367 protein-coding genes, 9 tRNA genes and 4 pseudogenes (1 of these 380 cut by a window edge) are annotated in these 461,373 nt (G+C 71.9%); 122 read left to right on the top strand and 258 right to left on the bottom strand.

Going from position 1 to position 461,373, the window contains the following annotated elements:
- From rplB to ACZ7LE_RS03985, 26 genes are all read right to left on the bottom strand, one after another.
- Nucleotides 1-449, bottom strand: the 5' portion of a protein-coding gene (rplB, locus tag ACZ7LE_RS04110; protein WP_020016116.1) for a 50S ribosomal protein L2. It extends 388 nt beyond the left edge of the window; the window shows 449 of its 837 coding nt (coding positions 1-449); the start codon lies at nucleotides 447-449; its stop codon lies off the left edge, out of view.
- Between the two features lie 31 nt (nucleotides 450-480).
- Nucleotides 481-783 carry a 50S ribosomal protein L23 gene (gene rplW / locus ACZ7LE_RS04105; protein ID WP_020016115.1) on the bottom strand — a complete coding sequence of 101 codons (303 nt, stop codon included), beginning with the start codon at nucleotides 781-783 and terminating at the stop codon, nucleotides 481-483.
- Nucleotides 780-1,472, bottom strand: coding sequence for a 50S ribosomal protein L4 (gene rplD / locus ACZ7LE_RS04100; RefSeq protein ID WP_285100988.1), 693 nt, complete (start codon nucleotides 1,470-1,472; stop codon nucleotides 780-782). The genes rplW and rplD overlap by 4 nt, the downstream gene beginning before the upstream one ends.
- 5 nt (nucleotides 1,473-1,477) lie before the next feature.
- Entirely contained in the window at nucleotides 1,478-2,131 is a 654-nt protein-coding gene (rplC, locus tag ACZ7LE_RS04095; RefSeq protein ID WP_470402075.1) for a 50S ribosomal protein L3, read from the bottom strand.
- Between the two features lie 14 nt (nucleotides 2,132-2,145).
- Nucleotides 2,146-2,454, bottom strand: a complete 309-nt coding sequence (gene rpsJ / locus ACZ7LE_RS04090) for a 30S ribosomal protein S10 (RefSeq protein WP_019146773.1) — start codon at nucleotides 2,452-2,454, stop codon at nucleotides 2,146-2,148.
- Nucleotides 2,455-2,979: 525 nt separating this feature from the next.
- Nucleotides 2,980-4,176 (bottom strand): elongation factor Tu, encoded by a 1,197-nt coding sequence (gene tuf / locus ACZ7LE_RS04085; RefSeq protein WP_020016112.1) that lies wholly within the window; start codon nucleotides 4,174-4,176, stop codon nucleotides 2,980-2,982.
- 122 nt (nucleotides 4,177-4,298) lie between these two features.
- On the bottom strand, nucleotides 4,299-6,401 hold the full coding sequence (gene fusA, locus ACZ7LE_RS04080) for an elongation factor G (protein ID WP_397391580.1): 2,103 nt from the start codon (nucleotides 6,399-6,401) through the stop codon (nucleotides 4,299-4,301).
- 95 nt (nucleotides 6,402-6,496) lie between these two features.
- The gene (gene rpsG / locus ACZ7LE_RS04075; protein WP_020016110.1) at nucleotides 6,497-6,967 is read right to left on the bottom strand and encodes a 30S ribosomal protein S7; all 471 of its coding nucleotides are present in this window, start codon (nucleotides 6,965-6,967) and stop codon (nucleotides 6,497-6,499) included.
- Nucleotides 6,967-7,341, bottom strand: a complete 375-nt coding sequence (gene rpsL / locus ACZ7LE_RS04070; RefSeq protein ID WP_020016109.1) for a 30S ribosomal protein S12 — start codon at nucleotides 7,339-7,341, stop codon at nucleotides 6,967-6,969. Before rpsL ends, rpsG begins: the two co-directional genes overlap by 1 nt.
- Nucleotides 7,342-7,739: 398 nt before the next feature.
- Nucleotides 7,740-11,624 (bottom strand): DNA-directed RNA polymerase subunit beta', encoded by a 3,885-nt coding sequence (locus tag ACZ7LE_RS04065; RefSeq protein WP_036964587.1) that lies wholly within the window; start codon nucleotides 11,622-11,624, stop codon nucleotides 7,740-7,742.
- Between the two features lie 77 nt (nucleotides 11,625-11,701).
- Nucleotides 11,702-15,214 carry a DNA-directed RNA polymerase subunit beta gene (gene rpoB, locus ACZ7LE_RS04060; protein WP_470402074.1) on the bottom strand — a complete coding sequence of 1,171 codons (3,513 nt, stop codon included), beginning with the start codon at nucleotides 15,212-15,214 and terminating at the stop codon, nucleotides 11,702-11,704.
- A 482-nt stretch (nucleotides 15,215-15,696) separates the two neighbouring features.
- A complete protein-coding gene (rplL, locus tag ACZ7LE_RS04055) occupies nucleotides 15,697-16,083 on the bottom strand; it encodes a 50S ribosomal protein L7/L12 (protein ID WP_020016106.1) in 387 nt (128 codons plus the stop codon).
- Between the two features lie 84 nt (nucleotides 16,084-16,167).
- Nucleotides 16,168-16,698, bottom strand: coding sequence for a 50S ribosomal protein L10 (gene rplJ / locus ACZ7LE_RS04050; RefSeq protein WP_020016105.1), 531 nt, complete (start codon nucleotides 16,696-16,698; stop codon nucleotides 16,168-16,170).
- A 364-nt stretch (nucleotides 16,699-17,062) separates the two neighbouring features.
- Complete coding sequence (locus tag ACZ7LE_RS04045; protein WP_470402073.1) at nucleotides 17,063-19,660, bottom strand: CHAT domain-containing protein; 2,598 nt, start codon at nucleotides 19,658-19,660, stop codon at nucleotides 17,063-17,065.
- Between the two features lie 165 nt (nucleotides 19,661-19,825).
- A complete protein-coding gene (locus tag ACZ7LE_RS04040; RefSeq protein ID WP_470402072.1) occupies nucleotides 19,826-21,067 on the bottom strand; it encodes an MFS transporter in 1,242 nt (413 codons plus the stop codon).
- 39 nt (nucleotides 21,068-21,106) lie between these two features.
- Complete coding sequence (locus ACZ7LE_RS04035) at nucleotides 21,107-21,577, bottom strand: GNAT family N-acetyltransferase (protein ID WP_470402071.1); 471 nt, start codon at nucleotides 21,575-21,577, stop codon at nucleotides 21,107-21,109.
- Between the two features lie 630 nt (nucleotides 21,578-22,207).
- A complete protein-coding gene (locus ACZ7LE_RS04030) occupies nucleotides 22,208-22,714 on the bottom strand; it encodes a GNAT family N-acetyltransferase (protein ID WP_470402070.1) in 507 nt (168 codons plus the stop codon).
- Nucleotides 22,715-22,956: 242 nt separating this feature from the next.
- Nucleotides 22,957-25,386 (bottom strand): CHAT domain-containing protein, encoded by a 2,430-nt coding sequence (locus ACZ7LE_RS04025; RefSeq protein WP_470402069.1) that lies wholly within the window; start codon nucleotides 25,384-25,386, stop codon nucleotides 22,957-22,959.
- 145 nt (nucleotides 25,387-25,531) lie between these two features.
- Nucleotides 25,532-27,004, bottom strand: coding sequence for a S8 family peptidase (locus ACZ7LE_RS04020; RefSeq protein WP_470402068.1), 1,473 nt, complete (start codon nucleotides 27,002-27,004; stop codon nucleotides 25,532-25,534).
- A 207-nt stretch (nucleotides 27,005-27,211) separates the two neighbouring features.
- Nucleotides 27,212-27,772, bottom strand: coding sequence for a carboxypeptidase-like regulatory domain-containing protein (locus ACZ7LE_RS04015; protein WP_470402067.1), 561 nt, complete (start codon nucleotides 27,770-27,772; stop codon nucleotides 27,212-27,214).
- Nucleotides 27,763-28,395 (bottom strand): RNA polymerase sigma factor, encoded by a 633-nt coding sequence (locus ACZ7LE_RS04010; RefSeq protein ID WP_036964581.1) that lies wholly within the window; start codon nucleotides 28,393-28,395, stop codon nucleotides 27,763-27,765. Before ACZ7LE_RS04010 ends, ACZ7LE_RS04015 begins: the two co-directional genes overlap by 10 nt.
- Nucleotides 28,396-28,670: 275 nt before the next feature.
- Entirely contained in the window at nucleotides 28,671-29,387 is a 717-nt protein-coding gene (gene rplA, locus ACZ7LE_RS04005; RefSeq protein WP_470402066.1) for a 50S ribosomal protein L1, read from the bottom strand.
- 80 nt (nucleotides 29,388-29,467) lie between these two features.
- Nucleotides 29,468-29,899 (bottom strand): 50S ribosomal protein L11, encoded by a 432-nt coding sequence (rplK, locus tag ACZ7LE_RS04000; protein ID WP_020016098.1) that lies wholly within the window; start codon nucleotides 29,897-29,899, stop codon nucleotides 29,468-29,470.
- A 74-nt stretch (nucleotides 29,900-29,973) separates the two neighbouring features.
- The gene (nusG, locus tag ACZ7LE_RS03995; protein ID WP_470402065.1) at nucleotides 29,974-30,792 is read right to left on the bottom strand and encodes a transcription termination/antitermination protein NusG; all 819 of its coding nucleotides are present in this window, start codon (nucleotides 30,790-30,792) and stop codon (nucleotides 29,974-29,976) included.
- Between the two features lie 248 nt (nucleotides 30,793-31,040).
- Entirely contained in the window at nucleotides 31,041-31,286 is a 246-nt protein-coding gene (gene secE, locus ACZ7LE_RS03990; protein WP_377220036.1) for a preprotein translocase subunit SecE, read from the bottom strand.
- A gap of 101 nt (nucleotides 31,287-31,387) precedes the next feature.
- Nucleotides 31,388-31,463: transfer RNA gene (locus ACZ7LE_RS03985), tRNA-Trp, on the bottom strand.
- A gap of 228 nt (nucleotides 31,464-31,691) precedes the next feature.
- Here ACZ7LE_RS03985 and ACZ7LE_RS03980 point away from each other — a divergent pair.
- The 5 genes from ACZ7LE_RS03980 to ACZ7LE_RS03960 are packed head-to-tail and all read left to right on the top strand — an operon-like array spanning nucleotide 31,692 to nucleotide 35,763.
- Nucleotides 31,692-32,588 (top strand): ABC transporter ATP-binding protein, encoded by an 897-nt coding sequence (locus ACZ7LE_RS03980; RefSeq protein WP_470402064.1) that lies wholly within the window; start codon nucleotides 31,692-31,694, stop codon nucleotides 32,586-32,588.
- Nucleotides 32,588-33,457: an ABC transporter permease gene (locus ACZ7LE_RS03975; protein ID WP_470402063.1), complete on the top strand. Its 870-nt coding sequence runs from the start codon at nucleotides 32,588-32,590 to the stop codon at nucleotides 33,455-33,457. Before ACZ7LE_RS03980 ends, ACZ7LE_RS03975 begins: the two co-directional genes overlap by 1 nt.
- Complete coding sequence (locus ACZ7LE_RS03970; RefSeq protein ID WP_470402062.1) at nucleotides 33,447-34,802, top strand: sensor histidine kinase; 1,356 nt, start codon at nucleotides 33,447-33,449, stop codon at nucleotides 34,800-34,802. Before ACZ7LE_RS03975 ends, ACZ7LE_RS03970 begins: the two co-directional genes overlap by 11 nt.
- A complete protein-coding gene (locus tag ACZ7LE_RS03965) occupies nucleotides 34,799-35,410 on the top strand; it encodes a response regulator (protein WP_470402061.1) in 612 nt (203 codons plus the stop codon). The genes ACZ7LE_RS03970 and ACZ7LE_RS03965 overlap by 4 nt, the downstream gene beginning before the upstream one ends.
- Nucleotides 35,411-35,466: 56 nt before the next feature.
- On the top strand, nucleotides 35,467-35,763 hold the full coding sequence (locus ACZ7LE_RS03960) for a hypothetical protein (RefSeq protein ID WP_470402060.1): 297 nt from the start codon (nucleotides 35,467-35,469) through the stop codon (nucleotides 35,761-35,763).
- A gap of 72 nt (nucleotides 35,764-35,835) precedes the next feature.
- On the opposite strand, the gene ACZ7LE_RS03955 is transcribed toward ACZ7LE_RS03960, so the two are convergent.
- A complete protein-coding gene (locus ACZ7LE_RS03955; protein WP_470402059.1) occupies nucleotides 35,836-37,815 on the bottom strand; it encodes a serine/threonine-protein kinase in 1,980 nt (659 codons plus the stop codon).
- Between the two features lie 165 nt (nucleotides 37,816-37,980).
- Between ACZ7LE_RS03955 and ACZ7LE_RS03950 the strand changes: the two genes are divergently transcribed.
- Nucleotides 37,981-39,054, top strand: a complete 1,074-nt coding sequence (locus ACZ7LE_RS03950) for an adenosine deaminase (RefSeq protein ID WP_470402058.1) — start codon at nucleotides 37,981-37,983, stop codon at nucleotides 39,052-39,054.
- Nucleotides 39,055-39,249: 195 nt separating this feature from the next.
- Nucleotides 39,250-40,224, top strand: a complete 975-nt coding sequence (locus tag ACZ7LE_RS03945; protein WP_470402057.1) for a L,D-transpeptidase family protein — start codon at nucleotides 39,250-39,252, stop codon at nucleotides 40,222-40,224.
- 59 nt (nucleotides 40,225-40,283) lie between these two features.
- Here the strand turns inward: ACZ7LE_RS03945 and ACZ7LE_RS03940 are convergent, their stop codons facing one another.
- Nucleotides 40,284-41,492, bottom strand: coding sequence for a UDP-N-acetylmuramate dehydrogenase (locus ACZ7LE_RS03940; protein WP_470402056.1), 1,209 nt, complete (start codon nucleotides 41,490-41,492; stop codon nucleotides 40,284-40,286).
- 156 nt (nucleotides 41,493-41,648) lie between these two features.
- Nucleotides 41,649-42,887, bottom strand: coding sequence for an MFS transporter (locus tag ACZ7LE_RS03935; protein WP_470402055.1), 1,239 nt, complete (start codon nucleotides 42,885-42,887; stop codon nucleotides 41,649-41,651).
- Nucleotides 42,888-42,998: 111 nt separating this feature from the next.
- Between ACZ7LE_RS03935 and ACZ7LE_RS03930 the strand changes: the two genes are divergently transcribed.
- Both ACZ7LE_RS03930 and ACZ7LE_RS03925 read left to right on the top strand, forming a co-directional pair.
- Nucleotides 42,999-44,123, top strand: coding sequence for a LacI family DNA-binding transcriptional regulator (locus ACZ7LE_RS03930; protein ID WP_397391539.1), 1,125 nt, complete (start codon nucleotides 42,999-43,001; stop codon nucleotides 44,121-44,123).
- Between the two features lie 112 nt (nucleotides 44,124-44,235).
- On the top strand, nucleotides 44,236-45,576 hold the full coding sequence (locus ACZ7LE_RS03925; RefSeq protein ID WP_470402054.1) for a C39 family peptidase: 1,341 nt from the start codon (nucleotides 44,236-44,238) through the stop codon (nucleotides 45,574-45,576).
- A 120-nt stretch (nucleotides 45,577-45,696) separates the two neighbouring features.
- Here the strand turns inward: ACZ7LE_RS03925 and ACZ7LE_RS03920 are convergent, their stop codons facing one another.
- From ACZ7LE_RS03920 to ACZ7LE_RS03895, 6 genes are all read right to left on the bottom strand, one after another.
- Nucleotides 45,697-47,967, bottom strand: coding sequence for an N-acetylmuramoyl-L-alanine amidase (locus tag ACZ7LE_RS03920; RefSeq protein ID WP_470402053.1), 2,271 nt, complete (start codon nucleotides 47,965-47,967; stop codon nucleotides 45,697-45,699).
- Between the two features lie 173 nt (nucleotides 47,968-48,140).
- The gene (locus tag ACZ7LE_RS03915; RefSeq protein WP_397391533.1) at nucleotides 48,141-48,563 is read right to left on the bottom strand and encodes a MaoC/PaaZ C-terminal domain-containing protein; all 423 of its coding nucleotides are present in this window, start codon (nucleotides 48,561-48,563) and stop codon (nucleotides 48,141-48,143) included.
- Entirely contained in the window at nucleotides 48,560-49,045 is a 486-nt protein-coding gene (locus ACZ7LE_RS03910) for an FAS1-like dehydratase domain-containing protein (RefSeq protein WP_470402052.1), read from the bottom strand. Before ACZ7LE_RS03910 ends, ACZ7LE_RS03915 begins: the two co-directional genes overlap by 4 nt.
- Nucleotides 49,046-49,074: 29 nt before the next feature.
- Nucleotides 49,075-49,245, bottom strand: a complete 171-nt coding sequence (gene rpmG / locus ACZ7LE_RS03905; protein ID WP_013837798.1) for a 50S ribosomal protein L33 — start codon at nucleotides 49,243-49,245, stop codon at nucleotides 49,075-49,077.
- Between the two features lie 83 nt (nucleotides 49,246-49,328).
- Nucleotides 49,329-49,405: transfer RNA gene (locus ACZ7LE_RS03900), tRNA-Met, on the bottom strand.
- Nucleotides 49,406-49,490: 85 nt separating this feature from the next.
- Nucleotides 49,491-49,563, bottom strand: a tRNA-Thr gene (locus ACZ7LE_RS03895).
- 162 nt (nucleotides 49,564-49,725) lie between these two features.
- Here ACZ7LE_RS03895 and ACZ7LE_RS03890 point away from each other — a divergent pair.
- Nucleotides 49,726-50,550, top strand: coding sequence for a pyrroline-5-carboxylate reductase dimerization domain-containing protein (locus ACZ7LE_RS03890; RefSeq protein WP_470402051.1), 825 nt, complete (start codon nucleotides 49,726-49,728; stop codon nucleotides 50,548-50,550).
- 96 nt (nucleotides 50,551-50,646) lie between these two features.
- Here the strand turns inward: ACZ7LE_RS03890 and ACZ7LE_RS03885 are convergent.
- Nucleotides 50,647-50,728 (bottom strand) — tRNA-Tyr (locus ACZ7LE_RS03885).
- 124 nt (nucleotides 50,729-50,852) lie between these two features.
- Between ACZ7LE_RS03885 and rarD the strand changes: the two are divergent.
- Nucleotides 50,853-51,754 (top strand): annotated as a pseudogene (gene rarD, locus ACZ7LE_RS03880) (EamA family transporter RarD).
- 87 nt (nucleotides 51,755-51,841) lie between these two features.
- Here the strand turns inward: rarD and ACZ7LE_RS03875 are convergent.
- Nucleotides 51,842-52,372, bottom strand: coding sequence for a carboxymuconolactone decarboxylase family protein (locus ACZ7LE_RS03875; protein ID WP_470402050.1), 531 nt, complete (start codon nucleotides 52,370-52,372; stop codon nucleotides 51,842-51,844).
- Nucleotides 52,373-52,467: 95 nt separating this feature from the next.
- Here ACZ7LE_RS03875 and ACZ7LE_RS03870 point away from each other — a divergent pair, with 95 nt between their 5' ends.
- Nucleotides 52,468-53,421 carry a sigma-70 family RNA polymerase sigma factor gene (locus ACZ7LE_RS03870; protein ID WP_470402049.1) on the top strand — a complete coding sequence of 318 codons (954 nt, stop codon included), beginning with the start codon at nucleotides 52,468-52,470 and terminating at the stop codon, nucleotides 53,419-53,421.
- A 61-nt stretch (nucleotides 53,422-53,482) separates the two neighbouring features.
- Complete coding sequence (locus ACZ7LE_RS03865; protein WP_470402048.1) at nucleotides 53,483-54,340, top strand: carbohydrate kinase family protein; 858 nt, start codon at nucleotides 53,483-53,485, stop codon at nucleotides 54,338-54,340.
- Here the strand turns inward: ACZ7LE_RS03865 and ACZ7LE_RS03860 are convergent.
- Nucleotides 54,337-55,194: an HAD family hydrolase gene (locus ACZ7LE_RS03860; protein ID WP_470402047.1), complete on the bottom strand. Its 858-nt coding sequence runs from the start codon at nucleotides 55,192-55,194 to the stop codon at nucleotides 54,337-54,339. The two genes, ACZ7LE_RS03865 and ACZ7LE_RS03860, sit on opposite strands and share 4 nt — an antisense overlap.
- Entirely contained in the window at nucleotides 55,191-55,814 is a 624-nt protein-coding gene (locus tag ACZ7LE_RS03855; RefSeq protein WP_470402046.1) for a TetR/AcrR family transcriptional regulator, read from the bottom strand. The genes ACZ7LE_RS03860 and ACZ7LE_RS03855 overlap by 4 nt, the downstream gene beginning before the upstream one ends.
- 98 nt (nucleotides 55,815-55,912) lie before the next feature.
- Here ACZ7LE_RS03855 and ACZ7LE_RS03850 point away from each other — a divergent pair, with 98 nt between their 5' ends.
- Both ACZ7LE_RS03850 and ACZ7LE_RS03845 read left to right on the top strand, forming a co-directional pair.
- Nucleotides 55,913-57,412, top strand: a complete 1,500-nt coding sequence (locus tag ACZ7LE_RS03850; protein WP_470402045.1) for an MFS transporter — start codon at nucleotides 55,913-55,915, stop codon at nucleotides 57,410-57,412.
- A gap of 149 nt (nucleotides 57,413-57,561) precedes the next feature.
- Nucleotides 57,562-58,431: a MerR family transcriptional regulator gene (locus ACZ7LE_RS03845; protein WP_470402044.1), complete on the top strand. Its 870-nt coding sequence runs from the start codon at nucleotides 57,562-57,564 to the stop codon at nucleotides 58,429-58,431.
- Between the two features lie 122 nt (nucleotides 58,432-58,553).
- Here ACZ7LE_RS03845 and ACZ7LE_RS03840 read toward each other — a convergent pair whose 3' ends face one another.
- The 38 genes from ACZ7LE_RS03840 to ACZ7LE_RS03655 form a co-directional block, all read right to left on the bottom strand.
- Complete coding sequence (locus tag ACZ7LE_RS03840; RefSeq protein WP_285100904.1) at nucleotides 58,554-59,048, bottom strand: YajQ family cyclic di-GMP-binding protein; 495 nt, start codon at nucleotides 59,046-59,048, stop codon at nucleotides 58,554-58,556.
- 139 nt (nucleotides 59,049-59,187) lie between these two features.
- On the bottom strand, nucleotides 59,188-60,111 hold the full coding sequence (gene htpX, locus ACZ7LE_RS03835; protein ID WP_470402043.1) for a zinc metalloprotease HtpX: 924 nt from the start codon (nucleotides 60,109-60,111) through the stop codon (nucleotides 59,188-59,190).
- Nucleotides 60,112-60,243: 132 nt separating this feature from the next.
- Entirely contained in the window at nucleotides 60,244-61,641 is a 1,398-nt protein-coding gene (locus ACZ7LE_RS03830) for an FAD-dependent oxidoreductase (RefSeq protein ID WP_470402042.1), read from the bottom strand.
- 132 nt (nucleotides 61,642-61,773) lie between these two features.
- The gene (locus tag ACZ7LE_RS03825; protein ID WP_470402041.1) at nucleotides 61,774-62,007 is read right to left on the bottom strand and encodes a hypothetical protein; all 234 of its coding nucleotides are present in this window, start codon (nucleotides 62,005-62,007) and stop codon (nucleotides 61,774-61,776) included.
- Nucleotides 62,004-62,744 (bottom strand): hypothetical protein, encoded by a 741-nt coding sequence (locus tag ACZ7LE_RS03820; protein WP_470402040.1) that lies wholly within the window; start codon nucleotides 62,742-62,744, stop codon nucleotides 62,004-62,006. The genes ACZ7LE_RS03825 and ACZ7LE_RS03820 overlap by 4 nt, the downstream gene beginning before the upstream one ends.
- A gap of 117 nt (nucleotides 62,745-62,861) precedes the next feature.
- Entirely contained in the window at nucleotides 62,862-63,479 is a 618-nt protein-coding gene (locus tag ACZ7LE_RS03815; protein ID WP_470402039.1) for a hypothetical protein, read from the bottom strand.
- 89 nt (nucleotides 63,480-63,568) lie between these two features.
- Nucleotides 63,569-64,345: a hypothetical protein gene (locus ACZ7LE_RS03810; protein ID WP_470402038.1), complete on the bottom strand. Its 777-nt coding sequence runs from the start codon at nucleotides 64,343-64,345 to the stop codon at nucleotides 63,569-63,571.
- A complete protein-coding gene (locus ACZ7LE_RS03805; RefSeq protein ID WP_470402037.1) occupies nucleotides 64,342-64,818 on the bottom strand; it encodes an LpqN/LpqT family lipoprotein in 477 nt (158 codons plus the stop codon). The genes ACZ7LE_RS03810 and ACZ7LE_RS03805 overlap by 4 nt, the downstream gene beginning before the upstream one ends.
- 35 nt (nucleotides 64,819-64,853) lie before the next feature.
- On the bottom strand, nucleotides 64,854-66,077 hold the full coding sequence (locus tag ACZ7LE_RS03800) for a WXG100 family type VII secretion target (protein WP_470402036.1): 1,224 nt from the start codon (nucleotides 66,075-66,077) through the stop codon (nucleotides 64,854-64,856).
- Between the two features lie 152 nt (nucleotides 66,078-66,229).
- Nucleotides 66,230-66,514, bottom strand: a complete 285-nt coding sequence (locus tag ACZ7LE_RS03795) for a hypothetical protein (protein WP_377229380.1) — start codon at nucleotides 66,512-66,514, stop codon at nucleotides 66,230-66,232.
- A gap of 115 nt (nucleotides 66,515-66,629) precedes the next feature.
- Nucleotides 66,630-71,105 carry an FtsK/SpoIIIE domain-containing protein gene (locus ACZ7LE_RS03790; protein ID WP_470402035.1) on the bottom strand — a complete coding sequence of 1,492 codons (4,476 nt, stop codon included), beginning with the start codon at nucleotides 71,103-71,105 and terminating at the stop codon, nucleotides 66,630-66,632.
- A gap of 1 nt (nucleotide 71,106) precedes the next feature.
- On the bottom strand, nucleotides 71,107-71,805 hold the full coding sequence (locus ACZ7LE_RS03785; protein ID WP_470402034.1) for a hypothetical protein: 699 nt from the start codon (nucleotides 71,803-71,805) through the stop codon (nucleotides 71,107-71,109).
- 49 nt (nucleotides 71,806-71,854) lie between these two features.
- Nucleotides 71,855-73,483, bottom strand: a complete 1,629-nt coding sequence (locus ACZ7LE_RS03780) for a serine/threonine-protein kinase (RefSeq protein ID WP_470402033.1) — start codon at nucleotides 73,481-73,483, stop codon at nucleotides 71,855-71,857.
- Nucleotides 73,484-73,538: 55 nt separating this feature from the next.
- A complete protein-coding gene (locus ACZ7LE_RS03775; protein ID WP_470402032.1) occupies nucleotides 73,539-75,224 on the bottom strand; it encodes an FHA domain-containing protein in 1,686 nt (561 codons plus the stop codon).
- 1 nt (nucleotide 75,225) lies between these two features.
- Nucleotides 75,226-76,065: a PP2C family protein-serine/threonine phosphatase gene (locus ACZ7LE_RS03770; RefSeq protein ID WP_470402031.1), complete on the bottom strand. Its 840-nt coding sequence runs from the start codon at nucleotides 76,063-76,065 to the stop codon at nucleotides 75,226-75,228.
- A complete protein-coding gene (locus tag ACZ7LE_RS03765; RefSeq protein WP_470402030.1) occupies nucleotides 76,062-77,786 on the bottom strand; it encodes an RDD family protein in 1,725 nt (574 codons plus the stop codon). Before ACZ7LE_RS03765 ends, ACZ7LE_RS03770 begins: the two co-directional genes overlap by 4 nt.
- On the bottom strand, nucleotides 77,786-80,245 hold the full coding sequence (locus ACZ7LE_RS03760) for a transglutaminase TgpA family protein (RefSeq protein WP_470402029.1): 2,460 nt from the start codon (nucleotides 80,243-80,245) through the stop codon (nucleotides 77,786-77,788). The genes ACZ7LE_RS03765 and ACZ7LE_RS03760 overlap by 1 nt, the downstream gene beginning before the upstream one ends.
- Entirely contained in the window at nucleotides 80,242-81,585 is a 1,344-nt protein-coding gene (locus ACZ7LE_RS03755; protein ID WP_470402028.1) for a DUF58 domain-containing protein, read from the bottom strand. Before ACZ7LE_RS03755 ends, ACZ7LE_RS03760 begins: the two co-directional genes overlap by 4 nt.
- Nucleotides 81,582-82,556 (bottom strand): AAA family ATPase, encoded by a 975-nt coding sequence (locus ACZ7LE_RS03750; protein WP_470402027.1) that lies wholly within the window; start codon nucleotides 82,554-82,556, stop codon nucleotides 81,582-81,584. Before ACZ7LE_RS03750 ends, ACZ7LE_RS03755 begins: the two co-directional genes overlap by 4 nt.
- 104 nt (nucleotides 82,557-82,660) lie before the next feature.
- Complete coding sequence (locus ACZ7LE_RS03745; RefSeq protein WP_470402026.1) at nucleotides 82,661-88,690, bottom strand: Ig-like domain-containing protein; 6,030 nt, start codon at nucleotides 88,688-88,690, stop codon at nucleotides 82,661-82,663.
- A gap of 205 nt (nucleotides 88,691-88,895) precedes the next feature.
- Entirely contained in the window at nucleotides 88,896-94,997 is a 6,102-nt protein-coding gene (locus ACZ7LE_RS03740; protein ID WP_470402025.1) for an Ig-like domain-containing protein, read from the bottom strand.
- 175 nt (nucleotides 94,998-95,172) lie between these two features.
- Complete coding sequence (locus ACZ7LE_RS03735) at nucleotides 95,173-96,261, bottom strand: polyprenyl synthetase family protein (protein WP_470402024.1); 1,089 nt, start codon at nucleotides 96,259-96,261, stop codon at nucleotides 95,173-95,175.
- Nucleotides 96,258-98,015 carry an NADH-quinone oxidoreductase subunit NuoN gene (gene nuoN / locus ACZ7LE_RS03730; protein WP_470402023.1) on the bottom strand — a complete coding sequence of 586 codons (1,758 nt, stop codon included), beginning with the start codon at nucleotides 98,013-98,015 and terminating at the stop codon, nucleotides 96,258-96,260. The genes ACZ7LE_RS03735 and nuoN overlap by 4 nt, the downstream gene beginning before the upstream one ends.
- A complete protein-coding gene (locus tag ACZ7LE_RS03725; RefSeq protein ID WP_470402022.1) occupies nucleotides 98,012-99,592 on the bottom strand; it encodes an NADH-quinone oxidoreductase subunit M in 1,581 nt (526 codons plus the stop codon). Before ACZ7LE_RS03725 ends, nuoN begins: the two co-directional genes overlap by 4 nt.
- Before the next feature lie 11 nt (nucleotides 99,593-99,603).
- Nucleotides 99,604-101,544, bottom strand: coding sequence for an NADH-quinone oxidoreductase subunit L (nuoL, locus tag ACZ7LE_RS03720; protein WP_470402021.1), 1,941 nt, complete (start codon nucleotides 101,542-101,544; stop codon nucleotides 99,604-99,606).
- Between the two features lie 12 nt (nucleotides 101,545-101,556).
- A complete protein-coding gene (nuoK, locus tag ACZ7LE_RS03715; RefSeq protein WP_285100873.1) occupies nucleotides 101,557-101,856 on the bottom strand; it encodes an NADH-quinone oxidoreductase subunit NuoK in 300 nt (99 codons plus the stop codon).
- Nucleotides 101,856-102,680, bottom strand: a complete 825-nt coding sequence (locus ACZ7LE_RS03710) for an NADH-quinone oxidoreductase subunit J (RefSeq protein WP_470402020.1) — start codon at nucleotides 102,678-102,680, stop codon at nucleotides 101,856-101,858. Before ACZ7LE_RS03710 ends, nuoK begins: the two co-directional genes overlap by 1 nt.
- The gene (nuoI, locus tag ACZ7LE_RS03705; protein WP_470402019.1) at nucleotides 102,677-103,516 is read right to left on the bottom strand and encodes an NADH-quinone oxidoreductase subunit NuoI; all 840 of its coding nucleotides are present in this window, start codon (nucleotides 103,514-103,516) and stop codon (nucleotides 102,677-102,679) included. Before nuoI ends, ACZ7LE_RS03710 begins: the two co-directional genes overlap by 4 nt.
- The gene (gene nuoH / locus ACZ7LE_RS03700; RefSeq protein WP_470402018.1) at nucleotides 103,509-104,804 is read right to left on the bottom strand and encodes an NADH-quinone oxidoreductase subunit NuoH; all 1,296 of its coding nucleotides are present in this window, start codon (nucleotides 104,802-104,804) and stop codon (nucleotides 103,509-103,511) included. Before nuoH ends, nuoI begins: the two co-directional genes overlap by 8 nt.
- A complete protein-coding gene (locus ACZ7LE_RS03695; protein WP_470402017.1) occupies nucleotides 104,801-107,437 on the bottom strand; it encodes an NADH-quinone oxidoreductase subunit G in 2,637 nt (878 codons plus the stop codon). The genes nuoH and ACZ7LE_RS03695 overlap by 4 nt, the downstream gene beginning before the upstream one ends.
- Entirely contained in the window at nucleotides 107,434-108,792 is a 1,359-nt protein-coding gene (nuoF, locus tag ACZ7LE_RS03690) for an NADH-quinone oxidoreductase subunit NuoF (protein ID WP_470402016.1), read from the bottom strand. The genes ACZ7LE_RS03695 and nuoF overlap by 4 nt, the downstream gene beginning before the upstream one ends.
- The gene (nuoE, locus tag ACZ7LE_RS03685; RefSeq protein ID WP_470402015.1) at nucleotides 108,789-109,655 is read right to left on the bottom strand and encodes an NADH-quinone oxidoreductase subunit NuoE; all 867 of its coding nucleotides are present in this window, start codon (nucleotides 109,653-109,655) and stop codon (nucleotides 108,789-108,791) included. The genes nuoF and nuoE overlap by 4 nt, the downstream gene beginning before the upstream one ends.
- The gene (locus ACZ7LE_RS03680) at nucleotides 109,652-111,022 is read right to left on the bottom strand and encodes an NADH-quinone oxidoreductase subunit D (RefSeq protein WP_470402014.1); all 1,371 of its coding nucleotides are present in this window, start codon (nucleotides 111,020-111,022) and stop codon (nucleotides 109,652-109,654) included. The genes nuoE and ACZ7LE_RS03680 overlap by 4 nt, the downstream gene beginning before the upstream one ends.
- Nucleotides 111,019-111,786 (bottom strand): NADH-quinone oxidoreductase subunit C, encoded by a 768-nt coding sequence (locus tag ACZ7LE_RS03675; RefSeq protein WP_470402013.1) that lies wholly within the window; start codon nucleotides 111,784-111,786, stop codon nucleotides 111,019-111,021. The genes ACZ7LE_RS03680 and ACZ7LE_RS03675 overlap by 4 nt, the downstream gene beginning before the upstream one ends.
- The gene (locus tag ACZ7LE_RS03670) at nucleotides 111,783-112,334 is read right to left on the bottom strand and encodes a NuoB/complex I 20 kDa subunit family protein (RefSeq protein WP_020016037.1); all 552 of its coding nucleotides are present in this window, start codon (nucleotides 112,332-112,334) and stop codon (nucleotides 111,783-111,785) included. The genes ACZ7LE_RS03675 and ACZ7LE_RS03670 overlap by 4 nt, the downstream gene beginning before the upstream one ends.
- A gap of 76 nt (nucleotides 112,335-112,410) precedes the next feature.
- On the bottom strand, nucleotides 112,411-112,770 hold the full coding sequence (locus ACZ7LE_RS03665; protein WP_020016036.1) for an NADH-quinone oxidoreductase subunit A: 360 nt from the start codon (nucleotides 112,768-112,770) through the stop codon (nucleotides 112,411-112,413).
- A 43-nt stretch (nucleotides 112,771-112,813) separates the two neighbouring features.
- A complete protein-coding gene (locus tag ACZ7LE_RS03660) occupies nucleotides 112,814-114,109 on the bottom strand; it encodes a geranylgeranyl reductase family protein (protein ID WP_470402012.1) in 1,296 nt (431 codons plus the stop codon).
- 300 nt (nucleotides 114,110-114,409) lie between these two features.
- A complete protein-coding gene (locus ACZ7LE_RS03655) occupies nucleotides 114,410-115,105 on the bottom strand; it encodes a demethylmenaquinone methyltransferase (protein ID WP_470402011.1) in 696 nt (231 codons plus the stop codon).
- A gap of 179 nt (nucleotides 115,106-115,284) precedes the next feature.
- Here ACZ7LE_RS03655 and ACZ7LE_RS03650 point away from each other — a divergent pair, with 179 nt between their 5' ends.
- Nucleotides 115,285-116,760 (top strand): isochorismate synthase, encoded by a 1,476-nt coding sequence (locus tag ACZ7LE_RS03650; RefSeq protein ID WP_470402010.1) that lies wholly within the window; start codon nucleotides 115,285-115,287, stop codon nucleotides 116,758-116,760.
- 89 nt (nucleotides 116,761-116,849) lie between these two features.
- On the opposite strand, the gene ACZ7LE_RS03645 is transcribed toward ACZ7LE_RS03650, so the two are convergent.
- Together ACZ7LE_RS03645 and ACZ7LE_RS03640 are read right to left on the bottom strand one after the other, a co-directional pair.
- A complete protein-coding gene (locus ACZ7LE_RS03645; protein WP_470402009.1) occupies nucleotides 116,850-118,613 on the bottom strand; it encodes a DUF6114 domain-containing protein in 1,764 nt (587 codons plus the stop codon).
- Nucleotides 118,604-119,197, bottom strand: coding sequence for a DUF6230 family protein (locus ACZ7LE_RS03640; protein WP_285100859.1), 594 nt, complete (start codon nucleotides 119,195-119,197; stop codon nucleotides 118,604-118,606). Before ACZ7LE_RS03640 ends, ACZ7LE_RS03645 begins: the two co-directional genes overlap by 10 nt.
- Before the next feature lie 128 nt (nucleotides 119,198-119,325).
- Between ACZ7LE_RS03640 and ACZ7LE_RS03635 the strand changes: the two genes are divergently transcribed.
- Entirely contained in the window at nucleotides 119,326-119,955 is a 630-nt protein-coding gene (locus ACZ7LE_RS03635) for a TetR/AcrR family transcriptional regulator (RefSeq protein ID WP_377228082.1), read from the top strand.
- Between the two features lie 21 nt (nucleotides 119,956-119,976).
- Here the strand turns inward: ACZ7LE_RS03635 and ACZ7LE_RS03630 are convergent, their stop codons facing one another.
- The 4 genes from ACZ7LE_RS03630 to ACZ7LE_RS03615 all read right to left on the bottom strand — a co-directional run bounded on the left by ACZ7LE_RS03630 (nucleotide 119,977) and on the right by ACZ7LE_RS03615 (nucleotide 125,185).
- Nucleotides 119,977-120,474 (bottom strand): GNAT family N-acetyltransferase, encoded by a 498-nt coding sequence (locus ACZ7LE_RS03630; protein ID WP_470402008.1) that lies wholly within the window; start codon nucleotides 120,472-120,474, stop codon nucleotides 119,977-119,979.
- 112 nt (nucleotides 120,475-120,586) lie between these two features.
- Entirely contained in the window at nucleotides 120,587-122,260 is a 1,674-nt protein-coding gene (locus ACZ7LE_RS03625) for a S1C family serine protease (protein WP_470402007.1), read from the bottom strand.
- Between the two features lie 157 nt (nucleotides 122,261-122,417).
- A complete protein-coding gene (gene menD / locus ACZ7LE_RS03620; protein WP_470402006.1) occupies nucleotides 122,418-124,208 on the bottom strand; it encodes a 2-succinyl-5-enolpyruvyl-6-hydroxy-3-cyclohexene-1-carboxylic-acid synthase in 1,791 nt (596 codons plus the stop codon).
- Complete coding sequence (locus ACZ7LE_RS03615) at nucleotides 124,205-125,185, bottom strand: o-succinylbenzoate synthase (RefSeq protein ID WP_470402005.1); 981 nt, start codon at nucleotides 125,183-125,185, stop codon at nucleotides 124,205-124,207. The genes menD and ACZ7LE_RS03615 overlap by 4 nt, the downstream gene beginning before the upstream one ends.
- 103 nt (nucleotides 125,186-125,288) lie before the next feature.
- On the opposite strand from ACZ7LE_RS03615, the gene ACZ7LE_RS03610 reads away from it, so the two are divergent.
- On the top strand, nucleotides 125,289-126,248 hold the full coding sequence (locus ACZ7LE_RS03610; protein WP_470402004.1) for an EamA family transporter: 960 nt from the start codon (nucleotides 125,289-125,291) through the stop codon (nucleotides 126,246-126,248).
- Nucleotides 126,249-126,261: 13 nt separating this feature from the next.
- Here ACZ7LE_RS03610 and ACZ7LE_RS03605 read toward each other — a convergent pair whose 3' ends face one another.
- Complete coding sequence (locus tag ACZ7LE_RS03605) at nucleotides 126,262-126,864, bottom strand: gamma carbonic anhydrase family protein (protein WP_470402003.1); 603 nt, start codon at nucleotides 126,862-126,864, stop codon at nucleotides 126,262-126,264.
- A gap of 67 nt (nucleotides 126,865-126,931) precedes the next feature.
- Between ACZ7LE_RS03605 and ACZ7LE_RS03600 the strand changes: the two genes are divergently transcribed.
- Nucleotides 126,932-127,885, top strand: a complete 954-nt coding sequence (locus ACZ7LE_RS03600) for a 1,4-dihydroxy-2-naphthoyl-CoA synthase (protein ID WP_470402002.1) — start codon at nucleotides 126,932-126,934, stop codon at nucleotides 127,883-127,885.
- Between the two features lie 39 nt (nucleotides 127,886-127,924).
- Here ACZ7LE_RS03600 and ACZ7LE_RS03595 read toward each other — a convergent pair whose 3' ends face one another.
- From ACZ7LE_RS03595 to ACZ7LE_RS03585, 3 genes are all read right to left on the bottom strand, one after another.
- Nucleotides 127,925-129,733, bottom strand: coding sequence for an ABC transporter ATP-binding protein (locus tag ACZ7LE_RS03595; RefSeq protein ID WP_470402001.1), 1,809 nt, complete (start codon nucleotides 129,731-129,733; stop codon nucleotides 127,925-127,927).
- Entirely contained in the window at nucleotides 129,720-130,931 is a 1,212-nt protein-coding gene (locus ACZ7LE_RS03590) for a DUF1611 domain-containing protein (RefSeq protein WP_470402000.1), read from the bottom strand. Before ACZ7LE_RS03590 ends, ACZ7LE_RS03595 begins: the two co-directional genes overlap by 14 nt.
- Before the next feature lie 164 nt (nucleotides 130,932-131,095).
- Complete coding sequence (locus ACZ7LE_RS03585) at nucleotides 131,096-132,175, bottom strand: DUF3048 domain-containing protein (protein ID WP_470401999.1); 1,080 nt, start codon at nucleotides 132,173-132,175, stop codon at nucleotides 131,096-131,098.
- 108 nt (nucleotides 132,176-132,283) lie between these two features.
- Between ACZ7LE_RS03585 and ACZ7LE_RS03580 the strand changes: the two genes are divergently transcribed.
- The gene (locus tag ACZ7LE_RS03580) at nucleotides 132,284-133,570 is read left to right on the top strand and encodes an AMP-binding protein (protein ID WP_470401998.1); all 1,287 of its coding nucleotides are present in this window, start codon (nucleotides 132,284-132,286) and stop codon (nucleotides 133,568-133,570) included.
- 85 nt (nucleotides 133,571-133,655) lie between these two features.
- Nucleotides 133,656-134,525, top strand: a complete 870-nt coding sequence (locus ACZ7LE_RS03575) for a 1,4-dihydroxy-2-naphthoate polyprenyltransferase (protein WP_397391428.1) — start codon at nucleotides 133,656-133,658, stop codon at nucleotides 134,523-134,525.
- Between the two features lie 70 nt (nucleotides 134,526-134,595).
- Here the strand turns inward: ACZ7LE_RS03575 and ACZ7LE_RS03570 are convergent, their stop codons facing one another.
- Nucleotides 134,596-134,877: a DUF4229 domain-containing protein gene (locus ACZ7LE_RS03570; RefSeq protein WP_377228070.1), complete on the bottom strand. Its 282-nt coding sequence runs from the start codon at nucleotides 134,875-134,877 to the stop codon at nucleotides 134,596-134,598.
- 121 nt (nucleotides 134,878-134,998) lie between these two features.
- Here ACZ7LE_RS03570 and ACZ7LE_RS03565 point away from each other — a divergent pair, with 121 nt between their 5' ends.
- Entirely contained in the window at nucleotides 134,999-135,385 is a 387-nt protein-coding gene (locus ACZ7LE_RS03565) for a PLDc N-terminal domain-containing protein (RefSeq protein WP_470401997.1), read from the top strand.
- A gap of 69 nt (nucleotides 135,386-135,454) precedes the next feature.
- On the opposite strand, the gene ccsB is transcribed toward ACZ7LE_RS03565, so the two are convergent.
- Genes ccsB through ACZ7LE_RS03540 form a run of 5 tightly spaced genes read right to left on the bottom strand, consistent with a single transcriptional unit; the run spans nucleotide 135,455 to nucleotide 140,298 of the window.
- Nucleotides 135,455-136,447, bottom strand: coding sequence for a c-type cytochrome biogenesis protein CcsB (ccsB, locus tag ACZ7LE_RS03560; RefSeq protein ID WP_470401996.1), 993 nt, complete (start codon nucleotides 136,445-136,447; stop codon nucleotides 135,455-135,457).
- Nucleotides 136,448-136,449: 2 nt separating this feature from the next.
- Nucleotides 136,450-138,252, bottom strand: coding sequence for a cytochrome c biogenesis protein ResB (resB, locus tag ACZ7LE_RS03555; RefSeq protein WP_470401995.1), 1,803 nt, complete (start codon nucleotides 138,250-138,252; stop codon nucleotides 136,450-136,452).
- A complete protein-coding gene (locus ACZ7LE_RS03550; protein WP_470401994.1) occupies nucleotides 138,252-139,055 on the bottom strand; it encodes a cytochrome c biogenesis CcdA family protein in 804 nt (267 codons plus the stop codon). The genes resB and ACZ7LE_RS03550 overlap by 1 nt, the downstream gene beginning before the upstream one ends.
- Entirely contained in the window at nucleotides 139,055-139,651 is a 597-nt protein-coding gene (locus ACZ7LE_RS03545; RefSeq protein WP_470401993.1) for a TlpA family protein disulfide reductase, read from the bottom strand. Before ACZ7LE_RS03545 ends, ACZ7LE_RS03550 begins: the two co-directional genes overlap by 1 nt.
- Nucleotides 139,651-140,298 (bottom strand): histidine phosphatase family protein, encoded by a 648-nt coding sequence (locus ACZ7LE_RS03540; RefSeq protein WP_470401992.1) that lies wholly within the window; start codon nucleotides 140,296-140,298, stop codon nucleotides 139,651-139,653. Before ACZ7LE_RS03540 ends, ACZ7LE_RS03545 begins: the two co-directional genes overlap by 1 nt.
- Nucleotides 140,299-140,445: 147 nt before the next feature.
- On the opposite strand from ACZ7LE_RS03540, the gene aqpZ reads away from it, so the two are divergent.
- A complete protein-coding gene (aqpZ, locus tag ACZ7LE_RS03535) occupies nucleotides 140,446-141,195 on the top strand; it encodes an aquaporin Z (protein WP_470401991.1) in 750 nt (249 codons plus the stop codon).
- Between the two features lie 86 nt (nucleotides 141,196-141,281).
- Here aqpZ and ACZ7LE_RS03530 read toward each other — a convergent pair whose 3' ends face one another.
- Nucleotides 141,282-141,794 (bottom strand): MarR family winged helix-turn-helix transcriptional regulator, encoded by a 513-nt coding sequence (locus tag ACZ7LE_RS03530; RefSeq protein ID WP_470401990.1) that lies wholly within the window; start codon nucleotides 141,792-141,794, stop codon nucleotides 141,282-141,284.
- Nucleotides 141,795-142,014: 220 nt separating this feature from the next.
- Here ACZ7LE_RS03530 and ACZ7LE_RS03525 point away from each other — a divergent pair, with 220 nt between their 5' ends.
- Nucleotides 142,015-142,566 carry a YceI family protein gene (locus ACZ7LE_RS03525; RefSeq protein WP_470401989.1) on the top strand — a complete coding sequence of 184 codons (552 nt, stop codon included), beginning with the start codon at nucleotides 142,015-142,017 and terminating at the stop codon, nucleotides 142,564-142,566.
- Between the two features lie 104 nt (nucleotides 142,567-142,670).
- Here ACZ7LE_RS03525 and ACZ7LE_RS03520 read toward each other — a convergent pair whose 3' ends face one another.
- Genes ACZ7LE_RS03520 through ACZ7LE_RS03510 form a run of 3 tightly spaced genes read right to left on the bottom strand, consistent with a single transcriptional unit; the run spans nucleotide 142,671 to nucleotide 144,313 of the window.
- Nucleotides 142,671-143,318: a redox-sensing transcriptional repressor Rex gene (locus ACZ7LE_RS03520; protein WP_377232472.1), complete on the bottom strand. Its 648-nt coding sequence runs from the start codon at nucleotides 143,316-143,318 to the stop codon at nucleotides 142,671-142,673.
- Nucleotides 143,319-143,378: 60 nt separating this feature from the next.
- A complete protein-coding gene (locus ACZ7LE_RS03515; RefSeq protein ID WP_470401988.1) occupies nucleotides 143,379-143,627 on the bottom strand; it encodes a glutaredoxin family protein in 249 nt (82 codons plus the stop codon).
- 14 nt (nucleotides 143,628-143,641) lie between these two features.
- Complete coding sequence (locus tag ACZ7LE_RS03510) at nucleotides 143,642-144,313, bottom strand: Pr6Pr family membrane protein (RefSeq protein ID WP_470401987.1); 672 nt, start codon at nucleotides 144,311-144,313, stop codon at nucleotides 143,642-143,644.
- A 78-nt stretch (nucleotides 144,314-144,391) separates the two neighbouring features.
- Between ACZ7LE_RS03510 and ACZ7LE_RS03505 the strand changes: the two genes are divergently transcribed.
- Nucleotides 144,392-145,186 carry an HAD family hydrolase gene (locus tag ACZ7LE_RS03505; RefSeq protein ID WP_470401986.1) on the top strand — a complete coding sequence of 265 codons (795 nt, stop codon included), beginning with the start codon at nucleotides 144,392-144,394 and terminating at the stop codon, nucleotides 145,184-145,186.
- A gap of 75 nt (nucleotides 145,187-145,261) precedes the next feature.
- Here ACZ7LE_RS03505 and ACZ7LE_RS03500 read toward each other — a convergent pair whose 3' ends face one another.
- The 3 genes from ACZ7LE_RS03500 to ACZ7LE_RS03490 all read right to left on the bottom strand — a co-directional run bounded on the left by ACZ7LE_RS03500 (nucleotide 145,262) and on the right by ACZ7LE_RS03490 (nucleotide 147,730).
- Nucleotides 145,262-145,360, bottom strand: coding sequence for a 30S ribosomal protein bS22 (locus tag ACZ7LE_RS03500; protein WP_003792170.1), 99 nt, complete (start codon nucleotides 145,358-145,360; stop codon nucleotides 145,262-145,264).
- 234 nt (nucleotides 145,361-145,594) lie between these two features.
- Entirely contained in the window at nucleotides 145,595-146,263 is a 669-nt protein-coding gene (locus ACZ7LE_RS03495) for a potassium channel family protein (protein ID WP_020016003.1), read from the bottom strand.
- Between the two features lie 66 nt (nucleotides 146,264-146,329).
- Entirely contained in the window at nucleotides 146,330-147,730 is a 1,401-nt protein-coding gene (locus ACZ7LE_RS03490) for a TrkH family potassium uptake protein (protein WP_470401985.1), read from the bottom strand.
- Nucleotides 147,731-147,881: 151 nt separating this feature from the next.
- On the opposite strand from ACZ7LE_RS03490, the gene ACZ7LE_RS03485 reads away from it, so the two are divergent.
- Nucleotides 147,882-149,057 carry an acetoin utilization protein AcuC gene (locus ACZ7LE_RS03485; RefSeq protein ID WP_470401984.1) on the top strand — a complete coding sequence of 392 codons (1,176 nt, stop codon included), beginning with the start codon at nucleotides 147,882-147,884 and terminating at the stop codon, nucleotides 149,055-149,057.
- Between the two features lie 171 nt (nucleotides 149,058-149,228).
- Entirely contained in the window at nucleotides 149,229-150,530 is a 1,302-nt protein-coding gene (locus ACZ7LE_RS03480; protein WP_470401983.1) for a phytase, read from the top strand.
- A 56-nt stretch (nucleotides 150,531-150,586) separates the two neighbouring features.
- On the opposite strand, the gene ACZ7LE_RS03475 is transcribed toward ACZ7LE_RS03480, so the two are convergent.
- From ACZ7LE_RS03475 to ACZ7LE_RS03430, 10 genes are all read right to left on the bottom strand, one after another.
- Nucleotides 150,587-151,312 (bottom strand): ABC transporter permease, encoded by a 726-nt coding sequence (locus ACZ7LE_RS03475; protein ID WP_470401982.1) that lies wholly within the window; start codon nucleotides 151,310-151,312, stop codon nucleotides 150,587-150,589.
- Nucleotides 151,309-152,064, bottom strand: a complete 756-nt coding sequence (locus tag ACZ7LE_RS03470; RefSeq protein ID WP_470401981.1) for an ABC transporter ATP-binding protein — start codon at nucleotides 152,062-152,064, stop codon at nucleotides 151,309-151,311. The genes ACZ7LE_RS03475 and ACZ7LE_RS03470 overlap by 4 nt, the downstream gene beginning before the upstream one ends.
- A gap of 25 nt (nucleotides 152,065-152,089) precedes the next feature.
- Nucleotides 152,090-152,728: a TetR/AcrR family transcriptional regulator gene (locus ACZ7LE_RS03465; RefSeq protein WP_470401980.1), complete on the bottom strand. Its 639-nt coding sequence runs from the start codon at nucleotides 152,726-152,728 to the stop codon at nucleotides 152,090-152,092.
- Between the two features lie 136 nt (nucleotides 152,729-152,864).
- Nucleotides 152,865-154,046 (bottom strand): multiple monosaccharide ABC transporter permease, encoded by a 1,182-nt coding sequence (gene mmsB / locus ACZ7LE_RS03460; protein WP_470401979.1) that lies wholly within the window; start codon nucleotides 154,044-154,046, stop codon nucleotides 152,865-152,867.
- A complete protein-coding gene (gene mmsA, locus ACZ7LE_RS03455) occupies nucleotides 154,043-155,623 on the bottom strand; it encodes a multiple monosaccharide ABC transporter ATP-binding protein (protein WP_470401978.1) in 1,581 nt (526 codons plus the stop codon). Before mmsA ends, mmsB begins: the two co-directional genes overlap by 4 nt.
- 151 nt (nucleotides 155,624-155,774) lie before the next feature.
- On the bottom strand, nucleotides 155,775-156,947 hold the full coding sequence (gene chvE / locus ACZ7LE_RS03450) for a multiple monosaccharide ABC transporter substrate-binding protein (RefSeq protein ID WP_470401977.1): 1,173 nt from the start codon (nucleotides 156,945-156,947) through the stop codon (nucleotides 155,775-155,777).
- A 254-nt stretch (nucleotides 156,948-157,201) separates the two neighbouring features.
- The gene (locus tag ACZ7LE_RS03445) at nucleotides 157,202-158,113 is read right to left on the bottom strand and encodes a carbohydrate ABC transporter permease (protein WP_470401976.1); all 912 of its coding nucleotides are present in this window, start codon (nucleotides 158,111-158,113) and stop codon (nucleotides 157,202-157,204) included.
- Nucleotides 158,113-159,063, bottom strand: coding sequence for a carbohydrate ABC transporter permease (locus ACZ7LE_RS03440; RefSeq protein WP_470401975.1), 951 nt, complete (start codon nucleotides 159,061-159,063; stop codon nucleotides 158,113-158,115). The genes ACZ7LE_RS03445 and ACZ7LE_RS03440 overlap by 1 nt, the downstream gene beginning before the upstream one ends.
- Nucleotides 159,060-160,412 (bottom strand): ABC transporter substrate-binding protein, encoded by a 1,353-nt coding sequence (locus ACZ7LE_RS03435; RefSeq protein WP_470401974.1) that lies wholly within the window; start codon nucleotides 160,410-160,412, stop codon nucleotides 159,060-159,062. The genes ACZ7LE_RS03440 and ACZ7LE_RS03435 overlap by 4 nt, the downstream gene beginning before the upstream one ends.
- Nucleotides 160,413-160,635: 223 nt before the next feature.
- Nucleotides 160,636-161,712, bottom strand: a complete 1,077-nt coding sequence (locus ACZ7LE_RS03430; RefSeq protein ID WP_470401973.1) for a LacI family DNA-binding transcriptional regulator — start codon at nucleotides 161,710-161,712, stop codon at nucleotides 160,636-160,638.
- A 116-nt stretch (nucleotides 161,713-161,828) separates the two neighbouring features.
- Here ACZ7LE_RS03430 and arfA point away from each other — a divergent pair, with 116 nt between their 5' ends.
- Entirely contained in the window at nucleotides 161,829-163,361 is a 1,533-nt protein-coding gene (arfA, locus tag ACZ7LE_RS03425; RefSeq protein WP_470401972.1) for an arabinosylfuranosidase ArfA, read from the top strand.
- Nucleotides 163,362-163,448: 87 nt separating this feature from the next.
- On the opposite strand, the gene ACZ7LE_RS03420 is transcribed toward arfA, so the two are convergent.
- The 6 genes from ACZ7LE_RS03420 to ACZ7LE_RS03395 all read right to left on the bottom strand — a co-directional run bounded on the left by ACZ7LE_RS03420 (nucleotide 163,449) and on the right by ACZ7LE_RS03395 (nucleotide 172,755).
- Entirely contained in the window at nucleotides 163,449-164,228 is a 780-nt protein-coding gene (locus tag ACZ7LE_RS03420; protein ID WP_470401971.1) for a GTP pyrophosphokinase, read from the bottom strand.
- Between the two features lie 45 nt (nucleotides 164,229-164,273).
- Nucleotides 164,274-167,894, bottom strand: coding sequence for an alpha-L-arabinofuranosidase C-terminal domain-containing protein (locus tag ACZ7LE_RS03415; RefSeq protein ID WP_470401970.1), 3,621 nt, complete (start codon nucleotides 167,892-167,894; stop codon nucleotides 164,274-164,276).
- 99 nt (nucleotides 167,895-167,993) lie between these two features.
- A complete protein-coding gene (gene yjfF, locus ACZ7LE_RS03410; RefSeq protein WP_470401969.1) occupies nucleotides 167,994-169,001 on the bottom strand; it encodes a galactofuranose ABC transporter, permease protein YjfF in 1,008 nt (335 codons plus the stop codon).
- Nucleotides 168,998-170,098 carry an ABC transporter permease gene (locus tag ACZ7LE_RS03405; RefSeq protein ID WP_470401968.1) on the bottom strand — a complete coding sequence of 367 codons (1,101 nt, stop codon included), beginning with the start codon at nucleotides 170,096-170,098 and terminating at the stop codon, nucleotides 168,998-169,000. The genes yjfF and ACZ7LE_RS03405 overlap by 4 nt, the downstream gene beginning before the upstream one ends.
- On the bottom strand, nucleotides 170,095-171,621 hold the full coding sequence (locus ACZ7LE_RS03400; protein WP_470401967.1) for a sugar ABC transporter ATP-binding protein: 1,527 nt from the start codon (nucleotides 171,619-171,621) through the stop codon (nucleotides 170,095-170,097). The genes ACZ7LE_RS03405 and ACZ7LE_RS03400 overlap by 4 nt, the downstream gene beginning before the upstream one ends.
- 126 nt (nucleotides 171,622-171,747) lie before the next feature.
- A complete protein-coding gene (locus ACZ7LE_RS03395; protein ID WP_470401966.1) occupies nucleotides 171,748-172,755 on the bottom strand; it encodes an ABC transporter substrate-binding protein in 1,008 nt (335 codons plus the stop codon).
- A gap of 61 nt (nucleotides 172,756-172,816) precedes the next feature.
- On the opposite strand from ACZ7LE_RS03395, the pseudogene ACZ7LE_RS03390 reads away from it, so the two are divergent.
- Nucleotides 172,817-173,730 (top strand): annotated as a pseudogene (locus tag ACZ7LE_RS03390) (GOLPH3/VPS74 family protein).
- An 80-nt stretch (nucleotides 173,731-173,810) separates the two neighbouring features.
- Here ACZ7LE_RS03390 and araA read toward each other — a convergent pair.
- The 16 genes and pseudogenes from araA to ACZ7LE_RS03310 all read right to left on the bottom strand — a co-directional run bounded on the left by araA (nucleotide 173,811) and on the right by ACZ7LE_RS03310 (nucleotide 198,450).
- Nucleotides 173,811-175,325 carry an L-arabinose isomerase gene (gene araA / locus ACZ7LE_RS03385; RefSeq protein ID WP_470401965.1) on the bottom strand — a complete coding sequence of 505 codons (1,515 nt, stop codon included), beginning with the start codon at nucleotides 175,323-175,325 and terminating at the stop codon, nucleotides 173,811-173,813.
- Nucleotides 175,322-176,062 (bottom strand): L-ribulose-5-phosphate 4-epimerase, encoded by a 741-nt coding sequence (locus ACZ7LE_RS03380; protein WP_470401964.1) that lies wholly within the window; start codon nucleotides 176,060-176,062, stop codon nucleotides 175,322-175,324. The genes araA and ACZ7LE_RS03380 overlap by 4 nt, the downstream gene beginning before the upstream one ends.
- Complete coding sequence (locus ACZ7LE_RS03375; protein WP_470401963.1) at nucleotides 176,062-177,726, bottom strand: xylulokinase; 1,665 nt, start codon at nucleotides 177,724-177,726, stop codon at nucleotides 176,062-176,064. Before ACZ7LE_RS03375 ends, ACZ7LE_RS03380 begins: the two co-directional genes overlap by 1 nt.
- Nucleotides 177,727-178,059: 333 nt before the next feature.
- On the bottom strand, nucleotides 178,060-179,409 hold the full coding sequence (locus ACZ7LE_RS03370; protein WP_470401962.1) for an ABC transporter substrate-binding protein: 1,350 nt from the start codon (nucleotides 179,407-179,409) through the stop codon (nucleotides 178,060-178,062).
- Nucleotides 179,410-179,471: 62 nt separating this feature from the next.
- Nucleotides 179,472-180,335: a carbohydrate ABC transporter permease gene (locus tag ACZ7LE_RS03365; RefSeq protein ID WP_470401961.1), complete on the bottom strand. Its 864-nt coding sequence runs from the start codon at nucleotides 180,333-180,335 to the stop codon at nucleotides 179,472-179,474.
- Nucleotides 180,335-181,228, bottom strand: coding sequence for a carbohydrate ABC transporter permease (locus ACZ7LE_RS03360; RefSeq protein ID WP_470401960.1), 894 nt, complete (start codon nucleotides 181,226-181,228; stop codon nucleotides 180,335-180,337). The genes ACZ7LE_RS03365 and ACZ7LE_RS03360 overlap by 1 nt, the downstream gene beginning before the upstream one ends.
- A gap of 242 nt (nucleotides 181,229-181,470) precedes the next feature.
- Nucleotides 181,471-182,472: a LacI family DNA-binding transcriptional regulator gene (locus tag ACZ7LE_RS03355; protein WP_470403275.1), complete on the bottom strand. Its 1,002-nt coding sequence runs from the start codon at nucleotides 182,470-182,472 to the stop codon at nucleotides 181,471-181,473.
- Between the two features lie 47 nt (nucleotides 182,473-182,519).
- Nucleotides 182,520-183,323: a pyrroline-5-carboxylate reductase gene (gene proC / locus ACZ7LE_RS03350; RefSeq protein WP_470401959.1), complete on the bottom strand. Its 804-nt coding sequence runs from the start codon at nucleotides 183,321-183,323 to the stop codon at nucleotides 182,520-182,522.
- A 61-nt stretch (nucleotides 183,324-183,384) separates the two neighbouring features.
- Complete coding sequence (locus ACZ7LE_RS03345; protein WP_470401958.1) at nucleotides 183,385-184,038, bottom strand: hypothetical protein; 654 nt, start codon at nucleotides 184,036-184,038, stop codon at nucleotides 183,385-183,387.
- A 217-nt stretch (nucleotides 184,039-184,255) separates the two neighbouring features.
- Nucleotides 184,256-184,600, bottom strand: coding sequence for a hypothetical protein (locus ACZ7LE_RS03340; protein ID WP_470401957.1), 345 nt, complete (start codon nucleotides 184,598-184,600; stop codon nucleotides 184,256-184,258).
- Nucleotides 184,601-184,984: 384 nt separating this feature from the next.
- On the bottom strand, nucleotides 184,985-185,287 hold the full coding sequence (locus ACZ7LE_RS03335) for a hypothetical protein (protein ID WP_470401956.1): 303 nt from the start codon (nucleotides 185,285-185,287) through the stop codon (nucleotides 184,985-184,987).
- An 18-nt stretch (nucleotides 185,288-185,305) separates the two neighbouring features.
- Nucleotides 185,306-185,800: a transposase gene (locus ACZ7LE_RS03330; protein ID WP_470401955.1), complete on the bottom strand. Its 495-nt coding sequence runs from the start codon at nucleotides 185,798-185,800 to the stop codon at nucleotides 185,306-185,308.
- Nucleotides 185,801-185,970: 170 nt separating this feature from the next.
- Nucleotides 185,971-186,150: pseudogene (locus ACZ7LE_RS03325) on the bottom strand (transposase); the annotation flags it as partial.
- A gap of 507 nt (nucleotides 186,151-186,657) precedes the next feature.
- Nucleotides 186,658-193,917, bottom strand: coding sequence for a polymorphic toxin-type HINT domain-containing protein (locus ACZ7LE_RS03320; RefSeq protein WP_470401954.1), 7,260 nt, complete (start codon nucleotides 193,915-193,917; stop codon nucleotides 186,658-186,660).
- Between the two features lie 53 nt (nucleotides 193,918-193,970).
- Nucleotides 193,971-197,138, bottom strand: a complete 3,168-nt coding sequence (locus tag ACZ7LE_RS03315; RefSeq protein ID WP_470401953.1) for a LamG-like jellyroll fold domain-containing protein — start codon at nucleotides 197,136-197,138, stop codon at nucleotides 193,971-193,973.
- Nucleotides 197,139-197,472: 334 nt separating this feature from the next.
- Nucleotides 197,473-198,450: a phosphatase PAP2 family protein gene (locus ACZ7LE_RS03310; RefSeq protein ID WP_470401952.1), complete on the bottom strand. Its 978-nt coding sequence runs from the start codon at nucleotides 198,448-198,450 to the stop codon at nucleotides 197,473-197,475.
- A 102-nt stretch (nucleotides 198,451-198,552) separates the two neighbouring features.
- Between ACZ7LE_RS03310 and radA the strand changes: the two genes are divergently transcribed.
- Nucleotides 198,553-199,986 carry a DNA repair protein RadA gene (gene radA, locus ACZ7LE_RS03305; protein ID WP_470401951.1) on the top strand — a complete coding sequence of 478 codons (1,434 nt, stop codon included), beginning with the start codon at nucleotides 198,553-198,555 and terminating at the stop codon, nucleotides 199,984-199,986.
- Between the two features lie 53 nt (nucleotides 199,987-200,039).
- A complete protein-coding gene (gene disA, locus ACZ7LE_RS03300; RefSeq protein WP_285100798.1) occupies nucleotides 200,040-201,122 on the top strand; it encodes a DNA integrity scanning diadenylate cyclase DisA in 1,083 nt (360 codons plus the stop codon).
- Nucleotides 201,123-201,301: 179 nt separating this feature from the next.
- On the opposite strand, the gene ACZ7LE_RS03295 is transcribed toward disA, so the two are convergent.
- Nucleotides 201,302-202,267 (bottom strand): hypothetical protein, encoded by a 966-nt coding sequence (locus ACZ7LE_RS03295; protein ID WP_470401950.1) that lies wholly within the window; start codon nucleotides 202,265-202,267, stop codon nucleotides 201,302-201,304.
- Between the two features lie 110 nt (nucleotides 202,268-202,377).
- Here ACZ7LE_RS03295 and ACZ7LE_RS03290 point away from each other — a divergent pair, with 110 nt between their 5' ends.
- Entirely contained in the window at nucleotides 202,378-203,295 is a 918-nt protein-coding gene (locus ACZ7LE_RS03290) for an HhH-GPD family protein (protein WP_470401949.1), read from the top strand.
- A 7-nt stretch (nucleotides 203,296-203,302) separates the two neighbouring features.
- Here ACZ7LE_RS03290 and ACZ7LE_RS03285 read toward each other — a convergent pair whose 3' ends face one another.
- Nucleotides 203,303-203,830 carry an amino-acid N-acetyltransferase gene (locus ACZ7LE_RS03285; RefSeq protein WP_470401948.1) on the bottom strand — a complete coding sequence of 176 codons (528 nt, stop codon included), beginning with the start codon at nucleotides 203,828-203,830 and terminating at the stop codon, nucleotides 203,303-203,305.
- Between the two features lie 184 nt (nucleotides 203,831-204,014).
- On the opposite strand from ACZ7LE_RS03285, the gene ACZ7LE_RS03280 reads away from it, so the two are divergent.
- The 3 genes from ACZ7LE_RS03280 to glpK all read left to right on the top strand — a co-directional run bounded on the left by ACZ7LE_RS03280 (nucleotide 204,015) and on the right by glpK (nucleotide 208,159).
- Nucleotides 204,015-205,760, top strand: coding sequence for a glycerol-3-phosphate dehydrogenase/oxidase (locus ACZ7LE_RS03280; RefSeq protein WP_470401947.1), 1,746 nt, complete (start codon nucleotides 204,015-204,017; stop codon nucleotides 205,758-205,760).
- A 107-nt stretch (nucleotides 205,761-205,867) separates the two neighbouring features.
- Nucleotides 205,868-206,596 carry an MIP/aquaporin family protein gene (locus ACZ7LE_RS03275; RefSeq protein ID WP_470401946.1) on the top strand — a complete coding sequence of 243 codons (729 nt, stop codon included), beginning with the start codon at nucleotides 205,868-205,870 and terminating at the stop codon, nucleotides 206,594-206,596.
- A gap of 48 nt (nucleotides 206,597-206,644) precedes the next feature.
- Nucleotides 206,645-208,159 carry a glycerol kinase GlpK gene (glpK, locus tag ACZ7LE_RS03270; protein ID WP_470401945.1) on the top strand — a complete coding sequence of 505 codons (1,515 nt, stop codon included), beginning with the start codon at nucleotides 206,645-206,647 and terminating at the stop codon, nucleotides 208,157-208,159.
- Nucleotides 208,160-208,231: 72 nt separating this feature from the next.
- On the opposite strand, the gene ACZ7LE_RS03265 is transcribed toward glpK, so the two are convergent.
- Both ACZ7LE_RS03265 and ACZ7LE_RS03260 read right to left on the bottom strand, forming a co-directional pair.
- The gene (locus tag ACZ7LE_RS03265; RefSeq protein ID WP_470401944.1) at nucleotides 208,232-208,825 is read right to left on the bottom strand and encodes a TetR/AcrR family transcriptional regulator; all 594 of its coding nucleotides are present in this window, start codon (nucleotides 208,823-208,825) and stop codon (nucleotides 208,232-208,234) included.
- The gene (locus ACZ7LE_RS03260) at nucleotides 208,809-209,516 is read right to left on the bottom strand and encodes a YqeB family protein (protein ID WP_470401943.1); all 708 of its coding nucleotides are present in this window, start codon (nucleotides 209,514-209,516) and stop codon (nucleotides 208,809-208,811) included. The genes ACZ7LE_RS03265 and ACZ7LE_RS03260 overlap by 17 nt, the downstream gene beginning before the upstream one ends.
- A gap of 92 nt (nucleotides 209,517-209,608) precedes the next feature.
- Here ACZ7LE_RS03260 and ACZ7LE_RS03255 point away from each other — a divergent pair, with 92 nt between their 5' ends.
- Nucleotides 209,609-210,913 (top strand): alpha/beta fold hydrolase, encoded by a 1,305-nt coding sequence (locus ACZ7LE_RS03255; RefSeq protein WP_470401942.1) that lies wholly within the window; start codon nucleotides 209,609-209,611, stop codon nucleotides 210,911-210,913.
- Between the two features lie 117 nt (nucleotides 210,914-211,030).
- On the opposite strand, the gene ACZ7LE_RS03250 is transcribed toward ACZ7LE_RS03255, so the two are convergent.
- Both ACZ7LE_RS03250 and ACZ7LE_RS03245 read right to left on the bottom strand, forming a co-directional pair.
- Nucleotides 211,031-211,642 carry a hypothetical protein gene (locus tag ACZ7LE_RS03250; RefSeq protein ID WP_470401941.1) on the bottom strand — a complete coding sequence of 204 codons (612 nt, stop codon included), beginning with the start codon at nucleotides 211,640-211,642 and terminating at the stop codon, nucleotides 211,031-211,033.
- 190 nt (nucleotides 211,643-211,832) lie between these two features.
- The gene (locus tag ACZ7LE_RS03245) at nucleotides 211,833-213,323 is read right to left on the bottom strand and encodes a helix-turn-helix domain-containing protein (protein WP_470401940.1); all 1,491 of its coding nucleotides are present in this window, start codon (nucleotides 213,321-213,323) and stop codon (nucleotides 211,833-211,835) included.
- A gap of 187 nt (nucleotides 213,324-213,510) precedes the next feature.
- On the opposite strand from ACZ7LE_RS03245, the gene ACZ7LE_RS03240 reads away from it, so the two are divergent.
- Complete coding sequence (locus tag ACZ7LE_RS03240) at nucleotides 213,511-215,433, top strand: phosphoenolpyruvate carboxykinase (GTP) (RefSeq protein ID WP_470401939.1); 1,923 nt, start codon at nucleotides 213,511-213,513, stop codon at nucleotides 215,431-215,433.
- A gap of 143 nt (nucleotides 215,434-215,576) precedes the next feature.
- On the opposite strand, the gene trpS is transcribed toward ACZ7LE_RS03240, so the two are convergent.
- Entirely contained in the window at nucleotides 215,577-216,734 is a 1,158-nt protein-coding gene (gene trpS / locus ACZ7LE_RS03235; RefSeq protein WP_470401938.1) for a tryptophan--tRNA ligase, read from the bottom strand.
- Between the two features lie 248 nt (nucleotides 216,735-216,982).
- On the opposite strand from trpS, the gene ACZ7LE_RS03230 reads away from it, so the two are divergent.
- Nucleotides 216,983-217,462, top strand: coding sequence for a tRNA (cytidine(34)-2'-O)-methyltransferase (locus tag ACZ7LE_RS03230; protein WP_470401937.1), 480 nt, complete (start codon nucleotides 216,983-216,985; stop codon nucleotides 217,460-217,462).
- 12 nt (nucleotides 217,463-217,474) lie between these two features.
- On the opposite strand, the gene ACZ7LE_RS03225 is transcribed toward ACZ7LE_RS03230, so the two are convergent.
- The 4 genes from ACZ7LE_RS03225 to ACZ7LE_RS03210 form a co-directional block, all read right to left on the bottom strand.
- Nucleotides 217,475-218,227, bottom strand: a complete 753-nt coding sequence (locus ACZ7LE_RS03225; protein ID WP_470401936.1) for a VOC family protein — start codon at nucleotides 218,225-218,227, stop codon at nucleotides 217,475-217,477.
- 43 nt (nucleotides 218,228-218,270) lie between these two features.
- Nucleotides 218,271-218,939 (bottom strand): ThuA domain-containing protein, encoded by a 669-nt coding sequence (locus ACZ7LE_RS03220; RefSeq protein WP_470401935.1) that lies wholly within the window; start codon nucleotides 218,937-218,939, stop codon nucleotides 218,271-218,273.
- Nucleotides 218,940-219,044: 105 nt separating this feature from the next.
- Nucleotides 219,045-220,037: an NAD(P)-dependent alcohol dehydrogenase gene (locus ACZ7LE_RS03215; protein WP_470401934.1), complete on the bottom strand. Its 993-nt coding sequence runs from the start codon at nucleotides 220,035-220,037 to the stop codon at nucleotides 219,045-219,047.
- 92 nt (nucleotides 220,038-220,129) lie between these two features.
- Nucleotides 220,130-220,531 carry a nitroreductase family deazaflavin-dependent oxidoreductase gene (locus ACZ7LE_RS03210; protein WP_470401933.1) on the bottom strand — a complete coding sequence of 134 codons (402 nt, stop codon included), beginning with the start codon at nucleotides 220,529-220,531 and terminating at the stop codon, nucleotides 220,130-220,132.
- 104 nt (nucleotides 220,532-220,635) lie between these two features.
- Here ACZ7LE_RS03210 and ACZ7LE_RS03205 point away from each other — a divergent pair, with 104 nt between their 5' ends.
- A complete protein-coding gene (locus tag ACZ7LE_RS03205; RefSeq protein WP_470401932.1) occupies nucleotides 220,636-221,385 on the top strand; it encodes a TetR/AcrR family transcriptional regulator in 750 nt (249 codons plus the stop codon).
- 25 nt (nucleotides 221,386-221,410) lie between these two features.
- Here ACZ7LE_RS03205 and ACZ7LE_RS03200 read toward each other — a convergent pair.
- Nucleotides 221,411-222,605: pseudogene (locus ACZ7LE_RS03200) on the bottom strand (NAD(P)/FAD-dependent oxidoreductase).
- A gap of 241 nt (nucleotides 222,606-222,846) precedes the next feature.
- Nucleotides 222,847-223,902, bottom strand: coding sequence for an aldo/keto reductase (locus tag ACZ7LE_RS03195; RefSeq protein WP_470401931.1), 1,056 nt, complete (start codon nucleotides 223,900-223,902; stop codon nucleotides 222,847-222,849).
- Nucleotides 223,903-223,965: 63 nt separating this feature from the next.
- On the opposite strand from ACZ7LE_RS03195, the gene ACZ7LE_RS03190 reads away from it, so the two are divergent.
- Nucleotides 223,966-226,158: a TerD family protein gene (locus ACZ7LE_RS03190; RefSeq protein ID WP_470401930.1), complete on the top strand. Its 2,193-nt coding sequence runs from the start codon at nucleotides 223,966-223,968 to the stop codon at nucleotides 226,156-226,158.
- Between the two features lie 211 nt (nucleotides 226,159-226,369).
- Here ACZ7LE_RS03190 and ACZ7LE_RS03185 read toward each other — a convergent pair whose 3' ends face one another.
- Entirely contained in the window at nucleotides 226,370-227,308 is a 939-nt protein-coding gene (locus ACZ7LE_RS03185) for a glycoside hydrolase family 19 protein (protein ID WP_377233938.1), read from the bottom strand.
- A 262-nt stretch (nucleotides 227,309-227,570) separates the two neighbouring features.
- On the bottom strand, nucleotides 227,571-228,617 hold the full coding sequence (locus tag ACZ7LE_RS03180) for a LacI family DNA-binding transcriptional regulator (RefSeq protein ID WP_470401929.1): 1,047 nt from the start codon (nucleotides 228,615-228,617) through the stop codon (nucleotides 227,571-227,573).
- Nucleotides 228,618-228,928: 311 nt separating this feature from the next.
- On the opposite strand from ACZ7LE_RS03180, the gene ACZ7LE_RS03175 reads away from it, so the two are divergent.
- From ACZ7LE_RS03175 to ACZ7LE_RS03165, 3 genes are read left to right on the top strand one after another with little or no spacing between them, the layout of a single operon-like run.
- On the top strand, nucleotides 228,929-231,232 hold the full coding sequence (locus ACZ7LE_RS03175; protein WP_470401928.1) for a discoidin domain-containing protein: 2,304 nt from the start codon (nucleotides 228,929-228,931) through the stop codon (nucleotides 231,230-231,232).
- A gap of 49 nt (nucleotides 231,233-231,281) precedes the next feature.
- Nucleotides 231,282-232,736, top strand: coding sequence for a DUF1996 domain-containing protein (locus tag ACZ7LE_RS03170; RefSeq protein ID WP_470401927.1), 1,455 nt, complete (start codon nucleotides 231,282-231,284; stop codon nucleotides 232,734-232,736).
- Complete coding sequence (locus ACZ7LE_RS03165) at nucleotides 232,733-234,946, top strand: discoidin domain-containing protein (protein ID WP_470401926.1); 2,214 nt, start codon at nucleotides 232,733-232,735, stop codon at nucleotides 234,944-234,946. Before ACZ7LE_RS03170 ends, ACZ7LE_RS03165 begins: the two co-directional genes overlap by 4 nt.
- A 66-nt stretch (nucleotides 234,947-235,012) precedes the next feature.
- Here the strand turns inward: ACZ7LE_RS03165 and ACZ7LE_RS03160 are convergent, their stop codons facing one another.
- From ACZ7LE_RS03160 to ACZ7LE_RS03145, 4 genes are all read right to left on the bottom strand, one after another.
- A complete protein-coding gene (locus tag ACZ7LE_RS03160) occupies nucleotides 235,013-236,656 on the bottom strand; it encodes a UxaA family hydrolase (protein WP_470401925.1) in 1,644 nt (547 codons plus the stop codon).
- A gap of 91 nt (nucleotides 236,657-236,747) precedes the next feature.
- Nucleotides 236,748-238,097 (bottom strand): ABC transporter substrate-binding protein, encoded by a 1,350-nt coding sequence (locus tag ACZ7LE_RS03155; RefSeq protein WP_470401924.1) that lies wholly within the window; start codon nucleotides 238,095-238,097, stop codon nucleotides 236,748-236,750.
- Between the two features lie 49 nt (nucleotides 238,098-238,146).
- Nucleotides 238,147-239,112: a carbohydrate ABC transporter permease gene (locus tag ACZ7LE_RS03150; protein ID WP_470401923.1), complete on the bottom strand. Its 966-nt coding sequence runs from the start codon at nucleotides 239,110-239,112 to the stop codon at nucleotides 238,147-238,149.
- A complete protein-coding gene (locus ACZ7LE_RS03145; protein ID WP_470401922.1) occupies nucleotides 239,105-240,028 on the bottom strand; it encodes a carbohydrate ABC transporter permease in 924 nt (307 codons plus the stop codon). Before ACZ7LE_RS03145 ends, ACZ7LE_RS03150 begins: the two co-directional genes overlap by 8 nt.
- 266 nt (nucleotides 240,029-240,294) lie before the next feature.
- Here ACZ7LE_RS03145 and ACZ7LE_RS03140 point away from each other — a divergent pair, with 266 nt between their 5' ends.
- The 3 genes from ACZ7LE_RS03140 to ACZ7LE_RS03130 are packed head-to-tail and all read left to right on the top strand — an operon-like array spanning nucleotide 240,295 to nucleotide 244,640.
- Complete coding sequence (locus tag ACZ7LE_RS03140) at nucleotides 240,295-242,355, top strand: DUF6807 family protein (RefSeq protein ID WP_470401921.1); 2,061 nt, start codon at nucleotides 240,295-240,297, stop codon at nucleotides 242,353-242,355.
- A complete protein-coding gene (locus tag ACZ7LE_RS03135; protein ID WP_470401920.1) occupies nucleotides 242,352-243,569 on the top strand; it encodes a Gfo/Idh/MocA family protein in 1,218 nt (405 codons plus the stop codon). Before ACZ7LE_RS03140 ends, ACZ7LE_RS03135 begins: the two co-directional genes overlap by 4 nt.
- Before the next feature lie 27 nt (nucleotides 243,570-243,596).
- Nucleotides 243,597-244,640 carry an AEC family transporter gene (locus ACZ7LE_RS03130; RefSeq protein ID WP_470401919.1) on the top strand — a complete coding sequence of 348 codons (1,044 nt, stop codon included), beginning with the start codon at nucleotides 243,597-243,599 and terminating at the stop codon, nucleotides 244,638-244,640.
- Between the two features lie 190 nt (nucleotides 244,641-244,830).
- Here ACZ7LE_RS03130 and ACZ7LE_RS03125 read toward each other — a convergent pair whose 3' ends face one another.
- The 4 genes from ACZ7LE_RS03125 to ACZ7LE_RS03110 all read right to left on the bottom strand — a co-directional run bounded on the left by ACZ7LE_RS03125 (nucleotide 244,831) and on the right by ACZ7LE_RS03110 (nucleotide 250,447).
- Entirely contained in the window at nucleotides 244,831-246,228 is a 1,398-nt protein-coding gene (locus tag ACZ7LE_RS03125) for a Gfo/Idh/MocA family protein (protein WP_470401918.1), read from the bottom strand.
- A 128-nt stretch (nucleotides 246,229-246,356) separates the two neighbouring features.
- Nucleotides 246,357-247,391, bottom strand: a complete 1,035-nt coding sequence (locus ACZ7LE_RS03120) for a 3-oxoacyl-[acyl-carrier-protein] synthase III C-terminal domain-containing protein (RefSeq protein WP_470401917.1) — start codon at nucleotides 247,389-247,391, stop codon at nucleotides 246,357-246,359.
- 4 nt (nucleotides 247,392-247,395) lie between these two features.
- The gene (locus ACZ7LE_RS03115; RefSeq protein WP_470401916.1) at nucleotides 247,396-248,010 is read right to left on the bottom strand and encodes a SprT-like domain-containing protein; all 615 of its coding nucleotides are present in this window, start codon (nucleotides 248,008-248,010) and stop codon (nucleotides 247,396-247,398) included.
- Nucleotides 248,011-248,137: 127 nt separating this feature from the next.
- Entirely contained in the window at nucleotides 248,138-250,447 is a 2,310-nt protein-coding gene (locus tag ACZ7LE_RS03110; RefSeq protein ID WP_470401915.1) for an LLM class flavin-dependent oxidoreductase, read from the bottom strand.
- A 119-nt stretch (nucleotides 250,448-250,566) separates the two neighbouring features.
- Between ACZ7LE_RS03110 and ACZ7LE_RS03105 the strand changes: the two genes are divergently transcribed.
- Nucleotides 250,567-251,088 (top strand): MarR family winged helix-turn-helix transcriptional regulator, encoded by a 522-nt coding sequence (locus ACZ7LE_RS03105; RefSeq protein ID WP_470401914.1) that lies wholly within the window; start codon nucleotides 250,567-250,569, stop codon nucleotides 251,086-251,088.
- A 34-nt stretch (nucleotides 251,089-251,122) separates the two neighbouring features.
- Here ACZ7LE_RS03105 and ACZ7LE_RS03100 read toward each other — a convergent pair whose 3' ends face one another.
- Nucleotides 251,123-251,821, bottom strand: a complete 699-nt coding sequence (locus ACZ7LE_RS03100; protein ID WP_470401913.1) for a FadR/GntR family transcriptional regulator — start codon at nucleotides 251,819-251,821, stop codon at nucleotides 251,123-251,125.
- Between the two features lie 71 nt (nucleotides 251,822-251,892).
- Between ACZ7LE_RS03100 and ACZ7LE_RS03095 the strand changes: the two genes are divergently transcribed.
- The 3 genes from ACZ7LE_RS03095 to ACZ7LE_RS03085 are packed head-to-tail and all read left to right on the top strand — an operon-like array spanning nucleotide 251,893 to nucleotide 254,944.
- On the top strand, nucleotides 251,893-252,678 hold the full coding sequence (locus ACZ7LE_RS03095) for a (Fe-S)-binding protein (protein ID WP_470401912.1): 786 nt from the start codon (nucleotides 251,893-251,895) through the stop codon (nucleotides 252,676-252,678).
- Nucleotides 252,675-254,192 carry a LutB/LldF family L-lactate oxidation iron-sulfur protein gene (locus ACZ7LE_RS03090; RefSeq protein ID WP_470401911.1) on the top strand — a complete coding sequence of 506 codons (1,518 nt, stop codon included), beginning with the start codon at nucleotides 252,675-252,677 and terminating at the stop codon, nucleotides 254,190-254,192. Before ACZ7LE_RS03095 ends, ACZ7LE_RS03090 begins: the two co-directional genes overlap by 4 nt.
- On the top strand, nucleotides 254,189-254,944 hold the full coding sequence (locus ACZ7LE_RS03085; RefSeq protein ID WP_470401910.1) for a LutC/YkgG family protein: 756 nt from the start codon (nucleotides 254,189-254,191) through the stop codon (nucleotides 254,942-254,944). The genes ACZ7LE_RS03090 and ACZ7LE_RS03085 overlap by 4 nt, the downstream gene beginning before the upstream one ends.
- A 50-nt stretch (nucleotides 254,945-254,994) precedes the next feature.
- Here the strand turns inward: ACZ7LE_RS03085 and ACZ7LE_RS03080 are convergent, their stop codons facing one another.
- On the bottom strand, nucleotides 254,995-255,408 hold the full coding sequence (locus tag ACZ7LE_RS03080; RefSeq protein ID WP_470401909.1) for a DUF2000 family protein: 414 nt from the start codon (nucleotides 255,406-255,408) through the stop codon (nucleotides 254,995-254,997).
- Between the two features lie 50 nt (nucleotides 255,409-255,458).
- Between ACZ7LE_RS03080 and ACZ7LE_RS03075 the strand changes: the two genes are divergently transcribed.
- The 7 genes from ACZ7LE_RS03075 to ACZ7LE_RS03045 all read left to right on the top strand — a co-directional run bounded on the left by ACZ7LE_RS03075 (nucleotide 255,459) and on the right by ACZ7LE_RS03045 (nucleotide 263,589).
- On the top strand, nucleotides 255,459-256,301 hold the full coding sequence (locus ACZ7LE_RS03075; protein WP_470401908.1) for an AraC family ligand binding domain-containing protein: 843 nt from the start codon (nucleotides 255,459-255,461) through the stop codon (nucleotides 256,299-256,301).
- A 258-nt stretch (nucleotides 256,302-256,559) separates the two neighbouring features.
- The gene (locus ACZ7LE_RS03070; RefSeq protein ID WP_470401907.1) at nucleotides 256,560-257,216 is read left to right on the top strand and encodes a uridine kinase family protein; all 657 of its coding nucleotides are present in this window, start codon (nucleotides 256,560-256,562) and stop codon (nucleotides 257,214-257,216) included.
- Nucleotides 257,217-257,286: 70 nt separating this feature from the next.
- Nucleotides 257,287-258,492 carry a glycosyltransferase gene (locus ACZ7LE_RS03065; protein WP_470401906.1) on the top strand — a complete coding sequence of 402 codons (1,206 nt, stop codon included), beginning with the start codon at nucleotides 257,287-257,289 and terminating at the stop codon, nucleotides 258,490-258,492.
- 195 nt (nucleotides 258,493-258,687) lie between these two features.
- Nucleotides 258,688-260,070, top strand: a complete 1,383-nt coding sequence (locus tag ACZ7LE_RS03060) for a LacI family DNA-binding transcriptional regulator (protein WP_470401905.1) — start codon at nucleotides 258,688-258,690, stop codon at nucleotides 260,068-260,070.
- Nucleotides 260,071-260,351: 281 nt separating this feature from the next.
- Nucleotides 260,352-261,482 (top strand): Gfo/Idh/MocA family protein, encoded by a 1,131-nt coding sequence (locus ACZ7LE_RS03055; RefSeq protein WP_470403274.1) that lies wholly within the window; start codon nucleotides 260,352-260,354, stop codon nucleotides 261,480-261,482.
- A 47-nt stretch (nucleotides 261,483-261,529) separates the two neighbouring features.
- Complete coding sequence (locus ACZ7LE_RS03050; RefSeq protein WP_470403273.1) at nucleotides 261,530-262,732, top strand: dihydrodipicolinate synthase family protein; 1,203 nt, start codon at nucleotides 261,530-261,532, stop codon at nucleotides 262,730-262,732.
- Complete coding sequence (locus ACZ7LE_RS03045) at nucleotides 262,729-263,589, top strand: sugar phosphate isomerase/epimerase family protein (RefSeq protein WP_470401904.1); 861 nt, start codon at nucleotides 262,729-262,731, stop codon at nucleotides 263,587-263,589. Before ACZ7LE_RS03050 ends, ACZ7LE_RS03045 begins: the two co-directional genes overlap by 4 nt.
- 112 nt (nucleotides 263,590-263,701) lie before the next feature.
- Here the strand turns inward: ACZ7LE_RS03045 and ACZ7LE_RS03040 are convergent, their stop codons facing one another.
- The 8 genes from ACZ7LE_RS03040 to ACZ7LE_RS03005 all read right to left on the bottom strand — a co-directional run bounded on the left by ACZ7LE_RS03040 (nucleotide 263,702) and on the right by ACZ7LE_RS03005 (nucleotide 272,484).
- Complete coding sequence (locus ACZ7LE_RS03040; protein ID WP_470401903.1) at nucleotides 263,702-264,832, bottom strand: CU044_5270 family protein; 1,131 nt, start codon at nucleotides 264,830-264,832, stop codon at nucleotides 263,702-263,704.
- Nucleotides 264,829-265,443, bottom strand: a complete 615-nt coding sequence (locus ACZ7LE_RS03035) for an RNA polymerase sigma factor (protein WP_470401902.1) — start codon at nucleotides 265,441-265,443, stop codon at nucleotides 264,829-264,831. Before ACZ7LE_RS03035 ends, ACZ7LE_RS03040 begins: the two co-directional genes overlap by 4 nt.
- Nucleotides 265,444-265,668: 225 nt before the next feature.
- Nucleotides 265,669-266,388 (bottom strand): ferredoxin-NADPH reductase, encoded by a 720-nt coding sequence (locus ACZ7LE_RS03030; protein ID WP_470401901.1) that lies wholly within the window; start codon nucleotides 266,386-266,388, stop codon nucleotides 265,669-265,671.
- A gap of 5 nt (nucleotides 266,389-266,393) precedes the next feature.
- Complete coding sequence (locus ACZ7LE_RS03025) at nucleotides 266,394-267,233, bottom strand: carbohydrate ABC transporter permease (protein WP_377232070.1); 840 nt, start codon at nucleotides 267,231-267,233, stop codon at nucleotides 266,394-266,396.
- Nucleotides 267,233-268,183, bottom strand: coding sequence for a carbohydrate ABC transporter permease (locus ACZ7LE_RS03020; RefSeq protein ID WP_470401900.1), 951 nt, complete (start codon nucleotides 268,181-268,183; stop codon nucleotides 267,233-267,235). The genes ACZ7LE_RS03025 and ACZ7LE_RS03020 overlap by 1 nt, the downstream gene beginning before the upstream one ends.
- The gene (locus ACZ7LE_RS03015; RefSeq protein ID WP_470401899.1) at nucleotides 268,183-269,478 is read right to left on the bottom strand and encodes an ABC transporter substrate-binding protein; all 1,296 of its coding nucleotides are present in this window, start codon (nucleotides 269,476-269,478) and stop codon (nucleotides 268,183-268,185) included. The genes ACZ7LE_RS03020 and ACZ7LE_RS03015 overlap by 1 nt, the downstream gene beginning before the upstream one ends.
- Before the next feature lie 64 nt (nucleotides 269,479-269,542).
- Complete coding sequence (locus ACZ7LE_RS03010) at nucleotides 269,543-271,465, bottom strand: DUF2264 domain-containing protein (RefSeq protein WP_470401898.1); 1,923 nt, start codon at nucleotides 271,463-271,465, stop codon at nucleotides 269,543-269,545.
- A complete protein-coding gene (locus ACZ7LE_RS03005; RefSeq protein WP_470401897.1) occupies nucleotides 271,462-272,484 on the bottom strand; it encodes a hydroxyacid dehydrogenase in 1,023 nt (340 codons plus the stop codon). Before ACZ7LE_RS03005 ends, ACZ7LE_RS03010 begins: the two co-directional genes overlap by 4 nt.
- A 173-nt stretch (nucleotides 272,485-272,657) precedes the next feature.
- Between ACZ7LE_RS03005 and ACZ7LE_RS03000 the strand changes: the two genes are divergently transcribed.
- On the top strand, nucleotides 272,658-274,727 hold the full coding sequence (locus ACZ7LE_RS03000) for a heparinase II/III domain-containing protein (RefSeq protein ID WP_470401896.1): 2,070 nt from the start codon (nucleotides 272,658-272,660) through the stop codon (nucleotides 274,725-274,727).
- A complete protein-coding gene (locus tag ACZ7LE_RS02995; RefSeq protein WP_470401895.1) occupies nucleotides 274,724-275,815 on the top strand; it encodes a substrate-binding domain-containing protein in 1,092 nt (363 codons plus the stop codon). Before ACZ7LE_RS03000 ends, ACZ7LE_RS02995 begins: the two co-directional genes overlap by 4 nt.
- Nucleotides 275,816-275,861: 46 nt before the next feature.
- Here the strand turns inward: ACZ7LE_RS02995 and ACZ7LE_RS02990 are convergent, their stop codons facing one another.
- From ACZ7LE_RS02990 to ACZ7LE_RS02955, 8 genes are all read right to left on the bottom strand, one after another.
- Complete coding sequence (locus ACZ7LE_RS02990; protein WP_470403272.1) at nucleotides 275,862-277,322, bottom strand: rhamnulokinase; 1,461 nt, start codon at nucleotides 277,320-277,322, stop codon at nucleotides 275,862-275,864.
- A gap of 137 nt (nucleotides 277,323-277,459) precedes the next feature.
- The gene (locus ACZ7LE_RS02985) at nucleotides 277,460-279,550 is read right to left on the bottom strand and encodes a bifunctional aldolase/short-chain dehydrogenase (RefSeq protein WP_470401894.1); all 2,091 of its coding nucleotides are present in this window, start codon (nucleotides 279,548-279,550) and stop codon (nucleotides 277,460-277,462) included.
- Nucleotides 279,547-280,722 carry an L-rhamnose isomerase gene (gene rhaI / locus ACZ7LE_RS02980; RefSeq protein WP_470401893.1) on the bottom strand — a complete coding sequence of 392 codons (1,176 nt, stop codon included), beginning with the start codon at nucleotides 280,720-280,722 and terminating at the stop codon, nucleotides 279,547-279,549. Before rhaI ends, ACZ7LE_RS02985 begins: the two co-directional genes overlap by 4 nt.
- Nucleotides 280,723-280,917: 195 nt before the next feature.
- Nucleotides 280,918-282,855, bottom strand: a complete 1,938-nt coding sequence (locus ACZ7LE_RS02975) for an N-acetylmuramoyl-L-alanine amidase (RefSeq protein WP_470401892.1) — start codon at nucleotides 282,853-282,855, stop codon at nucleotides 280,918-280,920.
- A 440-nt stretch (nucleotides 282,856-283,295) separates the two neighbouring features.
- The gene (gene rhaS, locus ACZ7LE_RS02970; protein WP_470401891.1) at nucleotides 283,296-284,321 is read right to left on the bottom strand and encodes a rhamnose ABC transporter substrate-binding protein; all 1,026 of its coding nucleotides are present in this window, start codon (nucleotides 284,319-284,321) and stop codon (nucleotides 283,296-283,298) included.
- A gap of 11 nt (nucleotides 284,322-284,332) precedes the next feature.
- Entirely contained in the window at nucleotides 284,333-285,328 is a 996-nt protein-coding gene (locus ACZ7LE_RS02965; protein WP_470401890.1) for an ABC transporter permease, read from the bottom strand.
- Complete coding sequence (locus ACZ7LE_RS02960) at nucleotides 285,325-286,359, bottom strand: ABC transporter permease (RefSeq protein WP_470401889.1); 1,035 nt, start codon at nucleotides 286,357-286,359, stop codon at nucleotides 285,325-285,327. Before ACZ7LE_RS02960 ends, ACZ7LE_RS02965 begins: the two co-directional genes overlap by 4 nt.
- Nucleotides 286,356-287,876, bottom strand: a complete 1,521-nt coding sequence (locus ACZ7LE_RS02955) for a sugar ABC transporter ATP-binding protein (protein WP_470401888.1) — start codon at nucleotides 287,874-287,876, stop codon at nucleotides 286,356-286,358. Before ACZ7LE_RS02955 ends, ACZ7LE_RS02960 begins: the two co-directional genes overlap by 4 nt.
- A gap of 232 nt (nucleotides 287,877-288,108) precedes the next feature.
- Between ACZ7LE_RS02955 and ACZ7LE_RS02950 the strand changes: the two genes are divergently transcribed.
- Entirely contained in the window at nucleotides 288,109-289,554 is a 1,446-nt protein-coding gene (locus tag ACZ7LE_RS02950) for an APC family permease (RefSeq protein WP_470401887.1), read from the top strand.
- A gap of 177 nt (nucleotides 289,555-289,731) precedes the next feature.
- Here ACZ7LE_RS02950 and ACZ7LE_RS02945 read toward each other — a convergent pair whose 3' ends face one another.
- Nucleotides 289,732-290,109, bottom strand: a complete 378-nt coding sequence (locus ACZ7LE_RS02945) for an L-rhamnose mutarotase (protein ID WP_470401886.1) — start codon at nucleotides 290,107-290,109, stop codon at nucleotides 289,732-289,734.
- 89 nt (nucleotides 290,110-290,198) lie between these two features.
- On the opposite strand from ACZ7LE_RS02945, the gene ACZ7LE_RS02940 reads away from it, so the two are divergent.
- Nucleotides 290,199-291,230, top strand: a complete 1,032-nt coding sequence (locus ACZ7LE_RS02940) for a LacI family DNA-binding transcriptional regulator (RefSeq protein WP_470401885.1) — start codon at nucleotides 290,199-290,201, stop codon at nucleotides 291,228-291,230.
- Between the two features lie 89 nt (nucleotides 291,231-291,319).
- Here ACZ7LE_RS02940 and ACZ7LE_RS02935 read toward each other — a convergent pair whose 3' ends face one another.
- The 13 genes from ACZ7LE_RS02935 to ACZ7LE_RS02875 all read right to left on the bottom strand — a co-directional run bounded on the left by ACZ7LE_RS02935 (nucleotide 291,320) and on the right by ACZ7LE_RS02875 (nucleotide 308,361).
- Nucleotides 291,320-292,633, bottom strand: a complete 1,314-nt coding sequence (locus ACZ7LE_RS02935) for a serine hydrolase domain-containing protein (protein ID WP_470401884.1) — start codon at nucleotides 292,631-292,633, stop codon at nucleotides 291,320-291,322.
- A gap of 226 nt (nucleotides 292,634-292,859) precedes the next feature.
- Nucleotides 292,860-295,280: a rhamnogalacturonan lyase gene (locus ACZ7LE_RS02930; RefSeq protein ID WP_470401883.1), complete on the bottom strand. Its 2,421-nt coding sequence runs from the start codon at nucleotides 295,278-295,280 to the stop codon at nucleotides 292,860-292,862.
- Between the two features lie 111 nt (nucleotides 295,281-295,391).
- Entirely contained in the window at nucleotides 295,392-296,048 is a 657-nt protein-coding gene (locus ACZ7LE_RS02925) for a Poxvirus protein I5 (protein ID WP_470401882.1), read from the bottom strand.
- Nucleotides 296,049-296,053: 5 nt separating this feature from the next.
- Nucleotides 296,054-296,956, bottom strand: a complete 903-nt coding sequence (locus ACZ7LE_RS02920) for a carbohydrate ABC transporter permease (RefSeq protein ID WP_470401881.1) — start codon at nucleotides 296,954-296,956, stop codon at nucleotides 296,054-296,056.
- On the bottom strand, nucleotides 296,953-297,939 hold the full coding sequence (locus tag ACZ7LE_RS02915; protein ID WP_470401880.1) for a carbohydrate ABC transporter permease: 987 nt from the start codon (nucleotides 297,937-297,939) through the stop codon (nucleotides 296,953-296,955). The genes ACZ7LE_RS02920 and ACZ7LE_RS02915 overlap by 4 nt, the downstream gene beginning before the upstream one ends.
- Nucleotides 297,940-297,941: 2 nt before the next feature.
- Nucleotides 297,942-299,270 (bottom strand): ABC transporter substrate-binding protein, encoded by a 1,329-nt coding sequence (locus tag ACZ7LE_RS02910; RefSeq protein WP_470401879.1) that lies wholly within the window; start codon nucleotides 299,268-299,270, stop codon nucleotides 297,942-297,944.
- A gap of 909 nt (nucleotides 299,271-300,179) precedes the next feature.
- A complete protein-coding gene (locus ACZ7LE_RS02905; RefSeq protein ID WP_470401878.1) occupies nucleotides 300,180-301,292 on the bottom strand; it encodes a Gfo/Idh/MocA family protein in 1,113 nt (370 codons plus the stop codon).
- Nucleotides 301,293-301,576: 284 nt separating this feature from the next.
- Nucleotides 301,577-303,091 carry a mannitol dehydrogenase family protein gene (locus ACZ7LE_RS02900; RefSeq protein ID WP_470401877.1) on the bottom strand — a complete coding sequence of 505 codons (1,515 nt, stop codon included), beginning with the start codon at nucleotides 303,089-303,091 and terminating at the stop codon, nucleotides 301,577-301,579.
- Nucleotides 303,084-303,938 (bottom strand): ABC transporter permease, encoded by an 855-nt coding sequence (locus ACZ7LE_RS02895; RefSeq protein ID WP_377228757.1) that lies wholly within the window; start codon nucleotides 303,936-303,938, stop codon nucleotides 303,084-303,086. Before ACZ7LE_RS02895 ends, ACZ7LE_RS02900 begins: the two co-directional genes overlap by 8 nt.
- Nucleotides 303,938-304,852, bottom strand: coding sequence for an ABC transporter permease (locus ACZ7LE_RS02890; RefSeq protein ID WP_470401876.1), 915 nt, complete (start codon nucleotides 304,850-304,852; stop codon nucleotides 303,938-303,940). Before ACZ7LE_RS02890 ends, ACZ7LE_RS02895 begins: the two co-directional genes overlap by 1 nt.
- Nucleotides 304,849-306,000, bottom strand: coding sequence for an ABC transporter ATP-binding protein (locus tag ACZ7LE_RS02885; RefSeq protein WP_470401875.1), 1,152 nt, complete (start codon nucleotides 305,998-306,000; stop codon nucleotides 304,849-304,851). The genes ACZ7LE_RS02890 and ACZ7LE_RS02885 overlap by 4 nt, the downstream gene beginning before the upstream one ends.
- Nucleotides 305,997-307,229, bottom strand: a complete 1,233-nt coding sequence (locus ACZ7LE_RS02880; protein ID WP_470401874.1) for an extracellular solute-binding protein — start codon at nucleotides 307,227-307,229, stop codon at nucleotides 305,997-305,999. The genes ACZ7LE_RS02885 and ACZ7LE_RS02880 overlap by 4 nt, the downstream gene beginning before the upstream one ends.
- A gap of 55 nt (nucleotides 307,230-307,284) precedes the next feature.
- Nucleotides 307,285-308,361: a LacI family DNA-binding transcriptional regulator gene (locus ACZ7LE_RS02875; protein WP_470401873.1), complete on the bottom strand. Its 1,077-nt coding sequence runs from the start codon at nucleotides 308,359-308,361 to the stop codon at nucleotides 307,285-307,287.
- A gap of 180 nt (nucleotides 308,362-308,541) precedes the next feature.
- Between ACZ7LE_RS02875 and uxaC the strand changes: the two genes are divergently transcribed.
- The 3 genes from uxaC (at nucleotide 308,542) to ACZ7LE_RS02860 (ending at nucleotide 314,538) form a co-directional block, all read left to right on the top strand.
- Complete coding sequence (gene uxaC / locus ACZ7LE_RS02870) at nucleotides 308,542-309,978, top strand: glucuronate isomerase (RefSeq protein WP_470401872.1); 1,437 nt, start codon at nucleotides 308,542-308,544, stop codon at nucleotides 309,976-309,978.
- A 219-nt stretch (nucleotides 309,979-310,197) separates the two neighbouring features.
- Nucleotides 310,198-312,333, top strand: coding sequence for an alpha-glucuronidase (locus ACZ7LE_RS02865; RefSeq protein WP_470401871.1), 2,136 nt, complete (start codon nucleotides 310,198-310,200; stop codon nucleotides 312,331-312,333).
- Between the two features lie 102 nt (nucleotides 312,334-312,435).
- Nucleotides 312,436-314,538 (top strand): acyltransferase family protein, encoded by a 2,103-nt coding sequence (locus ACZ7LE_RS02860; protein WP_470401870.1) that lies wholly within the window; start codon nucleotides 312,436-312,438, stop codon nucleotides 314,536-314,538.
- Here the strand turns inward: ACZ7LE_RS02860 and ACZ7LE_RS02855 are convergent, their stop codons facing one another.
- Together ACZ7LE_RS02855 and ACZ7LE_RS02850 are read right to left on the bottom strand one after the other, a co-directional pair.
- A complete protein-coding gene (locus ACZ7LE_RS02855) occupies nucleotides 314,539-315,045 on the bottom strand; it encodes a pyridoxamine 5'-phosphate oxidase family protein (protein ID WP_470401869.1) in 507 nt (168 codons plus the stop codon). It lies immediately after the preceding gene.
- Entirely contained in the window at nucleotides 315,030-316,175 is a 1,146-nt protein-coding gene (locus tag ACZ7LE_RS02850; protein ID WP_470401868.1) for a serine hydrolase domain-containing protein, read from the bottom strand. The genes ACZ7LE_RS02855 and ACZ7LE_RS02850 overlap by 16 nt, the downstream gene beginning before the upstream one ends.
- Before the next feature lie 137 nt (nucleotides 316,176-316,312).
- Between ACZ7LE_RS02850 and ACZ7LE_RS02845 the strand changes: the two genes are divergently transcribed.
- Nucleotides 316,313-317,242: a GNAT family N-acetyltransferase gene (locus tag ACZ7LE_RS02845; RefSeq protein WP_470401867.1), complete on the top strand. Its 930-nt coding sequence runs from the start codon at nucleotides 316,313-316,315 to the stop codon at nucleotides 317,240-317,242.
- Between the two features lie 27 nt (nucleotides 317,243-317,269).
- Here the strand turns inward: ACZ7LE_RS02845 and ACZ7LE_RS02840 are convergent, their stop codons facing one another.
- The 8 genes from ACZ7LE_RS02840 to ACZ7LE_RS02805 all read right to left on the bottom strand — a co-directional run bounded on the left by ACZ7LE_RS02840 (nucleotide 317,270) and on the right by ACZ7LE_RS02805 (nucleotide 326,795).
- Nucleotides 317,270-317,611 (bottom strand): YnfA family protein, encoded by a 342-nt coding sequence (locus ACZ7LE_RS02840; protein ID WP_470401866.1) that lies wholly within the window; start codon nucleotides 317,609-317,611, stop codon nucleotides 317,270-317,272.
- A 170-nt stretch (nucleotides 317,612-317,781) separates the two neighbouring features.
- Nucleotides 317,782-318,699 carry a hypothetical protein gene (locus ACZ7LE_RS02835; protein ID WP_470401865.1) on the bottom strand — a complete coding sequence of 306 codons (918 nt, stop codon included), beginning with the start codon at nucleotides 318,697-318,699 and terminating at the stop codon, nucleotides 317,782-317,784.
- Between the two features lie 53 nt (nucleotides 318,700-318,752).
- Complete coding sequence (locus tag ACZ7LE_RS02830) at nucleotides 318,753-319,478, bottom strand: DUF624 domain-containing protein (RefSeq protein ID WP_470401864.1); 726 nt, start codon at nucleotides 319,476-319,478, stop codon at nucleotides 318,753-318,755.
- A complete protein-coding gene (locus tag ACZ7LE_RS02825; RefSeq protein ID WP_470401863.1) occupies nucleotides 319,475-321,529 on the bottom strand; it encodes a beta-galactosidase in 2,055 nt (684 codons plus the stop codon). Before ACZ7LE_RS02825 ends, ACZ7LE_RS02830 begins: the two co-directional genes overlap by 4 nt.
- Nucleotides 321,526-323,133 carry a GH39 family glycosyl hydrolase gene (locus ACZ7LE_RS02820; protein WP_470401862.1) on the bottom strand — a complete coding sequence of 536 codons (1,608 nt, stop codon included), beginning with the start codon at nucleotides 323,131-323,133 and terminating at the stop codon, nucleotides 321,526-321,528. The genes ACZ7LE_RS02825 and ACZ7LE_RS02820 overlap by 4 nt, the downstream gene beginning before the upstream one ends.
- An 88-nt stretch (nucleotides 323,134-323,221) precedes the next feature.
- Nucleotides 323,222-324,868, bottom strand: coding sequence for an ABC transporter substrate-binding protein (locus ACZ7LE_RS02815; protein ID WP_470401861.1), 1,647 nt, complete (start codon nucleotides 324,866-324,868; stop codon nucleotides 323,222-323,224).
- A gap of 59 nt (nucleotides 324,869-324,927) precedes the next feature.
- Complete coding sequence (locus tag ACZ7LE_RS02810) at nucleotides 324,928-325,878, bottom strand: carbohydrate ABC transporter permease (protein WP_470401860.1); 951 nt, start codon at nucleotides 325,876-325,878, stop codon at nucleotides 324,928-324,930.
- Nucleotides 325,872-326,795 carry an ABC transporter permease gene (locus ACZ7LE_RS02805; RefSeq protein WP_470401859.1) on the bottom strand — a complete coding sequence of 308 codons (924 nt, stop codon included), beginning with the start codon at nucleotides 326,793-326,795 and terminating at the stop codon, nucleotides 325,872-325,874. Before ACZ7LE_RS02805 ends, ACZ7LE_RS02810 begins: the two co-directional genes overlap by 7 nt.
- 225 nt (nucleotides 326,796-327,020) lie before the next feature.
- Between ACZ7LE_RS02805 and ACZ7LE_RS02800 the strand changes: the two genes are divergently transcribed.
- Both ACZ7LE_RS02800 and ACZ7LE_RS02795 read left to right on the top strand, forming a co-directional pair.
- Entirely contained in the window at nucleotides 327,021-328,037 is a 1,017-nt protein-coding gene (locus ACZ7LE_RS02800; RefSeq protein WP_470401858.1) for a LacI family DNA-binding transcriptional regulator, read from the top strand.
- 12 nt (nucleotides 328,038-328,049) lie between these two features.
- Nucleotides 328,050-329,009 carry an NAD(P)/FAD-dependent oxidoreductase gene (locus tag ACZ7LE_RS02795; RefSeq protein WP_470401857.1) on the top strand — a complete coding sequence of 320 codons (960 nt, stop codon included), beginning with the start codon at nucleotides 328,050-328,052 and terminating at the stop codon, nucleotides 329,007-329,009.
- A 24-nt stretch (nucleotides 329,010-329,033) separates the two neighbouring features.
- On the opposite strand, the gene ACZ7LE_RS02790 is transcribed toward ACZ7LE_RS02795, so the two are convergent.
- The 3 genes from ACZ7LE_RS02790 to eda all read right to left on the bottom strand — a co-directional run bounded on the left by ACZ7LE_RS02790 (nucleotide 329,034) and on the right by eda (nucleotide 331,936).
- On the bottom strand, nucleotides 329,034-330,026 hold the full coding sequence (locus tag ACZ7LE_RS02790) for an NAD-dependent epimerase/dehydratase family protein (RefSeq protein ID WP_470401856.1): 993 nt from the start codon (nucleotides 330,024-330,026) through the stop codon (nucleotides 329,034-329,036).
- Nucleotides 330,027-330,146: 120 nt separating this feature from the next.
- Entirely contained in the window at nucleotides 330,147-331,247 is a 1,101-nt protein-coding gene (locus tag ACZ7LE_RS02785) for a sugar kinase (RefSeq protein ID WP_470401855.1), read from the bottom strand.
- Entirely contained in the window at nucleotides 331,247-331,936 is a 690-nt protein-coding gene (gene eda, locus ACZ7LE_RS02780; protein ID WP_470401854.1) for a bifunctional 4-hydroxy-2-oxoglutarate aldolase/2-dehydro-3-deoxy-phosphogluconate aldolase, read from the bottom strand. Before eda ends, ACZ7LE_RS02785 begins: the two co-directional genes overlap by 1 nt.
- Nucleotides 331,937-332,005: 69 nt before the next feature.
- Between eda and ACZ7LE_RS02775 the strand changes: the two genes are divergently transcribed.
- Nucleotides 332,006-332,806 (top strand): IclR family transcriptional regulator, encoded by an 801-nt coding sequence (locus tag ACZ7LE_RS02775; RefSeq protein ID WP_470401853.1) that lies wholly within the window; start codon nucleotides 332,006-332,008, stop codon nucleotides 332,804-332,806.
- A 108-nt stretch (nucleotides 332,807-332,914) separates the two neighbouring features.
- Here ACZ7LE_RS02775 and ACZ7LE_RS02770 read toward each other — a convergent pair whose 3' ends face one another.
- Entirely contained in the window at nucleotides 332,915-335,476 is a 2,562-nt protein-coding gene (locus ACZ7LE_RS02770; RefSeq protein WP_397391125.1) for an ATP-dependent Clp protease ATP-binding subunit, read from the bottom strand.
- A 296-nt stretch (nucleotides 335,477-335,772) separates the two neighbouring features.
- Here ACZ7LE_RS02770 and ACZ7LE_RS02765 point away from each other — a divergent pair, with 296 nt between their 5' ends.
- The 3 genes from ACZ7LE_RS02765 to ACZ7LE_RS02755 all read left to right on the top strand — a co-directional run bounded on the left by ACZ7LE_RS02765 (nucleotide 335,773) and on the right by ACZ7LE_RS02755 (nucleotide 337,961).
- A complete protein-coding gene (locus ACZ7LE_RS02765; protein ID WP_400537972.1) occupies nucleotides 335,773-336,393 on the top strand; it encodes a hypothetical protein in 621 nt (206 codons plus the stop codon).
- A gap of 34 nt (nucleotides 336,394-336,427) precedes the next feature.
- Nucleotides 336,428-337,258: a hypothetical protein gene (locus tag ACZ7LE_RS02760; RefSeq protein WP_470401852.1), complete on the top strand. Its 831-nt coding sequence runs from the start codon at nucleotides 336,428-336,430 to the stop codon at nucleotides 337,256-337,258.
- Between the two features lie 97 nt (nucleotides 337,259-337,355).
- A complete protein-coding gene (locus ACZ7LE_RS02755) occupies nucleotides 337,356-337,961 on the top strand; it encodes an alpha/beta hydrolase family protein (RefSeq protein WP_470401851.1) in 606 nt (201 codons plus the stop codon).
- Between the two features lie 23 nt (nucleotides 337,962-337,984).
- Here ACZ7LE_RS02755 and def read toward each other — a convergent pair whose 3' ends face one another.
- Entirely contained in the window at nucleotides 337,985-338,674 is a 690-nt protein-coding gene (def, locus tag ACZ7LE_RS02750; RefSeq protein WP_470401850.1) for a peptide deformylase, read from the bottom strand.
- A 23-nt stretch (nucleotides 338,675-338,697) separates the two neighbouring features.
- Between def and zapE the strand changes: the two genes are divergently transcribed.
- From zapE to ACZ7LE_RS02735, 3 genes are all read left to right on the top strand, one after another.
- Complete coding sequence (zapE, locus tag ACZ7LE_RS02745; protein ID WP_470401849.1) at nucleotides 338,698-339,816, top strand: cell division protein ZapE; 1,119 nt, start codon at nucleotides 338,698-338,700, stop codon at nucleotides 339,814-339,816.
- Entirely contained in the window at nucleotides 339,813-340,283 is a 471-nt protein-coding gene (locus ACZ7LE_RS02740; protein ID WP_470401848.1) for a ribosomal maturation YjgA family protein, read from the top strand. The genes zapE and ACZ7LE_RS02740 overlap by 4 nt, the downstream gene beginning before the upstream one ends.
- Before the next feature lie 74 nt (nucleotides 340,284-340,357).
- Nucleotides 340,358-340,747, top strand: coding sequence for a DoxX family protein (locus tag ACZ7LE_RS02735; RefSeq protein WP_470401847.1), 390 nt, complete (start codon nucleotides 340,358-340,360; stop codon nucleotides 340,745-340,747).
- Between the two features lie 22 nt (nucleotides 340,748-340,769).
- Here ACZ7LE_RS02735 and ACZ7LE_RS02730 read toward each other — a convergent pair whose 3' ends face one another.
- Together ACZ7LE_RS02730 and ACZ7LE_RS02725 are read right to left on the bottom strand one after the other, a co-directional pair.
- Entirely contained in the window at nucleotides 340,770-341,906 is a 1,137-nt protein-coding gene (locus ACZ7LE_RS02730) for an aminopeptidase P family protein (protein WP_470401846.1), read from the bottom strand.
- Nucleotides 341,903-343,450 carry an MFS transporter gene (locus ACZ7LE_RS02725; RefSeq protein WP_470401845.1) on the bottom strand — a complete coding sequence of 516 codons (1,548 nt, stop codon included), beginning with the start codon at nucleotides 343,448-343,450 and terminating at the stop codon, nucleotides 341,903-341,905. Before ACZ7LE_RS02725 ends, ACZ7LE_RS02730 begins: the two co-directional genes overlap by 4 nt.
- Nucleotides 343,451-343,908: 458 nt before the next feature.
- Between ACZ7LE_RS02725 and ACZ7LE_RS02720 the strand changes: the two genes are divergently transcribed.
- Nucleotides 343,909-344,256, top strand: coding sequence for a hypothetical protein (locus ACZ7LE_RS02720; protein ID WP_470401844.1), 348 nt, complete (start codon nucleotides 343,909-343,911; stop codon nucleotides 344,254-344,256).
- A 177-nt stretch (nucleotides 344,257-344,433) separates the two neighbouring features.
- Here the strand turns inward: ACZ7LE_RS02720 and ACZ7LE_RS02715 are convergent.
- The 6 genes from ACZ7LE_RS02715 to tmk all read right to left on the bottom strand — a co-directional run bounded on the left by ACZ7LE_RS02715 (nucleotide 344,434) and on the right by tmk (nucleotide 350,726).
- Nucleotides 344,434-344,509 (bottom strand) — tRNA-Thr (locus tag ACZ7LE_RS02715).
- A 146-nt stretch (nucleotides 344,510-344,655) separates the two neighbouring features.
- On the bottom strand, nucleotides 344,656-346,197 hold the full coding sequence (locus ACZ7LE_RS02710) for an alpha/beta hydrolase (protein ID WP_470401843.1): 1,542 nt from the start codon (nucleotides 346,195-346,197) through the stop codon (nucleotides 344,656-344,658).
- A 63-nt stretch (nucleotides 346,198-346,260) separates the two neighbouring features.
- On the bottom strand, nucleotides 346,261-346,914 hold the full coding sequence (locus ACZ7LE_RS02705; RefSeq protein WP_470401842.1) for a hypothetical protein: 654 nt from the start codon (nucleotides 346,912-346,914) through the stop codon (nucleotides 346,261-346,263).
- Nucleotides 346,915-347,074: 160 nt separating this feature from the next.
- Nucleotides 347,075-348,745, bottom strand: coding sequence for an enoyl-CoA hydratase-related protein (locus ACZ7LE_RS02700; protein WP_470401841.1), 1,671 nt, complete (start codon nucleotides 348,743-348,745; stop codon nucleotides 347,075-347,077).
- A gap of 143 nt (nucleotides 348,746-348,888) precedes the next feature.
- Complete coding sequence (locus tag ACZ7LE_RS02695; RefSeq protein WP_470401840.1) at nucleotides 348,889-350,025, bottom strand: DNA polymerase III subunit delta'; 1,137 nt, start codon at nucleotides 350,023-350,025, stop codon at nucleotides 348,889-348,891.
- Nucleotides 350,022-350,726: a dTMP kinase gene (gene tmk / locus ACZ7LE_RS02690; protein ID WP_470401839.1), complete on the bottom strand. Its 705-nt coding sequence runs from the start codon at nucleotides 350,724-350,726 to the stop codon at nucleotides 350,022-350,024. Before tmk ends, ACZ7LE_RS02695 begins: the two co-directional genes overlap by 4 nt.
- 105 nt (nucleotides 350,727-350,831) lie before the next feature.
- Between tmk and ACZ7LE_RS02685 the strand changes: the two genes are divergently transcribed.
- Nucleotides 350,832-351,233, top strand: a complete 402-nt coding sequence (locus ACZ7LE_RS02685) for a pyridoxamine 5'-phosphate oxidase family protein (protein ID WP_400537944.1) — start codon at nucleotides 350,832-350,834, stop codon at nucleotides 351,231-351,233.
- A gap of 10 nt (nucleotides 351,234-351,243) precedes the next feature.
- On the opposite strand, the gene topA is transcribed toward ACZ7LE_RS02685, so the two are convergent.
- Nucleotides 351,244-354,066 (bottom strand): type I DNA topoisomerase, encoded by a 2,823-nt coding sequence (gene topA / locus ACZ7LE_RS02680; protein WP_470401838.1) that lies wholly within the window; start codon nucleotides 354,064-354,066, stop codon nucleotides 351,244-351,246.
- 243 nt (nucleotides 354,067-354,309) lie between these two features.
- Between topA and ACZ7LE_RS02675 the strand changes: the two genes are divergently transcribed.
- Nucleotides 354,310-355,260 carry a phosphatase PAP2 family protein gene (locus tag ACZ7LE_RS02675; RefSeq protein WP_470401837.1) on the top strand — a complete coding sequence of 317 codons (951 nt, stop codon included), beginning with the start codon at nucleotides 354,310-354,312 and terminating at the stop codon, nucleotides 355,258-355,260.
- A gap of 68 nt (nucleotides 355,261-355,328) precedes the next feature.
- On the opposite strand, the gene ACZ7LE_RS02670 is transcribed toward ACZ7LE_RS02675, so the two are convergent.
- From ACZ7LE_RS02670 to ACZ7LE_RS02635, 8 genes are all read right to left on the bottom strand, one after another.
- Entirely contained in the window at nucleotides 355,329-356,783 is a 1,455-nt protein-coding gene (locus tag ACZ7LE_RS02670) for a S1 family peptidase (RefSeq protein WP_470401836.1), read from the bottom strand.
- Nucleotides 356,784-356,988: 205 nt separating this feature from the next.
- The gene (locus tag ACZ7LE_RS02665; protein WP_470401835.1) at nucleotides 356,989-358,110 is read right to left on the bottom strand and encodes a S1 family peptidase; all 1,122 of its coding nucleotides are present in this window, start codon (nucleotides 358,108-358,110) and stop codon (nucleotides 356,989-356,991) included.
- 194 nt (nucleotides 358,111-358,304) lie between these two features.
- Nucleotides 358,305-359,246: a LysR family transcriptional regulator gene (locus ACZ7LE_RS02660; protein WP_397391057.1), complete on the bottom strand. Its 942-nt coding sequence runs from the start codon at nucleotides 359,244-359,246 to the stop codon at nucleotides 358,305-358,307.
- A 138-nt stretch (nucleotides 359,247-359,384) separates the two neighbouring features.
- Nucleotides 359,385-360,968 carry a DUF7059 domain-containing protein gene (locus ACZ7LE_RS02655; RefSeq protein WP_470401834.1) on the bottom strand — a complete coding sequence of 528 codons (1,584 nt, stop codon included), beginning with the start codon at nucleotides 360,966-360,968 and terminating at the stop codon, nucleotides 359,385-359,387.
- 17 nt (nucleotides 360,969-360,985) lie between these two features.
- The gene (locus ACZ7LE_RS02650; RefSeq protein ID WP_470401833.1) at nucleotides 360,986-362,176 is read right to left on the bottom strand and encodes a hypothetical protein; all 1,191 of its coding nucleotides are present in this window, start codon (nucleotides 362,174-362,176) and stop codon (nucleotides 360,986-360,988) included.
- A gap of 78 nt (nucleotides 362,177-362,254) precedes the next feature.
- The gene (locus tag ACZ7LE_RS02645; protein WP_470401832.1) at nucleotides 362,255-362,584 is read right to left on the bottom strand and encodes a CD225/dispanin family protein; all 330 of its coding nucleotides are present in this window, start codon (nucleotides 362,582-362,584) and stop codon (nucleotides 362,255-362,257) included.
- Between the two features lie 67 nt (nucleotides 362,585-362,651).
- Complete coding sequence (locus tag ACZ7LE_RS02640; RefSeq protein WP_470401831.1) at nucleotides 362,652-364,310, bottom strand: M20/M25/M40 family metallo-hydrolase; 1,659 nt, start codon at nucleotides 364,308-364,310, stop codon at nucleotides 362,652-362,654.
- 185 nt (nucleotides 364,311-364,495) lie between these two features.
- Nucleotides 364,496-367,078, bottom strand: coding sequence for a M14 family zinc carboxypeptidase (locus tag ACZ7LE_RS02635; RefSeq protein ID WP_470401830.1), 2,583 nt, complete (start codon nucleotides 367,076-367,078; stop codon nucleotides 364,496-364,498).
- A 115-nt stretch (nucleotides 367,079-367,193) separates the two neighbouring features.
- Here ACZ7LE_RS02635 and ACZ7LE_RS02630 point away from each other — a divergent pair, with 115 nt between their 5' ends.
- Complete coding sequence (locus ACZ7LE_RS02630; RefSeq protein ID WP_470401829.1) at nucleotides 367,194-367,772, top strand: DinB family protein; 579 nt, start codon at nucleotides 367,194-367,196, stop codon at nucleotides 367,770-367,772.
- Between the two features lie 64 nt (nucleotides 367,773-367,836).
- Here the strand turns inward: ACZ7LE_RS02630 and ACZ7LE_RS02625 are convergent, their stop codons facing one another.
- The 6 genes from ACZ7LE_RS02625 to ACZ7LE_RS02600 all read right to left on the bottom strand — a co-directional run bounded on the left by ACZ7LE_RS02625 (nucleotide 367,837) and on the right by ACZ7LE_RS02600 (nucleotide 376,768).
- Nucleotides 367,837-370,140, bottom strand: coding sequence for a sodium-translocating pyrophosphatase (locus ACZ7LE_RS02625; RefSeq protein WP_470401828.1), 2,304 nt, complete (start codon nucleotides 370,138-370,140; stop codon nucleotides 367,837-367,839).
- Between the two features lie 188 nt (nucleotides 370,141-370,328).
- Nucleotides 370,329-371,096: a haloacid dehalogenase-like hydrolase gene (locus tag ACZ7LE_RS02620; protein ID WP_470401827.1), complete on the bottom strand. Its 768-nt coding sequence runs from the start codon at nucleotides 371,094-371,096 to the stop codon at nucleotides 370,329-370,331.
- On the bottom strand, nucleotides 371,093-372,607 hold the full coding sequence (locus ACZ7LE_RS02615) for a helix-turn-helix domain-containing protein (RefSeq protein ID WP_470401826.1): 1,515 nt from the start codon (nucleotides 372,605-372,607) through the stop codon (nucleotides 371,093-371,095). Before ACZ7LE_RS02615 ends, ACZ7LE_RS02620 begins: the two co-directional genes overlap by 4 nt.
- A gap of 408 nt (nucleotides 372,608-373,015) precedes the next feature.
- Nucleotides 373,016-374,380, bottom strand: coding sequence for a M18 family aminopeptidase (locus ACZ7LE_RS02610; protein ID WP_470401825.1), 1,365 nt, complete (start codon nucleotides 374,378-374,380; stop codon nucleotides 373,016-373,018).
- Between the two features lie 97 nt (nucleotides 374,381-374,477).
- Nucleotides 374,478-376,178 carry a hypothetical protein gene (locus ACZ7LE_RS02605; RefSeq protein WP_470401824.1) on the bottom strand — a complete coding sequence of 567 codons (1,701 nt, stop codon included), beginning with the start codon at nucleotides 376,176-376,178 and terminating at the stop codon, nucleotides 374,478-374,480.
- Nucleotides 376,175-376,768 carry a sigma-70 family RNA polymerase sigma factor gene (locus ACZ7LE_RS02600; protein ID WP_470401823.1) on the bottom strand — a complete coding sequence of 198 codons (594 nt, stop codon included), beginning with the start codon at nucleotides 376,766-376,768 and terminating at the stop codon, nucleotides 376,175-376,177. Before ACZ7LE_RS02600 ends, ACZ7LE_RS02605 begins: the two co-directional genes overlap by 4 nt.
- A 126-nt stretch (nucleotides 376,769-376,894) precedes the next feature.
- Here ACZ7LE_RS02600 and ACZ7LE_RS02595 point away from each other — a divergent pair, with 126 nt between their 5' ends.
- Nucleotides 376,895-378,376 carry an oxygenase MpaB family protein gene (locus tag ACZ7LE_RS02595; protein WP_470401822.1) on the top strand — a complete coding sequence of 494 codons (1,482 nt, stop codon included), beginning with the start codon at nucleotides 376,895-376,897 and terminating at the stop codon, nucleotides 378,374-378,376.
- Here the strand turns inward: ACZ7LE_RS02595 and ACZ7LE_RS02590 are convergent.
- From ACZ7LE_RS02590 to ACZ7LE_RS02560, 7 genes are all read right to left on the bottom strand, one after another.
- Nucleotides 378,274-379,299, bottom strand: coding sequence for a hypothetical protein (locus ACZ7LE_RS02590; RefSeq protein WP_470401821.1), 1,026 nt, complete (start codon nucleotides 379,297-379,299; stop codon nucleotides 378,274-378,276). The two genes, ACZ7LE_RS02595 and ACZ7LE_RS02590, sit on opposite strands and share 103 nt — an antisense overlap.
- Entirely contained in the window at nucleotides 379,296-379,847 is a 552-nt protein-coding gene (locus ACZ7LE_RS02585; protein ID WP_470401820.1) for a sigma-70 family RNA polymerase sigma factor, read from the bottom strand. The genes ACZ7LE_RS02590 and ACZ7LE_RS02585 overlap by 4 nt, the downstream gene beginning before the upstream one ends.
- A gap of 191 nt (nucleotides 379,848-380,038) precedes the next feature.
- Nucleotides 380,039-381,769, bottom strand: coding sequence for a hypothetical protein (locus ACZ7LE_RS02580; RefSeq protein ID WP_470401819.1), 1,731 nt, complete (start codon nucleotides 381,767-381,769; stop codon nucleotides 380,039-380,041).
- Nucleotides 381,766-382,341 carry a sigma-70 family RNA polymerase sigma factor gene (locus ACZ7LE_RS02575; RefSeq protein ID WP_470401818.1) on the bottom strand — a complete coding sequence of 192 codons (576 nt, stop codon included), beginning with the start codon at nucleotides 382,339-382,341 and terminating at the stop codon, nucleotides 381,766-381,768. The genes ACZ7LE_RS02580 and ACZ7LE_RS02575 overlap by 4 nt, the downstream gene beginning before the upstream one ends.
- A 75-nt stretch (nucleotides 382,342-382,416) precedes the next feature.
- Nucleotides 382,417-384,165 (bottom strand): RNA polymerase sigma factor, encoded by a 1,749-nt coding sequence (locus tag ACZ7LE_RS02570; RefSeq protein WP_470401817.1) that lies wholly within the window; start codon nucleotides 384,163-384,165, stop codon nucleotides 382,417-382,419.
- 83 nt (nucleotides 384,166-384,248) lie between these two features.
- Complete coding sequence (locus tag ACZ7LE_RS02565) at nucleotides 384,249-385,541, bottom strand: SigE family RNA polymerase sigma factor (RefSeq protein ID WP_470401816.1); 1,293 nt, start codon at nucleotides 385,539-385,541, stop codon at nucleotides 384,249-384,251.
- Nucleotides 385,542-385,614: 73 nt separating this feature from the next.
- The gene (locus tag ACZ7LE_RS02560; protein WP_470401815.1) at nucleotides 385,615-386,514 is read right to left on the bottom strand and encodes a class I SAM-dependent methyltransferase; all 900 of its coding nucleotides are present in this window, start codon (nucleotides 386,512-386,514) and stop codon (nucleotides 385,615-385,617) included.
- Nucleotides 386,515-386,621: 107 nt separating this feature from the next.
- Between ACZ7LE_RS02560 and ACZ7LE_RS02555 the strand changes: the two genes are divergently transcribed.
- Together ACZ7LE_RS02555 and ACZ7LE_RS02550 are read left to right on the top strand one after the other, a co-directional pair.
- The gene (locus tag ACZ7LE_RS02555; RefSeq protein WP_470401814.1) at nucleotides 386,622-387,221 is read left to right on the top strand and encodes a TetR/AcrR family transcriptional regulator; all 600 of its coding nucleotides are present in this window, start codon (nucleotides 386,622-386,624) and stop codon (nucleotides 387,219-387,221) included.
- 29 nt (nucleotides 387,222-387,250) lie between these two features.
- Nucleotides 387,251-387,748 (top strand): GyrI-like domain-containing protein, encoded by a 498-nt coding sequence (locus ACZ7LE_RS02550; RefSeq protein ID WP_470401813.1) that lies wholly within the window; start codon nucleotides 387,251-387,253, stop codon nucleotides 387,746-387,748.
- A 145-nt stretch (nucleotides 387,749-387,893) separates the two neighbouring features.
- On the opposite strand, the gene ACZ7LE_RS02545 is transcribed toward ACZ7LE_RS02550, so the two are convergent.
- The 7 genes from ACZ7LE_RS02545 to ACZ7LE_RS02515 form a co-directional block, all read right to left on the bottom strand.
- The gene (locus tag ACZ7LE_RS02545; protein ID WP_470403271.1) at nucleotides 387,894-388,985 is read right to left on the bottom strand and encodes a uroporphyrinogen-III synthase; all 1,092 of its coding nucleotides are present in this window, start codon (nucleotides 388,983-388,985) and stop codon (nucleotides 387,894-387,896) included.
- A gap of 52 nt (nucleotides 388,986-389,037) precedes the next feature.
- Complete coding sequence (gene cobA / locus ACZ7LE_RS02540) at nucleotides 389,038-389,847, bottom strand: uroporphyrinogen-III C-methyltransferase (RefSeq protein ID WP_470401812.1); 810 nt, start codon at nucleotides 389,845-389,847, stop codon at nucleotides 389,038-389,040.
- Nucleotides 389,848-389,903: 56 nt separating this feature from the next.
- Complete coding sequence (gene nirD / locus ACZ7LE_RS02535; protein WP_470401811.1) at nucleotides 389,904-390,329, bottom strand: nitrite reductase small subunit NirD; 426 nt, start codon at nucleotides 390,327-390,329, stop codon at nucleotides 389,904-389,906.
- Nucleotides 390,326-392,986 (bottom strand): nitrite reductase large subunit NirB, encoded by a 2,661-nt coding sequence (gene nirB, locus ACZ7LE_RS02530; RefSeq protein WP_470401810.1) that lies wholly within the window; start codon nucleotides 392,984-392,986, stop codon nucleotides 390,326-390,328. Before nirB ends, nirD begins: the two co-directional genes overlap by 4 nt.
- A 546-nt stretch (nucleotides 392,987-393,532) precedes the next feature.
- Nucleotides 393,533-395,311 carry an FAD-dependent oxidoreductase gene (locus ACZ7LE_RS02525; RefSeq protein ID WP_470401809.1) on the bottom strand — a complete coding sequence of 593 codons (1,779 nt, stop codon included), beginning with the start codon at nucleotides 395,309-395,311 and terminating at the stop codon, nucleotides 393,533-393,535.
- Nucleotides 395,308-397,686, bottom strand: a complete 2,379-nt coding sequence (locus ACZ7LE_RS02520) for a molybdopterin oxidoreductase family protein (RefSeq protein WP_470401808.1) — start codon at nucleotides 397,684-397,686, stop codon at nucleotides 395,308-395,310. The genes ACZ7LE_RS02525 and ACZ7LE_RS02520 overlap by 4 nt, the downstream gene beginning before the upstream one ends.
- 2 nt (nucleotides 397,687-397,688) lie before the next feature.
- Nucleotides 397,689-399,017: an MFS transporter gene (locus ACZ7LE_RS02515; protein WP_470401807.1), complete on the bottom strand. Its 1,329-nt coding sequence runs from the start codon at nucleotides 399,015-399,017 to the stop codon at nucleotides 397,689-397,691.
- 258 nt (nucleotides 399,018-399,275) lie between these two features.
- Here ACZ7LE_RS02515 and ACZ7LE_RS02510 point away from each other — a divergent pair, with 258 nt between their 5' ends.
- The 9 genes from ACZ7LE_RS02510 (at nucleotide 399,276) to ACZ7LE_RS02470 (ending at nucleotide 410,353) form a co-directional block, all read left to right on the top strand.
- On the top strand, nucleotides 399,276-403,124 hold the full coding sequence (locus ACZ7LE_RS02510; RefSeq protein ID WP_470401806.1) for a nitrate reductase subunit alpha: 3,849 nt from the start codon (nucleotides 399,276-399,278) through the stop codon (nucleotides 403,122-403,124).
- A complete protein-coding gene (gene narH, locus ACZ7LE_RS02505; RefSeq protein WP_470401805.1) occupies nucleotides 403,121-404,776 on the top strand; it encodes a nitrate reductase subunit beta in 1,656 nt (551 codons plus the stop codon). The genes ACZ7LE_RS02510 and narH overlap by 4 nt, the downstream gene beginning before the upstream one ends.
- A complete protein-coding gene (narJ, locus tag ACZ7LE_RS02500) occupies nucleotides 404,773-405,513 on the top strand; it encodes a nitrate reductase molybdenum cofactor assembly chaperone (protein WP_470401804.1) in 741 nt (246 codons plus the stop codon). The genes narH and narJ overlap by 4 nt, the downstream gene beginning before the upstream one ends.
- A complete protein-coding gene (gene narI / locus ACZ7LE_RS02495; protein WP_470403270.1) occupies nucleotides 405,513-406,274 on the top strand; it encodes a respiratory nitrate reductase subunit gamma in 762 nt (253 codons plus the stop codon). The genes narJ and narI overlap by 1 nt, the downstream gene beginning before the upstream one ends.
- A 1-nt stretch (nucleotide 406,275) precedes the next feature.
- Nucleotides 406,276-407,493: an MFS transporter gene (locus ACZ7LE_RS02490; protein ID WP_470401803.1), complete on the top strand. Its 1,218-nt coding sequence runs from the start codon at nucleotides 406,276-406,278 to the stop codon at nucleotides 407,491-407,493.
- A gap of 86 nt (nucleotides 407,494-407,579) precedes the next feature.
- Nucleotides 407,580-408,884, top strand: a complete 1,305-nt coding sequence (locus tag ACZ7LE_RS02485; protein ID WP_470401802.1) for a molybdopterin molybdotransferase MoeA — start codon at nucleotides 407,580-407,582, stop codon at nucleotides 408,882-408,884.
- Nucleotides 408,881-409,507 carry a molybdenum cofactor guanylyltransferase gene (mobA, locus tag ACZ7LE_RS02480; protein ID WP_470401801.1) on the top strand — a complete coding sequence of 209 codons (627 nt, stop codon included), beginning with the start codon at nucleotides 408,881-408,883 and terminating at the stop codon, nucleotides 409,505-409,507. Before ACZ7LE_RS02485 ends, mobA begins: the two co-directional genes overlap by 4 nt.
- Entirely contained in the window at nucleotides 409,504-409,752 is a 249-nt protein-coding gene (locus ACZ7LE_RS02475) for a DUF6457 domain-containing protein (protein WP_470401800.1), read from the top strand. The genes mobA and ACZ7LE_RS02475 overlap by 4 nt, the downstream gene beginning before the upstream one ends.
- A 52-nt stretch (nucleotides 409,753-409,804) precedes the next feature.
- Nucleotides 409,805-410,353 (top strand): methylated-DNA--[protein]-cysteine S-methyltransferase, encoded by a 549-nt coding sequence (locus ACZ7LE_RS02470; RefSeq protein ID WP_470401799.1) that lies wholly within the window; start codon nucleotides 409,805-409,807, stop codon nucleotides 410,351-410,353.
- 16 nt (nucleotides 410,354-410,369) lie between these two features.
- Here ACZ7LE_RS02470 and ACZ7LE_RS02465 read toward each other — a convergent pair whose 3' ends face one another.
- Nucleotides 410,370-413,489 carry a hypothetical protein gene (locus ACZ7LE_RS02465; protein WP_470401798.1) on the bottom strand — a complete coding sequence of 1,040 codons (3,120 nt, stop codon included), beginning with the start codon at nucleotides 413,487-413,489 and terminating at the stop codon, nucleotides 410,370-410,372.
- 213 nt (nucleotides 413,490-413,702) lie between these two features.
- Here ACZ7LE_RS02465 and ACZ7LE_RS02460 point away from each other — a divergent pair, with 213 nt between their 5' ends.
- The gene (locus tag ACZ7LE_RS02460) at nucleotides 413,703-416,303 is read left to right on the top strand and encodes a DEAD/DEAH box helicase (protein ID WP_470401797.1); all 2,601 of its coding nucleotides are present in this window, start codon (nucleotides 413,703-413,705) and stop codon (nucleotides 416,301-416,303) included.
- Nucleotides 416,304-416,379: 76 nt separating this feature from the next.
- Nucleotides 416,380-418,341: a CocE/NonD family hydrolase gene (locus ACZ7LE_RS02455; RefSeq protein WP_470401796.1), complete on the top strand. Its 1,962-nt coding sequence runs from the start codon at nucleotides 416,380-416,382 to the stop codon at nucleotides 418,339-418,341.
- Between the two features lie 39 nt (nucleotides 418,342-418,380).
- On the opposite strand, the gene ACZ7LE_RS02450 is transcribed toward ACZ7LE_RS02455, so the two are convergent.
- The 9 genes from ACZ7LE_RS02450 to ACZ7LE_RS02410 form a co-directional block, all read right to left on the bottom strand.
- Nucleotides 418,381-418,614, bottom strand: coding sequence for a helix-turn-helix transcriptional regulator (locus tag ACZ7LE_RS02450; RefSeq protein ID WP_470401795.1), 234 nt, complete (start codon nucleotides 418,612-418,614; stop codon nucleotides 418,381-418,383).
- Between the two features lie 4 nt (nucleotides 418,615-418,618).
- On the bottom strand, nucleotides 418,619-419,503 hold the full coding sequence (locus tag ACZ7LE_RS02445) for an ABC transporter permease (protein ID WP_470401794.1): 885 nt from the start codon (nucleotides 419,501-419,503) through the stop codon (nucleotides 418,619-418,621).
- Nucleotides 419,500-420,528, bottom strand: coding sequence for an ABC transporter ATP-binding protein (locus ACZ7LE_RS02440; RefSeq protein ID WP_470401793.1), 1,029 nt, complete (start codon nucleotides 420,526-420,528; stop codon nucleotides 419,500-419,502). Before ACZ7LE_RS02440 ends, ACZ7LE_RS02445 begins: the two co-directional genes overlap by 4 nt.
- 31 nt (nucleotides 420,529-420,559) lie before the next feature.
- Complete coding sequence (locus ACZ7LE_RS02435; RefSeq protein WP_470401792.1) at nucleotides 420,560-420,997, bottom strand: Rv3654c family TadE-like protein; 438 nt, start codon at nucleotides 420,995-420,997, stop codon at nucleotides 420,560-420,562.
- A complete protein-coding gene (locus ACZ7LE_RS02430) occupies nucleotides 420,994-421,338 on the bottom strand; it encodes a TadE family type IV pilus minor pilin (RefSeq protein WP_470401791.1) in 345 nt (114 codons plus the stop codon). The genes ACZ7LE_RS02435 and ACZ7LE_RS02430 overlap by 4 nt, the downstream gene beginning before the upstream one ends.
- Nucleotides 421,339-421,341: 3 nt before the next feature.
- Entirely contained in the window at nucleotides 421,342-421,560 is a 219-nt protein-coding gene (locus ACZ7LE_RS02425; protein WP_377234072.1) for a DUF4244 domain-containing protein, read from the bottom strand.
- Nucleotides 421,561-421,734: 174 nt separating this feature from the next.
- Complete coding sequence (locus ACZ7LE_RS02420; protein WP_470401790.1) at nucleotides 421,735-422,877, bottom strand: type II secretion system F family protein; 1,143 nt, start codon at nucleotides 422,875-422,877, stop codon at nucleotides 421,735-421,737.
- The gene (locus tag ACZ7LE_RS02415) at nucleotides 422,871-424,031 is read right to left on the bottom strand and encodes a TadA family conjugal transfer-associated ATPase (RefSeq protein WP_470401789.1); all 1,161 of its coding nucleotides are present in this window, start codon (nucleotides 424,029-424,031) and stop codon (nucleotides 422,871-422,873) included. Before ACZ7LE_RS02415 ends, ACZ7LE_RS02420 begins: the two co-directional genes overlap by 7 nt.
- Complete coding sequence (locus ACZ7LE_RS02410) at nucleotides 424,028-424,819, bottom strand: CpaE-like family protein (RefSeq protein WP_470401788.1); 792 nt, start codon at nucleotides 424,817-424,819, stop codon at nucleotides 424,028-424,030. The genes ACZ7LE_RS02415 and ACZ7LE_RS02410 overlap by 4 nt, the downstream gene beginning before the upstream one ends.
- Nucleotides 424,820-425,093: 274 nt before the next feature.
- On the opposite strand from ACZ7LE_RS02410, the gene ACZ7LE_RS02405 reads away from it, so the two are divergent.
- Nucleotides 425,094-425,924 (top strand): HAD family hydrolase, encoded by an 831-nt coding sequence (locus ACZ7LE_RS02405; protein ID WP_470401787.1) that lies wholly within the window; start codon nucleotides 425,094-425,096, stop codon nucleotides 425,922-425,924.
- Nucleotides 425,925-426,085: 161 nt separating this feature from the next.
- Entirely contained in the window at nucleotides 426,086-426,643 is a 558-nt protein-coding gene (locus ACZ7LE_RS02400) for a GNAT family N-acetyltransferase (RefSeq protein WP_470401786.1), read from the top strand.
- Nucleotides 426,644-427,286: 643 nt separating this feature from the next.
- Here ACZ7LE_RS02400 and ACZ7LE_RS02395 read toward each other — a convergent pair.
- Nucleotides 427,287-428,378: an NADH:flavin oxidoreductase/NADH oxidase gene (locus tag ACZ7LE_RS02395; protein WP_470401785.1), complete on the bottom strand. Its 1,092-nt coding sequence runs from the start codon at nucleotides 428,376-428,378 to the stop codon at nucleotides 427,287-427,289.
- Between the two features lie 181 nt (nucleotides 428,379-428,559).
- Here ACZ7LE_RS02395 and acs point away from each other — a divergent pair, with 181 nt between their 5' ends.
- The 11 genes from acs to ACZ7LE_RS02340 all read left to right on the top strand — a co-directional run bounded on the left by acs (nucleotide 428,560) and on the right by ACZ7LE_RS02340 (nucleotide 442,327).
- Nucleotides 428,560-430,590 (top strand): acetate--CoA ligase, encoded by a 2,031-nt coding sequence (gene acs, locus ACZ7LE_RS02390; RefSeq protein WP_470401784.1) that lies wholly within the window; start codon nucleotides 428,560-428,562, stop codon nucleotides 430,588-430,590.
- A gap of 71 nt (nucleotides 430,591-430,661) precedes the next feature.
- Nucleotides 430,662-431,630, top strand: coding sequence for a mycothiol synthase (gene mshD / locus ACZ7LE_RS02385; protein WP_470401783.1), 969 nt, complete (start codon nucleotides 430,662-430,664; stop codon nucleotides 431,628-431,630).
- A 114-nt stretch (nucleotides 431,631-431,744) separates the two neighbouring features.
- The gene (locus tag ACZ7LE_RS02380) at nucleotides 431,745-434,183 is read left to right on the top strand and encodes an RNA degradosome polyphosphate kinase (RefSeq protein WP_470401782.1); all 2,439 of its coding nucleotides are present in this window, start codon (nucleotides 431,745-431,747) and stop codon (nucleotides 434,181-434,183) included.
- A gap of 14 nt (nucleotides 434,184-434,197) precedes the next feature.
- Nucleotides 434,198-435,214 carry an NUDIX hydrolase gene (locus ACZ7LE_RS02375; protein WP_470401781.1) on the top strand — a complete coding sequence of 339 codons (1,017 nt, stop codon included), beginning with the start codon at nucleotides 434,198-434,200 and terminating at the stop codon, nucleotides 435,212-435,214.
- Nucleotides 435,215-435,308: 94 nt separating this feature from the next.
- Entirely contained in the window at nucleotides 435,309-435,908 is a 600-nt protein-coding gene (locus tag ACZ7LE_RS02370; protein WP_470401780.1) for a hypothetical protein, read from the top strand.
- 338 nt (nucleotides 435,909-436,246) lie between these two features.
- Nucleotides 436,247-436,864, top strand: a complete 618-nt coding sequence (locus tag ACZ7LE_RS02365) for a DUF47 domain-containing protein (protein WP_400537807.1) — start codon at nucleotides 436,247-436,249, stop codon at nucleotides 436,862-436,864.
- 1 nt (nucleotide 436,865) lies between these two features.
- The gene (locus ACZ7LE_RS02360; RefSeq protein WP_470401779.1) at nucleotides 436,866-437,870 is read left to right on the top strand and encodes an inorganic phosphate transporter; all 1,005 of its coding nucleotides are present in this window, start codon (nucleotides 436,866-436,868) and stop codon (nucleotides 437,868-437,870) included.
- Between the two features lie 77 nt (nucleotides 437,871-437,947).
- Nucleotides 437,948-439,390, top strand: coding sequence for a sugar porter family MFS transporter (locus tag ACZ7LE_RS02355; protein ID WP_470401778.1), 1,443 nt, complete (start codon nucleotides 437,948-437,950; stop codon nucleotides 439,388-439,390).
- 202 nt (nucleotides 439,391-439,592) lie between these two features.
- Entirely contained in the window at nucleotides 439,593-440,096 is a 504-nt protein-coding gene (locus ACZ7LE_RS02350) for a MarR family winged helix-turn-helix transcriptional regulator (protein WP_470401777.1), read from the top strand.
- A complete protein-coding gene (locus ACZ7LE_RS02345; RefSeq protein WP_470401776.1) occupies nucleotides 440,093-441,709 on the top strand; it encodes an MDR family MFS transporter in 1,617 nt (538 codons plus the stop codon). Before ACZ7LE_RS02350 ends, ACZ7LE_RS02345 begins: the two co-directional genes overlap by 4 nt.
- A gap of 69 nt (nucleotides 441,710-441,778) precedes the next feature.
- Entirely contained in the window at nucleotides 441,779-442,327 is a 549-nt protein-coding gene (locus ACZ7LE_RS02340) for a MarR family winged helix-turn-helix transcriptional regulator (RefSeq protein WP_470401775.1), read from the top strand.
- Between the two features lie 51 nt (nucleotides 442,328-442,378).
- On the opposite strand, the gene msrB is transcribed toward ACZ7LE_RS02340, so the two are convergent.
- Complete coding sequence (msrB, locus tag ACZ7LE_RS02335) at nucleotides 442,379-442,777, bottom strand: peptide-methionine (R)-S-oxide reductase MsrB (protein ID WP_470401774.1); 399 nt, start codon at nucleotides 442,775-442,777, stop codon at nucleotides 442,379-442,381.
- A gap of 120 nt (nucleotides 442,778-442,897) precedes the next feature.
- The gene (locus ACZ7LE_RS02330; RefSeq protein WP_470403269.1) at nucleotides 442,898-444,403 is read right to left on the bottom strand and encodes a DEAD/DEAH box helicase; all 1,506 of its coding nucleotides are present in this window, start codon (nucleotides 444,401-444,403) and stop codon (nucleotides 442,898-442,900) included.
- 228 nt (nucleotides 444,404-444,631) lie between these two features.
- Here ACZ7LE_RS02330 and ACZ7LE_RS02325 point away from each other — a divergent pair, with 228 nt between their 5' ends.
- Nucleotides 444,632-445,399, top strand: a complete 768-nt coding sequence (locus ACZ7LE_RS02325) for a M50 family metallopeptidase (RefSeq protein WP_470401773.1) — start codon at nucleotides 444,632-444,634, stop codon at nucleotides 445,397-445,399.
- A gap of 124 nt (nucleotides 445,400-445,523) precedes the next feature.
- On the opposite strand, the gene ACZ7LE_RS02320 is transcribed toward ACZ7LE_RS02325, so the two are convergent.
- A complete protein-coding gene (locus ACZ7LE_RS02320) occupies nucleotides 445,524-445,808 on the bottom strand; it encodes an iron-sulfur cluster biosynthesis family protein (protein ID WP_285108667.1) in 285 nt (94 codons plus the stop codon).
- Nucleotides 445,809-446,029: 221 nt separating this feature from the next.
- On the opposite strand from ACZ7LE_RS02320, the gene ACZ7LE_RS02315 reads away from it, so the two are divergent.
- From ACZ7LE_RS02315 to ACZ7LE_RS02305, 3 genes are all read left to right on the top strand, one after another.
- Nucleotides 446,030-446,102, top strand: a tRNA-Lys gene (locus ACZ7LE_RS02315).
- Nucleotides 446,103-446,188: 86 nt separating this feature from the next.
- Nucleotides 446,189-446,980 carry a hypothetical protein gene (locus ACZ7LE_RS02310; protein WP_470401772.1) on the top strand — a complete coding sequence of 264 codons (792 nt, stop codon included), beginning with the start codon at nucleotides 446,189-446,191 and terminating at the stop codon, nucleotides 446,978-446,980.
- Nucleotides 446,981-447,193: 213 nt separating this feature from the next.
- Nucleotides 447,194-448,600 carry an FAD-binding protein gene (locus ACZ7LE_RS02305; protein WP_470401771.1) on the top strand — a complete coding sequence of 469 codons (1,407 nt, stop codon included), beginning with the start codon at nucleotides 447,194-447,196 and terminating at the stop codon, nucleotides 448,598-448,600.
- On the opposite strand, the gene ACZ7LE_RS02300 is transcribed toward ACZ7LE_RS02305, so the two are convergent.
- The gene (locus ACZ7LE_RS02300) at nucleotides 448,575-449,054 is read right to left on the bottom strand and encodes a hypothetical protein (RefSeq protein WP_470401770.1); all 480 of its coding nucleotides are present in this window, start codon (nucleotides 449,052-449,054) and stop codon (nucleotides 448,575-448,577) included. The two genes, ACZ7LE_RS02305 and ACZ7LE_RS02300, sit on opposite strands and share 26 nt — an antisense overlap.
- 189 nt (nucleotides 449,055-449,243) lie before the next feature.
- Here ACZ7LE_RS02300 and ACZ7LE_RS02295 point away from each other — a divergent pair, with 189 nt between their 5' ends.
- Nucleotides 449,244-450,092, top strand: a complete 849-nt coding sequence (locus tag ACZ7LE_RS02295; RefSeq protein WP_470401769.1) for a glycerophosphodiester phosphodiesterase — start codon at nucleotides 449,244-449,246, stop codon at nucleotides 450,090-450,092.
- Between the two features lie 60 nt (nucleotides 450,093-450,152).
- Here the strand turns inward: ACZ7LE_RS02295 and ACZ7LE_RS02290 are convergent, their stop codons facing one another.
- Nucleotides 450,153-450,764 carry an antibiotic biosynthesis monooxygenase gene (locus ACZ7LE_RS02290; protein ID WP_470401768.1) on the bottom strand — a complete coding sequence of 204 codons (612 nt, stop codon included), beginning with the start codon at nucleotides 450,762-450,764 and terminating at the stop codon, nucleotides 450,153-450,155.
- Nucleotides 450,765-451,297: 533 nt separating this feature from the next.
- Between ACZ7LE_RS02290 and ACZ7LE_RS02285 the strand changes: the two genes are divergently transcribed.
- Complete coding sequence (locus tag ACZ7LE_RS02285; protein WP_470401767.1) at nucleotides 451,298-452,626, top strand: M15 family metallopeptidase; 1,329 nt, start codon at nucleotides 451,298-451,300, stop codon at nucleotides 452,624-452,626.
- 106 nt (nucleotides 452,627-452,732) lie between these two features.
- Here ACZ7LE_RS02285 and ACZ7LE_RS02280 read toward each other — a convergent pair whose 3' ends face one another.
- Nucleotides 452,733-453,077, bottom strand: coding sequence for a metallopeptidase family protein (locus tag ACZ7LE_RS02280; RefSeq protein WP_377232010.1), 345 nt, complete (start codon nucleotides 453,075-453,077; stop codon nucleotides 452,733-452,735).
- Between the two features lie 100 nt (nucleotides 453,078-453,177).
- Here ACZ7LE_RS02280 and ACZ7LE_RS02275 point away from each other — a divergent pair.
- The 6 genes from ACZ7LE_RS02275 (at nucleotide 453,178) to ACZ7LE_RS02250 (ending at nucleotide 456,224) form a co-directional block, all read left to right on the top strand.
- Nucleotides 453,178-453,250 (top strand) — tRNA-Glu (locus ACZ7LE_RS02275).
- Between the two features lie 144 nt (nucleotides 453,251-453,394).
- Nucleotides 453,395-453,468 (top strand) — tRNA-Asp (locus ACZ7LE_RS02270).
- Between the two features lie 51 nt (nucleotides 453,469-453,519).
- Nucleotides 453,520-453,592, top strand: a tRNA-Phe gene (locus ACZ7LE_RS02265).
- A gap of 294 nt (nucleotides 453,593-453,886) precedes the next feature.
- Nucleotides 453,887-454,696 carry a protein phosphatase 2C domain-containing protein gene (locus ACZ7LE_RS02260; RefSeq protein WP_470401766.1) on the top strand — a complete coding sequence of 270 codons (810 nt, stop codon included), beginning with the start codon at nucleotides 453,887-453,889 and terminating at the stop codon, nucleotides 454,694-454,696.
- A gap of 244 nt (nucleotides 454,697-454,940) precedes the next feature.
- Nucleotides 454,941-455,363, top strand: a complete 423-nt coding sequence (locus ACZ7LE_RS02255) for a hypothetical protein (RefSeq protein WP_470401765.1) — start codon at nucleotides 454,941-454,943, stop codon at nucleotides 455,361-455,363.
- 627 nt (nucleotides 455,364-455,990) lie between these two features.
- Nucleotides 455,991-456,224 carry a bacteriocin immunity protein gene (locus tag ACZ7LE_RS02250; protein WP_470401764.1) on the top strand — a complete coding sequence of 78 codons (234 nt, stop codon included), beginning with the start codon at nucleotides 455,991-455,993 and terminating at the stop codon, nucleotides 456,222-456,224.
- 36 nt (nucleotides 456,225-456,260) lie between these two features.
- Here the strand turns inward: ACZ7LE_RS02250 and ACZ7LE_RS02245 are convergent, their stop codons facing one another.
- Nucleotides 456,261-456,623, bottom strand: coding sequence for a tyrosine-type recombinase/integrase (locus ACZ7LE_RS02245; protein ID WP_470401763.1), 363 nt, complete (start codon nucleotides 456,621-456,623; stop codon nucleotides 456,261-456,263).
- Nucleotides 456,624-456,955: 332 nt separating this feature from the next.
- Between ACZ7LE_RS02245 and ACZ7LE_RS02240 the strand changes: the two genes are divergently transcribed.
- From ACZ7LE_RS02240 to ACZ7LE_RS02220, 5 genes are all read left to right on the top strand, one after another.
- Nucleotides 456,956-457,651, top strand: a complete 696-nt coding sequence (locus ACZ7LE_RS02240) for a hypothetical protein (RefSeq protein ID WP_470401762.1) — start codon at nucleotides 456,956-456,958, stop codon at nucleotides 457,649-457,651.
- 375 nt (nucleotides 457,652-458,026) lie between these two features.
- Nucleotides 458,027-458,920, top strand: a complete 894-nt coding sequence (locus tag ACZ7LE_RS02235; RefSeq protein WP_470401761.1) for an SIMPL domain-containing protein — start codon at nucleotides 458,027-458,029, stop codon at nucleotides 458,918-458,920.
- A 68-nt stretch (nucleotides 458,921-458,988) separates the two neighbouring features.
- On the top strand, nucleotides 458,989-459,453 hold the full coding sequence (locus ACZ7LE_RS02230; protein WP_470401760.1) for a hypothetical protein: 465 nt from the start codon (nucleotides 458,989-458,991) through the stop codon (nucleotides 459,451-459,453).
- Between the two features lie 285 nt (nucleotides 459,454-459,738).
- Nucleotides 459,739-460,191 (top strand): phage holin family protein, encoded by a 453-nt coding sequence (locus ACZ7LE_RS02225; RefSeq protein ID WP_470401759.1) that lies wholly within the window; start codon nucleotides 459,739-459,741, stop codon nucleotides 460,189-460,191.
- Nucleotides 460,188-460,526 (top strand): DUF3618 domain-containing protein, encoded by a 339-nt coding sequence (locus ACZ7LE_RS02220; RefSeq protein ID WP_470401758.1) that lies wholly within the window; start codon nucleotides 460,188-460,190, stop codon nucleotides 460,524-460,526. The genes ACZ7LE_RS02225 and ACZ7LE_RS02220 overlap by 4 nt, the downstream gene beginning before the upstream one ends.
- 64 nt (nucleotides 460,527-460,590) lie before the next feature.
- Here the strand turns inward: ACZ7LE_RS02220 and ACZ7LE_RS02215 are convergent, their stop codons facing one another.
- Nucleotides 460,591-460,800 (bottom strand): BldC family transcriptional regulator, encoded by a 210-nt coding sequence (locus tag ACZ7LE_RS02215; protein ID WP_026365760.1) that lies wholly within the window; start codon nucleotides 460,798-460,800, stop codon nucleotides 460,591-460,593.
- Nucleotides 460,801-461,373: the final 573 nt, after the last annotated feature.

Below are 461,373 nucleotides of genomic sequence, written 5' to 3'. Positions count from 1 at the left end.
CCGGGCCGGAGCTCGATGGCGTGGATGACCGTACCGGTCGGGATGTTGCGCAGCGGCAGGTTGTTGCCGGGCTTGATGTCGGCGCCTGCACCGGCCTCGATGCGGTCGCCCTGCGACAGCTTGTTCGGCGCGATGATGTAGCGCTTCTCGCCGTCCGCGTAGTGCAGGAGCGCGATGCGAGCCGTGCGGTTGGGGTCGTACTCGATGTGAGCGACCTTCGCGGGCACGCCGTCCTTGTCGTGGCGACGGAAGTCGATGACGCGGTAGGCGCGCTTGTGGCCGCCACCCTTGTGCCGCGTCGTGATGCGACCGGTGTTGTTACGACCACCGGTCTTGCTCAGCGGGCGGATCAGCGACTTCTCGGGCTGCGAGCGCGTGACCTCGACGAAGTCGGCGACGCTGGAGCCACGACGGCCGGGCGTCGTCGGCTTGTACTTACGGATTCCCATGGAAACCTGTCCTCAATCGTCTCTCGTCAGCTCAGCCGACCGGACCGCCGAAGATGTCGATCGTGCCCTCGCGGAGGGTGACGATCGCACGCTTCGTGTCCTTGCGCTTGCCGAGGCCGAAACGCGTGCGACGCGTCTTGCCCTTGCGGTTGATCGTGTTCACCGAGGCGACCTTGACGCTGAAGACCTTCTCGATCGCGATCTTGATCTCGGTCTTGTTGGCGCTCGGGTCAACGATGAAGGTGTACTTGCCCTCGTCGAGAAGGTTGTAGCTCTTCTCGGAGACGACCGGCGCGAGCAGGATGTCGCGCGGGTCCTTCACGGTGACGCTCACTTGGCGTCCTCCTCGGTGGTCTCGGCCTCGGACTCCGTCGCGACAGCCTTCCCGCCCTTGGCCGGGCCCTCGAGGAACGCGGCGAGCGCGCCCTCGGTGAAGATGACGTCGTCGGAGACGAGCACGTCGTAGGTGTTCAGCTGGTCGGCGACCAGGAGGTGCACCTCGGGCACGTTACGGAGCGACTTGATCGTCGCCTCGTCGTCGCGCTGCGTCACGACGAGCACGTTCTCGCGCTCCGTGAACTTCTTGATCGTGGCGAGCGCCGTCTTGGTGGACGGGACGCCCTCGATGCCGAAGCCGGCGACGACGTGCACGCGACCGGCACGAGCGCGGTCGGAGAGCGCACCGCGCAGGGCGGCGGCCTTCATCTTCTTCGGGGTGCGCTGGTCGTACTTGCGCGGCTGCGGGCCGTGGACGGTGCCACCACCGGCGAACTGCGGGGCGCGCGTCGAACCCTGGCGGGCGCGACCGGTGCCCTTCTGCTTGTACGGCTTGCGGCCACCACCGCGCACCTCGCCACGAGTCTTCGTGGAGGCGGTGCCCTGGCGGGCGGCTGCGCGCTGCGCAACGACCACCTGGTGGATCAGCGGCACGTTCACGGCGACGTCGAACACCTCAGCGGGGAGGTCGGCGGTGCCGGACTTCTTGCCCTGGGCGTCCAGGACGTCGACAGTCAGAGCGGTCATCGGGTTCACGCTCCCTTCGCGGCGTTACGCACGAGGACGACGCCACCCTTGGGGCCGGGAACCGCGCCCTTGACGAGCAGCAGACCCTTCTCTGCGTCGACCGCGTGAACGGTCAGGTTCTGGGTGGTCTGACGGGCGTTACCCATCCGACCGGCCATCCGCAGGCCCTTGAAGACTCGCGACGGCGTCGAAGCGCCACCGATCGAGCCCGGCTTGCGGTGGTTGCGGTGCGCACCGTGCGAAGCGCCGACGCCGGAGAAGCCGTGACGCTTCATCACACCGGCGGTGCCCTTGCCCTTGGTGGTACCGACGACGTCGACCAGGGCGCCGGCCTCGAAGGCGTCGGCGGTGATCTCCTGGCCGAGCGTGAACTCGCCGGCGTTCTCGGTGCGGATCTCGGCCACGTGACGACGCGGCGTCACGCCGGCCTTCTCGAAGTGGCCCTTGAGCGGCTTGGTGACCTTGCGGGGGTCGACCTGGCCGGCCGCGAGCTGAACCGCCGCGTAGCCGTCGGTGTCCACCGTGCGGATCTGGGTCACCACGTTGGTGCCCACGGAGACCACGGTCACGGGCACGAGGCGGCCTGCCTCGTCCCAGAGCTGGGTCATACCAAGCTTCGTGCCGAGCAACGCGGTCACGTTCTTCTGCTGGTTGGTCATGATGTCCTCCAGCCTCAGAGCTTGATCTCGATGTTCACGTCCGCCGGCAGGTCGAGTCGCATGAGCGAGTCGACGGCCTTGGGCGTGGGATCGATGATGTCGATGAGCCGCTTGTGCGTACGCATCTCGAAGTGCTCGCGGCTGTCCTTGTACTTGTGAGGCGACCGGATCACAACGAAGACGTTCTTCTCCGTCGGCAGCGGCACCGGACCCACGACCGTCGCACCAGCGCGAGTGACCGTGTCGACGATCTTGCGCGCCGAACTGTCGATCACCTCGTGGTCGTAGGACTTGAGCCGGATGCGGATCTTCTGTCCCGCCATGGCGTCGTCTGACTCTCTCTCTCGAACCGCTACTGTCCGACCCACGCACTCGGGCGTGTCGCTTAATGCGGCACAGCCGGGCGCAGAACACCATTGCTGGTGCCGGGGCCGTTGGGAAGTGATCTGACCCAGCTCTGAAGCCGGACCGACCACGACGTTTGCCGAGCCTGCTCGGAACAGTGCCTCCGGAGATCCGGAGGACGTGTGCTCCGCGGGGCGCCCCATACGCATCGAATAGCAGGCGATAAACCCCGCGACCCCTCAGCCGGATTACCCCGGGAGGATGACCGCTCCAGCCTCTGGCGGCCCCGATCGATCCGGGGCCTGGACTGCGGTTCTGCACACTGTTCGACACTTGAAAGAGCGCGCCTGTGACAGGCAACTATGCAATCTTGCCATACGACTTGGCATGAGCCAAACGCAAGGCGGTGTGATGCCCACTACTCAAGCAACGAGGCCCGGACGCCGAAGCGCCCGGGCCCCATCGTTCAGCTGACTTCCGTCAGATGAGTCCGTGCTCCAGGATCACTTGAGGATCTTGGTGACGCGGCCCGATCCGACCGTGCGGCCACCCTCGCGGATGGCGAAGCCCAGGCCCTCCTCCATGGCGATCGGCTGGATCAGCTCGACCGTCATCTCGGTGTTGTCGCCGGGCATGACCATCTCGGTGCCCTCGGGCAGCGTGATGACGCCGGTGACGTCCGTGGTGCGGAAGTAGAACTGCGGGCGGTAGTTCGAGTAGAACGGGTTGTGACGGCCACCCTCGTCCTTGCCCAGGATGTAGACCTGCGCCTCGAAGTTCGTGTGCGGGGTGATGGAACCCGGCTTCACGACGACCTGGCCACGCTCGACGTCCTCGCGCTTGATGCCACGCAGGAGGAGACCGGTGTTGTCGCCGGCCTGCGCCTGGTCCATCTGCTTGTGGAACGTCTCGATGCCCGTGACGGTGGTCTTCTGCGGAACGCGGATACCCACGATCTCGACATCGGAGTTGATGTCCAGGGTTCCACGCTCGACCTTGCCGGTGACGACGGTGCCACGACCGGTGATCGTGAAGACGTCCTCGATCGGCATGAGGAACGGCTTGTCGAGGTCGCGCTCCGGCTCCGGAACGTTCTCGTCGACGGCGTCCATCAGCTCGACGATCTTCTCGACCCACTCCGGGTCGCCCTCGAGAGCCTTGAGGCCCGAGACGCGAACGACCGGCGCGTTGTCGCCGTCGAACTCCTGCGACGACAGCAGCTCGCGGACCTCCATCTCGACGAGCTCGAGGATCTCCTCGTCGTCGACCATGTCGGACTTGTTGAGCGCGACGAGCAGGTAGGGCACGCCGACCTGACGGGCGAGCAGCACGTGCTCACGCGTCTGGGCCATCGGGCCGTCGGTCGCGGCGACCACCAGGATCGCGCCGTCCATCTGGGCGGCACCGGTGATCATGTTCTTGATGTAGTCGGCGTGACCCGGGGCGTCGACGTGCGCGTAGTGGCGCTTCGGCGTCTCGTACTCGATGTGCGCGATGTTGATCGTGATACCGCGCTGCTTCTCCTCCGGCGCGGCGTCGATCTCGTCGAAGTTGCGCTGCGTGTTCGCCGGGAGCTCCGGGTACTTGTCCGCAAGCGTCTTCGAGATCGCGGCGGTCAGCGTCGTCTTACCGTGGTCGACGTGACCGATCGTGCCGATGTTGACGTGCGGCTTGGTCCGCTCGAACTTGGCCTTAGCCACTGGGGTCCTCCTGGGACTTGGGTAGATGTTCCGAACGTTGCAGATGCTCGGCCAAGAAGCCTACAACTGCGGGGCGTGCGGTTTTTCCTACAGGTTGGTTGTACGGGTCGACCTGTGGGGACTCACTCGCCCCGGGTCTTCTTGATGATCTCTTCGGCAACTGCCTTGGGAACCTCGGCGTAGCTGTCGAACTGCATCGAGTACACCGCGCGACCCTGGGTCTTCGACCGGAGGTCACCGATGTAACCGAACATCTCGCTGAGCGGCACCTGGGCGCGAACGACCTTCACACCGGTCGCGTCCTCCATGGACTGGATCATGCCACGTCGAGAGTTGATGTCGCCGATCACGTCGCCCATGTACTCCTCGGGCGTACGCACCTCGACGGCCATGACCGGCTCGAGCAGGACAGGGTCGGCGCGCTTGACGCCTTCCTTGAAGACCATCGAACCGGCAATCTTGAACGCCATCTCCGAGGAGTCGACGTCGTGGTACGCACCGTCGATCAGCGTCGCCTTCACGCCGACGACGGGGAAGCCCGCCAGGACACCCTGCTGCATGGCCGACTGGATACCGGCGTCGACCGACGGGATGTACTCGCGCGGGATGCGGCCACCGGTGACGGCGTTCTCGAACTCGTAGAGCTCGCCCTCAGCCGTCTCCAGCGGTGCGAAGGTCACCTGGACCTTGGCGAACTGGCCGGAGCCACCCGTCTGCTTCTTGTGCGTGTAGTCGATCTTCTCCGCCGTGCGGCGGATCGTCTCGCGGTACGCGACCTGCGGCTTGCCGACGTTCGCCTCGACCTTGAACTCGCGACGCATGCGGTCGACGAGGATGTCGAGGTGGAGCTCGCCCATACCGCCGATGACGGTCTGGCCGGTCTCGTCGTCCAGCTTCACGCGGAAGGTCGGGTCCTCCTGCGCGAGCTTCTGGATCGCGGTCGACAGCTTCTCCTGGTCGGCCTTCGTCTTCGGCTCGATGGCCACGTCGATGACGGGCTCCGGGAAGCTCATCGACTCGAGGATGACCTGGTCCTGCGGGTCCGACAGGGTGTCACCGGTGGTGACGTCCTTGAGCCCGATGAACGCGTAGATGTGGCCTGCGTGGGCTTCCTCGACCGGGTTCTCCTTGTTGGAGTGCATCTGGAAGAGCTTCCCGATGCGCTCCTTCTTGCCCTTGGTCGAGTTCTGCACCTGGGCGCCCTGCGCGACCTTGCCCGAGTAGACGCGGACGTAGGTCAGCTTGCCGAAGAACGGGTGCGTGGCGACCTTGAAGGCGAGAGCCGAGAACGGCTCCGACTCGTCGGGACGACGCTCGATGATCTTCTCGGCGTCCTTGACGTCGTGGCCCTGGACGGCCGGCACGTCGAGCGGCGACGGCAGGTAGTCGATGACGGCGTCGAGCATGGGCTGCACGCCCTTGTTCTTGAACGCCGAGCCGCAGAGAACCGGGAAGGCCTCCGAGTTGATGACGAGCTTGCGGATGCCGCCCTTGATCTCGGCGATCGTCAGCTCCTCGCCACCGAGGTACTTCTCGAGCAGCTCCTCGTCGGTCTCGGCGACGGCCTCCACGAGCTGGGCACGGTACTGCTCAGCCTTCTCCTGGAGGTCGGCCGGGATCTCCTCGACCTCGTACTCCTCGCCCATCTTGGTGTCGCCGCGCCAGGTGAGCGCCTTCATCTCGACCAGGTCGACGACGCCCTCGAAGTCGTTCTCAGCACCGATGGGGAGCTGGATGACGAGCGGCTTCGCCTTGAGGCGGTTGATGATCGTGTCGACGGTGAAGTAGAAGTCCGCACCGAGCTTGTCCATCTTGTTGACGAAGCAGATGCGCGGGACGTCGTACTTGTCCGCCTGCCGCCACACCGTCTCGGACTGGGGCTCGACACCCTCCTTGCCGTCGAAAACGGCAACCGCGCCGTCGAGCACGCGGAGCGACCGCTCCACCTCGACCGTGAAGTCGACGTGGCCCGGCGTGTCGATGATGTTGATCTGGTTGTTCTTCCAGTAGCAGGTCGTCGCGGCGGACGTGATCGTGATGCCGCGCTCCTGCTCCTGCTCCATCCAGTCCATCGTCGACGCACCGTCGTGCGTCTCACCGATCTTGTAGTTCACACCCGTGTAGAACAGGATGCGCTCGGTCGTCGTGGTCTTTCCGGCATCGATGTGGGCCATGATGCCGATGTTGCGGACCTTGTTCAGGTCGGTCAGCACGTCGAGTGCCACGGTGTCTTACCCCTTGGTCTAAAGGTGGGCTTGGGGGCCGGCGGTTATGCATCCACCGACGGCCCCGGGGGTCACCCGGGGCCGCTCGGAAGCTACTACCAGCGGTAGTGCGCGAAGGCCTTGTTGGAGTCGGCCATCTTGTGCATGTCCTCGCGGCGCTTGACCGCGGCACCGAGACCGTTCGACGCGTCGAGGATCTCGTTCATGAGACGCTCGGTCATCGTCTTCTCGCGACGAGCGCGGGAGAAGTCGGTGAGCCAGCGGAGGGCGAGCGTGGTGGCGCGCGTCGGACGCACGTCGACCGGCACCTGGTAGGTGGCGCCACCGACACGGCGGGAGCGCACCTCGAGAGCCGGGCGGACGTTGTCGAGCGCGCGCTTCAGCACCACGACAGGGTCGCCGTCGGTCTTGGCGCGGACGCCCTCGAGGGCGCCGTAGACGATCGCCTCGGCGGTCGACTTCTTGCCGTCGAGCAGGACCTTGTTGATCAGCTGCGTGACAACCGGGGACCCGTAGACCGGGTCGACGATGAGCGGCCGCTTCGGGGCCGGACCCTTGCGGGGCATCAGCTCTTCTCCTTCTTGGCGCCGTAACGAGACCGAGCCTGCTTGCGACCCTTCACGCCCTGCGTGTCGAGCGCACCGCGGACGATCTTGTAGCGGACACCGGGAAGGTCCTTCACACGGCCGCCGCGCACGAGCACGATGGAGTGCTCCTGCAGGTTGTGGCCGACACCGGGGATGTACGCGGTGACCTCGACCTGCGAGGAGAGCTTCACACGGGCGACCTTGCGCAGGGCCGAGTTCGGCTTCTTGGGGGTGGTGGTGTACACACGGGTGCACACGCCGCGCCGCTGGGGGGAGCCCTTGAGGGCCGGAGTCTTCGACTTCCCGGCCTTCGAGGTCCGCCCCTTGCGGACGAGCTGCTGGATCGTAGGCACTACGTCTCCGTCGTCTTCTTGAGCTTCGGCGACGCCCTGCCGGCGTCCCCGTCAATGGTTCTGGCTTGTGCGTGCCGATCGCATGCGGCACCCACAGCCCCGCACGGGGACTGCTACGCCACTTACCACCGGCTCGATGGCCCGGCTCCACCCATCAAGGCACGACGTGCCTCAGGGGGTTCTTGCCGGGGCGCCCACGCACTCACATCGGCCGCTTCCGAAGCCACCTTGCGGCGGCCTTCAAGAGGTGCGGCCCGACGGCGCAGGCACGGATTCCTAGGTTACCCGCGTGTCTACGGGGGGTCAAAACGAATCGGGTGTGAGATGCGCCCGAGAAACCGCGAGGGCCGTGTGCGGGGGCGAACCCCGCACACGGCCCTCACGGTCAGAGGATCAGGTCAGCGGAAGTCGCCGAGGTCCAGGTCCTCCAGCGGGATCGCCTCGCCCGAACCCATACCGAGGGTCGGGAAGTCGATCTCGTCGTAGCCGAAGCTCGGGTAGAGCTCGGCCTTGGCCTGCTCGGTGGGCTCGACCTCGACGTTGCGGTAGCGGGGCAGACCCGTACCGGCCGGGATGAGCTTACCGATGATGACGTTCTCCTTGAGGCCCAGCAGCGGGTCACGGCGACCGCTCATCGACGCCTCGGTGAGCACCCGGGTGGTCTCCTGGAAGGAGGCCGCCGAGAGCCACGAGTCGGTGGCGAGCGAGGCCTTCGTGATACCCATCAGCTCCGGACGGCCGGCGGCCGGCTGGCCACCCTCCGACACGGCCTTGCGGTTCGCGTCCTCGAAGCGCATGCGCTCCGCGAGCTCACCCGGCAGCAGCTGCGAGTCACCCGAGTCGAGCACGGTCACGCGACGCAGCATCTGCCGCACGATGACCTCGATGTGCTTGTCGTGGATGTCCACGCCCTGGCTGCGGTAGGTCTCCTGGACCTGGTCCACCAGGTGCGTCTGCGTGGCACGCGGGCCGAGGATGCGCAGCACCTTCTTCGGGTCGACGGCACCCTGGACGAGCTGGGTACCGACCGTCACGTGGTCGCCGTCCGCGATCTTCAGACGGGCACGCTTGGTGACCGGGTACTTGATCTCCTCGCCACCGTCGTCCGGCGTCAGCACGAGGTGACGCGTCCGCTCGGTGTCCTCGATCGTCACGCGACCCGTGTACTCCGCGATGGGCGCCTCACCCTTGGGGGTGCGGGCCTCGAAGAGCTCGGTGACACGCGGCAGACCCTGCGTGATGTCCTCGGCGGCAGCCACACCACCGGTGTGGAAGGTACGCATCGTCAGCTGCGTGCCCGGCTCACCGATCGACTGCGCCGCGATGATGCCGACGGCCTCGCCGATGTCCACGAGCAGACCCGTGGCCAGGGAGCGGCCGTAGCACTTGGCGCAGGTACCGACGCGGGACTCGCACGTCAGGACCGAACGGACCTTGACGTTCTCGATGCCCGCGGCGATGACCTTGTCGATGATGACGTCGCCGGCGTCCGACCCGGCGGTCGCGATGACGTTGCCGTCGGCGTCCACCACGTCGGTCGCGAAGGTACGCGAGTAGATGCTGGTCTCGACGCGGTCGTCCGGGACGAGGGAGCCGTCCGCGAGCTTCTCCGCGACAGGCAGCGTGAGGCCACGCTCGGTGCCGCAGTCCTCCTCGCGGATGATGACGTCCTGCGAGACGTCCACCAGACGACGGGTCAGGTAACCCGAGTCCGCCGTACGGAGGGCCGTGTCGGCCAGACCCTTACGGGCACCGTGCGTCGCGATGAAGTACTCGAGGACGGACAGGCCCTCGCGGTAGTTGGACTTGATCGGACGAGGGATGATCTCGCCCTTCGGGTTCGCCACGAGGCCGCGCATACCGGCGATCTGACGGACCTGCATCCAGTTACCACGGGCGCCCGAACCCACCATGCGCATCACGGTGTTCCGCGCGTTGCTCTCGAGGTTCACCCGCATGGCCGACGCGACCTTGTCGGTCGCCTGGGTCCAGATCTCGATGAGCTCCTGACGGCGCTCGTCGTCGGTGATCAGACCCTTGTCGAACTGCTGCTGGACCTTGAGGGCACGGGCCTCGTGCTCGTCGAGGATCTCGCCCTTGACGGTCGGGGCCGCGACGTCCGAGATGGCGATCGTGACGCCGGAACGCGTGGCCCACCGGTAGCCGGCGTCCTTCAGCGCGTCCAGCGCCGCGGCCACCTCCACCTTCGGGTAGCGCTCGGCGAGGTCGTTGACGATCGTCGAGAGGCGCTTCTTGTCGGCGACACCGTTCTCGTACGGGTAGTCGACGGGCAGCGTCTCGTTGAACAGGTAGCGGCCGAGGGTGGTGTCGAACAGCAGCTGCTGACCCGGCTCCCAGCCCTCGGGCGCCTCGAAGTCCTTCAGCGGCGGCACCAGGTCGGACATCCGCAGCTTGATCTGCGCGTTGATGTCCAGCTCGCCCCGGTCGAAGGCCATGATGGCCTCGGCGACCGAGCCGAACGCACGACCCTCGCCCACGGCGCCCGGACGGTCGCTCGTGAGGTGGTGCAGACCGATGATCATGTCCTGCGAGGGCATGGTCACCGGACGGCCGTCCGACGGCTTCAGGATGTTGTTGCTCGAGAGCATGAGGATGCGGGCCTCGGCCTGCGCCTCGGCGCTCAGGGGCAGGTGCACGGCCATCTGGTCACCGTCGAAGTCGGCGTTGAACGCGCCGCAGACGAGCGGGTGCAGGTGGATGGCCTTGCCCTCGACGAGCTGCGGCTCGAACGCCTGGATGCCCAGGCGGTGCAGCGTCGGCGCACGGTTCAGGAGCACCGGGTGCTCCGTGATGACCTCTTCGAGCACGTCCCAGACCACGGGGCGGGTGCGCTCGACCATGCGCTTGGCGCTCTTGATGTTCTGCGCGTGGTTCAGCTCCACGAGCCGCTTCATGACGAACGGCTTGAACAGCTCGAGCGCCATCTGCTTGGGCAGACCGCACTGGTGCAGCTTGAGCTGCGGGCCGACCACGATGACCGAACGGCCCGAGTAGTCGACGCGCTTGCCGAGCAGGTTCTGGCGGAACCGGCCCTGCTTGCCCTTGAGCATGTCGGAGATCGACTTCAGCGGACGGTTGCCGGGGCCCGTCACCGGGCGACCACGACGGCCGTTGTCGAACAGCGAGTCCACGGCCTCCTGGAGCATCCGCTTCTCGTTGTTGACGATGATCTCCGGCGCGCCCAGGTCCAGGAGCCGCTTGAGGCGGTTGTTCCGGTTGATGACGCGGCGGTACAGGTCGTTCAGGTCCGACGTCGCGAATCGGCCACCGTCGAGCTGCACCATCGGGCGCAGGTCCGGCGGGATGACCGGGACGGCGTCGAGCACCATCGCCGTGGGCGAGTTGGTGGTCGTCAGGAACGCGTTCACGACCTTGAGGCGCTTGAGCGCACGGGTCTTGCGCTGGCCCTTGCCCGAGCGAATGGTCTCGCGCAGCGACTCGGCCTCGGCGTCCAGGTCGAAGTTCTGCAGGCGCTGCTGGATCGCGTTCGCGCCCATCGCACCCTCGAAGTAGGTGCCGTAGCGGTCCTGGAGCTGGCGGTACAGCATCTCGTCGCCCTCGAGGTCGGCGACCTTGAGGTTCTTGAACCGGTCCCAGACCTGCTCGAGGCGGTCCAGCTCCTGGTCCGCACGCTTGCGCAGCTGAGCCATCTCGCGCTCGGCGGAGTCGCGCACCTTGCGGCGCGCGTCGGCCTTGGCACCCTCGGCCTCGAGCTCGGCCAGGTCGGCCTCGAGCTTCTGGGCGCGGGTGTTGATGTCGTTGTCCCGGCGGTCGGAGATCTCCTTCTTCTCGAGATCGATCTCGTTCTGCAGGTTGGGCAGGTCCTCCTGGCGGGCCTCGTCGTCGACCGACGTGATCATGTAGGCCGCGAAGTAGATGACCTTCTCCAGGTCCTTCGGTGCCAGGTCCAGCAGGTAGCCCAGGCGGGACGGCACACCCTTGAAGAACCAGATGTGCGTGACGGGGGCGGCGAGCTCGATGTGGCCCATGCGCTCACGACGCACCTTGGAACGCGTGACCTCCACACCACAGCGCTCGCAGATGATGCCCTTGAAGCGCACGCGCTTGTACTTGCCGCAGTAGCACTCCCAGTCGCGGGTCGGACCGAAGATCTTCTCGCAGAAGAGCCCGTCCTTCTCCGGCTTGAGGGTGCGGTAGTTGATGGTCTCTGGCTTCTTGACCTCACCGTGCGACCAGGCACGGATGTCCTCGGCCGTGGCGAGGCCGATACGCAGCTCGTCGAAGACGTTGACGTCGAGCAAGATGTCCTACTTCCTGAAGTTCTCGAAAATCCTCGGGGTGTCCAGGTCCGCGCCCGGTGCACGGGCGCGGCCTGGTATCAGATCTCGTCGACGCTGGAGGCGGCGTTGGGCCGCCGCGAGAGGTCGATGCCGAGCTCCTCAGCGGCGCGGTACACCTCGTCGTCGGACTCCTTCATCTCGATGGAGACACCGTCGCTCGAGAGCACCTCGACGTTCAGGCACAGCGACTGCATCTCCTTGAGAAGCACCTTGAAGGACTCCGGGATACCCGAGTCGGGGATGTTCTCGCCCTTGACGATCGCCTCGTAGACCTTGACACGGCCCGGGACGTCGTCGGACTTGATGGTGAGCAGCTCCTGGAGCGTGTACGCGGCGCCGTACGCCTCGAGAGCCCAGACCTCCATCTCACCGAAGCGCTGACCACCGAACTGCGCCTTACCACCCAGCGGCTGCTGCGTGATCATCGAGTACGGACCGGTCGAACGCGCGTGGATCTTGTCGTCGACCAGGTGGTGCAGCTTCAGGATGTACATGTAACCGGTGGAGACGGGCTCCGGGAACGGCTCGCCGGAGCGGCCGTCGAAGAGCTGCGCCTTGCCGTCCTGGTTGACCATGCGCTGACCGTCACGGTTCGGCAGGGTCGCGCCGAAGAGACCGCGCAGGGCGACCTCCTCCAGGCCGTCGAACACCGGGGTGGCGACGGGGCGGCTCGGCTCGCTCTTGTGGGCGACCTCGGGAAGGCTCTCCAGCCACTCCCCGCCCTTGTCCTCCGCGAGGGAGACGTCCCAGCCCTGCTTGGCGATCCACCCGAGGTGGGTCTCCAGCACCTGGCCCACGTTCATGCGGCCCGGCACACCCAGCGGGTTCAGGATGACGTCGACCGGCGTGCCGTCCTCGAGGAACGGCATGTCCTCCTGCGGGAGGATCTTCGAGATGACGCCCTTGTTGCCGTGGCGGCCGGCCAGCTTGTCACCGACCGTGATCTTGCGGCGCTGCGCGATGTAGACGCGCACCAGCTGGTTCACGCCGGCGGGCAGCTCGTCGCCGTCCTCCCGGTTGAACTCGCGCACCGCGATGACCGTGCCCTGCTCGCCGTGGGGCACCTTGAGCGAGGTGTCGCGCACCTCGCGCGCCTTCTCACCGAAGATCGCGCGGAGCAGGCGCTCCTCCGGGGTCAGCTCGGTCTCACCCTTGGGGGTGACCTTGCCGACCAGGATGTCGCCGGCGCCGACCTCGGCACCGATGCGGATCACGCCGCGCTCGTCGAGGTCCGCGAGGACCTCCTCCGAGACGTTGGGGATGTCCCGCGTGATCTCCTCGGGGCCCAGCTTGGTGTCACGGGCGTCGACCTCGTGCTCCTCGATGTGGATCGAGGAGAGGACGTCGTCCTCCACGAGGCGCTGCGACAGGATGATCGCGTCCTCGTAGTTGTGGCCCTCCCACGACATGAACGCGACCAGCAGGTTGCGGCCGAGCGCGAGCTCGCCCTCGTCCGTCGCCGGGCCGTCCGCGAGCACGGAGCCGACCTCGACCCGTGCACCCTCGTCGACCAGCACGCGCTGGTTGTAGCTCGTGCCCTGGTTGGAGCGCACGAACTTGTGCACGCGGTACGAGCCCGTCGTGCCGTCGTCGTTCGCCACGAGCACCAGGTCGGCCGAGACCTCGGTGACCACACCGGGCTTGGTCGCCACGATGACGTCGCCGGCGTCGACCGCCGCACGGCGCTCCATGCCGGTACCGACCACGGGGGCCTCGGACCGCACCAGCGGCACGGCCTGACGCTGCATGTTCGCACCCATGAGGGCGCGGTTGGCGTCGTCGTGCTCGAGGAACGGGATCAGGGCCGTCGCGACCGACACCATCTGGCGCGGCGAGATGTCCATGTAGTCGACCTCGGCGCCCGGGATGTCGTTGGTCTCGCCACCCTTCGTGCGGACCAGGACGCGGTCGAGGACGAACGTGCCGTCCTCGAGCAGCGGCGTGTTGGCCTGCGCGATGATGTAGCGGTCCTCGTCATCGGCCGTGAGGTAGTCGATGTTGTCGGTGACCTTGCCGTTCTCGACCCGGCGGTACGGCGTCTCGATGAAGCCGAACGGGTTGATGCGACCGAACGACGCGAGCGAGCCGATCAGACCGATGTTCGGACCCTCAGGGGTCTCGATCGGGCACATGCGACCGTAGTGCGACGGGTGGACGTCACGGACCTCCATGCCGGCGCGGTCGCGCGACAGACCACCCGGGCCGAGCGCGTTCAGACGACGCTTGTGCGTCAGACCGGCCAGCGGGTTGTTCTGGTCCATGAACTGCGACAGCTGCGACGTGCCGAAGAACTCACGGATCGACGCGACGACCGGACGGATGTTGATCAGCGTCTGCGGCGTGATGGCCTCGACGTCCTGCGTGGTCATGCGCTCGCGAACGACGCGCTCCATGCGGGACAGACCCGTGCGCACCTGGTTCTGGATGAGCTCACCCACGGCGCGGATACGGCGGTTGCCGAAGTGGTCGATGTCGTCGGTCTCGACGCGCACCTCGACGGGCTGGCCGTTGCGGACGCCGTCCATGGTGGTCTTGTCCGCGTGCAGCGACGCCAGGTACTTGATCGTGTGGACCACGTCGGTCAGCGACAGCGTGGAATCGGCGAGCTCCGCGTCGACACCGAGCTTCTTGTTCGCCTTGTAGCGGCCGACCTTGGCGAGGTCGTAGCGCTTCGGGTTGAAGTAGAAGTTCTCCAGCAGCGCGCGACCGGCCTCGACCGTCGGCGGCTCACCCGGGCGGATCTTGCGGTACAGGTCGACCAGGGCCTCGTCCTCGGTGTGGACGTGGTCCTTCTCGAGCGTGTCGAGCACGGACGGGAACTCGGCGAACTGCTCGCGGATCTCCGACTCGGTCATGCCGAGGGCCTTGAGCAGCACCGTGACGGACTGCTTGCGCTTGCGGTCGACGCGGACGCCGACGGCGTCGCGCTTGTCGATCTCGAACTCGAGCCACGCACCACGCGAGGGGATGATCTTCGCGGAGAAGACGTCCTTGTCGCTGGTCTTGTCCGGGGTGCGCTCGAAGTACACGCCCGGGGAACGCACCAGCTGCGACACGACGACGCGCTCGGTGCCGTTGATGATGAAGGTGCCGCGCGCGGTCATGAGCGGGAAGTCGCCCATGAAGACCGTCTGGCTCTTGATCTCACCGGTGGTGTAGTTGACGAACTCCGCGGTGACGAACAGCGGGGCCGCGTAGGTGAAGTCCTTCTCCTTGCACTCGTCCGCCGTGTACTTCGGCGGCTCGAAGCGGTGGTTCGAGAAGGAGAGGGACATCGAGGAGCCGAAGTCCTCGATCGGGGAGATCTCCTCGAAGATCTCTTCCAGTCCGGAGGTTTCCGGGACATCATTACGACCAGCCGCCTTGGCAGTTTCTACCCTGCCCTGCCAGGCTGGGTTACCAAGAAGCCAGTCGAAGCTCTCGGTCTGCAGGCCAAGCAGGTCGGGGACCTCGAGTGGCTCATAGATCTTTGCGAAGGAAACGCGACGGGAAGCGGTACGGTTCGCAATGGCTTCGGCGGACGGAGCTGAAGGGGTGCGCGAGGCAGCCAAGAGGGGTCCTTCCCTGCAGTTCGGGTGAACGCTGTACGCTCTGCGGTGCTGCAGGATGCTCTGCCGGATTCACCGGTCACCGGTGGGCATCCCCTGAGCGGGGATGCGACCAGGACTTTCGGGAAGCAGGGGGAGGCGTCGAGGGCACACGCGGGCGCAAAGCGCTAGCATACCTATCTGGTTCTAGTATGTCCAGTCGCCCTAGGTCCTGCACGTCGAGACTGTGGGAATCCTCGAATCGTTGCGTATCCGCACTGCCGCGGCGTGGCGGCTGGACGAGGCGGCGCTCGGTCGGTTCAACGGGTCGACAGCGGGTGATATTCCTGCGTGACCTCGATCCCCGCGTGACCTCGCCGGACGGATCCGGAGCACGCGAGAGGCCCGCACCCCGAGGGGTGCGGGCCTCTGCGTTCTTCGGCGGACGGCGCCCGGGACGAGCCCGGGCCGCCGTCACACCAGCCCGAGGGCGGTGATGCCTGAGGTCACTTGAGGGTGACGGTGGCGCCGGCGCCCTCCAGGGCAGCCTTCGCCTTCTCGGCGGCGTCCTTGTCGGCGCCCTCGAGAACCGGCTTCGGCGCGCCGTCGACCAGGTCCTTGGCCTCCTTCAGGCCGAGGGACGTGAGCGCGCGCACCTCCTTGATGACCTGGATCTTCTTGTCGCCGGCAGCCTCGAGGATGACGTCGAACTCCGACTTCTCCTCAGCGGCCTCGGCCGGCGCGCCACCCACGGGGCCGGCAGCGACAGCGGCGACCGGAGCAGCGGCGGTGACGTCGAACTTCTCCTCGAAGGCCTTCACGAAGTCGGAGAGCTCGATGAGCGTGAGCTCCTCGAAGGCGGACAGGAGCTCGTCGGTGGAGAGCTTCGCCATGATGGCGTTCCTTTCAGTTGGCGCTTCGCGGACCGGTTCCGGTCCGCGAGAAGCAGGGGGGTGTGAACTGGCACTGCCACCTGATCAGGCGGCAGCACCCTCCGATTCCTGCTTCTGACGCAGGGCATCGATGGCACGGGCGACCTGGGCGGGCTTGGCGGTGAAGGCGTAAGCGGCACGCGTCAGCGTGGCCTTCAGACCGCCGGCCACCTTGGCCAGCAGAACCTCGCGGGACTCGAGGTCCGCGAGCTTCGTGATCTCTGCAGCGGACATCGCGGCGCCGTCGAGCACGCCGCCCTTGATGACCAGAGCAGGGTTCGCCTTGGCGAAGTCACGCAGACCCTTCGCAGCCTCGACCGGGTCCCCGGTCACGAATGCGATGGCGGAGGGGCCCTTCAGGTCGGCGTCGAGACCCTCGACACCGGCCTCCTTGGCCGCGATCCCCGTCAGCGTGTTCTTCACCACGGCGTAGGTTGCGTTGCCGCTGAGCGACCGACGCAGCTCCTTGAGCTGCGCGACGGTGAGCCCGCGGTACTCGGTCAGCACGGCCGCGTTGGAGTCGCGGAACTTGTCCGCGAGCTCTGCGACAGCGGCTGCCTTGTCCGGCCTCGCCATGGCAATCCTTCCGGTGGTGGTACCGCCGTCCCCTGGGGCGTGCGCCCCGGGCGTTGCCCCGGAACGAGAAAAAGAGCCCCGGCGCAGATGCACGGGGCTCGGTTCGCGCGGCAGGACCGCACTCGAGTTCGTCACCTGCGCAGGCCCCCGCTCTCAGCGGGACTTCGGTCTTCTTCCGCCCTGCTCTTTCAAGCGAGATGCTCTTGCGAGCGGGCAGCGTCGGACGACCGGCGGTCTTGGGTTACCCGAGAACTATACATGGCTTCGCGCATTGGGCCGTACGCGGCGAGCGGTGGCCTGCGCCACACGGCGGACGACGCCGCCCGCGCCGCCGCCCGCGGGCCCCGAGCGCCACTCCCCCGCGTCACCGGCCCAGGCCCTCCAGGGATGCGAAGCACACCAGCGGCACCGGCTCGGGCTCGTCCGCGAGTGCCGCGGTGAGCGCGGCCTCGGGGTCGTCCGTGGCGCGCAGGTGGGCGTGGAACCGGGGCATGACGCGTGCGGCGACGGCGTCCGACAGCGGGGCGACGGCGGCGACGACCGCGCGGGCGCCGAGCCGCAGGAGCACGGACGACAGGCCGAGCACCTCGCCGCCCACCACCTGGGACGAGCCGCCGACCTCGCAGGCCGAGAGCACGAGCACGGATCCGGGGAGCCGTGTGCCGTCGAGCTCGTGGGCGAACAGTGGCCCGTCGGCGAGGTCGACGAAGGCGAAGAGCGGGTTGTCGGCGTCGTGCCTGCCGTGGGTGGCCAGGTGCACGATGTCGTGGGTGGCGAGCACGGCCCGCACCGCCGCCGTCGTCGCGGCGGCGCCGGTGAGGACAGTTGCTCCCGGCCAGACGGCGCCGACGGCCTGCACCTCGCTCGCCCCGAGGGTGACGCCGGGACCGTACGCGGCCAGCAGCCGGTGCCTGCCTCCCGGGCGGGGGTGCGCGCGACCGCGCGCCATGTAGGAGCGGACGGTCGTGCGGCGGCCGCGCCGGGACGGGAGTGCCGTCCAGGGCACGCTGAGCAGGGGCTCCCTGCCGACGACGTACAGCGGGCCGTCCGCCCGCATCGGCACGGCCAGGAGCCGGTCGAGCGCGTCGAGGTTGCGCCGCAGGGAGCGGCGGGCGGCGTCGCGCAGTGCCGGGGGCACGTGCTCGTTGGCGCAGGCGCCGAAGTCGGCGCGGACGCGCAGCGCCCGTTCGGTGACCTCGGCGAGCGGTCCGAGGACGACGGTGCGGGCACCGTGCGCGTCGACCCGGACGCAGCGCAGCACGCCGTCGAGCACCAGGTAGTTGGCGACGACGGCGCCGTCGTCGCGGGCGGCGAGCAGCTCGCGGACCTCGGCGGTGGTGGCCGGGCGGTCCTCGGCCACGTCGTCCTCGGCGCCGGTGCGGTGCCAGGCGCGTTCGCGCGCCGTCGCCAGCAGCCTGCGTGACCGCTCGAAGAGCTGGGCGCGCTCGGTCGCGCTGTCCCGGTCGGTGAGCGTGCGGGCCCGGACGACGAGCCCGCGGGCCTCGGTGACGAGCGCACCGACCGCGGGCTCGTCCGGTGCGACGGTGCCGCCCATCCCGGCGAACGTGGTCCGGCCGCGTTCGAGCGCCTCGAAGAGCCAGTCCGGCCTGCCGGTCCGCAGCGCGGCGTCGACGTCGGTCCGCTGCAGGTCCACACCGTGCGCCGCGGCCGCGGTGACGGACTCGACCGAGCCGAGACCCACGCGATGGTCCGCGAGCAGCTCGAGGCCTGTGCGCACGGCCGCGATGCCTGCGGTCCGGTCGCCCGACGCGAACGCGAGCTGCGCGAGGACGGTCTGCCGCTGGATCCGCGTGGACAGCGGGGCGTCGGCCATGCCGGCGGGCAGGTTGTCGAGGACGGTGCGCGCGGCGGCGACGTCGTCGGCCAGGAGGTACCAGTGTGCGGCGACGAACCGCGCGGTCAGGCCAGGACGCTGGCCGAGCAGGGGGTCCACCTCGTCGCCCGCCTCGGCGGCCTCGATGGCCTGCTCGGCACGGCGCCGGGCGTCGTCGGGGACGGGTGCCTCGCCGCGGCGGATCGGCAGGAGGATCGCCTCCAGCTCGGCGACGCGCGCGACGGCGGCCCGCTGCGGGTGCCCGACGCCGGCGTAGTAGCGCCGGGCGAAGGCCGCCGCCGTCTGCGCCTCCTCCCAGCGGTGCAGCGCCATGAGGCAGCGCGCCCGGAAGTACTCGGCCTCGGCGCGATGGTGCGCGCGGCCCGGGACCACCATGCGGGAGATCGCCTGGGTGAGGACCTGCTCCGCGTCCTCCAGCAGCCCCGCCTCGTAGAGGACGGCGCCGCGGCCGATGTCGAGCACGCCGTCGGCGCGTTCCGGGTCGACCGCGCGGGCGGCGGCCATGGCCTGCAGCGCGCCCGGCAGGTCGCCGAGCGCGTACCGCACGAATCCGGTGTTGTGCAGGGCGAGGGAGGCGATACCGGGCAGGTCGGCCAGCCCTGCGGCCTCGTGGCAGGCATCGAAGTCGGCGAGCGCCGCGTCCAGCCGGCCGAGCTCGATGGCGGCCGCACCCCGGTTGAGCAGCGCGGTGGCGTAGTCGCGCTGCGACAGCTGGTCCGCGACGGCGAGCACCCGGTCGAAGGCCGCCACGGCGTCGATGAGCCGGCCGGAGCGCTGGAGCAGCAGGCCGCGGTTCCCGTCGACGACGGCGGCGAGCCGCCGGCGGATCCGCGGTGGGGCCGCGTCTGCGCGGGCGTCGGCGTCGCCGAGGAGGGCGAGGGGCTTGTCCAGCGTGTCCTCGACGGCGTGAACGGCGACGGCCTCCCCCGCCAGGGAACGAACCATGCCCTCGGCCCAGCGCTCACGGTCCGTGGGGCCGAGTTCCCCGAGGTCCACGACCCGGAGCCGGTCGAGTACGTCCCGGAACCGCAGCAGGGCGTCCCCCGGCCGCGACCGGGAGTTGAGCTCCCGCGCGGCCAGCAGCTCCGCCTCCAGTTCCGGCCACATACCTGCCCCCTCCGCCTCATCGGGGCCCACGGGGGCGCCGGGCGGGACACGATAGCGGGGCGAGCGGCCTTATGTCACCGACTCATGCAAAAGCCCAGTTCAAGCCCTCCCGTGCGCTGTGTCCGAAGCCGGCCCGGACTTGTGTGGTCTTCCTCAGACCCGCACTCACGAGGCCGCGATCCGGCGAATACTGGCATTTCGCAACGGCAGAGCCATGGCCACGAACATTGCCAGGCCGAAGACGGCGAGTCCGACCGTTGCCGAAGTCGCGCCAACAAGCACTCCGAATCCAACCGTCCCCAGCGGTATCAGGCACTCATCGCCAACCTGGGTCAGCGCCATCATGCGACCCATGTACTCGCCCTTGAGCTGTGCGATGAACACGGCACCGAGCATCGCAGACGCTGCGCCCGCGCACAGACCCATGATCACTGCACCGGCGTACAGGGTCTCAGCCCCGCCGAGGCCGAGCAGAGCGATCGCCAGGCCCTCGATCGCGAAGAGCGTGTAGGCGAGCCTTGCGGGGTACTGCGACTTGAATCGGATTGAGAGTAGCGCTCCAAGCGTTGCACCGACGCCGACCGCCACCCCGACATAGCCCACGACCTCCGCGCCCAAGCCGAGCTCCTTGGTTCGCAGAGCGATGCCGAGGCCGAGCGGCGGAACGATGAAGACGTTGAGCAACATCTGTGACAGCACTAGTGTCCTGGTCACAGGAGCGCCCCTCAGGTGCTTGAAACCCTCAAGGACGTCTCGAAAGATCGATCCCGGCTCAGTGGACCTCTCGATCGGATACCGGAGCTTCAGGCCGAAGATGACGACCAGCAAGACGCCGGCGAAAGCCACGGCGTTGAGCGTCGCAGTACCTTGGATTGACCAGTACGCGACAACCACTCCGCCGGCTGCCGAGCCGAACAGTTCCCCGAGGCGCCCTACCGTCTGGTACACGCCTACATAGGCGGGCAGATCAGAAGGGTGGATGATCTGACGCGCGATCGTCGATGCGGCGGGTTCGTACATCGCATCGCATGCACCGAGGAATGCCGCGGCAGCGATCAGCAGCGGGTAAGACGGCTCAGTTGCCGTTGCGGCCACCACCACGGCTACCAGCGCAGCCACATGGCCCACGTTCGACCAGATCAGTACCTGGCGTATGTCAAAGCGGTCGGCGAAGGCACCGCCGAACAAGACCAGCAATGCACGTGGCACCGTTCCCGCAGCTACGACGACACCTGCTGCGGCCGGGCTCCCGACCTGAACCGCCGTCCACGCAAGGCCGATGCCCCAGATCGTGTCCGTGAAGCCGGACATCGCCCGGGTCACGATCCACAGGTGAGCGAGTCGGTCACGCTTGAACGGAGGCGAGACTCTTTCCACCTCAACCGGCTCAACAGCTTCAGTCGACACGTGCAGTTCCTTTACTGGGCCAGGGACAGGTGAGCCGGATCAGAGTTCCAGCGTCATGAATTCCGCGTCCGCACCGTCGGACTCGTAGTAGCCCGGCTCAACTCCAGAGGTCCTGAAGCCGAACGACTCGTACAGCTTCCGAGCCTCCGCATTGTCCGGTCGCAGGTTGAGGCTCATCGATGACAGCCGAGAAGCGCGTGCGAGGTCGACCAGTACGGTCATCATCTCCCGACCGATTCCACGCCGCCGAAAGGCCTCACCCACACCGATGGTCGCGACCTCGCCGTTGTTTTCCCTGACATGCAACGCGCAGTATCCTGCAAACCGAGTTTCACCCGCGGCCTCAATCTCAGCCACGAAAAAGGTGACGTTCGGGTCGGCAACGATCTCGTCAAACCAGCCACGCGGCCACGCGTCCTCGCCGAAGACCTGCTCGTCGAACTGGATGACCATCTCCAGGTCGGATGGCACAAATGGCCGAACAATCGTCTTTTCGTCGGTGTCCGTCAAATTCCAGATCCGTTCCGGTGAATACAGAGTTGCCGCCGAGCTGGCCACTGCACATAACAGACGGGCCCTCAAGACATAGCGCCATGTTTCTAGGGCCATGGCCTCCCGCGGCAACGGAGGCACTCGTGTTCCGGCCGGAGCACGATGGTGCTCCGGCCGGTGCTACTCCCCGGCAGACCGCCAGGCGGCAGCAGGGCAGTTCCTGGTAGTCCACACCAACCGACACCGGACTCAGGGAGTCCTGCGGTGAACGTGCGAACTGTTCAGAACTGCATTCAGACTCCGGGCTTGGCTCGACGCTTGCTGTCGCGCATGGTGCTCCTCTCGCAATGAGTCGGCTGAGTCGTACTTGACGCGATCTCCGACACCATCAGACGCCGGGCTTGTTGCGACGCTTGTTGTCACGCATGGCACTCCTCAAAGGCATTGGGTCTCACGTTCACTTACCGGACGAACCCGACGTTACCGACCAAAGCCCACGCGGTCAACGAACAGAACAACCCTGGCAACACCCCGAGCATGTCAGCCGCGCGCCGGTGGCGAAGGTCCCGAAAATATGCCGTCTTGCATCCATGACGGACGCGAATTTCGCACGCTCAAGCGCCAAAGGTGCAGGCTCCTGCGCGCATCTCAGAGGTCGAGGACCATAGTCTCCGCGTCGGATCCATCGGAATCGTAGTAGCCCTTCACGACGCCCACTGTCCTGAAACCGAGAGATTCATACAGCTTCTTGGCACCGTCGTTATCCGTCCGCAGATTGAGGCGCGCTGCCGACACACCAAGAATCCGCGCCTCATCGAGCAGTCGATTCATCATTGCACGGCCAACGCCGATGCGCCGGAACCGTTCCTTCACACCGATCGTAGTCACGTCGATTTCGGCCCCATTCACATACAGCGCGCAGTAGCCAGCAAATCTCGCGTGGCCACTGGCCCCCACTTCAGCGACGAAGAGACGCGTGTCAGGATGATCGATCGTTGCGTTGATCATTTCGAGCGACCACCGGTCCTCGCCGAATACGGCGGTCTCCAGGTCGTCCACTTGCGGGATGTCAAGGTCGACCAGCGGTCGAACGATTACAGTTTCTCTCAGTTCCGACATTTTTGTTGCCCGTTCGAGTTTGCTTTGTTGCAGCACTGCACTAAATCGTCATGATGCAGCGGGCAGACGGGGCATGGCACTCCTCGAGCGCCATGCCCCGTCCGTAGCGTCAGAATCCGCCGTTGTTCCGACGGGTGTAGCCGAGGTTGATTCGACCGAAACCACCCTTGTTCTTGCGCATAATTTCTCCCTTCGCCACGAACCCCTAGATGGGGGTTCAGAACGAGACATACTGGATGTCAGGGACGGTAGCGCAAGCACTAACCGCGGTCAACGATTCACAAGCCCTCGACCGAGCTGAAGCAGACGAGTGGCACCGGCTCGGCGACGTCGCGGAGCGCGGCCGCGAGCGCCGCCTCCGGGTCGTCGGTATCGCGCAGGTGGGCGTGCAGTCGGGGCATGACCCGGGCGGCTAGTTCGTCGGAGAGCTTGGCCACGGATGCGATCACGGCACGGGCGCCCAGGCGCAGGAGCACCGACGTGAGCCCCAGGAGCTCGCCGCCGAGCACCTGGGTCGAACCGCCCACCTCGCACGACGACAGGATGACCACGGAGCCGGGTAGCGGTGTGCCGTCGAGCTCGTGGGCGAACAACGGGCCGTCGGCGAGGTCGATGCTCGCGAAGAGCGGGTTGTCGGCGTCGTGCTGGCCGTGGGTGGCCAGGTGCACGACGTCGTGGGTGGCGAGAGCGGTACGGACCTGCTCGGTGACGGCGTCCTTGCCGGTCAGCACGGTCGCGCCGGGCCAGTGCTCGCCGACGGCGCGGGCCTCGGCCGCGCCGTGCCGGACGCCCGGGCCGGCCGCGGCGAGCAGCTTGCGCTCGCCGGTGGGCCGAGCATGCGTGCGGCCGCGCGCGACGTACGAGTTGACGGAGGTGCGGAGGCCGCCGCGGGACGGGAGGGCGGCCCACGGCACGCTCAGCAGTGGCTCCCGGGCGACCACGTAAAGGTCGCCGTCGGCGTGGAGCGGAGCGAGCAGGACGGTGTCGAGGGCCTTGAGGTTGCGCGCCAGCGAGGCCGTCGCCGCGGCGCGCAGGGGTGCCGGGATCAGGTCGTTGGCGGCCATCGCGAAGTCGGCGGAGAGACGGCGGACCCGCTCGATCACGTCGTCGGCCGGGCCGATGTCGACGGTGGTGACGCCGCCGGCGTCGACGCGGACGCAGCGCAGCACGTCGTCGATGACGAGGAAGCTGGCGACGACGTCGGTCTCCTTGTCCCGGCCGGCCAGGACCCGACGAACCTCACTGACTGTCGCCGGATGCTGGACGGCGCCGGCGTTGCCCGCGTGGCGCCATGAGCGCTCCCGGACTTCCTCCTGGATGCGGCTTGCACGCCGCGTGAGGCGTTCACGCTCCTTGCTCTCGGTCATGGCGAGCTCGCGAGCCTTGGCCAGCAGCCCCCGAGCCTCGGTGAGCAGTGCGGCGATCTCCGGGTCGTCCGACGGGGTGACCCGCCCCGTCCCCGCGAACGTCGAGCGGCCCCGCTCCAGCGCGTCGAAAAGGGCGGAGGGTCGTCCCGTGCGCGCGGCCGCCTCGACGTCGACACGCGTCAGGTCGACACCGTGCGCCGCGGCGGCGGTGACGGACTCGACGGAGCCGAGTCGGCTGCGGTGGTCTGCGAGCAGGCCCAGGCCTGCTCGTACCGCACGCAGGCCCTTGGCACGGTCTCCCGTCGCGAACGCGAGCTCCGCCCGCGCGGTGTAGTGATGGACCCGCATGGTCAGCGGGGAGGTCGTGAAGCCACGAGGCAGTTCCGCGAGCGTCGCACGGGCGCTGTCGGGGTCATCAGCCCGCAGGAACCACTGCGCCGCGACCAGGCGCGCCGCATGGCCTGGGTGCTGGCCCAGGACCGGGCCGGCCAGATCGCCCGCACGGGCAGCATCGAGCGCCTGGGCCGCCCGCCGGCGGGCCGAGGCCTGTGCCCGAGGCCCGGCGTGGCTCCTGCGCGCCGGCTCGAAGGCGGCCTCGAGCTCAAGGACGCGCGCGAGAGCGGCGCGAGCGTCGTGACCGATGTGCTCGAAGTGACGGCGCGCCCTTGCAGCGAGGGTGGCGGCATCACCGAACCGCTCCAGGATCAGGAGACACCGTGCGCGGTAGTACTCGGCCTCGGCAAGCTCCGGCCGAAGCCGCGATGCCTTCAGTTGCGGGATCGCCTCGGTGAGCAGCTCCTCCGCGGCGACCACCAGGCCTCCCTCGAAGAGAGCCTCTGCGCGACCGAGCATGTCGATCGCGGTGCTCTCGTCGGGAAGTACCGCGAGTGCCTTCTCCATCGCCAGCAGGGCGCCTGGAAGGTCGCCCATCAGGTGGCGGACGTACCCGATGTTGTGCAGCGCGAACGACTGGGTACGGGTATTGCCATCCTCCTCGGCATACCGGTGCGCCGACTCGTGGTCCTTCAGCGCCTCAGCGATACGCCCGACCTGCATCAGTGCGAAGCCTCGGTTGAGGTGATCGATCGCACGACTGCGCAGGTCGTCCGGGTCGTGCGCGGCCAGTGAGGCGGAGATCGGGGCGAGGCTCGCGGCGAACTGCCCGCTCCTGAGCAGGATGACGCCCCGCTGACCGGAGACCAGCCCGACGAGCCCGCGCCGGAGCGACTTCGGCGCGACCTCGGCCTCGGCCTCGGCGAGGTCCAGCGCCGTCGTCGTGGCGTCGATGTCCATCGAGAACTCGTACGTCGCCAGCGCGAGGCCCAGGTGTGAACGCACCATGAGCCTCGCGCGTCGCTCGACCTCGTCCTCCGTTCGGGCGTCCGACCTGGCGAGGTCCGCGACCAGAGCTCGAAAGGCGGCTAGTGCGTCGACCGGCTTGTATTGGTCGTTGAGAGTCCGAGCGCCGGTGTACCGCCGCTCGAGCTCATCCCAGTCCATCCTGTTCATATGGCGCCACGCTACTCAGCAAACCGTCAGGTGGCGCAGGAATCGCCCGGTAGAGGTCACCGACTCTCGTCACCGCGTCCCAGGCTGCCGCGACGCGCGAGGTGAAGGCGGTGGGTGTGCCGTCAGCACCCGGAAGCCGACCCGCCAGGATCGCCGCGGCAAGCTCCCCTGCCAGGACGGGTGCGGCGAAGGACGTGCCGCTCCACAGGCCGAAACCGCTGCTGAAGTTGTCGGGATCGACCGTCCGACGCAGCCCGTCACCACTCTGCCAGGGCTGCTCGGCACCGTCGAAGGTGACGGGCATCGAGCTCAGCACGTGCGCTCCAGGCCTTGCCGCGATCACCCACGGACCGTCGTTGCTGAAGTCGGCCAGCGTGCCGTCCGGGTTGTAGCCCGTGACCGGAAGGAGCGGCGTGTAGTCCGACCGCAGGTCCTCCTCCTGCAGCGGGACGGCGCCGTCGGGCGTCCGACGGACCCGAGGGGCCCAGGCAGCGGGAAACATCGGTCGGCCCGAACCGTCGTTGCCGGCGGAGACCACCACGAGCACACCCTCCCGACGCAGATCGCGCAGCCTGGCGCGGAGCACACCGTCGTAGTCCTCGTCGTCCTCGGGCCGTTCCGCGTAGAACCCGCCACTGATCACCACGACGTCGACCGGCCAGAAGCCGTCGGTCCCCGCCGCCCCCCGCAGGTGGAATTCCAGGAGCTTCTCCAGGGTCCGTGCCAGATCCCACTCCCGCACCCGACCGTCGCCGCTGAAGATCCGTACGGGCATGATCGTGGCGTCGGGGCACACCTGGTGCACCACTCCCGCGATGAACGTCCCGTGGCCGGCGTAGGAGTCGAGGTAGGCGGTGTCGTCGCGACGCCGGCCACGGACCTCGGCGTCGTACAGCGGCTCGTCCTCCGCACCCGTTCCGATCGGTTCCCCGTCGAGCTGGGCTCCGCGCAGCACGACCGAACCGGAGTCGTCGAACCAGGGGTGCTCGCCGATCCCCGAGTCGAGCACGGCAACCACCGGACGGACCGTGCCGTCCGAGGCCGTCACCGGTGAGTCGCCGACGGCGAGCGCGCGTCGTGGCGCGGGGCCCAGGAAGACCGCGGGCTCACGGTCGATGGGCCGTCCGTGTCCCTGCCACTTCCCATGACCCGTCAGGATGTGGTCCAGCGACACCCGGTGCCGGTCGTCGTCGCCTACCGCGTCCGCCACCTCGTCCAGCAGGTCCCACACGTCGCGCTCGGCCGCGCCCTCCTCCCCCGTCGAGACGCGGAACGCCAGACCTGGCGAGGTTGACGCGCTGGCCCGCGATGCCGCCTCCTCGAAGAGCGTCTCTTCGAGCGACAGCCCTCGCGCCGCGGCTCGTTCGCGAACCATCCCCACCACGGCATCGCTCTCGACATCGTCCACCGCCCGGACGATCAGCCGGTCCGAGACGTAGCGTGTCGGCATCAGCCGGCCTTGCCGTCGGGACGACACCCGTGCGGGATCGAGATCCCGCACTCGACACCATGTTCCGGCGTGATCACGGACGCGCAGCTCGGGCTCGGGAATGGGCTCGCTCACAGCAATACCTCTCCATTGACAACGATTGCTCGACAGACCCCGCCGCGCCCCTCGGCCGGATCACACACGGTGGTAGTTCGGTGGTTCAGCAGTTCACAGCTCGATGATCGGCGTGCTCACGGCACCGCCGCCGCCGTCGGCGCGGCGAACGACCAGGCTCGCGCGGCCGCGTTCCACCGAGTCGAAAGAGAACCGGCCGTCCTCGTCGGACGCCGTGGAGACCACGTCGACGCCCGGCCGGTGCAGCTCCACGTTCAGCCCGGCCGCGGGTGCGGCCCAGCCGTCGATCCGGACCCTGCCGCCCGCGGACGGCGACAGCGTGATCATCACCGTCAGCGAATCGTGCGTGAAGGTGATGGTCTTCGCCTCGGCGGGCGCGGCGTCGTCGGCCCGGGCGGCCGGAGCGGCCCCGCGGACGCCGGCGAGCGGTGCGTCGAGGTAGACGGCCTCCATGAGCTCGGCCTCGAGGCCGGCCAGCGTGATCGCGAACAACGAGCGCTCGACGAGGCCATCAGGCACCGGGTCCACCGCGCCGACCGCGCGGGCGAGGCGGGTCAGCACGGCCCCGTCCTCGGCGTCCAGCGCGCCCTTCGGGTCGAACGAGAGGCGCCCCACGGCCTCGTCGTCCATGTTGGGTTCCGGCGTCAGGTCCACGAGAAGTCCCCTTGCTCATCGAGGATGGTCCGCAGCTTCGCCAAGCAGCGGCCACGAGTCGAACCGATGGAACCCATCGGCATTCCGATCGCCGCCGAGATGTACCGGTAGTCCGGCCGGTCGGCGAGCGAGACCAGACGCAGCAGCTCCTGGCAGCGTCCGGGCAGTTTCTGCAGCGACGTCCAGAGGATGCGGTCGCGCTCGTCGCGCAGCACCTCGGCGTCGGGTGGTGGATCGTTGGCGGGGAGAGCCATCGGATGCTCGGGGCTGTCGTCCGGCAGCTCGGTACGGCGCTTCTCGTCGTCACGGTGCTTGCGCACCGCCTCCCAGGCAGCCCGCTTCGCGGTCACCAGGAGCCACTTCAGCACGGCCTTCGGCTCGGCGATGGTCTCGGCGTGCCGCACGAGCGCCACCCACGTGCTCTGCACGACGTCGTCCGCGGCGTCGCGGTCGACCCCCTGCGCGCGGACGGTGTGCCAGAGCAGCGGCGTCGCCTCGCGCACCAGGTCGCCGAGCGCCTGGTGGTTGCCGGCGCGGTACTCGGTCAGCGCGATCGCTGCGCGATCGCCGAGTGTGAGACCGGACCCGTCGACGTCGGGCAGGGCCTCCCTTGATCCTGTCATTGCACCACGGGGTTCTCTGCTGGCGGATGTTTCCACGTCACCTACTGGACGTGGAGCACTTGGACCAACCGAGTCTACGGCGGGGCTCGCGGATCCGGGGAGGTGGAAAATGGTGCCCACCAGGCACTCCCCTCTCCTCAGCTCACGTCGGCTTCCTGCCGCCCATCAGACAAGAGGTGCGAGGACCGGGTTCGATACATGGGTTCTGATGAAAATTCAAAAAGGCCCGCACCCCTTGCGGGATGCGGGCCTTCTTGCGCTCAGGAGAGCTCGGCTCAGGCCGAGAGCTCCTCCAGGAGCTTGGTGGTCTTGCTCTGGTCCAGCGGGATGCCGGGGCCCATCGTCGTGGTCATGGTCGCCTTGCTGATGTAGCGACCCTTCGACGACGACGGCTTGAGGCGCAGGACCTCGTCGAGCGCGGCGACGTAGTTCTCCAGCAGCTGAGCCTCCGAGAAGGAGGACTTGCCGATGATGAAGTGCAGGTTCGCGTGCTTGTCGACACGGAACTCGATCTTGCCGCCCTTGATGTCGGACACGGCCTTGGTGACGTCCATGGTCACGGTGCCGGTCTTCGGGTTCGGCATGAGGCCACGGGGACCGAGCACCTTACCGAGGCGACCGACCTTGCCCATCAGGTCCGGCGTGGCAACGGCCGCGTCGAAGTCGGTGTAGCCGGCGGCCACCTTCTCGATCAGGTCGTCGCCACCGACCTCGTCGGCACCGGCCGCGCGGGCCTCCTCCGCCTTGGCTGCGTTGGCGAACACGATGACCTTGGCGGTCTTACCCGTGCCGTTCGGCAGGTTGACCGTGCCGCGGACCATCTGGTCCGCCTTGCGCGGGTCCACGCTCAGCCGGAACGCGACCTCGACGGTGGCGTCGTACTTGACCGTGGCGGTCTCCTTGGCCAGGCGGATGGCCTCGAGCGGCGAGTACAGGTTCTCGCTGTCGATCTTCTCCGCGGCGGCGAGGTACGCCTTGCTGCGCTTTGCCATGTTTCTCTCCTTGTGGTCGTAGCGGACCGTGCGGCCCTGCCACTGGTGGTGGTTCGTCCGGGGCGGAAGCCCCGGGGGGATCACTCGGAAACGGTGATGCCCATGGAGCGGGCGGTGCCCGCGATGATCAGCGACGCGGCGTCGAGGTCGTTCGCGTTCAGGTCGGGCAGCTTGGTCGTGGCGATCTCGCGGACCTGGTCCTTGGTGATCGACGCGACCTTGACCGTGTGCGGCGTCGCGGAGCCCTTGGCCACACCGGCGGCCTTCTTGATGAGCTCGGCGGCCGGCGGGGTCTTGGTGATGAAGGTGAACGAGCGGTCCTCGTACACGGTGATCTCGACCGGGATGACGTTGCCACGCTGCGACTCGGTCGCCGCGTTGTACGCCTTGCAGAACTCCATGATGTTCACGCCGTGCTGACCCAGCGCGGGGCCGATCGGCGGAGCCGGCGTCGCGGCGCCGGCCTGGATCTGCAGCTTGATGAGGCCGGAGACCTTCTTCTTCGGGGGCATGCGTTCACTACCTTCTGTTGGCTGGGCCTACGCCGTGGGCGATGACCCGGTTGCAATGCTGGGGTACGGACGAATCAGATCTTGGCGACCTGGTTGAACCCCAGCTCGACCGGGGTCTCCCGGCCGAAGATGGAGACGAGGACCTTGAGCTTCTGGGCCTCGACGTTGATCTCGGAGATCGAGGCGGGCAGCGTGTCGAACGGACCGTCGGTCACGGTCACCGACTCGCCGACCTCGAAGTCCACGTGGACCGGCGCCTTGCCGCTGCTGGTCACCGTGCCACCACCGGCGGCCTGCTGGCCGACCTGGGCGGGCTGCGGCAGCATCGACGGCGCGAGCATCGAGTAGATCTCGTCGAAGCTCAGCGGCACCGGCTGGTGCGTGTGCCCGACGAAGCCCGTGACACCCGGCGTGTGCCGCACGGCGCCCCACGACTCGTCGGTCAGGTCCATGCGCACGAGGACGTAGCCCGGGATGCGGACCCGGCTCACGATCTTCTTCTGCGCGTTCTTGATCTCGGCGACCTCTTCCATCGGAACCTCGACCTGGAAGATGTAGTCCTCCATGTTCAGGCTCTGGATGCGGTTCTCGAGGTTGGTCTTCACGCGCTTCTCGTACCCGGCGTACGAGTGGATGACGTACCAGTCACCCAGCTGGCTGCGGAGAGTTCGCTTGAACTCCTCGACCTCGTCCACGATGACGTCGCCGTCGGCGTCAGCGGGGCGCTCGTCGTCGGCGTCGCCCTCGTCCGCGGGCTCGACGTCGGTCTCGGCCGGGGTCTCGGCGTCCGCAGGCACGTCAGCGTTCTCGGCGTCCAGGGGCGCGTCGACGGCCGTCTCGTCGCCGTCGGCCGGCGAGACGTTCTCCGTCTGGTCCAGAGAGTCCTGGGACACGAACGAACCTGCTTTCTCTTCGTGCGCCGGGGCTGCGCCCGGCACGGATGTGCGTACTTCTACGAGCTGTGTCCGGCCATTGTCGCGCGAAAGTACCGCGAAGGGACAATCAGCGACGGGCGAGAACCATCACAGCGAAGTACTGCGCAGCGTGCCCCATGAGCTCGTCCGGCGCACCCGGACCGACACGGACCCGCTTCCGGGACCGGGCGACGGCGGCGTCAGCCGCCGGATCCGCGAGGGAGGGATCAGCCGAAGACCCAGCCCGCGAGCATGCCGAAGGCGTAGTCCAGGGCCACCACGAAGATCATGACGACGACCAGGAAGACGAGCACGACGGTCGTGTAGGTGAAGAGCTCGGAGCGCGTCGGCGAGACGACCTTCTTGAGCTCGGCCACCACCTGGCGCACGAAGAGCGCGATTCGGGCGAAGATGTTGCCGCCGCCCTTGCTCGGACGCTCCGCGGCGCTCTGGATCACCTCGGTGTCGCTCACTGCTACCCCACTCCTGTGGCCCGGCGCGCCGGGCGGCGCGGACTGCCGTTCCAGGTCCACTCACGTGGGCCCGCTGCGCGCGGCCCCGCTGGGGTTCACGCTGGCAGGGTAGACAGGACTCGAACCTGCAACCTGCGGTTTTGGAGACCGCTGCGCTACCAATTGCGCCACTACCCTTTGTGTTCGATGCCTGATCTTGCCATACCACGAGCCCTGGAGAGGCGCACGGCATTGGGTGAGCATCGATCACCGAGGCACAACTGTACGGTACCCGGGGCCGTAGGTCGAACTCGTTCGGACGGACCCTTGCAGGTCGCGGAAGGTCCCTTGTCCACCGGACGACGGACACGAGGTGCAGCCGAACGGGCGTCCCACCACGAGGCTCCCGCGGAGCATGCTCGAACCATGCAGACATCCGGATCCCCGGCCGTGCGGGTGCGCGGTCTACGCAAGCGGTACGGCAACGCCCGTACCGGGTTCAAGGACGCCGTCGCCGGCCTGGATCTCGACGTCGCCCACGGCGAGATCGTGGCGGTGCTCGGCCCCAACGGCGCGGGCAAGACCACCACCGTCGAGATCCTCGAGGGCTTCCGCGACCGGGACGACGGCGATGTCGCCGTGCTCGGCGAGGACCCCAAGGAGGCCGGGCGCGCGTGGCGCGCACGGATCGGCGTGGTCATGCAGGACTCCCGGGACCTGAGCGAGCTCACGGTCCTGGAGAAGGTCCGCTCCACGGCGGCCGCGTACCCGGACTCGCGCGACCCGGCGGAGGTGATCGCCGCGGTCGGGCTCGCGGAGAAGGCGAGAGCTCGGACCAGGGGGCTCTCCGGCGGGCAACGGCGACGGCTCGACGTGGCCCTCGGGATCGTGGGCCGGCCCGAGCTGCTCTTCCTGGACGAGCCCACCACCGGGTTCGACCCCGAGGCGCGCCGCTCCTTCTGGGACCTGGTGACCGGACTGCGCGACGACGGCACCACGATCCTCCTGACCACCCACTACCTGGACGAGGCCGCGCAGCTCGCCGACCGCGTCGTCGTCGTGCGCGACGGCGTGGTGGTGGCCGAGGGCACGCCCGACTCCCTGGGCGGGCCCGGGGCCCGCACGCCGGTCGTCGCGTGGGACGACGGCGGGGTGCGCCGCACCGAGCGCACGGACCGGCCCAGCGCCGCCGTCGCCCGGCTGATCGCGGCGGCCGGACCCGACGGCGAGGTACCGGGACTGTCCGTGACCCGCCCGACGCTCGAGGACGTCTACCTGTCCCTGATCGGCGAGAACCCGACCGACACCGAGGAGGCGGCGTGATGAGCACGACTGCTGCGACGAGCACGACGAGCCGCACCGCGTCGAGCGCGGTGCGGAGGCTGCCCGGCACGCTCCGGCTCGGCCTGGTGCGCGGCGGTGTGGAGCTGCTGCAGTTCGTCCGTGAGCGCGACTCGATGGTCTTCGGCTTCGCCTACCCGATCATCATGCTGGCGATCTTCTCCGCGGTCTTCGGCGACGACGACCCGGTGGTCTCGGACGGCGTCAGCGTCAGCTTCGCGCAGTACTTCCTGCCCGGGATGATCGCGACCGGCGTCATGCTCTCGACGTATCAGACGCTCGCCATGTCGATCGCCGTCGAGCGCGACGACGGCACACTGAAGCGGCTGCGCGCCACGCCCCTGCCCGCGACGTCGTACTTCCTGGGCAAGGTGTTCCTGTCGCTCGTCACCGTGCTGGCGCAGACCGCGCTGCTGCTCGCGGTCGCGGCACTCGCCTTCGACGTGCCCCTGCCCGACGACGTGGAGCACTGGGTCACGTTCGCGTGGGTGTTCGTGCTCGGGACGGCGGCGGGAGCGGTGTGCGGCGTCGCGTACTCGTCGGTGCCCCGGTCCGGCCGGTCCGCGAGCGCCGTGGTGGTCACGCCGCTGCTGGTGCTGCAGTTCACCTCCGGGGTGTTCTTCCCGGTGACCCAGCTCCCGGGGTGGATGCTCGACCTGTCCTCGATCTTCCCGCTGAAGTGGATCGCACAGGGCATGCGGTCGGTGTTCCTGCCGGAGGCGTTCGCGGCGGCGGAGCCGGCCGGCTCCTGGCAGCACGGCGCGACGGCTGCTGTACTGGCGGCATGGCTGGTGGTAGCGCTCGTGGTCGGCACCCGGACGTTCCGGTGGCGACGGCACGATGACGGCTGACGGCACCACGGCCGACGAGGCCGCGGCGGACGGGCCCTCCGTGAACCTGCTCTACGCCGGGTGGGAGCAGCAGGTGCGGTGGTGGGACGCGGCGTTCGGCGTGATCGTCACGCTGACGGCCGCCGCCCTGGTGCTGGAGGGCACGCGCGGCGTGTCGCTCGTGGTCGCGCTCGCCGCGCTGGCCGCGATCGTGGTCGCGTACCTGCTGTGGGGTGCGCGGGCGGCGCGGACCCGGCAGCGGGGCCCGGCCCTCGCCTACCTGGTGGTGCTGGTCCTGGGCACCGGGGTGGCGGTGTCGCAGGCGGGTATCGCGACGTTCCTGATGTTCATCGCGTTCGCGCAGGTCTGGATGCTGCTCGAGACGATCCGGCAGGGCGTGATCGGCTGCGCTCTGCTCGCTGTCTCGGTCACGCTCGGCATCGTCGCCGCGTACGGCTTCGACACCACCGTGGTGCTCAGCGTGGTGCCGCAGATGTTCGTGACGCTCCTGTTCGCGGTCGCCCTGGGGCTCTGGTTCCACCTCGCGATGCGGCGCGCCGAGGAGCACGCCCGCCTGCTCGACGAGCTGCGCGCGGCACAGGCGGAGCTCGCGCGCACCAACCACGAGGCGGGCGTCGTGGCCGAGCGCGAGCGGCTCGCCCGGGAGATCCACGACACGCTCGCGCAGGGCTTCACGAGCGTGGTGATGCAGGCGCAGGCCGCGACGGCCGCCCTGGACGTCGGGGACGACGCCGCCGTGCGCGAGCGGCTGCACCTCGTCGAGGACACGGCCCGCGACAACCTGGCCGAGGCGCGGGCCCTGGTGGCCGCCTTCGCGCCCGTGGCGCTGCAGGACGCCTCGCTCCCGCAGGCGCTGCGGAGGCTCACGGAGCGGTACGCGCTGGAGACGGAACAGGTGGTGAGCTTCGAGGCCGACGGCGTCGGGCCGCTGCCGCCGGCCACCGAGGTGGTGCTGTTGCGGGCTGCCCAGGAGGCTCTGTCGAACGTGCGGCGGCACGCGCGGGCGATGACCGTCGGCGTGCGCCTGGCGAGGGCCGAGGGGGCAGTGACGCTCACCGTGGCCGACGACGGGCGGGGCTTCGGTCCGGACGTCTCCGACGGGTTCGGGCTGGCCGGGATGCGCAGCCGGGTGCAGTCGGCGGGCGGGACGCTGTCGGTGAGGTCCCAGACCGGCGCCGGCGCGACGCTGCGGGTCCGGGTGCCGGTCGGGGACGCGGTCGACGCCGTCCCGGGCGGCGGGGAAGGATCGGCAAGCCGGGAAGGACCGGGCAGCGAGACGGGATCGCGCGGCGAGCCCAGGGCCGTGGGACCGACACGCGACGGGACGCAGGGGGTAGCGGGATGATCCGGGTGCTGGTGGTGGACGACCATCCGGTGGTGCGGTCGGGCCTGGCGGGCATGCTGACGGTCGAGGACGACCTCGAGGTCGTGGGTGAGGCCGCCGACGGACAGGAGGCGGTGGCTCTGGCTGCCGAGCTCCGGCCCGACGTGGTGCTCATGGACCTGCGGATGCCCGTGCTGGACGGCGTCGCGGCGACCGCAGGGATCGTCGGCACGGGGCCGCGTGTGGTGGTGCTGACGACGTACGACACCGACGCCGACATCCTGCGGGCCGTCGAGGCCGGAGCGACCGGCTACCTGCTCAAGGACACGCCCCGCGCGGTGCTGGTCGCAGGTGTGCGCGCCGCGGCCCGCGGCGAGACGGTGCTGGCGCCGAGCGTGGCGACGCGCCTGGTCAGCTCGGTCCGCACGGCCGCCGAGCGGCCCTCCGCGCGGGAGGCCGAGGTGCTGGGGCTGGTGGCCCGCGGCCGGTCGAACTCGGAGGTGGGGCGCGAGCTGTCGATCACCGAGGCCACGGTCAAGACGCACCTGCTCCGCGCGTTCGCCAAGCTGGGCGTCGCGGACCGGACGGCGGCCGTGACGGTGGCCCGGGAGCGCGGCTGGATCACCTGATCCCCCGGCGACACCTTTCGGCGACGGCGCACGGTGCCTGCCGCTAGGTTGCCCGCATGAACAACTCGGGCGAAATCGACATCACGGCACGCGTCGAGGCGGCAGTCGCATCGGCGATCTACGACGTGGCGCTGCCGATCGACACCATGGGCGTGACCTTCCACGACGGCGCGCTGGACGACGTCACCGAGGCCTACCGCACCGCGCCGGACGCCACCCTCGCGGCGGCGGACGCGCGGTTCGCGGCGCACATGGCGACGGTCGCGGAGGCGGGCTCGGACGACGAGGCCGAGGGGCCGATGCTCCGGGCGCGCGCCGCCATGGCCCTCAAGGAGCGCCTGAAGGGGCTGTGACGTGCGGCCCGGGCCGCGAACTCGTCGCGACCCGGGCCGTCCGGCCTGGCAACTGCCGGTGCGGCGGCCGGCCTAGCGGCTGCCGCCGGGCAGCGTGGTGCCGCCCTCCGCCTGGCCGCCCGTCGGGTTGGTCGACGGCTCGACCGGGGTGGTCGGCTCCTCGGTCGGCTCGTCCGTGGGCTCCTCGGTCGGCTCCTCGGTCGGCTCCTCGGTCGGCTCCTCCGTCGGCTCCTCGGTCGGCGTCGGCGTCGGGGTGGGCGTCGGCGTCGGGGTCGGCGTGGGCGTCGGGGTGGGCGTCGGTGACGGGGTCGGGGTCGGCGACGGAGTGAACTCCGGCGGCGGCGCCACCTCCTCCGTCTCGCTCGGCGTCGGGGAGGCCGACGGCTTCCGTGACGGTTCCTGCGTCGACGGGCTCTCGCTCGGTATGACCGCGGGCGCGCCGTTGTTGCCCAGCATGTTCGCGATGATCAGGCCCGCACCACCGAACACGAGCAGCGCGAACACGATGATCGTGATCACGCGGCCGCGGCCGGTCGTCATCTTCTGCCAGAAGGTCCGCTGCTCCTCCGGCGGCTCCAGCGGCGGCGGCACCTGGGGCGGCACGGCGGCCGCCGCGGTGTCCGCACCGAGGGCCGCGGCGGCACCAGCAGCGCCCACGGCACCAGCAGCACCCACCGCACCGACCAGCGTGGTGCGGTCGCTGCCCTCGGTCGCCTGGCCCAGCACCATCGTCCCGGACCCGGCGACCGGGTCGATCACCTCGGTGCCGCCGGCGCCCACGCCGAGCTGCATGGTCTCGCCGCTGGTACCCATGCGGCCCGCAGGGCCGCCGAGCAGGATCGTGACGGTCTCGCGCATCGACTCGGCGGTCGGGAACCGACGGTTCGGGTCCTTGGCCATGGCCCGGGACACGAGGCGGTCCACGGACGCCGGGACCGCCGCGCGCCGCGCCGAGGCAGCGGGGACCGGCGCGTTCACGTGCGCCCGCAGGACATCCTCCGCCTGCGCCCGCTCGAACGGGGCGTGGCCGGTCAGCGTGTAGTACGCGAGCGCGCCGACGGCGTAGATGTCGCTCCGTGCGTCGAGCGGCTTGCCCCGGGCCTGCTCCGGCGACATGCCGATGACCGAGCCGGCCACCGTGGCGCCCTCGCCCTCGCCGCCGGCAGGCCGGGTCAGTCCGAGGTCCAGCAACCCGACGGCGAAGGTGCCGTCCGGCCGCTTGTCGACCATCACGTTGCGCGGCGCGATGTCGCGGTGCACGAGACCCGCGGCGTGCACGGCGGCGAGCCCCTCCAGCAGGCCGTCGATGATGGCGAGCGCATCCCGCCAGGGCAGCCCGCTGTCCCCGGCGTAGTCGGACAGGGAGATGCCCGGGACCCGGTTCATGACGGTCCACGGGACGCTCGCGCCCGCGACGTCCTCCTCGCCGGAGTCCAGCACCTTGACGACACCCGGATGGGTCACGAGCGCCGAGGCGTCGACCTCACGCTGGAGCGAGGCCCGCGCGTTCCGGTCGTCGACCAGGTGCGGGTGCAGCACCTTGACCACGAGGGGGCCGTCGAAGGGATCGACCTCGGGCTCCGCCGGCTCGGCGATCTCCGCCGTGGTATCGGCGGCGTCCACATCGGTCTCGTCGCCGGGCTCGGGCACGGCGTCGGCAGCGGAGCCGGAGCCGTCGTCCGCACCGGACCCCGACTCGGCCGCACCGTCGTCCGGCGAGCCCTCCGTGGCCGTGCCAGGCTTCCCGTCCGCAGCCGCGTCCGCGTCAGCGTCCGCCACCTCGCCCGACGCACCGGCCTCGCCCGGGGCGTCGGAACCGTCCGCGACGTCGCCGCCCGCAGCAGCGCCCGTGTCACCTTCGGAGTCCTCGCCGTCGCCCGCGGGCTCCGGGACCGCCACCCGCTGCGCGTCGTAGACCGTGAACGTCGCCCCCGTGCCGAGGACGTCGACGAGCTCGTACTTTCCGCCGAGGACGACGTGCACCGGGAGGTCTGCCGCGGCGGGCTCGGTCTCACCCGTGTTGTTCTCGTTCACCGGCTCACCGGCGTCCATGGTCGCGCATCGAGCAAATCAGTCATTTCGCCTATCTGGGGCATGTTCTTCTCAGGATACGGATCGTAGCCCGCGCAGACCAAAGATGGGCGGCGGGATGTGTGAGTAGTGCGGAGTATCACGATCGCGGCTGCCACCGCACCACTGCTTTGCCACACTACGCAGATGCGAGACCTCGCACTTCTCCCCAAGGCGCACCTCCACCTGCACTTCACCGGATCCATGCGGGTGCCGACACTCGTCGACATGGCAGCCGCGTACGGCGTCCGGCTGCCCGAGGCGCTCATCGACAACGACCCGTTGCGCCTGCCCGCCACCGAGCGCGGCTGGTTCCGCTTCCAGCGCCTGTACGACGCCGCCCGCGCGTGCGTGCGGTCCGAGGCCGACATGCGCCGCCTGGTCCACGAGGCGGCGGCCGACGACGCCGCCGAGGGCTCGGGCCGGCTCGAGATCCAGGTCGACCCCACCTCCTACGCCCCGTTCGTCGGCGGCATCACGCCGGCCGTCGAGATCGTCATCGACGCCGCCAGGGCCGCGAGCGCCGAGCACGGCATCGAGGTCGGCGTGATCATCGCGGCGTCGCGCATGAAGCATCCGCTCGACGCGCGCACGCTCGCCCGGCTGGCCGCCCGGTACGCAGGTGACGGTGTGGGCGAGGTCGTGGGCTTCGGGCTGTCGAACGACGAGCGCCGCGGGGACACGTCCCAGTTCGGCCCCGCGTTCGACATCGCGCGCCGGGCGGGGCTGGCCGCGGTGCCGCACGGCGGCGAGCTGCTCGGGCCGGACCACATCAGCGAGGTCCTGCGGGAGCTCGTCCCGGACCGGATCGGGCACGGCGTCCGGGCCGCCGAGGACGAGCGCGTCCTGGCGGAGATCGTGGACCGCGGCGTCGCGCTGGAGGTGAACCCCGGCTCGAACATCGGCCTGGGCGTGTACGGCGAGGCGGACGAGGTGCCGCTGCGCACCCTGGTCGACGCGGGCGCCGCCGTCGCGCTCGGGGCCGACGACCCGCTCCTGTTCGGGTCACGGCTGGTGGACCAGTACGCGATCGCGCGCGACGCGCACGGGTTCACCGACACAGAGCTGGCGGCGCTGGCCGGCGCGTCGATCCGGGCCAGCCGCGCGTCGTCGTCGACCAAGGCGCGGCTGCTGGCCGACGTCGACGCGTGGCTGCTCGCGCCCGACCCCGCCGAGACCCTGGGTTCCCTCCCGACGCGCGGGTCAGTCACGATTGGGTGACGATCGACCGACCCAACCATCTTGATCCGACGTGCGTCGGTTACAGATACAGGACACTCACGAGGGGACGACGTCGTCTCGTGTGTGCGGTGCCGCGCCACCCCCAGCAGGTGCGGCCGAGGAGGAGTCACCATGCGGGTTGTGCACAGCAGGTCGAACCACGGCACGGACAGGGTCCGCGTGGGCAGGAGGGTCGTGAGCGCGTTGGGCGCGGTGGCGCTGACGGCGACCCTGCTCGCGGGCTGCGGTGACGACCAGGAGCCGCCGGCGGAGGCGGACCGGACCACGAGCTCGCCGAGCCCGTCCGCGTCCGCGGAGGGCTCCCCCACCCCGGAGCCCAGCGCGAGCGAGCCGTCCGAGGAGCCGGAACCGAGCGCTTCGCCGTCCGAGGGCGCCGACGAGGGCACGGAGGACTCCGGTACGGGCGCCGGCGACGACGCGGACGAGGGCACGGGCGACGACGGCACGACCGACGAGGGCAAGGGCGACGGCAAGGGCAGCTCGCAGGACGAGGCCGGCGGGGACAAGGGCGACGGCAAGGGCGGCAAGGACGACGAGCCCGCGGAGCCCGACTACATCGAGTACGGCGAGGTCAGCGACCGCGTGGGCAAGCTCCAGCAGCGGCTGCGCGACCTCGGCTACTTCGTGACGTCGGTCGACAACGCGTACGGCGGCGAGACGCAGCAGGCCGTGTTCGCGCTGCAGAAGGCCGGGGGCCTGTACCGGGACGGTGTGGTGGGCGACGCCACCCAGGCAGCGGCGGACGACGGCGTGGTGCCGCGGCCGCAGACGTCGTCGGGCAAGGTGCTGGAGATCGACATCGACCGGCAGCTCGTGCTGGCCGTCGAGAACGGCAAGGTCGTCAAGGTGATCAACGCGTCGTCCGGCAACGGGGAGACGTACGAGGCCAAGGGCGCCACCTACACGGCGTACACCCCGCGTGGGTCGTTCGCGGTGTACCGCGAGGAGAACCGGATGTACGCGTCGCGCCTGGAGCTGGGCGACATGTGGCGGCCCAAGTTCTTCACGGGCGGCATCGCGGTGCACGGTTCGGCGTCGGTGCCGGCGTTCCCGGCGTCGCACGGCTGCGTGCGGGTGTCGAACAGCGCGATGGACTGGATCTGGGACAGCTGGGGCGCGCCGTCGGGCACGCCGGTCGTCGTCTACTGAGAAACGTGTCAGACCCTCAGGTCACCCGGGTGACCTGAGGGTCTGACACGTCGAGAAAGTCAGAGCGAGACGCCCACCAGGACGGTCTCGGGGACCAGGGTCACGCCGAACCGGTCGCGGACGCCGTCGCGGACCGCGCGGGCGAGGGCGATGACGTCCTCGGTCCGGGCGCCGCCGCGGTTGGTCATCGCCAGCGTGTGCTTGGTCGACAGCCGCGCCGGGCTGTGCTCCCCCGCCAGACCGAAGCCCTTGGCGAAGCCGGCGTGCTCGATGAGCCAGGCGGCGCTCGTCTTCACGAGCGTGGGGTCGATGGCGCCGAGGCTCGGCCCGGTGGTCGTCTCCGGCGTGGCGGAGCGGACCGGGTAACGCGGGGCGTCCTCGGGCAGGTGCTCCAGGTGCTCCACGGGGATCACGGGGTTGGTGAAGAACGAGCCCGAGTTCCAGCGGTCGTGGTCCGGCTCCCCGCCGAAGTTCGGGCGGTCGAGCAGCATGCCCTTGCCGCCGCGCAGGCCCAGCACGGTCTCGCGGACGTCCTTCATGGGCGCACGCTGGCCGACCTCGACGCCGAGGCGGCGCGCCAGCTCCCCGTAGCCCACGGGCGCGGACAGCGTGCCGAGCCGGAACTGGAACTGGACGTTGAGCACCACGTAGCGCGGCGACGGGTACCAGGGCGCCCGCGGGTCGCCCTCGCCCCGGATGCCCTCGCGGCCCTCGCCGTGCATGGACTTCTTGAGCAGCGACGTGCGGTACCCGAAGCCCAGCTCGCCGACGGCGAAGGTGCGCACCCGGCGGTCGCCGCGGTCCCAGGTGCGGACCAGCGAGACCACGCCCGAGAGCTCCTGGCCGTACGCGCCGATGTTCTGCACGGGCGCGGCGCCGACGGTCCCCGGGATGCCCGACAGGGACTCGACGCCGACCCAGCCCTCGTCGACCGCACGCTCGACCAGCTCGTCCCAGTTCTGGCCGGCCGGCGCGCTGACCACGGCGCCACCGCAGGTGTCGTCCGACTCGACGCTGATCCCGGTGCGGACGTCGCGCACCACGACGCCGCCGAAACCCTCGTCGGCCACCAGCAGGTTGGAGCCACCACCCACGACGAGCAGCGGCACACCGGCGTCGTCGGCGGCGCTCACCGCCTCGATCAGTGCGGCCTCTTCCTCGGCCTCGACGTACGAGGCAGCCGGTCCACCCACTCGCAGAGTGGTGAGGTCGGCGAGGCTGGGGACCACCGCTTGTGCCTGGACGGTGTCTGCCGGGTATGGGCTCACCGTGCAAGCCTATCTACCCGCAGTGCGGGATTTGTGCACATCTTCGACATGGCGTGGGTGATGTCTGCCAATTCTGGAACCTTTTGGTGTCCGCAGACGTGTTCCCTCCCCGGTTTCCGAGGCCTGGCCTGCGCGAACCCGCCGGAGTGATCCGCGCTACCTCTTCACACCCGCCGCCGTCGGCAACGGCCGCACGGAACGGGCCACGACCAGCCCGAGCACCATCGGCACCAGGAGCACGAGCACCGCCAGGCGGTAGCCCGTCTCGTGGGCCACGAATCCGATGAGCGGCGGCCCCACGAAGAACGCGGTGTACCCGATGGTCGAGACCGCGGCCACCCGCATCGCGGCCCGGCGCGGCTCGTCGGACGCCGCGCTCATGCCCATCGGGAAGCCCATCGCCGCGCCGAGACCCCACAGCGCCACGCCCACGAGCGCCAGCCACAGGACCGGGACCAGCGAGAACGTCAGCACGCCGACGAACGCGAGCAGCGCGGAGAGCACGAGCACCGGGACGCGCCCGTACCGGTCGATGGCGCGGGTCCCGGCCAGGCGGGCGGCCGTCATGGCGGTGAGGAAGACGGCGAGGCCCACCGCGCCCATGCCGTCGGACGTGTCGAACCCGTCCACGACGGCGAGGCTCACCCAGTCGTTGGCCACGCCCTCCGTGAGGGCCGCGCTCAGCACCACGAGGCCGATCGCCAGGGTGCGCGGCTCGCCCCAGGCGGCGAGGAGCCCCCGGATGCCGGACGGCGGCGGCGTCATCTCCGCGGGGTCGGCGCCGTCCACGCTGCCCGCCCCGGCGGCGCCGTCGGCCACCGGAACCTGCACCGCGCTCGGCGTGAAGAACCGGGTGGCGATCACGACGGAGAGGAACGAGACGACGCCGGCCGCCACGACGTGCCAGACGACCGGCACCCCGACGGTGGCCACGAGAGCACCGACACCGGCACCGATGACGGTGCCGAACGAGAACCCGGCGTGGAAGATCGGCATGATGGCGCGACCGAGCCGCTGCTCGACGGCCGCGCCCTCCAGGTTCATCGCGGCGTCCCAGACGCCGGAGCCCACGCCGAAGAGGACCATCCCTGCGCGCACCACGAGGGGCTCCCCCAGGGCGACGCCGTACCCGGCCACGGAGAGGCCGACCGCGGTGAGGCCCGCGAAGCCCAGAACGGTTCGGGCGGTCCCGAGCCGCTCGCTGACCAGCCCGGACAGCGGGATGGCCGCGATCGACCCGATGGAGATCGTGAGCAGCAGGAGGCCCATCTCCCGCTCGGAGAACGACAGCCCGTCCCGTACCGCGGGAAGGCGTGACGCCCAGCTCGCGAAGGCGAACCCACTGGCGGCGAAGACGACGAATACCGCGCGGGCGGCGGCGTGTGCAGTAGGCACGGAACTCCTTGGTGCGATTGAATCTCCCGACCGTAAGCCACAATCTGGGATCAGCCCAGCAGATACCCGGGTCCTGCACCACCGGTGCCCGATGCGAGAGAAGGAACCGCGATGAACCGCCAGACCGTTGGCCGACCGACCCTCGCGAAGGTCGCCGAGCTGGCAGGTGTCTCCGTGTCCACCGCGTCGCTCGCCTTCTCCGGCGCGGGACCGATCACGCCCGAGACCCGGGAGAAGGTGCTGGCCGCCGCCCGCGAGCTCGAGTACTCCGGCCCCAACCCGCTCGGACGGCAGCTCCGGTCGGGCCGCTCCGGGATCGTGGGCGTGGTGATCGGCGACCAGCTCGGCCGCTCGTTCCGCGACCCGGTGTCGACGCAGGTGCTGCACGGCCTGGTCTCCGCGATCGGCGAGCAGGGGCTGGGCGTGCTGCTGGTGCCGGGCATGCCGCAGGGCGCCACGGCGCAGTCCGTGGGCCTCGCCGCCGAGGCGGGGCTGCCCCCCGCCGTCGACCCGCTGGTCGAGGCCGCCGCGATGGACGTGGCCGTGCTCGTGTGGGGGATCCTGGAGGGCGACCCGAACCTCGCGGCGCTCCAGCGCCGCGGCGTGCCGGTCGTGATCGGCGAGGGGCACGAGGTGCCGGGGGTGCCCGTGGTCGGCGTCGACGACCGCCGGGGCGCCGCCGAGGCGGTACGCCACCTGGTCGAGCTGGGGCACACGCGGATCGCGGAGATCGCGCTGCCGTTCGGGCGGGACGAGCGGTCCGGGCTGGTGGACGCCGAGCGGCTCGCGGCGGCGGAGCGCACGCCCACCCGGAACCGGCTGGCCGGCGTGCGCGACGTCATCGAGCCCGTCATGTCGTGGGAGACGCCCGCCTCGCTCGTCGAGCACGGGCGCGACGCCGCGACCGAGATCCTGTCCGAGTGGGCGCCGGCCCGGGACCGTCCGACGGCGATCATCGCCCACTCCGACCTGCTCGCGGCCGGCGCCGTCATCGCGGCACGCGAGCTCGGCCTGCGCGTGCCCGAGGACGTGTCGGTCGCGGGGTTCGACGGGCTGGACCTGCCGTGGCTCTCCCCCGACGTGCTGACCAGCGTGCACCAGCCCCTGGTCGAGAAGGGTCGCGCGCTCGGCCTGGCGGTCATCGCGCTGCTGGCCGGGGAGGAACCCGGGTCGGTGACGCTCCCGGTCAGCCTGGTCGAGGGCACGACGACGGGACCCGTGCCCGACCTGGGCTGACACGCCCACTTTCGGGTGACGCCTAAATTGCTTCTGTCCGGACCCCCGCTCTGATAGGGAAGGTCCACGGCCCGCTCACCGAGAGGGGGCCCGGAGGCATGGAGGCAGGGCTATGTCGAGACGAAGAGGACTGCGGACCACGGTGTTCGCGCTGGTGGCGACGGGAGCGCTCGTGGTGCAGGCGGGGATCGCGGCGAGCGCCGCACCGGCGGCGGGTGCGTCGGAGGCGGCGGCGTCGGACAACCAGATCACGCTGACCACCTGGGACGGGGTACGCGACTTCCACGCGGGCAGGACCGCCAACCTGCGGCCGGGCGCCAAGGGCGGGCTCGTGCTGCGCGGCGCCGGCGAGACCGTCGAGTACACCGACCCGTTCGGCGACGGCACGCCCGTCAGCTACGAGACGGGCCGGTGGACGTCGCCCGTGGTCGAGGCCGGCTACCTGATCGACGAGTCGGTGAGCTCGTGGAACGCGCACACGCCCACCGGGACCTGGGTCGAGATCGAGTACCGCGGCCGCAAGGCCGACGGGAGCTGGACCAAGTGGTTCGTGATGGGCCGCTGGGCCTCGGGCGACGACTTCGCGCCCGCCGACGGCCGCGTGGGCGACATCCACCGCACCTCGGTGAACGGCCAGACCGACGACGACGCGTACCTGTTCACCGACACCTTTGTCGCCAAGTCGGGGCACGAGCCGGACGCGTACCAGACCCGCGCCACGCTGTACCGGCCCGAGGGCACCCGGGTGTCCCCGCGGCTCGACGCCGTGAGCACCATGACCAACGAGTACCTGCCCGACGCGCACTACACGGGCACGAGCGACTTCACGCTCGGGCGCGAGGTGGTGCTCGACGTGCCGCAGTACAGCCAGAACATCCACCGTGGCGAGTACCCGGAGTTCGGGGGCGGCGGCCAGGTGTGGTGCTCGCCGACGTCGTCCACGATGGTCATCTACTCCTACGGGCGCGAGGTGCCGGCCGAGGAGCTGGAGGGCATCGAGGCGCCGAACGGCGACCCGCAGGTCGACTACGCCGCGATGAACACCTGGGACTACACGTACGAGGGCGCGGGCAACTGGCCGTTCAACGCGGCCTACGCGAACACGTTCGGCCTGGAGTCGTTCGTGACCCGGCTGCGCTCCCTCGCGGAGGCGGAGAAGTTCGTCGCGGCCGGCATCCCGCTCGTCTTCTCGATCAACTTCGAGGCCGAGGAGATGCCGGAGGCCGGGTACGAGACCGACGGGCACCTCGTGGTGCTGCGCGGGTTCACCGCCGACGGCGACCCGATCCTCAACGACCCGCACGGGGCGACGAACGACGCCGTCCGCGTCGTGTACACGCGGGAGAACTTCGAGCGGGTCTGGCAGACCTCGACCGACGGCCTCACGTACGTCTACCACCCGAAGGACGTGAAGCTGCCGCGCAACCTGCCGGGGGTCACCCCGAACTGGTGAGCCGGGTCGCCCTGGCCGTACGGCCGGGGCGCAGGCAGAACGTACGCACGCGGGGTGTGTTGCGCAAAGTAGACGATGTCTACTGCGCGCAACGCACCCCGCGTGCGTATCAACTCCCGGCTAGCGGCCCGCCACGCGCCGCGGCTCCGAGGTGTACGACGCCGACGTGTAGCCGTCCGCCGAGACCGTCACCTCCACCGAGATCTCCGCGCCGCGGTCGCGGCCCGTCACCAGGTACCGGCTGCCGGTCGCCCAGCGGACCGGCTCGCCGTCACGCAGCCACCGGTAGGCCACGTCGACGTCGCCCGGCAGGTACGACCCGGCCTCGGCGGTCAGGAGGCGACCCACCTTGGCCTTGCCCTCGATCGACGGCCCCGAGACGTCCGCGACCACCGGCTCGTGGAGCTCGACGTCGGCCGCGTCGACGAACACGTGCCGGTGCGCCAGCCAGACCTGGTAGTAGACGTCGTCGCCGCGCACGACCGTGCGGTCGCCCGGGCCCGAGCCGTCGAACGTGGCGGCCCGGTAGTAGTCGGCGGCCACGTCGTCGTCGGACACGGCGTACGTCTGGCCCACGCCGACCGTGTACTCGATGGGCGTCACGGCCTGCACCGGCACGTCCGGGTACGCCGCGTAGGCGGCGGCCTCCGGGTACGCCCGCCCGAAGACCGGCGCCGGGGCGTCGCCCGCGACGGTGACGGTCTGCGCCGTGGCCGGCACCACCACCGGGCGGTCGGCCGGGTTGTGCAGCCAGACCAGGGAGCCGGCCCACCACACGCCGAGCCAGTCGCCGTCGACCTGGTCGACGACGAGCTTGTGCCCGGACTGCACGCGCGCGCTGACGTCGCTCGCGTACGTGGTGCCGTCCGCGCCGTCCGGCTTCCAGCCCGGGTCCTTGGCCAGCGGAGCGTCGGCCGACGGCGCCTGGTACAGGTACCGGAAGTTGGTGCCCGCGCCGTCGACGCAGTCGCCCGAGCCCGGCGACGCCTGCTCGCAGCCCGTGACCACGTTCGGGTTCTGCGCGTAGCCCGTGCGCACCTCGACGACGTCGCCCGGCTCGACGTCCGTCGTCGCCTCCAGGTCGCCGCCGATCGGCGCGCCGAGCAGCTCGAAGTAGTGGTCCCAGTCCCAGTACGGGCCCGGGTCCCAGTGCACGTTCTTGGTGTAGCCCGGCAGGATGCCCGGCACCTGGTCGTGGCCGATGACGTGCGCCCGGTCGAGCGGGACGTCGTGCTCCGCGGCGAGGTAGCGCACCAGCGCCGCCGACGACTGGTACATCGCCTCGGTGAACCAGGTGCCCGTGCCCGCCCAGCCCTCGTGCTCCAGGCCGATCGAGTGCATGTTCATGAACCAGTTGCCCGCGTGCCAGCCGACGTCGGCCGGGTCCAGGTGGTTCGCCACGTGCCCGTCCTCGGAGCGCAGCGTGTAGTTCCAGGCCAGGTAGGTCGGGTCCTGCACCAGGTTCACCGACGGCTGGTAGGCGGTCTCCGTGTCGTGGATCAGGATGTAGTCGATCGACGGGCCGCCCGCGCCGGTGCGGTCGGCCTGGTCGTGGTTGCCGTAGTCGCCGGTGCCGTCCGGGAGGTCCGGCGAGCCCTTCTCGTAGGGGGCGGGGAGCCACTCGCAGCCGAGGTCGTCGGGGCAGTCCGCCTCGGGGTCGCTCGTGCTCGCGCTCCGGGGCACGACGACGTCGGGGTTGGCCGTGAGGATCACCGCGCCGTCCTGCGGGGTGGTGGTCCCCGCGCCGTCCCGGAGCGTGGCGTAGACGCCCGCCGCGAAGCCGTGGATATCGCTCATGCGGGACACGGCGTCAGACCAGACGGTCAGGCCGTCCGGCGACGACGCGGCGGCCTCGGGGTCGGCCGCGCCGCCGTCGGCCGCGCCATCGCGCACGGCCTGGGCCTGGTACGACGCCAGGAGTGCCGCACCGCCGCAGACGTTGGCCTGGGCGTCCGACCGCAGGGTGGCCTCGTCCAGCCCGGTCAGGGCGGCCGCCCGGGTGAGCTCGGGCGTGCCCTCGCGGGCCGGACCCGTCTTGTCGTTGATCGCGGAGAGCGGCAGCCCGTCGCCGTGCGCGTGGCCGAGCCCCTCTCCGGCCGTCAGGTTGAACACGCCGTAGCCGCCGTCGGCGCTGGCCTGGCCGGGGTGCTGGTCCCAGCGGGACTCCAGGTAGGACACGGCCTTGAGCAGGTCCTCGGGCACCCCCGTGGCCTCGGCCGCCGCGGTGAACGCCTCGTCGAGCGAGCCGGCGGCCAGCACGGGAGCGCAGGCGACCACCTCGTCGCCGGGCGCCGTCACCGTGGGGGCGGCCGTAGCCGCGGAGAGCGGGATGAGCGGAAAGAGCACCCCGGCCGCCGTGGCCAGGGCTGTGATACGTCGTCGGGACGTCACGCGGAGTTCCTCTCGTCGGTCCGTAGAGCTCCGGACGAGAGAATCACACCTGATCACGGGGTGCATGAGAAGGGTCTGCGGGTTAAAAAATCGTTACCCCGGCAAACTGACCCGTTCGTGGCCGGGCGCACGGCCCGTCGTCGCGGGTCGGCCCGTCGTCGTCGCGGGTCGGCTCAGAGGCGGACGAGCGCCTGGGCACGGACCAGCACCTTGGCGCCGTCGACCGTGACGGCGAGGTCCACGCGGACCGTGCCGGCGTCGGCGTCGACCACGCCCACCGTGCCCACGACCTCGACCAGGGCGGTGCCCGGGTTGGGCACCTCGACGGGCTTGGTGAACCGCGTCTGGTAGTCGACGACGGCGCCCGGGTCGCCCGCCCAGTCCACGACCAGGCCCACGACGGTGCCCATGGTGAGCATGCCGTGCGCGATGACGCCGGGCAGGCCCGCGTCCACGGCGAACTTGTCGTTCCAGTGGATCGGGTTGAGGTCGCCGCTGGCGCCCGCGTAGCGGACCAGGGCCGCACGGTCGAAGGTGACGGTGCGGCTGCCGATCACGTCGCCGACGGCGAGCGTCGCGATGTCGGGGCGGCTCATGCGTCCTCACCTCGGATCGCCAGCGTGGACGTGACCGTGGCGACGTGCTCGCCGGGGCCGTCGGCCTCGGGGGACGGCACCTCGACCTGCTGCGGCATCGCGTAGATCTCGCAGCGCGTGGTCACCATGCTGATGGGGCCGCGGGAGACGATCCGGTCCACGTGCAGCACCGTCGTGAGCTCGTCGCCGGCGACGATGGGACGGTGGTGCGTGAAGCGCTCGTCCGCGTGGACCACGCGCGTGAAGTCGATCTCGGCCTCGGGGTCGCTGATGTACTGCGACTCGGCCCGCTGGGCCACGACCACGGCGAACGTGGGCGGGGCGACAAGGTCCGGATAGCCAGAACCCCGCGCCGCCACGAGATCGTGGTGCGCGGGGTGCGTGGCACCGACGGCGACGGCGAACTCGCGGATCTTCTCGCGGCCTACGGAGTAGGGGGCGTTGGCCGGGTATGCCCGGCCCTCGAAATCAGCGTTCGCCACGTCGATGTGAAGCTATGTGCTAACGAGACTCAGCGGGTCTCGCGGTGCGACGTGTGCTTGCCGCAGCGCGGGCAGAACTTCGCCAGCTCCAGGCGGTCCGGGTCGTTACGCCGGTTCTTCTTCGTGATGTAGTTCCGCTCCTTGCAGTCCACGCACGCCAGCGTGATCTTCGGGCGGACATCCGCGCTCTTGCTTGCCATGGCTCTCACCTCCGCGCCTCGAGAGGGAGGCGCCATGTGTCTTCTCGTCGTCCGGCACAGGAAGCCGGACGGATGTACTTGCTTGGTAGCGAGGGCGGGGCTCGAACCCGCGACCTCACGATTATGAGTCGTGCGCTCTGACCAGCTGAGCTACCCCGCCGCGCGTGACTGAACGCGAGGCCGTCCGCCGTTGCTCCCCACCGGCGAACCGGTGAGGTGGGCTGACGACCCCGCGTCGATCACAGAGCCCCGAAAGGGAATCGAACCCTTGACCTTCTCCTTACCATGGAGACGCTCTGCCGACTGAGCTATCGGGGCGGCGAGGAAGACTCTACATGCCCTCCGGCCTGGCGTGAAATCGAATCCGGTGTGAGGTGCGCCGCGCGGGTCGCGAGCCCGGTCCGTGACGAGAACGGGACGGCGACACCGGGAGGATCGGCCGCCCCGCTCGCACCCGGGCCAGCCTGAGATGCTGAGACGGTGAACGGTTACCGCGGGGTCGGCGTGGCAGGTCTGGGACGCATGGGTCTGACCCTGGCGGCAGGTCTCAGCCGGGCGCTGGAAACCGGCCGGGTGTTCGCCGCCGGGCGGTCGCCCTCCAGCCTGTCCAGCCTCCGCGAGACGGTGCCCACTGCGACGGTACTGCCCCTGCACGAGCTGCCCGGACGGACCGAGGTGATCCTGCTGTGCGTCCGCAACGGCGACCTGCCGGCGGTCCTCGCGGAGCTGCGCCCAGACCTCACCGACCGGCACCTCGTGGTCACCGTCAACAACGGACTGCCGCTCGAGAAGCTGGCCGAGGCCGTCGACGGTCCGGTGGCCAAGCTGATCCCGAGCGTCGGCAACGAGGCCGGCGTCGGCGCGACGCTGCTCACGCCCGGCCCCCGGATGACGGCCGCGGCCACGGAGAAGCTGCTCGGCCTGCTGAGCGGCTTCTCGACACCGTTCGTGCTGGAAGAGGGGCAGGGGCGCGCGGCGACCGACCTCGCGTCGTGCGGACCGGCCCTTCTGGCCGGTGCCGCGCGGGCGATGGTCCACGCGCAGCGGGAGCGCGAGGCCCCGCTGACCGACGACATGGCGGAGCGGCTCGTCGCGGAGAGCCTGCGTGCGCTCAGCCGGCTGCTCGATCAGGGAGCCCGGCTGGACGACGTCATCGAGCGCGTGGCGGTCCCCGGCGGCAACACCGCCGCCGGGCTCGACGCGAGCCGGGACGGCCTCGTCTCGGCGTGGCGGTCCGCGTTCGCCGCGACGGCGGACAACGAGTCGGGCAAGGCGATCCCGGACCTTGGGACGACAAGTGGCTGAGCGCCGTCCGCTGTGTGCGGGGACCTCGCGCCCGCCCGACCAACGAAACAGGGCGTGACCAGCGAAATCGCTGGTCACGCCCTGCTGTGCTTCACGTGGCTGGTGAGGGATTCGAACCCCCGAAGGCTGAGCCGTCTGATTTACAGTCAGATCCCTTTGGCCGCTCGGGCAACCAGCCGTGAACGGTGCCAACCATAGCGCCCCACCAGCCCTCGCGAGAAATCGAAAAGGGGCCCGGCCAGGTGACGAGCCCCACAGCGCATCCGGGACCCGCAGGGGGGCGCGAGATCTATCGTGACGCAGTGACACAACAACAGGATCGCTGGGGTCTCCCCCTCGGCATCGGCGCCTACCTGCTCTGGGGCGGGATGCCGCTGTTCTTCCCGCTGCTCCAGCCGGCGGGTCCCCTGGAGATCGTGGCCCACCGCATCGTGTGGAGCCTGCTCTTCTGCCTCATCGCCCTCGCGGCCCTGCGCCAGCTCGGCGACTTCCGGACCGCCCTGCGGTCCCCGCGCATCCTGGGCACGTTCGCTGTGGCGGCGGCCCTGATCGTCGTCAACTGGGTGGTGTACGTGTACGCCGTGCTCAGCGACCGGGTGCTCGACGCCGCCCTGGGCTACTTCATCAACCCGATCGTCACGGTGCTGCTCGGTGTGCTGGTGCTCCGCGAGCGGCTCCGGCCCATGCAGTGGGTCGCGATCGCCTTCGGCGCCGCGTCGGTCGTGGTGCTGTCCACGGGGCTCGGCGGGCTGCCGTGGATCTCGCTGACCCTCGCGCTCTCCTTCGGCCTGTACGGGCTGGTCAAGAACCGCGTGGGCCGCACCGTCGCCGCCCTGCCCGGCCTGGCCGTCGAGACGACCGTCGCCACGCCGTTCGCGCTCGCCTACCTCGTGTGGCTCGGCAGCGCGGGCACGTTCCTCGGCGAGGGCACCGGGCACGCGCTGCTGCTCATGTCCGCCGGCATCGTGACCGCGCTGCCCCTGCTCCTGTTCGGCGCCGCCGCCCGGCGGCTGCCCCTGTCCGTCGTCGGCATGCTGCAGTACTCGCGCCGGTGCTGCAGTTCCTGGTGGGGCTGCTCGTCTTCGGGGAGCACATGCCGCCCGCCCGGTGGGCCGGGTTCGCCCTGGTGTGGCTCGCCCTGATCCTGCTCACGGTCGACGGCATCCGCCAGGCCCGACGGGCGCCCCGCCTGGGCCTGTCCTGACCGCACGGCGTTGAGTGCTGGGTATTTGCGGGTTCTGACGGCGTCAGACCGCAAATACCCAGCACTCAGCGAGTCGGGGCAGGCGGGTCACCAGGTGCCCGGGACCTGGCGGGTCGTGACATTGAGGCGGTTGTAGAGGTTGGTGACGCCGATGTGCAGCACCAGGGCCGCGAGCGCCTGCTCGTCCCACTGCTCGGCGGCGCGGTCCCAGACGGCGTCGGGCACACCCTCGGAGCTGTCGGCCAGGCGCGTCATCGCCTCGGCGAGCTCGATCGCCGCGCACTCGGCCTCGCTGAGGTAGGGCGACTCCCGCCAGGCCGCGACGGACGCGAGGCGGTCCTCCGACTCGCCGGCCTTGCGGGCCTGCCGCATCCCGTACTCGATGCACCAGCCGCAGCCGTTGATCTGGCTGACCCGCAGGTGCACCAGCTCGAGGGTGGTCGCGGGGACACCCTGGCCGTGGACGAGCTTTCCCAGCTCGGGAAGCGCCTTCAGGGCTCCCGGCACCAGCAGCGCCGGGTTCTTCGCCCGGGGCGTCACCGTCCGCAGGTGGGGAGTGCCGGACGCCTGGAGGTCGAGGTGCTGGGCCAGTTCCTGGGCGGTGGTCTCGGTCGTCATCGCGGTCCTCTCGTCGTGGCCGGATGCCGGCCAGTCACATCGGCGCCCTGCGCGCCGTCACACCCTTGACGCCCCCGAGACCGAGGATGTGACAGATGACCCCCGACGAGCTCGCCCTCACCTTCGAGCAGCACCGGCCCCGACTGCGGGCGGTGGCCTACCGGATGCTCGGCAACCCCGACGACGCCGACGACGCGCTGCAGGAGGCGTGGCTGCGCCTCAACCGGACCGGCGACGAGGGGATCGACAACCTCGCCGCCTGGCTGACCACGGTCACCGGCCGGATCTGCCTCGACATGCTCCGCTCCCGGAACACGCGCCGCGAGGACCCGCTGCCGAGCGGCCGGCCCGACGACACCGCGCCGGAGATCCTGGACGACGAGTCCCCCGACCCGGTGCGGGAGGCCGAGCTGGCGGACGTCGTCGGCGTGGCGATGCAGGTGGTGCTGGAGAGCCTCGACCCGGCCGAGCGGCTGGCGTTCGTGCTGCACGACCTGTTCGCCGTGCCGTACGAGCAGATCGCGCCCGTGCTGGGCCGGTCCGTCGCGGCGGCCCGCCAGCTCGCGAGCCGCGGCCGGCGCCGGGTGCAGTCCGGGCCCGGGGCGCAGGGCTCCGCCAGCGAGGACGCCGGGGACGACGTCGGCCCCGGCGCCGCCACCCCAGGAAGGACGGACCGGCAGGTGGTCGAGGCCTTCCTCCTGGCCTCCCGCACGGGCGACCTCGCGGGCCTGCTGGCCGTGCTCGCGCCGGACGTGGTGCTGCGCGCCGACCAGGCCGCCCTCGCGGCGGCGGCCGAGGCCGCGGACCGGGGTGCTCCCCTGCTGGCCCGCGAGGTGCGCGGGGCCGCGGCTGTGGCCCAGGCGTTCCGCGGCCGGGCGGGCGGGGCGGTGCCCGCGCTCATCGACGGCTCCGTCGGGTTCGCGTACGCGCCGGGTGGTACGCCACGCGGTCTGTTCGCGGTGGTCGTGCACGACGGGCAGATCGCGGCGGTCGACATGATGGGCGACCCGGCCACGGTCGCCGGGGCGCACGTGCTGCTGCTCGGCTGAGCCGGAGGTGCAGCGCAGGGTGGGTACCGAGGCACGAGGGCGGACCTGGCAGGGTGTGCGCATGAACTCTCCTCGCACCGTGGTGGCCGGGCCCGCGACCTGGAACACCATGGTCCGCCTCGACCGCCTGCCCGACCCGCGGCCGCACACCCTGTTCGCCCGCGGCTCGGTCCGCACGCTGGGCGGGACGAGCGCCGGCAAGAGCCTGCACCTGGCCGACCTCGGCGTGCCGAGCACGCTCGTCACCGATGTCGGGACGGATCCGGAGGGCGACCTGGTCCTGGCCGCGCTGGAGCACGCCCGCGGCGCCGAGGTGCTCGCGCGGCGCGTGCCCGGGCCGTCCGAGCAGCACCTGAACCTCATGACCGACGCCGGCGAGCGACTCTCGATCTACCTCGCCGTCCCCGCCCCGTCGGCCGCGCCCGACCCCGCGGCGGTCGCGCGCGTGACGTCCGCCGAACACGTGGTGCTGGACCTGAGCGCCGTCGGGCAGGGGCTGCTGCCGGCCGCCGTGGCGAGCGGGGCCACGCTCTGGACCGACCTGCACGACTACGACGGCGTGGCCGAGTTCCACCGGCCGTTCGCCGATGCGTGCTCTTTCGTCTTCCTCAACGACGACGGCACGGACGACCACCGCGCGCTCATGACGGCTTTGCTGGAGCGGGGCGCGAGCACGGTGGTGTGCACGCTGGGCGCGCGAGGCGCCGTCGCGCGCACGGCGGAGGGCTGGTTCGAGACGCCGGCGGAGCCCACCGAGGTGCTGGACACCAACGGCGCCGGCGACGCGTTCTTCGCCGGCTTCTTCGCTGCCCACCTGGACGGTGCGGGGACGGCGGAGTGCCTGAAGGCGGGGGCGCGCCAGGCGACGCGCGCCCTGGGCACGCGTCACCTGAGCCCTCTGCTGGACGAGGTGGCCTAGGCGCGGGCGAGCAGGGTCGCCAGCTCCTCGGCGACGCCGTCGGCGTCGTGGTGCCCGACGACGGCGTCCGCGCAGGCCAGCACGTCGGCGTGGGCGTTGGCCACCGCGATGCCGCGGCCCGCCCAGGTGAGCATCGGCAGATCGTTGGGCATGTCGCCGAAGGCCCAGACGTCGGCGGCGTCGACGCCGAGGCGCGTGCACCAGCGGGCCAGCGCGGCGGCCTTGTCCACACCGGGCGGCATGAGCTCGGCCAGGCCGACGGCGCCGGAGTACGCCAGGTGCGCGTACTCCCCCACGGCGGCGCGCACGGCCGTGAAGAACTGCTCCTGCGCCAGCCGGATGTCCTCGGGCGGGTCCAGGAGGATGCCCGGCGGCGGTATGCGTGCAGGGTCGAGCGCCAGGATCTTGGACACCGGGCCGCGAGCGCCGAGCGTGTCCTCGACCGGTACCGACCACAGGCCGGGGTCCAGCGCCGGCTCCCGCTTCGGGTAGGCCGGGTCGAACGTGACGCCGTCGGGCCGTTCGAAGGCGAGCGCCGCGTGCGGCAGCGCGGCGCGGATGCCGGTCACGACGGCGCGCACGGCGTCGTCGTCGAAGCCACAGGTCTCCAGGGTCTCGCCGGAGGCGAGGTCCAGCACGCACGCCCCGCCGATGCAGATGACGCGGCCGTGGCCGCCCACCGTGTCGGCGAGGTGGTCGAGCCAGCGCGGCGGCCGGGCGGTGACGAAGACCACCTCGACGCCCGCGGCGTCGAGGTCCGCGAGGACCTTGCGGGTGCGGTCGGAGACCTTGCCGTCGCTCCGCAGGAGGGTGCCGTCGAGGTCGGTGGCGACGACCCGGGGCAGCCCGCTCATCGCTCGGTCCGGACGCCGGCGGCGGGCAGGATCACCTTGTCGATGTTCGAGACCAGGAACTCGCGGTCGACGGGCTTGCCCAGCATGAGCAGGCGGTACGCGACCATCGCGGGGCCGATCATGCAGAGGTGCTCGACGTCGGCGTCGGCCGGGATCTCACCGCGGTCGATCGCGCGCTGGAAGAGGACCCGGTTGACCGAGGCCCGCGGCTCGACGAGCGCCGCGCGCGCCGCGCTGGCGAGCTCGGGGCTACGGGCGATCATGGACACGATCCCCGCCATCACCTTGAGCTTGCGCTCGGCGGCCCGGATGCTCGGCGTCCTGATCATCGCGACGAGGTCCCCGCGCAGCGTGCCGGTGTCGGGCAGGTCGTCGAGGTCGAACTCGTTCGACTTCATGCACGCGACGGCGTCGAGCACGAGCTCGGCCTTGGACGACCACCGCCGGTAGACGGTCGCCTTCCCGGCCTTGGCGCGGGTGGCCACCATGTCGATGGTCATGCCGTCGTACCCGGACTCGGACAGCACGTCGAGCGCGGCGTCCAGGATCTCGGGGTCGCGGGTGTGGTCCCTCTTGCGTCCGAGACGGGGTTTCTCCTCGGTCTGGTCGACCTGCGTCATCGCCGTCGTCCTCCTCTCTGCACTGTCCGACCTTACCCGCGGGTTAATACTGAACCAACTGTATCCGGAACTCATCAGTTCCGTATATGCTGCGAAGCATGTCCCAGACTTCAACCCCCGCGGCGGACAGTCGTCGCTGGATCACGCTCGTCGTGGTCGGGCTCGCCCAGCTGATGGTGGTGCTCGACGCGACCGTCGTGAACATCGCCCTTCCCTCGGCCCAGGCCGACCTCGGCTTCTCCGACGGTCAGCGCCAGTGGGTCATCACCGCGTACTCCCTGACGTTCGCGAGCCTCCTGCTGCTCGGCGGCCGCCTCTCCGACCTCATCGGCCGCAAGCGCACCTTCGTGATCGGGCTCATCGGGTTCGCCCTGGCCTCGGCCCTGGGCGGCGCCGCCGGCTCCTTCGAGCTGCTCGTTGCCGCCCGCGCGCTGCAGGGCGCGTTCGGCGCGCTGCTCGCCCCCACGGCACTCGCCGTACTCACCACCACCTTCACCGTCCCGCGGGAGCGCGCCCGCGCGTTCGGCGTCTTCGGCGCCATCGCCGGGGCCGGCGGCGCCGTCGGGCTGCTGCTGGGCGGCGTGCTCACCGAGTCGCTCGACTGGCGCTGGAATCTCTACATCAACGTTTTCATCGCCGCGATCGCGCTGGTCGGCGCCTTCGTCTTCATCCCGCGCGTCGCCCGCAGCGGCCCGCGGCCGCGGCTGGACGTGCCCGGCACGCTGCTCGTCTCGGGCGCGCTGTTCGGCCTGGTCTACGGCTTCTCGAACGCCGAGACCGGCGGCTGGGACGCACCCCTGACCTGGGGCCTGCTGACGGCCGCCGGCGTGCTGCTGATCGCGTTCGTCGGCTGGCAGACGCGCGCCGCGCACCCGCTCCTGCCGCTGTCGATCGTGCTCGACCGCAACCGCGGCGCGGCGTACCTCTCGGTGCTGATCGCCGGCGCGGGGATGTTCGGCATCTTCCTGTTCGTCACCTACTACCTGCAGCTCACGCTCGGGTACACGCCGATCCGCACGGGCCTGGCGTTCCTGCCGATGATCGGCATGCTGGTGCTCGCCGCACAGCTCGGCACCAACCTGCTCGTGCCCCGGTTCGGGCCCAAGCTCCTGGTGCCGATCGGCATGACGCTGGGTGCGATCGGCATGATCGACCTCACGTTCCTGGACGCGTCGAGCACCTACGCCACGAACGTCCTGCCGGGCCTGATGGTCATCGGCTTCGCGATGGGCACGATCATGCCCGCCTCCATGCAGACCGCCACGCTCGGCGTGGACCGGGAGTTCGCCGGCGTCGCGTCGGCCATGGTGAACACGAGCCAGCAGGTCGGTGGCTCCATCGGCACCGCGCTGCTCAACACGCTGGCCGCCACCGCCGCGGCCGACTACCTCGCGGCCCACACGCCCGTGACCGCCGCCGTCGGCGCCCAGGCCGCGATCGAGAGCTACTCCACCGCGTACTGGTGGGGCGCCGGCTTCTTCGCCGTCGGCGCGGTGCTGTCGGCCCTGCTCTTCCGCCGGCGCGGCCAGGGGCTCTCGCTCGCCCACACCACCCAACCGGAGCCCGAACGCGCGACGGACCCGCTCCCGGTCGGCTGACGACGACCAGGCCTCGCTGAGTGCTGGCTATCTGCGCCGAACCGGCCCGGAAGAGCGCAGATAGCCAGCACTCAACGGGGTGGGGGGTTGCAGGTTACGTAGCGGGATGTGGTCCCGTGGACCTACGTCCCCCGAGGAAGGCTCCGTCCATGCATCCGTCCTTCGTCCCGCCGCGCCAGGTCAAGATCGGTGACGCGGCTGCCTTTGCCGGCACGACGCCGCGCGCCATCCGGCACTACCACGAGATCGGCCTGCTCCCCGAGCCGGAGCGGGGCGGCGACGACCGCCGCCGTTACGGCTACGAGGACATGATCCGGCTGCTGTGGATCCGCAGGACGGCGGACGCCGGGATCGCCCTGGACGACATCCGTACCGCCTTCGCCGACCCCGCGCCCGCCGCTGCGGAGGACGACGACATCGCGGCCGTCCTGGACCGGCTGGACGAGACCCTCGCCGCCCAGGAGGCAGAGCTGCGCCGGCAGCGGGCCGCCGTCCGGCGCATGCGGACCCAGGGCAGCCGGGCGGGTCTGCTCTCCGACGTCGTCACCAGTCGCCTCGAGAACCTGCCCGAGGGCTCCCTGCGCCAGGCGGACCTGGACACCCTGCTGGTCACCGAGCGGATCTTCGGCCCGCTCGGTGCGGCCCTGCAGGCCGCCCGGTTCATCGCCCTGGCCACCCGTCCGGACCTGCGGACCGAGTCCGACCGGGTCGACGCCGCCGAGGAGGCCCTCGACGACACGGTCGCCGTCGACGACCCCCGGGTGGCCCAGGCGGCTGCCGAACGGCACGCCTTCGAACAAGAGCTGGAGGCCGCCATGGAGGAGGCTGGCCTGGACGAGAGCGACGACGCGCTCTTCGAGTCCTGGGACGCCGGCCAGATCGCGGGCAGCAGGGAGGGGTCCATGACCACCGTCGAGGCCTTCCGGAAGATGCCCTACGACTTCTCCCCGGCCCGGCTGCGCTGCATGGAGCTGGCCGTGGAGCTCGCTGCCGGGGCCGGGGCCGCGGAGACCTCGTGACGAGCGGGCGGGCGGTCACCGGAGTCCGGTGACCGCCCGTCCGCGCTGTCAGTCGCCTGTTTGTCGGTCAACTGGTCTCGACAGGCTCGACCAACGGCGAGGCTCGACCAACGGTGGAGCCGTCAGCGGTAGTTCGTGAACTGCAGCGCGAAGTCCAGGTCCGAGCCCTTCAGCAGGCTCTGCACCTCCTGGAGCTGGTCGCGCGACTTGCTGGTCACGCGGACCTCGTCACCGGTGATCTGCGTCTTGACGCCCTTCGGGCCCTCCTCGCGGATGATCTTGGTGACCTTCTTCGCGGACTCCCCGGCCAGGCCCTCCTTGAGGGTCGCCCCGAGGCGGTACTCCTTGCCGGACGGCTTGGGCTCGCGCTCACCCAGGTCGAGCGACTTGAGCGAGATGCCGCGCTTGACCAGCTTGGTCTCGAAGACGTCGAGGGCCGCGAGCACTCGCTCCGACGAGTTGGCGACGATGAGGATGCTCTCGCCGCTCCAGGTGATCGATGCGCCGACGTTCTTGAAGTCGTACCGCTGCGAGATCTCCTTCGCGGCCTGGTTCAGCGCGTTGTCGACCTCCTGGCGGTCGACCTTGCTGACGATGTCGAACGACGAGTCGGCCATGTGGTGCTCCTTCTGCGTAACAACCCGGGCGCCCCTGCACGCCCGGTCGGAATCTGCTCACCGTATCCGCCCCCGCCGACCCCGACGAACGCTTTGCGCGGGTGAGGTCGGCGGCCGCGCGGACGGCGGGCGGGTGGTCTCAGAGCATCCCGGGCGGGGTGCCCCAGTCCGGGCCCGACGTCGGGCCGCCGGGGTTGTAGCCCCCCGCAGGGCCGCCCGCCATCGCCTCGAGCCGGCGGATGCGGTCCGGCATCGGCGGGTGCGTGGCGAACAGGCGCCCGATGCCGGCACCGCGGAACGGGTTGGCGATCATCAGGTGCGAGACGTTGGTCAGGTCGCGGTCCTGCGGCAGCGGGGCGCGCTGCGTGCCCTGCTCCAGCTTCCGGAGCGCGGAGGCCAGGGCCAGCGGGTCACCCGTGAGGCGGGCGCCGTCCTCGTCGGCGTCGTACTCGCGGGTGCGGGAGATCGCCATCTGGATGAGCATGGCCGCGATCGGCGCCAGGAGCGCCATGGCGAGCGCCGCCAGCGGGTTGCCGCCCTCGCGGCGGTCGCCCCCGCCGAAGAACAGCAGGAACTGCGCCAGCGCGGTGATGACGCCCGCCAACGCGCCCGCCACCGACGAGGTCAGGATGTCGCGGTTGTAGACGTGCATCAGCTCGTGGCCCAGCACACCCCGCAGCTCGCGCTCGTTCAGGAGCTCGAGGATGCCCTCCGTGCAGCACACCGCGGCGTTCTGCGGGTTCCGCCCGGTGGCGAACGCGTTGGGTGCCTTCGTGGGCGAGATGTACAGCCGCGGCATCGGCTGGCGCGCCGCCGTGGAGAGCTCACGCACGATGCGGTGCATCTCCGGCGCCTGCAGCTCGGTCACGGGGTACGCGTGCATCGCGCGGATGGCCAGCTTGTCGGAGTTCCAGTACCCGTAGGCGGTGGTCGCCAGGCCGATCAGCACGAAGATCCACAGCGTGCCCGAGCTCCTGCCGAACAGCGCCCACAGCCCGAGGATCACGGCCCACATGCCACCGAACAGCGCGGCGGTCTTCAGCCCGTTGTAGTGCCTGTGCATCGCACTCCTTTCCTCCCACCCGAACGCGCCAGCCCGTTCCGGGGTTCCCCGGGCCTGCCGCCCTCAGGAACGATCGTGCCCGGAAGACCTGAGTCTTCCGGGCACGTTCGCTGGATGGCAACGGGGAGCCGCCTACGACTTGCGGCTGATGCTCACCATCTCGTCGCGCGGGACGACCTTGATCCGCTCGCGGCCCGCGGCCTCGCCGAGCGCCCGCTCGTGCGCGTCCAGGAGCTCCCAGCCGGACCACTCGATGAAGTGGACGCCCTTGCCCGTGAGGAACTCGGTGATGGCCTCCGGGGTGCCCTGCGGAGCGGTACGGCCGCCGGTCAGGTCGCCGGGCGCCTCGCCGTCGGCCACGCCCGTGACGTCCTCCACGAGGTGGCGGATGGTCTCCGACGCATCCGACTTGGTGTGGCCGATGAGACCCACCGGGCCACGCTTGATCCAGCCGGTCGCGTACACGCCGGGCACCTGGTTGCCGTCGATGTCGACGACGCGGCCCTCCCGGTTGGTGATGACGCCCTTGACGTCGTCGTACGGGATCTCCGGCAGGGAGGAGCCGAAGTAGCCCACGGCCCGGTAGACGGCCTGGACCGGCCAGTCGACGAACTCGCCGGTGCCCTTGACGGTGCCGTCACCCTGCAGCGCGGTGCGCTCGGTGCGGAACCCGACGACCTTGCCGTCCTCGCCGAGCACCTCGGCCGGGGCGTGCAGGAAGTGCAGGTGCAGCCGGCGCGACGCCGTGTTCTGCGCCGGGTCCTTGAGCGTCCAGTCCACCAGGGTCTTGACGACCTGCTTGGTCTGGTTCGACGAGTTGATCGCCGCCTCGGAGCCCTCGTCGAAGTCGAAGTCCTCCGGGTACACGACGATGTCGACGTCCGGCACGTGGCCCAGCTCGCGCAGCTCCAGCGGCGAGAACTTGACCTGCGCCGGGCCGCGGCGCGCGAACACGTGCACGTCGGTGACCGGGGAGGTCTTCAGGATCTCGTGCACGTTGGCCGGGATCTCGGTGGGCAGCAGGTCGTCCGCGTGCTTGGCCAGGATGCGGGCCACGTCGAGCGCGACGTTGCCGGCGCCGATCACGGCCACCTGCTCCGCCTCCAGCGGCCAGGTGCGCGGCACGTCGGGGTGGCCGTCGTACCAGGACACGAAGTCCGCGGCACCGTACGAGCCGTCGAGGTCGATGCCCGGCACGTCCAGCTCGGCGTCCTTGATGGACCCGGTGGAGAAGATCACGGCGTCGTAGAACTGACGCAGGTCCTCGAGCTTCAGGTCCACGCCGTAGTCGACGTTGGCCAGCAGACGGATGTCCCCGCGGCTCAGCACCTTGTGGAGCGCGACGATGATCTGCTTGATGCGCGGGTGGTCCGGGGCGACGCCGTACCGCACCAGGCCGAACGGCGCCGGGAGGCGCTCGAACAGGTCGATGCTGACGTCGAGGTCGGACTTGGACAGGATGTCGCTCGCGTAGATGCCGGCGGGGCCGGCGCCGACGACGGCGACGCGCAAGGGTCGGGTGGTGCTCACGAAGGGGCGCCTTCCGGTCGAGGACAAGGGAAGCGAAGGCCGCTACCGATTCTACCGACCGGGTAAGGCGCACCTCACCCCCGGCTCAGGGGGTGGACGTGGGGTTCCTGTGAGAATCCTCGCGTTCCGGGCTCAGCGGCCCTGTTCGCGCTCCCGCTTCACCCGGTCCGCCCGACGCCGGAGGCTGGCCCGGCCGGCCGCCTCGTCCAGCGCCCCGTACCCCGCGAAGCCGAGCGCGAGCAGGCCCAGGAGCCCGACGATCACGGTGACGGGGATGAGGTCCAGCGCCCGGGCGATCACGGCGACGACGACGAGCCCGACGCCGATCCACAGGCTCCACCGGATGACCGTACGCTCGGCGCTCATGACGCACGCTCCAGCGCCGCGACCAGCCGGGGCACCTGGGTGGCCGCGTCGGCGGGCCGGCCGCTGATCTGCACCAGCGGGAGCACCTGCTGAGAGAGGCCGGCCACGGGCTGGCCCAGGTCCACCAGGGCCGACTCCAGCGCACGCACGAGCCGGTCGGGCTGCCGCCAGGTGCCGAACCACCAGACGAGCCGCTCGCGTCGCTCGGGGTCCTCCGCGCGGAACGTCCCGGCGGCGTCGACGTAGCCGCGCTTCGCGACGGGGCCCGGGGCGGCGACGAAGGCGACACCGTTCCAGGCCCACACCGCCGTACGGCCGGTGGTCAGAAGCGTGCGGCCGGGGAGCATGTCGGCGAGCTTGAAGCCCGGGCGCACCGCGGTGATCGAACCGACCTCGAACCGGTCGAACGGCACGACGTACGGGCGCAGGAACGGGGCGAACGACCCGATGAGCAGCCCGCGGTCGAGCACGACCACCTTCTCCGACCCCATGTACCCGAGGACGATCCAGCCGAGCACCACCCAGGCCGGGATCAGGACGAGCGCGCCGCCGATCCCGCCGGTCCCGAGCGAGATGACCACGGTGAAGAGCAGGGCGACCCCGACGGCGACCCACCACGCGGTGGGCGACGGCGGGTTGGCCTCGACATGGCGGATGCCGCCGAGCTCGGGGAGCTCTGCGGCTGTCCGGCGAATCTTGCGGGTGACCCGGTCACCCGCGCCAGCGGTATTTCCCACCATTGTTCGTCCCACAGACCTTCCACGCAGTTGACCCGATGTGTTCGTCCCGGCACACGGTCCGGGGGTGGCACGCGCACCGGGCTCGGCACGCGCACCACCCCCGGACCGGATCGATCAGTTGGTCGTGCCTTCCCAGTTGCCCGTGACGTCCAGGCTCTGGTCGACCTGCGCGACGAGGTCCGTGGTCAGCACGTCCGGGGCACCGGAGAGCTGGATCAGGGACGGGATCCCGTTGGCGTCGGTGATGGCCCAGACGACGGCCGTGTACTCCTGGCCCGCGGAGTCATAGGTGTAGGAGGTGTTGGCCCGGTCGTCCCCCGTGCGGAGCGTGGTGACCGGTGCGTAGTTCTCGTTGGTCGAACCCTTGCCCTTGATCTGGCCGATGAACCAGTCGATGGCCTCCGGCGCGGTCATCGCCGCACCACCGGGGATGAACCCGATGCGGCCGGCTACCCCGCCCTCGCTGTTGGTCAGCTGGTGGACGTAGGACCAGCCGTCGGCGTCGCCGATCGACTCCCAGTCGGCCGGGACCTGCGCCGTGAGGTGCTCCGCGGTGATCGTCTGCAGGTCCGCGCCGGCCTCCGGCGCGGCAGGCGACTCGGCGGGCGACTCCGCTGCCCCGGACTCCCCGCCGATCGGCTCGAGCTCGCCGGCCGAGAACGAGCAGGCCGCCAGCGCCGGTGCGAGGAGCAGGGCCGTCACTGCGGCCAGGATGGAACGACGGGTACGCATGAATCACTCACTTCCATTGGGGTGGCACCGCATCGGTGGGCGCCACCGGGGTGCGATACGACGTGAAGCCGGCCCGCTCGGGCCGGCTCCTACTTCTCGAACATCCGCGCTCCGGACCAGTCCCGGGGCGGTCGCCAGCCGTTGTTCCGCAGGACGGTGAACACCGGCACCTTCGCGTCGGCCGGCTTGATCATGACGGCGCCCTCCCACGAGGTGCGGGGGCCGTCCGGGCCGGTCACCGTGACCTGGCCGTCGGCGCCCTCGACGAAGGTCGCGGACGTGCCGCCGGAGGTCTTGCCCTTCTTCCACGTCCAGTTGCCGTACGCCGTGGCGCCCAGCGGTCCGGCGGCGGCGCGGACCGCCGCCGTCCCGGAGTGCTCGACGAACTTGTAGTGGGCGGTGGCCGGGTCGAGGTCGACCTCCATGCGCCACGCGTAGGCCTGCGACCCGCGGACGAAGAGGGTCTGCCAGCGCATCTCCTCGTTCTTCCACTTCACGTCGACCCGGACGCCGTCGGCGTTCCGGGTGGCTTCGATCTGGTACGGCAGGCCGTCGCTGTTCATCGCGAGGAGCTGGGCGACCACGTCCTCCACGGGCGCCGCCGCGCCCGGCTGACGGACCGCGGCGTCGGGCACCTGGGCGCGCTCCCGCTCGGCGAGCGCGCGGTTGCCGCGCAGCACCGTCATGAGACCGCGCGCCATCACCGCGAGGAAGGTGATCACCAGGAGCACGATGCCGAGCGCCACCTGGTCGGCGAGGAACGCCACGACCGCGCCGACGACCAACGCGATACCGACGACGAAGACGACGCGCCGGCTGATCACGGCCACCTGCTGGTCCCGCGAGGGACCCTGCTCGCCGCTCATCCTTCGGCCAGCTCTACGCTGTCCTGGATCGCACGGACCGTGGACCAGATCTCCTTGGCCTGGACTCCCGCACAGGTGCCGGTGATCTCCACGAAGTCGCGCACGCCGTCGTGCTCCACGACGGCCATCCGGAGTGCCTGAGCCATCGTGCCAGTCTTCTCGCTCGTCCAGGCCCCCTCGACGCGGACCGCGGGCCGCCCGGAGATCGTGGTCTCGATACGACCGACCTCCCGGTAGCCGGGCGTCGCCTCGAATTTGGCGAGCGCCCGCCGCACGACCTCCTCGAAGGACTGCTCCGGCCGCATGCGCTGGATGACGACCAGCACGTTCGGCCGGAACTCCCCCTCGGGGCGCTCCTGGAGGATCGCGATCTGCGCCTCCGGCACAGAACGCGGGACCCAGCCCTCCGGGCAGTCCATGACGACCTCGGGAAAACCGGGGAAGGTCTCGCTCGGGTAGGTGACTGTACTCATAGTCCTATCCAATCAGTTGCAGCCATGGTTCCGGGTCACCAGAATTTCAGCGCGTCACCGACGTCACCGATCACGTCGCCCGCGCCGTCGATGATGTCGCCACCGACGTCAGCGATGGCGTCCACCGTGTCGGCGGGCGAGAAGTCGAGGGAGACCGAGAACCCGGCGCCGACACCCAGAGCTGCTCCGAGCTCCAGGTCGACACCGACGTTGTCCCAGCCGACGTCGACGTCCGCGCTGCCCTTGACACCGATCCCGGCGTAGACCTCGCCCTCCGCGCCGGCCGTCACGCCGGCCACGGTGACGGATCCGTTGGCCGATGCCTCGCCGCCCGCGAACGCCTCGCCGCCGACGCTGGCACCCAGGCCCTCCGGGCCCACCGTGACACCGCCGTTGACCTCGGCGCGTCCACCGACGAAGGCCTCGGCGCCGCCCTCGGCGCCGATGTGGTCGCCGTAGCCGACCTTGCCGCTCGCGCTCGCGCCGGCACCCGCGGAGACGCCCGCCGAACCCTCGGCCGTGAGCCCGTTCTCGTTCAGGCCGACCGAACCGCTCGCCTCGCCCCCGACCCCGGCGTGCGCCTCGGCCTCGCCGGACCCGTGTGCGCCGTCCTCGTCGCCGAACTCGCCCTCGACGCCGGCCTCGGCACCGATGAATCCTTCGGTGCTGCCCTCGGCGAGCGTGGCGCCCACCTGGGGGTCGCCCTTCCCGTTGGCCGCGTCGATCGGGTTGCCCTCGGCGTCGACCCCGGTGTCGACCATGTTGCCGTTCTCGTCACGGGTCTGGTGCTTCTCGTAGTTGTACTCGGTGCCGGGGGTGCGCTCACCCTCCGGTCCCGGGGGACCCGAGATGGAGATGTCCGGGCCGCCGCCGCCCTCTTCCCCGCCGCCGCCTTCGCCGCCACCTGCACCAGCCCCGGCTCCGGCACCTGCTCCAGCACCCGCGCCGATACCGATACCCGCTCCGGCGCCACCGCCCGCGTAGTCGTCCGACGTCGCCGCCTGGGCGTCCGCGTTCGCGCGCACCTTGGTCGCGACCTCGGTCAGCGCGGTGGCCGTCTCCTTGAGCTTCGCGAGGTGGTTGCTGTTCCACTCGTCGCGGAAACCCTCTGCGTCCGGGCCGTGCCAGCCGTTCTCCGACTCCGGGATCACGGCCGTCACCGTCGTGACGACGGCCTCGAGCGTCTCGCTGCCCTCGTCGATCTTGTCGGCAAGCAGACGCAGCGACTCGATATCGGCGCCGTACATTTCGCCGCTCACATGGTTCTCCTCACGTCTCGCCGATGACGGCGCTGGGCCTCGCCCGGATCTGGCTCGTTACTGACTCAAGAGGTGCGGGACCGACGACGGTCCCGCACCTCTTGTGCCGGGCCCCGCGAGTGCGGGGGCCCGACCGGACGACTCGAGGTCGATCAGTACGAGCTCGAGGTGTCCTGCTGCATCGAGGCGTTGTTGTCGGCAGTGGTGCCGTAGGCCTCGATCGCGGCAGCGATCTCGTTCAGCTTGGTGGCGTGGGTACCGTCCCACTCCTCCTGGAACTGGACGGCGTCCGGACCGTTCCACTGGGTCTGGGCCATCTGGCTCGTGATGGTCTGGACGACCTGACGGACACCCTCGGCCTGCGTCCGGAGCGTGTTGGCGAGGCTCTTGACTGCCTCGACATCAAGACCGAAAACGTTGCCACCCTCTGCGACCATGCCATGCTCCTTTGTCTGTGGCTGTCCCGAGGACAGCCTCCGATTCTGCGACGTCACGAACTATTCCATCGCCCGTGACAGGACGGAATGGGGAGGACTCCCCATCCCCTGCACGTCAGCCCGGGAGGGCGACGTGGATCTTGGTTGCCCTGCCGGCGGTGACCAGGAAGCCACGGCCGGGCGGGAAGTCCTTGCGCCGGATCCGGCCCAGCGGCGTGCTCATGAGCACGTCGCCGTCCGAGTCCCCGGGGGTCAGGAGCAGGCCGTTGCGGCCGGACTTGAACGGTCCGGCCAGCGTGAACGCCTTGCTCCAGGTGGACGACTCCGACTCACCGACGACGAGCTGGTCCTTGCGGGACGCGAGCTTGACGAACGCCTCCATCGGCTTCTCCGCCGGCGTGCCCGTGAGCTCGGTGTAGTTCTCGACCATCACGGTGAGGGTACCGGCGGGCGTCCGATCGCTCTCGAGGAGGGTGGTGAGCTCCTTGAGCGCCTCCACGACGCCCTCCGGGGAGGACGCCTGCATGTCCCAGAGATCCAGCGCCGACAGGCTGGACCGCCGCGACGACAGGTACACCAGCCGCCCGGCCCCGGTCCTGCGCAGCGCGGTCGCGAGCGTCACGAACGCCGTCGTGCGCCCCGAACCGGGCGGGCCGGCCACCATGAGCGGGCCGCGCAGCGGCAGACCCACCGGCGTGATGTCGAGGTCGCGCAGACCGATGGTGGCCAGCTCCCCGGTGCGCTGCGGCAGCTGGTCCAGCGTGAACGTGTCGGGCAGCCGCTCGATGCCGGGTGCCTGCGGCACGCCGCCCACCGTGCGCATCGTCTGCTCCAGCCGGGCCAGCTCGCGCGACTGCACCGCCGCGTTGGAGTCTCCGCCGAGCACGGCGATCTGGGCCTCCTGGCCGTACATGATCGCCCGGCCCGGCGCCGACGCCGGGGTCAGCACGTCCTTCGGGACGTTCAGCATGATGTAGTCGTCCTCCTTGGCCATCCGGTGCACGATGCGCTTCTGCACCGTGGAGGCGAGGGAGGGCGGCACGGACACGGCGCGGTCACCGGTCATGACGAGGTGGATCCCGACGGGTCGTCCGTCGGTGGCGAGCTGCGTGAAGGTACCGAAGATCGAGAACCCGCGGGCCGTGATGTTCTCGTAGGCCTCGCGGAACGCCCCGATACCGTCGACGAGCACGATGATGCGGGGCTCGTCGGGCTTGTTCGCCAGCCGGCGGTACTCGTCGATGGTCGTCGCCCGCACGGCGGCGAACCGGTCGGACCGCTGGTCCAGCGTGTCGCGCAGCCGGCGCATGAGGCGGGTCACGCGCTCCTCGTCGTCCCCGGCGATGACCGCGCCCACGTGCGGCAGGTTCTCCAGCATCGACAGGCCGCCGGAGCCGCAGTCGATGCCGTAGACCTGCACCGGACCACCGCGGTGGGTGAGGCCCGCCGACACCGCGATGGTCCGCAGCGTCGTGCTCTTGCCCGTGCCACCGGTGCCGTAGATCGCGAGGTTGCCGTCGGTGTCCGGCTCGTAGTGCACCGTCGGCTGAGCCTGCTGCGGCGGGTTGTCGAGCACGCCGAGCACGAGCTGGGAGTCCGTGCGGCGGTTGGGGAGCAGCGCCAGGTCGTAGGTGGCCGCCAGTTCCTCCAGCCACGGCTTGCGGGGCGTCGGCACGCCGGCGTCGGACGCCGCGCGCCGGATGGTCGAGACCATCCGGGCGATGTCGTTGGGACCGGGGTCCACGTTCTCGATCACCTCGGGGGCCGGCAGCTCCCAGCGGCGACCCGTGCCGAAGTCCATCTCCTCGACGTCGAGCGACGACCGCTCCGGCTCGTCCTTGGTCCACCCGCCGGCGTAGCCGGTCTGGAACGTAGTGAGCCGGCCGGGACCGGTCTTCGCGGCGCCACGGCCGGGGATCGACGGCGAGAAGTGCGCGGCCATGTCGTCGCCGAGCACGTCCTTGGAGTCGTGCTCGTCGGCCATGCGCAGGGCGATGCGCAGGTTCGTGTTGGCTCGCAGGCTGTCCTTGATGACGCCGGCGGGGCGCTGCGTCGCGAGGATCAGGTGCAGACCGAGCGACCGGCCACGCTGGGCGACGTCGATCACGCCGTCCACGAACTCTGGGACCTCGCCGACCAGGGCCGCGAACTCGTCGACGACGATGATCAGGCTCGGCGGCGCCTCGGGATCACCCGTGCGCTCCAGGGACGCGAGGTCCTTGGCCTTCTTCCGGTTCAGCAGGTGCTCGCGGTAGTGCAGCTCGGCACGGAGCGAGGACAGCGCGCGCCGCACGAGGTGCGGCGACAGGTCCGTCACCAGGCCGACGGTGTGCGGCAGGTGCACGCAGTCGGCGAACGCCGCGCCACCCTTGTAGTCCACGAAGAGGAAGGTCACGCGGTCGGGGCTGTGCGCGGCGGCCATGCCGAGCACCCAGGACTGCAGGAACTCCGACTTTCCCGCACCGGTCGTACCGCCCACGAGGGCGTGCGGGCCCTGCGTGCGCAGGTCCAGGTGGAACGGCTCCACGCCGTCGTGCCCGATGAGCGCCCGCAGGTTCGTGGGGGTCTTGCGCCGCACCGGCGGCGAGCCGTCGCGCGGGGTGAGCGAGAGGTTCTCCCGCCACCGCTCGATCACGGTGTTCGAGTCCTTGCCCATCTCCGTGCCGGCCAGCGCCAGGTAGGACACCGCGCGCGGCAGGTCGGACTCGTCGTCGGTGGGCGCGCCGACGTCGACCACCGGGGACAGGATCCGGGCCACCTCGCGCGCCGTCGCGAGATCGGCGACCTCGCAGCGCACGGGGTAGGCCAGCTGCCCGTAGTGCACCTCGCCGGTCATGGCACCGCTGTTCTCGGAGTCCGAGTTCAGCAGCACGAACGTGCGGCAGGCGGCCGGGAGCTGCTCGACCGTGGGCGCGATCCACACCACGTAGACGCCCGCCTCCGGGCCGTGCTCGGCGAGCCGCACGAGCCGCGCGCGCTCGACGGGAGCGTCGTCCTCCACGAGGACGACGACCGACGGCAGCAGGGGCTTGGGCGGAGTCTCCGTGCGGTTCTTCTCCGCGTCCATCTCGCCGACCAGCGGCGCGTGGCCGTCGAGGCTGACGCCGCGTCCCTCGACCAGCTCCTCGAGCCGGGTCAGCAGGGAGATGCCGGAGCCGGAGTCGTCGGCCAGGTGGTCGGAGGCCCCGAGCGGGCTGTGCGGCGAGCCCGTGTGCGGCAGCCACTCGAGCCACTCCCAGTCGGCGCGCGACCGGGAGGAGGTGAGGGCCGTCACGACCACGTCGGCCGGCGAGTGGAGCGCGGCGATCTGCAGCAGGACGGAGCGCCCCACCGGCTCGACGATGCCGCTCGGTCCCGCGATGCCGATGTTGCCGCCGTACCGGAGGCCGGCGCCCATGGGGACGTCGTGGATGGTGATGCACTGCTGCTGGAGGTCCAGCACCTGCTGCCAGTGCTCGGGCACCGCGTCGTTCTCGCGCGGTTCGTCGAACTCAGTGCGCGAGGGCGCCGACCCGAGCCCGAACCGCACCGTCAGGAAGCTGCGGTGCTCCGGACGGTGCGTCCACATGAGTCCGCCGAGGCGGCGGACGGCGTCGAGCGACTCGGCGAGCGAGGGTGTCTCGGCGAGCCGGACCGCCCGCTCGACCGCGTGGGTGGCGTTGATCCGCTCCGAGGTGGCGACGACGGCACGCTCGAAGTTCTCCGACGCCTCCTTGAACTGCTTCTTGCCGTACATCTTCCGGTCGAAGTACATCCCGATCATCATGACGGGGCTCATGAACATGAACATGAGCGACAGAGGGTTGCGCGTGACGGAGTACATCGCCGCGCCCATCGCCATCGGCGCGAGCATCATCAGCCAGGGCAGGCGCTGCGGCTGCACCGGCTTCGGCGGCTTGGGTGCCTTGATCTTGATCTCGCCGAACCGGGTGACCACGCGGGGCGACCGGTTGAACTCGACGACCGGGCTGGTCGGTGCGAGGCTCGTGGAGCGGTGCAGGGCCACGACGGACAGCGTGGTCTCACCGAGGGTCACGGTGTCCGACGACGTCAGCACGGCCCGCGTCGTCCGCTTGCCGCCCATGACCAGGCCGTTGGCGGAGGCGAGGTCGTGCACCTCGATGGACTCGCCCACGACCACGCGGGCGTGCCGCTTGGAGACCTGCCCGTCCGACAGCCGGACGTCCATGCCCCGGTCACGCCCGATGTAGGTGGTGCCGACCGGCAGCGGGAACTCGCGCCCGGCGTCGGGCCCGTCCAGGACGCGCAGCTGCGCGACGGCGGTGCCGCGGTCCTGCCCGGCGTTCACGAACTGCTCGGAGACGCGCACGATCGACACCACGGACCCGGAGCGCAGGCCCGCCTGGACCAGGTCGTTGGTCGGGGTCAGCACCCGGCCGCTGGTGAAGCTCGTCGAGCCGTCGCCCACCACCTGCAGCGTGAGGTTCTCGGGTGCGGGGGCGCCGTTGCGGGTGGGGTCGCCCGAGAAGAGGGCCTCGGCCACGTCGCGAACCGTCGCGGTGGCGTCGGCGGTGACCGCGACGTTCACGCCGGACTCGTCGGGTCGGTTGAGGGTCAGCTTGATGCGCACGTCAGGCGTCGTCCTTCAGGTCGAGAAGTGGAAGGTCCGCGGGGGTCACCAGCCGGGAGGCGACGGCGTACTCGACGAGCCGCGCGCGCCGGTTGGTGGCGAGCAGTCCGGGGCCGCCGCGGAGCCCCTTGACGCCGATCCGGTCGAGCTTCTCGCAGACGTTGTCGAGCTTGCGATTGAACCGGGTGGTGGCCCAGCCCAGGCGGCGTGCCGCGTCCGCACTGGACGGGATCTCGCTCAGGCCGGTGCCCTCGCGGCGCAGCATGGGCTCGGCGAGCACCACGATGAGCTGCTTCTGGCTGGTGGTGAAGCTGATGGCGCCGATGGTCGTGGCGCCGGTGTCGGGGTCCTCGGAGCGGACCTCGTGGTACGGGGCGTCCGTGAGCTGGGCCGTCAGCTCGTATGTGGTGGGGCCGGCCGTGAAGACGATCGAGGTGGTGGGGAAGACGATGGGCAGGCGGTGGCCGGGCGGGAGCCACGACTGCACGCCGCCGCCCGCGTCGCACACCGTCGCCGAGATCAGGGACCCCACGTTCGAGAGCCACCAGATCCCGTCCTCCTGCGTCACCCGCAGGAAGCGTCGGTGCAGGTAGGGGTTGTCGTCGATCGCGAGGTCCCCCTCGCGGCCGACGTCGAAACCACCGTCCGCCTCGGCGGGGTGGAACCACTCACCACAGAATTCGAGCGCGAGATCACCCACGTCGTTGCCTCTTCTCCCCCTGTCAGCCGGCCGATCGGCCGGAACTTGGTCAGTCCGCCGGGACGCACTCCTTCTGCGGCTCTGCGGATGCCTTCCCGGACCGGTCCACGATGACCTCGATACACGTCGGCTCACCCTCGGACCGTGGCACGGTCGCCGTCGCGACGGTGGATGCCGTATAGGTGCTCTCGTCGGTGAGCGACAGCACACGGTACCCGTACTTGTCGCCCTCTTCCTGGGATTTCGGCGGCTTCCACGTGAAGACGACCTCGTCGCCCTGAGCCACGCCCTTCAGGTCGCGGACCGGGGGCACGTAGCCCGCGCCGGGCGCGGGCGGCGGGTCCCCCGCGACCGTCTGGGTCTGTCCCGGGTCCTCGGGGTCCTCCCCGCCGTTCTGCAGGGCGAACCAGCCCGCCACGAGCAGCCCCACCAGCACCACGGCACCGGCGACCAGCGCCACGGTCCCCCACGGCGACGACTTCTCGGGCGCGACCTCCTGCGGCAGGTCGGCGGGCATCTCGGGCGCACGCGTCCGGTGCACCGTCTCCTCGACCGGCGGGGCCTCCCAGCCGACCGAGGCCACCGGCACGTCGAGGGCGGGCACGGTCGTGCGCGCCCCCGTGGCGGTCCCCGCCTGGGGCGCCCAGCCGGAGGTGCCCTGCGTGGCCGGCGCGAACCTGCCCGACGACATCGCCGGGCTGCTCACGGACGCCGGCCCGGGAGCAGGCCGCTGCCCCGGGTCGATCGCCGTGACGTTCTTCAGCCGCGTGCCGTCGTCGTCCTCTTCCTCCTCCGCGACCGCACCGGTCTCGTCGAGCAGGTCGATCGGGGTCATGTCGCGCGCCAGGCCCACCTGGACCTGTTGCAGCGCCCGGGCGAACGCCAGCACCGACGGGTACCGCGACGAGGGGTGCTTGGCCATCGCGATGCGGAGCACCTGCTCCAGCGACGGCGGCACGTCGTTGCGCCCGATCGGCGGCAGCGGCGCCTGCTCGACGCGCGCCACGAGGTCCGCCGACGTGTTGGACCCGCCGGGCACCTCGAACGGCGTGCGGCCGGCCAGCAGCGTGTAGCAGGTGGCAGCCAGCGCCCAGACGTCCGTCGTCTTGCCCGCGACGGGCGGGTCGCCGAACGACTCCGGCGGGGACCACGGGATGGACATGCCCTCCGCGGCCGAGGCCTCCTCCACCGTGGAGGAGATGCCGAAGTCCGTCAGCACCGGGTGCCCGAACTGCGTCACCAGGATGTTGGCCGGCTTCAGGTCGCGGTGCAGGATGCCGAGCCGGTGCGCGGTCTCCACCGCGCCGGCGATCTGGATCGTGGTGCGGAGCGCCTCGGCCAGCGAGAACCGTTCGGACCGGTACCGCGCGCCCAGGTTGGGCCGCGAGCAGTACTCCATGGCCAGGTACGGGCGGCCGTCGTCGGCGACGCTCGCCTCGTACATCGTGACGATCGAGGGGTGGTTGCCCAGGACCGCCATGAGGTCGGCCTCGGAGTCGAACGCGGCACGCTGGGCGTCGCTCGCGTGCTCCTTGAGGAGCACCTTGACCGCGACCAGGCGCTTCGGGCGCTGCTGCTCGTACAGGAACACGTCCGAGAAGCCGCCGGACCCGATCAGCTTCTTGTACTCGAACCCGGCGATGTGGGGCGGCGCCGACGGCGCACGCTTGCTGCTCACGCTTCTCCTTCGTTGATGGTCGAGCCGTCATCGGTGGTCGGGCCGGTGGCGGCCCTCACCAGATGCCCTCGAAGGTCAGGGTCGCTCCGTCGCCGAGGTCCACGACGTCGCCCTCGACCACGATCACCTTCTCGTTGGGGTGCAGACGCCGGGGCTGCTGCCCCGGCCGCAGGAGGGTGGTGCCGTTCGTGGTCGCCAGGTCCGCGACCAGGACGTGCCACTCCTCGAGGGTGATCTCGACGTGCGAGCGCGAGATGTCCTGGTCCGGGCTGGCCACCGTCACCAGGCGCGGCGTGCGGTCCGCCGACGCGTTGTTGGTGCGCGGGCGCCGTCCGACGATCACCGGGCGGTCGAGCTCCACCACCTGCGGGCCGCCGATCCCGGGCTGCACGCCACCGGTGACGAGCATCTGCCCGAGCGACGGGCGGGACACCAGCTCGGCGTCGCTCTCCAGCGCCGCGCCACAGCTGCGGCACGTCTCGTTGGTGGGCGGGTTGGGATGCCCCTCCGGGCACTTCCGGCCCAGGATCTGCGGCGCGCCCGGCAGGATGCCCACCGAGAACTTGGGCCCGCCGCCGGCCGCCTTGCGCAGCGCCGCGATGTCGGACGACATCATGGTCTCGCCGTCGTGGTCGGTCACGTCGGGCGCGCCCGGGGAGTCCGACACCGCGGCGGCCCGCTGGGCACCACCCGGGGTCACGCCCGGCGGCGGTTCCGACATCGCGGCCGAGCCGGACCAGCCGCCCGGGACGCTCGAGATCAGGGAGTCGCCCGCCGGCTCCGCCTGCGGCGGGTCCGGCACGGGCGGGGGCGACAGCACCGGCGTGACGACCGGGGCGGACGCCGGGGCCGGCTCCTCCTCGGCCTCCTCCTCGTCGTCCCCCTGCCGGACCGCCGCGTCCTCGACCCGGCGCATCACCGTGTCGCCGAAGAGGTGGCCGTAGTCGTCGTCGGCGCCGAACTGCGTGGCCTCGTCGACCTCCGAGGCCGGGGCCGGCCCCGGGACGGGCGACGTCCCGAGCAGCGGCGCGGGCTCCGGTGCGGGGACGGGCTCGGGCTCCGGCGTGGGCCCGGCCGGACCGCCGATCACCGGCACGTCCATCGTCCCCGGCACGACCGTCTCGCCGGCCGGCTGCCCGCCGGGCACCGCCGCCGACAGGCCGGCGAGAGTCGGGAAGTCCGGGAACTCGTCGATCATCGGAGCCTTGGCGGCGGGGGTCGCCGCAGCGGGCGTCGCCGCAGCGGGCGCGGACGCGCCCAGCGGCGGGAGCTCCGGGGCCCCGGCCACCTCCACCAGGGTGCGCCGCAGCGCGCTCGCCCGCACCACCGCCGACTGGACGGGGAACTCCTCGTCCGCCAGCACCTCGTCGGTGGTGATCGCGAACGACGTCGGGCCGTCCACCACCCGCTCCGACCAGGTGACGACGCCGGCGCCGGTCACCTCGACCGGACCGCCGGCGCCCTCGGCGCTCACCACGACCTTGACGCCGGTACCGCGCACGGCGACGTGCGCGGCCGTGGCCGGCTCGCCGCCGGAGAGCGAGACGACGGCGAACGGCGGCGTCTCCGCGAGGCCGCCCGCGGCCAGGACGCCGAGGGTGGCCGCGACCCCGCCGTCGGGTGCGTCGAGCGCGGTCCAGAGCGCGTCGACGACGCCGGCGGGAGCCGGGCCGGGCAGCACGACGACCGTGCCGTTCCGGACCACCGCCCGTGCGGATCCCTCGCTGTAGTGCACCGTCATCTCAGACCCCCTGGCTTCTTGCTGCGTGCTCTTCTCGCGGCAGGGTGTCCTCGTCAGGCTCCGCCCCCGCCCGCGGTGCTGTCGACGACCCTATGGTCTGGTCGTCCACCCCGGTCACGTCGACCACCACCACGGTGATGTTGTCCCGGCCGCCGGCCTGGATCGCCGCGTTGACCAGGTGCCCGGCGGCGCGCTCCGGGTCGGGCTGCTCCAGCAGGATCGTGGTGATCTGCTCGTCGGTCAGCTCCCCCGTGAGGCCGTCCGAGCAGATCAGCACGCGGTCGTGCAGCGTCACCGGGATGTACCGGAAGTCGGCCCGGACGTCCTGCTGGGCCCCGAGAGCGCGCGTGATGACGTTCCGCCGCGGGTGCCTGCGGGCCTCGTCCATGGTGATCGTGCCCGCGTCCACGAGCTCCTGCACCTCGGAGTGGTCCACGCTCACCTGCGACAGCACGCCGTTCGACAGGATGTAGGTGCGCGAGTCGCCGACGTTCACGAACAGCCAGTACGGCACGTCCTCGCGCTCGTCGACCAGCACGCCCGTGAGCGTCGTGCCCGGCGCGTTGCCCGACTCCGTCTCGATGGCCCGGACCCGCTGCTGCGCCGCCTCGAGGAACGCCTCGACCAGGGCCGGCTCCACGCGCTCGACGTCGGCCAGCCCGCTGAGCGCGGCCAGCGCCTCGGAGCTCGCCACCTCGCCCGCCTCGTGCCCGCCCATGCCGTCGGCCACGAAGAACACCCGGCCGGTGGCCAGGTACCCGTCCTCGTTGAGCGACCGACGACGACCCTGGTGCGATGCCGCACCCCAGATCGTCGTCAGCCCCTGCTCCTGTTCGGTCATGCCCGGGACTCGGCGGGGTGCACGACCAGACGACGGTCCCCGACGTGGATGGTCGAGCCCACCGGCACGCGGACCCGCGCGCCCGGCTCCGCGACCTGGGGCGAGCGGCCCGGCGCCGAGACCACGGTGCCGTTGGTGGACCCACGGTCGGTCAGCCACAGCCCTGCGGAGTCGACGCCGAGCTCGGCGTGGTTCTTGGACACCGACCGGGTCGGGTCCTCCACGCGCACGAGGATGTAGCCCGCGCCACCGCTCGCCTGCGGGTTGCGGCCCACCAGGGCGGGCCCGTCGATGACTCGGCGCTCACCGGACTCCAGCTCGAGGGCCACGGTCACGACCGCAGCCGGTTCCAGGACCGGGGCCTGCATCCGCGTGGAGTCCGAGAACCCGTCGGACTGCGGCGGCAGCGTCGGCTGCGACACCGGGCCGGGCTGGGCCGCGCCGTCCTGCGGGAGAGTCACCCTGCGGGTGGGCCGGGACTCCGGGTGCTGCTGCGGCGGCAGGTCGGCCGGGGCCTGCTGCGCCGGGGGCGCCGCCTGCTCCTGCTGGGCCGGCCAGGTCCGCGCCGGCCAAGCCGACTCGGGCTGCTGCTGCACGGGCTGCTGCTGGACCGGCTGCTGCGGTGCGGGCTGCTGGTACTGCTGCTGCGCAGGCTGCTGGACCGGCTGCTGCTGCATCGGCTGCTGCTGGGCGGGCGGGGCCCCGACCCCGCTTCCGGGGATGCCCGTGATGAGACCGTCGCCGGTCGGAGCCGGTGCGCCCTGGGCGGGTGCCTGCGGGAACGACCACGGGTCCGGGGCCGCCACGGACGGCTGGGCCGGGGCCTGCGGGGCCGGAGACAGCGGAGGCAGCTGCGGGGAGGCGTACTGGCCCGGTGCCGGGGCCGCCGGCGCCGCCGTCCGCATCGCGGGCCGGCCGGGGGCGCGAGGCCCCGGACCCACCGGGGCGAGCCCGGTGGTCAGCGCGATCTGCGGGGCGCGGACGTCGACCACGACCGACCGCGCGGCCTTGTCGTGCCAGCCCTGGACCTTGTCGCCCTTGTCCCACGCGGGGCTGAGCAGCACCACGATCTGCCCGAAGCCGGCCACCAGGGAACCCGCCGCGAGCACGAGCACGCGCAGCAGCTCGCGGACGAACCCGATCGGGCCGCGGTCCTCGGCGGAGAGCGTGCGCAGGCCCATCACCGAGTTGCCGATGGTGCGTCCGGTCCGGGACTCCCAGATCCACATCGAGAGCTGGAAGCAGAAGGCGACCAGGCCAGCGATGAGGTAGACCCGCACCGCCTGCGCGGCGATCTCGGCCGCCTGCTCCTGGGACACCACCGTGAGCGCCGGCGGGATGTCGATGAACGAGAGGCCGATGGCCACCACGATGCCGGCCAGCACACCGGCGATCACGCCGTCGACGAGCCAGGCGACGAAGCGCTTGCCGACGCCCGCGTAGGGCGCCACCAGCGGCGGCGGCACGGTGCCGGCCGTGGGGATCTGCGTCGCCGTGTACACCTCGACCTCGGTCGTGATCGGCGGCCGGCTCTCCACGAGCGGCACCGAGCCTCCCGACCGGTCGCGTGCCGCGGCCGCCTGCTGCACCTGCCCCTGCGGCACCTGGGCCTGCTCCACGACGGGCCGTCCCGTCCGCGGGAACTCCCGTCCGCAGGCGGCGCAGAAGGGCGCGCCCGCCCGCTGGGTCGACCCGCATCCAGCGCAGACCACGTCCGTCATCAGTTCTCCTTCGTCCGCCGGGACCCGAGTCCCCCGAGGGCCGCGAGGATTCCGCGACCACCGCCCACACGCGCCCAGACGGAGCGCAGCGACAACGCCGCGCCGACCCTCCGTCGCGTACTCAGGTTGGAGCGTAGCCCGCCCACCAGCTCGTCCACCTCGGCCCAGAAGGACTCGACGTCCGCCTGGGTGGGCTCACCGCGGCCGAAGACCGAGGCGTCCGCGCGGTGCGCGAGCGTGAGCGTCGACGGGGCCTGGTGCGCACCGGCGATCACGCCGGCACTCTCCCGGCGTGTCGCGCCGCGGGGCACGCTCGTCCCGATGTCGGTCACGACGTCGACGACCTCGTGCCAGCCGCCGCTGATGCGGTCCGCGGGCAGGTCGGCGGTACGCCGGGCCGTCCGGCGCCGGGCCTTGTAGGCGAGGATCGCGATGATCGGTCCGGCGATCACCAGGAGCGGGATGCCGACCGCGAGCAGGATGAGTCCGAGCAGGCCCCAGTCGAACGGGTCGTTCTCGGTGTCGTCCTTCTCGTCGTCCTCGACGCTGCCGGCCTTCGCCTTGTCCGGCTCCTCCGGCGGCTCCGGGTCCTGCAGCACCGGGGGCTTCGGCACCTGCTCGCTCTTGGGCTCGGGCTGGATCTGCGGGTTCTCGTCCGGGACCGTGTCGATCGGCACCCAGCCGTACTCCTCGAAGGGCACCTCGACCCAGGCGTGGACGTCGCTGCCGACCACCGTCCAGGGCTTGCCCTCCTCGAACGTGCTGTCCTTGTCGGGGTAGAAGCCCATGACCACGCGGGCCGGGATGCCCGCCTGGCGCGCCATGAGGGCGAGCGCGACGGCGAACTGCTCGTCGTCACCCACCATCTCCTCCTGCTCGATCAGCGTGTCGACGCGGTCGGCGGAGTGACCCGGCCGTGACGGCGGCTGGCCGTCGAGCCCGCTGGACAGGAAGCCGGAGTTCTGGAGCGCGTCGCGGAGCAGGAAGAGCTTCTCCACGGGGTCGGTCTTGTCGCCCGTGAACTGCGCCGTCTTGCCGGGCAGGCCCGCGGGCAGCGCGCTCGCCTCGGTCTCCGGGAGCTCCGCGTCGCCGATCGTGGCCTTCTTCAGGGCGTCCTCGTCCGGCGTCGCGGGCAGCAGCACGTTCAGCCGGTACGTGTCGCCCGACGTGATGCCGGCGGTGGTGATCGCCGTGCTGGTGTCCGAGTTGTAGTAGGTGCCGTCCATCTGGGCCTCGGCGTTCGCGCCGAGCCACTCCACGCCGGTGAGGTTGCCGATCTCGGGGACCCAGACGCCGCTGTACTCCGCGACCGTGACCTCGATCGGCGTCGGCGTCTCGTCGGAGGACGTCGCGATCTCCTCGCCGACCCGCGTGTAGACGCCGGTGTCGCCGCCGTCGCCGGACGCGTCGAAGACCACGCCGTCGTACTCGTCGAGGGTCGCGAGGCGGACGCGGGCGCCCTCGGGCAGCTCGCTGACCGTGAACAGCTCGTCCTCGCGGGCGTCCTTGGCGTAGTGCCGGAACGCCACGAGCGGGCTGGTGAACTGATGGATGTCGAACGGCGGGACGACCGTCTCGCGGAGCACCGTCCGCTGCGGCGCCGGCATGAGGATCGGCGCGGTGAAGCCCGCCGCCAGCGCCGCGACGCCCAGGATGGTGGCGCCCGTGCGCACCCGGTGCCAGCGCAGCCGGCGCGTGGCCTCGCGGCTGGCCTCCGTGGTGATCGAGTGCGTGCCGACGCGCGCCTCCATCACCCGCACCCCGCCCCAGAGCAGGGCCGTGATGGCGATCACGAGGCCCTGCACGATCGGCATGGCCTCGTCGACCGTGCCGAGCAGGATCACGCCGACCAGGCCGACGATGACCGGCACGACGGCCCAGACGGCGTGCCTGGCGCGCCAGGCGATGGTGCCGGCGACGAGCGCGACGACCAGCATGAGCAGGAACGGGACCACCCCGAGGTCGGGGAACGACTGCATGGGGGCCTTGGTGGTGATGAACTGCTTCCAGCCCTGCACGGAGCCGAGCAGCAGCTCGCGCAGCGTGTCCAGGGTCGGCACCACGCCGGCGATCGTCGTGTGCGGCAGGGCCAGCGCACCGCCGAACAGCACGTAGGCCAGCACGGCCAGCGCCGTCACCACGACGGCGGGGAACTTCCGCCAGGCGCCCACCCAGGCCACGGCCAGGCCCACGAGGGCACCGCCGACCGTGGGCAGCAGGTAGCCGAGCGAGCCCCAGACCGGGCCGAAGCCCACGGCGACGGCGCCGAGCATCACGGCCAGCGCCGCGAGGTCGACCAGGGCGAACCTGGTCAGCGCGCGCGGCTGCTCCGCCTCCTTGCGGCGGGTGGTGCCCCGGCCGGTTCCGGTCCGGTACCCGGGTCCGGTGCCGTAGGAGGGCTGGCTGCCCTGGGCGTGCGCGCCCGCCGGGAGGTTGCCGCGGGTGTTCTCGTCGCTCATCCGTCGCTCATCTTCTTCAGCGCAAGGGGCAGGTCACCGAGGCGGCCCAGGGTGAGCACGCCCAGCTCCGCGATGGAGTGCCGGCCGAGGGAGGCCCCCGGCACGCACTGGATGGCCATGACCTGCACCCCCACGGGCACGCGGGCCGACGCCGCACGCAGCTCGGTGGGCGTGACCATGCTGCCGACGATGAACGAGATCACCGAGAAGTCGGCGGCGGCCATGCTCGCGGCGCGGGCGAGGTCCACCAGCTTGGACTTGCGGGACACCATCTCGATCCGGGAGAGGTCGTCCATCAGGCGCGTGCGGTGGTCACCGTGCAGCGTCGCCTCGTTGACGAGCACCGTCACGCCGCGGTCCTCCTTGATGGCCTGCAGGCCCAGGGAACCGCACACGCTGACGGCGAGCTCGAACTCCTCCTCGTTCGCGTAGTCCTCGGCGCGCGTGGACAGCAGCACCGCGAGGTGCGAGCGCCGGGTCTCCTCGAACTGCCGCACCATGATCTGGCCGGTGCGGGCCGTCGTCTTCCAGTGGATGTGCCGGCGGTCGTCGCCGGGCACGTAGTCGCGCAGGGCGTGGAAGTTCACGTCCGCGTTCGTGATGTCGTTGGTGACCCGGCCCTCGAGGTCCTTGAGGAAGCCCGTGGAGGAGCCCGTGAGGTTCTTGACGCGCGGGTGCACGAAGACCTCCTGCTCGTTGGTCCACGTCATCTCGCGGCGCAGCAGGCCCAGGGGGTCGGCGCGGACGGACTTGACCGGACCGACCGTGATCACGCTGCGGCGCCGGGTCGGGATGGTGAAGATCTCCTCGTGCGTGCCGCCGCCCTTCAGCCGCGGCACGGGGAACGCCGCCGTGCCGGTGCCCACCGGGAGCTCCATCACCGACGGCAGCAGCGGGCGGCTCGACGAGTTGCGCACGTCCAGGCGGCCGACGGCGCGGTCGCCGACGGTCACGCGCGCCTGCGCCAGGTCGAGCACGACGTCGTACTTGAACCGGCCGAGCACGAACACGATGGCGCACAGCAGCGTCACCGTGAGCACGATCGCGGCCACCAGCAGCTCGAGCCAGCCGAGCGTCAGCGCGGCGATCCAGGAGCCGGCCGCCACCAGCGTCACCGCGATGCCGAACGTGCTGAACGTCCGGCGGACCGGCGCGAGCGTACGACCGACCGCCCCCGCCCGCGTCCGGGCGGCGGCGGCGAAGGTCACCCAGCCGCGACGGCCGCGCTGCGCCTGCGCACGGCCCGCCGCGACGACGCCGGCGAGGCCGGTCGGCTTGTCCTGGCGCTTGCCGTAGGCCGGTCCGGTCGCGCTGCCCGCCGAGATGCCCGAGGTCGTCATGCCGAGGCCCGCTCCTGCGGCGCGGCGACGTCGGCCATGATCCGGGCGAGCACGACGTCGGGGCGGGCGCCCGCGAACTCGGCCTCCGGATCCAGCACGAAGCGGTGGCCCCAGACCGGCTGGGCCAGCTCCTTGATGTCGTCGGGCAGCACGTAGTTACGGCCGTGCGCGGCGGCCCACACCTTGGCGCAGCGCACCAGGGCGAGCGCGCCACGGACCGAGACGCCGACGCGCACCTCGTGGGCGTTGCGGGTCTCCTCGGCGAGGCGCGACACGTACTCCAGCACCGCGGTGTCGGTGTGCACCGTCGCGGCGAGGTCGGCCATCTCGGTGACGGCCTTGGTCGTGATGATGGGCTGCAGCACCTGGCTGCGGTCCTTCAGCGCGGCGCCCGACAGGATCTCCACCGTGGACGCGTGGTCCGGGTAGCCCACCGACGTCTTCATGAGGAAGCGGTCGAGCTGGGCCTCGGGCAGACGGTACGTACCGGCCTGCTCGATCGGGTTCTGGGTGGCGAGCACCATGAACGGGCGGCCGGTGGTGTGCGCGACGCCGTCGACGGTGACGCGGCCCTCCTCCATGACCTCCAGGAGCGCGGACTGGGTCTTCGGCGAGGCACGGTTGATCTCGTCCGCCAGCACGATCGACGCGAAGATCGGACCCGGGTGGAAGTCGAACTTCCCGGTCTTCTGGTCGTAGATCGTCACGCCGGTGACGTCCGACGGGAGCAGGTCCGGCGTGAACTGGATGCGGTTGTGCGTGCCCTGGACCGACGCCGCGATGGAACGCGCGAGCATGGTCTTGCCCGTGCCCGGGGCGTCCTCCAGCAACAGGTGGCCCTCGGCGAGCATGCACGTGAGCGCGAGGCGCACGACCGGCGCCTTGCCCAGGACCGCCTGCCCGACGTTGCCGACGAGCCGGTCGAAGGTCTGGGCGAACCAGGCCGCCTGCTCGGGGGTCATCGTGGTCATCTCGTGTTTCCCTACTGCTCGTTACTGCTCGTCCGTCGGGTGAAAGTTGTGTCGATCATGGCGTGCCCGGCCGCCGCGTGCGCGGCGGCCGGGCGGGGCTTGTTCTACCAGTTCCTGGCCTCGTACAGGGTGCCGTCGATTCGGACGGCCACCTGCGTGCCTGGGTACCCGTAGAAGCAGCCGAGCTGGTGGCTGCCGTTGGCCGAACCGAAGTTCACGGTGTAGGCGCGGTCCGGCGTCAGGATGTTGTGCCAGCCGGACTCGTCGGGGTTGGTGCCCGAGTAGCACTCGACGCTGTGGTTCCCGGTCGAGAAGTCCTGCCAGTTGACGACCATGTAGGCGCACGAGGCGTCGCTGCACTCGTTGTTGTCGACGCTCGAGCCCCTGGTCACCCAGGCCTGCGGGTTGGGCCTGGCGTCCGACCTGCCGGTGGCACACTTCTCCGCCTTCTGGCCCTCGGAGTCCGTGACCGTGACACAGGCCGTCTTGTCGGTGCTGTAGCCGGCGGAGGCCGTCTGGGAGCCGCTCTTGGCCGTGCTCGAGATCGCACCGCTCACGCGCACCGTGGTGGGGCGCCCGTTCGTCGCGGTCGCGTCCCAGGTGAAGGTGACCTTCTGGTCCCCGCCGTTCGCGGAGATGGTCGGCGTCGGCACCGGGCCGAAGGGGATCACCGCGTTGGACGCCGCCGACCAGTCACCGCAGACGTACTGGTTGCACGCCCGCACCTGGAACGTGTACGAGGTGCCGTTGCTCAGTCCCCCGTGGTTGTACGACGTCGCGTCGCCCGCGTTCGCGTTGCCCTGGCCGTTGGCCGACACCTCGTACCGGTGCCCCGGACCACGGAAGTTCGCGCTGGGGAGCGCGCTCCAGCTCACGGTCGCCCGACCGTCGCCGGGGTTGCTCGCGGTCACCCCGCTCGGGATGGTCGGGATGCCGTACGCCGGCTCCGCGGCGGACTGCCCGCTGACCGGAGACTTGCCCGCCTTGTTCTCGGCCTGGACCGTGAACGTGTAGGAGGACTCCGGGTTCAGGTTCTGCACGACGTCCGACGTGTTGGCGGTCGTCACCGTCCTGACCTTGCTCCCGTTCTCGTAGACGTCGAGGTAGTACTTCTTCACGGCGTCGCCGTTGTTGGCCGGAGCCGTCCACGACACGTCGATCTGGCCGCCCATGGCGTTGTTCGACCGCTGCGCGGTCGGCGCCGCCGGCTGCGCCGGCGGCGCGGCCGGGGTCTCCGGGGCCGACGGCTCCGACCACTCCGACGGGTCCGGTGCCTGGTTCTTGGCCTGCACCCGCACCGTGTACGCGGTGCCGTTGTTCAGGCCGGTCCACGTGGTGGTGCTGCCCGGCTGGCACGTCTTCTGCGTGACGCCGTCGGCCGGGGCCGGGCTGATCTCCAGGTTGACGCACTCGATCGGGGAGCGGTCCGTGTAGGACCGGTTCTGCCACTTCACGATCAGGCTCTGGTCGCCGAACTCCAGCGTCGGGGGCTCGGGCTGGTCCGGCTTCTCGTCCGGACGGGCCTCGCGCGACGCCGGGGACGGGTCGGACTCGCCCACGTCGTTGGTCGCGGTGACCGTGAAGGTGTACTTCACGTTGTTCGCGAGCCCGTCGAACGTGCAGGTGGTCGTGGCACAGGCGTGCTCCTGGCCGTTCTGCGTCCGCAGCGTGTAACCGGTGATGTCCGCGCCGTTGTTGTTCGGCTGGTCCCAGCTCAGCACGACGGTCTCCGAACGGACCTCCTCGATCCGCGGCGCACGGGGCGCCTCGGGCTTGCCGAGCACCGTGAGCTTCGCGATGCCGTCCACCTCACGGTCGGGGTCGCCGGTCGCGTCCTGCACGCGGTAGCGCACCAGCATGGCGCCCGTGAAGTCCTCGTCCGGCGTGACCACGAGCTGGTTGCCGCGGTACTCGGTCGTGCCGATGCCCGTCTCGACCGTCGGCACGCCCGACAGCGTCAGCTCCTTGTTCGGGAACGGGTTGGTGTCGTTGTCCAGCACCGGGATGGTGGTGGCCTCGCCCTGGTGGGCGTCGAGCACCACGTCCTGCGTGGTCTGGACGAGCGGCCGGGTCGAGGCCACGACCTCGACGGTCAGCACGGCCTCGACGGCCGGGTTCGTGCCGTCCGAGACCGTCATCGCCAGCTCCTGCGCGGTGCCCTTCGAGACGGACGGGTCGACCTGGGCCGAGACCGTGTCGCCGGAGACCGACGGCGCGATGCCCTCGACACCCTTGACGTCGAAGGTCAGCGGGTCCTTGTCGGGATCCTTGACGTACCGCGCCAGGTCGACCGAGCTCTCCTCGCCGGCCGCGACCTGCAGCACGGGCCGGCCGGTGATCTTGGGCGGCATGTTCTTCGACGGGGTCACGTCGATGGGCAACGTCAGCACCGCCGTCAGGCCTTCGGGATCGTCCGCCCCGTCGCCGTCGGTCACCTCGAAGCTGACCGACGCCGCGCCCGCGAAGTCCTCGGCGGAGGTGTAGACGAGCGTGTCCGCGTCGTCGACCTCGACCTTGCCCTCCAGCGCCTTGACCGTCTTCTCCTCGGTGATCCGCGGCTTCGTCCCGTCACGCACCACCACGTACTCGGCGATGTCGATCGTCAGCGGCTCGCCGCTGGTCGCCTTCAGCGGCTCCAGGCCCGGCTTGACGTGCGGCCGGGACTGGTCGCCCGGCACCCGCACGAAGGCCTTGGCCTCCAGGCCGTCCATGTCGGTCACGGTGTAGGTGATCACCTGGGCGCTCTCGGTGAGCTGCACCTCCAGCGAGCCCTCCTCGGTGATCCGCACACCCTCCAGGTCGGGGTCGATCGTGAGCTCGAGGTCGGCGGCCACACCGTCCGGGTCCACGTCGTTCGCCTTGACGTCCACGGTCACCGACGAGGAACCCTCGACGTCGTCCGCCGTCACGACGTCGTCGTGGGCGATCGGCCGCAGCAGCGGCGCGTTCTTGTCCACGTTGACCGTGATGGCGCCGCTCGCGCGGGCCCGGAAGCTGTCCTGGATGCCGTAGTAGAAGGAGTAGGAGCCCTCGTCGTCCGGCGCGGTGACCACCACGTCGTCCTCGACCACCTTGGGGTCCATGTCCTCGGTGCCCTCGAACGCGCTCTCCACGAGGCCGATCTCGTCGCCGTCGGGGTCGGTGTCGTTCTCGAGCGCGCGCACGGCCACCGTGCGGCCCGGCCGCACCGTCGTCTCGTCGTCGGCGGCCTGGGGCGGCTGGTTGGTGGCGGGCGGCTGGGTGACGCCCACACGCACCAGGCCCTCGCCCACCGCGCCCCGGGTGTCCGTGACCTGATAGGTGAAGGTGTCCAGGCCGGTGCTGTCCTCGGCCGCGGTGTAGTCGACGAACCCGTCCACGATGGTGGCGGTGCCCTGCGACGGCGCCGCGGAGATCGAGCTCAGGGTGACGTAGTCGCCGTCGGGGTCCGTACCGTCCAGGTTCAGCGGGATCCGGGTGGTCCCCCCGGCCAGCACGCGCGCCGTGATGTCGGGGAGCTGCGGGGCCGCGTTCTCCGGGTCGTCCTTGACGACGATGGTCACCTGGGCGGAGTCCTTCTGCCCGTTGGAGTCCTTCACCTCGTAGACTGCGTGGTACGTCCCGGCCTCCTGGCCGGCCCGGAACCGCACCGTGTCCTCCGAGACGAACGCCTCGCCCGCCGACGCCGGCGGCGACTCCTGCAGCTCGTCCGTGAGCGTCAGCTCCAGGCCGTCCGGGTGCGTGTCGTTCTTCAGCACCGGGATCGTCACCACGTCACCGACGTGCACCGTCGCCTCGTCGGGACCCGCCTCCGGCGGGCGCAGCTGGGCCGGCGCCGGGATCGGCACCACGCGCACCTGACCGGTCGTGGTCCCCGAGCCGTTCGCGACGGTGTACGTGACCGTCACCGGCCCGTCCAGGCGCTTGACCTCCGAGACCTTCAGGATCTGGTGGTTGAGCACGGCCACCTTGACCGGGGCGTCGTCCGGGACGGAGACGCCCTGCACCACGAGCACGCCGCCCGCGGGGTCGGTGTCGTTGGCGAGCACGTCCACCAGCGCCGAGCCGCCGGTGGGCAGCAGCACCTGGTCGGACACGGCGACCGGCGGGCCCGCCTCGTCCGGCGGGTCGGCGACGTCCACGCGCACCAGGCCCATGGTCGGCTCGGGGCCGTCGGTGATCTGGTACGTGACGTCGTACGAGCCGGGCGAGTCGCTCACGACCCGGAAGGTGCCGGCGCCGTAGTTCGGCGTGATCGTGAGGCCGGGCTTGTCGGCGACCGCCGTCAGGCGCAGCTTGTCGCCATTGGGGTCGAAGTCGTTGGCCATGGGCCGCACCGTCGCGGGCTCGCCGGTCAGCACGGTCACGTGGTCCTGCACCGCGACCGGGGGCATGTTGATGGCGCTGACGTCGATCAGCAGCTTGCCCTGGACCGGCAGGCCGAAGGCGTCGGAGACCGTGATGTCCACGATCTTGCGCCCGGTGGCCGTGCCGCCGTCGCGGAACTCGACGGTGCCGTCCGGGCGGAACCGCACCTCGTCCAGGGGATCGGCGCTGCTGGCGTTGGACAGGAACATGTCGTCGCCGTCCGGGTCCTTGAAGTACGGCAGCACCTTGATGCTGGCCAGGCCGTCCTGGCCCACCCGCAGCACGGGCTCGCCCGACTGGATCGGCGCGTTGTTCTCCTCCAGCGGCACCACCTTGACGTCCACGGACGCCTCGTCGACGCCGCCCTCGCGGCCGTCGTTCACCTCGTAGGTGAAGCTGGTGGTCCCGGTCGCGTCGGCCGGCACGTTCGCCTGGAGCGCCGCGCCGTCGAGCACCCGGTCGACGCCGACGGCGCCGTCGACCTCACCCTTGACCTTCACGACCATCACGTCGCCGTCCGGGTCCACGTCGTTGGCGAGCACGTTCAGCACGGTGGTGCGGCCGGGCCGCACGCCGAACGAGTCGTCCTTGGCGACGGGCGGGCGGTTGGCCTTGTTGCGCTCGGCCACGAACTGGTCGACCTGCTCCGGCGTGGTCTGCTCGGACTCGGTCTTCTCGCCCTCGGCGTCCTCGGGCATCTTGAGGTCCCAGTCGTCGACCTTCTCGAACTGGTCGGCGGCCATCCACAGCGAGCCGTTCGCGACGTCGTTCAGGACGATGATGTTGCGGTTCACGCGGTAGACGAGGCTGATGCCGGCGTTCACGCCCTCCAGCACCTGGTCCACGTCGTTGTCCGTGCCCTCGCAGTCCCGGATGACCTGGCCCGAGTTCCAGGCGCCGTAGACGCACCCGCTGAGCTGCACGGGGGCCGACGGCCCGCCCTGCGCCGTGCGCGTGGTCGCGTCGCCGCCGTCGAGCGGCTGGGAGACCAGGCCCTTCGTGGTGGCCAGCACCACGTTGTCCGACTCGGCGGACGGCTGCTGCAGCATCCCCTGGGAGCCGTCCTCGATCTCGACCGAGTCGCCCCCGGGCAGGATCAGGTTGCCCGTGGACTGGTTCAGCACCACGGGCTGGTCTCCGACCGCGGTGACCTGGACCTTCGCGTCGGCGCTCAGCGCGAGCGAGGACTCCTCGGGGTCCTCGGCGACACCCTGCGAGCTGGTGGGGATCGTGTAGAGCTTGCCGTCGGCCGGCACGGCCAGGAACACGGTGCCGTCCTTGGCCACCTCCAGCGTGCCGCCCGGGCCGGCCTTGACCGTGGGCTTGAGCTTCTTCTCGTCGAACGCGACCGCGCCGTCGAAGGACATGACCCAGGCCTTGCCCGACTCGCCGTCGTACACCGCGGTGGTGGCGCCGCCCGCGGCGACCTGCGCTCCGGCAGGGAACTTCATGGTGCCCCGGAGCGTCAGCTGAGCAGGCTCCACGGGGCTGGCCGACGAGTCGGACGCGCTGTCCAGGAGCACCCGCTGGGCGTCCTGTTCGACGTCGAAGCTCGCCGCGTTGGCCAACAGGTAGCCGTCCAGCGCCTGCGCGTCATAGATGAAGCGGCCGAGCTTGCCCGAGGCGGTCTGGGTGACCCAGACGCCGGAGTCGTTGAGCTCGACGTCGGCGGTGGCCTCGCCGTCGTACAGGAGCGCGAAGCCCAGGAGCCCCGCACCGAAGAGGGTCACCACACCGACCGACGCTGCCGATCTGCGGTTCTCGTACACGCGTGAGACAAAGCTCATGCGTCCTCCTCTTTTCCTCACGCCACCGAAAAATTGCCCGCCCGGACGGCACACACAGGCGCAACGGGAGCACACTACCGGGGGGAAGGGTGAATCGTCGTGGAATTTCAGTGGGCAGGACTACCCATGCCGCCCGTCCAGATTGTAGGAGTTCGTCTGGTAAGTGGCCGGAGTGTCGCGACCGTGTCGGCGTGATTCCGCAGATCTACCAGAGCAGGTGGTTCGACTCCCCCAGCTGCTGCGTCTCGATCCACGTGTGCTCACCCGTGTAGCCGTGCATGCAGTCGGTCTGCCCGGACCAGTTGCCGTTGCCGTCGGTCCGCAGCGGCACGCCCCACGCCTGCCCCCACCAGTTGCCCTGCTCGTACCGGGGGAAGTACACCTGGCCCGCGGGGTCGTGCTCCGTGGACAGGCACCGCATGGTGAACGCCGTGTTCGGCTCCCACCCGGTGATGCTCATGTTGATCCACCGGCACGCCGCGCCCTGGCGGCAGCCGGACGAGGTCGACGCGTCGGCGCCCTTCGAGATGGTGAAGCCGCGGTTGGCCGGGTTGGAGTTGGTCCGCCCGCTGCCCGACCCCGTGGTGCCGCACCCGGCCGCGTTGCAGGCCTGCGCCTCCAGGCTGTAGCTCGTGCTGTACGCGGGCCCGACGTCGACGGTGCCGCCCGAGGCGGCCATGCTCTGCCAGCCGCCGCCGTTGATCCGGTACCGCATCGACTCCACGGCCCGGCCGCCGTTGCTGCCCGGGGGCGACACGGTGAACCGGCCCTCGGAGGAGGAGCGCAGCGTCCAGCTCACGCCGGGGGCGCCCGGGGTCGTGTACGGGGTCACGGCGTTCGAGCTCGCCGTCCATGCCGAGCACGTGTACTGGTTGCAGGCACGCACCTGGAACCGGTACGCCGTGCCGTTGGCGAGATTCCTGAAGGTGTACGAGGTCGCGGTCCCCGCGTTCGCCGGGGTGCCCCCGCCGTTGGCCAGCACCTCGTACCGGTGCCCCGGGCCGCGGAAGTCGCCGGACGCGATCCCGCCCCAGCGCACGTCGGCCTGACCGCTCGTGGTGGAGCCGAGCGCCGCCGTCGGCGTGCCCGGGACCAGCGGCTGCCCGTACGGCACCTGTGCGGCCGACCGGTCGCTGGCCGGGGACCTCCCCGCCTTGTTCTCGGCGGTCACCGCGAACGTGTAGGACGCCTCGGCGGACAGCCCCGAGACGACGCGCGAGGTGCCCGTCACCGTCTGGGTCTCGACCTTGGCCCCGTCCTCGAAGACGTCCAGGTAGTACTTCTCCACCGCGTCGCCGTTGTTCGCCGGCTCGGTCCACGCGACCGTGATCTGCCCGCCGAGCGCGTTGTCGACGCGCTGCGCGGTCGGGGCCGCGGGCTGGGCGGGCGGCGCGGCGGGGGTCTCCGGCGCGGAGGCGTCGCTCCAGTCCGAGGGGTCCGGCGCCGCGTTCACGGCCTGCACGGTCACCGTGTAGGCAGTGCCGTTGGCCAGGCCGTCCCACACGGTCCGGGTGCCGGTGACGCAGGACTTCTGGATCACGCCGTCGGCCGGGGCCGGGCTGATCTCGAGGTTCACGCACTCGATCGGCGACCGGTCGGTGTAGGCACGGTTCTTCCACGAGACCGCGAGCGACGAGTCGCCGAACGTCAGCGACGGCGGCTCCGGCTTGTCGGGCTTCTCGTCCGGCCGGGCGTCCTCGGACTGCCCGGACGGCTCGGACTCCCCCACCTCGTTGGTCGCCGTGACGGTGAAGTTGTAGACCACGTCGTTCTTGAGGCCGGTGACCGTGCACGTGGTCGACCGGCACTCGGTGACGTCGCCCTTGCCGGACCGGGCGGTGTACCCGGTGATCTCGGCGCCGTTGTCCGACGGCGGGTCCCACGCCAGCACGACCGTCCCGGACCGCACCTCCTCGACCTGCGGGGCGCGGGGCGCCTCCGGCCGGCCCAGCACGGTCAGCCGGACCGTGCCCTCCACCTCGCGGCTCACGTCGGCGGTCGCGTCGGCCACCCGGTACCGCACCACCATCGCGCCCACGAAGTCGTCCGACGGCGTCACGACCACCGTGGAGCCCGTCGCCTCGGCGACACCCTCGCCCGTCTCGACCACGGCGCCGACCACCGTCAGCGGATCCTGCGGGAACGGGTTGGCGTCGTTCGCGAGCACGTCCACCGTGGCGGCCTCGCCCTGGTGCGCGTCGCGCACCACGTCCGGGTTGGCGCGCGCCAGCGGGCGCGTCGAGGCCACGACCGTGACGGCGAGGTCCCCGGCGACGGGCGGGTGCCCGCCGTCGGACACCGTGAACGGGACGGTGACCCGGGTGCCCTTGGGCACCGCGGCCTGGGCCTGCGCGAGGACCGTCGAGCCCTCGGTGCCGAAGGTGATGCCCTCGGCCCCGCCGGTGAGCTCGACGGTCAGCGGGTCGCCCTCCGGGTCCACCACGACGCGCGACAGGTCCAGCGCCGCCTCCTCGCCCGCGGCGACCTCGAGCAGGGCCGTCCCCTTGATCTCGGGCGGCTGGTTGCGGCTGGCCTGCACGTCGATCGGCAGGGTGAGCACCGCGGTCCGGCCCTCGGGGTCGTCGGGGCCGTCGCCGTCGGTCACCTCGAAGGTGACGGAGGCCAGGCCCACGTAGTCCTCGTCCGACGTGAACGTGAGCGTGGTGGGACCGGTGACCTCGCGGGTGCCCTCGACGGCGGACACCTTCTCCTCGACCGTGAACCGCGGCTCGTGGCCGTCGGCCACCTCGACGTGGTCGGCGATGTCGATCTCGAGCGTCTCGCCGGCGAACGTCCGCAGCGCCTCCACGGGCTGCCTCAGGTGCGGCAGCGAACCGTCCCGCGGCACCCGGACGAACGCCTTCGCCGTCAGCCCGTCCAGGTCGGTCACGGTGTAGGTGAGCACCTGCGGATCCTCGGTGAGCGCCACCGTCACCTCACCGCCCTCGCCGAGCGTGACGCCGTCGGGCTGCTCGCCGTCGTCGCCGACGACGGCGACCGTCAGGTCGCTCGCGACCCCGTCGGGGTCGGTGTCGTTGCCCAGGACGTCCACGGTCACGGTGTCGGAGGTGACCTCGGTGGGCGGCACCACGTCGTCGCGGGCCACCGGGCGCAGCAGGGGCGCGTCCTTGGCGACCTGGACCGTGATCGCGCCGGTGGCGCGGGCCGCGTAGGTGTCCTCGATGCCGTAGTAGAAGGTCTGGGTCCCCTCGTCGCGCGGCGTCGTGACGACGACCAGGTCGTCGACGACCTGCGGGTCGAGCCCCTCCGCACCCTCGAACGACTTCGGCACCAGGCCGACCTGGTCGCCGTCCGGGTCGGAGTCGTTGGCCAGCGCGTCCACCGCGACGTCGCGGCCGGGCCGGACGAGCGTCTCGTCGTCGCCCGCGGTGGGCGGCTGGTTGACGCCCGGCGGCTGTGCGATGCCCACCGCGACCGTGCCCTCGGCGGTGGCGCCGCGGGTGTCGGTGACGGCGTAGCGGAACTCGTCCGCACCCGCGGAGCCCCGTGACGCCTCGTACTCGAGGAACCCGTCGACGACGCGGGCGGTGCCCTGCGACGGCGGCGCCGAGAGACCGTCGAGCGTCACGTGGTCGCCGTCGGGGTCGCTGCCGTCGAGCGGCAGCGGGATGCGCGTGACCGCGCCCGCGAGCACGCGCGCCGTGGTGTGCGGCGGCTGCGGTGCCGCGTTCTCCAGGGTGTCGGTGACGTTGATCGTGACCTGTGCGGAGTCCTTCTGGTTGTTGCTGTCCCGCAGCTCGTAGACCAGGTGCGCGGTGCCGGCCTCGGAACCGGCACGGAACCGCACCGTGCCCTCGGACACGAAGGCCTCGCCGAACTCGGGCTCCTCCACCAGCTCCGGGGTGAGCTTCAGCTCCAGCCCGTCCGGGTGGGAGTCGTTCTTGAGCACCGGGACGGTCACGATGTCGCCCGTGTGGACGGTCGCCTCGTCCGCCGCGGCCTCGGGCGGGCGCAGCTTGGTCGGCGCGGCGATCGGCACCACCCGCACCTGCCCGACGGCGGTCTCCGTGCCGTTGGACGCGGTGTACCGCAGGGTCACGGGCCGGTCGAGGCGCTCGGTCTCCGCGACCCGCAGCACGTGGTGGTCCAGCACGACGGCGGTGACGCCCGCCCCGGCCTCCACCGAGGACGCCACCAGCACGCCGCCGCCCGGGTCGGAGTCGTTCGCCAGCACGTCCACGAGCGCCGAGCCGCCCGCAGGGAGCAGCACGGTGTCGGCCACGACCACGGGCGGGCCCGCGGCGTCGGGCGGCGGGAGCACGTCGACCCGCACCAGGCCCATCGTCGAGCCCGGGCCGTCGCTGACCTGGTAGGTGATGTCGTAGCTGCCGGGCTCCTGGCTCACGAACCGGAAGGTCCCCGCGGCGTAGTTCTCCGTGATGGTGGCGGGCTCCTGCTCGGAGACGCTGACCAGGCGAAGCCGGTCACCGTTCGGGTCGGAGTCGTTGCGCAGCGGCTGCACGGTGACGGGGTCGCCCGCCAGGACGGTCACGTGGTCGGCCACGGCGACCGGCGGCTCCTGCGTGCCGATCACGTCGACGAGCAGCCTGCCGGTGCCCACCTGGTCGAGCCCGTCCGACACCGTGAGGTCCACGATCTTGCGGCCGGTCGTGGTGCCGCCGTCCCGGAACTCGACCGTACCGTCCGGGCGGAACCGCACCTCGTCCATCGGGTCCGCGGTGGTCGCGCTCGACAGGACGAGGTCGTCGCCCTCGGGGTCCCGCCAGAACGGCAGCACCTTGATCGACGCGGCCCCGCCCTGCCCCACGCGCAGCACCGGTTCACCCTTCGGCGCGGGCGCCTTGTTCTCGCTGAGCGGCACCACGCGCACCTGCACCTTCGCGTCGGCGGTGCCGCCGCGACCGTCGTCCACGGTGTAGGTGAAGGTGGTGCTGCCGGTCGCCGTCTCCGGCACGTTCGCCTGCAGCGCCGCGCCGTCCAGCACGCGGTCCACCGAGACGTCCGACGCCGCCGTGCCGGCCACCTTGCCGGCGGGCTCCGCGATCGACGCCGTCAGCACGTCGCCGTCGGGGTCGAGGTCGTTGCCCAGCACGTCGAGCACGGTCGTCCGGCCCGGCCGGACGCCGATCGAGTCGTCCTTCGGCGTCGGCGGCCGGTTGGGCTTGTCCCGCTGCGCGACGAACTGGTCCACCATCTCGGGCGTCGTGGTCTCCGCCTCGGTCTTCTCGCCCTCGGCGTCCTCGGGCAACTTCAGGTCCCAGTCGTCGACCTTCTCGAAGTCGTCCGCGGCCATCCACAGCGTGCCCGACGTGACGTCGTTCAGCACGATCACCTGGCGGTTGACCCGGTAGGCGAGCTCGCCGTCCGCGCCCTCGAGCAGATCGTCCACGTCGAGGTCCGTGCCCTCGCAGTCCCGGACCACGCGGCCGGTGCCCGACCAGGCGCCGAACGTGCAGCCGCCGAGCTGCACGGGCGCCGCCGGGGTGCCCTGGCCCACCCGGGTGGTGGAGCTGCCGCCGTCGAGCGGCTGGGTGACCAGACCCTTGGTCGTCGCCACGACGACCGCGTCCGCCTCCGCCGACGGCTGCTGGAGCCGGGCCTCGGCCCCGCCGGCCAGCTCCACGACGTCGCCGCCGGGCAGCACGAGCGTGGCCGCGGTGCGATCCAGGACCACCGGCCGGTCGCCGACGGCGGTGACCTCGATCTCGGCGTCCTTGCCGACCGGAAGCTCCGCGTCCGTCACCGTGTCCACGGTGCCCGAGCCGGTCGTCAGGACGGTGGCCATCCGGCCCTTGGCGGGGGCGGCGCCGAAGACCGTGCCGTCCGTCGCGACGGCGATCCGGGCACCCGGCCCGAGCACCGCCGTCGGTTCGAGGTCGGCCGCGTCGAACTGGACGGCGGCCTCGAACGGGAGCACCCACAGCCGGCCGTCCTCCGGTTCCAGCACCGCCGTGGTGTGCCCGCCGGACGCGATGACCGCACCGGCGGGTGCGGTCATCGTGCCGTCCAGGACGAGCTGCGCCGGGTCGACGGGGCTGGCCGTGGCGGTGCCCGCGTCCGTCATCAGGACCCGGTACTCGGCCTGCTGCACGTCGAACGTCGACGAGCCGGACAACAGGGTGCCGTCCATCGCCTGTGCCTCGTCGTTGAAGCGTCCGAGCAGCCCGGCTGACGTCTTGGTGACCCAGACGCCGGAGTCGTCCAGGTTGACCTCGGCGGTGGACTCGCCCTGCTGCAGCACGGAGAGCAGGATCAGGGCCCCCGCGAAGACGGCGACGACGCCGCCGGAGACGGCCGAGCGCGTCGGCACCTTCAATCCGGGCACAGGTATTCCTCAAGTCTTGATCAGCGGCGGCTGTGGCAGCCTAGCCGTTGCCTCCGACAACCGGAACGTTAGAGGGTCTCCCGGTGCGGGTGAATCTTTCAGCGGACCGGACCCGGATCCGCAGCTCCGGCGCCGACGCCTGCTCCAACATTTCTAGAGTAGGGTCGAGCGGATCTCAGACCGCCCGGTCCGCCAACGCCTGGGCGAACTGCTCCAGCGACTCCTTGACCGGCCCGTCCGGCAGCGGCGCCAGCTCCGCCGCCGCCTCGCGCGCCCAGCGCACCGCGAGCTCCCGGGTGTCGGCGAGCACGGAGTGCGCCCGCAGGCGCTGCAGCGCGGCGGTCAGCACCTCGTCGGACGACAGGTCGCCGTCGAGCGTCGCGAGCAGGTCCTTGTCGTCGTCGGTGGCGGAGCCCGACGCGACGTGCTGGCGCAGCAGCAGCACGGGCATGGTCGGGACGTGCTCGCGCAGGTCGGTGCCCGGCGTCTTGCCCGAGGTCTCCCCCGACGACGCCACGTCCAGCACGTCGTCAGCGAGCTGGAACGCGACACCGACCTTTTCGCCGAACGCGCCCACGGCCTCGACCTGCTCCTGCGGCGCGCCGGAGAGCATGGCCCCCAGGCGGGCCGACGCCGACAGCAGCGACGCCGTCTTGTCCGACAGCACCTGGAGGTAGTGGGCCACGGCGTCCTCGCCGTCGTCGGGGCCCATGGTCTCGTGCAGCTGCCCCATGCACATCCGCTCGAACGTGCGGGACTGCAGGATCACGGCCTCGGGACCCAGCTCGGCCACCCGGGCCGAGGCCCGGGCGAAGAGCATGTCGCCCACCAGGATCGCCACCGAGTTGCCCCACACCATGTGGGCCGCCGGCGCGCCCCGGCGCATCGGCGCCGAGTCCATGACGTCGTCGTGGTACAGCGAGGCGACCTGCGTCAGCTCGACCACCACGGCGGCGTCGACGACGCCGGGGGCCGCGCCGTCGCCGAGCTCACCCGTGAGCAGGGTGAGCAGCGGCCGGAACCGCTTGCCGCCCGCGTCGACGAGGTGCCGCGAGGCGCCGTCCGCCAGCTTGTCGGCGCTGGAGACGGCGTCCGACAGCACGTCGTCGACCACCGTCAGGCGATCCGCGAGACGGGACGCCAGCTCCGGGTCCGTGATCGGCAGGCCGAGCGCGGTCGGGTCGGGCAGGTCAGTCGGAGCGGCCGGCGGTGCGGACGCCGACGTACCCGTCGTCGTCTGGGGCGGCAGCGGTACGGAGGTCACGGCACGAACTTACTTGCCTCTGCCACCAGATTAAGAACCAGAGAGGGGAAAACGCCGAGAATCACCGTAGCGAGCGCGCAGACGGCGATCGCCACGGCGGCCGGACCCCGGGACCGCACCACCGTCACCACGACCCGCTGTGCGGCTGTGACCTGCGTCTTGGTCGCGGTGGCGACACCACCGGCCGCACCCTCGCCGCCCTCGCCCACGCCGGCCGCGCTCGTCAGGACCTCGCCCTCGGCGGGCTCGACCCCCGGCGTGATCGGCGCGGGCTGGAACACCATGACCACCAGCAGCCGCAGGTAGAACGCGACGGCGACCACCGAGGCGATCACACCGAGGACCGCGAGCCACCACAGGCCGCCCGACGTCGCCCCGGAGAACGCGCCGAACTTGGCGATGAACCCGGCAGTGAGCGGGATGCCCGCCATCGACAGCAGGAACAGGGCGAACGCGGCGGTGAGCCACGGGGCCTTGCGCCCCAGGCCGGCCCACTGCGCGATCTCCGTGGCCTCGCCGAGCACCACACCGTCGTCCTCGACCGGGCCGTTGTCCTCGGCGCCGGCCGTGACCCGGCGTTCCCGGACCAGCGTGACCACGGCGAACGCGCCGATCGTCGCGATGCCGTAGGCCAGCAGGTAGAAGAGCGTGGAGGACTGGACCTGCGAGCTGAAGCCCGCGATGCCCACGAGCAGGAAGCCCGCGTGCGCGATCGACGAGTAGGCGAGCAGGCGCTTCACGTCGGTCTGCACGGAGCCGATCACCGTGCCGACGGCCATGGTGAGGACGGCCACCACCACGATGACGACCTGGAGCTGTCGCATCGTCTCCGGGCTGACGGCCTGCACGCCGATCGAGATGCGGTACAGCACCTCGACCAGCGCGGCGACGGCCGCCGCCTTGGTGCACGCGGCCATGAACCCGGTGATGGGCGTGGGCGCGCCGGTGTAGACGTCGGGCGTCCAGGCGTGGAACGGCACGGCGCCCACCTTGAACAGCAGGCCGACCGTCACCAGCAGCACGCCGGCCACGAGCAGCCCCGTCATACCCTCCAGGGGCAGGCCGCCCTGCTGCACCGCCTGGGCGATCTCCAGGAGCCGCACCGTGCCCGCGAACCCGTAGATCAGCGCGACGCCGAAGATGAACAGCGCCGAGGCGAACGCGCCGAGCAGGAAGTACTTGGCCGCGGCCTCCTGCGAGAGCAGCCGGCGCCGGCGGGCCGTGGCGCACAGCACGTACAGCGGGAGCGACAGCACCTCCAGCGCGATGAACATGACGATCAGGTCGTCGGTGGCGGCGAAGAGCATCATGCCGCCCGCCGCGAACAGCAGCAGCGGGTAGATCTCGGTCTGCTCCAGGCCGGACCGCCGGGCCAGGTCCTCGTACGAGGTGCCCGGCACCGCCGCGGCGGTGGGCGCGAACGCGTCCTGGCCGGTGGCGGTGCGGTCGGCCACCACGAGCACGCCCAGGAACGCGAGCACCGCGATGATGCCCTGCGCGCCGAGCGCGAACGGCGTCAGCGTCACGGTGCCGCCGACCACCTGGACGGGCTGCGCCACGATCTGTGGCCACAGCACCGCCACGAACGCGAGGCTGCCGGCCAGGGCAGCCAGGGTGAGCACGATCTGGGTCACGCGGCGCGCCCGGGCGGGGACGAACGCCTCGAGGAGCACGCCGACCACACCCGCGCCCAGCACCACGATCAGCGGGGCGAGGGCGAGCCAGTCGATCTCGGGTGCCACGAACTCGTTCACTTGTCGCTCCCCATCTGCGCGGCGTCCGCCGGCTCATCCACCGCTGTCAGGGCGGCCGACTGCTGCGCCGGCGCGTCCACGTAGGTCAGGGCGAGGCCTGGCACCAGGCCGAGCACCAGGAGTCCGGCCACCAGCGGGGCCGCGACGACGCGCTCGCGCGCCCTGAGGTCGGGCAGGGCCTCCAGGCCCTCGGCCGGCGCCCCGGTGAAGATCTTCTGGTAGGTCAGCAGCACGTAGACCGCGGCGAGCACCACGCCCGGGATCGCCGCGACGGTCCAGGCCGCCGAGCCGGCGGGAGCCCCGGAGAACGCGCCGACCAGCACCATGATCTCGCTGACGAAGGTGGCCAGGCCGGGCAGCGACAGCGTCGCCAGGCCTGCCACGAGGAACGTGCCGGCGAGCACCGGCGTGACCGACCGCAGGCCGCGGTAGTCCGTGATGCGCTGCGACCGCTCCGGGTGCCGGGCCACGAGGAACCCGGCCACCAGGAACAGCGCGCCGGTGGCGAGGCCGTGGTTGAGCATCATGAAGCTCGACCCGGCGGTGCCCAGCGGCGTGAAGGTGAAGATGCCCAGGATGATGAAGCCGAAGTGGCTCACCGAGGTCCAGCCGACGAGCCGCAGCAGGTCGGTCTGCATGATCGCCATGATCGCGCCGTACAGCACCGAGATCACGGCGAGCGCGATCACGAACGGCGCCGCCCAGCGGGACGCCTCCGGGAACAGCGGCAGGCAGAGCGTCAGCATCCCGAACGTGCCGACCTTGTCCAGCACGCAGATCAGCAGGGTGGACGTTCCGGGGGTGGCGTTCCCCGCGACGTCGGGCAGCCAGCTGTGCACCGGGACCATCGGGGCCTTGATCGCGAAGGCGATGAAGAACCCGATGAACATGAGGCGCTCGGCCACGGTGCCGAGGTTCACACCGACGAGCTCGTCCACGAGGAACGCCTTGCTCGGGTCCACGCCCGCGCCGACCGCGAGGAAGTACAGGGCGATCACCGCGGCGAGCATGATCAGCCCGCCGCCCAGGCTGAACATCAGGAACTTCACGGCCGCCTGCCGCCGTCCGGCGCCCTGCCCGAACCCGCCGATGAGGAAGTACGCGGGGATGAGCATGGCCTCGAACAGCACGTAGAACAGGAAGACGTCGCGGGCGGCGAAGACGGCCACCATGAACGCCTGGAGCAGCAGGACCAGGCCGACGAACCGACGCAGGCGCACCTCGTCGCGGCCCTGCTCGTTCCAGGCGGCCAGCAGCACCAGCGGCACCAGCACCACGGCCAGCGCCACCAGCAGCAGGCCGACGCCGTCGACGGCCACCGCGTACGAGGTGCCGATCTGCGGGATCCACGCGTAGGTCTCGGCGAGCTGGTGCTCGCCGGCGGCGCTCGTGTCGAAGGCGAGGAACGCGCCGACGAGCAGGGCCACCTCCACCAGCGAGATCGCGAGCGCCGCCGGCCGGGCGAAGCCCGTGTGGGCGTTCGCGGAGCCGGTCCGGGAGCGACCGAGCGCACCCAGCCCCACCACGGCCGCGCCGACCAGCGGCCAGGCGATGAGGGCGGTCAGCCAGGGAAACATCTCTCCTCCGATCACTGGGCACCACCGAGGCCCACGACGAGCCAGGCGACGACGGCGATCACGAGGACGCCACCCGCCATGCCGGCCGCGTACGAGCGGACGTACCCGGTCTGCGCCTTGCGGAACACCCCGCCGAACCACGACACCGCCTGCGGCAGCACGCCCCAGCCCCGGTCGACGACGTCGCGGTCGCCCACCTGGACCACGCGGGCCAGCCCGTAGGCGGGCCGCACGACGAGCGTCTCGTTCGTGGCGTCCTGGTACAGGTCCTTGCGGGCGGCCCGCGTCAGCGCGGAGCCGCGCGGCGCCTCCTCGGGGACGATCTGGACCGCGTACATCCGGAACGCGAGCAGCGCCCCGAGCACCACGACCACGAGGGTGGCGGTGATGATGAGCCAGACCGGCAGCACGGGCTCGTGGTGCTCGGTGTGCCCGACGACGGGCTCCAGCCAGGTGGTGAACGTGCCGCCGATGCCGAGCACGAGGCCCAGCGCGGCCGAGCCGACGCCGAGGAACACCAGGGGCCACCACATCAGCGGCGATCCCTCGTGCGGGTGCTGGCCCTCGGTCCAGCGCGGACGGCGTCCGCCGAACGTCATGAAGAACAGGCGCGTCATGTAGAACGCGGTGATCGCCGCGCCGAGCACGGCGACGGTGCCGAACACCCAGGCCCGCCACGGCTGCCCCTCGACCGGGAGGAAGGCGGCCTCGATGATGCCGTCCTTGCTCCAGAAGCCGGAGAACGGCGGGATCCCGAGGATCGCCAGCCAGCCCAGGCCCATCGTGATCCAGGTGATGGGCAGGAACCGCGACAGGCCGCCGAAGCGCCGCATGTCGGTCTGGTCGCCCATCGCGTGCATCACCGAGCCGGCGCCGAGGAAGAGCCCTGCCTTGAAGAAGCCGTGGGTGAGCAGGTGGAAGATCGCGAACGCGTACCCGGCCGGGCCCAGGCCCGCGGCGAGCATCATGTAGCCGATCTGCGACATCGTGGAGGCGGCCAGCGCCTTCTTGATGTCGTCCTTGGCGCAGCCGACGATCGCCCCGAACAGCAGCGTCACCGCGCCGACGAGCACCACGACGAGCTGCGCCGTCGGGGCCGCCTCCAGGATCGCTCCGGAGCGCACCATGAGGTAGACGCCGGCGGTGACCATCGTGGCGGCGTGGATGAGCGCGGAGACCGGCGTCGGACCGGCCATCGCGTCGCCCAGCCAGGCCTGCAGCGGGAACTGCGCCGACTTGCCGCACGCCGCCAGGAGCAGGCAGAGCCCGATCGCGGTGGCCGTGGCCTGCGACATCGAGCTGACGGAGTCCTCCGACAGCGCGGTGCCGAAGTCGAGGGCGCCCGCGTGGGCGAACAGCAGCGCCATCGCCGCGATGAGCCCCATGTCGCCGATGCGGTTCATGACGAACGCCTTCTTGGCCGCCACCGCGTTCTCCCGGGCCGACGGCCGCCCCGTGTCCCAGAACCCGATGAGCAGGTAGGACGCGAGACCCACGCCCTCCCAGCCCACGAAGAGCAGGAGGTAGGAGTCCGCGAGCACCAGCACGAGCATCGCCGCGACGAACAGGTTCAGGTACGCGAAGAACCGGCGCCGGTCCGGGTCGTGGTCCATGTAGGCCACGGAGTACACGTGGATGAGCGTGCCCACGAAGGTCACCAGCATCACGAAGGTCATGGACAGGGGGTCGAGGCGGAGGCCGAGGTCCACGTCCAGCCCGCCGGCGGACAGCCAGGTCCACAGGTGGTGGTCCACGGAGCGGCCCTCGGCGGGGGTGCCGATCATGCGGAACAACAGGATGATGGCGAGGACCCCGGAGGCGGCGGACGCCGCCACCCCGAGCCAGTGGCCCCAGCGGTCGATGGACCTGCCGCCGAACACCACCGGCCACAGCAGCAGGATCGCCGCGCCGATCAGCGGGAAGCCGATCAGCCAGGGGGCAAGCCCGATCACGTCGTTCACTCTCTACCCCCGGAGCAGGTTGACGTCGTCGACCGAGGCCGAGCGGCGGGTACGGAAGATCGTCACGATGATGGCGAGGCCGACGACGACCTCGGCGGCGGCGACGACCATGACGAAGAACGCGAGCACCTGGCCGGTCAGGTCGCCGTGCATCCTGGCGAAGGTGACGAAGGCGAGGTTGGTCGCGTTGAGCATGAGCTCGACACCCATGAACACGACGATCGCGTTGCGGCGCAGCAGCACGGTCGTGGCACCCACGGCGAAAAGCACGGCGGCCAGGACCACGTAGTTGGTGATGTCCATCAGGCCTCTCCCTCGGTGGTCCGGGCCTCGGACGCGGCGGCCTCGGCCGTGCGGGCCTCGACGAGCTCGGTGCCCGGCGCGTGCGGCGCGGCCTTCTCCTGGCCGCGGATGCGCAGCACCCGCGAGACCGACTGCGGCACCTGCTCGCCGTCGGGCCCGAGCGCGGGCGTGTCCATGGCGTTGGAGGTGGCGTAGACGCCCGGCGACGGCAGCGGCGTGAGCACGACGCCCTTGGGCAGCGCCCGGATGCGCGCGTCCGCGACGGCCCGCTGGTCCTGCTTGGGGGTGAGCCGACGGCGGTGCGTGAGCACGAGCGCGCCGACGGCGGCCGTGACCAGCAGGACGCCCACGGCCTCCATGGCCAGGACGTAGTCGCCGAACAGCACGCGGGCCAGGGCCTGCGGGTTGGCGACGCCGCCCGGGTCTCCCCCGGCCAGCCCGGCCGGGGGCGGGAACGCGGCACGCGCCACGACGCCGCCCAGGATCACCGCGAGGCCGATCCCGATGAGCAGGCCCACCCAGCGCTGCCCGCGGATGGTCTCCGTGAGCGAGTCGGACGCGTCCACGCCGACGAGCATCAGCACGAACAGGAACAGCATCATCACGGCGCCCGTGTACACGACCACCTGGACGACGCCGAGGAACGGCGCCTCCTGCGCGATGTACAGGATCGCCATGCTGACCATGACGAACACGAGGCACATCGCCGCGTGCACGGCCCGCTTGACGAACAGCAGGCCCAGCGCGGCGAGCACCATCAGCGGCGCGACCACCCAGAACAGGACAGTCTCGCCGGTCGAGATCACCAGGCCGGCGGGGGTCATGCCGTCACCCCCGGACGGGCCAGGCCGGCCGCGTCGCTCGCCAGGACCCGCACCGAGCCGACCGAGGCCGCGCCCGCGGACCGCTCGGCGGCACCCGGGCCCTCCTCCGGCCGCACCTCGTGCTGCCGCTGGGTGGGCGCGGGCGCCGTGCCCGACGCCACGGCGTCCGCGGCGTCCAGCGTCTCGTCGTCCGGCCGGTGCTCGCGGACCCAGGCGACCTGCGCCGCCGTCGGGCCCAGCACGTCACCGCTGTAGTAGTTGGTGTCCGTGGTGCCCTCCACCATGGGGTGGGGCGCCGCGAGCATGCCCTCGGCCAGCGGGGCCAGCAGGTCCTGCTTCTCGTAGATCATGCCCGCGCGCGTCTTGCCGGCCAGCTCGAAGTCGTTGGTCATGGTCAGCGCCCGCGTGGGGCAGGCCTCGATGCACAGACCGCAGAAGATGCAGCGCAGATAGTTGATCTGGTAGACGCCGCCGTACCGCTCGCCGGGGCTCATGTGCGCGCCCTGGGAGTCGTCCGCGTTCACCTGGAGGCCGGCGTTCTCCGGCAGAGCCGCGTTGGACGCGCCCTCCACGTAGATCGCGTCCGCCGGGCACGCCCACGCGCACAGCTCGCAGCCGATGCACTTCTCCAGCCCGTCGGCGTACCGGTTGAGCTGGTGGCGGCCGTGGAAGCGGGGCTGGGTCGGCACCTTCTCGCGGGGGTACTGCTCCGTGACCGTGGGCCTGAACATCGACGACAGCGTCACGCCGAAGCCCGCGACGGGAGCGAACAGCTCACCGATGGGTCCCGGCTGCGGCCGCAGGGGCTGGTACTCGTCCGTGTCTCGCTTACTCACCGTGGACCTCCTTTCCGAACCGCTTGGACGGGGGCAGCTTCTCGCCGGGCAGCGGCGGCACCGGGAACCCGCCGGCGAACGCGTCGACGGGCTCCTTGTCCCGGCCGCCCGGCGGCGCCTCCTTCTTCTCCGGCCAGAACCACATGACCGCGATGAAGACGACGGCGGCCCCGATGATCACGGGGATGAACTGCTGGAAGGACATGCCCTGCACGCGCTGCAGCCACTGCACGACGGCGAGCACGACGACCCAGGTCAGCGCGACCGGGATGAGCACCTTCCAGCCGAAGACCATGAACTGGTCGTAGCGCAGGCGCAGCAGCGTGCCGCGCACCCACACGAAGAAGAACATGACGGCCCAGAGCTTCACGAGGAACCAGATGATCGGCAGCCAGCCCTCGTTCAGCGCGCCGCCCAGGAACCCGTCGGGCACCGGCGCCCGCCAGCCGCCCAGGAAGAGCGTGACGCAGACCGCCGAGACGTTGAGCATGTTGATGTACTCCGCCAGGAAGAACCAGGCGAACTTCATCGACGAGTACTCGGTCATGTAGCCGGAGACGAGCTCACCCTCGGCCTCGGGCAGGTCGAACGGCAGGCGGTTGGTCTCGCCGATCATCGAGATCACGTAGATCACGAAGGCCGGCGCGAGCGGGATGAACCACCAGATCTGCGTCTGGCTGGAGACGATCTGCGACGTCGACATCGAGCCCGACATGATGAACACGCTCACCAGCGACAGGCCCATCGCGAGCTCGTAGCTGATCACCTGCGCCGTGGACCGGACCGAGCCGAGCAGCGGGTAGGTGGAGCCGGAGGCCCAGCCGCCGAGCACGATGCCGTAGACGCCGAGCGCCGCGGCGGCCAGCACGTACAGCACCGCCACCGGGAAGTCGGTGAGCTGTGCCGGCGTCGTCCAGTCGGTCCACGGGAACGGCAGGCTCGGCCCGAACGGGATCACGGCGAACACGAGCAGCGAGCAGAACACCGAGATCATCGGCGCCAGCAGGTACACGAACCGGTCGGCCCGCGTGACCGTCATGTCCTCCTTGAGCAGCAGCTTCATGGCGTCCGCGAGCGACTGGAGCAGGCCGGCGGGCCCGTGCCAGTTGGGGCCGGGACGCACCTGCATGCGCGCCACGACCTTGCGCTCGAACCAGATCGCGAAGAGCACGCTGGTCAGCAGGAAGACCACGATCAGCACGGCCTTGACGATCGAGGCCCAGATGGTCTCCTGCGAGAAGTCGGCGGCGACGCCGGGCGCGGCCTCGGCCAGCAGCACCGGGTTCATCGGGCATCTCCTTCCGAGCCGTGGAACGTGCGGGCCGCCGTGGTGACCCGGACGTCCGCCACGTGGGGGCTGACGCTGACGAGGTCGCCCGCGGACGCGCCGAGGGTCTCGTGCACGCGGCAGCCGGCGGAGGCCAGCGGCAGCCAGACCACGCCGTCGACCATCCGGTCGGTCACCGCCGCGGGCACCCGGACGGCGCCGCGCTCCGTGCTGACGATGACCGGCGCGCCGTCGGACACCCCGAAGGCGCTCGCCGTGGCCGCGGACATCCGGGCCACGGGCCGCTTGGCCGTGCCGGCGAGGAACTGCTCGCCGTCCTGGCCGCTGCCCGCGTCGAGCTGGAGCCGCCAGGTGGCGAGCACCGCCTGACCCGGCCCGACGGTGGGCGGGGCGGTCAGGACGTCGCTCTCCAGCGTCACCTGCTCGCCCTCCCACGCGCCCTGGGTCAGGGCGATCGCGAGGTGGGCCTCGGCGGGCGAGCCCGCCTGCAGGTCCACGCCGAGCTGCTGGGCCAGCACGTGCAGCACGCGGTGGTCGGGCAGGGCGCTCGACTCGAGCGCGGCGCCGAAGGACCGCACGCGGCCCTCCCAGTTCCAGTACGAGCCGGCGCGCTCGATCGGCGGCGCGACCGGGAGCACGACGTCGGCCCGCTCGGTCACCTCCGAGGCCCGCACCTCCAGGCTCACGACGAACCCGCCGCGGGCCTGCGTCGCGTCGAGCGCCGCACGCGCCGCCGCGGGGTCGGGCAGGTCGGCGAGCTCGACGCCGCCGAGCACCGCGCCGCCCAGGGCGCCCGAGGCGAGCGCCGCGAGGATGCCCGCGGTGTCGCGCCCCGGGGTGGCCGGGAGCTCGGCGCCCCAGGCCTGGGCGACCTCGGCGCGTGCCGCGGCGTCGGCGACCGGGCGACCGCCCGGCAGCAGGTCCGGCAGCAGGCCGGCCTCGACGCCGCCGCGCTCTCCCGCACGGCGCGGGATCCACGCGAGCCGCGCGCCCGTCGCCTCGGCGAGCCCGAGGGCCGCGGTGTAGGCGCCCGGCGAGCCCGCGAGGCGCTCGCCCACGAGGATGACGGCGCCCGGCTGGGCCAGGGCGCTCGTGTCGATGTCGGACGTCGGGGCGTCGGCCGGGAGCAGGCCGCCGGCCAGGCTGGTGGTCAGGCTGGTCAGCCACTCGGCCTCGGTGCCGGGGGCCGCCGGGAGCAGCGTGCCGTCCAGGCGGGTCAGGCCACGGGTGGCGTACGGCGCGATCGAGAAGACCTTGGTACCGGCCTTGCCCTGGGCGCCCTTGCGCAGCCGCAGGAACGTGACGCCCGCCTCCTCCTCGGCCTCCAGGCCGACGAGCAGCACCGCGGGCGCCTGCTCCAGGTCGCCGAACGTCACGCCGATGCCGGAGCCCGCCACGACGCGGGCCAGGAACGCGGCCTCCTCGGCGGAATGCACGCGCACCCGCTGGTCCACGTCGTTGGTGCCGAGCGCCGTGCGGGCGAACCGGGACCAGGCGAAGGCGTCCTCGACGGTGAGCCGGCCGCCGGGCAGCACGCCCACGCCACCGTTCTCGCGCGCCGCGGCCAGGCCGGCCGCCGCGATCTCCAGGGCCTCGACCCAGGACGCGGGGCGCAGCTCGCCGTTCTCGCGCACCAGCGGGGTGGTGACGCGGTCCGGGGCGGACTGCCACGTGAACGCGAAGCGGTCCTTGTCGGTGATCCACTCCTCGTTGACCACCGGGTCCTCGCCCGACATCCGGCGCAGCACCTGGCCGCGGCGGTGGTCGATGCGGATCGCGGAGCCGCACGCGTCGTGCTCGGCGATGCTCGGGGTGCTGACCAGGTCGAACGGCCGCGACCGGAACCGGTAGCCCGCGCCGGTCAGCGCGCCGACCGGGCAGATCTGCACGGTGTTGCCCGAGTAGTAGGAGGAGAAGGGCCGCCCGGACGTGTCCGTGGTGGCCTCCCCGATCGGGCGGTCCACGGGGCCGGTGCTCGACTCGGCCCCGGTGAACCCGAGCACGTCCTCGTCGTACCGGCCGATCTGCTGGTGCGCGCCGCGGTCCTGCAGCGCGATGAACGCGTCGCCCGCGATCTCCTCGCTGAACCGGGTGCAGCGCTGGCACAGCACGCAGCGCTCGCGGTCCAGCAGGATCTGCGTGGACAGCGCGATCGGCTTGGGGAACGTGCGCTTGACGTCGGTGAACCGCGTCTCGGGCCGCCCGTTGCTCATCGCCTGGTTCTGCAGGGGGCACTCGCCGCCCTTGTCGCAGACCGGGCAGTCCAGCGGGTGGTTCATGAGCAGCAGCTCCATGACCCCCTGCTGCGCCTTGTCGGCGACGGCGGACGTGTGCTGCGTCTTGACGACCATGCCCGGCGCGACCGTCATCGTGCACGACGCCTGCGGCTTCGGCATGGGCCGCACGTTGCCCTCGCGGTCCGGCATGGCCACCTCGACGAGGCACTGCCGGCACGCGCCGGCGGGCGCCAGGAGCGGGTGGTCGCAGAACCGCGGGATCTGGATGCCGGCCTGCTCGGCGGCCCGGATGATCAGCGTGCCCTTGGGGACGCTCACCTCGGTGCCGTCGATGGTGAAGGTGACGAGCTCGACCGGGGCCGCCTCGGTCTGGGGGTTGTTCGTGGTGACGGTCATCGGTGACCTCCCGCGCCGGCGCCCGCTGCTCCGACCAGCGCAGCGCCCGGTGACGTTGTTTTCGGGGTGTACGGGAACAGCGCCGACGCGCTCGGGTCGAACGGGCAGCCGTGGCCGTCGATGTGCGCCTGGTACTCGGCTCGGAAGTACTGGATGCTCGACGTGACGGGCGAGACCGCGCCGTCGCCCAGCGCGCAGAACGCCTTGCCCAGGATGTTGTCGCACAGGTCGACCAGGAGCTCCAGGTCGCCGTCCTGCCCCTCGCCGGCCTCGATGCGGCGCAGCACCTGCTTGAGCCAGTAGGTGCCCTCGCGGCACGGCGTGCACTTGCCGCACGACTCGTGCGCGTAGAAGTCGGTCCAGCGGGACACGGCCCGCACCACGCACACCGTCTCGTCGAAGATCTGCAGCGCGCGCGTGCCGAGCATCGACCCCGCGGCACCCACCGACTCGTAGTCGAGCGGAGTGTCGAGGTGGTCCTGCGTGAAGATCGGCGTGGACGACCCGCCGGGGGTCCAGAACTTCAGCTCGTGCCCGGCCCGGATGCCGCCTGAGAGGTCGAGCAGCTCACGCAGCGTGATGCCCAGCGGAGCCTCGTACTGGCCGGGTCGGGTGACGTGCCCCGACAGGGAGAACAGGCCGTGGCCCTGCGACTTCTCCGTGCCCATCGAGGAGAACCAGTCGGCTCCCCGGGCGACGATGCCGGGCACCGACGCGATGGACTCCACGTTGTTGACCACGGTGGGCCGCGCGTACAGGCCGGCGACGGCGGGGAACGGCGGCTTGAGCCGCGGCTGGCCGCGCAGGCCCTCCAGGGAGTCGAGCAGCGCCGTCTCCTCGCCGCAGATGTAGGCGCCGGCGCCGGCGTGCACCGTGACGTCGAGGTCGAAGCCCGTGCCCTGGATGTTCTTGCCCAGGTAGCCCGCCTTGTACGCCTCCTCGACCGCGTTCAGCAGCCGCCGGTAGACGTGCAGCACCTCGCCGCGCACGTAGATGAACGCATGGTCGCAGCCGATCGCGTAGCTCGTGATCGCCACACCCTCGACGAGGTGCTGCGGGCTGGCGAGCATCAGCGGGATGTCCTTGCAGGTGCCCGGCTCCGACTCGTCGGCATTGACCACCAGGTACCGCGGGCCGCCGTCGGGCGGGGGCAGGAAGCCCCACTTCATGCCCGTGGGGAAGCCCGCGCCGCCGCGGCCGCGCAGGCCGGAGTCCTTGACCGCCTGGACCAGCGCTGCCGGCTCCATGGTCAGGGCCTTCTTGAGCCCGGCGTAGCCGCCGTTGCGCTCGTACGTGGCCAGCCGCCAGGAGCGGTCCTTGTCCCACGTGTCGGTGAGTACCGGTGTGAGGTTCACTTCGCGTCCTCCCCGGGCTTCTTGTCCTTGCCGACCTCGGTGTCGGACGACGTGGCGGGCTTGCGCTCAGCCGAGGAGCCGGGCGTGCCGACCGGCGGGCTGGTCTGCCCGGCGCTGGTCGAGCCACCGCTGGTCGAGCCTGTCGAGACCCCGGTTTCGGCAGGCTCAACCTGCGAGGGGGACCCCGGCGCCGTCCAGCCGCGCTCGCGGGCGATGCTCAGGCCCGCCAGGGTCGGCTCTCCCGCGCCCACGCCCTCGTCGGCGCGGCCGTCGGGGAAGCCGGCCAGGATGCGGCTCATCTGCTTGAACGAGCAGACGGACGCGGCGCCCCGCGTGGGGACGACGTCGTCGCCGAGCCGCAGCTGGTCCGCGAGCGCCGTGGCCGTCTCGGGCGTCTGGTTGTCGAAGAACTCCCAGTTGACCATCACGACGGGTGCGTAGTCGCAGGCGGCGTTGCACTCGATGCGCTCGAGGGTGATGGCGCCGTCGTCGGTGGTCTCGTCGTGGCCCACGCCGAGGTGCTCGCTGAGCTCGTCGAAGATGGCGTCGCCGCCCATGACGGCGCACAGGGTGTTGGTGCACACACCCACGGTGTAGGTGCCGTTGGGGTGGCGCTTGTACTGGGTGTAGAACGTGGCGACGGCGGAGACCTCGGCAGCGGTGATGCCGAGCATCTCGGCGCAGAACAGGATGCCGTCGCGGCTCACGTACCCGTCGACCGACTGCACGAGGTGCAGCATCGGCAGCAGGCCGGACCGGGGGTCCGGGTAGCGGGCCATGATCGCCGTGGCGTCGGCGGTCAGGGCTGCGACGGTCTCGGCGTCGTAGCCGGTCTTGGTGGCCGCCTGCGGGTCTGCGGTCATCGGTCCACACCTCCCAGCACGGGGTCCAGGGACGCGACGGCGACGACGACGTCGGCCACCTGGCCGCCCTCGCACATCACCGACGTGGCCTGGAGGTTGTTGAACGAGGGGTCGCGGAAGTGCGCGCGGTAGGGGCGGGTGCCGCCGTCGGAGACGACGTGCACGCCGAGCTCGCCGCGCGGGTGCTCCACGGTCTGCCAGGCCTGGCCCACGGGGACGCGGAAGCCCTCGGTGACCAGCTTGAAGTGGTGGATCAGGGCCTCCATGGAGGTGCCCATGATCTTCTTGATGTGCTCCAGCGAGTTGCCCTGGCCGTCGCCGCCGACGGCGAGCTGGGCCGGCCACGCGATCTTCTTGTCGGCGACCATGACGGGCTCGCCCTCGGTGCGGTCGAGCCGCTCCAGGGCCTGCTCGATGATCTTCAGGGACTGGTAGCACTCCTCGACGCGGAGCACGACGCGGTCGTAGCAGTCGGCGCCCTTCGAGGTGGGGACGTCGAAGTCGTAGGTCTCGTAGCCGCAGTACGGGTTGTTCTTGCGGACGTCGTACGGCAGGCCCGTGGAGCGCAGCACCGGTCCGGTGACGGCCAGTGCCATGCAGCCGGAGAGGTTCAGCACGCCGACGTTCGTCAGCCGGGCCTTGAAGATCGGGTTGGCGAGCATCAGGTCGCCGAGCTGCTTGAGGTAGCCGCGCACGTTCTTCAGCGCCGCGCGGGCCTGGGCGGTGAAGCCCTCGGGCACGTCGACGGCCACGCCGCCGGGCCGGATGTACGCGTGGTTCATGCGCAGGCCGGTCACGGCCTCGAAGAGCCGCAGGATCTCCTCGCGGGCGGTGAACCCGATGGTCATCACCGTGGTGGCGCCCATCTCGTTGCCGCCGGTACCGAGGCAGACCAGGTGGGAGGAGATCCGGTTGAGCTCCATCATCAGCACGCGGATCACGTTGGCGCGCTCGGGCACGTCGTCGGTGATGCCGAGCAGCTTCTCGACGGCGAGGCAGTACGCGGCCTCCTGGAACAGGGGCGCCACGTAGTCCATGCGGGTGCAGAACGTGGTGCCCTGCGTCCAGGTGCGGAACTCCATGTTCTTCTCGATGCCCGTGTGCAGGTAGCCGATACCGGCGCGGGCCTCGGTGACGGTCTCGCCGTCGATCTCCAGCATGAGGCGCAGCACGCCGTGCGTGGACGGGTGCTGGGGACCCATGTTGACGACGATCCGCTCCTCGCCGATCGCCTCGCGCGCGATGTCGTCCCAGTCGCCGTCGCCGTACGCCTCGAAGGCGCGCACGGTGGACGACATGTCCTCGTTCCCGGCGGGGCGCGTCGCGTGCGGGGCGGGCGGCGGCCTGTGGTCAGTGGGAGCGCTCATGAGTAGCTCCTCCTCGTGTCCGGCGGGGGCACCGTGGCGCCCTTGTACTCGACGGGGATGCCGCCGAGCGGGTAGTCCTTGCGCTGCGGGTGGCCCACCCAGTCGTCCGGCATCTCGATGCGGGTCAGGGCCGGGTGGCCGTCGAAGACGATCCCGAAGAAGTCGTAGGTCTCGCGCTCGTGCCAGTCGTTGGACGGGTACACCGACGTGGTCGACCGGATGTGCGGGTCGTCGTCGGGCGCGGCGACCTCCAGCCGCAGCCGGCGGGAGTGCGTGACCGACGCCAGGTGGTAGACGGCGTGCAGCTCCCGGCCGGTGTCGTGCGGGTAGTGGACGCCGCTGACCCCGAGCGACAGCTCGAAGCGCAGGTCCTGGTCGTCGCGCAGCGCCTGGCAGACGGCGGCGACGTGCTCGCGGGCGACGTGGATCGTCAGCTCCGCCTGCTGCGCCTCCGCGCTCGCGGCGCCGTGCAGGTCCACGACCACCTTCTCGACCGCCTGGTCGAAGGTGGGCCCGCCGGTCCGCGCGGCCTCCTCCAGCACCTCGGCCAGGACGTCGACCACCTGGTCGAACCAGCTGCCGTACGGGCGGGGGGACGCCGCGGGCATCGCGACGGGCGTGACCAGGCCGCCGTAGCCGGACGTGTCGCCCGAGCCGTGGGCGCCGAACATGCCCTTCTTGACCTCGACCACCTCGAAGGTGGCCGCCCCCTCCGGGGGCGTCAGGGCCGAGCCCTGGTCGCCGCCCGGCGTGACGTCGCTCATCGCAGCAGGCCCTTCATCTCGAAGGTCGGGGTGGCCTCCATCGCGGCCGCCTCGGCGGCGCGCGCGGCCTCGACCCGGTTCACGCCCAGCGGCGCGTTCTGGATGTGGTCGTGCAGCCCGAGGATCGCGTTGATCAGCATCTCCGGGCGCGGCGGGCAGCCGGGCAGGTAGATGTCGACCGGGACCACGTGGTCCACGCCCTGCACGATCGCGTAGTTGTTGAACATCCCGCCGGACGACGCGCACACGCCCATGGAGAGCACCCACTTGGGCTCGCTCATCTGGTCGTACACCTGACGCACCACCGGGGCCATCTTCTGGCTCACCCGGCCGGCCACGATCATCAGGTCCGCCTGGCGCGGCGACGCACGGAACACCTCCATGCCGAACCGCGACAGGTCGAACCGCGACGCGCCCGCCGCCATCATCTCGATGGCGCAGCAGGCCAGGCCGAACGTCACCGGCCACACCGAGGCCTTCCGCAGGTACCCCGCGAGGTCCTCGATCGTCGTCAGCAGGAACCCTGACGGCGCTTCCTCGACACCCATGTCCCCTCCTTGCTGCCGGACCCCCGCCCGGCGTCGCTGCCCGGCGCCGTCAGGCGCCGCGCGTCCAGTCGCTCTCTCAGACCCAGTCGAAGCCGCCGCGGCGCCACTCGTAGACGAACGGGACGGTGATCAGCGCCAGGAACGCCAGCATCGCCACCAGCCCGAACGTCGCGAGCGTCGTGAAGTCCACGGCCCACGGGTAGAGGAAGACGACCTCGATGTCGAAGACGATGAATGTCATCGCCACCAGGTAGTACTTGATCGGCAGCCGCCCGCCCCCGACCGCGTGCGGCGTCGGCTCGATGCCGCACTCGTACGAGTCGAGCTTGGCGCGGTTGTACCGCTTGGGGCCGATGATCGCGCTCGCGGCGACCCCGCCGAGCGCCAGGACCGCCCCGATCGCCATGAGGATCAGGATGGGTACGTAGGGATTCATGCTGTGCCCTTCGTGGACGACGTGCCCTTCATGGACGTGATGCTCATGAGCTCGGGACCACCCTGGTCAGGCCTGCGATGACGCGGTCGACCCAGTCGCCGCCGTGCGGCTCGTAGCAGTCGGACAGGAGCTTGAGCGTGAACTGCATGACGACCTTGCGCGGCAGGCCGTACCGGACGCAGACCCGCATGATCTCGGGGTGCTCGATGAGCCGCACGAACCAGCGGCCCAGCGTGTAGTAGCCGCCCAGGTCGGCCCGCATGCGCTCCGCGTAGGTGGCGAGCGTGGCCTCGCGGGCGTCGTCGGTGGCGCGGTGCCGGGCCTGGCTGATCGCCTCGGCGGCCACGCGCCCGGCCTGCAGGCCGTAGGCGATGCCCTCGCCGTTGAACGGGCTCACCATGCCGGCGGAGTCGCCGGCCAGGAGCACGCCGTCCGCGTACAGGGGGCCGCGGTTGTAGCCCATGGGCAGGGCCGCGCCGCGGATGGGCCCGCGCTCCGGCTCGTGCACCAGGTCCCAGCCCTCGGGCGCGCTCTTGTCGAGCCACGTCTCCATGAGCCGCCGGTAGTCGATGCCGGCCGCGGACTGCCGGGCCGGGGTCGAGGACACGCTGCCGAGGCCGACGTTCACCGTGCCGTCGCCGAGCGGGAAGATCCAGCCGTAGCCCGGCAGCAGGGCACTCTTGCCCGGCTCCCCGTCCCACAGCTCGAGGTGCGACTCCATGAACGGGTCGTCGTGCCGCGGCGTGCGGTAGTAGGCCCGCACGGCGGTGCCCATGGGGCGGTCGTCGCGGCGCTCCCGGCCGATGCCGAGCGCGAAGCGCGAGCTGACGCCGTCGGCCGCGACCACCACGGGGGCGCGGAACTCCTTGACGGGGCCCTCCGCGCGGCCGCGGGCGTCCAGCGGCTGGGCGGTGACGCCGACCACGCGGCCGTCGTCGTCGCGCACGGCGCCGGTGACCTTGGTGCGCTCCAGCAGCTTGGCGCCGCTCGCCTGGGCGTGCTGGGCCAGGGTCTGGTCCAGCGTCATCCGGGCGCGGGCCATGCCGTAGCCCGGGTAGGTCGTGAGGTCCGGCCAGTCCAGCTCGTAGGAGCGGCCGCCGCCGTGGACGCGCAGCCCGCGGTTGCGGATCCAGCCGTCCTCCTCGCGGGTGGGCACCCCCATGCGCACGAGCTCGGCCACGGCGCGCGGCGTCAGGCCGTCGCCGCAGATCTTGTCGCGGGGAAACTCGCCCTTCTCCAGCAGCAGCACGTCGAGTCCCGCGGCCGCGCACCAGTGCGCGGTGGACGAGCCGGCCGGACCGGCGCCCACCACGATGACATCCGCGTCGTCGCGTATCACTCTTCGCACGTTCACCCCCGTTGGGAACCCGCTGCCTGGTCGTTGCTGACCTGCTGTGCGGGGTTCGGCAAGGGCTTCCTGACAAGCCCTTGTGAACCCTGTCACAACACCGACACCCTAGCCACACTTAGGGGGGATTGTGTAGGAAGGTTCCCCTTACTTGGGGAGGTCGCGAGGGCTCCCGCCCGGGGCGCCCGAGGCGCACGACGCAACGAGGTCGTGACTTTGCATCGAGATCGGTCCAGCGCTGGACCGATCTCGATGCAAAGTCACGACCTCGCGAAGATGCTGCGGACGGCGTCAGGCCGGGCGGACCGCCCGGTGCAGGGCCACGATGCCGCCCGTGACGTTGCGGTAGGCGGCGTGCTCCCAGCCGGCCTCGAGCATGAGCTTGGCAAGGTCGACCTGCGTGTGCCAGCCCCGGATGGACTCGGCGAGGTAGTCGTAGGAGCCCTTGTCGCGGGTCACCGCGCTCGCCACCACGGGCAGCGCGCGCATCAGGTACTCCTGGTAGACCGTGCGGAACGGGCCCCACGTGGGGGTGGAGAACTCGCAGATCACGATGCGCCCGCCCGGCCGGACGACGCGGCGCATCTCGCGCAGGGCCGCGAGCGTGTCCACCACGTTGCGCAGGCCGAAGCTGATGGTCACCGCGTCGAACGACTCGTCGGCGAAGGGCAGCTGGGTGGCATCGCCCGCGACGAAGGGCAGGTCCGGACGGCGCTGCTTGCCGACCTGCAGCATGCCGATCGAGAAGTCGGACGGGACCACGAAGGCGCCGTCGGCGGCGAAGGGCTCGCTGCTGGTCCCGGTGCCCGCGGCGAGGTCCAGCACGCGCTCACCCGGCATCGCGGCGACGGCCTCGACCGTGAGGCGGCGCCAGCGCCGGTCCTGCCCCATCGAGATGAGGTCGTTCGTCAGGTCGTAGCGGGCGGCGATCCCGTCGAACATCGACGCGACCTCGGCCGGCTTCTTCTCCAGGCTTGCACGGGACATGCGGCCATCGTTTCACGAGGCGGGGGCGTGCTGGGGGCCGCGGGTGATCCGGGTGGTCGGTAGTTGGTCAGGTGTTCGGCATTCCGGGGTGCCGACCACCTGACCAACTGCCGACCACCCGCTGTGACCTCCGTTACCGCCTGCCGCGAGCCGCGGTGGGCGCGCCTATGCTGAAAGCGATGATCGCTTCACCTTCCGGCGGCGCTCCCGGCACACCCACCGGCTCCCCCTCCGGCACCAGCGTGTACGACGGTTGGGCGGTCGAGACACCGCCCGTGTCCGACGAGGCGCCGCCGGGCGCTCCGCACGGCCCGCAGCTCGTGGTCCGCACCGTGGCGACCGACGACCTGCCGGACACCCCGACCGCGCTCGTCGACCGGCTCCCCGACACCCACGCCCTGGCCTGGGTGCGGCACGGCGACGGCCTCGTGGGCTGGGGCGAGGCGCTGCGGTTCGAGACGTTCGGCCCGGGCCGGTTCGCCGACGCCGACGAGGCCTGGCGCCAGGTGCTCGACAACGCCGTGGTGCACGACGACGTCAACCTGCCCGGCAGCGGCCTGGTCGCGTTCGGCAGCTTCGCCTTCGACGACGTCTCCCCCGGGGACGAGTCCGAGGACCCCGCGCGGGCCAGCGGCGTGCTGATCGTGCCGCGCGTCGTCGTCGGGCGGCGGGGCGAGAAGGCCTGGATGACCACGATCTCCCTGGTGGGCGACCGGTCCGCGCCCGTGGGCGAGGACCTGCTGTCGGCCTACCCGCACCAGCCCGTGACGGAGCCGGGCCGGGTGGTCCTGGCCGACGGCGCCGTGGGCGCGGCCGACTGGCCCGCCGTGGTCGCCGAGGGCATCGCCCGGATCCAGACCGGCGAGCTGGAGAAGGTGGTGCTCGCACGCGACGTCGTGGCGACCGCCGAGCACCCGCTCGACACCCGGCACCTGCTGGGCCGCCTCGCGTCCGCCTACGACGCCTGCTGGGCCTTCAGCGTGGACGGCATGGTGGGCGCGACGCCGGAGCTGCTGGTGCGCAGCGAGAAGGGCCTGGTGGCCTCACGGGTGCTGGCCGGCACGATCCGCCGCGAGCACGGCGCGGCGGACGCCGACGACGCCGACCTGCTGCGCGCCGCCCAGCTCGCCCGGTCCTCGAAGGACCTGGAGGAGCACGAGTTCGCGGTGCGCTCCGTGGCCGCCGCCCTGGAGCCGTTCTGCTCGTCGATGAACGTGCCCGAGGCCCCGTTCGTGCTGCACCTGCCGAACGTCATGCACCTCGCGACGGACGTGACCGGCGTGCTGACGGACCAGCACGCGGGGTCGGGCGCGGGAGCGGGACGGCCGGCGCCGTCGTCCCTCTCGCTGGCCGCCGCGCTGCACCCGAGCGCCGCCGTGTGCGGCACACCGACGACCGTCGCGCGCAGCCTGATCCGCGAGATCGAGGGCCTGGACCGCGCCCGGTACGCGGGCCCGGTCGGCTGGGTCGGGGCCGGGGGCGACGGCGAGTGGGGCATCGCCCTGCGGTCGGCGGAGATCTCCGCGACCGACCCGCGCCACATCCGCCTGTTCGCGGGGTGCGGCATCGTCGCGGCGTCGGACCCGGAGGCGGAGCTGGCGGAGTCCGAGGCGAAGCTGGAGCCGATGCGCTACGCCCTGGGCGTCACGCCCTGACCCGCCCGCGTACGCGTTGAGTGCTGGGTATTTGTTGCCGGATCGTCGTCCGGACCGCAAATACCCAGCACTCAACGAAGGCGGGAGGGTCAGGCGTCGCCTGCTCGCGGGCCCTTGCCGATCGGGTGGGCCGGGTCGCCCCAGACCTGCTCACGGAAGGTGTCCCAGACCTGCAGGTCGGACGTCGCGCCGATGAAGCCCATCCGCGCGTCCGTCGCGGTCAGCAGGATCTCGATGAGCGAGGCGCCCTCGAGCACCTTGGTCGCCACCTCGAGAAGGTCCTGGCCGTCGGGCAGGTTCGCGTGGATCGACGACACGTACATGTGCGCGTTGCCCTCGAGCGACACGAAGTTGGCGCGGGTGTCGGTGCCCGCGACCGTGCCCTCGTCGTATGCGTACGACTTGAGCCAGAACCCGTCGACGACGACCTTGTCGGCCGAGATCTTGATGGCGTCGCGGCGCGAGCCGTCGTTCTTGACCGGCACGTTCGCCAGACCGATCCCGTTGATGCCCGTGAGCGGGATCGTGAGGTCCCGGCTCTCCAGGTCGGCGGGGAGCGAGAAGACGGAGCCGTCCTCCTTGGCGCCGCACTGGCCGGGCAGGTCGATGTTGAGGTCGAACTTGCCGCCGAACGTCACCTTCACGCAGGTGCCGAGCTCGGTGTGGAGCGCCTCCTCGATCGTCGCCTGCGGGTCGATCTCGCCGCACGGGTCGCTCGGAGCCTCCTCCGCGGCGTCCGCGGGCACCTCGCCGTCCTGCGTCGGTTCCTGGCACTCGGGCTCGCCGTCCTTGCCCGTGCCGGCATCGTCGCCGGAGCCGCCGTCCGCCTCGTCACCGGAGCCGGCGTCGCCGCCCTCGGCCGGGTCGGTCGCGCCGCCGGTGACGTCGTCGACCGCATCCCCGACCGGGTCCTCGGCCTCGTCGCCCCCGGACTCGGACGTGCTCGGCGACGGTGTCGGCGAGGCGGACGGTTCCGCGTCCCCGTCGTCGCACGCGCCGAAGACGACGCACCAGAACGAGTCGTCCTGCTGGGTCTCGGCCATCGACGTGGTCGCCGGCAGGCTCATGCCGCCGACCGCCATCGCGCCCGCCACCACGACCGCCGCGGACTTCTGCGACAGGGCCTTCAGCGCGCCGCTCAGCGAGTCCGCGCGGGGGATCGACTCGGTCTCCGGGGCGGGCTCGGCGGCCTGCGGCGCCGGCTCGTCCGCCTGCGGGGCGTCGCCGTCCGCGGGCGCGTCGTCCGCGGGTGTCTCGCCCGCGGGCGACCCGGTCCCGGGGCGGTCCGCGGCGGCGGGTTCGGCGGCGGCGTCCGATGCCGGAGCGCCGTCCTGCGCGGTACCGGCGCCTGCGGTGCCGGCGTCCGCCCCGGACCCGGCCTCGCTCCCGGACCCGGCCTCGTCGGCGTCCTCGGCCGTGCCGGCCTCCGCCGCCTCGGGGGCCCAGGAGACGACGACGATGCCGCCGACCACACCGAGCAGGAACCCGATGATCCAGCCGCCGAGGTTCACGCCGGCGATCGAGTAGACGGAGATCGCGAGCGCGATCACGCCGTAGAAGATGCGGTGCACGGGCTGGGCGATCACCAGGATCCCGAGCAGCACCAGGGCGAGCGGCAGGATCGTCGCCTGCGCTCCCTCGACCCCGAACTGCAGCACGACGTTCATGCCGAGCTGGTCCAGCTTGATGGGGCCGGACAGGAGCATCTCCAGGCCCGCGAGCACTACCAGCACGCCCCCGACGAACGGCCGCTGCCTGCGCCAGGGGCGGAAGTCCCTGCGCCAGTCGGCGAACCTCGCGCGCAGTCCGGGGCGGCCGGCGGACGCCGGGCCGTCACCCGGACTCAGAAGCACTCGGTGCCGTCCGTGATCTTGAGGCTGAGGTCCGTCAGCTGGAAGACGGCGGCCTGCGTGCTCCACGACACCTGCTGGAGCCCGTCGATGTCGATCGAGTCGGAGTCCATGGCGAAGTCGCCGGCGTCGCCCTTCTTGGTCGTGTTGACCGTCGAGGCGTCCACACCGATGCGGATGTTCTTGAAGATCGCGGTACCGGACAGGTCGCTCATGCCGATCTGCAGGTCCGTGGCCTTGGCGGGTTCGTCACCGGTGCCCGCGGAGATCAGCAGGCCCACCTTGCCGAGCGGCGTGTCCTGCACGACCGACTGGCAGAGGTTGTAGAGCTGCGCGTCCTTGATGTTCGCGATGGCGGCGGGGTGCTGCGTGCCGTCGGAAGCGGTCGCGACGCCCGCGTACTGCGAGAAGCCGGTGCCCGCGAGCTTGTCGGCGCCGATCTTGAACTGGCTGCCGGAGATGGCGAACGAGACGGGCACTGCGCCCTGTGCAACCCCACCGAGCAGGACGCTGGCGGCAATGGTGACCGGGATGACGGCGAGGGCCACGCGGCCCTTACGTGTCCCCGTGAGCTTGCTGAGCTTCATTGGTGTTCCCCTTATGCCAATGTGAGGACGACGGCATCGTCGTCCCGCCGCGACCGTAGCGCGATTACTGACTCACCGTCAATTGACCCCCTGACGGCGGCGCAAAGCATGCCGGATATGCTCGACACATGGCAACAGCCCGACGCACGCGCCTCCGTCCGGAGGAACGCCGCAACCAGCTCGTGGCCCTCGGAGTCGCGACTCTCGCGGACCGCCCGTTGGCCGAGGTGACCGTCGAGGAGATCGCCGCCGAAGCCGGTGTCTCGACGGGTCTGGTCTACTACTACTTCGGCTCCAAGAACGGCCTGCACCACGAGATCGTGCGCCGCGCGCGCGACTCGATGCTCCACGCCTCCGAGCCGCAGCCCGAGCTCCCGCCCGCCGACCGCCTGGCCAACACCCTGACCCGGCTCGTCGAGTACGTCCGGGAGCACGGCCCCACCTTCTACTCGCTCGTGCGCGGCGCGGCCAGCGGCGACGAGGAGGTGCGCGCGGTGATCGAGGACGCGAGGCGCCAGCAGACCGAGCGCGCCCTCGCCGTCCTCCTGGAGCTGGGCGTGCCGGAGACCGAGCTGCTGCGCATCGCGGTCCGCTCCTGGGTGGCGCTCGCCGAGCAGGCCCTGGTCGACGGCGGCATCAACTCCGACCTCGCCGACGACGAGCTGGTCGGCTACCTCGAGCGCAGTCTGGGCGGTGTCGTCGCCGCCGTGGTACCGGGGGCCGCCGAGGCGCTGTTCGGGGCACGAGCCAAGGCTTGAGCCGGGCCCTGGGCCGGCCGGTCAGAGGGGCTTGACCATCAGCAGGCACGGGTCGTCCGCCCAGAGGTCGGGGAACTCCTCGACCGGGTGGAAGCCGCAGGCGCCGTAGAAGGCGCGGGTCTGGTCGAAACCGGGGTCGTGCGCCGAGGGTCCCAGCGTCTTCACGCTGAGCAGGCGCACGCCCTGGCCGCGCAGGTCGTCCTCGACCCGGGCCATGAGGTCGCGCCCGATGCCTGCGCGGTGGTGCTTGCGCCGGACGGCGAGCAGGTGCACCTCGGCCGACGTCGGGTAGCGCTGGTCCAGGAGCAGCACGCCGAGCACGTCGTCGGCCGGGACCGCGCCGCCGTCCGCCCCGACGGAGGGCGAGGCGACCGCGAGGTAGTTGGGGAACCGGTCCGCCGCCTCGACGTACTCGTGCGTGAACCGGTCGATGCCGAACCACTCCGGCAGCTCCTCGAGGATGTCGTGTGCGGCATCCGACCTGCCGAGGGTCCTGACCACGGTGTACGTCCCAGACACGCGGACCAACCTAAACCGGTCGGGCCAAGTTCACCCGCTGAACGCGAATACGAGTCAGACCCCCAGGTCACTCGCGTGATCTGAGGGTCTGACACGTGTCCTGCAGGGCGGGTCAGCCCTGGTTGTTGAAGAAGTCCTGGAGCCAGTCGGGGATGTTGTTCGGGTTGGTCTGGTCCGAGCCCGAGCCGTCCTGCTGGCCCGGCAGCTGCCCCTGCTGGTCCTGCTGGTTCTGGTCCTGCGAGTCCTGGGTCGCGGACTCCTCCTTCACCGCGAGCGTCACCGTGACCTCCTCGGTCTTGCCGTCGCGGACGATGGTCAGCACCGACTTGTCGCCGGCCGCCTTCTCCCGCACGAACGCCGTGAGCGACTCCGGCCCGTTGACCGCGTCGCCGTCGATCGCCACGATCACGTCGCCCTGCTGGATCCCGGCCTTGCCGGCGGGCGAGTCGGCGACGACGTCCTCGACGCCCGCGCCGCGCCGGGTGACGCCGTCGGCCGTCGCGGTGGCGTCCGACATCGAGACCCCGAGGAACGCGTGCTCCGCGGTGCCGTTCTCCTTGAGCTGGTCACCGATCTGCGTGGCCAGGTTGCCGGGGATGGCGAAGCCCAGGCCGATCGAGCCGGAGCTGCTGGACGTCCCGCCACCGCCGCTCGACAGCGTCGCGATCGAGGACGTGATGCCGATGACCTCGCCCGACGCGTTGAACAGCGGACCACCCGAGTTGCCGGGGTTCACCGCGGCGTCGATCTGGATCGCGTTGGTCACCACCTGGTCGGACCCGTCCTCGGCGCTGGCCGTGACCGGGCGGTCCAGGGCGGACACGATGCCCGTCGTGGCGGTGTTCGCCAGACCCAGCGGGTTGCCGAGCGCCATCACGGGCTCGCCCACCACGACGTCGTCCGAGTCGCCGAACTTCGCCGGCTTCAGGTCCGACGGCGGGTCCGTCAGCTGCACGACGGCGAGGTCCGTGGTCGGGTCGGTGCCGACGATCTTCGCCTCGTACACGCTGCCGTCACTCAGGGTGACCTGCACGGTCTGCGCGCCGGAGACGACGTGGTTGTTGGTCAGGACCCGGCCGTCGGAGTCCAGCACGACGCCGGAGCCCTCCGCGCCGCCCGCCTGGCTCTCGACCTGGATCGACACCACGGACTCCTGCACCGCGGAGGTGACCGCGGTCCAGTCCGGGTTCTCGACGGTCGAGCTCTTCACGGGGACGGTCTGGTTGTTCGTCTGCCCGACGTCGGCGAGGGAGGCCGCGCCGTCCGAACCGTTCGTGAGCGAGATGGCACCGGCCGTACCCAGGCTCGCCAGCAGCGCGGCGGCCGCGGCGGCGCTGACCACGGGGACCCAGGTGCGGTTCCGCGGCCGCGGCTCGGCGGTCGCGGTGGCGGGGGCTGCGTAGGGGTTGACGTAGGACGGCGACGGCGTGGGCGGGCCGCCGGGGGCCACGGTCTGCACGGGCGTCGTGTGGTGCTGGGCGGGGGCGTGCTGGGCCGGCGCGTGCTGCGCCGGGACCTGCTGCGTAGGGGCGGGGGCCGGTGCGTGCTGGGCCGGTGCGTGCGCCCGCTCGTGCTGGGCCGGCGTCATGCCCGCGGGCGTTCCACCCTGAGGCGAGACGCTCTCGGGCAGCGTGGGGACGGGCGCCGTCGACTGCGCAGGGGTCGGGGACTGCTCGGCGCCCGCGTTCTGGGCGGGTGCCGGGCCGGCGACCGGCAGCTGCTGGGTCGGCTGCGCTTCGGACGGCTGCTGGTCCGGCTGCGGAGTGGTGCTGTTCTGCTCGGTCATCGTGACCCTCCTTGAAGTCAGAACTAGTTGACACCCCGTTCCTTGTCCCACCCTTAAACGAGTCTGTGAGTTCCCTGCATAACCCGAGACCCCGCTGAGTGCGGGCTATCTGCGCCTCCAGGCGGCCCGGAAGCGCAGATAACCCGCACTCAGCGGTTCAGTGTGCGGCGGTTGCGGCCTCCTGGACCCTGGCCGCCAGGGCGCGCGACTCCGTCAGGCGGTCGCCGCGCGGCACGCGCACCTCGATGACCTGGATGCCGTGGCTGGGCGCCTGCAGCGCGTGCCGGAGGGTCGGCACGTCCTTGACGAGCTGGTGGTCCACCCCGTACCCCGCGCAGAGCTGCGCCAGGTTCGCCCCGTGCGGCGTGCCGAACACCCGCTCGAACGTGGCGCCCGCGGCGTCCCCGGTCGCGGCGAGCGCCCCGTGCTCCAGGGTTGCGAAGATCGAACCGCCGTCGTCGTTCACCACCACGATCTCCAGGTCCACCTGGTGCTCGTCGGGACCGCGCAGCAGGCCGCCGACGTCGTGCAGGAACGTGAGGTCGCCCAGGAGGGCGCGTGTGCGCAGGCCGCGGCGGGCGGCGGCGAGGGCCACGCCGGCCGCCGTCGACACGGTGCCGTCGATGCCCGCGAGGCCGCGGTTGGCGAGGACGGCGGGGCCGGGGCCGTCGAGGCCGAGCACCAGCTCCAGGTCCCGCACGGGGTTCGAGGAGCCGACCACGAGGAGGTCGGCAGGGCCCAGGACGCGGGCCACGGCGCGCGCCACGGAGAGGGCTGTCGGACCGCCGAGCACCGCGTCGTCGCAGGTCACCTGGTCCAGGACGCGCGCGGCGGCGGCGCCCGCCGTCCGCCAGCGCTCCAGGAACGGGGTGGGCTGCTCGGCGGTCGGCTCGAACCAGACGGGCGCCAGGCCTGGCAGCACGACGGCGGCGTTGCGGGCCGCGTCGGGCCAGGGACCCGCGCCCGGTGCGACGACGGTGACCGCCACGGACGGGCGGCCCAGCAGCCGCTGCACCGGCCGCGACAGCGTGGGGCGGCCGAGCACCACCGCCTGCTCGATGTCGTCGGCGAGCTCGGCGGAGCCGAGCAGCAGCCGGTACCCGGCGATCGCGTGGGTGCCGCCCGTGGCGCCCGACGACGGCTCCGCGAACAGCGGCCAGCCCTGCGCCTCGGCGAGCTGCCGCGCCTCGGGGCCGGCGCCGTCGCCCGCGACGACGACGGTGCGCGCCGGGTCGCCGGGCAGCGCCGGCGAGCCGAGGTGCTGCAGCACGGCGGGCACGACGAGCGGCGGGTCGGGCTGGGGATACCCCTCCTGCGCGGTGTCCGCGGGCGGTCCGGGCAGCGGGGCGGACGGCGTCAGCGGGTCCCGGAAGGCGAGGTTGAGGTGCACCGGCCCCGGGTGTCCCGAGCGGAACCCGAGCGCGGCGCTGACCGCGCGGGCGGAGACGCTCCGCAGGTCGCGGACCGCCTCGTCGTCCAGGCCGGACCCGCCGGCCGGGTCGGCCGGAACCGACGGGCCGGCCGGCGCCGGGACGTCCACGGCGAACCGCACCGCCGAGCCGAAGATGCCCACCTGGTCGGTGGTCTGCGACGCGCCGGTGCCGCGCAGCTCGTGCGGGCGGTCGGCCGTGAGCAGGATGAGCGGCAGGCCCGTGTGGCTCGCCTCCAGCACGGCCGGGTGCAGGTTCGCGACGGCGGTGCCCGACGTCGTGACGACGGCGACCGGCGCGCCCTCCGACCCCTTGGACAGGCCGAGCGCGAGGAAGCCGGCGTCGCGCTCGTCGATCCGGACGTGCAGCGTGAGCCGGCCTGCGTCGGCGGCCTCGGCCACGGCATAGGCCAGGGGGGCGCTGCGCGAGCCGGGCGCGAGCACGACGTCCTGCACACCCCGGGTGACCAGGTCGGCGACGAGGGCTCGGGCGGCGGCCACGGCGGGCGGGATGGTCATGCGTCCTCCAGGATCCGGGTCAGGCGGTGGTACCGGGCGAGCCAGCGGTCCGTCGTCGGGCCGTCGGCGGGCATGGCCGCGAGCGCCTCGGGTGACGGTTCCGGACGGCGCACGGGGAGCGCGCCGTCGACGGGCAGCAGGGGCTCGGCGACGACGTCGTGCGCCAGGAGCTGGGACGTCGCGAGCCCGCAGGCGTACGGCAGCTCGGGGAGCGCGGCAGCCAGCGCGACGCCGGCGGCGAGCCCGACCGAGCTCTCCAGCGCGGACGAGACGACGACGGGCAGGCCGACCTGCTCGGCGAGGTCGAGGCAGGCGCGGACGCCGCCGAGGGGCTGGACCTTGAGGACCACGATGTCGGCGGCCTCCTGGCGCACGACGCGCATCGGGTCAGAGGCGCGGCGGATCGACTCGTCGGCCGCGACGGGCACGTCCTGCTTGCGGCGCACCAGGGCGAGCTCGTCGACGTCGGCGCAGGGCTGCTCGACGTACTCCAGCCCGCCGGCGGCGCGGTCGATCTCGGCGAGGTGGGCCAGTGCCTCGCCCGGGGTCCAGGCGGCGTTGGCGTCGACCCGGATCGCGCCGTCGGGCCCGAGGGCGTCGCGGACGGCGGCGACCCGCTCGATCTCGGCACCCACGGGTTCGAGCGTGCCGTCGGGGCCGCGCTGGGCGACCTTGACCTTGGCGGTGCGGCAGCCGCCGGACGCGAGCACGATCTCGCGCGCCCGTTCCGGCCCGACGGCGGGGACGGTCACGTTGACCGGCACGCTCCGCCGCACGGCGTCGGGCCAGCCGGTGAAGGCGGCCTCGTGCGCGGCGCGCAGCCAGGTGGCGGACTCCTCGTCGTCGTAGTCCCAGAACGGGGACAGCTCGCCCCAGCCGGCGGGGCCGTGCAGGAGCACGCCGTCGCGCACGTCGATCCCGCGAAAGCGGGTCCGCAGGGGCGTGGACCAGACCACGGGTTCACCGATCAGCAGCACGCCCCCAGGTTATCGACCGGGCAGCTGCCCGGGTCGCGTTCGGCTACGACCAAATGACGTGTTGCCCGGGGCCGTGGTCGTCGATACTCCACGTGTGGTCCCCATGAACGACGACAGCGCTCGACGCGGCCCGACCCCGGGGCCGTCGCTGACCGTTCTGCTGACCGGACTGGTGGGGCGCGGCCTCGGCGGGGTCCCGCCGACGGCCCTCGTCCTGCTCGGCATCGTCAGCGTCCAGCTCGGCTCCGCGCTGGCCAAGCAGCTGTTCGGCGAGGTGGGCAGCTTCGGGACGGTCGCCCTGCGCCTGTTCTTCGCCGCGGCGATCCTGCTGCTCCTGTGGCGGCCGTCGCTGCGGCTGACTCGTCGGGTGTGGAGCGTGGTGGTCGCCTACGGCCTGACCCTCGGCCTGATGAACCTCTGCTTCTACCTGGCACTGGACCGGCTCCCGCTGGGGATCGCGGTCACCGTCGAGTTCCTCGGGCCGCTCGCGGTGGCGCTGATCGGGTCGAGGCGGTGGCTGGACGCGCTCTGGGCGGTGCTCGCAGCAGCCGGTGTGGTCCTGCTCATGGGCGGTGGCGGCGACGTGAACCTCGTCGGCCTGCTGTTCGCCCTCGGCGCCGGGGTGTGCTGGGGCCTGTACATCTGGGTCAGCGCGGCGCTGGGCCGCCACACCACCGAAGGCAACGGCCTGGCCCTGGGCATGCTCGTCGCGGCGGTGGTCGCGGTTCCCGTCGGCGTGGCCGACAGCGGAGCGGCGCTGGTCCAGCCGTGGGTCCTGGTCGCGGGGCTCGGTCTCGCCCTGTTGTCGTCGGTGGTCCCGTATTCGCTCGACCTGGAGGCGCTGCGCACGATGCCGCCGCGCGTCTTCGGCATCCTGATGAGCCTCGAACCGGCCATGGCGGCTCTCATCGGCCTCGTCGTGCTCGGGGAGCTGCTGCACTGGTCGCAGTGGATCGCGGTGCTGTGCGTCGTCATCGCGTCGGTGGGAGCCACGCGCGGCGCGCGCCCCGAGGTCCGGCCGGAGGACGTCGCGCCGGCACGGCAACCGGAGCGCCCGAACTAGGCGGCCCGCGCCGCTACGTGGTCCCGTCGACCGGCGCGTCGTCGCGGTGCGCACCGTAGAAGTCCGACTGGCGGCGCATGAGCTCGCGCATCGGGACGTCCCGGCCCACCCCGTAGACGGTGCCCGGGAAGTCGAGCTCGCGCTGGATCGCCCAGATCTCCTCGTGTCGGTCCGGGGGCAGGATCGTGGCCGGGTCGCCCACGGCCACCCAGCTGATCGGCACGAGGCCGCCCGGGGCGATCCTGGTGTTGACCTGCACCACGCCGTTGATGCGTACCTCGGCGCCCGCGCCGACGACGCTGCCGGGGAACAGCGAGGCGCCCGTCGCGACGAAGACCTCGTCCTCGACCGTGCTGCCGTTGACGTGCGCGTGGGGGCCGATCAGCACCGCGGCGCCGATCCGGGCGGGGTGGTCCGCGCGTCCGCGCACGAGCGCGTTCTCCATCACCACCGTGTCCTCGCCGATGACGACGGCGCCGTCCTCGGCCGTGAGGACCGCGCCGTGCAGGATCCTGGCTCCGGCGGCGATCCGGACGTCCCCCACGACGGTCGCCGACGGGGCGACGTACGCCGACGGGTCGACCGACGGTTCGAGTCCGCGATGACGAACGAGCATGGGCGCTCCTCTCCTCGCGGACACCCTAGGTGCCGACACCGACACCGCCCGAACTAGGCTGGTCCGCGTGAGCACGAGCACCGAACTCCCCCGTCAGGTCTCCGAGACGTTCGACCCGCAGCGCTGGCGCACGGTCGCCGGGTTCGAGGACCTGACCGACCTCACGTACCACCGCGGCGTCGACCGTAGCGGCCCCGAGCCGCGCGACCTGCCCGTGGTGCGCGTCGCGTTCGACCGGCCGGAGGTGCGCAACGCGTTCCGCCCGCACACCGTGGACGAGCTGTACCGGGTCATGGACCACGCCCGCATGACGTCCGACGTCGGTACGGTGCTGCTGACCGGCAACGGCCCCTCCCCCAAGGACGGCGGCTGGGCGTTCTGCAGCGGCGGCGACCAGCGCATCCGCGGGCGCGACGGCTACCGCTACGCCGAGGGCGAGAACGCCGACTCGATCGACCCCGCCAAGGCCGGCCGCCTGCACATCCTGGAGGTGCAGCGCCTCATGCGGACCATGCCCAAGGTCGTGGTCGCGGTCGTGGACGGCTGGGCCGCCGGCGGCGGCCACTCGCTCCACGTCGTCGCCGACCTCACGGTCGCCTGCCGCGAGCACGGCAAGTTCAAGCAGACCGACGCCGACGTCGGCTCGTTCGACGCCGGCTACGGCTCCGCCTACTTCGCCCGCCAGCTCGGGCAGAAGCGCGCCCGCGAGGTCTTCTTCCTGGCCCGCGAGTACTCCGCCGACGACGCCGAGCGCTGGGGCTCCGTCAACGAGGTCGCCGCCCACGAGGACCTGGAGGGGCTGGCGCTGGAGTACGCGCGGATCATCGCGGGCAAGTCGCCGCAGGCCATCCGGATGCTCAAGTTCGCCTTCAACGCCGCCGACGACGGCATCGCCGGCCAGCAGGTGTTCGCCGGCGAGGCGACGCGGCTGGCGTACATGACGGACGAGGCGGTCGAGGGCAAGGAGGCGTTCCTGGAGCGCCGCGACCCCGACTGGTCGGCCTTCCCGTACTACTACTGACCGACCACCCGACTGACTCGGCGGTCGGTCACCACCGGGTCAGTCGTCGTCCGCCGGGCGGCCGTCCGGCGTGACCGGGACCGGCCCGGCGGCCAGGCGGACCTCCTCGGCGCCGAGCGCCCGGGCCAGGTCGTCGGACCCCGTGAACAGCACGACCCCCGGGTACCCGTCGAGCACGTCCGCGAGCCGGTCGCGCCCCTCGTCGTCCAGGTCGCGGTCCAGGTCGGCGACCAGGAGCAGCGGCGGCTCGCCGTAGACCGCGCGGGCCAGCGCGAGCCGGGCACGCTGGTCGACGGTCAGCGGCTCCCCGCCGGCGCGCAGCACGGTGCGGGGCCCGTCCGGGAACCGGCCGACGTCGAGGCCCACCGCCTCGAAGACCGCGTCGGCCGTGGCGTCGTCGAGGTCCGGACGGCGGTAGCGCAGCGCGCGCCGCAGCGTGCCGCGCTCGAACACGCTGCCCCGGGTCGCGAGGCCGACGAGCGCCCGCCCCTCCCCCGGCGCCACCGCCCGCAGGTTCCGCCCGGCCACCCAGATCTCGTCGGTGGTCCCGGCGGGCGCGAGGTCGAGGCCCACGACCCGCCGCATCAGGCGCAGCGGCGCCTCCGCATCACCACCGGCGACGTCGCCGCGACCGCGACCGCCGCTGCCGGCGTCGGCACCACCACCGTCGACGCCGCTCAGCCGGATCCGGGCGCCCGGCCCCGCACGCAGCGGCGACCCGTCCGGGACGAGGCCGGGGAGCACGAGGTGCACCCGGCCGGGCCCGTCCGCGCCGTCCGGCACGTCGGCCTGCGCGGCCACGCTGCTCGCCTGCTCGTGCTCCGCCTTCCGGCGGGCGGCGTCGGCGAGCGCCGGGACGAGCACGGCGCGGGCGGCCAGGAAGGTCTGGCGGTACTCGACGATGCGGCCCAGGTCCACGATCGGGGTGGAGGCGAGCCCGGCCATGGCCATCGCGGCCACGGTGACGGCCGGGTCGAGCCCGCGCACCACGCCGACGGCGGCGACGGCGAGCGTCGCGAGCAGTGCGGCGACCGTGCCCCCGGCCCGCAGCGCACCGACGGTCGCCGACCGGTCGACGGCGCGGTCGACCACGTCGTCGGACGCCGAGTCGATGTGGTCGAGCTCGCGGCCGGCGCCGCGCGCCGCGATGATCCCCTCCGAGGCCCCGACCGTGTCGGCGATCCGCGTGGCCATCCGCCCGCGAGCCCGCCGCAGCCGCCGCGACTTCAGGTACGCGGTGCGCGCCCAGGGCACCATGACGGCGGCGAGCACGCCCAGCGGAAGCAGGAACCCGAGGCCGAGGAACGGGTCGAGCACCGTGAGCCCGACGGCGGACCCGGCGATGAGCGGGATGCCTGCCGCGAGCGGTCCGACCCCTTGGGACACCCAGTTGCGCACGCTCGCGAGGTCGTTGGTGGTGCGGGCCACGGTGATGCCGAGGTGGGTGCTGCCGCCCGGCGTGAGCTCCGACTCGACCAGCTCACGGCGCAGCTCGCGCACGTAGTCCTGACCGAGCCGCTCCGCGACGACCCGCTCCTCGATGCGCAGCCCGCCGATGGCCACCGCCGTCGCCACGATGCTCAGGATCGCGATGACCACGGGCCACGCGCTGCCCGGCCGAAGCTGCGTCAGCGCCCAGGCGCCGACCGCCCCGAGCGCACCCTGGGCGATGCCGAGCGCGGCGAGGCCGACGACCCAGCGGCGTCGGGCGCCGACGAAGATCCGCGGCAGGCCACCCGGTTCGGGCACGCGGCCACCCTGTTCGGGCGAGCCGCCGTCCGGCCCGCGCGACGGCGCCCCGGGCGACGGTACGCCGGAGCCGGACACCGCGGACTCAGGCGACCGCATGGCCCGCGCCGAGCCGCGCGTCCCCCAGCCCCGCGGCCGCCCACGCGACGGCGGGCAGGCAGAGGTCGTAGGTCGGCACGACATCCACGTCGAGCGCCCGGCGGGCCTCCGCGGTGGCCAGCGGCGAGGCCGTGAGCACCCCCGACACGACCGACGGTTCGGCGCCGAGGGCCCGCAGCGCCGCGACGCCGCCGCTCGCCCCGAGGGCGTCCCCGGCCGCGAACACGACGCGGTCGACCACCGAGCGGAACGCGTCGTCGACCAGCAGCCGACCGGTCTCGCCCTGGTAGACGCCGTCGGCGATCTCGATGAGCACGACGCCCGGCGCGGGCGCACCCGGCCGCACCGGGGACGCCAGCACGTCCGCCATCGTCGCAAAGACGTCGCGGACGTCCTCGAACGGGAGGCCGAACGTGCTGGGCAGGCCGAAGTCGGTGAAGTCGAGGACGTGGCTCGCCCCCGCGTCGACGAAGTGGTGCGCGTCGTTGCCCGCACCCGTCCCCGTCGCCTTGCCGGCGTGGACCGTGAGCCCGGCCGCCGTCAGGCCGTGGGCGAGGCAGGCCAGCGTGGTGGACTTCCCCGAGTTCATCGACGTGCCGATGACCGCGATCACCGGGACGCGCGCGGCGTTGCCCGTCGCGTTCCCCGCCGCGCGCACCGGGTGCGGCGCGTGGGCCGCGAGGTTGACGGCCGTGCCCGACGTCGTGAGCAGGCCGATCGGCTCGATCACCGTGGCGTCCTTGACCGCGGCGTGCTGGTCCACCACCCGCGAGGCGAGCCCGCCGGCGGCGGCGAGGTGACACGGCCCGAGGTCCTCCGGGAGGACGGCGAGGAACTGGTCCGCGGCGTAGCGCGACCCGTACGCCACGACGATCTCGTCGCCCTCGAACAGGATCTGCCGCCGGGAGACGGGCGACTCGAGCCGACGGTGCTGGCCGATCGTGACCACGCGCGCCAGCACGACGTCCCCGGGCCGCGGTGCCCGGGTCAGGTCGGTGTCCAGGCCGAAGGCGGCCGGGTCCTGCTCGATCGCCGCGGCGACGAACCGCGTGGAGTAGGCCTTCTTGGCGCGCAGCAGACGGTGCGCGGCCGGGTCCGGCATCCGCACGGCTGCGGGGGCGGCGTCGGCCCGCAGCGGTACGGCGACGGGGCGCGGGTCGAGCCCGCGCAGCTCCGGGGAGGTCTCAAGGATGCTCATGGCGGCCACGCTTTCTTGTCGAGGGACGCGATGGTGCGACGTCGTTACTCAACAAGCCCGCCATGAACTCGTGATGAGACCCGGATGAAGGCTTTCTCATCAGCCACGACGGCCGTCCGCCGTCGCCGTGCGGGAAGAATACCCGGGCCGGCGGCGGCCCCGGATCACCCCACCTGCCAGCTCCCCTTGCCCTTCGGGACGAGCTCGATCCACGTGTTGCCCGGGTCCAGGAGCACGTGCTCGCCGTCGCCGGTCCGCAGCACGATCGGCGAGTTCAGGTCCTTCTTGGACCACGTCACCGAGAGGCCGTGCCCCATCGACAGCAGCGTGCCCTTGCCGCTGCGCCCGGCGAGCCGGTGCTCCGGAACGGGCGCCCCGGCCGGGTCCCGCCACTTCGTGTTGAACACCTCGGTGGAGAGCACCAGGACGTTCCGCGCGGCGTGCCGGCGGCCGTCCGCGGCGACGGACGGCGCGGAGCCCTCGCTGCGCAGGTACTTCCGGTTGTCCCCGTCCCACGTCCAGACGGTGCGCTGCAGCGTGGACAGGCGCACGTCGACCGAGCGGGCGACCTTGCCGTCCTGCGGCGCCGAACCCCGGCCGACCTTGCGCGCGTACTCGAACTGGGCGGGGGGCGGGCTCGTCCGCTGCCCGTCGGCCTGCTCGACCCACGTGGGAACGTGCCCGATCACGTTGTGCGGCGCGGCCCGGCCGGGATCGCGCCGGAAGCCGGGGGCGCCCTTGTCCATGATGACCGTCTGGGTGCCCGCCCGCTGCGCGGCGGCGATGAACGGGCCCTGCCCGCCGGAGAACGCCAGGATCCCGTCGAGCGGCGCCACGATCGCGGCGTCCATGGGGCGGATGGAGCGCACCGGCTCGACGGCGTCCGGGAGGTTCGAGTGGTAGGTCGCGACGAAGCGGGTGATGCCGCCCTCGACGACCTCCTCCCACACGATGTCGGCCTCCACCAGGCCGCTCTGCGGCCGGGCCGCGGTCGCGTTCTCGATCTTCACCGACACCGCGGGACGGTGCGCGATCTTCTCGGTCCGCACGCCCGTGAGCGGCCACACCAGCGGCACCTCCGGCTCGGGCGGCCCGCCCCGGTCGCCCTCGACCGAGGCCGCCACCGTGGTGGTGGGCGTCGCCTGCGCCTCGGCGGGGCGGCCCCCGTCACATCCGGTCAGCCCGACCGCCAGCACCATGGCCGCACCCGTGGCACGGACCGCCGTCCTCCAACGCGTGGTCATCGGTACTCCTCCGCGAGTGTTCGGTGCCGAGCCCCGAGGGGTCCGTGTGGCGCACACCTTACAGATCCGCGCGACGCCCGGCCCCTCGAGCGCGCTTACGCTCAGGAGGTGACCCTGACCGACCCCGCGGGCGCCGTGGTGCGCGCCGTCCGGGACGCCCTCGACGGCGGCGCCGTCTACGCCCCCCAGCCCCGCCTGTCCGACGCTGCAGTACCGCCCGGCACCGCGCTCGTGCTCCGGACCTCCGGTTCCACGGGAAACCCCCGCGAGGTCGCGCTGAGCGCCGCGGCCCTGCGGGCCTCGGCCGAGGCCACCCACGACCGGCTCGGCGGGCCCGGCCGCTGGCTGCTGGTGCTGCCGCCCACGCACGTCGCGGGCGTCCAGGTGGTCAACCGGACGGTCGTGGCGGGGACCGAGGTGCGCGTCGGCGACCTGACCCCCTTCACGCCCGGCGCGTTCGCCGCCCTCGCGCGGGACTTCCTCGACTCCACGGGCACGGACGGGGGTGGCCGCGCCTACGTCTCGATCGTGCCCACCCAGCTCCACCGGCTCGTCGCCGCGGCCGACGGCGGGGGCGCGGCCGACGGCGGGGACGGGACCGGGACCCGGGACGACGACGACGGCGCCGGCCTCGCGGCGCTCGCGCGGTTCGACGGCGTACTGGTCGGCGGCGCCGCGACCCCCGCCCCGCTCCTGGCCCGCGCGCGGGCCGCCGGGGTCCGCGCCGTGACGACCTACGGCATGTCCGAGACGAGCGGCGGCTGCGTGTACGACGGCGTCCCGCTGGCGGGCGTGCGGGTGCGGCTGGCCGACGCCGGGAGCCCCGACAGCGCGACCGGCGTCGTCGAGCTGTCCGGCCCCGTGCTCGCCGAGGGCTACGTGGGCGACCCCGACGCGACGGCCACCGCCTTCCGCACCGACCCCGACGGCACCCGCTGGTTCCGCACGTCCGACCTGGGCCGCCTCGACGACGGCCGCCTGACGATCCTCGGCCGGGCGGACGACGTGATCCTCACCGGCGGGGTCAACGTCGCCCCGGCCGCCGTCGAGGACGCGATCGCCGGGCACCTGGCCGGGCGCGGCACACCCGGCGAGGCGTGCGTCGTCGGCGTGCCCGACGCCGAGTGGGGCCAGGCCGTGGTCGCCGTCCTCGCCCTGCCGGGCCACGCGCCCGCCGTCGGCCCACCGGAGAACCTGGCCGACGCCGGCGGCGAGCTGCTGGCCGGGCTGCGCACCGCCGTCGGCGCACTGCTGGGGGCGCCGGCGGCGCCGCGCCGCGTGTACGTGACCTCGGCCCTGCCGACCCGGGGCCCGGGCAAGGTGGACCGCCGGGCGGTGCGCGACGCCGTCGTGCGGGCCGAGCGAATTCCGGGCCGGGAACCCGTGCGACCATGACTTCGTTCCTCCGCCAGGACCGGGCCCCGGCCCGGTGCCGCTGTGGCGAGGACCCAGGCACACCCCACGAACGAAGGACACGCTGATGGCCACTGCCGCCGAGTGGATCTCCGGGGCACGGCCCCGCACGCTGCCGGCGGCGGCCGCCCCCGTCATGGTGGGTACCGGCGCGGCCGCGCAGGTCGGCTCCTCCGCCTGGCTGCCCGCGCTGCTCGCGCTGGGCGTCGCCCTCGCGCTGCAGGTGGGCGTCAACTTCGCCAACGACTACTCGGACGGCGTGCGGGGCACCGACCTCGACCGCGTCGGACCGATGCGGCTCACGGCGTCGGGCGCCGCCCCGCCGCGCGCGGTGAAGGGTGCCGCCTTCGCGGCGTTCGGCGTCGCGGGGGTGCTGGGCCTGATCCTGTGCGCGGTGTCGGGGCACTGGTGGCTGCTCGCGGTCGGCGCGGTGAGCGTGGTCGCCGCCTGGTACTACACGGGCGGCAGGACGCCGTACGGGTACCGGGGCCTGGGCGAGATCGCCGTGTTCGTGTTCTTCGGCCTGGTCGCGGTGCTCGGCACCACGTACACGCAGGCCGACCGCATCACGTGGCCCGCGGTGCTCGGCGCCGTGGGCGTGGGCCTCATCGCGTGCGCGCTGCTCATGGTGAACAACCTGCGTGACATCCCCACCGACGTCCTCGCTGGCAAGCGCACCCTCGCGGTACGGCTCGGCGACTACCGGGCACGTCGCGCGTACATCGCGATGATCTGGGTCCCGGTGCTGCTCGGCGCGCTGTGCGTGTTCTGGGCGCCGTGGTCGCTCGTGGTGCTGCTGCTGCTCGGCCCGGCGGCGCTGCTGTCCATCCCGATCCTCGCCGGGGCGCGCGGCAAGCTGCTCGTCCCGGTCCTGGCGGGCACGGGGCTGTACGAGCTGGGCTACGGGCTGCTGCTCTGGTTCGGCCTGTCGATCTGATCCCCCCGAACGGGTCAGCCGCTCAGGTCACCCGGGTGACCTGAGCGGCTGACCCGTCGGAGGTTCGGGGTCAGTCGGCGCGCAGCTTCTCGTCGACCTCGGCGTCCTCGTGGGCGGCGTCGGCGTCGATCTTCGGGGCCGCGGCCCGTGCCGCGGCACGCCGCTCGGCCCGGCCGGCCATCCACTGCGTCGCGGCGTCGCGCGGCCTGCCCAGCGTCAGGTACGACACCGCCAGGGCGACCAGCACGGCGACGACCGGGAGCAGCCAGCCCCGCAGTCCGACGAGGTAGAGCACGCCGAGTGCCGCGGCGACGAGCGCGACACGGAGCAGGGAGTAGATCACGAGGGGCACCCACCCATGGTAGGCCGGGGCACGCCCCGCGTTCGCACGACGACGGCCCGCCGGGCGACAACGGGGCGAACGTCACGTCGGGGGCTGCCCCGCCCGCGCCAACCCACCGTAGGCTGGGGGTATGCCTCGCGTACTCCTGATCTTGGTGGTCGTCGGACTCATGGCGTATGCCCTGACCGATGTCTGGGGCGCGGACGAGGACGAACGTGCAGGTCTGCCCCGGTGGCTCTGGGTTCTCCTGATCGTCCTCCTGCCCCTGCTCGGTGCGATCTCGTGGATCGTGGTGCGGGTCAGCCGCCGGTCCGGCGCCGGCCCCGCCTCGGGCCCCGGCTCCGGCGGAACCCGCCCGACCACGCCCCCGCGGCCCGGCCCGCGCCGCCCCTCCGGCCCCGTGGCCCCGGACGACGACCCGGAGTTCCTCTGGCTGCTGGAGCAGGAGAAGCGCAAGCGCGAGCGCGAGGCCCGCGGCCGCCAGGAGGCCAAGGACGACGACACCGAGAGCAACTGAGCCCGGGAGAAGACCGAGGGCACCGGATCCGCGCGGATCCGGTGCCCTCGGTCGTGTGGTCGTCAGGCCTCACAGGCCCGAGTACGAGTGCTTCCCGTTGAAGATCAGGTTCACGCCGGTGAAGTTGAACAGCACGCACGCGTAGCCGGCCACGACGAACCAGGCCGCACGGGACCCGGACCAGCCGCGCGTGGTGCGTGCGTGCAGGTAGGCCGCGTAGACCACCCAGACGATGAAGCTCCAGACCTCCTTGGGGTCCCAGCCCCAGTAGCGGCCCCAGGCGTCCTCGGCCCAGATGGCGCCGCCGATGAGCGTGAAGGTCCACAGCACGAACGCCACGGAGTTCAGGCGGAACGAGAGCGACTCGAGGGCCGCGGGCGCCGCGGTGTGGTCGAGCCAGCCCCAGTGCCGGCTGCCGAGCACCGGGGAGCCGTTGTCCCGGGCGTCCCGCAGGAGCTGCAGCACCGACGCCACGAAGGCGACGGTGAAGATGCCGGTGGCGCAGATGGCGACGCCCACGTGGATCACGAGCCAGTACTTCTGCAGCGCGGGCTGGACGCCCATCGCCTCCACGAAGAACTTCTCCTGGGCCAGCACCAGGAACAGCACGCCGAGCCCGCTCACGAACGCGCCCAGGTACCGCACGTCACGCCGCGTGTTCACGCCGGCGAACACCGCGACGGCGACGAACGTGCCGACCAGCGTGAACTCGTACATGTTGGCCCACGGCGTGCGCCCCGCCGCGATGCCGCGCAGCACGATCGCGATCAGCAGCAGCGCCGCGGCCAGCCAGGTCACGGACATCCCGATCCCGGCGAACTTGCGGCTCACCGGGCCGGCCGCCGCGCCGGTGACGGGGGCGGCCTCGGCGTCGATCAGGCCGGGCACGTCGTCCCCGGCCCCCGCGCCGACGCTCACCTTGTCGCGGCTGCGCGCCGCGTCCCGCGCGTCGACCTTCGCGCCGGACAGGCGCGAGAGGTCCACCGAGAACGCGATGAGCCCGATCGCGAGCGCCGTCGCGGCACCCCAGACGAGCAGCACGCTCAGGTTTGCCAGCTCCATGTTCAGTCCTTTTCCGATCCGGTCTCGATGCGCGGTTCCTGAGCTTGTCCGGTGGCCGCCGGTCCGGGCTCTGCTCCCGGGACCGCCCCCACGGCGCGGTCGACCTCGGCCTGGAGGCCGGCGTCGTCGCCCCGGGCGAGCCCCGCGACCTCGACCACCGTAACGCCGTCCGGCCCGTCGTACGCCCGCGCCCAGACGCGCCGCCGCGGGGTGAAGAGCGAGACGGTGAGCCCTGCGAGCGCGAGCAGCGCGAAGACGAGCACGAACGCGAGCGACGGGTCGTGCCGCAGGTCGAGCGCGACGTAGCGCGGCAGGTCCTCGCCGAGGGTCAGGGTGCCGAGCCCGTTCGGCAGGTCCACGGTCTCGCCGGGCCGTGCCAGCACCTTGACGCGCTCGCCGGACTCCTCCAGCGCCGGGGTGAGCGACGCCGTGTCGAGCTCGTACACGTTCTGCGGCGAGCCGTCGTCGAGCCCCAGGTCACCCGTGTACACCTCGAGCACGAGCAGCGGGTCCACGGGCTGCGGGAACGCCGAGCGGGCCGACCCGTCCTCGTTCACCTCCGCCGTCGGCAGGAAGTAGCCGACGAGCCCGATCTGGTCCAGCCCGGGCGACACGTCGGGCACCTTCACGACGCCGCGGGAGGTGTACATCGTGTCCTCGGGGATGAACGTGACCCGGCCGGAGAAGGCGACCTCGCCCTCGGCGTCGTGCACGGTGATCTCGGGGGCGAAACCGTTGCCCTGGAGGTAGATCTTGGCGCCGTCGACGACGATCGGGTGGTTCACCTTGATCTGCTCGGGCCGCTCCTCGCCGGACGGCTCGGTCACCGTCACGTGCGCCGTGAAGTCGCGCGCCTGGGCGAAGGCCACGGTGTCGCTCGCGAACTCCGACTCGAACTTGTCGAGCGTCATCGAGAACGGCACCAGCGAGCCGGGGCGGAACCACCCGCCCTTCTCGAAGGTGTCGTAGTCCACGACGGCGTTGGCGAAGCCGCGGCCCTCGGTGACGATGGCCTGGCCGCGGTAGTGCAGCAGCTGGCCGGTCGCGACGGAGACGAGGAGGCCCACCAGGGCCAGGTGGAAGACGAGGTTGCCGGTCTCGCGCAGGTAGCCGCGCTCGGCGCTCACGGTGGCGGACGCAGGACGCCGTCCGCGGGCCGCCTCCTCGCCCCGGTCCACCCGGAAGGTGGGCAGCCAGGAGAGCCTGCCGCGCAGGTGGGCGGCGACGGCGTCGGCCGCCTCCTCGGGCGACGCGCCGGTGGTGGCGGTGGCCTTGGCCGGGAACCGGTTGAACCGGGACGGGACGCGCGGCGGGCGGCCCCGCAGGGCGCGGTAGTGCGCCGCCGACCGCGGCAGGATGCAGCCCACGAGCGAGACGAACAGCAGGATGTAGATGGCGGAGAACCAGACCGACGAGTAGACGTCGAAGAAGCCGGCCTTGTCGAGCCACTCCCCGGCGGTCGGGTGGTCGGCGAGGTACTCGAGCACCCCCGCGGCGTCCTGGTTGCGCTGCGGCAGGACAGACCCGGGCACGGCGGCGACGGCGAGCAGCATCAGCAGCATGAGCGCCACGCGCATCGAGGTGAGCTGGCGCCACATCCAGCGCAGCGTGCCCACGAGGCCCAGCGCGGGCGCGGTGGGGCGCTCGGGCCTGGGCCCCCGGGGATCCGACGCCGGGGCGCCGGGCGCCTCGCCGGGCTCGCCCTGGGTGAACTCGTCCGCGATGCCCTCGGGGACGTAGGTACCTGGCCTGTTGTCCCGGGTACTGTCGCGGGCGCTGTCCCGGCTGCTGGTCCGACCGGCCATCAGATCACCGTCTCGAATCCGCCGATCCAGAGCTGCATGGCCCCGGTCATCCGCGTCCAGAGCCCGGTGACCAGCAGCAGCCCGACCAGCACCAGCAGCCCGCCGCCGATGCGCAGCGCCGCGAGGCGGTGCTTGCGCAGGAAGTCCAGCATGCGCTCCGAGCTCTGCAGCCCGAGGGCCACGAGCAGGAACGGCACACCCAGGCCGATGCAGTACGCCACGCCGAGCAGGGCGCCGCGGCCTGCCGAGGCCTCGTCGATCGCGAGCGCCTGCACGGCGCCGAGGGTCGGGCCGATGCAGGGCGTCCAGCCCAGCCCGAAGACGACGCCGAGCAGCGGCGCGCCCCACAGGCCGGCGCGCGGCGTCAGGTGGAACCGAGCCTCGCGCTGCAGGAACGGGACGGCCCCGAGGAACCCGAGGCCGAGCAGGATCACCACGGCGCCGAGCACGCGGATGATCACGTCCTCCCAGCGCACCAGGTAGGCGCCCAGGCTGCCGAACGCGGCGCCGAACGACACGAACACGACGGTGAAGCCGAGCACGAACAGCGCGACGCCGCCGACCACGCGGCCGCGGGCGGGCTTGGTGCGCGTCGACACGATCCCGGGGGTCGTGCCGGCCGACGCGGCGGCCATGCTGCTCACGTACCCGACGTACCCGGGTACGAGCGGCAGCACGCACGGCGAGGCGAACGAGACGAGGCCCGCGAGCAGCGCCACGGGCACCGCCAGCAGCAGGGACCCGCTGAACGCGGTGCTCGCGAAGCCGCCGCCGACGGCGGTCGCGATCGAGCCGGCGAGCATCAGGCAGCCTCCGCCAGGACCTCGTCGATCAGGGACTCGAGCGTGGAGTGCTCGGCCTGGCCGATGACGCGCGCGGCCACGTTGCCCTCCTGGTCCAGGACCACGGTGGTGGGCACGGCCTGCAGCGGCACGACGCCGTTCAGGCTCGCGATCACCTTGCCGCTGCGGTCCTCGATGCTCGGGTAGGGCACCTCGAAGGTGCGCTGGAACGCCTGCGCGGAACCGGCGTCGTCCTCGGTGTTGATGCCGAGGAACTGCACGCCGTCCTTCGACCCCGCGAGGCTCACGAGATCGGGCGCCTCGGCGCGGCACGGCGCGCACGAGGCGTACCAGGTGTTCACGACCACCACGTCGCCCGCCCAGTCCGTGCTGTCGACGTCGTTGCCCTCGAAGTCGGTGCCCGTGATGGCGACGGGCCCCTTGCGGTCCCCGACGTCGTACGTCTGGACCGAACCGTCACCGGAGACGTACCCCTGCCCGACGACGTCACCGGCGCCCGAGTCCGCCGGGCTGCACGCGGCGAGCGACACGACGAGGCCGAGCACGATGCCGACGACCACTACCCACTGGACCGCCTTGACGGTCTTGCCCCGCATCACGCGCCGGCGACCTTGCTCGCGCCGTCGTAGAGCTCCGCGGCGGGCTCCGTGTAGTGCAGGCCGACGAACCGGTCGTCCTCGAAGTGCAGGGACGTCAGGGACGCGAGGTTGCACTGCCGGTTGCGCGGGTCGTGCCAGAGGGTCCCGCCCTCGAGCGCCCGGCGCGTGAGCCAGATGGGGAGCTGGTGGCTGACCAGCACGATCTCGTGGCCCTCCGCGGCGCGGCGCGCGTCCTCGACGGCGGCGCGCATGCGCTCGACCTGGGCCGTGTAGGGCTCGCCCCACGACGGCCGGAACGGGTTCCACATGTGCGGCCAGTTGCGCGGGTTCTTCAGCGCCCCGCCGCCGGGGCCGGCGACGACCAGGCCCTCGAACCGGTTGTCGGCCTCGATGATGCGGTCGTCGGTGGCGAGCTCCAGGCCGAAGCCCTGTGCCACGGGGGCGGCCGTCTCCTGCGCCCGCTGCAGCGGGGACGCCACCACGCGGGTCACGTCCCGGCCGGTGCTCGTGAGGTGGTCGGCGACGATCTTGGCCATCGCCTGGCCACGGTCGGACAGCCGGTAGCCGGGCAGGCGCCCGTACAGCAGGCCGTCGGGGTTGTACACCTCGCCGTGACGCAGCAGGTGAACCGTCGTGGAAACCATGACCCACAGTCTCCCATCCGACCCTGGGTGCCCGTGACCTTCCGCGAGTGTGCATTACGTCATCTCGCGCCGATCCGGTGTCGCCGACCTACATTCAGCGGAAAGGTTTCGCCATGAAACCGTCCGATGCAAGCAAGGGGGCTCCACATGAGTGAGACAGCATCGCCAGCCATGTACGCGCGCCTGGCCGCCGAGGCGCTGGGCACGTTCGTGCTGGTGCTGGGTGGCTGCGGCACCGCGGTCTTCGCAGCCAACTTCCCTGACGCCGAGACCAACACGGTGGGCGTGGGCTTCCTCGGGGTCGCCCTGGCCTTCGGCCTCACCGTCGTGGTCGGCGCGTTCGCGCTCGGCCCGATCTCGGGCGGCCACTTCAACCCGGCCGTGACGCTGGGCCTGGCGGCCTCGGGCCGGTTCTCCTGGAACGACGTCGGCGGCTACGTCGTGGCGCAGATCATCGGCGGTGTGCTCGGTTCCAGCGTGCTGGCGCTGATCGCCCTCGGCGGGCCGGACGGCTACTTCGACGCCGCGCGCGAGTCGGGCTTCGCGGCCAACGGGTTCGGCGAGCACTCCCCGGACGGTTTCGGGCTCGGTTCCGCGATCCTGACCGAGACGATCCTCACCGCGGTCTTCCTGTTCGTCATCCTCGGCACGACGGCGCGGATCGCCTCCCCCGGGTTCGCCCCGCTGGCGATCGGCCTGACGCTCACGCTGATCCACCTGGTCTCGATCCCGATCACGAACACGTCGGTGAACCCCGCCCGCTCCATCGCCACCGCGATCTACGCCGGCGGCTGGGCCTGGGGGCAGCTCTGGGTGTTCCTGCTGTTCCCGGTCCTCGGTGCCCTGGTGGCGGGGTACGCCTACCGCCCGATGTTCAGCCGCGTGCTGACCGAGTAGGCCCCACCATCCCCACCGCCGACGTGTCAGACGCACAGATCCCTCGGGTGACCTGTGCGTCTGACACGTGCCGCGGGGCGCGGCGGTCAGTCGCAGAGCGCCGTGAGGCCTTCCTCGGTGCCGCCCGACCTCTTCGAGGACTCCGCGACCTTGGCCATGATGCGGCCGAGCATCGCGAACTCCTCGGGGTCCAGCGCCTCCACCATGATCCGGCGCACCGCCGCGACGTGGCCCGGCGCCGACACCTCCAGCGCCGCGTAGCCGGCGTCGGTCATGGTGCAGTTCACCCCGCGGCGGTCGCCCTCCGCCGCCCGGCGCTCCACGAGCCCGCGCGCCTCCATGCGCGCGACCGTGTGCGTCAGGCGGCTGCGCGAGAGCACCAGGCCGTCCGCGAGCGTCGACATGCGCATCGTGCGCTCGGGGGCCTCCGAAAGCTGCACCAGCAGGCTGTACTCACCGAGCGACAGGTCGAGGGTCCGGTCGTGCACCGCGCTGAGCGCCTCCACGAACCGTGCGGTCCCCTCGAGATAGTGCCGCCAGGAGCCCTGCTGCTCCTCGGTCAGCCAGAGATCGGAACCCTGGATCGTCTCCGCTGCCACTTCGCCCACCGCCTTCGTGCTCGCCGAGCTGCCAGGAGGGCCGGCCCGGGTGACGCCGTCACGCCGGGAGCCATGATCGCCCGCCGGCCCGAATGTGATCTGCGACGTGCCGGGCGCCCTCTAGGAATACGTTACGGGACCCGTTATGTTGGAACGCATCAGATCTAGTTGATCCCTCAACTATCTACCTCAACCGTCGCACCCACAAGGAGTCCCCCTGATGGCCACCCCGCTCCCCGCAGGTCTCACCACCGGCGCCTACGACATCGACCCCTCCCACACCGCTGCCTCCTTCTCCGTCCGCCACGCCGGCATCGCGAAGGTGCGCGGCAGCATCGCCGTCACCTCGGGCACCATCACGGTGGGCGAGGACCTGGAGTCGTCGAGCGTCACCGCCGAGCTGGACGCGGCCTCCGTGAGCACCGGCGACGCCGGTCGTGACGGCCACCTGAAGAGCGCCGACTTCTGGCACGCCGACGAGAAGCCGACCTGGACGTTCTCCTCGACCGACATCAAGGCCGACGGCGACGACTACATCATCTCGGGCGACCTCACGATCAACGGCATCACCAAGGGTGTCGAGCTGGAGACCGAGTTCACCGGCACCGCCAAGGACCCGTTCGGCAACGACCGCGCCGGCTTCGAGGCCAGCCTCGAGGTCAACCGCAAGGACTTCGGCCTCACATGGAACGCCACGCTGGAGACCGGCGGCTTCCTGGTGGGCGACAAGGTCAAGATCACGCTGGACGTCAGCGCGATCGCCAAGGGCTGAGCCCCGCTCGTCCCTGAACAGCACCACCGCTGAGTGCGGGGTATGTGTGCGATCGAGCAGCTCGATCGCACACATACCCCGCACTCAGCGTTTTTTGGCGGTCGTCAGAGGGCCGCCGCGCGGGTGGCCGCGTGGAAGGCCAGGATCTGCAGCTCGCCACCGACGTCGACCGAGCGCACCACCACGTCGTCCGGCACCTGGAGCGCCACCGGCGCGAAGTTCAGGATCTCCCGGACGCCCGAGCCGACCACGGCGTCGGCCACGTCCTGGGCGCCGTGGCCCGGCAGCGCGAGCACCACCATGGAGACCCGCTCACGCTCGATGACCTCGGCCACCTCGCGCACGTGCTCCACGGTCACGCCGGCCACGTCCGTGCCCACGACGTCGGGCGACGCGTCCAGCAGCGCCACCACCTGGAAGCCGCGCGTCGCGTACCCCGAGTAGTTCGCCAGGGCGTGCCCGAGGTTTCCGATGCCGACGATCGCCAGCCGGTGCTCCGTCTCGAGCCCCAGGGCGACCGTGATGTACGAGGCGAGCGACTCGACGTCGTACCCGACGCCGCGCGTGCCGAACGAACCCAGGTACGAGAGGTCCTTGCGCAGCTGCGCCGAGCTGACGCCCGACCGTTCGGCGAGCTCCGTCGAGGAGGTGAGGTCCACCCCCTCGGCCGCGAGGTCACGCAGGGCGCGCAGGTAGTACGGCAGCCTCCCCACGGTTGCTGCCGGGACTGTCCCGTCACTGAGTTCGACCACGTGCTGCTCCCCTCCCCGCGACCACTGTGTCGCGGGCGTACGCACACACTGCCTGGACGATCATGCCAGGAGGCGTGCCAGGCGCGCACCGTCCACGCGCCAGAAACCTTGCTGGACACCGTCCACCTCGAGCACGGGGACGTACTCCCCGTACTTGTCGCGCAGCGCGGGCGCGCTGTCGATGTCGACCTCGCGCCACGCGGTCCCCGCGCTCTCGCACACCTTCTCGACGACGGCACGTGCGTCCTCGCACAGATGGCACGCCTCGCGTGTGTAGAGAACGACCCGGGTCTCGGCGGCAGTGGTCACGCCCCGAGGTTACGTCACGTGCGGGCCACCGAACGGTCGGTGTCCGGCAGCCGCCCGTCCGCCCAGCGCACGCCCCAGGCCAGGACGAGGAAGACGACGGCGACGATCGCGGAGTTGGTCACCGCGCCCGCGTAGCCGAGCGTGTTCACGTCCAGGAACGGGTACGGGTACCAGCCCGTCACGGCGCCGCGCACGAACGTGTAGAGCAGCCACGCGATCGGGTAGACGACGGACCACCACACCGTCCGCCCCGTCACGCGCGGCCGCGGCCCCACCAGCAGCCAGGCGACGACGGCGAACACCGGCGCCAGGACGTGCAGCATCACGTTCGACACCATCCCGGCGCCCGTCAGCTCCACCAGTCCGCGCAGCACGGTGTTGTAGACGATGCCGGTCACCGTGATGCACAGCAGGGCGTCGAGGCGCAGCACCCGGAAGACCGGGCCGTCCCGGCGCGGGTCCAGCGCGAGCGCCACCGACACCCCGCCGATCAGCAGGTTCGACTGAATCGTGAAGTAGCTGAACATCCGGACGATCCGCTCGGCGTGCGTCGGTGCGAGACCAGGGCCTCCGGTGAGGGCGACGACGAGCTCGATCCCGAAGCCGCCGAGGGCGAGCACCGCGACCAGCAGGTGGAGGAACCGCGCGAGCGCGGCGCCCTCGGAGGTCCGGATGTTCTGCGTCACTCCCCGGTTCTACCAGCGCTTCTGCCCCGGTGCCCGGCGAGGACTTGCGTCCTGTGGCACGCCGATAGAGTGACCTCCATGCCGTCGACGCTCCCTTCGTCCGCCACCGCGGCGTTCTTCGACGTCGACAACACGATCATCCGCGGTGCGAGCGCCTTTCACCTGGCCAAGTCCGCGTACCAGCGCAAGTTCTTCGGTACGCGGGACATCCTGAGGTTCGCCCTGATCCAGGCGCGATACCTGCTCTGGGGCGAGAACCGCGAGGAGATCGACCAGGTGCGCGACCGCGCGCTCTCGCTCATCGCGGGCCGCAGCGTCGCGGAGATCGCCACCCTCGGCGAGGAGGTGTGGGACGCCGTCCTGTCGCTGCGGATCTACCCCGGCACGCGCCGGCTGCTGGACGAGCACATCGCGGCCGGCCACCAGGTGTGGCTGGTGACCGCCACGCCCGTGGAGATCGCGCAGCTCATCGCCCGCCGCCTCGGCGCCACGGGCGGTCTCGGCACCGTGGCCGAGCACAAGGACGGGTTCTACACGGGCCGGCTCACCGGCGACCTGATGCACGGCCAGGCCAAGGCCGACGCCATCGTCTCGCTCGCCGAGACCGAGGCCATCGACCTCGACGAGAGCTACGCCTACGGCGACTCGCTCAACGACCTGCCGATGATGCGGTCCGTGGGCCACCCGTGCCCCATCAACCCCGACCTGCGGCTGCGCCGGCACGCGCAGGAGGTGGGCTGGCCCATCCGCGAGTTCCGGGGGCGGTCGCAGCGCGCGGCCGGGCGCGGCGTCCGGACGGCGTCGTGGGCCGGGGCGGCCTGGGTGCTGGGCCTGGTGCTGCGGGCGGCCCGACGGCGGCTGCGCGGGCACTAGGCACAGAAAAAACGAAGAAGGCCCGGCCCCCCAGGGGGGCCGGGCCTGCTCGTCACGCGCCCGACGGCGCGCGCGTCACTTCTTGTTGCGGCGCTGGTGGCGCGTCTTGCGAAGCAGCTTGCGGTGCTTCTTCTTGGCCATGCGCTTGCGGCGCTTCTTGATGACGGAGCCCATAGGTCCTCGCAATGTTCGGTCGGTCGGTCGGCGGCAGCCCGACGACGGGCCGCGCGGCGAAATGGTCCACGGTTGGTCCGGGACAGTGACGCCATAGTGACGATGGCCGACCAACACGAAAAGGAGTCCGCTACCTAGGCTACCTGCTCTGCCGCGCGCCCCGTAATCGACGGCGGTGTGAGGTGCGCCGGACCTGCCTCCACAGCCGGCTGCCAGGCCCGTCCGCGGCACGGCTCAGGGCCGGGCCGCGAACCGCTCCAGCAGGTCGGCGTGGCCTGAGCAGACAAGCAGGTCGTTGGCGGAGACCCGGGTCTCCGGCGTCGCGTAGACGAAGTCCACGCCCGGCGACTTCACCCCGATCACGGTGATCCCGTACCGCTTGCGGATGTTGGACTGCGCCAGCGTGAAGCCCTGCGCCTCGCGGGGCGGGCGCATCTTCACGATGGTGAAGCCGTCCTCGACCTCGATGTAGTCGAGCAGCTTGCCGCTGACGAGGTGGGCGACGCGCGAACCGGCGTCCGCCTCCGGGAAGACGACGTGGTGCGCGCCGATGCGGGTCAGGATCCGGCCGTGCTCGGCGGAGATCGCCTTGGCCCAGATCTGGGGCGTGCCCAGGTCCACCAGGTTGCCGGTGATGAGCACCGACGCCTCGAGCGACGAGCCGACGCCGACCACGGCGACGCCGAAGTCCTTCGCGCCGAGCTGCTCCAGCGCGTCCGGGTTGGACGCATCGGCCTCGACCAGCGGCAGGCGCCCGGACCACTGGGCCACCAGCGTGGGGTCCTGCTCCACGGCGAGCACGTCCTGGCCCAGCCGGTCCAGGGTGGCGCCGATCGCCGACCCGAACCTGCCCAGGCCGATCACGAGCACACCCGCGTCCCGCTCGGGTTTCTTCTCCGGCACGGTAGTCCTCTCTTCCGCGTGTCAGACGCACAGGTCACCCTAGTGACCTGTGCGTCTGACACGTCGTCAGCCGATGATCGGGCGTTCCTCCGGGAAGCGTACGATGCGCCGCCGGTCGCGGAGCGCCAGCACCGCCACGACGGTCACCGCCCCGGTACGCCCCACGAACATCAGGGCGGCGAGCACGTACTTGCCGGCGTCGGGCAGGTCGTACGTGATTCCCGTCGAGAGACCGACGGTCGCGAACGCCGAGAGCACCTCGAACAGCACCCTGGACAGGGGAAGGTCGGTGACCTGCAGCAGCGCGACGCACGAGACCAGCACGATGCTCGCGCCGGTGAACACGACCGCGATCGACAGCCGCAGCACGTCGCGCGGGATCCGGCGGCCGAACGCCTCGATGTCCCGGTCGCCCCGAGCCTCGGCGATGATCGCCAGCAGCATGACCGCGAGCGTGGTCACCTTGATACCGCCCGCGGTGGACGCCGAGCCACCGCCCACGAACATCAGCGCGTCCTGGATGAGCCAGCTCGACTCGTGCATCGCGCCGATGTCCACGGTGCTGAACCCGCCCGAGCGGGGCATGACCCCGGCGAAGAACGCGGCGAGCAGCTTGTCCCCGATGCTCAGCGGGCCGAACGTGCGGGGGTTGGTCCACTCCAGGACCAGGAGCAGCAGGGCGCCGACCACGAGCAGCACGCCGCTGGTCACCAGCGTGAGCTTGCTGTGCAGCGAGAGCCGCTTGGTCCAGCCGTGCCAGCGGTGGCCCGGCCGGGGCAGGGACCGCTGGATGTTGAGGATGACGGGGAACCCGAGCGCCCCGATGAAGACGCCGAGCGCGATGGGCAGCAGCAGCGTCCAGTCACCCACGTGCGGCATGAGGCCGTCGGGCGTCGGCACGAACCCCGCGTTGTTGAAGGCGGAGATCCCGTAGAACAGGGAGTGCCAGGCCGCCGTGCCCACGTTGTCCTCGAGGATCAGGAAGCGCGGGAAGAGCAGCAGCGCGATCGACAGCTCTAGCGTGGTCGCGGTGATGATGATGACGCGGACCAGCGAGCCGACGTCGCCCAGCCGGCTCGTCTTGGTCTCCGACGCCGTGAGCAGCTTCTGCGTCAGCCCGATCTTGCGCGACACCATCATGCCGAGCAGCGAGGCGACGGTCATGATGCCGAAGCCGCCCACCTTGATGCCCGCGAGGATGACGACCTGCCCGTAGAACGACCAGTAGGTCGCCGTGTCCTGGACCACGAGACCCGTGACGCAGACGGCGGAGACCGCCGTGAACAGCGCGTCGACGAAGCTCGCGCCCTCGCCGTCGGCGGTCGCGAACGGCACCAGCAGCAGGATCGCGAACAGCCCGATGACACCCGCGAAGACGGTGACGGCCAGGCGCGCCGGGGCGCGGAACGCCAGCTCGTCCACCAGCTCCCGGAGGCCGAACAGCCTGTGCCGGAAGATCGGCGGCATCCGACCTGCTCCCTCCGCTGCGTCCTGATGATCGACGCCCTACTCTGCCACGCCGGAGGGCCGCTGCCGGGCAGCAACCCGCTCCCCGGGCCGACGACGCCGTTCATGAACCACGGCGCCCGCCCCGGGCCGGGTCCGTTACCGTGGGCGGGTGCACCTCGCCCGGCTGGTCTGGAGTCCGCGACTCCTCGAGTACGACTTCGGCCCCGGGCATCCCATGTCGCCCGCCCGTCTCGACCTGACGATGCGGCTCGTCGAGGCGCTCGGCCTGCTCGACCGGCCCACGCTCGAGGTGGTGGATGCCGAGCCCGCGACCGACGCCGTGATCGAGTCGGTGCACGACGCCGAGTACGTCGCCGCCGTCCGGCACGCCGGGACGACGCTGGAACCCGACCTGATGCGCGGCCTGGGCACCGACGACGACCCGCTCTTCGTCGGGATGCACGAGGCCGCCGCCCGGCAGCTCGGCGGGTCCGTCGCGCTGGCCGACGCCCTGTGGCGCGGCGAGATCACGCACGGCGTGAACGTCGCCGGCGGTATGCACCATGCGATGCCGGGCGCGGCGTCCGGGTTCTGCGTCTACAACGACGCGGCCGCGGCGATCCGGCGGCTGCTGGACCTCGGTGCGGAACGGGTCGCCTACCTGGACTTCGACGCCCATCACGGCGACGGCGTCGAGGCGATCTTCTGGGACGACCCGCGGGTGCTGACGTTCTCGATCCACGAGGACGGCCGCACCCTGTTCCCCGGCACGGGCGCCTCGGCCGACGTCGGTATGCCCGGCCCCGCCGAGGGGACCGCCGTCAACATCCCCGTCCCGGCGCGCACCTCGGGACCGGCCTGGCTGCGGGCGATCGACGCCGTCGTGCCCGCGCTGGTCCGGGAGCACCGCCCGCAGGCGATCGTCTCCCAGCACGGCTGCGACGCCCACGGCCGCGACCCGCTCTCGAACCTGAACGTCTCCGTGGACGCGCAGTGCACCGCGCAGCAGTGGGCGCACGCCCTCGCGCACGAGCACGCCGACGGCCGCTGGCTCGCTCTCGGCGGCGGCGGGTACGCGGTGTCCGACGTCGTCCCGCTCGCCTGGACCGCGCTCGTCGCCGAGGCCGCGCACGCCCCCGTGGAACGCGGGAGCGAGCTGCCCGCCGCCTGGCGCGACGCCGTCGAGGCCCTGGACCTGGAGGCCGCGCACACGATGGGCACGGCCGAGGTGCCGTTCCGGAGCTGGCGCGACGGCTACGACCCGGCCGACCCGGTGGACCGCGCGGTCCAGGCCACCCGCCGCGCCGTCTTCCCCCTGTGGGGCCTGGACCCGCTCCTGGACTGACCCGGCAGGCCGGGGGCGCGGCGCGGCCGCGGATCCGGGTGATCGGTAGAACGTCAGGTGGTCGGCATTCCGAGCTGCCGATCACCTGACGTTCTACCGATCACCCGCCGTACTGCCGATCACCGGTCGCCGTACACGCTGCGTTCACTCCGGTTCGGGATCGTTCCGGGCATGCGACGTCGCCTCGCCGCCCTGTCGGCCGCCCTGCTGCTCCTGCCGCTCCTCGCACCCGCTGCGGCGTCCGCCTCCGCCGGACACGGACAGCACCGGACCGCCACCGTCACCACGTCGGTGGAGACTCCCCCGCTGTACGACGACGAGGCCGGCGGCAACGCGTCCGGCGACGACCCCGCGATCTGGGTGCACCCGGACGACTCGGCGCGGTCGATCGTGGTCGCGACGGCCAAGGAGGGCGGCCTCCGGGTCTACGACGTGGCCGCGGCCGAGCTGCAGTCGGTCGCGGCCACGCCGGCCCCGCGCGCGGACGGCGTGCCCGGCCGGTTCAACAACGTGGACATCGCCTACGGCCTGGACGTGAACGGCCGGGCGACGGACGTCGCCGTCGTCTCGGACCGGTACAACGACCAGATCCGCTTCTTCGCGATCGACCCCGCGGGGGCCGACGCCGCGACACCGCTCACCGAGGTCACCGCCCCGGAGCTGGAGTTCCTGTTCAGCCCGGACCGGGAGACGGTCGCCGAGGACCAGACCGCGTACGGCCTGGCCGTCTACCAGCCGCGGCGCGGCGGCACGTACGCCGTGGTGACCCAGGAGGGCAGCACCACCATCGCGACGGCACGTCTCACGACCGGCCCGGACGGCGTGGGCTACACCGACGTCGAGCACCTGGAGCTCCCCGGCGAGTTCCGGCTGCCGGACGGCACCACCTGGGTGCCGTGCGAGGAGCCGGGCGTCGAGCCGCAGCTCGAGGGTGTGGCGGTCGACCGCCGCACCGGCACCCTGTACGCCACACAGGAGGACGTCGGCCTGTGGCGCGTGCCGCTGCCGCTCGGCTCGGGCGCGCCGCGCCTCGTCGACAAGGTCCGGGACTTCGGCGTGCACGACGCCTACGACCCCGAGACCGAGGAGTGCGCCCCGGTGGACCCGGCGGCGCCGTCGTACGGCGGGACGAACCTGACCGCCGACGCCGAGGGCGTCGACATCTGGTACGGCCCCGGTCGCACGGGCTACGTCATCGTCTCCAGCCAGGGCGACGACACCTACGGCGTCTACGCCCTGACCGGCCGCAACCGCTCGCTCGGCACCTTCCGCGTGGCGGGCGACGGCGTGGACGACGTCAACGGCTCCGACGGCCTGGCCGTGTCCAACGCGCCCGTCGGCGAGTACCGGTCCGGGCTGCTGGTCACGCACGACGAGCCCGAGACCGGCCCCGACGTCGACCCGGACCGGGACGCCACGGGCTTCTCGTACGTGCACTGGGGCGACGTCGCGAAGGCCCTGCACCTCCGGTGACACGTGTCAGACGTACGGATCACTCCGGTGACCTGTACGTCTGACCCGTGCTGCGGTCAGGCCGTCCGACGGCGGAGCGTCGCGACCCCCAGCACCACCGCGCCCACGATGAACAGCACGATCACGCCGACGGCGCCGCGGATGTCGGCCCACTCGTCCCCCGCGGCGAGCGACGTCATCGCCTCGATGGCGTAGGTGAGCGGAAAGACCCGGGACAGCCACTCCAGGACCTCGGGCATCTGGTCGCGCGGCATGAGGAGGCCGCAGGTGATGAGCTGCGGGAACAGGATCGCGGGCATCATCTGCACCGCCTGGAACTCGCTCCGCGCCAGCGCGGAGGCGGCCAGACCGAGGGTGCAGCCGAGGATCGCGTCGAGCAGCGCCACCACGACGACGAGCCAGAGCGGGCCGGCCACGTCCATCCCGACCAGCACGGCGAAGCCGACCACGACACCCGCCTGCACCAGCGCGAGCGTCGCGAACGCGAGGCCGTAGCCCGCCACGAAGTCGCCCTTGCGGATGGGCGTGGTCATGAGCCGCTCCAGCGTGCCGGACTGCCGCTCGCGCAGCGTCGCGACGCTCGTGACCAGGAACATCACGATGAGCGGGAACAGGCCCACGAGCATGGGGCCGAACTGGTCGAGCACCTGGGGCTGGTCGTCGAACATCCAGGCGATCAGGCCGATCAGCAGGCACGGCAGCAGCAGGATGAGGGCGACCGTGCGGTGGTCGCCGCGGAGCTGGGACAGCACGCGGCCGGCAGTGGCGAGGGTCAGGGTCATCGCGCGGTCTCCTCGTGCGTCGGGCTGGCGGCGGCGTCGGCCGCGTCGATGAGGGCGAGAAACGCGCGCTCGGCGTCGGGCGCCCCCGTGGTGGTCAGCAGCTCGTCGGGCGTGGTGTCCGCGACCAGGCCGCCGGCCCGCATCAGGAGCAGGCGGTCGCACTGGGTGGCCTCGTCCATCACGTGGCTGGAGACCAGGAGCGTGCGACCCTCGGCCGCGAGTCGCCGGAACACCGTCCACAGGTCGCGGCGCAGCACGGGGTCGAGGCCCACCGTCGGCTCGTCCAGCACGAGCAGCTCCGGGTCGCTGACCAGGGCCGCGGCCAGCGAGACGCGGGACCGCTCGCCGCCGGACAGCGTGCCGACCCGCTGCTTCTCGTGCCCGCCGAGGTCGACGGTCGCCACGGCGGCCGCGACCGCCTTCGCGGGGGACGGGACGCCGGCCAGGGCCGCGAAGTACCGCAGGTTCTGGGCCACGGTGAGGTCGGTGTAGACGCTGGCGTCCTGCGTCATGTAGCCGACCTTGCGGCGCAGGCCCGGGCTGCCCGCGGCGGCGTCGAGCACCTGGACAGTGCCGGTGACCTTGTCCTGCACGCCCACGACGGTGCGCATGAGCGTCGTCTTGCCGGAGCCGGACGGCCCCAGCAGCCCCACGACGGACCCCGCGGGCACGTCGAGCTCCAGCCCGTCGATGATCGGCCTCCCGCCCCGGACGACCCGGAGGTCCCGGATGACGACCGCGTTTTTCCTCATGTGAGGAATTGTGCTCCTGCGGCGGCTACCGCGCAAGGCCCTCGGCGGCACCCTCCGTGGCGGAGAGCGTTCCGGTGAGATAGCGCTGGAGGGTGGGGCCCACGAGCCGCGCCACCTCGGCCGGGGTGAGCGAGGCCAGCGGCTCCACCGGGATGAGATACCGGGTCAGCAGCATCCCCGACATCTGCGAGGCGACGAGCGCGGTGCGCAGCGGGGCGTCAACCACATCGAGGGCGCGCATCACCGGCGCCAGGATGGCCGCGCCGATGAACTGCGGCAGCAGGCCGCGCAGCTCGGGATCGGACATGACGGCCGGGATGACCACGCGGACGGTGTCCCCGCCGTCGAAGTCCCAGATGCCGATCACCGCCTCCACGAGGCGTTCCCCGAGCGACTCGACCGGGCCGGCGGACACCCGCTCGACCACCTTGTCCGGCTCGATCCCCGCGACGCCGAGCGTCGCCGTCAGCAGGCGCGCCTTGTCGGGGAACCAGTGCCGCACCGTGCCCGGGTCCACCCCGGCACGCCGGGCCACGGCCCGGAGGGACGCCGCCTGGTAGCCGTTCTCGACGAACTCGTCGCGCGCGGCGGCCAGGATCTCGGCACGGGCGTCCTGCCCGGCAGGACGGCGGCCCCGCCGGGGCGCGGGATCAGGGTGGGCCATCCCGCCATTCTCGCCCACCACCCGCCGTCGGCCCCGGGGGCGCCGAAGCGCAAAGACCTCAGGCACCGCCCTGGAGGAGGCGGTGCCTGAGGTCGTTCCCTGGAAGCGAGCCTCGAAGAGGCCCGCCCCGCGCGGATCAGCGAGCGGCCGACGCCCGCTTCTTGTTCCAGACGTCGAACGCGACGGCCAGGAGCAGCACGATGCCCTTGACGATCTGCTGCGTCGACTGGTCGACGCCCATGAGCGACATGCCGTTCGACATGACGGCCATGATCAGACCGCCGACCATCGCGCCGGTCACGGTGCCGATACCGCCGGTCACGGCGGCGCCACCGATGAAGCACGCCGCGATCGCGTCGAGCTCGAACATGTTGCCCGCGCCCGGCTGGGCGGCGCTCGACCGGGCGGAGAACACGATGCCCGCGATCGAGGCCAGGAAGCCCATGTTCACGAACATCCAGAAGTTCACGCGCTTGACCCGGACGCCGGAGAGCTGCGCCGCGGCGAGGTTGCCGCCGATGGCGTAGACGTGGCGGCCGAACACGCTGTGCTTGGTGATCAGCGTGTAGGCCAGGACCAGCACGGCCAGGATGATCAGCACGGCGGGCAGACCGCGGTACGTGGCGAGGTTGTAGGCGAACCACATGACGACGGCGGCGACCACGACCAGCTTCAGCACGAACAGCGCCGGAGCCTCAACCGTCTGGTTGTAGGCGATCCGGGCGCGGCGGGTGCGCCACGAGTTGTACGCGAAGCCCAGCACGCCGATCGCGAAGATGACGAGCGTGAAGGTGTCGTAGCCGTAGCCGCCGAGCAGGCCGTTGAAGAAGCCCGTGGCGATGCTCGTGTACTCGCTCGGGAACGGCGAGAGCGAGACGTTGTTCAGCACCTGGAGCGTGAGGCCGCGGAACAGGAGCATGCCGGCCAGCGTCACGATGAACGCTGGAATTCCTACGTACGCGACCCAGAATCCTTGCCAGGCACCCACCAGCAACCCGGTGCCGAGGGCGGCGAGCACGCCGACCCACCAGGGCAGGCCGTTCCGGATCACGACGACGGCGGCGATGGCGCCGGTGAGCGCGACCACCGAACCCACCGACAGGTCGATGTGCCCGCCGATGATGATGATCACCATGCCGATGGCGAGGATCAGGATGTACGAGAACTGCAGCACGAGGCTGGTGAGGTTGCGCGAGCTGAGCAGCAGCCCGTCGGTGAGCACCGAGAACAGCACGATGATCGCCACGAACGCGATGTAGATGCCGCTGGTGCGGATGTTCCGGGTGAGCAGGTCCCGGATGTTGGCGATGCCGGTCATGCCGTCGCCTCCTGCGCCTGCTGCGTGTTCTCCTGCGTCATGAGGGCCATGAGTCCTTCCTGGGTGGCGGAGGGCACGTCGACCTCGCCAGTGATGCGGCCGAAGGCCAGGGTGTAGATGCGGTCGCAGATCCCGAGGAGCTCGGGAAGCTCCGACGAGATGACCAGCACGGCCTTCCCGGCGGCGACCAGCTCGTTGATGATGGTGTAGATCTCGTACTTGGCGCCGACGTCGATGCCGCGGGTGGGCTCGTCGAGGATCAGCACCTCAGGGGCGGTGTACAGCCACTTGGACAGCACCACCTTCTGCTGGTTGCCGCCCGACAGCTTGCCCACCTCCACCAGCACGTTGGGGGTGCGGATGTTCATGGACGCGCGGTACTCCTCCGCGACCTTGAGCTCCTCGTTCTCGTCCACGAAGCCGTTCTTCGCCAGCTTCCCGAGGCTCGCCGCCGAGATGTTCCGGCGGATGTCCTCGATGAGGTTGAGCCCGTACTGCTTGCGGTCCTCCGACACGTAGGCGATGCCCGCCTTGATCGCGTCCGGCACGTTGTGCACGTCGACCGGCTGGCCGTGGATGTACGCCGTGCCGCTGATGTCCCGCCCGTAGGAGCGGCCGAACAGCGACATGGCGAGCTCCGTGCGCCCGGCACCCATGAGGCCGGCGATGCCGACGACCTCGCCCGCGCGGACGTTCAGGTTCGCCTTCTCGACGATGACGCGCCCGGGCTGGGTCGGGTGGTACACCGTCCAGTCCTCGATGCGCAGCACCTCGTCACCGGGGTTCGACACGCGGTCGGGGTAGCGGTTGTCGAGGTCGCGCCCCACCATGCCGCGGATGATGCGGTCCTGGATCTCGTCGGACGAGGCGCCCGCCGTCGCCATGTCGAACGTCTCGATCGACCGGCCGTCCCGGATGATCGTGGTGCGGTCCGCGATCTCGGCGATCTCGGCGAGCTTGTGGGAGATCATGATCGACGTGATCCCCTGCTCCTTGAACTGCCGGAGCAGGCCGAGCAGGTGCTCGGAGTCGTTGTCGTTCAGCGCCGCCGTCGGCTCGTCGAGGATGAGCAGGCGCACGTCCTTGGAGATCGCCTTGGCGATCTCGACGAGCTGCTGCTTGCCCACGCCGAGCGCGGAGATGGGCGTCGTCGGCGACTCGCTCAGGCCCACCCGCGCGAGCAGCTCGGCTGCCTCGGCGTTGGTCCGGTTCCAGTCGATGGCGCCGCCGGCCCGAAGCCGCTCGTTCCCGAGAAAGATGTTCTCGGCGATCGACAGGTACGGGACGAGGGCGAGCTCCTGGTGGATGATCACCACACCCAGCGCCTCGGAGTCGTTGATCGTGCCGAACTGGGCGGTCTCGCCGTCGAGCACGATGTCGCCCTCGTAGGTGCCGTACGGGTACACACCCGACAGCACCTTCATGAGGGTGGACTTGCCCGCCCCGTTCTCGCCGCAGATCGCGTGGATCTCGCCCCGGCGGACGGTGAGGTTGACGTCCTGGAGTGCCTTGACCCCAGGAAATGTCTTGGTGATGCCGCGCATCTCGAGGATGTCGGTCGGCGCCGAATCGGCCATGCCAGTCCTTGTCGCGTACTTGTCGCCAATAGTGAGGGTGCGAGGCCGGACCCGCCCGAGGCCCTGTGTCAGGCGGTCAGGCCACCAGGGTGACCTGACCGCCTGACACAGGGTCAGCGGTGTGGAGCCGGCTGTCGCGAGGAGGTCAGACCTACTCGTCGACCTGACCGGAGGCGACCTCGTCCTCGGTGAGGTAGCCGGAGTCGATCAGCTCGGCCTGCAGGTTGTCCTTGGTGACGATCACCGTGGGCAGCAGGTACGACGGCACGATCTTCTTGCCGTTGTCGTACGTCTCGGTGTCGTTCGCCTCGGGGTCGTTGCCCTCGAGGAAGGACGTGGCGGCGGTGACGGCCTGCTCGGCCAGCAGGCGCGTGTCCTTGAAGATGGTCGAGTACTGCGCGCCGTCGACGATCAGCTTGGCGGACGACGCCTCGGCGTCCTGGCCCGTGATGATCGGCATCGCGAGGTCGCCCTTGCCGTAGCCCGCGTTCTCCAGGGCCGTGATGATGCCGCGCGAGATGACGTCGGCCGGGGCCAGCACGCCGTCGACGGTCACGTCACCCTTGGTGTACGTGGAGGTCAGCAGGTCCTCCATGCGCTTCTGCGCGCGCTCCTGCTCCCAGCGCTGGATGGCGACGGTGCCGAAGTCGACCTGCTTCGAGGGCACGACGAGCGTCTTGTCGTCGATGTACGGCTGGAGCACGGACATCGCGCCGTTGAAGAAGAACCCGGCGTTGTTGTCGTCGGGCGAGCCGGCGAACAGCTCGACGTTGAACGGGCCCTCGGGCGCGTCCGCGGCCTCCTTGCCGTCCTCACCGAGGATGCCCAGGCCGGTCAGCAGCGAGGTGGCCTGCTGCACGCCGACCGTGTAGTTGTCGAACGTGACGTAGAAGTCGACGTTCTCCGAGTCGCGGATCAGGCGGTCGTAGGAGATGACCGGGATGTCCGCGGCGGCGGCGGCCTCGAGCTGGCTGCCCAGCGCGGTGCCGTCGATCGAGGCGATGATGAGCGCCTCGGCGCCCTTGTTGATCATCGCGTCGATCTGCTGCTGCTGGGTCGGGATGTCGTCGCCCGCGAACTGCAGGTCGACGTCGTACCCGGCCTCCTCGAGGCCCGTCTTCACGGCGTCGCCGTCGGCGATCCAGCGCTCGTACGTCTGGGTGGGCATGGCCACACCCACGAGGCCGCCGGCCTCGCCGTCCCCGGCACCACCATCGGCGCCACCGGCGCCGGCACCGCCACCGCCGCACGCGGCGAGCGAGACGGCCATCGCGCCCGTTGCCAGCGCGGCCAGACCACGCGTAGCCCACAGCTTCCTTGCCATGACTTCTCCTCTTCGAGTGTTGCCCGGGCAACGTCTCTGCAACCCGGCCGACTTCACTTTGTGAACGCAACAGATTGTGAACGCTCACAAGCCCATTGGTCAAAACCGCGTCGGCTGAGAACCGCCACGATCGTTCGGTGACGGGGATCACCGTAGCGGGGGTCGCGGGTAAGTAAGGAGAACTTCTTGGATGGTTACGGCATCGATACAGTCAACTCTTGAATCCGGCGCGCCCCGACCGGGCGCGCCGGACGTCACCGGACGCTGCCGAGCGACAGGCCGCCCTGCCAGTACTTCTGCAACGAGAGAAACGCCGCGACCAGCGGGACCACCGAGAGGAACGAGCCCGTGACGATCAGGTTCCAGACCTGTTCGCCGCCCGCGCCGGCGTTCGAGAGGGCCTGCCAGTTGTAGATGCCGACCGTCACGGGCAGCAGGTTCGGGTCGCGGAGCACGGCCAGCGGGAGGAAGAAGTTGTTCCACGTGGCGACGGTGGTGAGGAGCAGCACAGTCACGATCGCCGGGCGCAGCAGCGGCAGGACCACCTGGAAGAAGAGCCGAAGTTCACCCGCTCCGTCGACCCGGCCGGCGTCGAGCACCTCCTCCGGCACCGCGTCCTGGGCGTAGACCCGCACGAGGTAGACGCCGACCGGGCTGAGCAGCGACGGCAGGATGACGGCCCACATGGTGTTCAGCAGACCCATCCCGCTGAGCAGCACGAAGGTGGGGATGACCAGCGCCGTCATCGGCACCATGACCGAGCCCAGGAGCAGCGCGAAGAACACGGAGCGCCCGCGGAACCGGTACTTCGCCAGGCCGTATCCGGCGAGCACCGAGAGCACCGTGGCGCCCACGCCACCCGCGACCGCGTACACGAAGGAGTTGCGGAACCAGGTCCAGTAGATGCCGCCCTGGTGGGTGAACAGCCCCGTGATGTTGTCCCAGAGCGCGAAGTCGGAGCCGAACCAGAGCGCGTCTCCGGCGAACAGGCCCGCGTTGGTCTTGGTGGATGCCACCGCGAGCCACCACAGTGGCACGACGAAGTAGACCGCCAGGATGACGAGCACCACGTGCGAGCCGATGCGGCGGCCCTGGCCCACGGGGCCGGACGGGTCCCGCGCCGTGCGGTCGGTGGTCGCCTGGGAGGTCAGGGTCGAGGTCGCCATCACTTGAGCCCGCTCTGCTTGCGCGTCAGGAACAGGAACACGTACGAGCCCACGAACACGAGGAAGCCGAGCGCGAACGCCAGCGTCGAGGCGTAGTTGAACTGGCTGTAGTTGAACGCCGTGGCGAACGCGTACATGTTCGGGGTGTAGTCGGACGGGATGGCGCCCTGCGCGGAGGACCGCAGCACCTGCGGCTCCGTGAAGAACTGCAGGGTGCCGATGAGCGCGAAGACCACGATCATCACCATCGACGACGAGATCATCGGCACCTTGATACGCAGCGCGATCTGGCGGCCGTCCGCGCCGTCGAGCACCGCGGCCTCGTAGACCGACGGGTCGATCGACCGTAGCGCGGCGTAGATGATGATCATGTAGTAGCCCACCCACTGCCAGGTCACGATGTTGACGAGCGACCCGAAGATGTTGGCGGAGCTGAGGAAGTTCGGCGCCGTGAGGCCCACCAGGGCGAACACGTCCTGCGCCGGGCCGAACCGGGGGCTGTACAAGAAGCCCCACATGAGCGCGCCGATCACCGCGGGGATCGCGTACGGCACGAAGATCAGCAGGCGTGTGGCCCGGCTGAGCCGCGTGGCGAGGGTGTCGAGCAGGAGCGCCGCCACGAGCGCGACCACGATCTGCACCGGCACCATCACCAGCACGAACCGGAGCACCCGCCACAGGCCCTCCAGGAACACCGGGTCCGTGAACGCCTTGACGTAGTTGTCGGCGCCCACGAACACGCTGCGTCCGGCCGTGGCGATGCCCTTGGTGTGCAGGCTCATCCACAGCGCGTAGCCCAGCGGCAGCACGAGGAACACGGCGAACACCGCGGCGAACGGCGCTACGTAGACGTATCCCCAGCGCTGCCGCCGGCTGGCGATCTTGCTGGTGGGGCGGGTCGCGGACGGCGGGGTCGCGGCCGGCGCGACGACGCTCTTGCTCGCACTCATTCGGAGACCGTGAAGCCCTGCTCGGTGGCGTACTGGACGAGGCCGTCCTGGACGGTGCCCAGCGCGGTCGCGGCGTCCGTGCCGTTCTGCACCATGTCGTACAGGGCCTGGGTCTGCTGGTCGTAGGCGTAGACCTGGAACGGGCTGAACGAGAAGCCCTCGTACCCGTTGGCCGCGTCCAGGAACACCTCCTCGTTGATCTTCTGCCCGCCGAAGAACGGTGCCTCGAGGCCCGTGAACCAGTCCGACTCCAGCATCGGCTTCCACTGCGGCCACAGGGCCGCCTCCTCGACGCCGAGCTTCCACGCCTCGTCGGTGTCGAACAGCTCCTTGGCCACGGTCGCCGCGGCCTCCGGCTGCTCGGACTGCGTGGTCACGGCGAAGGTCGAGCCGCCCCAGTTCACCTGCACCGGGTTCTCCGGGTCCCACTGCGGCAGCGGGGCCGCGCGCCACTCGGCGTCGGCGTCGGCCTCCGACAGGCCCTGCAGGTAACCGGGGCCCCAGGCGGCCGCGAGATAGACGGCGTAGGTGCCGTCCACGAGCGCCGCGTTGTAGTCGGTGGTGAAGGCGTCCTCCGTGGCCACCAGGTCGTCGTCGATCAGGCCCTTCCAGTAGCTCAGGACCTCCTCGGCCTCCGGGCTGTCGACGGTGATGCCCACCTCGGTCGGCTTGGCGGCGTCGTACTGGAACGGCTCCCAGCCGTTCTGGGCGAACAGCGCGTAGTTGAGGGCGTTGCCGTTGGTCGGGAAGTCGGTGATGTGCCCCTCGAAGCCGGCGTCGCGCAGGTCCTGGGCGGCGGTCGCGAACTCGTCCCAGGTGGTCGGCACCTCGACGCCGTACTCCTCGAAGATGTCGGCGCGGTAGAGCATGCCCATGGGGCCGCCGTCCACGGGGATCGCGTAGACCGCGTCGCCGTTGGAGACGTCCGACCAGGAGCCGGGCGTGTAGTCGCCCTCCAGCTCGGCGGCGCCGTACTCGGACAGGTCCACGAGGGACTCGAGGATCGTGAAGGTGGGCAGCACCTCGGCCTCGAGCATGATCACGTCGGGCGCGCCGGTGCCGGCCTCGATGGCGGTCTGGAACTTGTTGTACTCGTCGGCGCCCTGGCCCGCGTTGGTCCAGCAGACCTGCAGGTCGGTGTGGGTCTCGTTGAAGTTGTCCACGACCGACTCGAACGACGGGTACCACGCCCACACCGTCACCTGTGCGGCGTCGGGCTGCTTGATCTCGTTGGTGCAGGTCGCCTCCTCGGCGCCCCCGCCGCCGCCGGAGCAGGCCGTGAGGCCGACGGCGGATACGGCCACGGCGGCTGCGGCGGCCACGCCTCGGCGTCGGGCTGAAGTACGCATCCGAGTCCTCCTTGATTCGGTGCTCCGCGGTCGAGGGACCACGTCGCTCCCGGCGTCGTCACCGGGTCACTTTTCAACGTTGTAGGAAACGCCGGGCACCGTTCTACCGGCAACCATGCCGCCGTGGCAAGGGGTGCACCTCAGTGATCGGTAGTTCGTCAGGTGATCGGTAGTCCGAGGTGCCGATCACCTGACGAACCACCGACCACCCTCCGGGCGCCGGTCAGGCCCAGGTGAGGTCTGCCGCCACCTGTTCCGTGCCGCCCGGCTGCACGCCGACGACCTCGCCGTCCTCGCCCGTGGACTCGCGGCCCACGATCCGGGAGTCCGGCACGACCCTGCGGAACGGCGCCGGTTCGCCGGACGCACCGATGCGCTCCAGCAGCAGCTCCACCGCGGTGTGCGCGATCTGGTCCCGGCCCGGGTCCACGGACGAGAGCGCGGGGACGGAGTACCGCGCGTCGTCGACGTCGTCGAACCCGATGAGCGCGACCTGCCCCGGCACGTCGATCCGGTGCGCGTGCAGGGCGTGCAGCGCGCCGAGCGCCAGGGCGTCGTTGAGCGCGAAGACGGCGTCGATCTCCACCCCGTCGTCGAGCATCCGGCTCATCGTCTCGGCGCCGGTCGAGCGGTGCCAGAGGCCCGCCTCGCCCACCAGCTCCGGGTCGAACGGCAGCCCGGCCTCCGCCAGCCCCGCACGGTAGCCCTCGGTGCGCAGCGCGGCCGACCCCACCTGCTCCCCCTCGTGCGCCCCGATCACCGCGATCCGACGCCGACCGAGCGAGGCCAGGTGGAGCGTCGCCGCCTTGGCCGCGGCCACGTTGTTCATCGTCACGTGGTCGGCGGGCGCGCCGAACACGCGCTCGCCGAGGATCACCAGCGGGAAGTCCACGGTGAACAGGCCGATGTCGTCGGGCCCGAGCGCCAGCGGCGAGAAGATCAGCCCGTCGGTCAGGTGGCGACGCCGGCCCGAGAGCACCTCGGTCTCCCGCTCGCGGCTGGCGCTGGTCTGCTCGATGAGCACGGTCCAGCCGGCGGCGTCGGCGGCCGAGATGACGGCGTCGGCCAGCTCCGCGAAGTACGGGAGCGACAGCTCCGGGACCGCGAGCGTGATCAGCCCGGTCCGCCGCGTGCGCAGGTTTCGCGCGGACATGTTGACGCGGTAGCCCAGCTCCTCGATCGCGGCCTCGACGCGTTCCTTGGTGGCGGCCCGGATGTACGGGTAGCCGTTCACCACGTTCGACACGGTCTTGATGGAGACGCCCGCGCGCTGCGCCACGTCGTGCATCGTCACGGCCACGCTGCCTGCCTCCGCTCGTCCGGTTTTTCCACAGGGTAGAGGACGGGCATCGCTGCCGCGTCGTCCATCGGCTAGTGTGCAACGTTGTAGAACCGCCGACCGATCAGCGAGGAACAATGACGACCTCCCGCACCCGCGTCCTGCTGCACCCCGACTTCACCGTGGGTACCGTCGATCGCCGCCTCTTCGGCTCCTTCGTGGAGCACCTGGGGCGCGCCGTGTACACGGGCATCCAAGAGCCCGGCCATCCGACGTCGGACGAGCACGGCTTCCGCCGTGACGTCGCCGACCTGACCCGCGAGCTGGGCGTCACGACCGTCCGGTACCCGGGCGGCAACTTCGTGTCGAACTACCGGTGGGAGGACGCCGTCGGGCCCGTGGAGCAGCGCAAGCCGTTCCTCGACCTCGCCTGGCGCACCGTGGAGCCCAACCTCGTGGGCACCGACGAGTTCCTGCAGTGGGCCGAGCGCGAGGGCATCCAGCCGATGATGGCGGTCAACCTCGGCACGCGCGGCGTCGAGGAGGCCGTGGCCCTGCTCGAGTACTGCAACGGCGAGGCCGGCACCCGCTGGGCCGACCTGCGCATCGCCAACGGCCGGGAGAAGCCCTACGGGGTCAAGCTCTGGTGCCTGGGCAACGAGATGGACGGCCCGTGGCAGATCGGGCACAAGGACGCGCACGAGTACGGCAAGCTGGCCCGCAACGCGGGCGCCGCGATGAAGCTCGTGGACCCGTCGATCGAGCTCGTGGCCTGCGGCTCCTCCTCGATGCAGATGCCCACGTTCGGCGAGTGGGAGCGCACCGTCCTGGAGTACACGTACGACCTGGTGGACCACATCTCGATGCACGCCTACTACGAGGAGGTCGACGGCGACCGCGCGTCGTTCCTCGGCTCGGGCACCGCGATGGACCGGTTCATCGAGCGGGTCGTGTCCTCGGCCGACGCGGTGGGGGCGCAGCGCCGCTCCGACAAGAAGATCACCGTCAGCTTCGACGAGTGGAACGTCTGGTACCTGACCACGCGGTTCCCGGGCGAGGAGAACCTGCCGATCCAGCGGGACGCCCCGCGCATCATCGAGGACGTCTACTCGGGGCTCGACGCCGTGGTGGTGGGCGACCTGCTGGTCACGCTCCTGAACCACGCCGACCGGGTGCCCGTGGCGTGCCTGGCCCAGCTCGTCAACGTCATCGCGCCGATCATGACCGAGCCGGCCGGCGAGGCCTGGCGGCAGCCCACGTTCCACCCGTTCGCGACGACGGCGCGGCTCGCGCAGGGCGAGGCGCTCGACCTGCGCGTGACCACGCCCACGATCACGACCAAGGCCCACGGCGAGGTGCCGTCGGTGACAGCGGCGGCCACGCTGTCGGACGGCGCCGTGGCGCTGTTCCTGACCAACCGCTCCCCCGAGCCGGTCGAGGTCGAGCTGGCGCACCCGGGCGCGGCGCTCGGGATCAGCGAGGGCTGGTCGATGACGGCCGACCACGAGCCCGCCGTCGTCGGACCGGAGCACGCGGCGAAGGTGGCCGAGAAGCACTGGGGCGCGTTCGACGTCGCGGGCCGCGTCGCCGGGCGCGGCGGCACGACCACGACGGTGACCCTGCCGCCGGAGTCGTGGACAGCGCTGTCGGGGTCCCTGTCGACCCGCTAGCCCGAACGCTGGTCGAGCTTGTCGAGACCTGGGAAGGTCTCGACAAGCTCGACCAACGATGGCTGAGCTCGACCGGCGGGGCGGGGGTCAGGTCTCGCTGTCGAAGCCGAAGCCGCCGTCCGCCTCCGCCGCGCGCCAGAAGTCGCGCAGCATCTCCTCCGGCGTGTGCAGGTTGTGCCGGCTCGCCACGGGCTCCTCGTCGCCCGAGATCGCCTTGACCTCGTCGTGGATGCGTTCCATCGAGGTGTCGAGCGACCACGCGACGTCGGAGGCGAGCTTGAGCGAGTCCGTCAGGTGGCGGGGCACGTCGCCGTCGTACTTGTAGTAGATCTTGTGCTCCAGGCTCGCCCAGAAGTCCATGGCGATGGTCCGGAGCTGGATCTCGACGATCACCTTCTCGACCCGGTCGGACAGGTACACGGGGATCTGCACGATGAGGTGCAGCGACTTGTACCCCGTCGCCTTCGGGTGCTTGATGTAGTCGCGCTCCTCCAGCAGCGTCAGGTCCGCCTGCTGGAGCAGCATGTCGCGCACCAGGTAGATGTCGTTGACGAAGCTGCAGGTGATCCGCACCCCGGCGATGTCGAACATCTGGCCCCGCACGCCATCCGGCGTGAGCGGGATGCCCTTGCGCCGGCACTTGGCGACGATCGACTCGAACGACTTGAGCCGCGACCCCACGTGCTCCACGGGGTTGTAGTTCTGCATGTGCCGGAACTCGTCCCGGAGGATCGAGATCTTGGTCATGACCTCGTCGATCCCGAACTTGTAGGTCAGCACCAGGCGGCGGAGGTCGGCGACCAGCTGACGTAGCTCGGCAGGATCAGGCATGGGGCGTTCCCGGACGTCCTCGGGCAGCTTGCTCACGGGACCACCGTACGGGGTGACGGTGGTCCCGTGGGCGTGAACCGGCTAACGCTCCTGAAGCCGCAGGAACGTGATCGAGTGGGCCGGGAAGTCGTATGTGAACGCCGACCCACCACCGGAGCGGGACACGTCGAGCCGCGTCCTGCTCTCGACGGGCACCACCCGTTCGGGCTGGGTCTTGGTGTTCCTGGCCGACGGCGCCCCGCTCATCTCGGTCACGGACGCCCGGGAGTCCACCTTCGCCCCGGCGAGCGACACCGACGTGCGCGCGACCGACTCGTACGGGTTGACCACCTTGAGCACCAGGTCGCCGGTGCGCTCGTCGCGCGTGACCACCTGGTACAGCGACTCGGTGGTCGGCTCGGTGTACGTCATCTGCAGCGCGCCGTCGAGGTAGAGCTTGATGGTGCGACCCGAGACCACGATCTTCACGTGGTAGTCCCGGCCGGTCTCCATCGAGTGCCCCTCCACGGCCGCCACCTCGTTCGCCGAGCTGTTGTCGGCCCGCTGCAGCGCCTGCCGGGTGTTGTTCCACCCGCCGAGGTTCCACCAGTAGAAGTCGTCCCGGCCGCCGGCGGCGAAGCCGATCAGGAACGCCTCGCTGCCGCCCAGCTTCCGGGCGTCGAGCTCCAGGGTGTAGTTGTCCCAGTCCTTGGCGTACGCGTCCGTGATGATCGAGCGCGCGTCGGTGACGTTCCCGGCCGACTGCACGTACTCGCCGTCCGCCACGGCCCACGTGCCGGACTGGGGGTCCCAGCCGGACGCGTCGTCGAACGAGTCCGAGAAGAGCACGTCGCCGGACGCGTTGTCGGTGACCACGACGTCGTCGTAGGCCGCCCGGGTGTTCCAGGTGGACAGGAAGACGCCGCCCGAGATGTCGGCGGGCGTCTCCTCCGGGCCGTCGTGCGTGGACGGCACCACCTGGTCACCCGTGTTCGTCATGAACATCTTCTGCGTCCAGTACGACGTCGAGCCCCACGACTCGTCGTTGTCGAACCACATCATGTCCGGGGACCACTGCACGTAGTCCTCGTTGGCGAACATCGGGGCGTAGGACGCGAGCTCCACGAGGTCGGAGTTGCGCTCGATCCCGGTCATGTACGCCGCCTCGGACAGCGCGTTCGACCACGCGTTGCCCCGCGAGGCGTACTCGCCGAGGAAGACGTGCGGCCCCTCGCGGTCGTAGGAGTCGTACCGCTCGGTGTTCGACAGGAACCACGACGGGTCGTTGTAGTAGTGCTCGTCGACCATCGCGACGCCCTGCTCGCGGTTGAAGTCCCACAGCTCCTCGAACCGGGCGCCGGTGTCGTCCGGGCCGGAGTTCGAGATCACGGTGACCTCCGGGTGGGCGGCCTCGACGGCGTCGCGGAACCGCGGGAAGTTGGCCTGGAAGGTGTCCGTGTTCTCCTCGTTGCCCAGGCCGATGTACTTCAGGCCGAACGGCTTGGGGTGGCCCAGCGAGGCACGCACCTTGCCCCACTCGGTCCGCACCGACCCGTTGGCGAACTCGATGAGGTCCACGGTGTCCTGCACCCAGCGGTCGATGCGGGCGTCGTCGGTCATCTCGGGGATGGTGCTGCCGCAGCCGTTGGCGCCCACCGAGAGCACCGGCAGGGGCGTGGCGCCCAGGTCCTCGGCGAACTCGAAGTACTCCAGGTAGCCCAGGCCGTAGGTCTGGTTGTAGCCCCAGAAGTTCCAGTTGGTGGGCCGCTCCTCGACCGGCCCGATGGTCTCCTTCCACTGGTAGGTCCGACGGCGGTCGGCGCCGTCCGACTCCAGGTACGTGTCGAAGGTGCCCACGTTGGTGACGCAGCCGCCGGGGAACCGCAGGAACGACGGCTCCAGGTCGGCGACCTTCTCGGCGAGGTCCTTGCGCAGCGCCGAGCGACCGTTCACCGGGCCCACCCAGGTGTCGCGCGGGAACAGCGAGACCATGTCCAGGCGCAACGTGCCGCGAGCGCCGCCGGTCACCACGAGCCGGGCGTCGTTCACGGTGCGGTTCGCGGTGAGGGTGGCCGTGTGCTTCTTCCAGCGGTCGGAGCCGTTGACGCTCACCGTGGTGGAGGCGTACGTCGTCATCCCGTCCGGGGACTCCAGGCTGACCGTGAGGCGCTGTCCCCGCTCGGCGCGGGCGAACACGGAGAAGTCGTACTTCGCGCGCTTCTCGATCGCGAAGCCCTCGTTGTAGCTCGCGTTCCGGACGCCGACGCCGGGGCCGTCGGCCTGGACCGTCAGGTAGGCGCGGTTGCTGTCGTTGAGCCACTGGCCACGCTCGGACTGCACCGTGGCCGTACCTGAGCCGCCCCGCTGCACCACGTCCCAGCCGGTCATGCCGGTGAAGCTCGAGTTGTCGGTCGCGGCGAACTCGAAGGACCGGTTGCGGACCAGCTCGGCGTACAGGCCGCCGTCGGCCGCGTAGTTGATGTCCTCGTAGAAGACGCCGTAGAGGTCGTCGCTCATCTCCGTGCCCGCGGCGTCGGCGTCGACGTCCAGCGTGTGCTCCTGGACCGGGGTCTCCGCGGGCGGGTACGCGGCCAGCAGGCGGTCCCGCTCCTCAGCGGTGATCGGCAGCACGGTGCCGTGCCGGGGGCTGGCCGGCAGGATCGCGTCGAGGTTGGCGGTCCACTCGCCGCTGCTCAGGTCGTCGGTCTCGAAGAGCATGTAGCCCTGGCCGCCGTGGTAGCTGGGCTGGTCCTGGAGCAGGAACCAGCGGTCGTCGGTGAGCGACGGGAACACCGTGGGCCCCTCGCCGCCGGTGAACGTGCCGCCCCAGGGGTTGGGCTGCCCGAACCCGACGCGCTCCTTGATCAGGTCCCAGCCGTCGCCGTCGGACACGCCCTGGGTGCGGCGCAGGTCGGTGGACGACTCCTGCCGCATCCCCATGTACAACTCGTCCTTGGTGAGGCGGTAGTAGACGCCGTCCTCCTCCTGGACGGTGGAGTCGATCATGCCGAGGCCGTCGCCTTGCGGTTCGTCGATCCAGGGCTGCGGCTCCGAGAACGTCTCGAAGTCGGTGGTCGTCGCGTAGAGCATGCGCTGGTAGGAGTCCCGGATGTCGCGCTCGGCTGGCGGGACGTCGGCCGGGTACAGGGCGGAGGCCCAGTAGACGACGAACTCCCTCGCCGCCTCGTCCCAGTAGGCCTCGGGCGCCCAGAGGTTGCCGGCGTTCTCGGGGGCCAGCTCGATCTCGCGCTGCTCGCCCCAGCTCACGAGGTCGGTGGACTCCCAGACCATGATCGACCGGCTGCCGGTCTCCTGGGCGTCGCCGAAGTTGCCGCCGCCGTAGATCTGCAGGTCGGTGGCGAGCAGGTAGTAGGTGCCGTCGCCGCCGCGGATCAGGAACGGGTCGCGCAGGCCCGTCGTCCCGAGGTCGGAGGTGAGCACGGGCTCGCCGCCGTTCAGGGTGGTCCACTCCAGCGGGTCGGGCCCGTCCGAGACGGCGAACGAGATGGTCTCGCCGTCCGCGGTGGACTCGCCCGTGAAGTAGGGGAAGAAATAGGCGGCGTGGTCGCCATCTGCGGCGGTGCCCGACGTCGGTGCGGGCTCCTGGGCAGGCGCGGCCGGGCCGACGGCGGGCGTCGTGGCCGCCGCGACCCCGGGGACGGCAAGCCCCAGGCTCAGTGCCGCCGCCACGAGGGCGGTCCTGCGTCTGGTCGATCTCTTCATCGTTGTACTTCCTTTCGTCACGTCGTTGTGGCTGTCGGATGGGACTGCACCCCTGACTCGGCGCAGGCGGTGCGGCGAGTCAGGGGTCGGGTATGAGGGTTACGTGCGGCGGAGGCTCAGGACGCGCTGGAGCAGCACGAAGATCAGCAGCAGCACGCCGATCACGATCTTGGTCCACCAGGAGCTGAGGGTGCCCTCGAACGTGATGATGGTCTGGATCAGGCCGAGCACCAGCACGCCGAGCACGGAACCGAGCACGAACCCGGTGCCGCCCGTGAGCAGCGTGCCGCCGATGACGACGGCGGCGATGGCGTCGAGCTCCATGCCGACGCCGGTCAGCGAGTACCCGGACCGGAAGGCCATCGCGAACAACAGTCCGCCGAGCCCGGCGCAGGTGCCGCTCACCACGTAGGCGAGCACCTTGGTGCGGGCCACGGGCAGGCCCATGAGCAGCGCGGACTGCTCGCCGCCGCCGATCGCGTAGACGGTGCGGCCGAACCGCGTGAAGTGCAGCACCAGGAACCCGAGGCCTACCACGATCAGTGCGATCAGCACGCTGGAGGTCATGCGCCACTCACCGAAGATCTGCACCCAGGTGGCCAGCTCGATGAACGCCGGGTTGTCGATGGCGATGGACTCCGGCGCGATGAGGAAGCAGAGCCCGCGCGCGAGGAACATGCCCGCGAGGGTCGCGACGAACGGCTGCACCTGGAAGTAGTGGATCATCACGCCGTGCGCCAGGCCGATCACCGTCCCGGCGAGCACGGCGAGCGGGATCACCACCCCCACCGGCCAGCCGGCCTGGAGCAGCGCCGCGGTGATCACCGTGGACAGCGCCAGGACCGACCCGACCGACAGGTCGATGCCGCCCGTGAGGATCACGAACGTCATGCCCACCGCGAGCACGATGAGGTGCGCGTTGTTGATGAACAGGTTGGAGATCACGGCGGGCGTCAGGAAGTTCTCGTACCGGGTGCCGCCCACGATCAGCATGAGGGCGAGCACCACGAACGTGCCGAGCACCGGCAGGTAGCGCCGGTCCAGCCGGGTGGGGAGCCACTGCCCGCGCCGGACGCGCGGGGTACGGGCGGGGGCCGACGTCGTCATCCGGCCTTCACCTCCGTCGAGTCGGGAGTCGAGCCAGGAGTCGAGCCGGGAGTCGAGTCGGGCCGAGCGGCGGTCTGCGGCTCGGTCGGTGTCATGACCTGGCGGCGGCGTGCGGCCGTGAGCCGCTCCCGCATCCGTGGCGACTGGAGCAGGGTCACGGCGATCACGACGAGCGCCATGAACAGGGGCGTGACCAGCGGCGAGATGCCGAGCACGGTGACGGTCCGCTCCAGGGTGGCGATGACCAGCGCGCCGACCAGGGTGCCGGACAGGTTGAACTTGCCGCCCGAGAGCGCCGTCCCGCCGATCACCACCGCGAGGATGGCGTCGAGCTCGATGAACAGGCCGGCGTTGTTGGCGTCGGCCGCCATGGTGTCGGCGCTGATCAGCAAGCCGGCCAGGCCCGCGAACAGGCCTGACGCCGTGTACACGGTCCAGGTCAGCGTCCGGGACCGCACGCCGGAGAGCCGGCTGGCGGCCGGGTTGATGCCCGTGGCCTCCAGCAGCATGCCGAGCGCGGTGCGCCGCACGACGAACGCGACCACGGCGAAGACGCCGAACGCGATGACGGCGGCCACGGGCAGCCCGAGCCAGAACCCGGAGCCCAGCACCTTGAAGGGCGCGCTGTTGACCGTGGTGATCATGCCGCCCGTGATCAGCATGGCCACGCCACGGCCCGCCGTCATGAGGATGAGCGTGGCGATGATCGGCTGGATGCCGAGCACCGAGACCAGGAACCCGTTCCACACGCCCAGCACCAGGCACAGCGCCAGGGCCAGCGCGATCGCGGTGAGCACCGTGACGGGCGAGTCGGGGTTCGGCGACGACGCGATGTGCGACAGCGCGACCGCCCCGGAGACCGCGACCACCGCGCCGACCGACAGGTCGATGCCGCGCGTCGCGATGACCAGCGTCATGCCGAGGGCGACGAGCAGCAGGGGCGCCGTCGTCCGCAGGATGTCGATCGGGGCCCCGAAGAGGTGGCCGTCCCGGACGGTGACCGCCAGGAAGCCGGGCCGGGCGACCGTGTTGGCGACCAGCAGCGCGACGAGCGCGGCCACGGGCCAGAAGAGATGGTGGCGCAGGACGTCCCTCATGCCGCCCCACCTCCCGCGATGAGGTCGACCACCTGGTCCATCGTGGCTCCTCCTCCGTCGATCTCCGCCACCTTGCGCCGGTCGCGCAGCACCGCGATGCGGTGCGAGATGCGCAGCACCTCCTCGAGCTCCGCGGAGATGAAGACGACGGACATGCCGTCGGCGGCCAGCTCGGCCACCAGCTTCTGGATCTCCGCCTTGGCGCCGACGTCGATGCCGCGCGTCGGCTCGTCCAGCACCAGCAGCTTCGGGGCGGTGGCGAGCCACCGCGCGAGCAGCACCTTCTGCTGGTTGCCGCCGGACAGGTTGCGCAGGAGCGCCTCCGGGTTGGCGGGCCGGATGCCGAGCTGCTTGATGTACCGCGCGACCAGCTCGTCCACCTGCTTGCGGGGCAGCGGCCGCATCCAGCCGCGCTCCGCCTGGAGCGCGAGCACGATGTTCTCGCGCACGGTCAGGCCGTCCACGACGCCCTCACCCTTGCGGTCCTCGGACGTGTACGCGATGCGGTGGCGCATCGCCGCGCGCGGGTTCCGCAGGCGCGTCGGCCGCCCGGACACGCGGGCCTGCCCGACGTCGGCCCGGTCGGCGCCCGTGAGCAGACGCGCCAGCTCCGTGCGGCCCGAGCCGAGCAGCCCGGCGAGGCCGACCACCTCCCCCTCGTACAGGTCGAGGTCGAACGGCTGCACCGAACCCTTGCGGCCCAGGCCGACCACCTGCAGCAGCGGGGTGGCGTCGGCGGGGCGCTCGGCCTGCTCCAGCACCTCCTCCGCGGCCTCCAGGACGTCCATGGACCGGCCGATCATGTGCTGTACCAGCTCCGCGGCGGGCAGGTCGGCGGTCACGTACTCCCCCACGAGGGTGCCGTTGCGCAGCACCGTCATCCGGTCGGAGACCTCGTAGACCTGGTCCAGGAAGTGGCTGACGAACAGGATCGCGACGCCGTCGGCACGCAGCGCGCGCATGACGGTGAACAGGTGCTCGACCTCGTCCGTGTCCAGGCTGGAGGTGGGCTCGTCGAGGATGAGCACCTTGCAGTCGCCCACCGTGGCCCGGCAGATCGCCACGAGCTGCTGCACCGCGAGCGAGTGCGACCCCAGGGACGACGCCGGGTCGATGTCCAGGCCCATCCGTTCCAGGTGCGTCGCCGCCTGCCGACGGATCGCCCGCCAGTTCAGGCCGCCCAGCACCCGCGGCTCCGCACCGAGCATGATGTTCTCCGCGACCGTGAGGTTCTCGCAGAGGTTGACCTCCTGGTACACGGTGCTGACGCCGTGCGCCCGGGCGTCGGCGGGACCGCTGAAGCGGCGCTCGACGCCGTCGACGCGGATGGTCCCCGCCGTCGGCGAGTGGATGCCCGTCAGGGCCTTGATCAGGGTGGACTTGCCCGCGCCGTTCTCGCCCATGAGGGCGTGGATCTCACCGGGGCGCAGGCTGAAGTCGACGCCGTCGAGGGCCTTGACCGGCGGGAACTCGACGCTGATACCGGTCATCTCGACGACGGGTGGGGTGGTCTGCTGGGTCATCCTCGACCTTCTTACGTGGTCCCCGGGTTGCGGACCCACCCGCTGGTCGAGCTGGTCGAGACCCGGGTCTCGACCAGCTCGACCAGCGGACGCGGCCCACGACCACCAGGGTTGGCGGCAGGGGCGTCAGTACTCGCGGGTGGGCAGCGCTTCCTTCGCCGCCTCCTGGTCGAACGCCTCGTCCTTGACCACGATGCGCTTCTCGACCTCCTCGCCGGCGAGGACCTTCTTGGCGATGTCCGCCAGGTCCGGACCGAGCAGCGGGTTGCACTCGACGATGTAGTTGATCTTGCCGTCGGCGAGCGCCTGCATGCCGTCCTTGACGGCGTCGATCGTGATGATCTTGATGTCCTCGCCCGGCGTCAGGCCGGCGGCCTCGATCGCCTCGATCGCGCCGAGCCCCATGTCGTCGTTGTGCGCGAACACGAGGTCGATGTCGTCGTGGGCGTTGAGGAAGCCCTCCATGACGGTCTTGCCCTCGGCGCGCGTGAAGTTGCCGGTCTGGCTGTCGATGATCTCGATGTCGGAGCCCTCGATGGCGGACTCGAAGCCCTCCTTGCGGTCGATCGCCGGCGCGGCGCCGGTGGTGCCCTGGAGCTCGACGGCCTTGTAGCCCTCGCCGTCGTACTGCTCGACGGCCCACTGGCCGGCCGTCTCGCCCTCGAGCACGAAGTCCGAGCCGATGAACGACTCGTACAGCGTCTCGTCGCTGGAGTCGACGGCGCGGTCCGTGAGGATCACGGGGATGCCGGCAGCCTTGGCCTCCTGGAGCACGGCGTCCCAGCCGGTCTCGACCACCGGGGAGAACGCGATGACGTCCACGCCCTGTGTGATGTAGGAGCGGATCGCCTGGATCTGGTTCTCCTGCTTCTGCTGCGCGTCGGAGAACTTCAGGTCGAACCCGTTCTCCGCGGTGAGCGTGTCCTGGATCGACTTGGTGTTGGCGGCGCGCCACCCGGACTCCGCGCCGACCTGCGAGAAACCGAGCGTGATGACGCCGTCGTCAGCGGCGGCGCCGGTCTCGCCACCACCGCCGGTCTGGGTGCCGGCGTCCGAGCTGCACGCGCCGAGTGCGAACAGCGCGGCTGCCGACACTGCGGCCAGAACGGTACGGGTCAGGGTCGTGCGTGCCATGTCTCCTCCTTGAGATCCCGCACGGCATCGTGCGGGTGCTAGCGGCGTGGTGCCCGTTGGAATGTTAGCGCTCACAAATACGGACCGAAAGCGGAGGACGTCACATTCCAGTAACGAGTCTGTCTCGTTTGCCCTGGTAAGGGAACGGAACGAGCCAACTACCACGATCCGGACATTGCTCTCCGCCTCCGCCCTCCGACGGGCCTGGTGTCATCCCGGCGAAGGATCCGCGGGCCGGGCACGCCGTGGTCTGCTGGACCCGACGGCACGACGACAGGAGACAGCCATGGAGATCGGTCTCGCCGAGGAGTACCTGCTCCTCGCCCTCGACGACGCCTCGGGCAGGCCGCTGATCGGCACGCCGCAGCTGCAGTTCGCGCTGGCCGGGGCGGAGGTCGCCGAGCTCATGCTGCGGGGGCGCTCGACGTGTCCGACGGCGTCGACGGCGGGCAGAAGGGCAGGTTCCGGGTGACGGGCCGGGCCACGCCGTCGGACCCCCTGCGCCGCGAGATCCTCACGCTGCTGGACGGCCGCAGGCCCAAGGACGCGATCCGGAAGGTCGGGCAGGGCGGCTTCGCCCGGACGCTGCGCGAGACGCTGCAGCAGGGGCTGGCCGCACGCGGCGTGCTGCGCGAGGAGCAGGTCAAGGTGCTCGGGCTGTTCCCCAGCACCACGTGGCCGGCGCACGACCCGGCGCCGGAGGCCGCCGTCCGCGAGCGGGTGCTGGCCGCCCTGACCGGGGGCGCGGACCTGGACGAGGAGACGGCGGCCCTCGTCTCGCTGCTGCTCGCGACCGACCTGATCCGCAGGCTCTTCCCCGACCAGGACCGGCGGGAGCTGAAGCGGCGGGCGAAGGAGATCGCCGACTCGGAGTGGGCGGGCGCGGCGGTGAAGCGGGCGATCGACGAGCTCAACGCGGTGATGATCGCCGTGCTGGCGTCAACAACGGCCGCAGCCACGGCCGGCACCACCTGACCCGTCGTTGAGTGCTGGCTATTTGTCGCCCAGAAGGCTCGGGAGCAACAAATAGCCAGCACTCAACGAAGCAGGGTGGGTCAGAGGCCCTGGGCCAGGCGGTAGTACGCCTGGTTGTGGCGCACCTGGTCGGCGAAGCCGCGGCGCGTCGTGTCCTCGTCGATGACCAGCAGCTCGGTGCGCGCGATGTTCGCGAACACCTCGAACGCCTCGATGCCCGCGGCGGTCGACATGACGGTGTGGTGCGCGCCGCCCGCCGTCAGCCACGACTCGGCGGAGATCTCGAACGACGGCCGGGGCGCCCACATGGCCCGGGCCACGGGCAGGTTCGGCAGGTCGCGCGGCGGCGTGACGACGTCGACCACGTTCGCCGTCAGGCGGAACCGGTCGCGCATGTCGGCGAGCGACACGACGACGGCGCCCTCTACGGCGTCCGCGGAGAAGACCATGCGGACCGGGTCCTCCTTGCCGCCGATGCCGAGCGGGTGGATCTCGATGCGCGGCGTCGCGGTGGTCAGCGACGGGCAGACCTCCAGCATGTGCGCGCCGAGGATGAGCTCGGAGCCGGGGGTGAGGTCGTACGTGTAGTCCTCCATCAGGGAGGCGCCACCGGGCAGTCCGAGCCCCATGACCTTGGCCGCGCGGACGAGCACCGCGGTCTTCCAGTCGCCCTCGGCGCCGAAGCCGTAGCCCTTCTCCATCAGGCGCTGGACGGCTAGGCCGGGGAGCTGGCGCAGCGCGCCGAGGTCCTCGAAGTTGGTGGTGAACGCCTTGGCGCCGGCCGCCTCCAGGAAGCCCTCCAGGGCGATCTCCTGGCGCGCGGCGTACCGCAGCGACTCGTGCCGCTCGGCGCCGGCGCGCAGCTCGGGGGCGACGTCGTACTTCGCCTCGTACTCCGCGACGACCGCGTCGACCGCGGACTCCTCGACCGCGTCGACCGCAGCGACCAGCTCGTTGACGCCCCAGGTGTTCACCGAGACGCCGAACCGCAGCTCGGCCTCGGTCTTGTCGCCCTCGGTGACCGCGACGTTGCGCATGTTGTCGCCGAACCGGACCAGCTTGAGCTCGTGCGTCGCGGCCCAGCCGGCCGCGCCGCGCACCCAGGTGCCCACCCGGCGGGTGACGGCCGGGTTGGAGACATGCCCCACGACCGTCGTCCGCGCGACGCCGAGCCGGGTCGCGATGTACGCGTACTCCCGGTCGCCGTGCGCGGCCTGGTTGAGGTTCATGAAGTCCATGTCGATCTCGTCCCAGGGGAGCTCGACGTTGGCCTGCGTGTGCAGGTGCAGCAGCGGCTTGCGCAGCGCGTCCAGGCCCGCGATCCACATCTTCGCGGGGCTGAACGTGTGCATCCAGGTCACGACACCCAGCACCTGGTCGTCGCCGTTGGCGTCGAGCATGGCGCGGCGGATGGCGGCCGAGTCCTTCAGGACGGGCTTCCACACGACCTTGACCGGCACGTCGGACGACGCGTCCAGGGCGCGGGCGACCTCCTGGGACTGCTCCGCGACCTGGGCCAGAGTCTCCTCGCCGTAGAGGTCCTGGCTCCCGGTGAGGAACCAGACCTCACGGTCCGCGTAGGGCTTGGTGCTCATGCCTGTCCTTCCGTGGTGGTCGCGGCCTGCTGGCCGTAGACGTTCTGGTAGCGGTCGTAGAGGGCGTCGATGTGGTGCTGCTCGATCGGCACGGGCTCGCCGAGCTGGCGGGAGACGTGCACCGTGCGGGCGACCTCCTCGACCATCACGGCGGCCTTCACGGCGGCGCGCGCGTCCTTGCCGATGGTGAACGGGCCGTGGTTGCGCATGAGCACGGCGGGGCTGCGGTGGCCGCTGAGGGTCTCGACGATGCCGCGGCCGATCGAGTCGTCGCCGATGATCGCGAACGGCCCCACGGGCACGGGCCCGCCGAACTCGTCGGCCATCATCGTCAGCACGCACGGCACCTCCTCGCCGCGCGCGGCCCAGGCCGTCGCGTAGGTCGAGTGCGTGTGCACCACGCCGCCCACCTCGGGCATGTGGCGGTACACGTAGGCGTGCGCGGCGGTGTCCGACGACGGCGAGCGCGTCCCGTCCACGAGGGTGCCGTCGAGGTCGCAGACCACCATGTCGGCCGGCGTCAGGTCGTCGTAGGAGATGCCCGACGGCTTGATGACGAACAGGTCGGCGCTGCCGTCCGGCACCTCGGTGTTCGGCACCCGCTGCGACACGTTGCCCGCGGTCCAGACCACGAGGTCCCAGCGCGGCAGCTCGGCGTGCAGGTCCGAGACGACGGCGCGGACGCGCGCCACCTCCTCCTGGACGGCCGGCGAGTAGTCGGTCAGTGTCTTGCTCATCAGTCGCTCTCCTGCGTCGTGTCTCGGGTGCGGAGCGCGGCGACGGCGGCGCGCTCGACCGCCAGGCCCGCGCTGTAGCGCTCCAGGAAGGCGGCGTAGCCCGCCACGTCGTCGGCGTTCGGCTCGACGACGTCGAGCGCGGCGTCCGCGAACACCTCGGTACCCAGGTACTCGCCCAGGTCCTGCGCCGGGGCGGCCGCGCCGGCCGCGGACGCCCGGTACGCGGCCAGCACGGCGATGCCCCACGCACCGCCCTCGCCCGCCGTGCGGCCCACGGCCACCGGCGCGCCGAGCGCGGCGGCCAGGAGGCGCTGGGCCACGCCCGCGGTCTTGAACATGCCGCCGTGCGCGAACATGGCGTCCAGCTCGACCCGCTCCTGCGCGAGCACGCGCATGCCGAGGCTCAGGGTGCCGAACGCGCTGTAGACCTGCGTGCGGGCGAAGTTGGCCAGCGTGAGCCGGCTGTCCGGCATGCGGGTGAACAGCGGGCGCCCGGCCTCCAGGCCGGTGATGGGCTCGCCGGACAGGTAGTTGTAGGCGAGCAGGCCGCCGCCGTCGGCGTCGCCGTCCAGGGCGGACCGCAGGAACGCCTCGAAGACGGCACCCGGTTCGGCCGGCTGCCCCAGGGCTGCCGCGAACTGGCCGAACACCTCGGCCCAGACGCCGAGCTCGCTGGCGCCGTTGTTGCAGTGCACCATCGCCACGAGGTCCCCGGCGGGGGTGGTCACGAGGTCCAGCTCGTCGTGCACCCGCTCCAGCGGCTGCTCCAGGACGACCATCGCGAAGATGCTGGTCCCGGCGCTCACGTTGCCGGTGCGCGGCGCCACCGAGTTGGTCGCCACCATGCCGGTCCCGGCGTCGCCCTCGGGCGGGCACAGCGGGATGCCCGGCCGGAGCGTGCCGCTCGGGTCGAGCAGGGCGGCGCCCTCCTCGGTCAGGACGCCGGCGTCCGCGCCGGCGGGCAGGACGCCGGGCAGCAGGTCCGCGATGCCCCGGCCGAAGCCGTGGCCTGCTGCCGCCTCGTCGAACTGCGCCAGCATGCGCTGGTCGTAGCCGCCGGTGGCGACGTCGATCGGGAACATGCCCGAGGCGTCGCCCACGCCGAGCACGTGCCGCCCGGTCAGGAGCCGGTGCACGTACCCGGCCAGCGTGGTCACGTGCCGCACCCGCGGCACGTGCGCCTCCTCGTCGAGGATCGCCTGGTACAGGTGGGCGACCGACCAGCGCAGCGGGATGTTGTGCCCGAACAGACCGGTCAGCTCCGTGGCCGCGCGCTCGGTGGTGGTGTTGCGCCAGGTGCGGAAGGGCACCAGCAGCTCGTCCGCGTCGTCGAACGCGAGGTAGCCGTGCATCATCGCCGAGACGCCGAGGGCGCCCACGGTGGTGGGCCGCACGCCGTACCGCCGCTCGACGTCTCCGAGCAGCGCGGCGACGGACTCCTGCAGGCCGGTCCGGACCGCCTCCAGCGAGTAGGTCCACACGCCGTCGACGAGCTGGTTCTCCCAGTCGTGGCTGCCGCTCGCGAGCGGCGCGTTGTCCGGCCCGACGAGGCACGCCTTGATCCGGGTGGAGCCGAGCTCGATGCCGAGAGCGGTCCGCCCCTGCTCGATCGCCTCCCGGTGGCCGGCGAGCTGTCCCGCTCCTTCGTCCTGCCGCTCCACCATCGTGGACCGCTCCGTCCTGCCCGCACCGTCGCGAGGCGTAGCTCGTGTCTCCGTCGTTCGGCCGCGGCGGTGAGCAGCCCGCTCCTCCGCCCGGCGATGTTAGCGCTCACACGATACCCGCCGACAACGCTGTACCCAAGCCGGTCCCCCGCACGTGTCAGACCCCCAGGTCACCCGGGGGACCTGGGGGTCTGACACGTGCGGGGCGGCGGTTCACCGCCCGGTGCGGCGGCTGAGCCGGAGGTGCAGCGCAGGGTAGGGGCCGAGGAACGAGGCACCTGCCCGGAGCGGAACCGCAGGCTCAGCCGCACGACAAGCAACGAGGGCCCGGCGTCAGCCGCCGTTCACCTCGAAGCCCTGCTCGGTGCCGTACGACACGTTCTCCTCCTGCCAGGCGGCGAGACCGTCCAGCAGCGACGACTTGTCGAGGTAGGCCTGGCCCACCGTGTCCGCGAAGATGCTGTTCGCGTACGACTGCCACGGCAGGTACTGCCAGCCCTCGTTGACGTCGGCCGCGCCCGCTGCGAGCACCTCGTTGATCTTCTGCCCGCCGAAGTACTCGGACTCGTAGCCCAGGAACTCCGGGGACTCCAGCTGCTTCACGGTGGCGGGGAAGCCACCCGTCTCCATGAAGGCGTCGATCGACTCGTCGCTCGAGTTGAGCCACTTGAGGAAGCCCGCCGCGAGCAACTTGTTCTCCGCCGCGCCCGGGATGGACTCGGCACTGCCGCCGTTCTCGGCGTTGGTGGGGGTGCCGTCGTAGGTCGGCATCGGGGCGACGCGCCACTTGCCCTTGCCGTCCGGGACGCCATCCTCCAGGATGCCGGGCATCCACGCGCCGAGCGCGACCGAGCCGATGGTGCCGTCGTTCAGGGCGGCGTACCACTCGTCGCTCCAGCCCGGGAGCTGGCACAGCAGCTCGTCGTCGATGAGCGGCTGGTACATGTCGGCCCACTTGGTGGTGCCCTCGTCGGCCAGGTCGATGGTGACGGCGCCGTTCTCGGTGTGGAACGGCGTGCCGCCGGCCTGCCAGATCATGCTGGTGGTGAAGCCGGCGTCGCCGGTGTCGTTGCCTATGCAGGTCTCGGGGTCGTGCTCCTTGATCTTGGCCGCGGCCTCCTTGTACTCGTCCCAGGTGGTCGGCACCTCGACACCCGCGGCGTCGAAGACCTCCTGGTTGTAGAAGAACGCCATGGGGCCGGAGTCCTGGGGCAGGCCCCAGATGCCCTGCTGCGAGACGGCGCCCCAGGTGGACGGCGTGTACAGGTCCTGCAGGTCGGCGAAGCCGAACGCGGTGAGGTCCACGAGCTGGCCGGGGAGCTGGAACTGCGGGATGGACTGGTACTCGATCTGCACCACGTCGGGCACGCCGGTGCCAGCGGCGATCGCGTTCTGCAGCTTGGTGTTGGCGTCGCCGGCGCCCACCGTGTCCACGAGGGTCACGTCGACGTTCGGGTACGCCTTCTCGAACGCCGCGACCTGCGTCTCGGCCTGCGGCGTCCAGGTCCAGTAGCTCATGCTGCCGCCCTCCTGGAGCGCGGCCTCGATCTCGTCGGCCGTCGCCCCCTCGGAGGAGGCGCCACCGCCGTCGTCGTCCCCGCCGCCCGAGCAGGCGGTGAGCGAGGCTGCCATCAGAGCGGCCAGGGCGCCGAGCGCGACCCGGCGGTTACGGGTGATGGTCATGGTCTTCCTTCTTCCACATCGTTGTAGTTCAGGTTTCTCGACGTCGGCGGGGCCGACCTCGCCTATGCCTTGACGCTGCCTGCGTTCAGGCCGGACTGCCAGTACCGCTGGAGCACGAGGAACACGACGACGATCGGCACGATCGTCAGGAACGAGCCCGTGATCACCAAGTTGAACACCGGTTGGGCGCCGATGCCCGACGCATCCGCCAGCCACTGGTACAGGCCCAGTACCAGCGGGTAGAGGTCCGGGTCGTTGAGCATGATCAGCGGCAGGAAGTAGTTGTTCCACGTGGCGACGATCGCGAACAGCGCCACCGTGACGATGCCGGGCGCCAGGAGGCGCAGCGAGATGGTGAAGAACGTGCGCCACTCGCCCGAGCCGTCGACCCGGGCCGCCTCCAGGATCTCGGTGGGCACCGCCTCCGCCGAGAACACCCACATGAGGTAGAGCCCGAACGGCGAGACGAGGGACGGCAGGATCACCGCCCACATGGTGTTGGTCAGGCCCCACTGGCTGAACAGCAGGAACGTGGGCACCGCGAGCGCGGTGCCGGGCACGGCGATCGCCCCGAGGATGACGGCGAACACACCGTTCCGACCGCGGAACCGGTACTTGGCCAGGCCGTACCCGGCGGCGGTCGCGAGGACCGTGGCGCCGCCGGCGCCCACCACCACGTAGACCAGCGTGTTGCCGAGCCACTTGAGGAAGACGCCGTCGTCGTGGGTCAGGACGGCCTGGATGTTGTCGAAGAACGCGAAGTCGCCCGAGAACCACAGGCCGAACGAGCTGAGCAGCTCGGGCTGGGTCTTGGTGACGCTGAACAGCATCCAGGTCAGCGGCAGGATCGAGTAGATCAGCAGCGCGCCCAGCAGGACGGTCAGGGTGATCGACTTGCGCGGACGGTGGTACGAGTAGCCGGCCATCAGATCTCCCTCCGGGTCCCGCGGAGCTGCACCACGTACGCGACGATCGCGGTGATCACGCCCATCACGATCGCGACGGTGGCGGCATAGCTCACCTGGTTGCCCACGAAGCTCAGGTTGTAGGCGTAGATGTTCGGCGTGTAGTAGGTCGAGATCAGCGCCGGCTCGATCTGCTTCAGGATCGTCGGCTCGTTGAACAGCTGGAAGCTGCCGATGATCGAGAAGATCGTCGCGATCACCAGGGCCCCGCGGACGGCGGGGATCTTGATCGACCGCACGATGCGGAACTGGTTGGCGCCGTCGATGGCCGCCGCCTCGTAGATCTCGAGTGGCACCGTCTTGAGCGCCGCGTACAGGATCAGCATGTTGTAGCCCACGAACTCCCAGGTCACGATGTTGCCGATCGCCGTGAGGATCCACTGCTTGGTGTACGGGTCGATGAGCGGGAAGCCCACCAGGTCGTTGACGCTGCCGGTGAGTCCCAGCCGGTCGTCGTACATGAAACCCCACATCAGCACCGCCACGACGCCGGGCACGGCGTACGGCAGGAACAGCGCCACGCGGAAGAAGCTCTTGCCGTGCAGGCGGCCGCTGTCGATCGCGAGCGCTGCGATCAGGGCGATCCCCAGCATGATCGGCACCTGCACCACCAGGAACAGGCCCACGCGGCCCATGCCGTCCCAGAGCTTGGGGTCGGTGAAGGCGGTCACGTAGTTGGCGAACCCCGCGAAGGTGGTCCCGCCCATGAGCTGGTTGCGGAACAGGCTCAGGTACATGGAGTAGACCAGCGGGGTCACGATGAACAGCGCGAACACCACCAGGAAGGGCGTCACGAAACTCCAGCCGGCCGCGGAGACGCGGCGGCTCGGTGGGCGGCGACCGGGCACGGCCACACCCCTTTCCCCGGACGACGGCGTCCGGATTCACCTGGACGGCTATGTCCTGGAACACGCCGGACGACGTTGCCCGACGACGGGAATGTGAACGTAAACATCCTCGTGCGCGGTGACTCTGCCACTGCCTCGCGAACGTGTCAACGCTCTCTTCAGCAACGTTCTGAGAAAGGTATACGGGGCGTCCGGGGCCGGTCACGGCGGAGCGCCGGTGCGGCGGACGCTCGTCCGAGGGACTGCCGTCAGAGGCGCGGGGAGGCCGCGCTCCTGCGCACCACCAGCTCGGGCGCGATCAGCTCGGCCGCGGGCCTGCCGCCGTCGACCGCCGCGAGGAGCAGCGCGACGCTCCGCCGGCCGAGGTCGACGAACGGCTGGCGCACCGTCGTCAGCGGCGGGATGAAGTGGCCGGAGCCGTCGACGTCGTCGAAGCCGACCACCGACACGTCGTCGGGCACCGAGACGCCGCACTCCCAGAAGGCGCGCAGCAGGCCGAGCGCGAGCTGGTCGTTGGCGGCGAAGACCGCCGTGGGACCGGTGCCGGACCGGACGCGCTGGGCCAGGTCGAGGCCCACCATGTAGCCGCGGTCCGCGGTCCAGCCCGCGACGACCGGCTCGGGCACGGGCAGGCGGTGCTCGGTGAGGACGGCGCGCCAGGACTCCTCGCGCTCGACGGCGTCCAGCCAGTCCAGCGGGCCCGCGACGTGCAGGATCTGCCGGTGTCCCAGCTCGATCAGGTGCTCGACGGCGAGACGGGCCCCGGCTCGCTGGTCCACGGACAGCGGGATGACCGGGACGTCGGGCTGGAGCTCGCGGGCGGCGATGAGGACCACGGGCACGGGTGCCTGGAACGACTCCACGGCGTCGGCCACGTCGCTGTGCGGCGCGATGACCACGATGCCCTCGACCGCCTGGTCCATGAAGTGTTCGAGGGCCTTGTGCAGGGTGGCGCCGTCGTACTGCCGCAGCGTCGCGACGCTGACGTACCAGCCCTGTTCCCGCGCCGCCTCCTCGACCGCGATCAACGTGCTCGACGGGCCGAACAGCGGCGACCCGGTGGTCACCACGCCCACCGTGGTCGACCGGGCCGTGACCAGGGCGCGTGCCGCGCTGTTGCGGCGGTAGCCAAGCTCGGCGATAGCCTCCAGCACCCGCTCACGCGTCGCCGGGCGCACGCTCCGGTGGCCGTTCAGCACACGCGAGACGGTCTGGTGGGACACGCCGGCGAGCGCGGCGACGTCGGCCATGGCCGGCGGCCGCGTCGTCGCGGGTCGAGAGATGGTCACGGGAGGAATCATCCACCCAGCTCACGGGCGCGGTCACGCGCCGCGGTGGCGGCGGTCAGGAACGAGGCGCGCACGCCGCCGTCGTCCAGGGCCCGCAGGGCGGCCGCCGTGGTGCCGCCGGGCGAGGTGACCTTCTCGCGCAGGATCACGGGGTGCTCGCCCGTCTCGTCCATGAGGCGGGACGCGCCGAGCAGCGTCTGGATGGCGAGGCGCCGCGCGACGTCGCGCGTCAGGCCGAGCAGCACGCCGGCCTCGGCGAGCGCGTCGGCCACGTAGAAGACGTACGCGGGGCCGGAGCCGGAGATCGCCGAGACGGCGTCCAGGTCCTTCTCCGCGGCGCGCACCACGGCGCCCGTGCCGGCGAACAGGTGCTCGACCGCCTCGAGGTGGACCTCCGTGGCGGCGGCGCCCGGCGCGATCGCCGTGATGCCCGCGCTGATCGCGGCGGGCGTGTTCGGCACGGTGCGCACCACGGCGACGCCGGCCGGCAGCCGGCGCTCGTAGAACGCCGTGGGGTGGCCGGCCGCGACCGTGACGACGACGGCGGCGGGGTCGATCGCGGACGCGATCTCGTCGAGCAGTGCGCCGACGTCCTTGGGCTTCACACCGACGAGCACGATGCCCGCACCCTGGACCGCGGCGACGTTGTCGCTGGTGGTGGCCACCTGGTAGGTCTCGCGCAGGTGCTGCGCCTTGGCCTCGGTCCGCACGGTGGCGACGACGTCGGACGCGGCCCAGCCCGCCGACAACGCACCCGCGAGCACCGCCTCGCCCATGTTCCCGGCCCCGAGCACTGCAAGTCGCTGGTTCACCACACCATTGTCTCTCGGCGCGCCCGGACCGGGCGACGCGGGCCTGCCGGCCGAGCCCTCGTCACAGGGGGAACGCCGTGTAGAAGTCCTCCATGACGTCGGTCGGCCCGGTCGCCTGGAGCACGGCGGTCCCGTTCTGCCACACGACGACGGTCGTGCCGCCCTTCGCCTGCACGAACGTGTACTGCCCGACGACCTTCTTGCCGACCTTGACGTCGCCCGTCCGGTCGGCCTCGCCCGCGGACGCGGCCCAGGCCGCGGCGCCGGTGGCCGCCTCGTCCTCCGTGGCCCACTGGCCGGCCACGACCGCGACCTCGAGCGAGTCGCCGTCGGAGTACTCGGCGTTCCAGGCCTCCAGCGCGCCCTCGCCCTGGGGCTCCTTGGCCTCGGTGAGCGAGCCGAGGGCGAGCTGCAGCACTGCCGAGGGCAGGGCCTTCTGGAACGCGGTCTCCTCGCCGCTGCGGTCCATCGCCTTGACCGTGGGCGTCGGCACGGGCGCGGTGACGGTCACCGTGGGCACAGGCTCCGGCGTCGCCTCGGACCGCCAGAAGCCGGGCCACGCGAAGCCGGCCAGGAGCACCAGCACGAGCACCACGACGAGCACGCCCACGAACACGACGAGGCGACGACGCCGGTACACGGCGGGCGACGCCTTCCGCGCGGTCACCGCTGCTGTCGCACCGGTGCGTGGTGACTTCACGCGCTGGTCGGTCATGTCTGGCTCCCCCGTACTAGGTCCATCGGATACCTCACGATGGCTCATCCGAGACCTTATGTCGCGCCACTGACATCGGCAGGGAGGCACGCCCGGCGGGGCCGGGTGAGGGGTGGGTGGGAACACACCTGCATCGCCGCCGACAACATCGTGCGCCGACCCATCCGCCGGACCGAGGCAACCTGGACCGAAGGGGACGTGTGCACTACAGGCGCATTCACAGCACAGCCTCGATAAGTTCGCCAGCCTCAGGATCGAACTTCATCTCAAGGAGTCCCGCATCCTCGATCACGCGAACAAGCAAGGAACATCGAGCACGCGACGGGTACCCAGGCCATGTCACCGTGACAGGCACATAGGGGTCAAACTCAAGGCGCGGAACCTCCGCCGTATCACCTTCGCGCAGTCGGATCATCGTCGCCTCCAAACCGGTTGAGCGTGCTTCAACACCGGGGTTACCTCCCGGCAGCCGCAGCAAGCAGAGCGAAATCTCACCACCCGAGAACCGGCCGGTCCTCGAGCCCGAGAGCGGATTGTTCAACGCCGTGATGGTGCGTACCACGCACCGCCGCTCCTGTGCCAAAGGCATAACAACTCCGTGGGCAGCATGACGGCACTCGTAGTTGGCCGGAATGCTCGAGACGGGCACGTCCGGCTCGGGAGACGGCCAAGAACAGATTCACGTGGATGCGCGACACAGCGCCTCGACCAGACTAACCGCTGGCTGGCCCTGAACACCCAAGTCGCCGCCTGGCCTGCCCGTCGACCCGGTCGGCGACTGACGGCCGGTGCGCGGATCGCAGCACGACTCACACACCCTGGAAGAATTGGCCGACCAGGTCACCGCCAAACAGACCCGCCGGGGTCACTGTGGAGATCGCCGAGAGCGGCTCGGCCAAAAAACGCTCGTGGGGGCCAATGCACCTAGGGCCTGTTTCGGAACTGGTCAGCGGTGTCGGATCCAGGTCAGGACTTCGGTGACGATCGTGACGTGGTCGGCCGCGGCGGTTGTGTTGTGCTCGCTGGTCGCTGCGTCGCGCCGCTCGATCTCGTAGCCGCCAAGACCATTGGTGCGGGTGTGGACCGAGATGGACCAGTCCAGGGCCACGTCGTTGGGGTAGATCACGAAGAACGTGTTGTTGCTGCTGTCCAGGTCCTCAAGCATGCCCAGCAGGGCAACGTGATCGGGGCCCTCGACGTACTGGCTGTCCTCGGAATCGGCGTAGCAGGCCAGGGGCTGTGATTGCACGGAGCAAGGTGCCAGGGCTCAAGCCACTCGGACCACGGCGGCGATCCAGTCGTCGATCGCGGCGACCTTCACGCTCGCCTCGTTGCGGACCTGGAGCTTGTCGAACCTCGTCGCGACCGCCCGCCACCGTTTGAGCCGGTTGCAAATGCGCTCCACCGCGTGCCGCTTCTTGTAGTCCTCGTAGTGGACCTTCGGCGGCCGTCCGCCGGCCGAACCCTTCGCCCGGCGGTGGGCGGCATGGTCCTTTTTGTCCGGGATCGTCGCGCGGATCCCACGCCCGAGCAGGAGGCGGCGGTTGGCCCCTGAGGCGTAGGCCTTGTCGCCCCGGACCCGGTCCGGCGTGGTGCGCGGGCGTAGTTCCGCCGGGACGTTTGACCGGGACGGTGTCAAGCACCGGGCCGAACTGTGGGCTGTCCCCCGCCGCCCGGCCGTGACGACCATCCCCATGAGCTCCTGCCCTTGCTCGCAGGCCGCGTGGATCTTCGTGGTCCACCCACCCCTGGATCGACCCAACCCATGATCAGCGGGCTCGGCCCCTGGCGTTTCCTTCTGCGCGTCCGGGTCCCGGCGCCCGCCAGCGGCATGCTGGTGACCTGGGCGATCGTGGAGTCCACGTTCATCTCCCAGCAGATCTGCCCGCCGGCATCGGCCAGCGTCCGCGACAGGTCCAGGACCTGGTCCCAGACCCCTTCACGCTGATACCGGCGAAACACCCGATACAGACTCGACCACGGCCCATACCGGTCCAGCACGTCTCGCCACGGGCACCCCGCCCGGACTCGGTGCCGGATCCCGTCGACCTGCCTCCACAGATACCGCGCCGAACGACCGCACCCCGCCACCGTCAACAACGGCCCGACCACTTCACGCCTCGTCCATCAGATCATGTCGCCCAGCCGCGTCCACCACGAACCCGAAGCATGCCGAAACCGCAGGTCACGGACCAATTCAGAAACGCGCCCTAGCTCGCCGATGGCCAGCGCAGCGGTTCGAAGCTCGTCACGAGCAGCACTTACAGCCCGGTGCAGGTTCGGATCGCTCCTGCCCGGCGGGCCACCATGCTCACAGAGGAAACTCGTTGTTCCACGGCGAATCGAGCGCCTCGGGATCTCCACCGACCACTCGGACGACGTCATCCACCTCATCGATGGAGTCCACAAACCTCAACTCGGCCGTCTCATAGTCCTCCTCTCCGAACCAGTCACCCGAATCAACGAGATTGCGAGGGACAACGATCCGGGCGATCCGGATTCGGCCATCAGGCACTGGAAGGACCCAAATCCAGGAACACGACTCACGGCTGGGATCGGCCAGGCGCTGAGTAACGGGCGCCTTCAGCATTTCAAGCCGGTTACGAACTCTTTGCCGCATTATCCACCCCAGAAAATTCGAACGATCGGACCTTCAAGTGTATGCACCTGGAGATGTGGCAGCGCGCCATCCGCATTTCCGGCGCCGTGCCCAAGTACGCGACCATCTGCATCAAGCTGATCGTCCCAGTGATAGGTGCCCTGCTTCGATCCAAAGAATTCCCGCGTGCGCGGACCGTCCATCCCGGACGCGTTCCTGTATCCATGCGACTGGTAGATGCCGAGGAACAATTCTTCCGCCTGGTTCCGATTAGCAACATGGATCGCTGTCTCACCGTCAGCGATTGCTCGCGCGGCCCGGTTAACCACACCACTTGACCACGGAATGTAGTCCGCGTTGTGCACGAGCACCGGCACGTCGCCGGCAAAGGCGTAGTAGTTGTGGTCTTCCGTGACACGGAAGTTGTAGACCGTAACCGGCTCGCCAGTCGGCTCGACCTTGATTCGCTCGACCGCCGTCGTACCTTCAGGTGTGACGAGCATGTCACCGACGACCAAATCACCGGCGTCGACCCACCCTCGCATGTCGACCCAGAACGGGTGCTCGGCCGTTGTAGTGATGACGTCACCGTCAATCGTGAGCTCATACAACTCTGTAGCTTGCCGGACGTAGGTCTTGTCAACGGCACGGAGCACCTCCCGGCCAGTGGTCTGGTCCTTGGCCCAGACCCTGTCCCCGGCCTCGATTTCCTCAATCGGTTTCTTGCCGTCCTCCGTCAGGACCAGCGTGCCCGCGACAAAACACTTGCCACCAGGGAGCCCGCAAGCTCCGGTCTTGCAGGTGTTCGCGGGGTTGTTCCCCGACGCACGCAGGTTCGTCACGGACTCGCTCACACGAGCCGCCTGCGCACGTTCGGCAGCTTGCGCCGCCGACGCACGCTGAGCGGTCTCGAGGCGCTGAGCAAACGAGGTCTTGGAAGCGATCGATCGCGACGCGGAGGCGACCGATCCCGCCAACCTCGACGCCATCGGCGAGAACAATTTGCCTACGCCCGCTGTGACACCTCCGACCACAGCCGCCGCACCCGCCTCACCAGCAAGTTCCCTGGCACCCTTTTGTCGCTGTCCCTCAAACGCAGTGGCGTGCGCGTTCGCGACAAGCGACCCGACTGCACCCGCCACAATGCCGCCGACCACGATGCCCGCCCAGACACATCCCGGTGCCCCAAGGCCCCCGGTAGCGGCCGTGCAGGCAGCGGTGACAGCCGTCCCTGCGACCCAGCCGGCGAGAGTCCCGATCGCAGCCCCTGACCAGAACGAACCCTTGGTCACCGCCTTCTTGGCCGAGTTCCACGTGTCGGACAGCCAGGACATCCCGGAGGGGTCAGCCCAGGTCAGCGGGTTGTTGCCCGAGTAGAGGTAAGCATTGAACTGCGCAGGAACACCCGGCTCCAGAACCGGGTCCGTGCTCAGGAACTGTCCCAGAGACTCGTCGTACCACCGCGCGCCGAGGAGCGTGAGCCCGGTGTGATCGTCGCGAGTCTTGCCCAGGAACTGTCGGTCGCCCGGCATCTCCTGGACAGTCGCCTCCGCGTCTGCGCCACGGGCGGCGCCGAACGGATCGGTGTACTGCCGCACCACGCTGTCCCGCGTCCAGGTGGTGTTCGGTACCGCCGCCAGCGCAGTCCCGTGTGGGTCACAGACCAGCGACGTCACACCCTGCAGCCCCTTGCCCTGACGAACCGCGACCGACTGCCCCGCGAACCCGTAGTACCGAGTCGCAGAGACGACTCCCTCGGCATCGACGTGCACCTCCTGCCCGCCCGGCAGATAGACCGTGGTGCCCGTGGAGTCGGTCCGCACCATCCGGTCGCCATCGGCCGAGTACACGTACTGGGCGTCAGCATCCGCCGAGGTGCCGTCCCCCTCGGACCCGTCACCAGTCGTCACGACCGACGCGAGCTCGCCCTCGGGATCCCATGTCAGCGACTCGGTCGTGTTCCCGTCGAGCCCAGGACGCGCAACCTGCCGCCCCGACGCGTCATACCCGAACGCCCCAGTCGTGACCTGCTGCGTCCCATCTGGAGCCTCGACGACCGTCCGAGAAGCCACGACCGCGTGCGGCCCCGCCTTCAGCGCCGCGTTCGAAGAACCCAGGCCCGCACCGTGGGTATAGGTCGTGGTGGACGTGGTGACGGCTCCGCCAACCTCCTCCTTGGTGCGCGACACCAGGTCGGTACGACGCCCCTGAACGTCGTACGTGTACTCGTTCCAGTACGCGGCCGAACCGCCCAGAGCCGCGTCGGCAATCGGCGTCACATCTTGGTCGCACACTCCGTCGTGCGGCGTCCACGCCACCGTCAGCTGCTGAAGGCCGTCGTAGGAGAAACACTGATTGTCCTGATGCTCCGGCAGCCCGGCCAGCCACTCCGCAGTCGGGGTGTCCTTGACCGAGGTTACGTTCCCACCGTCGTCGTACCCGTAGTGGACGTCGAGGTCGGCACCGTTGAACCGTTCCCGGTCCAGCTTGATGCCCTCGAGCCTCTTGGTCCCCGACTCGTACTGGTACGAGACGACCGCACCGTAGGTGTTGCCGAGGTCCATCAGCGTCGGCTGCCCCGTCGCGCTGAAGCGCGACGCTGCGACGTACGTGCCCCAGCCAAACCCGCCACCCATCCATTCGGGCATCGAGGCGGTGTCGTAATGGGTCGTGACCCGTTCCGACCCCATGGCCAGTGACCCGCCTGCAGAAGTGACCCGGGGCAGTGTCACGGAAGCCACCTGACCGTCAGCGGTGAAGGTGGACTTCGTGGTGAACTCCTGTTCACCGAGCTCCGCCAGGTCACCGCTGGAGGGCAGAGTCACCGTGGTCGACGTCGGCCGGTAGGCGGCGTCGTACGCGTCAATCTTCGTCGTGTACGAAGCGCCGTCGGCGACCCTGGTCGACGATGACACCTGGCCCAGCAGGGGTTCACCCGCGGCATCCAGCGTCTGGTCGTAGGCCCAGCGGGCGCGTGCCGTACCACTGCCGTCGGCCAGCAGGGTCACCCGTCCCAGTGGGTCGTACGTGTAGGCCAGCGATGAGCCCGTCGCGTCGGTGACCTTCTCGACCTGCCCGACCTTGTCGTAGTCGGTGGTGGTGACACCCGCGTCGGGGTCACCAGTACGAACTGTGTTGCCGGCGAAGTCGTACTTGTAGGTCCACTGATTCCCCGCCGGGTCACTCATTTCGGAGAGCTGACCCGCGGCGTCCCACACGTACCGAGTCACCTGGTAACCCGAGGCGGTCGCGGTACGCGGATCGAATCCCGACGCGGCCGCATTCGGCCGCGATGTCCACCGCCACAGCTGCGTGCCGCGACCACGCGCGTCGGTCACCGTGGTCGAGGCCGTGCCGCCCGCGGGCGGCAGCACCGTCGTGTACTGCCCGTCGTAGTCGGTGACCGTGCGCCACTTCTCATACTCCGGGTTGGCCGAGGTGCCGGTCCAGAAGATCTCGTTGGTTGGCCGGCCCGCGCCGTCGTACACGTAGGTCGTAGCAGACTCGGTGACAGGCGGCGGCTCGACCGGTGTCCCAGACACGACCCCCTTGGCCCACCAGTCGCCGACCGCCTTCTTGACCCGCCCTGCCGTGTCGTAGAGCGTATGCGTGACGATGCGGCCCCGCGCCGTAGCGTTCGCAGTGCGCGTCTCGCCGGAGTCGACGCCCTCGGCCTGCGTCTGGAACGCACGCATCAGGCCGTCGTAGAGGGTCGCACTCGCGTGCTGCCGCTCCCCGTCGGCTCCGATCGTCTTGGTCAGCACCACGTTCAGGCCATTGGCTCGCACCGTGTACTCGTACTCGACCGATGGAACGACGGCGTTCGCGTGCTGCGGGTACCGGACCGACGTGAGACGGCCGAGCCCGTCATAGTTACCGGCCGTCACCTTGCCGTTCGGGTCGGTCGTCGAGAGCACCGAACCTGTGGCCGGGTTGATCTTCGTGATCTGCTCGAGCTTGCCGACAGCGGTGCTGACCTGGGGCGAGATTGTCTTGACCGAGGACACCACCGAGGCCGTGCTCGGTGTGTACTCGGTCCCCGAAACACGTCCGAGTGCGTCCTCCTGCGCAGTCACACGCCCGAGAGTGTCGTAGGTGACCTTCGAGGTGCGGAGATAGCCGGCCTTCGTGGCAGGGTTCAGCGTGCCCGTGTCTGGGTCGAGCTCGGGGTCTACTTCCCATGTCTCGGTCGTTCGACCTGCCTTGTCGTAGACCGCGAGTGTGTCCGTGATGACGTCGGCCGGCCGCGCCGGAGTGGTCGCGCACTCCTTGGCCACCACCTCCGTGCGCGAGGCGGCGCCGACGATGTGGGCTTCCGCCAGCGTGGTGTCGCTGGAGTGCGCATAGGTGATACGCGTGCACACGTCATCCGTCGCGATGCCAACGGCGCCGATGTCGTCGATCTGCTTGACCTGCGAATTGGCATCGAATGACGTCTCCGTGCGAGTCTGCTGCGCCACGTCGCCCGCGGCGTTGAACGTATAACCCCGTGCGGTCGAAGAAGCGATCCGGGTGGAGATGGTCTTGTCCGCCTCGTCCTTGGCGACTGTGACGATGTCACCGGGCACGGTGACCGACTGCGAGACTCTCTTTCCGTCTCCGGTCTGGTCCCAGGTGGAGAGCACCTGCCCCTGGTATCGCTCGTCGTCAGTGACCGTCACGGTGTTACCGGGTGGGCCGACAGTCAGTTCGTCGCCCAGGCCCCGGAAATAGCGCGCCACGGACGTGGATGCATCGCCGCCCTCCCCGGTGACTGTCGTGACGGTGCCGAACCCGCGGAAGTCGGAGTAGGTGACCTCCTTGGGCTTGACGAGCGCGCCGGTGGGCTTGGCCCATCCCGCGCCGCCCTCGTACAGGTAGGAGGTCGTGACCTGGCCGGACCCGGTGACCAGCTGGTTGGTGCCCTCGACGACGGACGACCCGTCCTGAACCACTGACGAAACCACATACTTGTGGAACCAGTCGATGGCGTCCCCGTCCCATTTCACCGGGAAGCACAGCCGACTGTTCTCCGCCGGATCACCGGGGACATCGCCTGCGGAACACTCGGTGCGGTAGTTGACGCTGATCTTGGCGCCGGACTCGGTGCGCACGGCCAAGATGCGTGGGCGGAACATCGCCGCATACCCATCGTCGCCTGAGTCCACGCGGTTGCGCAGGGTCCTGGTGGGCTGGAAGACGACCGCCGGCAACGCCTTGTCGTCTCCCGTGGTGGCAGTACCGCCGTGGCCTGTGTGCGTGATCTTCTTCAGCCACAGGATCCGACCGGTGCCGCCGGTGCCGAGCGATCCGTCACCCGGGTCGAGGAACGACTGGTCCAACTGCCAGGAGTCCACCGGGACGTACGCTCCGCTGACACGGACCGATGTGCTGATCTTTGCCAGCCGACGCGTCGAGTAGAACGCAGGACTAATGGTCTCGTCCGGGCAGCTGGTAGCCGACTCCACACACACGAGGTCCGCGGGGACGTCCGGCCACGCGGCAGCATTCGACCGGATCTGGCCGACGGCGCAGTCCACACCCGTGCCCGGCACACAGCGGGACGTCGTGTCGAACTCGACGCGCACAGGCGCTGTTCCTGTGGCCTCAGCGCCCTGCCGGGTGCCGTACTCGATCCGCAGCAGGTTTCCGCCCGCCACGTACTTTTCCACGCCGTCACCCAGGTTGTACCCGTACTTGCGTACCTGTGTCTCGTACACGTAGGTCATCGAGTTGTCGGACGGGTCCACGACATAGTCGAGCATCCACCGGTAGGTCTGCGTGCAGCGGGAAGCACCGAATCCACCGTCCGCCGACGGCTCGTAGCAGTCCTCACCCGGGTGGTTGCCGTAGACCGGCACCGTCCAGGACGAGTTCAGACCCAGGCCGTCGGACGGTCGCTCGTCCCGACCGAAGTAGTACTGCGTCCCGTCGACCGTGGTGACCTTCCAAAACTCACCGGTCTTGTCCCCGTTGTCCGCCCCGGAATGGTGAGTGACCTTGGTTCCGTCGTGGTTCTTGCTGTACCACAGCCCATCCGCACCCTTGTTCAGCTCTACCGCCGAGCCGTTGAACGTCAGCGTCGCATTGTCCTCACCGATACACAGGTCACCGGTCAGATGATCGGCGTTGTTCGGCGCCTGTCCGTCGACAGCGTCCTGGTCGTCCGCACACGGGACGAACGTGCGCTCCACGAAGCTCGACGTGACGTCGAAGCCCTCTCCGACCCACGAGGTCTGGTTGTTCGTCGAAGCGACCCGCCCGTCGCTGGCCGCGGACGAGTACGACAGCCCCAGTTCGGGCGACGGCCCCGCGGAGACACCCGGTGTGCGCAAGGGATACGACCAGGTGAACGCACCAGACGAACCCGCAACGCCCCAGGATGCCGACGGCGCCAGCGAGGTCGCTCCCCAGTCACCTGCCGAGCCCGAGGTGCCTGCCGTCAGAGCCACCATGCTCGTCCCGGTAGCGGAGAGGCCGACCTTCGCCGTCACCGTCTGGTCACCCGTGTTGTTGACGGACGACTCGATCGGAGTCGGCTCGCAGTCGGTGCCAGACGCCGCGTTGCCGAGTCCCTCGGTCTCTTCGGCCTGCTCCAGCGCGCACTCCGGGATCGAGACCAATCGAAGACGCGAGGCCCAGTCACCACCGACGCGGTCGGCGAGCGCCGCGTAGGAGACGCTCAGCTCCACGTCGCCCGTCGGTCGCAGTGCGCGGGACGTCGCGACACCAGACGCGTCCGATGCCTGTTCATCATCGTCCGCGGGGGGCGAGGTGAGCACGACGAGGGGACCGGACGTTCCTGCCAAAGCCGCCGTGGCTGCGTCGGCCACACGCGCTTCGACCTGCTCGACGGCGATCGGTGAACCGGGGACGGTTCTGGCCTCGACCTCGATCCCAGAGGTGTCGACGAGCGGCTCGGCGTCGGACGTCGTCGTGCCGTCTTCCATTGCCATCATCAGCGAGGCAACGGACGTCGTCTCGGTGGCTTCTTCGGGCGTCGGCTCGGCTGGGAGCTCGACCTCACCCTCCTCATCATCAGGAACCCATTCCGCTCCGTCGATGTCGACGGCGTCGAAGATCTGCCCCTGATCCAGTTCGGCGGTGACCTGGTCGAGGTGCTCACCGCGAGACTCGAGTGAGTCCTCTTCGCTCGATGCAGCTACCGCCGCCCGAACGATCTGAGCAGTCGCCGGCCCAGCCGCAGCCGGGTCAGCGCCCAGCACCATCGCGAGCAGGGCAGCGGTGACGGTCGTCGCCACCCGCAGCCAACGATCGGCCAACCTGTCAGGTCGCCTCATGAAGCCTGTCCTCATCATCGAACTCGTTACGGCACTGGCAGTCGGCTGTTCGCTCACTGGGTGGTCTCCCCGCCGATCGTCGGGTCGATCCCGTCGCCGGCCGTGCCTGTGGCCTCAGCGCCCTGGCACAGGCGGCGGATCTTGGCCGATGCGAGAACCTCGCCCTTGAAGACCCGCACGTTGTCGATCTCGCCGTCCCAAGGATTCGACGGTGACCCCGTGGTGCGCATGCGACCCACGGTCAGCGGGCCAGGTGTCCGAGGAACAGCGGAGGTGAACCCGGTCAGCTCGGAAAGGTGTGGTTCACCGATGGCGGGCTCCGCAGGCGTACCGGCGTCGCACACGTACAGCCGCATCGCCTGGTCGGACTTGCCGTACTCGGCCAGCAGATGCACCCACTCGCCGAACCGGACTTCCTGGTCCGACTTCAGGTAGGTGTAGGCGTTCGTCGTACTCGACGTGTTCAGCCCGAATGTCCAGCAGCCCTGTCCAGGTGTGCCGTCCGGGCACGACGTGGGCCGGTAACCCAGCCAGAATCCCGAGTAGTCGATCGAGTCCTGCGACAGTGCCGCGTAGTAACCCGCCCGATCGGCGTCCTCTGCGAGCCGGACGTGGGCTGAAACGACGAAGTCCTGCGATGTGTCCAGGACCGGCGCCTCTGTCACCGCCTCCTGTGCCGCGTTGCGGTCGAAACGGAGTGCCAGGTCGTTGTCGCGCGCACCGAACAACCCGTGCGGACCCTGGACCCAGGTGGGTCCTGTCACTGCCAGGTCTCCGGCCCCGGTCGCCTCGCCGGCAGTGCGTACGGACCGGTCCTCGGACGGGCTCGCGCCCTCGTCAAAGGTCCAGATCCCGTCCTCACGCGCCTCAGCGACGTCGAACTCGTGCGAACCGTAGTTGAGCGACCGGTTTCCGGCGTCGTCAACCGATTTCACCTGAAGGGTCTTGGCCCCCACTGCGGTTGGCGACAGGCACATGATCGCTTTGCCCGCCGAGTCCGCAGTCACGGAACTCGGGTATGTGTTACCCGTATTGAAGCCATACACGTACGAGGCCACATCCGTCGAACCGTTGGGCAGGAATCGGAAGCAGCCCTTCTGTCCGGTTCCGCCCCGCTCCTTGTCCTGCTCGTAGACCGCCTGGATTCCTCGCGAGGGCTCCTCATCAGGCGTCACGACCTCGATCTTTGGCGGCTTAGGCGCGTTGATATCGACCTTGAACCAGCACGCGGGCGAGTCGGTGTACCCGAACGTCCGCGACCCGTCAGTGACCTGTGCTCTCCATCGATACAACACGTTCGAGCTCAGCACGCCGCCGGGGATTGTCTTGCTGAATCGCGCCGGCGCAGCTTGGCCCTTGCTCCAGTACGTCGTCTCCCAGATCCGGCTGCCGTCAGAGTCCCGGACCACGACGAACTTCACCTGAACGCTGCCCCCGTCAGGGTCATCGCCCACGACCGACAAGGTCGGCTGGGTCGTGACGATCAGCGGTGCGAACGACGTGGTGTGGCATCCGACGTCGCTACCGTCGACGAGTGTCTGGTGCCCTCGCGCTACCTCGGGCTTGCGGTTGTACTCAACGGCGAACACAGCATCCCAACGCAGCTTCTTCCAGGACTCCATGTTGCTGGTCGACCGACCCTTGACCCCGAGATTGAGCGTGCTCCAGCCGTTGGCTGCGACGTCCTTGGCGGCTGAGGTTGCGTTCCACTCGGTGCCGTGGGTTCCACCGCAGGCGGACGAGTAGTACGCGTCAGACTTGGTGCTGACGAGGTTGCTGGAAGACCACGAGGCAGCATGGTTGTTCCACGTGGTCGCCGTACTGATCGGCGGCACCCGATGCAGGTCCATCGGTGTCTTTGTGCAGTTGTACGAATGGGTTCCTACTGCACGGAACGTCGCCGAGACGATGTCGGTCGAGTCCATCGCGCCGATGGACTCGAGGCCCTTGTACTGCCAGATCAGGCGCCAGACGTTTCCCGATCGCTCGCAGATGATGTCCTTCGTGACATCGCAGAACCCGACGCCGGCAGAGTCGCCCCACTGCCACTCCGCAGCCGAGTCCGGCCAAGCGCTCTTGATGGCGGTCTTGGCGTTCCTGGTACCGGTCAGGGGCGGATCCACGAAGACCGGCCATACGGTCTCGGCATCGGTGAACATGCTGGTTTCAGCACCGACAGCGGCTGTGGAGCCGTCCGGCTCGATCTCCACACCCATGGCGACCACAACGTCTCCAGGTAGGGGTTCCTCAACACGGTCGCCCTGCGGATCGCCGTCGTTCTGTGCACTGGCAAGCGTCTTCGCGCCAGCGGTGCGCTCCGCACCGGACCCGGCCTCGGCACCGCCTGCCGAGTCCCACTGCATCGCCTGCCCGCCCGAGAACACCAGCGGGTCATCCTGCATGGCATCGCTCGTACTCACCGCGTAGAAGACCCCGTCCGTCGGCCCAGGTACCTCTGCGGGCTGCTGGCCGGTCTGGTCGATCGGCGGCACATCGGTCAGCTCCAGACCATCGGAGACTCCCACGTCAAAATTCAGACCATCGGGCCCCGCCGCGGCCGTGACCGCTGCCGCGGCGACCGCGCTGTCCAGCCGAAGCACCGGGGTCACGCCCGTGGTGTCGCTGTGAACTCGGACAATGAGGTCGGCGCCCTCGATCGCGGCGCCCGTCGCGTCGAGCACCGGGTAGATCACGCGCGTCGCGTCATCCGGATCGACCATCGCGTTCCCGAGCCCTACCGGCAGCCCGAGCGACAGCTCCAGCCCGTCGCGGTCGAGCGACACCACCTCGCCGGAGTCTCCGCCGTCGGTGAAGTTGATCCCCAAGGCCGCAGAGGTGACTGTGGGCGTACCTGACGCGTCCAGGACGACCTCCGGGTCGACCGGTTGCCATTCACCCGACGCAGCGGACCTCAGCGCGGTGCCCGAAGCCTCCTGCCGGAAAGTCCCCCGCGGCGTGGCGTAGCTGGTGTCGTAGACAGTCAAGGAATCGAGAATCATCACGTCGTGACCACACCGCTCGGCGATCTCGGACGCCTCGGCTGCAGTCTGGGCCTCGCGAGGACACTCCACGCTCGCGTCGTTCGCGCCAACGCCAGCATCGTCACCGGAGGCGAGCACGACTTCCGAGATCGCGCCGGGGACATCAGCAGCCCATGCCACGCCGCCGACCAGGGCGACGACCACACCCACCGCGATTGCCCGACGCGCACGCGGCAGCATGACCACCCGTACCGCGCGCGCCAGACCGTCTCGAGCCCGCGACCTCAGAACCGGTTTCCGCATCATGACCTGCCCCCAGGCCACGACGGCCTGACTCACCCGATAAGAACGGCCCCGTGCACGAGCGGGCGCACGGATTCTTACCAGGGCAAGCACAGTTCTGGTCAAATCGGCCAAAACTCTCGGTAGCACATCGGAAAATGGCAACATTCCGCCGATCCGGCCTCAGGCGAACGCCTCCGTGTACATGCTTTTCACCCAAAAGATCACCCGCGGAGATTCGAATCCGCGGTGAAACGGCGGCCCGCCCGGCCCACAGCGCCGTGCGCCAGCGTCAATCTCGGAGCGAGACGCTCCCCCGCCCGGCCGCCTGCGGCCGCGCCGCCGCCTGGCTCAGCGGGAGCAGCACCGCGAACGCGGCCGCCGCGATCGCGCACGCCGCGAGGTGGCCGCCCGCGTACGCGACGAGCCCGGCGTCCCCGGGCAGGCCGGCGCCGAGGCGCCCCTCGACCGCGGCGGCGGCCAGAACCGACAGCACGGCGGCCGGGACCGCGGCGATCGCGAGTGCGACCGCGACGAGCCGCGTGGGCACGGCGGCGCGCCCGATCGGGTCGTCCTCGGGCCGGTCCACCCACCCGCCCGGCGCCAGGGCGCAGGCCAGCGCCGTCCACAGCACCACCACGAGGACCGCCGCGACGACGTCCGACGGGCGGTGCCACCGGTCCGCGATCGTCGCGAGACCCATGGCGCAGGTGACGGCGGCACCCGCGAGCGCCGTCGCCGGCCGCCAGCGGCGGGGCGTGACGAGCAGGAGCGCCGCCCAGGCCGCCGCGACCACGGTGACGTGGCCGCTGGGCAGGGTGTTGATGTCGCGGTTCCACTCGCCGACGAGGCCCGTCCGGTAGAACACACCGTCCTTGATGAGCTGCGTGGTCAGGTTCGAGCCGAGGATCACGGTGGCGGCCAGGGCGGTGGCGCCCCACCGCCGTCGGACCAAGCCGATGCCGCACACCGCGAGGAAGCCGGTCACGAGCCACGGCGGCGAGCCGAGCAGCAGCACGGGCTCCACGGGCCGGTTGACCACGTCCTGGAAGAGGTCGGCCGTGACGAAGACCAGCTCCTCGACCCGCTGCCCGGGCCACGTGGTGACCATCGCCCACCAGACGAGCACGGTGCCGAGCGCCGCGGCGAGCGCGACCGTGAGCCCGGCCAGGCGGGTCGCCGAACGGCGCGCGGTGCGCGCGGGGGTGGGGAGGTCCGGGGCCGGGCGCGACCCGGCGGGGCGCACCATGCGCCCGTCGGTGGCCGGCATGATCGCAAACTACCTGGCCGGAGTGCTGGCCGCGGCCGCCCGAGGGGGTACGGCGCGGGTGATCTTCGGCCGGTGTCAGTGGCGGCACGTACGGTTCCCCTCGTGACCTCATTGACCTCCAAGAAGGCCCGGCCCGCGTACCGGTGCACCGAGTGCGGCTGGACCACCGTGAAGTGGGTCGGCCGGTGCGGGGAGTGCCAGGAGTGGGGCACCGTGACCGAGGACGGCCCGGCGGCGACCGGGCCGCGCACCGCCGCCGTCTCCCCCGCCCGCGCGCCCGCCCGGCCCATCGCGGACATCGACGTGGAGTCGGCCCGCGCCAACCCGACCGGCGTCGGCGAGTTCGACCGGGTGCTCGGCGGCGGCCTCGTGCCCGGGGCCGTGATCCTGCTCGCGGGCGAGCCGGGCGTGGGCAAGTCGACCCTGCTGCTCGCCGTCGCGAGCAACGTGGCCGACGGCGCGCTCGGCCCCGACGGGTTCGAGTCGCCCCGCACCGTGCTGTACGTGACCGGTGAGGAGTCGGCCGGGCAGGTGCGGCTGCGGGCCGAGCGGATCGGGGCGCTCTCGCGCACCCTGCTGCTGGCCGCCGAGACGGACCTGGGGACGGTGCTGGGGCACCTGGAGGCGAACCAGCCCGACATGCTGATCGTCGACTCGGTGCAGACCATCGCGTCCGCGCAGGTGGACGGGGCCCCGGGTGGCGTCTCGCAGGTGCGGGAGGTCGCCGCTGCGCTGATCGCCGTCGCCAAGGAACGGCAGATCCCGACGATCCTCGTGGGCCACGTGACCAAGGACGGCTCCGTGGCCGGCCCGCGCACGCTGGAGCACCTGGTGGACGTGGTCTGCCAGTTCGAGGGCGACCGGCACTCGCGCCTGCGCATGATCCGCGCGGTGAAGAACCGGTACGGCCCCACGGACGAGGTGGGCTGCTTCGACCTGTCCGAGGACGGGATCGTGGGGCTGCCGGACCCGTCCGGGCTGTTCCTGTCGCACGCCGGCACGGGGGTGGCCGGGTCGTGCATCACGGTCACGCTGGAGGGCCGACGCCCGCTCGCCGTCGAGGTGCAGGGGCTCGTGGCGCCGAGCCCTCTGAACAACCCGCGCCGCGCGACCAGCGGCGTGGACTCCAGCCGGCTGGCGATGATCCTCGCCGTGCTCCAGCGACACGGCGGGCTGCGGCTCGCCGACCAGGACGTCTACGCCTCGACGGTGGGCGGCGTCCGGATCACCGAGCCGGCGTCCGACCTCGCGGCCGCCCTCGCGCTGGTGTCCGCGCGGACCGGTAAGCCGCTGCCCGGCGCCACCGTGGCCGTCGGGGAGGTGGGCCTGGCCGGGGACCTGCGGCCCGTCGCCGGGCTGGACCGCCGGCTGGGCGAGGCCGCCCGCCTGGGGTTCGCACACGCCGTCGTGCCGCACGGGACCGGGGTCAAGGCGCCCGAGGGGCTCCAGCTCGTCGAGGCCACGCACATCCGCGACGCGGTGGAATGGGCGCAGGGCCTAGGCCGTCGAGGTGACAACACGATGGACGACAGATGACCGGTTCATGAAACCAACTGCTTGCCCCCAAGGGCACAGCGTAGGATTTCTTCGTGGCCACGACCTCCTCGCACACTGACGAGCTGCTCCGTGAGACCCTGGCCGCCGTCGCGCCCGGGACCGAACTCCGCGACGGACTCGAACGCATCCTGCGCGGCCGCACCGGCGCGCTCATCGTGCTCGGTCTCGACCCGGTCGTCGAGCAGATCTGCTCCGGCGGTTTCTCGCTCGACGTCGACTTCTCGGCCACCCGCCTGCGCGAGCTGTCCAAGATGGACGGCGCCGTCGTGCTCGACCGGCACGCCACCCGGATCCGCAAGGCCGCCGTGCAGCTGCTGCCCGACCCGACCATAGAGACCACAGAGTCCGGCACCCGGCACCGCACGGCCGAGCGCGTGGCCAAGCAGACCGGGTTCCCGGTCATCTCGGTGAGCCAGTCCATGCGGATCGTCGCCCTCTACGTGGGCGGCCAGCGGCACGTGCTGGAGGACTCGGACACGATCCTCGGCCGCGCCAACCAGGCGCTCGCGACGCTGGAGCGCTACCGCGCCCGCCTCGACGAGGTGTCCGGCACGCTGTCGGCGCTGGAGATCGAGGACCTGGTCACCGTCCGCGACGTGTGCTCCGTGGTGCAGCGCCTGGAGATGGTGGGGCGTATCTCCGACGAGATCGCCGGCTACGTGATCGAGCTCGGTGTGGACGGCCGCCTGCTCGCCCTGCAGCTCGACGAGCTGATCGGCGACGTCGGCTCGGACCGCGAGTTCGTGATCCGCGACTACGTGCTGAGCCGCAAGGACCGCACGCTCGCCGACGTGCAGGCGGAACTCTCCGCGCTCACGTCGCAGGAGCTGCTCGACATGAGCCAGATCGGCCGGATCCTGGACCTGCCGGGCGGCGGGGACGCGCTGGACGCCGCCGTCGCGCCGCACGGTTACCGGCTCCTGTCCAAGGTGCCGCGCCTGCCGAGCGTCACCATCGAGCAGCTCGTGGGGCACTTCAGCAGCCTGCAGAAGCTCCTCGCCGCGAGCGTGGACGACCTCATGTCGGTCGACGGCGTGGGCGAGCAGCGCGCCCGGACGATCCGCGAGGGGCTGTCCCGGCTCGCGGAGTCGAGCATCCTCGAACGCTACGTCTGACCTTCTGCCCCGCCTGCGCCACCAGCTCGGGCCGAGGTGTGCGCCGGGTCGGGCGGGTAGTCCGACCAACCACCTGACTCGCCCCCGGCGAACACCCGAGTCAGCTACCCGGTCGGTCCAACCGGCCGACTCGGCATCGACGGGGAGTCGGGTCAGCCGGTTGGTCCGGAGGGCTGGTCTCAGGGGCTCGACGGCTCGGCCTTCTTGTCGGTGTCCGGCTCCGCGCCGGCATCCGCTCCGCCCTCTCCGGCTTCTCCGGCCTTTCCGCCCCCGCCGCCCTCTGACGACGCGCTCGGGTCCGCACTCGGGTCGTCTGACGCGTTCCCGGAGGGCTTCCCGGACGGTTCGCCCGACGACGACCCCGACGGCGACGGCGACCCGGACGGCTGCGGCACCGTGTACGTCAGCCGCACGACGTCGCTGGCCGCGCCCTCGACACCGGCGAGCGTGACCTGCGCCGTGTACGCGCCGGCCGTCGGCTTGGGCTGGTCGGGCGCGCAGCCGGGCGCCGAGCGCGCGTCGGACCAGCTCACGTTCGTGACGTCGACGTCGCCCGGCCCGAGAAGCAGCAGCCGCTCCTCGTCCTGGTCGGCGCAGTCCGCCGACGACCAGGCCCGCTCCGCCGTCTGCTCGCCCAGCTCACCCTGGTACACGGTCACGGCGAGCCCGTGCCGGGGCGCCTCGACCAGGCACTGCACCTGACCGGTGTTCCGCACCGACACGGTGAACCTGACCGGCACGCCGGGCGTGACCGCCGTGCGGTCGGCCGCGAGCCCCACGTCGAGGTCCTCGGGCGTGCACGGGGCGGCCGCGGCGTTCGGGTCAACAGGCTCCGGCGGGCTCAGCTTCTCCGCGACGATCGGCGGGTCCGGCTGCGGCCACGTCACCGCGACGCCGATCCCGCCCAGCACCACCACGACCAGCACTGCGATCAGCCGTCTCGGCCGGCGCGGGCGTCTGCCGGACGGGCGCTGCTCCACGGCGACCCGACCCAGGGACCACTCGGCCCGTTCCGGCGCACTGACCACCTGCTCGACCCCCAGAAGCTGTTGCGACACCTCCGACCGACGCGCGAGGACGGCCGCGGCACCAAAGTACGGCCCCGCGCACGGCCGGTGCGGCAGCCGCGCCGCCGAGTCGGTCACCTGTCCTACTTCACGGGCCGCCCGGCCGCGCCGGGCCGCCCGCCGCCCACTCGCGCACCGGCCCCCACCTAGTCGGCCGGACCACCACCCGTGCGGCAGGATGAGTCCCCGTGACAACAGCAGTGGAGGCCACACGACCGACCGAGGCGACGCGACGCACCGAGGTCCGCTCCGCCGTCGTGCGGTGGTTCGACGGCGCCGCGCGCGACCTACCCTGGCGGGCGCCGGACCGCACCGCGTGGGGCGTGCTGGTGAGCGAGGTCATGCTGCAGCAGACCCCCGTGGTGCGCGTCGAGCCCGCGTGGCACGCCTGGCTGGAGCAGTGGCCCACGCCCGCCGACCTCGCGCAGGCCCCGACCGCCGACGTGCTGCGCGCCTGGGGCCGCCTCGGCTACCCCCGCCGCGCATTACGCCTGCAGGAGTGCGCCCGGGCGATCGTCGAGCGGCACGACGGTGTGATACCCCGCACCGAGCCCGAGCTGCTCGCCCTGCCCGGCGTCGGCGAGTACACGGCCGCCGCGGTGCTGGCGTTCGCCTACGGCAAGCGGTCCGTGGTGGTCGACACGAACGTGCGGCGGGTACTGGCGCGGGCGGTCGGCGGGTCGGCGCTGCCCGCGCCGTCGTACACGGCCGCCGAACGGGCGCTGGCGACGTCCCTCGCCCCCGAGGGCGACGCCGACGCCGCGCGGTGGGCCGCCGCCTCGATGGAGCTGGGCGCGCTCGTCTGCACCGCGAAGGCGCCGAAGTGCGGTGCCTGTCCCGTCGCCGGGCTGTGCGCGTGGCGCCGCGCCGGCTCACCCCCGGACGCGCACGCCGACAGGCGCCGCACCCAGGCCTGGGCGGGTACCGACCGGCAGGCGCGCGGCCGGGTGATGGCGGAGCTGCGCCACGCGTCGGAACCCGTGGACCGGGCGCTGCTCGCGGGCCTGTGGCACGACCCGGCCCAGCTCGACCGCGCGATCGCCGGCCTGGTCGAGGACGGCCTGGCCGAGCAGGACGACGTCGGCCGCCTGCACCTGCCCCGGTAGCGCGGGGTCAGAGCTCCAGCAGCATCCGCGAGTTACCCAGCGTGTTGGGCTTCACGCGCGCCAGGTCGAGGAACTCGGCCACGCCCTCGTCGTACGAGCGCAGCAGCTCGGTGTACACCTCGGGCGTCACGGGCGTGCCGTCGATCTCCCGGAACCCGTGCGCGGCGAAGAAGTCGACCTCGAAGGTGAGGCAGAAGACCCGGCTCAGGCCCAGCGCGCGGGCCCGCTCGACCAGCGCCTCGAGCAGCGCGTGCCCCACCTTGCGGCCACGCCAGTCGCGGTGCACGGCCAGCGTGCGCACCTCGGCGAGGTCGTCCCACATCACGTGCAGCGCCCCGCAGCCGACGGCGGAGTCCGGCGCGGCGGGGTCGGTCGCCACCAGGAACTCCTGGACCGCCTCGAAGTACCCGACCATCTCGTAGGGCCGGAGGATGCGCTCCTGGCTCAGCGGCTGGACGAGGTCGCGGATGGTGCGCACGTCGGCGGGAAGGGCGGGTCGGATCACGGGCACTGCCGGCGCCTCGGGTGTCGTCACGGCGACACACTACGGCGGGCGGGCGCAGCGGGTGACGTGCGGGTGACATCCGGACGCGCCCGCACGCCCCGTACCTGGTGAAACGAATGGCAAACCGGAAAGTGAGCGAGAGAACATCCCAACACACCCTCGCCACAAGGGCAAAGGTCTTGCCAAGTCACGGAATGCGTGGTGAGTTTGGCGCATGGCCTCTACCCGCCTGACCGCAGAAGCGAGGACCCAGGCGCTGGCTGCGCTCGAAGCCAGTGTCAGCCCCGCCGCAGAGCTCGACGTGCTGGTGATCGGGGGCGGCGTCACCGGCGCCGGCATCGCCCTGGACGCGGTCACCCGGGGGTTGTCGACCGCCGTCGTCGAGGCACAGGACTGGGCGCAGGGCACGTCCAGCCGCAGCAGCAAGCTGGTGCACGGCGGCCTCCGTTATCTCCAGATGCTCGACTTCGAGCTGGTGCACGAGGCGCTCACGGAGCGCGACCTCCTGCTACGGGACCTCGCACCGCACCTGGTGCGGCCGGTCCCGTTCCTGTATCCCCTGGAGCACCGGGTCTGGGAGCGCGCCTACGTGGGCGCCGGCATCGCGATGTACGACGTGCTCGCGACGGTGACCCCCGGCCGCCGGCCGATGCCGTTCCACCGGCACCTCAGCCGCCACCAGATGGAGGCCAAGTTCCCGGACCTGGCGCACGACGCCGCCGTCGGGGCCGTCCAGTACTGGGACGCCTCGGTCGACGACGCCCGCCTGGTCGCGACCCTGGTCCGCACGGCCGCCAGCTACGGCGCGCACGCCGCCAGCCGGACCCAGGTGGTCAGCCTGACGCAGGGCGCGACCGGCGCCGTGAACGGCGCGGTGGTGGTGGACCTGGAGACGGGCAAGGAGATCACCGTCCGGGCGCGGTCCGTGATCAACGCGACCGGCGTCTGGACCGAGGACACCGAGGCCCTGGCGGGCTCGGAGGGCGGGCTGCGGGTGCTCGCCAGCAAGGGCGTGCACCTGATCGTCCCGCGCGAGCGCATCCGGGGGCACGTCGGGCTGATCCTGCAGACGGAGAAGTCCGTGCTGTTCGTCATCCCGTGGAGCCGCTACTGGATCATCGGCACCACGGACACCCACTGGAGCCTCGACCCGACCCACCCCGTGGCCACGAGCACCGACATCGACTACGTGTTGGACCACGCGAACGCGGTGCTCGCACACCCGCTGACCAGGGAAGACGTCATCGGCACGTACGCGGGCCTGCGCCCGCTGCTGCAGCCGGGCACCAAGGCCGGCACGAGCAGCGCGAAGGTCAGCCGCGAGCACACCGTCGCGTCGCCGACGCCGGGCCTCACCGTCGTCGCGGGCGGCAAGCTCACGACGTACCGGATCATGGCCAAGGACGCCGTGGACTTCGCGATCGGGCAGCGCGCCGCGGCGCTGCCGTCGATCACGCACCAGATCCCGCTCACGGGCGCCGTCGGGCTGCGCGCTGTGCAGCGCCAGGCCCGCACGTGGGGCAAGCGGTTCGGCTGGTCACCCCCGATGCTGGACCACCTGCTGCACCGGTACGGCGCCAACCTGGCCGAGATCGTGGAGCTGTGCGACGCCGACCCGTCGCTCGCCAAGCCGCTGGAGCACGCCTCCGCCTACCTGCGTGCCGAGGTGCACTACGCGGTGAGCCACGAGGGAGCCCTCCACCTGGAGGATGTGCTCAGCCACCGCACGCGCCTGGTCTACGAGGTGCCGGACAGCGGCACGGCGGCCGCCGAGGAGATCGCCGCCGTCGTCGGCCCGCTGCTCGGGTGGGACGCGGCGGACGCCGAGCGCGAGATCAGCGCCTGGCAGGCGCGGATCGACGCGGAACGCCAGGCCGCACAGGAGCCTGACGACGAGGGCGCCGAGCGGGCGCGCCTGACCACACCGGACGTAGCGGCCATGCAGCCGCTCCGAGGCTAAGGAAACCGAAGGAAACCACTTCTACACAGCCGACGGGTCGCCCCAGAGGGGACCGCCGGGACTACCTCCGTACGCCGACAGAGCTGTCGGCAGAAAGCGAGTCAGCGATGAACGCATTCACGGACATCATGGTGCCGGAGTTCCTCGGCACCATGATCCTGCTCCTCGGCGGTGCCGGTGTGGTGGCGAACGCCATCCTGCCCAAGAACAAGGGCTTCAACGGCGGCTGGCTGATGATCAACTTCGGGTGGGGCCTCGCGGTCTTCGCCGGCGTGTTCGTGTCCCTCAAGTCGGGCGCGCACATCAACCCGGCCGTCACCCTCGGCATCCTCGCCAGCGGCGCCGAGGAGTTCGCTCCCGGCGTCGCGGCGGACTTCCCCAACATGCTCATCTACTGGGTCTCGCAGCTCTGCGGCGCCTTCGTCGGCGCCATCCTCGCGTACCTGGCCTACAAGCAGCACTTCGACCAGGACGCCGACCCCGCGGTGAAGCTCGGCGTCTTCTCCACGGGCCCGGCGATCCGGTCGTACACGTGGAACTTCGTCACGGAGGTCATCGGCACGTTCATGCTGGTCTTCGTGATCCTGTCGTTCGCGAACTGGCCGGGTGACCTGGGGCCGCTGGCCGCCGCGCTCCTCGTGCTCGGCATCGGCGCCAGCCTCGGTGGCCCGACGGGATACGCGATCAACCCGGCCCGTGACTTCGGCCCGCGGGTCGCCCACTTCGTCCTGCCCATCCCGGGCAAGGGCTCGAGCGACTGGGCCTACTCATGGGTCCCGGTGCTCGGTCCGCTGGTCGGCGGGGCGCTGGGCGGATTCCTCGCCGCGGCCCTCTGAGCCGAACCCCCCAGACAGACTTCGACACGGACAAGGGAGTCAACTCCGATGGCTGACTACGTACTCGCGATCGACCAGGGCACCACGAGCACCAGGGCGATCGTGTTCAACCACGCCGGGACCATCGTGTCCAGCGGCCAGCTCGAGCACGACCAGATCTTCCCCAAGGCCGGCTGGGTGGAGCACAAGCCGGACCAGATCTGGGACAACACCCGCCAGGTCGTGGGCCTCGCGCTGACCAAGGCGAACCTCAACCACACCGACCTCGCGGCCGTGGGCATCACCAACCAGCGTGAGACCACGGTGGTGTGGGACAAGACGACGGGCAAGCCGGTCTACAACGCGATCGTCTGGCAGGACACGCGCACGCAGGCGATCGTCGACGAGCTCGCCGGGTCAGAGGGCCCGGAGAAGTACAAGGCGATCGTCGGCCTGCCGCTCGCCACCTACTTCTCCGGCCCCAAGGTGAAGTGGATCCTCGACAACGTGGAGGGTGCCCGCGAGGCGGCCGACCGCGGCGACCTGCTGTTCGGCAACACGGACGCGTGGGTCCTGTGGAACATGACGGGCGGCGTCGACGGCGGCGTGCACGTCACCGATGTCACGAACGCGTCCCGCACCATGCTCATGGACCTGGACACCCTGTCGTGGCGCGAGGACATCGCGGCGGACATGGGCATCCCGCTCTCCATGCTCCCCGAGATCCGCTCCTCCTCCGAGGTGTACGGCACCGGACGCCCCCGGGGCATGGTGCCCGGCGTGCCCATCGCGGGCATCCTCGGCGACCAGCAGGCGGCCACGTTCGGCCAGGCCTGCTTCGAGGTCGGCACCGCGAAGAACACGTACGGCACCGGCAACTTCATGCTGCTCAACACGGGCACGGAGAAGGTGCCGTCGGAGAACGGCCTGCTCACCACGGTCTGCTACAAGATCGGTGACAGCGCCCCGATCTACGCGCTGGAGGGCTCCATCGCCGTCACGGGCTCGCTGGTCCAGTGGCTCCGCGACAACCTGGGCCTGTTCACCGACGCGCCCGACGTCGAGTGGTACGCCCGCAAGGTCGACGACAACGGCGGCGCGTACTTCGTGCCGGCCTTCTCCGGCCTGTTCGCGCCGTACTGGCGGCCCGACGCCCGCGGCGCGCTGGTGGGCCTGACCCGGTACGTCAACCGGAACCACATCGCGCGGGCCGCGCTGGAGGCCACGGCCTACCAGACCCGCGAGGTCATGGACGCCATGAAGGCGGACTCCGGCGTGGAGCTCACCGAGCTCAAGGTCGACGGCGGCATGGTCGCCAACGAGCTGCTCATGCAGTTCCAGGCCGACCAGCTCGGCGTCGACGTCGTCCGGCCCGTCGTCGCGGAGACCACCGCGCTCGGCGCGGCCTACGCGGCGGGCATCGCCGTCGGCTTCTGGAAGGGCGAGTCCGACGTCACCGACAACTGGGCCGAGGACCGGCGCTGGTCGCCCGACATGGACCCGGGCGAGCGGGACCGGCTGTACCGGAGCTGGAAGAAGGCGGTGACCAAGACGTTCGACTGGGTCGACGCCGACATCGGCTGACCGCACCGCACCTGTCAGACCCCCAGGTCACCCCGGTGACCTGGGGGTCTGACACGTCTCCCGGCAACGTCGTCAGGGCGCCAGGAACCGGCGCGCCGTCTCCACGAGCGTCTCCTTCTCGCCTTCCGCCGTGAACCCCTCGTCGACCGCGACGCGTCCGAGGAACCCGTCGGTGAGCAGGTACAGCCACGAGGTGATCCGGTCCGGGGTCAGGTCCGGCCGGATCTCGCCGGCCCGTTGGGCCCGCTCGACCCAGGGCCGGATCAGGTCCTGCTGGGCGTGGGTGTCGTCGTCGAGCCTGGCCGCGACGTCGGGCAGGTGCATGACGCCGCCCACCGCGCGCACGAACCCGGGCATCCGCGGCTCCGCGGCGTCGTCGGCGCCCTGCCGCACGATGTCGAGCACGACGCCGAGGGCGTCCGTCCGGCCCGCGTACACCGCCTCGGCGTCACGCACCTCCTGGATGCCGAGCGCCAGGATCGCGAGCAGGACGTCCAGCTTGGTCGGGAAGTAGTGGAAGAACGTGCCCGACCCGATGCCCGCCTGCCGGCAGATCGCCGCGGTGGTGGTGCCGTCGTACCCCCGCTCCGCGAAGACGGTGAGCGCGGCGTCGATGATGACCAGCCGGCGCGCCTCGTGCCGGGCGGGATCAACGGTCCGTGCCACGCGCGTCCTCGGTCGCGGCCGTGCGGCGTACCTGGATCCGGTCGTCCCGGACACGCGCCACGAGGCCGAGCGCAGCCAGGTCCTCGTCCGCCTGACGGCGGGCGGCGGCGTCCTTGCGCTCCTCCAGCCGACGGCGGAGCACCTCGTGCTCGGCGGCCGTGAAGCCCGGCCGGCCGTCGACCCAGCGCTCGAACTGCTGCTCGTGCGGGTCGGCGTCGTGCCAGGGCCAGCCGTGCCGGGTCAACGCCTCCTGCACCTTCGCGGCCGAGAGGGTGTCGGTGTCGAGACGGGTGCGGAGGCCGCCGTCGGGCCGCAGCAGGACCAGGTCCTCCTTGTCGCGGAACGCGGCGCCGACGTCGGACCGCTCGACCCACACCTCGCGCTCCTCCTGCTGGTGCTCCAGGTGGTCGTTCGCGACCGTGAGCTGCGGCGCCTCGCCCACCGTGAGGAAGGCGATGAAGGCGCCGCCCACCAGGCCGAGCCCACCCAGGATGCCGAGCGTCCAGGGCAGGGGCAGCGACTCGATCAGCGCGAGCAGCCGCGGCACGGGCAACGGCGTCGCGTCGATCAGCCCGGCGATCCCGCCGGCCAGCGGCGCGGCGAACCAGCCGAGCAGGAGGCCGAGCGCGAGCACGGCCAGGCCGAGCACGGTGGGGAGTGCGGGCGGCTGGCGTACCTCGGTGGTCGTCATGGTCCAATTATTAGAGCAGCCACTCCACTAATGCAACGAATATCGCACCCGCGGCACTGCCACGCCTCGCCGCGCGGTCGTAGGCTCGGCCCGTGCCCATCAGCTACACGCTTCCCGGTGTCCATGTCACCGACCACTCCGTCGACGTCCCGCTCGACTGGTCCCAGCCCGACGGGTCCCCCACGATCTCGGTGTTCGCGCGCGAGCTTGTCGACCCCACGCGCCGCACCGAGGACCTGCCGCTCCTCGTGTTCCTCCAGGGCGGCCCCGGCGGCAAGGGTCCCCGCCCCACCGGCCCGGACGGCTGGGTGGGCGCGGCGCTCAAGCGGTTCCGGGTGGTGCTCCTCGACCAGCGCGGCACGGGGCGGTCCAGCGCCGTCCGCGCGGAGGCGCTGAACGCCCTCGGCACGCCCACGGAGCAGGCGGAGTACCTGACGCACTTCCGCGCCGACAACATCGTGCGCGACGCCGAGCACGTGCGGACGACGCTCTTCGGCGGCCGGCGCTGGACCTCGCTGGGCCAGTCGTACGGCGGTTTCATCACCATGACGTACCTGTCGTTCGCGCCCGAGGGCCTCAACGCGAGCCTCGTGACCGGCGGCCTGCCCGGCCTGACGGCGTCGGCCCGCGAGGTCTACGAGCGCACCCAGCCGCGCGTGGTGGCCAAGAACGAGCGGTTCCGCGCGCGGTACCCGCACGTCACCAAGGCCCTCGGCCGCATCGCCGACCGCCTCGCGGCCGGCGGCGTGACCGAGCCCGGCGGCGACCCGCTCACCGTGCGGCGGTTCCAGACGCTCGGCATGGACTTCGGCATGCAGCCCGGGTTCGAGCGCGTGCACTGGATCATCGACGAGGCGTTCGACTCCCCGCACGGCGGCCCGCTCAGCGACACGTTCCGGGCGACGGTCGCCGCCGAGACGTCGTTCGCGACCAACCCGCTGTACGCGCTGCTGCACGAGTCGATCTACGCGCAGGCCCACACGGGCCCCACCGCGTGGGCGGCCCAGTCCGTGCGTGACGCCGACCCGGCGTTCGGCGAGGACGCCCGGCCGCTGCTGCTGACCGGCGAGATGATCTACCCCTGGATGTTCTCCGAGATCAGCGCCCTGCGGCCGTTCGAGGCCGCGGCCGACGCCCTCGCCCAGCGGCAGGACTGGGGCGACCTGTACGACCTGCACCGGCTCGCGGACAACGAGATCCCGGTCCAGGCCGCCGTGTACTTCGACGACATGTTCGTGGACGCGTCCCTCTCGCTGGAGACGGCGGCCCACGTGGGCAACGTCGAACCGTGGGTCACCAACGAGTTCGAGCACGACGGGCTGCGGCTGGGCGACGTCCTGCCGAAGCTGCTGGACCGTCTGGACGCCCGGGGCGGCCCGCTGGCGTCGCAGGAGTAGGCCGTCGCGCCGTACTGGGCGCTGCCTCCTCCCCTTTGAGGCCCGGGTTTCTTCGCTTTGCGGCGCCGCAAAGCGAAGAAACCCGGGCCTCAAAGGGGGAGGGACCTCCCGCAGGAGTCAGCGCAGCTCCGGCAGCGACGCGACCACGTACCCGTCCACCTCGACGACGTCGCCCACGGTGAGCGCCGGCTGGCCGGTCGGGTGGCAGAGGGTCACCTGGAAGCCGTCGGTCTGCACGCGGGCGGCGGTGAAGTCCTGGCCGGTGCGGGCGACGGAGCGCTCCTCGATCGCGAGCACCACGCCGGTCAGGTGCGCGACGGCGTCGGTGGACGCGGCGTATGCGCCGGTGGGCTCGAAGACCAGGCCGGACACGGCGGCGTCGGCCCGCCCGATCACCTGGACGGAGTTGCCGAGCACGACGATCGACGCCGGGCCCGTGACGGGGGCCTCCGCGGTGCCCAGCAGCGCGAGCTCCTCGAGCTGGCAGGCGATCTCGGTGATGACCTCGTCGTGCTGGTTCACGAGCTCGGCGAGCACCAGCCCGCCGTCGACCGCCTGCGGCTCGGAGAGGATGGCGCCGGGCGCGGCGTAGAACGTGGGCGTGACCACCCGGACCAGGTCGCCCTCCGTCGTGATGATCAGGCGGGCACCGGACGCGTCGGTCCAGATGTGCACGCCGACCTCGCCGTCCTTGGCGATGGTCTCCGCCTCGGCGCGAGCGGAAGCCACCAGGTCGCGAAATTCGCTACGTCGCCAGACGTCCAGTCCGATGCAAGCCAGGTTCGATGCCACGGTCGCCTACGCTAACCCGACGCCGCCCGGAGGACCTGACGGAAGGTCATACGTGCGCACGTATCAGCAGTCTCCGGACGTGTCAGACGTACAGGTCACCCGGATGACCTGCAGGTCTGACACACGGTCAGTCCGGGGCGTGCTTGTCCAGGAACGCGTACACCTCAGCGTCGTCCACGCCGGGGAACGCGCCCCGCGGCAGGGCCGCGAGGATCTGCTGGTGCATGCGCCCCGACGGCCAGGCCTCGCCCGACCAGCGGTCGGTGAGCTCCGGCGAAGGCCGCTGGCAGCACGCCGGGTCCGGGCAGGTCGAGACGCGGCGCACCTGCGTGTCCCGCCCCCGGAACCACTTGGCGTGCGCGTAGGGCACGCCCACGGTGATCGAGAAGGCGCCGGAACCGCCGTCGGGCCCGCCCGCGGGCGACGTCGACCCCGTCTGCGTGGAGCACCAGAACGTCCCGGCCGGAGTGTCGGTGTACTGGTAGAACTCGGTGGCGCGGTCGCGGCGCTCGAAGGCCTCGCGCGCCGCCCAGCGCCGGCAGATGAGCTGACCCTCGATGGCGCCCGTGACGTCCTGCGGGAACGGCAGGCCGTCGTTCGCGTAGCCGCGGAACAGCGCGCCGTCGGCACCCACGCGCAGGAAGTGCAGCGGGATGCCGAGGTGGTGCGTCGCGAGGTTGGTGAGCCGCATCGCGGCAGCCTCGTGCGTGATGCCGAAGGCGTCGCGGAAGTCCTCGACCGCGAGGTCGTGCTCCCGTTTGCGCTCCTGGAGGAACGGCACGGCCACGAACTGCGGCACCAGGCAGGCGGCGGCGAAGTACGTGATCTCGACGCGCTGCCGCAGGAACTCGCCGTAGGACCGCGGCCGGTCGTGCTCCAGCACACGGTGCGCCAGCGCCTGCAGCGCGAGCGACCGCAGGCCGTGCCCGCCCGGGGTCGACGCCGGGGGCAGGTAGATGCGCCCGTTGCGCAGGTCGGTCACCGACCGGGCGGACCGGGGCAGGTCGCCCACGTGCAGCAGCGTGAAGCCCATCTGCTCCGCCATCCGCGCCACGGTGCGGTGGGTGAGCGCGCCGCCCGTGTACCCGGCGGCCTTGACCAGCTGCTCCGCGACGGCCTCGAACTGCGGGTAGTGGTTGTCGCGGGCCTCCCGCTCCAGGCGCAGCTCGGTGTTGGCCCGCCGGGCCTCCTCGGGCGTGGCGATCGCCATCTGCTCGCGCCGGGCCAGCTCGTCGTGCAGGCCCACGAGCTGTTCCAGGACCGGCATCGGCAGCTTCTGGCTCGGCTTGACCGCGGGCACGCCCAGGGTGGTGAAGAGCTGGCCGCGCTGCGCCCGGTCGAGCGCGATCTCCAGCGCCGCCCTGCGCGACGGCGGCTCCGCGCTCAGCAGCTCGCCCATCGGCACGCCGAGCGCCTCCGCGATCGACCGCAGGAGCCCGAGCCGCGGCTCGCGGCGGCCGTTCTCCACGAGCGACAGCAGGCTGGGCGCCGAGCCGACCTTCTCGCCGAGCGCGTCCAGCGTGAGCCCCTGGGCGGTACGCAGGTGCCGGATCCGGCGCCCCAGGGTGATCAGGTCCGTCTCGGTGCCCGACGACGTCGGCTCGCCTCCGGCAGGCATGTCGCCCTCCGCTCGTGGTCGCTTCACCCGGTCGCTGCCCAGGACGGGCCAGCAGGAACCCGCTCCTTCACACTACGTGAAGATCGGCGATTCTTGACAGCTCGTGGGCTGGAATTCGGGGCGATCCGCACGTGAAGGTGGAAACAAGCCCGCCACCGTGGCCCGCAGTCTGACGATCGGAGCGCACATGTCCGTCCTCGCGAACCCCCGCCGAACCCGGCTCGTCGCCGAGCTCGTGGCCGATGTGACCATCGGTCAGGACTCCACCACGGCAGACACCTCGGCGTCCACGGCCGCGAACGGCATCCCTGCCGCCGGAGACCTGGACGTGCGCGACTGGGTCGCCCGCGTCGCCGAGCTCACGCAGCCGGACGAGATCGTCTGGTGCGACGGCTCTGCCGACGAGAAGCAGCGCCTCATCGACCAGATGCTGGCCGCGGGCACGCTCGTCGCGCTCAACCAGGAGAAGCGGCCGGGCTCGTACCTGGCGCGCTCCAACCCGGCCGACGTCGCCCGCGTCGAGTCGCGCACCTTCATCTGCTCGCAGGACGAGGAGGACGCCGGCCCCACCAACAACTGGGTGGCGCCCGCCGACATGCGCACCGAGCTGGAGGGCGTCTTCGAGGGCTCGATGAAGGGCCGCACCATGTACGTGGTGCCCTTCTCGATGGGCCCCGTGGGCGGTCCCATCTCGCAGGTGGGCATCGAGCTCACCGACTCGCCCTACGTCGTCGTCTCCATGCACGTCATGACGCGGGTCTCGGACGAGATCCTGCGCCTGATCGACGCCGGCCAGCAGTGGGTCCCCGCCGTGCACTCGGTGGGCGCGCCCCTGGCCGAGGGCGAGGCGGACGTGGCCTGGCCGTGCAGCGACACCAAGTACATCGTGCACTTCCCGGAGAGCCGCGAGATCTGGTCGTACGGCTCCGGCTACGGCGGCAACGCCCTGCTCGGCAAGAAGTGCTTCGCGCTGCGCATCGCCTCGGCGATGGCGCGCGACGAGGGCTGGCTCGCCGAGCACATGCTGCTGATCCGCATCACGTCGCCCGAGCAGCGCCAGTACCACCTGGCGGCCGCCTTCCCGAGCGCGTGCGGCAAGACGAACCTCGCGATGCTGCAGCCCACCATCCCGGGCTGGAAGGTCGAGACCCTCGGCGACGACATCGTGTGGATGCGGCCTGGCCCGGACGGGACGCTGCGCGCCATCAACCCCGAGGCCGGCTTCTTCGGCGTCGCGCCCGGTACCGGCGTCGACACGAACCCGACCGCCGTGGCGACGTTCGACCGCGACACCATCTTCACGAACGTCGCGCTGACCGACGACGGCGACGTCTGGTGGGAGGGCCTCACTGCCGAGCCGCCGGCGCACCTGACCGACTGGCAGGGCAACGACTGGACGCCGGACTCCGAGACCCCCGCGGCGCACCCGAACTCCCGCTTCACCGTGTCCGCCGCGCAGTGCCCGACCATCGCGGACACCTGGGAGGACCCGGCCGGCGTGCCGGTCGACGCGATCGTGTTCGGCGGCCGCCGCGCCAGCAACGTGCCGCTCGTGGCGGAGTCGTTCGGCTGGGAGCACGGCGTCTTCATGGGCGCCACGATCTCCTCGGAGCGCACCGCCGCTGCCGAGGGCGCGCTCGGCGAGCTGCGCCGCGACCCCTTCGCGATGCTCCCGTTCTGCGGCTACAACATGGCCGACCACTGGGCGCACTGGCTGGAGGTCGGCGCGGGCATCGAGGAGTCGAAGCGCCCGCGGATCTTCCAGGTCAACTGGTTCCGCCGCGGCGAGGACGGCCGCTTCTTGTGGCCCGGGTTCGGCGAGAACTCGCGCGTGATCGAGTGGATCGTGGGCCAGGTCGAGGCCGGCCGCGGCCTGCGCGAGGACACCTCCGTGGCCACGCCGGTGGGCAGCCTGCCTGCGCCGGGCACGCTGAACCTGGACGGCATCGACGTGCCGGACGCCGACATGGCCGCGCTCTTCGACGTGCCGACCGCCCCGTGGCAGGCCGAGGCCGACCTGACCGAGGAGTTCTTCGACCGGTTCGGCGACCACACGCCGGCGGCGCTGCGCGCCCAGCTCGACGCCCTGCGGGAGCGCCTGGCCCGATGATCTCGGGCGGCTGACGGCGCGGCCTTCTCGGGTGGCTACCCGTCGCGCCGTCGGCCGTCCGAACAGATTTCCCCGGCCGGGTTATTGAGGCATCCCGGCCGGGGATCTCCTTTGTCCACAGGGTTGTGGACAGCAGGACCACGTCAGTAGCGCATCCCCATCAGCCCGCGGACGTCGTCGAGCGTGCGGTCCGCGATCTCGTTCGCCCGCGCGTTGCCCCGCGCGAGCACCTCGTCGAGGTGGCGCGGCCCGGCAGAGGCGAGTTCCCGGCGTCGGGCACGGAGGGGACGCAGACCCTCCACGACCGCCTCGGTGACGACAGCCTTGAGGCGCCCCGCGCCCGCTCCGCCGACCTCCTCGGCAAGCTCTTCCGGGGTGCTCCCGGTGAAGTACGCGCCGACCTGGAGCAGGTTGGCGATCTCCGGCCGGCGCTCCGGCTCGTAGGTGATGGCACGCTCGGCGTCGGTCCTCGCGCGCTTGAAGAACCTCGCCGTCTCGTCCTCCGAGGCCCGCAGCTCCAGCGCGTTGCCCCGTGACTTCGACATCCGGCGACCATCGCTGCCGAGCACGGTGGTGGACGGCGCGATGAGCGCGTCCGGCTCGGGAAAGTACGGGCGCGCGGCCGAGTACCGCTGGTTGAACCGCCGCGCCACGGTCCGGGTGATCTCCAGGTGCGGCAGCTGGTCCACACCGACCGGCACGAGGTTGCCGTGGCAGAACAGGATGTCGGCGGCCTGGTGCACCGGGTAGGTGAGCAGCAGGCCCGAGATGCCGCGCTTCTGCCGCAGCAGGGCCGCCTCCGCCTCGGACTTCACCGTGGGGTTGCGCTCCAGCTCGGCCACCGTGACCAGCGACAGGAACGGCAGCAGGAGCTGGTTGAGGGCTGGCACCGCCGAGTGCGTGAAGACGGTGCTGCGTTCCGGGTCCAGGCCCGCCGCGAGGTAGTCGAGCAGCACCTCGCGCACGGTGGCGTGGAGATCGCCGGCGTCATCCCGGTCGGTGATGACCTGGTAGTCGGCGACGATGAGGAACACCTCGATGCCCAGGTCCTGCAGGCGCACGCGGTTCGCGACGGTGCCCAGCAGGTGCCCCAGGTGCAGGGCCCCGGTGGGGCGGTCGCCGGTCAGCACCCGGTACTCGCCCGGGTTGCGGGCGATACGGTCCTCCAGCACCGCGGTGCGCTCGCGCGCCGCCACGGCCGAGCGGGTGGTGCTGCGTCGCTCGCGCGCAGCTTCGAGGTCGAGGAGCGTGCCGGGGGCGGACGACGTCGGGGCCGCCTCGGGCGGCAGGGTCATGGACATGCTGGGTCTCCTGGGTCAGGGAGCCGCCCGCGCACGACGTCGGGCACAGAAAAGTCCCGGGCTGCGGCGAGCAGCTCGGGACTTCTGTGCGGGTGGGCGCGTCAGGTCACGGCTGCGGGTGCAGCCGCCACCAGTTGAGCCCGTGCGTCATGTGGCCAGGGTAGGCGGGTTTGCCTGACGGCGGCAAGGACGACGCCCCGCCGTCGGGCAGCGAGAATGGACCCGTGCCGCAGCAGCCTGACGCCCCCATGCCCGAGAACCCACTCGCCCACATCGTGTACTACGAGCCGCGCATCCCCGGGAACACCGGGTCCGCGATCCGGCTCGCCGCCGTGACCGGGGCGCGGCTGCACCTCGTGGAGCCGCTGGGCTTCGACCTGTCGGAGGCCAAGCTGAAGCGCGCCGGCCTCGACTACCACGACCTCGCCGTCATGGACGTGCACGCGTCGCTCGACGCGGCCCTCGACGCGCTGCCCGAGGCCCGCGTGTTCGCGTTCACGACCCGCGCGACCACCCGCTTCACCGACGTCGAGTACCGGGCCGGCGACGTGCTGCTGTTCGGCCCGGAGCCGACGGGCCTGCCGCCCGAGGCGCTCAGGCACCCCCGCGTCACCGACGAGCTGCGCATCCCGATGCTGCCGGGTCGCCGGTCGCTCAACCTGACGAATGCGGCGTCGATCGCGGTCTACGAGGTGTGGCGCCAGGCAGGGTTCGCCGAGGGGGCATGAGGTGAGGCACGGTTACTGCCGCACCACCAGCACCCGGCCCGGGGCCAGCTCGTACCGCCCGGGTACCACGCCCGGGCTCGCCGGACCCGACTGGGCGACAACGGTCACGGGCGGCTCGCCCACGATGCGGTCCGTCGTCGGGAACCAGTTGCGGCCCACGCTGACCAGGATCAGCATGCCGTCGATGTGCCCCGCCGGGCTGAACGTCGCCGAACCGGCCGGGTAGCGGCCGATCCCGGCCTCGGTGAGCCGGTCGGCGGTGTCCACGACGTCGGGCACCGCGATGCCCACCTCGCTCACGGACAGCAGGTCGCCCGGCCCGAACGGTTCCGACGGGCTGGGCTGGGTGCCGGGCACGGGCAGGCTCGAGGCCTTCGCACCCGCGCCGCGTCCGGCACCCAGGTCTCGGGGGAGATCACGGCGCGCGATGACCTCCAGGACCGACCGGTCCGGTCCCGGGAAGTACAGCGACCGGGCATTCCAGGCGGCCTGCGCCTCGAACTCGGTGCGGTCGCCGTCGCTCAGCAGACCGGGGCCTGCCGCGAGGAACGCGCGGGCAGCGTCGAACCGCGCGTCGTCGATCAGGAAGGCGTAGTGCTGGTCGCCCGCGGCGTCGACGTCCTCACGGAACCGCAGGACAGTGCGTCCGACCGTGATCTCGACCGCGCCGATCTCCTTGCGGACCGGCAGGCCGAGGACCGTCTCGTAGTACGCGCCGGTCTCGGCGAGCGAGCGGGTCACCGTGTCGATGCTGATGATCTCCATGCGGACCAGCCAACAACCTCAACAACGGTTGAGGTCAAGGGGCCTACGACAGCAGCCAGGACCCGGCGCGGCGCAGCAGCTCCTGGTGTCCTGCCGAGGCGAAGGAGCGGACGTCGTGGCCGAGCCCCGAGTACACGCTCCGGCCGCCGTGCGCCTCGTTGACCCACACGACGGGGTGCGGGACGCCGTCTTCGTCCAGGGTGGTGCCGAGCACCCGCGTCTCCGGGGCGACGCGGAGGTGGCAGTACCGCTCGTCGAAGGCCTCGACCACGCGCAGGTCGTCCGTGACCGGGTGGCCCTGGACCAGCTCGAAGCGGGCGGTGCCGATCGGTGGGTGCATCGACTCGCCGGGGATCCAACGGCCGCCCAGCACGGCCTCCCAGTCGGGCGCGTCGTAGAAGGTGTTCGCCGCCTGGTGCAGCCCGAGGACGGCGCCTCCGGCCCGCGCCCAGGCGGACAGCCGGTCGTGGACGGGGCGCCAGTCGTCGTCGGACCCGTCGAAGTCGGCGTCCCGGCGGCCCGTCCCGCCGTTGACGACCAGGAGGTCCACGGAGTCCAGGTCGTCCAGCGCGTCGCGGAACAGCCCGCGCACCTCGACGGCCCCCAGCTCACCGAGGATCCCGGCGGCCACGTGCGACGTCGCCGCGTGGTCGTGCCAGGGGTCCTCGTAACGTCCACGGCCGGAGAGGATGAGGATGCGGCGTTGCGTCATGCGCCCGATCCTGCCACCACGACACCGCGATGCGGCGCCCGCGCCGAGCGGCGGACGCCGAACGTAGGGTTGGTCGCTCCACCAGGGCTCATCGAGCGACCAACCCTACGTTCGACCGCGGCCCGTCTCCGGGACCACCACGAGCTTGCCTCTCGCGGCGCCCGTGGCCAGGCGGCGGACGGCCTCGGGCGCCTCGTCGAGGGTGTAGCGGCGGTCGATCCTGGGGCGCACGGCGCCCGAGGCGAGCAGCCCGGCCAGCTCGTCGAGGTCGGCGCGGCGGTTCGGGTGCCAGGCGAAGGTGCCGATCCGGGTGCGGGTCAGCGCGCCGACCACCGGGCCGAGCAGCGCCTTCTCGGCGTACGAGCCGATCCGCCGCGCGATCAGCACGTACCGGCCGCCCGGCGCCAGGCAGCGGCGGACCGCGACGACGGACCGGGTGTCGGCGATGTCCAGGACGACGTCGAACCGCCGGCTCGAGCGGGTGACGTCCTCCTCGCGGTAGTCGAGCACCTCGTCCGCGCCCAGCTCGCGGAGCAGCTCCAGCTTGTCGCCGTGGTCGACGGCGGTGACCACGGCGCCCCGGGCTTGCGCGATCTGCACCGCGAACGGCCCCACGCAGCCGCCCGCCCCGTTGACCAGCACCCGCTCCCCCGGCCGGATCGGCCCGGCGGCGCGCAGCCCCTGGAGGGCGAGCGAGCCCGAGTGCGGCGCGGTGGCGGCGTCCTCGAAGGCGACCTGCCCCGGGAGCGGCGAGAGGGCCGACTCCCGGACGCACACCCGGTCGGCCAGCGCGCCGTGCCCACTGTCGAACAGGTCGGCCCAGACGCGGTCGCCGGGGCGCAGGCCGGTCACGTCCGGCCCGACCCGCTCGACCGTCCCCGCCACGTCGAGCCCGACGCCACGGTTGGTCGGCCGGACCAGCCCGGTCGCGAGGCGGGCGAGGCGCGGGCGGCCGAGCAGGTGGTCGACGTCGGCCATGTTCAGCGAGGCGGCGGCGACCTCGACCACGACCTCGCCCGGGCCCGGCTCGGCCTGCTCGACGACGGCGACCCGCAGCACGTCGGCCGGCCCGTACCGGTCGCGGACCACGGCCCTCACGGCGCGTCGCCCGCCCGCGCCGGCACCCGCCGCAGCGCGAGGTAGTCGGTGACGCCGAAGAGCCGCGCGACCCGGCGGTCCGCCGCGGAGAGCTACGGCCATGCCACGACCCGCTCGACGAGCTCCGGCGTCACCAGGTGCGTCCGCCCGTCGACCCGCAGCTCCGCGGTGCCCGCGGCCCGGATGTTGCGCAGCCAGTCCACGGCCCGGCCGTACGGCAGGTACACGAGGAAGTCGCCGCCCATCGGGTACACCCCGATCGGCGTCGCGTACGACGCCCCGGACCGGCGGCCGACGTGCCGGACGAGCGCCGCCGACGCGCCGGGCTCCCCCGCGTCCCGCAGCGCGCCACGGTTGGTGAACCGCCGGTTGAACCGGCGCACGACAGCGAGGCCGCGCGGATTCTTGGTCCGCATGGCCAGCACCAGCGCCGCGAACGCGGCGAGCCCCAGCAGCACCAGGGCCGCGACCACCCACAGGATCCAGGTCCACATGACGCACCGCCTTCCGGAGGAGACTTACGGCGTAAGCCTTACGTCGTAAGGTAGATCCGGCGCCGCGCCCCGTCAAGGGTCGGCGGACGTAGGATCGCGAGACCATGACTTCCCCGCAGACGACAGGCACGCCACCGCGCACCACCCTGACCCGTGCCCGTGTGCTGGAGTCGGCGGTCGCCCTGGCGGACCGGGAGGGTCTCGGCGCGCTCACCATGCGGAGCCTGGCCCGCGAGCTCGGGATCGAGGCGATGTCGCTCTACCATCACGTCGCCAACAAGGAGGACCTGCTCGACGGCGTCGTCGACGTCGTCGCGGCGGAGATCCAGGACGCGGTCGCCCTGCTCGACCCCCTGCCGGACGACGCACCGCCGTCGGCCTGGAAGCCCGCGCTGCGCCGGCAGGTCCTCACGGCGCGCACGGTGCTGCTGCGCCACCCCTGGGCGTCGACCGTCCTGGAGACGCGGACGTCCTTCAGCCTGCACATCGTCCGCTACTGCGACTCGCTCCTCGGGCTGATGCGCCGCGGCGGCTTCTCCTGGGACCTGGTGCACCACGCGATGCACGCCCTGGGCAGCCGGGCGTTCGGGTTCTCCCAGGAGCTCTTCGAGCCCGACGGCGCGACCGCGGGCTCCGCCGCCGACGGCGGTGCCCGGGAGGGCGCCGACGACGAGGCCACGGCGATGCTCCAGCAGATGGCCGACCAGGTGCCGCACCTGGTCCAGATGCTCGCCGAGGTCGCCCACGACGATCCGGGCGCCACCCTGGGCTGGTGCGACGACCAGACCGAGTTCGAGTTCGGCCTCGACCTGATCCTCGACGGTCTCGACCGGCTGGCCGGGCGCGCGGCCTGACGTCGCCGGCGCCCGGTGCCGGAGGTCAGCGCAGGGGGTCGAACGGCCGGATCTCCTCCGGCGTCTCCCCGGTGGTGATCTGCGCCGCGAGCGCGCGGCCGGTGGCCGGGCCGAGCACCATGCCCCACATCCCGTGGCCGCCCGCCACGTGGACGCCGGGCGCCGCCGTCCGGCCCACGAGCGGCAGCCCGTCCGGCGTCACCGGCCGGGAGCCCACCCACTCGTCCTCGCGGGAGTCGAGGTCGACGTCCTCGAAGAGGCCGCGCACCGAGTTCACGATGGCCTCGACGCGGCGGGGCTGGAAGGGCTCGTCCGGGCCGCGGAACTCCATGGTCCCGGCGATCCGCAACCGCCCCTGGTACGGGGTGCAGGCCACGCGGCGGGCCGGGAAGTAGACCGGGTGGTCGATCGGTGGGCCGGACACGGGCACGCTGAACGAGTACCCCCGCCCCGCCTGCACGCGGGTGCGCACGCCGAGCTGCCGGGTCAGGGAGCCACGCGCCCGTGGCGACCACGACGGCGTCCGCCCGCAGCGCGTCCCGGCCGGCTACCTCGACCGCGGCGCCACCGCCCGGCACCGGCCGGACGGCCGTGACCAGGGCGTCCGTCAGCACCTTCGCGCCCCGCGCGCTGACCGACGTCGCCAGCGCCTCCACGTACGGCCCCGGCTCGATGTACCGCTGCCCCTCCAGGGTCCAGGCCGACCGGACCGCCCGGGAGAGGTGCGGCACGCGGACGCCGTCGGGCACCCGGGACAGCCTGACCTCCTGGCCGGCCTTCGCGACCGCCCGCAGCTCGTGGACGAACGGACGCGACTCCTGCTCCCGCTCGAACCCGACCACCCAGGGCCGGGCGTACGACGTCGCGTGCACGCCGCCGGCCTCCAGCTCGTCGTAGGCCTCGAGCGCCAGGCGGTCGATCGGGGTGAGGGCGGCCATCGCGCGCTGCCACGCGCCGGGCGTGGCGTGTGACATGAACCGGGCGAGGAAGCCCCAGAGCGCCCGGTCGAAGCGGAAGGGGACGCTGAGGGCCGCGTCGGGGTCGAGCATCGCCTTCGGCCCGTAGGCCCAGAGCGACGGGTCGGCCAGCGGCATCGCCATGCCCGGGGTGAGCCAGCCGGCGTTGCCCCACGAGGAGCCGGCGGCGACGCCGTGGCGGTCGAGGACCGTCACCTCCACGCCGCGTTCCTGCAGGTGCCAGGCGGTGGACAGGCCGACCATGCCGGCCCCGACGACGATCGCGGACTTGGTGTCGGTCACGCTGGTGCTCCTTCTCGCGAGTGCAGTACCCCCAGTACCCCTCCCCGTCGAGCGGCGGACAACCCCCATCGTCCGCCGCCCCGGTCGATTCGGCGCGACGGCCTCGTGAAGTGCGGTGGAACGGGGGGTGTGGAGCGGCCGACGCCGCCCGACCCGGGCGTGGTGCCCGGGGCGGACGGCGTCGAGCGGCGAGGCCGACCCGTCAGCTGAGGGGGCGCGCCAGGGGTTCGACCGCCGCGATCTCGTCCGCGGTCAGGGGCCCCGCCGCGAGCGCCGCGACGTTGTCCTCGAGCTGCGCCACGGACGACGCGCCGATGAGCGCCGAGGTCACGCGCTCGTCCCGGAGCACCCAGGCGAGGGCGAGCTGCGCGAGCGTCTGCCCGCGGCCAGCGGCGATCTCGTTGAGCGCCTTGGCGCGGCCCAGGTAGTCCTCGGTGAGGGCCCGGTCCGAGAGGAACGGCGAGTCGGAGCGGGCCGCACGCGACCCGGCCGGGGCGGCGCCGGCGAGGTACTTGCTGGTCAGCAGGCCTTGCTGGAGCGGGGAGAACACGATGGTCCCGACGCCCAGCTCGCCGACGACGTCGAGCAGCGACTCGCTCTGCACGCCGTCGTACCCGTCCTCGTGGGCGGGGTTCTCGATGTGCCGGTTGAACATCGAGTACGAGGGCTGGTGGATGAGCAGCGGGACGCCCAGCTCGCCGAGGATGCGGGCGGCGTCACGCGTGCGCGCCGGCGAGTAGTTGGAGACGCCCACGTACAGCGCCTTGCCCTGCTGGACCGCCGAGGCGAGCGCGCCCATGGTCTCCTCGAGCGGCGTCGAGGGGTCGGGCCGGTGGTGGTAGAAGACGTCGACGTAGTCCACGCCCATGCGGGTCAGCGACTGGTCGAGGCTGGCCAGCAGGTACTTGCGCGAGCCGTGGTCCCCGTAGGGCCCGGGCCACATGTCGTAGCCGGCCTTCGTGGAGAGGATCAGCTCGTCGCGGTACGGCTTGAGGTCGGCGGCGAGGTGCCGGCCGAAGTTCGCCTCGGCCGCGCCGTAGGACGGGCCGTAGTTGTTCGCGAGGTCGAAGTGCGTGACGCCCAGGTCGAGCGCGCGGCGCAGGATGGCGCGCTGCGTGTCGAACGGGCTGGTGTCGCCGAAGTTGTGCCAGAGCCCCAGCGACAGCGCGGGCAGGTCCAGACCCGAGCGGCCGGTGCGGCGGTACTGCATGGTGTCGTAACGGTCCTCTGCTGCGAGGTACCGGGATGCGAGAGGCATACGGCCATCGTGGCACGGGAAACCTGTCCCTCCGGACCACGGTTCCGTGCCACGATGCGCGTCATGTCTGCGCAGATCTTCGACCTGGTCGTCCGCCGGACGGGGCGCGTCCCCCTCACCGCCGTCTCGACCGGTGACGCCGCCTCGGTCGCCCGGCGGTTCGACGCCGTGCTCCTGACCTCGGGCTACAAGGCCTCGGGCCGCCTGCTGAGCTACCTGGGCACGCTGTCGCCGCAGGACGCGCGGCTCGTGGCGGTGCAGACCCTCGCCGTCGTGCACGAGGCGATCGGTGCGCACGTGGCGCACAACGCGTACTTCCAGGACTTCCCGCAGAATGTGCCGGACACGCTGGACTTCTGGGTGTCGTGCGTTCGGGATGCGCTGAAGGAGGGCCCCGGCGCCACGGCCGCCGACGAGATCCTCGCGCGTCGCGGCGGGACGGATCTGCTCGCGCTGCCGCGTTACGGCCGGTACCAGCACACCTACGAGGAGATGGTGGCGGCGCACGACGCGTTCGTGCCCGCGCTGGGCGACCGGCGCACGGTGCTCGACGTCGGCGGCACGCTCGACGAGGAGGCCCACCGCCTCTACCTCCACCTCGCGGGGAGCACGACGCCGCTGTCGGACGCCGACCTCACCGCGCTCACCCTGCTGGCCGGGCACTGCGGCAGCATGGAGCAGCCCGCGGTGGTGCCGGTGCGGGCGGCGCGCGCGATCGTCAACGCCACGCACGTGCTGTACGGGCGCGAGCCCCAGGCCGACACGGTCACCGACGTCCTGCGGCTGGCGTGCGCGCTGTCCGGCGGGGACGTGACGCTGGAGACGGCGACACGGTTCCGGTCGCTGCCGCGCCCCGTGCGGCGCGTGCTGCTCGGAGCGCTCGACGCGGTCGTGGCGGCGTCGCCCGCGAAGCTCGGCGACGTCGCGGTACACCGGGAGGCGTGGAAGCGGCTCGGCGAGCGGCTGCACCCGCACGAGCACCGGGCCTTGCCGTCGGCTGCCCGGGTGTTCGCCGTCGCCCGTGGCGACGAGGACGCGCCGTCCCTGGCCGCCCGGGTCGAGCGGTCGCTCGCGACGGGTGCGCGGGCCGACGCCCTGCGGCTGCTCGCGGCGTCTCCCGGCACGCTGGTGCGGCGCGCGGACCACCTGCTGCGGTCGGCGTCCGACGACGCCGAGGCGGCCGCCGTCGTCGACGCGGCGAAGCGGGCGCTGCCGTCCGTTTCCGGCCGGGTGGTGCTCGGGCTGCGCGAGCACCTCGAGAACCGGCGCCTCGTCGACGGGAAGACCAGCGCGGGGCGGCCAGGCACCGGCCGGCGCGTCTTCGTCAACCGGCAGGGCGGGGCGTGGGCCGTGGCCGACGACCGTGCGGACCTCCGGCAGGACGCGCTGACGGCGTTGGCCCGGGCCTGCGACGCCGAGGTGCTCCGCCGGGTCACCCGGCCCGACGAGCTGGTGGTCGAGCCCGACTTTCTCGACGTGGCCCTCCCCCTGTCGGCGCGGGCCAAGCCCGACGGCGCCGGGGTGCTGCCCCGCGGCTCGCGGACCCGGGTGACCGGCGAACTGCTGCGGTTCTTCGTGCACTGGCGGCAGCAGAGCACGGACACGGACCTCGACCTGTCGTGCCTGCTGCAGGACCGCGACTTCGCCGACGCCGAGCACGTCTCGTGGACGCGGCTGCGCGGCGGGGGCTTCGTGCACTCCGGCGACCTCACCGAGGCCCCGGACGGCGCCACGGAATTCGTGGACGTCAGGCTGTCCGGGATCCGGCGGGACGTCGTCGTGCCGGAGGTGCACGTCTTCTCCGGCGAGGGGTTCGACCAGGTCGCCGAGGGGTTCTTCGGGTTCATGACCCGGGAGGTCGCGCAGGCCGGGCTGCCGTTCGAGCCGGCGACGGTCCGGCTGAAGTCCGACCTGGCCGGTTCCGGAAAGGTCGCCGTCCCGCTGGCCTTCCTGCGGGCCGACGACGGCTGGGAGGCGCTGTGGCTGCACCTGAACCTGCGCGGACGGTCGAGCTTCAACACCGTCGAGGGGCACCGCGTCACCACGACGACGCTGGTCAGGGACATCGCGGCACGGCGCTACCTCACGGTGCGCCACCTGGTGGACCTGCTCCGGGCCGACGGCGTGAAGGTGCACCACTCGGTTCCGCAGGGCGCCGGACCGGTGACGTACCTCGGCTTCGACGCCCCGGAGGACCTGCCGCGCGGCTCCCGGGTGGTGACACCGCAGAACCTGCTCGACCTGGTGCCGGCCTGACGTCTAGGGTGTGCCCCGGGCGAGGCCATGCGGCGGCTTCCTTCTCACTCTTGGATGAACCTAGTCGCCGCGCTCTCCTCGCCCGCTCACTTCGCCCGACGTCGGCGCTCCGCGCCTCCCGGGTGTTGACCACAGCAGTTGCTGCCAGTCGAGCCCTGCTCCTGGCAGCAACTGCTGTGGTCAACGCATCCCACCGCGGTGGGATGGCGGGTCAGCAGTAGAGGTTGCCGCCCGGGTCCACGCCCAGGGCGCTCGTGAAGCGGAGGTAGGTGTCCACCCGGCTCTGGACCTGTGCCGGGTTGCCGCCGTTGCACTCGATGGAGCCGTTGATGCTGCGGATCGTCTCGCCGAACCCGGCACCGTTGACGATCGCGTTGTGCGGCGTCATGGTGCCCGGACCGTTCTGGGTGTTCCAGTACCAGAGGCCGGTCTTCCAGGCGATCGCCGAGTTGGTCGAGACCAGGTTGGGGTTGTTCAGCAGGTCGATGCCGAGGGCGTCGCCGGCGGCCTTGTAGTTGAAGTTCCAGCTGAGCTGGACGGGTCCGCGGCCGTAGTACTGGTCGGTGCCGGCCGGGCAGCCGTAGGGCTGGTTCCGGTCGCAGTAGTGCGGGTAGTTCGCGGTGTTCTGCTCCACGATGTGGACCAGGCCGCCGGTCTCGTGCGAGACGTTGGCGAGGAACGCCGCGGCCTCACGCTTCTGGACGGTCTCGCTGCCGCTGTTGGCGAAGCCGGGGTAGGCGCTGAGCGCGTCGACCAGGCCCGCGTACGTGTAGAACGAGTTCCGGTTCGGGAAGAACGAGTTGAACTGGGCCTGGCTGACCGGGAAGTCGTCGGTGCCCGGCGGGTCGACGGGCGGCTCGCCGCCGTCGCACGTGCCGACCCGCTCCCAGACGCCCCACTCACCGGTGGTCCCGGGCGTCTCGCCCTGGGTCCACCACTTGGCGCGCCACGAGGCACCGGCGTGCGTGACGAGGTTGCCGCCGACGTAGACGGCGCCGGCGCTCCAGGCGGGCGCGCTGCAGTCGGCGACCGCGGCGGGCGCGGCCGAGCCGCCCGCGGTGGCCGCCGAGCCGGGGACTGCGACGACCCCGGTCGTCAGGAGTGCGGCGACAAGGGTTGCGACAAAGAGCGGTACGCGACGAGCTCTCACGGGGAACCACCTCGCTTCGGGTCCTGGGCCGTCGTCGACACCGACGGCCGATTTGTTCAGGAACCTAGCAAGATGCCCCCAGCCCGGTCGTGAGGGATTCCCACACGGGTTACCCGTACGCGCGGGCGTCCCATGGGGAGCGTCGAGCCCAGCGCGACTTCGGTCGGTTGCCTTGAGACCGGTCCGACAACCGACCGACCTCGATGCAACCGACCGAAGTCAAATACGCAGCCCGTCAGATGGCCCCAGCCAGCGGGGCCCCTCACGCCGAGTCGCGGACCACCAGGATCGGCTCGAAGATCGCCGAGCGGACGGCCGGCTCGTCGGCGTCGATCTGCTCCAGGAGCATCCGTGCCATCTCCTCCGCCATCTTCTCCACGGGCTGCCGCACCGTCGTCAGCCGGGGGCGAGTCTGCACGGCGACGGGGCTGTCGTCGAACCCGACGATCGCGACGTCGTCGGGGACGCGCCGCCCGTGGCTCTGGAGCACGTGGATGGCGCCCTGCGCCATGAGGTCGTTGGAGACGAAGACGCCGTCGAGGTCCGGTGCGGCGGCGAGCAGCTCGGTCATGGCCGACTCCCCGCTCTCGAAGGTGAACGACCCCGCCACGCTGGGGACGAAGGCGTGCCCGCGCCGGGCGGCGGCATCACGGAAGCCGTCGAGCCGGTCCCGCGCGGACGGGACGTCGAGCGGCCCGGAGATGACGCCGAGCGTGCGGCAGCCACGGTCGAGCAGGTGGTTCGCGGCCATCCGGGCGCCGTCGGCGTTGGCGAGGTCCACGTAGCTCGCCGGGATCGCGTGACCCGGCCGGGCGAACAGCACGATGGGGCGGCCGGTGCCGATGAGCTCCTCGGGGAGCGGGTCGTCCGCGTAGGTCGAGACCAGGAGGGCGCCGTCCGCGTTGCCGAACCGCAGGTAGGAGGTGACCTGCCCGCGGGTCTGCGCGTCGTCGGCGAACATCAGCACCGGGTGCACGTCGTGGGGGCGCAGCGTCCGCACCAGGGAGCCGACCACCCGGCCGAAGAACGGGTCGGAGAAGACACCCGACAGGTCGAGCTCACCCTCGGGGTCGGCGTCCGCACCCGAGATGACGACGGCCACCGTGCCCGTCCGGCGGGTGACCAGCGAGCGCGCCGCCCGGTTCGGCACGTAGCCGGTCTCCGCGACCGCCTCCAGCACCACCTCCTGGACCGCGGGCGCCACCTTGCGCTTGCCGTTGATCACGCGGGACACGGTCGCGCGAGAGACACCGGCGACCTTCGCCACGTCCTCCAGGGTCGGCGCCGCACGCCGCAGATCCTTGCTCACAGGCCGACGGTAACAGAGTAAGAGCGCTCTCCGAGGGAACTTGTGCGGATGAGATGCGACAGATCTCGCGCCGCGCGGTGTCGTCATCAAGGCCGATTATGTCCGCACAAAAGCCAGGAAAAATGAAAAAACAGCAGGTGAAGTCTGCCACGCGGGCTCTTGACGCTCCGCCAAGAACGGGTCAAGGATGGGCGGCGTAAGAGCGCTCTCCCAACTCGCGACGCACCGGAGCGTCGCGAGCGCAGGCTCAACGACGAACCGCGCCACGGCCGCCGCACCTGGCCGCCGACGAGCGGACGGAGAGGAACACCATGACCACCACCGGATCACCCGGCGCCCGCGCGACCAGGCTCAGGCGTGGCGCACGCGCCGGGGCCGCCGCCCTGGCGACCGGCCTGCTGGCCGCGGCGGCGCTCGTCGCGCCCGCCGCCTCGGCGCCTGCAGCGCCGGCGCCGGCAGCACCCGCGCCCGCAGCACCCGCAGCCGCCGCCGCGCAAGCGGCGCCGGTCCTGCTGTCGCAGGGCCGCCCCGCCACCGCCTCCTCCGTGGAGAACCCGGACTACACGCCCGCGAGCGCCGCCGTCGACGGCGACCTGGGCACACGCTGGGCCAGCGAGTTCAGCGATCCGCAGTGGATCCGGGTGGACCTGGGCCGCTCCGCCACGCTCGACCACGTGGAGCTGGTCTGGGAGTCGGCGTACTCGACGAAGTACCAGTTCCAGGTCTCGGCCGACGGGTCGTCCTGGTCCACCGTGTACTCGACCACCTCGGGCGACGGCGGCACCGACACCTTCGACGTGGACGGCACGGCCCGCTACGTGCGGCTGCTCTCGACCGCGCGCTCGGGCGGTTACGGCAACTCGCTGTGGGAGCTGCGCGTCTTCGGGGAGGCGGGCGGCAGCACCGACCCGGGCGACCCCGGGGACCCGGGCTACGTGAACCCCGGCCACCCGAACGTCCCGGTGCGGGACGCAGGCGCGAGCACCGTCGAGGTCGTGGGCGAGAACGGCGACTGGGACCTGGAGGTCGACGGGCAGCCGTACACCGTCCGCGGCTTCACGTGGGGACCGGCCTTCAGCACGGCCGACCACTACATGCCGACCCTCACGGCCATGGGTGCCAACACGATCCGCACCTGGGGCACCGGGGCGGACACCCGGCAGCTCCTCGACTCGGCGGCGGCGCACGACGTTCGCGTGGTGATGGGCTTCTGGCTCCTGCCCGGCGGCGGACCGGGGTCCGGCGGCTGCATCGACTACCGCACGGACGCCACCTACAAGGCGAACACCAAGGCCGACATCCTCGCCCAGGTCGCGGCGTACAAGGACCACCCGGGCGTGCTCATGTGGAACATCGGCAACGAGTCGCTCCTGGGCCTGCAGAACTGCTACTCGGGCGCCGAGCTGGAGGCGATCCGCAACGCGTACGCGGCCTTCGTCAACGAGGTGAGCGGCGCCGTCCACCAGGCCGACCCGAAGCACCCGACCACCAGCACCGACGCGTGGGTCGGCGCCTGGCCGTACCTCGAGCGCAACGCCCCGGACCTCGACCTGCTCTCCGTCAACGCGTACGGCGACCTGTGCAACGTGCCCGCGGCCTGGGAGGCCGGCGGCTACGACCGCCCGTACATCATCACGGAGGGCGGCGCGGCCGGTGAGTGGGAGGTGCCGGACGACACGAACGGCGTGCCCGACGAGCCCACCGACCTGGAGAAGGAGCGGGCGTACGTCGACTCCTGGCGCTGCCTGCGGGAGCACGACGGCGTCGCGCTGGGCGCCACGTTCTTCCACTACGGCATCGAGGGCGACTTCGGCGGCGTCTGGTTCAACGTGCTGCCCGGCGACAACAAGCGCCTCGGCTACTACTCGATCGCGCGGGCCTGGGGCGTCGACACCTCCGGCATGAACACCCCGCCGCGCATCACCGCGATGAACGTCGCGGGTTCGACGGCGGTGTCCGCCGGGGAGCAGTTCACGGTCAGCGTGGACGTGACCGACCCGGACGGCGACCCGATCGACGCCAACGTGATGCTGAACAGCAAGTACGTCAACAACGCGGGCGGCATCGCACAGGCCGACTTCGACCAGACGGCCCCGGGCACGTTCCGGGTCACGGCGCCCGAGATGCTCGGCGTCTGGAAGGTCTACGTGTTCGCCGAGGACGGCCACGGCAACGTGGGCGTGGAGACCCGGTCGTTCCGCGTCGTCGCGCCCCCGGTCGACGGGACGAACATCGCGCGCGGCAGGACGGCGACGGCGTCGAGCTTCGACCCGTGGAACGGCGACTGGACGCCCGGCCGCGCCGTCGACGGCGACGCCTCGACGCGCTGGGCCAGCGAGTGGGGCCCCACGGCCTGGTACCAGGTCGACCTCGGCTCGGTGCAGTCGTTCGACCACGTGCAGCTCGTCTGGGAGACGGCGTACGGCAAGTCCTACCAGGTGCAGACCTCGAACGACGGGAACGCGTGGACCACGGTCCGCACGGTGACGGGCGGCAACGGCGGCGTCGACAGCCTGGACGTCGCCGGGACGGGCCGGTACGTGCGGCTCAACCTCACCGAGCGCGGCACGGAGTGGGGCTACTCCCTGTACGAGGTCGGCGTCTACCAGCAGTGAGCACGGCAGCGACGGGTCAGCAAGGCACACCACCATCACAGGAGGAACCATGCGCACAGCAATCGGCACGCCACGCGGCCGCACACCCGGCGGCGTCAGACCTCGCAGCCTGACGCCCCGGATCATGGGCGGCCTGGCCGCCACCGCACTGCTCGCCTCGACCCTGAGCGCGGCGGGCGCCATCGGCGCCACCACCGCCGTCGCCGACCCGAACACCCTGCTCTCGCAGGGTGCGCTCACGGCGGCGTCCAGCTCGGAGTCCGGCGGCCTCGGACCGCGGTTCGCGGTCGACGGCGACCGCACCACCCGCTGGGCGAGCGCCCCCACGGACGACGAGTGGATCCGCATCGACCTGGGCCGTTCCTACGCCCTGGACCATGTCGCCCTGGAGTGGGAGGCCGCGTACGGCGCGGCGTTCACCCTCCAGGTCTCCGCCGACGCCCAGACCTGGACCACGGTCGTGACCGAGGGCGCCGGGACCGGGGGCACCGAGGTCTACGACATCACCGCGACCGGCCGCTACGTGCAGCTCGTCGGCACGGCCCGCGGCACCGGCTACGGCTACTCGCTCCTGGAGTTCCAGGTGTTCGGCGACGGCGAGGCCGGCGGGCCGGAGGACCCGCCGCCGTTCCCCGGTGACGAGGTGACGCACCACGAGTTCCAGGCGAACTGCACCTTCTCGCACTTCCTGCCGGACGACTCGATCGTGTACCCGAACCAGCCGGGACGGTCGCACCTGCACACGTTCATCGGCAACCGCTCGACGGACGCGTTCACCACGCCGACGAGCCTGAACGCGATGCCGGAGAGCACCTGCACGGTGCCGCAGGACCACTCGGCCTACTGGTTCCCCGCGATCACCAAGGCGGGTGTGCCGGTCGAGCCGAACATCCCGATGACCGTCTACTACAAGTCGGGCATCGACGACTACCAGGACGTGGTGCCGTTCCCGGAGGGCCTCCAGTTCGTGACCGGCGACATGATGGCGACGGTCGACGAGTTCCGCACCGCGCCCGGCGCGGTCGAGGGCTGGGAGTGCGGCGACATCTCCAAGAGCTGGGAGATCCCGGCCCGCTGCCCCGAGGGCACGCAGCTCAACATCCGGTACCAGGCGCCGAGCTGCTGGGACGGGATGCACCTGACGCCGGAGGAGTCCGCCCACATGGGCCACGGCTCCCACATGGCGTACCCCGAGGCGGGCCAGTGCCCCATGAGCCACCCCGTCGCGGTCCCGATGCTGGAGTTCAAGATCGCGTGGCCCGTGAGCGGTGACATGTCCGACGTCGCGCTGGTGAGCGGGTCCGACCAGTCGTGGCACTACGACTTCGTCAACGCCTGGGACCCCGAGGTGCTCCGCCGGCTCGTCGAGCACTGCATCAACGGCGGCCTGCAGTGCAACCCGCGCGGCTACGACCTCTACAAGCCGCACCGCGGCACCGTGCTCGACGAGAACTACGAGCTCGTGCCCGAGACCACGGCCGCACGTGAGGAGGTGGCTTCATGAGAGCGGGCCGGGTGTGGCTCGCGGCAGCGGCGGTCGCGGCCTGCGTCGCGGCGCCGCTGACGGCGGCGGCCGCTCCGGCGGCACCCGCGTCCGCCCCGGCGTCGGGCCCCGCGCCGGTCGCCGACCGGGCGGCGGCTGCGGCCTGCGGCACCACGAACGCGGCCCTCGGGCGGACGGCGACGGCGTCGTCCACCGAGGGGCCGTTCGGCGCGGCCTCGGCCGTGGACGGCGACCCGGGCACCCGCTGGAGCAGCGCGGCCGCGGACCCGCAGTGGATCCGCGTGGACCTCGGCTCGGTCCAGGACCTGTGCCGCGTCGAGCTCGCCTGGGAGACCGCGTACGGCCGGGACTTCCGCATCGAGGCCTCCGACGACGGCACCACCTGGCGCACCCTGAGGACCGTCACGAACGGCACGGGCGGCAACCAGTCGCTCGACGTCGTCGGCTCGGGCCGGTACGTGCGGCTGACCGGAACCGCGCGCGGCACGGGGTACGGCTACTCGCTGTGGGAGCTCAAGGTGTTCACCGGCGAGGGCGGCACCACGCCCGGCGACCCGATCCCCGGCGGCGGTGATCTCGGGCCGAACGTGCACGTCTTCGGCCCGGACACCCCGACGGCCCAGGTCCAGGCAGCCGTGGACGCCGTCTACGACCAGCAGGAGGCGGACCAGTTCGGCGACGGGCGCCACCAGTTCCTCTTCGAGCCGGGCACCTACCCCGTGCACGTCAACGCCGGTTTCCACACCTCGATCTCCGGTCTGGGGACGAGGCCGGACGACGTGAACATCACCGGCGGCGTCTGGGCCGACGCGGAGTGGTTCGAGGGCAACGCCACCCAGAACTTCTGGCGCTCGGTCGAGAACCTGGCCGTCACGCCGTCGGGCGGGGACATGCGGTGGGCCGTGTCGCAGGCCGCGCCCATGCGGCGCGTGCACGTCAAGGGCAACCTCATGCTGCACTCGTCGCGGTACGGCTGGGCGTCGGGCGGGTACATCGCCGACTCCGTGGTCGACGGGCAGGTCCGCGCCTGGACCCAGCAGCAGTGGTACACCCGCGACTCGACGCTCACGGGCGGCTGGGCCGGGACACTGTGGAACATGGTGTTCTCCGGCGTCGAGAACGCCCCGCCGACGTCGTTCCCCGAACCCGCGGTGACCACCCTCGACACCACGGGCATCATCCGCGAGAAGCCGTACCTGTATCTCGACGGGGACGACTACGCGGTGTTCGTGCCCTCGGCCCGGTCGGGAACGCGCGGCGCGACCTGGGACGGCGGGACGACGTCGGGCACCTCGATCCCGCTGGACCAGTTCTACGTGGCCCGGCCCGGCGACTCCGCCGCCCGGATCAACCAGGCGCTGGACCAGGGCCTGCACCTGCTGCTCACGCCCGGCATCTACGAGACGACGGGGACGATCGAGGTGGACCGCGCCGACACCGTGGTGCTCGGTCTCGGGTACGCCACGATCGTGCCGACGGCCGGGCAGACGGCGATGCGCGTGGGCGACGTGGACGGCGTCCGCGTGGCGGGCGTGCTGTTCGACGCCGGCGCAGCCGAGTCGCCGTCCATGCTCACCGTCGGTACGGACGGGTCGACGGCGGACCACGCGGACGACCCGATCTCGCTGCACGACGTGTTCGTCCGCGTAGGCGGCGCGCACGCCGGGCGCGTGGACCGGGCGATCGTGGTGAACGCGGACGACACGATCGTCGACCACATCTGGTCATGGCGCGGCGACCACGGCGACGGCGTCGGCTGGGACGTGAATACCGCGCGCAACGGCCTGGTGGTCACCGGCGACGACGTGGACGGGTACGGGCTCTTCGTGGAGCACTACCAGGAGTACAACACCCTGTGGACCGGGGAGCGCGGCCGCACGATCTTCTACCAGAACGAGTTGCCGTACGACCCGCCGAACCAGGCGGCCTGGAACCACGACGGCGTCCGGGGCTGGGCGGCGTACAAGGTCGCGGACGGCGTGACGCAGCACGAGGCCTGGGGTCTGGGCTCGTACTGCGTGTTCACCTCGGACGCGTCGATCACCTCGGACAACGGCTTCGAGGTGCCGGTCACGCCGGGGGTCCGGATGCACTCGCTGCTCACCGTGTCGCTGGGCGGGGTGGGCACGTACGAGCACGTGATCAACGGCGTCGGGCCGCGCGCGTCGGGCACGGAGACGATCCCGGCGAAGGTGGTGAGCTACCCGTAACCATCTGGAACGTGTCAGACGCTCAGGTCCCTCGAAGGACCTGGGCGTCTGACACGTGCGGAAGGGTCAGGTGACGGCGCCCAGGTGCCAGGGGATGAACTCCTCGGCGCCGATCTCTAGCTCCTCGCTGACGGTCTGCTGCCCCGACGCGACCGCGAGGATGCGGTCGAAGATCTGTCGGCCCACCTGGGCCACGGTCGCGGTGCCGTCCACGATGACGCCGGCGTTGAGGTCCATGTCCTCGGACATCACCGCGTACATCGGGGTGTTGGTCGCGACCTTGATCGACGGGGTGGGCCGGCACCCGAACACCGACCCGCGGCCGGTGGTGAAGACGACGACGTTGGCGCCGCCCGCGACCAGCCCGGTCACGGAGACCGGGTCGTACCCGGGGGTGTCCATGAAGCCGAACCCGCGCTGCGTGATGGGTTCGGCGTACTCGTAGACGGCACCGAGGTCGGCCTGCCCGCCCTTGGCGACGGCCCCGAGGGACTTCTCCAGGATCGTGGTCAGGCCGCCGGCCTTGTTGCCGGGTGACGGGTTGTTGTCCAGGGTGCCGCCCCCGGCGGCGACGTAGTCGCGCCACCAGTCGATGCGGTCCAGGAGCTTCTTCGCGACCGCGGGCTCCGTGGCCCGCGCGGTCAGGAGGTGTTCGGCGCCGTAGACCTCGGGCGTCTCGGCCAGCACGGAGGTCGCCCCGTAGGCGACCAGCCGGTCCGACGCCCAGCCCAGGGCCGGGTTGGCCGTGATCCCGGAGTACCCGTCCGACCCGCCGCAGTTCAGCGCGAGCACCAGGTCGGACACGTCGCACTCGACGCGTTCGCGCTCGTTGACCAGCGGCAGCATCTCGCGGATCGCGGCGACTCCGGCCCGCACGGAGGCGCGCACGCCGCCGGTCTCCTGGATGGTCAGGGACCGCACCACGGTGTCGTCCGCGATGGCGGCCAGCAGCCCGGAGCGGGTCTGGTCGGGGGCGCCGATGCCGGGCATGCCGAGGTCGGCGACCTGCCCCGACCGGGCCGACAACGCGGCGCCCGGGACCATCTCGCAGCCCAGCCCGAGGACCAGCAGGCCCGTCACGTTGGGGTGGGCGGCGTAGCCGCGCAGGGTTCTGAACAGGATCTGCCCGCCCTCGGAGTCCGGCACCAGCCCACAGCCACTCGTGTGGGTCAGGGCGATGACACCGTCGACGTTGTCGAACTCGTCCAGCACGGTCCCGCGGAACTGGTCCGCGATCATCTTCGCCGTGGAGGCCGAGCAGTTCACGCTGGTCAGGATCGCGACGAAGTTGCGGGTCCCGACCCGGCCGTCGGCCCGCCGGTACCCGCGGAAGGTGGGCCGGGGCTCGTCGTCCGGCACCCGGAGCTCGTGGTGCGTGCCACCCAGCGGCGCCTCCCGCGACCCGTCCTCGAACCCGAGGTTGTGCGAGTGCACGTGATCCCCCGGAGCGACGGGAGCGGTGGCGACCCCGATGACCTGCCCGTACTTGCGCACGTGCCCACCCACGGGCACGGCCCGCAGCGCGATCTTGTGCCCGCGCGGCACGGGTTGTCCGACGTCGAGGTGCCCGACGTCGACCAGGCCACTCCCGGGAACCGCGACCCGGTCGCCCGGGCTCAGGTCCCGCGTCGCGACGGCGACGTCGTCACCCTCCCGCAGCACGAGCAGATCATGTGACACCTGTGGCACCTCTCCTCTGAACGGTTTCATCCTACCGACCCCCAAACGCCGCTGAGTGCGGGGTATCTGCGCCCGGTGCTCCCTGGCCAACAAATACCCCGCACTCAACGAAGGTGGAGGGTCAGTCGGCGATCGCCGCGTTGACCTCGTCCAGGAACTGGGTGGCCGCCTCGTCCGGGGTGATGCGCTCGAAGAGGACCTCCGTGTTGATGCGCTCCATGATGTCGGCGAGCTCGGCGGAGCCGTGCGGCGGGACCGCCGGGTTGTCGACGATCTCGTCCTCGATGTCCGCCATGAAGTCGGCGACCTTCTGGTCGGTCGGCGACAGGTCGCCCAGGATCGCCTCGCGGACGTCGGTGTTCGCCGGGAGGCCACGGTCGGTCAGCATGATCTTGGCCGCCTCCTCCGAGTTGAGCAGGAAGTCCACGAACTTCGCGGACGACTCCGGGTACTTCGTGTCCGCCGACACGGAGTAGAACATCGCCGGCTTGTAGTACATGCCGGTGCGCTCGCCCTCCGCCTCGCCCGGGAGGCGCAGCAGCTCCAGCTCGTGGCCCGACGAGTCGGACAGCGCGCCGAGCTGGTTGGTCCACCAGACGCCCATGGCGCCCTTGTTGGTGCCGAGCAGACCGCCCTCGGGGCCGGCCGCCTGGTACTCGACCGTGCGGGCGGCGTCGGGCTGGCCGCCGCCCTCGACCAGGTCGAGGGAGACCTGGAAGAAGTCGGCGACGGTCTGCTCGGAGACGCCGAGCTCGCCCTCGGGCGTGAACAGGGTCTCGCCGCGCTGGCGCGCCATCACGTTGAGGCCGGCCTCGTTGAAGCCGTAGTCCTGCGTGCCCCAGACCTTGTCGCCGGAGCCCTTCGCGACGGCGTTCGCCGTGGTGACGTAGTCCTCCCACGTCCAGGTGGTGTCGTCCGGCACGTCGACACCGGCGTCGGCGAAGAGCTCCGGGTCGGCGACGAGCGCGTAGGCGTTGATGCCGGTCGGGATGCCGTACTGGGTCCCGTCGATCTGGCCGCCGGCCAGCACGCCGTCGTCCACCTTGGAGGTGTCGATGTCGAGCGTGCCCAGGTCGGCGAGCACGTTCTTGGTCGAGTAGTCGGAGATGTAGCGCTCCTCCTGGGTGATGACGTCCGGGGTGTCGCCCGCGGCCACGGAGGTGGCGAGCTTGTCCCAGTAGCCGTCCCAGTCGGTGAAGTCGGGGACCACGGTGATGTCCGGGTTCTCCGCCTCGAACGCCTCGATGATCTGCTGCGTCGACTCGTGGCGGCTGTCCGAGCCCCACCACGAGAAGCGGATCTCGCAGGGACACTCCTCGGCGGCGGCCGGGGCGTCGTCGCCGCCCCCGCCGATGCCCGAGTCGCCGCCCCCGCAGGCCGCGAGGGTCAGGGCCACGGCCGCGATGCCCGCGGCCGAGCCGGCGAGCCGCTTGCCGCGCCTCGTGGGTCGTGGGTTGCCGGTGGTGCTCATGTCTTTCTCCTTCGGTGACGTTGACGTCGTTGTCGCATCGCGGGTGGAGCTACTTGATCCCGGTGGTCGCAATGCCCTTGACCAGGTACTTCTGTCCGAACAGGAAGGCGATGAAGACGGGGATCAGGGAGACGATCGACATCGCGAACAGCGAGCCCCACGAGCTCTCGCCCGTGGAGTCGACAAAGGTGCGCAGCGCGATCGGCACGGTGTACATCTCCGGCCGCGTCAGGAAGATCAGCTGGCTGAAGAAGTCGTTCCACGTCCAGATGAACGTGAAGATCGCGGTGGTGGCGAGGGCCGGCATGGACAGCGGCAGCATGATCTGCAGGTAGATCCGCAGGTGGTTGCAGCCGTCGAGGGTCGCCGCCTCGTCCAGCTCGCGGGGGATGCCCCGGAAGAACTGGACCATCAGAAAGATGAAGAACGCGTCCGTCGCGAGCAGCTTGGGCACGATCAGCGGCAGGAACGTGTTGATCCACTCGAGCTGCGAGAACAGCACGTACTGCGGCACGATCACCACGTGGATCGGCAGCATGATCGACATCAGCATGATGGCGAACCACAGCCGCTTGCCCCTGAACTCCAGCCGCGCGAACGCGTAGGCCGCCAGGGAGCAGGACAGCAGGTTGCCCAGCAGCGAGCCGAGCACCACCAGCGCCGAGTTGATCAGGTAGTGGCTGAACGGGTGCAGCAGCGCGTTCCACCCGTCCGTGTAGTTGGACAGGTCGATGTCGGTGGGGATGAGCCCCGGCTCCCGGAAGATCAGCGCGTTCGGCTTGAACGAGCTGGCCAGCATCCAGAGCAGCGGGTACAGCATCACGAACCCGAAGGCGATGAGGCCCGCGTGCTTGAGCACGCTGCCCACCCGGGCCCGGACGTGCCGGCCGCGCGGCCGGACGGCGGTCGGGCGGCGGTCGCCCGGCCCGGCGCGCCGGGCGCCGGGTGCGGTGTCGGACGGCGGACGTACCGCCGTCGGCGTCGTGGTCTGTGCGGTCGTCGAGGCGTCAGTCATCGTAGAAGACCCAGTACTTGGAGGCGAGGAAGTTGACGACCGTCATGCCGCCGATGATCAGGAGCAGGAACCAGGCCATGGCCGAGGCGTAGCCCATGTCGAGCGAGCCGAACCCCTTGAGGTAGAGGTACAGCGTGTACAGCAGCGTGGAGTCGGACGGGCCGCCGTTGCCGCCGCTGACGACGAACGCCCGCGTGAACGACTGGAACGCCTCGATGAGCTGCAGCACGAGGTTGAAGAAGATGATCGGCGTGAGCAGGGGCACCGTGATGCTGCGGAACTGCCGCCACCGCGAGGCGCCGTCGATCGCGGCCGCCTCGTAGTACATCTGCGGGATCTGGCGCAGGCCGGCCAGGAAGATCACCATCGGCGCGCCGAACGTCCAGACGTTCAGCGCCATCAGGGTGCCGAGCGCGTAGTCCGGGTGCGAGACCCAGCCCTGCCCCTGGATGCCGAAGAGCGCCAGGACCTGGTTGACCAGGCCGTCCGCGCCGAAGATCTGCCGCCACAGGATCGCGATGGCCACCGACCCGCCGAGCAGGGAGGGCAGGTAGTACACCGAGCGGTACAGCGCGAGCCCGCGCATGCCCTTGTCGAGCAGCAGCGCGAGGCCGAGGGCCGCGGCGAGCTGCAGCGGCACCGAGACGAACACGTACGTGAAGGTGACACCGAGGGACTGGAGGAACCGCGGGTCGTCGAACATCCGCGTGTAGTTCTCCAGGCCCACCCACTGGGGCGCGGAGAGCAAGTCGTAGTCCGTGAACGACAGGTAGAGCGACGCGCCCATGGGACCCGCCGTGATGAGCACCAGGCCCACGAACCACGGCGCGAGGAAGAACAGCGCCCAGCGCCCGTCGCCCTTCTTGCGGGCGGCGCCGGCCTGCTTGCCGCGCGAGAGCTCCTGGATCACTGACATGGGTTCACCCCCGTGTGGACGGGACCCGTCAGGGCGGGCGGGGGCTCGGACCGCCAGGGTCCGGGCTCGCGGTTCGGGTGGTGCATCGCGTTGTCCTCCGGATCGTCGTCGATCCCCGGCTCGTCGGTGAGAAACCGGTCTCTGGTGGAGGAACGTACCACATGAGGAACCGGTTTCCCATGGTGTACGGTCACATCGGGAAACCGGTAACGCAGGGGCCACGCCGACGAGGGCGCGCGCCACGCGCGATCCGGTCGGACAAGGTCATGGACGGAGAGCACATGGGCAGCGGCAGCGTTCGAGGCGCAGGTCAGCGCCGTGCGGTCGCCACGATCGGCGACGTCGCGGCGGCGGCGGGGGTCTCCCGCGCGACCGTGTCCCGCGTGATGAACGGGCGCAGCACGGTCGACGCCGCGATCGCCGAGCGCGTGCGCGGCGTCGCGGCGGAGCTCAGCTACCGGCCGAGCAACGCGGCGCGCAGCCTTGCGCTCGGCCGCACGCAGACCGTGGCGCTCGTGGTGCCGGACCTCGGCAACCCCGTGTTCCAGCAGATCCTGCGCGGCGTCATGGACGGCGCGGCCGAGGACGGGTACCGCGTACTCGTCGCGGACACGGTCGAGGACGACCAGCAGGAGGGCGCCATCGCCCTGGAGGCACGCATGCGGTGCGACGCCCTGGTGCTCGTCTCACCGCGCATCGGGGACGCCGAGCTCAGCGCGCTCATCGCCGACGTCGAGCCCGTGGTGCTGGTCAACCGCGAGACCGGCGGCACGGCGCCCAGCCTGGTCGTGGACTACGAGGACGGCGCCGTCCAGGTGGTGGAGCACCTCGTGGCGCTCGGCCACCGCCGCCTGGTCTACCTGGGCGGACCCGTGCGCAGCGCGTCCGACGAGCTGCGCCGGGCCGGCCTGGCCCGCGCCCGGCAGCGGCACGCCGACCTCGAGATCCTCGACCTGCCCGCCGGACCGGACATCCAGGCGGGTCATGCCGCCGCGCCCGCGGTCCTCGCCACCCGCGCCACCGCGGCGCTGGCCTTCAACGACCTCGTCGCGTTCGGGCTGCTCGCAGGCCTGAACGAGGCCGGGGTGGCCGTGCCCGCCGACATCTCGGTGGCCGGCTTCGACGACATCGAACTGTCCCGCTACGCCACACCCGCGCTGACGACGGTCGCGGTGCCGCAGGCCGAGCTCGGCCGCCACGCCTGGAGGGAGCTGCACGCCGTGATCGACGACGACGCCCACCCCGCACGCTCTGCACGTTTCACACCCAGCCTGGAGGTGCGCGGGAGCACCGGACCCGTGCCCCAGGGCACGGAACGGGTGCACATCACGGACGACGACCTCGTCGTCGGGCAGCCGGAGGAGGTGCCCACCGTGCCCCCGACCGCCACGCCGGTCTGGTCCGTGCCCGCCGATCCCTCGGCCGACGCCGTCGTGCTGACCTGCGGCGACGGGCTGGAGCTGGTGCGCCGCGACGCGGGCGACCGCATGCCCAAGGTGCACGCCCGCCGGCCCTACCTGCACCCCGTGCACACCCTCGCCGGGGTGCCGCTCACCGAGGTGAGCCCTGTGGACCACCGGCACCACTACGGCGTGGGCATCGCCGTTCCGGACGTGAACGGCACGAGTCACTGGGGCGGTCGTACGTTCATCGAGGACGTGGGCCCCACGCTGCTGAAGAACCACGGCCGGCAGACCTCGTCGGGGATCCGCGTGGAGCCGGGCGTTCCCGGTGCTCCCGGCGCCGCGGGCAGGGCCGCCGAGACCCTGGTCGAGGACGTGCTGTGGTCCGACGAGCACGGCGAGCCGCAGCTCCGCGAAGAGCGCCGCGTCTCGGCGCGCCTGCTCCCCCTGGTGCCCGGGGCCGACGCCGCCCCCGGCTGGGTGCTCGACTGGCGCTCCACCCTGCACGCGGACCACGGCCCGCTGGAGATCCGCTCGCCCGCCACGAACGGGCGGCCGGGCGCGGGGTACGGCGGCCTGTTCTGGCGCCTGCCGATCGCGGAGAGCACCACGGTGCTGTCGGCGGCGGGCACCGGCGAGAACCGGGCGCACGGCAGCACCTCGCCCTGGGTGGCGTTCGTGCAGCAGCAGGGCGGCCGGTCCACGACCCTCCTGCTGGTGCAGCCGGGCCAGGTGCGGCCGTGGTTCCTGCGTTCGGCCGAGTACCCCGGCGCCTGCCCGGCCCTGGCCTGGGACACGCCCCTGCTCGTGCCCGACGGCGGCTCCGTGCAGCTCGACCTCGTGGCGGTGCTGCTGGACACCGAGCTCACGGCCGACGCGGCCGAGGCGCTGGCCGCCGACCTGACCGACGGCGGCCGACGGTGAGCCTGCCCAAGGTGGCCGTGGTCGGCATCCACGGCCACGGCGGCTCGCACCTAGGGGCCGTCGCGGACCTGGAGGACCGGGGGCTGGCGCGGCTGAGCGCCGTCGTCGACCCGCGCGAGCCCGACGACGAGCCGGCGCCGTGGTTCGCGAGCCTGGGCGACCTGCTGTCCGCCGACGCCGACGCGCTGCCCGACGTCCTCGTGCTCGCGACGCCCATCCACACGCACCTGCCGCTGGCGCGCGCCGCGCTGGAGGCCGGGATCGACGTGCTGCTCGAAAAGCCGACCACGGCGTCCCTGGCCGAGCACGCCGAGCTGGTCGCCGTGGTCGAACGGACCGGACGGCTGTGCCAGGTCGGGTTCCAGACCTTCGGGTCGCACGCGCTGCCCGCCGTCGCCGACATGGTCGCGCGCGGCGAGGTGGGGCAGGTGACCGGCATCGGCGCCGTCGGCACCTGGGTGCGGACCGCCGCGTACTGGGCGCGCTCGCCGTGGGCGGGGCGGCGGCGCATGGGCGACCGCGCGGTGGTCGACGGCGTGGTGACCAACCCGCTGGCGCACGCCGTGGCCACCGCCCTGTGGGTGGGCGGCGCCCGGACCGCCGCGGACCTCGCGTACGTGAACACCGACCTGTGGCGGGCCAACCCCATCGAGGCCGACGACACCTCGTCCCTGCGCGCCGTCGGCACCGACGGGACCCGCTACGGGTTCGGCCTCACGCTGTGCGCGGCGGAGCGCACCCCGGCACGCGTGCTCGTGCAGGGCACCGAGGGCGAGATCGAGCTCGGGTACGAGCACGACCTGGTGCGGCTGCGCACCGGGCGCGTGGTCGCCGAGAAGCGCTACGAGCGCACCGGCCTGCTGGAGAACCTGCTGCGGGTCCGGGCCGGCACGGGCGAGCGGCTCCTGTGCGACGTGCGGGACACCGGCGCGTTCATGCGGGTGCTGGAGGCCGTGCGCACGGCGCCGGACCCGGCGCCGGTCGGCGAGGCGTTCGTGGACTGGGTGGACGGCGTGGCGCCGGTCGCGGGCGGGCCCGGCGGCGTCGGGCAGGGCGGGCCGGGCGGCGTCGGGCCCGGCGGCGTCGGGCAGGGAAATCCCGAGGGCGACGCGCGGCACCCGGTGGTGCACGACGTCGCCGCGTGGTGCGAGCGCGCCGCGCGCGAGCAGCGCACGTTCACGGAGCTCGGCGCCCCGTGGACACTCGCGAGGTAGAACCGGGGAGCGTGACATGGTGCTCGGGTGCTGCCCGTCCTGACTGCCATCGGTTCCATGGCCTGCGTGGTCGCGCTCGGCTGGGTGATCCAGCGGACCGGCCTGCTGGCGGGCCGCGGCCTCCCCCGCGGGGTCGCCCGCACCGCGGCGGGTGACGGCGGGGCCGGTGCCCGGCAGACCCTGGCGACACTGTCGTTCACGATCTGCGCGCCGGCCCTGATGTTCAGCACGCTGGCCTCGACGGACCTGGCGCACGTGCTCTCGCGCGGCGCGGTGGTCACGTGGGCGACGACGGCGGTACTCGGCCTCGCCACGGCCGCCGCGGCGCGGTGGCTCCTGCGCCTGCCCGCGGGCCCCGCCGCCGTCACGACGCTCGCCGCCGTCTACGTCAACGGCGGCAACATCGGGCTGCCGCTGGCGGTCTACCTCTTCGACGACGCCCTCGCCGTCGTGCCCACGCTGCTGTTCCAGCTCCTCGTGCTGGCGCCGCTGACCCTCTCGGTGCTCGACCGGGCGACGGCGTCCGCCGACGGCGGGACCCCCGCGAGGTCGGGCTGGCGGACGATGGGGCAGGTGTTCCTCGCGGCGTTCCGGAACCCGATCACGCTCGGGACGGTCGCGGGCCTGCTCGTCGCGGTGGTGGCCGAGCTGACCGGCGCGCGCCTGCCCGACGTCGTGCTGCTCCCGTTCGACCTGATCGGCGCCGCGGCGCCGCCGCTCGGCCTGCTCACGTTCGGGATGACGCTCGCCGTCCCCCTGCCGGCCGCGGACGCCGACCTCGGCGTGACCGCCGGGCGGGGCCGCCGGCTCGTGGGCTGGGTCATCGCGATCGCCGTGCTGGTGCGCAACCTGCTGCACCCGCTGGCGGCGTGGGCCCTCGGGTCGGCGGTCGGGCTCGACACGCCGGCCCTCGCCCTCGTGGTGACGATGGCGGCGCTGCCGACGGCGGTGAACGTCACGACCTACGCGACCCGGTACGGCGTGTTCGACGGCGTCGCGGCGCGCGCGACCGTCTGGACGACGGCGCTGTGCGTGCCGGTGCTGGTGGTGATCGGCGCGCTGCTGGTGTGAGGCGGACGCCGGGTCTCGGCGGGCCCGGCCAGCCGGTGGTCGAGCCTGCCGAGACCAGGCCCGATCACTCTCCTTTGAGGCCCGGGTTTCTTCGCTTTGACGGTCGTCAAAGCGAAGAAACCCGGGCCTCAAAGGAGAAGGGGGTCAAACCCGAGAAGAGGCCGGCCCGGTGCCGGTCCCCGGGTGTGGGTCAGATGCCCAGGTTGAGGTCCTTGACCGGGACCGGGGCGCCCGTCTCCAGCGAGCGGTTGCCCGCATACCCCACCGACGACGCCCGGACGCCGTCGACGTACCCGGCCGCGCGGGCCAGCGGGTCGGGCTCGGCCGACGGCTTGAAGACGTCGGCCAGCAGCAGCGCGTCGCCGCCGCCGTGCCCGCCGCCGCCGCGCACGATCGGCCGCTCCTCGGCGCGCTCCCAGTGCCGCTGGACCACGAGCCGCTCGCCGATGGGCCGCACCAGGTCCTCCTCGAACACCTCGGTCGCGCTCGGGTCGAGGATCGCGGCCTTGTCGCCGAACTCCACCGAGCCGCGCTCGGTGACCTCCAGCTCCGCCCGGCCGCGCGTGCCGTTGACCACCACGCGGTAGCCCTCCCAGGGCGAGTGCGCGGTGAGCGAGTAGGTGAGCAGCGCGCCGCCCTCGTACTCGACGACCAGCCCGAGCGTGTCCTCCGTGGTGATACCCGCGTCGAAGACCGAGCGGTTGCGCACGTAGCCGTCCACCGCCTGGGCCTCGGGCCCGTAGAGGGTGGACAGCCACTCGTTGTCCTCCACGGAGAGCTGCCACGGGTCGATGCCGCGCTCGTTCAGGGCGCGCTCACCGGCCGTGGGCTCGTAGCCGGACTCGTGCGCGCCGTCGTCGCCGTAGAAGCGCCGCCCGCCCGTGGCGAAGACGCGCTGCGGCACGCCGTCGATCCACCAGTTGACCAGGTCGAAGTGGTGGCTCGACTTGTGCACCAGCAGGCCGCCGTTGTTCACCTTCTCGCGGTGCCAGCGGCGGAAGTAGTCGGCGCCGTGCACGGTGTCCAGCGCCCAGTCGAAGTGGACCGAGAGCACCTGCCCGATCTCGCCGCTCGCGATCACCTCGCGCAGCGCGCTGTTGCGGGGCGAGTAGCGGTAGTTGAACGTCGTGACCAGGTCGCGGCCCGTCTCGGCCACGGCGTCCACGATCTGCCGGGCCTGGTCGGGGTGCGCGGCGATGGGCTTCTCCACGACCACGTCGGCGCCGGCCCGCAGGGCACGGGTGACGAGGTCGCCGTGCGTGCGGTCGATCGACGTGACGATCACGCGGTCCACGGACTGCTCCGCGATCGCCTTCTCCAGGTCGTCCGGACCGTACACGGGGCGGACGCCGCCGAACGCGGCCGCGACGCGCGCCTCGTAGGCCGCGGCGCGCACGGGGTTGGGCTCCACCCAGGCGACGATCTCGCCGTCGGGCGCGTGGGTGCCGATCAGGGCGTCGACGTACATGGACGCGCGGTGCCCCGTGCCCACCACGGCGTAGCGGCGGCGCCCCTCGGGCAGCGGGCCCGACGGCGGCACGGGCTCTTGGGTCGGACCGGTGATCGGCTCGGTGGTCGGCTCAGGCATCGGTGGAGAGCTCCTTCGGTCGTCGTCGACGTCGGGTGGATGGGATTGAAACGATACGACGCCGGGAAAGCGCTGTCCATGCCCTCCGCGCGGTGACCCGCCCTGCCATCGACCGGCCACCGACCGACTCACCGCTCCGGCGTGATCACCACCTGGCCGGCCCACGCGAACCCGCCGCCGAACCCGAACAACAGCGCGGGCACGCCCGCCGGGATCTTGCCCGCGTGCCACCACTTGGACAGCCCCAGGGGGATCGACGCCGCCGACGTGTTGCCCGACTCGGTGATGTCCGTGACGACGACCTTGCCCTCCAGGCCGAGCGCCTTCGCCAGCGGCTCGATGATCCGCAGGTTCGCCTGGTGCGCCACGAGCACCTCGATGTCGTCGAGGCTCAGGCCGGACGCCGCCACGACGTCCCGCGCCCGGTCCGCGGCGCGGGTGATGGCCCACTTGAACACCGAACGGCCGTCCTGCTGGAACTTCACCTCGGGCGCCTCGATGCGCACCGCGGGCGTGAGCTCCGGCTCGGTGCCCCACACCACGGGCCCGACGGCGGGGGTGTCCGCGGCCTGCAGCACCGCCGCCCCGGCGCCGTCCGCCGTGAGGATGCACGTCGAACGGTCGGTCCAGTCGGTGTACGCGGTGAGCTTCTCCGCGCCGATCACCAGCGCCGTGCGCGCCGACCCGGTGCGGATCGCCTGGTCGGCCACGCCGACCCCGTGCGCGAACCCGGAGCACGCCACGTTGAGGTCCAGCGCGGCCGGGCCCACGACGCCGCGCAGGTCCGGCGCCTCCTCGCCCTCCGGCGTGGAGGCGCCGGGCTGGACGCCCGTGTGCAGCGCGTAGGCCACCCGGCCGGCCGTGTTGGGCGACCGGTCGTCGTTGGTGGCGGTCGCGACGATCACCAGGTCGACGGCATCCGCGGTCAGGCCGGCGTCGGCCAACGCGTGCTCCGCCGCGGCGGTGGCCATCTGCGCGACGGTGACGTCGTCCGCCGCCACGTGCCGCGTGACGATGCCGGTGCGCGACCGGATCCACTCGTCGTTGGTCTCGACCCGCTGGGCGATGTCGTCGTTCGTCAGCGTCTGCGGTGGCTGATGGTGCCCCAGGCCGACGATGCGGGAGCCGGCGGCGCCGGACGGGAGCGTGAGAGCGGAAGCCATGAGGTCAACGTAGCGCGCCGAGGTCGAACGGCTCCATGACGGCCCCGCCGGCCAGCGCCCGCGCCGCCCGCGCCACGCGCTCCTCGGCGCCCGGTCCCGTGGCCGGCACCTCGCCCACCTCGCGGAAGGCCCCGCGCAGCTGGGAGTCGTACCGCTCCCCCATGGCCGCGTTGCGTCCCTTGTAGGTCCACGCGATGAGGTTGACCAGGGCGAACCGCGGGCCGCACGAGCGGCAGGACATGATGCCGGGCGGCCGCCGGAACCGGGTGCTCCGGTGGCCGTCCGGGCACGTGCCCACCCACGGCCCGTCGATCGACGGCGCGGACGGGTCCACGCAGCGCAGCCCCGAGCACCCGATCCGTACCGCCACCTCGCGCCACGCCGGGCCGTGCTTCGCCTTCGGACCCGCGAGCGCGTGCGCCACCTCGTGCAGGATCGTGTCCCGCACCTCGCGCTCGTCGTGGATGCGGGTCAGCGGCGCGGACAGGCTGATGCGGCGCTTGGTGTAGTTGCACATCCCGGCGCGCCGCACGGCGTCGTCGAACTCGAAGGTCCAGGCCTTCAGCCCGTGCTGGTCCATCAGGTCACGCGCGAGGCGCGAGGCGGCGACAAGGTTCATGGGTACCCCTGCGGTGGTGGTTCGACGGTCGGATCGCGTCCGGCTGCACCGGACGCGATCGAACCTACGGGTTCTCACCCACACGCAGGTGAAGTTATCCACAACCGGGCGTCACAAGGCGGACCTGTCAGGCATCGCTCCCCGAGGCGCCCCGGGCCGGGTCGGCCGGCGGGATCGGGAAGTTCGTCCGGAACACGTTCGACGGATCGTAGACCGCCTTGACCTCCCGCAGCCGCGTGAACGTCGGCTCCGGGAACGCCTCCAGCAGCCGCTCGGGCCGGCTGTCGGTGTCGAAGGACAGGTACGAGCCGTCCATCACGGACCCGATCTCGGCGTCCCACGCCTGGTTGAGCCGCTCCTGGTTCGAGCCCAGGGCGGACAGCGCGAAGTTCTGGTGCCGGTGCGCGTACGCGGTCGCGTCCGGGGCGACGTCGTTCCCCGCGCCGCCCGTGGCCCGGATCGACGTGAAGTACGACTCCCCGGTGCCCAGCAGGCGCTCGACCGCCCGGCTCGTGCCCTGGTCCAGGTGCGTCAGCAGGCCGGACCGCGCCGACGGGTCGCCGCCGCCGGAGTGGTGGGCGTCCTCCCGGCGCACCACGCCCGAGTACGGCAGGAGCTGGGCCTGGTGCCCGAGCAGCGGGCCGGCGTCGGCGAGCAGCTCGAGCTGGGCGATCGCCTCGTCCGGGTCGGCGTCGGCGCCCTCGGCCGCGAACACGGTCAGGAGCTGCGCCATCGGCGTCTGCCCGCGCCGTCCGCCGCCCAGGATCATGAAGGACGTGAGCCCGCGCGGCGCCGCCTCGACGGTGGCGCCCCAGCGCTCCAGCAGGCCGGCGGTGTCGGAGGCGTCCAGCGTCATCTGGGAGAAGACCACGGCGCCGACGGCGCCGGCCTCGATCTCCAGCCAGGTGACCACGCCCATGTTGCCGCCCGCGCCGCGCAGCGCCCAGAACAGGTCTGGGTGCTCGTCGCGGGAGGCGTGCAGCACGCGCCCGTCGGCCGTGACGACCTCCGCGGCCACCACGTGGTCGACGGTCAGGCCCTGGAGCCGGCCCAGGAACCCGATGCCGCCGGTGGTGGCGAGCCCGCCCACGCCCACACCGCCGTAGTCGCCCGACGTGATGGCCCAGCCGCGCGGGGCCAGGACCTCCGCGACCTCGCCCCAGGTGGCCCCGGCACCGATCCGCACCCGGCGCGTGGCCTCGTCGACCACCTCGACGGAACGCATCCGGCTCAGGCTGAGCACCACGCCGCCGTCGTTCGTGGAGCGGCCCGAGATGCCGTGCCCCGCGGAGCGGACGGCGAACTCGACGTCCTGCTTCTGCACCCAGGCCAGCCCGGCCGCGACCTCGTCCACGCCCTGGGGCCGCAGTACCAGGCCCGGCGCGCCGGACCGCAGGTAGTTGTGCCGCACCGCGCCGTACTCGCGGTCGCCCGGCTCCACGGCGTGCGCCGCGAGCTCCGGCGGGAGCGAGTCGTAGTCGATCCCGTCGCGGCGCGCGGCCAGCGCCGTCGCGCCCCGGCGGGCCGCCGCCGGCGCCGTCCCCGCGGAGCGCCGCTCCGCCGCCACGGCCTCGCGGACGGCGGGCGCCACCTCCTGGGCGAACGCACGGATCTGGTCGGGGTCGTCGCCCATGGCGATGAACCCGCTGACGCCGTCCTCCAGCGCCATGAGCGTGAGCTCCTCGACCCACTGGTCGGCCGGGCCCTGCAGCGGGCCGGTGGACCGGTCGGTAATGGACCCGCCGAGGTTCAGCAGGCGGCGGATCTCGCTCGGCGAGCGCCCGGCCTCCTCGGCCGCCTCGTCGATCGTCGCGTTGCCGCGCGCCAGGTCGCCGTCCTTGAAGTAGGGCAGCGAGGGCAGCCAGCCGTCGGCCTGGGCGCCGGTGAGCCGGAGCATGCGCTTCTTGTAGGCACCGAGCCAGATCGGGATGTCGTGCGCGGGGGCGGGACCGCGCTTGGCGCCGTCGACGTGGTGGAACTGGCCGGGCACGCGGAGCGGCGTGCGGTTCCCGGCGTCCCAGATACCGCGCATGATCTCGATGCCCTCCTCGAGGGCCGTGACGCCCTCGCCGGGCGTCAGGCGCGTGGTGCCCATCGCGACCATCGCGTCCCAGAAGCCGCCCGTGCCGACGCCCATCTCGAACCGGCCGCCGCTGAGCAGGTCGAGGCTCGCGGCGGCGCGCGCCAGGTGGGCGGGCGGGCGCATGCCCAGGTTGAGCACGTTCCCGGAGAGGTGGATGCGCTCGGTCTGCGCGGCCACCCACGACAGGAGCGTCCACGTGTCCAGGAACGACGGCTGGTACGGGTGGTCCTGGAACGTGACCAGGTCCAGGCCCAGCTGCTCGGAGAGCTGGGCGAGCCGTACGGGAACCTGCGGGTCGCCGTTGGACGGGGTGATGAAGGTGCCGAAGAGCAGGTTGTGCCCGTAGTCGGTCATGCGTGCGGTGTCCCTCGTGTCGCTCTGCACCTGCCGCGCAGCGCGGCAGATCGTCTGTCTAGCAGACGATATTACTCACAACTCTTCTGGATCGCCGCACATTCCCCTAGGATGGGGGCATGAGCACCGCGCCCACCGAGACCCGCACGGGCCAGCACTCCCTGTTCGGCTGGTCGCTCGCCGCGCTCCTGCGCGAGTGGAGCGCCCGGGTCGACGCCGCCGCCGACGACCTGCCGCAGGGCACGCGCGGCTACCAGCTGCTGACGGCCGTGGTGCACGGTGACCTGCCGAGCCAGGCCGCGCTCGCCGCCTCGCTCGGCATCGACCGGACGGTGATGACCTACCTGCTCGACGCGTTCGAGGGCTGCGGGCTCGTCGAGCGGCAGCGGGACCCGGCCGACCGGCGCGCGCGCCGCATCGTCGCGACGGAGCACGGGCTGGAGGTGCTCGCCGCGATGGACGCGCGCGTGGCCGCCGCGGAGGACGAGCTGCTCTCCGGGCTGGAGCCGGCGCAGCGCGCGGTGCTCCGCGAGCTGCTGGAGCGGGCCGCCACGGGCACCGGCCCGGACCACGACCCGTGCCGCACGGTGGTCCAGGCGACCACGGGTGCGAAGGTGTCAGACGCTCAGGTCACCGGGTGACCTGAGCGTCTGACACGTCGACGGGCGTGCCGGGTCAGCGCCCGCCCAGACCCGTCTCGCGGTAGAAGCCCTCGATGTGCTCGCGCATGAGGCGTTCCGCCGCGGCGGCGTCATGCCGCGCGACGGCGGCGACGACCGCCTCGTGCTCCGCGCACAGGCGTGCGGCGGTGGCCGGCCAGTCCTCCACCGCCTCCGCCCCGGCGGCCACGTAGGAGGCGACGGCGGCCCGCATGCCGCCCAGGATCGCCTCGACGAGCTGGTTGCCGCCCAGCCGCGCGATCCCGAGGTGCAGGTCCTGGTCGCGTTCCAGGAAGTCGGCCACGCCCAGCCCGGGCTCGGCCATCGCGGCGAGGTGCGCGCGCAAGGGCTCCAGGTCCGCCTCGTCCCAGCGCCCCTCGGCGGCGTCGCGCACGGCCCCGGTCTCCAGCAGCACGCGCGTGCGGACGACGTCGGACACGGGGAGGGTGCCGGAGGCCACGTGCAGGCGCACCGCCGCACCCAGGCCGGCCGCGGGCCGGTCGATCACCGTGGCGCCCGCTGTCGGGCCGGAGCCGACCGCGGTGCGCACGATGCCCATCGCCTCCAGGATCCGGATGGCCTCGCGCACCGAGGGGCGGGACACGCCGAGCTCCTCCGCGAGCGCCCGCTCCGCCGGGAGCCGCTCGCCGATCGGCCACTTGCCCGCGGTGAGGCCCGCCTCGATCTGGGCCAGGACGCGCTCGTGGGTTCGCACGGCCGCCATGCTACTTCAGTGGTCTGTCCACAGTGGGCTATGGTGTGGACAGACCTCGAAGGAGAGTGCCCATGCGTATCGCCCTGGCCGCCACCTGTATCGCCGACGCGATGTTCCCGCAGGCCCCGAAGGCCGTTGTCACGCTCCTGGAGCGGCTGGGCCACGAGGTCGTGTTCCCGGCCGCGCAGGCGTGCTGCGGGCAGATGCACGTGAACACCGGCTACCTCGCCGAGGCCGTGCCGGTGGTGCGCAACCACGTGCGGACCTTCGCCCCGGTGGCGGACGGCGAGTGGGACGCCGTCGTGGTGCCGTCCGGCTCGTGCACGGGCTCGATCCGGCACCAGCAGAAGATGGTCCTGGAGCGCGCGGGGCTGCGCTCCGAGGCACGTACCGCGACGGCCGTCTCCGACCGCACCTACGAGCTCTCGGAGCTGCTGGTCGACGTGCTCGGCGTGACCGACGTCGGCGCCTGGTTCCCGCACCGCGTCACCTACCACCCCACGTGCCACTCGCTGCGGATGCTCGGCGTGGGCGACAAGCCCGAGCGCCTCCTGCGCGCCGTGGAGGGGCTGGAGCTCGTGCCGCTGGAGCAGGCCGAGGGCTGCTGCGGGTTCGGCGGGACGTTCTCGCTGAAGAACGCGGACACGTCGGCGGCGATGCTCGACGACAAGGTGGCGGACGTCGTGGGGACGGGGGCCGAGGTGCTCACCGCGGGCGACTGGTCGTGCCTGATGCACATCGGCGGCGGCCTCTCGCGCGGCGGCACGGGCGTGCGGCCCATGCACCTGGCCGAGATCCTCGCCTCGACCCGCGAGGCGCCGGTGCACCCCGGCGACCGCCAGGAGGTGGCCCGATGAGCACGTTCCTCGGCATGCCGGCCACACGCGCCGGCCGCGGGCCGAGCCCCGACGCTGCGCCCGGCACCCTGGGCGGCGTCGGACGCCCGGAGGACCCGCTGCACTGGGGCGCCTCCTTTCCCGACGCGGCGCGCGCCGCGCTGGAGAACGAGCAGCTCCGCCGCAACCTGGGCAACGCGACCTCCACCATCCGGTCCAAGCGGGGGCGCGTGGTCGGGGAGGTGCCGGACTGGGAGGCCCTGCGCGATGCCGGCTCCGCGATCAAGACCGACGTCATGGCCCGGCTCCCCGAGCTCCTGGAGGAGCTCGAGCGCAACGTGACCGCGCGCGGCGGCGTCGTGCACTGGGCGCGGGACGCCGCCGAGGCCAACCGGATCGTCGCCGACCTGGTGCGCGCCAAGGAGACCGACGAGGTCGTCAAGGTCAAGTCCATGGCCACCCAGGAGATCGGGCTGAACGAGGCGCTGGCCGAGGAGGGCATCGCGGCGGTCGAGACCGACCTCGCGGAGCTGATCGTGCAGCTCGCCGACGACATGCCGTCGCACATCCTGGTGCCCGCGATCCACCGCAACCGCACGGAGATCCGCGACATCTTCCTGGAGCGCATGGCCGACGCCCCGCCGGACCTGACGGACGTGCCGCGCGAGCTCGCGATGGCGGCCCGGGCGCACCTGCGGCGCAAGTTCCTGTCGGCGAAGGTCGCGATCAGCGGCGCCAACTTCGCCGTCGCGGACAGCGGGACGCTCGCCGTGGTGGAGTCGGAGGGCAACGGCCGCATGTGCCTCACGCTGCCCGAGACCCTGATCACCGTGATGGGCATCGAGAAGCTCGTGCCGACGTACCGCGACCTGGAGGTCTTCCTCCAGCTCCTGCCGCGCTCCTCGACGGGCGAGCGGATGAACCCGTACACCTCGATGTGGACCGGCGTGACGCCGGGCGACGGCCCCCAGGAGTTCCACCTGGTGCTGCTCGACAACGGCCGCACCCAGGTGCTCGCCGACGAGGCCGGACGCTCGGCCCTGCACTGCATCCGCTGCTCCGCGTGCCTCAACGTCTGCCCCGTGTACGAACGCGTGGGCGGGCACGCCTACGGCTCGGTCTACCCCGGCCCGATCGGCGCGATCCTCACCCCGCAGCTCACCGGCGAGAAGTCGGACCTGCCGTACGCCTCCACGCTGTGCGGCGCGTGCTACCAGGTCTGCCCCGTCAAGATCGACATCCCGTCCATCCTGGTGGAGCTCCGGGCACGCGAGGTCGAGCTCGCCAGCGCCGCGCCCGACGCCGCGGACCGCGTGTGGAAGGCGGCCATGAAGGCGGCGTCCTTCGCGATGGCCGACGGCGCGCGCTTCCGCCGGGCCGCCCGGGTGCCGCGCGCACTGCGGGCGATCTCGCGGCACGGCGTCATCCGGCGGCTGCCGTTCCCCGGCTCGCTCTGGACGCGGTCGCGGGACCTGATGGAGCCGCCGCGGCAGACGTTCCGCGACTGGTGGGCCGAGCGGGAGGACGACCGATGAGCGACGCCAGGACCGAGATCCTGTCCCGCATCCGCACGGCGCTGGGCGCCTCCACGCCGGAGCCCGCGGAGATCCCGCGCGTGTACCGGCCGGCCGGGGAGCACGCGCCGGGGTCGGCGGAGGTGCTGGACCTGCTGGTCGACCGCCTGGAGGACTACAAGGCCCACGTGCACCGGGTCGCGGCGGCGGAGCTGCCGGGGCTGCTGGCGGAGCTGCTGCTGGCGCCTGGGCCCGAGGCCGATCCCGGGCGGTCGGCAGAAGGTCAGGTGGTCGGCAGCTCGGAAGACCGACCATCTGACCTTCTGCCGACCGGCCCTGGGCCGGGAGGAGGCAGGGGGCGGAGAAGCGTCGTCGTGCCGGCTGGGATCGACCCCGCCTGGCTCGGCGGGCTGGCGAGGGTCGAGGTGCGGACCGACTCGCGGGAGGCGCCGCTCTCCGCGACCGAGCTGGACGGGATCGACGCCGTGGTCACGGCCGCGCGGGTCGCGGTGGCCGAGACGGGCACCATCGTGCTGGACGGCGGGCCCGACCAGGGCCGGCGCGCGATCTCCCTGGTGCCCGACGTGCACGTCTGCGTGGTGCGGACCGACCAGGTGGTGCAGACCGTGCCGGAGGCCGTGCGGCTGCTCGACGCCGACCCCGGCCGGCCGCTGACCTGGATCAGCGGGCCGAGCGCGACGAGCGACATCGAGCTCGACCGCGTCGAGGGCGTGCACGGGCCCCGCACGCTGCACGTGGCGCTGGTGTCCTGAGGTCTCGACAGGCTCGGCCAGCGGGCGGGTGGTGTGCGGGTCCCGGCCGCTCAGGGGTGCAGCCGCGCCCCCTTGACCACCTTGTCCACGACGCGCCGCTCGCCGGCCACCGCGATCCCGACCAGGTCGAGCTTCTCGCTGGCCACGCCCGCGACGGCGGCCCGGTTGTCGACGTCGTTGCCCGTGGCGAACAGGTCGGCCGTGTAGACGCCGATGCGCAGCCCACGCGTTGCGGCGCGCTCCCGGAAGGTCGCGAGCCGGCCGCCGTCGGCCACCATGACCATGACCGGGGTGCCGAGCATCGCGAGGTACTCCTGGCCGTCGGCATCGCGGTAGGTGTCGCCGACGAGCTCCGGGTAGGCGGCGGTCACCGCGCTCGACAGGAAGGCGGTGACGTTGTTCTCCTGCCAGGCGAGCAGGTCGTCCCGCAGCACGATCACGATCTTGGGCTGTTCGAAGGTCATGCTCCCCAGGGTGCGGGCGGAGGGCGCCCCGGATCTTGTACGTTCTTGATGTGTCCCCGCTCGATCGCCCCGCCGGTTCGGCCCTTGCCGGTTCGGCCCTCGCCGGCCCGGCCCCGGACGTAGTGCGCGCCTGGCGGCCCGGCGTCCCGGGCGTCGCCGAGGTGCTGCACGCCGCGTGGCACGAGCACGCCTACCCGGCGCACACGCACGACACCTGGACCGTGCTGATCGTGGACCGTGGCCTGATCGGGTACGGCCTGGACGGGCACGAGCACGCCGCGCGGCGCACCGGGGTGACCGTGCTGCCGCCGGGCGTGGTGCACGACGGCCGGTCCGTGACCGCGACCGGCTTCCGCAAGCGCGTGGTCTACCTGGAGCCCACCGTGCTCGACGACGCGCTGGTCGGCCGGGCGGTCGACGCCCCGCTGGTCCCCGACGACACCCTCCGCGCGCGGTTCGCGGGCCTCGACCGGGCGCTGACCGTGCGGGAGGACGTCGCGGCCGAGAGCCTGCTCGCCCTGGTCACCGAGGGCCTGGCCTGGCACCTGACCGGCCGGCCGACGCCGCCGCGCGAACCGACGGCGGCCTCCACGGCGCGCCGGGCCCGCGACCTGCTCGACGCCGACCCGACCCGGCCCGTCCGGCTCGCCGAGGTCGCCGCCGAGCTGGACGTCACGGTGCCGCACCTGGTGCGCGCGTTCACGCGGGAGCTCGGCCTGCCGCCGCACCGGTACCTGGTGGGGCGGCGCCTGGACCTGGCCCGGCGTCGGCTGCTGGCCGGCGAGCCGGCGGCGTCCGTCGCGGCCGCAACGGGGTTCCACGACCAGGCGCACCTGACGCGGCACTTCCGCCGCCTGCTGCGGACGACGCCGGGCCGCTACCAACGGGGCTGACCGCGCCGGGGCGGGGCGCGCCGGGCTGACCCGGCTGGGGCAGGGCGCGCCGGGCTGACCCGGCTGGGGCAGGGCGCGCCGCCGTCGTCCAGGCCCGAACAGTCCTGGCCGGGCGACGCCTCCCCTTTGAGGCCCGGCTTTCTCCGCTTTCAGGCGGCCCAAAGCGAAGAAAGCCGGGCCTCAAAAGGGAGGAGCATCACGCCCCGAGCCCCCGCACCCCGCCGCGCTCCGGCGTCCGGTGCGGGAGAATCGGATCTCGTGACCGACCCCGTGACCGAGCCCACCCTGTTCGAACTGCCCCCGGGTGCCCGGCGCCCCCGCGCACGGGTGGTGCTGCTGACCGGTCCGTCCGGTTCGGGCAAGACGTCGCTCACGCAGCGGCTCGGCCTGCCGGTGGTCCAGCTCGACGACTTCTACCTCGACATCGACCACCCTGGCCTGCCGCAGCGGTACGGCAGCGTGGACTGGGACAGCCCGGCGAGCTGGGACGGCAAGGGCGCCCTGGCCGCGCTGGAGGAGCTGGCCACGGAGGGCCGCGCGGAGGTCCCGGTCTACGACATCCCGACGTCGCGCCGCACGGGCATGCGCCGCCTCGACATCGGCGACTCGCCGCTCATCCTCGCCGAGGGGATCTTCGCCGCGCAGCTCGTCGAGGAGTGCCGTGCCGAGGGGCTGCTCGCGGACGCGATCTGCCTGTCGCGGCCCCGCCTGGTCACCTTCTGGTTCCGGTTCCTGCGCGACGTCGCGGAGGCACGCAAGCCGCTCGGCACCCTGCTGCGCCGCGGCACCTCGCTGCTGCGGTCCGAGCCGGCCATGATCGAGCGGTGGGTGGCGCTGGGCTGCCGCGAAACATCACCCGCCCAGGCCGAACGGGACATCCGCAACCTCCTTGTGCAGAAGTCCTCGGATACGTAATCCTCGTGTAACCGAACTGCCATGTAATGCACATCCGTAGGGCTCACTCTGGGCGCAGGAGGTGGTGTCTGTGATCCAGCGCAACGGCTTGCGTGTGCTCTCGCTCTACGAGGGCTTCTTCAGCGGCGGGGCTCGTGTCCTGCACTCGACGGTGGTCGCCGGTCTGCATCAGGGCGGTCGTCAGCAGCATTCCGTGCTGAGCCTGCACCACGAGGTCCGGCGCGAGGCCACCCTCCAGCGGATGGAGGACGACCCCCGCTACCGCGCGCTGCGCGCCGCGGGCGTCCGGATCGGCTCCCTGGGCCGCAGCACCGACGCCAACCACGACCCGCGGGTGTTCAGCGAGGCCGAGCTTCGGGCCGCGGCCCACCAGGCCGAGGGCTCGCACGTCATCCTGTCCCTCAAGGAGCAGCCGCTCCGGCTCGTGAACCAGGACGCGTTCCCGCAGCGCCCCGTCATCGCCTGCCTGCACCGGTCCGACCCGGAGCACCAGGGTGATGCCCTCGGCGACCTGCTGACCGCGGCGGAGCGCGGCCGGCTCGCCGCCGTCGTCTGCTGTGCGGAGTCCACGCGCGACGCGTACCGGGCGGCGGGCGTGCCCGCCGAGCTGCTGCGCGTGGTGCCCAACGGCATCAACCTCGCCCGGTTCCGCCCGGTCCAGGGCGCGCGCCGGCTCGCCCTGCGGGGCGCGGCCGGGATCCCGGCCGACGCGACCGTGGTGGTCTACGCCGCGCGGTACGACGAGATGAAGAACCCCGAGCTGTTCCTCCGGTCGGCCCGGCTGTTCCTCGCGCTCGAGCCCAAGGGCCGGGTGCTGATGTGCGGCGCCGGCATGAGCGCGGCCAACCCCGACCTCCAGGCCGACCTGGAGCGGATCTTCGGTGACCGCCCCGACCTGCTGGCGCGCCTGGACCTGCTGGGCGTGCGGCACGACATGGAGCTGGTCTACGCGACGGCCGACGTCGTCGCGCTCACCTCGACGTTCGGCGAGGCCGCGCCGCTGTGCCTCATCGAGGGCTCGATGTGCGGTGCCGTGCCGGTCACGACGCCGGTGGGCGACGCGCCGTCGATCGTCGAGCGGATCGGGTTCGTGACGTCGTTCGAACCCGACGAGATCGCCGCGACCTGGATCGAGGCGGCGGCCCGCCGCGAGGAGCTGGAGTCGGCGCGCACCGCCGTCCGGCCCCGGTTCAGCCACGTCCGGATGATCGCCGGGTACTCGAGCATCATCGAGCGCACTCACCGCGACGCCGGCTTACGCATGGCGCGCGTCTGAGGGTCCGCAGCCCGGGTGATCGGTAGTGCCGGGTGGCCGGGCGTCGGGTGGTCGGTAGAACGTCAGGTGATCGGCAGCTCGGGGTGCCGATCACCTGACGTTCTACCGATCACCCGGGTCCCACCGCGCGGCGTCACCGCGGCCGCGCCGGGCGCTCGGCGACCATGAGCGGGCCGGACACGGCAGGATGACCTCATGTCCGACGCCCCCGTCACCCTGAGCCAGGTCGCCCGCGAGGCCGGCGTCTCGCTCGCCACGGCGTCGCGCGCGATCAACGGGAGTGCCACGCGCAGCGTCCGCGAGGACCTGCGCGAGCGCGTCCTGGAGGCCGCACGCCGCCTCGCCTACTCGCCCGACCCCAGCGCACAGGCCATGGCCCGCGGCCGTACCACGGCGCTCGGGCTCGTGGTGCACGACATCGCCGACCCGTACTTCTCCACGATCGCCGCCGGCGTGGCGCGCGCGGCGGAGCAGGCCGGCCTCATCGTGACGCTCGCGTCCACGGAGCACAGCTCCGAGCGCGAGCTCGCCTTCGTCGAGCTCGCGCGGCGCCAGCGGTCGCGCGCGATCATCCTCGCGGGCGGCCGGCTGGAGCCGGAGGAAGGGCCGACGGCGGACGGCGGTGCGGCGGCGGGCGCCGCGGCGGCACCGAGCGGTGGCGGTGCGACGGCGGACGACGGCGCTGCGGTGGACGACGGCGCTGCGGCGGGCGGCACCCGCCCCGCCCCGGGTGCGCTGGAGGCCGCCCTGAACGCGTTCCAGGAGGCCGGGGGCGGGGTGGCGCTGGTCGGCCAGCCGATCGGCGGCCTGCCCGTGGTCGAGATCGCGAACGCCGACGGCGCGGCCGACCTCGCCCGCGCCCTGCACGACCACGGCTACCGCCGGTTCGCCGTGCTGGCCGGCCCCGCGGGCCACCGCACGGCGGCGGACCGGACGAGTGGCTTCACCGGTGCGCTGGCCGAGCTGGGCAACCCCGTCGCGCCCCACGACGTGCTGGCCTGCCCGTTCACCCGCGACGGCGGGTACTCCGCGATGCACGACCTGATCGAGCGCACCGGCAGGAGCGCCGGCGGAACCGTCGGCGGAGTGGCAGCGCCGCCCGACCCGTCCGGGGCAGCGACGTCCGGGACAGCGACGTCCGGGACAGCGACGTCCGGGGCAGCGACGTCCGGGGCAGCGACGTCCGGGGCAGCGACGTCCGGCGCAGCGACGTCCGGGGCAGCGACGTCCGGGGCGACGTCGCCTGGAGCGGCGTCCTCCGGCGGCGCCGGTGGGCTGCCCGAGCTCGTCTTCGCCGTCAACGACGTCATGGCGGTGGGCGCGATGGCCGCCGTCCGTGACGCGGGCCTGAGCGTGCCCGACGACGTCGCCGTGGCCGGGTTCGACGACATCCATACCCTGCGCGACGTGTCCCCCGGGCTGACGACGGTGCGGATCCCGCTGGCCGAGGTCGGCGAGCTGGCGACCGAGCTGGCGCTCGGCCGTGGGGAGCAGACGCGCACCGCGGTGCGCGGCGAGGTGGTGCTGCGCGACTCGACGCCGCGCCGCGCCGGCGAGCCCTCGGCGTCCAAGGCCTGAGTTCGGCACTCCGCCGACAACGCACGGGCGCGAGTTCGGCACCCTCCTGGCCGCCGAGCGTGGGTTCGGCAGTCGGCGTCGAGGTCGGCACAGGCCTGTGCCGACCTCGATGCCAGCTGCCGACATCGCGCACCAGCACACCGACGGGCCCGACCCGCGAGGCAGCCCGGCGCCCCACCACGGACGGCCCATGTACTCCCCCGGAAACGTGCGCTATTCTCGCCTGGAAAGCGCATTCCCACGACGATGGAGTCTCGCCCGTGACCACACTTCGCATCGCCATGAACGGCGTCACCGGCCGCATGGGTTACCGCCAGCACCTCGTGCGCTCGATCCTGCCGATCCGCGACCAGGGCGGCGTCACGCTCGCCGACGGTTCGCGCGTCCAGGTCGAGCCCGTGCTGGTGGGCCGCAACGCGGACAAGCTCAAGGAGCTCGCGGCCCTGCACGACGTCGAGCACTGGTCCACCGACGTCGACGCCGCCATCAAGGACGCCGACATCGTGTTCGACGCCGCCATGACCAACCTGCGCCCCGCGACGCTGTCCAAGGCGATGCAGCAGGGCAAGCACGTCTTCACCGAGAAGCCGACCGCGGAGACCCTCGCCGACGCGATCGAGCTCGCGCGGCTGCAGGCCACCACGGGCGTGACCGTCGGCGTGGTGCACGACAAGCTGTACCTGCCGGGCCTGGTCAAGCTGCGCCGCCTGGTGGACGAGGGCTTCTTCGGCCGTATCCTGTCGCTGCGCGGCGAGTTCGGCTACTGGGTGTTCGAGGGCGACTCCCAGCCCGCCCAGCGCCCGTCGTGGAACTACCGCACCGAGGACGGCGGCGGCATCACCACCGACATGTTCTGCCACTGGAACTACGTGCTGGAGGGCATCCTCGGGCAGGTCAAGACCGTGACCGCGAAGACCGCCACGCACATCCCGACCCGCTGGGACGAGCAGGGCCGCGAATACACGGCGACCGCCGACGACGCGGCGTACGGCATCTTCGACGTCACCACCCCGGGCGGGGACGACGTCGTGGCGCAGATCAACTCGTCCTGGGCCGTGCGCGTGTTCCGCGACGAGCTGGTCGAGTTCCAGGTGGACGGCACGCACGGCTCCGCCGTCGCCGGCCTGCGCGAGTGCCGCGCCCAGCACCGCGCGCACACCCCCAAGCCCGTGTGGAACCCGGACCTGCCGGTCACCGAGCCGTTCCGCGACCAGTGGCTCGACGTCCCCGCGAACGCCGACCTCGACAACGGCTTCAAGCTGCAGTGGGAGGAGTTCCTGCGCGACGTCGTGGCCGGGCGCCCGCACCGCTACGACCTGCTGTCGGCCGCGCGCGGCGTGCAGCTCGCCGAGCTGGGCCTCAAGTCGTCGGCCGAGGGCCGCCGCATCGACATCCCGGAGATCACCCTGTGAGCGGGACTGAGAGCGGGTCTGGGAGCGGGGTCGCCGTCGTCCTCCCGCTGTTCGACGCCGACGGCCGCGTCAGCGGCTCCGAGGCCGTCGAGCTGAACGCCCCGGGCCCCTGGACCACCCCGGACGCCCCGATCACGTCGCGCATCGCCTTCGCGGCCGCCCACGTGGTGCCGCAGGTCGGGGCCGAGAACGTGCCGGGCGCGCCCGCCGTCGTCGACTGGGACGCGACGCTCGCCTACCGGCACCGCATCTGGGAGCACGGGCTCGGCGTGGCCGACGCGATGGACACCGCCCAGCGCGGCATGGGCCTGGACTGGGCGGCGACCCAGGAGCTCATCCGGCGCTCGGCCGCCGAGGCCGCCTCCGTGGGCGCGCGCGTCGCGTGCGGCGCGGGCACGGACCAGCTCGACCCGGCGGCCGTCGCGGCGCTCGAACCGGGCGACGCCGGACTGGCCGTCGTCACCGAGGCCTACCGCGAGCAGGTGGGCGTGGTGCAGGACGCCGGGGCGCAGGTCATCGTCATGGCCTCCCGCGCCCTGGCCCAGGTCGCCCGCGGACCCGAGGACTACGCCCGCGTCTACGACGCCGTGCTGGCCGAGGCCGACCGGCCCGTGGTGCTGCACTGGCTGGGCACGATGTTCGACCCGGCACTGGCCGGCTACTGGGGCTCCGACTCGGTGGACGACGCCACGAAGACGTTCCTCGACCTGATCCGCGCCCACCAGCCACGGATCGACGGGGTCAAGGTGTCGCTGCTCGACGCCGCGCACGAGGTGGGGCTGCGGCGCGCGCTGGCCGCCCTCCCGGCGTCGGACGACGGGGTGCGGCCCCGGCTGTACACCGGCGACGACTTCAACTACCCCGAGCTCATCGCGGGCGACGAGCAGGGGCACTCGGACGCCCTGCTCGGCATCTTCGCGGCGATCTACCCGGCGGCGTCCACGGCGCTGCAGGCGTTCGACGCCGGGGACGCCGCCCGCGGGCACAAGATCCTGGCCTCGACCGAGGCGCTGGGGCGGCACATCTTCGCCGCGCCCACGTACTACTACAAGACGGGGATCGCGTTCCTGTCCTGGCTGAACGGCTTCCAGCCCGGGTTCTCCCTGGTGGGCGGCCTGCACTCGGGCCGGTCGCTCGCGCATCTGGTCGAGCTGGCCCGCCTGGCCGACGGCTGCGGCATGCTGCTCGACCCGGCGCTGGCCGCCGCGCGCCTGCGGGCGTTCCTGACGACGAACGGGGTGACCGCATGAGCAGGGCCTCCCTGAACACCGCCACGGTCAAGCACGCAAGCCTGGCCGAGGCGTGCGAGGCCGCGGCGACCGCGGGCTTCGGCGCCGTCGGGCCGTGGCGCGACGTCGTCCAGGCCGTGGGCGCGCCGCAGGCGGCGCGCATCATCGCCGACGCCGGGCTCCGCGCGTCGTCCCTGTGCCGTGGTGGCTTCCTCACCGCGGCGGACGACGCCGGCATCCGCGCCGCCCTCGACGACAACAAGCGGGCGATCGAGGAGGCCGCGACGATCGGCACCGCGGAGCTCGTCTTCGTGGTCGGCGGGCTGGTGGGCTCGACGCCGGGCGGCGCCCCGACGTCGGACGTGGACCGCGACCTGGTGGCGACGCGCGGCCGGGTGGCCGACCGGATCGCCGACCTGGTGCCGTTCTCCGCCGAGCACGGCGTGCGGATCGTGCTGGAGCCCCTCCACCCGATCTTCGCCGCCGACCGGGCCGTGATCTCCACGCTCGCGCAGGCGCTCGACCTGGCGGCGCCGTTCGCGGCGTCGGAGGTGGGCGTGGTCGTGGACACGTACCACGTGTGGTGGGACCCGGCACTGCGCACGTCGATCGCGCGGGCCGGTCGGGAGGACCGCATCGCGTCCTACCAGGTGTGCGACTGGGCGCTGCCGCTGGCCGCCGAGCCGCTGAACTCGCGGGGGCACGTGGGCGACGGGTACGTCGACTTCGCCACGATCACGGGCTGGGTGCGCGACGCCGGCTACGTGGGCGACATCGAGACCGAGATCTTCAACGAGGAGATCTGGGCCCGCCCCGCGGCGGAGACCGCCGCGACCGTGCTGGACCGCTACGAGAAGTACGTGGCCCCGCACCTGTAGGGACGCAGGTTCCCTTCGAGGCCCGGGTTTCTTCGCTTTGAGCCGTCTCAAAGCGAAGAAACCCGGGCCTCGAAGAGAAGTGAGGAGACCGCCCGGGCTCAGGGGCCCGGCGTCAGGGCTTCTGGCCCACCTCGTCCACGATGGTCCGCTCGACGATCGCGTGCGCGTCCGCCATGCCGTCGGGGTAGACATTCGCGACACCGAGCAGGTCCTTGGTCTCCGGATCGAAGATCAGGTCCTGCCGGTAATACCTCAGCTCCATGCCGACGGCGATGCCGGGCCGCCCGATCGCGTCAGTGACCCCGGGCGTCACGACCAGCTCGTCCACCCGGCTGAGGGCCTCGAAGACCGCCGCCTGCGACCTCGGCGTCAGGTAGTACAGCAGTTCGCCGGCGTTGACGAACATCGACGCCGCCGGTCCGTCTTCGTCCTCCATCTGCGGCAGGTCTCGCAGGTGGTCGTACATCGCGTCGGCGTCGGTGGGTGCGTCCAGGTTGAGCCCAGGCGTCGAGTTGCAGTCGCCGCCGGCCGCAAGTGCCCGCTCCATCCCGCCCCCCGCACAGGTGTAGATCGGGTACTCCTCGTACGGGTCCTCGGCGAACTTCCCCGCGGACAGGCTGTCCCGGGTTCCGTCCACCGAGCTCCAGATCCAGCTCTCCTCGTCCTCCAGGCTGGTCTTGGGCTTCTCGCCCACGATCTCGTAACGGGTGGTCCCCGTCGAGTGCTCGTACACGAACTGGTCCGGCCGAACGTGGTCCCACGAGTCGTCGGCGGCGGCAACGGTCCGTGTGGCGGCAGCCTGCAGGATCTCTGCCGCCGAGGCCGAGGCGGGCGGCACCACGGCCGCGCCGTCGTCGTCGTTGTCCCACGGCATCGAGAGGGTGGCCGTGGGGGCGAAGAGCAGGCCGCCCGCAACCGTGGCCGCGAGGCCCAGTCCGACAGCTGTCCGCACCACTGGCCTGCGCGTTCCGCCGGTCCGTCGTCGGCCACCCGGCCTGCGCCCGTCGGCCGACCCGCGCCGACCCCGCACGGTGCGGAGCAGGCCGCTCCCCGCCGAGTGCCCGTGCCGCCCGTCCGTCGCGGCGGCGGACGACCCCAGCTCCTCGGTCAGCCGCGCCTGGCCCGACCGAAACGCGGCGTCCAGGTCGGCCTCCGACGGGTCCAGCAGCGCCCCCGTCATCTGCAGTGCATCCAGGTCGGTCCCACCGAGCTCCTGCCCGGTCCACTTGGTGCTCGTCGTCATCGTCCGTCCTCCTCCTCGTCCCAGAGCCCACCCGGAAGCGCCGCGCGGACCAGCCTGCGTGCCCGGTGCAGCCGGGACCGCACCGTGCCCTTCTTGATCTCGAGGGTCGCCGCGATCTCCTCGTAGCTGAGGTCGCCCCAGGCCCAGAGCAGCAGCACGTCCCGGTCGTCGGGGCGGAGGCCGGCAAGTGCCGAGCCGAGCGCACTCCCGGCTGCTCGGGCAGCGACGTCCGTCGTGGCCCGGTCCGCGAGGTTGTCCTCGGGGCGGGCCGTCCCCAGGCGCGCCAGGGCGCGGTACCGGGTCGCCTCCGCCCGACGGAACCGGGCGATCTCCCGGGTCGCGATCCCGAGCAACCAGGCCCGGGCGTCGGGCCGGGTGAGGTCGTAGGTGGCACGACGGCGGAACGCCGCCACGAACGTCTCCGCCACCACGTCCTCGGCGTGCTCAGGCCCCATGCGGCGGTACGCGTACCGGTGGACCGTCCGGGCGTGCCGCCCGTAGACGGCCGCGAAGTCCTCCGGCTCGTGCAGGGACGACGCGATGATCTGGGCGTCGGAGCGACCTGCCTCGGGGTCGACGTCGGCGCCCACCAGCTCGGCGGCCGCCGTCATGGCCCCGCCCCGCTCGACGTCACGAGCTCGTTCGTCTGCATCGTGCCTCCCTGCCCGTCGGAACCACTGTCACCCTGGTATCCGCACGGCGACAGCAATCGGTTCACGACACGCAGGCCGAGGCGTTGAGCACAGCAGTCGCTGCCAGTCCGAGGGTTCGGCTGGCAGCAACTGCTGTGGTCGATCGCCCCGGGCTGGGGCAAGGGCAGCAGGCCCGGCGGGCGGCTACGGGCGGGCGGCCGCGCGGAGAATGAAGCGGCAGACGCCCCACGCCGCGAACAGGAGCGGGGCGGCCGCGAAGCCCAGGCCCACGGCCGGGCGGGTCGCGACGACGCCCACCAGCAGGCCGAGCACGACCAGGGCCCCGGCCGACAGGTACCAGCGCCGCACCCCGAGCACGAGGGCCGCGAGCAGGACGTTCCGCAGGCGCGCGCCCGGCATCTCGGGCACGGCGGCCAGCGCGAGGAGCCCGGTCAGCACCGCCACGACGGCCAGCGTGACCAGCACGGGGATGGCGGCCGCTCCCGCCGTCCGGCCCCAGAAGAAGGCGACGTCGACCGCGGCCACCACCACGGCGCCCGTCGCGAGCGCCCCGATCGCCAGGCCGCGGCGCAGGTGGCGGCGCCAGGCGCCGGCGAAGGTACGGACCACCGCCGTCGACCCGTCGGCGCTGAAGGCGCCGAACACCGCGAAGGCCGCAACCAGGGCCGGGCCGAGCAGCGGCGCCGCGAGGGCAGCGAGCGGCCAGGTCGTGGCGAGGTCGGTCGCCACGACCAGGACCACCAGGGGCAGGCACGCGACGGCCAGGAGCAGGTTGGTCATCAGGCCCGTGTAGACGGTGCCGAACACCAGCTCGTAGGTCTCGGGCCCGAGCAGGGTCCGCCGACGGCGCGGGGCGCCTGCGCCGGCGGCCGCGCCGGCCGAACCCACCCCGGCAGCACCCACGGCACTCACCCCTTCACGCCCGTCGTCGCGATGCCCTGCACGAAGTACCGCTGGCCGAGCAGGAAGATCAGCGCGATCGGCAGGACCGACAGCACCGAGCCCGTCATGATCAGCGCGTGCTCGGCGTTGTACTCGCCGATGAACGACTGGAGACCGATCTGGATGGTCCACAGCTCGCGGTCGCGCAGGTAGATGAGCGGCCCGAGGTAGTCGTTCCACGTCGAGACGAACGTGATGATCGTCAGCGACGCCAGGGCCGGGACCGACAGCGGCATGATGATGCGCCACCAGATCCCGTACTCGGAGAGCCCGTCGATGCGCGCCGCCTCCGACAGCGAGTCGGGGATCGACTCGTAGTACTGCTTCATGAGGAACACGCCGAAGGCGCCGAACGCCTGCAGCAGCATGATCGCCCACAGGGTGTTGTTCAGGCCCCAGCTCGAGAGCATCTGGAACTGCGGGATCATGTACGACTGCCACGGCACGGCGATGGTCCCGATGTACAGCAGGAACAGCGCGTCGCGGCCGGGGAAGCGCATCTTGGCGAAGCCGTAGGCGGCGAAGCTGCCGGTCAGCACCTGGAGCAGCGTCACGGCGACCGACAGGACGAGGGTGTTGCGCACCCACGTGACCATGTCGGCCTTGACCCAGATGTCGAGGTAGTTGCGCCACTGCACGGGGTCGGGGATCCACTCCACCGGCGCCGTGAACACCTGGTTGTTCTGCTTCAGGGACGAGATCACCATCCAGGCGAACGGGAGCATGATGCCCGCCGCGGCGAGGATCATCACCACGTAGAGCAGCACCCGGCCGGACCTCCGGAGGGCGGACGGACGGGCGGCCATCACGCCTCCTTCCGCTTGTTGTACAGGAACTGCACCACGGTCACGAGGATGCAGATGAAGAACAGGACGACGGCGACGGCCGAGGCGTAGCCGAACTCGAACTGCTGGAAGCCCTTCTGGTAGATGTACTGGCTGAGCACCAGCGTGGCCTGGCCCGGACCGCCGTCGGTCATGACGAGGATCAGGTCGAAGACCTTGAAGCTCTGGATCGTGACCATGACCGTCACGAAGAACATCGTGGGGCGCAGGCACGGCAGCGTGACGTTCCAGAACCGCTGCCAGGCATTGGCGCCGTCGATCCGCGCCGCCTCGTGCAGCTCACCGGGGACGGTCTGCAGGCCGGCCAGGAACAGGAGCATGTAGTAGCCCATGTCCTTCCAGGTGCCGACGATGATCACCGCGGGCATCGCCCAGTCCTTGGAGACGGTCCAGCCGGGCATCTCGCCGTCGACGAACAGGCTCAGGAACTGGTTGATCGGCCCGTACTCGGGGCTGAACAGCATGTTCCACACCACGGCCACCGCGACGATCGACGTGATGTACGGGAAGAAGGCCACCGTGCGGAAGAAGGCGGCGCCGCGCAGCTTCTGGTTCAGCAGCAGCGCCAGGCTCAGCGACACGACGATGGTGATCGGGATGTGCAGCGCGGCGTAGTAGAAGGTGTTGCCCAGCGCGGTGTGGAAGCTCTTGTCCCCCACCAGGCGCGTGAAGTTGTCGAGGCCCACCCACTGCGCCGCGCCGAAGATGTTCCAGCTCGTCAGGGAGATGTAGAACAGCGTGACCACGGGGACGAGGGTGAGCACGGCGAACCCGGCGAAGTTCGGCAGGATGAACGTCCAGCCGATCAGCGCGTTGCGGACCTTGAGCGACGTGCGGGGTGCCCGGAGGGGCGGGCGCCCGGGCTGCGTGAGCCCGGGCGTCCGCCGGTCCTCGGCGACGGGTGTCGCCATCAGCCGACCTCGTTGGCGACGCGCTCCTCGGCCTCGGTGATCGCCTCGTCCACCGGGGTGGACTCCGACATGATCGCCGAGTGCATCTCGCCGAGGATGGTCTGGATGGCCGCGGTCTTCTGGCCCACCGGGTTCTCCGGCAGCGTGTCGTGCGTGGTGTAGGCGAAGCGGGACAGGTCGTCCTGCGGCACGCCGTCGAGCGCGAAGATCGCGTCGGCCACGGTGTCGTCGATCAGGGCCGGCGTGATGCCGATCTCCGCGAGCGCGGCGGCACCGTCGGGGCCGGCGGCGAACCGCAGGAAGTCCTTGGCGGTCTCGATCTTGGACTCGTCGATGTTGGAGCTGATGCCCATCGTCGTCGGGTCACCGAACGTGGCCGGGGTGTTCTCCGTGCCGGTCGTGGACTCGTCGAGCTGCGGGATCGGCGCGATGCCCCACTCGAACGTGTCCGCGGCACCCGACGCCTGCTCGGCGACCAGCGTGCCGATGTACCAGGAGCCCATCGGGAGCATCGCTGCCTTCTGGGTGCCGAACTGCGACTGGTAGGCCAGCTCGTTCGTGGTGACCGTGGCGAACGACGGCTGCGAGCCGTTGTCCTGCAGCGCGAGCTGCCGCTCGTAGTACGGGGCCAGGTACGAGAAGTCGCCGCCGTCGAGCGCGGCGCCCTCGGTCTGCGCGAGCGCGAAGCCCTGCACGGTGGACTGCCAGCTGTGCAGGTAGGTGCCCGTGACCTCCTTCTCGCCGATGCCCTTGGTCAGCTGCTCGGCGGCCTCGGCGTAGTCGTCCCAGGTCCAGGAGCCGTCGGGCAGGTCCACGCCGGCCTTCTCGAAGAGCGCCTTGTTGTAGTACAGCAGCCACGAGTCCTGGCGGTAGGGCACCGCGTAGGTCTTGCCGTCGACGGCCATCGGCTCCAGGCCGCCCGTCGCCGGGTCGAGCTCGCCCGCCACGTCGGAGATGTCGAGGAGCGTGCCGCCCTCCTGGAACGTGATGTAGTTCTTCAGGTTCTTCACGATGAAGACGTCGGGCGCGGCACCGGCGGACAGGTCGGCCGTCAGCGCGGTGTCGTAGTCGTCGCCGGCCGGGTACTCCTTGAGCTCCACGGTGACGTCCGGGTTCGCCTCGTGATAGGCGTCCGCGAGCGTCTGGAACTCCGGCGTGGACGCGAAGTCCCAGCCGGCCAGGCTGATGGTGACCGGGCCCTCGGCGGCCGCGGGCTCGTCCTGTCCGCCGCACCCCGTCAGGGCCAGCGAGGCGGCGGCGGCGATGCCGAGCGCACTCATGATCTTGCGGTTCATTCCTACTCTCCTTCGAGTGAGTCGTACTGCGACGCCCCGGTGACGTACCACCGGGTGCGTGTGGTCAGGGCAGGGTTGCCGTGGTCCGTTCCCCGTCCGGCCAGGTCACGACGGCCTGTCCGGCGGTGAGGTCGAGCTGCGGTGCGGCGGCCGGGGCCGCCGGTGCGGCCTGGTCGTCGGCGGAGGCCCGCCCGAGGTGGACGGCGACGCCGGTCCAGCCCTCCGGCACCGGGGCGTACCGCAGCCAGGGGGTGGTCGTCGGGCCCGCGAGCGGCGTCGCGTCCTCGGCCGTGGCCGTCCCGCCGACCGGCGCGGTGTCGCCCAGCAGCGGTACGAGCGTCGAGTCGAGGCCGGGCCCGGCGGCCCAGCCGCCGATCCGGAGCGCCGTCGCCCGGGCGTCGACGTCGTCCGCGGCCTTGACCAGCCGGACCTCCCAGGCGCCGCGCACGATCGAGACGGTGGTGATCCGCCCGGCGGCGGTGGCGACCCCCGGCCGCCCGGACCCGTGGTCGGGTGCGGCCGGGTCGGCCTCGACCCAGTGCGCGGAGGCCACCGAGGCCAGGGCCACGGCCGGTCCCGCCGTCCCGACCGGGACCGGTTCGAAGCCGGCACGGTGCGTGGCCTCCCCCGCCGCGTCCACGAGGACGACCGACTGGTCCAGCGGGGAGCTCCAGCCGTCCGCGTCCAGCAGCGGGGACGTCGCGGTCGAGTAGCCGAGGCGCGCGTACAGGGGCGAGTCGCCGCCGTCGGCCCCGGGCAGGGCATGGTCGGTGCCGTGGTTGATCACACGCACGATGCCGTCGTCCCGCGTGGCGCTGATCGCCCAGCCGGGCGCAGCCGCCACCGTGAGCACGTCGCCGACGTCGACCGGCAGCGGCTCGGGGGCCGCCGTCCACACCTCGTGCGTGGCGGGCAGCGCCAGGCCCAGCAGGCCCTTGCTCGCCCAGTACGGCGAGCCGGTGCCGCTGTACCGCTGCGCGAGAGGGCGCCACGGGTGGTGCCAGCCGAGGGTCAGCAGGCCGTCGGCGCCCGGCACGTCGTGGTCGGCGAAGTGCCGCACGATGCGCGTCGCCGCCTCGCGGAGCTGTCCCGGCCGGCCCACGCCCGACACGGCGCCGGCCCAGAACGGCGCGGCGGCCGCGAAGCGGTAGGTGAGGCTGCGGCCCTGGAGCAGCGGGGAGCCGTCGGCGCCCACGAGCGCCAGGGCGTCCTCCAGGTAGCGGGCCAGGTGCTCGCGGTCGGACGCCGAGCGCACGGCCAGGTCGTCGCCCGCCGCCGCCGCGACCTCCGCGGCCCCGGACATCCGCGCCCACAGCGCGGGGTACAGGTGCAGCGCCCAGCCGGCGTAGTGGTCGAAGCTGCGCTCCGGGCCGTCGGCGAACCAGCCGCCGGGACGCCGGAACCGGTCGTGCGCGGCGAGGTCGCGGGTCACGTCGTCCGCGGAGAACGGGCCGCCGACCGAGCGCAGGAAGGTCTCCACGACGATCCGGAACCAGACCCAGTTGTTGTCCGGGTAGCCCTCGTCGCCCACGACGGTCCCGAGGTAGTCGACCACGTGCTCCTGCGCGGACGGCGTCATGCGGTCCCAGATCCAGGGCCGCGTGAGGTCCAGGATCAGGGCGAGCGACGCCGCCTCCACCTTGGCCTGGCCGTGCTCGTCGGGCCGGGTCCAGCGCTCGGGGTGCGCGGGGTCGGTGCCCGCCGCCAGGCCGGCCGCGTAGCGCTCGGCGAGACCGGTCGGGTCCGCGCCGTCCTCCCCCGCGAGCCGGAAGCCCGCGAGCAGGAACGTGCGGGCGAAGCCCTCCAGCCCGTCGACGGCGGTGCCGTACCCGCCCGGCGTGCCGGGCAGCGTGATGAGCGAGCCGCTCGGCGAGGCGTACGGCTCGACGGCGGCCAGCAGCCGGTCGGCGTAGGCCGCGAGCCAGGCGCGGGCCTCGGGGCCGGACGCACCCGCGCCGGCCGGGACGGTCGAGATGTGGTCGGTCATGCGACGAACTCCATGTCCTCGCGCGTCACGGCGCTGCGGGACTCCTCGCCCCGCGCGTACCGCTCCAGCTCGTCGAGCGCGGCCGCGGTCATGCGGCGCGCCTCCGTGCCGAGCGACCCCGCGATGTGCGGCGTGATCATGACGTTCGGCAGGTCGTACAGCACCGACGACGCCGGCAGCGGCTCGGGCTCGGTGACGTCGAGCATCGCGTAGATGCGTCCGGTCTCGCAGGCGCGCTCCAGCGCGGCGGTGTCGACGACGGCGCCGCGGGCGGTGTTGATCAGCGTGGCGCCGTCGGGCAGCAGGGCGAGCTCGCGCGCGCCGATCAGGTGGCGCGTCGACGGCAGGTCGGGGGCGTGCAGCGAGACGATGTCGGAGGCCGCCAGCAGCTCGTCGAGCGGCACCAGCCGCGCGCCGGCGGCGGCCACGGCGGCCGGGTCCGCGATCGGGTCCGCCACGAGGATCTCGCGGGTCTCGGGGCCGGAGCCCGGCACGGTCAGCCGCGCCACCACCTGGCGGCCGGTCCGGGAGAAGCCGACGATGCCGACGACCCGGCCGCGGTTGGACAGCTCGCCGTGCTCGCTCAGGTACGACCAGTCGTCGCGGCGCTTGCGCGCGATGTTCGCGAGGAACGGCGCCTTCTTGCCGGCCATCAGGATCGCCGCCACCGTGAACTCCGCGACCGGCAGCGCGTTCTCAGCCACCGCGTTGGTCACGAGCAGCCCGCGGTCCCAGACGGCGTCGGACACGAGCGACCGGACCGAGCCCGCGCAGTGCAGCACGGCGCGCAGGTTCGGGGCGAGGTCGAGCACGTCGGCGGTGATCCGGGGGGCGCCCCAGGAGGTGAGGAGCACCTCGACGTCGGCCAGGCGGGCCTTCGCCTCCGGGGTGTCGTACGCGGTCACACGGGCGGGCTCACCGAGCCTCGCGATCGCGTGCAGCCGGGAGTCCTCGTCCGGGCCGAACTGCATACGCAGTGCCCGATCGTCCATGACGAGCAGGGCCTCAGGTCGCCGCACCACCGCGCTCCTCTCCATCGAGTCCGCGTCCGCCTGACCGTTCAGACGAACAATTCCGATCACCTACGATCGAACGATGGCCCATTGAAGCCCACCTGCCTGGCCGTTGGCAAGCCCCTGGCGTTCGGGAAAGAGTTCCACTACGATCATTTTCGATCATTGGAGATACGCACATGACAGCACCGTCGCTGCCTGCGCCCGACGTCACGGCCCGGAGCCTCTGGGCCGGGTCGCGTGTGGCGGACGCCCTGGCCCCCACGCTCGCCGACGCCGACGCCGAGCGCGGTACCCCCTGGCCGCAGCCCCTGGCCTCGCAGTACGCCCGGTTCTTCCGCGACGGCGTCCGCACGGTCTACGAGGCGCAGGTCGCGGCCCGGCAGGCGCGGCTGACCCGCGCTACGCTCGCGGCGCTCGTCGACCCGAGCGACGAGCGGGTCGACGAGGTGGTCGACGGCGTGCTGCTGCTGTGCGAGCAGTCCTCGTGGTGCTGGGCCGCGCACGACGACACGTTCGACCGGTTCGGCCGGATCACGCCCACCGTCACCGAGCCGTACCTGGACCTCGGCGCGGGCGAGGTGGCCGGCCAGCTCGCCTGGATCGACCACCTGCTCGGCCCGGCCCTCGACGAGCGCGCGCCCGGCGTGCGCTGGCGCGTCCGCCAGGAGGCGCAGACCCGCGTGCTGCGGCCGTTCACGGAGCGGCGCGACTGGTGGTGGCTCGGCGTCGACCACCCGATCATGAACTGGAGCCCCTGGATCCAGGGCAACGTGCTCGCCGCCAACCTCGCGCTGGAGGAGGACCCGGACCGGCGCCGGGCCACCTCGGCGCTCGTCGCCGAGGGGATCGCCGCGTACTGGGCGTCACTGCCCATCGACGGCGGCGTCGACGAGGGCTACCACTACTGGTGGCAGGGCGCCGCGCGGGCCCTGGAGGCGCAGGACCTGCTCGCGTCCGCGGGGATCGAGCCGACCCCCGAGGCACTGGACCGGATCCGCGCGACCGTGGCGTTCCCGCACGCGATGCACCTGGGCGGCGACTGGTACGTCAACGTCGCCGACGGCGCCGCGCGGCCCCTCGCGACCTGGCCCTGGAACGTCGTGCACGCCTGGGCGCAGCGGGTGGGCGACGACGCGGCCGCGCGGCACGCGGCGTCCTACCGCGGGCGGCCCGGCGGACTGTTCGACGAGCGCGCCTCCCTGCCGCGTGCCGTGGGCCTGCTGACCGGCTCCTGGGCGGACGCCCCCGCCGCCGCGCCGCCGCTGGTAGGGCGGTCCGTGTTCCCCGCGACGGGCATCGCGGTGGCGCGCTCGGCACCCGGCTCGGCGCGCGGCGTCGCGGTGTCGGTCAAGGGCGGGCACAACGACGAGAACCACAACCACGTGGACGTCGGCTCGGTGATCGTGGCGCTCGACGGCGTGCCGGTCGTCGTGGACGCGGGCAAGCCCACCTACCGCGCGGGCACCTTCGGGCCGGACCGGTACGACCTGTGGGTGGTCCGGGGCGACTGGCACAACGTCCCGCGGGTGCGCGGCGTGGAGCAGGCCCCGGGCCCGGAGTTCGCGGCGGACGCCTTCGAGGTGTCGGACGACGCGGCCGACGGCGCTGCCGGCGACCGCGCGGCCGGCGACGGCGAACGTAGGGTTGATCGCGTTGTGAGCGCTGAGAGTGCGACTGACCCTACGTTCGACGCCGAGCTCGACGGCGGGCGCGACGCCGGGCTCGACGTCCGGCCGGGCACCGGCTGGCGGGCGCGGGTCGAGCTCGCCGGGGCCTATCCCGTGCCCGGGCTCCAGCAGTGGCGGCGTGACGTGACGCTGGACCCGGCGGCCGAGGCCGTGACCGTCGAGGACTCCTGGCGGTTCACCGACGCGGCACGGACCGCAGCGGCCCTGGCGGCCGGTCCGACGGCGTGGCACTGGCTGCTCGCGGGCGACGTGACGCTCACGCCCGGCCGGGCGGTCGTCCGGTTCGCGCCGGGCGGTACCCCGGACGCGCCGGACGGTACCCCGGACGCGCCGGACGGTACCCCGGACGCGCCGGACGGCCGTACGCTCGCCCTCACCTGGGACGTCGCGGACGTCGACGCCGAGCTCGACGTGCGCGCGCTGGACGACCCCGAGCTGTCCGCCGTATGGGGTGAACACCTGACCCGGTTGCGACTCACGGCGCGCGCAGAGGCGCCGTCGGGCACGTTCCGGGTCACCATGAGACCCACCGGGTCGGGATCGCAGGAGGTTGCATGACGCAGGAAGCGCCGCTCCCGAGCGAGCGTCGGGCGCGCCTGATCGCGCGGGTGCGGGAGACGGGTTCGGCACGCGTGAGCGACCTGTCGCGCGTGCTCGGCGTGACGCCCGTGACGGTGCGACGCGATCTCGCCGTGCTGGTCATGGACGGCGCGCTGGAGAAGGTGCACGGCGGCGCCCGGATCCCGGCCCGCACGGCCGGGCGGCAGGACGTCGAGGACGCCGCCGACGCCGGGCAGCCGACGATCGGCGTGGTCGTGCCGTCGCTCGACTACTACTGGCCCGAGGTGATCCGCGGCGCGCGCGGCGCCGCGGACGGCTCGGCACGCCTGATCCTGCGCGGTGGGTCCTACGACGTGGACCAGATCCGCCACCAGCTCGCGGCGCTCGTCGGGGACGACGGCGGCCCCGGCGTCGACGGCCTGCTCGTCGCGCCGCCCGCCTCCGGTCCCGACGCCACCGAGCTGGGCGACTGGCTCGCCGGCCTGGACCTGCCGGTGGTGCTGATGGAGCGGCGCCTGGTGGGCGGCCCGTACCGCGAGCCCCTGGAGTCGGTGGCGACCGACCACGCGCTCGGCTCGGGCACGGCGGCGCGCCACCTCGCGGAGCGCGGACACCGGCAGGTCGGTCTGGTGACCTCGCGGACCAGCCCGCACTCGGCCGCCGTCCGCCGCGGGTTCCTCGCCGCGGCGCAGGACCTGGAGTTCGACGTGGTGCTTGATCTGGAGACGGCTCCGCTGGGCGACGCCACGTGGGCCGCCGACGCCGCGTCCGTGCTGGACCGGTGCGCGGAGACGGGCGTGACGGCGGTGCTGGTGCACTCCGACCGGGAGGCGATCTCGCTGGTCGAGCTGGCGCGGGAGCGCGGCGTGCGGGTGCCAGCGGACCTCGCGGTGGTCGCCTACGACGACGAGGTGGCCGCCCTGGCCGACCCGCCGCTCACCGCGGTGAGCCCGCCCAAGGCCGCGATCGGCGCGCGAGCGGTGGAGCTGCTGACGCGCCGGCTCGCGGACGCCGACCGCCCCGTGCACCGGATCGAGCTCAGCCCCCGGCTGATCGTCCGCGCGTCGAGCGCCACCCGCCCCTGACGTGTCGGACGGACAGGTCACCCCGGTGATCTGTCCGTCTGACACGTCAGGGGTCGTACCGCCGCAGCGTGCCGCTCGCGCGCACGACGTCGCGCAGCGCCGACAGGTCGCCCGACAGCACCCCGACGGCGCGCGCCTGCACCAGCACGTTGCCGAGCGCCGTGGCCTCGACCGGCCCCGCGACCACGGGCAGTCCGGTCGCCTCGGCGGTGAGCCGGCAGAGCAGCTCGTTCCGCGAGCCGCCGCCCACCACGTGCACGGTGTCCACCGCCACGCCGGCCAGCGCCGACGCGTTCGAGACCGCCCGCGCCGACGCGGCCGCGAGGCTGTCCAGGACCACCCGGACCAGGGCGGGCCGCGCGGCGGGTCCGTCCGTGGGGAGGTCGACGCCGAGGCGCGCGACGGCGTCCGACACCCGGCGCGGCATGTCGCCCGGGGCCAGGAACTCGTCGCCGTCCACGTCGACGAGGCAGCGGCCGCCCGGCTCGGCGGCGGCCGCCGCCAGCAGGCCGGCCAGGTCCACGGGCGCGCCGTCGTCCCGCGCCCAGGCCCGGACGCACTCGTCCAGCACCCACAGGCCCATGACGTTGCGCAGGTAGCGCACGGTCCTGTCGAGGCCGAGCTCGTTGGTGAAGTTCGCCGCGCGGCTCGCCTTGGTGAGCACGGGCGCGGGCAGCTCCAGCCCGACCAGCGACCACGTGCCCGACGAGACGTACGCGCCCCCGGCCCCGAGCGGCGTCGCCGCCACGGCGGACGCCGTGTCGTGCGAGGCGACGGCGAGCACCGGCACCTCGCCGAGCCCGGTCGCCGCGCGCACCTCGGCACGGAGCGGTCCGACGACGGTGCCCGGCTCGACGAGCTCCGGCAGCCGGTCCCGCAACCCCGCGAGGCCGGGGTACTCCGCCCCGAGCCGGTCCAGGAGCTCGCCCGACCAGGTGCGCGAGCGGGCGTCGAGCAGCCCCGTGGTGGACGCGTTGGTCACCTCGGCGACCCGGCGGCCCGTGAGCCGGTACGCGATCAGGTCGGGCACCAGCAGCAGGTGCCGGGCCCGCGCCCACTCCTCGCCGCCGACGCCGGTCGAGACCCCCGCGACCAGCTGGAACTCGGTGGTGAACTGCAGGTGCTGCAGCCCGTTGATCGCGTAGTGGTCGGCGAACGGCACGCGCCGGTACACGTCGTCGGCCACGTGGTCCGTGCGGGCGTCGCGGTAGCAGAACGGGTCCGCCACCAGGTCACCGGCGTCGTCGAGGAACGCGTGGTCCACGGCCCACGCGTCCACGCCGATCCCCCGGACCTCGATGCCGCGCTCCCGCGCGAGGTCGCCCGCCACCCGCAGCCCGTCGAGGATCCCGCGCCACAGCGCGTCCACGTCCCACCGCAGGGCACCGTGCTCGTCCGTCCGGGGACCGTTCGGGAACCGGCCGCACTCGACGAGCTCGACCCGCGTGCCGTCGTCGTCCTCCGCCGGTCGAGCCTGCCGGGACCCGCCCCGCACCACCCCGAGCATCACCCGGCCGCTCGTCGCGCCCAGGTCGATCGCGACGAACGCGGTCTCGACAGGCTCGACCGGCGAAGGCCCTAGCTCGGCCGGCGAACCCGGTGGTCGAGCCTGTCGAGACCCGGCCCGACCGCTCAGCGGCTCGCTCACCGCAGGAACGCCGCTGCCACGCCCGCGTCCACCGGCACGTGCAGGCCCGTCGTGTGCGAGAAGTCGGAGGTGCACAGCGCGAACACGGCGTTCGCCACGTTCTCGGGCAGCACCTCGCGCTTGAGCAGGGTGCGCTGCGCGTAGAACTCCCCGAGCTTCTCCTCCGGAACCCCGTAGACCGCGGCCCGGTTGGCACCCCAGCCCGAGGCGAAGATGCCCGAACCGCGCACCACGCCGTCCGGGTTCACGCCGTTCACGCGGACGCCGTACTGCCCCAGCTCGGCCGCGAGCAGCCGCACCTGGTGCGCCTGGTCGGCCTTGGTCGCCGAGTAGGCGATGTTGTTGGGCCCTGCGAAGACCGAGTTCTTGGACGAGATGTAGACGATGTCGCCGCCCATGCCCTGGTCCACCAGCACCCGCGCCGTTTCACGAGAAACGAGGAACGACCCCTTGGCCATGACGTTGTGCTGCAGGTCCCAGTCCGCCTCGGTGGTCTCGAACAGGGAGCGCGACAGGGACAGCCCGGCGTTGTTCACCACGAGGTCCACCCCGCCGAACGCCAGCACCGCCTCCTGGACCGCCGCCCGCACGGCCGCCTCGGAGGACACGTCCACGGCCACGCCGATCGCGACGTCCGCCGAGCCCAGCTCGGCCGCCGCGGCCGACGCCTTCGAGGCGTCCAGGTCCGCCACCACCACGCACGCGCCCTCGGCCGCCAGTCGCGTGGCGATCGCCTTGCCGATGCCCGACGCAGCCCCGGTCACCAGGGCGACCCGGGTCGCCAGCGGCTTCGGCGCGGGCATGCGCCGCAGCTTGGCCTCCTCCAGCGCCCAGTACTCGATGCGGAACTTCTCGGCCTCCGCGATGGGCGCGTAGGTCGAGACGGTCTCCGCGCCGCGCATCACGTTGATCGCGTTGACGTAGAACTCGCCGGCCACGCGCGCCGTCTGCTTGTTCCGGCCGTACGAGAACATGCCGATGCCCGGGACCAGCACGATCGCCGGGTCGGCACCGCGCATGGCGGGCGGCTCCTCGCCGCGGGACCGGGCGAGGGCCGCGCCGCGCTCGTAGTACGCGGCGTAGTCGGCGCGGTAGGCCTCGTGCGCGGCCCGGAGCGCGGCCACGGTCTCCTCCACCGTGGCCGACGTCGGGACGTCGACGACCAGTGGCTTCACCTTGGTGCGCAGGAAGTGGTCCGGGCAGCTCGTGCCGAGCTCAGCCAGGGGCACGAGCCGCTCGCGCGCGACGAAGTCCAGCACCGGCTCCGTGTCGGTGAAGTGGCCCACCTGCGGGGCGTCGATGCTGGCCAGCCCCCGGATCACCGGCGCGAGCGCGGCGGCCCGGGCCCGGCGTTCGGCGTCGGGCAGGGGCTCGTAGCCGGGGCGTACCGCGCCGAAGGCGTGGGTGCCGCGGGCCGCGGCCCGGGCCGCGATGAACTCCTCGGCCCGCCGGATGATGTCGAGGGACCGCTCCTCCGCCTCGGCCGACGTGTCGCCCCAGGCCGTGATGCCGTGGCCGCCGAGGATGCAGCCGACGGCCTGCGGGTTGGCCGCCTTGATGGCCGCGATGTCGAGGCCGAGCTGGAAGCCCGGCCGGCGCCACGGCACCCACACGACCTCGTCGCCGAAGATCTCGGCGGTGAGCTGCGCGCCGTCGGCCGCCGCGGCGATCGCGATGCCGGCGTCGGGGTGCAGGTGGTCCACGTGGACGGCGTCGACCAGGCCGTGCATCGCCGTGTCGATCGACGGCGCCGCGCCGCCCTTGCCGTGCAGGCAGTAGTCGAACGCGGCGACCATCTCGTCCTCGCGCTCCTCGCCCGGGTACACGTCCACGAGGGCGCGCATCCGGTCGAGCCGCAGCACGGCCAGGCCCTGCTCGGTGAGCGTGCCGAGGTCGCCGCCGGAGCCCTTGACCCACAGCAGCTCGACGGGCTCGCCCGTCACCGGGTCGGTGGCGGTGCCCTTCGCGGACGTGTTGCCGCCCGCGTAGTTGGTCACCCGGGGGTCGGAACCGAGCCGGTTCGACCGGCCCACCAGGTCCGCGACCACGCTGCCGGAGACCACGCCGGATCCGCTGACGTCGTTCATGCTCCCCATCCCGCCTGCGCGCCACCGACGCGCTCGCTCGCGATCTTCTCGGCATAACCCGACGCCGCGAAGGCCGCGGTCGGGTTCGGGTCCAGCCCCATCTCCTCGCGCACCTGCGCGACCAGGGGCCGGACGTCGGTGTCGTACGCGTCCATGAGCACGCCGTGCGCGCCGAGCACGTCACCCGCCCGCTGCGCCGCCGCCAGGGCCTCGACGTCGACGAGCAGCGCCTTCGCCGTCGCCTCCTGGACGTTCATGACGGACCGGATCTGGGCCGGGATCTTCGGCTCGATGTTGTGGCACTGGTCGAGCATGAAGTTCACGCCGCCGTCCGGGGCGTGCGCCCCGGCGGACACGATCTCGTGCATGATCCGGAAGAGCTGGAACGGGTCCGCGGCGCCGACCATGAGGTCGTCGTCGGCGTAGAAGCGGCTGTTGAAGTCGAAGGCGCCGAGCCGGCCCTGGCGCAGGAGCTGCGCCACGATGAACTCGATGTTGGTGCCGGGCGCGTGGTGGCCGGTGTCCAGCACGACCTTCGCCCGGTCGCCGAGCGCCATGACGTGCAGCAGGGAGGTGCCCCAGTCCGGCACGTCGGTGACGTAGAAGGCCGGCTCGAAGAACTTGTACTCGAGCACCATGTGCTGGTCGTCGTCGAGCGCGGCGTAGATCTCGGCCAGCGACTCGGCGATCCGGTCCTGCCGAGCCCGGATCGAGTCCTGGCCGGGGTAGTTGAGGCCGTCCGACAGCCAGACCTTGAGGTCCTTGGACCCCGTGGCGCGCATGACGTCGATGCACTGCTTGTGGTGGTCCACGGCCTTGGCCCGCACCCGCGGGTCGGGGTGGGCGAGCGAGCCCAGCATGAAGTCCTCGTCCTGGAAGACGTTGGAGTTGATCATGCCGATCTGCACGCCCAGGTCGCCGGCGTGCCGGGCGAGCGCGCCGAAGTCGTCGACGAGGTCCCAGGGGATGTGCAGGCTGACGCGCGGTGCCACACCCGTGTACCGGTGCACCTGGGCGGCGTCGGAGATCTTCTCGAACGGGTCACGCGGCACGCCCGGCTGGCTGAAGACCTTAAACCTCGTGCCCGAGTTGCCGAAGGCCCAGGACGGCAGCTCGATCGTCTGCTGCCGGAGCGCGGACCTGGCCGCCTCGACACGTGTGGATGCCGCCATGGCGTCCTCCCTCTCCGCGCACGCCCTCGTGCGCATCTTGAAACGATTCATTCGAAGCCTATTCCGCGACCGCCACAGGGTCAAGGTTCAAGACAAGTGCGCGTGGTCGGTAGTTCGTCAGGTGGTCGGCAGCTCGGGCTACCGACCACCTGACGAACTACCGACCACGCGCATCAGCGACCCACGCGGAGCCCGTCAGTACCGCGCGTCCGCCGCTGCCAGGTACTTGCTCGTCACCACGATCGCGCGGCGCAGCGTCGACTCGTCCTCGGTCGTGCCGGCCTTCGTGAGGCGGTTGACCCACACGTCGGCCTGCGCGGTGGTGGGCGGCGCGCCCAGGTAGTGCTCGTAGGTCGCGACCACGCGGAACCGCACCGCCTGGGGGTTGTCCCAGAGGGCCTGGACCACGCCCGCGCGGCCCAGGGTGTTCAGCCGCGGCAGCCAGTGCTTGAGCTGGTCCGACGTCGGCGGCCGGTGCAGGATGTGCTGGTACAGCGCGGTCACGTACTTCGCGTCGGTGCCGCCCACGTGCTTGTAGTAGGTCGAGGTGCCCATGAGGTACGGCTCGATCTCGTCGATCGTCCGCGTCTTCTTCTTCACCATGGCGAGGTAGTTGGCCGTCTGGGTGGCCGACGGCGTGTAGCCGAGGGTCGCCTGGAACGCCTGGCTGATGCGGACCTTGCGGTAGTTGTCCGACTTGGCCATGCCGTCGGCCAGCACACCCTGGCCGTCCACCGAGACGCGGTAGGACCAGCTCTCGATGTCCGCGGCGGTGGCCGGCCGGCCGAGGTAGTCCTGGTACATCGCCTGCACGAAGTTCTTGGACTGCTCGTCCACCTCGGCGTACTGCTTCGCGTACACGGCAGCCTGGTCCTGGATCCCCGACAGCAGCGGGTAGGCGAGCTCGCCCGGGCACTCGGTCTGGTGCGTGTCGCGGTGCCCGAAGACCCGCTGCAGCGTCACCTGGTCGCCGGCCTGGTAGCGACCGCCGTCGGTGTGGCCGGCGGCGGTGAGGACCGTCGTCTCGTCCGGGTTCACGTCGTACTGCGCGAGGCGGCTGCCGATGATCTTGGCCACGCCGTCCCGCTGGGCGGTGGTGGGCTTCACGCCCGCCGCCGTCGTGTACGTGCCGATCATCGCGACGCCGACCGTGCCGGTGTTGAAGCCGCCGGTGTGGGCGCCGATGATCGGCTCCTCGATGCTGCCGTCGGCACCCTCGTAGATGTTGCCCCACTTGTCGACGAGGAAGTTGTAGCCGATGTCGCACCAGCCGTGGGTCTGCTGGTGGTACGCCTGGTCGTTGCGGATGGCCTGCATGGCCTCGGCCACGGTGGCGTAGTCGTTCGGGTTCACCGTGTGGTGGACGGCGGCGGCCTTGAGGCCGCCCTCGGCGGGGAACCAGGTGGGACCGGTGCCCGGCTCGAGGCAGCGGGGCGCCGCGCCCCACTCCTCGCGCGTGATGATCGTGGGCCCCGCGGTCGCGGTCGACGCCGCGACCGTGCCCGAGGTGGTCGCCGCGGCCGTGGTGACCTGGGCCGACGAGACCAGGCTGAGCTCGACGCCCTCCGGGAACTCGGCGGTCTCGTCCACGGTCGCGAGCTGCACGGCGTCCGCCTCGCCCACGTAGACCGGGGCGGAGGTCATGACGGCGGAGCCGGTGTCGGCGTCGTCCGTGGACTTCTCCAGGTGGCTCCAGTCGCTCCAGGTGCCGTCGGTGGCCCGGGTGCGCACCTGCATCTCGGGCACGGCCTGGTCGATCTCCGCCGGCCAGGACAGCCCGACCGTCTGGAACCCCTCCGGCACCTCGATGGCGCCGGCGATCCGTCCGTCGGCGTCGGCGGTGTCGAGCACCACCGCGCCGTCCGCCGCCGTGGCGGTCTCGGCGGCCGGCTCGGGGTCGGCGCCGGTGACGTCCTCGACCACGGCCGTCTCCTCGACGGGAGCCGCGGCCACCTCCACCTTCTCGACCTGCGCGTCCGTGGTGCCGGCGTCGGGCAGCGCGGAGTCCGCGGGGGCCGCGATGCCCTCGGGCTCCAGGGACGGCTCCGTCGTCAGCGCCGTCGCCGCCGGGGCCAGCGCGCCGCCGAGCACCATCGCCGGCGCCACGCCGAGAATGAGCGTTCTGCCCACCACGCTCCCGGCGAGCGTCGTCCTGCCGGCGCCGTGCCGAGGGCCCTGCTTCGTCCGGGATGTCGGAGCTGCCGCGTGCCGAACCACTGTGTCCTCCTCGCATCGAAACGCGTCGGGCGCACGGGGTGCGGCCGACGCGAAGAACAGGGCGACGTTAGTGGTGACCAGGCACGACGACCTCAGTTTTCACCCCTGTGGAGCGGGTGATCTTTCCCTGGGCACCGCCTGGATCACCCGGCGCCCTCGGGCGCGCGTGGTAGTTGCCGTGGGCAACACGAACTCCCCTTTGAGGCCGGGCTGGCTTCGCTTTGATCGTCCTCAAAGCGAAGCCAGTTCGGCCTCAAAGGGGAGGAGTCCGGACGCCAAGACCTGGCCCGGCGCAGCCCGACGGCGCAACCGCCGCAGCAGCAGCCGCCGCGGTCACCACCGGGCGCCGTGAGCGGTCAGAAGTCGAAGTCGTCGATGTTGCTCTTGTCGTACACGAACGGCTCGCCGAGCACGACCTCGCCGTCGGCCCCCACGGTGTACTCACCGAGCCGGCCGGCCTCGAAGGTGTCGCCCTCCTCGCCCGTGATGTCGCCCGCCACCAGGGCCGCGGCGGCCTCCGTCGCCAGGTAGCCGAGGTCGGTCGGGTTCCACAGCGCGAACGCCTCGACGGTGCCGTCGTCCACGTACTCGCGCATCTGGTTGGGCGTGCCGAGGCCGGTGACCGCGACCTTGCCCTTGTACTCGGACGTCGACACGTAGCGCGCCGCCGCGGCGATGCCGACGGTCGTGGGCGAGACGATCCCCTTGAGGTCCGGGTGCGACTGGAGCAGCGCTGCCGTCTTGTCGAACGACGTCTGGTCGTCGTCGTCGCCGTAGGCGGTCTCGACGAGCTCGATGTCCGGGTAGTCGGAGGCCAGCTTCTCCTCCATGATCGCGATCCACGCGTTCTGGTTGGTCGCGTTGGCCGACGCCGAGAGGATCGCGATCTCGCCCTCGCCGCCGATCTGGTCGGAGATCAGCTCGAGCTGCTTGTCCGCGATGCCCTCGGCGGAGGCCTGGTTGACGAACAGGTCGCGGTACTGCGGCTCGGTGTCCGAGTCGAACGTGACCACCTTGGTGCCCGCCGACCGCGCCTCGTCGAGCGCGTCGCCGATCGCCGTCGGGTCGTTGGCCGAGATCACCAGCGCGCTCACGCCCTGCTGGGCGGCGGTGTTGATGAACGGCACCTGCGAGTCGGGCGACGCCGTGTCCGGCCCGACCTCGTCGACCGTGGCCCCCAGCTCGCCGGCCGCCTCCTCGGCGCCGGCGGTGGACGCCTCGAAATACGGGTTGCCCAGATTCTTGGGCAGCATGGTGATCGTGGCGCCCTCGGTCTCGCCGGTGGCGCCGTCACCGCCCTCGTCGCCTCCGCCGCCGCACGCGGTCAGCCCCAGCGCGAGCACAGCGGCCGTGCCGGCCGCGAGCACAGATGTGAACCTCATCGTTCGTCTCCCTAGCTTCCTTGCCCGACCGCCGGACGCCGTCGGACCCTGAGGCCGCCCGCGATGCGCGGCGCGACCACCGACACGACGAGCGCCGTGCCGATCACGATGTTGATGACGTTGACGGTGACCCCCTCCAGCCGGAGGGCACTGCTGAGCACGCCGATGAGCAGCACGCCCGCGACCACGCCGTGGATCGCGCCGCGGCCGCCGAAGATGGACACCCCACCGAGCAGCACCGCCGCCACGACCTGCAGCTCCAGGCCGGTCGCGTTGTCGCCGCGGGCGCTGCCGTAGCGGAGCGTGTAGTAGACGCCCGCGAGCGCCGAGACCGCCCCGGACAGCACGAACAGGATCAGGAGGGTCCGCTTGACGTCGACGCCGGAGAACCGGGCGGCCTCGCTGCTGCGGCCGATGTCCAGCACGTTCCGGCCGAACGGCGTGGCGTGCAGCAGCACCGCGAAGACGGCGATCATCAGGACCAGGCCGAGGGTGATCACCGGCCAGGGCGACTCCCCGAGGTTCTCGGTGGCGCCGTCGGTCCAGGACTCGGGGAAGTCGGTGACGGCCGTGGTGCCCAGAAGGCCCACGGCGAGGCCGCGGTAGAGGGCGAGCGAGCCGATGGTGACGGCCAGCGACGGCAGGCCGCCGTACGCGACCAGCGCGCCGTTGACGGCGCCGCACACCGCGCCCAGCAGCACGGAGACCGGCAGGGCGACCCCGAGGCCGAACCCGGCCTGGTGCAGCAGCCCGAAGGTCACGCTGGACAGGCCCACGACGGAGGCGACCGACAGGTCGATCTCGCCCGTGCCGATGATCAGGGTCATGGGCAGGGCGATGAGCAGCACGGGGGCGACGTCGAGCACGAGGTAGGTGATGGTGAGCGGACCGTCGAAGCCCTGCACGGTCGCGGACGCGACCACCCAGGCCGCGACCAGGATCAGGATGGTCAGCATCTCGCGGGTGAGCAGCGCGCGCTGCCACCACGGGCGGGCGTGGGTCCTCATCGGTTCGCCTCCTCGCGGTCGGCCGGGCCGGCGTCGCCGGGTTGGTCGGTATCTCGTTCGGCGGCGAGGCGGTGCGACCGCCGCCGGGCCAGCAGCCGGTCCAGTGCGATGGCGCCGATGATGAGCACGCCCACCACGGCGCGCTGCCAGAAGTCGGGGATGCCCACGACGGGCAGGGCCCGGTTGATCGTGAGCAGCAGCATGGCGCCGAGCGCCGCCCCGACGACGGTGCCACTGCCGCCGAAGATCGCGACGCCGCCCACCACGACGGCGCCCACGACCTGCAGCTCCAGGCCCACCCCCGCGCCGGACGACACGGTGCCGTACCGCGCGGCGAACATCACGCCGGCCAGCCCGGCGAGCGCGCCGTTCAGGGCGAACGCCCCGAGCAGCCGGCGTCGGACGGGCAGGCCCTGCAGCTCGGCGGCGTCGGGGTCCGACCCGATCGCGTAGAGCTGCCGCCCGCCGCGCGCGCTGTACATGTAGTAGCCGACGCCGGCCAGCACGACGGCGGCGACGACGGTCAGCACGGGGATGCCCAGCACCTGCCGGGTGCCCAGCGCGAGGAACGACCGGGGCATGTCGCCGGCGTCGATCCGGTCGCTGCCCGCCCAGGTCAGGGCCACCCCGCGATAGACGTACAGGGTGCCGAGCGTGATGACGAGGGCCGGCACGCGGGCGAACGCCACGATCGACCCGTTGACCAGGCCCAGGGCCGCCCCGGCCGCGACGGCGACCAGCGCCACCACGACGACCGGCAGGTCGGGCGCCTCGATGAACAGCCGGCCGGTCAGGTACGCCGTGAGGCCGAGCATCGAACCCACGGAGAGGTCGACGTTGCGCGTGATGACCACCACCGCCTGACCGACGGCGAGCACCACGAGGATCGCGGGCGTGAGCAGCAGGTCCCGCCAGCCGCCCGAGCTGAGCAGGAAGCCGGGCTGGATCGCGGTGGTCACGCCGATCACGACCAGCAGGGCCAGGGCGATGCCGGCCTCGCGCCGGCGCAGCAGGGCGGTCAGGGCGCTCATGCGGCGTCACCCCGCTCCGACGACGCACCCGGCGTCGCGGCGCGCATCACGGTCTCCGGCGTGGCCTCCGCCCGGTCCAGCCGGGCGACGATCCGCCCCTCCCGGACCACGAGCACGCGGTCGGCCATTCCGAGCACCTCGGGCAGCTCGGACGAGATCATCAGGACCGCCAGCCCCTCGGCGGCCAGGGTGGAGAGCAGCCGGTGCACCTCGGCCTTGGTGCCCACGTCGATGCCGCGGGTGGGCTCGTCGACGATGAGCACCTTGGGGCCGGTGGCCAGCCACTTGGCCAGCACCACCTTCTGCTGGTTGCCGCCGCTCATCGTGGTGGCCACGGCGTCGAGCGCGCCGGCCTTCACCGCCAGCCGGCCGGACCAGTCGCGCGCGAGGCGCGCCTCGGCGTCGGGCAGCAGGATGCCGAGGCGGGCCAGGCGGCGCCGGGAGACCGCGGAGACGTTGCGGGCCACGGAGGACTCGGTGACCAGGCCCTCCAGCCGCCGGTCCTCGGGGACCAGGGCGAGGCCCGCGGCGATGGCCGCCGTCGGGTCGCCCGGGCGCAGCGCCCGCCCGCCCACGGTGACGTGCCCGGCGTCGTACCGGTCGACGCCGAACACGGCGCGGGCGATCTCGCTGCGCCCGGCCCCGACCAGGCCCGCGAGGCCCACGATCTCGCCCGCCCGGACCTCGAAGGACACGTCGTGGAAGGTGCCGGTGGACTGGAGCCCCTCGACCCGGAGCACCACCTCGCCGGGGGTGCTCGGGACCTTGGGGTAGAGGTCGGAGACGGCGCGGCCGACCATGCGCCGCACCAGCTCGTCGGCCGTCACGTCGGCGACGGGGTCGGTCGAGACGTGCTCGCCGTCGCGCATCACGGTGACGGTGTCGCAGAGGTCGGCGACCTCGTCGAGGCGGTGGGAGATGAAGACGACGGCGCGGCCGGCGTCGCGCAGCCCGCGCGCGACGGCGAACAGGCGGCGCACCTCGACGGCGCTGAGTGCCGCCGTCGGCTCGTCCATGACCAGGAGCCGGGCATCCAGGGAGATCGCCTTGGCGATCTCGACGATCTGCTGGTCCGCGATGGACAGCCCCTCCGCAGGGCGGTCCGGGTCGAGGTCCACGCCGAGCTCCCGGAACAGCTCGCGCGCCCCCGCGCGCATGGCGCGCCGGTCGATGCGACGGAACCGGCCCAGCGGCTCGCGGCCGAGGTAGATGTTCTCGGTGACCGTGAGGTCGGGGAAGCTCGCGGGCTCCTGGTGGATCACGGCGACGCCGGCCGCCTTGGCCTCGGCGGGGCCCGTGAAGTCCACGGGCTCGCCGTCGAGCTCGACCACGCCCGCGTCGCGGCGGTACACGCCGCCCACGATCTTGACCAGCGTGGACTTGCCCGCGCCGTTCTCGCCGACCAGGGCGTGGATGCTGCCGGGCTGCACGACCAGGGTGCCCGAGCGGAGCGCGGCCACGGGCCCGAAGGACTTGGCGACCCCCTCCAGGCGCAGCGTCGGTGCGGCGTTCTGCATGTCTCTCCGTCGAGATGTGCGGGCGGTCTGCATTGACCGCTATCTGGCGTTTGAATCGTTCAAACAGATACTTCGGAAGATAGACCTGCCAGGTCAGAGCGTCAAGAACTTGCGGCGCGTCCGTTGCCGAGTCGTGCCCGTTGCGGAACCCTTGGCCGATCAGGGGTGCACACTGCCCGCAGCGTACGGAGGTGGCCCGAAGACGTGCCGCCTCAGAACGGAGGCGACGGAAATGAGCCAGCCAACGGCCGGGGAGCACGCAGCCCTCGGCGAGGAACCGACCGAGCTCAAGCGGGTCATGGGGCCCAAGCTCCTCCTGCTCTTCATCGTGGGCGACATCCTCGGTACGGGCATCTACGCGCTCACCGGCAAGGTGGCCGCGCAGGTCGGCGGCGCGGCGTGGGCGCCCTTCATCGTCGCCTTCGCCATCGCGCTGATCACCGCCTTCTCGTACCTGGAACTGGTGACCAAGTACCCCCGGGCGGCCGGCGCAGCGCTCTACACACACAAGGCGTTCGGCGTGCACCTGCTGACGTTCATGGTCTGCTACACCGTCATGTGCTCCGGCATCACGTCCGCGTCCACGGCGTCCCGGGCGTTCGCCTCGAACCTCGCGGTGGGCTTCGGGCTGGATGCCGAGAACTCGACGCTCGTCATCACCGTCGCCCTGGTCTTCATGGGCGTGGTCGCGGCCGTGAACCTGCGCGGCGTGGGCGAGAGCGTCAAGGCGAACATCTTCCTGACGCTCGTCGAGCTGTCCGGCCTGCTGCTCGTGATCCTCATCGGCTTCTACGCCGCGTTCGCCGGCCAGGTCGACTTCTCCCGGACCATCGTGTTCGAGGACCCGAACGACAAGGGTGCCTTCTTCGCCGTGACGGCCGCGACCGCCCTCGCCTTCTTCGCGATGGTCGGCTTCGAGGACTCCGTGAACATGGCCGAGGAGACGCACGACCCGGTCCGGAACTTCCCCAAGATGATGATCACCGGCATCGGCATCACCGGGGTCATCTACGTGCTCGTCTCCCTGTTCGCCGTGGCGATCGTCCCGGTCGGCGTGCTGGCGGAGAGCGAGACACCGCTCGTGACCGTGGTCGAGACCGCGGCGCCCGGCATCCCGGCGGGCGACATCCTCCCGTTCATCTCGATGTTCGCGGTGGCAAACTCGGCGCTCATCAACATGCTCATGGCGAGCCGCCTGCTGTACGGCATGGCCAAGCAGAACGTGCTGCCCGGCGTGCTGGGGCGCGTGGGAGCGCGGCGGCAGACGCCGTGGGTGGCCATCCTCGTCACCACGGCGATCTCCCTCGGCCTGATCTACTTCGTCAGCCGGGACCCGGACAACGACGTCGTCGCGGCGCTCGGCGACACCACGGCACTCCTGCTCCTGGGCGTGTTCGCCATCGTCAACGTCTGCGTGCTCGTGCTGCGCCGCGACCCGATCGACCGCCGGCACTTCGTGGCGCCGACGATCCTGCCGGTCATCGGCGCGCTGGCCTGCGCGTTCTTCGTCGGGCCGTGGACCGGACGCGACCCGCTCACCTACACGATCGCAGGCTGGCTCCTCGGCATCGGCTTCGTCCTGTGGCTCCTGACGTGGATCACGAACCGGCTGCTCGGCCAGCGCACCGGGATCAGCGACATCGAGGCGCTCAACGAGCCGGAGGGCGGCGTCAACTAGCGGACGGCGCGGCGCTCGGCGTCGACGAGCGGACGGCGTACCGCTCGGCGTCACTCACCTTTGAGGCCCGGGTTTCTTCGCTTTGGACGGTTCCAAAGCGAAGAAACCCGGGCCTCAAAGGGGAAACCACGCGGGGCCGCGCGGCGCACGCGCCCGCCCGCCCGTCCGCCCGTCAGGTCAGCGGTCGTCGGACGCGGCGTCGTCCGGGAGGGCCGCGAGCTGGGCCTCCAGGTGGAACACCTCGTCCAGCAGCACGAAGCCGTCGTCCGGGTTGCCCTCGTCGACGAAGAAGCCCGACATCGCCGCCTGCCAGCGCGCGTTGACCTCGGTCGCGGCCATCCCGCGCTGCGCCGCCTCATAGTCGTCGGTCACCAGGATCCCGACCAGCAGGCCGTCGTCGCGCAGGAACAGGTGGTAGTCCCGCCAGCCCGTGTCGCGCAGGGCCCGGAGCATCTCGGGCCAGACGGCGGCGTGGGCCACCCGGTACTCGTCCAGGCGGTCCGCCCGCACCCGGGACGTGAAGCAGACGCGTGCGCCCGCCGTGTTGCTCGACATGTCCGGTCCTCCGGTTCCTGAGCCCGTCGAAGGGCGACCCACTCCGGCGTGAATCGGTTCATAATGTAGCCCGAAGCAAGGAGGCGCTCATGACCCAGCCGGCCGCTCACCGCCGAGCATCCATCGCCGACGTCGCCCGTGCCGCCGGCGTCTCCGTCGGCACCGTGTCCAACGTGCTCAACCGCCCCGAGCGGGTGCTGCCCGGCACGCGCGAACGGGTCGAGGCCGCGATCGACGAGCTGAGCTTCGTGCGCAACGGCTCGGCCCGGCAGCTCCGCGCGGGCACCATCACCACGGTCGGCGCCATCGTGCTGGACATTGCCAACCCGTTCTTCACCGACGTCGCGCGGGGTATCGAGCAGCGCCTGGACCAGGACGACTTCACGCTCATGGTCGCGTCGTCGGACGACAAGCCCGACCGCGAGCAGCGCTACCTGCGCCTGTTCGAGGAGCACGGCGTGCAGGGTGTCATGGTGGTGCCCGCCACCGACGACATCGAGCACCTCCTGGCGGTGCGCCGGCGCGGCACCGGCGTCGTGCTGCTGGACCGCCCGTCGTCCGACCCGAGCATCTCGTCCGTCGCCGTCGACGACGTGCGCGGCGGCGAGCTCGCCGCGCGACACCTGCTCGACGAGGGGCACACGCGCATCGCGTTCCTCAACGGCCCGCACACGATCCGGCAGTGCGCCGACCGGCACGAGGGTGTGGTCAAGGAGCTGGTCGCCGCGGGGCTCGACCCGGCGACCGCGCTCGTCGAGATTACTGTGTCCAGCCTGAACGCCGAGGGCGGGGAGGCCGCGATCCGGGGGCTGCTGGCGTCGGGCGACCGGCCCACCGCCGTCTTCTGCGTCAACGACCTGGTCGCACTCGGTGTGCTGCGCACGCTCCGCACGGAGAACATCGCCGTCCCCGCCGAGGTCGCCGTGGTGGGGTACGACGACGTCGCCTTCGCCGCCGAGCTGTCCACCCCCCTGACGTCCGTGCGGCAGCCGACCCACGAGATCGGGGTCCGCGCAGCCGACCTCCTGCTCGACGGGCCGGACGCCGCGGCCGAGCACGTGATGTTCCAGCCCACGCTGGTGGTCCGCGGCTCCAGCTCCGCGGCGTGGGCGCAGGGCTGAGGGGTCTCGACAGGCTCGACCCGCGGTAGCCCACGCCGGTCGAGCCCGTCGAGACCCCGGCACACCCGCCGGTCGAGCCCGTCGAGACCTCAGCAGGTCGCCGCGAACATCGGCACCAGCAGCTCGTTGAGGTCGTACAGCGCCTCCGGGTCGAGCGTCACGTTCCGCCCGGTCACGCCGAAGGAGAGCTGCCGCTCGCCGTCGAGCGAGGTGAGGTTCACGCTCAATGTGCCGAAGCTCGCGCCGTCGTGCCCGTACAGGTACTCGCCCGGCACGCACGGGTCGGGCAGGCGGTAGGTGCCCAGGCCGTACTCGATCAGCTCGGCGCTGCGCGGCGTGAGCATGTCGGTCACGGTCTCGGGTGCCACCAGCTCGCCGGTGACCAGGGCCTCGTTGAAGGCGGCGAGGTCCTTCGTCGTGCTGGTCACGGCGCCGGCCGCGCGGAACAGCGTCGGGTCGAAGTGCTCGATCGAGTACCAGCCCGCGCCGTCGGCGCCGGTGTACGCGGCGTCGTGCAGGAACGGCCCGCGCTTCTGCGGGCTGACGGGGTAGTCGCTCCGGCGCATGCCGGCCGGCTCGAACACGCGCTCCTCCAGGAGCTCGTCGAGGCCGGTCCGGTTCACCTTCTCCAGCATCATGCCGAGCGTCACGAACCCGGCGTTGGAGTAGGAGAAGCCCGTGCCCGGCTCCAGCATCCAGGGTGCGGTGTGCACGGCCCGGACGTGGTCACCGTCCGAGTAGTGCTCGCCCAGCACCTCGAAGTACTCGTCGATGTCCGCCGGGTCCTGCATCTTGTCGACGATCAGGTACTCCGACGCCGTCGGGGCACCCGACGTGTGGCTCAGCAGCTGCTCGATCGTCACGTCCCGCGGCAGGGCGCCGGGCAGCACGTCCTCGACGCTGGTGTCCAGCGTCCAGGTGCCCTTCTCGATCTCCTGCATCACCAGCGTCGCGATCATGGGCTTGGTGTTGCTCGCCACGCGGAACGGGTCGTCGGCCCGGGCGCGCGCGTGGCCTCCGAGCTCGCGGACGCCGTCCGCGCCCGCCCAGGTGAGGTCCGGCGTCTCGACGCGCGCGGTGACGGCGACGGCGCCGTCGTCCACGATGGTCGAGACCGCCCGGTCGAGCTCACGCCGGATACCCGCGTCGGTGGTCAGGGTACGGGCGGCGGGCGCGGAGGCGGCCTGCTCGGCGGCGTCGCGGACCTGGCGGGACAGCGCCAGGGGGTCGTCGAGGGCGGCCGCGGACGTCGCGTCCACGGCCGGCGCGGGTTCCGTGGTCACTGCGGGCGTCGCGGGCACCGCGCTGGCGGACGCCGTCGTTGCCATACCTGCGGCGGTGAGCGGCAGCGCGCCGGCCACCACCACACCCAGAGCTGCTCTGACTCGGCGGTGTGCATTCATGGGGATGCTCCTTCGTCTCGGCACCCCGTCAGTCTGCTGGGGGCCAGAAAGGCATGGATCCCCCGCAAGAAGGACATCCTGACGAGCCACTCCACCCAGGGAGTGAGCACAGTGGTAGGAGGCCCCCACCTGCAGCGAGATCGGTCGGTTGCCTTGAGACCGGTCGGTTGACCGACCGGTCTCAAGGCAACCGACCGAACTCAGTTAGCCAGGCCGCCTCAGGAGCTCAGCGGCGGCCCGGGATCGGCACCGTGGACCAGTCCGTGTCCGAGGCCAGGTAGAAGCTCGGGTACGACGGCTGGTTGTACGTCGTCTGCTGGCGCGCCACCTCGACGCGGTACTGCGGGTCCTGCATGAGCGTGTACAGCGCGATGTCGCTGGGTTCGGTGGTGGTGAACAGCCGCAGCGCGGTCGAGTCCGTGGTGCGCACCAGCACCTCCTCGCGCCAGTCGCCGAGCACGTCGGCCACGAGCGACGGGTTGCCCTTGGTGCCGTTGTTGGTCAGCGTCCCGTCCAGCGTCGCGACGACGCCGCGCGACCAGTCCTTGATCGTCGGCACCGCGGGGTCCGCGCCGTCCACGATCTGCGTGGTGCCGTCGCCGGCCCACCGCACGGACTGGTTGGTCCCCATGGTCGCCGTCGCCACCTGCTCACCCGTCGCGCTCAGCGTGCCCGACCCGAGGGTGCCGTCCGGCATGGACGCCCACACCTCGATGCCCGGCACGTCGGGCAGCACGTCGCCGATCATCGAGCGGCCGGTGTCCCGCCCGGAGTACTGCCCGAACAGCACCTCGCCGTCCTCGGCCGAACGCATCGCGGAGCCGTAGGGCGCCCACGTGGCGCCCTCGTGGGCGGTCCAGATCTCCAGGCCCGGACGGTCGGGGTCGATGTCGGTCACGTGCATGGCGTCGCCGTGCCCCAGGCCCGCGGTCGCCCCGGGGTTCGCGGAGCCGTCCGGCAGGGTGTCGAACGACGAGTACAGGAGTGACCCGTCGTCGTCGAGCGTCGCGGAGCCGTAGACGATCTCCTGCCGGCCGTCCCCGTCGACGTCCGCCGCCGACAGGGAGTGGAAGCCCTGCGTGGTCATGCTCCCCCACTCGGGCGAGGTGCCGGGCACGCCGTGCGGGCTGTCGTTGAAGGGGTTGGACATGGGCGTCCAGCCCGAGTCGGCGAGCCAGCGCCGGGTCAGGTGCCTGCCGTCCCAGTCGTACGCCGCGACGGTCGAGCGCGTGTAGTAGCCGCGCGCGAAGATCGCGCTGGCCTTGCCCTCGGACAGGTACGCGACCCCCGACAGGAAGCGGTCCACCCGGTTGCCGGGCTCGATGCGCGCCATGGCGTAGTCGCCCCAGCGCAGGCCGTCGTCGGTGCGCCCGGGCTCGTAGTCGACGGTCTCCAGCGGACGCCCGCTGAGCCCGTCGAAGACGGTGAGGTACTCCGGGCCGCTGATCACGAAGCCCTCGAACAGGCGGAGCTGGTTGCGCGTGGAACGGGACGGCGCGTAGACGTCGATGAAGTGGTCGACGGCGGCGCGGGCGTCGGCGTCGGACAGCGGGTAGGTCCAGCGGGACTCGATGCCCCACGCCTCCTCGAGCGTGGCGGGCCACTGCCCGCCGGTCACCTCGGGGCGCGACGACCAGCCGCGGAACGTGTCCACGAGGTGCTCGTAGTAGTCCCCGGCGGACATCCGGTAGTCGTCCGTGTCGCGCACGCCGGCCGCGCGGTCCTCCTTCGCGATCGGCACGTAGCGCTGCCCGGCCGGCCGGCCGTCGCGGTAGGTGGTCACCCGCGTGCCGGGGGCGGTCTTGATCATCAGCTCGGCGCGGCCGTCGCCGTCGTAGTCGTAGACGGGGAACTGCGTGTAGTGCGCGCCCGCGCGGATGTTGACGCCCAGGTCGATGCGCCAGAGCTGGGTACCGTCCAGCTCGTAGGCGTCGAGGTAGACGTTGCCCGTGTAACCCACCTGGGACACGTCCTTGGAGTTGGACGGGTCCCACTTCACGACGATCTCGTACTCGTCGTCGCCGTCGAGGTCCGCGACCGAGGCGTCGTTGGCCCGGTATGTATATGACTCGCCCGCGGGCGTGACGCCGTCGGCCGGCTTGTTCAGGGGGATGTCCAGGTGCCCGTCGCCCCACACGTCGGCCGACGCCGCCTTGCCCTTGTCCGGGCCGCTCAGCGGCACCACGCGGTACCGGGCGTCCGCGGTGCCGGCGGGGTCGAGGTAGTTTGTCGCGCCTGTGACCGTCGCGACGCGCCGGCCGTCGCGGTACACCGCGAAGCCCGGGCCCTTCAGGCCGCTGTCGGTGTGCCCGGTGACCTCGGGCGCGAGCAGGCGCCAGCTCAGGAACACGCCCTCGCTGGTCGCGGCGGCCACGAGACCGCGGCCCAGCTTCTCGGTGACCTTCCCGCTGCCCGACGGCGGCCGCCCGGCCTGGGCGATCTCGTCGCCCTGGGCGGTGGTCAGGACGGCGGACTCGCCGCCAGCCGGGGTGCTGGGCGCGGCGCTGCCCTGGGCGGTGGTGAGCGCGGCCGTTGCCGGGGCGGCGGTCGGGACGGTGGCCGCGAACGCCACGGCGCCCACCCCGCTCATGCCGAGGCTGAGTGCCGTCGCCAGCACGGCTCCGGTCCGGATGGTTCTCGGGATCATTCTCGAATTCCTCTCTGAATTCTCGATCTCACGAAGATGTGCGCTTCTACCCAGTCATCAGGCCCGGATACACAGCTGTTCCGGGCCTGATGACCGGGTAGAAGCGCACGTTCAGTCGACCGGGCGCGGCAGCGCGCGCCGGGTCTCGACGGCGACCGCCGCCAGGCCGAGCAGGCCACCCGTCACCACGACGAGCGGCGTCAACATCCACACGAGCACCACACACATCACCAGCGCCGCCAGCAGCAGCGCCGAACCCACCAGGTCGTCGCGGGAGCGCGCCGCGCCGCGGGACAGCAGCCGCCAGACGCCGCCGGCCGCCGCGTCGCCGGCCACCGCCTCGTCGTCCGACCACGCCGCCGTCGTGCGGACCAGGACCACCGCGGCGCAGGCCGCGGCCGCCCACGTCACCCAGCGCACGCCGGACGCGCCCGGCAGCGCGCCCGACGCCGTCAGCCCGGAGTTGACGAGCACCACGGCCGCCAGCCCCAGGAGCAGGACGCCGAGCACCCACAGCCCGCGCACGGCCGCGACCCAGTCCCGCCAGAACGAGCGGACCGAGGTGTCGTACCCGCCGAGGTGCCGCCGCAGGTGCGCGGCCCCCGCGGCGAGCGCCGCCGGGGCCGTCACGACGGGCAGGCTGCCGGCGAGCACGAGCAGCCCGGTCAGCAGCGTCTCCCCCAGCAGGGGGAACCAGCCCTCGCCGGCCGCGCGCCGTCCGCGGCCCGACGGCGGCGGCGACTCCTCGATCCGTTCCTGGGCGTCCACGGCGGTCAGCCCTTGAGGCCCTGCGTGGCGACGCCGTCCACCAGGTACCGCTGGAAGACCACGAAGAACAGCAGCACCGGCACGAGCGCGAGCACGGCCATGGCCATCTGCGCGCCGTAGTCGGAGACCGACGTCTGGTCCACGTAGAGCCGCAGCGCGATGGGCAGCGGGTACGTGTCGGGCCGCTTGAGGTAGAGCAGCGGGCCGAGGAAGTCGTTCCACGACCAGATGAAGGCGAAGATCGAGCTGGTGATCACCGCGGGCCGCATGAGCGGCAGCAGCACCAGCCGGAAGATCCCCCAGTGTCCGCAGCCGTCGATCCGCGCCGCCTCGTCGAGCTCACGCGGCAGCCCCCGGAGGAACTGCACCATGAGGAAGACGAAGAACGCCTCCGTGGCCAGGAACTTGGGCGCCAGGAGCGGAACGAACGTGTTCACCAGGCCCATGGAGTTGAACAGGATGTACTGCGGGATGATCACCACGTGGAACGGCAGCAGCATCGTGCCGATCATGACCGCGAAATACACCCCGCGCCCGGGAAAGCTGATCCGCGCGAACGCGTAGGCGGACACGGTGGCCGACAGGACGATGCCCACGACCGACCCGACCGCGAGGATCAGCGAGTTGAGCACGAACGTCCAGAACGAGACGCCGCCGATGCCGCTCAGCGCCGACGTGTAGTTCTCCAGCGTCCACGTCTCGGGCCACAGGTTCACGTTGCCGACGATGTCGCCGCTCGGCTTGAACGAGCTCATGACCATCCACACGCCGGGGTACAGGATCACCACGGCGACGGCGATCACGAGCACGTGGAACACGGTGGACCGCAGGCGCTTGCGCCGGGTCGCCGTCGCGCTCGGCGAGCGCGTCGGGACGGCGCTCGGGGCGGTCGTGGTCGCTGTCGTCATCGCACGTCTCCCGTGTAGTGGACCCAGGCACGCGAGGTGCGGAACAGGACGGCGGTGATGATGCCGACCACGAGCACGAGCACCCAGGCCATGGCCGACGCGTACCCCATCCGGAACTCCGTGAAGCCCTTGAGGTAGAGGTAGAACGTGTAGAAGAGCGTCGAGTCGGCGGGGCCGCCGGTGCCGCCCGAGATGATGAAGGCGGAGCTGAACACCTGGAACGCGCCGATCGTCTCGAGCAGCAGGTTGAAGAACAGCACGGGCGAGAGCATGGGCAGCGTCACGGAGACGAACCGGCGGATCGGCCCGGCGCCGTCGACGGCGGCCGCCTCGTGCAGCTCGGCCGGGATCTGCTTGAGCCCGGCCAGGAAGATCACCATGGGGGCGCCGAACTGCCACACCGCGAGCAGGATCATCATCGGCATGGTCATGCTCGGGTCGCCCACCCAGCCGCCGGCCGGCAGGCCGAAGAACTGCTGGACCTGGTCGGCGATGCCGTCGTCGATGAACATGGCACGCCAGACGATCGCCACGGACACGCTGGCCCCGATGAGCGACGGCGCGTAGAACATCGAGCGGTAGGCGCCCTGTCCGCGGTGCTTCGCGTTGAGCAGCAGGGCGACGGCGAGGGCCGCCGCGAGCTTGACCGGCACGCCCACCAGCACGTAGACCGCCGTCACCTGGGCGGACTTGAGGAACCGCGGGTCGGCGAACAGGGCGGTGAAGTTGTCGATGCCCACGAACGTCGGGGCCCGGAAGAGGTTGTAGTCGGTGAACGCGAGGTACAGCGACATCAGCATGGGGCCGGCCGTCAGCAGCACGAACCCGAGGAGCCACGGGGACAGGAACGCGTACCCGGCCTTCACGTCGGACCGGTCGCGCTGCGGCTTGCCGCCGCCCCGTGCGGGGGACGACGACGTCGCCGTCCCCCGCACGTTCCCGCGCCCGGCCGCGCGGCCGCGTTCGGTGGTGGTCGCGGACATGGTCAGGACCCGCCGAGGTTCGATTCGGCGCTCTGGAACCACTGGTCGGCGAACTCCTCCGGCGTGATGTTGCCGTAGGACAGCTCCTCGCCCAGCCGCTTGAACTCGGCCTCGACCACGCCGTAGCCCTCGACGGGCAGCGGGGTGTCCTCCGTGACGCGCTCGGCGACGTGCTCCTCGTAGCCGACGATCTTGCTGTCGATCGAGCCCTCCTCGACCTCCATGGCGTCCCGCTGGGCGGCCACGGCGGGCACGCCCTTCGAGGTGCCGAAGATCTTGCCCACCTCGGGGTCGTTCACGAGGAAGTCGATGAGCGCCGCGGCGGCGTCGGGCTCCTGCGTCGTCGACGACGACGAGAGCAGCATCGACGGCTTCCAGAACTGCGCCGAACCGTCGGCGCCCGTCGGCACCGGGAGCAGGTCGAGGTTCTCGCTGCCCGCGCCGGCCGAGTAGCCGGCCATCATGTTGTCCCAGGTCATCTCGGTCGCGGCCTGGCCCACCTGCATGCCGGTGAGGGGCTCGACCTGCTTGGCGCGCTCGACGGGGAAGAAGACGCCGTCGTCACGCAGCGGCTGGGTGCGCTCGGCCCACGCGACGAGGTCGGCCTTCTCGAAGGCCGGCGAACCGTCGTCGGCGAACGCCGTCTTGCCCTGCTGCACCAGCCACTGGATGAACAGCCACAGCGTGCCGGTGTAGTCGGTGCCGCCGTAGATCTGCGGGTCGTGGTCGGCACCCGCCGCGCTGACCTCACGGATCCAGGCGTCGTACTCGTCCCAGGTCAGGCCCTCCTCCGGCGCCTCGACGCCGAGCTCGTCCAGGAGGTCGTCGTGGTGGATCATGCCGAGGGTGTTGGTGCTGGTCGGGATGCCGTACTGGCCGTCGCCGACCGAGCCGGAGGCGAGCACCGTCTCGTCGAAGTCGTCGGTGTTCAGGTTCACGCCCAGCTGGTTCGACAGGTCCAGCAGCTGGTTGTTCGACGCGTACTGGTGGATGTAGGCGAGGTCCATCTGGAAGACGTCGGGCAGGGTCTGGCCGGCGGCCTCGGTGCTGCGGGCGGTCCAGTAGTCGTCCCAGGCCTGGAACTGCGTCTGGACGTCGATGTTGGGATGCTCCTCCTCGAAGAGCGCCACCGCCTCCTCGTACCGGGCCGCACGGTCGTCGTCCCCCCACCAGACGAGGGACAGCTCGATGTCCCGGTCGGTGGCTACCGGCGCTGCCTCGGCCGAGGCAGTCGTACCGCCGCCGCAGGCCGAGAGGGCCAGGGCCGAAGCCGCTGCGAGGGCCGTGACCTGGACGGCCGCCGTCCTTGTGGTGGTGCGTGTGCGGACCACGTGAGCCTCCTTGCTCTGTGTGCTGCTGGTGGCCGGCTGCATCCTCGACCGCCGACTGAATCGATACAATACCGCTACGGGAAGCGTTGTCCAGAGCCTCAGGTCAGGAATTCGTAACGAACTGCATCGTTGGAGGCCGGGCTCGGGCGAGGCAGTGGGCGTGTGCCGGGGGCGCGGGCCGCCGGGGCGCGGGCGCTCTCGCCGTGCCGCCGCTGGGCCGCTGGGCCGCCGTGCAGCTGGGCCGCTGGGCCGCCGTGCTGCTGGGCCGCCGTACAGCTGGGCCGCTGGGCCGCCGTGCTGCTGGGCCGCCTTGCGGCCGTGCCGCTGGGCCGCTGGGCCGCTGTGCCGCCGAACGTAGGAGTAGTCGGGAACGCGGCCGAACGTAGGAGTAGTCGGCGTATGAGCGCTCAGAGAGCGACCAGGCCTACGTTCAACGCCCGCACCCGGCCGACGTCGGGCAGCACGGCGCCAGCCGCGTGCCGCACTCGGCGCCAAGCGCAGACCCGCGCCGACCCGCGCCGACCCGCGCCGAGCGCAGAGTTGGTGGCGTTCTCGGCGCAGATTCCGCAACCAGACCCGCACTCACCAGCAGCCGACGCAGGCCAACGCCAGGCATCCGGCGCCGCGGGGCCGACGCCGCCGCCAAGCCCAGGACGCGCCGCCGAACGTAGGGGTCGTCGGCGCATGAGCGCTCATGAGACGACCAGGCCTACGTTCGACGGCGGACGGCGGACGGCGGACGGCGGACGGCGGCCAGCGGGCCACGCGGCGCCGAGCCGCAGCCCGACGGCGCGGCCGGGCTCAGCCTCAGCCGCCGGACGTAGGAGTAGTCGGCGCATGAGCGCTCATAGGGCGACCAGGCCTACGTTCGACGGCCAAGGGGCGGACGGCGCCGAGTGCCGGGCGGCGTCAGCCTGCCGTCGGGGCCGGGGTCGGTATGGCCTTGAGCGGCGGCCAGCTCGGGCCCGTGCCGCGCATGGAGTCGTAGAACGGATCACCTGTTCCGATCTCGCCCGCCTGCACGATGCTGCCCGTGAACGCCGACCGGTAGATCGCCGCGACCAGCTCCAGCGTGCCGCGCACGTCGGCCGCGGTGACCGGCGGCGCCTCGCCCGCGGTGAACGCGCGGTAGGTCGGCACGAGCTGGGCGAGGTGCCCCGACGGCAGTGCCTCGGGGTCCGGCTGCCACAGCTCGGCGACGTCGTCCCGGCCCGCGGCCGGCGTGAACGTCCAGTCGGCGTCGGTGTACCCGTACAGGTGCGACAGCTCGATCGTCGCCGCCTCGGTGTCGAACCGCAGGTCGGAGGTCTCCCGCGGGGACAGCAGCGAGTTGGTGATCGTCGCCATCGCGCCGCTCGCGAAGCGCACGATCGCCATCGAGACGTCCTCGGTGTCGACGTGCCGGGCGAGACGGCCGGCCATGGCCGTCACCTCGGACCACGGCCCGAGCGTCGCCAGCAGCAGGTCGAACTGGTGGATACCGTGGCCCATCGTGGGCCCGCCGCCCTCGGTGTCCCAGCGGCCGCGCCACGGCACCTCGAAGTACGCCGGCGCCCGGAACCACAGGGTGTCGCACGTGGCGACCAGCGGCCGGCCGAGGGCTCCGTCGTCGAGCAGACGGCGGAGCTGCCGCGCACCGTGCCCGAACCGGTGCTGGACGACCTGCGTGAACGACGCCGTCGAGCCCGCCTCGGCGGCCGCGATGCGGTCGATCTCCGCGAGGGACAGCGTGGCGGGCTTCTCGACGACCACGTGCACACCCGCCTCCAGCGCCGCCACAGCGACGTCCGCGTGCACGCCCGGCGGCGTGCAGACGTGCAGCACGCCCGTCTCGGCGAGCACGTCCTCCAGGGAGGTCCCGTGCCCGGGGACGCCGTGCTCGCGGGCGAACTCCTCGGCCCGCGCGGCGTCGATGTCGACGGCGTGCACCAGGGTCGCGTCCACGCCGTGCGCCGGCAGGTCCGCGATCGCTCGTGCATGGGCTCCGGCGATGGCACCTGTGCCCAGGATCGTGACTCTCATCGTGCTCCGTCCTCGTCGACGCGTGTGATCGATCACTCTATCGAGTCGACACGGCCCTGCCGCGCCGATCCGCAGGAACCCTACCCGCGGGACCGACCTATGGAAAGGGCTTTCCCGTCAACCCGGCCCGAAACGAGACCCACGGAGGCCCCGCCCCGATCCCCTTTGAGGCCCGGGTTTCTTCGCTTTGGAACCGTCCAAAGCGAAGAAACCCGGGCCTCAAAGGGGATGGAGCGCGGAGCCCAGCCCGATCGATCGACCGACCGACCGACCGACCGACCAGGTCAGCCGACGACGGCCTCGAGCTCGGCCGCCACCGTGTCGACATAGCTCTCCGGCGTCCCCGCGGGCAGCAGCCCCGGCAGCGCGAGCAGCGCCCGGAGGTCCTCCTCGGCACCGGCCAACCCCGCGACGTCACCCAGCCCGTCCATACCGCCGGGCATCTCGGCGGCGTCGACCAGGGCCTCGAGCTCCCCGGCGCGCGGGTCGTCGACGCCCTCGCCGGAGTGCGTCCGGCGTCGGACGAACTCCGCCCACGCGGCCAGGCCGAACGCCACACCGTGCGGCTCCCGGCCCGCGGCGAGCGAGTCCGCGAGCACGCCGCCCCAGCGGAACGGGATCTTCTGGGTGCCGTCCATCGCCACCTGGGCCGTGGTGTGCCCGGTGTGCGGGTTGGCGAACCGGGACAGGATCTGCTCGCCGTACTGCCGCAGGTCCAGGCCCTCGGGCGCGGTGAGCGTCGGCAGCGCGTCCTCGAAGAGGTACTGCCGTGCCCGCTCGGCGATCACCGGGTCGGTCACGCCGCCCGCGATCGTCGAGTGCCCGGCGAGCCAGCCCGAGTACGCGACCAGCGAGTGCGTCCCGTTGAGCAGGCGCAGCTTGGCCTGCTCGAACGGCGCGACGTCCTTGGTCAGCGTGGCGCCCGCCGCCTCCCACGCGGGGCGCGGCCCGGCGAACCGGTCCTCGATCACCCACTGCGCGAACGGCTCGCCCACCACGAGGCCCTCGTCCCGCACCCCGAGCGTCCGCTCCACCTGGTCGCGCTGCTCCGGGGTGGTCGCCGGCACGATCCGGTCGACCATGGAGCACGGGAACGTGACGCTCGCGTCGAGGAACGCGCGCAGCGTGTCACCCTCGGGCCCGGGCAGGGCCGCGTCCGCGGCCTCCCGCACCAGACGTTCGAGCACGCGCCCGTTGTCCACCATGTTGTCGCAGGTGAGCACGGTGATGGGCGCCCCGGACCCGGCCCGCGCCGCGAGCCCGCGCACCAGCAGCCCGATGGCCGACGCCGCCGGCCGCACCGCACCCTCGGAACCACCGGCCGCCGCGCCCTCGACGGCCACAGCAGCGAGCGCCGCCAGGTCAGCCCCCACGGCCTCGGTGTCCAGCGACCCGTCCGGCCGCCGGGCGTAGCCCTTCTCGGTAATGGTCAGCGTGACCACGTGGGTGGTCGGCGCCGCGAGCGCCGCCAGCACGCGCTCGGTCTCCTCGGCGGGGTAGGCGACGTCGACCACCGACCCGACGAGCTCGACCGAGGACTCCTGCTCCCCCGCGGTGAGCACCGAGTACACGCCGCCCTGCGGGCGGAGCTGGTCACGCACGGTCGCGGACCGCTGGGTGACGCCCAGGATGCCCCAGGTGGTGTCGCCCGTCGCGATCGCGGCGCGCTCCGTGTACACGGCCTGGTGCGCCCGGTGGAACGCGCCGATGCCGAGGTGGACTATCCCCACCGCCGTCGGCATCACGGGTGCGTCGATGCCGCCCGGGAGGTGGTCCCGGTGCAGGCGGTCCTCAGTCATCGCGTGTCTCCTTGACTTGTGCCACGAGCTGCGTCGGGTTCACGAAGCGCAGCGCCACCACGAGCATGACGAGCATCGTCGCGGTGTAGATCACCGACAGGGCCGAGATGAGCTGTCTCGCCTCGCCACCGCCGGCAGCCGTCATGCCACGGTAGATGGCGACGACGAGTGTGTCCGAACCAGGGCCCGACACGAGGAAGGTCAGCTCGAAGAGGCCGACGGTCCGTACGAGCACCAGGATGGCCGCCGCGAGGATACCCGGCACGAGCAACGGGGCCAGGATCCGCGTGAACACCTGCCAGGTCCGGGCCCCGCACATCCGGGCGGCCGACTCGATGGCGGGGTTGATCTGCTCGATGAACGGCGTCATCGTCAGGATCACGAACGGCACGGACGGCACGAGGTTGACGAGCACGACGGCGGTCAGCGTGCGGCCGAGCCCGAACGAGTACATGACGGTGGCGAGCGGGATGCCGTAGGTGATGGGCGGCATGAGCACCGGCAGCAGGAACAGCAGCATGACGGCGCGCTTGCCCGGGAAGTCGCGGCGGGCGAGCACGTAGGCGGCGGGCACGCCCACCAGCACCGAGATGACGACGACGAGCACGGCGACGCCGACGGTGACGCCGACCACCTCGCCCAGCGCGAACCGGTCCCAGGCTTCGACGTAGCGCTCGGTGGTCAGGCCGTCGGGCAGCCAGGTGTCGAACCACTGCTTGCCGAACGAGTCGACGACGACGGCGACGAGGATCCCGAGCAGGAACACCCCGAACGCCGTCATGCCCGCCCAGACGAACCAGGTGGACGGTCGCGCGGCGAGCGGCCGCTCCAGCGTGGACGTGGCCATCAGCCCTTCCCTCCCGTGGTCCCTCGGTACAGCAGCGAGCGCAGGCCCAGCACGGCGACGACGACGAGCAGCTCGACCGCGCCCATCATCAGCGCGATGGTGGACGCCATGGCGTAGTCGTTCTGCTCGCCGAACGCCCGGAACGCCATGAGGGACATGACCCGGGTCTCGCCCATCGCGTCACCGACCAGCCTCGCCGACGGGAACACCGAGAACGCGAGCACGAACGTCAGGATGAACGTCGTGGCCAGCCCCGGCGCGAGCAGCGGCAGGACGATCCGCCGGAACCGCTGCCACCAGCCGGCGCCGAGGGTCTTCGCGGCCTGCTCCAGCGACGGGTCGATGCCCGACAGGTAGGACGAGATGAGCAGGAACGCGAACGGGAAGCCGGTGATGACCAGGGAGAACATGACGCCCAGGTAGTTGTTCACGAGCTTGAACGGCTCGTCGATCAGGCCGATCTCCAGCAGCGCCCGGTTGATCCAGCCCTGCCGCCCCGCGAAGATCAGCAGCCCCTGCGCCGTGAGCACGGTGCCCAGGGTGATCGGCAGCACCAGCAGCGACGTCAGCAGCCGCTTGCCGCGGAACCGGTGCCGCAGCACCATCGCCACCGGGACCGACGCCAGCACGTTGAAGAGGGCGGCCGGCAGGGCGAGGCGCATCGTGAGCCACACCGAGTCGAACACGAACGGGTCGCGGAAGAACGCGACGTAGTTGGCGAGGATGCCGCCGCCCCACTGCTCCTGCATCGCCGCCGTGGGCTGGATCGTGAGCCCGATCCCGTACGAGAACGGGTACACGAACAGCGCGACGGCGACCACGAGCCCCGGCAGGAGCAGGAGCAGCGCCGGGTCCACTCCCCGCTCGGCCAGGCGGTGCCGCAGGCTCGCGGTGGCGCGCGACGGGGTGGTCACGCCGCCACCTCCTGCGGCACGACGGCGGCGTCCAGCGCCTCCGGGAACACCAGCACCCGCTCGACGGGGGCGGTCAGCGTGACCGCCCCGCCGACGTCGGGCGCCGTCGTCGCGCGGGCGTGCAGCATGGTCTCGCCGGCCTGCACCCCGACGGCGAACTCGCGCCCGTGGTACTCGACCACCGACACGGAGCCGGGGATCGACCCGCCGCTGGTCGAGCTTGTCGAGACCCGGGTCTCGACACGCTCGACCAGCGAAGCACCGGCCACGGAGAAGTCCTCCGGCCGCACCGCGACCCGCACGCGGTCCCCCGCGCCCAGGGCGCCGACCGCACGCCCGGTGAGCCGGACGCCGTCGCCACCCGTGCCCGGCAGCTCCACCACCGCCTCGCCCGCGGACGCCGTGACGACGGTCGCGGGCAGGATGTTCCGGTACCCCATGAAGTCGGCGACGTACCAGCTCGTCGGGCTCTCGTAGAGCTCGTCCGGCGTGCCGACCTGCTGCACGCGGCCCTCGCGCATGACGACCAGGCGGTCGGCCAGGGACAGCGCCTCCTCCTGGTCGTGCGTCACGTAGATCGTCGTGAGCCCGAGGGACTGGTGCAGGCGCCGGATCTCGGTGCGCATGTCGAGCCGGAGCTTGGCGTCGAGGTTCGACAACGGCTCGTCCATGAGCACGAGCGACGGTTCGAGCACCACCGCGCGGGCGATGGCCACTCGCTGCTGCTGCCCGCCCGAGAGCTGCCCGGGCAGCTTCTTCGCGTGCTCCCCGAGCTTGACCAGCTCGATCGCCGCGCGCACCCGCGAGCCGATCTCGGCCCGCGGCACACCCTGCATCTGCAGCCCGAACGCGACGTTCTTCTCCACGCTGAGGTGCGGGAACAGCGCGTACGACTGGAAGACCATGCCGAACCCGCGCCGCTCCGGCGGCAGGGTGTCGATGCGCCTGCCGTCCAGCCGGATCTCGCCGTGCGTGAGCGGCTGCAGGCCGGCCAGGCAGTTCAGCGCCGTCGACTTGCCGCAGCCCGACGGCCCGAGCAGGGCGACGAACTCGCCCGCCCGGATCGTCAGGTCCAGCCCGGACAGCGCGTCCACCCCGCCGAACCGGCGGCCGACGCCCCGCAGCTCCAGGGACTCGAAGTCGCTCATTCGGCTTCTTCCTCCACCTTGCCGCCGCCGACCTCGCGGTCCCAGATGTCGAACGCCGTCACCATCGAGTCCGCGTCGAGCGGCACGACGGCGTCCTGCGACTCGATGAGCTCGTCGAACAGGGGGCGGCCGAACTCCTCGACCACGTCCTGCGACTCCTGCGGCGCGAGGTCGAGCGTCGCGCCCTCGACCGCCGGGCCCGGGTAGAAGTAGCCGGCGTCGTACGCCTTGGCGTTCTGCTCGGGGGTGAGCATGTCCTGCAGCAGGAGCAGGATCGCGCTGATCTTGTCGGCGCTCTGCCCCTTCGGGATCGCGGCGTAGTGCGCGTCGGTGACCCACGTGAAGTCGTCGAACGCGGCGGCCTCCAGCGTGTCCGGGAGCTGCCCCTCGGCACGCGGCGCGATGTCCCAGCCGGTGGTGGTCGGGATCATCGACCAGGTGCCGTCGGCCATGTTGGTCACGACCTGGCCGGTGCCCGTGGGGTAGGTGTCGACGTACTGGCCGAGCTCCTCGAGGTACGCCCAGGTCTTGTCCCAGCCGTTCTCGGGGTCCTTCGGGTCCTTGTCGCCCAGGATGTAGGGCAGGCCCATGAGGAACGTGCGCCCCGGGCCGGAGTTGGCCGGCCGCGCGTACCCGAACTTGCCGGGGTTGGCCTTGGCCCACTCCAGCAGCTCCTCGGGCGTGGCGGGCGGAGTGCCGACCACCTCGGGGTCGTACTGGAGCAGCGGACCGGACGGGTAGTACGTCGTCACCACGCCGTAGCCCTCGGCGAGCTCCTGCATGTTCGCGGCGGGCTCCAGGTAGTTCTCCTGGTTGGTCAGCCGGTCGCCGTAGTCGTCCACGACCGGGATCCACAGGTCCTGGCTGATGCCGGCCGCGAGCCCGTCGTTCCCGGTGAACACCACGTCGATCGACAGGTTGCCGCTGTCCACCTGCGGCTTCACGATGCCCGTGACGTCGGGCGCCCCGCCCGTCTCCCAGGTCACCGACTCGATGACGTCCGGGTTGTTCTCGACGAACTCGTCGACCATGCCCTCGGTGAGCCGCTGGTTGCCCGCGACATCGAGGATGTTCAGGGTGACCGGCTCCGACGGCGTCTCGGGGACGTCGGCCGCATCGGTGACGGCACCCCCGCTCTCACCTCCGGGCGGGGCGGGCGGGGCACAGGCGGTGAGCAGGGTCAGTGCGGCGACGCCGACGAGCGCCGCCGCCTTCTTCGAGGTGCGCATGGTGCTTCCTCTCTCTCGGGCTCCTTCGCCCAGGGTTCGTCTGCCGGGACGGGCGTCAGCTGACCGTCCCGGTGGGAGCGGGTCCGGAGGACCCGCGGATCGTGAGCTCCACCGGGAGCTGGACGTTCGCCGGCGGGTCGCCGCCGCGCAGGCGCGCGAGCAGCAGGTCGACGGCGCGCCGGCCCAGGCGGGCCAGCGGGGCGTGCACGGTGGTCAGGGCGGGCGAGACCAGCGTGGCGAGCTGGACGTCGTCGAACCCCACCACGGACATCCGGCCCGGCACGTCGATGCCGCGCTCGCGCAGCCGGCTCAGGATGCCGAGCGCCATGAGGTCGTTGAACGCGACGACGGCGGTGACACCGCTCGCGACGGCGTGGTCGGCCGCCCGGGTGCCGCCCACGAAGTACGGCTGGAAGGTGCCCAGCCGTACCAGGTCGAGGTCCCAGCGGGCGGCGGCGTCGACCAGCCCGGCGAGCCGGCGCCGGCCGGACCAGGACGACGGCGGGCCCGCCGCCACGCCCACGGACCGGTGCCCGAGCGCGTGCAGGTGCCCGAGGATCTGGCCGACGCCGTCGGCGTCGTCCACCGCCACGAACGGGATCCCCGGCGCCTCGGTCCCGCCCTCGCCGCGGGGACCTGCGTCCGCGGGACCCGCACCCTCGGGACCCGCGCCCCCGGGACCGGCGCCCGCGGGCAGCTCCCGGCTGGCCAGCACCGCGGTCAGCCCCACGAGGGCGGCCCGCAGCTCCGCCTCCCCCGACCGCGGCGACGCCACGATCAGGCCGTCGGTCCGGGCGGCGAGCGCCCCGATGAGCTCGGGCTCGACGTCGGGGTCCTCGTCCGAGTCGGCGACGAACACCTCGTACCCCTCGGCGCGGGCGCGGGCCTGGACGCTCTTGGTCACGGACGCGAAGTACGGGTTCTCCAGGTCGGGGACCAGCAGGCCGACGGCGTGCGTGCGGCCCATCCGCAGGCCGCTCGCCGCGACGTTGGGCCGGTAGCCGAGCTCGGCGGCGACCCGGGTGACGCGGTCGCGGGTCGCGGCGGCCACCCGCTCGGGGGCGGTCAGGGCGCGCGACACCGTGGAGATCGAGACCCCGGCGGCGCGCGCGACGTCGTGCACCGTGACCATGCCACCTCCTGGGCGATTCGCGACACTGCGAACGTTTGCACCTATCGTAGGCTTTGACTGCAAACGTTCGCAACGCCCTGTTTCTTCCGTTCGTTCCGCACGTTCGTCTCGAAGCAGGGCAGTGCCTACGATGTGGAAGCGCTTACCCGAAACCGGCAACGATGCCCGCAGGAGGACACTGTGACCGACACCTGGACGCTGCACCCCGATCGCGCCCTGCCCGCCGACCCCGTGACGCGGCCGATCGCCCGCGAGATCTACGCGGCGGTCCGGGACCTCCCGATCGTGTCGATGCACGGCCACGTCGACGTCACCGCCTTCGCGGACGACGAGCCGTTCCCCGACCCCGCCCAGCTCCTCGTGGTGCCCGACCACTACCTGACGCGCATGCTCGTGTCGCAGGGCGCCACGCTCCCCGAGCTGGGCGTCGGCCCCGCCGGGGCGCCCGGGTTCGAGGCCGACCCGCGTGAGATCTTCCGCCGGTTCTGCGCGGGCTGGAAGCACTTCCGCGGCACGCCCACGCGGTACTGGACGGAGCACGAGCTCGTCGAGATCTTCGGCGTGACGGTGCGGCCCTCGGTGGAGACGGCGGACCAGGTCTACGACCAGATCGCGGAGCGCCTCGCCGAGCCCGACTTCCGCCCGCGCGCGCTCCTGGACCGGTTCGGCATCGAGGTCATCGCCACCACCGACCCGGCCTGGAGCACGCTCGACGAGCACGCCCGCCTCGCCGCCGAGCTGCCCGGCCGCGTGCTGCCGACCTTCCGGCCCGACCCGCTGCTGCACCCCGCCCGCGCGACCTGGCGGGGCGACCTGGAGCGGCTGGCGACGGCGTCCGGCATCGCGACCGACTCGTACGCCGGGTACCTGGCGGCGCTCCGCGAGCGCCGCGGCGCGTTCGTCGCGGCGGGCGGCCTGGCCACGGACCACGGCCACTTCAGCGCGGACACGACCCCGCTGCCCGACGACGTGGCGCGCGCCCTGTTCGAGAAGGCCCTCGCGGCCGAGCCGGCCGCCGAGGGCGCGGTGCTCTCCGCCGCCGAGGAGGCGGCGTTCTCCGCGCACATGCTGTTCCAGATGGCCGCGATGTCCGCCGAGGACGGCCTGGTCATGCAGTTCCACCCGGGCGTGCTGCGCGACCACGACCCCGCCGTCGCCGCGGCGTTCGGGCCCGACAAGGGGTACGACATCCCCGTGGCCACCGAGTTCGCGCACGGCCTGCGGCCGGTGCTGGAGGCGTTCGGCAACTCGCAGAGCTTCCGGATGATCGCGTTCACCATCGACGAGGACGTGTACTCGCGCGAGCTCGCGCCGCTGGCGGGCGTGTACCCGGCCCTGCGGCTGGGCGCGCCCTGGTGGTTCCTCGACGCGCCCGACGCGATGCGCCGGTTCCGCGAGGCCGCGACGGAGACGGCCGGGTTCTCGAACATGTCGGGCTTCGTGGACGACACCCGCGCGTTCTGCTCGATCCCCGCGCGGCACGACCTGGCCCGCCGGGTCGACGCCGGCTACCTCGCCCGGCTGGTGGCGGAGCACCGCCTCGACCTGGACGAGGCCGTGGACACCGCCGCCGACCTGGCCTACCACCTGCCGAAGGCGGCGTACGCGGCCCGCTGACCCCGGGCGCCGACGGTCCTCTTCGAGGCCCGGCTTTCTCCGCTTTGAGGCGCCGCAAAGCGGAGAAACCTAGGCTTCGAAGAGGAGGCCCGGTCGTGGCGTTTTCACGGACCGGACAGAACGGCCGCCTCGGGTGGACCCGGGCGCCGTCGCTGAGGCAGAGTTCCAGCAGACCCCCATATATCCGCACATCAACCTCTAAGACGGATGGGACACCCCGTGACCGCTGACTCCCCGCGCCCGATCACCGACCACACCTCTCACCCGGCCTGGCTGCCCGACGACGCGTTCGCCGCGATCGGCAGCCGGCGGGTGGTGGTGGCCGGCGACGGCGCGCTCGCCGGCACCGTCGCCGAGGAGGTCGCCGCGGCGACCTCCCGGTTCGGCGGCGCGTTCTCCCGGCTCGAGGTGGGGGACGGCGTGGCCGACGCCGAGCTGGTGCTCACGCTGACGCCCCCGGACGCGGGCGGCGGCACGGGCGGCGGCACGGGCGGCGGCACGAGCGCGGGCGCCGCCGCGGACGCCCCGGGCACGGACGAGAGCTTCCGGCTCACGCGCGAGGCGGGCGCCGTCGTCGTGCAGGCCGCGTGCGACGCCGGGCTGCTGCACGGGCTGTTCCACGTGGTGCGCCTGGGCGAGGCCGCGTTCGACGGGCCGGACGTCGACGAGACGCACGCCCCCGCCACCGACCTGCGGATGCTCGACCACTGGGACAACGTGGACGTGCATCCCGTGATGGGGCAGGTCGAACGGGGCTACTCGGGCGGCTCGATCTTCTACGACAACGGTTTCGTGCACGCCGACCTGTCCCGGGTCGAGCGGTACGCGCGGCTGCTGGCCGCCGTCGGGATCAACCGTGTGGCGATCAACAACGTCAACGTGCACGCGCGCGAGGCGCGCCTGCTCACGGAGGACCTGGGCGACGTCGTCCGCGTGGCCGCCGTCTTCCGGCGGTGGGGCATCCGGGTGCACCTGTCGGTGTCGTTCGCGTCGCCCATCACGCTCGGCGGCCTGCCCACCTCGGACCCGCTCGACCAGGGCGTCGCCCACTGGTGGGTCCGCGCGGCGGCGCGGGTCTGGGACGCGATCCCGGACTTCGGCGGCTTCGTGGTCAAGGCGGACTCCGAGGGCCAGCCCGGGCCGTTCGCCTACGGGCGCACGCACGCCGACGGCGCGAACATGCTCGCCGCTGCGGTCGAGCCGTACGACGGCCTGATCCACTGGCGTGCGTTCGTCTACGACCACCGGCAGGACTGGCGCGACCGGTCGACCGACCGCGCCCGCGCCGCGTACGACCACTTCCACCCGCTCGACGGGGCGTTCTCGGACAACGTGGTGCTGCAGGTCAAGTACGGGCCGCTGGACTTCCAGGTGCGCGAGCCCCTCTCCCCCGTGCTGTCCGCGATGCCGCACACCCGGGTGGCGCTGGAGCTGCAGATCACCCAGGAGTACACCGGCCAGCAGCAGCACGCCGTGTACCTCGGCCCGCAGTGGAGCCAGATCCTCGGGTTCCGGTTCTGGGACCCGGCCGGCCGCGAGGGCGGCTCGCCCACCGTCGCGGACCTCGCCACGGGCCGGGGCAAGGCCGTCGAGGACCCGGGCACCGGCACCTGGCGCAAGCCGGCGGGCGGGTTCGCCGCCGTCTCCAACGTGGGCGACGACGAGTTCTGGACGGGCCACCCGTTCGCCCAGGCCAACCTCTACGCGTACGGGCGGCTGTGCTGGGACCCGACGCTCGACCCGGCCGCCGTGCTCGACGAGTGGGCGGGCCTCACGTTCCCGGGTGCCCCGGACGCCGTCCGGCAGGCCCTGCACGCCGTGCTGGACCGGTCGTGGGAGACGTACGAGCAGTACACGGCGCCGCTCGGGGTGGGCTTCATGGTGCGCCCCGGCCACCACTACGGGCCCGACGTCGACGGCTACGAGTACACCCCGTGGGGCACGTACCACTTCGCGGACCGGGACGGCATCGGCGTCGACCGCACGGTCCGGACCGGCACGGGCTACGCGGGCCAGTACCCGGGGCCGTGGTCGACGGCCTACGAGTCACCGTCGACCTGCCCCGACGAGCTGCTCCTGTTCTTCCACCACGTGCCGTACACGCACGTGCTGCACAGCGGCAGCACCGTGGTGCAGCACATCTACGACGCGCACTTCGAGGGCGTGGCCCGGGTGGAGGCGATGATCGAGGCGTGGTCCGCGGTGTCGGGGCACGTGGAGCCGCGCGTCTCGGAGCGGGTCTCCGAGCGGCTCGCCGAGCAGCTCCGCAGCGCCACCGAGTGGCGGGACCAGGTGAACACCTACTTCCTCCGGAAGTCCGGCATTCCAGACGAAAGAGGACGCACCATCTTCTGAGCGGGTGATCTCCGGTCGCGCTTCGGTAACGACCACAACGGTGGATCCAAGGACTTCGTCCCCAGGTGTGTAGATCGCTCCCCTTCACACCTGGTGGTCCCCATGTCCGACGCCGCCCCGCCGACCCCGCCCTCCCCCACCCCCACGACGGCCCGACAGCACCTCACCGAGGTGCACGGCCTGCGCGGGCTCGCGCTGCTGCTCGTGGTGCTGTTCCACCTCTTCGGCGCCGGCCGGGTGTCCGGGGGCGTGGACGTCTTCCTGGTGATCTCCGGGTTCCTGGTGACCGGGTCGCTCGTGCGCCGGGCCGAGTCGCGCACCCTGCGGCTCGGCGCGGTGTACGCGCGGAACGCGGCACGCCTGGCGCCGTCGGCCCTCGTGGTGCTGGGGGCCGTCGCGCTCGCCGCGTGGACGCTGCTGCCTGCCGCGCGGTGGCTCGACGTGTGGCGCCAGGTGGTCGCGTCGGCCCTGTACGCGGAGAACTGGGACCTGATCTCGAACGAGCTGGCCTACGGCGCCGCCGGCCCGGCGGCCAGCCCGCTCCAGCACTTCTGGTCGCTCTCCGTGCAGGGTCAGTTCCTGCTGGCCTGGCCGCTGGTCGTGCTCGCGGCAGCCTGGCTGTGCCGGCGCGCGGGCGTCCTGGTCCGACGGCGGCTCGCCCTGGCCGTCGCCGTCGGGTCCGCCGCCTCGTTCGCGGGCGCCCTCTACCTCACCGACGTGCTGCAGCCGGTGGCCTACTTCCACACCGCCACCCGGTTCTGGGAGCTCGGCCTGGGAGCGCTGCTGGCGCTCGTCCCGCTGCACGGCGCCGTGCGGCTGCGCACCGCGGGCGCCTGGGTCGGCCTGGGCCTCGTCCTCTCGTCCGGCTTCCTGCTCGACGGCGGCACGCTGTTTCCCGGCGTCTGGACGCTCTGGCCGGTGACGGGGGCCCTGCTGGTGCTCGCGGGCGCCGGAACGCCGGTCTCATGGGGCCCGCGGCGGGTGCTCGACCTGGCGCCGCTCCGGTTCCTGGCGGGCATCTCGTACGAGCTGTACCTGTGGCACTGGCCGGTGCTCATCTTCTACCTGGCCGTCCGGGGCTTCCCGGCCGTCGGCTGGCGCGGGGCCACGCTGGTGCTGGCCGTGTCGGTGCTGCTGGCCTGGGTCACGCGCCAGGTGGTCGCGCGGCCCGTGGGCCTCGCGGTGCCGCGCGCCCTGACACTGCGCCGGTCGGCCGTCGCCCTGGTGGCCGCCGGCGCCGCCACCGCGCTCGTCGTCGTGCCGACCCTGACCGCCGGCGTCCGGGTCCAGGAACGGGAGGCGACCGAGCTCGAGGCGCTCCAGCACCTCGGCGCCGAGTACGCGGGTGCCCAGGTGCTGGCCGCGGGGAGGTCGTCCGCGGGCCAGGGCACGTCGTCCACCGCGACCGGCACCGCGGCCGCCGAGGTGTCCGCGACGGCACCCGTGCGCCCGGCACCCGAGATCGCCAAGGTCGACCACACCCGGGTGGACCACGACGCGGACTGCATCCAGGAGCACGGCGACGGTCCCGGGCTCGACCAGGTGCGGATGTGCACGCTCCACGACCCGGACGAACCGACCCGGACGGTGCTCGTGGCCGGCGGCTCCCACACCTACCAGTGGGCACCGGCCATCAACCGGGTGGCACGGCAGCACGGCTGGCGAGTGCTGGTCGCCGGGAAGGGCCAGTGCCGCGTGCGGTACGTGCCCGCGCCCGCCGACGACTGCGAGCGCTGGAGCGCGAACCTGCTGGCGGAGGCTGCCGAGCTGGACCCGGACGCGGTGTTCGTGACCGGCACGCACACCTACGAGGACCGGGCGGAGGTCGTCGTCCCGGCCGAGGTGGCGGCCTGGCAGCAGCTCGACGCCGCGGGCATCCCGGTGGTCACGATCCGCGACAACCCACGCTTCGCGTGGAGCCCGCCGAACTGCGTGTCGTCGTACGGCCGCGACGCCGCGCGCTGCGCGCTGGACCGGGCAGAGGTGTTCGCCGGGCGCAACCCGGTGCGCGACCACCCGGGCATGCCCGCGAGCGCCGGGCACATCGACCTGTCGGACGTGATCTGCGAGCCCCGGTCGTGCCCGCCCGTGGTCGGCAACGTCATGGTCTACCGGGACGGCTCCCACCTGACCGCCACCTACCTGCGCACGCTCACGCCGGCGCTCGGCACGGCGGTGCGCAAGGCGGCGCCGTGGTTGTACTGACTAACGCGGCGTGTAGCGGGTGTGGCTGTACGTGCCCTTGCCGAAGGCGAGCACCTTGGTCGGCTGGACCGCGAACACGAGCGCGATCCCGCCGATGTCGTTGGTGAAGGCGTCCTCGCCCACCTCGTACTGCCACTGCCCGGTCCACTTGGTGCGCCACGCCTCGGCGAGCTTCTCCAGCGTCCGCTGGTCGGTGACGCGCCGGGCCGGGCCCTCGACCATGACGTCCAGCCCCTTGTCCCAGGTGCTGTCGCCGGTGGTCAGCACCACGTTCGGGTTGGCCTCCAGGTTGACGGCCTTCTGCTCCTCGGGGCCGGTGCAGAAGTGCAGCGCTCCCTCCAGCCAGACGGCGACGAGCGGCGTGACGTGGGGGCGGCCGTCGGCGCGCACGGTGGTCAGCCAGGTGAGCTGGGCGTTCTCGAGCACCCCCTGCGTCTCCTCCCACGCGGTCGGCTGCACGCCGGGATCGCTGAACCGTGCGTCGATCTCGGTCACTGGGTTGTCCATGAGGCTTCTCCTTCTGACGACGTCGGAAAGTGCTCTGCGACGAGCCGGTCGATCTCGCCGGCGATGCTCCAGCCCGGGCTGAACCGGTTCCGCAGCACGGCCACCGCGACTCCGGAGTCGATGTCGGCCCAGACCCCGGAGCCGTTCGCGCCGAACATACCGAAGGCCGACCCCGGGCGGGAGGGGACAGCGCCCGGGCGCGAGGGTGCGAAGCCGAACGCCCATGTCGCGGGCACGTCCATGACGGCGTCGCGCCCCTCGAACGCGGGCCGCGCGAGCTCCGTCAGCCGGGCCGGCGACACGAGAGCGGCGTCCCCGTACCCGAGCAGGCCCGCGAACACGCGGGCCGCACCGCGCGCCGACATCGTGCCCCCGGAGGGGATGTCGCTCGTGAGCACGTCGCGGCGGTTGGCGAACGCGGCGTCGGGCCGTATCCCGGGCGGGAGCGCCCGGTCGGCGGGCGAGCCGGGCTCGGGCCAGGACGGCGGCCCGGGGGCCGGCTCCTGCCGCGCCACCCGCCCCAGCAGGGCCGGGGGCACGCCGAAGTGCACGTCGTCCTCGACGCCGAGCGGCCGCGTGACGGCCTCGTGGAGCCACCACGACAGCGTGCGCCCGGTGGCCCGGCGCACCGTCTCGCCGAGCAGGAAGCCGAAGGTCTGGGCGTGGTACCCGAACCCGGTGCCCGGCTCCCACCAGGGCTCCTCGTCGGCGAGCAGCCGGCACATCTTGTCCCAGTCGCACAGGTCCCCGACGGTCGTCGTGTACGGCGGGGCGGGCACGCCCACCGCGTGCATCAGCACGTGCCGCAGCGTCGCGCCGCCCTTGCCGTACGCGGCGAACTCGGGCCAGACGTCGGCGATCCGCAGGTCATACTCCAGCTCGCCGCGCTCCACCAGCACGTGCGCGACGGCGGAGGCGATCCCCTTGGCCGTCGACGCGGCGAAGAACAGGGTGTCGGGGACGACGGCCGCCGCGCGCCCGGTGTCGGCCAGGCCGCCCACGGCGTCGACGACGAGGTCGCCCCGGTGGACGACCGCCACCTGGAGACCGACCTCGCCGCCGTCGGCCACGAGCCGGTCGACCGCGTGCTGGACCCGTGCCTGTGCGTCAGCCGCAGCGTCGTCGCCCATGCCAGGTCCGACGGGGCGGACGGGGAAAAGTCATCGGCGCGGGTCCCGGGGCGGCGGGTAGGTTGTCGCGGGCGAGCTGGAGTGGATGTTCGGCGTCCGCCGCCAGCATGCGCGCTGACGATCTCCGACGAAGGAACGTGACTGTGCTGATGATCCGCCCCGCCCGGCCCGAAGAGCTGCCCGCCCTGACCACTCACCCGGACGACGACGAACGGAACGGTGCGACCGCGGACTACCTGGCGGGGCTGCTCGAGAACGGCTGCACCCGGCCGGACTGGTGCCTGGTGGCCGAGCGGGACGGCGAGCTCGTCGGCAACGTCGTGCTCTGGACCATCCCGGGCCGCACGGTGCCGATGGACCTGGTGCTGTTCGAGCCCGGCGACGACGAGACCGCCGCCGCCCTGCTGGCGGACGCGGCCGAGCTGGCCCGCTCGCTCGGCGCGGACACCCAGGGGCACGTGCTGGACGCGCCGAGCCAGGCCCCGCAGTTCCAGCGCGACCCGGAGCGGCGCGAGCGGCTGCTCACCGCCCAGGGTTTCTCCGTCACCCGCGCCGGGCACAGGTTCCTCCGGTCGGACGGCGACCCGCTTCCCGCCCAGGACGACCGGCTGCGCTGGCGGTCGCTCGCGGAGCTGAGCGAGGAGCCGTTCGTCGACCTGCTCGCCGAGACCTTCACCGACACGAAGGACTCGATCTTCCTCGCCGAGATCGCCGAGCACGGCCTGCGCGGCGCCGCCGAGCGCAACCTCGCCGAGATGCGCGAGCTGGACCACGAGCCGGACTGGTTCGAGATCGGCTACGACGGGGACGACCGGCCGGTCGCCGTCAGCCTGCCCGCCCGGACCCCGAGCTCCGCCGTGATCGGCCTCATCGCGGTGGCCCCGGCCGGACGCGGTCACGGCTACGCCACCGCCGCTGTCGCCCGCGGCACGCACGTCCTGGTCGCGGCGGGCGCGACGGAGATCCGCGGCGACTGCGACGCCGGGAACGTCGCCATGTTCAAGGCCTTCGAGCGTGCTGGTTACGGCAACTTCGCGCACCGCACGATGTTCAGCCGCCCGCTGTAGGTGCGGCGGGGCCGGGCGCGGTGGGGACTAGCCCGCGTCCGGCCGCGGCGCGTACATGATCACCGCGACACCGACCAGGCAGATCAGGGCGCCGGTCACGTCCCAGCGGTCGGGGCGGAAGCCGTCGACGGCCATGCCCCAGACCAGGGAGCCGGCCACGAAGACGCCGCCGTAGGCGGCCAGGATCCGGCCGAAGCTGGCGTCCGGCTGGAGCGTCGCGAAGAACCCGTACAGGCCCAGGGCGATCACGCCGGCGCCGATCCAGAGCCAGCCCTTGTGCTCGCGCACGCCCTGCCACACGAGCCAGGCCCCGCCGATCTCGAACAGCGCGGCCGCGAGGAACAGGATGATCGATCGGGTCACGTTCATCGGGCGGCTCCCCGGGTCGACGGCAGGTCCTCGCGCTCCCGTCGAGGCCGCGCGTCGGGGATGACACTACGTCCCCCAGGTGTGTTGCTGTGCGTGGACATCGTCGACGCACAGCAACACACCCGGCGCGATAACGCTCTCCCTTGGGCGACACGCCCGGCGGGCAGTCGCTACGGCGTGTCGCCCGGGGCCTTGCTGGTCTCGACCTGCGCCCGCGCCGGCAGGCCGATGTCCCAGAACTGGATGGTCTGCAGGGTCCAGAACAGCGCGAAGACCAGCATCAGCACGGTCTCGACCACGAACAGCGTCTGCGGGAACAGGTCCGGCACATACCGGTCGAGCACGACCATCGTCGCCAGGCCCACCACGAGCACCACGGCCATCACCACGGCGATCCACCGGTACCAGACCCGGTAGGCCGCGGGCGACAGGCCGCGGAGCCGTTCGAGCGCCTGGGCGGTCACGGCCTGGTCGGAGCCGTTGATCCAGGCGACGGCGATCAGGCAGCCGAACAGCAGTACGGCCGCGGCGTAGTGCGCCGTCGTGAGGAAGCTGTCCGGCCACACCAGCAGCCAGACGCCGGTCGCGGCCCACGTCAGCCACGTGAGCCACAGGTCCCAGCCGTGGTAGCCGCCCAGGTCGCGCCGCCGCGGCCAGGTGGCGAGCACCAGCACCAGGCCGCCGACCAGCAGCAGCGTGCCGATGTTGTTGCCGACCCGCTCGGGCACGTCCACGCAGTACGGCTCGCCGGTGCACATCGCGGCGTCGAGCGGCGTGGGCACCAGCGCGACGACGACGGCGAACATGCCCGCGAAGTTGAGCAGCACCTCCTCGGCACCGTGCCGGCCCTTGATCGCGATGAGGCACGTGCCGATGGCCACCAGCGTGCCCACGAAGATGCTCTGCACCGGCGAGTAGAAGTACGCGCTGATCGACGCGTGCCACCACTCCTCGCCGGAGTCGAGCCGCCCGTGGTCAGCGACGATCTGCATGGTCAGCGACACGAACAGCACCAGCACCACGGCAACGATCGCCACCCGTAGATAGCGGTACGTCAGCCGTCCTGGGTCCCCCTGCTTGATAGCCATGGGCACACCCTGGCGCACGGCGGCAGATCGGACAATGCCGTCCTGACCGGCACTCAGCCCGCGGGCGTGAACCGCTGCTCGACGTCGGCCAGGACGGGCGCCGCGTTGCGCAGCACGAGGGCGAGCCAGACCACCGCGAGCAGGCCGAGCACGGCCTCCGTGGTCAGCACCACGATCCCGGCGGCGAGCACCAGCAGCGAGAGCGTGCCCAGCGTCACGAGCGGCCGGGCACCCAGGTAGTGCGCCGCGAGCCGCGCCGAGTCGCGCGTGCGGAAGCCGAAGAACGACACGATCACCAGCGCGTTCACGGCCCACAGGGCCAGACCCGCGCCGACCACGACGAGCACTCCCGCGTACCAGCCGGGCACGCCGCCCGCGCCCACGTTCGCCAGGCCCAGCACGACCACCATGCCCGCGGCGAGCGCCGGCACCCACACCCGCAGGGCGTCCTTCCAGTTCAGGCGGTACCCGCGCCAGAAGGACGCCGCCGGGGTGAGTCCCTCGGCCCGCGTGCGGTCCCGGAGGGCGAACAGTCCCGCCGCCACCGCCGGGCCCACCGGCAGCAGGCACAGCGCGAACAGGAGCGCGTTGCCCGGCGTCCGCTCCAGCAGGAGGGACGCCAGCACACCGGGCAGGACGGCGACGACGAGCAGCAGCTCGACGATCAGGTGCCAGTACACGAGCGCGGTGGCGCGGCCGAGCACGCCCTCGCCGAACTCGCGCCGCTCGCCGTCGCCCCGGCGCCCGGCGCCCGGGCCGTCCGCGCCGCCGAAGCTCACGCCGGCTCCCCGGACGGGTCCTCGCGCAGCAGCACGACGTCGGTCGGGTCGAGGCGGAGCGTCTCCCCCTGCCGCACGGTCCGTCCGGTCAGCAGGTCGACGCCGGACGCGTGCGCCGTGACCTCGACGGGCCCGGTCGCGTGCGACAGCACGAAGGCGAACCGCACGCCGTCCTTGGACCGCACGGCGAGCTCGACGTCGGGCACGTCGGCGTACGGGCCCACGAGCCCGTGCCGGTCGAGCACCCGGCGCACCACCCACCCGACCCCGGCGTCGTCCAGGCCGGTCGCGACGTACCAGGCCTCGCCGCCGCCGGCCCCGCCGGGGCGGTGCCGCGTCACCGCGGGCGTGCCCGCGTAGAACTCGGTGCCGTAGGTGCCGACCACGTCGGCGCCCTCGGGGACGAGCACCTCGAACACGAGCTGCGCCGCGGAGACCACCTCGTCGGGGCCGTCGGTCAGGGTCACGGGGTTGGTGACGCCCGGCTCGGCCGAGTCGGTCTCCTCGACCCGGACGCCGAACAGCGGGGCCAGCGGCCCGGGGGCGTCCATGAGGTAGGCGTTGGCGTCCTCGTCCGCGCGTCCCGACCAGAACGACGCGAGCACCGAGCCCCCGCGCTCCGTCACGTCCGCGAGCCGCGCTGCGACGTCGCCCTTCAGCACGTGCAGCATCGGGGCGAGCACCACGTCGTACCGGGTCAGGTCCGCCGTCGTCGGCACCACGTCGACCTGGGCGCCCGCCTGCCACAGCGCGCGGTAGTACGCCAGCACCGTGTCCACGTACTTGGCGTGCCGGTTGAAGCCGTCCGTCATCTCGGCGACCCACCAGGAGTCCCAGTCGAAGAGCAGCGCGACGCGGGCGGGCGTGCGGGCGCCGACCACGGCGTCCCCCAGCCCGGCCAGCTCGCCGCCCAGGGCCGCGACCTCGCGGAACGCCCGCGTGTCGGTGCGCCCGGCGTGGTCCAGGACGGCGCCGTGGTACTTCTCGCTCGCCCCCTTCGCCTGCCGCATCTGGAAGTAGAGGACGGCGTCGGCGCCATGCGCCACGGCCTGCCACGACCACAGCCGCAGCACGCCCGGCCGCTTCACCGGGTTCACGTCGCGCGAGGCGGTGATGGTCGGCGTCTGCTCCATGACCCAGAACGGCGCGCCGTCCTTGAGCCCTCGCATGACGTCGTGGGCCAGGGCCATGCGGGCGTGCTCTCGCGGCCCCGGCGGGTAGTTGTCCCAGGACGCGAAGTCGAGGTCGTCGGCCCACCGGTGGTAGTCGATCGGCCGGAACATGCCCATGAAGTTGGTCGTCACGGGCGTGGTCGCGTCGTGCTCGCGGATGCGCGCCTTCTCGTCGCGGTAGTTGGCGAGCATCGCGTCCGACAGGAACCGGCGGTAGTCGAGCGTGATGCCCTGGAACGCGGTGTGGTCCGGCCCGCGCCAGTGCTCGCTGAGCATGTTCGGCGGCACGATCTGCGCCCAGTCGGAGAACGTGTGCGACCAGAAGGTCGCGTTCCACGCCTCGTTCAGGCGCTCCAGCGTGCCGTACCGCGGGCGCAGCCAGTCGCGGAACCCGGCGGCGCACAGGTCGCACCAGCAGCCGCCGTCGAACCCGCCGTACTCGTTGCCGACGTGCCACGCGACCAGGCCGGGCGTGCCTGCGTACCGCTCGGCGATCCGGCCGGCCAGCTCCGCCGACAGCCGTCGGTAGACCGGTGAGCTGGGGCAGGCGTTGTGCCGCTGCCCGAACACGTGGCGCCGGCCCTGGAAGTCGGTGCGCTCCACCTCGGGGTGCCGGTGCGCCAGCCACGGCGGCAGCGCTCCGGTGGACGTGGCCAGCACGATGCCGCGCCCGCCGTCGACCGCGCGGGCCACGATCTCGTCGAGCCGCGCGAAGTCGTAGGTGTCCTCGTCCGGCTGGAGCGTCGCCCAGGAGAAGACGTTGAGCGTGACCGTGTCGATCGACGCCTTGTCGAACGCCGCGTAGTCGTCCTCCCAGACGGCGCGCGGCCACTGCTCCGGGTTGTAGTCGCCGCCGTACAGGATCTTCGAGTCGGTCACGCGTCGTCCTTGTCGCTAGGGGTCCGGCCGAGGATCCGCGCGTCGTCCAGCCAGGGCGGGGTCTCGTCGCGGACCGGGTCCAGGGTCACCAGGGTGATGCCGTGCCGGCCGAGCGTCAGGTCGAGGTCGACCCGGCCGCCGTCCGCCGCCGGGACGACGGGGAGGGAGAAGGCGCGCCGGGCGGGTTCGCTCGCCTCGTGCAGCGCGTCGAGCTGTCTGCCCGACGGCGACGCGGGCCGGCCCATCTCACGCCAGGCCGCCCAGGCGTTGCCGGCGGTCTCGTCGACGTCGTACCGCATGACGAACACCCGGCTCCCTACGCCGGTCGAGCTTGTCGAGACCTCGCGACCGGTCTCGACAGGCTCGACCAGCGGGTTGGGAGCGACCGGGAGGCTCAGGCGGATCTCGTGGCGGTCCGGCTCGGCCGGGTCGTCGGTGCCGCCCACGGGCTGCCAGGCGAGCACCGTCACCCGTCCCGTGGCGGCGTGGCGCGTGACCAGGTGGTCGGCGCCGCGCGCCAGCACCTCCTGACCCATCCGCGCCATGAACGCGTACAGGTGGTAGGTCGGCTTGCGCACCTGACGGTGGCCGAGCATGCCGAACCCGCCGTGGAAGAACGACGCCGGCACCCCCTCCTCCTCGAAGACGTCGCAGAACGTCCAGTAGGAGAAGGAGTCGGCGTGCTCGCCGCCGCCCGCGAGCACGGGCGCGAGGTAGGCGGCGTTCCAGGCCGTGTCGTGCACCGGGTTGTCGGGCCGGTAGCTGGTGTTGAACTCCGTGACGTGCAGCGGGCGGCCCGCGAGCGCCGTCCCGGCGAGGATCTTGCCGGGACGGGCGAACTGGTCGAGCAGGTGCTGGGGTCCCCGCAAGGTCTGGTAGACGCCGAACGGCACGTGCTGTGCCGGACCGGAGCTGTAGGCGTGCACGGAGAGGAAGTCGGCGGGCAGGTCCCGCCGGGTGACGAACTCGGCGAAGGGCTCCCACCAGTCGTCCGCGCCCGGGGAGATGGCGGGGCCGCCCACCTGGAGCGAGGCGTCGACGTCCTTCACCGCGTGCACGGACGTCTCGTAGAGGCGGAAGTACGCCTCCTGGTCCGCGTCCTGCCAGAAGTGCGTGAGGTTGGGTTCGTTCCACACCTCGACGGGCCAGGTCCGCACCTCGTCGAGGCCGTACCGGTCCACGAGGTGCCGCAGGAGGGCGCGCACGAGGCTCGCCCACTCGGCGTGGTCGCGGGGCGGCGTGACGTTGCCCAGCCACCAGAACACCGTCTGGTCGCCGGAGGCGAGGGCCTTGGGCATGAACCCGAGCTCCAGGAACGGCTTGATCCCGAGCTTCAGGTAGGCGTCGACCACCTGGTCCACGTAGGTGAACACGTAGGCGGTGCCCCGGTGGCCGGCGGCGGCGTACGTGCGGTGCACGGCGACGTCGTCGTGCAGGATGCCGTGACCCCGGATGTACCGGAAGCCGATCTCCCGCTGCACCAGTGTCAGCGACTCCTGGTAGTCCTGGCGCAGCGCCAGGTTGAACCGCCCCGTGCCCACACAGGTGCGCCAGGCGTCCCCGAGCTGACCGATCCCCGAACCCGAAACAACAACCCGCTCCACAACACTCCTCTCCAACCTCGTTGAGTGCTGGGTATCTGTCGGATCGGACAGCCGAATCCAACAAATACCCAGCACTCAACGAAGGGGGTTACTTGGTTACGCCTGCCGCCTGGTTGACCGTGTCGACGTAGGTCGACATCCCGGCGCTCTCCAGCTCGGCGACGTACGCGTCCCACTCGTCGAGCGGGCGCTCGCCCAGGATGAACTGGGCCGTCGCCGTCATGACCTTGTCCTGCAGGTTGGTCTGCGTGAGCGAGGCCTCCTCGCGCTGCAGCTCGTCCATGGCGATGCCCGGACCCTTCTCCGCGACGTCCTTCTGGTTCATCTCGTCGAGGAAGTCCTGCACCTCCGGCTTGAGCGTCGACTTGACCAGGTCGGTGGTGGAGCCGTGCGCGAGCGTCCACACGCCGTTGTAGTAGCCGAAGTCGGTGTTCAGCAGCTTCGGCGCGCCCGGGTTGAGGCCGCTCCAGTCGACGTCGTCGGCCAGCGTGCGGGTGCCGTCGGCGTCCTTGGTGTAGGTCTCGCCCTCGACGCCCCACTTGGCGAACTCGAGGCCCTCGTCCGAGTAGTACAGCCAGTCGACGAACTGCAGCATGGCCACGAAGTCGTCCCGCTCGGCGGCCTTCGACGAGAGCGCGATGCCGGACTCGAACCGGCCGCCGGTGGTGGCGTCCATGATGTTGCCCGCCGGGCCGGCCGGCACCACGATGTGCTTCACCTTGGCGTCCTTGTCGCCCGCCTCCTCGAAGCCGGAGCGGTAGACCACGACCTCCTGGTCGTTCGACCCGAGGGCGGCCACCTTGCCGGTGCTGAACTTCGCCTTGGCCGGGTCGTCCTCCTGCGTGAGCCCCTCGGGGTCGAGCAGGCCGCGGTCGACCAGGTCGGCGAAGTAGGTGACGAGCTCCTTGTAGCCCTCGGAGGCGCCGGTGTACTCGTACTCGGAGCCGTTCCAGGTCACGCCGTCGCCGTAGCCCCAGCCCGCCTCGGTGCCGAAGTTGCCCGCCGCGGCCTGGAGGGTGGCCTCCATCGGCCCGTTGATGGACCAGCGCTCGGTGTACGGGTAGTCGAGCTCGGGGTGCTCCTCCTTGATGACCTCGAGCTGGTCGGCGAACTCGTCCCACGTCTTCGGGTCCTCGAGCCCGGCGTCCTCCCACCAGTCCTCGCGGATGGCGATCGAGTACGACGGCTTGGGCTGCTCGAGCAGGCCGGGCAGCACATAGAACTTGCCGTCGGCCTGGCGCAGGCGGTCCAGGTCCTCCTGCAGACCCCACTTCTCGATCTTGTCCTGGAAGTTCGGCAGGTAGTCGAGGTAGTCGGAGATCGGCAGCACGGCGCCGCCCGAGGTGAGCGTCTCGACGTCGGCCGCGTAGGTGGACGGGATCAGGTCGGCTGCGTCGCCCGAGCTGATCAGCAGCGAGCGCTTCTGCTGCCAGTCGGCCAGCGGCACGGACTGGATGTCGAAGGTGACGTTGTGGTCCTCCGCCAGGCGCTGGATGATCGACCAGTCGTCCTTGAACGGATAGTTCGGGTGGTCCCGGTACATGAGCCCGAACTCGAGCGGCTCGGTCGCCTTGAAGGTCGTGCCGACGCCGAAGTCCTCCATGGCGCCGGTCATCTTGTCGGAGACGTCGACGGCTGCGGCACCGTCGTCGTCGCCGGAAGAGCACGCGGTGAGCGTGAGTCCGAGGGCGACCACGGCGGTCGCCGCGACGGCCCTTCTTGGGGTGATCCTCATTGATTTCCTCCGGGGTATGAACGTCGTCGTTCGACGGCGGACTGGTTCGACGGCGCTGCTCAGCCCTTGACGGAGCCGAGCATCACGCCGGACACGAAGTACTTCTGGACGAACGGGTAGAGACACACGATGGGCAGCGCCGTGAGCAGCATCGTCACTGCCTTGACGTTGGCCCCGATCTGGACGGCGACGTCGCTGAGCCCCTCGCCGGTGCCGGTGGCGCCGGCGATGATGTTCCGCAGGAACACGGTCACCGGGTACATCTGGGGGTCGTCCATGTAGAGGAACGCGGGGAACCAGGAGTTCCAGAACCAGACCGCGTAGAAGAGGACCATCGTCGCGAGCACCGCCTTGCTGAGCGGCAGCACCACGCGGAAGAAGATCCCGTAGGTGGTCAGCCCGTCGATCGCGGCCGCCTCCTCGAGCTCCACGGGGAAGTTCTCGAAGAACGACTTCATGACGAGCAGGTTGAAGACGTTGATCGCCTGCGGCACGACGACGGCCCAGATCGTGTTCTTGAAGCCGAGCTCGCTGACCAGGACGTAGTTCGGGATGAGGCCGCCGGTGAAGAACATGGTGAAGACCGCGAAGCCGATCAGGATCATGCGGCCCTTCAGGTACTTCTTCGACAGCACGTACGCGAAGGTCGTCGTCAGCGCCATGGCGATGGCGGTGCCCACCACCGTGTAGACCACGGTGTTGAGGTAGTTGCGCCAGAACAGGTCCTGCTCCAGCACCGACATGAGCGTCGTCGTGTTGAAGCCGATGGGCCACACGGTGACGTCGCCGCTGCGGATCCCCGCCTCGGAGCTGAACGCCCGCGCCGCCAGGTTGAGGAACGGGTACAGCGTGACGGCGGCGACCAGCACCAGGACGGTGGTGTTGACCCAGCGGAACACCGTGTAGCCGGGCGTGTCCTTGACGGTGGTCGTCTCCGGCCGGGGCCGGGACAGGTCGGGGACGCCGGCGCCCACCGGGTCCGTGGTCGGGGCGGGGGCAGTGTTCACCACAGGGAGCTCCCGGTGACTCGGCGCGAGATGGCGTTGGCGGAGAAGACGAGGACCAGGCCGATCACGGCCTCGAACAGGCCGATCGCCGTGGCGTAGCTCAGCTGCCCCGAGGTGAGGCCGACGCGGTAGATGTACGTGGAGATCACGTCCGCCGTCGGCTGGGTCAGCGTGTTGTAGAGCAGGAAGATCTTCTCGAAGCCCACCTGCATGAACTGGCCGATGTTCAGGATGAGCAGCACCATCATCGTGGGCCGGATGCCGGGCAGCGTGACGTGCCACGTCTGCTGCCAGCGGTTGGCGCCGTCGATGCGGGCCGCCTCGTAGAGCTGCGCGTCGATGGTGGTCAGCGTGGCCAGGTAGAGGATCGTGCCCCAGCCCACCGTCTGCCAGACCTCGGACGACACGTAGATGGTGCGGAACCAGTCGGCCTGCTGCATGAACGAGATCGGGTCCCCGCCGAACAGCCGGACCAGGCGGTTGACCGTGCCGTCCAGCGACGTCAGCTCGAACACGAAGCCCGCGACGATCACGACGGACATGAAGTGCGGCAGGTAGCTGACCGTCTGCACGAAGCGCTTGAACACCCGCGAGCGGAGCTCGTTGAGCAGGAGCGCCAGGATGATCGGCAGCGGGAACACGATCACGAGCGTCAGCGCGCCGATGATCACCGTGTTCTGGAACGCCTGCCAGAACGCCTGGTCCTGGATGAACCGCTCGATGTAGTAGAAGCCGACCCATTCCTCGCCGAAGATCGACCCGCCCGGCCGGAACCGGCGGAAGGCGATGACGTTGCCGGCCATGGGCAGGTAGCGGAAGACCAGGAACCAGATGATCGGCAGGAGCGCGAGGCTGTAGAGGCGCCAGTGCTTGCGCAGAGCCAGGCCCCACGTTTCCTTGCCGCGTAGCTCTGTTGCCATCCCCACCTCTTTGTGGAACGTTTTCGAAACTATCGACGTCAGTGCCGATAGTGCTTGTCGTCACGGACAGTAGGGTGAGATCCGCCGACACGTCAAGACATGCCCCGAACGTGGTGATTACGATCCAGACACGGCATTCCATGCCGTGAACGAGACCTGATACTGGTGCGGGACGGTGTACCTTCGGGTCGAAAGTTCCGCTGACATGACCGAAAGGTGGGTGCGATGACCGGCGTGAGCCCCGGGCCGACCATCGCGTCGATCGCGCGCGAGCTCGGCCTCTCGGTGCCCACCGTGTCCAAGGTGCTCAACGGCCGGGCCGACGTCGCCCCCGCGACGCGCGACCGCGTCGAGGCCGCGCTGGAGAAGCACCAGTACCGGCGGCGTCGCGCGGCGACGGCGCCCGCGGGCAGCGGGCTGATCGACCTGGTCTTCCACCGCCTGGGCTCGGCCTGGTCCATGGAGATCATCCGGGGCGTGGAGGACGCCGCCGCCGAGCTGCGGACCAGCGTGATCCTGTCCGAGCTGGGCGGCGAGCACCGTCCGCCGGCCCGGTGGCTCGACACCACGATCGCGCGGCCGCCCCTGGGCGTGCTGCTCGTCGCCGCGAACCTCTCGGAGGCGCAGCACCAGCAGCTCGACCGGCGCGGCGTCCCGTACGTGGTGATCGACACCGACGGCGAACCGCCGGCCGACGTCGCCTCCGTGGGCTCCGACAACTGGAACGGCGGGCTGCAGGCCACTCGGCACCTGCTCGCGCTGGGCCACCGCCGGATCGCGATGATCACCGGGCCGTGGAACATGCTGTGCAGCCGTGCGCGCGTCGACGGGTTCCGGTCGGCGCACGAGGAGGCGGGTGCCGCCGTGGACCCCGGGCTCGTGCGCGCGGGCAACTTCTACGTCGAGGCGGGGTTCGAGCACGGACTGGAGCTGCTGTCGCGGCCCGACCGGCCCACGGCGGTGTTCGCGGGCTCCGACATGCAGGCCCTCGGCGTGCTCCGGGCCGCGCACCAGCTCGGCCTGCGGGTCCCGGAGGACCTGTCGGTGGTGGGCTACGACGACCTGCCGCTGGCCTCCTGGGTGGGCCCGCCGCTCACCACGGTGCGGCAGCCGCTCCGCGAGATGGGGGCGGCCGCCACCGAGATCCTGCTCGACATCGCCCGGGGCAGATCACCCAAGGTCCGCCGGCTCAACCTCTCGACGGAGCTGGTGGTCCGGGAGTCGACGGCGCCCCTGACCTGAGAAGGTGGGGGCATGTCGAACCGAGTCGTCGTCGTGGGTGCCGGCATCGTCGGTGCCTCCCTCGCCTACCACCTCGCCGCGCGCGGGGAGACGGTGACCCTGCTGGACGCGGGCCTGCCCGCCTCCGGTGCCACCGGCTCCTCGTTCGCATGGATCGGACGGCCGGAGACCTGCGACCTCCCGTCGGCTCCGTTGCGATTTCTCGCCCTGGACGAGTACCGGCGGCTGGAGCGCGAGCTGCCCGGCCTCCGGGTCTCGTGGTCGGGCTCCCTGACCTGGGACGGCGATGCCGACACCCCGCACCACGCCCCGGACGACGGCGCCCTCGATCCCGTCGAGGTCACGGAGCTGCTCGTCGCCGCGGCCGTCGACCGCGGCGCCGAGCTCCTCGTCGGCACCGCGGCGATCGGACTCGTGCGGGACGGCTCGGCCGTGACCGGCGTCCGGACCGCCGGCGGGGTGCTCCCGGCCTCGACCGTGGTCCTGGCCGCCGGGACCGGGACCACCGCGCTGGCCGCCGGCATCGGCGTCGAGGTGCCGGTGGAGTCGTCGCCCGCCGTCCTGGTGCGCCTGCGTGCCGCGCCGGGGCTGGTGCGGACCATCGTCGCCAGGCCTGAGCTGGAGGTACGGCAGCGCCCGGACGGGACCCTGCTGCTTCCGCTGGCCTACGCGGGGCAGACGAACAGGGCCGCCCTCCGGGACACTGCCGAGGCCGCCCGGCAGACCCTGCTCCGCTGGTTCCCCCAGGCATCTGACGTCGAGATCGTGTCCGCCGAGATCGGCTGGCGGCCGATGCCGGCGGACGGCGAACCGGTCGTCGGAGCCGCGCCGGGCACGGCCGGGCTCTACCTCGCCGTGATGCACGCGGGCATCACGCTGGCCGCCGCGGCCGGCCGTCTCGCCGCCGAGGAGATCACGACGGGGGCCGCGGCGCCCGAGCTCGCGGGCTGCCGTCCCGACCGGTTCGCCTGAGACCGCGTCTGCGCGGCGCGCCCCTCAGACCGTCCGGGCGTGCTCCGCGAGACGGTCGAAGGCCGCGTCCAGACCGGCGTCGACCACCTGCGCCTCGGGGTGGTCGTCGAACCACGAGACCTGCTCCTCGGCACCGATGTCGTAGGTGATGGTGGTGCCGAACTCGGGGACGAGCGTGCGCACCTTCGAGATGTCGAAGACCATCGAGTGCGCCTTGTCGCCCACCAGGCCGGGACCCAGGTCGGGCAGCGCCCGCGCGATGGTCTCGGACGCGACGTGCACCAGGTCGGGGCTGGGCACGCCCGCGGCCTCGGCCAGCCACGTGTAGATCTGGTCCCAGGTGGGCGCGTGCGTACCGGTGATATGGAAGGTGTCCCCCACGGCGAGCGGGTGGCCGAGCAGGCCCACGAACCCGACCGCGAAGTCCTCGGTGTGCGTGATGGTCCACAGCGAGGTGCCGTCGCCGTGCACGATCACCGGCTTGCCCGCGCGCATGCGGGCGACGTCCGTCCAGCCGCCCGACGTCGGCAGCACCGTGCGGTCGTAGGTGTGCGACGGCCGCACGATCGTGGCGGGGAACCCGTTCTCCCGGTACTCGTGCACCAGCAGGTCCTCGCACGCGATCTTGTCGCGGGAGTACTGCCAGAACGGGTTCCGCAGCGGCGTCGACTCCCGCACGGGCAGCCGCGACGGCGGCGTCTGGTACGCGGACGCCGACGAGATGAACACGTACTGGCCGGTGCGGCCCGCGAACTGCGCGACGTCGCGCGCCACGTGCTCCGGCCCGAACGCCCGGAACTGGGCGACGACGTCGAACTCCCGGCCGCGCAGGGCGGTCGCCACCGCCTCGGCGTCGTTCGCGTCGGCGACGAGCGTCTCCACCTCGGACGGCACCGTCCGGATCGAGGATCTGCCCCGGTTGAGCACCGTCACCCGGTGCCCGAGCCGAGCGGCTCTGGCCACCGAGGCATGACTGATGATTCCGCTTCCACCGATGAACAGGATGCTCTTGGACATGGCACCAATCCTTGCACCGTGCACCCTGTCTGCGCTGGTCGGGGGCGAGATCGGTCCGGTCTGCGGACACCCGCCGACCGGGCCTCCCGACCGGGCCCCCGACCTCGCCCCGCGACCTCGTCAGCGCTGCACGCGCGCGCTGCCGCCGCCGGCCAGCTTGGCGACCTCGGCGAGCGTCGCCATGGTGGTGTCGCCCGGGGTGGTCATGGCGAGCGCGCCGTGCGCGGCGCCGTACTCGACGGCCTCCTGCAGCGAGCCGAGCTCCATGAGCCCGTAGGCCAGGCCGGAGGCGAACGAGTCGCCGCCGCCCACGCGGTCGAAGATCTCCAGGTCGGCCCGGTGCGTCGCCTCGGCGAAGCCCTCCTTGCGCGACCAGGCGATCGCGCCCCAGTCGTTGCGCGACGCCGAGCGCACCCCGCGCAGCGTCGTCGCGATCACCTGGAAGTTCGGGTACGCCTCCGACGCCGTCTCGATCATGGCCCGGAACGCGCCGGTGTCCAGGTCGGTCAGGTTCTCGTCGACGCCCTCGACCTCGAAGCCGAGCGAGGCCGTGAAGTCCTCCTCGTTGCCGATCATCACGTCCACGTGCTGGGCCAGGCGTCGGTTGACCTCGCGCGCCCGCTCCTCGCCGCCGATGCCCTTCCACAGCGAGGGCCGGTAGTTCAGGTCGTACGAGACGATGGTGCCGTGCCGGCGGGCCGCAGACATGGCGGCCTCGGCGACGTCGGCCGACGACTCCGAGAGCGCGGCGAAGATGCCGCCGGTGTGCAGCCAGCGCACGCCGCGGGAGAACAGCGCGTCCCAGTCCACGTCGTCCGGCTGCAGCTGCGCGATGGCCGTGTGGCCGCGGTCGCTGACGCCCACGGCGCCGCGCGCGCCGAAGCCGCGCTCGGTGAAGTTCAGGCCGTTGCGCACCGTGCGGCCGATGCCGTCGTACGGCACCCACCGCACGTACTGCGTGTCGAGGCCGCCCGTGAGCATGAAGTCCTCGACGAGCCGGCCGATCTCGTTGTCGGCCAGCGCCGTGACGATCGCGCCGCGCAGGCCGAAGCAGCGCCGCAGGCCGCGCGCCACGTTGTACTCGCCGCCGCCCTCCCACACGTCGAAGCTGCGGGCGGTGCGCACCCGGCGGTCGCCCGGGTCGAGGCGGAGCATGACCTCGCCGAGCGCGACGACGTCGTAGGCGCTCTCTTCCGCGGGTCGGACGTTCAGGGAGGTCATCAGTTCTTCTCCTGGGTGGTCGAGCCGGTGCTGGTCGAGCTTGTCGAGACCCGGGCCGCGAGGTCCACGGCGTCGCGGGTGCGGCGGGTGATCTCGGCCCAGTCCCCCGCGGTGACGAGCGAGCGGTCGACCATCCAGGATCCGCCGACGGCCAGGACCGGCTTCAGGCCCAGGTAGTCGCCGAGGTTGGCGGCGCTGACGCCACCGGTCGGCACGAACCGCAGGCCGGGGAACGGTGCGGAGAACGCCTTGATGGCGGCGGGACCGCCCACCACGGAGGCGGGGAACAGCTTGACGACGTCGACACCGAGGTCGAGCGCCGCCATGATCTCCGACGGCGTGGCGACGCCCGGCAGCACGGGAATGCCGTGCTCCTGCGCGCGGCGCACGACGGCGGCCGACAGCCCCGGGGACACGATGTAGCGGGCGCCCGCGTCGACGACGTCGTCGACCTGGGCCACCGTGGTGACGGTGCCCGCGCCGACCACGACGTCGGGCTGGTTCTTGGCGACCGCGCGGATGGCGTCGAGGCCGCCCGCGAGCCGCAGCGTGATCTCGGCGACGGGCAGCCCGCCGGCCACGAGCGCGTCCGCGAGCCGGGCGCCCTCGTCGGCGCCGTCGACCACGACGACCGGCACGAGCCGGTGCGCGGCGAGCGCCTCGAGGACCGGGTTGTCGGGGGATGACATGCGTGCTCCGTTTCGCTATGGTGAACGCTTGTTGTTCACTGCGAAACGCATGCTACGTGAGGGATTCCCATGGAAGCCAGCCCGCTCGGCGGCGTGGACAAGGCGCTGCTGGCCCTCGACACCCTCGCGGGCTTCGGCGCCGCGGGCGCATCCCTGGCCACGCTGGCCCAGACGGTCGGCGTCAGCAAGCCGACCCTGCACCGCACGCTCGCGGCGCTGCGGCACCGCGGCTACGCCGAGCAGACGGCGGACGGCGCCTACCGCCTCGGCCCCTCCGCGCTGGCGCTCGGCAGCTCCTACCTGGCCGAGGAGAACCTGCCCGCGCTGCTGCACCCGGCCCTGACCGCGCTCAGCGCGGAGGTCGACGAGCTGGTGCACCTGGGCGTGCTCGCCGGGCGCGAGGTGGTCTACCTCGACAAGGTCGAGCCGCAGCGCGCGGTCCGCGTCTGGTCCGCCGTCGGACGGCGGCGCGCTGCCGCGACCACCGCGCTGGGCCGGGCCCTGCTGTCGGTCCAGGACCTCGACGACGCCGCCCTGGCGCGGCTGGCGGACGCCGGTGCTGACGCCGGAGCGGGAGCGGACTCGCCCGGCGATGTGCCGGGTGCCGCAGCCCGGACCGACCGGCTGCGCGAGGCGCTGACCCGGGCCCGCCGGACCGGGGTGGCCGACGAGACCGAGGAGAACGAGCGCGGCATCGCCTGCATCGCGGTGCCGCTGCTGCGCGCGGGGCGAGCCGTCGCCGCGGTGAGCATCACGGCGCCGGTGGAACGACTGCGGGGCGCGGCGCGGGCGGAGCGCGTCGACGCGCTGCGCGAGGTGCTGCCCGCCCTGCTCCCGGCGGGCTTGTCGGTCCCGCCGCGGGACGCCTGACGGCACTGCGCTCCCGCGTCCCGCGCGTCGGACCTGGGCATGACGAAGGCCCGGCCGCCCCTCACGGGGTGGCCGGGCCTTGTGTCAGGACCGGGTCCTACCGGGCGATCACGCCCCGCCGGCCGCCATCTGGCCCGACGGCGGCAGGTCGCGCGGCACCAGACCGGCGCCCGCGGGCACCGACTGGGGCTCGGCCGGGGTCGGCCGACGACGCTCGTCCCGCTCCACACCCTGGAAGCTGAACTCGCCGAGGATGCCCTCGCCCTCGCCGTCGACGATCACGAGCTGACCCGCCGTGAGCTCGCCGAACAGGATCTTCTCGGACAGCGTGTCCTCGATCTCCCGCTGGATCGCCCTCTTGAGCGGACGGGCGCCGAGCACCGGGTCGTAGCCCTTCTCCGCCAGCAGGTGCTTCGCGGCGGGGGTGAGCTCGATGCCCATGTCCCGGTCGCGCAGGCGACGGTCGAGCTTCGCGATCTCCAGGTCGACGATCTCGATGATCTCGTCCTGCGAGAGCTGCGGGAACACGACCACGTCGTCGACGCGGTTGAGGAACTCCGGCCGGAAGTGCTGCTTGAGCTCCTCGTTGACCTTGGCCTTCATGCGCTCGTAGGAGGTCACCAGGTCGCCGCCGGCGTTGAAGCCGGTCTGGACGCCCTTGGCGATGTCCCGCGTGCCCAGGTTGGTGGTCATGATGATCACGGTGTTCTTGAAGTCGACCACGCGACCCTGCGAGTCCGTGAGGCGACCGTCCTCGAGCACCTGCAGCAGCGAGTTGAAGATGTCGGCGTGCGCCTTCTCCACCTCGTCGAACAGGACCACGGAGAACGGCTTGCGCCGCACCTTCTCGGTGAGCTGGCCACCCTCGTCGTAGCCGACGTATCCGGGCGGGGAGCCGAACAGTCGCGAGACCGTGTGCTTCTCCGAGAACTCGGACATGTCGAGCTGGATGAGGGCGTCCTCGTCACCGAACAGGAACTCGGCGAGCGCCTTGGCGAGCTCGGTCTTACCGACACCCGTGGGGCCGGCGAAGATGAACGAACCACCGGGACGCTTCGGGTCCTTGAGGCCGGCGCGCGTACGGCGGATCGCCTGCGACAGGGCCTTGATCGCGGCCTCCTGGCCGACGACCCGCTTGTGCAGCTCGTCCTCCATGTGGAGCAGCCGGCTGGACTCCTCCTCGGTGAGCTTGACGACCGGGATGCCCGTGGACATCGCGAGGACCTCGGCGATCAGCTCGTCGTCGACCTCCGCGACCGTGTCCAGGTCGCCCGACTTCCAGGCCTTCTCCTTGTCCGCGCGGACCTGCGTGAGCTGCTTCTCCTTGTCACGCAGCCCGGCGGCCTTCTCGAAGTCCTGCTCGTCGATCGCCGACTCCTTCTCGCGGCGCGCCTCGGCGATGGACTCGTCGAGCTCCTTGAGCTCCGGCGGCGCCGTCATGCGACGGATGCGGAGCCGGGCCCCGGCCTCGTCGATCAGGTCGATCGCCTTGTCCGGGAGGAACCGGTCGTTGATGTACCGGTCCGCGAGCGTGGCGGCGGAGACCAGCGCGGAGTCCGTGATGGACACGCGGTGGTGCGCCTCGTAGCGGTCGCGCAGACCCTTGAGGATCTCGATGGCGTGCTCGAGCGACGGCTCGGCCACCTGGATCGGCTGGAAGCGACGCTCCAGGGCCGGGTCCTTCTCGACGTACTTGCGGTACTCGTCGAGGGTGGTGGCACCGATCGTCTGCAGCTCACCGCGAGCCAGCATGGGCTTCAGGATGGAGGCGGCGTCGATCGCGCCCTCGGCGGCACCCGCACCCACCAGGGTGTGGATCTCGTCGATGAACAGGATGATGTCGCCGCGGGTGCGGATCTCCTTGAGCACCTTCTTGAGGCGCTCCTCGAAGTCACCGCGGTAGCGCGAGCCGGCCACGAGAGCGCCCAGGTCCAGCGTGTAGAGCTGCTTGTCCTTGAGCGTCTCGGGGACGTCGCCCTTGACGATGTCCTGGGCGAGGCCCTCGACGACGGCCGTCTTGCCGACGCCGGGCTCGCCGATCAGCACCGGGTTGTTCTTGGTGCGGCGGGACAGCACCTGCATGACCCGCTCGATCTCCTGCGTGCGCCCGATGACCGGGTCGAGCTTGCCCTCGCGCGCGGCCTGGGTGAGGTTGCGGCCGAACTGGTCGAGCACGGCCGAGCCCGCGGGCTGACCTTCCTGAGGACCACCGGCGGAGACGGGCTCCTTGCCCTGGTAGCCGCTCAGCAGCTGGATGACCTGCTGGCGCACCTTGTTCAGGTCGGCACCCATCTTGGTGAGCACCTGTGCTGCCACGCCCTCACCCTCGCGGATGAGGCCGAGCAGGATGTGCTCCGTGCCGATGTAGTTGTGACCGAGCTGCAGCGCCTCGCGCAGGGACAGCTCAAGAACCTTCTTGGCACGCGGCGTGAACGGGATGTGCCCGCTCGGCGCCTGCTGCCCCTCACCGATGATCTCGGTGACCTGGGTGCGGACGCCGTCGAGCGAGATCCCGAGCGACTCCAGCGCCTTGGCGGCAACGCCTTCACCCTCGTGGATGAGGCCGAGCAGGATGTGCTCCGTGCCGATGTAGTTGTGGTTCAGCATCCGCGCCTCTTCCTGGGCGAGGACGACGACCCGACGGGCGCGATCCGTAAATCTCTCGAACATGTGCTGCTCCCTCACGAGCGGCGTACACCTGCACCGGCGGTACCAGGCCTGACCGCAATGACTCTATGCGCTCCCAACGCGCCCATGTACCGGTTGATGCCCATGTTCGCCAGGGGCGTGACGATGTACCACCCGCGGACGGCAAAGTCCGGCCCGGCGCGCGGCGACACGCCCGGACAAGCGGAATCGACGGCGAGTCCGGGCTGATTCCCGGCTGATTCCGGCGAAGGTCGTTGACGCCTCCCCGTGCACCCGGCAGTCTCGTTGTCAGACCCGCACCCGCGCCGGGAGGCCACATGGCGGACGAACCGAGCCCGACCCCCGAGTCCTGGGAACAGATCGTCGCGCGCTTCGCGCGCTTCTCCGGCGTCGTCGGCGAGGTCGACGACCCGCTGACCTGGGGCCTCGACCTCGTCGAGGAGGAAGTCACCGGGGTGTCCGACAGCACGGACCCCACCGAGGAACGCTTCCTGCGCTCCTACCGCACGTTCGCCGGCGAGACCGTGGAGGTCGAGACCCTCCGCGTCCCGGCCACCCCGGCGCAGGTCGAGGACATCGTCCGGGCCGCCTGCAGCGGCGCGCTCGTCGCCCCGCTGCACGCCGACGTCGACCCGGGGGCCTCGCCCGAGGTGGCCGACGTGGCCGACCTCGCCGAGTCGTACCAGGACTACCGCAGCGCGATGCGGGCCATCGTCGCCGAGGTGGACGACGTCCCGTGCGAGACCCGCCAGTTCCACGTCGACGGCACGGCCAAGCGCTGCATGCGGGTCACCGTGCGCAACGTGACCGCCGTCTACTCCCCCGCCGCCGACCGTGCCGTGGTGGTCACGGGACCCGCCGACCTGGTGGACCGGATCGACGTCATCACGCGGCCGATCCGCAACCTGCTCCACGGTGAGGAGGGGCCACGGTTCTGAACGGCTCCGCGGCCGCGGCGGTAGGATCGCCGCCGTGATCCGCACCACCGCCTCCGCCGCAGCGCTGCGGCCGACGGCACGTCACGCCGCGGCACGTCGCCGGCTCGCCCTGACCCTGCTCCTCCTGTGCGTGCTCGCCCTGGTGGGCACCGTCGCCGTCGGGCAACGAGCCGTGGCCGCCGAGCGCAGCGGCGACGACATCTGGGTGAGCGCCGACGGTGTCGCGTTCGAGCGCGGCCGCGAGAGCGACGAGGTCACGTACGTGGTCCGGTCGCCGACGTCGAAGAGCGCCCGGTCGTACTCGCGCGACCTGACCCGGTCCGAGCAGAACCAGGGCTGGACGTCGTTCCGGGAGGCCCGGCAGGCCTACCCGGACGGCTACTGCGTGGTCTGGGTCGAGGTCGAGGACGCGAGCAGCTGGCACGAGTCGGGCGACAACAGCGTGTGCACCGCCGTCGAGCAGGCCCCGGCACCCACCTCCACGCCGACACCGACCCCCGCGCCCGCCGACGACGAGACGACCGAGGCCACGCCCACGCCGACCACCACGGCCCCGCCCGTCGTGGCCGAGCCCGCGGCGCCGACGTCGACCACGACGCCCACGCCGACGCCCAGCCCGACCGCCTCGGCCACGCCCAGCCCGACACCGTCGCCGACCGTCTCGGCGTCACCCAGCCCCTCGCCGTCCCCGACGTCGACCCCGGCGCTGCTGCACGATCTCGGCCAGCCTGCCGCGGCCACCGTGCAGACCCCCGTCGCGGACGAGGACGAGGTGATCACACCGCTCGGCTGGGTCGCGGTGCTCGGCGGCGGGACGCTGCTGGCCCTGGGCGGCCTGCTGATGCTCTGGCGTCGGCTCACCTGACGCGCCGCCGACCCGGTTCGGCGGCGCCGGCACCGCTGTGCCGCAGGCCGGACCGGCCGGACCGGCCGGACCGTTCTGCCCGGGGCAGACTGAGGCGGTGACCACTCCCGCAGGCCTCCTGCTGACCCCCGGCGCGGGCGCGAACCGCGAAAGCCCGGCGCTCGTCACGGTCGAGCGCACCCTGGCCGACGCCGAACCGCCGCTGCCCGTGCGCCGCGCCGACTTCCCGTACCGCCTGGAGGGACGCCGGATGCCGGACCGGGCGCCGGTCGCCGTCGAGCACCTGCGGGCCGTGGCCGCCGCCTGGGCGGACGAGCTCGGCGTGGGCACGGACCGGCTGCTCCTGGGCGGGCGGTCGTACGGCGGACGGATGTGCTCCATGGCGGTCGCCGAGGGGCTGCCCGCCGCCGGCCTGGTGCTGCTCAGCTACCCGCTGCACCCGCCCGGCCGGCCGGAGAAGCTCCGGGTCGAGCACTTCGGGCGGATCGAGGTGCCCACGCTCTTCGTGTCCGGCGACAAGGACCCGTTCGGCACGCCCGAGGAGCTCGCGGAGCACGTCGCCGCGATCCCCGGGGCGGTCACCACCGTGACGCTGTCCGGCGCGCACGACATGCGCGGCGTCGCGCGCGAGCAGGCCGTGGCGGACGCCGTGGCGACCTGGGTGCGGAACGTGTCAGACCCTCAGGTCACCCGGGGGAACTGAGGGTCTGACACGTGCGGGGGCGGTCAGCGGCCGCCGGCCGGCTTCTCCGGGTACTCCGGCGGGGTCTTCTCCAGCTCGATCGCGATCTCGCGGCGCTCGGCCACGATGTGCGGCCGCTCCTCGTCCCGCTGCTCCAGCGCGTCCGCCTGGAGCTCGGCGCTGAGGTGGTCCCAGTACAGGGTGCCGTCGAGGTGCTGGGACTCGTGGATGAAGCAGCGCGCCAGGTAGCCGGTGCCCGAGAGCTGCACCGGGCCGCCGTGCTGGTCCACACCCCGCACCGTGGCCGCGCCGGGACGCTCCAGCGGCTCGTACGCGCCGGGTACGGAGAGGCAGCCCTCCTCCTCGGTCTCGGGCTCGGCCTCCAGGTCCATCTCCAGGACCGGGTTCACCACGTGGCCCACGTGCCGGTCGCCGGACGCGTCGGTCAGGTCGTACACGAACACCCGCAGGTCCACGCCCACCTGGGGCGCCGCGAGACCCACGCCCTGCGCGGACTCCATCGTGGCGAACAGGTCGTCGACGAGCCGGGCGAGCTCGGGGGTGGAGAACTCCTCGACGGTCCGCGCGGGGGTGTGCAGCACCGGCTCGCCGATCTCGGTGATGCGCAGCACCCGGCCGCGGTCCACCTCGGGGGCGGTCGCGGGGTACTCCTCGACCGGCTCGCCGAGCAGGTACGTGACGGGCTTACGTCGTCGGGGGCGGGTCCATGCCATGGCAGAGAGGGTACCTTCGACGCATGCCGTCCACGCCGATCCGCGACGCCGCAGGCGCCGCCGGCCACGTGCTCGACGCGGCGCAGCTCGCCGCCGCGGAGCACCTCGAGGACCTGCTGCACGCCCTGGACGCCGGGTCCGGGCACGCCCGCCGCGACGCGGTGCGCGGCGCCTATCTCTGGGGGCCGGTGGGCCGCGGCAAGACCTGGCTCCTGGACCGGTTCCACGCCCGCGCGGGCGGCCCGCGGTTCCACTTCCACGAGTTCTACCGGGCGCTGCACGCGGAGGTGTGGGCCCGGACGGGCACGCCCGACGCGATGGACCGTGCCCTGGACGCCCTGCTCGGTGACTCCCGCGTGCTCTGCTTCGACGAGCTCCACCTGCACGACGCCGGGGACACCATGCTGCTCTCCCGCGCCCTGCGCACCCTGCTCGGCCGCGGGGTCACGCTCGTCGCGACGTCGAACTACCCGCCCCAGGGCCTGCTGCCCGACCCGTTGTTCCACGAGCTCGCGGAGCCCCTCATCGCGCTCCTGGAGTCGTCGCTCGACGTGCTGCGGGTGGACGGCCCGGTGGACTACCGCGAGCTCCGCGCGCCGGCCGTCCGGCCGGGCGCCACGGCGGGTGCGGACGGCGCGGCGGGTGCGGACGGCGCGGCAGGTGCCGACGGCGGCGGCTGGCGGGCCGGCTCCGCGCTGCCGCCGGGTCCGGCCGGCCTCGCCCGCGCCGGGCTCACCTGGCCGACGGCGGACCAGGCGGCGGACGTGCCCCTGGGCGGCGGGCGGAGCGTGCGTGCCCTGCGGGCGTCGGACGGGCTGGTGTGGTTCGACTTCGCCGGTCTCTGCGCGGCGCCCGTCTCCGCCCTGGACCTGCTGTCGCTGGCGGAGCGGTTCGACCGGTGGGTGGTGTCCGACGTCGTGCCGTTCGCCGACTGCCGGATCAGCACGCAGCAGCGGTTCGTGAACCTGGTGGACGTGCTCTACGACCGGGACCTGCCGCTGGTGCTGACCGTGCCGGGCCCGCTGGACGAGGTGCTCGTGGTGCCCGCCGGGCGCCCCGCGCCCCCGGACCTGGCCCGCGCGACGAGCCGGCTGCGTCAGCTCGGGCAGGCCGCGGAGCTCGCGCGCGAGGGTGTCCGATGAGGCAGGCACGTCGCGCGCGCCCGGCCACCCCTACGGACGGCGACCCGACCGCCCTGGCCGCGCTCCGCCGTCGGGCCGCGCCTGCCGCGGCCGCGGTGCTGACCGTGGCCGCGGGCCTGTCCGTGCGGACGGTGCTGACCGGCGACCTGGCGAAGTACGCGGGCGACGCGCTCTACGCGCTGCTGATCTTCTGGCTCGTGCTGGTGGTCGCGCCGCGCACCCGCGGGTGGGTGGCCGCCGCGGTGGCGTGCGGGGTGAGCGCCGCGGTCGAGCTCTTCCAGCTCACCGGGATCCCCGCCGAGCTGGGCGCGCACAGCACGCTCGCCCGGCTGGTGCTCGGCACCACCTTCAACGCCCCGGACCTGCCGTTCTACGCCGTGGGGGTCGCCGCGGGTTGGGCACTGCACCACCTGGCCGGGCGCGTCGCCGGGCGGTTCGCCGGACGGCGCACCGGGGTGCGCGCCTGAGGGTCCCCTGTCACGGACGGGCCGCCCGTCTCGTCGGCGGGGCAGACAGCGACCCTCGGTACGGGAGGAACCCGATGAACATCGCCCTGTGGACGGCGGCCGGCCTGCTCGCCGTCGCCTACGTGGCCGGCGGCCTGCTCAAGGTGGTCATGAGCAAGCCGCGGCTCCTCGCGACGGGCGGGCCGTCGGCCGGGTGGGCCGAGGAGGTCAGACCGGCCGGCATCAAGACGATCGGCGTGCTCGAGATCCTGGGCGGCCTGGGCCTGGTGCTGCCCGCCCTGGTGGGCGTGGCACCCGAGCTGGTGCCGCTGGCCGCCCTGGGCCTGGCGATGATCATGGTGGGGGCCGCGGTGACGCGTCTCTCCCGCCGGGAGTACCGCCTGCTGCTCGTGGACCTCACCTATCTGGTGCTGATCGCCTTCGTGCTGTGGGGCAGGCTCGGGCCCGAGTCGTTCGCCGCATGAGCTCGCCCGGCCGGGACGCGGCTCACTCGACGCTGACCAGCGAGCGGTCGCTGGTGTTCAGCCGGCGCCCGCCGTCCGCGGTGACCGTGACGATGTCCTCGATCCGCACGCCGAAGCTGCCGGGCAGGTAGATGCCGGGCTCGACCGAGAAGCACATGCCGGGAACCATCGGCAGCTCCTCGCCCTCGATCATGTACGGCGGCTCATGGGTGGTGACGCCGATGCCGTGGCCGGTGCGGTGGATGAACCGCTCGCCGTACCCGGCCCCGGTGATCAGCCGGCGCGCCGCTCGGTCGACCTCCTGGCAGGCCACGCCCGGCCGGACCGCGTCGACGCCGGCCTGCTGGGCCTGCCGCACGATCTCGTGCACCTCGCGAATCTGTGCGGTGGGCTCGCCGACGCACACCGTGCGGCTGGTGTCGGAGCCGTACCCGAACATCAGGCCGCCGAAGTCGAGCACCACGCAGTCGCCGTCCTGGATCTTGCGCACCCCCGCCTCGTGGTGGGGGTTGGCCCCGTTGGGCCCGGATCCCACCACGGTGAAGTCGACCTGCTCGTGGCCGTGGGCGCGCAACAGGTCCGCGAGGTCGGCGGCGACCTCGGTCTCCTGGCGGCCGGCGAAGCGCACGCGCAGGATCTCCTCGTAGGTCGCGTCGGCGGCCGCGCCCGCGGCGGCCAGGCGTGCCAGCTCGTTCTCGTCCTTGACGGCGCGCAGCATCGGGAGCCGGTGGGTCAGCGACCGGTAGCCCGACGCGGGCAGCGCCGTCTGCAGCCCCAGCAGGTGCATCGCCCACGTGTTGTCGGAGACGCCGTACGTCCCGTCCGGGCGCAGCAGGTCGCGGACGACGTCGTACGGGTCGGCGCCGTCCAGCCAGCCCACGAGCGTGGTCGCCGGGGCGCCCTCGGCGCGCTCGGCGTCCGGCCGCTCCAGGGTCGGGACGAGGAGCGTGGGCTCGTGGTCCGGGGTGAGCAGGAGCATCGTGAGCCGTTCGGTGATCGCCGTGGGCTGGTACCCGGTGAGCCAGACCAGGTCAGGTCCGGGCGCGACCAGCACGCCGTCGAGGCCGGCGGCCCGGGCGTCGTCGACCACCCGGGCCATCCGGGCTGCGTAGTCCCGCGTGGTGAACGGGACGGCGGTCAGCGGTGCTTCGGTGCTCATGACGTCTCTCCCGAGGGGTGGTCGACCGACGTGGTGCCGGTCGCGGCATCGGCCGCGGCCGCGGTCGTGGGCAGCGTGTGCAGGTGCGCGGCGGCCGCCGCGGCCGAGTCGGACAAGGTGCCCCGGCCGGCCGGGTGCCGCACGATGACGACGACGGCGAGCAGCAGGCCCAGCGCGCTGAACACCGCCATCACCCAGGACGCCGCGGCGAGGCCCGACGCGAGGGCGTCGGCGTCCCCGGCGCCGTCCGCCACCTGGTTGGCGGTGACGGTGGCGTAGATCGTCGCCGCCAGGGCGGTCGCGACGGCGGCCCCGACGTACCGGGCCATGTTGGAGAAGCCCGAGGCCTCGCCCACCTGCTCGGGTGACACGGCCGCCGTGGCGGCCGCCGACGAGGGCCCGTTCGACAGCCCCATGCCGACGGCGATGGCGATCAGCGGCAGCAGGAACGACACGTACTGCCACGACGCGTCGGCGAGGCCGATCAGCACGAAGCCGGCCGTGGTGATGGCAAACCCGGCGCCGATGGCCTGCCGAGGGCCGAACCGGGCCGCGAGCCGGGGCACCAGCGGGGCGATGACCACGAGGCCCACGGTAGCGGGCAGCGTGGCGAGGCCGGCCTCCAGCGGCGAGAGGTCGAGGGTCGACGGGTCCTGGAAGTAGAGGCTGAGCAGGTACATCAGCCCGTTGATCGTGCCGGCGCCGATCAGGATGGCGATGGTCGCGCCGACCAGCGTCCGGTTGCGCAGCAGGGCCAGGTCCAGGAGCGGGGCCTTGACGCGCCGCTCGGTCCGCACGAACGCCCAGCCGGCGACCAGGGTGATCGCGAAGCAGGTGAGCGTGGGCACGGAGATCCAGCCCCAGTCGCCGCTCTTGCTCACGCCGAGGATCAGCGGCACCAGGGTAGCCGCGATCAGTACGGTGCCGAGGTAGTCGACGGACCGTGGCGCCTCGGGGTCGCTGGACTCCGAGACGGTGAAGAAGGTGAGCACCATGCACAGCACCGCGACGCCGGCGTCGATCCAGAACAGTCCCTGCCAGCCCGTGACGTCGACGAGCAGGCCGCCGACCAGCGGTCCCGCGGCCGCGCCGACCGCCGCCGCCGCGCCCCACAACGAGACGGCGCGGAGGTTCTCGTCCCCCTTGGTGGCGACCGAGAGGAGGCTCAGCCCGCAGGCCAGGATGGTCGCGCCGGCCGCGCCCTGGATGACCCGGCCCGCGATCACCATGCCGCCCGACTGCGCCAGCGCGATCAGCACGCAGGAGACGACGAACAGCGCCAGGCCGAGCTGGAAGACCCGCTTGCGACCGAAGACGTCACCCAGGGAGCCCGACGTGATGATGACGGCGGCCCCGACGAGCGAGTAGCCGGTGACGGCCCACTGGAGGGTGTCGACCGACATCCCGGTGTCCGCGCTGATGGCCGGCAGCAGGATGCTGACGGCGGAGGTGTTGGCGTTGACGACCAGGGTCGAGATGCATGTGGCCGCGAGCACCCCACCGGCGCCGACTGACGTGCCCGCCGTCGTGCCCCCCGCGCTCATCCGAGGCCCCTCATGCGCGTGAGGGTAGGGGCCGGCGGGCGCGTGGTCGTCACCCGAACTGGGTGATCGGTCGCGGGCGAGCATGTTCGGCTAATTCCCCCTCTCCGCTGTCGACGGAAAACAGCAGATAGCTGAACACAGGGGCTGCCTGTGAGGACCGCCTGCGGAAACTGATCCCACGGCCTTCTCAGGACGAGAACGTCCCGGAGCGCTGTGGGCCGGATTCCTCGCTTCGTTCCGCTTGCATGTGGTGCGCCCGAACCACGCGTTCGCTCGGTGGGGTGCGCGCAGGGGTTGCCCGAAATCGGCGCTGTCGTCGCGGGCCTATGACACAAAATGCCCCTGCTTCGGTGCCCCCGCTGCCCTTGATTCCCGGGTGCCCGCCGGAGGCGCTTGGTGGGTTCGGAGTCCCTGGGACCGGCGGTGAACCGTGCTGGCGCTGTGTCTACAGTTCGCTCATGGCAACCAGCGACGCCGACTCTCAGCTCTACGCCATCCTGACAAGCATGGCGCAGCAGGTCCTGGCGGATACGAGCGATCCGTACTGGATCGGCATCGAGGCCCAGGGCGAGATTGTTGCTAGCGAGCTCCTCATCACTGCTGACCACGGCGGGGTGGCATATGCCCTGTGGGCCGAGCTCACGGATATCGCCAGTCATCCGCAGATTGCCGACCGTGCACTTTGCGAGGAGCGGTCGAGGATGGCTGCTTCCGAGTGGCTGGAGCTAGACCTCGCCCGCCCGGAAGTGATCGAGCACTACTTCAGGCGTTGGTACGACCCGTTGGAGCCGGTTGACGCTCGATAGCTGCACAACGAGAGACGGTCTCGACCATTGGAGTCGGGACCGTCTTTGTCATGTCTGTGTGGCCGGTAGACCGTCGGGGCGCGGTGGGGTGCGCGAGATGCCCGCAACGGGGCCTGAGACGCAAGAAACCCCGGCCAACCGAGGCACATTTGGCCTGGTCGGACGGGGTTTCCTTGGTGGAGCCGCCTGTGGGAATCGAACCCACGACCTTCTCATTACGAGTGAGACGCTCTGCCGACTGAGCTAAGGCGGCGTACGCACCGCACGCCGGCCGGGGCCGGAGGGGTGAGCGGGCCTAACTGTACCCAATGCACGTCCCAGGTTCCAAAGCGAAACCGTGTGACGTCGTCGACCCGCAGAACCAGGCCGTTCGCCGGCCCGACCAGGCCGGCGGACCGGTCAGCAGGTGAGGCCGTCCTCGGGCACCTTGCCCTCCACGAGGTAGCTCTCGACGGCGTTGCTGACGCAGGTGTTGGACCGGCCGTACGCCGTGTGGCCCTCGCCCTCGTACGTGACCAGCACGCCCGACGAGAGCGTGTCGGCGAGCGACTCGGCCCAGCGGTACGGCGTGGCCGGGTCGTTGGTGGTGCCGACGACGAGGATCGGCGGCGCGCCCTTCGCGGCCGGGTCGAACTCCTGCTCGGCCGCCGGGTACGGCCAGTCGGTGCACTCGATGCCGGAGTAGCCGAACGACTCGCCGAGCGTGGGCGCGGCCTTCCGGATGTCCTCGGCGAGGTCGCGCATCTTCGTCATGTCCTCCTCGGCGCGGGCGTCGGCGCAGTTGATCGCGCGGAACGCCTCCTCGCTGTTGGACTTGAACGTGCCGTCGTCGTTGCGGTCGTTGTAGACGTCCGCCAGGTAGAGCAGGTCGTCGCCCTTGCCCTCCCAGAACACCTGCTGCAGCGCCTGCGTGAGGAACGACCAGGAGGCCTCGTCGTACATCGTGACGGCCACGCCGTAGAACGCGAGCTTCTTGGTCACGTCGCGCCCCGACGACGTCGGGATGGGGTTGGGCTCGGCGTCCTCGACCATGGCCTGGATCTGCTGGAGGCCGGTGTCGACGTCGTCACCGAGCGGGCAGTCGCTGCCCGCCTGGCAGTCGGTGACGTAGGCGCGCAGCGCGCTCTCGAAGCCCTCGGCCTGCTGCAGCGCCACCTCGTCCGAGCTGAGCGTGGTGTCCAGCGCGCCGTCGAGCACCAGGCGACCGGCCCGGTCCGGGAACAGACCGGCGTAGGTGGCTCCGAGCTGGGTGCCGTAGGAGTAGCCCAGGTAGTTGAGCTCGTCGTCGCCGAGCGCGCCGCGGAGCATGTCCATGTCACGCGCGGCGGACTGCGTGTCCACGTTGCCCAGCAGCGGCCCCGTGTTCTCGGCGCAGGCCTCGCCCCAGGCACGCACCGCGTCCTGGCGGTCGGCCAGGCCCTCGGGCGTGTAGGGGTAGTCCGTGCTGAGGAACTCGTCCTTGCCCGCGTCGTCGAGGCACGTCACCGGCGTCGACTGCCCCACCCCGCGCGGGTCGAACCCGACGATGTCGAACGACGAGCGCAGCGACTGCCCGAACCGTGCCGGGTCACTCACGAAGTCCACGCCCGACCCGCCCGGCCCGCCCGGGTTGACCAGCAGGGACCCGATCTTCTGCCCGGAGGCGGGGAGCCGCTTGAGCGCGATCTCGATGCTCCCCTCGCCCGGGTCGTGCCAGGAGAGCGGGGCGGACGCCGTGGCGCACTGGAACTCCCCGCCGCACTCGGTCCACTCCAGCGACTGGCCGTAGTAGTCCTCGTAGCCCTCGGGCGCGCCCTCCGTCGCCGAGCCGTCCGACTTGCCCACGTCCTCCAGCGCCGTCTGCACCTTGGGAGGTGCTCCGCAGGCGGCGAGGAGCAGAACTGAGGTGAGCAGCGTGGCGACGACGGCCGCAGGCTGACGACGGCGGGCGGGGCGAATCACCCGGACAACCTACCGGTTGTGCTCGGTGGATTTCCTACCCGCTGGCGAACCGACACGCGACCCTCACGAGTCGAGCCAGGCGACCGGGCCGGGCTCGCCGTCGGCGTCGCGCGGCTCGAGCTCGACCTTGCCCTTGTCACCGAGCTGAACCGGCACCGGACGGCCCGTGTCCGACTCCGCCGGAGCCTCGACCACCGTGGTCGTGGGCACGAAGTCCATGGTGCAGACGCCGTTGTCGGCGGGCACGAACGTCACCGTGAGCACGCCGTCCTCCGCGGCGACGCCGGCCTCCTTGCCGCCCGACCCGAAGGTCGCCGCGGGCTCCGCGAACGTGGGGCACGAGCTGGACCCGTTGGTCACGACGTAGAGCAGGCCGGGCTCCGGCGCCCACGCGACGCCCGCCGTCGACTCGGTGCTGCCCTCCAGGCCAGGCGGCAGGCCGCGGCCCGTGGCGCCGGCGACGATCTCCATCTCCGCGGCCTCGGGCAGCTTGCCGTCCTCGGCGCCGTCCGACGCGCTGGGGCTCGGGCTGGTCATGTCAGTCTCCTCCGGGGACGACGTGGTCGTGGACCCGGCCACCTCGGAGCCGCCGACGTCGGACTGCGCGCACCCCGTCAGCGCGAGAGCCGCGACCACCCCGATGCCCAGGGCCGACGCACCCGCGCGCGCCAGGGTCCGTGCTGCCGTACCCGACCGGTTCGTCCGCTCGATCTTCATGCCCAGTTCCTTCCACTCGCCTCTGACACCACCAGGTGTGTGCCGCAGGACTGCGACGCCTCCACCCCTGTCATGTGGCGAGCGGCGTGGATCTTGCACGACACTCCGGCCAAGATTGGCAAAGGGTCAGGCGATCGGCACGTCGAGCCGTGGCCGGATGTCAGACCCGGGCGGTGGAGAAGCGCAGCTTCTCCGGGGTCGCGTCCGCCGCCGTCTTGCGCAGGAACGCCCGGCGGTGCACCGAGAAGGCGTTGCGGTCGTCGAAGAAGTCGCGGGCCATCTCGGCCAGCTCGATGGTCTGGTAGTACGACAGCGGCCGGTCGGTCGCCCGGCGCTCCGCACGCGCGGCGAGCATCCAGCCGAGCGTCGCGGGCTCCTCGTACCCCTGCGCCGCCGACTGGAGCCAGGTGGTGAACTCGCCCCACTCGCGCGGTCCGACGGCGCTGATCAGCCCGATGCGCGCCGCCTCGGCCACCGAGATCGGCAGCTTGCGCGACAGCAGCAGCGAGGCGCGGTGGTCGCCCACGCGCGCCGGCATGCTCCACGAGTGCAGCTCGGAGCCGTAGATCCCCATGTCGTAGTACGGGTTGAGGACGACGCCCTCGCGGGCGAGCGTGACGTCCGCGCACAGCCCGGCCATGACGCCGCCGGCGCCGGCGTTCGCCGTGAACGCGGCGACCGTGAGCTGCTCCGCGGTGGCGATGGCGAGGCACAGCTCGTCGATGGCGCAGATGTTCTCCCAGGCCTCGGCGGCCGGGTCCGGCGACGCGTCGACGGTGCCCAGGTGGATGCCGTTGGAGAACGCGTGCTCGGTGCCCTTGATGACGAGCACCCGGGTGTCCTCGGTGAGGGCCTTCTCGACGGCGCTGGTCATGCGGCGGCACTGCTCGGTGTACATCGCGCCGCTGTAGGAGCGGAACGTCAGGTAGCCGACGGCGCCGTCGCGCACGTAGGTGGTCTCGGCCAGGGCGTCCGGGACGCGGCGGAACGGGGCGTTGCTCGCGTCGATGACCTGGGCGGCGGGCAGCTTGGTGCCGCGGCGCCCGCTCAGCTCGGCGGCGTAGCCGACCCAGAGCGTGCCGACGCCGCAGGCGATCGCCACGGCGTCGAGGTTGCGGCCCACCACGGTGCCGGGCTGCGCGCCGGTGTGCTCCGGCGACGCGACAGCGTCGAAGATGCAGACCGACCGGCCGTTCACGCCCGCCGGGGCGCCGGGGGCGCCGTCGGCCGCGGCGACGAGCCGCTCCAGCTCGGCGGCGGGGCGGCTCCAGTCGACCCGGAAGTCCTCGCGGCGCAGCAGCGGCAGCTCGCCGCTGACCGGCACGATCCGCAGGCAGGCCTCGGCCGGGATGGGCCGCTCGCCGTCGGCGACCTTGCGGACCACCTCGCCGATGCAGGCCATCGCGGCGTCCGCGACCCGACTGTTGTACAGCGCGCTCTTGGAGATCGGCTGGTCCGGCATGTCGAAGACGGCGGTGGCCCACACCGGGCCGGCGTCCAGCTCCTCGACGGCGGACAGGGCCGTGACGCCCCACCGGTCGCGGCCGTCGCGGATCGCGTGGTCCAGCGACGACGGCCCGCGGTCGCCCACGGGGCCCGGGTGCACGATGACGGTCGGCCAGCGGTCGTAGATCGTGTCCGGCACGCGGTGCTTGAGGAACGGGCACAGGATCAGGTCCGGGTCCGCCCGCTCGACGGCGCGGGTCATGGCGGCACCCGACTCGAAGGTCGGGGCGAGCTCGACTCCGACGTCGTGCCCCTGCTCCCGCAGGGAGCACCAGACCCGCTGGGTAAGACCGTTGAAGGCAGAAACCAGCAGGAGGATCCTCATCGGACGGTGGACTCCTAAATCGCACGGACGAGCTCTGGGGGCGCCCCGCAGCCTAACCAGGGACGGCATTCGGGACAATGTGCCGCGGTGGTTCACATTCACCCGTGCGAAATCTTCACACGTGAACCACGGCGGAAGGGTGTTCAGCCCTGAGGGCGCAGGGCTATCGCCATCGCCTCCAGCGCGAGGAGCGGCGCCACGTTGCCGTCCAGCCGGGTGCGGGCCACGCCGATCGAGTCCATGCGCCGCACGGTCTGCTCCGGGGTCGAGTCGGCGGCCAGCGCGCGCACGGTCTCGGCGAGCCCGGCGTTGACGAGGTCGACCTCCGCCCCGAGCTGCACCACGAGCACGTCCCGGTAGAGCGACAACAGGTCCACCATGGCGCGGTCGAGCACGTCGCGCTGGTGTCGCGTGGCGCGGCGCTTCTGGTCGTCCTCGAGCTGTTTGAGCTGCGAGCGCAGGCGCGGCGGCAGCGTCTCGCCGTCGGCCACGCCGAGCGCGCGCAGCAGCTCGGCCTTCTCGGCGGCGTCGCGCTCCTGGGTGGCCGACACGGCCTCCGCCTTGGCGACGTCCACGAGCTCGCCCGCGGCGAGCACGGCGTCGCCGACGCCGCGGATGCGCCGCGCGATGCTCAGCACCGCGGTGCGGCGCTCGCGCGCGCCGGCGTCGCGCGCCAGGCGCTTGGCCAGGCCGACGTGGCTCTGCGCCGCGCGGGCCGCGCTCAGGGCGACGGCAGGGTCGGCGCCGTCGCGCCGCACCAGCAGGTCGGCGACGGCCTCCGGCGGCGGCACGCGGAGCACCACGCCACGGCAGCGGGACCTGATGGTGGGCAGCACGTCCTGGACCGAGGGCGCGCACAGCACCCAGACGGTGTGCGGCGGCGGCTCCTCGATGGCCTTGAGCAGCACGTTGGTGGTGCGCTCCGCCATGCGGTCGGCGTCCTCGATCACGATCACGCGCCAGCGGCCGCCCGAGGGCGAGCGGGACGCCGTCATGATCAGGTCGCGCACCTCGTCGATCGCGATGACGACCTTCTCGGTGGCCAGCAGCGTCACGTCCGGGTGGGTGCCCGCCATCGTCGTGGTGCACGCCTGGCACACGCCGCAGCCGCCCTGAGGACACTGGAGCGCCGCGGCGAAAGCGCGTGCGGCGACCGACCGGCCCGAGCCGGGCGGGCCCGTCACGAGCCACGCGTGCGTCATGGCGGCCGGGTTGGCCACGGCCGCCTGCAGTGCGGCGACGGCGGACTCCTGCCCGACGACGTCGTCCCACACCGTCACGAGCGGTCCTCGCCGTCGGCGGCCGGGTCGGACCCGGTGACGCTCGCTGCCTCGGTGACCACTGGCGTCAGCCCCAGGCGGGCCGCGACGTCGACCCGGATCTGCGCCTGGATGTCGTCGACCGGCGCCGCGGCGTCGATGACCACCCAGCGCTCCGGGTCGGCCGCCGCGCGCCGGAGGAACGTGTCCCGCACCCGGGTGTGGAACTCGACCCCGGCCCGCTCCAGCCGGTCGAGCTCGCCCTTGCCCTCGGCCGCGGCGCGGCGCGCCGCGGCCGCCTCGGGGTCGAGGTCGAGCAGGATCGTGATGTCCGTCCGCAGGCCCTTGGTGGCCCAGAGGGAGAGGTGCTCCACCTCGCCCGGGGGCAGATCCCGCCCGCCCGCCTGGTAGGCGATCGAGGAGTCGACGTAGCGGTCGGTGACCACCACGGCGCCGCGCTCCAGCGCGGGCCGCACCACGGTCTCGACGTGGTGCGCGCGGTCCGCCGCGTAGATGAGCGCCTCGGCTCGCGGGCCCATGTCCTGCCCGTGCATGACGGCGGCCCGCAGCTCCTTGCCGAGCGCGGTGGCGCCCGGCTCGAACGTGAGCAGGACCTCGCGGCCCGTCAGGTCCGCCAGCCAGTCGCCGAGGAGGCGTGACTGGGTCGACTTGCCCACGCCCTCGCCGCCCTCGAAGGAGATGAAGTAGCCCGGTGCGTTCACGCCGCCACCCTAACCGGGCCCGCTGACATCGACCCCCGGTCCGCCCTGCCCGGCAGGGCGACGTCCCGCCGGGCGACGCCCGCACGGTCGGCGCACGATGGGGACATGGACGACAACGAGCAGAGCATCACGCCGATGACCGTGGACGAGTGCTGGGAGTTCCTCTCGATGCAGCCCATCGGGCGCCTCGGCACGGCCGTCGGGGGCGAGCCCGAGATCTTCCCGCTGAACTTCGCGGTCGCGGACCGGACCATCTACTTCCACACCATCCCGGGCACGAAGGTCGCAGAGGTGGCGATCAACGAGAAGGTCGCGTTCGAGGTGGACCAGTGGGGTCCCGAGATCGCCTATAGCGTCGTCGTGAAGGGCACCGCGGAGATCCTGGAGACCGACGCCGACATCGCGGCGGCCGAGTCGACCAACCTGATCAGCTACCTGGAGGACACCCGGGACACCTGGGTGCGCATCACACCCACCCAGGTGACCGGCCGTCGGCTGCGCCGCTGAGGCGGCCCGGCTACTCCTTGGTGGACGTGCTCTTCGCCGGGGCCTTCTTGGCCGGCGCCTTCTTGGCCGGGGCCTTCTTCGCGGGCGCCTTCTTGGCGGGAGTGCGCTTCTTGGCCGGGCCCTGGGCGCGCTTGTCCGCGAGCAGCTCGATGGCCCGCTCGGCCGTGATGGACTCCGGCGTGACGTCGCGCGGCAGGGTGCGGTTGGTCTCGCCGTCGGTCACGTACGGGCCGAAGCGGCCGTCCTTGACCTGGATCGGCTTGCCGCTGGTCGGGTCGTCGCCGAGCTCGCGCAGCGGCGGCGTCGCGGTGCGTCCGCGGCCCCGCTTGGGCTGCTTGTAGATCTCCAGCGCCTCGTCCAGGGTGACCGTGAACATGGCCTCCTCGGACGGCAGGGTGCGCGAGTCCGTGCCTTTCTTCAGGTACGGGCCGTAGCGGCCGTTCTGCGCGGTGATCTCGTCGCCCGACTCCGGGTCGGTGCCCACGACGCGCGGCAGCGACATGAGCTGCAGCGCGTCCTCCAGCGTCACCGAGTCGAGGGCCTGGGTCTTGAGCAGCGACGCCGTGCGCGGCTTGGGCAGGGCGGCCAGCGCCCGCTTCTTCGCCGCGGCCGACAGGTCCGGGTCGAGGTCGGGCTCGGGCAGCTGCTCCGTCACGTACGGGCCGTAGCGGCCGTTCTTCGCCACGATCGGGTTGCCCGACTCGGGGTGCGTGCCGAGCACGCGGCCGTCGTCGGCACCGGCTGCGAGCAGCTCGCGCGCCTTGGCGACCGTCAGCTCGTCGGGCGCGACGTCGTCCGGCACCGAGGCGCGGGGCGGCGTCTTGCCCTCCTCGACCTCGGCCGCGAGGTCCTCCAGGTACGGGCCGTAGCGGCCCACGCGCACCCGGATGCCCTCGCCGATGTCCACGGAGTTGATGGCCGCGGCGTCGATCTCGCCGAGGTTCGCCACGAGCGCGCGCAGGCCGCCGCCCTCGCTGTCCACCCCGAGCTCGTCGGACGTGCCGATGTTGCCGGGCACCTCGCCGAAGTAGAACTCGCGCAGCCAGGCCACGCGCTCGCGGGAGCCGGCCGCGATCTGGTCGAGGTCCTCCTCCATCGTGGCGGTGAAGTCGTAGTCGACGAGCCGGTCGAAATGCTCCTCCAGCAGGCGGATCACCGCGAACGCGAGCCATGTCGGCACCAGGGCCTGGCCGCGCGTGATGACGTAGCCGCGGTCCTGGATGGTCGAGATGGTCGCGGCGTACGTGGACGGGCGGCCGATGCCACGCTCCTCCAGCGCCTTGACCAGCGAGGCCTCCGTGTACCGGGCGGGCGGCGTGGTGGAGTGGCCGTCCGCGGCGAGGTCGGTGCCGACCAGCGCGTCGCCCTCGGCCATCGTCGGCAGGCGCGTCTCCTTGGCCGCCGCCGCGCCCTCCGGCGCGTCGGTCTCGGCGTCCGCACCTTCCTCGTACGCGGCCAGGAAGCCGCGGAACGAGATCACCGTGCCCGACGCCGAGAACACCGCCTCGTTGCCGTCCTGCGCGCCGCCGGTGATGGTCGCGCCGAGCCGGACGGACGCCGTCGACCCCTTCGCGTCGGCCATCTGCGAGGCCACGGTGCGCTTCCAGATCAGCTCGTACAGCCGGAACTGGTCGCCGCTCAGCTCACCGGCGACCTGCGCCGGGGTGCGGAACGAGTCGCCCGCGGGGCGGATCGCCTCGTGCGCCTCCTGGGCGCCCTTCGCCTTGCTGGCGTAGAGGCGGGGCGCGCCCGGCACGTACTCGGCGCCGTACAGCTCGGCGGCCTGCCGCCGCGCGGCGTCCGTCGCCTCCTTCGACAGCGAGGGGCTGTCGGTACGCATGTAGGTGATGTAGCCGTTCTCGTACAGGCCCTGCGCGGTGCGCATCGCCTGGCGCGACGACATCCGCAGCTTGCGGCCCGCCTCCTGCTGCATGGTGGAGGTGGTGAACGGCGCCGCCGGACGGCGCGTGTACGGCTTGGTCTCCAGGCTGCGGACGGCGAAGTCGGCGGCCTCCAGCCCGGCGACGACGGCGCGGGCGGCCGCCTCGTCGAGCTGCACCACACCGGTGCGGACCTTCAGCCGGCCCCGGTCGTCGAAGTCGCGGCCGGAGGCGACCTTCTGGCCCGCGAGCTGCGTGAGCCGCGCGCGGAAGGAGGGCTGACCGGAGCCCGCGCCGCCGTCCGCCCCGTCCGGGACCGCGAACGTGCCCGCGACGTCCCAGTAGTCCGCGGACACGAACGCCATGCGCTCGCGCTCACGTTCGACCACCAGGCGCGTCGCCACCGACTGGACGCGGCCGGCCGACAGGCCCTGGCGCACCTTGCGCCACAGGACCGGCGAGACCTCGTAGCCGTACAGGCGGTCGAGGATGCGCCGCGTCTCCTGGGCGTCCACCAGGTCCTGGTCCAGCTCGCGCGTGTTCTCCAGGGCGCGGAGGATCGCGTCCCGCGTGATCTCGTGGAAGACCATGCGCTTGACCGGGACCTTGGGCTTGAGCTCCTGGATCAGGTGCCACGCGATGGCCTCGCCCTCGCGGTCCTCGTCGGTCGCGAGGAAGAGCTCGTCGGCGTCCTTGAGGGCCTTCTTGAGCTCGGAGACCTTCTTCTTCTTGTCCGCGTGGACCACGTAGTACGGGTCGAACCCGTTGTCGACGTCCACGGAGAACTTGCCGTACGGGCCCTTCTTCATCTCCGCGGGCAGGTCCTTGGGCTGCGGGAGGTCGCGGATGTGCCCCACGCTGGCTTCGACCTCGTAGCCGTCACCGAGATAGCTCTGGATCTTGCGAGCCTTCGTGGGCGACTCGACGATCACGAGCTTGCGTGCCTGGGACATCCGGTCCTGCCTGCTTCCTGCTGGGTCTGGGGACGTGCGCCGGGTGGCGTTGGAGAGTTCACGGTACGCCAGGCACGACGGATCGCACCCTATCCGGGCTCACAGCGGGGCGCCCGGTGGTTTCACATGACCGTGGTGATTTTCACTCGTGGCGTCAACGACACGTCGGTGGTGCGTCAATGACACAGGGTGTCTCACACCAGCGACACGGTCTCTTCAGGAGACTCCTCTACGGTGGGGCCCATGACCGACCGCACCCTCCCGCCGCGCGACCTGCCGCGACCCCCGCACGGCGGCGGCGACAGCAGCGTCGGCAGCCCGATGCCCGGCCGGACGGCGGGCCTCCGGCCCCGGGTGGGGCCGCGCGTCGTCGCCGCCGTGGTCGCGGCGCTCGCGCTGTGGGGCGTCTGGACCACGTGGGACGTCTTCGTCCGCTCGGGCCGCGGCCAGCACGCCGACCAGCTCGCGCTCGAGGGCGCGGCCCGCGGGCAGGGCGTGCTCTGGGAGCTCGCCGAGCCGGTGCTCGGCGTGGTGTCCAACTCGTTCGTCGGCCTGGGCCTGGCGGTCGCCGTGGTGCTCGCGCTGGCCCGCGGCCGCTGGTGGCTCGCGGCCCAGGTGGTGATCCTGGTGGCCGGCGCGAACCTCACCACGCAGGTGCTCAAGCACGTGGTGCTCGACCGGCCGGCGCTGCTCGACATCGCGCGGGCCGACATCAACACCCTTCCCAGCGGGCACACGACCGTCGCGGCGTCCGTCGCCGCCGGGCTGCTCATCGCGGTGCCGCGGCACTGGCGGCCGCTCGTCGCGCTGGCCGGCGCGGGCTACACCGCGGCGACCGGCGTGTCCACGCTGATCGGGCAGTGGCACCGCCCGTCCGACGTCGTCGCCGCGATCCTCGTCGTGCTCGCCTGGAGCGCCGGCGTGTGCGCGCTGAGCTCGTCGTCGTCCCTGGACCAGCCGCGCACCGGAGCGGAGCCCGGGACGTCGGGCGCGGCCGGGCTGCTGCTGCTCGGTGCCGTCGTCTGCGGCGCCCTCGGCCTCGGTGCGCTGGGCAGCGTGCGCGGCTACGGCTGGGCGCTGCCGATCGGCGGCGACCTCACGGCCTACATGGGCGGTGCGCTCGGGGTGGTGGCCGTGACCCTCGGCTCGTTCGCGCTGATCCTCCTGGTCCGCCAGTCCACGGCCCGCCCGTGAACCCGGAACGTGCCAGATGCTCAGGTCACCGGGGTGACCTGAGCATCTGACCCGTCAGGGAGCGGGGGTCACGGGGTGGAGTAGCCGCCCGTGTAGGAACCCGAGCCCGAGTACGACTCCACGATCCAGCGGTAGGTGCCGGCCGTGCCCGTGTAGCTCACGCTCTCGTCGGGCGAGGCCGTGATGCCCTGGGCCACGGTGACCCAGCTGCTGCCGCTCACCTTCTGCAGGAACAGGTCGAAGTCGGCGCCGCTCGGGCCGTCGAGGCAGCCCGTGATGGTGCCGGACGACGCCGAGAACCCGCTGCTGCTCGGCTTGTAGGTGAAGGCGCCGCTGCTCAGCGAGCCGCTGAACGCCGTCTCCTGGCTGGCGCACCCGGTGGGCGGCGTGGTGCCGCCGCCACCCGTGATCAGCGTGACGCCCGCGGCGCTGAGCGCCTCGTTCACCGGCTGGAAGTAGGTGGTGCCGCCCGAGGAGCAGTTGCCGTTACCGCCGGAGGTCATGCCCTGGGCCTGGGTGCCGGCCAGCAGCGAGCCGCCGGAGTCGCCGGGCTCGGCACAGACGTTGGTCCGGATCAGGCCCGAGACGGTGCCCTCGGCGTAGGTGACCGAGGCGTTCAGGGCCTGGATCGTGCCGCAGTGCCAGCCGGTGGTGGAACCCGAGCGGCAGACGGTGGCGCCGACGGCGGCCGCCGTCGAGCCCGCGACGTTCACGGTGCCGCCGCTGTAGTTGTTCACCGCGCCGACCGGGGTGTCGTCCGTGCCGACGTTCACGTAGGCGTAGTCGTTGCCCGGGAACGACGAGGTACGGAAGGTGCCGCTGGGGCTGGTGGTGGCGTTGCCCACGTCGCCGCAGTGACCCGCGGTGACGAAGCCGCCGGTGGCCGAGAAACCGACCGAGCAGCGCGAGCCGCCGATGTAGTAGGCGTTGCCGCCGATCACGTTGATGAAGGTGCGGGGCATCTCCGCCACCTCGACGAGGGAGACGGCGCCGGCAGCGACCCCGGCGTCCGCGACGGCGGCGGCCACGGCGGCCTTCGCCCCCTGGGCGACCTCGAGCACCACGGTGTTGGACTCGACGTCGACGTAGGCGCCGGCGACGTCGGCGCGCGGGGCCGCGCGGTACGCCTTCGTGGCGAGCCGGTCGAGCTGCGCCAGCGACGTGTCGACGGTGACCGCCGTGGCACCGGCGGCGCGGACCTTGGCCGCCCCGGCCTTGTCGGTGACGGCCACGAACAGCTCGGAGCCGTCGACCCACGAGCCCGCGTAGCCCTTGTCGAGGGCCTTGACGATGGAGTGCTGCTTGGCGGACAGAGCCTCGTCCGTCTTGAGGCGGTCCACGGCCTGGGAGGTGGTCAGGCCGAGATCGCGCTCCAGGGCCGCGACCATGCCCGGGGCGTAGCTCGTCACCTCGGGCTTGTCCGCTCCGGCAGCTGCGCTTGCGGTAGCAGCGGTGATGCTGCCGGCGAGAAGCGTCGCCGCGGCTGTGGCCACGGTGATCGCCTTGAAGGATGTGCGTCTCATGTCCAGCGACTCCTTGTCGTCGGGGCAATGGATTCACCCAGTGCGGCACAGCGTATGGTCGCTTTCAGGCAACTCCCAGATACCGGTTAGGACATATCGGAGCAATATGCGGACATGCCGCAGAGCGGGTAGGGAGTTCCCCTACCCGCCCCGCGGACCGACGGCCCCGGGGCGTACGGCGCCCCGGCGTCAGCTCGTCAGAGGGTCAGTTCGTCAGGAGCGACACCCCTGCCGCGCTCAGCGCCTCGCCCACCGGCTGGAAGAAGGTCTGACCGCCGGAGGAGCAGTTGCCGCTGCCGCCGGAGGTCATGCCCTGCGCCTGCGAGCCCGCGAGCAGCGAGCCGCCCGAGTCGCCCGGCTCGGCGCAGACATTGGTCTGGATGAGGCCGGAGACGCTGCCCTCGGCGTAGTTCACCGTGGCGTTGAGCGCCTGGATGGTGCCGCAGTGCCAGCCGGTCGTGGAGCCCGAGCGGCAGACGCTGGCGCCCACGGCGGCCGGCGTCGAGCCCTCGACGGCCACGGTGCCGCCGGCCCAGTCGTCGACCACGCCGACCGGGGTGTCCGAGTCGACCGAGACGTAGCTGTAGTCGCTGCCCGGGAACTCCGAGACCTCGAAGGTGCCGCTCGGCTCGCTCGCCGAGGAGCCCACCGAACCGCAGTGCCCGGCGGAGACGAAGCCGCCGGTCACGGCGAAGCCGACCGAGCAGCGCGCGCTGTCGTCGATGAAGTACGCCTCGCCGCCGATCACGTCCGCGAACGTGCGGGGCCGCTCCGCGGACGTCGTCAGCGAGACGACGCCGGCGGGCACGCCCGCCTCGGCCACGGCGGCCCGGACGTCGGCCTGCGCGCCGTCGACCACGTCGACGACGATCTCGTTGGTCACCACGTCGACGTGGTACGAGGTGACGTCGGCCGGGGACAGCGCACCGTCGAGGTCCGCCGTCCAGGCGTCCAGCGCCTTGAGCGAGTTGTCCACCGTCACGGGGGTGGCCCCGGCCGCGCGGACGTCCGCCGCCTCGGCGGCGTCGGTCACGGCGACGTGCAGGGCGTCCGCCCCCTCGACCCAGGCCCCGGCGTAGGAGGCGCCGAGCGACTTCTCCAGGCTCTGCTGCGTGTCCGCCAGGAGCTCCTGCGCCTGGAGCTGGGCCACGGCGTCCGCCGTGGTCAGGTTCAGGTCGCGCTCCATGGCGGAGACGAGACCCGGCGTGTAACCGGCGGTCGCGGCCTCGACGTCGGACGGTGCGGCTGCGACGGCGCTGATGGTGCCGGCAAGGAGGCCCACGGTGGCGGTTGCCACGGCGACGCCCCGGAGGGAAGTGCGACTCATCTCCAGCGACTCCTTGGGTCGGAGAGGGTGAAGTTCCACCCGCAGGTGATTTTTCACCCGCCCTGCCACCGTAGGAGGAGATGGACTTCACGCCCAGATCACACTCAGGTCATACATATTTCCTATGGAGGGCAAACCACGTAAGTGCCCATCCACAGACTCTGCTTGTCGCCGGCTGAGCCTGCGGCTCCGGCTCACCCGAGCATCCCGTACATCGCCAGCCACTGCTCGTACTGCGGGCTGCGGCGCACCGCGTCGCGGTGGGCCCGGTGGGCGGCACCCTCGACGGCCTCCAGGTCGACGCGCAGGTCGGCGTCGTGCCGCCAGCCGAGGTAGTGGGTGCGACGCAGGGGTGCCCCCGACAGGGGGACGGTCACCACCCCCGGCGGGTCCGGCTGGCCGGGCTCCACGAGCGCGACGGCGCGCCCCGCACGCACCTGGTCGACGGCGGTGGTCCACTCGGCCTCGCCCATGCCGCGCGGCGTGAACCCCGCCCGCACGCACGCCGACACGAAGCACTCCTGGAGGCAGCCGTGCGACGGCACGCAGAGCCACTGCTCCTCGGCCAGCTCGGCGAGGGACACCTCGGGCTTACCCGCATACGGGTGGTGCTCGTCGATCAGCACGAACATCGGGTCGGTGCAGACCCGCGTCCACGACACCTCGACGGCCGCCGGCGGCGAGACGTCGGAGCACATCCCGACGAGCCCGACGTCGATGGTTCCGCGGGCGAGCCGGGACGCGACGTCGTCGGGCAGCGGGGGCATCGCCGTCGTGACCTGCGCGCCCGGCATCCCGATGTGCAGCTGGTTGACGAACAGCCCGCCCAGCCCGGTCCCGGTGATGCCGACCCGCACGGTCTCGCCGTGGGCGACGTCGCCGTTGACGAGGCGTTCGGCGTCGTCCGAGAGGGCCGCCATGGCGGGGAGAAGCACGCGAGCGTGCCTGAGTACCAGCTCACCGAGCTCCGTCGGTCGCGCACCGAACCGGTCGCGGACGAAGACGTTCCCGCCCAGGGACCGGTCGATGCGGTTGAGCTGCGCAGTCAACGCCGGCTGCGCGATGCCGAGGGCAGCGGCCGCCTTCGTGACGCTGCCCGACTCGGCAACAGCGACAACCATCCTCAAGTGCCGCATGTCGAGTTCCACACGGTGGAAAATATCTGTCATAGCCGGATATGTCTCGGGCATCGACGAAATTTATCGGTCTTCGACAAGACCGTTACGTCCCGGTAACGGCGCGCCACCCCGCCGCGCCGCCCGAGGCGCCCGCGCTCACTCCTCCAGGAACCCGTCCCTGACCAGCCCCCGGACGGCCGGGAGCAGCTCGGCCGCCAGCGCGTCCGCGGGCACCTCGAACAGCGACGCGAGGGCACCGACGATCTGCCCGACGGACAGCTCGCCGTCGCACGCGCCCACGAGGGCCGCGAGCGGGCTCGACGCGTGCACGCCCCGCCCGAGCCCGTCCCCCTGCCGCAGCACGACGACGTTCGGGTCGGCGGCGCCGGGCGTCAGGTAGCGCTCCTCCGTGACGTCCGCGGCCGTCACGAGGTGGGCCGCGGCGAGCGCGGCGTCGTCCCGGGCCGCCAGCCAGTCGTGCCCGGCGAGGCTGCGGGCGATGTGCGCCCCGAGCGGCTGGCGCACCGACCCGGTGTGCTCCTCCAGACGGCGCAGCGTCACGGCGCCCGAGGCGGGCCGCCGCAGGGTCACGATCCCGAAGCCGACGGCCTCGACGTCCCGCGACGCGAAGTCGTCGAGCCACGCGCCGTACGCGGCGGCCCACGCGTCCGGCTCGCGGTCGGGCGTGGTCCCGCCGTCACGGATCCAGGTCTCGGCGTACTCGGCGGGGTCGAGCACCTCGCGCTGGATGATCCAGCCGTCCAGGCCCGCCACGTCGAGCCAGCGGCCCACCCGCTCGGCCCAGGGCTCGCCCCGGCGGTGCTCCCAGTTGGCGAGGAGCTGGGCCGTGCCGCCCGGGGCGAGCACGTCGCCGACGCCGAGCACGAGGTCGCGCACCAGGTCGTCGCCCGCCCGGCCGCCGTCGCGGTACTCGTAGTCGCCGATCGCGTCGGCCACGGCGCGGCCCGCCGCCCCGGCGTGCGGCGTGATGACGAACGGCGGGTTGGAGACCACGAGGTCGAACCGCTCCCCCGCGACCGGCTCCAGCAGGGACCCGTGCCGCAGCTCCAGCTCGGCGCCGTCCGGCTGGTTCAGCGCGGCGTTGAACCGCGCGAACGACAGCGCGCGCCGCGAGATGTCGGTCGCCACCACCTGCCGGGCGTGCCGCGCCGCGTGGAGGGCCTGGATGCCGCAGCCGGTGCCCAGGTCGAGCACCCGGCCGGTGGGGTTGCGCACGGTCACCTGCGCGAGCGTCAGGGACGCGCCGCCCGCACCGAGCACGTGGTCGGTCGCCAGTCGGCCGCCGGTCGCGAGCTCGCCCAGGTCGGAGGCCAGCCACCAGCGCGCGTCGCCGACGGCGTCGACCGAGGAGTAGGGGTGCAGGTCGACGACGGCGCGCACCTCGTCGTCGTCCCCCGATCCCTGCGTGGCCACCAGGCCCAGCCGCTCCGCGCCGGCCGCACCCGTCGTGGGCAGCGCGCGGTCCAGCGCGGCGCGCGGCACGGCCTCGCCCAGCAGGAAGAGGCCGGCGAGGGTGGCGCGCGGGTCGCGGTCCGACGGCGGCCTGCCGGCCGTCGCCGCGGCGACCGCCCGGCGGGCCGGCAGGGCCTGCTCCCGGTGCAGCGCGGCCGCGGCGAGCGGCCCGAGGACGTTCTCGACGCCGTCGACGTCGTAGGCGGAGGAGAGCAGGTCGTCGCGGAGGGAGGCGACGAGGGCGGGGTCGGTCACAGGAGGCTGCACGGCCCCATCCTGACGGGCTACTGCTGGCAGTTCGAGTTGACGTAGAGCCCGATGGCCTTGGTCGCCTCGATCATCGCCTCGGTGTCGAGCTCCTTCTGCGCACCACCGACCGCCGACAGCACGGCAGGGCCGTCGTTGGCCTTCACCTTCTCGATGTTGTTCGCCACGGTCGAGTAGTAGGTGAACGCCACCGCCCAGTCCGCGGAGATCGCCTCCGGCGGCGTGACGCCGTCCAGGGCGTTGCGGGCGTTGATGAAGCCCTTGCGCAGGGTCTCGGGCTGGTCCTCGACCATCGCCGACTGCGCGTTGGCGGCCTGCGTCCACGCCATCTGCGTCTGCGCGCACGACGCGGCGTCGGCCGACGACATCGGGCCGCCCCCCGCGGGGAGGTTGTCCATGCCCCAGCCCGTGCCGAGGCCCAGCACCGCGGCGATGACGCCGGCCAGCACCAGCACCATCGGCCGGTCGAGGAACGGCGGCAGGCCGCGGCGCAGGGTCCGCTTGATCTTGCGCTGCTGGGCCGTGCTGGGGGTGGGGATACGGCCCCGAGAGCTCTTTCCTGCCTTCGTGGAGCCCGGACCGCGGGACGGGGGCCCGCTCGGCGCGGGGACGTCCGGCACGAGCGGGGCGTCGTCCTCCGGCAGTGGCTCGTCGGGGGCCTCGTCGGCCACCGGACCCACGTTCAGCGGGAAGCCGCCCGCGGGCGTGGGGGCTGTGTCGTCCTTCGGCGCGCCCTTGGCACCCGACGTGGTGCCCTTGCCCTTGGAGCGGGACTTGCCGGCCTTGCCGCTCTTGCCACCAGCACCCTTGCCGCCGGCGTTCTTGCCCCGGCCCCGGGCCGCGGCTGGCTCCGCCGCGGCCGTCACGGAGCCCCACGGGTTCGCGTCGCCCTCGGGCTCGCCGACGGCGGCGTCCCCCCCGTCGACGACGACGGGCGCCGGCACCGGGCCCCACGGGGAGCCGCCGCTCTCCTCGGCCGGCGCGGGGGCGACGGCGTCGTCGGCACCCGCACCCGCGCTGCCCCACGGGCTGGGCGTGGCGGTGTCGTTCTGCGCGAGCCCCTCGGCCCACTCGAGGGCGCTGGCGCCCGGCGCGGCCTCACCCGCCGCGAGGCTCTCCGCCCAGGTGAGGGCGTTGCTCGCGGGGGGACCACCGGCGCGGGAAGCAGCACGACCGCCCCGGGAGCCCTTGCGCCGTGTCGCACTCATAGCCGCGCACTTTACCCGCAGAACCCGGGAGGACAGGAGGGGCAATCGTGTGATAGCTGACGAACTGTGGGTGAAGTGCTACCCGTTCAGGTAGGCGATGCTCGACCAGAACACGACCACCACCAGCAGGACCACCCAGATGGCGAGCGACACCAGGCCCCAGTTGCGCGCCCGGCGGGACGCCTTGCGGGCCTTGTCGTGCTGACCCGTCCTCCAGTGCGCGTTCACGCGCGACGCATTCACGAGCGCGACGATTCCCGTGGGCCAGACGCAGATGGTCATCAGAATGCTGAACACGAGGTACGTCCGCGGCGGGTACTGCAGCTGCGCGGGGTACGTGTGGACGTTGACGTTCACGGGCGAGCGCGACCCGCCCGGCGTCCCGGACGGTGCTGCGGAGCTGCTCATCAAAGTCTCCCTCGCCGGTGTAGAGGGAGAACTTAGTCCAATTTCGGTGTTTTGTTGAATGCCCAGGTCAGCCCGGGATCTTGCGCAACACCTCGCGATAGAAATGCACGCCGCGGCTCAGCGAATCGACGCTCAGGTGCTCTGCGACCCCGTGCGTCGACTGCCGCTGCTCCCGTGTCATGACGAACGGGCTGAACCGGTAGACGTGATCGCTGATCGGCGTGAACCGGCGCGCGTCGGTGGCGGCGACCGTCACGTAGGGCGCCACGACGGCGTCCGGGTAGGCGGCCCCGATCGACTCGGTCAGGAGCGCGAACTGCTGGCTGTCGGTGGGCGAGACCTCGCTGGGCTCGCTGCTCTCGACGACCTCGATCTCGACCCGCTTGTCCCGGATGACACGGCGCAGCCGCGCCACCGTCCGGTCCACGGAGTCGCCGAGCGCCACCCGCACGTCGAGGCGGGCCCGGGCGGTCGTGGCGGCCACGTTCGCGCCGGGGCTGCCCTCCAGCTCGGTGACCGCCACGGTGGTGCGGACCGTCGCGACAGCCTCGGGGCCGCCGCCCGCCAGGGCCCAGGCGGCCAGCTTGCGCAGCGGCCCGGCGGCGGTCCTGGCTGCGAGCCGGAGCGTGGCACCCTGGAGCCCCTTCGCGCCGGGAGCGACCCTGCCGAGCAGCTCCACCGTCGGCGCGTCGACCCGCGCCGCGAACCGGTGCCGGCCCACGCGTGTCACCGCGCGGGCGAGCCGCGTGGTCGCCGACCACCGGCCGGGCGTGGCCGCGTGACCCCCGACGTCGGTGGTGTACAGGTTGATCCCGACCAGGCCCTTCTCCGCGACGCCCACGAGGGCCGTCTGCCGGTCGACGCCGGGCAGCACGTCGGTCGCGACGGACCCGCCCTCGTCGATGACGAGCCACGGCCGCACACCGAGCTCGTACAGTCGGCGGACGGCGATCTGGGCGGACTCGCCGACCGTCTCCTCGTCCGCGCCGAAGAACAGCCAGATGTCGCGCTCGGGCACGAAGCCCTCGGTGAGCAGCGTCTCGACGGCGTCGAGCACCGCGACCAGCCCGCCCTTGTCGTCGAGCGTGCCGCGGCCGTGCACCACCCCGTCGCGGATCTCGCCCGAGAACGGGTTCCCGGGCCAGTCGGCGGCCACCGGCGCGACGTCCTGGTGCGCCATGAGGACCACCGGGTAGGGGTGCAGCACGTCCTGGCGCCCCTTGCCGGGCCAGCGGTAGAGCAGGCCGTGGTCGCCCGCCGGTTCGCTCTGCAGGGCGTGCACGCGGGGGTAGAACGTGGCCAGCGCGGCCCGGTGCCGCGCGAACGACTCGTGGTCCAGGTGCTGCGGGTCCCGCACCGAGACGGTGGGGATCTGCACGAGCGACGAGAGGTGCCCGGCGGCGATGTGGCCGGCCGACGCGTGCCGTTCGGCGTACGGCTCCGACGGGACGAACGGCGAGCCCGGGCGCTTGGACAGCACGGCGTCCGGCGCGGCGGGCTGCTCGGTGACCGGCTGGCGCCGCTCGGCGTCCGGCGCCTTCGTGGCCGCGCCCCGCTCCGGCGCGGTGCGTTCCGGCGCGGTGCGTTCCGGCGCGGTGCGCGCCGGGGCCGCCGGCGCGCTGGTCGCCTCGCGCTCCGGCGGCGGAGCCTGCCGGGCTGCCGCCTTCGCGATCATTTCGGCCGTGACCTGAGGGATGGCCTCGGTCGGGTCGATGTCGGCACTCACGGGACCTTCTCCTGCTCCGGGTCCCACGTCGGGGCCCCCTGCGTCGGGGCTCCCGTCCACGCCCGCGGACCACGGGGCGTTCGGGAGCACAACACCGCAGACGATAGCGGTAGCACCCGGTTTTCCACATACCCCTGGTGATCCCGGACGCGCCGCGGACCGCACGGGTCAGCCGTCGGCGGTGGTCACGACGCGGCCCAGTGGATCGCCGTCCCCGCCTGGCTCAGGCCGCCCCGGGGATGGGTGCGGAAGAAGACCGACGTGCCGAACACGAACGCCCGCGCTTGCCCCATTTTGCCGGATACGGCAGCAATCTGCCCGTCGGCCGCCTCCGGGCCGCCGCGGTCCTCCGAGGACGACCAGTGGCCGGCGAGAAAGCTGCCGTAGGTCAGCTCCGCCGTGGTGCCCGGGCCGAGACCCGTGAACCACACGGCCGGGTAGACGAACCCCTGCTCCTGCGGGTGGTCGTCCAGCACGTCGCCCGGGACGTCGGTCTCGATGATGCCGTTGCCGGCCGCGTCGCCCCGCACCGCGGTGCCGCTGACCAGCCCGTACGACTCCGCCGCCGCGAACGCGCCGGCCCCGCGCCCGACGATCGCGCCGCCGTCGCGCAACCAGGACCGGACGTACGCGTGGCCGGCCGACCCCGCGGGCAGGTCCAGGGACGAGCCCACCCACAGGACGTCGGCGCCCTCGAGCCCGGTCGGCCGGGCCGCCGCCGCGCTCGTGCCGATCCCGCGCGCCGAGACCGCGACCAGGTCGTCGAACCCGAGCGCCAGGAGCGACAGGCGGTCGTCCTGGTCGCCCACGTACGCGATCGTCAGGTCCTCGGCCGGCTCCCCCGCCGCCCAGTCGGCGCGCGACGCCGGCGTGAAGTCGATGCCGTACCGCTCGGCCACGTCGTGGGCCGCCCCGTGCCCGCGCGTCCCGACGACGGCGCCCCCGCCCGCCGTGAGCCGCACCGTGACGCCCTGGCCCAGCAGGTCGTTCAGGGCGCGCTGGTCCGCGACGCCGGCCAGGTCGAAGCCGACGTAGGGCTGCCCGTCCGGGACGCTGCCGCGCTCGCGCCCCGCGCCGACGGGGACCGTCCGGCCCACCGGGCCGTCCGTGGTGGCGCCCACCCGGTCCACCGTCGCGCCCCAGAGAGCGGCCAGCGACCACGCCGAGATGTCGTACATGGCAGGGACCTTCGCGGAGATGTCCGAGCCGGGGCCGAGCAGCGAGCTCGCCAGGCCGCGCAGGGGCTGGTGCAGGTCCACCACGTACGAGCCGGCGGGATAGGTGGTGCCCGTTCCCGGAAGGTGCGCGGGGGCGACCAGCCGCCCCACGTCGATGCCATGGAACAGCAGCGTGTCCACGAGGTCCTCGGCGTCGCTCGCCGAGCGCTGGCCCGGCCCCGCCGGGATCACGTATGCGCGCGGCAGCCGCACCGGCTCCTGGTCGTCCGCCCGGCCCCAGAGCCGCTTCCACTCGTCCGGGCCGGGTACGCCGTCGACGTTCCGGGCGGTCAGCGCGACCTTCGGCGCACCCGCCACCCCGCGGCGGAACATCTCGACCTGGTTCGCGAGCATGGCGTCCGAGTGGGCGTGGACGTAGTCGATCATCGACGTCATCGTCGTGACGGCCACCTCGGTGTCCACCGCCGAGTCGGCCCGCGTCGTGGTGGGGCCCGTGCGGCCCAGCGGCAGCTCGACCGTGCTGGTCACCGCGCCCTGCAGGGACGCGTACTGCGCGGTGAAGACCGGCGGGTAGTCGTCCCAGCCCGACGGCGTGTCCCGGTACGGGATCTTGACGAACCCCGTGTCCTCGTCGACCGCGTCGCCCGTGGCCGGGTCGTAGGAGGTGTTGCCGTCGATGTCGGCCGCGACGACGTCGTCCTCCACCTGGCGCGCGATCGCGTACGCGTGCGGCACGAGCAGGTCGTACTCGTAGCTCGCGCCGTGCGGCGGGCCCGCCGGCTCGACCTGCAGCACGTCGGTGTACCCGTGGAAGTCCGCCGCGAACAGCGGCTGCACCGCCTGGACGGTGCGCACGTACGAGCGCGCCTCCGGGGTGGCGAGCGTGATCATGTCGCGGTTCGCGTCCAGGCCCAGGGACGTCTCGCGGGTCCCGTGGGTGCGCCCGTCCGGGTTGAGCGTCAGGCTGAACACGAGCCGGTGCCGCGCCAGGGTCTCCCGCGTGGCGCGGTCGTCCGCCGTGGCCAGGCGCTCGATGACGCGCAGCGCGGCGTCCGTGCCCTCCCACTCGTCGCCGTGGATGTTGGCGCTCATCCAGACCGGGGTCTTGTAACTCGCGCGCAGGGCGGCATCGCGCGCCGCCCGGTCCGGCCGCTCCCGGATCTCCGTGCGCCATGCGGCCTGCCGCGCGGTCTCCGACCGGCGCTCCGGCGCCGTCACGGTGACCAGGTAGAGGTCGCGGCCCTCGGTCGACTGCCCCACCACCTGCGTCGAGACCCGGTCGCTCCGGTCCATCAGCTGCGTCAGGCGCGGCGCGAGGTCCGCATGGCTGACCGTGCCGTTGCGCGCCGTGGCGTCGCGCTCGTTCGCCGGATAGACACGAAGGTCGGGCTGGTACGGGTACGACGTCGGCAGGCGCAGCCCGGCCTGACCGCTCGGCACCGGCTCGGGCGGGACGTACGAGGCGACGAAGGCGCCCGGGTCCGTGGGGCCGTCCGCCGGGCTGGTCCGCGCCACGGCAGGCGCACCGAGAGCGCCGACGGCGAGCGTCGCGCCGGTCAGCGCGGCAAGCAGGCGAGTACGAACGAGCAACGGTGCCTCCCAGCGACAACGCCGCCCAGTCTGGACCATGACGCGGGGGAAGTGGGAGCGGACGCCGGCCGAGAATCGCGTTGACCGGCCCGGGACCGGAGGGTGCACTGGTCCCATGACGACAGAGCGATGGACCTCAGCGACCGTCTACCCCGACATGTGGGCGGACCCGGACGACGACCCGCGTGAGGCGCTGTCCAGTCCGGTCGGCGAGAAGGAGACCCTCTGGAACTACCTCAAGCACTACCGGCTCACGCTGGAGATGAAGTGCGACGGGCTCGACGCCGAGCAGCTCGCCCGCCGGTCCGTGCCGCCGTCGACCATGTCGCTGCTGGGGCTGGTGCGGCACCTCGCGCACGTGGAGCAGACCTGGTTCCAGCGGGTGCTGGGGGAGCAGCCGGAGCTGCCCAAGCTGTTCGGCAAGTCGCCGGAGACCCCCGACGCGGACTTCGACGGCGCCGTGGCCGACCCCGCCGTCGTCGAGGACGCGTGGGAGAACTGGCGGCGCGAGGTCCGGGACGCCGACGCCTGGATGGAGTCCCTGCCCGAGGACGGGCTGGGCGCGACCGTCCCCCACCGGGGCGACGACATCCCGGTGCGGGACGTGCTGGTGCACATGATCGAGGAGTACTCCCGGCACGTGGGCCACGCCGACCTGCTGCGCGAGTGCGTGGACGGCCGCGTGGGCCAGTAGCAGGCAGAGGTAGAACCCCGGCGATCTCGCCAGGGTTCTACCTCGCCGCGGTACTCCCTCGGCGTCAGACCGCCGCGGCCGTGCGGTCCTGCTCGGCCTGCTGGGCCGCGTCGACGCGCGACGCCCGCACGCGGGACCAGATCACGGCGCCGAACGCCACGGCCGCCGCCACCAGCGCGATGCCGATGCGGAGCGCGTGGTTGGCGTCGTCCGGCACGCTGATCGCCACCACCGCGGGGGCGATGAGCAGCGCGACCAGGTTCATCACCTTGATCAGCGGGTTGATCGCCGGGCCGGCGGTGTCCTTGAACGGGTCGCCCACGGTGTCACCGATGACGGTGGCCGCGTGCGCCTCGGACCCCTTGCCGCCGTACTTGCCGTCCTCGACGATCTTCTTCGCGTTGTCCCAGGCGCCGCCCGAGTTGGCCAGGAAGATCGCCATGAGCACGCCCGTGCCGATGGCTCCGGCCAGGAACCCGGCCAGCGGCCCGACGCCGAGTCCGAAGCCCACCGCGATGGGCGCGAACGCGGCCAGGAGGCCCGGGGTGACGAGCTCGCGCAGCGAGTCCCGGGTGCAGATGTCCACGACCTTGCCGTACTCGGGGCGCTCGTCGAACGTCATGATGCCCGGGTGCTCGCGGAACTGGCGGCGCACCTCGAAGACGATGGCGCCCGCGGCGCGGGTGACGGCGTCGATCGCGAGCCCGGAGAACAGGAACACGGTGGCGCCGCCGAGGATCACGCCCACGAGGGTGACCGGCGAGATGATCTCGTAGCTGAGCATCGAGGTCACGAGGCCCGAGCCGACGCTCCCGACCTGGGCGAGCGCGTGCGACACGGCGTCGGCGTACGAGCCGAACAGCGCCGTCGCGGCGAGCACGGCCGTGGCGATCGCGATGCCCTTGGTGATGGCCTTGGTGGTGTTGCCGACGGCGTCCAGGTCGGTGAGGATCTGCGCGCCCTCCTCGTCGACGTCGCCGGACATCTCGGCGATGCCCTGCGCGTTGTCGCTGACCGGGCCGAACGTGTCCATCGCGACGATGACGCCGACCGTGGTGAGCAGGCCGCAGCCGGCGAGGGCCACGAGGAACAGGGCGAGCGGGACGGAGCCGCCGGCCAGCAGGAACACGCCGCAGATCGCGGCGGCGATGATGCCGGCCGTGTAGACGGCGGACTCGAAGCCCACGCCGATGCCGGAGAGCACCACGGTCGCGGCGCCCGTGCGGGACGTCTCGGCCACGTGCAGCGTCGGCTTCTTGTCGGTGCCGGTGAAGTAGCCGGTCACCCACAGGATGACGCCCGCGAGGACGACGCCGATGAGCACGGCGAGCGCGGACACGATGCGCGGGTCGGCGGTCACGTCGGTGAGGTCCGCGGTGCCGGTCATCTGGCTGAACGAGGACGGCAGGTAGACGAAGGCCGCGACGCCGGCCAGCACGGCGCCGACGACGGCGGAGATGTAGAAGCCGCGGTTGATCGCGGTGAGCCCGCTCTCGGACCCGCGGACGCGCGTGATGAACACGCCCAGCAGCGCGACGAAGGCGCCGATCGCGGTGACGATGAGCGGGAAGACGAGGCCCTGCTCGCCCATCGCGGCCTTGCCCAGGATCAGGGCGGCCACGAGGGTCACGGCGTAGGACTCGAAGAGGTCGGCTGCCATGCCGGCGCAGTCGCCGACGTTGTCGCCCACGTTGTCCGCGATGGTGGCCGCGTTGCGGGGGTCGTCCTCGGGGATGCCCTGCTCGACCTTGCCGACGAGGTCGGCACCGACGTCGGCTGCCTTGGTGAAGATGCCGCCGCCGACTCGCATGAACATGGCGAGCAGCGCGGCGCCGAAGCCGAAGCCCTCCAGCACGGCGGGCGCGTCGACGTCGTACACGAGCACCACGAGCGCGGCGCCGAGCAGGCCCAGGCCTACCACGGACATACCGACCACACCGCCGGTGCGGAAGGCGATGCGGGCGCCCTCGGCCCGACCGCCCGGGCGGGTCGCGGCGGAGGCGACGCGGACGTTGGCGCGCACCGCGAGCCACATGCCCAGGTAACCGATCGCGGCCGAGAACCCCGCACCGAACAGGAACGCGATCGAGCGTCCGACCCGCACGCCGCCGTCGCCCGGCAGCAGGAAGAGCAGCGCGAACACCACGGCCGCGAACAGCACGAGGGTGCGGAACTGCCGCTTGAGATAAGCGGAGGCGCCCTCCTGCACGGCCTGGCCGATGTCCTGCATCTTGGCGGTTCCGTCAGGCGCGGCGAGCACCTGGCGGCGCAGCACGAAAGCGCACCCGAGGGCAGCGGCCGCGATGACGGCGATCACCGCCACCGTGGTGTAGCTCCCCGTGCCGAAAACAATGTCTCCTTCGGGCATCCGTCCTCCTCGACGAGCTCCGGGAACTGTTCCCCCAGATATGTATTGCCCGGCACAGGCTTGACCCGTGCAAGGCCGATGCGACCCGCCAGCAACGTCGATGGCGGGAAGAGACCAGAGTCTACCCACATGTGACGACAGTCACTATGTCGGAACATCAAGGGCTCCGCACCCTGGTCAGACCGGTCCTACGCGGGTCCCGCGGTGTCGGTCAGCACGCGGATCTGCTGGATCAGCCGGCCCGAGTCGGTCAGGTCGGGCAGCACCACGTCGGCCCCCGCCTCGGCGAGCCGGTCGGCCGGCGTCGTCCCCGAGGCCACGGCGACGACGCGCGCGCCGCCCTCGAGCCCGGTGCGCACGTCCTCCAGCGAGTCCCCGACGATCACGGTGTTGCCCTGGTGGAACGTGCTCGCGTACTTGTCGCCGGCGCGCCGCTGGGCGACCGCGACGAGGGCGGGGCGGTGCGCGTCGTCGGACGAGTAGCCGCCCACCGCGGCGTCGACGTAGTGGTCCATGCCGAAGACGCCGAGCTTGATCCGGGCGTTCTCCTCGAGGTTGCCCGTCAGGACCGTGGTGACCAGGTCGGGCTCGGCCGCGACCGCCTTGAGGGCGCCCAGCGCCCCGGGGAGCACGGTCCCGAGGCGGCGCACGTCGTCGGTGTGGGCCGCGAAGCGCACCGGGACCGCCGCGAGCATGCGCGGGAGCAGTCGCTCGGCCTCGTGCTCGGGCACCCCGTTGTCGGCCAGCAGTCCGCGGATGGCCAGCGGCATCGTCACGCCGGTCCCCTTGGCCGGGAGGCGTTCGGCGGGTCGTCCCACGACCTCGGCGAACGCCTCCCGGTATGCCGTCCGGTCCACCTCCCCGACGTAGACGAGGGTCCGATCGATGTCCCAGAGCACCAGGGCCCTGGCACCATCGGTCCGGACGTCGCCGCCGGAGGTGGGCGGGGCGGTCACGACGCCAGTGCCGCGATCCGCTCGGTCAGCACCCGCGCTCCTACGCCGGAGCGCCTCGTGGAACCGCCCCGCCGCAGGTCGGCGGACAGGTCCCGCAGGTGCTCCCGCAGCCGCGCCGACTGCACGGTCTCCGCGATGCTCACCGCCTCCTCGCCCGTGGCGCAGGCCGCGTCGAGGTCGCCGGCCCGGGCGTGCGCCTGGGCCGCCCGGCTGAGGAACAGGCCGTGCGTGCGGCGTTCGCCCGCGCGCTCGGCCCGGATGGCGTGCCCGAAGCTCTCCACGGCGCGCGCCGTGTTGCCGAGCGCCAGGTGGGCCGAGCCGGACTGCCCGTGGATCTCGCCCTCGTTCATCCAGTACAGCCAGTGCGGGTCGTCCTCGCCGCGGCCGCGGGCGCACAGCTCGGAGGCCTCCCCGAGGGCCCGGCGCGCGGCCTCGCCCTCGCCGGCGGCCGCGTGGCCGCGGGCCTGCCGGGTCAGGAGGGTCGCGGAGAGGTGCGGCGCGTCCAGGCGGGCGATCCGACGCCGGCCGGCCTCCGCCGCGCGCACCGCGTCCCGCGGGTCGCCGCTGGAGTAGCCGTGGATCGCGAGGTAGGACAGCGCGCCCGCGCCGAGCCGGTCGTCGGCGGCCGCGTGCGCGGCCCGCAGGCCGGCGAGCATGTAGGCGCGCGCCGCGTCCGTGCGCCCGGCGTCGAACGCGAACCAGCCCGCCTGCGTGGCGGTGTCCGCGGCGACGGCGGCGAGCAGCCGGCCCGTGACCTCGTCGTACGTGCTCCGCTCCAGGATCCGGACCACCAGGGCGAGGTGGGCGCGGGCCAGGTCGGCGACGGCGCCGCTGCCCGAGCCCTTGTCCATGACCCGCAGCTCGTCGAGCGTGCCCTGCAGGTGCCCGCAGAGCTCCAGCGACACCCGGGTACCGACCGTGGCGCGGCGCAGCGGCTCGGCCTGCTCGGCGTCCCAGCGCTGGATCATCGAGTTCAGCGCGATGCCCGACGCCGGCCGCGGCGTGTCCGTCCCGGCGGCGTCGCTCATCGCGGTGGCCGACACGGGCCCGTTCGCGTCCGAGGGCAGCCAGTCCGCCGTGCTGTCGGCGACGTGCGCCAGGCGGAGCGCGGTGAGCATCCGGTCGGCCGTCCACGGCAGCGCGGGGTCCGGTGCGGTGGGCGTCACGACCACCGGAGCGCTGCTGACCTGGCCGGACGTCGTGGCCCGCGTGGGCTCGGCGGCGTCGGGCAGCGGGCTGATCCCCGGGAGCGGGAGCCGCACCAGGTCCGGCGGCGTGCCCAGCCCCGTGAGGAACTGGACGACGCGCGAGACGTCGGTCAGGCGGCGGTCACCGCACTCCAGCATCGACAGGTAGGACTGGCTCAGCCCTGTCAGGGCGGCCACGTCCTCCTGTCGCAGCGGGACGAGCTGCCGCACCATGCGGCTGACCTGACCGAAGTCCCAGTCGGCGAGCGCCGAGCGGACGGCTTCGTCCTGCCAGACCCGTGCCGGGACGCTGGGCAGCGACACCACGGGAACTGACTCGGTGCGCCGGCACGCGGCACAACGGGCTTCGGAGTTGTAGCGGCTGAGGACACAGCCGCATCGAGCGCAGGTGCGTACGGTTGCACGAGGCACAGGGGGCTCCTGAGGGTCCGGCATTTCTCTTTTGCCGAGTTCACGGCTCTGGATGACCACAGTGGTATCACCCCCACGAGGTCCATGCATCTGGACGGTACTAGGTATTTTCTTCCAGACTCACAGACAACCAGGATCGGCCATTTTCGCAGGTCAGGCCGATTCTTTCTTGGACAAACGTCCAAGTCATGTCCGTATTGCATCAAATGTATACCCGGACAGAACCAACGGAAACATGCAAAAGCGCAGGTCGCCCCGATCAACCGTCCTTCTCGCCTCGTTCCGGGACGATTCGGCTTTTCACCCCCCGAGGACGGCCCTCATCGCGCGCGAGAGGTACCACGGATCGACCACCGCGGTGAGCTCACGGGCCGAGTGCATCGACAAAATTGGCACTCCGACATCCACAGTGCGAATGCCCAGCCGGGTCGCCGAGATCGGTCCGATCGTCGACCCGCACGGCACCACGTTGCTGGAGACGAACTCCTGGGTGGGCACCCCCGCCTCCCGGCACGCCGCGTTCCAGGCGGCCGCGCCGTGCGCGTCCGTGGCGTAGCGCTGGTTCGCGTTGATCTTGAGGATCGGGCCGCCCCCGGCGACGGGGTGGTTGGCCGGGTCGTGCCGCTCGGGGTAGTTCGGGTGCACTGCGTGCCCGACGTCGGAGGACACGTGCAGCGACGCCGCGAACGCACGGGAACGCTCCTCGGGCGTGGCGCCGAGCGCCGTCGAGATCCGGACCAGCACCTCCTCCAGGAACGGTCCGGCGGCGCCGGAGCGGGAGGCGCTGCCGATCTCCTCGTGGTCGAAGGCCGCGAACATCTCGACGCTCGTGCCCTGCCCGCCCTCCGGGCCTGCGGCCCGGCCGAGCAGCGCCGTCAACCCCGCGTGCGTGGAGAGCAGGTTGTCGAGCCGCGCGGACGCGAACAGGACCTGCCCCGCGCCGAAGGCCCGGGCCGGCTGCGTCTCCGCCAGCACCACGTCGTAGCCGCCGATGTCCGCGGGGTCGACGCCGGCGTCGGCCGCGAGCGCCGCCAGGACGTCCGCGCTCTGCGCGTCGCCGAGCCCCCAGACGGGCTGGGTGTGGCGCTGCTTGTCGAGGGCGAGCCCGTTGTCGTTGACGCCCCGGTCCAGGTGGATCGCGAGCTGCGGGATGCGCAGCATCGGGCCGGTGCGCACCAGGTGCTCGGTGCCGTCGTGCGTGACGATCCGCCCGGCCAGCTCGAGCTCGCGGTCGAGCCAGGAGTTGAGCAGCGGACCGCCGTACACCTCGACCCCGACCTGCCACCACCCGCCCGCGCCGCGCGTGGTCGGCTTGGGCTTGAGCTTGAAGCCCGTGGAGTCGGTGTGGGCGCCCACGATGGTGAACGGCGTGGTGGGGCCGGCAGTGCCGGGCACGGTGAAGGCGATGACCGAGCCGTCGCGGACCACCACGTACCGACCGCCCCGGGTGACGTCCCAGGCGGCGTCCTCGGCGAGGCGGGTGAAGCCCGCCGCCTGCGCGCGCCGGGCCACCTCGGCGGCCGCGTGGTACGACGACGGCGACGCCGCGACGAACTCGCCCAGGTCGGCCGCGTGGGCGCGGGCCTCCTCGGGGACGACGGCGGGCTGGACCGGGGCGGTCGGGACTGCTGCGGACTGTGCGGGGGTGAGGGTCTGGTCCGTCATCCGGCCATTATCTCCGCCCCGGCCGACACCCCCGACGTCCGTGTCAGACGTACAGGCCACTCCGGTGACCTGTACGTCTGACACGTGAGCGTGGGAGTCAGTCGCCGGCGACGTAGTACCGCCACGTGCCGTCCGCGGCGGCGATACCGATCCGCGGCCCGAGGTACGTCCCTTCGGACCGCTGGGCTGCTGCCTCCTCGGCCGTCAGCAGACCGACCGCCACGACCTCGTCCCAGGCCTCGTCCGAGTCGGCGAACTCCTCGGTGGCGACACGGGGCCAGACGATCGTCTCGTTCCCGTCCGGCCCGGTGCCGTACGCCCTGCTGGTGCTGGCCAGCAGCGTGACGAGCGTCCGGTAGTGCTGCACGCCGGACTCGGGCAGGGCGAAGGTCCGCTCCGGGGTGTCGTCGTCGGGCATGAGCTCCGTCCCCGAGGCGTCAGCCAGGTCGACCAGCCCGTCGACGTCGCACTCCAACGCCGCGGCCATGATGGATCCGGCGGTCGCCGTCGCAGCTTCCCGCGACGGTCCCTCTCCTTGGAACACCGGCTCATAGCCCGTCGCCGAGCACTCGGGCCCGGCATCCCCGCCGACCGGGGTCTCCGGTTCGAGGGACACCCACAGCCGGGAGACGCCGTCGGGCACGTCGGGGAGCCGGATGTCGATGGTCTCCCCGCTGCGGTTCTCGGACTGGGCACCCACGGCCGATCCGGCCTCGAACCCGTCGCAGGTGATCTGGGTGCCCGCGATCACCTCACCCGTCGACGGCAGCACCAGGTCGATCGGGAGCATGTCCTCGGGGTCCGAGCTGGCGCACCTGCCCATGACCCGCATCGGGGTGTCCGACGAGTAGTCGAGCTGGGTCATCTCGGCGGTGACCAGGTCGGTGGTGCGGTCCAGCTCGAAGCGTGAGACCTGGCCCTCGACGGGTCCGGGGAACTCGACCGCCGGTTCGGCGGCACGGGGCTCACCCGGGTTGCGGGCACCGTCGGCGTCCAGCCTGACCTGGACCGGGTCGCTGACCGTCGTGGCCCACTGGCCGTCGATCCGCGGGAAGCCCACCACGCGCACCTCGTAGTCACCCTCGGGCAGCGGTGGCTCCTGCTGCGGATCGCCCTCGGCCGACGCAGGTACGCACGAGGTCGTCGGGCCGTCGAGGGCGGCCACGGCACCCGGACCCGCGCCGAGGAGCGGTTCCGGCAGTGCCTCGTCCGCGTCCCACTGGTCGAAGACGTCCCGGCCCACGTCGACCACCACGCCGTCCTGGCTCCACACCAGGACCGGCCTCACGTCGAGCGCGCCCTTACCGTCCTCGAACCGGGCCGCGGCACCCCAGTACTGCGAGCGCTCGCCGCCCTGTTCCTCGGTCACCGTGTAGACGTCACCGGCCACCGCCACGGACCAGCCCGGGGCCGTGGTCGCCAGGTCCGCCACCGGCATGCCGCACGTCAGGTCGCTCCACTCCAGCCACGGCGGCTGGTAGCCCTCCCGGACCTGGAACACCGGCGCGGACGTGGGGGATCCCGGCAGCACCTCGGCGTCGTCCGGCGGCGCGAGCTGCGCCGCGCCGAGCGCCACCACGGCCGCGAGCGCCAGCGCGCCCCCGCCGAGCCCGCCCAGCTTCGCACCTCTCCGCAGGCGCACCCGCTTGCTCATCGCCGGGATCGCCGCAGCGGGACCGCTGGGCGACGCCGGGTCCACGCCCTCCGCCATCGCGCCGAGGGTCTGCGCCAGCAGGCCCGCCCCCGCGGGGTCCACCCAGCCGTGGTCCTGGTCCCTGGCGTCGTCGTGCCGGTTCATCGCTGCTTTCCTTCCGTCGTCGCGTCCACTGGTTCGAGCACGTCGCGCAGCGTGCGCAGGGCCTCGTGCAGGTAGCGCTTGACCGTGCCCGGTGCGGCGCCCATCGCGTCCGCGACCTGCGCGATCGTCAGGTCCTCGAAGTAGCGCAGCACCACGGCCGCGCGCTGCCGGGGCGGGAGCCGGTCCAGCGCGTGCACGACGTCCGCCCGCGCCGTGATCCCGGAGTCGGGGAACGGGACGTCGTCCACCGCGACGCGCGGGGCGATGTCCGCCCACCGCTTGGTGCGCCGCCAGCCGTCCAGGTACAGGTTCAGCACCATGCGGCGCACGTACGCCTCAGGGTGTTGCGGCGCCCGCGCCCCGTCCCCGCCGTCTGCGCCGTCCGCCCCGTCCAGGGGTACCGCCCGCATGCCCGACGCCGCCCGGCGTCGTCGCCCGCCCCGCCCGACCAGGCGCGAGCAGTACCGGACCAGCGCCTCCTGCACCAGGTCCTCCGCCTGCCGCACGTCGCCGCACAGCGTGTAGGCGTACCCGACGAGCGCGCCGCCACGCTGCGTGGCGAGCACCTCCAGGTCTTCGTGCCAACCCATCACCGGCTCCTTCCTGCCGTCCTGACCGTGTGGACGAACCAGGTCGCCAGGAGGTTGTGGCGCGTACGGGCCCATTCTGCGGGTCGGGTCCTGTTCCCCCGGAGCCGTCCGGGTCAGGATGAGGACGTGGGCGAACCGGTGGACAACCCTGTGGACGACGTCGAGCCCGCCTCGGCGACCTACCCGCTCCGGTTCCGCGCGGCCGAGGCGCGCGGGACGCGGATCGGCCGCCCGCTGCGCGTGCTCGGCCGGGTGCGCGGCGTCGACGAGGCCCTGCTCGCCCGGATCGGCCGCGCCTTCACCGAGGAGGACGACGCCGGGGCGCCGCTCGCCGCCGCGATGCGGCTGCCCGCCGGCGACCCCGGACGGGTCACGCACGCGATGCTGCGGGCGGCGCTCGCGGCTCCGGTGAGTAGAGATGAGATCGGTCGGCTGCATCGAGACCGGTCGGTCGATGGACCGGTCTCGATGCAGCCGACCGATCTCATTTCCGAGGGGCAGGAGGGGGTCAGCAATCAGGGGCAGCCCAGGGCGCTGCGCGAGTTCCTCGCCGAGGTCACCCCCGTGCCCTCCTGGGTGGACTGGGACCTCGTCGAGCAGGGGGCCGCGGTGCAGCGCCGGCTCGGGCAGAACGCCGCCGACGTGCTGCTCCAGCTCTCGCTGGTGGGCGGGTACCGGTTCGGCGGGCCGACCGATCTGCTCGTCGCCACCGGCGCACTCACGGGCGGGACCCTGCGCCGGCTCGCCGAGACGCAGGAGTGGACGGTCGGGCTGTCCGAGCCGGGCGCGCTGCGGCCCTTCGCCCCCGCGTGGCGCGCGACCCTGCACGTCCGGGTCATGCACGCCCTGGTCGGCGCGTCGTTCGCGGACCGGCCCAGCGCGGGAGGTTCGGGCACGGAGGGTTCAGGCACGGAGGGTTCGGGCACGGAGGGTTCGGGCACGGCCCGCTGGGACACCGCCCGCTGGGGCCTGCCGATCAACCAGGCCGACCAGGCGGCGACGCTCGGGCTGTTCGACGGCACGCTGATCCTGGGCTGCCGGGCGCTGGGGGTGCCCGTCCCGCCGTCGGACAGCCGGGCCCTGATGCACCTGTGGAAGTGGGTGGGCCACCTGATGGGCGTGCACCCGGACTTCCTGGTCGACGACGAGTGGGCGCGGCACCGCCTCAACCACCACGTGCTGCTGGCCCAGGCCGGGGTGTCGGACGCCGGGCCGCGACTCGCGCGGGCCGTCGTCGCCGCGCAGGCCGAGCGGACCTACCGCGGGCCGGCGTGGTGGCAGCCGGCCCGAGCGCGGTTCGAGCGGGAGCGCCTGCTGTCGATGCTCACGGCGTTCCTCGGGGTGCGCAGCATGCGCGAGCTCGGCCTGCCGCTGCGCCCGCCGTGGGCGCACGCCTACCTGCTGCCGCTCAACACGTGGCGGTACCGCGTGCTCGGCCGGCTGCCCGGCGGCCCCGAGCGTCTGGAACGCTGGGGCCGCCGGCGCAGCGCCGCGATCGTCGCGAGCTACCGCGCCCGGCCCGACCCGTCCTCGACCGTGACGCGCTCCGGCTCGGAGACGGCGAGCCAGACGGCGTCGCCCGCACCGAACACGGGCATCACGGCATAGACGTCGTACGTGCCGCCTTCGCGCAGGTGGGTGTACACCACCGGGAAGTCGTCCTCCGAACCCTCGATCTCGGCCGCGCACGCGTTGGTGGACCCCGTCAGCGCCTCGACGTCCCACGGCCCCTCCGGAGCGCCCTCCTCGGGTGCGTAGTAGGCCAGGTCGGAGGCGTGGTTGGCCGGGAGGTCGACCACGACGCCGTCCTGCACCCAGACCAGCATCGGGTCCAGATAGCCGCTGAGTGCGGCGGCGTCACCAGTGAGCCGGGCGTCCGCCCGCCAGCCGTCCGCGTCCTGCCGCGCGCCCAGGCCGCTCGTCGTCTCGAGGTCGAAGCCCCCGTCCGGTGCGCTCAGCAGATCCTCGACCGCCATGCCGCAGTGCGCGTCGAGACCCTCGATCTGGAAGCTGTCGAGCCAGCCCTGCGGCACGTAGCCGTCGACGTAGGTCGCGGTGATCGGGTCCGGCTCGTCGGTCGCGACCGAGGACGCGCTCGGGTCGGCGCTCGGTTCGACGGCCGCGGCGCCCGACGGCACCGGATCCGGGCTGCCCGAAGGTGACGGCGACGGGCTCGCCGACGCCGTCGGGCTCGGTGAGCGGCGCGTCGTGGGGATCTCCGACGGCACCGGGCCCGTCTCCGTGGCCTCGATCGTGGGACGTCCGGGCAGCGGCTCGGACCGCGTGAAGGTCGAGGCCTGTGCGGCGCTGAACGCGAGCGCACCCACGACGGCGGCCGTGCCCAGCCCCATCGCACCGGCCTTGGCGATCCGCCACGTGCGCACCCTGCGCCGCAGCAGCCCGAGGTTCTCCTCCGGCGTGCTGGGCACGTCGGAGGGCGTGGCGCCCGAGACGAGCGCGTCGATGGTCTGCCGCAGGACGTCGCGGCCGATGCCCAGGTCGTCGGCGCCGTGGTCGTCGTGCCCGCTCATCGAAGCTCTCCCTCCGGCACGAGGATCCCGCGCAGCGCGCTGATCCCGTCGGCCAGGTGTCTCTTGATGGTGCCCTCCGCGATGCCGAGCGTCGTGGCGATCTGCGGCACGGTGAGGTCGTCGTAGAAGCGCAGCACGACGCAGGCGCGCTGGCGGGGGCTCAGGCCGCGCAGTGCGGCGGTCACGTCGGCGCGGGCGGTGATGTCCGACGCCGGGGCGCGCACCCGGTCCTCGACGGCCACCTTGGGCTGGGCCTTGCGCCACAGCGTGAACCGCCGCGTCTCGTCGAGGTACAGGTTGAGCATCGTCCGGCGCACGTACGCCTCGATGCCCGCGTGGTGCCCGCCGTCGTTCAGCGGGAACTCGGTGAAGCCCTCGGCGCCCGCGGCCTCGGGGCGGCGGAACCGCCGGAAGACGCGCACCAGCGCATCCTGCACCAGGTCCTCCGCGCGGCGCACGTCACCCGTCAGCGCGTACCCGTACCCCACGAGCGCGCGGCCTCTGCGGGTCACGAGCTCCGTGAGCTCGTCGTCCCAGCGTGCGCTCATCGCGTGGCCCGTCCTGATCCGGTCACGTCGTCTGCCCCATCACGTTCTCGTCCCCTTGCTGCGGTTCCTGCGCCCCGCTCATACCCACATACGAGCGAGGCGCAGGAACCGTTGGGACACGGGCCGAACTTTTTCGCCGGGATTTTCCGGCCGTCCGGCCCGGGCCGCCCCGGGCCCGACGACGGCGGAGGTCAGTCGCTGGCGGAGTAGTACCGCCAGGTGCCGTCCTCGCCGATGCCGATCACCATGCCCGTGTAGATCCCGTCTGCCCGTTGCGAGTCGGCCTGCTCCTGCGTGAGCAGGCCCGCCTCCACCACCTCCTGCCACGCCTCGCCCGAGTCGCGGAACTCCTCGGTGGAGACGCGGGGCCACACGACGGTGGGAACGCCTCCGCTCGCGCCTGCGACGGCACCGACCGTGCCGGTCAGGAGCCGGGCCAGCGTCGCATAGTGCTGCGTGTCCGTGTCGGGGAGGGCGAAGGTCTGCTCCGCCGTCTCGGTGCCGAACATCAGCTCTGTGCCGTCCTGGTTCGCCAGCCCCGTGAGCTGGTCGGAGTCGCAGGCCAGGGCCGCGTCCACGATGGCACCCGCCGTCGCTCCGGCGCCGTCGCTCGGCGAGTTCGCCGGGTCGAAGGACAGGTCAAGGCCGTCCGCGGAGCACTCGCCGGCGGCCTCCCCGCCGTTCCCGCCGCTGCCGCCGGTGCCGCCGGTGCTCGGGGCGAGGGTCGCCCAGAACCGCGCGACGCCGTCGGGCACGGATGCCAGCCGGATGTCCGCGGCCTCCTCGCCCCCACCGATCACGGGGTCCGACACGAACTCGGTGCCGTCGCAGGTCACCTCGAACACCTCGGTCGTCGTGGGGTACGCCACGTCGAACTGCACCGTGTCCTCCGGGTCGGCGCTCTCGCACCGCGCGGTCGCCACCGGCGTCCCCGTCGTCACGTACCCGAACTGTGTCAGCTCCGCCGAGACCCAGTCCGTACCGCGGTCCAGCACGAACCGCGACAGCTCGCCCTCGACCGGCTCCGGGGGCTCGATGGTGCCCTCACCACCACGCGCCCCGGTCGGGCTGTGCGCGCCGTCGGCGTCGATCCGGACCGCGACCGGCTCGCTCACCGCCGTCGCCCACTGACCTGACGCGACCTGCGGGAAGGCAACCACCCGGACCTCGTAGTCGCCCTCGGGCAGGCGCGTCTCGAAGTTGTCGACCGTCTCGGTCTCGACGGGCGCGCACGACGTGAACGCACCCCCCTGCGCCTCCGTCGCGTCGCCTGAAGAACCCAGCAAGGGTTCCTGGAGGGCCGGCGCACCGAACACATTCGTGCCGAGGTCCACCACCACCCCGTCCTGGCTCCAGACCAGGACCGGCGGGACGTCGAGCGACCCGTCGCTCCCCGCGACGGTCGCCGCCATGCCCCACGTGGTCGAGGGCTCGCCGCCCATCTCCGCGGTCACGGAGTAGATGTCGCCGATCGACGCCGCCGACCAGCCGGCCGCCGTCGTCTCCAGGTCCGCCACCGGCATGCCGCAGGCCAGGTCGCTCCAGTCCAGCCACGACGGCACGTACCCGTCCTGGATCACGCTCGTCGCGGGCGGTCCCGACGGGGACGGCTGCTCGGTCGGGTCGGCCGACCGGTTCGGCGCCACGATCTCGGTGGGCGATCCCGGCAGCACCGGGTCGGCGCTGTCCCACAGCGGCGTCTGCGTGACGCCGAAGGCGAGCACACCCGCCACCACCAGGCTGGCGCCGGCGAGGCTGCCGACCTTCGCGGCTCGGCGGCGCTTCACGCGGTCGCGCACCACACCGAACGAGACGTGCATGTCGTCCACCTCCCCACCGGGCATCGCGTCGGCGGCGCCGTGGAGCGCGCCGCTCAGGAAGTCGTTCTGGTCGGAACGGTCGTTCAGGTCGTCGAGGCTCATCGTGCGGCCCTCCCTTCGGCGGGTCGGAAGTCGTCGGGGCGCAGGATCTCCTGCAGGTTCTTGGTCGCGTCGGACAGGTACCGCTTCACGGTGCCCTGGGCGGTGCCCAGGGCGTCCGCGATCTGCGGCACCGTCATGTCCTCGAAGTAGCGCAGCACCACGCAGGCGCGCTCCCGGGCGCCGAGCTTGGCGAGCGCCGTCATCACGTCGACGCGCGCCGACGCCGCCTGGTCGGCGCCGCGGGTGCTGGGGTCGTCCGCCATCAGGTGCTTGATCCCGGACCAGCGCTGCCGCTTGCGGTAGCCGTCCAGGTAGATGGTCAGGACCGCCCGCCGCACGTAGCCCTCCACGTTGGTGAACGGCGAGTCGAGGTCGTGTGCCGAGCTTCCCGCCGCCACGCCCACCCCGCCGCCCCGGCCGGGGCGGCGGAGCCGCGAGTAGACCTTCACCAGTGCGTCCTGGACCAGGTCCTCGGCGAGGGCGCGGTCGCCGGAGAGCATGTAGGCGTAGCGGACCAGCGCGCTGCCGCGCGTCCGCATGAGCTCATCGAGCTCGTTCTCCCATACCGCCATGGCCACCTCCCCGGTGCGTGTGTGCTGTCATCGTCTCCACAACCCACATGACGCGCCGTCCGGAGGTTTCGTTGGTCACTCGCCGATGTAGTAGTCGGCGAAGGCCTCCGTGGCCAGGTACTGCGGCTCGCCGTCCGACCCCGGGTCAACCTCGGTGAACGCGTACAGCGTGTATGCGCCGTCCGGCAGCCCCGCGTCGGGGTCGGTGAGGCAGGTCAGGTCCGGCTCCACGGGGACGACGACGGAGGTGTCGCCCTTCGCGTCGACCCGGAGGTCCTCCACCGGCTCCGACCAGACGTCCCGGCCCACCCCGACCACGCGTCCCGCGCTGAGCCAGACCAGGGTGACCGGCGTGCGGGTGGTGTCGACGGCCTTGCCCGCGGTCTCCTCGAACGTGACCGTCACCTCGGTGGGCGTGAGGGACGCACCGCTGGTATCCGCCGAGAGCCGCAGGTTCCCGCGCTCCGCGGGCACGTGCGTGCCCTGCGGGATGTCCGACGCGTGGGCGCCGCAGGCCAGGCGGGTGCCCTCCAGCCACTCGGGCTGGTAACCGTCGCGGATGTCCACGGTCAGCGGCTCCTCGGCCGGCACGTCGACCTCGGGCACCTCCAGCGTGACGGGCTCGCTGACGGCCATCCCGCTCGTCCCTTCGCCGTCGTTCCACGGCATGACCGCGTAGACGTCGTAGGTGCCGGCCGGGCGCGGCTCCAGGAAGGTCTCGGCGATCATGCCGACCGTCCAGTCACCGCACGCCGTGGCCGCTGCGGCCTCGGCGACGTCGTCCTGCGACTTTCCGGCGTCGGGCAGCTGGTAACCGCCCTCGTGCCAGCCCGCCCCGAGGTCGACCACCTGGCCGTCCTGGGCGAAGACCAGCATCGGGTAGCCGCCGCTGAGCCCGGGGCCGTCCGTGTCGGTCCGGGTGATCCGGACGGGCGCGGTGAGGCCGTACTGGTCGACCGCCAGGTCGCCGGTCAGCTCCAGCTCGACGGTGTCGGAGGTCGACGTCAGCTCCGTGACCTCCATGCCGCACCGGTACTGGGGGCCCTGGTCGGTCCACTGCATCGGGGCCCAGCCGCCGACGGCCGCGTTCGACACCTCCGGGCTCTGCGTGGCCGGGACCACCGGCTCGGACAGGAGCCGCGACGGCCCCCACAGCGCCGCCATCGCCAGCAGGCCCGCCAGCACCAGCGACGCGCCGCCCAGCGCGCCCACCTTCACGGCACGACGCCGGCGCACCATGCCGGAGACCGCGTCGAGCCGCTCGTCCAGCGCCGTGTCCATCTCGGGCACCGTGATCTCCGCGAGCGAGCCGCGCAGCACCTCCATGGCGTTGGACAGGTGCCGCTTGATCGTGCCCTGGCTCGTGCCGAGGGTCTGCGCGATCTGCGGCACGGTCATGTCCTCGAAGAACCGCAGCACCACCGACTCGCGCTGCCGCGGAGAGAGCTGCGCCAGCGCCACCCCGACGTCGACCCGCGCCGTCGCGACGCGCTCCGCCGCGGGCGCGCGCTCCTCGTCGGCGAGCAGGTGCTTGATGCCCGTCCAGCTCGTCTGCCGCCGGTAGCCGTCCAGGTAGATGGTCAGCATCGCCCGCCGCACGTACGCCTCCGCGTTGGTCAGCCGGGGCTGGTCCAGGTCCACGACCTGGCCGCCGTCGTCCGCCATGCCGCGCGGACGACGCAGGCGCGAGAACACCTTGACCAGCGCGTCCTGCACCAGGTCCTCGGCCTGCGTCCGGTCCCGGCACAGCGTGTACCCGTACCCGACCAGCGCGCGGCCCCGCCGCGCCATGAGCTCTTCGAGCTCGCTCTCCCACTGCGCCATCGGTGACGCCCCCTCTCGCTGTCATCCTCCCTGACGGGCAGGGGAGCAAGAACGATGATGGCCGCGGTGAGAAATCTGTCCGGTCAAGGCAGCGGCGCCACACCGCTCTTCAGGTCGACGGTGACCGGGTCGCTGACGAGAAGTGCGTCGTTGTCGTCCGAGTGGTCCACGGAGGGATCGGCAACGATGACGATCAGCTCGTAGCGCCCGCCGGCACGTTCGTTGTCGTAGTAGCTGGAGATGTTGTTCTGCGCTCCCACCAGGGTGTCCTCGCGGCAGCGCGACTCGTTGCCGGTGTACGCCATCCCGGTCCAGGCCCCGTGGGCGACGAGCTCTGGGGGAGCCTCGCCGTTGGCCGCCTCGTGCCAGTAGCTCGGTAGATCGACGATCTTGCCCTCGTGCGCCCAGACGATCAGGGGACTGGTCATGTGACCGTCACTCTCGTCGAACAGTCCGTCCGGCACCTCGCCGGAGATCGTCACCGGTAGGCTCCAGTACGCGGTATCCCCCTGCAGGTCAGACGCGAGGTCACCGGCTATCTCGACCTCAAGGGTTCCTGTGTCCATCGCCTCCAGGTCCTCGACCGGCATACCGCAGTAGATGCCCACGTCCTGGTCTCCCATGGGCCAGCTCACGGGCACGTACCCCGGCGTGTACTCGATCCTGTCCTCGGCCGGCAGCGGCTCCGACCGGATCCACGGCTTGACCGCGAACGCGCTCAGGGCCAGCACCACGGCCAGGACCATCGATACCCCGGCCGCCAGGGCCACCTTCGCCGTCCGACGCCGGCGCGTCGCGCCCACCACCGTGTCCACGTGCTCGTCCAGGTCGGTGTCCATCGTCGGCACCGAGACCTCGGCGAGCGCCTCGCGCAGCACCGCTGTCGCATCGAACAGGTGCCGCTTGACGGTGCCCGGGTTCAGGCCGAGCGCCGCGGCGATCTGCGGCACCGTCAGGTCGTCGAAGTAGCGCAGCGTCACCACCTCGCGCTGCCGCGGGGACAGTCGGGTGAGGGCCACGCGCACGTCGACTCGAGCTGTCGCGACCCGGTCCGCGCCGGGGGTGTGCTCGTCGCCGGCCAGGAGGTGCTTGAACCCGGCGAAGGCGTTCCGCCTGCGGTACCCGTCCAGGTAGATCGTCAGCATGGCGCGACGCACGTACCCCTCGGCGTTGGTCGGCTCCGGCTGGTCCAGGTCGACCTGCGTCTGCCCGACGACCGAGGGCGGACGGCGCAGCCGCGAGTACACCTTGACCAGCGCGTCCTGCACCAGGTCCTCGGCCTGCGCCTTGTCCCGCGTGAGCGAGTACCCGTACCCCACCAGTGCGCCACCGCGCCGCACCACGAGCTCCGCGAGCTCTTCCTCCCACCGCGCCATGCCAGCGCTCCTCTCGTCCTGCTGCCCGTAACCGACGGAGGGCGCAGAAGGTTGAGGCCGGACCGCCGTGCCGTCAGAACCTACGCCGAGCCGCCAGCAGGACGGTGGTGTGGTCCACGGTGAACGTGCCGTCGACCACGGCCTCGTCGTGGGACAGAACGGATCGGACGCCGTCCAGGACCGCGCGCTGCACCGGCTCCGGCAGTCGAGCGAAGCCGCCCGACGTCGGGACCTGGTCGAGCCACTCCTCCACGCCGTACTTGCGCTGCCACGTGTGCCGCCAGCGCTCCGGCGCGGCGAACCCGCCCGCTTCCGCCAGGCCCGACGCGGCACGGTCGAGCATCACCTCGTACCCGTCGGCGGCCGTGCTCCCCGGGGCGTACATGCCTGCCCCGGGGGTGCCCGCCAGGGCGCCGGAGTACAGCTCGTGCATCGCCGCGCGAAGGGTGGGCGGCAGGTCCGCGGCGTGCCAGAACACGGCCAGCGCTCCGCCCTCGCGCAGCACCCGGGCAGCCTGGACGGCCCCGGCGACGGGGTCCACCCAGTGCCAGGTCATGCCCGACACGACGGCGTCGAACGTGCGCCCCGCGGGATCCCATTCCTCGAACCGCGCCACCTCGACGGCCAGGTCCCGCGCCCGGGCCACGGCGGCCATGCGCTCGTCGGCCTCGACGCCCAGCACCTCCGCGCCGGCGGCGCGGAACGGCAGGGCGGACAGCCCGGTGCCGATCCCCACGTCCAGCACCTGGACGCCGGGCGCCACGGCACCCCGACCGTCGGGAGCGCCAGGAGCATCGCTCTGGCCGAGCCGGCCGCCGTCAGGGGCCAGGTACCGGAGGACCGCGTCGGCGACCGGCTGCTGGGTGACCGGACGCGCGCGGTCATACCGTTCCGCGTCGGCGCCGAAGCCCTCGGCCGCACCACGGTGCAGGTGGGCCGTGCGGACGCCGTCGGGCACTCGTGAAGTGGGCATGCGCCCACGCTAGTGGGCAGGCGCCCACTCGGGCAACATGACTACGGCCCGAACGGTCGCGGACGATCCCCGCGATCCGCGCACGGCCGGAACAGGAGGAGGCACCCGTGCCCACCGGAGTCGCGCTCCACGACCCCCACGCCCAGCTCGTGGCCGCCGCGGAACGACTGCTCGCCCGGGGCGGCGCCGCCGCGCTGACCAGCCGCGCCGTCACCGACGAGGCCGGCGTCGCCAAGGGCGTGCTGCACCGCCACTTCGCCGACTTCGACGACTTCCTCGCCGCGCTCGTGCGCACCCGCATCCAGCAGGCCGACGACGCCGGCGAGCGCCTGATCGCGGCCGCGGGCTCCGGCACCGTGGTCGGCAACGTGTCGGGGTTCCTGGCCGCCACGCTCGACGACGTCGCGCTCGCCGTCGTCGCCCTCGTCACCGCCCGCGACGAGCTGCGCCGCCGGCTGCGCGAGACCACGCCCGAGGGTCTGCCGCTGCTCGTGGAGATCACGCGGGCGCTGGCGACCTACCTGACCGCCGAGCAGTCGTACGGGCGCGTGGCCGCGGCCGCCGAAACCCGCTACCTCGCGATGACGGTCGTGGGCACGGGACACCTGATGTTCGCGGGCGAGCTGGGCGCACGGCCCGACGACGCCGCGGTGCGCGAGGTGGTCGAGTCGGTGCTGGTGGGGGTGCTGCGGTCGCCCGACCGATGAGTCCCCCGGATCCCGGCGGTCCACCCGGCATGAGCACCTACCGCGTCGAGACGCGCCCCGAGACCCCCACGGCCGGCATCACGGACACCGTGTCGATGACCGAGATCGGGAGGATCGCCGACCGCATCCCCGAGATCGCCGGCTGGCTCGCCGAGCGCGGCGCGCACCCCGCCGGCGCCCCGTACTTCCGCTACCACGTGATCGACATGGCGTCCGACCTCGTCATCGAGGTCGGTTTCCCCGTGCCCGACGGCGCCGCGCTCACCTCCGCGGGTGACGTCACCGTGGGCAGCATCCCGGCCGGGCGGTACGTGACGACCGTCCACCACGGCCACCCCGACGGCCTGGTCGACGCCACGGGCGCGCTGCTGGACTGGGCCGCCGCGGAGGAGCTCACGTTCGACCGGCACGACACCGACGCCGGCGACGCCTGGGCGGGCCGCTTCGAGTTCTACCTGACGGACCCGGCCGAGCAGCCGGACATGGGCGAATGGGACACGGAGCTCGCGTTCAAGCTGGCCGACTGACTCCCGCTGCCGCAGGTCCCCTTTGAGGCCCGGCTTTCTTCGCTTTGACGTCGCTCAAAGCGAAGAAAGCCGGGCCTCAAAGGGGATCAGGATCAGCCCACGGAACAGGGCCCCGGGACGGCATCCGGGCGACGTCGGGACGCCGTCAGGTCAGCTCGATGCGGTAGCCCCGCTTGACCACGGTGCGGATCAGGTCGCGGCGGCCCGCCGCCTCGCGCAGCCGCGCGATCGCGACCTCGGCGGCGTGCGTGTCCTGCGAGTCCCCCGGCAGCGCGGCGAGCACCTCCTCGCGCGGCACGACGTCGCCCTCCGCCGCCGCGAGCAGCCGCAGCACCGCGACGCCCGTCGGGGACAGCGGCAGCACCTTGCCGTCCAGCACAGCGACCCGCGCCCGGATCACCAAAGACCCGGCGACCGTGCTCAGCGCCACGGACTCGATGTGCTCGTAGTGCCCGACCAGCGCACGCACGAGCGCGCCGAGCCGCCCGCGCTCCGGCTGCAGCGGCACGATCCCGCGGTGCTCCAGCGGCTTGGCCGTCACGGGCCCGACGGCGGCGGCGACCGTGCCGCCGTCGGCGAACCGGGCGCGGACCTGATCGACCAGCCCCTCGGCCTCGACGGCCTGGAGCCAGGCCTCGGCGCCCGGCGCGGACGTGAAGACCACGGCGTCGATCTCGCCGTCGGCCACCGCGTGCGCGGACTCGCGGACCGCCGTCGGGTCCGGAGCGGGGCCCCAGCGGTAGACGACGAGGCTCGCGACCTGTGCGCCGGCCTTCTCGAACACGTCGTCCAGCCCGTCGGCGCCCGCGCCGTGGTGCTGGATCGCGATGCGCAGCCCCTGCACACCCTCGCTGAGCAGCACCTCCGCCACCTCGGCGGACGTCTCGGACTCGGCCACCCAGTCGGCCTGCAGGCCGGCGGCCTGGATCGCGCCGCGGGCCTTGGGGCCGCGCGCGACGAGCCGGATCCCGGTGAGCATGCCGAGGAGCGGCTCGGCGAGCCCGTGCGCGTCGGCGGCCTCGATCCAGGCGCGGAACCCGATCCCGGTCGTCACCACCAGGACGTCGGGCGGCGCGGCGACGATGGCCCGGGTCGCGGCGATCAGCGTCTCGTCGTCGACGTGCGGGATCATGCTGAGGGCGGGCGCGTGCCGGATCGTGGCGCCGCGCCGCTCCAGGGCGGCGGCGAGCTCGGAGGCCCGCCGCTCGGCCGTGACGAGCACGGTCGCGCCGGCCATGACCTGGCCCAGCGTCGGGTGGGCGGCCTGGGCGTGGGCGGGCGCTGCGACGTCAGACACCGGCACCTGCCAGACGTCGCTCACTCGTACCCTCCAGAAGCCCAGCCGCGGCCACGTGGCCGATGACGACGACCGCGGGCGACCGGACACCACGGGCCGCCGCCACACCGGCCGCCTCGTCGAGACGGGCCCGCGTGACACGCTGCTCCGGCGTGGAACCGTTCTCCACCATCGCCACGGGAGTTCCGGGATCGGCGCCTGCGGCCAGGCACTGCGCCACGATCGCGCCGAGGGACCGCACCCCCATCAGTACGACAAGCGTAGCCGTGCCGAACCGCACGCAGGAGAGCGCGGCGTCGTCGAGCGGCCCGGACGTGTCAGATGCACGGTTCCCTGGGGTGATCTGTGCGTCTGACATGTCGGGGGTGGTCGCGCAGTGGCCCGAGACCACGTGGAAGCCCGTGGTGACCCCGCGGTGGGTGAGCGGGATCCCGGCCAGCCCCGGGACGGCGACGGCGGAGGTGATGCCCGGGACCACCTCGACCGGCACGCCCGCCGCGACGCACGCGAGCACCTCCTCGCCGCCCCGGCCCAGCACGAACGGGTCGCCGCCCTTGAGCCGCACCACGTGCGCGCCGGCCAGCGCGTGCTCCACGATCAGCTCGTTGATGCGCTCCTGCGGCACGGGGTGCCGGCCGGGCTCCTTGCCGACGTCGACCACGCGGACGTGCGGCGGGAGCTCGGCGAGGATCTCGACCGGACCGAGCCGGTCGGCCACCACGACGTCGGCCGCCTGCAGCGCCCGCCAGGCCCGCACGGTCAGCAGGTCGACGGCACCCGGCCCGCCCCCGACGAGCGTCACCCGCCCGGACGTGTCAGATCCCCGGTTCCCTCGGGTGACCTGTGCGTCTGACACGTTCACGGGAGGCCCACGTAGATCACGTCCTCGCGGACCTCGACCGGGTAGGTCACCAGGTCTGCGGGGAGGTCGTCCTTCGGGGACTTGTCCGCCAGGACCAGGCACGTGCCCGTGGCCAGGGAGAACACCTGCTTGTAGACCGGCGCGGCCACCGTGGGCTCGCCGCCCCGCGTGCCGACGATCCCGCGCGACATGACGTGCGCCGCCGAGAACGGGTCCAGGTTCTGCACGGCGTACACCCGCCCGGCGTGGCCGCCGTAGGCGGCGTCGTCGGGCAGGCGGAAGAGGGCGATCTGGACGTCCCCGAAGAGCGCCGCCGCGCCCCGCTCGGGGAACAGGTCGGCGAGCAGGCAGGCCCGCTCCCAACGGCCCGGGGCGGCGGCCTCCCCCGCCACCCGGGCCTCCGCCAGCTCGTTGACGCTCATGCTCGTACCTCCAGCTTCGGGCCTGCGATGACGACGCCGGACGCGCGCTCGGCCGACGTCGCCGGACGGCGCTGGCCGCGCTCGGTCACGTAGGCCAGCGACGGGTCGGCGTCCTTGGGGGCGTTGACGAAGGAGGAGAACCGGCGCAGCTTCTCCGGGTCCTCCAGCACGGCCTTCCACTCGTCCTCGTAGTTCTCGACGTGGCGGGCCATGGCGGCGTCCAGGTCGGCGCAGATGCCGAGCGAGTCCTCCATGATCACCTCGCGCACGCCCTCCAGGCCGCCGTCCACCTCCTCGATCCACGGCGCCGTGCGCTGCAGCCGGTCGGCCGTGCGCACGTAGTACATGAGGAAGCGGTCGATGGTGCGCAGCAGCTCCTCGGAGGTCAGGTCCTCGGCGAGCAGCTTCGCGTGCCGCGGCGTCTGGCCGCCGTTGCCGCCCACGTAGATGTTCCAGCCCTTGTCCGTCGCGATGACGCCCACGTCCTTGCCGCGCGCCTCCGCGCACTCGCGGGCGCAGCCCGAGACCCCCATCTTGAGCTTGTGCGGCGAACGCAGGCCGCGATAGCGCAGCTCGAGCTCGACGGCCATGCCGACGGAGTCCTGCACGCCGTAGCGGCACCAGGTGGACCCGACGCACGACTTCACGGTGCGCAGCGACTTGCCGTACGCGTGCCCGGACTCGAAGCCGGCGTCGACCAGGCGGCGCCAGATGTCCGGGAGCTGCTCCACGCGGGCGCCGAACATGTCGATGCGCTGGCCGCCCGTGATCTTCGTGTAGAGCCCGAAGTCGCGCGCGACCTCGCCGACCACGATCAGCCCCTCCGGCGTGACCTCGCCGCCGGGCATCCGGGGCACGACCGAGTAGGTGCCGTCCTTCTGCAGGTTGGCGAGCATGTGGTCGTTGGTGTCCTGGAGCGTGGACTGCTCGCCCGCCAGGATGTGCCCGTTGCCCAGGCTCGCCAGGATGGACGCGACGACGGGCTTGCAGATGTCGCAGCCGCGGTTGCCGACGGGGGTCTCGACAGGCTCGACCAGCGAGTCGTCCCCGGTGGTCGAGCTCGTCGAGACCTCTGTCGCGACCCCGAAACGGGCCACGATGTCGCTGAACGAGTGCAGGTCGGCGACCCGGACGGCGTCGAAGAGCTGGGCGCGGGACATCTCGAAGTGCTCGCACAGGGCCGTGCTGACCTCGATGCCCGCGCGCTCCAGCTCGGTGTCCACGAGCTTCTTGACCAACGGCAGGCACGCGCCACAGGTGGTACCGGCCCGGGTGCAGGCCTTCACGCCCGGCACGTCGGTGCACTGGTGCTCGGTGACGGCGCCGCGGATGGTGCCCGCCGAGACGCTGTTGCAGGAGCAGACGTTGGCGTCGTCGGGCAGCTCCAGGCCCGGTGCACCGCCGCCACCCTCCGGGAGCAGGAACGCGCTGGGGTCGTCGCCGGGGAGCTCCGCGCCGAGCATGGGGCGCAGGCTGGCGTACGGTGCGGCGTCGCCCACGAAGACGCCGCCCAGCAGGGTACGGGCGTCGTCCGACAGCACGAGCTTCTTGTAGACGCCGGCCACGGGGTCGGCCCAGACGACCTCGACGGCGTCCTCGGTGCGGGCGTGCGCGTCGCCGAACGACGCGACGTCGACGCCGGAGAGCTTGAGCTTGGTCGCGGTGTCGGCCCCGGGGAACTCGGCCAGGCCGCCGAGCAGCCGGTCCACGACCACCTCGGCCATCGTGTTGCCCGGCGCCACGAGGCCCAGGCAGCGGCCCTCGATGCAGGCGACCTCGCCGACGGCCCAGACGTGCGGGTCCTCGGTGCGGCAGGTCAGGTCGACGACGACGCCGCCGCGCTCCCCGATCGCCAGCCCGGCCGCCCGGCCGAGCTCGTCCCGGGGGCGCACGCCGGTGGCGACCACGACGACGTCGACGTCGAGCCGCCCGCCGTCCGCGAAGTCGAGCCGGCCCACGTGGCCGGTGCGCCGGTGCGGCTTCATCTGGCTGGTCGCGGTCTCGGCGCGGACGCCGATGCCCTTGCCGTTGATCAGGCGCTTCAGCGCGTGGCCGCCGCCCAGGTCGACCTGCACACCCATGAGGTGCGTGCCGAACTCGATCACGGTGGCCTGCGCGTCCAGCGCGGTCAGCGCCCCGGCGGCCTCCAGGCCGAGCAGGCCGCCGCCGATGACGGCGCCACGCACCGGCTTGCCCTCCGGGTAGCTGCGCCGCTTCTCCTCGACCCAGCCGCGCAGGGCCGCGACGTCGTCGATGGTGCGGTAGACGAAGACTCCGGGGAGGTCGTTCCCGGGGATGGGCGGCATCGCGGCGCTGGAGCCCGTGGCGAGCACCAGCTCGTCGTAGGGGTGCACGTGGCCGAGGCGGTCCGTGACGGTCTTCGCCGCGCGGTCGATCGACTCGATCTTGCGGTCGGTGTGCAGGGTGACGAGCGGGTCCGCCCACAGGGCAGGGTCGCCCAGGGCGATGCCGTCGGGGCCTTCGTCGAACCAGCGGGTCAGGCCCACGCGGTCGTAGGGTGCGCGGGGCTCTTCCGCGAAGACGGTGACGTGATAGCGACCGGCGTCGTCCCGGGCGCGCAGCGCCTCGACGAGCCGCTGCGCGACCATGCCACCGCCGATCACCACAAGGTGCTGAGGATTGCCGGAGTTGACCATGTCTTGACCGTAGGTCGCGGGTTTTTCGCGCTGGTGCGCCCGCGGTTACCCGAGCCGAACATCTTCCTCACAGGGCATGGGGCGAGCCGGTGAGCGCCGACTCGCTGACCGACCTGGCCTGGGACCTCCCGTCCTCCCTGCTCAACCCGCTGGTGGGGCTGATCAAGCATCCACAGCCGGTCCGGACGAGGTAGGCCACGCGCCGCCGGGCGCGGGACTGCCGTGTCCGGTTCGTGATGGTTCACCGCGGAGTGAGGTGAGGCCAACCGAAGGGTGTCGGCTGGGCTTGATTTCGATCATCCTGGCCCCGGCCGATCCACCTCAGCCGGACAGTCAGCCTGAGCAAGATTCCGCGGGTCCCAGTCGAACGGAATTCGGCCCACCCGGCCACCTCCACAACAGTGTTGTCCACCCCATGACGCTCCCCGCATCCGCCGCCCGCCGAACTGAAGGTGCGCTTCTACCCAGTCTTTGGGCCCGAAATCACGCTGTTTTCGGGCGCAATGACTGGGTAGAAGCGCACCATTACCGACCCCCACCCCGCGCTCACGCCGGTTCCGGGACCGCCTCCGCCGAGGCGCGGAGCCAGTCGACCAGGCCGCAGACAGCGTCCTTGCACGAGCCGCAGCCCGTCGTCGCGCGGGTCTCGCGGACCACCTCCTCGACCGAGTGCGCACCCGGCGGGCACGCGCCCGCGATGTCGCCCTTGGTCACGCCGTTGCAGCGGCACACCACGGCGTCCTCGGGCATGTGCTCGGGGGACGACGCCGGGGCCGCCGCCGCCATCACCGGGGTGAGCAGCAGGAACGCCGGGTCCAGCGGCGCCGGGGTGCGGCGGGTGTAGGCGGCGGTGAGGTCGGCGGCGACGCGCGGGTCACCCACGCACGTGGCGCCCACCAGGATGCCGTCGGAGACCACCACCTCGACGAACCGGCCCGCCCTCGGGTCGGCGAGGCGGATCGCGCGCTGGGTCAGCTCGTCCGGGCGCGACGGGCCGCAGACCCCCATCGTGGTGACGCTGAGCGGACCGGCCTTGACCTTCACGACGTCGGTCCCGCGCGTGTCGATCCCTCGGTCCGTCTGGGCGCGGCTCGTCGTCGCGCCGCTGGTCAGCAGGGCTCCGAGACGTACCGCCATGCTGGGCTGGGCGCCGTCGCGCGGCAGGCGCAGGTGCGCCGCCGGCCGGGTTCCGGCGGGATCGCCCGACGCACCGCCCGCCGCCGCACCGACCCGCGCGGCCACCGCCGGCACCACCGCCGGCACCACAGCCGGCACGACCGGCTCGACCAGCGAGACCAGCTGCTCGGCCAGGCGCCGCGCCTGGTCCCAGCCCTCCGCGACGAGCCCCCGCGAACCGCTCGGGGGCTGCGCGCAGTCGCCGATCGCGTGCACGCGCGGGTCGTCCGGGCTGGCGAGGTCGTACCCGACGACGATGCCGCGGTCCGTCGTCAGCCCCGCCGCCGCGGCGAGGCCGGTCTCGGGGATGGTGCCGACGGAGAACACGATCAGGCGCGCGGCGACCACCTCGTCGCGCGACGCGGCGCCCGCCGACGCAGCGCCCGCCGCCGAGCCGCCCGCCGCCGAGCCCGACGCCCCGGCCGTACCCGCCGACGCCCCGCCCGCGTTGTCCCGGACCCGGATGCCGACGGCGCGGCCACCCGCCACGAGCACCTCGGTGGAGATGCTGTTCGGCCGCACGGTCACGCCCTGGCCCTCCAGGCCGGACCGCACGACGTCGGCAGCCTCCGGGACGAGCTGGCGCTCCATGATGGCCTGGACGTTGTGGACGAGCGTCACGTTCAGGCCGCGGCCGGCGAGCCCGACGGCGGCCTCCAGGCCCAGCACGCCGCCGCCGACCACCACGGCGCGCGGGGAGTTGACGGTGGCGGCCACGATCTCGCGGGCGTCGTCGAGGGTGCGCAGCGCGTGCACCCCGGCGGGCAGGCCGCCGTCGGGCGTACGCAGGCCCGGGATCGGCGGGATGCGGGCCGCCGCGCCGGTCGCCAGCACCACGTGGTCGTAGGGGTGCACGGTGCCGTCGTCGGCGTGCACCACACGCGACTCCCGGTCGATCGACGTCGCGGCGACCCCCCGGCGCACGCTGACGCGGGCGCCGTCGGGCAGGGGCATCGTGATGGCCGCGACGTCGGTCCGGCCTGCCACCACGTCGCTCAGCAGCACGCGGTTGTACGGCTCGTACGGCTCGCTGCCGAGCACCGTGATGTCGAAGGCCTCGGGTTCACGGCGCAGCAGCTCGTCGACGAGCCGCGAACCGACCATCCCGAAACCCACCACGACGACCTTCACAGGGACACGCAGGTTCATGTCGAGAGCTCCTTCTGTACGGGACCCCGCTGGTCGAGCCTGTCGAGCCCCGGCGCGGCAGACGTCGCCAGGGTCTCGACAGGCTCGACCTGCGCGGGGACCATCGAGACATCGACGGCGCAGACCTTGAACTCCGGCATCCCGGAGATCGGGTCGGTCGCATCCGTCGTGACCTGGTTGACCGAGCCGACCCCGCTCCAGTGGAACGGCATGAAGACGGTGTCGGGACGCACGGCGTCGGTCCAGCGCGCCGTCGCCTCGACCCGGCCACGGGCGCTGGTGAGGCGCACGCGGGCGCCGTCGGGCACGCCGGTGCGGAAGCCGAGCATCGGGTGCAGCTCCACGTACGGCTCGGCCACGAGGCGCTCGAGCTCCGCGACGCGGTGCGTCTGCGCGCCCGACTGGTAGTGCTGCAGCACGCGGCCCGTGACCAGGTAGACCGGGGCGTCGGGGCGCACCTCGTCGCTCGGGCCCACGTGGTCGACGGCGACCATGCGCGCCCGCCCGTCGGGCGTCGCGAACCGGTCGAGGAACAGCCGCGGCGTCCCGGGATGCGACGACGTGTCGGACGCGCTCGCGGGGACCGGCCAGAACAGGCCCGGGCCGCCGGCCGCCTCGTCGGCGTCGAGCCGCGCGTGGGACAGGCCGGAGTAGTCGGCGGGACCGCCCGCGGACGCGCGGGCGAGCTCGTCGAACATCACGGCGGGGTCGGTCGGGAACGACAAGGTCTCGGGTGCGCCGAGCCGGCGCGCCAGCTCCGCGAGGATCCACAGCTCGGAGCGCGCCTCGCCCGGCGCCCGCACGGCGGCCCGACGGCGGATGACGCGCCCCTCGAGCGACGTCATGGTGCCCTCCTCCTCGGCCCACTGCGTCACGGGGAGCACCACGTCGGCCAGCAGCGCGGTCTCGCTCGGGACGAAGTCGCAGACCACGAGAAGGTCGAGGCTGCGCAGGCGGTCGATCACCCGGCCCGCGTTCGGGGCGCTGACCACCAGGTTGGACCCGTGCACCAGCAGCGCCCGGGGGCGGTCGGGATCCCGCACGCCGTCGGGGTCCACGGCCCCGAGGGACCGGAGGAGCTGCACCGCCGGCAGGCCGGGGCCCGGCAGCGACGACGGGTCCACGCCCCAGACGGCGGCGACGTGCTCGCGCGCGGCCGGGTCGTCGATCTTGCGGTAGCCCGGGAGCTGGTCGGCCTTCTGGCCGTGCTCGCGGCCGCCCTGCCCGTTGCCCTGCCCCGTGATCGCGCCGTAGCCCGAGCCGACGCGCCCCGGCAGACCGAGGGCCAGCGCCAGGTTGATCGCGGCGGTGACCGTGGCCGTGCCCTGCGTGGACTGCTCGACGCCGCGCCCGGTCAGCACGTACGCGCCCGTGCCGCCGTGCACCGGGGCGGCGGCCGCCAGCAGGCGGGCCACGCGGCGCAGCTCGTCGGCCGGCACGCCCGAGACCGTCTCGACCCGCTCGGGCCACCAGCCGGCGACCGAACGCGCGACGTCGTCGAACCCCGTGGTGCGCTCCGCCAGGTACGCCCGGTCGGCGAGCCCCTCGGCGAGCACCACGTGCAGCAGCCCGAGCAGCACCGCGAGGTCGGTGCCGGGCACGGGGGCGAGGTGCACGCCCTGGGTCGCCGTGGTCTCTCCCGCGCTCCCCTGCCCGCCCGACGCCGGGTCCTCCGTGAGCCGGGCTGTCGCGGACCGCCGCGGGTCCACGACGACGAGCCCGCCCGACGCCCGCGCCCCGGCGAGGTGCTGGACGGCGGGCGGCATGGTCTCGGCGACGTTCGAGCCGAGGAGCAGCACCGCCTGGGCGCCGCCGAGGTCGGACAGCGGGAAGGGCAGGCCCCGGTCGACGCCGAACGACCGGTTCATCCCGGCCGCCGCGGACGCCATGCAGAAGCGCCCGTTGTAGTCGATGTTCGGCGTGCCCAGGACGGTGCGCGCGAACTTGCCGAGCGCGTACGCCTTCTCGTTGGTCAGCCCGCCGCCGCCGAACACGGCGACCGCCTGCGGGCCGTGCTCCGCCTGGATGCGCGCCAGCCGGCCGGCCACCACGTCGAGTGCCACGTCCCAGGAGACGGGCACCAACGGACTGACTCGCCGGCTCCCGTCGGCCGAGTCAGTCGGGTGGTCCGTGCCCGTGAGCAGGGACCGGCGGACCAACGGCACGGTGATCCGGTCGGCGGCGCCGAGCACCGCCGCCGACGTCCACCCCTTCTGGCACAGCCCGCCCCGGTTGGTCGGGAAGTCGCGCGGCTGCACCTCGGGCACAACCGGCGCACCGGCGTCCGGCGTCGCGCGCGGCGTCAGCGACATCCCGCACTGCAGCGCACAGTAGGGGCAGTGCGACTCGACCGCGGTTCCGGGGGAGGCGAGCATGCTCAGACCCGTGCCGCGGCCATGGCGCCGCGCCCGTAGACCAGCCAGCAGACCGTGGCCATCACGACGTACACGCCGATGAACAGCCACAGCGCCGGCACGATCGACCCGGCCACCGTGGTGGACAGGGCGAACCCGCGCGGGATGAGGAACCCGCCGAACGCCCCGATCGCCCCGGCGATGCCGATGCAGCCGGCCGCGGCCTTCGCCGTCCCGCCGCTGGCCCGGAACACCGCGGGGATCATCCGGTAGACGGAGCCGTTGCCCACGCCGGTGGCGACGAACAGGCCGAGGAACGAGCCGAAGAAGAGCGGGAAGCTCCCCGACCCGAGGGCCAGGATCGCGCCCACGGCTCCGAGCGCCATCACCGCGAAGGCGCCGATGGTCACGACCGCGCCGCCCACGCGGTCGGCCAGGATGCCGCCGAGCGGCCGGGCGACCGACCCGACGAGCGCCCCCAGGAACGCGAGCGGGATGGCGACCTCCGGGAACTGCGCGGCCAGGAGCGTCGGAAAGGCACCCGCGTAGCCGATGAACGACCCGAACGTGCCGATGTAGATGAAGCTGATGACCCACGTGTGCTTGTGGTGCACCGCCACGGCGAACGAGCGCGGGTCGGCCTTGGCCGAGGACAGGTTGTCCATCCAGCGCCAGGCGAGGAACGCGGCCAGCAGGATGAACGGGATGAAGATCAGCCCGGCCCGGTCGAGCGCCACGCCCGCCCCGGCGACGATGACCAGCGGCACCGCGAGCTGCACGGCCGCCGTGCCGATGTTGCCGCCGGCGGCGTTCCAGCCGAGCGCGGCGCCCTTCTCCCTCTCGGGGAAGAAGAACGAGATGTTCGCCATCGACGACGCGAAGTTGCCGCCGCCCAGGCCCGCGAGCGCCGCGGCGCCCAGCAGCACGGGGAACGGCGTGGTGGGGTCGCCGACCGTGAGGATGAGCGCGGTCGTGGGCAGCAGCAGGAGCAGCGCGGAGACGATGGTCCAGTTGCGGCCGCCGAACACGGGGACGGCGAACGTGTAGGGGATGCGCAGGGTGGCGCCGACGAGGCTGGGGACCGAGATGAGCCAGAACATCTGGTCGACGGTGAGGTCGAAGCCCGCGGCGGGGAGCTGGGGCACGACGATCGACCAGACGGCCCAGACACCGAACCCGAGGAACTCGGCGAAGATCGACAGGACGAGGTTGCGCCGGGCGGTGCGGCGTCCGCCGTCCTCCCAGAGCGTCTTGTCCTCGGGGTCCCAGTGCTCGATCCAGCGTCCGGTGCGGCGGTGGACGGCGGACTCGCTCGGCGTGGGTGCCTGGTCGCGTGTGGTCGGAGTGGACACGTCGTCCTCCCTGCATGGGCGTATGCCCGACGACGCCGGGCGCGCCCGGACCGACAGGTGCCGGTTCCGGGGCCGGCCCGACGTCGGACCGACGGCTATGAAACTAGGGAGGCGGTGTTTCATCGCCCGTCCAAGAGCAGTTAATCGACCGTAAGGAAGAACGCACAGGTGGCGGGCCCGGGGTGTGAGGGGTTGCCCGCGGCATCCGGCGACCTGGCCCGGTCGCACATTCCTCAGCCCCAGGTGAAACTGAAAAATATGGCCACCGAGGACGCGCTCGTCAGGCTGGGTCGGCACCTCCGCCGAGGGGAGGTGTCCGAGGACCTGCGTCGGCTGTACCTGGAGGGTGGCCGGGGCGGCGACTCGTTCTACCGGGACCGGTGGTCGCACGACAAGGTGGTCCGCTCGACGCACGGCGTGAACTGCACGGGGTCGTGCTCGTGGAAGGTGTACGTCAAGGACGGCATCATCACGTGGGAGACCCAGCAGACCGACTATCCGTCGGTCGGCCCGGACTCCCCCGAGTACGAGCCGCGCGGCTGCCCGCGCGGCGCCGCGTTCTCCTGGTACACCTACTCGCCCACGCGGGTGCGCTACCCGTACGTGCGGGGCGTGCTGCTGGCGGCCTACCGGGCGGCGCGGGCCCGCACCGAGGACCCGGTCCGCGCGTGGGCCGAGGTCACGGGCGACCCCGCCGTCGCGAGCGCGTACAAGCGGGCGCGCGGCAAGGGCGGCCTGGTCCGGGCCACGTGGGAGGAGGCCGCGGAGATCGTGGCGGCGGCCCACGTGCACACCATCAAGACGCACGGGCCGGACCGCATCGCCGGGTTCTCGCCGATCCCCGCGATGTCGATGGTCTCCCACGGGGTGGGGGCCCGGTTCATCCAGATGCTCGGCGGCACGATGCTCAGCTTCTACGACTGGTACGCGGACCTGCCCGTGGCCTCCCCGCAGGTGTTCGGCGACCAGACCGACGTGCCGGAGTCGGCGGACTGGTGGAATGCCGCCTACCTGATCATGTGGGGCTCGAACATCCCCGTGACGCGCACGCCGGACGCGCACTTCATGACCGAGGCCCGGTACCGGGGACAGAAGGTCGTGGCGGTCTCCCCCGACTACGCGGACAACACGAAGTTCGCCGACGCGTGGCTGGCCCCGCACCCGGGGACGGACGGCGCACTCGCCCTGGCGATGGGCCACGTGATCCTGCGCGAGTACCTCGTGGACCGGCGCACGGAGCGCTTCGCGGCGTACCTCAAGCAGTACAGCGACTCGCCGTTCCTGGTGCGGCTGGACCCGGTGCCGTCGTCCGGCGCGGGGCAGCACGCGGCGGGCGACGCCGAGGAGGCGTACCTCCCGGGCAAGTTCCTGACGGCGGCCGACCTGTCCGACGACGTCCTGCCCGGCGTGACCACCGAGGCGAACTCGCACTTCAAGCCCGTGCTGCTGGACGCCGACGGCCGGCCCGTCGTGCCGAACGGCACCCTGGGCCACCGCTACGGCGAGGCCGACGAGGGTCGCTGGAACCTGGACCTGGGCGACGTCGACCCGGCGCTCAGCATCGCGGACCTTGCGGGGGTCTCGACAGGCTCGACCGGCGGAGCGCCGACCCCGGGGGTCGAGCCTGCCGAGGCCGTCGCCGTCGCCCTTCCCCGCTTCGACGTCGTCCCCGGCCCCGACGACGACGCCCACACCGGCGGCAAGGGCGTCGTCGTGCGCGGCGTGCCGGCGCGCCGCGTCGGCGGACACCTCGTGACCACGGTGTTCGACCTGATGCTCGCCCAGTACGGCGTGGGCCGGCCCGGCCTGCCGGGCGACTGGCCGGTGGACTACGACGACCCCGCGCCCGGCACCCCGGCGTGGCAGGAGGAGATCACGGGCGTCCCGGCGGCCGCGGCGGCGAAGATCGGGCGGGAGTTCGCGCAGAACGCCGTCGACTCCGACGGCCGGTCGATGATCATCATGGGCGCCGGCACCAACCACTGGTTCCACTCGGACACGATCTACCGGGCCTTCCTGGCGCTCACCACGATGACCGGCTGCCAGGGCGTGAACGGCGGCGGCTGGGCGCACTACGTGGGCCAGGAGAAGTGCCGTCCCGTGACGGGCTGGGCGCAGTACGCGGGCGGGCTGGACTGGGTGCGTCCGCCGCGGCAGATGATCGGCACGGCCTTCTGGTACCTGGCGACCGACCAGTGGCGGTACGACGGCCTGCCCGCCGACACCCTGGCCTCGCCCCTGGCCCCGGGCACGTTCGCAGGGCGGACGACGGCGGACACGCTCGTCGACTCGGCGCAGCGCGGCTGGATGCCGAGCTACCCCACGTTCGACCGCAACCCGCTGGACCTGGCCGACGAGGCCCGCGCCACGGGCCTGCCCGTGGCCGAGCACGTGGTCGAGGAGCTGAAGGCGGGCCGGCTGCGGTTCGCCGTCGAGGACCCGGACGACCCGGCCAACTTCCCGCGCGTGCTGACCGTGTGGCGGGCCAACATCCTGGGCTCCAGCGGCAAGGGCAACGAGTACTTCCTCAAGCACCTGCTGGGCACCGACTCGGCGGTGTTCGCGCAGGAGTCCGCGCCGGACCGGCGTCCGGCCACCATGGCCTGGCGGGACGAGGCCCCGCGCGGCAAGCTCGACCTGCTGGTCACGCTCGACTTCCGGATGACGAGCACCACGCTGTTCTCCGACGTCGTGCTGCCCGCCGCGACCTGGTACGAGAAGCACGACCTGTCCTCCACGGACATGCACCCCTTCGTGCACGCGTTCAGCCCGGCCATCGACCCGCCCTGGCAGACCAAGACCGACTTCGCCGCGTTCCACGCGATCGCGCGCAAGGTCTCGGCGATGGCGGTGCACCACCTGGGCGTGCGGCACGACGTCGTCGCCTCGCCCCTGGCGCACGACACCCCCGACGAGATGGCGGTGGCACACGGCGCGCTGACGGACGCCGGCGTGCCGTTCCGCGAGCGCCACCTGGTGCCGGGCATGAACATGCCCAAGATCGTCGAGGTCGAGCGGGACTACCCGGCCTTCGCGGCGCGGATGGCGGCGCTGGGTCCGCTGACGGACGGCGTCGGCATGGTCACCAAGGGGGTGTCGTTCTCGCCGGACGACGAGGTGCGGCGGCTCGGCGAGATCAACGGGCTGGTCCCCGACGGGCCCGTGGCCGGGCGGCCACGGCTGGACCGCGACACGCACGCGTGCGAGGCGATCCTGGCGCTGAGCGGCACCACGAACGGCCGCCTGGCGGTCCAGGGGTTCGAGCGTGTGGAGCGCCGCACCGGCCGCCCGCTGGCCGACCTCGCCCGCGAGGACGAGGGCCGGCGGATCACGTTCGCCGACGTGCAGGCCCGGCCCACCCCCGTGATCACGTCGCCCGAGTGGTCGGGCAGCGAGCACGGCGGACGCCGGTACAGCGCGTTCGTGGTGAACGTCGAACGGCTCAAGCCCTGGCACACCCTGACCGGACGACAGCACTTCTACCTGGACCACGACTGGCTCGTGGAGCTGGGCGAGCAGCTCCCGGTGTTCCGGCCGCCGTTGGACATGCACCGGCTGTTCCCGGACTCGCCGGCGCTGCCGGGGTCTCGACAGGCTCGACCAGCGGAGGTTCGAGCAGCGGAGGGTCGACCAGCGGAGGCCGGCGCCGAGGTCGTCGTCCGCTACCTCACGCCCCACTCGAAGTGGTCCATCCACTCCGAGTACCAGGACAACCTGTTCATGCTGTCGCTCTCGCGCGGCGGCCCGAACATCTGGATGTCACCGGGCGACGCCGAGCGGATCGGCGTGGCGGACAACGAGTGGGTCGAGGCCGTGAACCGCAACGGCGTGGTGGTCGCGCGGGCCGTCGTGAGCCACCGCATGCCGGAGGGCACCGTCTACATGCACCACGCCACCGACCGCACGGTGGACGTGCCGATCGCGGAGGCGTCGGGCCTGCGCGGCGGCATCCACAACTCGCTGACGCGGATCCTGCTCAAGCCGTCCCACCTGGCCGGCGGGTACGCCCAGTTCTCCTACGCCTTCAACTACCTGGGGCCCACGGGCAACCAGCGTGACGAGGTGACCGTGGTCCGGCGTCGCTCACAGGAGGTGCGTTACGCGTGAAGGTCATGGCCCAGATGTCGATGGTGATGAACCTCGACAAGTGCATCGGGTGCCACACGTGCTCGGTGACGTGCAAGCAGGCCTGGACCAACCGGTCCGGCATGGAGTACGTCTGGTTCAACAACGTGGAGACCCGGCCCGGGCTGGGCTACCCGCGCACCTACCAGGACCAGGACGAGTGGCACGGCGGCTGGGTCCGGACCAGGCGGGGCCGGCTGAAGCTCCGGGCGGGCGGGCGGCTGAAGAAGCTCGCGACCATCTTCGCCAGCCCCAAGATGCCGTCCATCCAGGACTACTACGAGCCCTGGACCTACGAGTACGACATGCTGCTGTCCGCCCCGCAGGGCGCCCACACCCCGGTGGCACGGCCGAAGTCCCTGCTCACGGGCAAGGACATGAAGATCGAGTGGTCGGCCAACTGGGACGACGACCTCGCCGGCTCCACCGCGACGATGCAGGACGACCCGGTGCTCAAGCACATGAGCGAGCACGTGGCCGAGGAGCTCGAGCAGACGTTCATGTTCTACCTGCCCCGCATCTGCGAGCACTGCCTCAACCCCGCGTGCGTCGCGTCCTGCCCGTCGGGCGCCATGTACAAGCGGGCCGAGGACGGCATCGTGCTCGTGGACCAGGAGGCCTGCCGCGGCTGGCGGCAGTGCGTCACCGGCTGCCCGTACAAGAAGGTCTACTTCAACCACAAGACGGGCAAGGCCGAGAAGTGCACGCTCTGCTACCCGCGCATCGAGGTGGGCCTGCCCACGGTCTGCTCGGAGACGTGCGTGGGCCGCCTGCGCTACCTGGGACTCGTGCTGTACGACGCCGACCGGGTCACCGAGGCGGCGTCCGTCGAGGACGAGCACGAGCTCCTGGCCGCCCAGCGGTCGGTGTTCCTGGACCCGGACGACCCCGAGGTGGTCGCCGCCGCCCGCCGCGAGGGCATCCCCGAGGACTGGATCGAGGCCGCGCAGGCCTCGCCGATCTGGAAGCTGATCAACGACTACGAGGTCGCGCTCCCGCTGCACCCCGAGTACCGCACGCTGCCCATGGTCTGGTATATCCCGCCGCTGTCGCCCGTGGTCGACGTCGTCGCGAGCTCCGGGAACGACGGCGAGGACCCGCGCACGCTCTTCGCCGCGATCTCGAGGCTGCGCATCCCGCTGGAGTACCTCGCGGGCCTGTTCACCGCGGGCGACACCCGGCCCGTCGAACGGGTGCTGCGCCGGCTCGCCGCCATGCGCTCCTACATGCGCGACGTGAACCTCGGCAACACCCCGTCCGAGGAGACGGCCAGCGCCGTCGGCATGACCGGCGCGCAGGTCGAGGAGATGTACCGGCTGCTCGCGATCGCCAAGTACCAGGACCGGTACGTGATCCCGACGGCGCACGCCGAGCAGGCGCGCGACCTGGAGGAGATCGCCTGCTCGCTGGACTACGAGGGCGGCCCGGGCATGGGCGGCGCCGGACCGCTCGGGGAGTCGTCGGGCCTGCCGGTCCCGGTCGCTGTGGAGAACTTCCACGCGCTCTCGTCCCGGCAGACCGCCGACTCCCCGAACGGCCCGTCCACCCCGGGCCGGGTCAACCTCCTGAACTGGGACGGCAACGGGCGGCCGGCCGGCCTCTTCCCGCCGGAGAACGAGGGGAAGGCGTCATGAGCCTGTCGTTCCTGCCGCGCCCCGTGCTCCGCCGTGGCGCCCGCTCGGTCGCCGGGGGCGAGCCGCTCGCCCCGGTCCCCCTGTCCGACGGCGACCGGCGGCTGGCCCACATGGCCGCGTCCCTCCTGCTCGCGTACCCCGACGAGCACGCGGTGCGGGCCGCGCACGAGGTGCGCGCCGCCGTCGGGCACCTGCCGCCGCCCGTGGCCCAACGGCTGACCGGCCTGGCCACCGCCGTGATCGAGGGCGACCTCGGCGCGCTCCAGGCCGCCTACGTCGCCACCTTCGACCTCAAGCGCCGCTGCACGCTCTACCTCTCCTACTACGCCGCCGGCGACACCCGGCGGCGCGGCGCCGCCCTGCTCCGGTTCGCCGAGGCCTACCGCGCGGTCGGCTGGGAGGTCACCCGGGGCGAGCTGCCCGACCACCTCGGCAGCGTCCTCGAGCTCTCCGCCCGGGCGGACGGCGACGGCGCCCGGATCGTCGGCGCGCTCCTCACCGCCCACCGCGACGGCATCGAGGTGCTCCGGCAGGCGCTCGCCGCGGAGCGCTCGCCGTGGGTCGCGGCGGTCGAGGCGGTCTGCCTCACGCTCCCGCCCGTCGACGCGCGGACGCTGGAGCGCGTCGCGTCGCTCGTGGCGGAGGGCCCGCCCGCGGAGCTGGTCGGCCTGTCCGGCCTCCCGGGCTTCGGGACCGACAGGCCCGACGCCGCTGGAGGTGCTCCGCCGTGGACGTGATGCTCTGGGTGGTGCTGCCGTACGTGACGTTCGCCGTGCTGGTCGTCGGGTCGGTGTGGCGCTACCGGTACGACCGGTTCGGCTGGACCACCCGGTCGTCCGAGCTGTACGAGAAGCGGCTGCTGCGCATCGGGTCCCCGCTGTTCCACCTCGGCCTGCTCGTGGTGATCCTCGGGCACGTCGCGGGGCTCGTGATCCCGGCGTCGTGGACCGAGGCGGTCGGCATCCCGGAGGACGTCTACCACCTGGTCGCGGCGCTGGCGGGGTCGGCGGCGTCCGCCGTGCTGGTGTTCGGGCTGCTCATCCTGATCTACCGCCGCCGGACCACGAGCGCCGTGTTCCTCGCGACGACCGTGATGGACAAGGTCATGTACGCGATGCTCGCGCTGTCGGTGCTGTCCGGGGCGTGGGCGACCGCGACCACGCAGCTCGTGAGCGAGGGCGGCTACGACTACCGGCAGACCATCTCGCCCTGGTTCCGCTCGCTCTGGTACCTCCAGCCGCAGCCCGAACTGATGGCCGGCGTCCCCGTCGCTTTCCAGGTGCACATCGTCGCCGCGTTCCTGCTGTTCGCGCTGTGGCCGTTCACGCGCCTGGTGCACGCGTTCTCCGCCCCGGTGCCGTACCTGTTCCGGCCGTACGTCGTGTACCGGTCGCGCGACGCCGGACGCGCCGGCGCCGCTCCCGGCGGGTCCGGCACGCACCGCCCCCGTCCCGGCTGGGAGCCGCCCACCGGTCCCGGACCCCGCAGAGGGAGCTGACATGGCAGAGGCACCACCCACCCGGGCGAGCCGCCGGGCCGAGACGAGCGGGACGTCGTCGAGCGTGCAGCTCGCGCTGGCCACCGTGGGCTTTGCGGTCAACTTCTGGGCCTGGGCCCTGATCAGCCCGCTCGGCAAGGCGTACGGGGTCGAGTACGCCCTGTCGGAGATCCAGCAGTCGGTGCTCGTGGCGGTGCCCGTGCTCGTCGGGTCGCTGGGCCGGATCCCCGTGGGTGCCCTGACCGACCGGTTCGGGGCGCGGACGATGTTCCCGCTGGTGAGCGCACTGACGATCGTCCCGGTGCTGTTCGTGGGGCTCATCGCCGACTCGTACGCGGCGCTGCTCGTGGGCGGTTTCCTGCTGGGCCTCGGCGGCACGACCTTCGCGATCGGAGTCCCGTTCGTCAACGCGTGGTTCACGCCGGAACGCCGAGGCACGGCGCTGGGGATCTTCGGCGTGGGGATGGGCGGCACGGCCGTCTCGTCGTTCACCACCGTGCCGCTGGCCGACGCCTACGGACGCTGGGCGCCGTTCGTCCTGGTCGCGGCCATCCTGGCGGTCTTCGCGATCGCCTCGTGGTTCCTGCTGCGCGACGCCCCGGGACGTACCGCCGGCGCGACCGGGGGCATGCTGGCGCGCACCTGGTCGCTGTTCAAGCTGCCCGCCACGCTGGAGCTCGCCTGGCTGTACGCGGTCGGGTTCGGCGGGTTCGTCGCGTTCAGCGTGTACCTGCCGACGTTCCTCGCCAACGCCTACGACCTCACCGCCACCGACGCCGCGACCCGCACCGCGGGGTTCGTGGTGCTCGCCGTGGTGATGCGCCCGGTCGGCGGGATGCTGTCCGACCGGCTCGGACCCGTGAACGTGTCGGTCTGGTGCTTTGCCGCCGTGACCGTGCTGGCCGCCGTCGTGGCGTTCAAGCCGGGACTCGTCCCGGTCGGCACCATCGCGTTCCTGGGGCTCGCGGCGGCGCTCGGTGCGTCGTCCGGCGCCACGTTCGCCCTGGTCGCCAAGGTCGCACCCGCAGACAAGGTCGGCGCGGTGACCGGCATCGTCGGCGCGGCCGGCGGGCTCGGCGGGTTCGTGCCGCCCCTGATCATGGGCGCGGTCTACCAGCTCAACGGCGACTACGGAGTCGGGTTCGCGCTGCTCGCGGCGACGGGCCTGGCGACCCTGCTGTTCACGCTGGGGCCGGTGCGGCGGGGGGCGCGGGCCTGAGGCTGTCCCGTACGCTCACAGGGAAGGATGCCGGGTTGTGAGGCACAGGTAACCCCGACAGAACCCTGTTCGCATAGCGTCGTCCCATGGAGTCCGGGTTGCGGAGCGTCACGGAGCACGTCGAACACGTCCTCGCGCTCGTCGAGCCGCTGCCGGTCGTCGTGCTCGACCTGGTCGACACCGACGGCGCGGTCCTCGCCGAGGACCTGCACGCCGGCGTGTCCGTCCCGCCCTTCGTGAGCGCCGCGATGGACGGGTACGCCGTGCGGCTGGCCGACCTGCCGGCTGACGGCACGCCGGTGACGCTCCAGGTGACGGGCGATGTCGCCGCGGGCTCCGGTTCAGAGGCCGGGATCTCGCCGGGGCAGGCCGTGCGGATCATGACCGGTGCCCCGCTGCCGCCCGGGGCGGATGCCGTGATCCCCGTGGAGCACACCTCGACCGGCCGGTTCGTCGCAGGCTCGCCCCGGGCCGAGTCCGCGGTCACGCTCGCCCGGCGGCCGCGGGCGCACGTCCGGGCGGCGGGCGAGGACGTGGCTCAGGGAGAACTTCTCGCGCGCGCCGGGACCGCCGTGACGGCGGCGACGGTGGGCGCGCTGGCGGCGTCCGGCACCGTGAGCGTTCCCGTCCGACGCCGGCCCGTGGTCGTCGTGATCTCCACGGGTGCGGAGCTCGTACCGGTCGCCGACCCCCTCGGGCCGGGTCAGATCACGGACTCCAACGGTCCGATGCTCGCGGCGGCGGCCCGGGCGGCAGGGGCCGACGTCGTCCGCCTCGGGCCCGTGCCCGACGATCCCGAGGCGCTGCGCGCGGCGCTCGACGCCGCGCACGGTGCGGGCGCCGACCTGATCGTGACCGCGGGCGGCGTCTCGGCGGGCGCGGCGGACGTGGCGCGCGAGGTCCTCGCGGCCTCCCCGACGGTGTCCGCCGGTGTGACGGACGCCGACGTCGTCACCGTGGCCATGTCTCCCGGCAAGCCGCAGGCGCTCGCCCGCTGGCGCGGCGTCCCGTGGGTGGCCCTGCCGGGCAATCCCGTGGGCGCGTACGCGTCGTTCGAGCTGTTCGCGCGGCCGGCGATCGACCGGCTCCGGGGTCTCGGGGGCGCGGCGGAAGGCTTACCCAGCCAGCGCGGTAACGCTGAGCAAGCACTGCTACCTCTCCGTTACCCCCTCGGCCAGGCATACCGTGCCCTTCGCGCCACAACCGGCTGGTCCAGCCCCGCGGGCCGGCTCCAGGTGCTGCCCGTCCGGTGGGTCGACGGCGGCGTCCAACCCGCCGGATCGCACCACTCCCTGTCCGCGCTCGCCGCGGCCGACGGCCTCGCCCTCGTGCCGCCGGACGTCGAGAAGGTGCGGGCCGGCGACGTCGTCCAGGTGCTGATGCTGCGATGACCAGGAGTGCTCCCCGGATCGGCTACGACGCCGTGGTGCTCGCCGGCGGCCGGGCCTCCCGGCTCGACGGCACCCCCAAGGCGGGCCTCGTCGTGGGTGGGACGCGGCTGCTCGACCATGCGCTGGCGGCGAGCGCGCGGGCTCGCCGCGTCGTGGTCGTGGGACCGCCGGAGCTGGCGCGCACGCTGCCGGCCCGCGATCCGGCGTCGGGCTATGCGGGACCCACACCCCTCCTGACCAGGGAAGATCCGCCGTACGGCGGGCCCGTGGCCGGCCTCGCCGCCGGACTGCGCGCCCTGCCCGACCCGGGTGCGCCATGGGTGCTGCTCCTCGCGGTGGACGTGCCGCGCGCCGCGCGGGCGATCGCGCACCTCGAAGAGGCTGTTTCACGTGAACCGGCCGACGGCGCCTACCTGGTGCGCGGGGGTCGGGCTCAATGGCTGGTCGGCCTGTACCGGCGTACGGCGCTCGACGGCGCACTGGACGGGATCGAGACCGACGGGGCGCCGATGAAGCGACTGGTCGGCGCGCTCCGGTGCACCGAGGTGCCGGACCCGGCAGGCTGGAGCGACGACATCGACACCCCCGCCGACGTGGCCCGCTACCGGAAAGACGTGAGATGACAGACCTCAAGCAGTGGATCTCCGACCTGGAGTCGGAGCTCGGCCTCCCCACGGGCACCATCGACATGAAGAAGGTCCTGGACCTGGCCCGGGACGCCGCCCGCGCCGTCGAACGGCCGGCCGCCCCACTGACCACCTACGCCGTCGGCTATGCGGACGGTCTGGCCGCGGCGGGCGCGCTCGTCGCCGAGCCGGACCCGACGCAGAAGGCGACCGACCTGGCGGCCCGCTGGACCACCGACTGACGTCTGCCGCCAAGGCCCGGCAGTGTCAGTGGTGCGGCCTATCGTGAGGGGCATGGACCGGAACAGGCTCGAGTTCGCGGTGGTCCCCACCGCGATCGGCGAGTGCGCGCTCGTCTGGAACGAGGACGCGGAGATCGTCGGCTCGACGCTGCCCCACGGCAGCGCCGACCAGGTACGCGGCGCCGTGCGCGGCTGGTACCCGGGCGCCGTCGAGGCCTCGCCCGCTCCGGTCGCGGCTGCCGTCGAAGCGCTGAAGCACCTGCTGGAGGACGGCGAGGGGGACCTCGCCGAGGTCCCCCTGAACATGAGCGCCGTACCCGACTTCGACCGGCGTGTCTACGAGATCGTGCGCGCCATCCCGCCGGGCGAGACCCGCACGTACGGCGAGGTGGCGACGGAGCTCGGTGCGCCGGGCGCCGCCCAGGCCGTGGGCCAGGCGATGGGCCGCAACCCGTTCCCGCCCATCGTGCCGTGCCACCGCGTTCTGGCCGCGGGCCGCCGCATCGGTGGCTTCTCGGCGCGCGGCGGCCCGCGCACCAAGCTGCGCATGCTGGAGAAGGAGGGCGTCTACCTGGAGCAGCCCACGCTCTTCGACCTGTGAGCTGCCCCAGGTGCGCTCAGCGGACGGCGCTGGTCAGTGCGCTGGTGACTGTCTTCGTCGTGTAGCCGGTACGTGAGCCGGTGACCACGACGGCGACCCGCTTGCCCTTGGCCGAGGCGGGCACCTTGAAGTAGTAGTTCGTCGCGCCCCTGACCGCGACGCCACCGACCTTCCACTGGTACTTCACCGTGGACGGCTGCGGGGTCCACGTGCCGCGCACGGCCTTGAGCGTGACTCCGACCTTCGGGGTGCCCGTGATCTTGGTTGCCGGCGCGACGAACGCACCGGCCTTCACGGCCGCCGTCGCGGGGCTCGCGAGGGACTTGGTCGTGTAGCCCGTCTTCGAACCGGTGATCGCGACAGAGACCTTCTTGCCCTTGGCCGACGCCGGGACCGTCCAGGTCTTCGACGTCGCGCCGGAGACCGCCTTGCCGTCGAGGCGCCACTGGTACTTGACCGTCGTGGGGGTCGGCGTCCAGGTCCAGCGGTTGGCGGTCAGGGTCTTGCCGACCTGGGCCGTGCCGGAGACGGAGGGGGACCGGGAGGCGGAGAAGACTCCGGAGACCACCGGCTCGGTCGGAGCGCTCGTGACGGTGCGACTTGTGTAGTAGGCCAGCGAGCCCGTGGCCGATACCGTGATCCGCTTTCCGAGAGCCGATCCGGGAATCACGAGGCTCGATGAGGTCGCTCCCGCGATGACCTCCCCGTCGGCCTTCCACACGTAGGTGACCGATGTCGGTTTCGGGCTCCAGACGCCCGGGTCTGCGGTGAGCGTCGCACCGATGCGTGGTGTACCGCTGACCGTTGTGAAGGGAGCTGTGAACTCCGCCGACCGTACCTCTAGCTGCCATGCAGCCGAGACAGGCTTGAGCAGCTCGGAGCCCAGGTACGAGATCTCAAGCCGATGAACTCCAGGAAGCACACCGCTCATCCGGATCGGAAGAGAGACGATAGGCGCCTCGGGAGTGTCAACGGCTATCTCGGTACGGCCCACCTCGACACCATCGATCTTGGCGAGGATCGTCCCATGCACGTCCGACAGATTGGTGGCTGCGATCCCGACCTCGATAGACCGGTCCTGACCAAAGACACCGGCGGACAGCGGATCGGTCAGAATGCGCGTGGAGGCCTTGGCAATCCTGATGCTCCCTCGCCACTCGGCGGGAAGCACCTCGGCTGTCGGATTGCTGAAAGATGTATCAGGGACCCACCGAATGAGGATGGGATGATCGCCCGGAGGCATTTCGTCAAGACGAAGGCTCGTCGAGTACTCGATAGAACCCGCCCCCTGACCACTGCGTCCTCCAGCTGAGTACAGACTGTTCCCGTCCTCGTCGTAGACGTAGAGATATCCAAGCGGGAGGCGCGATCCGTCCACGGTACTCACCGTCATGTCGGCCTGGAGGAGGGTGCTGTATGCACCGTACTCGGCGGTCAGTTCTGTATCGACCGTTATCCGCGTCTCCGCTGGCGGCACCACGGTCACCGTTCCCGTCCACGACACTGGGGCGGCGGGCCCGTCGGAGACGTAATCCACACGCACCTGGTGATGCCCAGGCGGGAGGACAGTCGTGTCGATCCATAGCCGACCGTCCGGGCCACCTCCGCCCAGACGCTCGCCGGATTCCTCGGCGGTCACCGTAAAATAACCCTGATCGGTGGTAACGCCGCCCGATGCTTCCACATGACTGTCGACATAGACGTCATTCGCGCCGATGCGCCACTTCTCAGGCATATCGACCGTGATGGTGGAGGCCTGCTGTGGTCGGACGACGAAGTCGACTGACCGCTCCGTCGTGACGAACGGAGGGCCGTCAAATCTGACCACCCTTGGGTAGACCCCTTCCGGGAACTCCCTGAATTCGAACGTGGCTCGTCCATCCACGACGCGCTCGGGAAATCCCCACCACATCGATCCGTCGTCTCGCACATAACCGATCCGGACCGAACCTGAGGGCGACAGCTCGCCCGCCGTTACGTTGATCTCGACCGGGGTCGGCTCGTTGTAGTTGACCGTGGTCGGTGACGTGACCTGCAGGTCCACAGGAATCGCGGCGCCCTGCCGAATGAGCCACGTCGTGTTGTACCAGTCGGCCACAGCGACCAGACCAGCACGCGGCAGGTCTGGCAGAGGGGCAGAACCCTCGCGACCCCAGGTCAGCATTGTCCCGTCGTCCAGAACTGCCGCGCCCCCTCGGTCGTGCGCCGAGAGACCGACGACCGTTCGCCCCACGGGAACCAGGGCGGGGGCGACCGCAGCTCCCAGTCCGACGATCACACCGTCGTCCCGCACCGCGTACCCGTAGTCCTCGGCGCTACCAAGACCTGGAGCAATATCGAGGCCTGTAAAGCGGGCCTCGGAAGAGGGCGCGACAACTTCGGCCATCTCATTAGCCCACCGACAGAAGACGATTGCCCCGTCGGAGCGCAGCGCCGCCCAGCTCAGATCGTCGGCACTGATAGCGGTGTACTTGAGTCCCACTGGCGGCACGAAAGCGTCAGCGCAGGTCAGCGGGCGCGGTTCGGCCCAAGCCACCTTGATGCCGATGATCCGGCCGTCCGACCGCACCGCAAAGGCACCGTCCTGGCCGACATCGACTGCAACGTAGGACATGCCGCTCGGCAGCTCAGGGACATGAGGAGTTGGCAGCTCCTCATCGAGGACCATCACGAGTTCACCGTCGGACCGGAGCAGGAAGCTTGCCCCGCCATCCCCTGCGGCGACCGCTGTGTACCGCTCGCCATCCGGAAGCTCGGGTATCTCCGGCGGCGAGGACCAGGCGTCGTCCAAGCTGGCGACGACCTCGCCATCGCTGCGGAGCATCAATGCCATGGGTGTGTTGTCCACGGCGCCGACGGAGATCGCTGTGTGGGTTACTCCAACGGGGAGCTCCCAGGCATAGTTGGTATCGCCGATCACCTTGAGGCCAAGGCCCGCATTCCAAGGCATTGCCTGGCCACCGACATCAACGGGGGTGCCCTCCTGCACGAACCGGGGTGCTGGTACCGCCTGCTCCTTCACTGGGGTCGCAACAGCACCTGGAGCCGCTCCGAGCACCAGCGCTCCGACTATGCCCAGCACGATGGACGAAGGGAACAGCCCTCGTAACGGGGAGCCTTCAAACGAGTCGGACATGACTTGACTCCCAGGGAGAGCAGGAAAGCGGCGCTCGGAATGTATCCGTCGACAACTCCCATTCGCCGCGTTTTCGGGTGAATCACCGGGTGAACTCTGTGGATTGCAGCAGAACAACACCGATCGTCGACCGAACTTGGACCCGCACTTGTGCCAAGCCACGCACGAGCCGCGGGCGCACCCTCTGCGCCGCCCGGTGCGACACTGTCCTGCGTGCCCGACGTCCCCACTCACCCTCTCCTCGACGTGCTCCTCGCCGGTGGCGCGCGCGCCGAGCGGCTGACGGCGTCGCGCACCTTCCCGGAGCGCGTCGCCGAGCACACCGACTGGCCCGAATGGGCCGACGCGACGGTGGTGCAGGGGTACCGGAAGCTCGGCGTCGACCGGCCGTGGACACATCAGGCCGTGGCCGCCGACCTGGTGCACCGGGGTCGGCACACCGCGCTGGCCACGTCCACGGGGTCGGGCAAGTCGCTCGCCTTCTGGCTGCCCGCGCTGTCGGCCGTCCGGACCGCGGCGGCCGCCGCGACGCTCGACCCGGGGAACATCGCGTCGGCGCACGTGCGGCCCACCACCATCTACCTCAGCCCCACCAAGGCGCTGGCCGCCGACCAGCTCAGCGCGCTCGAACGCGTGCTCGACGCGGCCGGCACGCGCGACGTCCGCGTCGCCACGTGCGACGGCGACACCTCGCGCGAGGAGCGGTCCTGGGTCCAGGACCACGCCGACGTCGTCCTCACCAACCCCGACTTCCTCCACTACGCCCTGCTGCCCAACCATCGTCGCTGGTCACGGCTGCTCAAGGGGCTGCGCTACGTCGTCGTCGACGAGGGTCACGCCTACCGCGGCGTCTTCGGCGCGCACGTCTCGCTGGTGCTGCGCCGGCTCGCGCGCCTCGCGGCGCGGTACGGGGAGGGCTCGCCCACGTTCGTGGTCGCCTCGGCGACGACGGCGGAACCCGCCGTCAGCGCCGCCCGCCTCATCGGCGTCTCGCCCGACGACGTCACGGCCGTCACCGAGGACGCCTCGCCGTCGGGACGCCGGACCGTACTGCTGTGGCAGCCGCCGGAGATCGCCTCGTGGCGCCCACCGGTCGACGGCGACGAGGCCCACACATCATCCCGAGACCGCTCCGGCGACGAGCAGTCGTCGATGCGCCGTGCCGACCCCGCGGAGCCCGACCCGTGGGCCCTGCCCGGCGAGAACGGCGAGGCCGACCCCGTCGCGACCACCGCGCCGCCGGAGCATCCGCGCCGGTCGGCCACCGCGGAGGTCGCCGACCTGCTGGCCGACCTCGCCGAGGCCGGCGCCCGCAGCCTCGCGTTCACGCGGTCGCGACGCGGGGCGGAGTCGGTGGCGCAGCAGGCCCGCGACCACCTGCGGCACTCCGCCCCCGAGGCCGGCCGCCGGATCGCGGCCTACCGCGGCGGCTACCTCCCCGAGGAGCGCCGCGAGCTGGAACAGGCGCTGCGCACGGGCGAGTTGCTGGGCCTCGCGACCACCAACGCGCTGGAGCTCGGCGTGGACATCTCCGGCCTCGACGCGGTGCTCATCGCGGGCTGGCCCGGCACCCGCATGTCGCTGTGGCAGCAGGCGGGCCGCGCGGGGCGGGCCGGGGCCGACGGCCTGGTCGCCTTCGTCGCGCGCGAGGACCCGCTCGACACCTATCTCGTGACCCACCCGGAGGCCGTGTTCGACGCACCGCTGGAAGCCACGGTGTTCGACCCGGCGAACCCGCACGTCCTGGCACCACATCTGTGCGCGGCAGCCCAGGAGGCGCCGCTACGCTCCGAGGACCTCACGGCGTTCGGCGACGCCGGCCACGTGCGCGGGATCCTGGATGTGCTGGTCGCCCGGGGCGCGCTCCGGCGTCGGACCTCCGGGTGGTACTGGACCCACCACCAGCCCGCCGCGGGCCTGACCGACCTGCGCGGCGCCGGCGGCACACCCGTGCGCGTGGTCGAACAGGGCACCGGCCGGATGCTCGGCACCGTCGACGCGGCCTCGGCGGACGGTCAGGTGCACGACGGCGCCGTGTACGTGCACCAGGGCACCACCTACGTGGTGGCGCACCTCGACCTGACCGACCACACCGCCGTCGTGCAGCGGCGACGGCTCGACTACGGGACGTGGTCGCGCTCGGTCATGTCGGTGGCGATCGAGGGCTGGGACCGGTCACCCGACGGCGGCCCCGCGGCGCCTCAGGACGACGACGGTCCCGGCCACGACCTGGTCACCCGCGAGTGGGGACCGGTGACGTGGGGGCTCGGCCCCGTGGAGGTGACGTCGCAGGTGGTGAGCTTCCAGCGCCGTCGCGTCCCGGACATGCAGGTGCTGGGGACGGAGCAGCTCGAGCTGCCCGAGCACACCCTCGGGACGGTCGCGGTCTGGTGGTCGGTGCCGGAGTTCGTGCTGCGGGCCGCGGACATCTCGCCCGAGCAGGCGCCGGGCGCGCTGCATGCGGCGGAGCACGCGTCGATCGGGCTGCTGCCCCTCCTGGCGACGTGCGACCGCTGGGACCTCGGCGGGGTCTCGACCGAGCTGCACCCCGACACCGGCGAGGCGACGGTGTTCGTCTATGACGCCTACCCGGGCGGCGCGGGCTTCGCGGAGCGGGCCTACGACCTGGGCGCGACGTGGCTGCGGGCGACCCGCGACGCGATCGCGGCCTGCCCCTGCGCGGACGGCTGCCCGGCCTGCGTGCAGTCGCCGAAGTGCGGCAACTACAACGCGCCGCTCGACAAGGACGCCGCGGTCCGGCTCCTGGATGCGGTGCTCTCCCACGACCCGCAGGCGGCGCTTACCGGGTCGTAACGGAGCAGTCTTCCGTATGCGACATTCACCCGATATGTTCCCCGGACCAGGCCGTTCGTCGCGAGGGAGCACGCCGATGCGAGTCCACCACGTCCGGGCACAGCAGGTCGGCGCAGCCGCCGTCGCCGCACTCACGGGACTGGCCCTGGCGGCTGGCACCGTTTCCGCCACAGCGGCCCCCGCCGGTGAAGCTCCGGTAGCTCAGGCGCCGGCCGCCGAGGCGCCCGCCGAGGCCCCGTACGTCCTCGACGACGGCGTCACAGCGGCTGTCTACGACTACGCGGGCGCGATCCGCGAGTCGGTGAACGTGATCGCTCCGGACCTGGACGGCGACGGTGACCCCGAGGAGGTCCGCGCCGACATCATCCGCCCGGCCGAGCTCGACGGCGTCGCCGAGGTGCCCGTCGTGATGGACGCCAGCCCGTACTACGCGTGCTGCGGCCGCGGCAACGAGAGCGAGGTCAAGGAGTACGACGCGGCCGGGGACCCGGCGCTGTTCCCGCTGTACTACGACAACTGGTTCGTGCCGCGCGGATACGCGTACGTGGCGGTCGACATGGCCGGGACCGGCTGGTCCACGGGTTGCACGGACCACGGCGGGCCGTCCGACGTGCTCTCGGTGAAGGCCGTGGTGGACTGGCTGAACGGGAACGCGACGGCGGTGGACCCGGACACCGGGGATCCCGTGACCGCGGACTGGACGACGGGGAAGACCGGCATGATCGGCAAGTCCTACGACGGCACGCTCGCCAACGGCGTGGCCGCGACCGGCGTCGAGGGGCTGGAGACGATCGTGCCGATCGGCGCGATCAGCTCCTGGTACGACTACGACCGGGCGCAGGGCCTCCCGTTCTCGGCCAACTACCCGCGGTTCCTCATGGGCTACGTGGCCGGTGGCCGGCACGTCGCGACGGACTGCTCCGCGATCACCGAGTCCCTGAACACGGCGGGCGACGACGCGTCCGGCACCCACAACGCCTTCTGGGACGAGCGCGACTACCGTTCCGGCTCGCTCTTCGACGCCTCGCGGGTCACGGCCAGCGTCTTCGTGGTGCACGGCGCGCAGGACACCAACGTGGACACCCCCAACTTCTCCCGCTGGTGGACGGCGCTCGGCGAGCAGGGCGTGGAGCGCAAGCTGTGGCTCACGCGCCTGGGGCACGTCGACCCGTTCGACTCGGACCGGGCCGAGTGGGTCGACACCCTGCACCGCTGGTTCGACCACGAGCTGCTCGGCGTGGACAACGGGATCACCGACGAGCCCGCGGTCCGGGTCGAGGTCGCCCCGAACGAGGTGGTCACCTCGGACTCCTGGCCGGTCACGGACCGCACCGCCCGGCTGCGGCCGCGTGCGGACGGCAGCCTCGCGCTCGGCGCCCGTGGCCGGGCGGTCGACGCCGGCTGGGTGAACTCCCCGAACCAGACCTTCAACACCGCCCTGACCGCGGGCACCAACCCGAACCGGCTGCTGTTCCGCACCGGCACCCTGACGGACGACCTGCGCCTGTCCGGCGCGGCATCGGTGACGACGACCGTCACCCACGGGGCATCGACCGGCCAGATCACGGTGGGGCTCGTCGACTACGGCGTGACGGACCGGGTGCTCACCGGGGGCGAGGGCGCGACGACGCTCGGCACCGAGTCCTGCTACGGGGAGTCGGCCGGGGTCGACGACGCCTGCTACCGCGACGTCGTCCGGAACATCGGGTCCACGGAGTTCCAGGTGCTGGGCCGCGGCTGGGCCCGGCTCGACGGCGCCGACACGCACACCGTGACCGTCGAGATGCAGACGAACGACCTGGTCGTCCGCGCCGGGCACCAGCTCGGCCTCGTGGTCATGGGCACCGACCGGGGAGCCACGGTGACCGTTGACCGCGCGGCGACGCCGTACTCGATCGACCTCGGCGTCACGACGCTGAACCTGCCCGTGTCCGGTCCGATGACGAGCTTCACGCCCGGCCACAGCCTGGTGCCGGACGCCGGCGACGTCACGCGCTCGGCGCTCCTGCCCGAGGCACGGGTGGTCGTGCCGCGGTGAGACCCGACCGCCGCGGCACGAGTTCGTGCCGCGGCGGGGCTACTCACCCAGCCGTTTGAACGGGCTCGTCGAGAACACGACCTCGACCGCCACGTCGAAGTACTCCGCGATCCGCAGCGCGAGGAAGAGCGACGGGCTGTACTCGCCTCGTTCGAGGTAACCGACCGTCTGGTAGTGCACCCCGAGCGCCTCCGCCAGCTCGCGCCGCGAGACGCCTCGTTCGGCACGCAGCATCGCGATGCGGTTGTGGACGACGTCGGACTGCTCCCCCACCAGCTCAGTACCCCTTGGCCATGTAACGCTCCCGCGCCGCCGCCACTGTGGAACCCGACTCCCGGCGGGCCATCCTGCGAAGCACGATCGGCGCGAGCACCATACCCACAACTGCCCAGAGACCGAGCACCGCGAACATCTCGAACGTTCGCCACGACTCACCGATCTCCACCGTGACCATGCTCTCGGGAAGCATCGCCGACCGGGCGCCCAACCCGAGCCAGTAGTAGGGGAACGCCTGGCCCACCCACTGCAGCCACTCGGGCAGCGCCGTGATCGGGTAGAAGATCCCGGACGGCACGATCAGGAGCATCGAACCCAGGAACAGGAGCCCTGTCTGCGAGGCGCTCTTGAACAGCGACCCGAGCGCCACGCTGATCGGCACGGTGGCGACCATCCCCACCAGGAAGATCAGCGCCAGCAGGAGGACGGTGCGGCCGTCCAGCCGCAGCTCTCCGGCGACCGTGACCGCAGGGACGACCAGGACGATCAGGCCCACCAGGGTGGTCAGCGCGAACATCAGGATCTTGCCGACCAGGTAGCCCAGCATCCCGTTGGGCGTCGCCTTGGCCCGAAGCAGCGTCCCGTCCTCCCGGTCGACGGCAATCGTGCTCGCGGGGCCGGTCAACCCGCCGAACGCGATGCTCATGCCGACCAGGCTCGGCAGCACCATGGCACCCAGCGCGAAGTCGGTGCCAGGGACGGTGCTGCCCCGCATGAACAGCAGGACCACCGCGTAGATGACGGGGAACGCGAGGATCCAGACGAGGTCGCTCGCGCTCGTGACCGAGTACTTGGTCTCGAGCCAGCCCCGGACGAGTCCGGCGCGGACGGCAGCGCGGCGCGCGTCGTTCCGCGCGCGCCCGGCCGTGGTCCCGGTCGCGGTCATGACTGCACTCCCTCACTCTGCTCGGCCCGGTTCGGTGCGGCCTGGTCCCGCGCGGCGTCGTCCGGCGTGGCCTGGTTCTGCTCGGCGCGATCCGACCCCCTGCCGTCCGACTCGGGCTGGTAGCTCTCGGCCCGGTGCACGAGCGCCATGTAGGTGTCCTCGAGGCTGGCCCGCTTGACCTCGAGCTCGCTGACGTCGGGGTCACCCGCGAGCAGCCGGCGGACGAACGGGGTGGGGTCGCCCTCGGTCACCGCGTGGACGTTCCGGTGCCCGCCGGAGGTCCAGCGCACCTCCGCCTGTGTGGTCAGCTCGCGTGCCAGCTGTTCCGCCGACCCGTCGGCGACGACCACACCCCCGTCGAGCACCAGGATCCGGTCGGCGAGCTTCTCGGCCTCGTCGAGGTCGTGCGTCGTGAGCAGGACCGTCGTGTTCTCGAAGTCGGCCAGCCGGTGCACCAGGTCGTGGAACTCGCGCCGGGCGTGCGGGTCAAAGCCCGCCGTCGGCTCGTCGAGGAACACGAGCTCCGGGCGCCCGACGATCCCGATGGCCACGTCGAGGCGGCGCCGCTGCCCGCCCGAGAGCGTCTGCACCTTGGCGTTGGTCTGCTCCAGGAGGCCGACCACCTTGATCAGCTCGTCCACGTCCCACGGCCGCGACACCTCGGCGGTCGAGTAGGGGACGTAGAACCGTGCGAGGTATCCGAGCAGGTCCCGCACCCGCCACCGGCTGTGGTCGCGCCACGACTGGAGGACGACGCCCAGCCGCGCGCGCCATGCCTCGTCGCCGTGCGCCGGGTCCTGCCCGAGCACCGCGACCTCGCCGGCCGACCGCATGCGGAAGCCCTCGAGGATCTCGATCGTGGTCGTCTTGCCGGCGCCGTTGGGCCCGAGCAGGGCGACGACCTCGCCGCGCTGCGCCGTGAAGGACACGCCCTTGAGCACGTCCTTGGTCCCGTACCTCATCCGTAGGTCACGCACGTCGAGCGCCACGTCGCTCGACGGCGGAGGTCGGTCCTGTGCAGTCATCGCACTCTCCATACCATCCATAGCAGTGATACTACGATCCGTCGGGGTTCCACGTCATCCCCTTTTCCCGAGGCCCGGCCCGCGCCGTCGCTCGTGCCGACCCGAGCGCACCACCGAGCTCCCCGGCCGGCCCCGCGGCCACGCGGGTCGCGACGACCCGCACGATCCCTCCCCCGAACACCTCGCACGACGCGATCTCCGCGCCGTTGCGCACGACGGCGGCACCCGCCGTCCCGCACGGGTCGAACCCGTCGCGCAGCGCGGTCGCGCCGGCGATCGCCCCGAGGTCGGCCGCCGCCTGCGCGGTGCCGCGCGCGTTCTGGGCCGCGCCGAGCGCGGCGATCCCGAGCGCGAGCAGCAGTGCCGCGGCGACGATCCCGAGCACCAGGACGGTGCCGGCGCCGCGCTCGGGATCTCGTCCGGGGCCGCACCCGGGTCGACACCGCTCGGCGCCGTCGACAGACCTCACGGCTCCACCCAGGCCGCCGCCGTCCCGGTGGCCCGCAGCGGCCCGGCCACCCAGCCGCCCGAGACCGGCCGCGTGACCGTCACCCGTACCCACTCACCCTCCCGCGCGAGCGACATCTCGACCTCGGGTCCGCCCACCCGGGCGACGACCGCCGCGACGGCGGCGCCCTGCTCCCCGATCGCCACCGCCCGCGCCCCCGCGCGGGCCGCGTCCAGGGCGCGCATCTGCGCCGTGGACGCGGCCACGAGGGTGAGCACGGCGACGAGCACGAGGACGACGACCGGCAGCCCGATGGCCAGCTCGGCCGTGACCGTGCCGCGTTCCGACTCACGCTCCGCCATGGATCAGCCGGCCGTCAGCGCCGACTGGATGAGCGACGTGAGCATCGACTTCACGTCGCCGCCCTTGAGGACCGCCATCAGCGCACCCGCGAAGGCGGCCGCGGCGAGCGTCGCGATCGCGTACTCGGCCGTGGCCAGCCCGCGCTCCGACTCGCGCCCGTCAGCCTCCGTCCGCGACCGGTCGTCCGGCTCGGGACAGGCAACCGCTGTCGTGATCGTCATGTCTTCTCCTCCTGCTCCGCCCGCTCGCACGCCTCCCGGCGTGCCCGCGGGCACCCTGTACGGCCCGTCACGACGGGCCCCGTCCGCCGTGCGGCGGACGGCACCGGCGCACCTGAGCGCGCCGAAGTCCTCATCTCTCGTCGGGTGCCGGCCACCCGGTGCCCGTGTCCTGCGTCAGCCCGTGAGCAGGTCGATCCCGAGGGCCAGCAGCACCGGGACCAGGCCCACCAGCACGAACGCCGGCAGATAGCAGACGCCCAGCGGCAGCACGAGCCGCACCCCGAGCCGTGCCGCGGCAGTCCGGCTCGCCGCGCTCCGCACGTGCCGCACCTCCGCCCCGGCGGCGCGCAACGCCTCGCCCGGTGCGGCGCCGTCCAGCCACGCGCCCCGCAGCGCGTGCACCACCGGGCCGAGGGCCGGCGGTGTCTGCGCCCACGCCCGCTCCCAGGCCGCGCCGAGCACGAGCGCCTGCGCCGCGCGGGTGAGCACCTGACCGTCGGGACCATCCACGGCGGCGCCCACCGCCTGCAGCGCGCGCGGCACCCCCGCCCCGGACCGCATCGCCGCCGCCAGCAGCTCCAGCACCACCTGGACGTCCAAGCCGGACCGCTCCGCTCCGCCCGCCGTGGCCACCAGCCTGTCGGACCAGACCCGCCCGGCCACGAGCAGCACCACGCCGGCCGCCAGGGCTGCCGTTCCGACCCCGCCGTCGGTGGCCGTACCCACCGGGTCGGCGCCGAGTGCCCACCCGAGGAACCCGCCCGCGACCGGCAACCACATGAGCAGCCGACCCGTGGTCCGCGGCCCGGCGAGCGCCGTGTCCCGTTCGGCCTGCGCCTCGGCCTCCGCGACGAGGGTTGCCGCGACCTGCTCCAGGACCCGGCCGAGCGGCGCCCCGACGTCGAGCGCGAGCCGGGTCGCCGCGACCACCGCCTCCGCGTGCCGGGAACCGAGCACCCGGGCGAGCGCGCCGACGTCGGGCACACCCGCGAGGTCGACGTTCACACCCGCGGCGCGCGACCACGCCGCACCGGGCGGCGAACCCGCCTTGAGCAGCGCGACCACCTGCAGCACGACCACCCGGACGTCGCCGCCCGCTCCGCGCGCGCCCGCACCCCGGCGGTCCGGCCGGGCGACGACCGGTCCTGCCACCTTGGCGCCGGGGGCGACGGTGACGCCCGCCGCAGCACCCGGGTCGACACCCCCGCCCGGCCCGGCGAGCACCTCGCGCAGCCGCCGACCTCCGCGCGCCAGCACCAGCCAGGCGCCGACCGCCACGAGCAGGCCAACACCGAGCGACTCCAGGACCCTCAGCACGGCGCGTACCTCCCCACCAGCTCGCTCCACGTACTCGGATCCGTCGTCCACCCGCCGCTGCCGTCCCAGCGCCCGGCGGTACGCACCTCCAGCTCGCCGTTCAGGCCTCGTCCCACAAGCCCGATCTCCGCCAGGTACCGCGTCCCCTGCCCGCGCCGCAGGTGCAGCACCACGTCCAGCGCGCCCACCGCCTGCGCGGCCACCGCCTCCCGGGTCATCCCGGCCAGGCCCGCGAGCGCCTCCAGCCGGGCCGGCACCACGCCGACGGCGTTGGCGTGCAGCGTCGCGAAGCCGCCGTCGTGGCCGGTGTTCATCGCCATGAGGACCTCGCGCACCTCGGCGCCGCGGCACTCGCCGAGCACTATGCGGTCGGGCCGCATGCGCAGGGCGTTCCGTACCAGGTCGGCCAGGTCCACGGCGCCTGCACCCTCGACGTTGGCGCGTCGCGCGGCGAGGTGCACCACGTGCGGATGGGCGGGTCGCAGCTCGCGCGCCTCCTCGACCGTCACCACGCGTTCCCCGTCCGGCACCAGGGAGAGGAGCGCGGAGAGCAGCGTCGTCTTGCCGGTGCCCGTACCCCCGCTGATCAGCACGTTCGCCCGGCTCCGCACGAGGGATCGCAGCAGGCCCGCCCACTGCCGTGGCAGCGCGCCGCCGGCCACGAGCTCGTCGAGCGTGAACGCGCGGCTGCGTAGCACGCGCAGCGAGATCAGGGCGCCCGTCTCGGCCAGGGGTTCGAGCACGGCGTGCAGCCGGGTGCCGTCGGGCAGGCGCGCGTCCACGGTGGGGCAGGCGTCGTCGAGGCGTTGACCACCGAGCGCCGCCAGGCGGACGGCGAGCGCCCGCACCTCCGCGGCCGACCCCAGGTCGAGCGCGGCCCGCTCGAGACCGGCGCCCCGCTCGACCCACACGTCGCGCGGGCCGTTGACCAGCACGTCGGTGACGTCGGGTGCGTCGAGGAACGCCTGCAGCGGGCCGGCGCCCGTGAGCTCGGCCCGGGCGGCCCGCTCCAGGTCCCGCAGGGCGTCGGACCCGAGCACGCGCCCGGAGTCGCGTACCGCGGCACGCACGGCGGCGTCCGCGCCCGCACGCCCCGTCGCGAGCCGCGCGCGGACGTCGTCGAGCAGGGACCGATCGGGCGAGGGCGCGGTCACAGCGCGGCCGCCACGTCGGCCGCGAAGCTGCCGAGCACGGTCCGGTGCGCCACCGCGGGCCCCTCGCCGCGCTCGATCGCCCGCGCGAGCCCGGCGTCCCGCCCCAGGACCCCGATCGTGGGCAGCCCGAGCGCGGCGGCGACGTCGTCGGGGGCGACCGCGCCGGGCGCGGGCCCGCGTGCCACCACGCGCACGTCGGACACGTCCGCCGCACGGAGCTCGTCACGCACCCGCTGCGCGCCGACGGCCGCGGGCAGGGTGAGCGGGACGACGAGCAGCACCGTCTCGCAGGCCGCGAGAAGCGCCCGCACCGCCCGGGCACCGTCTCCCGGCGCCTCAGCCACGGATCCACCACCGCCCCGACGGGTCGCGGAACCCCACGCACCGGGCCGCGGCAGGTCGAGCACGAGCGTCTCCCCGACGCGGACGAGCCCGCGGCACACGCCGAGCACCACGTCGTCGTCCGGCGGGGCTCCTGACGGCGTACCGCTCAGCACGGGTACCGCGCCCCAGCGCGGCAGGGCAGCGACCACGCCGAGCCCGTCGACGTCGCCGCGCGCTTCGACGAGGTCGGGCCACCGCGCGCCGCGGCCGCCGTCGGCCCCGAGCAGCAGGTCCGTACCCGGCGCGTGCGCGTCCAGGTCGACGAGCGTGGCGCGCTCACCTCCGCGGCGCAGGCCGTGGGCGACGCACGCCGCCACCACCGACGTGCCCGCGCCGCCGCACGCCCCGACGACCCCGATCACGCGACCCGGCTCCGGCCGGGCACCACTCGTCGTGCTGCTCATCGCGCCCCCTCCGGCACAGGTCCGGCGGCCGGTCCGGCCGCCGTCCCGGGCACTCCGCCCGGGTCCTCGACCAGGTTGGCCGCACGGACACACCCCGTGCGGCCCGCATCGGCGCCGCTGTGCACGGACGACGAGAAGTGGTGCCTGTGGTCGGGCTCGGACGCCCGTCCCGCCGTGCAGACGGTCTCTGGTCGGGGCGGGCGAGTTTCATCGAGGCGGAAGAAATCACGGCGCGGAGACCTGCTCCGGCGGACGGCCCCGCTAGGCTCGTCGCGTGACCGAGCAGGTGCCCCAGATCGCTTCTCGACCGCAGTCGCGCGCTCAGCGCACCGCCGCGTTCTTCGATCTCGACAAGACGATCATCGCCACCAGCTCGTCGGCGGCGTTCTCCAGGCCGTTCCTCGCGGGCGGACTGCTGTCGCACGCCGACGTGCTGCGGAGTGCCTATGCCCACTTCATCTTCATGATCGGCAACGCCGACGCCGACCAGACCGAGCGGATGCGCGCGCACCTCTCGTCGCTCGTCACCGGCTGGGACGTGGAGAAGGTCCGGCAGATCGTCACCGAGACGGTGCACGAGCTCATCGACCCCTACGTCTACGCCGAGGCCGTCGAGCTGATCGAGGAGCACCACGCGGCGGGTCGGGACGTGGTGGTGGTGTCGGCGTCGGCCGCGGTCCTCGTGGAGCCCATCGCGGCGGTGCTCGGCGCGGACCACGTGCTCTCCACGCAGATGACGGTGCAGGACGGCCGCTTCACCGGCGAGATCGACTTCTACAACTACGGCGACAACAAGGCCGTCGGTGTCCGCCGGCTCGCCGCCAGCGAGGACTACGACCTCGCGCGGAGCTTCGCCTACTCCGACTCCATCACGGACGCCCCGATGCTGGCCGCGGTCGGCCACGCCTTCGTGGTCAACCCGGACCGGGTCCTCAAGCGCCGGGCCGCGCAGTCCGGCTGGGGCGTGCTGGCGTTCGTCCGCCCGATCGCGCTGCGCCCGCGCATCGAACCCCTCCCTCTCCTCGCGGTCGTGGGCACCGTGGCGGTCGGGGTCACCGTCTGGCTGGTCTGGCGCGCTGCCCGACGCCGCGCACGCCGCCGCTGAGCCCGGCACCCACACCTCACCGGTACTCACGCCGAGGTAAGAGGTCGACCGACCAGGACGCCGTCGGGCAGACTCCGAACCATGTCGTCGAACTGAGCGATTCGCCTGTCGTGCGCCGCAGAGCGCACCGCATTCACCTGCCCTTCGACGATCGGAACCCCGTGAGCTTCACCGTGCGCCCGTACCTGCCCGACGACGAACCCGGCTGGCTCCGCTGCCGGGTGCTCGCCTTCCTGAACACCCAGTACTACGACGACGTCAAACCGCACCGCACGTCGTTCGACCTCCCGGCAGTTTGCCTGGTAGCGGTCGCCGAGGACGGCACGATCTGCGGGGTTCTCGACGTCGAACTCGACGGCGACACGGCCACGATCGACACCATCGCCGTCCACCCCGACCACACCCGGCGGGGCATCGCGACCGCACTCCTCGACGCGGCGATCCCCAGGATCAGAACGGCCGGGGCGACCACCCTCGACGCCTGGACACGTGAGGACGAGGCCGCGAACGCCTGGTACCTGCGCTCGGGCTTCGCCGAGAACTACTCCTACCTGCACGTGTACAAGGGCGGTAACGAGCCCGCAGCCGGATTCGTCGCCCCGGACGGGCTCTCCACCCCGCTGATCGCGTTCATGCACGCCGACGTCTCGCGCGAGGAGGAACTGCGCACGCGGTTCGCGCGCGTCCACGTCTGCCGCCAGTACCTGCGCCGCCTCTGAGGCTGCCGGTCCGCGGCGAGGCCGGCAGGTCGCGGCGCGAGGCACGACCGGCGCTCGATCGCACCGGAATCCGCCAATTTCCGCGCCTGAGGCCGCGCCTCGCCTCAACCCGCCGGTCGCAAAAGGTCAAGGATCGGTAAGGCCGAAGATTTTCCCACGCAATTGCGCACAGGACAGGAATTGGCAATTGTGAAGATCACCGCGCTCAGGTTGCTTTTGTCACCGACAGGCAGTGTGATTGTGTTCACAGCAAGTATTCAGGGCGGCAGGGACCGTGCCCTGGGGGTCGAAAGGGCGCAAGTCTGATCGACGGCGAGCGACGTGCACGGTCAACCCCGTCCAGCTGGTGAGAGCGGAACCCGGCTTGAGGATGCTCCCGGATTCCGTGCTCGACAGGCCGAGATCTCGCCACCGCAGTGGCCGGGCCCTCGCACTTCCGGATCGCGAACGGAAATTGCGAGGAGCCCGGCCGCACGGCGAATCGTTTCGCGGAATGCACGCCGGCCGGAAAAGAATCACCACACCCGGAATTCTCCAGGCGTTCAAACGCCGTCAGTCGTGATTCCCGCCCTTTGTGGGGCACCCTCACCGCACCACTTTCCGGCGCAGCCGGCCCCGCGGTGCCACCGATCACCGGCACCGATCACCGCCACTGCGCGCGCGAGTACTGCGGCTGCACCCCCACGCCCGCGTCCACGGGTACCGTCCCGATCTTGTCGCGCAGCGTGTGCGCCGCCCGCAGCGGCCAGTGCGGGTCGCGCAGTGCCTCGCGGCCGATCATGACGGCGTCCGCCGAGCCCTCCACGAGGACCTGCTCCGCCTGGACCGGGTCGCTGATCAGCCCGACCGCGCTGACCGGCAGGCCGGACACCTCGCGCACGCGGCGGGCGTACGGCACCTGGTAGCCCGGCCCGACGGTGATGTGCGCCGGCGCCACGCCCCCGGTCGAGACGTCCACGAGGTCGGCACCGAGCGTGCCGAGCCGGCCCGCGACGGCGGCGACGTCGTCCACGGCGAGACCGCCGTCCAGCCAGTCGGTCGCCGACAGCCGCACGAGCACCGGCAGCTCGTCGGGCCACACGGACCGCACCGCGCCCACGGTCTCCTCGACGAGCCGCGAGCGCGCCTCGGCCGACCCGCCGTACCCGTCCGCGCGGAGGTTGGCCAGCGGCGACAGGAACTGGTGCAGCAGGTAGCCGTGCGCGGCGTGCACCTCGACGGTGTCGAAACCGGCCTCGCGGGCGCGGCGCGCGGCGGCCGCGAAGTGCTCGGGCACGTCTGCGACCTGCTCGGCGGTCATCTCCGCGGGGGTGGCGAAGCCCGGGTAAGGGAGGGCCGACGGCCCGACGGTCGGCCAGCCGCCGTCGGCCACCGGGACGCTGCCCTGCTCCGGCGCCCACGGACGGAAGGTCGACGCCTTGCGCCCCGCGTGCGCGAGCTGGATGCCGATCCGCGCCCCCCGCGCGTGCACGAAGTCGACGATCCGCTTCCACCCGGCGGTCTGCTCGTCGTTCCAGATGCCCGTGTCCTGCGGCGAGATGCGCCCCTCGGGCACGACAGCGGTCGCCTCCGTCAGGACCAGCCCGAACCCGCCGGCGGCCCGCGCGCCGAGGTGCACGAGGTGCCAGTCGTTCGGGAGCCCGTCGGCCGCCGAGTACTCGCACATCGGCGCCAGCCAGGCGCGGTTCGGCAGGGAGAGGTCGCGCAGCGCGATCGGTTCGAGGAGGTGGCTCACGTCAGCCCGTAACGTGGCCGGTCCCGGGTCAATTCCGGGGCGACGGCACGGCGTCTCAGGAAGTGACACCGGTTTGTGAGGGGTGTCACCGTCCGGGACTACACTCACCGACCAGAGACAACGTCAAGGCAGCCCCAAGCACCTGCCCGAACGAACGCGAAGACGCGCACCGGAGGTCACCGTGACAGACACCAACCCGACGTCGGGCTCGGCATCCAGCCCCAGCCTCGAGAACCTTCTGCACGAGACCCGGAGCTTCCCGCCCAGCGCGGAGTTCGCGGCCCAGGCGAACGCCCAGGCCGACCTGTACGAGAAGGCATCGGCCGACCGCCTGGAGTTCTGGGCCGGCCAGGCACGGGAGCTCGTGACCTGGAAGACGCCGTTCACCGAGACGCTGGACTGGAGCGGAGCCCCTGTCGCGCGCTGGTTCGCCGACGGCACGCTGAACGCCGCGTACAACGCGGTGGACCGGCACGTCGAGGCCGGCAACGGTGACCGCGTCGCCATCCACTTCGAGGGCGAGCCGGGCGACACCCGCACGGTCACGTACGCCGACCTGCAGCAGGAGGTGTCGCGCGCGGCCAACGCGCTCACCGCCCTGGGCGTGCAGACCGGCGACCGGGTCGTCATCTACCTGCCGATGCTCGTCGAGTCGGTCGTCGCGATGCTGGCCTGCGCCCGTATCGGCGCCCCGCACTCCGTGGTCTTCGGCGGCTTCTCCGCGGACGCCCTGCGCAGCCGGATCGCCGACGCCGAGGCCACGCTGGTCATCACGGCGGACGGCGGCTACCGCCGCGGCGCGCCGTCGGCCCTCAAGCCGGCTGTCGACGAGGCTCTGGCTCCGAAGGAGGGCGCCGACCCGACCACGGTCCGGAAGGTGCTCGTCGTGCGGCGCACCGAGCAGGACGTGGACTGGGTCGAGGGCCGGGACGTGTGGTGGCACGAGGCGCTGGCCGAGGCCTCCGACCAGCACGAGCCGGTCGCGGTCGAGGCGGAGCACCCGCTGTTCATCCTGTACACGAGCGGCACCACCGGGAAGCCGAAGGGCATCCTGCACACCACCGGTGGATACCTCACGCAGGCCGCGTACACGCACAAGAACGTGTTCGACCTGAAGCCGGAGACCGACGTCTACTGGTGCACCGCCGATGTCGGCTGGGTCACCGGCCACTCCTACGTGGTCTACGGCCCGCTCGTGAACGGCGCCACGCAGGTGCTGTACGAGGGCACGCCCGACACCCCGCACCGCGGCCGCTGGTGGGAGCTCATCGAGAAGTACAAGGTCTCGATCCTCTACACGGCCCCCACCGCGATCCGCACCTGCATGAAGTGGGGCGACGACATCCCGGGCGGGTTCGACCTCTCGTCCCTGCGCGTCCTCGGCTCCGTGGGCGAGCCCATCAACCCCGAGGCGTGGATGTGGTACCGCCGGGTCATCGGCGGCGACAAGGCCCCGATCGTCGACACCTGGTGGCAGACCGAGACCGGCGCCATCATGATCAGCCCGCTCCCCGGCGTGACCGCGACCAAGCCCGGCTCGGCGCAGGTGGCGCTGCCCGGCATCGACGCGACCGTGGTCGACGACGAGGCCCAGCCCGTGCCCGACGGCGGTGGCGGCTACCTCGTGCTCTCCGAGCCGTGGCCGTCCATGCTCCGCGGCATCTGGGGCGACCTGGAGCGGTACAAGGACACGTACTGGTCGCGTTTCGACGGCCTCTACTTCGCGGGCGACGGCGCCAAGAAGGACGAGGACGGCGACATCTGGCTGCTCGGCCGCGTGGACGACGTGATGAACGTGTCCGGCCACCGGCTGTCCACCACGGAGATCGAGTCGGCGCTCGTGTCGCACGAGATCGTGGCGGAGGCCGCCGTGGTCGGCGCCGCGGACGAGACCACCGGCCAGGCCGTCGTCGCGTTCGTGATCCTGCGCGGCAGCCACGCCGGCCGGGCCGCCACGCCGGAGGGCGCCGCCGAGGTGCAGAAGGAGCTGCGCGACCACGTGGGCAAGGAGATCGGCCCGATCGCGAAGCCCAAGAAGATCCTCGTGGTCCCGGAGCTGCCCAAGACCCGGTCGGGCAAGATCATGCGCCGCCTGCTGCGCGACGTCGCCGAGGACCGCGCCGTCGGCGACGCGACGACGCTGGCCGACTCCTCCGTGATGGACCTGATCACGGCGGGCCTGGCGGCGCCGTCGGCGTCCTCGGAGGACTGACCCCGATTCCGCTGGTCGAGCTTGTCGAGACCTGGTCTCGACAAGCTCGACCGCCGCGAGAAGATGAGGTCATGCGAATCGCCGCCCCCATCGAGATCGGCCCGCTCGACGCCGACGCCCAGCAGGCCGTCCGAGACCTGGCCGCGGCCGCGGAGGCGCACGACGGCGTCGCGCCGCTGTCCGAGCAGCCCCTGCTCCACCTCGGCACGGACGCGGAGTGGATCACGCACGTCGTGGCACACACCACCGCGGGCAGCACGGTCGGCTACGTGCAGATCGACCGCTCGGGCGAGACCGCGAGCGCCGAGCTGGTGATCCACCCCGAGCACCGCAGGAACGGTCACGGCCGGGTGCTGCTGCGCACCGCGGAGCGCGACGCCACGCTGCCGTCCCGCTCGGGGGAGCCCGGCCAGCACGGCAAGCAGCTGCGGGTGTGGGCGCACGGCGACCTGGAGCCCGCCCGCGAGTTCGCGCGGGCGGCGGGGCTGCGACCGGTGCGCGAGCTGCTCTTCCTGGCCCGCCCCCTCGCCGGGGCGGACGGCGTCCCGGAGGCGCCCGCCGCCCCGGCGGGCTACCGCCTGCGCACCTTCCGCCCCGGGGCCGACGACGCCGCCTGGCTCCGCGCCAACGCGCGCGCCTTCGCCACCCACCCGGAGCAGGGCCGGATGTCGCTCGACGACCTGCGCGCCCGGCAGGCCGAGCCGTGGTTCGACCCGGAGGGCTTCTTCCTCCTGGTCCCGGACGCGCCGGAGGGGGCAGGTGCCGACACGGACCCGGTCGCGTTCCAGTGGACCAAGACGGAGCCGGGCCAGCCGGACGACGCGCGCGACGGCGAGATCTACGCCCTGGGTGTCGACCCGGACCACCAGGGCGAGGGGTTCGGCCGCCTGATGACCGAGGTGGGGCTGGCGCACCTCGCGCGATCCGGGGCCACGCGCGCCGTGCTGTACGTGGAGGGCGACAACACGCCCGCCCTGGCCACGTACGAGCGCGCAGGCTTCGCACGGGCCGCTGTACACGTGCAGTATGCCCGCCCGTGACGGACGCTCTCCGGGAGCGTCACCCACTGTGTACCGAACGGTGACACCATGAACGACATGAAGGACAGCGTCGCGACCAGCTCCGCCAGGACCCGGGACAAGAATGGCCGATTCATGAAGCAGAGCCCTCGTACGGCAAGCGCGGAGCCGACCGACGGCGCGGCCCCTCCGGCGCCGGCCGCCCAGACGGGCGACGGTGTGCCTGCCGTCGCCGAGAAGCCCGCGCAGAGACCTGCGCCGCAGAAGCAGGCCGCGGCGCGGCCCACCGCCCCGAAGCCGAGCGAGCAGGAGGACATCCTGGCGCCGCACTCCCTCGACCCGAGCCTGGCCGCGCACATCGCGGAGCACATCGCGGAGAACCCGGGCGGCACGAGCCTGCTCGACCCGCTGCTGGGCGAGCCCCTGCCGGTCGACCGGTTCGCCGACCGGGAGCTGAGCTGGCTCGCGTTCAACCAGCGGGTGCTGGAGCTCGCGGAGGACCCGCGCATCCCGCTGCTGGAGCGGGTGCGGTTCCTGGCGATCTTCGCGTCCAACCTGGACGAGTTCTTCATGGTGCGCGTGGCCGGCCTGCAGCGCCGCATCGCCACGGGCATCGCGGTCACGAGCGCCTCGGGGCTCAGCCCGCGCCAGGCGCTGTCGGCGATCTCCGAGGGTGCGCACACCCTGATGGCCCGGCACGCGCAGGTGTTCGAGGACGAGGTGCAGCCGGCGCTGGCCGCCGAGGGCATCACGCTGGTGCACTGGGAGGAGCTGGACACCAAGGAGCAGGAGCGGCTGCACAAGTTCTTCCGCAAGCAGATCTTCCCGGTGCTCACCCCGCTGGCGGTGGACCCGGCGCACCCGTTCCCCTACATCTCGGGGCTCTCGCTCAACCTGGCGGTCGTCGTCGCCAACCCGGCCACCGGCAAGGAGCACTTCGCCCGCGTCAAGGTGCCGCCGCTGCTGCCGCGCTTCATCGCGGTCGACGCGTCGGGCAAGCCGCGCCGCCCCGGCACCAAGAAGGCCGACCCGCAGCGCGGTCCGCTCTCGTTCGTGCCGCTGGAGGAGGTCATCGCCCAGCACCTCGACTACCTGTTCCCCGGGATGGAGGTGCGGGACAGCCACACGTTCCGCGTCACCCGCAACGAGGACGTGGACGTCGAGGAGGACGACGCCGAGAACCTGCTCCAGGCGATGGAGAAGGAGCTCCTGCGGCGCCGGTTCGGCCCGCCGGTGCGCCTGGAGATCGCCAAGGACATCAGCCCGCGCATCCGGGACCTGATCGTCCGGGAGCTGGGTGTCAAGGAGGAGGAGGTCTACGAGCTGCCCGCGCTGCTGGACCTCACGGGTCTCAACCTCATCGCAGACCTCGACCTGACCTCCCTGCACTACCCGCCGTTCGTGCCGTCCACGCACCGGCACCTCGCGGAGGTGGAGAGCTCCAAGCCGACCGACGTCTTCGCCGCGATCCGGCGCCGGGACATCCTGCTGCACCACCCGTACGACAGCTTCTCCACGAGCGTGCAGACGTTCCTGGAGCAGGCCGCGGCCGACCCGAACGTGCTGGCGATCAAGCAGACCCTGTACCGGACGTCGGGCGACTCGCCCATCGTGGACGCGCTGATCGACGCCGCCGAGGCCGGCAAGCAGGTGCTCGCGCTGGTCGAGATCAAGGCCCGGTTCGACGAGGAGGCCAACATCTCCTGGGCGCGCAAGCTCGAGGAGGCGGGCGTGCACGTGGTCTACGGGATCGTGGGCCTCAAGACGCACTGCAAGCTGTCGCTGGTGGTGCGTCAGGAGCCCGACGGCTCCCTGCTGCGCTACTGCCACGTGGGCACGGGCAACTACCACCCCAAGACGGCGCGCCTGTACACAGACCACGGCCTGCTGACCTGCGACCCCGACGTGGGCCAGGACCTGACGCGCCTGTTCAACCAGCTCTCCGGGTACGCGCCCAAGTCGACGTTCCACCGGCTCCTCGTGGCGCCTCGCGCCGTCCGCTCCGGCTTGGTCGAGCGCATCGAGCGCGAGGCGGCCGCCGCCCGCGCGGGCCACGAGGCGTGGGTCAAGATGAAGATCAACTCGGTGGTCGACGAGACGGTGATCGACGCCCTGTACCGCGCTTCCCAGGCCGGCGTGAAGATCGACCTGGTGGTGCGCGGCATCTGCGCCGTCCGCGTGGGCGTGCCGGGGCTGAGCGAGAACATCCGGGTGCGGTCCATCCTGGGCCGGTTCCTGGAGCACTCGCGCATCTTCGCGTTCGCCAACTCGGTGGGCCCGGCCATCGCCGAGGGGCCCCAGACCGGTCCCGAGGTGTTCATCGGGTCGGCCGACCTGATGCACCGCAACCTCGACCGCCGCGTCGAGACCCTGATCCGGATCTCCGACCCGACCCACATCGGTGAGCTCCTGGGGCTCCTGGACGAGTCCATGGCGGACACGACGGCGTCCTGGCACCTGCTGCCGGACGGCACCTGGGAGCGTCCGTCCTCGGGCTCGGAGGGGAACGGCCTCCGCGACCTGCAGGCGGTCCTGATCCAGCGCCAGCGGCGTCGGCTCGAGCCCGTCCGGTGACGGGCCGGAGGTCGGTGGTGGGTACCGAGCCGACGACGGCGACCTCGCCGCCGGCGGGGATGCACACCCCCGTCGTGATGACGGCGGGCGGGATCGTCTGGCGCCGTCGGGCCGGGAACGTGCAGGTGCAGCTCGTGCACCGGCCCCGCTACGACGACTGGTCGTGGCCCAAGGGCAAGCTGGAGACGGGCGAGACCTTCCAGGGCGCCGCGATCCGCGAGGTCGCCGAGGAGACCGGCAAGGAGATCGTGCTCGGCCGTCCCCTGCCGGGCCTGCAGTACCTGACGCCGGAGGGCCGCGTGAAGCGGGTGCACTACTGGGCGTCGCGCCGGGCCCGCCGGGGCCGGGACACCGCAGGGCTCGCGGCCCGCGCGCCGGTGGCCCCGGTCGACCGCGAGGAGGTCGACACGGTGGAGTGGCTGGACGCCGCCGACGCGGTGAGCCGGCTCACCCGCGCCTCCGACCGCGGGCCGCTGAACGCCCTGCTGGCCGCCGAGGCCGAGGGCGCGCTGGACACCCGCGCGCTCGTCATCGCACGGCACGGCCGGGCGGTGTCGCGTACCTCCTGGCACGGCGGCGAGCGCGACCGCCCGCTCACCCCGCTCGGGCACGGGCAGGCCGCGGCGCTGGTACCCGTGCTGGCCGCCTACGGCGTCGAGCACGTCATCAGCTCCCGCTGGGAGCGCTGCGCGACCACCATCGACCCGTACGTGCGGGCCGCGGGGCTGCGCCCGAGCTACAGCGAGTACCTCACCGAGGCGCAGCACGAGCGGTCGCCGTCGCGCGTCGCGGCGACCGTGGGCGAGCTGCTGGAGGAGACCGCCGAGTCGTCCGTGATCTGCACCCACCGGCCGGTGCTGCCCACGGTGCTGGACGTGCTCGCCCAGCACGCGGAGGGCGCCGTGGCGGACGGCCTGCCGCGGCAGGACCCGTTCCTCGAACCCGGCGAGGCGCTCGTCGCGCACGTCGCCGACACGCCCTCGGGACCGCTCGTCGTGGCCACCGAAAAGGTTGGTCCCCAGGTCTGGTGACCAGTTCGACCAGGATCGTGGTGGACACACGTTTCATTTCGGCGCACTATCGGTCACCATGAGCAGCGACCAACGACCGCCGAGACGGCCGGCCATGCTGGACCCCCGGGACGCCGACGCGCTCCCCGGCGAGGTGGACCCTGCCCTGCGCGACGAGATCGCCCACGCGACGGCCAGGGCCCTCGTGGACCGCGCCCGCACCACCGAGGACCCTGCCGTGGTGGAGCGGCTCATCCACCTCGTCGAGAACGAGGGCCTGGACACCGTGGCGGGCCTGTGGGCGGACGCCGCCCCCGTGTCCCTGCCCGGAGCGCTCTGGCGCCTCTACGTGCTGCGCGAGTGGGTGCGGCGGGACATGCCTACCGTCATGCTCAGGTATCGACTCGGTGTGGACGCCGCCCCGGTCCAGGAGGCCGTCGCGGGCGTGCCAAGCCCACCGGAACCCGGTGACCTGCAGATACTCGCCGACGCCGTGCTGTCCGGCGTGTTCACCGGAGACCTCGCCGTCGCACTCGAACGGGCGGGCGCGTTCTGCCGGATCCTCTCGACGGGCGCGGCCTTCGACGCGGACTCCCGCGAGGTCGCCGACCCCACCGGCGCGACCCGGATGACCCGGGGCGCCAGCTCGCTGCTGCGCACCGCGGAAGAGCTGGAACGAGCCGGTGACCTGTGGAGGTCCGGCTCCCTGGAGTAGGCGCGCACGCTGTCAAGGCCTCCGCGCGGGCGCGCCCTGTGACGTCCGACCCCCTTGGCAGATCCGCGTACGGGACTACGATGGTCCATGCGACGCCGGGCTGCGGTAGCCCCGGGCTCCACCTCAAGCCGCTACGAGCGGCCCCGCGCCGAGAGGCGCTCCCGGTTCGGCGTCGCCCAACTCCTCTCGCCTCCCGGCCCACGGCACGCGCCGTGGCGCCTGGGCGCCGATGCTGTGCCGTGTGTCACGAGTCGCCAAAGCATGACCTTGCAAATTGGCGATAGTCGGCAACGGCTCTACGCTGAGCAGGTTCCAGAGCCCTCAGAACGGGAGCCCTCGTGCGCCTTACTCCGCGCGACACCACGTACTTCGACCTACTCGCCGCCCTGGCCCAGCACCTCGTCCGGGGCTCGTCCCTGTTGGCGGAGCTGCTCGGTGCGGACAAGGCAGGTCGCGAAAAGCTGGCCGACGAGATGCACGATGTCGAGCACCTCGCCGACGACGCCACGCACTCGATCATGCGGCGGCTCAACCAGACCTTCGTGACGCCGTTCGACCGCGAGGACATCTCCAGTCTTGCCTCGGCCCTGGACGACTGCATGGACGAGATGGACGAGGCCGCCGACCTCATCGTCCTGTACAAGGTCGAGGGCCTGCCCGACCGCGTCTCCGACCAGGTCCAGGTGCTGCAGCGGTGCGCGGAGCTCACGGCCGACGCCATGCCCCGCCTGCGCTCGATGGACAAGCTCGCCGACTACTGGGTCGAGGTGAACCGCCTGGAGAACCAGGCGGACAAGCTGCACCGCAAGCTCATCGCCCAGCTCTTCGACGACCTGGCCGGCGACCCGGTCCAGCTCATGAAGCTGAAGGAGATCGTGGAGGTTCTCGAGAACGCCGCGGACAGCTTCGAGAAGGTGGCGAACATGGTCGAGACCATCGCCCTCAAGGAGTCCTGAGTTGGAGGTCGCCCTCGTCGTCCTCGTGGTCGCGCTCGCGCTGAGCTTCGACTACACGAACGGCTTCCACGACGCCGCGAACGCGATCGCCACGTCGGTCTCGACCCGGGCGCTGACGCCGCGCGTCGCGCTCCTCATGGCGGCGACCATGAACTTCGCGGGCGCCCTGCTGGGCACGGAGGTCGCGGAGACCATCGCCACCTCGATCGTCGACCTCACGGGCGCGAGCACGCACGCGGAGCTCGCCGTGGTGCTGTGCGCTCTGCTCGGTGCGATCACCTGGAACCTCATCACCTGGTGGTTCGGGCTGCCGTCGTCGTCCACCCACGCCCTCATCGGCGGGCTGGTCGGGGCCGGGCTCGCGGGCGGCATGGCCGTCTACTGGTCCGCGATCGTGGACAAGGTCGTGCTGCCCATGGTCATCTCGCCGCTGGTGGGCTTCGGCCTCGCCTTCGCCGTGATGATCGCGGTGCTGTGGATCTTCCGCAGCGCGGCGCCGGCCAAGACACACCGTCGCTTCCGGATCGCACAGACCGCCTCGGCCGCCGCGATGGCGCTGGGCCACGGCCTGCAGGACGCGCAGAAGACCATGGGCGTCATCTACCTCGCGCTGCTGACCGTCGGCTGGGCCAACCCGGCAACCGGCATCCCGCTCTGGGTCAAGCTGTGCGCGGCGGCGGCGATCTCCGCGGGCACGTACTCGGGCGGCTGGCGCATCATGCGCACGCTCGGCCGCAAGATCATCGAGCTCGACCCAGCACGCGGCTTCGTGGCCGAGTCGGTCTCGGCGCTCGTGCTGTACGTCAACGCGTTCGTGCTGCACGCCCCGGTCTCCACGACCCACACGATCACGTCGGCGATCATGGGCGTGGGCGCCACCCGCAGGCTCTCCGCCGTGCGCTGGGGCGTGGCCAAGAACATCGCCATCGCCTGGGTCCTCACCATCCCCGCCGCCGCTCTCGTGGCCGCTCTGGCGACCTGGGCGCTCTGGCCGTTCCTCACCTGACCCGACCCCCCGGAGGAGCCCTCCGCGCGCGACCGCCCCGGGGGGCGACTTGGCATCGAGCGACTTAGCATCGCAGCATGAGCACTGGTCACACGGCACCGAACGCCTCCGCGCAATCGGCCCACCGCAAGGCAACGGCCCTCGCCTTCGCCGCCGCGGTGGGCGGCTTCCTGTTCGGCTTCGACAGCTCCGTGATCAACGGCGCCGTGGATGCCATCGAGGGTCAGTTCTCGCTCAACCCGACGGTCACCGGCCTCGTGGTCGCCGTCGCGCTGCTCGGCTGCGCGCTCGGCGCCTGGGCCGGCGGGCGCCTGGCCGACCGTTGGGGCCGCACCCACGTCATGGTGCTCGGCGCCGTCCTGTTCTTCGTGTCGTCGATCCTGTCCGCCATCGCCTTCTCCGCCTGGGACCTCGCGGTCTGGCGGTTCATGGCCGGCGTCGGCATCGGCATCGCGTCGGTGATCGCGCCCGCATACATCGCGGAGATCGCGCCGGCCGCGATGCGCGGCCGCCTCGGCTCGCTGCAGCAGCTCGCGATCACCGTCGGTATCTTCGCGGCCCTGCTCTCCGACCAGATCCTCGCGGAGTCGGCCGGCGGCGCCGCGAACGTCCTGTGGCTCGGCTGGGAGGCCTGGCGGTGGATGTTCCTCGTCGCCGTCGTCCCGGCCGCCGTCTACGGCATCCTCGCCCTGCGCATCCCCGAGTCGCCCCGGTACCTCGCCGCGCAGGGGCGCGACGACGAGGCGCGGGCCGTCCTGGCCAGCGTCCTCGGGCCTGACGAGGACGTCGACGACCGCCTCGCGCAGATCCACCGGAGCATCGTGATCGACGAGGCCAACGCCTCCGAGGGCTCGCTCCGGGGCAGCGCCCTGGGCCTCAAGCCGATCGTCTGGGTGGGCATCCTGCTGTCGGTGTTCCAGCAGTTCGTCGGCATCAACGTGATCTTCTACTACTCGAGCACCCTGTGGCAGGCCGTCGGGTTCGACGAGAGCCAGGCCTTCCTGGTCTCCACCATCACGTCGATCACGAACGTCGCCGTCACCTTCATCGCCATCGCGCTCATCGACAAGGTGGGCCGCCGTCCGCTGCTGCTCATCGGCTCGGCCGGCATGACCGTGTCGCTCGGCCTCATGGCCCTCGCGTTCACGCAGGCGACCGGGACGGGCGAGGACATCTCGCTGAGCGGCCCGTGGGGCGTCATCGCACTGATCTGCGCCAACGCGTTCGTCGTCTTCTTCGGCGCCTCGTGGGGCCCGCTCGTGTGGGTGCTGCTGGGCGAGATGTTCCCCAACCGCATCCGCGCGGCCGCCCTCGGCGTCGCCGCGGCCATGCAGTGGATCGCCAACTTCGCCATCACCCTGACGTTCCCGCCGCTGCTGTCCGCGTTCGGCGCCAGCGTGCCGTACCTGATGTACGCGGCCTTCGCAGCGCTGAGCTTCTTCTTCGTGTTCGCCAAGGTGCCCGAGACCAAGGGCATGGAGCTCGAGGACATGGGCGACGAGTCCCGCGCCGGGGCCTGACCCCGGCACACCGCAGCCACGCACCGGCCGCACGGCCGGCCCACGGCGCCGCTCCCCACCGGGGGGCGGCGCCGTTCTCGTGTGCGCCTCCGGGCGATGTCGCGCAGGTCACACCTCCGTCGCCCACTCACCCGCGCCGAGACGCTTGCATTCGGCAACCATCTGGATATAGTTGCTTTAAGCAATCAACCGCGAGGCACCCATGACTTCCCACAGCAGCCGGACGCCGTCCGGCACCGAAGCCCCCGCCGTCGCCCTGATCACCGCGCTCCAGAGTCTTTCCCGCGCCCAGCGGGAGGCGGCGGCACGTATCGCCCACGAGCTCGACTGGCCCAGGGCCGGCGTCGCCGTGCTGCACCTGCTCGCCAAGTGCGGCCCGGCCTCCCTGTCCGACATCGCCGCGCGCCAGCGCGTCGACCTGTCGGTCGCGAGCCGCCAGGTCAGCACGCTGGCCGACGCCGGGTACGTCGTCCGGACCGTCGACGACGAGGACCGCCGGGTCCGCACCGTCGAGCTGACGGACGCCGGCCGGGCCCTCGCTGCCGAGGCCACCGAACAGTACAAGAAGCTCATCGACCAGGCGTTCGCCGCCTGGTCCCCCGAGGACCTCGCCGAGGCGACCCGCACGCTGGACCGCCTCGTCGACACCATCAGTGCGGACATCACGCACCGGAAGACCCCCCAGAACCAGCAGGAGTGTGCATGACCAGCCCCAACACCACGACCACGGTGGCCGAGCCCGACCACCTCCAGGGCGAACCACCCGCCATGACGCACACCGAGGTTCTCCGGGCGCTGTCCGGGATCCTCCTCGGCATGTTCGTGTCGGTCCTCGCGATGTCCGTCGTCTCGTCGTCCCTGCCGAAGATCATCACCGACCTCGAGGGCGGCCAGTCGTCCTTCACCTGGGTCGTGACGGCGACACTGCTGACCTCGACGATCTCGACCCCGATCTGGGGCAAGCTCGCCGACCTCACCAACCGCAAGACCCTGATCCAGATCGCACTGGTCATCTCGGTGCTGTCGGCGGCCGCCGCGGGCTTCTCGCAGGACGTCGGTCAGCTCATCACGTTCCGTGCCTTCCAGGGCATCGGCGCGGGCGGCCTGCAGTCCCTGGCCGCCGTGCTCATCGCGGACATCATCAGCCCGCGCCAGCGCGGCCGGTACATGGGCCTCATGGGCTCGATCATGGGTATCGGCATGGTCGGCGGCCCGATCCTCGGCGGCTTCCTCACCGACGCCATCAGCTGGCGCTGGAACTTCTTCGTGGGCCTGCCGTTCGCGATCGCCTCGATCATCGTGCTGCAGATGACCCTGAAGCTGCCCAAGCGGCCGAAGGGCTCGGCCCGGATCGACGTCATCGGCGCCACGCTGATCTCGGTCGGCATCGCCACCCTGCTGCTGTGGATCACCTTCGCGGGCAGCGAGTTCGACTGGATCTCGTGGCAGACGTTCGCAATGGTCGGCGGCTCCCTGGTGATCCTCGCGATCGCGGTGCTCGTCGAGCTCCGGGTCAAGAACCCGCTCATCCCCATGTACCTGTTCAAGAACCGCACGCTGGTGCTCGCCGTGATCGGCTCGGTCGCCGTGGGCGTCGCGATGTTCGGCTCGTCGGTGTTCCTGAGCCAGTACATGCAGCTCTCACGCGGCAAGACGCCCACCGAGTCCGGCCTCTACACCATCCCGATGGTGGTCGGCCTGTTCCTGTCCTCCACGATCAGCGGGCAGCTCATCTCCAGGACCGGCCGGTACAAGCCGTTCATGGTCGTCGGCGGCGTGCTGCTGACGGGCGGTCTGCTGCTCCTGTCGACGCTCGACTACCAGACCTCGTTCGTGCTGGTGTCGATCTACCTGTTCGTCCTCGGCGCGGGCGTCGGCATGCTCATGCAGAACATGGTGCTGGCCACGCAGAACACGCTGCACATCAAGGACTCTGGCTCGGGCACGTCCACCGTGACGTTCTTCCGCTCGCTCGGCGGCGCGATCGGCGTCTCCGCCCTCGGCGCGATCCTGGGGCACAGCGTGAAGGAGAACCTGAAGGAGGGGGTCACCGCGATCGCACCGGAGCTCGTCAAGCAGGGGATCGACCCGTCGGCGCTGTCCTCCGGCGGCGGCACGCTGCCCGATCTCTCGACGCTCCCGGCCCTGCTGGTCGAGGTCGTCGAGAAGGCCTACGCGAACGGCATCGCGGACATCTTCCTCGCCGCCGTCCCGCTCGCCCTGGTCGCGCTGCTCTGCGTCTCCCTCATCAAGGAGGTGCCGCTGGGTCACCGGTCGGGCATCGACCAGCTCCAGGATCTCGAAGCCACCGAGGTCTAAGGCGTAGCAAGCGGGGGATTTCGTGCCCGCGGGCTGTGATCCGGGCGCTTGACGCGTCATCATGGGCGCATGCTCTCGAGTACAGGCAGGTCCAGCACGGACGCGTCCGAGGACGGTGTCACCGTCGGCAACGGGGCCGACGGCGACACCGTCGACGAACAGGGGACCGCTCCCGGGCCGTTCGAGGGCCTGGAGCGCGAGGTCCGGCTGGTGATCCGTCGTGCGCAGTCCAACGGCACGTCGATCGCGCAGCGGGTCCACCCCGAGCTCGACGCGAGCGCGTACCCCCTGCTGGCGCACATCGCCGAGCGGCCCGGAGCGCGGGGGTCCGACCTCGCGACCTTCTTCGGTGTCGGCCGCGCCACCGTGTCGCGGCAGCTCAGCCGCCTGGTCGAGCTCGGCCTGGTCGACCGGACCGTCGACCCGGACGACAGCCGCGGTCAGCGCATCACCCTGACGCCGGACGGCGTCGACCGTTTCGAGCGGGCGCGTACCAGCCGGGTCGCCATGCTGGAGGGCGCGCTCGCGACCTGGGACACCGACGACGTCGCGCAGCTCGCGCGGCTCCTGAACCGCTACTCGGCCGACATCGTGGCGTGGAAGCAGAGCGCGCACTGACGCGGTGGTCCCGGCGTCAGCGGCGCTCCTCGCCTCACCGCCGTGGCAGGGTCAGCTCTCCTCGAACGTGAGGCTCACCGAGTTCATGCAGAACCGGTCGCCCGTCGGGGTCTGGGGTGCGTCGTCGAACACGTGCCCCAGGTGGGACCCGCAGGTCGCGCAGCACACCTCGGTGCGCACCATGCCCAGCGAGCGGTCCTCGATCAGCTCGACGGAGTCGCCGGCGAGCGGGCTGTAGAACGACGGCCAGCCGCAGTGCGAGTCGAACTTGGTGTCCGACCGGAACAGCTCGGCGTCACACGCCCGACACCGGTAGACGCCGGTGCGCTTCTCGTCCAGCAGCTCGCCCGTCCAGGCCCGCTCGGTGCCCGCCTGGCGCAGCACCGCGTACTCCTGGGACGAGAGCTGCTCGCGCCACTCCTGGTCGGACTTCGAAATCTTGTACGTCATCTCAACACCTCCGCACAGAGCAACTTCCCGCTCGCCGCCGGTGTTCCGGCGGTGACAAACACGTAAGGCCTTCCGTCCGGTGATCCGGTCGGAAGGCCCCACGGGCCCTGCTGTATGGCGTCAGCTCGCGGCGGACGCGTTCGGGTTGCCCGCGCCGCGGCCGCGGCCACCCCGCCGACGACGGCGAGGGGCCGCGCCGTCCGGCCGCGGGAAGTGGTCGGCGGCCGTACGTCCGCCGCCCGACGCCGGACGCGCGCCTCCGCGCTGTCCCGCCGCCTGGCCGGCGCCGCCGGTGCCCTGACCGCGCGACTGGCCCTGGCGGCCGCCGCCCTGCGCGCCCTGGCCGGAACCCTGGCGTCCGCCCTGGGCGCCGCCCTGGCCGGATCCGCCCTGACCGGACCGGCCGCGGCCGCCCTGGCGACGGGGCTGGCCCTGGCGGACCGGCTGCTGCGGGGCCGGCGGCACGTACTCGACGTACGGCGCGACCTCGCCGACCAGGCGGGTCACGGTGGCGTCACCGGGGGCGACGTCCTGCGGGCGGGCGGTGATCTTCGCCTTGCGGGTCAGGTCACGCACGTCGCCGCGCTCCTCGGGGAGCATGAGGGTCACGACGTCGCCGCCGGACCCGGCGCGCGCGGTGCGGCCGGAGCGGTGCAGGTACGCCTTGTGCTCGGCGGGCGGGTCCACGTGCACCACGAGCTCGACGTCGTCGACGTGGATGCCGCGGGCGGCGATGTCGGTCGCGACCAGCACCTTCACCTCGCCGGACGAGAACGCGGCGAGGTTGCGCTCGCGCGCGCCCTGGCCGAGGTTGCCGTGCAGGTCGACGGCGGGCACGCCGGCCGCGGTGAGCTGCTTGGCGAGCTTCTTGGCCTGGTGCTTGGTACGCGTGAACAGGACCCGGCGGCCGGTGCCCTGCGCGAGCTGCTGCACCACGTTCTTCTTCGCGTCCTTGTCGGCCACGGCGAGGATGTGGTGCGTCATCTGCGGCGGCGGCGCCGCGGCGTCGTCCACGGAGTGCGTGACCGGCTGGTGCAGGTAGCGCTTGACCAGCACGTCCACGCCGTTGTCGAGCGTGGCCGAGAACAGCAGGCGCTGCGTGCGCGCGGCCGTCTTGTCGAGGATCCGCTTCACGCCGGGCAGGAAGCCGAGGTCGGCCATGTGGTCGGCCTCGTCGAGCACGGTGATCTCGACGTCGTCGAGCGTGAGGTGGCGCTGGCCGAGGAGGTCCTCGAGGCGGCCGGGGCAGGCGATGACGATGTCGACGCCCGCGTTCAGCGCGGTGACCTGGCGCGACTGCGCCACGCCGCCGAAGATCGTGGTGGTCTTCAGACCGAGGGCCTGCGCCAGCGGCGCGACCGACTCGTCGATCTGGTTGGCGAGCTCACGCGTCGGGGCCAGGATCAGCGCGCGGGGCCGGCCGGCTGCGCGGCGCGGCTGGCCCGACGCCGCGGAGCGGGCGCCGGACACCGCGAGGCGCGTCACGACGGGCAGCGCGAACGCGAGGGTCTTGCCGGAGCCGGTGCGGCCGCGGCCGAGCACGTCGCGACCGGCGAGGGAGTCCGGCAGGGACGCCGTCTGGATGGGGAACGGCGAGGTGATGCCGCGGTCCGTCAGAACCTGCACCACGGGTGCAGGCAGACCGAGGTCGGCAAAGGTAGTCAAAGGAGTTGGGCCTCTCGGGCTCGGTGGCGGCGCGTACCGCGCCGGTGGTCCGCCGTGCTCACACCGGCGGGCGGGTTGCTCACCCGGGCCGGGGCCACGACGTCGGGCGGCCGATGCCGCCCACGACCGAACATTCTCGCACGTTCGCCGGCCGCTGACTGCGGCGCACGTCACGTTCGGTGTGGTTCTATGTGGCGCATGAATTCCGCACCGACCAGCTCCGCCGGACCGTTCGCCACCATCGGCGACGTGCTCGGCACCATCTGGACGAACGCGGTCACCCCGGTCGACCCGCCGGCCGACCTGATGGTCCTGGCCATGGCGGCGATCGCGCTGGTCGTCGTCTTCTTCCGGCCCCTGTGGCACCTCGCGCGGCACGTGATCACCATCGCGCACGAGGCGTCGCACGGCCTGGGCGCCCTGCTGACGGGCCGCAAGCTCGAGGGCATCCGGCTGCACTCCGACACCTCCGGCCTCACCGTGTCGCGCGGCAAGCCGCGCGGTCCGGGCATGGTCATCACGGCGTTCGCCGGTTACGTGGGCCCCGGTCTCATCGGGCTCGGGGCCGCCTGGCTGCTCAAGCTCGGCTACGCCGTGGGCCTGCTGTGGCTGCTGGTGGCGCTGCTCGCGCTCCTGCTCCTGCAGATCCGCAACTGGTTCGGCCTCTGGTCCATCCTCGTGAGCGGTACTGCGCTCGTGTTCGTCACGTGGTTCCTGGCACCCGAGGTGCAGAGCGCCGTGGCCTACGCCGTGACCTGGTTCCTGCTGCTCGGCGCGGTGCGTCCGGTGTTCGAGCTCCAGGTGCAGCGTTCCCGCGGGCAGGCCCGGACGTCGGACGCCGACATGCTCGCCCGCCTGACCGGCGTCGGCGGCCTCTTCTGGGTGATGCTGTTCCTGCTCGTCACCCTGGGTGCGCTGGTGCTCGGCGGGTCGTGGATCCTCGGCGTGGCGCTCTGACCCGTCCCTCGACGCACCGGCGCCAGGGCGCGCCGTCCGACGCATGACGAAGGCCCCCGGTGACCACCTGGCAGGTGGTCACCGGGGGCCTCGGCCGTTCGACGCCCCGGAGGGCGCCGGAAGGTCACGCCGTGGGCGTGAGCACGAATCCCGGACCCTCGGCACGCGGGTCGGCGTCCAGGGTCAGCGTGTCCAGGGCAGGTGCGGCCTGCGCCTCGACGAACACGTTGGTGGAACCCGAGGCGTCGACGACCTGGTCGTCGGGCTGCGGGGCCGGAACCAGCGCGAGCTCGAAGTTCCCCGGCTGGTCGGAGGCCTGCGCGATGCGCAGACCACCCTCGACCGGCACTCCGGCCTGCTGAGCAAGGTCCTGGACGGCGGTACGAGCGTTGTCAGTCACGGTGAGCACGATGAGCTCCTCAAGTTGGTTCTCGTGGTCCCGACCACCGAACCAAGCCCTCCCGCTCACCGCAAGCGTGAGACGCATTTAACCCGATATCTCCCACTGGGTGGGACAGCGTGTGACAGCCGCCGACAGAAGACGTAGGGTGCCCCGCTCGGAGGGCTGCACCACCATCCTCGAGCTGACCGGTAGGCTTTCTACTCGCGCCGCCCGGTCGCCGGGCACGCGGGCCTCTAGCTCAACTGGCAGAGCAGCGGACTTTTAATCCGCGGGTTCCGGGTTCGATCCCCGGGGGGCCCACCTCTCTCACCTGCGCGCTCATCCTCCTCAGGACTCCCGCCCTGCGGTCCGCCCAGCGGATACGTAGCATCGAGGCGGACGGCATCATGCGCACCGTGGCCCGCTTTCTCACCGCGCTGGCCCTCCTGCTGGCGGGCGTCGCACCGACGCCGGCAGCAGCGGCCGCTCGGTGCTCGCTGCCCGACGGCGGCCACGGTGTCCACGTCTGGATCAAGTCGCCGACCACGCGCGCGCCCGACGGCTCGTCCGCCGGCCGGACCCGACCCGCGGGGACCCGCCTGTGCCGGGCCGTCACCTCCGACGCGCAGGCCGTCTACGTCGAGGGCGCCACGGGACTGATCCTGGCCACCCGCCGCGCTCCCGTGGCCGGCGGTCCCGCCGGCTCCGCGGGACGTGCGCACGGGGACGCCGCCCGGCAGCTCGCCGCCCGGTACGGGGTGCCGCTCCAGCTCGCGGCGGCGGACGAGGGCGGTCGGCGCGGCTACGTCACCGCGACCAGGGCACTGCTCACCGGGAGCTACACCCCGGGCGGCACGCTGGCGCCGGGCAAGGGGCTGATCCGGCTCGGCAACGGCGCCGACGACATGTCGGTGGCCGGCAGCGGGAACAACTGGTTCCGCAGGTACCTGCTGAACCAGGCCCGCCACGAGATCGCGCACGCAGAGATCGAGCAGCGCTGCGGCACCACCCGGCCACCTGTCGCCGGAGCTCCCGGCGCCGTCCGCGCCTCCACCGGGAAGCCGGTGCACGAGCACGTCACCGAGGCGTACGCCCACCTGTACCTGGGGGCGACCACACGCAGCCCCGGCGGCTACGGCTACTCGACCACCTGGGACGTCCCGCGGGCGAGGGCGATCCACGCGGGCCGCTGCTCCTGAGGCGGTACACCGGACGAGCGCTACCACCGGACGGCCTCGGGCGGCAGTAGTTTCCGGTGATATGGCTCCGCCACACGAAAAGAGTCGCCCGCGCACCTCCACCGAACGCTCTTACGCCGCGCCTAGGCTGCCCTGTACCGTAGTCGCCCACCCGAACGCCGAGGGGCCCACATGGCACAGCTAGACCGTCGAACCTTTCTGGCAGGCGCCGCCGTGGTCGCATTCGACCCGGCCGACTCCCGGTGGCTGAACAGCCTCCCGGAGAACTCCACCGCGATTCAGCTCCCCCACCTCGACGGCGAGCTCGTCACCGACGAGGGCGCACTCACCGAGGCCGCCACCGACTACGGGCACCTGACGCACCACCGTCCGCGGGCCGTGCTCCGGCCCGGTTCGGTCGACGACGTCGTGACCCTGGTCCGGTTCGCCAACGAGCACGGGCTCGTCGTCGCCGTGCGCGGCCAGGGCCACTCGACGTTCGGCCAGGCGCAGGCCGACTGCGGCGTCGTGATCGACTCGCGCACCCTGGCCACGATCCACGAGATCACGCCCGACCGGGCAGTCGTCGACGCCGGGGTCCAGTGGCTCGACCTGGTCCGCGCCACGCTCGCCGTCGGCGTCGCGCCCCCGGTGAGCACCGACTACCTGGGCCTCTCGGTGGGCGGGACGCTCTGCGTCGGCGGGATCGGCGGCGCCTCGCAGCACTTCGGGATGCTCGTGGACAACACGGTCGAGCTCCAGGTGGTCACGGGTGACGGGCGCCTGGTCACCTGCTCCGCGGACCACGAGCCGGAGCTCTTCGAGGCCGTGCTCGGCGGGCTGGGTCAGTTCGCCGTGATCGTGCGCGCCACGGTGCGCCTGGAGACCGCGCCCGCCATGGCGCGCGTCTACACGCTGACCTACCCCCGGATCACCGACCTGACGGCGGCGCAGCGGACCACCCTGGCCGACGGCCGCTTCGACTACCTGGAGGGCCAGCTCGTCCCCACGGACGACGACGGCTTCGCCTTCGTCCTGGAGGGCGGCGCCTGGTACACCACCGAGCCGCCCGACGACGCGGCCCTGCTGGCCGGCATCGACCCCGCCGGCGTCGACCTCGTGGACGTGCCCTACTTCGAGTGGCTGAACCGGGTCTACGAGACCGTGGAGCAGATCGAGGCGCTCCGCCTGCCCGGGCCCTGGCTCAACGCCTTCCTCCCGGACGCCGCCACCGACGAGATCGTCACGGAGCTCCTCACCACGCTCACCCCGGCCGACGCCGGCGGGGTGGCTCTGCTCTACCCGGCCCGGCGGTCGCTCCTCACCCGCCCGCAGGTACGGGTCCCGGACGGCGAGGTCTTCTTCCTCCTCGCGCTGCTGCGCGCGGTGAGCCCGCCCGACGACGCCGAGGCCGAGCGCCTGATCGCCGACAACGACGCGCTCTACGCCCGCGTCCTCGCCGCCGGCGGCACCCAGTACCCCGTCAACGCCCTGCGCCTGACGCCGGCCGACTGGCGCACCCACTACGGCGACCGCTGGCCCACGGTCCTGCGCGCCAAGGACCGGTACGACCCCCGCGGCGTGCTCACGCCGGGACAGGGCATCTTCGAGCCGGTCAGCAGAGCTTCTCGTACTCCTTGAGCCCTTCGACGGTCGAGGCGATGTCGAGCTCGGTCTGGTCCTGCGTGCCGGCGTCGAGCGCCTTCTGGAGCTGGAGGAACGGGACCCGGATCTTCTCGACCGGGCCCTGGAACTCCTCGGGCACGCGCTCCTCGAGCCGCCCGAGCTCCAGCGACATCGCGTGCATCTGGTCCGCCGAGGCGGCGTCGAGCCCGTCGCTCGCGCCGACGAGCGCGATGCCGATGCGCTCCTCGAGCGTCTTGTCGCCCTTCACGTACATGGCGGAACAGGCCTCGTTCGCGTCCAGGGGTGCGTCCAGGTCGGAGCTCGTGGTCGCGCTCGCGCTGGCCGACGGCGTCGCGCTCGCGCCGCCGTCGGCCTCCGGGCCGGCGGCGTCGGCGCCGTCCGCCGAACAGCCGGCGAGAAGAAGGAGCAGCGTCACGGTGGCGACGGCGAGCGGTGCGGGACGGACCATGGCGCACATGAAACCACCCGGCCCTGGGAATCCGCGCATCCGGCGGGTTTCGCCGGGGTGACCGACGCGGCGCGCCCGGGGCCGGGCGGTGAACGCTCCTGGAACTCTCCTCGAATTCCCCCGACGGCGCCGGGCGGGCCTCCGCCAGCGGCTACCGTGGCGAGCAGAGCCGCAGATCCGGAGGTCAGCATGGCCGCTCGTCCCGCTGTCATCGCCCACCGTGGGTACTCCGCGGTGGCCCCGCAGAACACCCTCGCCGCCATCGAGGCCGCCTGCCACGCGGGCGTCGACCTCGTCGAGATCGATCTCCAGCCCACCGCCGACGGTGTGGGCGCCGTGATCCACGACGAGACGGTCGATGCCACCACCGACGGCACCGGCAAGGTCGCCGCCCTCACCGCGCGGGAGGTGCTCGCGCTCGACGCCGGGGGCTACTTCGCCCCCGCGTTCTCGGGACAGCGCGTCCCCACGCTCGACGACGTGCTCGCCGTGCTCGCCCGCCACCCCCGCACGGACCTGCTGCTGGAGCTCAAGGGCGCCTGGAACGCGGAACAGGTCGAGCGGGTCGTGGCGACCATCGACACCGCCGGGTTCGACCGCCGGGTCCTGGTGCAGAGCTTCTGGCCGGGCACGGTCGCCACGGTGCGCGACGTCGCGCCGCACCTGCCCGGCGGCCTGCTCGTCTCGTTCGACCCGCCGGGCCTGCTGCGCCTGTGCGAGCGGCTGAACGTCGTGGCCTGCAACCCGTCCGTCGCCACGATCGCGGGCAGCCCGCGGCTGGTGTCCCGCCTGCACGCCGCGGGCCTGCGGGTCATGTCCTGGACGGCGAACGACCCGGAGGCGTGGACCACGCTCGTGACCGCCGACTCCGGGATCGGCGTCGACGGCGTGATCACCGACCGGCCCGAGCGCCTCGCGGGCTGGCTCGCGGGCCGGGCCGACCAGGCTGCCGTCCTGCCCGTGCCGGGCCGGGGCGGGATCCGGCTGCGCCGTCGTGGGCACGCTCCCGCCCAGCGGCTGGCCCTCGGCCGCGCGTAATACCCGCCGTGTCAGACGTACAGGTCACCCGGGTGATCTGTACGTCTGACACGTCAGGGGTCAGGTGCGGTGCAGCCAGCCGTGGAGCCGGCGCGTCACCCACGGCAGCACCCAGTACGCCATGATCGGCGTCAGGATCAGCGTCGAGATCAGCACCTTGAGCACGAGGTGCACGTCGCCCCACCCGGGCACGAAGTACGTGAACAGGGCCGTGAACACCAGGTTCACGGGGAAGAACCCGAGCCAGATGCTCGTGGCCTGCTTCCACCGCGGCGGCACGACGGCTGCGGCGACGTCGGCCGGCTCATCCACCCGCGTCGGGTCCTCGAACCAGCCCTCGATGCCCGTCCGCTGCTGGTAGCGCAGCTCCTCGACGAGCCCGGTGCCCTGCGCGAGCCAGTCCCGGCGCTCCGTGGACTGCTCCCAGGCGGCGAGCCGCTCGGCGTCGGCGAACCGGTAGAGCATGTGCCAGTCGCGGGACCCCTCCGCGGCGCGGATCCAGCCCGATCCGAGGAACCCGTCCCAGCGGTTGGCGAGGTTGACGCCCGACTGCACCCAGCGGGTGACCTCGGGGACGTGGTCGGGGTGGACGATGCGGTGGATGGACACGGTCACGGGTTGTCCGGCGGGGGTGGGCACGGATCCGTTCGCGGCCTGATCGTGATGGGCCATGCCCGAAGTCTGCTGCACGGCCCCGAACGCCTCAATCTGAGCGTGATGTGAGCGCGCACACCCCGGGTTGTCCAGCCTTCACGGCTACGCCACGGACTCTGCCCGGGTTTTGTGACCCATACCCCCGCCCGGGGGGTTTCGCAACTCCTGGACGGTCGTTCAATATTAAACGTCGCCGCGAAGAACCACCCCCTGGGCCTTCGAGCCTGGTTCCTCGCGGCGACTGCCATGGCCTGCGCGGCCCCGCCGTGCGCTGTGGCCCTGTCCGCAGCCGGAGCATTCTTCGCCGTCCCCCCGAGGGGAACTCCCCTCACGGTGTCGCCTGTGCCCAGCCGCAGAACGGAAATCAGCGTGCCCCAGACGCCGAACCCCGTCGCGCACCGCACCGTGTGCCTTGCCCTTGCCCCCGATTCCCTGGAGCGCCCTTGAGGCCCGGAGACCACACCCTCGTCCCCCGTCGCACGCGACGGCCGGGCGCCCAGGGTGCCCACGCCGCCGTCCCCGCAGCGGGACACAGCGCGCGATCCGGCCGGATGCTGCGCCGCTCGTCCTTCGCGGTCGCGGCAGCGCTCACCACGGTCGCCCTGACCACCACCGCGGCGGTCAGCTTCACCGGGAGTGACGACGCCGCCGCGAACGGGTCCACGACGGCCGCCGAGCCCGCCGTGCAGCCCGCGGCGGTCGCCATCACCAGCGCCGTCGTGACCGACCCCGAGGTGCGGTCCGCCGCCGAGAAGGCGGACGCCGTCCTGTCGGACGCCGACTACGTGACCCGCGAGGGCGACCTCACGGTCAAGGACCGCAAGAAGCTCCAGGCGGCCACCAAGGAGCTGCGGACCATGCTGGACCGGGCCCACGACGCCGCCACCACCGCCACCGGGCTGCGACAGAACGCCGCGGCCTCCCGGAGCACCGAGCGCGCGTCGCTCGCCGAGCGCGCGGCCGACGCGTCGAGCGCGGAGGCGAGCGGGACCACCGCCGATGCCGCCCAGGAGTCCGTGGCGGACGCCACCGCGCCGACGAACCTGTCCGTGGCGGCAGCGGACGTCACCCCGCTCGGTGGGCAGGAGACCGAGAGCATCGCGATCCTCGACACCCCGCTCGCCGACTCGGTCGTGACCACCGCGGCGGCGAAGGAGTCCGAGCAGGCGGAGAAGTCCGCCGACGCCGAGGACGCCAAGGCTGCCGCGAAGAGCGCAGCCGCGGCAGCGCCGTCGGCCGACCGGATCGAGAAGGTGACCACGTCGCTCCAGCGGCTCATCACCAAGACCGACGGCGACGCCGTCGTGTCGGTCGATCCGGGCCCCACGCCGGAGGAGATCGCGGCCGCGAAGAAGGCCGCCGAGGAGCGGCGCGAGGCCCGCGCGGAGCGCAAGGCCGAGCGCAAGGCCGAGCGCAAGGCCGAGGTGGCCCGGGAGAAGGCTGCGGCACGTGCCAAGCAGATGGCCAAGGCAGCCAAGAGCTACGGCAACGGCCAGATCCCGTCGCGCGTGCTCTGCGGGCTGAGCTTCGCCTCGGGCGAGCAGCTGCGGTGCGACGCCGCGGTGGCGCTCGAGCACCTGAATCGCGCGTTCCGCGCCAAGTTCGGCCGGAGCCTGGACCTGACCGACGGCTACCGCTCCTACGGGGAGCAGGTGTCGGTCGCCGCTTCGCGGGGCGCCCTGGCCGCCGTGCCCGGCACGTCGAACCACGGCCTGGGTCAGGCCGTGGACCTGTCCGGCGGCATCGAGTCGTTCGGCACCGCCGAGCACGCCTGGATGGTCGCCCACGCCGGGAAGTTCGGCTGGAAGCACCCGGGCTGGGCCCAGGCCGGCGGCAGCAAGCCGGAGGCCTGGCACTGGGAGTACGGCACGAAGTACTGAGCCGTACGCCTCCCCCGGTCCCGCACCGGACGATCACCAGCCCCGGGTCGCGAAGCCTCGCTTCGCGACCCGGGGCTTTGTCGGCTCCGGGCCCGCCGACTCCTGCTCAGTCCCAGCCGAGCTCGTGCAGGCGGTCGTCGTCGATCCCGAAGTGGTGGGCGATCTCGTGGACCACGGTCACGGCCACCTCCTCGACGACGTCCTCACGCGTGTCGCAGATCGCGAGGGTCGGGTTCCGGAAGATGGTGATGCGGTCCGGCAGCGCGCCCGCGGCCCACATGTGGTCGCGCTCCGTGAGCGGCACGCCCTCGTAGAGCCCCAGGAGCTCGGGATCGTCCGCGGGCGCGTCGTCCTCGACGAGCACCACCACGTTGTCCATCTGCGCCGCGAGGTCGGGCGGCACGAGGTCCAGCCCCTCGCTGACGGCCGTCTCGAAGTCCTCCCGCGTCATCTCCACCACGCACCCATCATCCCCGACCCGCGACACGTCCCGGACGCGACTCCCGACGTGCGGCAGAGCAGCCGACCACCTGTAGACTTGCCCGGTCTTGGCCCCCATCGTCTAGCGGCCTAGGACCCCGCCCTTTCACGGCGGTAGCACGGGTTCGAATCCCGTTGGGGGTACGGAACGGCTCGCGAGAGCCGGGTTTCGACTGCTGTGAGGCAGGTCATCCACCTGGTGCCCGGATCTGATTTCAGGTTCTGGCCCGCGGTGGGTTAGGGTACTCACGGCTCGAAACAAGCCCCCCGATCGCGGGTAGCGATCATGGCCCTGTAGCGCAGTTGGTTAGCGCGCCGCCCTGTCACGGCGGAGGTCGCGGGTTCAAGTCCCGTCAGGGTCGCGCGAGAGGCGCCCGGATTGTCGGTCTCGACTGTCCGGGCGTTCGCGCTAGGGCTCTGTAGCTCAGTTGGTAGAGCGTTCGACTGAAAATCGAAAGGTCACCGGATCGACGCCGGTCGGAGCCACAGCGAAAAACCCCCGGAACCCTTGAGGTCCGGGGGTTCTTCATTTCCTCTGATCAGCGCGCCGAGATGATCGGTTAGTGAATCAGTTAGTGAACAGCGAGGCTCACCCAGCATCGTCCCGACGAAGTTCGTTCGCGCCGAACAGCGGTTCGGAGCCGTGGAGTACCCGCGGCAGCATCTCTCCGAGGTCTACACAGCCATGGGTGACAACCCGTTCTCGCTCGTCGTCACGAGCACATTCGAGGGCACCACCGTCAAGGACACGGCCGCAGCCTGGGGACCGAAGGTCCACGCGTGAAGCCATACACAACCTTCGGCGGGACTCTCGCGGGAAGCACCAACAACCAGGACCGCTACGTCACAGGAGACGGATTTGCGGCGGTGCTCGACGGCGCAACCTCCGTCGCCGGTGATCGGTCGCACGACCCTGGTTGGTACGCCGAGCAGCTCGCTCGAGCAATCGGAGAAGCGATGGCCCAAGGTGGGCCTCTAGCCGAAACCGTGGCTGCCGCGATCCGCGTCGTGCGCGATGCCCACGGACTGACACCCGCCACCACACCGACGAGCACAGTCGCCCTTGCACGATGGTCCGACGACGTCGTTGAGACCTACGTCCTCGGAGACAGTTACGTCGTCGTACTCCCGACCGATGGCGGTGAACAGATCCACACCGACAGCCGGTTGGACCAGGTCGCGACGACAGAGCGATCTGCGTACCGCAAGCGGCTGGCAGAGGGCCACGGATACGACGACAGACACCGTGCTCTCCTCCTTGACCTCCAGGCCGAACAGGCTCGAAGCATGAACCGCTCCGATGGCTACTGGATCGCCGGAGCCGAGCCCGATGCCGCACTGCATGGCATCACGACCACCAAGAAGCGGGAAACGGTTTGGGGTCTGTTGCTCGCGAGTGACGGCGTCGACCCCGAACGGCACCCCGAGGCCGACAACTGGGGCGACCTCTACGACGAGGCCATGGGCCACGGCCCGGATCAGGTACTCCGCCGTATCTACGAGACGGAGGAAACCGATCCTGATGGTCGTCGGTGGCCTCGGTCGAAGCCCCACGATGACAAGACTCTCGTCATAGTCGTACTCGGATAGCACCGTCAGCGGCTATAACGCTGCCGAATTGACCTCTATAAAATCAAGGGCGCGCTCCGCGCGCCGGGCCGTTCGGCCGGCAGGGGCCCCGCGAGGCGGGGCCCCGCGCTCGCTCGCTGACGCTCGCTGTGCGCACCCCACCCCGCACCCCTGACGGCCGATCGGCCCAGTCCGCTAGCCTCCCCGCTATGGCAGACAACGCGGGCGGCGACGGCGAGCCGGTGACAGGCGCCGGGTGGGTCCAATGACCTTCCACTTCCCATCCGAGAGCCCGGCAGAGATCATGGCGCGCAACAGACGCATACGGGCCCAGGGCACGTTCGTCCTCGCGATCGCGATCACCCTGTTCTTCGCGATCACAGGCATGCCGTGGTCGTCGGTCGTGATCGTTACCGCGCTCTCAGCCTTCTCGGGCATCCCGACCTTCACCATCTGGATCACTGAGCGACGCTGGGCACGCAACCTAGCCCGCACCGGGGCCAGACTGCGCCCCCGCTTGATCACGCTGGTGTTCGCCTTTGGAGCCGCGGTCCTGCTGCAAGGGATCGTCGGCATGACACTTGGCACCTGGCCTGCGGCAGCCCTCGCACCCGTGGTCTATGCCGTCGAGTTCCTCATCGCACGGGAACGTCTCGGCACACTGGCGACAGAAACGGACAAGCAGTAGGGCAATGCCTCCGGCGGGCACCCGGGAATCAAGAGGATCGAGGGAGCCGCGGTGCCCCTGTTCCTCCGTCATCCATTGGCTTCACCGGGACCCTGACAGCGAACCCGCCGGCAACGCAACAGGTCCCGCCGACATCCAGCACCACCGCACCACGAGCTGCACGGGCGGGACCTGTTGCGTTGCCGGCAGAACCGATGTCCGAGACGTGCCCCGCGCCAACGGATGACGGAGGAACAGGGACCCCGAAGCAGGAGCATTGTGAGGTCACAGACCCGCGTGAGCGAGGCTCACAGTTAGCGAACCGGTTAGTGGTTGTCCGGGAGCCCCGGCCTACACGCACCGTCGTCGGTGGACAGTCAATCGGCCTGAACACTGGGCTTCCGGCCACTGAGGAACCGCCCAGAGCGCCTGAAAATCGAAAGGTCACCGGATCGACGCCGGTCGGAGCCACCTCAAAAACACCGCATGACCTGCGAAAACGAAGCGGCCCCCACACACTCAGTGTGTGGGGGCCGCTTCGTTGTGATCTTGCATGACAGATTGCATGACATTCGGTCTCCGTTAGGCGCCGAACGGCCACGAGCCAAGGGACACTTGGCCAATGTCACGCACAGTAGGCGGACCACGATGAGCCACGAGACGTCTCGCGACGAACTGGTTGTGCTCGTGCGCTACATCATGGCGGGCATGCCAGGAGCGAGCGAGCAGGAAGCCTCCCTGGCAGTGGCGCAATTCCAGGCGGCGGTACCGGATCCGAACGGCACAGATCTCATTTTCTACCCAGGCCACGCATTCGATCACGAGCCGACGGCGGAGGAGATCGTGGACCGCGCCTTGAGTTACCGACCGTTCCAGATGTAACACCTGAATCGCCAGGCTCCCCGGAGCACACCTGCCCTACTGATCAGGCACCTTTCGACCGTCCGCCTCGGCTGGACCAAAGAGGGGTTCCATGTGCCAGCCGACGCCTACCGCGTTCGCCGGGAACAGGTCGTCCATCTTTGCACCCGCCGTCTGGATCACGGGTCGCAACTCGTGCCGATAAACCTGTTCAGTGACGACGGTGCTGCTGTGACCGAGGGTCCGGGATACCTCTTCCAGCGGTACCTCTCCGGCCAACATCACCGACGTGTAGGTGTGCCGCCAGTCGCGCGGCGTCCGCTCGGCCGGGACGATCCCCGGCACCTTGGCGAGCGCTCGACGAACGTCGCGGGAGACGCTCCGGGAGCTCATCATGGTTCCGTTGCGGGTGCCGAACACGAAGCCGTTCGGGTCCCACCCGACTGGCGAACACGAAGCCGTTCGGGTCCCACCCGACTGGCACGATCACGCGCGAGGATGCTCGCGCGTGGCTCGAAGCGGGGGCGGTAGCCCTCGGTGTCGGCTCTGATCTCGTGGGCGACAGCATGAGAACCGGCGACTACAGCTCTGCCCGTACCTCGGCGCGCGAATGGCTGGAGATCGTCTCCGACTGAGCCCGATAGCACGCCTGACGCGGTGACGATCCGGGGCGGATCTGACGCGGTGGTTCGACATTGAAAGTGGCTCGATGCTCGTGCCGGAGGCCGGGAGCACTCTGGTTTAATGCGCGAATGCGCCACCCCGCCCGCCCGCTGCCATTTGTCGCTGCCGCCGTCGTGGCCTTGGCCCTGTCCGCTTGCCAGACCGCCCCCGACGATCCGGCGGAGCCCGCCGCGGCCGCCACTGACAACTCCGTTCCGGCCGCCGGCGTGTACACAGATCCGTGCGACATCGACGTGACGCTCCTGTCCGCGCTCGTGGGCGGAGCACTCTCGGAGGGGCACGCGACGGACCTGAGCCCGGGGTGTGAATGGGCGACCGAGTCGAAGGAGTACGTGGGTTTGGGTGTGCAACCCGCCGAGGAGTGGCTGGACACACGGCTCACCCTCCCCACGGCTGGCAGCACCATCGACGGTCTACGAGAGGTGGCCGGACCGGGACTCCCCCTGACCGCCTCGGAACTGGACGAGATCATCGAGCGCCATGAGTCCGGCGAAGCGGTCACGCCAGAGAGCGCGTGTGACGTCTTCGCCCTAGGACTGCACATCCCTCCGACCAGCACCGACTCGACTGTGGAGCGGGACCCTGCAGCGCGGACCACGACAGGCTTTGATCCTTCGATCGCTGGACCGTCCGTCACTGCAATTAAGTGCGTCGATGGACGCCACTACGCCCTCACAGTTTCTTTTTCCGACGTCATCGACACCGCGGATGACTCAGGACAAGTGCTTGATGCGCTCAACCGCCTCATCCAGAACGGACTCTGACCGGTCAGCGTGGGAGCCTGCCCGCCCAGGCCATACTATCGAACACATGTACGAACTGCGGCATAGTGAACGTGTGGCCGGGGCCGGCCTCCGGCACCGGTGGTGTGCCGGTCAAGCCGAACTACGTGTGGGATCCGCCGGCGGTACTGGTACACCTGGCATGGCGGGACGGGACCATGCTGTGGGTACCTGGACACGCGAACCGCTGGAACTCGTCGTTCGTGCTCGCGATGGTTACCCCCGATGAGGGCGACCGTCGCACCGAGACCGGCTTGTCGGTCCACCGCACCGATGTCACCCGCGCACTTCCGGCGGAGCCGTCGACCGCCCCGCGGCCGCCGGACTCGCACAGCCTGCGCTTCCAGCGGGAGCACCATGACCGATACCCGCACGGCGTCCGCCGCAGGGCTGGTCCAGCATGACAAATTGCATGACAACATCCCTCATGGCCTGTGGTTGGCCGTAGACAGCAGTGGACAGCGCGCCGCTAGATCCACAGCGTCCACGCTCGGTCGCAACCAGCCGGAGGCTGCTGAAGATCGAAAAGTCACCGGATCGACGCCGGTTAACCCTTCGGGCTCGCATCCCAGATCCCAGGCGTCGTGCCACTGTGACCTGCGCTTGAATGTGCGGATGCATCAGAAGATCGATCAACCCTGGGGCTTGAGCGTTCACGGCACGGGTGTGGTCCGTGCCGAGCCCGAGATCGCGCAGATCGCCGTCGCGGTCGACATCGTCCAGCCTGAGGCCGACGCCGCACTCGCCGATGCGAGCACTGCCGTCACCCGCGTCCGTGAGGCGATCCGGGCGCACGGCGTCCCGGACAGTGCCGTCTCGTCATCGCGGCTCTCCATCAGGTCGGCGTACGACGGGTACGGCGAGTCCCGAAAGCCCCTCGGCTTCCGGTGCCGGGTCGAGTACGCGATCCAGACCCGGGACATCGAGTCCGTCCAACGACTCGTCACCGCAATGGTGGCGGCCGGCGCCGAGCATGTCGACAGCGTCACCTTCGACGTGCTGGACAAACCCACGATGCGTGACCAGGCCCGCCGCGAGGCGGTCACGGCGGCCCGGCGCAAGGCCGAGGTGTACGCCGACGCCGCCGGGGTGAGGCTCGGCAGCGTGGTCCACATCCAGGACCTGAACCCCGAGATGGGCGAGGTGTCCCGCGGCCACGGTGGTGGCGGTGGGATCTCGACCGACGACCTCGCTCCGGGTGCCGTCGAGGTCACCGCCGCCGTCTTGGTCGGGTACACCCTCGAGTCCTGAATCAGGAGGATCGGGGGGCCGCGGCGCCCCGCATAGTTCGAGTCCGAGGACCTGGTAGTTTCCCGCTCATGGCTTCGCACACTCTCGACATTCCCGGCACTGCCGGACACGTCGAACTCGTTCCCGACATGTGGTGGGGACGCAGTTACCTGACCGTCGACGGCAACAAGGCGCCGAGCGCCGGCAAGCGGGCCTTCACCCTGCAGGGCGCGGACGGCAGCCCGATGATCGCGACACTTGGCCGCACCGCCCTGTTCGCTGCGGTGCCGCCCGTCGAGGTGAACGGCGAGACCTACCTCGCCGTCGAACCGGCTCCCGTCGTCGTGCGCGTCATCGGCATGCTGCCGATCATTCTCGTCGCGTTCGGCGGGCTCCTGGGTGCCCTGGTCGCGGTGCTCGCGATCATCGTCAACTTCAGGGTCGCCGGGAGCGGCCTCTCGACGGGTGCGAAGAGCGGAGTCATGATCGCCGTGGCCGCCGCCGCCTACGCGCTCTGGCTGGTGACCGCGGGCATCTTTGCAGCAAGTCTCTGATCACCCGGGGACGATCCGGTGGGCCGGACTTCTTCAGGAGTGGGGCCCACCGGCGTTTCCGGGGACTCGTGTACGGGTTCCCGGTAACCGCCTCGTCCCTTCCCGCCACAAACATCGCTCGCTGGCGGCCCCGAGATAATTCCTTCCAGCAAATGCGCATTGGCGAGTGATCCCCTTCATGCCTTTTACTGGAAGCCACGCCGCGCCAGGAATTGCCCCATGAGCTCTTGGCCTGTTGAGTTGTCTTCAGCGGCGCAGGCCGAATCCGGCGGCACGGGAGGGCAGATGATCGACGACGTGAAGATCGACGGCCAGGCGGGACCAGCAGGGAGCGGCCCGGAGAGCACGACAGGACCCGACAAGCCGCTGTCCCTGGGGAAGCTGGTCGAGCAGGTCTCCGAGCAGGCCTCACGCCTCGTCCGCGCCGAGATCGAGTTGGCCAAGGCAGAGCTCGCCGAGAAGGCCAAGAAGTCCGGCATCGGCATCGGGCTGCTCGTCGTGGCGCTCCTGATCCTCGCGTACGCCGCCGGCGTGCTGCTCCTGGCGGCCGTGTACGGGCTGGGCACGGTGTGGCCGCTCTGGCTGTCGGCACTCGCCATCGGTGGCTTCATGGTGCTCGTCGTGATCATCCTGGCGCTCGTGGGCGCCCAGCTCCTGAAGAAGGCCACGAACCCGCCCGAGAGCGTCCAGCGCGTCAAGGACGACATCACGTCGATCAAGGAAGGGATGCAGCGATGAGCACTCCGACACCGCCGCCCAGCAGCCGCGAGCTTGAGGCCGAGGTGCTCCGCACCCGCGCCGACCTCGCCGCGTCCATCGACGAGCTCACCACCCGCCTCAGCCCGGGATACCAGGCTTCACGCCTCGCGCACGACGCCAAGCAGGCCGCGAGCGACGCCGGCGCCATGGCCGCCGGGGCCTTCGGGAGCAAGAACGGCGGGTACAAGAACGGCCCGGCGCAAGATCCGCGCCGGGCCCGCAACGCCAAGGTTGTGATCGGTGCCGCGATCGGGCTCGTGGCCATCGGCACCGCTGTGGTCGTGACCGCTGTGCTCAGGCGCGCGCGGGGCTGAGCTGGGGGGCAGCACCCGGCGCGCCTTCGTCCTACCTGCCGACCAATCCGTCAACGACGCCCGACTAGTTGTCGGTGTCGCCCGAGCTGTCCGCTGCCGCACCGAGCAGCGCCCGAACCTCGGACTCCTTGTAGCGGCGGTGACCGCCAAGTGTCCGGATCGACGAGAGCTTTCCCGCTTTTGCCCAACGCGTTACTGTCTTGGGGTCAACACGGAACAAGCTCGCTACCTCGGCAGGCGTGAGCAGGACCTCGGATTCTCCGTGGATGGACATCCCCGCACCTCCTCCGGAACGGTGCCGGCCTGGCCGTACCAGGCGGTTGACGACACCCGCTCTTGCACCATTGTTAGCAGCAAACGGGATTTAGGCGACTTGGGGACGGGGTTTATTCCCTCACTTTCTCCCTCACTCGCCACGCGCGCCCGTTTCGGGCGAGTCTCGGACACGTGCGACACGCCGACGCCGACATTTCGCCGCTCCTCCGGGCGGCACGCGGGCCGCCCCGAGGGCAGGTTCGGACGAGGCCCGGACGCCCGCCAGGACTCGGCAAAGTGCCGGAGCGAGCCTGTGGAGCGCCCCGCCGGCATCTCCTGGCAAGGGGAGGTCCGGAGCCGCATCCGGAGCGCCGTCGGCCTCAAGAAGACCATGCAAAGGTCAAGAAATGGTCGAGCGGCCAGCCGGAGCGAGTCGGCAAGGGGGTCGGAACGACTCCAATGTCACATCGGCGGATGGGACGAATCACGTCCACGGACTGGAAGAAACGCCGTACCAGCATGTAACGTTGGAACCTGGACAGACGAAACGCTACGGGGCCGCACGTCCATGCACGGTGCCGCCCCGCTCCTA

This window comes from Promicromonospora sp. NPDC110617 (assembly GCF_055598465.1).
Note: the sequence above shows the minus strand (reverse complement) of the source record. Positions and strands in the feature narration are given on the sequence as shown.

What these genes read in the sequence shown, in the direction of transcription:
- rplD (WP_285100988.1), bottom strand. Translation starts at nt 1,472, where the DNA reads ATGACCGCTCTGACTGTCGACGTCCTGGACGCCCAGGGCAAGAAGTCC.
- rplC (WP_470402075.1), bottom strand. Translation starts at nt 2,131, where the DNA reads ATGACCAACCAGCAGAAGAACGTGACCGCGTTGCTCGGCACGAAGCTT.
- rpsJ (WP_019146773.1), bottom strand. Translation starts at nt 2,454, where the DNA reads ATGGCGGGACAGAAGATCCGCATCCGGCTCAAGTCCTACGACCACGAG.
- rpsG (WP_020016110.1), bottom strand. Translation starts at nt 6,967, where the DNA reads ATGCCCCGCAAGGGTCCGGCCCCGAAGCGGCCGCTCATCGTCGACCCG.
- rplL (WP_020016106.1), bottom strand. Translation starts at nt 16,083, where the DNA reads ATGGCGAAGCTCTCCACCGACGAGCTCCTGTCCGCCTTCGAGGAGCTC.
- rplJ (WP_020016105.1), bottom strand. Translation starts at nt 16,698, where the DNA reads ATGGCGAGGCCGGACAAGGCAGCCGCTGTCGCAGAGCTCGCGGACAAG.
- ACZ7LE_RS04045 (WP_470402073.1), bottom strand. Translation starts at nt 19,660, where the DNA reads ATGTGGCCGGAACTGGAGGCGGAGCTGCTGGCCGCGCGGGAGCTCAAC.
- ACZ7LE_RS04025 (WP_470402069.1), bottom strand. Translation starts at nt 25,386, where the DNA reads ATGGTGCGTTCACACCTGGGCCTCGCGCTGGCGACGTACGAGTTCTCG.
- ACZ7LE_RS04020 (WP_470402068.1), bottom strand. Translation starts at nt 27,004, where the DNA reads ATGCCGACACGCTACGTCTCGGACCGGCTGATCGTCCGGGCGGTGGAC.
- ACZ7LE_RS04010 (WP_036964581.1), bottom strand. Translation starts at nt 28,395, where the DNA reads ATGACAGGATCAAGGGAGGCCCTGCCCGACGTCGACGGGTCCGGTCTC.
- rplA (WP_470402066.1), bottom strand. Translation starts at nt 29,387, where the DNA reads ATGGCAAAGCGCAGCAAGGCGTACCTCGCCGCCGCGGAGAAGATCGAC.
- rplK (WP_020016098.1), bottom strand. Translation starts at nt 29,899, where the DNA reads ATGCCCCCGAAGAAGAAGGTCTCCGGCCTCATCAAGCTGCAGATCCAG.
- ACZ7LE_RS03980 (WP_470402064.1), top strand. Translation starts at nt 31,692, where the DNA reads ATGCAGACATCCGGATCCCCGGCCGTGCGGGTGCGCGGTCTACGCAAG.
- ACZ7LE_RS03975 (WP_470402063.1), top strand. Translation starts at nt 32,588, where the DNA reads ATGAGCACGACTGCTGCGACGAGCACGACGAGCCGCACCGCGTCGAGC.
- ACZ7LE_RS03970 (WP_470402062.1), top strand. Translation starts at nt 33,447, where the DNA reads ATGACGGCTGACGGCACCACGGCCGACGAGGCCGCGGCGGACGGGCCC.
- ACZ7LE_RS03965 (WP_470402061.1), top strand. Translation starts at nt 34,799, where the DNA reads ATGATCCGGGTGCTGGTGGTGGACGACCATCCGGTGGTGCGGTCGGGC.
- ACZ7LE_RS03960 (WP_470402060.1), top strand. Translation starts at nt 35,467, where the DNA reads ATGAACAACTCGGGCGAAATCGACATCACGGCACGCGTCGAGGCGGCA.
- ACZ7LE_RS03955 (WP_470402059.1), bottom strand. Translation starts at nt 37,815, where the DNA reads ATGGACGCCGGTGAGCCGGTGAACGAGAACAACACGGGTGAGACCGAG.
- ACZ7LE_RS03950 (WP_470402058.1), top strand. Translation starts at nt 37,981, where the DNA reads ATGCGAGACCTCGCACTTCTCCCCAAGGCGCACCTCCACCTGCACTTC.
- ACZ7LE_RS03930 (WP_397391539.1), top strand. Translation starts at nt 42,999, where the DNA reads ATGAACCGCCAGACCGTTGGCCGACCGACCCTCGCGAAGGTCGCCGAG.
- ACZ7LE_RS03925 (WP_470402054.1), top strand. Translation starts at nt 44,236, where the DNA reads ATGTCGAGACGAAGAGGACTGCGGACCACGGTGTTCGCGCTGGTGGCG.
- ACZ7LE_RS03915 (WP_397391533.1), bottom strand. Translation starts at nt 48,563, where the DNA reads ATGAGCCGCCCCGACATCGCGACGCTCGCCGTCGGCGACGTGATCGGC.
- rpmG (WP_013837798.1), bottom strand. Translation starts at nt 49,245, where the DNA reads ATGGCAAGCAAGAGCGCGGATGTCCGCCCGAAGATCACGCTGGCGTGC.
- ACZ7LE_RS03875 (WP_470402050.1), bottom strand. Translation starts at nt 52,372, where the DNA reads ATGACGACCGAGACCACCGCCCAGGAACTGGCCCAGCACCTCGACCTC.
- ACZ7LE_RS03870 (WP_470402049.1), top strand. Translation starts at nt 52,468, where the DNA reads ATGACCCCCGACGAGCTCGCCCTCACCTTCGAGCAGCACCGGCCCCGA.
- ACZ7LE_RS03865 (WP_470402048.1), top strand. Translation starts at nt 53,483, where the DNA reads ATGAACTCTCCTCGCACCGTGGTGGCCGGGCCCGCGACCTGGAACACC.
- ACZ7LE_RS03860 (WP_470402047.1), bottom strand. Translation starts at nt 55,194, where the DNA reads ATGAGCGGGCTGCCCCGGGTCGTCGCCACCGACCTCGACGGCACCCTC.
- ACZ7LE_RS03855 (WP_470402046.1), bottom strand. Translation starts at nt 55,814, where the DNA reads ATGACGCAGGTCGACCAGACCGAGGAGAAACCCCGTCTCGGACGCAAG.
- ACZ7LE_RS03850 (WP_470402045.1), top strand. Translation starts at nt 55,913, where the DNA reads ATGTCCCAGACTTCAACCCCCGCGGCGGACAGTCGTCGCTGGATCACG.
- ACZ7LE_RS03845 (WP_470402044.1), top strand. Translation starts at nt 57,562, where the DNA reads ATGCATCCGTCCTTCGTCCCGCCGCGCCAGGTCAAGATCGGTGACGCG.
- ACZ7LE_RS03840 (WP_285100904.1), bottom strand. Translation starts at nt 59,048, where the DNA reads ATGGCCGACTCGTCGTTCGACATCGTCAGCAAGGTCGACCGCCAGGAG.
- htpX (WP_470402043.1), bottom strand. Translation starts at nt 60,111, where the DNA reads ATGCACAGGCACTACAACGGGCTGAAGACCGCCGCGCTGTTCGGTGGC.
- ACZ7LE_RS03825 (WP_470402041.1), bottom strand. Translation starts at nt 62,007, where the DNA reads ATGAGCGCCGAGCGTACGGTCATCCGGTGGAGCCTGTGGATCGGCGTC.
- ACZ7LE_RS03815 (WP_470402039.1), bottom strand. Translation starts at nt 63,479, where the DNA reads ATGCGTACCCGTCGTTCCATCCTGGCCGCAGTGACGGCCCTGCTCCTC.
- ACZ7LE_RS03810 (WP_470402038.1), bottom strand. Translation starts at nt 64,345, where the DNA reads ATGAGCGGCGAGCAGGGTCCCTCGCGGGACCAGCAGGTGGCCGTGATC.
- ACZ7LE_RS03805 (WP_470402037.1), bottom strand. Translation starts at nt 64,818, where the DNA reads ATGAGTACAGTCACCTACCCGAGCGAGACCTTCCCCGGTTTTCCCGAG.
- ACZ7LE_RS03795 (WP_377229380.1), bottom strand. Translation starts at nt 66,514, where the DNA reads ATGGTCGCAGAGGGTGGCAACGTTTTCGGTCTTGATGTCGAGGCAGTC.
- ACZ7LE_RS03775 (WP_470402032.1), bottom strand. Translation starts at nt 75,224, where the DNA reads ATGACGGTGCACTACAGCGAGGGATCCGCACGGGCGGTGGTCCGGAAC.
- ACZ7LE_RS03770 (WP_470402031.1), bottom strand. Translation starts at nt 76,065, where the DNA reads ATGACCGAACAGGAGCAGGGGCTGACGACGATCTGGGGTGCGGCATCG.
- ACZ7LE_RS03765 (WP_470402030.1), bottom strand. Translation starts at nt 77,786, where the DNA reads ATGACGGACGTGGTCTGCGCTGGATGCGGGTCGACCCAGCGGGCGGGC.
- ACZ7LE_RS03760 (WP_470402029.1), bottom strand. Translation starts at nt 80,245, where the DNA reads ATGAGCGACGAGAACACCCGCGGCAACCTCCCGGCGGGCGCGCACGCC.
- ACZ7LE_RS03755 (WP_470402028.1), bottom strand. Translation starts at nt 81,585, where the DNA reads ATGACGACCTCGGGCATCTCGGCGGGCAGCGCGACCGGACCGGCCTAC.
- ACZ7LE_RS03750 (WP_470402027.1), bottom strand. Translation starts at nt 82,556, where the DNA reads ATGACCACGATGACCCCCGAGCAGGCGGCCTGGTTCGCCCAGACCTTC.
- ACZ7LE_RS03745 (WP_470402026.1), bottom strand. Translation starts at nt 88,690, where the DNA reads ATGAGCTTTGTCTCACGCGTGTACGAGAACCGCAGATCGGCAGCGTCG.
- ACZ7LE_RS03725 (WP_470402022.1), bottom strand. Translation starts at nt 99,592, where the DNA reads ATGTTTCCCTGGCTGACCGCCCTCATCGCCTGGCCGCTGGTCGGCGCG.
- nuoK (WP_285100873.1), bottom strand. Translation starts at nt 101,856, where the DNA reads ATGGACATCACCAACTACGTGGTCCTGGCCGCCGTGCTTTTCGCCGTG.
- ACZ7LE_RS03710 (WP_470402020.1), bottom strand. Translation starts at nt 102,680, where the DNA reads ATGACCCCCGCCGGCCTGGTGATCTCGACCGGCGAGACTGTCCTGTTC.
- nuoH (WP_470402018.1), bottom strand. Translation starts at nt 104,804, where the DNA reads ATGAACCCGGTGCTGCTGGCCGAGGCCGCGCCCGGCGTCGCCGCCGAC.
- ACZ7LE_RS03695 (WP_470402017.1), bottom strand. Translation starts at nt 107,437, where the DNA reads ATGACCGTCACCACGAACAACCCCCAGACCGAGGCGGCCCCGGTCGAG.
- nuoE (WP_470402015.1), bottom strand. Translation starts at nt 109,655, where the DNA reads ATGACCGCAGACCCGCAGGCGGCCACCAAGACCGGCTACGACGCCGAG.
- ACZ7LE_RS03680 (WP_470402014.1), bottom strand. Translation starts at nt 111,022, where the DNA reads ATGAGCGCTCCCACTGACCACAGGCCGCCGCCCGCCCCGCACGCGACG.
- ACZ7LE_RS03675 (WP_470402013.1), bottom strand. Translation starts at nt 111,786, where the DNA reads ATGAGCGACGTCACGCCGGGCGGCGACCAGGGCTCGGCCCTGACGCCC.
- ACZ7LE_RS03670 (WP_020016037.1), bottom strand. Translation starts at nt 112,334, where the DNA reads ATGGGTGTCGAGGAAGCGCCGTCAGGGTTCCTGCTGACGACGATCGAG.
- ACZ7LE_RS03665 (WP_020016036.1), bottom strand. Translation starts at nt 112,770, where the DNA reads ATGAATCCCTACGTACCCATCCTGATCCTCATGGCGATCGGGGCGGTC.
- ACZ7LE_RS03655 (WP_470402011.1), bottom strand. Translation starts at nt 115,105, where the DNA reads ATGTCCCGTGCAAGCCTGGAGAAGAAGCCGGCCGAGGTCGCGTCGATG.
- ACZ7LE_RS03650 (WP_470402010.1), top strand. Translation starts at nt 115,285, where the DNA reads ATGATCGCTTCACCTTCCGGCGGCGCTCCCGGCACACCCACCGGCTCC.
- ACZ7LE_RS03640 (WP_285100859.1), bottom strand. Translation starts at nt 119,197, where the DNA reads ATGAAGCTCAGCAAGCTCACGGGGACACGTAAGGGCCGCGTGGCCCTC.
- ACZ7LE_RS03635 (WP_377228082.1), top strand. Translation starts at nt 119,326, where the DNA reads ATGGCAACAGCCCGACGCACGCGCCTCCGTCCGGAGGAACGCCGCAAC.
- ACZ7LE_RS03625 (WP_470402007.1), bottom strand. Translation starts at nt 122,260, where the DNA reads ATGACCGAGCAGAACAGCACCACTCCGCAGCCGGACCAGCAGCCGTCC.
- menD (WP_470402006.1), bottom strand. Translation starts at nt 124,208, where the DNA reads ATGACCATCCCGCCCGCCGTGGCCGCCGCCCGAGCCCTCGTCGCCGAC.
- ACZ7LE_RS03610 (WP_470402004.1), top strand. Translation starts at nt 125,289, where the DNA reads ATGAACGACGACAGCGCTCGACGCGGCCCGACCCCGGGGCCGTCGCTG.
- ACZ7LE_RS03605 (WP_470402003.1), bottom strand. Translation starts at nt 126,864, where the DNA reads ATGCTCGTTCGTCATCGCGGACTCGAACCGTCGGTCGACCCGTCGGCG.
- ACZ7LE_RS03595 (WP_470402001.1), bottom strand. Translation starts at nt 129,733, where the DNA reads ATGCGGTCGCCTGAGTCCGCGGTGTCCGGCTCCGGCGTACCGTCGCCC.
- ACZ7LE_RS03590 (WP_470402000.1), bottom strand. Translation starts at nt 130,931, where the DNA reads ATGAGCATCCTTGAGACCTCCCCGGAGCTGCGCGGGCTCGACCCGCGC.
- ACZ7LE_RS03585 (WP_470401999.1), bottom strand. Translation starts at nt 132,175, where the DNA reads ATGACCACGCGTTGGAGGACGGCGGTCCGTGCCACGGGTGCGGCCATG.
- ACZ7LE_RS03575 (WP_397391428.1), top strand. Translation starts at nt 133,656, where the DNA reads ATGGCCACTGCCGCCGAGTGGATCTCCGGGGCACGGCCCCGCACGCTG.
- ACZ7LE_RS03565 (WP_470401997.1), top strand. Translation starts at nt 134,999, where the DNA reads ATGCCTCGCGTACTCCTGATCTTGGTGGTCGTCGGACTCATGGCGTAT.
- ccsB (WP_470401996.1), bottom strand. Translation starts at nt 136,447, where the DNA reads ATGGAGCTGGCAAACCTGAGCGTGCTGCTCGTCTGGGGTGCCGCGACG.
- resB (WP_470401995.1), bottom strand. Translation starts at nt 138,252, where the DNA reads ATGGCCGGTCGGACCAGCAGCCGGGACAGCGCCCGCGACAGTACCCGG.
- ACZ7LE_RS03550 (WP_470401994.1), bottom strand. Translation starts at nt 139,055, where the DNA reads ATGCTCGCCGGCTCGATCGCGACCGCCGTCGGCGGCGGCTTCGCGAGC.
- ACZ7LE_RS03545 (WP_470401993.1), bottom strand. Translation starts at nt 139,651, where the DNA reads ATGCGGGGCAAGACCGTCAAGGCGGTCCAGTGGGTAGTGGTCGTCGGC.
- ACZ7LE_RS03540 (WP_470401992.1), bottom strand. Translation starts at nt 140,298, where the DNA reads ATGGTTTCCACGACGGTTCACCTGCTGCGTCACGGCGAGGTGTACAAC.
- aqpZ (WP_470401991.1), top strand. Translation starts at nt 140,446, where the DNA reads ATGAGTGAGACAGCATCGCCAGCCATGTACGCGCGCCTGGCCGCCGAG.
- ACZ7LE_RS03525 (WP_470401989.1), top strand. Translation starts at nt 142,015, where the DNA reads ATGGCCACCCCGCTCCCCGCAGGTCTCACCACCGGCGCCTACGACATC.
- ACZ7LE_RS03505 (WP_470401986.1), top strand. Translation starts at nt 144,392, where the DNA reads ATGCCGTCGACGCTCCCTTCGTCCGCCACCGCGGCGTTCTTCGACGTC.
- ACZ7LE_RS03500 (WP_003792170.1), bottom strand. Translation starts at nt 145,360, where the DNA reads ATGGGCTCCGTCATCAAGAAGCGCCGCAAGCGCATGGCCAAGAAGAAG.
- ACZ7LE_RS03490 (WP_470401985.1), bottom strand. Translation starts at nt 147,730, where the DNA reads ATGCCGCCGATCTTCCGGCACAGGCTGTTCGGCCTCCGGGAGCTGGTG.
- ACZ7LE_RS03480 (WP_470401983.1), top strand. Translation starts at nt 149,229, where the DNA reads ATGCGACGTCGCCTCGCCGCCCTGTCGGCCGCCCTGCTGCTCCTGCCG.
- ACZ7LE_RS03475 (WP_470401982.1), bottom strand. Translation starts at nt 151,312, where the DNA reads ATGACCCTGACCCTCGCCACTGCCGGCCGCGTGCTGTCCCAGCTCCGC.
- ACZ7LE_RS03470 (WP_470401981.1), bottom strand. Translation starts at nt 152,064, where the DNA reads ATGAGGAAAAACGCGGTCGTCATCCGGGACCTCCGGGTCGTCCGGGGC.
- ACZ7LE_RS03465 (WP_470401980.1), bottom strand. Translation starts at nt 152,728, where the DNA reads ATGGCCCACCCTGATCCCGCGCCCCGGCGGGGCCGCCGTCCTGCCGGG.
- mmsB (WP_470401979.1), bottom strand. Translation starts at nt 154,046, where the DNA reads ATGACCGGCATCGCCAACATCCGGGACCTGCTCACCCGGAACATCCGC.
- mmsA (WP_470401978.1), bottom strand. Translation starts at nt 155,623, where the DNA reads ATGGCCGATTCGGCGCCGACCGACATCCTCGAGATGCGCGGCATCACC.
- chvE (WP_470401977.1), bottom strand. Translation starts at nt 156,947, where the DNA reads ATGGCAAGGAAGCTGTGGGCTACGCGTGGTCTGGCCGCGCTGGCAACG.
- ACZ7LE_RS03445 (WP_470401976.1), bottom strand. Translation starts at nt 158,113, where the DNA reads ATGGCGACCTCGACCCTGACCTCCCAGGCGACCACCGACCGCACGGCG.
- ACZ7LE_RS03440 (WP_470401975.1), bottom strand. Translation starts at nt 159,063, where the DNA reads ATGAGTGCGAGCAAGAGCGTCGTCGCGCCGGCCGCGACCCCGCCGTCC.
- ACZ7LE_RS03435 (WP_470401974.1), bottom strand. Translation starts at nt 160,412, where the DNA reads ATGCGTACTTCAGCCCGACGCCGAGGCGTGGCCGCCGCAGCCGCCGTG.
- arfA (WP_470401972.1), top strand. Translation starts at nt 161,829, where the DNA reads ATGACGACCTCCCGCACCCGCGTCCTGCTGCACCCCGACTTCACCGTG.
- ACZ7LE_RS03415 (WP_470401970.1), bottom strand. Translation starts at nt 167,894, where the DNA reads ATGAAGAGATCGACCAGACGCAGGACCGCCCTCGTGGCGGCGGCACTG.
- yjfF (WP_470401969.1), bottom strand. Translation starts at nt 169,001, where the DNA reads ATGACGACGTCGGCCCCCGCCCGTACCCCGCGCGTCCGGCGCGGGCAG.
- ACZ7LE_RS03405 (WP_470401968.1), bottom strand. Translation starts at nt 170,098, where the DNA reads ATGAGGGACGTCCTGCGCCACCATCTCTTCTGGCCCGTGGCCGCGCTC.
- ACZ7LE_RS03400 (WP_470401967.1), bottom strand. Translation starts at nt 171,621, where the DNA reads ATGACCCAGCAGACCACCCCACCCGTCGTCGAGATGACCGGTATCAGC.
- ACZ7LE_RS03395 (WP_470401966.1), bottom strand. Translation starts at nt 172,755, where the DNA reads ATGGCACGCACGACCCTGACCCGTACCGTTCTGGCCGCAGTGTCGGCA.
- araA (WP_470401965.1), bottom strand. Translation starts at nt 175,325, where the DNA reads ATGAGCACCAAGCCCTACGCGGACCGTGAGGTCTGGTTCCTCACCGGG.
- ACZ7LE_RS03380 (WP_470401964.1), bottom strand. Translation starts at nt 176,062, where the DNA reads ATGAGCAAGACACTGACCGACTACTCGCCGGCCGTCCAGGAGGAGGTG.
- ACZ7LE_RS03375 (WP_470401963.1), bottom strand. Translation starts at nt 177,726, where the DNA reads ATGGTGGAGCGGCAGGACGAAGGAGCGGGACAGCTCGCCGGCCACCGG.
- ACZ7LE_RS03370 (WP_470401962.1), bottom strand. Translation starts at nt 179,409, where the DNA reads ATGACCATCACCCGTAACCGCCGGGTCGCGCTCGGCGCCCTGGCCGCT.
- ACZ7LE_RS03365 (WP_470401961.1), bottom strand. Translation starts at nt 180,335, where the DNA reads ATGGCCGGCTACTCGTACCACCGTCCGCGCAAGTCGATCACCCTGACC.
- ACZ7LE_RS03355 (WP_470403275.1), bottom strand. Translation starts at nt 182,472, where the DNA reads ATGGCCGACGTCGCCGCGCTCGCCGGCGTGTCCCACCAGACCGTCTCG.
- ACZ7LE_RS03345 (WP_470401958.1), bottom strand. Translation starts at nt 184,038, where the DNA reads ATGACCGACCAGCGCGTGAAGTCACCACGCACCGGTGCGACAGCAGCG.
- ACZ7LE_RS03320 (WP_470401954.1), bottom strand. Translation starts at nt 193,917, where the DNA reads ATGAGGCGACCTGACAGGTTGGCCGATCGTTGGCTGCGGGTGGCGACG.
- ACZ7LE_RS03315 (WP_470401953.1), bottom strand. Translation starts at nt 197,138, where the DNA reads ATGCTGCCGCGTGCGCGTCGGGCAATCGCGGTGGGTGTGGTCGTCGCC.
- ACZ7LE_RS03310 (WP_470401952.1), bottom strand. Translation starts at nt 198,450, where the DNA reads ATGCCGGCCACCGACGGGCGCATGGTGCGCCCCGCCGGGTCGCGCCCG.
- ACZ7LE_RS03280 (WP_470401947.1), top strand. Translation starts at nt 204,015, where the DNA reads ATGGCCTCTACCCGCCTGACCGCAGAAGCGAGGACCCAGGCGCTGGCT.
- ACZ7LE_RS03275 (WP_470401946.1), top strand. Translation starts at nt 205,868, where the DNA reads ATGAACGCATTCACGGACATCATGGTGCCGGAGTTCCTCGGCACCATG.
- glpK (WP_470401945.1), top strand. Translation starts at nt 206,645, where the DNA reads ATGGCTGACTACGTACTCGCGATCGACCAGGGCACCACGAGCACCAGG.
- ACZ7LE_RS03260 (WP_470401943.1), bottom strand. Translation starts at nt 209,516, where the DNA reads ATGACGACCACCGAGGTACGCCAGCCGCCCGCACTCCCCACCGTGCTC.
- ACZ7LE_RS03245 (WP_470401940.1), bottom strand. Translation starts at nt 213,323, where the DNA reads ATGCCTGCCGGAGGCGAGCCGACGTCGTCGGGCACCGAGACGGACCTG.
- ACZ7LE_RS03240 (WP_470401939.1), top strand. Translation starts at nt 213,511, where the DNA reads ATGTCCGTCCTCGCGAACCCCCGCCGAACCCGGCTCGTCGCCGAGCTC.
- trpS (WP_470401938.1), bottom strand. Translation starts at nt 216,734, where the DNA reads ATGTCCATGACCCTGCCGCCCGAGGCGGCCCCGACGTCGTCCGCCCCC.
- ACZ7LE_RS03230 (WP_470401937.1), top strand. Translation starts at nt 216,983, where the DNA reads ATGCCCGAGAACCCACTCGCCCACATCGTGTACTACGAGCCGCGCATC.
- ACZ7LE_RS03225 (WP_470401936.1), bottom strand. Translation starts at nt 218,227, where the DNA reads ATGGAGATCATCAGCATCGACACGGTGACCCGCTCGCTCGCCGAGACC.
- ACZ7LE_RS03220 (WP_470401935.1), bottom strand. Translation starts at nt 218,939, where the DNA reads ATGACGCAACGCCGCATCCTCATCCTCTCCGGCCGTGGACGTTACGAG.
- ACZ7LE_RS03210 (WP_470401933.1), bottom strand. Translation starts at nt 220,531, where the DNA reads ATGTGGACCTGGATCCTGTGGGTGGTCGCGGCCCTGGTGCTGCTGGGG.
- ACZ7LE_RS03205 (WP_470401932.1), top strand. Translation starts at nt 220,636, where the DNA reads ATGACTTCCCCGCAGACGACAGGCACGCCACCGCGCACCACCCTGACC.
- ACZ7LE_RS03195 (WP_470401931.1), bottom strand. Translation starts at nt 223,902, where the DNA reads ATGCCTCTCGCATCCCGGTACCTCGCAGCAGAGGACCGTTACGACACC.
- ACZ7LE_RS03190 (WP_470401930.1), top strand. Translation starts at nt 223,966, where the DNA reads ATGTCTGCGCAGATCTTCGACCTGGTCGTCCGCCGGACGGGGCGCGTC.
- ACZ7LE_RS03175 (WP_470401928.1), top strand. Translation starts at nt 228,929, where the DNA reads ATGACCACCACCGGATCACCCGGCGCCCGCGCGACCAGGCTCAGGCGT.
- ACZ7LE_RS03170 (WP_470401927.1), top strand. Translation starts at nt 231,282, where the DNA reads ATGCGCACAGCAATCGGCACGCCACGCGGCCGCACACCCGGCGGCGTC.
- ACZ7LE_RS03165 (WP_470401926.1), top strand. Translation starts at nt 232,733, where the DNA reads ATGAGAGCGGGCCGGGTGTGGCTCGCGGCAGCGGCGGTCGCGGCCTGC.
- ACZ7LE_RS03160 (WP_470401925.1), bottom strand. Translation starts at nt 236,656, where the DNA reads ATGAAACCGTTCAGAGGAGAGGTGCCACAGGTGTCACATGATCTGCTC.
- ACZ7LE_RS03155 (WP_470401924.1), bottom strand. Translation starts at nt 238,097, where the DNA reads ATGAGCACCACCGGCAACCCACGACCCACGAGGCGCGGCAAGCGGCTC.
- ACZ7LE_RS03150 (WP_470401923.1), bottom strand. Translation starts at nt 239,112, where the DNA reads ATGACTGACGCCTCGACGACCGCACAGACCACGACGCCGACGGCGGTA.
- ACZ7LE_RS03145 (WP_470401922.1), bottom strand. Translation starts at nt 240,028, where the DNA reads ATGTCAGTGATCCAGGAGCTCTCGCGCGGCAAGCAGGCCGGCGCCGCC.
- ACZ7LE_RS03140 (WP_470401921.1), top strand. Translation starts at nt 240,295, where the DNA reads ATGGACGGAGAGCACATGGGCAGCGGCAGCGTTCGAGGCGCAGGTCAG.
- ACZ7LE_RS03125 (WP_470401918.1), bottom strand. Translation starts at nt 246,228, where the DNA reads ATGCCTGAGCCGACCACCGAGCCGATCACCGGTCCGACCCAAGAGCCC.
- ACZ7LE_RS03120 (WP_470401917.1), bottom strand. Translation starts at nt 247,391, where the DNA reads ATGGCTTCCGCTCTCACGCTCCCGTCCGGCGCCGCCGGCTCCCGCATC.
- ACZ7LE_RS03115 (WP_470401916.1), bottom strand. Translation starts at nt 248,010, where the DNA reads ATGAACCTTGTCGCCGCCTCGCGCCTCGCGCGTGACCTGATGGACCAG.
- ACZ7LE_RS03110 (WP_470401915.1), bottom strand. Translation starts at nt 250,447, where the DNA reads ATGACCGACTACGGGCACAACCTGCTCTTCGGCACCTTCATCACCCCG.
- ACZ7LE_RS03105 (WP_470401914.1), top strand. Translation starts at nt 250,567, where the DNA reads ATGAGCACCGCGCCCACCGAGACCCGCACGGGCCAGCACTCCCTGTTC.
- ACZ7LE_RS03095 (WP_470401912.1), top strand. Translation starts at nt 251,893, where the DNA reads ATGCGTATCGCCCTGGCCGCCACCTGTATCGCCGACGCGATGTTCCCG.
- ACZ7LE_RS03090 (WP_470401911.1), top strand. Translation starts at nt 252,675, where the DNA reads ATGAGCACGTTCCTCGGCATGCCGGCCACACGCGCCGGCCGCGGGCCG.
- ACZ7LE_RS03085 (WP_470401910.1), top strand. Translation starts at nt 254,189, where the DNA reads ATGAGCGACGCCAGGACCGAGATCCTGTCCCGCATCCGCACGGCGCTG.
- ACZ7LE_RS03080 (WP_470401909.1), bottom strand. Translation starts at nt 255,408, where the DNA reads ATGACCTTCGAACAGCCCAAGATCGTGATCGTGCTGCGGGACGACCTG.
- ACZ7LE_RS03060 (WP_470401905.1), top strand. Translation starts at nt 258,688, where the DNA reads ATGTCCGACGCCCCCGTCACCCTGAGCCAGGTCGCCCGCGAGGCCGGC.
- ACZ7LE_RS03055 (WP_470403274.1), top strand. Translation starts at nt 260,352, where the DNA reads ATGAACGGCGTCACCGGCCGCATGGGTTACCGCCAGCACCTCGTGCGC.
- ACZ7LE_RS03045 (WP_470401904.1), top strand. Translation starts at nt 262,729, where the DNA reads ATGAGCAGGGCCTCCCTGAACACCGCCACGGTCAAGCACGCAAGCCTG.
- ACZ7LE_RS03040 (WP_470401903.1), bottom strand. Translation starts at nt 264,832, where the DNA reads ATGACGACGAGCACCAAGTGGACCGGGCAGGAGCTCGGTGGGACCGAC.
- ACZ7LE_RS03035 (WP_470401902.1), bottom strand. Translation starts at nt 265,443, where the DNA reads ATGACGGCGGCCGCCGAGCTGGTGGGCGCCGACGTCGACCCCGAGGCA.
- ACZ7LE_RS03025 (WP_377232070.1), bottom strand. Translation starts at nt 267,233, where the DNA reads ATGGCCGCCCGTCCGTCCGCCCTCCGGAGGTCCGGCCGGGTGCTGCTC.
- ACZ7LE_RS03020 (WP_470401900.1), bottom strand. Translation starts at nt 268,183, where the DNA reads ATGGCGACACCCGTCGCCGAGGACCGGCGGACGCCCGGGCTCACGCAG.
- ACZ7LE_RS03015 (WP_470401899.1), bottom strand. Translation starts at nt 269,478, where the DNA reads ATGAACCGCAAGATCATGAGTGCGCTCGGCATCGCCGCCGCCGCCTCG.
- ACZ7LE_RS03010 (WP_470401898.1), bottom strand. Translation starts at nt 271,465, where the DNA reads ATGACCGACCACATCTCGACCGTCCCGGCCGGCGCGGGTGCGTCCGGC.
- ACZ7LE_RS03000 (WP_470401896.1), top strand. Translation starts at nt 272,658, where the DNA reads ATGACAGCACCGTCGCTGCCTGCGCCCGACGTCACGGCCCGGAGCCTC.
- ACZ7LE_RS02995 (WP_470401895.1), top strand. Translation starts at nt 274,724, where the DNA reads ATGACGCAGGAAGCGCCGCTCCCGAGCGAGCGTCGGGCGCGCCTGATC.
- ACZ7LE_RS02990 (WP_470403272.1), bottom strand. Translation starts at nt 277,322, where the DNA reads ATGCTCGGGGTGGTGCGGGGCGGGTCCCGGCAGGCTCGACCGGCGGAG.
- ACZ7LE_RS02985 (WP_470401894.1), bottom strand. Translation starts at nt 279,550, where the DNA reads ATGAACGACGTCAGCGGATCCGGCGTGGTCTCCGGCAGCGTGGTCGCG.
- rhaI (WP_470401893.1), bottom strand. Translation starts at nt 280,722, where the DNA reads ATGGCGGCATCCACACGTGTCGAGGCGGCCAGGTCCGCGCTCCGGCAG.
- rhaS (WP_470401891.1), bottom strand. Translation starts at nt 284,321, where the DNA reads ATGAGGTTCACATCTGTGCTCGCGGCCGGCACGGCCGCTGTGCTCGCG.
- ACZ7LE_RS02965 (WP_470401890.1), bottom strand. Translation starts at nt 285,328, where the DNA reads ATGAGGACCCACGCCCGCCCGTGGTGGCAGCGCGCGCTGCTCACCCGC.
- ACZ7LE_RS02960 (WP_470401889.1), bottom strand. Translation starts at nt 286,359, where the DNA reads ATGAGCGCCCTGACCGCCCTGCTGCGCCGGCGCGAGGCCGGCATCGCC.
- ACZ7LE_RS02955 (WP_470401888.1), bottom strand. Translation starts at nt 287,876, where the DNA reads ATGCAGAACGCCGCACCGACGCTGCGCCTGGAGGGGGTCGCCAAGTCC.
- ACZ7LE_RS02950 (WP_470401887.1), top strand. Translation starts at nt 288,109, where the DNA reads ATGAGCCAGCCAACGGCCGGGGAGCACGCAGCCCTCGGCGAGGAACCG.
- ACZ7LE_RS02945 (WP_470401886.1), bottom strand. Translation starts at nt 290,109, where the DNA reads ATGTCGAGCAACACGGCGGGCGCACGCGTCTGCTTCACGTCCCGGGTG.
- ACZ7LE_RS02940 (WP_470401885.1), top strand. Translation starts at nt 290,199, where the DNA reads ATGACCCAGCCGGCCGCTCACCGCCGAGCATCCATCGCCGACGTCGCC.
- ACZ7LE_RS02935 (WP_470401884.1), bottom strand. Translation starts at nt 292,633, where the DNA reads ATGAATGCACACCGCCGAGTCAGAGCAGCTCTGGGTGTGGTGGTGGCC.
- ACZ7LE_RS02930 (WP_470401883.1), bottom strand. Translation starts at nt 295,280, where the DNA reads ATGATCCCGAGAACCATCCGGACCGGAGCCGTGCTGGCGACGGCACTC.
- ACZ7LE_RS02920 (WP_470401881.1), bottom strand. Translation starts at nt 296,956, where the DNA reads ATGACGACAGCGACCACGACCGCCCCGAGCGCCGTCCCGACGCGCTCG.
- ACZ7LE_RS02915 (WP_470401880.1), bottom strand. Translation starts at nt 297,939, where the DNA reads ATGTCCGCGACCACCACCGAACGCGGCCGCGCGGCCGGGCGCGGGAAC.
- ACZ7LE_RS02905 (WP_470401878.1), bottom strand. Translation starts at nt 301,292, where the DNA reads ATGAGAGTCACGATCCTGGGCACAGGTGCCATCGCCGGAGCCCATGCA.
- ACZ7LE_RS02900 (WP_470401877.1), bottom strand. Translation starts at nt 303,091, where the DNA reads ATGACTGAGGACCGCCTGCACCGGGACCACCTCCCGGGCGGCATCGAC.
- ACZ7LE_RS02895 (WP_377228757.1), bottom strand. Translation starts at nt 303,938, where the DNA reads ATGGCCACGTCCACGCTGGAGCGGCCGCTCGCCGCGCGACCGTCCACC.
- ACZ7LE_RS02885 (WP_470401875.1), bottom strand. Translation starts at nt 306,000, where the DNA reads ATGAGCGACTTCGAGTCCCTGGAGCTGCGGGGCGTCGGCCGCCGGTTC.
- ACZ7LE_RS02880 (WP_470401874.1), bottom strand. Translation starts at nt 307,229, where the DNA reads ATGCGCACCTCGAAGAAGGCGGCGGCGCTCGTCGGCGTCGCCGCACTG.
- ACZ7LE_RS02875 (WP_470401873.1), bottom strand. Translation starts at nt 308,361, where the DNA reads ATGGTCACGGTGCACGACGTCGCGCGCGCCGCCGGGGTCTCGATCTCC.
- ACZ7LE_RS02860 (WP_470401870.1), top strand. Translation starts at nt 312,436, where the DNA reads ATGTCCGACGCCGCCCCGCCGACCCCGCCCTCCCCCACCCCCACGACG.
- ACZ7LE_RS02855 (WP_470401869.1), bottom strand. Translation starts at nt 315,045, where the DNA reads ATGGACAACCCAGTGACCGAGATCGACGCACGGTTCAGCGATCCCGGC.
- ACZ7LE_RS02850 (WP_470401868.1), bottom strand. Translation starts at nt 316,175, where the DNA reads ATGGGCGACGACGCTGCGGCTGACGCACAGGCACGGGTCCAGCACGCG.
- ACZ7LE_RS02840 (WP_470401866.1), bottom strand. Translation starts at nt 317,611, where the DNA reads ATGAACGTGACCCGATCGATCATCCTGTTCCTCGCGGCCGCGCTGTTC.
- ACZ7LE_RS02835 (WP_470401865.1), bottom strand. Translation starts at nt 318,699, where the DNA reads ATGGCTATCAAGCAGGGGGACCCAGGACGGCTGACGTACCGCTATCTA.
- ACZ7LE_RS02815 (WP_470401861.1), bottom strand. Translation starts at nt 324,868, where the DNA reads ATGAGGATCACCCCAAGAAGGGCCGTCGCGGCGACCGCCGTGGTCGCC.
- ACZ7LE_RS02805 (WP_470401859.1), bottom strand. Translation starts at nt 326,795, where the DNA reads ATGGCAACAGAGCTACGCGGCAAGGAAACGTGGGGCCTGGCTCTGCGC.
- ACZ7LE_RS02800 (WP_470401858.1), top strand. Translation starts at nt 327,021, where the DNA reads ATGACCGGCGTGAGCCCCGGGCCGACCATCGCGTCGATCGCGCGCGAG.
- ACZ7LE_RS02795 (WP_470401857.1), top strand. Translation starts at nt 328,050, where the DNA reads ATGTCGAACCGAGTCGTCGTCGTGGGTGCCGGCATCGTCGGTGCCTCC.
- ACZ7LE_RS02790 (WP_470401856.1), bottom strand. Translation starts at nt 330,026, where the DNA reads ATGTCCAAGAGCATCCTGTTCATCGGTGGAAGCGGAATCATCAGTCAT.
- ACZ7LE_RS02785 (WP_470401855.1), bottom strand. Translation starts at nt 331,247, where the DNA reads ATGACCTCCCTGAACGTCCGACCCGCGGAAGAGAGCGCCTACGACGTC.
- eda (WP_470401854.1), bottom strand. Translation starts at nt 331,936, where the DNA reads ATGTCATCCCCCGACAACCCGGTCCTCGAGGCGCTCGCCGCGCACCGG.
- ACZ7LE_RS02775 (WP_470401853.1), top strand. Translation starts at nt 332,006, where the DNA reads ATGGAAGCCAGCCCGCTCGGCGGCGTGGACAAGGCGCTGCTGGCCCTC.
- ACZ7LE_RS02770 (WP_397391125.1), bottom strand. Translation starts at nt 335,476, where the DNA reads ATGTTCGAGAGATTTACGGATCGCGCCCGTCGGGTCGTCGTCCTCGCC.
- ACZ7LE_RS02765 (WP_400537972.1), top strand. Translation starts at nt 335,773, where the DNA reads ATGGCGGACGAACCGAGCCCGACCCCCGAGTCCTGGGAACAGATCGTC.
- def (WP_470401850.1), bottom strand. Translation starts at nt 338,674, where the DNA reads ATGGCATGGACCCGCCCCCGACGACGTAAGCCCGTCACGTACCTGCTC.
- zapE (WP_470401849.1), top strand. Translation starts at nt 338,698, where the DNA reads ATGCCGTCCACGCCGATCCGCGACGCCGCAGGCGCCGCCGGCCACGTG.
- ACZ7LE_RS02740 (WP_470401848.1), top strand. Translation starts at nt 339,813, where the DNA reads ATGAGGCAGGCACGTCGCGCGCGCCCGGCCACCCCTACGGACGGCGAC.
- ACZ7LE_RS02735 (WP_470401847.1), top strand. Translation starts at nt 340,358, where the DNA reads ATGAACATCGCCCTGTGGACGGCGGCCGGCCTGCTCGCCGTCGCCTAC.
- ACZ7LE_RS02730 (WP_470401846.1), bottom strand. Translation starts at nt 341,906, where the DNA reads ATGAGCACCGAAGCACCGCTGACCGCCGTCCCGTTCACCACGCGGGAC.
- ACZ7LE_RS02725 (WP_470401845.1), bottom strand. Translation starts at nt 343,450, where the DNA reads ATGAGCGCGGGGGGCACGACGGCGGGCACGTCAGTCGGCGCCGGTGGG.
- ACZ7LE_RS02720 (WP_470401844.1), top strand. Translation starts at nt 343,909, where the DNA reads ATGGCAACCAGCGACGCCGACTCTCAGCTCTACGCCATCCTGACAAGC.
- ACZ7LE_RS02705 (WP_470401842.1), bottom strand. Translation starts at nt 346,914, where the DNA reads ATGAAGATCGAGCGGACGAACCGGTCGGGTACGGCAGCACGGACCCTG.
- ACZ7LE_RS02700 (WP_470401841.1), bottom strand. Translation starts at nt 348,745, where the DNA reads ATGAGGATCCTCCTGCTGGTTTCTGCCTTCAACGGTCTTACCCAGCGG.
- ACZ7LE_RS02685 (WP_400537944.1), top strand. Translation starts at nt 350,832, where the DNA reads ATGGACGACAACGAGCAGAGCATCACGCCGATGACCGTGGACGAGTGC.
- topA (WP_470401838.1), bottom strand. Translation starts at nt 354,066, where the DNA reads ATGTCCCAGGCACGCAAGCTCGTGATCGTCGAGTCGCCCACGAAGGCT.
- ACZ7LE_RS02675 (WP_470401837.1), top strand. Translation starts at nt 354,310, where the DNA reads ATGACCGACCGCACCCTCCCGCCGCGCGACCTGCCGCGACCCCCGCAC.
- ACZ7LE_RS02670 (WP_470401836.1), bottom strand. Translation starts at nt 356,783, where the DNA reads ATGAGACGCACATCCTTCAAGGCGATCACCGTGGCCACAGCCGCGGCG.
- ACZ7LE_RS02665 (WP_470401835.1), bottom strand. Translation starts at nt 358,110, where the DNA reads ATGAGTCGCACTTCCCTCCGGGGCGTCGCCGTGGCAACCGCCACCGTG.
- ACZ7LE_RS02660 (WP_397391057.1), bottom strand. Translation starts at nt 359,246, where the DNA reads ATGCGGCACTTGAGGATGGTTGTCGCTGTTGCCGAGTCGGGCAGCGTC.
- ACZ7LE_RS02650 (WP_470401833.1), bottom strand. Translation starts at nt 362,176, where the DNA reads ATGAGTGCGACACGGCGCAAGGGCTCCCGGGGCGGTCGTGCTGCTTCC.
- ACZ7LE_RS02645 (WP_470401832.1), bottom strand. Translation starts at nt 362,584, where the DNA reads ATGAGCAGCTCCGCAGCACCGTCCGGGACGCCGGGCGGGTCGCGCTCG.
- ACZ7LE_RS02630 (WP_470401829.1), top strand. Translation starts at nt 367,194, where the DNA reads ATGACGACAGAGCGATGGACCTCAGCGACCGTCTACCCCGACATGTGG.
- ACZ7LE_RS02625 (WP_470401828.1), bottom strand. Translation starts at nt 370,140, where the DNA reads ATGCCCGAAGGAGACATTGTTTTCGGCACGGGGAGCTACACCACGGTG.
- ACZ7LE_RS02610 (WP_470401825.1), bottom strand. Translation starts at nt 374,380, where the DNA reads ATGACGGACCAGACCCTCACCCCCGCACAGTCCGCAGCAGTCCCGACC.
- ACZ7LE_RS02605 (WP_470401824.1), bottom strand. Translation starts at nt 376,178, where the DNA reads ATGAACCGGCACGACGACGCCAGGGACCAGGACCACGGCTGGGTGGAC.
- ACZ7LE_RS02600 (WP_470401823.1), bottom strand. Translation starts at nt 376,768, where the DNA reads ATGGGTTGGCACGAAGACCTGGAGGTGCTCGCCACGCAGCGTGGCGGC.
- ACZ7LE_RS02590 (WP_470401821.1), bottom strand. Translation starts at nt 379,299, where the DNA reads ATGAGCGGGCACGACGACCACGGCGCCGACGACCTGGGCATCGGCCGC.
- ACZ7LE_RS02585 (WP_470401820.1), bottom strand. Translation starts at nt 379,847, where the DNA reads ATGAGCGCACGCTGGGACGACGAGCTCACGGAGCTCGTGACCCGCAGA.
- ACZ7LE_RS02580 (WP_470401819.1), bottom strand. Translation starts at nt 381,769, where the DNA reads ATGAGCCTCGACGACCTGAACGACCGTTCCGACCAGAACGACTTCCTG.
- ACZ7LE_RS02575 (WP_470401818.1), bottom strand. Translation starts at nt 382,341, where the DNA reads ATGGCGGTATGGGAGAACGAGCTCGATGAGCTCATGCGGACGCGCGGC.
- ACZ7LE_RS02570 (WP_470401817.1), bottom strand. Translation starts at nt 384,165, where the DNA reads ATGGCGCAGTGGGAGAGCGAGCTCGAAGAGCTCATGGCGCGGCGGGGC.
- ACZ7LE_RS02565 (WP_470401816.1), bottom strand. Translation starts at nt 385,541, where the DNA reads ATGGCGCGGTGGGAGGAAGAGCTCGCGGAGCTCGTGGTGCGGCGCGGT.
- ACZ7LE_RS02560 (WP_470401815.1), bottom strand. Translation starts at nt 386,514, where the DNA reads ATGCCCACTTCACGAGTGCCCGACGGCGTCCGCACGGCCCACCTGCAC.
- ACZ7LE_RS02550 (WP_470401813.1), top strand. Translation starts at nt 387,251, where the DNA reads ATGAGCACCTACCGCGTCGAGACGCGCCCCGAGACCCCCACGGCCGGC.
- ACZ7LE_RS02545 (WP_470403271.1), bottom strand. Translation starts at nt 388,985, where the DNA reads ATGGCCGGCGCGACCGTGCTCGTCACGGCCGAGCGGCGGGCCTCCGAG.
- nirD (WP_470401811.1), bottom strand. Translation starts at nt 390,329, where the DNA reads ATGAGCGTCAACGAGCTGGCGGAGGCCCGGGTGGCGGGGGAGGCCGCC.
- nirB (WP_470401810.1), bottom strand. Translation starts at nt 392,986, where the DNA reads ATGGTCAACTCCGGCAATCCTCAGCACCTTGTGGTGATCGGCGGTGGC.
- ACZ7LE_RS02525 (WP_470401809.1), bottom strand. Translation starts at nt 395,311, where the DNA reads ATGAACCTGCGTGTCCCTGTGAAGGTCGTCGTGGTGGGTTTCGGGATG.
- ACZ7LE_RS02520 (WP_470401808.1), bottom strand. Translation starts at nt 397,686, where the DNA reads ATGCTCGCCTCCCCCGGAACCGCGGTCGAGTCGCACTGCCCCTACTGT.
- ACZ7LE_RS02510 (WP_470401806.1), top strand. Translation starts at nt 399,276, where the DNA reads ATGGCCACCGAGGACGCGCTCGTCAGGCTGGGTCGGCACCTCCGCCGA.
- narJ (WP_470401804.1), top strand. Translation starts at nt 404,773, where the DNA reads ATGAGCCTGTCGTTCCTGCCGCGCCCCGTGCTCCGCCGTGGCGCCCGC.
- narI (WP_470403270.1), top strand. Translation starts at nt 405,513, where the DNA reads ATGCTCTGGGTGGTGCTGCCGTACGTGACGTTCGCCGTGCTGGTCGTC.
- ACZ7LE_RS02490 (WP_470401803.1), top strand. Translation starts at nt 406,276, where the DNA reads ATGGCAGAGGCACCACCCACCCGGGCGAGCCGCCGGGCCGAGACGAGC.
- ACZ7LE_RS02485 (WP_470401802.1), top strand. Translation starts at nt 407,580, where the DNA reads ATGGAGTCCGGGTTGCGGAGCGTCACGGAGCACGTCGAACACGTCCTC.
- mobA (WP_470401801.1), top strand. Translation starts at nt 408,881, where the DNA reads ATGACCAGGAGTGCTCCCCGGATCGGCTACGACGCCGTGGTGCTCGCC.
- ACZ7LE_RS02475 (WP_470401800.1), top strand. Translation starts at nt 409,504, where the DNA reads ATGACAGACCTCAAGCAGTGGATCTCCGACCTGGAGTCGGAGCTCGGC.
- ACZ7LE_RS02470 (WP_470401799.1), top strand. Translation starts at nt 409,805, where the DNA reads ATGGACCGGAACAGGCTCGAGTTCGCGGTGGTCCCCACCGCGATCGGC.
- ACZ7LE_RS02465 (WP_470401798.1), bottom strand. Translation starts at nt 413,489, where the DNA reads ATGTCCGACTCGTTTGAAGGCTCCCCGTTACGAGGGCTGTTCCCTTCG.
- ACZ7LE_RS02455 (WP_470401796.1), top strand. Translation starts at nt 416,380, where the DNA reads ATGCGAGTCCACCACGTCCGGGCACAGCAGGTCGGCGCAGCCGCCGTC.
- ACZ7LE_RS02445 (WP_470401794.1), bottom strand. Translation starts at nt 419,503, where the DNA reads ATGACCGCGACCGGGACCACGGCCGGGCGCGCGCGGAACGACGCGCGC.
- ACZ7LE_RS02440 (WP_470401793.1), bottom strand. Translation starts at nt 420,528, where the DNA reads ATGACTGCACAGGACCGACCTCCGCCGTCGAGCGACGTGGCGCTCGAC.
- ACZ7LE_RS02430 (WP_470401791.1), bottom strand. Translation starts at nt 421,338, where the DNA reads ATGGCGGAGCGTGAGTCGGAACGCGGCACGGTCACGGCCGAGCTGGCC.
- ACZ7LE_RS02425 (WP_377234072.1), bottom strand. Translation starts at nt 421,560, where the DNA reads ATGACGATCACGACAGCGGTTGCCTGTCCCGAGCCGGACGACCGGTCG.
- ACZ7LE_RS02410 (WP_470401788.1), bottom strand. Translation starts at nt 424,819, where the DNA reads ATGAGCAGCACGACGAGTGGTGCCCGGCCGGAGCCGGGTCGCGTGATC.
- mshD (WP_470401783.1), top strand. Translation starts at nt 430,662, where the DNA reads ATGCGAATCGCCGCCCCCATCGAGATCGGCCCGCTCGACGCCGACGCC.
- ACZ7LE_RS02380 (WP_470401782.1), top strand. Translation starts at nt 431,745, where the DNA reads ATGAAGCAGAGCCCTCGTACGGCAAGCGCGGAGCCGACCGACGGCGCG.
- ACZ7LE_RS02370 (WP_470401780.1), top strand. Translation starts at nt 435,309, where the DNA reads ATGCTGGACCCCCGGGACGCCGACGCGCTCCCCGGCGAGGTGGACCCT.
- ACZ7LE_RS02355 (WP_470401778.1), top strand. Translation starts at nt 437,948, where the DNA reads ATGAGCACTGGTCACACGGCACCGAACGCCTCCGCGCAATCGGCCCAC.
- ACZ7LE_RS02350 (WP_470401777.1), top strand. Translation starts at nt 439,593, where the DNA reads ATGACTTCCCACAGCAGCCGGACGCCGTCCGGCACCGAAGCCCCCGCC.
- ACZ7LE_RS02345 (WP_470401776.1), top strand. Translation starts at nt 440,093, where the DNA reads ATGACCAGCCCCAACACCACGACCACGGTGGCCGAGCCCGACCACCTC.
- ACZ7LE_RS02340 (WP_470401775.1), top strand. Translation starts at nt 441,779, where the DNA reads ATGCTCTCGAGTACAGGCAGGTCCAGCACGGACGCGTCCGAGGACGGT.
- msrB (WP_470401774.1), bottom strand. Translation starts at nt 442,777, where the DNA reads ATGACGTACAAGATTTCGAAGTCCGACCAGGAGTGGCGCGAGCAGCTC.
- ACZ7LE_RS02325 (WP_470401773.1), top strand. Translation starts at nt 444,632, where the DNA reads ATGTGGCGCATGAATTCCGCACCGACCAGCTCCGCCGGACCGTTCGCC.
- ACZ7LE_RS02310 (WP_470401772.1), top strand. Translation starts at nt 446,189, where the DNA reads ATGCGCACCGTGGCCCGCTTTCTCACCGCGCTGGCCCTCCTGCTGGCG.
- ACZ7LE_RS02300 (WP_470401770.1), bottom strand. Translation starts at nt 449,054, where the DNA reads ATGGTCCGTCCCGCACCGCTCGCCGTCGCCACCGTGACGCTGCTCCTT.
- ACZ7LE_RS02295 (WP_470401769.1), top strand. Translation starts at nt 449,244, where the DNA reads ATGGCCGCTCGTCCCGCTGTCATCGCCCACCGTGGGTACTCCGCGGTG.
- ACZ7LE_RS02290 (WP_470401768.1), bottom strand. Translation starts at nt 450,764, where the DNA reads ATGGCCCATCACGATCAGGCCGCGAACGGATCCGTGCCCACCCCCGCC.
- ACZ7LE_RS02285 (WP_470401767.1), top strand. Translation starts at nt 451,298, where the DNA reads ATGCTGCGCCGCTCGTCCTTCGCGGTCGCGGCAGCGCTCACCACGGTC.
- ACZ7LE_RS02280 (WP_377232010.1), bottom strand. Translation starts at nt 453,077, where the DNA reads ATGACGCGGGAGGACTTCGAGACGGCCGTCAGCGAGGGGCTGGACCTC.
- ACZ7LE_RS02255 (WP_470401765.1), top strand. Translation starts at nt 454,941, where the DNA reads ATGACCTTCCACTTCCCATCCGAGAGCCCGGCAGAGATCATGGCGCGC.
- ACZ7LE_RS02250 (WP_470401764.1), top strand. Translation starts at nt 455,991, where the DNA reads ATGAGCCACGAGACGTCTCGCGACGAACTGGTTGTGCTCGTGCGCTAC.
- ACZ7LE_RS02240 (WP_470401762.1), top strand. Translation starts at nt 456,956, where the DNA reads ATGCGCCACCCCGCCCGCCCGCTGCCATTTGTCGCTGCCGCCGTCGTG.
- ACZ7LE_RS02235 (WP_470401761.1), top strand. Translation starts at nt 458,027, where the DNA reads ATGACCGATACCCGCACGGCGTCCGCCGCAGGGCTGGTCCAGCATGAC.
- ACZ7LE_RS02230 (WP_470401760.1), top strand. Translation starts at nt 458,989, where the DNA reads ATGGCTTCGCACACTCTCGACATTCCCGGCACTGCCGGACACGTCGAA.
- ACZ7LE_RS02225 (WP_470401759.1), top strand. Translation starts at nt 459,739, where the DNA reads ATGATCGACGACGTGAAGATCGACGGCCAGGCGGGACCAGCAGGGAGC.
- ACZ7LE_RS02220 (WP_470401758.1), top strand. Translation starts at nt 460,188, where the DNA reads ATGAGCACTCCGACACCGCCGCCCAGCAGCCGCGAGCTTGAGGCCGAG.
- ACZ7LE_RS02215 (WP_026365760.1), bottom strand. Translation starts at nt 460,800, where the DNA reads ATGTCCATCCACGGAGAATCCGAGGTCCTGCTCACGCCTGCCGAGGTA.